This is a genomic window from Amycolatopsis sp. WGS_07 (assembly GCF_045278895.1).
In the GTDB taxonomy this organism is placed as follows: domain Bacteria; phylum Actinomycetota; class Actinomycetes; order Mycobacteriales; family Pseudonocardiaceae; genus Amycolatopsis.
The window spans coordinates 1,766,637-2,224,202 of record NZ_CP136053.1; the positions used below are offsets into that span (position 1 = coordinate 1,766,637).

General features: G+C 69.3%; 432 protein-coding genes, 1 tRNA gene, 7 pseudogenes and 2 riboswitches (1 of these 442 cut by a window edge). Of the genes and pseudogenes, 227 read left to right on the forward strand and 213 right to left on the reverse strand.

Features of this window, described 5'->3' with window-relative positions:
- Positions 1-123 precede the first annotated feature (123 nt).
- From RPX00_RS08110 to RPX00_RS08135, 6 genes are all read left to right on the forward strand, one after another.
- The gene (locus tag RPX00_RS08110; RefSeq protein WP_406638843.1) at positions 124-1,839 is read left to right on the forward strand and encodes a TIGR03767 family metallophosphoesterase; all 1,716 of its coding nucleotides are present in this window, start codon (positions 124-126) and stop codon (positions 1,837-1,839) included.
- A gap of 52 nt (positions 1,840-1,891) precedes the next feature.
- Positions 1,892-2,293 carry a PaaI family thioesterase gene (locus RPX00_RS08115; RefSeq protein ID WP_406638844.1) on the forward strand — a complete coding sequence of 134 codons (402 nt, stop codon included), beginning with the start codon at positions 1,892-1,894 and terminating at the stop codon, positions 2,291-2,293.
- Positions 2,294-2,367: 74 nt separating this feature from the next.
- Positions 2,368-3,624: a peptidase C39 family protein gene (locus tag RPX00_RS08120; protein ID WP_406638845.1), complete on the forward strand. Its 1,257-nt coding sequence runs from the start codon at positions 2,368-2,370 to the stop codon at positions 3,622-3,624.
- Positions 3,625-3,667: 43 nt separating this feature from the next.
- Positions 3,668-4,171 carry a DinB family protein gene (locus RPX00_RS08125; protein WP_406638846.1) on the forward strand — a complete coding sequence of 168 codons (504 nt, stop codon included), beginning with the start codon at positions 3,668-3,670 and terminating at the stop codon, positions 4,169-4,171.
- An 83-nt stretch (positions 4,172-4,254) separates the two neighbouring features.
- Entirely contained in the window at positions 4,255-5,352 is a 1,098-nt protein-coding gene (locus RPX00_RS08130) for an S-(hydroxymethyl)mycothiol dehydrogenase (protein WP_378299792.1), read from the forward strand.
- Positions 5,353-5,417: 65 nt separating this feature from the next.
- Entirely contained in the window at positions 5,418-5,975 is a 558-nt protein-coding gene (locus RPX00_RS08135; protein WP_406638847.1) for a gamma-glutamylcyclotransferase, read from the forward strand.
- On the opposite strand, the gene RPX00_RS08140 is transcribed toward RPX00_RS08135, so the two are convergent.
- The gene (locus tag RPX00_RS08140) at positions 5,968-6,681 is read right to left on the reverse strand and encodes a class I SAM-dependent methyltransferase (protein ID WP_406638848.1); all 714 of its coding nucleotides are present in this window, start codon (positions 6,679-6,681) and stop codon (positions 5,968-5,970) included. The two genes, RPX00_RS08135 and RPX00_RS08140, sit on opposite strands and share 8 nt — an antisense overlap.
- 28 nt (positions 6,682-6,709) lie before the next feature.
- Positions 6,710-8,320, reverse strand: coding sequence for an FAD-binding oxidoreductase (locus RPX00_RS08145; RefSeq protein WP_406638849.1), 1,611 nt, complete (start codon positions 8,318-8,320; stop codon positions 6,710-6,712).
- A gap of 16 nt (positions 8,321-8,336) precedes the next feature.
- On the opposite strand from RPX00_RS08145, the gene RPX00_RS08150 reads away from it, so the two are divergent.
- The 5 genes and pseudogenes from RPX00_RS08150 to RPX00_RS08170 all read left to right on the forward strand — a co-directional run bounded on the left by RPX00_RS08150 (position 8,337) and on the right by RPX00_RS08170 (position 12,897).
- Positions 8,337-8,981, forward strand: a complete 645-nt coding sequence (locus RPX00_RS08150; RefSeq protein ID WP_406638850.1) for a TetR/AcrR family transcriptional regulator — start codon at positions 8,337-8,339, stop codon at positions 8,979-8,981.
- Positions 8,978-10,512, forward strand: a pseudogene (locus RPX00_RS08155) (glycerol-3-phosphate dehydrogenase/oxidase). Before RPX00_RS08150 ends, RPX00_RS08155 begins: the two are co-directional and overlap by 4 nt.
- A gap of 65 nt (positions 10,513-10,577) precedes the next feature.
- A complete protein-coding gene (locus RPX00_RS08160) occupies positions 10,578-10,820 on the forward strand; it encodes a helix-turn-helix transcriptional regulator (RefSeq protein WP_406638851.1) in 243 nt (80 codons plus the stop codon).
- Positions 10,820-11,722, forward strand: a complete 903-nt coding sequence (locus RPX00_RS08165) for an ABC transporter ATP-binding protein (protein ID WP_406638852.1) — start codon at positions 10,820-10,822, stop codon at positions 11,720-11,722. Before RPX00_RS08160 ends, RPX00_RS08165 begins: the two co-directional genes overlap by 1 nt.
- Positions 11,719-12,897 (forward strand): ABC transporter permease, encoded by a 1,179-nt coding sequence (locus RPX00_RS08170; protein WP_406638853.1) that lies wholly within the window; start codon positions 11,719-11,721, stop codon positions 12,895-12,897. The genes RPX00_RS08165 and RPX00_RS08170 overlap by 4 nt, the downstream gene beginning before the upstream one ends.
- Here RPX00_RS08170 and RPX00_RS08175 read toward each other — a convergent pair.
- The gene (locus RPX00_RS08175) at positions 12,886-13,365 is read right to left on the reverse strand and encodes a class I SAM-dependent methyltransferase (RefSeq protein WP_406638854.1); all 480 of its coding nucleotides are present in this window, start codon (positions 13,363-13,365) and stop codon (positions 12,886-12,888) included. The genes RPX00_RS08170 and RPX00_RS08175 overlap by 12 nt on opposite strands.
- 182 nt (positions 13,366-13,547) lie before the next feature.
- Here RPX00_RS08175 and RPX00_RS08180 point away from each other — a divergent pair, with 182 nt between their 5' ends.
- A complete protein-coding gene (locus RPX00_RS08180) occupies positions 13,548-13,997 on the forward strand; it encodes a MerR family transcriptional regulator (RefSeq protein WP_406638855.1) in 450 nt (149 codons plus the stop codon).
- A gap of 135 nt (positions 13,998-14,132) precedes the next feature.
- On the opposite strand, the gene RPX00_RS08185 is transcribed toward RPX00_RS08180, so the two are convergent.
- From RPX00_RS08185 to RPX00_RS08200, 4 genes are all read right to left on the reverse strand, one after another.
- Positions 14,133-15,485 carry a cryptochrome/photolyase family protein gene (locus RPX00_RS08185; protein WP_406638856.1) on the reverse strand — a complete coding sequence of 451 codons (1,353 nt, stop codon included), beginning with the start codon at positions 15,483-15,485 and terminating at the stop codon, positions 14,133-14,135.
- Positions 15,486-15,555: 70 nt separating this feature from the next.
- Positions 15,556-16,872 (reverse strand): citrate synthase, encoded by a 1,317-nt coding sequence (locus tag RPX00_RS08190; RefSeq protein ID WP_406638857.1) that lies wholly within the window; start codon positions 16,870-16,872, stop codon positions 15,556-15,558.
- A 190-nt stretch (positions 16,873-17,062) separates the two neighbouring features.
- Complete coding sequence (locus tag RPX00_RS08195; RefSeq protein WP_406638858.1) at positions 17,063-18,004, reverse strand: carbohydrate kinase family protein; 942 nt, start codon at positions 18,002-18,004, stop codon at positions 17,063-17,065.
- 55 nt (positions 18,005-18,059) lie between these two features.
- A complete protein-coding gene (locus RPX00_RS08200; RefSeq protein WP_037369544.1) occupies positions 18,060-18,647 on the reverse strand; it encodes a TetR/AcrR family transcriptional regulator in 588 nt (195 codons plus the stop codon).
- Between the two features lie 102 nt (positions 18,648-18,749).
- Here RPX00_RS08200 and RPX00_RS08205 point away from each other — a divergent pair, with 102 nt between their 5' ends.
- The gene (locus RPX00_RS08205) at positions 18,750-19,895 is read left to right on the forward strand and encodes an acyl-CoA dehydrogenase family protein (RefSeq protein ID WP_406638859.1); all 1,146 of its coding nucleotides are present in this window, start codon (positions 18,750-18,752) and stop codon (positions 19,893-19,895) included.
- Here RPX00_RS08205 and RPX00_RS08210 read toward each other — a convergent pair.
- Positions 19,892-20,254 carry a winged helix-turn-helix transcriptional regulator gene (locus RPX00_RS08210; protein WP_406638860.1) on the reverse strand — a complete coding sequence of 121 codons (363 nt, stop codon included), beginning with the start codon at positions 20,252-20,254 and terminating at the stop codon, positions 19,892-19,894. The two genes, RPX00_RS08205 and RPX00_RS08210, sit on opposite strands and share 4 nt — an antisense overlap.
- A 66-nt stretch (positions 20,255-20,320) precedes the next feature.
- On the opposite strand from RPX00_RS08210, the gene RPX00_RS08215 reads away from it, so the two are divergent.
- Entirely contained in the window at positions 20,321-21,148 is an 828-nt protein-coding gene (locus RPX00_RS08215) for an NmrA family NAD(P)-binding protein (RefSeq protein WP_406638861.1), read from the forward strand.
- 298 nt (positions 21,149-21,446) lie between these two features.
- A complete protein-coding gene (locus RPX00_RS08220) occupies positions 21,447-21,683 on the forward strand; it encodes a Uma2 family endonuclease (protein ID WP_406642829.1) in 237 nt (78 codons plus the stop codon).
- A gap of 29 nt (positions 21,684-21,712) precedes the next feature.
- Here the strand turns inward: RPX00_RS08220 and RPX00_RS08225 are convergent, their stop codons facing one another.
- Genes RPX00_RS08225 through RPX00_RS08235 form a run of 3 tightly spaced genes read right to left on the reverse strand, consistent with a single transcriptional unit; the run spans position 21,713 to position 24,329 of the window.
- A complete protein-coding gene (locus RPX00_RS08225; protein ID WP_406638862.1) occupies positions 21,713-22,933 on the reverse strand; it encodes an amidohydrolase in 1,221 nt (406 codons plus the stop codon).
- A gap of 20 nt (positions 22,934-22,953) precedes the next feature.
- Positions 22,954-23,457, reverse strand: coding sequence for a GNAT family N-acetyltransferase (locus RPX00_RS08230; protein ID WP_406638863.1), 504 nt, complete (start codon positions 23,455-23,457; stop codon positions 22,954-22,956).
- The gene (locus RPX00_RS08235; protein ID WP_406638864.1) at positions 23,424-24,329 is read right to left on the reverse strand and encodes an aldose 1-epimerase family protein; all 906 of its coding nucleotides are present in this window, start codon (positions 24,327-24,329) and stop codon (positions 23,424-23,426) included. The genes RPX00_RS08230 and RPX00_RS08235 overlap by 34 nt, the downstream gene beginning before the upstream one ends.
- 87 nt (positions 24,330-24,416) lie before the next feature.
- Between RPX00_RS08235 and RPX00_RS08240 the strand changes: the two genes are divergently transcribed.
- From RPX00_RS08240 to RPX00_RS08255, 4 genes are read left to right on the forward strand one after another with little or no spacing between them, the layout of a single operon-like run.
- Positions 24,417-24,992 carry a TetR/AcrR family transcriptional regulator gene (locus RPX00_RS08240; RefSeq protein ID WP_406638865.1) on the forward strand — a complete coding sequence of 192 codons (576 nt, stop codon included), beginning with the start codon at positions 24,417-24,419 and terminating at the stop codon, positions 24,990-24,992.
- Complete coding sequence (locus RPX00_RS08245) at positions 24,992-25,807, forward strand: MBL fold metallo-hydrolase (protein ID WP_406638866.1); 816 nt, start codon at positions 24,992-24,994, stop codon at positions 25,805-25,807. The genes RPX00_RS08240 and RPX00_RS08245 overlap by 1 nt, the downstream gene beginning before the upstream one ends.
- Positions 25,804-26,652, forward strand: coding sequence for an MBL fold metallo-hydrolase (locus RPX00_RS08250; protein WP_406638867.1), 849 nt, complete (start codon positions 25,804-25,806; stop codon positions 26,650-26,652). The genes RPX00_RS08245 and RPX00_RS08250 overlap by 4 nt, the downstream gene beginning before the upstream one ends.
- 8 nt (positions 26,653-26,660) lie before the next feature.
- Complete coding sequence (locus RPX00_RS08255; protein WP_406638868.1) at positions 26,661-27,413, forward strand: MBL fold metallo-hydrolase; 753 nt, start codon at positions 26,661-26,663, stop codon at positions 27,411-27,413.
- On the opposite strand, the gene RPX00_RS08260 is transcribed toward RPX00_RS08255, so the two are convergent.
- The gene (locus RPX00_RS08260; protein ID WP_406638869.1) at positions 27,400-28,125 is read right to left on the reverse strand and encodes an SDR family oxidoreductase; all 726 of its coding nucleotides are present in this window, start codon (positions 28,123-28,125) and stop codon (positions 27,400-27,402) included. The genes RPX00_RS08255 and RPX00_RS08260 overlap by 14 nt on opposite strands.
- A gap of 86 nt (positions 28,126-28,211) precedes the next feature.
- On the opposite strand from RPX00_RS08260, the gene RPX00_RS08265 reads away from it, so the two are divergent.
- Positions 28,212-28,775: a TetR family transcriptional regulator gene (locus RPX00_RS08265; RefSeq protein ID WP_406638870.1), complete on the forward strand. Its 564-nt coding sequence runs from the start codon at positions 28,212-28,214 to the stop codon at positions 28,773-28,775.
- A gap of 1 nt (position 28,776) precedes the next feature.
- On the opposite strand, the gene RPX00_RS08270 is transcribed toward RPX00_RS08265, so the two are convergent.
- Both RPX00_RS08270 and RPX00_RS08275 read right to left on the reverse strand, forming a co-directional pair.
- Positions 28,777-30,207, reverse strand: coding sequence for an amino acid permease (locus RPX00_RS08270; protein WP_406638871.1), 1,431 nt, complete (start codon positions 30,205-30,207; stop codon positions 28,777-28,779).
- A 9-nt stretch (positions 30,208-30,216) separates the two neighbouring features.
- The gene (locus RPX00_RS08275; RefSeq protein WP_406638872.1) at positions 30,217-31,359 is read right to left on the reverse strand and encodes an aminotransferase class V-fold PLP-dependent enzyme; all 1,143 of its coding nucleotides are present in this window, start codon (positions 31,357-31,359) and stop codon (positions 30,217-30,219) included.
- Between the two features lie 264 nt (positions 31,360-31,623).
- On the opposite strand from RPX00_RS08275, the gene RPX00_RS08280 reads away from it, so the two are divergent.
- Both RPX00_RS08280 and RPX00_RS08285 read left to right on the forward strand, forming a co-directional pair.
- Complete coding sequence (locus tag RPX00_RS08280; RefSeq protein WP_406638873.1) at positions 31,624-32,421, forward strand: cyclase family protein; 798 nt, start codon at positions 31,624-31,626, stop codon at positions 32,419-32,421.
- Positions 32,418-34,046 carry a thiamine pyrophosphate-binding protein gene (locus tag RPX00_RS08285; protein WP_406638874.1) on the forward strand — a complete coding sequence of 543 codons (1,629 nt, stop codon included), beginning with the start codon at positions 32,418-32,420 and terminating at the stop codon, positions 34,044-34,046. Before RPX00_RS08280 ends, RPX00_RS08285 begins: the two co-directional genes overlap by 4 nt.
- Here RPX00_RS08285 and RPX00_RS08290 read toward each other — a convergent pair.
- The 4 genes from RPX00_RS08290 to pdxH all read right to left on the reverse strand — a co-directional run bounded on the left by RPX00_RS08290 (position 34,006) and on the right by pdxH (position 38,349).
- Positions 34,006-35,379 carry an APC family permease gene (locus RPX00_RS08290; RefSeq protein ID WP_406638875.1) on the reverse strand — a complete coding sequence of 458 codons (1,374 nt, stop codon included), beginning with the start codon at positions 35,377-35,379 and terminating at the stop codon, positions 34,006-34,008. The two genes, RPX00_RS08285 and RPX00_RS08290, sit on opposite strands and share 41 nt — an antisense overlap.
- Positions 35,380-35,426: 47 nt before the next feature.
- Complete coding sequence (locus tag RPX00_RS08295; RefSeq protein WP_406638876.1) at positions 35,427-35,987, reverse strand: hypothetical protein; 561 nt, start codon at positions 35,985-35,987, stop codon at positions 35,427-35,429.
- Positions 35,988-36,023: 36 nt separating this feature from the next.
- Complete coding sequence (locus RPX00_RS08300) at positions 36,024-37,301, reverse strand: MFS transporter (protein ID WP_406642831.1); 1,278 nt, start codon at positions 37,299-37,301, stop codon at positions 36,024-36,026.
- A 382-nt stretch (positions 37,302-37,683) separates the two neighbouring features.
- Positions 37,684-38,349, reverse strand: a complete 666-nt coding sequence (gene pdxH, locus RPX00_RS08305) for a pyridoxamine 5'-phosphate oxidase (protein WP_406638877.1) — start codon at positions 38,347-38,349, stop codon at positions 37,684-37,686.
- A gap of 246 nt (positions 38,350-38,595) precedes the next feature.
- Between pdxH and RPX00_RS08310 the strand changes: the two genes are divergently transcribed.
- Positions 38,596-40,272, forward strand: coding sequence for a purine-cytosine permease family protein (locus RPX00_RS08310; RefSeq protein WP_406638878.1), 1,677 nt, complete (start codon positions 38,596-38,598; stop codon positions 40,270-40,272).
- Here RPX00_RS08310 and RPX00_RS08315 read toward each other — a convergent pair.
- The 6 genes from RPX00_RS08315 to RPX00_RS08340 are packed head-to-tail and all read right to left on the reverse strand — an operon-like array spanning position 40,237 to position 44,678.
- A complete protein-coding gene (locus RPX00_RS08315) occupies positions 40,237-40,965 on the reverse strand; it encodes an urease accessory protein UreD (RefSeq protein ID WP_406638879.1) in 729 nt (242 codons plus the stop codon). The two genes, RPX00_RS08310 and RPX00_RS08315, sit on opposite strands and share 36 nt — an antisense overlap.
- Entirely contained in the window at positions 40,962-41,663 is a 702-nt protein-coding gene (ureG, locus tag RPX00_RS08320; protein ID WP_406638880.1) for an urease accessory protein UreG, read from the reverse strand. Before ureG ends, RPX00_RS08315 begins: the two co-directional genes overlap by 4 nt.
- Positions 41,653-42,339 carry an urease accessory protein UreF gene (locus RPX00_RS08325; RefSeq protein WP_406638881.1) on the reverse strand — a complete coding sequence of 229 codons (687 nt, stop codon included), beginning with the start codon at positions 42,337-42,339 and terminating at the stop codon, positions 41,653-41,655. Before RPX00_RS08325 ends, ureG begins: the two co-directional genes overlap by 11 nt.
- Positions 42,339-44,060 (reverse strand): urease subunit alpha, encoded by a 1,722-nt coding sequence (locus RPX00_RS08330; RefSeq protein WP_406638882.1) that lies wholly within the window; start codon positions 44,058-44,060, stop codon positions 42,339-42,341. The genes RPX00_RS08325 and RPX00_RS08330 overlap by 1 nt, the downstream gene beginning before the upstream one ends.
- Positions 44,060-44,365: an urease subunit beta gene (locus RPX00_RS08335; protein ID WP_406638883.1), complete on the reverse strand. Its 306-nt coding sequence runs from the start codon at positions 44,363-44,365 to the stop codon at positions 44,060-44,062. The genes RPX00_RS08330 and RPX00_RS08335 overlap by 1 nt, the downstream gene beginning before the upstream one ends.
- A gap of 10 nt (positions 44,366-44,375) precedes the next feature.
- Positions 44,376-44,678: an urease subunit gamma gene (locus RPX00_RS08340; RefSeq protein WP_406638884.1), complete on the reverse strand. Its 303-nt coding sequence runs from the start codon at positions 44,676-44,678 to the stop codon at positions 44,376-44,378.
- 436 nt (positions 44,679-45,114) lie between these two features.
- Here RPX00_RS08340 and RPX00_RS08345 point away from each other — a divergent pair, with 436 nt between their 5' ends.
- Positions 45,115-46,254 carry a citrate synthase 2 gene (locus tag RPX00_RS08345; RefSeq protein WP_406638885.1) on the forward strand — a complete coding sequence of 380 codons (1,140 nt, stop codon included), beginning with the start codon at positions 45,115-45,117 and terminating at the stop codon, positions 46,252-46,254.
- A 40-nt stretch (positions 46,255-46,294) separates the two neighbouring features.
- Here the strand turns inward: RPX00_RS08345 and RPX00_RS08350 are convergent, their stop codons facing one another.
- Positions 46,295-46,876: a TetR/AcrR family transcriptional regulator gene (locus tag RPX00_RS08350; protein ID WP_406642833.1), complete on the reverse strand. Its 582-nt coding sequence runs from the start codon at positions 46,874-46,876 to the stop codon at positions 46,295-46,297.
- A gap of 14 nt (positions 46,877-46,890) precedes the next feature.
- Entirely contained in the window at positions 46,891-48,597 is a 1,707-nt protein-coding gene (locus RPX00_RS08355) for an SDR family oxidoreductase (RefSeq protein WP_406642835.1), read from the reverse strand.
- A gap of 152 nt (positions 48,598-48,749) precedes the next feature.
- On the opposite strand from RPX00_RS08355, the gene RPX00_RS08360 reads away from it, so the two are divergent.
- Genes RPX00_RS08360 through RPX00_RS08380 form a run of 5 tightly spaced genes read left to right on the forward strand, consistent with a single transcriptional unit; the run spans position 48,750 to position 53,554 of the window.
- Positions 48,750-49,589 carry an ABC transporter ATP-binding protein gene (locus tag RPX00_RS08360; RefSeq protein WP_406638886.1) on the forward strand — a complete coding sequence of 280 codons (840 nt, stop codon included), beginning with the start codon at positions 48,750-48,752 and terminating at the stop codon, positions 49,587-49,589.
- Positions 49,586-50,401, forward strand: a complete 816-nt coding sequence (locus tag RPX00_RS08365) for an ABC transporter permease (RefSeq protein WP_406638887.1) — start codon at positions 49,586-49,588, stop codon at positions 50,399-50,401. Before RPX00_RS08360 ends, RPX00_RS08365 begins: the two co-directional genes overlap by 4 nt.
- Positions 50,380-51,564 carry a sensor histidine kinase gene (locus tag RPX00_RS08370; RefSeq protein WP_406638888.1) on the forward strand — a complete coding sequence of 395 codons (1,185 nt, stop codon included), beginning with the start codon at positions 50,380-50,382 and terminating at the stop codon, positions 51,562-51,564. The genes RPX00_RS08365 and RPX00_RS08370 overlap by 22 nt, the downstream gene beginning before the upstream one ends.
- The gene (locus tag RPX00_RS08375; RefSeq protein ID WP_406638889.1) at positions 51,561-52,184 is read left to right on the forward strand and encodes a response regulator; all 624 of its coding nucleotides are present in this window, start codon (positions 51,561-51,563) and stop codon (positions 52,182-52,184) included. The genes RPX00_RS08370 and RPX00_RS08375 overlap by 4 nt, the downstream gene beginning before the upstream one ends.
- A 23-nt stretch (positions 52,185-52,207) precedes the next feature.
- Complete coding sequence (locus RPX00_RS08380) at positions 52,208-53,554, forward strand: serine hydrolase domain-containing protein (protein ID WP_406638890.1); 1,347 nt, start codon at positions 52,208-52,210, stop codon at positions 53,552-53,554.
- Between the two features lie 4 nt (positions 53,555-53,558).
- Here the strand turns inward: RPX00_RS08380 and RPX00_RS08385 are convergent, their stop codons facing one another.
- Positions 53,559-54,038, reverse strand: coding sequence for a hypothetical protein (locus tag RPX00_RS08385; protein ID WP_406638891.1), 480 nt, complete (start codon positions 54,036-54,038; stop codon positions 53,559-53,561).
- Positions 54,039-54,766: 728 nt separating this feature from the next.
- Here RPX00_RS08385 and serC point away from each other — a divergent pair.
- Entirely contained in the window at positions 54,767-55,891 is a 1,125-nt protein-coding gene (gene serC / locus RPX00_RS08390; RefSeq protein WP_406638892.1) for a phosphoserine transaminase, read from the forward strand.
- A 249-nt stretch (positions 55,892-56,140) separates the two neighbouring features.
- Positions 56,141-56,976 (forward strand): annotated as a pseudogene (sepH, locus tag RPX00_RS08395) (septation protein SepH).
- A 37-nt stretch (positions 56,977-57,013) separates the two neighbouring features.
- Here the strand turns inward: sepH and RPX00_RS08400 are convergent.
- From RPX00_RS08400 to RPX00_RS08410, 3 genes are read right to left on the reverse strand one after another with little or no spacing between them, the layout of a single operon-like run.
- On the reverse strand, positions 57,014-57,367 hold the full coding sequence (locus RPX00_RS08400; protein WP_406638893.1) for an MmcQ/YjbR family DNA-binding protein: 354 nt from the start codon (positions 57,365-57,367) through the stop codon (positions 57,014-57,016).
- Positions 57,368-57,385: 18 nt separating this feature from the next.
- The gene (locus RPX00_RS08405; RefSeq protein ID WP_406638894.1) at positions 57,386-57,976 is read right to left on the reverse strand and encodes a DUF2537 domain-containing protein; all 591 of its coding nucleotides are present in this window, start codon (positions 57,974-57,976) and stop codon (positions 57,386-57,388) included.
- A gap of 32 nt (positions 57,977-58,008) precedes the next feature.
- Entirely contained in the window at positions 58,009-58,830 is an 822-nt protein-coding gene (locus RPX00_RS08410) for a TrmH family RNA methyltransferase (RefSeq protein WP_406638895.1), read from the reverse strand.
- Positions 58,831-59,046: 216 nt separating this feature from the next.
- On the opposite strand from RPX00_RS08410, the gene RPX00_RS08415 reads away from it, so the two are divergent.
- The 5 genes from RPX00_RS08415 (at position 59,047) to RPX00_RS08435 (ending at position 63,594) form a co-directional block, all read left to right on the forward strand.
- Positions 59,047-60,543, forward strand: coding sequence for a glutamate-cysteine ligase family protein (locus RPX00_RS08415; protein ID WP_406638896.1), 1,497 nt, complete (start codon positions 59,047-59,049; stop codon positions 60,541-60,543).
- A gap of 53 nt (positions 60,544-60,596) precedes the next feature.
- Entirely contained in the window at positions 60,597-61,199 is a 603-nt protein-coding gene (locus RPX00_RS08420; protein WP_406638897.1) for a TetR/AcrR family transcriptional regulator, read from the forward strand.
- Positions 61,200-61,276: 77 nt separating this feature from the next.
- Complete coding sequence (locus RPX00_RS08425) at positions 61,277-61,951, forward strand: heme oxygenase (biliverdin-producing) (protein WP_406638898.1); 675 nt, start codon at positions 61,277-61,279, stop codon at positions 61,949-61,951.
- 115 nt (positions 61,952-62,066) lie between these two features.
- Complete coding sequence (locus tag RPX00_RS08430; protein WP_406638899.1) at positions 62,067-62,690, forward strand: superoxide dismutase; 624 nt, start codon at positions 62,067-62,069, stop codon at positions 62,688-62,690.
- A 97-nt stretch (positions 62,691-62,787) separates the two neighbouring features.
- Positions 62,788-63,594 carry an arylamine N-acetyltransferase gene (locus RPX00_RS08435; protein ID WP_406642836.1) on the forward strand — a complete coding sequence of 269 codons (807 nt, stop codon included), beginning with the start codon at positions 62,788-62,790 and terminating at the stop codon, positions 63,592-63,594.
- A 257-nt stretch (positions 63,595-63,851) separates the two neighbouring features.
- On the opposite strand, the gene RPX00_RS08440 is transcribed toward RPX00_RS08435, so the two are convergent.
- From RPX00_RS08440 to RPX00_RS08450, 3 genes are all read right to left on the reverse strand, one after another.
- Positions 63,852-65,108 (reverse strand): MFS transporter, encoded by a 1,257-nt coding sequence (locus RPX00_RS08440; RefSeq protein WP_406638900.1) that lies wholly within the window; start codon positions 65,106-65,108, stop codon positions 63,852-63,854.
- A gap of 185 nt (positions 65,109-65,293) precedes the next feature.
- Positions 65,294-65,725: a MarR family winged helix-turn-helix transcriptional regulator gene (locus tag RPX00_RS08445; protein ID WP_406638901.1), complete on the reverse strand. Its 432-nt coding sequence runs from the start codon at positions 65,723-65,725 to the stop codon at positions 65,294-65,296.
- A 43-nt stretch (positions 65,726-65,768) separates the two neighbouring features.
- Positions 65,769-67,232 (reverse strand): NCS2 family permease, encoded by a 1,464-nt coding sequence (locus tag RPX00_RS08450; RefSeq protein WP_406638902.1) that lies wholly within the window; start codon positions 67,230-67,232, stop codon positions 65,769-65,771.
- Between the two features lie 83 nt (positions 67,233-67,315).
- Here RPX00_RS08450 and RPX00_RS08455 point away from each other — a divergent pair, with 83 nt between their 5' ends.
- Complete coding sequence (locus tag RPX00_RS08455) at positions 67,316-67,543, forward strand: DUF2530 domain-containing protein (RefSeq protein WP_037361579.1); 228 nt, start codon at positions 67,316-67,318, stop codon at positions 67,541-67,543.
- Here RPX00_RS08455 and RPX00_RS08460 read toward each other — a convergent pair.
- Positions 67,540-70,332 carry a sacsin N-terminal ATP-binding-like domain-containing protein gene (locus RPX00_RS08460; protein WP_406638903.1) on the reverse strand — a complete coding sequence of 931 codons (2,793 nt, stop codon included), beginning with the start codon at positions 70,330-70,332 and terminating at the stop codon, positions 67,540-67,542. The two genes, RPX00_RS08455 and RPX00_RS08460, sit on opposite strands and share 4 nt — an antisense overlap.
- On the reverse strand, positions 70,329-71,699 hold the full coding sequence (locus RPX00_RS08465) for a DUF3027 domain-containing protein (protein ID WP_406638904.1): 1,371 nt from the start codon (positions 71,697-71,699) through the stop codon (positions 70,329-70,331). The genes RPX00_RS08460 and RPX00_RS08465 overlap by 4 nt, the downstream gene beginning before the upstream one ends.
- Before the next feature lie 51 nt (positions 71,700-71,750).
- Here RPX00_RS08465 and RPX00_RS08470 point away from each other — a divergent pair, with 51 nt between their 5' ends.
- Genes RPX00_RS08470 through RPX00_RS08480 form a run of 3 tightly spaced genes read left to right on the forward strand, consistent with a single transcriptional unit; the run spans position 71,751 to position 75,016 of the window.
- Positions 71,751-72,524: a glutaminyl-peptide cyclotransferase gene (locus RPX00_RS08470; RefSeq protein WP_406638905.1), complete on the forward strand. Its 774-nt coding sequence runs from the start codon at positions 71,751-71,753 to the stop codon at positions 72,522-72,524.
- A 38-nt stretch (positions 72,525-72,562) separates the two neighbouring features.
- Positions 72,563-74,530, forward strand: coding sequence for an MFS transporter (locus RPX00_RS08475; protein WP_406638906.1), 1,968 nt, complete (start codon positions 72,563-72,565; stop codon positions 74,528-74,530).
- A 9-nt stretch (positions 74,531-74,539) separates the two neighbouring features.
- Positions 74,540-75,016 carry a DUF2771 family protein gene (locus RPX00_RS08480; RefSeq protein ID WP_378314456.1) on the forward strand — a complete coding sequence of 159 codons (477 nt, stop codon included), beginning with the start codon at positions 74,540-74,542 and terminating at the stop codon, positions 75,014-75,016.
- Between the two features lie 76 nt (positions 75,017-75,092).
- Here RPX00_RS08480 and RPX00_RS08485 read toward each other — a convergent pair whose 3' ends face one another.
- Complete coding sequence (locus tag RPX00_RS08485) at positions 75,093-75,479, reverse strand: cold-shock protein (protein WP_037718500.1); 387 nt, start codon at positions 75,477-75,479, stop codon at positions 75,093-75,095.
- Between the two features lie 130 nt (positions 75,480-75,609).
- Here RPX00_RS08485 and RPX00_RS08490 point away from each other — a divergent pair, with 130 nt between their 5' ends.
- On the forward strand, positions 75,610-75,837 hold the full coding sequence (locus RPX00_RS08490; RefSeq protein ID WP_378314458.1) for a hypothetical protein: 228 nt from the start codon (positions 75,610-75,612) through the stop codon (positions 75,835-75,837).
- 561 nt (positions 75,838-76,398) lie between these two features.
- Here RPX00_RS08490 and RPX00_RS08495 read toward each other — a convergent pair.
- Entirely contained in the window at positions 76,399-77,019 is a 621-nt protein-coding gene (locus RPX00_RS08495; protein ID WP_406642838.1) for an HAD family hydrolase, read from the reverse strand.
- A gap of 108 nt (positions 77,020-77,127) precedes the next feature.
- On the opposite strand from RPX00_RS08495, the gene RPX00_RS08500 reads away from it, so the two are divergent.
- Together RPX00_RS08500 and RPX00_RS08505 are read left to right on the forward strand one after the other, a co-directional pair.
- Entirely contained in the window at positions 77,128-77,739 is a 612-nt protein-coding gene (locus RPX00_RS08500; RefSeq protein ID WP_406638907.1) for a TetR/AcrR family transcriptional regulator, read from the forward strand.
- Complete coding sequence (locus tag RPX00_RS08505; protein ID WP_043827309.1) at positions 77,736-78,707, forward strand: R2-like ligand-binding oxidase; 972 nt, start codon at positions 77,736-77,738, stop codon at positions 78,705-78,707. Before RPX00_RS08500 ends, RPX00_RS08505 begins: the two co-directional genes overlap by 4 nt.
- Before the next feature lie 43 nt (positions 78,708-78,750).
- Here the strand turns inward: RPX00_RS08505 and RPX00_RS08510 are convergent, their stop codons facing one another.
- Positions 78,751-80,409 (reverse strand): AMP-binding protein, encoded by a 1,659-nt coding sequence (locus RPX00_RS08510; RefSeq protein ID WP_406638908.1) that lies wholly within the window; start codon positions 80,407-80,409, stop codon positions 78,751-78,753.
- A gap of 163 nt (positions 80,410-80,572) precedes the next feature.
- Here RPX00_RS08510 and RPX00_RS08515 point away from each other — a divergent pair, with 163 nt between their 5' ends.
- From RPX00_RS08515 to RPX00_RS08525, 3 genes are read left to right on the forward strand one after another with little or no spacing between them, the layout of a single operon-like run.
- On the forward strand, positions 80,573-81,310 hold the full coding sequence (locus tag RPX00_RS08515) for an ESX secretion-associated protein EspG (protein ID WP_406638909.1): 738 nt from the start codon (positions 80,573-80,575) through the stop codon (positions 81,308-81,310).
- A gap of 56 nt (positions 81,311-81,366) precedes the next feature.
- Positions 81,367-82,113, forward strand: a complete 747-nt coding sequence (locus RPX00_RS08520; protein WP_406638910.1) for a PhzF family phenazine biosynthesis protein — start codon at positions 81,367-81,369, stop codon at positions 82,111-82,113.
- On the forward strand, positions 82,113-82,484 hold the full coding sequence (locus RPX00_RS08525) for a YccF domain-containing protein (protein ID WP_406638911.1): 372 nt from the start codon (positions 82,113-82,115) through the stop codon (positions 82,482-82,484). Before RPX00_RS08520 ends, RPX00_RS08525 begins: the two co-directional genes overlap by 1 nt.
- An 18-nt stretch (positions 82,485-82,502) precedes the next feature.
- Here the strand turns inward: RPX00_RS08525 and RPX00_RS08530 are convergent, their stop codons facing one another.
- Complete coding sequence (locus RPX00_RS08530) at positions 82,503-82,889, reverse strand: hypothetical protein (protein ID WP_406638912.1); 387 nt, start codon at positions 82,887-82,889, stop codon at positions 82,503-82,505.
- Positions 82,890-82,943: 54 nt separating this feature from the next.
- Between RPX00_RS08530 and RPX00_RS08535 the strand changes: the two genes are divergently transcribed.
- Positions 82,944-83,504, forward strand: coding sequence for a dihydrofolate reductase family protein (locus RPX00_RS08535; RefSeq protein WP_406638913.1), 561 nt, complete (start codon positions 82,944-82,946; stop codon positions 83,502-83,504).
- Here the strand turns inward: RPX00_RS08535 and RPX00_RS08540 are convergent.
- Positions 83,501-84,295 carry a metallophosphoesterase gene (locus tag RPX00_RS08540; RefSeq protein ID WP_406638914.1) on the reverse strand — a complete coding sequence of 265 codons (795 nt, stop codon included), beginning with the start codon at positions 84,293-84,295 and terminating at the stop codon, positions 83,501-83,503. The genes RPX00_RS08535 and RPX00_RS08540 overlap by 4 nt on opposite strands.
- A 37-nt stretch (positions 84,296-84,332) precedes the next feature.
- On the reverse strand, positions 84,333-85,127 hold the full coding sequence (locus RPX00_RS08545) for an HAD-IIA family hydrolase (protein WP_406638915.1): 795 nt from the start codon (positions 85,125-85,127) through the stop codon (positions 84,333-84,335).
- A gap of 194 nt (positions 85,128-85,321) precedes the next feature.
- On the opposite strand from RPX00_RS08545, the gene RPX00_RS08550 reads away from it, so the two are divergent.
- Complete coding sequence (locus RPX00_RS08550; protein ID WP_406638916.1) at positions 85,322-87,091, forward strand: multicopper oxidase family protein; 1,770 nt, start codon at positions 85,322-85,324, stop codon at positions 87,089-87,091.
- Between the two features lie 42 nt (positions 87,092-87,133).
- Here the strand turns inward: RPX00_RS08550 and RPX00_RS08555 are convergent, their stop codons facing one another.
- From RPX00_RS08555 to RPX00_RS08575, 5 genes are read right to left on the reverse strand one after another with little or no spacing between them, the layout of a single operon-like run.
- Complete coding sequence (locus RPX00_RS08555) at positions 87,134-88,213, reverse strand: sulfate/molybdate ABC transporter ATP-binding protein (RefSeq protein WP_406638917.1); 1,080 nt, start codon at positions 88,211-88,213, stop codon at positions 87,134-87,136.
- The gene (locus RPX00_RS08560) at positions 88,210-88,977 is read right to left on the reverse strand and encodes an ABC transporter permease (RefSeq protein ID WP_406642840.1); all 768 of its coding nucleotides are present in this window, start codon (positions 88,975-88,977) and stop codon (positions 88,210-88,212) included. The genes RPX00_RS08555 and RPX00_RS08560 overlap by 4 nt, the downstream gene beginning before the upstream one ends.
- 55 nt (positions 88,978-89,032) lie before the next feature.
- On the reverse strand, positions 89,033-89,836 hold the full coding sequence (modA, locus tag RPX00_RS08565) for a molybdate ABC transporter substrate-binding protein (RefSeq protein WP_406638918.1): 804 nt from the start codon (positions 89,834-89,836) through the stop codon (positions 89,033-89,035).
- Positions 89,833-90,237 carry a molybdopterin-binding protein gene (locus RPX00_RS08570; protein WP_009083933.1) on the reverse strand — a complete coding sequence of 135 codons (405 nt, stop codon included), beginning with the start codon at positions 90,235-90,237 and terminating at the stop codon, positions 89,833-89,835. The genes modA and RPX00_RS08570 overlap by 4 nt, the downstream gene beginning before the upstream one ends.
- A gap of 33 nt (positions 90,238-90,270) precedes the next feature.
- Positions 90,271-90,729, reverse strand: a complete 459-nt coding sequence (locus RPX00_RS08575; RefSeq protein ID WP_406638919.1) for a MarR family winged helix-turn-helix transcriptional regulator — start codon at positions 90,727-90,729, stop codon at positions 90,271-90,273.
- Between the two features lie 86 nt (positions 90,730-90,815).
- On the opposite strand from RPX00_RS08575, the gene moaA reads away from it, so the two are divergent.
- The 3 genes and pseudogenes from moaA to RPX00_RS08590 all read left to right on the forward strand — a co-directional run bounded on the left by moaA (position 90,816) and on the right by RPX00_RS08590 (position 93,453).
- Positions 90,816-91,880, forward strand: coding sequence for a GTP 3',8-cyclase MoaA (gene moaA, locus RPX00_RS08580; protein WP_406638920.1), 1,065 nt, complete (start codon positions 90,816-90,818; stop codon positions 91,878-91,880).
- Between the two features lie 3 nt (positions 91,881-91,883).
- The gene (locus tag RPX00_RS08585) at positions 91,884-92,165 is read left to right on the forward strand and encodes a MoaD/ThiS family protein (RefSeq protein WP_406638921.1); all 282 of its coding nucleotides are present in this window, start codon (positions 91,884-91,886) and stop codon (positions 92,163-92,165) included.
- Positions 92,166-92,827: 662 nt separating this feature from the next.
- A pseudogene (locus RPX00_RS08590) lies at positions 92,828-93,453 on the forward strand (transglycosylase family protein).
- Positions 93,454-93,590: 137 nt separating this feature from the next.
- On the opposite strand, the gene RPX00_RS08595 reads toward RPX00_RS08590, so the two are convergent.
- The 4 genes from RPX00_RS08595 to RPX00_RS08610 form a co-directional block, all read right to left on the reverse strand.
- Positions 93,591-94,514 (reverse strand): molybdenum cofactor biosynthesis protein MoaE, encoded by a 924-nt coding sequence (locus RPX00_RS08595; protein ID WP_406638922.1) that lies wholly within the window; start codon positions 94,512-94,514, stop codon positions 93,591-93,593.
- Positions 94,511-94,981, reverse strand: a complete 471-nt coding sequence (gene moaC / locus RPX00_RS08600; RefSeq protein ID WP_406638923.1) for a cyclic pyranopterin monophosphate synthase MoaC — start codon at positions 94,979-94,981, stop codon at positions 94,511-94,513. The genes RPX00_RS08595 and moaC overlap by 4 nt, the downstream gene beginning before the upstream one ends.
- 10 nt (positions 94,982-94,991) lie before the next feature.
- Entirely contained in the window at positions 94,992-96,386 is a 1,395-nt protein-coding gene (locus RPX00_RS08605) for an NAD-dependent malic enzyme (protein ID WP_406638924.1), read from the reverse strand.
- 146 nt (positions 96,387-96,532) lie between these two features.
- On the reverse strand, positions 96,533-96,709 hold the full coding sequence (locus RPX00_RS08610; protein WP_406638925.1) for a hypothetical protein: 177 nt from the start codon (positions 96,707-96,709) through the stop codon (positions 96,533-96,535).
- Between the two features lie 92 nt (positions 96,710-96,801).
- On the opposite strand from RPX00_RS08610, the gene RPX00_RS08615 reads away from it, so the two are divergent.
- Positions 96,802-99,042 (forward strand): helicase-associated domain-containing protein, encoded by a 2,241-nt coding sequence (locus RPX00_RS08615; protein ID WP_406638926.1) that lies wholly within the window; start codon positions 96,802-96,804, stop codon positions 99,040-99,042.
- 184 nt (positions 99,043-99,226) lie between these two features.
- Here the strand turns inward: RPX00_RS08615 and RPX00_RS08620 are convergent, their stop codons facing one another.
- The 6 genes from RPX00_RS08620 to RPX00_RS08645 form a co-directional block, all read right to left on the reverse strand.
- Complete coding sequence (locus tag RPX00_RS08620) at positions 99,227-100,222, reverse strand: DUF742 domain-containing protein (RefSeq protein WP_406638927.1); 996 nt, start codon at positions 100,220-100,222, stop codon at positions 99,227-99,229.
- 3 nt (positions 100,223-100,225) lie between these two features.
- The gene (locus RPX00_RS08625; protein ID WP_009083953.1) at positions 100,226-100,657 is read right to left on the reverse strand and encodes a roadblock/LC7 domain-containing protein; all 432 of its coding nucleotides are present in this window, start codon (positions 100,655-100,657) and stop codon (positions 100,226-100,228) included.
- Positions 100,658-101,110: 453 nt separating this feature from the next.
- The gene (locus RPX00_RS08630) at positions 101,111-101,716 is read right to left on the reverse strand and encodes an ATP/GTP-binding protein (RefSeq protein WP_116204130.1); all 606 of its coding nucleotides are present in this window, start codon (positions 101,714-101,716) and stop codon (positions 101,111-101,113) included.
- Positions 101,697-102,473: a DUF742 domain-containing protein gene (locus RPX00_RS08635; protein WP_378314499.1), complete on the reverse strand. Its 777-nt coding sequence runs from the start codon at positions 102,471-102,473 to the stop codon at positions 101,697-101,699. Before RPX00_RS08635 ends, RPX00_RS08630 begins: the two co-directional genes overlap by 20 nt.
- A gap of 27 nt (positions 102,474-102,500) precedes the next feature.
- Positions 102,501-102,977: a roadblock/LC7 domain-containing protein gene (locus RPX00_RS08640; protein ID WP_369871052.1), complete on the reverse strand. Its 477-nt coding sequence runs from the start codon at positions 102,975-102,977 to the stop codon at positions 102,501-102,503.
- Positions 102,974-106,039: a nitrate- and nitrite sensing domain-containing protein gene (locus tag RPX00_RS08645; protein ID WP_406638928.1), complete on the reverse strand. Its 3,066-nt coding sequence runs from the start codon at positions 106,037-106,039 to the stop codon at positions 102,974-102,976. The genes RPX00_RS08640 and RPX00_RS08645 overlap by 4 nt, the downstream gene beginning before the upstream one ends.
- Positions 106,040-106,738: 699 nt before the next feature.
- Here RPX00_RS08645 and RPX00_RS08650 point away from each other — a divergent pair.
- Genes RPX00_RS08650 through RPX00_RS08665 form a run of 4 tightly spaced genes read left to right on the forward strand, consistent with a single transcriptional unit; the run spans position 106,739 to position 110,164 of the window.
- Positions 106,739-107,701 (forward strand): ABC transporter substrate-binding protein, encoded by a 963-nt coding sequence (locus RPX00_RS08650; RefSeq protein ID WP_406642842.1) that lies wholly within the window; start codon positions 106,739-106,741, stop codon positions 107,699-107,701.
- A 1-nt stretch (position 107,702) separates the two neighbouring features.
- On the forward strand, positions 107,703-108,470 hold the full coding sequence (locus tag RPX00_RS08655; RefSeq protein WP_406638930.1) for an ABC transporter permease: 768 nt from the start codon (positions 107,703-107,705) through the stop codon (positions 108,468-108,470).
- On the forward strand, positions 108,467-109,291 hold the full coding sequence (locus RPX00_RS08660; RefSeq protein WP_406638931.1) for an ABC transporter permease: 825 nt from the start codon (positions 108,467-108,469) through the stop codon (positions 109,289-109,291). Before RPX00_RS08655 ends, RPX00_RS08660 begins: the two co-directional genes overlap by 4 nt.
- A gap of 15 nt (positions 109,292-109,306) precedes the next feature.
- On the forward strand, positions 109,307-110,164 hold the full coding sequence (locus RPX00_RS08665; protein WP_406638932.1) for an ABC transporter ATP-binding protein: 858 nt from the start codon (positions 109,307-109,309) through the stop codon (positions 110,162-110,164).
- Here RPX00_RS08665 and RPX00_RS08670 read toward each other — a convergent pair whose 3' ends face one another.
- The 5 genes from RPX00_RS08670 to RPX00_RS08690 all read right to left on the reverse strand — a co-directional run bounded on the left by RPX00_RS08670 (position 110,165) and on the right by RPX00_RS08690 (position 117,315).
- The gene (locus RPX00_RS08670) at positions 110,165-110,452 is read right to left on the reverse strand and encodes a hypothetical protein (RefSeq protein ID WP_406638933.1); all 288 of its coding nucleotides are present in this window, start codon (positions 110,450-110,452) and stop codon (positions 110,165-110,167) included.
- A gap of 264 nt (positions 110,453-110,716) precedes the next feature.
- Complete coding sequence (locus RPX00_RS08675; protein ID WP_406638934.1) at positions 110,717-111,934, reverse strand: acyl-CoA dehydrogenase family protein; 1,218 nt, start codon at positions 111,932-111,934, stop codon at positions 110,717-110,719.
- A 100-nt stretch (positions 111,935-112,034) separates the two neighbouring features.
- Positions 112,035-113,675 carry a protease pro-enzyme activation domain-containing protein gene (locus tag RPX00_RS08680; protein ID WP_406638935.1) on the reverse strand — a complete coding sequence of 547 codons (1,641 nt, stop codon included), beginning with the start codon at positions 113,673-113,675 and terminating at the stop codon, positions 112,035-112,037.
- Between the two features lie 322 nt (positions 113,676-113,997).
- Positions 113,998-114,675, reverse strand: a complete 678-nt coding sequence (locus RPX00_RS08685; protein WP_406638936.1) for a copper homeostasis protein CutC — start codon at positions 114,673-114,675, stop codon at positions 113,998-114,000.
- A gap of 3 nt (positions 114,676-114,678) precedes the next feature.
- Positions 114,679-117,315, reverse strand: coding sequence for a nitrate- and nitrite sensing domain-containing protein (locus RPX00_RS08690; protein ID WP_406638938.1), 2,637 nt, complete (start codon positions 117,313-117,315; stop codon positions 114,679-114,681).
- A gap of 259 nt (positions 117,316-117,574) precedes the next feature.
- Here RPX00_RS08690 and RPX00_RS08695 point away from each other — a divergent pair, with 259 nt between their 5' ends.
- Positions 117,575-118,471, forward strand: a complete 897-nt coding sequence (locus RPX00_RS08695; RefSeq protein WP_406638940.1) for an ABC transporter substrate-binding protein — start codon at positions 117,575-117,577, stop codon at positions 118,469-118,471.
- A gap of 3 nt (positions 118,472-118,474) precedes the next feature.
- Here RPX00_RS08695 and RPX00_RS08700 read toward each other — a convergent pair whose 3' ends face one another.
- Positions 118,475-119,092, reverse strand: a complete 618-nt coding sequence (locus RPX00_RS08700) for a hypothetical protein (protein WP_406638942.1) — start codon at positions 119,090-119,092, stop codon at positions 118,475-118,477.
- A 79-nt stretch (positions 119,093-119,171) separates the two neighbouring features.
- Here RPX00_RS08700 and RPX00_RS08705 point away from each other — a divergent pair, with 79 nt between their 5' ends.
- Positions 119,172-120,818, forward strand: a complete 1,647-nt coding sequence (locus RPX00_RS08705; protein WP_406638944.1) for a DNA repair helicase XPB — start codon at positions 119,172-119,174, stop codon at positions 120,816-120,818.
- A 1-nt stretch (position 120,819) separates the two neighbouring features.
- Here the strand turns inward: RPX00_RS08705 and RPX00_RS08710 are convergent, their stop codons facing one another.
- A complete protein-coding gene (locus RPX00_RS08710) occupies positions 120,820-121,464 on the reverse strand; it encodes a response regulator (protein ID WP_406638946.1) in 645 nt (214 codons plus the stop codon).
- Positions 121,455-122,570, reverse strand: coding sequence for a histidine kinase (locus RPX00_RS08715; RefSeq protein WP_406638947.1), 1,116 nt, complete (start codon positions 122,568-122,570; stop codon positions 121,455-121,457). Before RPX00_RS08715 ends, RPX00_RS08710 begins: the two co-directional genes overlap by 10 nt.
- 559 nt (positions 122,571-123,129) lie before the next feature.
- Between RPX00_RS08715 and RPX00_RS08720 the strand changes: the two genes are divergently transcribed.
- Together RPX00_RS08720 and RPX00_RS08725 are read left to right on the forward strand one after the other, a co-directional pair.
- Entirely contained in the window at positions 123,130-123,771 is a 642-nt protein-coding gene (locus RPX00_RS08720) for a DedA family protein (protein ID WP_406638948.1), read from the forward strand.
- A 133-nt stretch (positions 123,772-123,904) separates the two neighbouring features.
- Complete coding sequence (locus tag RPX00_RS08725) at positions 123,905-124,666, forward strand: DUF4253 domain-containing protein (RefSeq protein ID WP_406638949.1); 762 nt, start codon at positions 123,905-123,907, stop codon at positions 124,664-124,666.
- 1,025 nt (positions 124,667-125,691) lie between these two features.
- On the opposite strand, the gene RPX00_RS08730 is transcribed toward RPX00_RS08725, so the two are convergent.
- The gene (locus tag RPX00_RS08730) at positions 125,692-126,267 is read right to left on the reverse strand and encodes a TetR/AcrR family transcriptional regulator (protein WP_406638950.1); all 576 of its coding nucleotides are present in this window, start codon (positions 126,265-126,267) and stop codon (positions 125,692-125,694) included.
- 83 nt (positions 126,268-126,350) lie between these two features.
- On the opposite strand from RPX00_RS08730, the gene RPX00_RS08735 reads away from it, so the two are divergent.
- Together RPX00_RS08735 and RPX00_RS08740 are read left to right on the forward strand one after the other, a co-directional pair.
- Positions 126,351-127,232: an SDR family oxidoreductase gene (locus tag RPX00_RS08735; protein WP_406638952.1), complete on the forward strand. Its 882-nt coding sequence runs from the start codon at positions 126,351-126,353 to the stop codon at positions 127,230-127,232.
- Between the two features lie 105 nt (positions 127,233-127,337).
- On the forward strand, positions 127,338-128,180 hold the full coding sequence (locus RPX00_RS08740) for a DUF72 domain-containing protein (protein ID WP_406638953.1): 843 nt from the start codon (positions 127,338-127,340) through the stop codon (positions 128,178-128,180).
- A 143-nt stretch (positions 128,181-128,323) separates the two neighbouring features.
- Here the strand turns inward: RPX00_RS08740 and RPX00_RS08745 are convergent, their stop codons facing one another.
- The gene (locus RPX00_RS08745; protein ID WP_406638954.1) at positions 128,324-131,179 is read right to left on the reverse strand and encodes a BTAD domain-containing putative transcriptional regulator; all 2,856 of its coding nucleotides are present in this window, start codon (positions 131,177-131,179) and stop codon (positions 128,324-128,326) included.
- Here RPX00_RS08745 and RPX00_RS08750 point away from each other — a divergent pair.
- The gene (locus tag RPX00_RS08750; RefSeq protein WP_406638955.1) at positions 131,178-132,116 is read left to right on the forward strand and encodes an o-succinylbenzoate synthase; all 939 of its coding nucleotides are present in this window, start codon (positions 131,178-131,180) and stop codon (positions 132,114-132,116) included. The genes RPX00_RS08745 and RPX00_RS08750 overlap by 2 nt on opposite strands.
- A gap of 85 nt (positions 132,117-132,201) precedes the next feature.
- Positions 132,202-132,411 carry a PspC domain-containing protein gene (locus tag RPX00_RS08755; RefSeq protein ID WP_406638956.1) on the forward strand — a complete coding sequence of 70 codons (210 nt, stop codon included), beginning with the start codon at positions 132,202-132,204 and terminating at the stop codon, positions 132,409-132,411.
- Positions 132,412-132,478: 67 nt separating this feature from the next.
- On the opposite strand, the gene groL is transcribed toward RPX00_RS08755, so the two are convergent.
- The 4 genes from groL to RPX00_RS08775 all read right to left on the reverse strand — a co-directional run bounded on the left by groL (position 132,479) and on the right by RPX00_RS08775 (position 137,185).
- Positions 132,479-134,107 carry a chaperonin GroEL gene (groL, locus tag RPX00_RS08760; RefSeq protein WP_037361473.1) on the reverse strand — a complete coding sequence of 543 codons (1,629 nt, stop codon included), beginning with the start codon at positions 134,105-134,107 and terminating at the stop codon, positions 132,479-132,481.
- A 266-nt stretch (positions 134,108-134,373) separates the two neighbouring features.
- A complete protein-coding gene (locus RPX00_RS08765; protein WP_406638957.1) occupies positions 134,374-136,194 on the reverse strand; it encodes a serine/threonine-protein kinase in 1,821 nt (606 codons plus the stop codon).
- A 71-nt stretch (positions 136,195-136,265) separates the two neighbouring features.
- Positions 136,266-136,469 carry a cold-shock protein gene (locus RPX00_RS08770; RefSeq protein ID WP_009083993.1) on the reverse strand — a complete coding sequence of 68 codons (204 nt, stop codon included), beginning with the start codon at positions 136,467-136,469 and terminating at the stop codon, positions 136,266-136,268.
- A 104-nt stretch (positions 136,470-136,573) separates the two neighbouring features.
- Positions 136,574-137,185 (reverse strand): AIM24 family protein, encoded by a 612-nt coding sequence (locus RPX00_RS08775; RefSeq protein ID WP_406638958.1) that lies wholly within the window; start codon positions 137,183-137,185, stop codon positions 136,574-136,576.
- Between the two features lie 133 nt (positions 137,186-137,318).
- On the opposite strand from RPX00_RS08775, the gene glp reads away from it, so the two are divergent.
- Positions 137,319-138,512, forward strand: coding sequence for a gephyrin-like molybdotransferase Glp (glp, locus tag RPX00_RS08780; protein WP_406638959.1), 1,194 nt, complete (start codon positions 137,319-137,321; stop codon positions 138,510-138,512).
- Positions 138,513-138,587: 75 nt separating this feature from the next.
- On the opposite strand, the gene RPX00_RS08785 is transcribed toward glp, so the two are convergent.
- Both RPX00_RS08785 and RPX00_RS08790 read right to left on the reverse strand, forming a co-directional pair.
- On the reverse strand, positions 138,588-139,847 hold the full coding sequence (locus tag RPX00_RS08785) for an MFS transporter (protein WP_406638960.1): 1,260 nt from the start codon (positions 139,845-139,847) through the stop codon (positions 138,588-138,590).
- Positions 139,844-140,389 (reverse strand): ArsR/SmtB family transcription factor, encoded by a 546-nt coding sequence (locus RPX00_RS08790; RefSeq protein ID WP_406638961.1) that lies wholly within the window; start codon positions 140,387-140,389, stop codon positions 139,844-139,846. The genes RPX00_RS08785 and RPX00_RS08790 overlap by 4 nt, the downstream gene beginning before the upstream one ends.
- A 60-nt stretch (positions 140,390-140,449) precedes the next feature.
- Between RPX00_RS08790 and RPX00_RS08795 the strand changes: the two genes are divergently transcribed.
- From RPX00_RS08795 to pssA, 3 genes are all read left to right on the forward strand, one after another.
- On the forward strand, positions 140,450-140,740 hold the full coding sequence (locus RPX00_RS08795) for a GlsB/YeaQ/YmgE family stress response membrane protein (protein ID WP_406638962.1): 291 nt from the start codon (positions 140,450-140,452) through the stop codon (positions 140,738-140,740).
- Between the two features lie 441 nt (positions 140,741-141,181).
- Positions 141,182-141,895, forward strand: a complete 714-nt coding sequence (locus RPX00_RS08800; protein WP_406638963.1) for a phosphatidylserine decarboxylase — start codon at positions 141,182-141,184, stop codon at positions 141,893-141,895.
- 2 nt (positions 141,896-141,897) lie between these two features.
- Positions 141,898-142,875: a CDP-diacylglycerol--serine O-phosphatidyltransferase gene (gene pssA, locus RPX00_RS08805; RefSeq protein ID WP_406638964.1), complete on the forward strand. Its 978-nt coding sequence runs from the start codon at positions 141,898-141,900 to the stop codon at positions 142,873-142,875.
- Here pssA and RPX00_RS08810 read toward each other — a convergent pair.
- On the reverse strand, positions 142,872-143,510 hold the full coding sequence (locus RPX00_RS08810; RefSeq protein WP_406638965.1) for a TetR/AcrR family transcriptional regulator C-terminal domain-containing protein: 639 nt from the start codon (positions 143,508-143,510) through the stop codon (positions 142,872-142,874). The two genes, pssA and RPX00_RS08810, sit on opposite strands and share 4 nt — an antisense overlap.
- An 86-nt stretch (positions 143,511-143,596) precedes the next feature.
- Between RPX00_RS08810 and RPX00_RS08815 the strand changes: the two genes are divergently transcribed.
- Complete coding sequence (locus RPX00_RS08815; RefSeq protein ID WP_406638966.1) at positions 143,597-144,208, forward strand: nitroreductase family protein; 612 nt, start codon at positions 143,597-143,599, stop codon at positions 144,206-144,208.
- Between the two features lies 1 nt (position 144,209).
- Here the strand turns inward: RPX00_RS08815 and RPX00_RS08820 are convergent, their stop codons facing one another.
- Complete coding sequence (locus RPX00_RS08820; protein WP_406638967.1) at positions 144,210-144,836, reverse strand: winged helix-turn-helix transcriptional regulator; 627 nt, start codon at positions 144,834-144,836, stop codon at positions 144,210-144,212.
- Between the two features lie 67 nt (positions 144,837-144,903).
- Between RPX00_RS08820 and RPX00_RS08825 the strand changes: the two genes are divergently transcribed.
- Together RPX00_RS08825 and RPX00_RS08830 are read left to right on the forward strand one after the other, a co-directional pair.
- Entirely contained in the window at positions 144,904-145,779 is an 876-nt protein-coding gene (locus tag RPX00_RS08825; protein WP_406638968.1) for an alpha/beta fold hydrolase, read from the forward strand.
- Positions 145,780-145,865: 86 nt separating this feature from the next.
- On the forward strand, positions 145,866-148,157 hold the full coding sequence (locus RPX00_RS08830) for an AAA family ATPase (protein ID WP_406638969.1): 2,292 nt from the start codon (positions 145,866-145,868) through the stop codon (positions 148,155-148,157).
- 420 nt (positions 148,158-148,577) lie between these two features.
- On the opposite strand, the gene RPX00_RS08835 is transcribed toward RPX00_RS08830, so the two are convergent.
- Complete coding sequence (locus RPX00_RS08835; protein ID WP_406638970.1) at positions 148,578-149,234, reverse strand: LytR C-terminal domain-containing protein; 657 nt, start codon at positions 149,232-149,234, stop codon at positions 148,578-148,580.
- On the reverse strand, positions 149,231-149,539 hold the full coding sequence (locus RPX00_RS08840; RefSeq protein WP_378314571.1) for a DUF3263 domain-containing protein: 309 nt from the start codon (positions 149,537-149,539) through the stop codon (positions 149,231-149,233). Before RPX00_RS08840 ends, RPX00_RS08835 begins: the two co-directional genes overlap by 4 nt.
- 139 nt (positions 149,540-149,678) lie before the next feature.
- Here RPX00_RS08840 and RPX00_RS08845 point away from each other — a divergent pair, with 139 nt between their 5' ends.
- The 5 genes from RPX00_RS08845 to thiD (RPX00_RS08865) all read left to right on the forward strand — a co-directional run bounded on the left by RPX00_RS08845 (position 149,679) and on the right by thiD (RPX00_RS08865) (position 154,100).
- Positions 149,679-150,242 (forward strand): peptide deformylase, encoded by a 564-nt coding sequence (locus RPX00_RS08845; RefSeq protein ID WP_406638971.1) that lies wholly within the window; start codon positions 149,679-149,681, stop codon positions 150,240-150,242.
- 127 nt (positions 150,243-150,369) lie between these two features.
- Positions 150,370-150,502: riboswitch (TPP riboswitch) on the forward strand.
- Complete coding sequence (gene thiC / locus RPX00_RS08850) at positions 150,496-152,139, forward strand: phosphomethylpyrimidine synthase ThiC (RefSeq protein ID WP_406638972.1); 1,644 nt, start codon at positions 150,496-150,498, stop codon at positions 152,137-152,139. (Overlaps the previous riboswitch by 7 nt.)
- Complete coding sequence (gene thiD / locus RPX00_RS08855; protein WP_406638973.1) at positions 152,136-152,969, forward strand: bifunctional hydroxymethylpyrimidine kinase/phosphomethylpyrimidine kinase; 834 nt, start codon at positions 152,136-152,138, stop codon at positions 152,967-152,969. The genes thiC and thiD (RPX00_RS08855) overlap by 4 nt, the downstream gene beginning before the upstream one ends.
- A complete protein-coding gene (locus RPX00_RS08860; protein ID WP_406638975.1) occupies positions 152,966-153,169 on the forward strand; it encodes a hypothetical protein in 204 nt (67 codons plus the stop codon). Before thiD (RPX00_RS08855) ends, RPX00_RS08860 begins: the two co-directional genes overlap by 4 nt.
- A 97-nt stretch (positions 153,170-153,266) precedes the next feature.
- Positions 153,267-154,100, forward strand: a complete 834-nt coding sequence (gene thiD / locus RPX00_RS08865; protein WP_406638976.1) for a bifunctional hydroxymethylpyrimidine kinase/phosphomethylpyrimidine kinase — start codon at positions 153,267-153,269, stop codon at positions 154,098-154,100.
- Here the strand turns inward: thiD (RPX00_RS08865) and RPX00_RS08870 are convergent.
- Positions 154,097-154,528, reverse strand: a complete 432-nt coding sequence (locus tag RPX00_RS08870) for a MarR family winged helix-turn-helix transcriptional regulator (protein ID WP_406638977.1) — start codon at positions 154,526-154,528, stop codon at positions 154,097-154,099. The two genes, thiD (RPX00_RS08865) and RPX00_RS08870, sit on opposite strands and share 4 nt — an antisense overlap.
- A 143-nt stretch (positions 154,529-154,671) precedes the next feature.
- Complete coding sequence (locus RPX00_RS08875; RefSeq protein ID WP_406638978.1) at positions 154,672-155,274, reverse strand: TetR/AcrR family transcriptional regulator; 603 nt, start codon at positions 155,272-155,274, stop codon at positions 154,672-154,674.
- Positions 155,275-155,352: 78 nt separating this feature from the next.
- Here RPX00_RS08875 and RPX00_RS08880 point away from each other — a divergent pair, with 78 nt between their 5' ends.
- The gene (locus RPX00_RS08880) at positions 155,353-156,297 is read left to right on the forward strand and encodes an NAD(P)-dependent alcohol dehydrogenase (RefSeq protein WP_406638979.1); all 945 of its coding nucleotides are present in this window, start codon (positions 155,353-155,355) and stop codon (positions 156,295-156,297) included.
- A gap of 594 nt (positions 156,298-156,891) precedes the next feature.
- On the opposite strand, the gene RPX00_RS08885 is transcribed toward RPX00_RS08880, so the two are convergent.
- From RPX00_RS08885 to thiO, 3 genes are all read right to left on the reverse strand, one after another.
- Entirely contained in the window at positions 156,892-157,644 is a 753-nt protein-coding gene (locus tag RPX00_RS08885; RefSeq protein ID WP_378314586.1) for a thiazole synthase, read from the reverse strand.
- A 2-nt stretch (positions 157,645-157,646) separates the two neighbouring features.
- Positions 157,647-157,847, reverse strand: a complete 201-nt coding sequence (gene thiS, locus RPX00_RS08890; protein WP_406638980.1) for a sulfur carrier protein ThiS — start codon at positions 157,845-157,847, stop codon at positions 157,647-157,649.
- Positions 157,847-158,935, reverse strand: coding sequence for a glycine oxidase ThiO (gene thiO, locus RPX00_RS08895; RefSeq protein ID WP_406638981.1), 1,089 nt, complete (start codon positions 158,933-158,935; stop codon positions 157,847-157,849). The genes thiS and thiO overlap by 1 nt, the downstream gene beginning before the upstream one ends.
- Positions 158,932-159,037, reverse strand: a riboswitch (TPP riboswitch). Its footprint overlaps the gene before it by 4 nt.
- A 30-nt stretch (positions 159,038-159,067) precedes the next feature.
- Here thiO and thiE point away from each other — a divergent pair.
- On the forward strand, positions 159,068-159,736 hold the full coding sequence (gene thiE / locus RPX00_RS08900; protein WP_406638982.1) for a thiamine phosphate synthase: 669 nt from the start codon (positions 159,068-159,070) through the stop codon (positions 159,734-159,736).
- Between the two features lie 448 nt (positions 159,737-160,184).
- Here thiE and RPX00_RS08905 read toward each other — a convergent pair whose 3' ends face one another.
- Positions 160,185-160,973 (reverse strand): hypothetical protein, encoded by a 789-nt coding sequence (locus tag RPX00_RS08905; RefSeq protein WP_406638983.1) that lies wholly within the window; start codon positions 160,971-160,973, stop codon positions 160,185-160,187.
- A gap of 155 nt (positions 160,974-161,128) precedes the next feature.
- Here RPX00_RS08905 and RPX00_RS08910 point away from each other — a divergent pair, with 155 nt between their 5' ends.
- Positions 161,129-162,073 carry a threonine/serine dehydratase gene (locus tag RPX00_RS08910; RefSeq protein ID WP_406638984.1) on the forward strand — a complete coding sequence of 315 codons (945 nt, stop codon included), beginning with the start codon at positions 161,129-161,131 and terminating at the stop codon, positions 162,071-162,073.
- Between the two features lie 7 nt (positions 162,074-162,080).
- Here RPX00_RS08910 and RPX00_RS08915 read toward each other — a convergent pair whose 3' ends face one another.
- Complete coding sequence (locus tag RPX00_RS08915) at positions 162,081-162,755, reverse strand: SDR family NAD(P)-dependent oxidoreductase (protein WP_406638985.1); 675 nt, start codon at positions 162,753-162,755, stop codon at positions 162,081-162,083.
- A 67-nt stretch (positions 162,756-162,822) separates the two neighbouring features.
- Here RPX00_RS08915 and RPX00_RS08920 point away from each other — a divergent pair, with 67 nt between their 5' ends.
- The gene (locus RPX00_RS08920; protein ID WP_406638986.1) at positions 162,823-163,257 is read left to right on the forward strand and encodes a MarR family winged helix-turn-helix transcriptional regulator; all 435 of its coding nucleotides are present in this window, start codon (positions 162,823-162,825) and stop codon (positions 163,255-163,257) included.
- Here RPX00_RS08920 and RPX00_RS08925 read toward each other — a convergent pair.
- From RPX00_RS08925 to RPX00_RS08935, 3 genes are read right to left on the reverse strand one after another with little or no spacing between them, the layout of a single operon-like run.
- On the reverse strand, positions 163,199-163,966 hold the full coding sequence (locus RPX00_RS08925; RefSeq protein ID WP_406638987.1) for an NAD(P)-binding domain-containing protein: 768 nt from the start codon (positions 163,964-163,966) through the stop codon (positions 163,199-163,201). The two genes, RPX00_RS08920 and RPX00_RS08925, sit on opposite strands and share 59 nt — an antisense overlap.
- A gap of 45 nt (positions 163,967-164,011) precedes the next feature.
- Entirely contained in the window at positions 164,012-165,511 is a 1,500-nt protein-coding gene (locus RPX00_RS08930; RefSeq protein ID WP_406638988.1) for an MFS transporter, read from the reverse strand.
- 4 nt (positions 165,512-165,515) lie between these two features.
- Positions 165,516-166,265, reverse strand: coding sequence for a GntR family transcriptional regulator (locus RPX00_RS08935; protein ID WP_009084055.1), 750 nt, complete (start codon positions 166,263-166,265; stop codon positions 165,516-165,518).
- 154 nt (positions 166,266-166,419) lie between these two features.
- Between RPX00_RS08935 and RPX00_RS08940 the strand changes: the two genes are divergently transcribed.
- Positions 166,420-167,463 carry an SIS domain-containing protein gene (locus tag RPX00_RS08940; RefSeq protein WP_378313244.1) on the forward strand — a complete coding sequence of 348 codons (1,044 nt, stop codon included), beginning with the start codon at positions 166,420-166,422 and terminating at the stop codon, positions 167,461-167,463.
- Positions 167,460-168,421, forward strand: a pseudogene (locus RPX00_RS08945) (N-acetylglucosamine kinase). Before RPX00_RS08940 ends, RPX00_RS08945 begins: the two are co-directional and overlap by 4 nt.
- A gap of 87 nt (positions 168,422-168,508) precedes the next feature.
- Here RPX00_RS08945 and RPX00_RS08950 read toward each other — a convergent pair.
- On the reverse strand, positions 168,509-169,192 hold the full coding sequence (locus RPX00_RS08950; RefSeq protein ID WP_406638989.1) for a DUF3159 domain-containing protein: 684 nt from the start codon (positions 169,190-169,192) through the stop codon (positions 168,509-168,511).
- A 277-nt stretch (positions 169,193-169,469) separates the two neighbouring features.
- On the opposite strand from RPX00_RS08950, the gene RPX00_RS08955 reads away from it, so the two are divergent.
- The 6 genes from RPX00_RS08955 to RPX00_RS08980 all read left to right on the forward strand — a co-directional run bounded on the left by RPX00_RS08955 (position 169,470) and on the right by RPX00_RS08980 (position 173,939).
- Positions 169,470-170,288 (forward strand): SGNH/GDSL hydrolase family protein, encoded by an 819-nt coding sequence (locus tag RPX00_RS08955; RefSeq protein ID WP_406638990.1) that lies wholly within the window; start codon positions 169,470-169,472, stop codon positions 170,286-170,288.
- Between the two features lie 148 nt (positions 170,289-170,436).
- A complete protein-coding gene (locus tag RPX00_RS08960) occupies positions 170,437-171,150 on the forward strand; it encodes an OmpA family protein (protein ID WP_406638991.1) in 714 nt (237 codons plus the stop codon).
- 6 nt (positions 171,151-171,156) lie between these two features.
- Positions 171,157-171,600 (forward strand): LapA family protein, encoded by a 444-nt coding sequence (locus RPX00_RS08965; RefSeq protein WP_406638992.1) that lies wholly within the window; start codon positions 171,157-171,159, stop codon positions 171,598-171,600.
- Between the two features lie 71 nt (positions 171,601-171,671).
- Complete coding sequence (locus RPX00_RS08970) at positions 171,672-172,148, forward strand: DUF6932 family protein (protein WP_182896440.1); 477 nt, start codon at positions 171,672-171,674, stop codon at positions 172,146-172,148.
- Positions 172,145-173,029, forward strand: a complete 885-nt coding sequence (locus RPX00_RS08975) for a hypothetical protein (protein ID WP_067580198.1) — start codon at positions 172,145-172,147, stop codon at positions 173,027-173,029. Before RPX00_RS08970 ends, RPX00_RS08975 begins: the two co-directional genes overlap by 4 nt.
- A gap of 238 nt (positions 173,030-173,267) precedes the next feature.
- Positions 173,268-173,939 carry a hypothetical protein gene (locus RPX00_RS08980; RefSeq protein WP_406638993.1) on the forward strand — a complete coding sequence of 224 codons (672 nt, stop codon included), beginning with the start codon at positions 173,268-173,270 and terminating at the stop codon, positions 173,937-173,939.
- A 347-nt stretch (positions 173,940-174,286) separates the two neighbouring features.
- On the opposite strand, the gene RPX00_RS08985 is transcribed toward RPX00_RS08980, so the two are convergent.
- The 8 genes and pseudogenes from RPX00_RS08985 to RPX00_RS09020 all read right to left on the reverse strand — a co-directional run bounded on the left by RPX00_RS08985 (position 174,287) and on the right by RPX00_RS09020 (position 185,950).
- On the reverse strand, positions 174,287-177,040 hold the full coding sequence (locus RPX00_RS08985; RefSeq protein ID WP_406638994.1) for a BTAD domain-containing putative transcriptional regulator: 2,754 nt from the start codon (positions 177,038-177,040) through the stop codon (positions 174,287-174,289).
- 362 nt (positions 177,041-177,402) lie between these two features.
- On the reverse strand, positions 177,403-178,305 hold the full coding sequence (gene thpD / locus RPX00_RS08990) for an ectoine hydroxylase (protein ID WP_406638995.1): 903 nt from the start codon (positions 178,303-178,305) through the stop codon (positions 177,403-177,405).
- Positions 178,306-178,368: 63 nt separating this feature from the next.
- The gene (locus RPX00_RS08995; RefSeq protein ID WP_378313261.1) at positions 178,369-178,761 is read right to left on the reverse strand and encodes an ectoine synthase; all 393 of its coding nucleotides are present in this window, start codon (positions 178,759-178,761) and stop codon (positions 178,369-178,371) included.
- 31 nt (positions 178,762-178,792) lie between these two features.
- On the reverse strand, positions 178,793-180,043 hold the full coding sequence (gene ectB / locus RPX00_RS09000; RefSeq protein WP_406638996.1) for a diaminobutyrate--2-oxoglutarate transaminase: 1,251 nt from the start codon (positions 180,041-180,043) through the stop codon (positions 178,793-178,795).
- 41 nt (positions 180,044-180,084) lie between these two features.
- Positions 180,085-180,578, reverse strand: a pseudogene (gene ectA / locus RPX00_RS09005) (diaminobutyrate acetyltransferase).
- 288 nt (positions 180,579-180,866) lie between these two features.
- The gene (locus tag RPX00_RS09010) at positions 180,867-183,785 is read right to left on the reverse strand and encodes a DUF3376 domain-containing protein (RefSeq protein WP_406638997.1); all 2,919 of its coding nucleotides are present in this window, start codon (positions 183,783-183,785) and stop codon (positions 180,867-180,869) included.
- Positions 183,786-183,909: 124 nt separating this feature from the next.
- Complete coding sequence (locus tag RPX00_RS09015) at positions 183,910-185,154, reverse strand: DUF445 domain-containing protein (protein WP_406638998.1); 1,245 nt, start codon at positions 185,152-185,154, stop codon at positions 183,910-183,912.
- 4 nt (positions 185,155-185,158) lie between these two features.
- Positions 185,159-185,950, reverse strand: coding sequence for an Abi-alpha family protein (locus tag RPX00_RS09020; protein WP_406638999.1), 792 nt, complete (start codon positions 185,948-185,950; stop codon positions 185,159-185,161).
- Between the two features lie 91 nt (positions 185,951-186,041).
- On the opposite strand from RPX00_RS09020, the gene RPX00_RS09025 reads away from it, so the two are divergent.
- On the forward strand, positions 186,042-186,800 hold the full coding sequence (locus RPX00_RS09025) for a maleylpyruvate isomerase family mycothiol-dependent enzyme (protein WP_406639000.1): 759 nt from the start codon (positions 186,042-186,044) through the stop codon (positions 186,798-186,800).
- Positions 186,801-186,803: 3 nt separating this feature from the next.
- On the opposite strand, the gene RPX00_RS09030 is transcribed toward RPX00_RS09025, so the two are convergent.
- Together RPX00_RS09030 and RPX00_RS09035 are read right to left on the reverse strand one after the other, a co-directional pair.
- The gene (locus RPX00_RS09030; RefSeq protein ID WP_406639001.1) at positions 186,804-187,208 is read right to left on the reverse strand and encodes a lipopolysaccharide assembly LapA domain-containing protein; all 405 of its coding nucleotides are present in this window, start codon (positions 187,206-187,208) and stop codon (positions 186,804-186,806) included.
- A 46-nt stretch (positions 187,209-187,254) separates the two neighbouring features.
- The gene (locus tag RPX00_RS09035; RefSeq protein WP_406639002.1) at positions 187,255-188,385 is read right to left on the reverse strand and encodes a dipeptidase; all 1,131 of its coding nucleotides are present in this window, start codon (positions 188,383-188,385) and stop codon (positions 187,255-187,257) included.
- 78 nt (positions 188,386-188,463) lie between these two features.
- On the opposite strand from RPX00_RS09035, the gene RPX00_RS09040 reads away from it, so the two are divergent.
- Complete coding sequence (locus tag RPX00_RS09040; RefSeq protein WP_406639003.1) at positions 188,464-188,916, forward strand: MarR family winged helix-turn-helix transcriptional regulator; 453 nt, start codon at positions 188,464-188,466, stop codon at positions 188,914-188,916.
- 74 nt (positions 188,917-188,990) lie between these two features.
- On the opposite strand, the gene RPX00_RS09045 is transcribed toward RPX00_RS09040, so the two are convergent.
- A complete protein-coding gene (locus RPX00_RS09045) occupies positions 188,991-189,494 on the reverse strand; it encodes an RNA polymerase sigma factor (RefSeq protein WP_406639004.1) in 504 nt (167 codons plus the stop codon).
- A 127-nt stretch (positions 189,495-189,621) separates the two neighbouring features.
- Positions 189,622-190,116, reverse strand: coding sequence for a winged helix-turn-helix transcriptional regulator (locus RPX00_RS09050; protein WP_406639005.1), 495 nt, complete (start codon positions 190,114-190,116; stop codon positions 189,622-189,624).
- A 77-nt stretch (positions 190,117-190,193) separates the two neighbouring features.
- On the opposite strand from RPX00_RS09050, the gene RPX00_RS09055 reads away from it, so the two are divergent.
- Positions 190,194-190,838, forward strand: a complete 645-nt coding sequence (locus RPX00_RS09055) for a dihydrofolate reductase family protein (protein WP_406639006.1) — start codon at positions 190,194-190,196, stop codon at positions 190,836-190,838.
- Between the two features lies 1 nt (position 190,839).
- Here RPX00_RS09055 and RPX00_RS09060 read toward each other — a convergent pair.
- From RPX00_RS09060 to RPX00_RS09085, 6 genes and pseudogenes are all read right to left on the reverse strand, one after another.
- Positions 190,840-191,283, reverse strand: a pseudogene (locus RPX00_RS09060) (amidohydrolase family protein); the annotation flags it as partial.
- A complete protein-coding gene (locus tag RPX00_RS09065) occupies positions 191,235-191,693 on the reverse strand; it encodes an amidohydrolase family protein (RefSeq protein ID WP_406639007.1) in 459 nt (152 codons plus the stop codon). The pseudogene RPX00_RS09060 and the gene RPX00_RS09065, both read right to left, overlap by 49 nt.
- A gap of 13 nt (positions 191,694-191,706) precedes the next feature.
- Entirely contained in the window at positions 191,707-193,266 is a 1,560-nt protein-coding gene (locus tag RPX00_RS09070; protein ID WP_406639008.1) for a benzoate-CoA ligase family protein, read from the reverse strand.
- 10 nt (positions 193,267-193,276) lie between these two features.
- Positions 193,277-194,698 (reverse strand): benzoyl-CoA 2,3-epoxidase subunit BoxB, encoded by a 1,422-nt coding sequence (gene boxB / locus RPX00_RS09075; RefSeq protein WP_406639009.1) that lies wholly within the window; start codon positions 194,696-194,698, stop codon positions 193,277-193,279.
- A 4-nt stretch (positions 194,699-194,702) separates the two neighbouring features.
- The gene (gene boxC, locus RPX00_RS09080) at positions 194,703-196,340 is read right to left on the reverse strand and encodes a 2,3-epoxybenzoyl-CoA dihydrolase (RefSeq protein WP_406639010.1); all 1,638 of its coding nucleotides are present in this window, start codon (positions 196,338-196,340) and stop codon (positions 194,703-194,705) included.
- Between the two features lie 32 nt (positions 196,341-196,372).
- Positions 196,373-196,810 (reverse strand): hypothetical protein, encoded by a 438-nt coding sequence (locus RPX00_RS09085; protein WP_406639012.1) that lies wholly within the window; start codon positions 196,808-196,810, stop codon positions 196,373-196,375.
- Between the two features lie 127 nt (positions 196,811-196,937).
- Between RPX00_RS09085 and RPX00_RS09090 the strand changes: the two genes are divergently transcribed.
- Complete coding sequence (locus RPX00_RS09090; RefSeq protein WP_406639013.1) at positions 196,938-197,795, forward strand: alpha/beta fold hydrolase; 858 nt, start codon at positions 196,938-196,940, stop codon at positions 197,793-197,795.
- Here RPX00_RS09090 and RPX00_RS09095 read toward each other — a convergent pair.
- Both RPX00_RS09095 and RPX00_RS09100 read right to left on the reverse strand, forming a co-directional pair.
- Positions 197,785-198,546, reverse strand: a complete 762-nt coding sequence (locus RPX00_RS09095) for a 2-keto-4-pentenoate hydratase (RefSeq protein ID WP_406639015.1) — start codon at positions 198,544-198,546, stop codon at positions 197,785-197,787. The two genes, RPX00_RS09090 and RPX00_RS09095, sit on opposite strands and share 11 nt — an antisense overlap.
- A pseudogene (locus RPX00_RS09100) lies at positions 198,543-199,341 on the reverse strand (2-keto-4-pentenoate hydratase). Before RPX00_RS09100 ends, RPX00_RS09095 begins: the two are co-directional and overlap by 4 nt.
- A 152-nt stretch (positions 199,342-199,493) precedes the next feature.
- Between RPX00_RS09100 and RPX00_RS09105 the strand changes: the two are divergent.
- From RPX00_RS09105 to RPX00_RS09115, 3 genes are read left to right on the forward strand one after another with little or no spacing between them, the layout of a single operon-like run.
- Positions 199,494-199,997, forward strand: a complete 504-nt coding sequence (locus tag RPX00_RS09105) for a VOC family protein (protein ID WP_406639016.1) — start codon at positions 199,494-199,496, stop codon at positions 199,995-199,997.
- Between the two features lie 42 nt (positions 199,998-200,039).
- Complete coding sequence (locus RPX00_RS09110; RefSeq protein WP_406639017.1) at positions 200,040-200,606, forward strand: hypothetical protein; 567 nt, start codon at positions 200,040-200,042, stop codon at positions 200,604-200,606.
- A 36-nt stretch (positions 200,607-200,642) separates the two neighbouring features.
- Positions 200,643-201,044 carry a CoA-binding protein gene (locus RPX00_RS09115; protein WP_378313307.1) on the forward strand — a complete coding sequence of 134 codons (402 nt, stop codon included), beginning with the start codon at positions 200,643-200,645 and terminating at the stop codon, positions 201,042-201,044.
- Here RPX00_RS09115 and RPX00_RS09120 read toward each other — a convergent pair.
- The 5 genes from RPX00_RS09120 to RPX00_RS09140 are packed head-to-tail and all read right to left on the reverse strand — an operon-like array spanning position 201,033 to position 205,587.
- Entirely contained in the window at positions 201,033-201,575 is a 543-nt protein-coding gene (locus RPX00_RS09120) for a chloramphenicol phosphotransferase CPT family protein (RefSeq protein ID WP_406639019.1), read from the reverse strand. The two genes, RPX00_RS09115 and RPX00_RS09120, sit on opposite strands and share 12 nt — an antisense overlap.
- Positions 201,572-202,240: a response regulator transcription factor gene (locus tag RPX00_RS09125; protein ID WP_037354559.1), complete on the reverse strand. Its 669-nt coding sequence runs from the start codon at positions 202,238-202,240 to the stop codon at positions 201,572-201,574. Before RPX00_RS09125 ends, RPX00_RS09120 begins: the two co-directional genes overlap by 4 nt.
- Positions 202,241-202,242: 2 nt before the next feature.
- Positions 202,243-203,601 (reverse strand): ATP-binding protein, encoded by a 1,359-nt coding sequence (locus tag RPX00_RS09130; RefSeq protein ID WP_406639021.1) that lies wholly within the window; start codon positions 203,599-203,601, stop codon positions 202,243-202,245.
- Positions 203,602-203,660: 59 nt separating this feature from the next.
- Complete coding sequence (locus RPX00_RS09135) at positions 203,661-204,368, reverse strand: type 1 glutamine amidotransferase (RefSeq protein ID WP_406639023.1); 708 nt, start codon at positions 204,366-204,368, stop codon at positions 203,661-203,663.
- On the reverse strand, positions 204,361-205,587 hold the full coding sequence (locus RPX00_RS09140) for a MurT ligase domain-containing protein (RefSeq protein WP_406639025.1): 1,227 nt from the start codon (positions 205,585-205,587) through the stop codon (positions 204,361-204,363). The genes RPX00_RS09135 and RPX00_RS09140 overlap by 8 nt, the downstream gene beginning before the upstream one ends.
- 242 nt (positions 205,588-205,829) lie before the next feature.
- Here RPX00_RS09140 and RPX00_RS09145 point away from each other — a divergent pair, with 242 nt between their 5' ends.
- Complete coding sequence (locus RPX00_RS09145) at positions 205,830-206,609, forward strand: IclR family transcriptional regulator (RefSeq protein WP_406639027.1); 780 nt, start codon at positions 205,830-205,832, stop codon at positions 206,607-206,609.
- Positions 206,610-206,793: 184 nt separating this feature from the next.
- Here RPX00_RS09145 and RPX00_RS09150 read toward each other — a convergent pair whose 3' ends face one another.
- From RPX00_RS09150 to RPX00_RS09160, 3 genes are read right to left on the reverse strand one after another with little or no spacing between them, the layout of a single operon-like run.
- Complete coding sequence (locus RPX00_RS09150; RefSeq protein ID WP_406639029.1) at positions 206,794-208,071, reverse strand: RNA polymerase sigma factor; 1,278 nt, start codon at positions 208,069-208,071, stop codon at positions 206,794-206,796.
- 54 nt (positions 208,072-208,125) lie between these two features.
- Complete coding sequence (locus RPX00_RS09155; RefSeq protein ID WP_406639031.1) at positions 208,126-208,482, reverse strand: YciI family protein; 357 nt, start codon at positions 208,480-208,482, stop codon at positions 208,126-208,128.
- Positions 208,482-208,907 (reverse strand): YciI family protein, encoded by a 426-nt coding sequence (locus RPX00_RS09160; RefSeq protein ID WP_406639032.1) that lies wholly within the window; start codon positions 208,905-208,907, stop codon positions 208,482-208,484. Before RPX00_RS09160 ends, RPX00_RS09155 begins: the two co-directional genes overlap by 1 nt.
- Before the next feature lie 134 nt (positions 208,908-209,041).
- Between RPX00_RS09160 and RPX00_RS09165 the strand changes: the two genes are divergently transcribed.
- Together RPX00_RS09165 and RPX00_RS09170 are read left to right on the forward strand one after the other, a co-directional pair.
- The gene (locus tag RPX00_RS09165) at positions 209,042-210,040 is read left to right on the forward strand and encodes a small ribosomal subunit Rsm22 family protein (RefSeq protein WP_406639034.1); all 999 of its coding nucleotides are present in this window, start codon (positions 209,042-209,044) and stop codon (positions 210,038-210,040) included.
- A 92-nt stretch (positions 210,041-210,132) separates the two neighbouring features.
- The gene (locus tag RPX00_RS09170) at positions 210,133-210,891 is read left to right on the forward strand and encodes a maleylpyruvate isomerase family mycothiol-dependent enzyme (protein WP_406639036.1); all 759 of its coding nucleotides are present in this window, start codon (positions 210,133-210,135) and stop codon (positions 210,889-210,891) included.
- Positions 210,892-210,896: 5 nt separating this feature from the next.
- Here RPX00_RS09170 and RPX00_RS09175 read toward each other — a convergent pair whose 3' ends face one another.
- A complete protein-coding gene (locus RPX00_RS09175; protein ID WP_406639037.1) occupies positions 210,897-212,168 on the reverse strand; it encodes a cytochrome P450 in 1,272 nt (423 codons plus the stop codon).
- 47 nt (positions 212,169-212,215) lie between these two features.
- Here RPX00_RS09175 and RPX00_RS09180 point away from each other — a divergent pair, with 47 nt between their 5' ends.
- Together RPX00_RS09180 and RPX00_RS09185 are read left to right on the forward strand one after the other, a co-directional pair.
- Positions 212,216-212,944 carry an alpha/beta fold hydrolase gene (locus tag RPX00_RS09180; RefSeq protein ID WP_406639038.1) on the forward strand — a complete coding sequence of 243 codons (729 nt, stop codon included), beginning with the start codon at positions 212,216-212,218 and terminating at the stop codon, positions 212,942-212,944.
- Between the two features lie 21 nt (positions 212,945-212,965).
- Positions 212,966-213,790, forward strand: coding sequence for an acyl-CoA thioesterase (locus RPX00_RS09185; RefSeq protein ID WP_406639040.1), 825 nt, complete (start codon positions 212,966-212,968; stop codon positions 213,788-213,790).
- A gap of 15 nt (positions 213,791-213,805) precedes the next feature.
- On the opposite strand, the gene RPX00_RS09190 is transcribed toward RPX00_RS09185, so the two are convergent.
- Positions 213,806-214,360, reverse strand: coding sequence for a hypothetical protein (locus RPX00_RS09190; protein WP_406639042.1), 555 nt, complete (start codon positions 214,358-214,360; stop codon positions 213,806-213,808).
- Positions 214,361-214,690: 330 nt separating this feature from the next.
- Between RPX00_RS09190 and RPX00_RS09195 the strand changes: the two genes are divergently transcribed.
- On the forward strand, positions 214,691-214,903 hold the full coding sequence (locus tag RPX00_RS09195; RefSeq protein WP_037354589.1) for a hypothetical protein: 213 nt from the start codon (positions 214,691-214,693) through the stop codon (positions 214,901-214,903).
- Positions 214,904-215,606: 703 nt separating this feature from the next.
- Here the strand turns inward: RPX00_RS09195 and RPX00_RS09200 are convergent.
- On the reverse strand, positions 215,607-216,152 hold the full coding sequence (locus RPX00_RS09200; RefSeq protein WP_406639043.1) for a TetR/AcrR family transcriptional regulator: 546 nt from the start codon (positions 216,150-216,152) through the stop codon (positions 215,607-215,609).
- 468 nt (positions 216,153-216,620) lie between these two features.
- Here RPX00_RS09200 and RPX00_RS09205 point away from each other — a divergent pair, with 468 nt between their 5' ends.
- The gene (locus RPX00_RS09205) at positions 216,621-217,223 is read left to right on the forward strand and encodes a nuclear transport factor 2 family protein (RefSeq protein ID WP_406639044.1); all 603 of its coding nucleotides are present in this window, start codon (positions 216,621-216,623) and stop codon (positions 217,221-217,223) included.
- Positions 217,220-217,834 (forward strand): response regulator transcription factor, encoded by a 615-nt coding sequence (locus RPX00_RS09210; RefSeq protein WP_406639045.1) that lies wholly within the window; start codon positions 217,220-217,222, stop codon positions 217,832-217,834. Before RPX00_RS09205 ends, RPX00_RS09210 begins: the two co-directional genes overlap by 4 nt.
- Here RPX00_RS09210 and RPX00_RS09215 read toward each other — a convergent pair.
- The 4 genes from RPX00_RS09215 to RPX00_RS09230 form a co-directional block, all read right to left on the reverse strand.
- A complete protein-coding gene (locus tag RPX00_RS09215; RefSeq protein ID WP_406639046.1) occupies positions 217,824-219,038 on the reverse strand; it encodes an amidase in 1,215 nt (404 codons plus the stop codon). The two genes, RPX00_RS09210 and RPX00_RS09215, sit on opposite strands and share 11 nt — an antisense overlap.
- Entirely contained in the window at positions 219,035-219,283 is a 249-nt protein-coding gene (locus RPX00_RS09220; protein ID WP_406642843.1) for a hypothetical protein, read from the reverse strand. Before RPX00_RS09220 ends, RPX00_RS09215 begins: the two co-directional genes overlap by 4 nt.
- A 22-nt stretch (positions 219,284-219,305) precedes the next feature.
- The gene (locus RPX00_RS09225; RefSeq protein WP_406639047.1) at positions 219,306-219,812 is read right to left on the reverse strand and encodes a flavin reductase; all 507 of its coding nucleotides are present in this window, start codon (positions 219,810-219,812) and stop codon (positions 219,306-219,308) included.
- A gap of 96 nt (positions 219,813-219,908) precedes the next feature.
- The gene (locus RPX00_RS09230; protein WP_406639048.1) at positions 219,909-221,366 is read right to left on the reverse strand and encodes an ATP-binding protein; all 1,458 of its coding nucleotides are present in this window, start codon (positions 221,364-221,366) and stop codon (positions 219,909-219,911) included.
- 137 nt (positions 221,367-221,503) lie between these two features.
- Here RPX00_RS09230 and RPX00_RS09235 point away from each other — a divergent pair, with 137 nt between their 5' ends.
- The 9 genes from RPX00_RS09235 to RPX00_RS09275 all read left to right on the forward strand — a co-directional run bounded on the left by RPX00_RS09235 (position 221,504) and on the right by RPX00_RS09275 (position 229,344).
- The gene (locus RPX00_RS09235) at positions 221,504-222,625 is read left to right on the forward strand and encodes an acyl-CoA dehydrogenase family protein (RefSeq protein WP_406639050.1); all 1,122 of its coding nucleotides are present in this window, start codon (positions 221,504-221,506) and stop codon (positions 222,623-222,625) included.
- A gap of 32 nt (positions 222,626-222,657) precedes the next feature.
- On the forward strand, positions 222,658-223,038 hold the full coding sequence (locus RPX00_RS09240; RefSeq protein WP_406639052.1) for a hypothetical protein: 381 nt from the start codon (positions 222,658-222,660) through the stop codon (positions 223,036-223,038).
- A gap of 13 nt (positions 223,039-223,051) precedes the next feature.
- Entirely contained in the window at positions 223,052-224,323 is a 1,272-nt protein-coding gene (locus RPX00_RS09245; protein ID WP_406639054.1) for a Rieske 2Fe-2S domain-containing protein, read from the forward strand.
- Complete coding sequence (locus RPX00_RS09250) at positions 224,316-224,819, forward strand: aromatic-ring-hydroxylating dioxygenase subunit beta (protein WP_406639055.1); 504 nt, start codon at positions 224,316-224,318, stop codon at positions 224,817-224,819. The genes RPX00_RS09245 and RPX00_RS09250 overlap by 8 nt, the downstream gene beginning before the upstream one ends.
- Positions 224,816-225,547: an SDR family NAD(P)-dependent oxidoreductase gene (locus RPX00_RS09255; RefSeq protein ID WP_406639057.1), complete on the forward strand. Its 732-nt coding sequence runs from the start codon at positions 224,816-224,818 to the stop codon at positions 225,545-225,547. Before RPX00_RS09250 ends, RPX00_RS09255 begins: the two co-directional genes overlap by 4 nt.
- Before the next feature lie 26 nt (positions 225,548-225,573).
- Complete coding sequence (locus RPX00_RS09260) at positions 225,574-226,530, forward strand: PDR/VanB family oxidoreductase (RefSeq protein ID WP_406639058.1); 957 nt, start codon at positions 225,574-225,576, stop codon at positions 226,528-226,530.
- Between the two features lie 179 nt (positions 226,531-226,709).
- Positions 226,710-228,035, forward strand: coding sequence for an MFS transporter (locus tag RPX00_RS09265; RefSeq protein WP_406639059.1), 1,326 nt, complete (start codon positions 226,710-226,712; stop codon positions 228,033-228,035).
- 43 nt (positions 228,036-228,078) lie between these two features.
- Positions 228,079-228,648, forward strand: coding sequence for a helix-turn-helix domain-containing protein (locus RPX00_RS09270; RefSeq protein WP_406639060.1), 570 nt, complete (start codon positions 228,079-228,081; stop codon positions 228,646-228,648).
- Between the two features lie 72 nt (positions 228,649-228,720).
- Positions 228,721-229,344: a DUF4190 domain-containing protein gene (locus RPX00_RS09275; RefSeq protein WP_406639061.1), complete on the forward strand. Its 624-nt coding sequence runs from the start codon at positions 228,721-228,723 to the stop codon at positions 229,342-229,344.
- A 45-nt stretch (positions 229,345-229,389) separates the two neighbouring features.
- On the opposite strand, the gene RPX00_RS09280 is transcribed toward RPX00_RS09275, so the two are convergent.
- Together RPX00_RS09280 and RPX00_RS09285 are read right to left on the reverse strand one after the other, a co-directional pair.
- Positions 229,390-229,713 (reverse strand): 2Fe-2S iron-sulfur cluster-binding protein, encoded by a 324-nt coding sequence (locus RPX00_RS09280; protein WP_406639062.1) that lies wholly within the window; start codon positions 229,711-229,713, stop codon positions 229,390-229,392.
- 16 nt (positions 229,714-229,729) lie between these two features.
- The gene (locus RPX00_RS09285) at positions 229,730-230,902 is read right to left on the reverse strand and encodes a cytochrome P450 (RefSeq protein WP_406639063.1); all 1,173 of its coding nucleotides are present in this window, start codon (positions 230,900-230,902) and stop codon (positions 229,730-229,732) included.
- Positions 230,903-230,991: 89 nt separating this feature from the next.
- Between RPX00_RS09285 and RPX00_RS09290 the strand changes: the two genes are divergently transcribed.
- Positions 230,992-231,903 carry a LysR family transcriptional regulator gene (locus tag RPX00_RS09290; protein ID WP_406639064.1) on the forward strand — a complete coding sequence of 304 codons (912 nt, stop codon included), beginning with the start codon at positions 230,992-230,994 and terminating at the stop codon, positions 231,901-231,903.
- 109 nt (positions 231,904-232,012) lie between these two features.
- Positions 232,013-232,291: a hypothetical protein gene (locus tag RPX00_RS09295; protein ID WP_406639065.1), complete on the forward strand. Its 279-nt coding sequence runs from the start codon at positions 232,013-232,015 to the stop codon at positions 232,289-232,291.
- Positions 232,292-232,296: 5 nt separating this feature from the next.
- On the opposite strand, the gene RPX00_RS09300 is transcribed toward RPX00_RS09295, so the two are convergent.
- Positions 232,297-232,644 carry a type II toxin-antitoxin system PemK/MazF family toxin gene (locus RPX00_RS09300; RefSeq protein ID WP_406639066.1) on the reverse strand — a complete coding sequence of 116 codons (348 nt, stop codon included), beginning with the start codon at positions 232,642-232,644 and terminating at the stop codon, positions 232,297-232,299.
- A gap of 3 nt (positions 232,645-232,647) precedes the next feature.
- Complete coding sequence (locus tag RPX00_RS09305; RefSeq protein WP_406639067.1) at positions 232,648-232,869, reverse strand: ribbon-helix-helix domain-containing protein; 222 nt, start codon at positions 232,867-232,869, stop codon at positions 232,648-232,650.
- Positions 232,870-235,179: 2,310 nt separating this feature from the next.
- Between RPX00_RS09305 and RPX00_RS09310 the strand changes: the two genes are divergently transcribed.
- Together RPX00_RS09310 and RPX00_RS09315 are read left to right on the forward strand one after the other, a co-directional pair.
- The gene (locus RPX00_RS09310; RefSeq protein WP_406639068.1) at positions 235,180-235,944 is read left to right on the forward strand and encodes a hypothetical protein; all 765 of its coding nucleotides are present in this window, start codon (positions 235,180-235,182) and stop codon (positions 235,942-235,944) included.
- Between the two features lie 817 nt (positions 235,945-236,761).
- Entirely contained in the window at positions 236,762-237,160 is a 399-nt protein-coding gene (locus RPX00_RS09315) for a hypothetical protein (RefSeq protein ID WP_406639069.1), read from the forward strand.
- Between the two features lie 206 nt (positions 237,161-237,366).
- On the opposite strand, the gene RPX00_RS09320 is transcribed toward RPX00_RS09315, so the two are convergent.
- Positions 237,367-237,741, reverse strand: a complete 375-nt coding sequence (locus RPX00_RS09320; protein ID WP_406639070.1) for a DUF397 domain-containing protein — start codon at positions 237,739-237,741, stop codon at positions 237,367-237,369.
- A 32-nt stretch (positions 237,742-237,773) separates the two neighbouring features.
- Positions 237,774-238,679: a helix-turn-helix domain-containing protein gene (locus RPX00_RS09325; RefSeq protein WP_406639071.1), complete on the reverse strand. Its 906-nt coding sequence runs from the start codon at positions 238,677-238,679 to the stop codon at positions 237,774-237,776.
- A gap of 952 nt (positions 238,680-239,631) precedes the next feature.
- On the opposite strand from RPX00_RS09325, the gene RPX00_RS09330 reads away from it, so the two are divergent.
- The 13 genes from RPX00_RS09330 to RPX00_RS09390 all read left to right on the forward strand — a co-directional run bounded on the left by RPX00_RS09330 (position 239,632) and on the right by RPX00_RS09390 (position 250,669).
- Positions 239,632-240,438 (forward strand): hypothetical protein, encoded by an 807-nt coding sequence (locus RPX00_RS09330; RefSeq protein WP_406639072.1) that lies wholly within the window; start codon positions 239,632-239,634, stop codon positions 240,436-240,438.
- Positions 240,439-240,665: 227 nt separating this feature from the next.
- Positions 240,666-240,896: a hypothetical protein gene (locus tag RPX00_RS09335; protein ID WP_406639074.1), complete on the forward strand. Its 231-nt coding sequence runs from the start codon at positions 240,666-240,668 to the stop codon at positions 240,894-240,896.
- Positions 240,897-241,144: 248 nt separating this feature from the next.
- Positions 241,145-241,513, forward strand: a complete 369-nt coding sequence (locus RPX00_RS09340; protein ID WP_406639075.1) for a hypothetical protein — start codon at positions 241,145-241,147, stop codon at positions 241,511-241,513.
- A gap of 178 nt (positions 241,514-241,691) precedes the next feature.
- The gene (locus RPX00_RS09345; RefSeq protein ID WP_406639076.1) at positions 241,692-242,627 is read left to right on the forward strand and encodes a hypothetical protein; all 936 of its coding nucleotides are present in this window, start codon (positions 241,692-241,694) and stop codon (positions 242,625-242,627) included.
- A gap of 340 nt (positions 242,628-242,967) precedes the next feature.
- Positions 242,968-243,210, forward strand: coding sequence for a hypothetical protein (locus RPX00_RS09350; RefSeq protein WP_406639077.1), 243 nt, complete (start codon positions 242,968-242,970; stop codon positions 243,208-243,210).
- Between the two features lie 137 nt (positions 243,211-243,347).
- Positions 243,348-243,950 carry a hypothetical protein gene (locus RPX00_RS09355; RefSeq protein ID WP_406639078.1) on the forward strand — a complete coding sequence of 201 codons (603 nt, stop codon included), beginning with the start codon at positions 243,348-243,350 and terminating at the stop codon, positions 243,948-243,950.
- Between the two features lie 189 nt (positions 243,951-244,139).
- Positions 244,140-244,925 (forward strand): hypothetical protein, encoded by a 786-nt coding sequence (locus RPX00_RS09360; RefSeq protein WP_406639079.1) that lies wholly within the window; start codon positions 244,140-244,142, stop codon positions 244,923-244,925.
- 89 nt (positions 244,926-245,014) lie between these two features.
- Complete coding sequence (locus RPX00_RS09365; protein WP_406639080.1) at positions 245,015-245,461, forward strand: hypothetical protein; 447 nt, start codon at positions 245,015-245,017, stop codon at positions 245,459-245,461.
- Between the two features lie 148 nt (positions 245,462-245,609).
- Positions 245,610-245,891 (forward strand): hypothetical protein, encoded by a 282-nt coding sequence (locus tag RPX00_RS09370; RefSeq protein ID WP_406639081.1) that lies wholly within the window; start codon positions 245,610-245,612, stop codon positions 245,889-245,891.
- Positions 245,892-246,074: 183 nt separating this feature from the next.
- Positions 246,075-246,371, forward strand: coding sequence for a hypothetical protein (locus tag RPX00_RS09375; RefSeq protein WP_406639082.1), 297 nt, complete (start codon positions 246,075-246,077; stop codon positions 246,369-246,371).
- A gap of 1,697 nt (positions 246,372-248,068) precedes the next feature.
- Entirely contained in the window at positions 248,069-248,818 is a 750-nt protein-coding gene (locus RPX00_RS09380) for a GP88 family protein (protein WP_406639083.1), read from the forward strand.
- Positions 248,819-249,641: 823 nt separating this feature from the next.
- Positions 249,642-249,773, forward strand: coding sequence for a hypothetical protein (locus RPX00_RS09385; RefSeq protein ID WP_406639084.1), 132 nt, complete (start codon positions 249,642-249,644; stop codon positions 249,771-249,773).
- 332 nt (positions 249,774-250,105) lie between these two features.
- On the forward strand, positions 250,106-250,669 hold the full coding sequence (locus RPX00_RS09390; RefSeq protein WP_406639085.1) for a hypothetical protein: 564 nt from the start codon (positions 250,106-250,108) through the stop codon (positions 250,667-250,669).
- Between the two features lie 109 nt (positions 250,670-250,778).
- Here RPX00_RS09390 and RPX00_RS09395 read toward each other — a convergent pair whose 3' ends face one another.
- On the reverse strand, positions 250,779-251,198 hold the full coding sequence (locus tag RPX00_RS09395; protein WP_406639086.1) for a hypothetical protein: 420 nt from the start codon (positions 251,196-251,198) through the stop codon (positions 250,779-250,781).
- Positions 251,199-251,437: 239 nt separating this feature from the next.
- On the opposite strand from RPX00_RS09395, the gene RPX00_RS09400 reads away from it, so the two are divergent.
- From RPX00_RS09400 to RPX00_RS09460, 13 genes are all read left to right on the forward strand, one after another.
- Positions 251,438-251,755: a hypothetical protein gene (locus RPX00_RS09400; protein ID WP_406639087.1), complete on the forward strand. Its 318-nt coding sequence runs from the start codon at positions 251,438-251,440 to the stop codon at positions 251,753-251,755.
- Positions 251,756-251,830: 75 nt separating this feature from the next.
- Positions 251,831-252,787 (forward strand): hypothetical protein, encoded by a 957-nt coding sequence (locus RPX00_RS09405; protein ID WP_406639088.1) that lies wholly within the window; start codon positions 251,831-251,833, stop codon positions 252,785-252,787.
- Between the two features lie 161 nt (positions 252,788-252,948).
- On the forward strand, positions 252,949-253,368 hold the full coding sequence (locus tag RPX00_RS09410) for a hypothetical protein (RefSeq protein WP_406639090.1): 420 nt from the start codon (positions 252,949-252,951) through the stop codon (positions 253,366-253,368).
- 125 nt (positions 253,369-253,493) lie between these two features.
- Positions 253,494-253,841, forward strand: coding sequence for a hypothetical protein (locus RPX00_RS09415; protein ID WP_406639091.1), 348 nt, complete (start codon positions 253,494-253,496; stop codon positions 253,839-253,841).
- Between the two features lie 283 nt (positions 253,842-254,124).
- A complete protein-coding gene (locus RPX00_RS09420; RefSeq protein ID WP_406639092.1) occupies positions 254,125-254,535 on the forward strand; it encodes a hypothetical protein in 411 nt (136 codons plus the stop codon).
- Positions 254,536-254,795: 260 nt separating this feature from the next.
- On the forward strand, positions 254,796-255,269 hold the full coding sequence (locus RPX00_RS09425) for a hypothetical protein (RefSeq protein ID WP_406639093.1): 474 nt from the start codon (positions 254,796-254,798) through the stop codon (positions 255,267-255,269).
- Positions 255,270-255,863: 594 nt separating this feature from the next.
- The gene (locus tag RPX00_RS09430) at positions 255,864-256,412 is read left to right on the forward strand and encodes a hypothetical protein (RefSeq protein WP_406639094.1); all 549 of its coding nucleotides are present in this window, start codon (positions 255,864-255,866) and stop codon (positions 256,410-256,412) included.
- Between the two features lie 145 nt (positions 256,413-256,557).
- Positions 256,558-256,935, forward strand: a complete 378-nt coding sequence (locus tag RPX00_RS09435) for a hypothetical protein (RefSeq protein WP_406639095.1) — start codon at positions 256,558-256,560, stop codon at positions 256,933-256,935.
- A 658-nt stretch (positions 256,936-257,593) separates the two neighbouring features.
- Positions 257,594-258,208, forward strand: coding sequence for a hypothetical protein (locus RPX00_RS09440; RefSeq protein WP_406639096.1), 615 nt, complete (start codon positions 257,594-257,596; stop codon positions 258,206-258,208).
- 113 nt (positions 258,209-258,321) lie between these two features.
- Complete coding sequence (locus RPX00_RS09445; RefSeq protein ID WP_406639097.1) at positions 258,322-258,804, forward strand: hypothetical protein; 483 nt, start codon at positions 258,322-258,324, stop codon at positions 258,802-258,804.
- Positions 258,805-258,919: 115 nt separating this feature from the next.
- Positions 258,920-259,171 (forward strand): hypothetical protein, encoded by a 252-nt coding sequence (locus RPX00_RS09450; protein WP_406639098.1) that lies wholly within the window; start codon positions 258,920-258,922, stop codon positions 259,169-259,171.
- A 922-nt stretch (positions 259,172-260,093) separates the two neighbouring features.
- The gene (locus RPX00_RS09455) at positions 260,094-260,384 is read left to right on the forward strand and encodes a hypothetical protein (RefSeq protein ID WP_406639099.1); all 291 of its coding nucleotides are present in this window, start codon (positions 260,094-260,096) and stop codon (positions 260,382-260,384) included.
- Positions 260,381-261,973, forward strand: a complete 1,593-nt coding sequence (locus RPX00_RS09460) for a relaxase/mobilization nuclease domain-containing protein (RefSeq protein ID WP_406639100.1) — start codon at positions 260,381-260,383, stop codon at positions 261,971-261,973. The genes RPX00_RS09455 and RPX00_RS09460 overlap by 4 nt, the downstream gene beginning before the upstream one ends.
- 222 nt (positions 261,974-262,195) lie before the next feature.
- On the opposite strand, the gene RPX00_RS09465 is transcribed toward RPX00_RS09460, so the two are convergent.
- Positions 262,196-264,787 carry a hypothetical protein gene (locus RPX00_RS09465; protein ID WP_406639101.1) on the reverse strand — a complete coding sequence of 864 codons (2,592 nt, stop codon included), beginning with the start codon at positions 264,785-264,787 and terminating at the stop codon, positions 262,196-262,198.
- Between the two features lie 209 nt (positions 264,788-264,996).
- Here RPX00_RS09465 and RPX00_RS09470 point away from each other — a divergent pair, with 209 nt between their 5' ends.
- From RPX00_RS09470 to RPX00_RS09480, 3 genes are all read left to right on the forward strand, one after another.
- Entirely contained in the window at positions 264,997-265,224 is a 228-nt protein-coding gene (locus tag RPX00_RS09470; RefSeq protein WP_406639102.1) for a hypothetical protein, read from the forward strand.
- Positions 265,225-265,245: 21 nt separating this feature from the next.
- Positions 265,246-265,635, forward strand: coding sequence for a contact-dependent growth inhibition system immunity protein (locus RPX00_RS09475; protein ID WP_406642844.1), 390 nt, complete (start codon positions 265,246-265,248; stop codon positions 265,633-265,635).
- Between the two features lie 342 nt (positions 265,636-265,977).
- Positions 265,978-266,187 carry a hypothetical protein gene (locus RPX00_RS09480; RefSeq protein WP_406639103.1) on the forward strand — a complete coding sequence of 70 codons (210 nt, stop codon included), beginning with the start codon at positions 265,978-265,980 and terminating at the stop codon, positions 266,185-266,187.
- A 287-nt stretch (positions 266,188-266,474) separates the two neighbouring features.
- Here the strand turns inward: RPX00_RS09480 and RPX00_RS09485 are convergent, their stop codons facing one another.
- The gene (locus RPX00_RS09485) at positions 266,475-267,623 is read right to left on the reverse strand and encodes a hypothetical protein (protein WP_406639105.1); all 1,149 of its coding nucleotides are present in this window, start codon (positions 267,621-267,623) and stop codon (positions 266,475-266,477) included.
- 596 nt (positions 267,624-268,219) lie between these two features.
- On the opposite strand from RPX00_RS09485, the gene RPX00_RS09490 reads away from it, so the two are divergent.
- Together RPX00_RS09490 and RPX00_RS09495 are read left to right on the forward strand one after the other, a co-directional pair.
- Positions 268,220-268,993: a hypothetical protein gene (locus RPX00_RS09490; RefSeq protein ID WP_406639107.1), complete on the forward strand. Its 774-nt coding sequence runs from the start codon at positions 268,220-268,222 to the stop codon at positions 268,991-268,993.
- Between the two features lie 533 nt (positions 268,994-269,526).
- The gene (locus RPX00_RS09495) at positions 269,527-270,432 is read left to right on the forward strand and encodes a hypothetical protein (protein ID WP_406639108.1); all 906 of its coding nucleotides are present in this window, start codon (positions 269,527-269,529) and stop codon (positions 270,430-270,432) included.
- A 302-nt stretch (positions 270,433-270,734) separates the two neighbouring features.
- Here the strand turns inward: RPX00_RS09495 and RPX00_RS09500 are convergent, their stop codons facing one another.
- From RPX00_RS09500 to RPX00_RS09515, 4 genes are all read right to left on the reverse strand, one after another.
- A complete protein-coding gene (locus RPX00_RS09500) occupies positions 270,735-271,574 on the reverse strand; it encodes a hypothetical protein (RefSeq protein WP_406639109.1) in 840 nt (279 codons plus the stop codon).
- Positions 271,575-271,746: 172 nt separating this feature from the next.
- Positions 271,747-272,067: a hypothetical protein gene (locus tag RPX00_RS09505; protein WP_406639110.1), complete on the reverse strand. Its 321-nt coding sequence runs from the start codon at positions 272,065-272,067 to the stop codon at positions 271,747-271,749.
- Positions 272,068-273,720: 1,653 nt separating this feature from the next.
- Positions 273,721-275,310, reverse strand: a complete 1,590-nt coding sequence (locus RPX00_RS09510) for a caspase domain-containing protein (RefSeq protein WP_406639112.1) — start codon at positions 275,308-275,310, stop codon at positions 273,721-273,723.
- Positions 275,300-275,653 (reverse strand): effector-associated constant component EACC1, encoded by a 354-nt coding sequence (locus tag RPX00_RS09515; RefSeq protein ID WP_406639113.1) that lies wholly within the window; start codon positions 275,651-275,653, stop codon positions 275,300-275,302. Before RPX00_RS09515 ends, RPX00_RS09510 begins: the two co-directional genes overlap by 11 nt.
- 587 nt (positions 275,654-276,240) lie before the next feature.
- On the opposite strand from RPX00_RS09515, the gene RPX00_RS09520 reads away from it, so the two are divergent.
- A complete protein-coding gene (locus RPX00_RS09520; RefSeq protein WP_406639115.1) occupies positions 276,241-279,606 on the forward strand; it encodes an error-prone DNA polymerase in 3,366 nt (1,121 codons plus the stop codon).
- A gap of 233 nt (positions 279,607-279,839) precedes the next feature.
- Here the strand turns inward: RPX00_RS09520 and RPX00_RS09525 are convergent, their stop codons facing one another.
- Entirely contained in the window at positions 279,840-280,379 is a 540-nt protein-coding gene (locus RPX00_RS09525; RefSeq protein ID WP_406639117.1) for a pentapeptide repeat-containing protein, read from the reverse strand.
- A 1,081-nt stretch (positions 280,380-281,460) separates the two neighbouring features.
- Positions 281,461-281,931 (reverse strand): hypothetical protein, encoded by a 471-nt coding sequence (locus RPX00_RS09530; protein ID WP_406639118.1) that lies wholly within the window; start codon positions 281,929-281,931, stop codon positions 281,461-281,463.
- A gap of 1,008 nt (positions 281,932-282,939) precedes the next feature.
- Between RPX00_RS09530 and RPX00_RS09535 the strand changes: the two genes are divergently transcribed.
- Positions 282,940-283,275, forward strand: a complete 336-nt coding sequence (locus RPX00_RS09535) for a hypothetical protein (RefSeq protein ID WP_406639119.1) — start codon at positions 282,940-282,942, stop codon at positions 283,273-283,275.
- A 59-nt stretch (positions 283,276-283,334) separates the two neighbouring features.
- On the opposite strand, the gene RPX00_RS09540 is transcribed toward RPX00_RS09535, so the two are convergent.
- Positions 283,335-284,240, reverse strand: coding sequence for a hypothetical protein (locus tag RPX00_RS09540; protein ID WP_406639120.1), 906 nt, complete (start codon positions 284,238-284,240; stop codon positions 283,335-283,337).
- A gap of 521 nt (positions 284,241-284,761) precedes the next feature.
- On the opposite strand from RPX00_RS09540, the gene RPX00_RS09545 reads away from it, so the two are divergent.
- The 6 genes from RPX00_RS09545 to RPX00_RS09570 all read left to right on the forward strand — a co-directional run bounded on the left by RPX00_RS09545 (position 284,762) and on the right by RPX00_RS09570 (position 293,903).
- Complete coding sequence (locus tag RPX00_RS09545; protein WP_406639121.1) at positions 284,762-285,232, forward strand: NUDIX domain-containing protein; 471 nt, start codon at positions 284,762-284,764, stop codon at positions 285,230-285,232.
- A gap of 1,149 nt (positions 285,233-286,381) precedes the next feature.
- Positions 286,382-288,010: a hypothetical protein gene (locus RPX00_RS09550; protein ID WP_406639122.1), complete on the forward strand. Its 1,629-nt coding sequence runs from the start codon at positions 286,382-286,384 to the stop codon at positions 288,008-288,010.
- A gap of 54 nt (positions 288,011-288,064) precedes the next feature.
- Positions 288,065-290,563 carry a hypothetical protein gene (locus tag RPX00_RS09555; protein ID WP_406639123.1) on the forward strand — a complete coding sequence of 833 codons (2,499 nt, stop codon included), beginning with the start codon at positions 288,065-288,067 and terminating at the stop codon, positions 290,561-290,563.
- A 29-nt stretch (positions 290,564-290,592) separates the two neighbouring features.
- Positions 290,593-291,126: a hypothetical protein gene (locus tag RPX00_RS09560; protein WP_406639124.1), complete on the forward strand. Its 534-nt coding sequence runs from the start codon at positions 290,593-290,595 to the stop codon at positions 291,124-291,126.
- 352 nt (positions 291,127-291,478) lie between these two features.
- Positions 291,479-292,495, forward strand: a complete 1,017-nt coding sequence (locus RPX00_RS09565; RefSeq protein WP_406639126.1) for an esterase/lipase family protein — start codon at positions 291,479-291,481, stop codon at positions 292,493-292,495.
- Entirely contained in the window at positions 292,425-293,903 is a 1,479-nt protein-coding gene (locus tag RPX00_RS09570) for a tetratricopeptide repeat protein (protein ID WP_406639128.1), read from the forward strand. Before RPX00_RS09565 ends, RPX00_RS09570 begins: the two co-directional genes overlap by 71 nt.
- Positions 293,904-294,004: 101 nt before the next feature.
- Here the strand turns inward: RPX00_RS09570 and RPX00_RS09575 are convergent, their stop codons facing one another.
- The 24 genes from RPX00_RS09575 to RPX00_RS09690 form a co-directional block, all read right to left on the reverse strand.
- Complete coding sequence (locus RPX00_RS09575) at positions 294,005-294,952, reverse strand: hypothetical protein (RefSeq protein WP_406639130.1); 948 nt, start codon at positions 294,950-294,952, stop codon at positions 294,005-294,007.
- Between the two features lie 85 nt (positions 294,953-295,037).
- Complete coding sequence (locus RPX00_RS09580) at positions 295,038-295,877, reverse strand: XF1762 family protein (RefSeq protein ID WP_406639131.1); 840 nt, start codon at positions 295,875-295,877, stop codon at positions 295,038-295,040.
- A 109-nt stretch (positions 295,878-295,986) separates the two neighbouring features.
- A complete protein-coding gene (locus RPX00_RS09585; RefSeq protein ID WP_406639133.1) occupies positions 295,987-296,535 on the reverse strand; it encodes a hypothetical protein in 549 nt (182 codons plus the stop codon).
- Entirely contained in the window at positions 296,532-297,461 is a 930-nt protein-coding gene (locus tag RPX00_RS09590) for a hypothetical protein (RefSeq protein ID WP_406639135.1), read from the reverse strand. The genes RPX00_RS09585 and RPX00_RS09590 overlap by 4 nt, the downstream gene beginning before the upstream one ends.
- Positions 297,462-297,543: 82 nt before the next feature.
- Positions 297,544-298,326 carry a hypothetical protein gene (locus RPX00_RS09595; protein ID WP_406639136.1) on the reverse strand — a complete coding sequence of 261 codons (783 nt, stop codon included), beginning with the start codon at positions 298,324-298,326 and terminating at the stop codon, positions 297,544-297,546.
- Positions 298,323-299,378 (reverse strand): NlpC/P60 family protein, encoded by a 1,056-nt coding sequence (locus RPX00_RS09600; RefSeq protein ID WP_406639138.1) that lies wholly within the window; start codon positions 299,376-299,378, stop codon positions 298,323-298,325. Before RPX00_RS09600 ends, RPX00_RS09595 begins: the two co-directional genes overlap by 4 nt.
- Positions 299,378-299,935, reverse strand: a complete 558-nt coding sequence (locus RPX00_RS09605) for a hypothetical protein (protein WP_406639140.1) — start codon at positions 299,933-299,935, stop codon at positions 299,378-299,380. The genes RPX00_RS09600 and RPX00_RS09605 overlap by 1 nt, the downstream gene beginning before the upstream one ends.
- A gap of 83 nt (positions 299,936-300,018) precedes the next feature.
- The gene (locus tag RPX00_RS09610) at positions 300,019-300,495 is read right to left on the reverse strand and encodes a DUF6292 family protein (protein WP_406639142.1); all 477 of its coding nucleotides are present in this window, start codon (positions 300,493-300,495) and stop codon (positions 300,019-300,021) included.
- A complete protein-coding gene (locus tag RPX00_RS09615; protein ID WP_406639144.1) occupies positions 300,492-303,392 on the reverse strand; it encodes a hypothetical protein in 2,901 nt (966 codons plus the stop codon). The genes RPX00_RS09610 and RPX00_RS09615 overlap by 4 nt, the downstream gene beginning before the upstream one ends.
- Positions 303,287-304,909 (reverse strand): hypothetical protein, encoded by a 1,623-nt coding sequence (locus RPX00_RS09620; protein ID WP_406639146.1) that lies wholly within the window; start codon positions 304,907-304,909, stop codon positions 303,287-303,289. The genes RPX00_RS09615 and RPX00_RS09620 overlap by 106 nt, the downstream gene beginning before the upstream one ends.
- 77 nt (positions 304,910-304,986) lie before the next feature.
- On the reverse strand, positions 304,987-314,583 hold the full coding sequence (locus RPX00_RS09625) for a hypothetical protein (protein WP_406639148.1): 9,597 nt from the start codon (positions 314,581-314,583) through the stop codon (positions 304,987-304,989).
- A 32-nt stretch (positions 314,584-314,615) separates the two neighbouring features.
- The gene (locus tag RPX00_RS09630) at positions 314,616-320,933 is read right to left on the reverse strand and encodes an AAA family ATPase (RefSeq protein WP_406639149.1); all 6,318 of its coding nucleotides are present in this window, start codon (positions 320,931-320,933) and stop codon (positions 314,616-314,618) included.
- A 301-nt stretch (positions 320,934-321,234) separates the two neighbouring features.
- The gene (locus RPX00_RS09635) at positions 321,235-325,395 is read right to left on the reverse strand and encodes a DEAD/DEAH box helicase family protein (RefSeq protein WP_406639151.1); all 4,161 of its coding nucleotides are present in this window, start codon (positions 325,393-325,395) and stop codon (positions 321,235-321,237) included.
- A gap of 83 nt (positions 325,396-325,478) precedes the next feature.
- Positions 325,479-325,757, reverse strand: a complete 279-nt coding sequence (locus tag RPX00_RS09640; protein ID WP_406639153.1) for a hypothetical protein — start codon at positions 325,755-325,757, stop codon at positions 325,479-325,481.
- A gap of 137 nt (positions 325,758-325,894) precedes the next feature.
- Positions 325,895-326,569 carry a DUF4913 domain-containing protein gene (locus RPX00_RS09645; RefSeq protein WP_406639155.1) on the reverse strand — a complete coding sequence of 225 codons (675 nt, stop codon included), beginning with the start codon at positions 326,567-326,569 and terminating at the stop codon, positions 325,895-325,897.
- Complete coding sequence (locus tag RPX00_RS09650; RefSeq protein WP_406639156.1) at positions 326,562-328,262, reverse strand: type IV secretory system conjugative DNA transfer family protein; 1,701 nt, start codon at positions 328,260-328,262, stop codon at positions 326,562-326,564. The genes RPX00_RS09645 and RPX00_RS09650 overlap by 8 nt, the downstream gene beginning before the upstream one ends.
- Before the next feature lie 173 nt (positions 328,263-328,435).
- Positions 328,436-328,945, reverse strand: a complete 510-nt coding sequence (locus RPX00_RS09655) for a hypothetical protein (protein WP_406639158.1) — start codon at positions 328,943-328,945, stop codon at positions 328,436-328,438.
- 107 nt (positions 328,946-329,052) lie between these two features.
- Positions 329,053-330,618: a hypothetical protein gene (locus tag RPX00_RS09660; RefSeq protein WP_406639160.1), complete on the reverse strand. Its 1,566-nt coding sequence runs from the start codon at positions 330,616-330,618 to the stop codon at positions 329,053-329,055.
- Between the two features lie 124 nt (positions 330,619-330,742).
- Positions 330,743-331,090 carry a hypothetical protein gene (locus RPX00_RS09665; protein ID WP_406639162.1) on the reverse strand — a complete coding sequence of 116 codons (348 nt, stop codon included), beginning with the start codon at positions 331,088-331,090 and terminating at the stop codon, positions 330,743-330,745.
- Positions 331,091-331,349: 259 nt separating this feature from the next.
- A complete protein-coding gene (locus tag RPX00_RS09670; protein ID WP_406639164.1) occupies positions 331,350-332,843 on the reverse strand; it encodes an SCO6880 family protein in 1,494 nt (497 codons plus the stop codon).
- Positions 332,840-334,924 carry a hypothetical protein gene (locus RPX00_RS09675; protein ID WP_406639166.1) on the reverse strand — a complete coding sequence of 695 codons (2,085 nt, stop codon included), beginning with the start codon at positions 334,922-334,924 and terminating at the stop codon, positions 332,840-332,842. The genes RPX00_RS09670 and RPX00_RS09675 overlap by 4 nt, the downstream gene beginning before the upstream one ends.
- Before the next feature lies 1 nt (position 334,925).
- Entirely contained in the window at positions 334,926-335,762 is an 837-nt protein-coding gene (locus tag RPX00_RS09680) for a hypothetical protein (protein ID WP_406639168.1), read from the reverse strand.
- Positions 335,759-336,058, reverse strand: coding sequence for a hypothetical protein (locus tag RPX00_RS09685; protein ID WP_406639170.1), 300 nt, complete (start codon positions 336,056-336,058; stop codon positions 335,759-335,761). The genes RPX00_RS09680 and RPX00_RS09685 overlap by 4 nt, the downstream gene beginning before the upstream one ends.
- Before the next feature lie 66 nt (positions 336,059-336,124).
- Entirely contained in the window at positions 336,125-336,685 is a 561-nt protein-coding gene (locus RPX00_RS09690; RefSeq protein ID WP_406639172.1) for a hypothetical protein, read from the reverse strand.
- Between the two features lie 1,079 nt (positions 336,686-337,764).
- On the opposite strand from RPX00_RS09690, the gene RPX00_RS09695 reads away from it, so the two are divergent.
- Positions 337,765-338,226: a hypothetical protein gene (locus RPX00_RS09695; protein WP_406639174.1), complete on the forward strand. Its 462-nt coding sequence runs from the start codon at positions 337,765-337,767 to the stop codon at positions 338,224-338,226.
- An 87-nt stretch (positions 338,227-338,313) separates the two neighbouring features.
- Positions 338,314-338,448, forward strand: coding sequence for a hypothetical protein (locus tag RPX00_RS09700; protein WP_406639175.1), 135 nt, complete (start codon positions 338,314-338,316; stop codon positions 338,446-338,448).
- Positions 338,449-338,694: 246 nt separating this feature from the next.
- Here the strand turns inward: RPX00_RS09700 and RPX00_RS09705 are convergent, their stop codons facing one another.
- Positions 338,695-338,937 (reverse strand): helix-turn-helix transcriptional regulator, encoded by a 243-nt coding sequence (locus RPX00_RS09705; protein ID WP_406639177.1) that lies wholly within the window; start codon positions 338,935-338,937, stop codon positions 338,695-338,697.
- A gap of 410 nt (positions 338,938-339,347) precedes the next feature.
- Between RPX00_RS09705 and RPX00_RS09710 the strand changes: the two genes are divergently transcribed.
- Both RPX00_RS09710 and RPX00_RS09715 read left to right on the forward strand, forming a co-directional pair.
- Positions 339,348-339,923, forward strand: a complete 576-nt coding sequence (locus RPX00_RS09710; protein WP_406639179.1) for a hypothetical protein — start codon at positions 339,348-339,350, stop codon at positions 339,921-339,923.
- Positions 339,924-340,055: 132 nt separating this feature from the next.
- Positions 340,056-340,580 carry a hypothetical protein gene (locus tag RPX00_RS09715; protein WP_406639181.1) on the forward strand — a complete coding sequence of 175 codons (525 nt, stop codon included), beginning with the start codon at positions 340,056-340,058 and terminating at the stop codon, positions 340,578-340,580.
- Between the two features lie 327 nt (positions 340,581-340,907).
- Here RPX00_RS09715 and RPX00_RS09720 read toward each other — a convergent pair whose 3' ends face one another.
- The 10 genes from RPX00_RS09720 to RPX00_RS09765 all read right to left on the reverse strand — a co-directional run bounded on the left by RPX00_RS09720 (position 340,908) and on the right by RPX00_RS09765 (position 347,889).
- A complete protein-coding gene (locus RPX00_RS09720) occupies positions 340,908-341,762 on the reverse strand; it encodes an aldo/keto reductase (RefSeq protein WP_406639183.1) in 855 nt (284 codons plus the stop codon).
- Complete coding sequence (locus tag RPX00_RS09725; protein WP_406639184.1) at positions 341,759-342,424, reverse strand: 3'-5' exonuclease; 666 nt, start codon at positions 342,422-342,424, stop codon at positions 341,759-341,761. The genes RPX00_RS09720 and RPX00_RS09725 overlap by 4 nt, the downstream gene beginning before the upstream one ends.
- A 31-nt stretch (positions 342,425-342,455) precedes the next feature.
- Positions 342,456-343,718 carry a hypothetical protein gene (locus tag RPX00_RS09730; protein WP_406639186.1) on the reverse strand — a complete coding sequence of 421 codons (1,263 nt, stop codon included), beginning with the start codon at positions 343,716-343,718 and terminating at the stop codon, positions 342,456-342,458.
- Entirely contained in the window at positions 343,715-344,257 is a 543-nt protein-coding gene (locus RPX00_RS09735; protein WP_406639187.1) for a nucleoside-diphosphate kinase, read from the reverse strand. The genes RPX00_RS09730 and RPX00_RS09735 overlap by 4 nt, the downstream gene beginning before the upstream one ends.
- Positions 344,254-345,372 carry a thymidylate synthase gene (locus RPX00_RS09740; RefSeq protein WP_406639188.1) on the reverse strand — a complete coding sequence of 373 codons (1,119 nt, stop codon included), beginning with the start codon at positions 345,370-345,372 and terminating at the stop codon, positions 344,254-344,256. Before RPX00_RS09740 ends, RPX00_RS09735 begins: the two co-directional genes overlap by 4 nt.
- Positions 345,369-345,770, reverse strand: coding sequence for a hypothetical protein (locus tag RPX00_RS09745; RefSeq protein WP_406639189.1), 402 nt, complete (start codon positions 345,768-345,770; stop codon positions 345,369-345,371). The genes RPX00_RS09740 and RPX00_RS09745 overlap by 4 nt, the downstream gene beginning before the upstream one ends.
- 188 nt (positions 345,771-345,958) lie before the next feature.
- A complete protein-coding gene (locus RPX00_RS09750; RefSeq protein WP_406639191.1) occupies positions 345,959-346,240 on the reverse strand; it encodes a hypothetical protein in 282 nt (93 codons plus the stop codon).
- A 73-nt stretch (positions 346,241-346,313) separates the two neighbouring features.
- Complete coding sequence (locus RPX00_RS09755; protein ID WP_406639193.1) at positions 346,314-346,928, reverse strand: hypothetical protein; 615 nt, start codon at positions 346,926-346,928, stop codon at positions 346,314-346,316.
- A gap of 191 nt (positions 346,929-347,119) precedes the next feature.
- A complete protein-coding gene (locus tag RPX00_RS09760; protein ID WP_406639195.1) occupies positions 347,120-347,623 on the reverse strand; it encodes a TauD/TfdA family dioxygenase in 504 nt (167 codons plus the stop codon).
- Positions 347,572-347,889, reverse strand: a complete 318-nt coding sequence (locus RPX00_RS09765; protein WP_406639197.1) for a hypothetical protein — start codon at positions 347,887-347,889, stop codon at positions 347,572-347,574. Before RPX00_RS09765 ends, RPX00_RS09760 begins: the two co-directional genes overlap by 52 nt.
- A gap of 173 nt (positions 347,890-348,062) precedes the next feature.
- On the opposite strand from RPX00_RS09765, the gene RPX00_RS09770 reads away from it, so the two are divergent.
- Both RPX00_RS09770 and RPX00_RS09775 read left to right on the forward strand, forming a co-directional pair.
- A complete protein-coding gene (locus RPX00_RS09770) occupies positions 348,063-348,479 on the forward strand; it encodes an NUDIX domain-containing protein (protein ID WP_406639199.1) in 417 nt (138 codons plus the stop codon).
- A 138-nt stretch (positions 348,480-348,617) separates the two neighbouring features.
- Complete coding sequence (locus RPX00_RS09775; protein ID WP_406639200.1) at positions 348,618-349,742, forward strand: helix-turn-helix transcriptional regulator; 1,125 nt, start codon at positions 348,618-348,620, stop codon at positions 349,740-349,742.
- 105 nt (positions 349,743-349,847) lie between these two features.
- On the opposite strand, the gene RPX00_RS09780 is transcribed toward RPX00_RS09775, so the two are convergent.
- Entirely contained in the window at positions 349,848-350,732 is an 885-nt protein-coding gene (locus tag RPX00_RS09780; protein ID WP_406639201.1) for a phosphotransferase, read from the reverse strand.
- Entirely contained in the window at positions 350,725-352,020 is a 1,296-nt protein-coding gene (locus RPX00_RS09785) for a helix-turn-helix domain-containing protein (RefSeq protein WP_406639202.1), read from the reverse strand. Before RPX00_RS09785 ends, RPX00_RS09780 begins: the two co-directional genes overlap by 8 nt.
- Positions 352,021-352,273: 253 nt before the next feature.
- On the opposite strand from RPX00_RS09785, the gene RPX00_RS09790 reads away from it, so the two are divergent.
- The 16 genes from RPX00_RS09790 to RPX00_RS09865 all read left to right on the forward strand — a co-directional run bounded on the left by RPX00_RS09790 (position 352,274) and on the right by RPX00_RS09865 (position 364,996).
- Positions 352,274-353,122, forward strand: a complete 849-nt coding sequence (locus tag RPX00_RS09790; RefSeq protein WP_406639203.1) for an SAM-dependent methyltransferase — start codon at positions 352,274-352,276, stop codon at positions 353,120-353,122.
- 80 nt (positions 353,123-353,202) lie between these two features.
- The gene (locus RPX00_RS09795) at positions 353,203-353,910 is read left to right on the forward strand and encodes a sigma-70 family RNA polymerase sigma factor (RefSeq protein WP_406639204.1); all 708 of its coding nucleotides are present in this window, start codon (positions 353,203-353,205) and stop codon (positions 353,908-353,910) included.
- Positions 353,874-355,172 carry a lanthionine synthetase LanC family protein gene (locus tag RPX00_RS09800; RefSeq protein ID WP_406639205.1) on the forward strand — a complete coding sequence of 433 codons (1,299 nt, stop codon included), beginning with the start codon at positions 353,874-353,876 and terminating at the stop codon, positions 355,170-355,172. The genes RPX00_RS09795 and RPX00_RS09800 overlap by 37 nt, the downstream gene beginning before the upstream one ends.
- A complete protein-coding gene (locus RPX00_RS09805) occupies positions 355,169-356,125 on the forward strand; it encodes a hypothetical protein (RefSeq protein ID WP_406639206.1) in 957 nt (318 codons plus the stop codon). Before RPX00_RS09800 ends, RPX00_RS09805 begins: the two co-directional genes overlap by 4 nt.
- On the forward strand, positions 356,122-356,868 hold the full coding sequence (locus tag RPX00_RS09810) for a hypothetical protein (protein WP_406639207.1): 747 nt from the start codon (positions 356,122-356,124) through the stop codon (positions 356,866-356,868). The genes RPX00_RS09805 and RPX00_RS09810 overlap by 4 nt, the downstream gene beginning before the upstream one ends.
- The gene (locus RPX00_RS09815; protein ID WP_406639208.1) at positions 356,850-357,866 is read left to right on the forward strand and encodes a S1 family peptidase; all 1,017 of its coding nucleotides are present in this window, start codon (positions 356,850-356,852) and stop codon (positions 357,864-357,866) included. The genes RPX00_RS09810 and RPX00_RS09815 overlap by 19 nt, the downstream gene beginning before the upstream one ends.
- 108 nt (positions 357,867-357,974) lie before the next feature.
- Positions 357,975-358,574, forward strand: coding sequence for a hypothetical protein (locus RPX00_RS09820; RefSeq protein ID WP_406639209.1), 600 nt, complete (start codon positions 357,975-357,977; stop codon positions 358,572-358,574).
- Between the two features lie 70 nt (positions 358,575-358,644).
- A complete protein-coding gene (locus tag RPX00_RS09825) occupies positions 358,645-358,896 on the forward strand; it encodes a helix-turn-helix domain-containing protein (protein WP_406639210.1) in 252 nt (83 codons plus the stop codon).
- A 130-nt stretch (positions 358,897-359,026) separates the two neighbouring features.
- Positions 359,027-359,977, forward strand: a complete 951-nt coding sequence (locus tag RPX00_RS09830) for an SAM-dependent methyltransferase (RefSeq protein ID WP_406639211.1) — start codon at positions 359,027-359,029, stop codon at positions 359,975-359,977.
- Entirely contained in the window at positions 359,977-360,711 is a 735-nt protein-coding gene (locus RPX00_RS09835) for a DUF3558 family protein (RefSeq protein WP_406639212.1), read from the forward strand. Before RPX00_RS09830 ends, RPX00_RS09835 begins: the two co-directional genes overlap by 1 nt.
- A gap of 165 nt (positions 360,712-360,876) precedes the next feature.
- A complete protein-coding gene (locus RPX00_RS09840; RefSeq protein WP_406639213.1) occupies positions 360,877-361,515 on the forward strand; it encodes a DUF3558 family protein in 639 nt (212 codons plus the stop codon).
- Entirely contained in the window at positions 361,512-362,141 is a 630-nt protein-coding gene (locus RPX00_RS09845; RefSeq protein ID WP_406639214.1) for a hypothetical protein, read from the forward strand. The genes RPX00_RS09840 and RPX00_RS09845 overlap by 4 nt, the downstream gene beginning before the upstream one ends.
- Positions 362,142-362,336: 195 nt before the next feature.
- Positions 362,337-362,474 (forward strand): hypothetical protein, encoded by a 138-nt coding sequence (locus RPX00_RS09850; RefSeq protein ID WP_406639215.1) that lies wholly within the window; start codon positions 362,337-362,339, stop codon positions 362,472-362,474.
- The gene (locus RPX00_RS09855; RefSeq protein ID WP_406639216.1) at positions 362,474-362,839 is read left to right on the forward strand and encodes a hypothetical protein; all 366 of its coding nucleotides are present in this window, start codon (positions 362,474-362,476) and stop codon (positions 362,837-362,839) included. The genes RPX00_RS09850 and RPX00_RS09855 overlap by 1 nt, the downstream gene beginning before the upstream one ends.
- Before the next feature lie 234 nt (positions 362,840-363,073).
- On the forward strand, positions 363,074-363,385 hold the full coding sequence (locus RPX00_RS09860) for a helix-turn-helix domain-containing protein (protein WP_406639217.1): 312 nt from the start codon (positions 363,074-363,076) through the stop codon (positions 363,383-363,385).
- A gap of 387 nt (positions 363,386-363,772) precedes the next feature.
- A complete protein-coding gene (locus RPX00_RS09865) occupies positions 363,773-364,996 on the forward strand; it encodes a protein-L-isoaspartate O-methyltransferase family protein (protein WP_406639218.1) in 1,224 nt (407 codons plus the stop codon).
- A 212-nt stretch (positions 364,997-365,208) separates the two neighbouring features.
- Here the strand turns inward: RPX00_RS09865 and RPX00_RS09870 are convergent, their stop codons facing one another.
- The gene (locus tag RPX00_RS09870; RefSeq protein ID WP_406639219.1) at positions 365,209-366,582 is read right to left on the reverse strand and encodes a diguanylate cyclase domain-containing protein; all 1,374 of its coding nucleotides are present in this window, start codon (positions 366,580-366,582) and stop codon (positions 365,209-365,211) included.
- A 373-nt stretch (positions 366,583-366,955) separates the two neighbouring features.
- Complete coding sequence (locus tag RPX00_RS09875; RefSeq protein ID WP_406639220.1) at positions 366,956-368,158, reverse strand: MFS transporter; 1,203 nt, start codon at positions 368,156-368,158, stop codon at positions 366,956-366,958.
- A gap of 216 nt (positions 368,159-368,374) precedes the next feature.
- On the opposite strand from RPX00_RS09875, the gene RPX00_RS09880 reads away from it, so the two are divergent.
- The 4 genes from RPX00_RS09880 to RPX00_RS09895 all read left to right on the forward strand — a co-directional run bounded on the left by RPX00_RS09880 (position 368,375) and on the right by RPX00_RS09895 (position 372,221).
- A complete protein-coding gene (locus tag RPX00_RS09880) occupies positions 368,375-369,529 on the forward strand; it encodes a hypothetical protein (protein ID WP_406639221.1) in 1,155 nt (384 codons plus the stop codon).
- Positions 369,530-369,861: 332 nt separating this feature from the next.
- On the forward strand, positions 369,862-370,509 hold the full coding sequence (locus RPX00_RS09885) for a hypothetical protein (RefSeq protein WP_406639222.1): 648 nt from the start codon (positions 369,862-369,864) through the stop codon (positions 370,507-370,509).
- On the forward strand, positions 370,506-371,750 hold the full coding sequence (locus RPX00_RS09890; protein ID WP_406639223.1) for an MAB_1171c family putative transporter: 1,245 nt from the start codon (positions 370,506-370,508) through the stop codon (positions 371,748-371,750). Before RPX00_RS09885 ends, RPX00_RS09890 begins: the two co-directional genes overlap by 4 nt.
- 111 nt (positions 371,751-371,861) lie before the next feature.
- Positions 371,862-372,221 (forward strand): Lsr2 family protein, encoded by a 360-nt coding sequence (locus RPX00_RS09895; protein WP_406639224.1) that lies wholly within the window; start codon positions 371,862-371,864, stop codon positions 372,219-372,221.
- Positions 372,222-372,325: 104 nt separating this feature from the next.
- On the opposite strand, the gene RPX00_RS09900 is transcribed toward RPX00_RS09895, so the two are convergent.
- The 11 genes from RPX00_RS09900 to RPX00_RS09950 form a co-directional block, all read right to left on the reverse strand.
- The gene (locus RPX00_RS09900; RefSeq protein ID WP_406639225.1) at positions 372,326-373,213 is read right to left on the reverse strand and encodes a hypothetical protein; all 888 of its coding nucleotides are present in this window, start codon (positions 373,211-373,213) and stop codon (positions 372,326-372,328) included.
- Positions 373,210-374,043, reverse strand: a complete 834-nt coding sequence (locus tag RPX00_RS09905) for a hypothetical protein (protein WP_406639226.1) — start codon at positions 374,041-374,043, stop codon at positions 373,210-373,212. Before RPX00_RS09905 ends, RPX00_RS09900 begins: the two co-directional genes overlap by 4 nt.
- Complete coding sequence (locus RPX00_RS09910) at positions 374,040-374,246, reverse strand: hypothetical protein (RefSeq protein WP_406639227.1); 207 nt, start codon at positions 374,244-374,246, stop codon at positions 374,040-374,042. The genes RPX00_RS09905 and RPX00_RS09910 overlap by 4 nt, the downstream gene beginning before the upstream one ends.
- 117 nt (positions 374,247-374,363) lie before the next feature.
- The gene (locus RPX00_RS09915) at positions 374,364-375,473 is read right to left on the reverse strand and encodes an alpha/beta hydrolase (protein WP_406639228.1); all 1,110 of its coding nucleotides are present in this window, start codon (positions 375,471-375,473) and stop codon (positions 374,364-374,366) included.
- Positions 375,474-375,877: 404 nt separating this feature from the next.
- Positions 375,878-376,663 carry a hypothetical protein gene (locus RPX00_RS09920; protein WP_406639229.1) on the reverse strand — a complete coding sequence of 262 codons (786 nt, stop codon included), beginning with the start codon at positions 376,661-376,663 and terminating at the stop codon, positions 375,878-375,880.
- Between the two features lie 56 nt (positions 376,664-376,719).
- Complete coding sequence (locus RPX00_RS09925; RefSeq protein WP_406639230.1) at positions 376,720-377,673, reverse strand: L,D-transpeptidase; 954 nt, start codon at positions 377,671-377,673, stop codon at positions 376,720-376,722.
- Between the two features lie 110 nt (positions 377,674-377,783).
- Positions 377,784-379,667 (reverse strand): protease pro-enzyme activation domain-containing protein, encoded by a 1,884-nt coding sequence (locus tag RPX00_RS09930; protein WP_406639231.1) that lies wholly within the window; start codon positions 379,665-379,667, stop codon positions 377,784-377,786.
- Positions 379,668-380,043: 376 nt separating this feature from the next.
- Positions 380,044-380,466, reverse strand: coding sequence for a hypothetical protein (locus tag RPX00_RS09935; RefSeq protein WP_406639232.1), 423 nt, complete (start codon positions 380,464-380,466; stop codon positions 380,044-380,046).
- 268 nt (positions 380,467-380,734) lie between these two features.
- Entirely contained in the window at positions 380,735-381,463 is a 729-nt protein-coding gene (locus RPX00_RS09940) for a hypothetical protein (protein ID WP_406639233.1), read from the reverse strand.
- An 819-nt stretch (positions 381,464-382,282) separates the two neighbouring features.
- Positions 382,283-383,872: a type I-E CRISPR-associated protein Cse1/CasA gene (casA, locus tag RPX00_RS09945; RefSeq protein ID WP_406639234.1), complete on the reverse strand. Its 1,590-nt coding sequence runs from the start codon at positions 383,870-383,872 to the stop codon at positions 382,283-382,285.
- Positions 383,857-384,441, reverse strand: a complete 585-nt coding sequence (locus RPX00_RS09950; RefSeq protein ID WP_406639235.1) for a hypothetical protein — start codon at positions 384,439-384,441, stop codon at positions 383,857-383,859. Before RPX00_RS09950 ends, casA begins: the two co-directional genes overlap by 16 nt.
- 608 nt (positions 384,442-385,049) lie before the next feature.
- On the opposite strand from RPX00_RS09950, the gene RPX00_RS09955 reads away from it, so the two are divergent.
- The 3 genes from RPX00_RS09955 to RPX00_RS09965 all read left to right on the forward strand — a co-directional run bounded on the left by RPX00_RS09955 (position 385,050) and on the right by RPX00_RS09965 (position 387,327).
- A complete protein-coding gene (locus RPX00_RS09955; protein ID WP_406639236.1) occupies positions 385,050-385,874 on the forward strand; it encodes an alpha/beta fold hydrolase in 825 nt (274 codons plus the stop codon).
- 119 nt (positions 385,875-385,993) lie between these two features.
- A complete protein-coding gene (locus RPX00_RS09960; protein ID WP_406639237.1) occupies positions 385,994-387,001 on the forward strand; it encodes an aminotransferase class I/II-fold pyridoxal phosphate-dependent enzyme in 1,008 nt (335 codons plus the stop codon).
- Between the two features lie 250 nt (positions 387,002-387,251).
- Positions 387,252-387,327: transfer RNA gene (locus RPX00_RS09965), tRNA-Thr, on the forward strand.
- Between the two features lie 46 nt (positions 387,328-387,373).
- Here the strand turns inward: RPX00_RS09965 and RPX00_RS09970 are convergent.
- Together RPX00_RS09970 and RPX00_RS09975 are read right to left on the reverse strand one after the other, a co-directional pair.
- On the reverse strand, positions 387,374-387,586 hold the full coding sequence (locus tag RPX00_RS09970) for a DNA-binding protein (protein WP_406639238.1): 213 nt from the start codon (positions 387,584-387,586) through the stop codon (positions 387,374-387,376).
- On the reverse strand, positions 387,583-387,987 hold the full coding sequence (locus RPX00_RS09975; protein ID WP_406639239.1) for a helix-turn-helix domain-containing protein: 405 nt from the start codon (positions 387,985-387,987) through the stop codon (positions 387,583-387,585). The genes RPX00_RS09970 and RPX00_RS09975 overlap by 4 nt, the downstream gene beginning before the upstream one ends.
- On the opposite strand from RPX00_RS09975, the gene RPX00_RS09980 reads away from it, so the two are divergent.
- The 8 genes from RPX00_RS09980 to RPX00_RS10015 all read left to right on the forward strand — a co-directional run bounded on the left by RPX00_RS09980 (position 387,914) and on the right by RPX00_RS10015 (position 398,247).
- Positions 387,914-388,564 (forward strand): helix-turn-helix domain-containing protein, encoded by a 651-nt coding sequence (locus RPX00_RS09980; RefSeq protein WP_406639240.1) that lies wholly within the window; start codon positions 387,914-387,916, stop codon positions 388,562-388,564. The two genes, RPX00_RS09975 and RPX00_RS09980, sit on opposite strands and share 74 nt — an antisense overlap.
- Positions 388,565-388,668: 104 nt before the next feature.
- Positions 388,669-389,799 carry a tyrosine-type recombinase/integrase gene (locus RPX00_RS09985; protein ID WP_406639241.1) on the forward strand — a complete coding sequence of 377 codons (1,131 nt, stop codon included), beginning with the start codon at positions 388,669-388,671 and terminating at the stop codon, positions 389,797-389,799.
- A gap of 408 nt (positions 389,800-390,207) precedes the next feature.
- On the forward strand, positions 390,208-391,725 hold the full coding sequence (locus RPX00_RS09990; protein ID WP_406639242.1) for a threonine/serine exporter ThrE family protein: 1,518 nt from the start codon (positions 390,208-390,210) through the stop codon (positions 391,723-391,725).
- Positions 391,726-391,808: 83 nt separating this feature from the next.
- Positions 391,809-393,260, forward strand: a complete 1,452-nt coding sequence (locus RPX00_RS09995; RefSeq protein WP_406639243.1) for a trehalose-6-phosphate synthase — start codon at positions 391,809-391,811, stop codon at positions 393,258-393,260.
- A 41-nt stretch (positions 393,261-393,301) separates the two neighbouring features.
- Entirely contained in the window at positions 393,302-395,836 is a 2,535-nt protein-coding gene (otsB, locus tag RPX00_RS10000; protein ID WP_406639244.1) for a trehalose-phosphatase, read from the forward strand.
- Between the two features lie 129 nt (positions 395,837-395,965).
- On the forward strand, positions 395,966-396,499 hold the full coding sequence (locus RPX00_RS10005) for a hypothetical protein (RefSeq protein WP_406639245.1): 534 nt from the start codon (positions 395,966-395,968) through the stop codon (positions 396,497-396,499).
- A gap of 39 nt (positions 396,500-396,538) precedes the next feature.
- The gene (locus RPX00_RS10010; RefSeq protein WP_406639246.1) at positions 396,539-397,141 is read left to right on the forward strand and encodes an RNA polymerase sigma factor; all 603 of its coding nucleotides are present in this window, start codon (positions 396,539-396,541) and stop codon (positions 397,139-397,141) included.
- Entirely contained in the window at positions 397,138-398,247 is a 1,110-nt protein-coding gene (locus RPX00_RS10015) for a hypothetical protein (protein WP_406639247.1), read from the forward strand. The genes RPX00_RS10010 and RPX00_RS10015 overlap by 4 nt, the downstream gene beginning before the upstream one ends.
- Here RPX00_RS10015 and radA read toward each other — a convergent pair whose 3' ends face one another.
- On the reverse strand, positions 398,248-399,609 hold the full coding sequence (radA, locus tag RPX00_RS10020; RefSeq protein WP_406639248.1) for a DNA repair protein RadA: 1,362 nt from the start codon (positions 399,607-399,609) through the stop codon (positions 398,248-398,250).
- A 43-nt stretch (positions 399,610-399,652) separates the two neighbouring features.
- Positions 399,653-400,324, reverse strand: coding sequence for a hypothetical protein (locus RPX00_RS10025; protein WP_406639249.1), 672 nt, complete (start codon positions 400,322-400,324; stop codon positions 399,653-399,655).
- Positions 400,325-400,598: 274 nt separating this feature from the next.
- Here RPX00_RS10025 and RPX00_RS10030 point away from each other — a divergent pair, with 274 nt between their 5' ends.
- The 11 genes from RPX00_RS10030 (at position 400,599) to RPX00_RS10080 (ending at position 412,008) form a co-directional block, all read left to right on the forward strand.
- On the forward strand, positions 400,599-401,090 hold the full coding sequence (locus RPX00_RS10030) for a CarD family transcriptional regulator (protein WP_184782632.1): 492 nt from the start codon (positions 400,599-400,601) through the stop codon (positions 401,088-401,090).
- A 55-nt stretch (positions 401,091-401,145) separates the two neighbouring features.
- Positions 401,146-401,802, forward strand: a complete 657-nt coding sequence (locus tag RPX00_RS10035; protein WP_406639250.1) for a 2-C-methyl-D-erythritol 4-phosphate cytidylyltransferase — start codon at positions 401,146-401,148, stop codon at positions 401,800-401,802.
- Positions 401,803-401,807: 5 nt separating this feature from the next.
- Positions 401,808-402,272 carry a 2-C-methyl-D-erythritol 2,4-cyclodiphosphate synthase gene (gene ispF / locus RPX00_RS10040; RefSeq protein WP_406642846.1) on the forward strand — a complete coding sequence of 155 codons (465 nt, stop codon included), beginning with the start codon at positions 401,808-401,810 and terminating at the stop codon, positions 402,270-402,272.
- A 201-nt stretch (positions 402,273-402,473) separates the two neighbouring features.
- Positions 402,474-404,471 (forward strand): hypothetical protein, encoded by a 1,998-nt coding sequence (locus tag RPX00_RS10045; RefSeq protein WP_406639251.1) that lies wholly within the window; start codon positions 402,474-402,476, stop codon positions 404,469-404,471.
- Positions 404,468-405,940: an ABC transporter substrate-binding protein gene (locus RPX00_RS10050; protein WP_406639252.1), complete on the forward strand. Its 1,473-nt coding sequence runs from the start codon at positions 404,468-404,470 to the stop codon at positions 405,938-405,940. Before RPX00_RS10045 ends, RPX00_RS10050 begins: the two co-directional genes overlap by 4 nt.
- 55 nt (positions 405,941-405,995) lie before the next feature.
- Positions 405,996-406,682 (forward strand): HAD family hydrolase, encoded by a 687-nt coding sequence (locus tag RPX00_RS10055; RefSeq protein ID WP_406639253.1) that lies wholly within the window; start codon positions 405,996-405,998, stop codon positions 406,680-406,682.
- Positions 406,683-406,727: 45 nt separating this feature from the next.
- Complete coding sequence (gene cysS / locus RPX00_RS10060; protein ID WP_406639254.1) at positions 406,728-408,113, forward strand: cysteine--tRNA ligase; 1,386 nt, start codon at positions 406,728-406,730, stop codon at positions 408,111-408,113.
- A gap of 30 nt (positions 408,114-408,143) precedes the next feature.
- Entirely contained in the window at positions 408,144-409,100 is a 957-nt protein-coding gene (gene rlmB / locus RPX00_RS10065) for a 23S rRNA (guanosine(2251)-2'-O)-methyltransferase RlmB (RefSeq protein ID WP_406639255.1), read from the forward strand.
- Positions 409,101-409,139: 39 nt separating this feature from the next.
- On the forward strand, positions 409,140-409,814 hold the full coding sequence (locus tag RPX00_RS10070) for a TetR/AcrR family transcriptional regulator (RefSeq protein WP_406639256.1): 675 nt from the start codon (positions 409,140-409,142) through the stop codon (positions 409,812-409,814).
- 334 nt (positions 409,815-410,148) lie between these two features.
- A complete protein-coding gene (locus RPX00_RS10075) occupies positions 410,149-411,582 on the forward strand; it encodes an MBOAT family O-acyltransferase (RefSeq protein ID WP_406639257.1) in 1,434 nt (477 codons plus the stop codon).
- A 60-nt stretch (positions 411,583-411,642) separates the two neighbouring features.
- Positions 411,643-412,008 (forward strand): hypothetical protein, encoded by a 366-nt coding sequence (locus RPX00_RS10080; protein WP_406639258.1) that lies wholly within the window; start codon positions 411,643-411,645, stop codon positions 412,006-412,008.
- 5 nt (positions 412,009-412,013) lie between these two features.
- Here RPX00_RS10080 and RPX00_RS10085 read toward each other — a convergent pair whose 3' ends face one another.
- From RPX00_RS10085 to RPX00_RS10110, 6 genes are read right to left on the reverse strand one after another with little or no spacing between them, the layout of a single operon-like run.
- Positions 412,014-412,664: a class II aldolase/adducin family protein gene (locus RPX00_RS10085; protein ID WP_406639259.1), complete on the reverse strand. Its 651-nt coding sequence runs from the start codon at positions 412,662-412,664 to the stop codon at positions 412,014-412,016.
- Positions 412,665-414,113 (reverse strand): FGGY family carbohydrate kinase, encoded by a 1,449-nt coding sequence (locus RPX00_RS10090; RefSeq protein WP_406639260.1) that lies wholly within the window; start codon positions 414,111-414,113, stop codon positions 412,665-412,667.
- Positions 414,110-415,150, reverse strand: coding sequence for a 2-hydroxyacid dehydrogenase (locus RPX00_RS10095; RefSeq protein ID WP_406639261.1), 1,041 nt, complete (start codon positions 415,148-415,150; stop codon positions 414,110-414,112). Before RPX00_RS10095 ends, RPX00_RS10090 begins: the two co-directional genes overlap by 4 nt.
- 53 nt (positions 415,151-415,203) lie before the next feature.
- Positions 415,204-415,659, reverse strand: a complete 456-nt coding sequence (locus RPX00_RS10100; protein WP_067576815.1) for a ribose-5-phosphate isomerase — start codon at positions 415,657-415,659, stop codon at positions 415,204-415,206.
- A complete protein-coding gene (locus tag RPX00_RS10105; protein WP_406639262.1) occupies positions 415,659-417,344 on the reverse strand; it encodes a dihydroxyacetone kinase family protein in 1,686 nt (561 codons plus the stop codon). The genes RPX00_RS10100 and RPX00_RS10105 overlap by 1 nt, the downstream gene beginning before the upstream one ends.
- Positions 417,345-417,347: 3 nt before the next feature.
- On the reverse strand, positions 417,348-418,031 hold the full coding sequence (locus RPX00_RS10110) for an HAD family hydrolase (RefSeq protein ID WP_406639263.1): 684 nt from the start codon (positions 418,029-418,031) through the stop codon (positions 417,348-417,350).
- A gap of 102 nt (positions 418,032-418,133) precedes the next feature.
- Between RPX00_RS10110 and RPX00_RS10115 the strand changes: the two genes are divergently transcribed.
- From RPX00_RS10115 to RPX00_RS10130, 4 genes are all read left to right on the forward strand, one after another.
- Positions 418,134-418,745 carry a histidine phosphatase family protein gene (locus tag RPX00_RS10115; RefSeq protein ID WP_406639264.1) on the forward strand — a complete coding sequence of 204 codons (612 nt, stop codon included), beginning with the start codon at positions 418,134-418,136 and terminating at the stop codon, positions 418,743-418,745.
- Between the two features lie 7 nt (positions 418,746-418,752).
- Positions 418,753-419,547, forward strand: a complete 795-nt coding sequence (locus RPX00_RS10120) for a DeoR/GlpR family DNA-binding transcription regulator (protein WP_406639265.1) — start codon at positions 418,753-418,755, stop codon at positions 419,545-419,547.
- Between the two features lie 76 nt (positions 419,548-419,623).
- Complete coding sequence (locus tag RPX00_RS10125) at positions 419,624-420,955, forward strand: MFS transporter (protein ID WP_406639266.1); 1,332 nt, start codon at positions 419,624-419,626, stop codon at positions 420,953-420,955.
- Positions 420,952-422,391: an FGGY-family carbohydrate kinase gene (locus RPX00_RS10130; protein WP_406639267.1), complete on the forward strand. Its 1,440-nt coding sequence runs from the start codon at positions 420,952-420,954 to the stop codon at positions 422,389-422,391. Before RPX00_RS10125 ends, RPX00_RS10130 begins: the two co-directional genes overlap by 4 nt.
- A 71-nt stretch (positions 422,392-422,462) precedes the next feature.
- On the opposite strand, the gene RPX00_RS10135 is transcribed toward RPX00_RS10130, so the two are convergent.
- On the reverse strand, positions 422,463-423,626 hold the full coding sequence (locus RPX00_RS10135) for an MFS transporter (RefSeq protein WP_406639268.1): 1,164 nt from the start codon (positions 423,624-423,626) through the stop codon (positions 422,463-422,465).
- A 60-nt stretch (positions 423,627-423,686) separates the two neighbouring features.
- Between RPX00_RS10135 and RPX00_RS10140 the strand changes: the two genes are divergently transcribed.
- A complete protein-coding gene (locus RPX00_RS10140) occupies positions 423,687-424,046 on the forward strand; it encodes a MerR family transcriptional regulator (RefSeq protein ID WP_406639269.1) in 360 nt (119 codons plus the stop codon).
- Positions 424,047-424,060: 14 nt separating this feature from the next.
- Here the strand turns inward: RPX00_RS10140 and RPX00_RS10145 are convergent, their stop codons facing one another.
- A complete protein-coding gene (locus RPX00_RS10145; RefSeq protein WP_406639270.1) occupies positions 424,061-425,650 on the reverse strand; it encodes a hypothetical protein in 1,590 nt (529 codons plus the stop codon).
- A 130-nt stretch (positions 425,651-425,780) separates the two neighbouring features.
- Between RPX00_RS10145 and RPX00_RS10150 the strand changes: the two genes are divergently transcribed.
- The 4 genes from RPX00_RS10150 to RPX00_RS10165 all read left to right on the forward strand — a co-directional run bounded on the left by RPX00_RS10150 (position 425,781) and on the right by RPX00_RS10165 (position 430,904).
- On the forward strand, positions 425,781-427,010 hold the full coding sequence (locus tag RPX00_RS10150) for a DUF445 family protein (protein WP_406639271.1): 1,230 nt from the start codon (positions 425,781-425,783) through the stop codon (positions 427,008-427,010).
- 82 nt (positions 427,011-427,092) lie between these two features.
- Positions 427,093-428,268: a DUF445 domain-containing protein gene (locus tag RPX00_RS10155; RefSeq protein ID WP_406642847.1), complete on the forward strand. Its 1,176-nt coding sequence runs from the start codon at positions 427,093-427,095 to the stop codon at positions 428,266-428,268.
- Between the two features lie 43 nt (positions 428,269-428,311).
- Positions 428,312-429,535, forward strand: coding sequence for a DUF445 domain-containing protein (locus RPX00_RS10160; protein WP_406639272.1), 1,224 nt, complete (start codon positions 428,312-428,314; stop codon positions 429,533-429,535).
- Between the two features lie 52 nt (positions 429,536-429,587).
- Entirely contained in the window at positions 429,588-430,904 is a 1,317-nt protein-coding gene (locus RPX00_RS10165) for a hypothetical protein (protein ID WP_406639273.1), read from the forward strand.
- Here RPX00_RS10165 and RPX00_RS10170 read toward each other — a convergent pair.
- Positions 430,858-431,220 (reverse strand): winged helix-turn-helix transcriptional regulator, encoded by a 363-nt coding sequence (locus RPX00_RS10170; RefSeq protein ID WP_406639274.1) that lies wholly within the window; start codon positions 431,218-431,220, stop codon positions 430,858-430,860. The genes RPX00_RS10165 and RPX00_RS10170 overlap by 47 nt on opposite strands.
- A gap of 106 nt (positions 431,221-431,326) precedes the next feature.
- On the opposite strand from RPX00_RS10170, the gene RPX00_RS10175 reads away from it, so the two are divergent.
- Positions 431,327-432,010: an NAD(P)-dependent oxidoreductase gene (locus RPX00_RS10175; protein WP_406639275.1), complete on the forward strand. Its 684-nt coding sequence runs from the start codon at positions 431,327-431,329 to the stop codon at positions 432,008-432,010.
- Here the strand turns inward: RPX00_RS10175 and RPX00_RS10180 are convergent.
- Genes RPX00_RS10180 through RPX00_RS10190 form a run of 3 tightly spaced genes read right to left on the reverse strand, consistent with a single transcriptional unit; the run spans position 432,007 to position 434,645 of the window.
- A complete protein-coding gene (locus tag RPX00_RS10180) occupies positions 432,007-432,891 on the reverse strand; it encodes a metal ABC transporter permease (protein WP_406639276.1) in 885 nt (294 codons plus the stop codon). The two genes, RPX00_RS10175 and RPX00_RS10180, sit on opposite strands and share 4 nt — an antisense overlap.
- Positions 432,892-432,894: 3 nt before the next feature.
- Positions 432,895-433,731, reverse strand: a complete 837-nt coding sequence (locus RPX00_RS10185) for a metal ABC transporter ATP-binding protein (protein ID WP_406639277.1) — start codon at positions 433,729-433,731, stop codon at positions 432,895-432,897.
- Complete coding sequence (locus RPX00_RS10190; RefSeq protein ID WP_406639278.1) at positions 433,731-434,645, reverse strand: metal ABC transporter solute-binding protein, Zn/Mn family; 915 nt, start codon at positions 434,643-434,645, stop codon at positions 433,731-433,733. The genes RPX00_RS10185 and RPX00_RS10190 overlap by 1 nt, the downstream gene beginning before the upstream one ends.
- A gap of 178 nt (positions 434,646-434,823) precedes the next feature.
- Between RPX00_RS10190 and RPX00_RS10195 the strand changes: the two genes are divergently transcribed.
- From RPX00_RS10195 to RPX00_RS10210, 4 genes are all read left to right on the forward strand, one after another.
- The gene (locus RPX00_RS10195) at positions 434,824-435,924 is read left to right on the forward strand and encodes a LacI family DNA-binding transcriptional regulator (protein ID WP_406642848.1); all 1,101 of its coding nucleotides are present in this window, start codon (positions 434,824-434,826) and stop codon (positions 435,922-435,924) included.
- 121 nt (positions 435,925-436,045) lie between these two features.
- Positions 436,046-436,537: a beta-class carbonic anhydrase gene (locus tag RPX00_RS10200; RefSeq protein WP_406639280.1), complete on the forward strand. Its 492-nt coding sequence runs from the start codon at positions 436,046-436,048 to the stop codon at positions 436,535-436,537.
- A gap of 23 nt (positions 436,538-436,560) precedes the next feature.
- On the forward strand, positions 436,561-437,436 hold the full coding sequence (locus RPX00_RS10205; protein WP_406639281.1) for an A/G-specific adenine glycosylase: 876 nt from the start codon (positions 436,561-436,563) through the stop codon (positions 437,434-437,436).
- 90 nt (positions 437,437-437,526) lie between these two features.
- Positions 437,527-438,480, forward strand: coding sequence for an N-acetylmuramoyl-L-alanine amidase (locus tag RPX00_RS10210; RefSeq protein ID WP_406639282.1), 954 nt, complete (start codon positions 437,527-437,529; stop codon positions 438,478-438,480).
- A 46-nt stretch (positions 438,481-438,526) separates the two neighbouring features.
- On the opposite strand, the gene RPX00_RS10215 is transcribed toward RPX00_RS10210, so the two are convergent.
- Complete coding sequence (locus RPX00_RS10215) at positions 438,527-439,279, reverse strand: alpha/beta fold hydrolase (RefSeq protein WP_406639283.1); 753 nt, start codon at positions 439,277-439,279, stop codon at positions 438,527-438,529.
- Between the two features lie 57 nt (positions 439,280-439,336).
- Here RPX00_RS10215 and RPX00_RS10220 point away from each other — a divergent pair, with 57 nt between their 5' ends.
- Entirely contained in the window at positions 439,337-440,758 is a 1,422-nt protein-coding gene (locus tag RPX00_RS10220) for a M1 family metallopeptidase (RefSeq protein ID WP_406639284.1), read from the forward strand.
- Here RPX00_RS10220 and RPX00_RS10225 read toward each other — a convergent pair.
- Positions 440,734-442,140: an AAA family ATPase gene (locus tag RPX00_RS10225; protein WP_406639285.1), complete on the reverse strand. Its 1,407-nt coding sequence runs from the start codon at positions 442,138-442,140 to the stop codon at positions 440,734-440,736. The two genes, RPX00_RS10220 and RPX00_RS10225, sit on opposite strands and share 25 nt — an antisense overlap.
- Before the next feature lie 55 nt (positions 442,141-442,195).
- Here RPX00_RS10225 and RPX00_RS10230 point away from each other — a divergent pair, with 55 nt between their 5' ends.
- Positions 442,196-442,504: an antibiotic biosynthesis monooxygenase family protein gene (locus RPX00_RS10230; protein WP_406639286.1), complete on the forward strand. Its 309-nt coding sequence runs from the start codon at positions 442,196-442,198 to the stop codon at positions 442,502-442,504.
- The gene (locus RPX00_RS10235; RefSeq protein WP_406639287.1) at positions 442,497-443,300 is read left to right on the forward strand and encodes an SIR2 family NAD-dependent protein deacylase; all 804 of its coding nucleotides are present in this window, start codon (positions 442,497-442,499) and stop codon (positions 443,298-443,300) included. Before RPX00_RS10230 ends, RPX00_RS10235 begins: the two co-directional genes overlap by 8 nt.
- On the opposite strand, the gene RPX00_RS10240 is transcribed toward RPX00_RS10235, so the two are convergent.
- Together RPX00_RS10240 and RPX00_RS10245 are read right to left on the reverse strand one after the other, a co-directional pair.
- On the reverse strand, positions 443,287-443,721 hold the full coding sequence (locus RPX00_RS10240) for an acetyltransferase (protein WP_406639288.1): 435 nt from the start codon (positions 443,719-443,721) through the stop codon (positions 443,287-443,289). The genes RPX00_RS10235 and RPX00_RS10240 overlap by 14 nt on opposite strands.
- A complete protein-coding gene (locus RPX00_RS10245; RefSeq protein WP_406639289.1) occupies positions 443,718-444,668 on the reverse strand; it encodes an endonuclease/exonuclease/phosphatase family protein in 951 nt (316 codons plus the stop codon). The genes RPX00_RS10240 and RPX00_RS10245 overlap by 4 nt, the downstream gene beginning before the upstream one ends.
- A 111-nt stretch (positions 444,669-444,779) precedes the next feature.
- Between RPX00_RS10245 and RPX00_RS10250 the strand changes: the two genes are divergently transcribed.
- Positions 444,780-445,757, forward strand: a complete 978-nt coding sequence (locus RPX00_RS10250; RefSeq protein ID WP_406639290.1) for an ATP-binding cassette domain-containing protein — start codon at positions 444,780-444,782, stop codon at positions 445,755-445,757.
- Positions 445,754-446,560, forward strand: coding sequence for an ABC transporter permease (locus tag RPX00_RS10255; protein ID WP_406639291.1), 807 nt, complete (start codon positions 445,754-445,756; stop codon positions 446,558-446,560). The genes RPX00_RS10250 and RPX00_RS10255 overlap by 4 nt, the downstream gene beginning before the upstream one ends.
- 74 nt (positions 446,561-446,634) lie before the next feature.
- On the opposite strand, the gene RPX00_RS10260 is transcribed toward RPX00_RS10255, so the two are convergent.
- Positions 446,635-447,453, reverse strand: coding sequence for a helix-turn-helix domain-containing protein (locus RPX00_RS10260; protein ID WP_406639292.1), 819 nt, complete (start codon positions 447,451-447,453; stop codon positions 446,635-446,637).
- A 110-nt stretch (positions 447,454-447,563) separates the two neighbouring features.
- Between RPX00_RS10260 and RPX00_RS10265 the strand changes: the two genes are divergently transcribed.
- A complete protein-coding gene (locus RPX00_RS10265) occupies positions 447,564-447,989 on the forward strand; it encodes an SRPBCC family protein (RefSeq protein WP_406639294.1) in 426 nt (141 codons plus the stop codon).
- On the opposite strand, the gene RPX00_RS10270 is transcribed toward RPX00_RS10265, so the two are convergent.
- Both RPX00_RS10270 and RPX00_RS10275 read right to left on the reverse strand, forming a co-directional pair.
- Positions 447,956-448,981 (reverse strand): amidohydrolase family protein, encoded by a 1,026-nt coding sequence (locus RPX00_RS10270; protein WP_406639295.1) that lies wholly within the window; start codon positions 448,979-448,981, stop codon positions 447,956-447,958. The genes RPX00_RS10265 and RPX00_RS10270 overlap by 34 nt on opposite strands.
- A gap of 83 nt (positions 448,982-449,064) precedes the next feature.
- A complete protein-coding gene (locus RPX00_RS10275; protein ID WP_406639296.1) occupies positions 449,065-452,235 on the reverse strand; it encodes a BTAD domain-containing putative transcriptional regulator in 3,171 nt (1,056 codons plus the stop codon).
- Between the two features lie 145 nt (positions 452,236-452,380).
- Between RPX00_RS10275 and RPX00_RS10280 the strand changes: the two genes are divergently transcribed.
- Both RPX00_RS10280 and pcp read left to right on the forward strand, forming a co-directional pair.
- Entirely contained in the window at positions 452,381-453,823 is a 1,443-nt protein-coding gene (locus RPX00_RS10280) for a M1 family metallopeptidase (protein ID WP_406639297.1), read from the forward strand.
- Positions 453,820-454,425 (forward strand): pyroglutamyl-peptidase I, encoded by a 606-nt coding sequence (pcp, locus tag RPX00_RS10285; RefSeq protein ID WP_406639298.1) that lies wholly within the window; start codon positions 453,820-453,822, stop codon positions 454,423-454,425. Before RPX00_RS10280 ends, pcp begins: the two co-directional genes overlap by 4 nt.
- Positions 454,426-454,429: 4 nt before the next feature.
- Here pcp and RPX00_RS10290 read toward each other — a convergent pair whose 3' ends face one another.
- On the reverse strand, positions 454,430-456,133 hold the full coding sequence (locus tag RPX00_RS10290) for an Hsp70 family protein (protein ID WP_406639299.1): 1,704 nt from the start codon (positions 456,131-456,133) through the stop codon (positions 454,430-454,432).
- A 133-nt stretch (positions 456,134-456,266) separates the two neighbouring features.
- Between RPX00_RS10290 and RPX00_RS10295 the strand changes: the two genes are divergently transcribed.
- A complete protein-coding gene (locus RPX00_RS10295) occupies positions 456,267-456,692 on the forward strand; it encodes a helix-turn-helix domain-containing protein (RefSeq protein WP_406639300.1) in 426 nt (141 codons plus the stop codon).
- A gap of 57 nt (positions 456,693-456,749) precedes the next feature.
- Positions 456,750-457,340, forward strand: coding sequence for a PIN domain-containing protein (locus RPX00_RS10300; RefSeq protein WP_406639301.1), 591 nt, complete (start codon positions 456,750-456,752; stop codon positions 457,338-457,340).
- Between the two features lie 4 nt (positions 457,341-457,344).
- Here RPX00_RS10300 and RPX00_RS10305 read toward each other — a convergent pair whose 3' ends face one another.
- A protein-coding gene (locus RPX00_RS10305; protein ID WP_406639302.1) for a hypothetical protein crosses the window boundary here: on the reverse strand, positions 457,345-457,566 show its end. The gene runs 633 nt beyond the window's last position; 222 of the gene's 855 nt are visible here — the last part of the coding sequence; its start codon lies off the right edge, out of view; its stop codon occupies positions 457,345-457,347.

The window sequence follows — 457,566 nt, forward strand, 5'->3', positions numbered from 1 at the left end:
AAGTCTTCCCCGTTGTCACAGCGAATATGAGAGACCTTCGCGTTCTGCTTTGGCTTCGTTCACCGGCCGGTCATCGGGGTCCGGGAGCGTGCCTGAGCACGGCGAACTCCGGGGAGTGAGACAATGGCGGAACTGACCAGGCGGGCGTTCACCACCGCGGGCGTGGCTGGTGTGGGGCTGCTGCTCTGCACGCCGACGGCCAACGCGCTGGACCGGGCGCTCAGGCGGACCACGCAGCGGGCCGTCCGGACCGTCGGGACCACGCTTGACCAGGCTGCTTCCGGGGCGCCCACTGGGTATTCGCGGTTGAGCGCCGGGCCTGGTTGGCCGGTTGCTGTTCGGGCCGATCTTGTCGAGGGCAAGAGCGGGCGCGACGATCGGCGGACCGCGCTCGGGGCGTTCGTTCAGTTCACTGACCTGCATATCACCGACACCGAATCGCCTGCTCGGTTCGAGTATCTGCATCCGTTCGTCGGGTCCGCGCATCGGCCGCAGGAAACGCTGGGGACCGTTGCTACCAGCGCGCTCGTCAAGCGGGTCAACAGTCTTCGCGCGGGGCCGTTTACTGGGCGGCAGTTCGACTTCGTCATGACCACGGGGGACAACACCGACAACCACGAGCTGCTCGAACTCGACTGGTTCCTCACCACGCTCAACGGGGGCGCGATCACGCCCAACTCCGGTGACCCGAACCGCTACGAGGGGGTTCAGGCGTCCGGCAATCCGGAGTTCTGGAATCCGGGCACCCGGCTCGCCGACGACTACACCAAGAAGGGCTTTCCGCAGATACCCGGGCTGCTCGAAGCCGGGATCGCGCCGTTCACCGCGTCGGGGCTGGACCTGCCGTGGTACTGCACGTTCGGCAATCACGACGACAGCGTCGTTGGCACGCTGCCGGAGGGCATTCCGGGCATCGAGGCCTGGTACACCGGCAAATACAAGGTCATCGGCAAGGACGAGAGCAGCGCCCGCAAGCTCGGCACCGCCATTCAACACGGGCAGAGTGTGCCGCTCGGTGAGTTGTTCGGCGGCGGGACCATTCGTGAGGTCACGCCGGATGCGCGTCGGCGGCCGTTCAGTACCTCGGAGTTCGTCAAGGCGCACCTTGCCGCGAAGAACACTGGGCCGGGGCCGGTCGGGCACGGGTTTACCGACGCCAACTCCGATGGACAGAACGTCTACTACACGTTCCGCATCGCGCCCGGCGTCACCGGCATCAGCCTCGACACCACCACGCAGGGCGGGTTCGCCGACGGGTCGATCGGGCTCGCGCAGTTCAACTGGGTCGAAGCGACGCTCAAGCGGAACAGCTCGACCTACTACGACTTCTTCGGCCGCAAGGTCACCCACTCCGTCACCGACGAGCTGTTCGTCCTCTTCAGTCACCACACCAGCGGCACCATGGGCAACCTCCTGCCCGACGCGCGGCATCTGCTCGACCCGCGACTCAACGGCGATACGTTCGTCGCGATGCTGCAGCGCTTCCCGAACGTCGTCGCGTGGGTCAACGGGCACACGCACCTCAACAAGATCACCCCGCACGTCGGCAAAACCCCGGCGCAGAGCTTCTGGGAGATCAACACCGCCAGCCACGTCGACTTCCCGCAGCACGCGCGGGTCATCGAACTGGCCGACAACCACGACGGCACGCTTTCGGTGTTCACCACGCTCATCGAGGCCGAGGCCCCGTACGCCGTGGACTACTCCGCCCGCACCCCCGACGCGCTCGCCTCGATGTATCGCGAGTTCTCCTACAACGACATCCACGTCGCCCTGAGCCGCGTCGGCGAGGCGGGCGACCGCAACACCGAGCTTCTGCTGACTAACCCGCTCAGCTGATTACCCGGGAGGTAATCGACGCCATGCGTCCGGCTGCGGTTGACTGCTCGGCATGACCGACGTCGAGGGCACGCAGCTGTTCCACCAGACGATGCCGTTCAGCGAACGGCTCGGCATCGAGGTGCTGGAGCACGGCAAGGACCTGGTCCGCAGCCGGATCGCGTGGGATGAATCGCTGTGCACGCTCGGCGGCACGCTGCACGGCGGCGTCCTGATGGCGCTGGCCGATTCGACCGGAGCCGTCTGCGCGTTCCTCAATCTTCCCGAGGGCGCGCAGGGCACGACGACGCTGGAGTCCAAGACGAACTTCCTGCGCGGCGTCCGTTCGGGGTATGCCACGGCGTCGTCCAGACCACTGCACGCCGGGCGCCGAGTCGTGGTCGTCGAGACCGAGATCCGCGACGACGACGGCAAACTCGCCGCGAAAATCACCCAGACGCAGGCCGTGTTGTAGCGGCAGCCCTTTACTTACCCGCTCCGGACGGCGAAAATCTTTGGCTACCACTGGGGTCTGGGGACGGAGCCGGAATGCGCGTTCGCGGGTTGTGCACGTTACTGTCCATCGTCATGCTCACGGCTGGTGCGGCACAGGCCGCCGCGGAACCGCAGCACGCGCGTAACGACGAGGCCATCGACTACCACGAATGGTCGTCCGGCTCGTTCTTCGCGGGCAGGCTCGACGGGCTCGGCTTCGGGTACGGCGGCCTGCGGATCACGCGGCCGGCGGGCAGCGTCGCGCACACCGAACCGAAGCTCGGCACCACGCGCACCTACGACTACGGCACCTGGACGTCGCCGAGGTACCGGCAGGGTTTCGACGCGACGCAGCTGATCGCGTCGTGGAACGCGCGCACGCCGGAGAAGACCTGGCTGGAGGTGCAGGCGCGCGGCCGGACCGCGGCCGGCGCCGAGACCACCTGGTACACGATGGGCCGCTGGGCCAGCGGAGACGCCGACATCCAGCGCACCAGCGTCGATGGGCAAAGCGACGCCAACGCCTCGGTTGACGTCGACACGCTCGCCACGAAGGCCGGGGTCACCCTGCGTTCGTACCAGCTGCGCGTGACGCTGTACCGCGAGCAGGGTTCCCCGGCCACGCCGACGCTGTCCTCGCTCGGCGCGATGACCTCGAACGTTCCGGACCGGTTCGACGTGCAGACCACCAAACCGGGCCGGGCGCGCGGGATCGAGCTGAAGGTGCCGCCGTTCGCCCAGAACATCCACAAAGGACAGTTCCCGCAGTACGGCGGCGGCGGGGAAGCCTGGTGCAGCCCGACGTCGACCGAGATGGTCGCCGAGTACTGGGGCCGCAAGCCGTCCGCGCAGCAGATGGACTGGATCCCGGCTGACTACCAGGACCCGTCAGTCGTCTACGCCGCGCGCGGCACCTACGACTACGCCTACGACGGCACCGGCAACTGGCCGTTCAACACCGCGTACGCCGCTTCGCTCGGGTTGCGCGGGCACATCACGCGGCTGCACGACCTCAACGAACTCGAGGGCTACATCGCGCGCGGCATCCCGGTGATCACCTCGCAGTCGTTCCTGGCCAGCGAACTGGACGGCGCGGGCTACGGCACGGCCGGACATCTGATGGTCGTCGTCGGGTTCACCCAGGCCGGCGATGTGATCGCGAACGACCCCGCGTCCAGCTCCAACGACCGCGTGCGCACGGTGTACAAGCGCGACCAGTTCGAGAAGATCTGGCAGCGCACGAAGCGGCACACCGACAGCGGTGCCGTGGCCGGCGGACCGGGCGGGGTCGCGTACATCATCACGCCGTAAACGCGCTGGTTCGCCTTGCCGCTTCGGGGCTACAGTGCCGTCCGTGACTGAGCCGCCGGATACCCTGTCGGACCCTCGCGAGCTGCTGCTCGCTTACCTCGACTACTACCGGGACACGCTGCTGCGCAAGCTGGACGGCCTGTCCGACGACGAGCTGCGCACCAGCAGGCTCCCCTCCGGCTGGACTCCGCTGGAGTTGCTCAAGCACCTCGCGTTCGTGGAGCGACGGTGGCTGCGCTGGGGATTCATGGGCGAGAACGTGGATCCGGTGTGGGGCGAGAACGACCCCGAGACCGGGAAGTGGTCGGTCGGCGCGGACGAGTCGGCGGAGTCGGTTCGGGCGCTTTTCCGGGAAGAGTGCGCGGCCTCTCGGGCGATCGTGGCCGGTGCGCGGCTTGAGGACATCGCGAGTGGCGGCGGACGTTTCGGGAAGGGGCAGCCGCCTGCGTTGAGCTGGATTCTGTTTCATGTGCTGCAGGAGTATGCACGGCATGTGGGGCAGCTCGACGTGGTGCGCGAGTTGGTCGACGGGGTGACTGGGGAGTAGCGACCGATCCGGGCTATGGCGATATGCGCATGATCCGTGATTAGCTGCCCCCGAAAGCTGTCTCGGGTCGAAGGGTTGTGCGCATGCCGTACGAGGTCCAGGGAGTCGTGTCACGGGCCAAGGGTGAGCCGGTCACGCTTGAGACGGTGGTGGTGCCGGATCCCGGACCGGGCGAGGCCGTCGTGTCCGTGCAGGCGTGCGGGGTGTGCCACACCGACCTGCACTACCGCGAGGGCGGGATCAACGACGAGTTCCCGTTCCTGCTCGGGCACGAGGCCGCGGGACGGGTCGAGCAGGTCGGCGCGGGAGTCACCGATCTCGCGCCCGGCGACTACGTGATCCTCAACTGGCGCGCGGTCTGCGGCACCTGCCGGGCGTGCAAACGCGGCAAGCCGTGGTACTGCTTCTCGACTTTCAACGCCGAGCAGCCGATGACGCTCACCGACGGCACGAAGCTGTCGCCCGCGCTCGGGGTCGGTGCTTTCCTCGGCAAGACGCTCGTCCACAGTGGACAGTGCACCAAGGTCGACGAGCGCGCCGAGCCCGCCGTCGCCGGGTTGCTGGGCTGCGGCGTGATGGCCGGGCTTGGCGCGGCGATCAACACCGGCGCGGTCGGCCGCGGCGATTCGGTCGCGGTGATCGGCTGCGGCGGGGTCGGCGACGCGGCCATCGCGGGTGCTCAGCTGGCGGGTGCCACCACGATCGTCGCGATCGACACCGACGACCGGAAACTCCAGTGGGCCAAGGACTTCGGGGCCACGCACACGGTCAACAGCCGCGGCCTGAGCGAGGAGGACGTGGTCGCCGCGATGCAGGACGCGACGAACTCGTTCGGCCCGGATGTCGTGATCGACGCGGTCGGCCGTCCGGAGACCTGGCGGCAGGCGTTCTACGGCCGCGACCTCGCCGGCACCGTCGTGCTGGTCGGCGTGCCCACGCCGGAGATGAAGCTCAACGACCTTCCGCTGATCGATTTCTTCTCGCGCGGCGGTTCGCTGAAGTCCTCGTGGTACGGCGATTGCCTGCCGTCGCGGGACTTCCCGATGCTCGTCGACCTGTACCTGCAGGGCAGGCTGCCGCTGGACAAGTTCGTCACGGAGCGGATCGGCGTCGACGGCGTGGAGCAGGCGTTCGAGCGAATGCATCACGGCGACGTGCTGCGCAGCGTAGTGGAGTTCTGATTCTCTTCGCCGACGCGGACTATCCGGCCGACCCGTACCCGGGCACGCGGCCGGACTGCTCGTACGTGCATCTCGACGGCGCTGGCCACGCGTTGGACACCGCGCCGCCGGGGTGGCGTTCGCGCACGCCGGTGCTCGCGTACGGGTCGAACGCGTGCCCGTCGAAGATCACCTGGTTGCGCACGCAGCTCGGCCTCACCGGCCCGGTGATCGCGGCCCGGGTCCGGTGCACCGGGCTCGCCTCGGTGTGGGCCGCTGGGCTGCGCGAACGCGACGGCCAGCGCCCGGCGACGCTGACCGCGCTGCCGGGGCGGACGGAGGACCACTTCGTGTGGTTCGCGACGCCGGAGCAGCTGGCCGTGCTGGACGTCTGCGAGGGGCGCGGGAACCGGTACGACCTGGCGGTGCTGGACAACGCCGACATCCGGCTGGACGGCGAGCTGCTGTCCGGGGTGCACGCCTACGTCGGGGCCGCGCCGGTCCGGTTTCCGTTGCTGGTCAACGGCTCCCCGGTGCTGGTCGCCGACGTCGCGCAGGCCGAAGCCGCGTCGCTCGTCGGTGAACCGGCGGCAGGGCACGGCCTCGCCTGCACCGTGCTGCCGCCGGAGAGCACCTTCAGCTGACCCGTGGGTCCGGAATCGCGCGCACGGTCAGGAAGCCCAGCGGTTCCTGGGCAAGCTTGGCGTGCCGTTCGGGATCGACCTCAGCCGCGGCGTCGGACGGACGTCCCTCGCTCAGCTGCTCGATCAGGAACCCGGCCTCGCGCAACTCCTCGCAGGTGCGTTCCAGCGGAGCCAACCAGTACCGGACCTTCCAGCCACGGCTCCAGACCTCTTCGATCACCCGGACGTCGAAGTAGTTGCCGCCGTGGCGCAGCCAATCGCCGGTCGGATGCTGCCTCGACAGCACGAGCGCGCCGCCCGGCCGCAGCACCCGGCGGAACTCGCGCAGCGCGCCGACCCGATCGTCCACGTACTCCAGCGCGAGGGCGAACAGCACCTGATCGACCGACGCGTCCGGCAGCCAGCTCAGCGGTTCGGCCAGGTCCTGCACGCGGAACTCGCCGGACGGCACTCGCTCGCGGCTCAGCTCGACCATGCGCGGGCTGAGGTCGAACCCGGTCACTCGCGCGCCGCGGGCGATCAGCTCCTCGGCATACAGGCCGGGACCGCACGCGGCGTCGAGGACGTGCTGCCCGGCAACGTCGCCCAGCAGCTCCAGGCAGGCCGGACGGTCGTAGTGCGCGTTGTAGAACCCGTTCTGCGCGTGGTCGAGGAATTCGTCGGCGAACACTTCGTATTGCGGAAAGGAACCCACTGCATCGCTCACCCGCGCCAGTCTGCCCGCGCGGACGCGTTCAGCCGAGCAGTTTTCCGGGGTTCAGGATGCCGGTGGGGTCCACCGCGGACTTGGCCGCGCGCAGCACGTCCAGCCCGATCCGGCCGATCTCTGCCTCCAGGTACGGCGCGTGGTCGATCCCGACTGCGTGGTGGTGACTGATCGTCCCGATGCCGGTGATCGCCTCGCACGCCGCGGCTTTCGCGCGCTGCCACTGTCCGACGGGATCGCGATCGTCCCGGGAGGTCAGCACGGTGAAGTACAGCGACGCACCGGTTTCGTAAGCGTGCGAAACGTGGCACATCACGATCGCCCGGCCCAGCGAGGCCACCAAAGCCGCCCGCACCGCGTCGTGCAGTTCGTCCAAATTGGACCAATAGGCCGCGGTCTCCAGGGTTTCCACGCAGACGCCGAGATCCAGCAACGCATCCCGTTGCCGCGGACCGTTGAACCGCCCGTGCCGCCACGATTCGCCGAGCACCTTGCCGATCCGCAACGCCCCCGAGCAGCGCAGCATCGCTGACGTCCGCCTGCGGCGTCGGGCCACGTCGCCTTCCCAGCCGACGATCAGCAGGCACGGGTTCTTGACCCCGCGCGCCTTGAGATAAGCCTTCAGCGCCGTGGTCTTCAGCCCGGCGTTGAGCGAAAACGACACATTCGTCTCGTCCACATCGGACAGCCGGGTGACGTCCGCCAACGCGTGGTCCTGCGCGAGTTTCCGCACCGCCGCCGCGCCGGCCTCCCAGCCGTCGACGATCCAGCCCTCGTAGTGCCGTTGCTCCGGCAACGGCCGCACCCGCAGCGCGACCTCGGTGATCACGCCGAGCGTGCCCTCGCTGCCGACCGCGAGCTGCCGCAGGTCCGGCCCGGCCGCGGACGCCGGCGCGACGCCGAGCCGCCACTCCCCCTTCGGGGTGGCCAGCCGGACCCCGGCGACCATGTCCTCGAACCGGCCGTAACCGGACGACGCCTGCCCAGCCGAACGCGTGGCCGCGAACCCGCCGATGGTGGCGCGCTCGAACGACTGCGGAACGTGCCCGAGCGTGTACCCGTGCGCCGCCAGCAGCCGTTCCGCCTCCGGACCGCGCACGCCGGCCTGCAGCACCGCGATCCGCGACACCGGGTCCACCGACACCAGCTCGTCGAGCCGCACCAGGTCCAGCACGACCACCGCCGCCTTGTCCCCGCGCAGCGCCGCGACCCCGCCGACCACCGAGGTGCCGCCGCCGAACGGGATGACGCCGATGTCGTGTCGCACGCAGAGGTCGAGCACTGCCTGGACCTCGTCCGGATCGGCGGGCAGCAGCACCGCGTCGGGCACCGGCACCTCGTCGCCTGCCCGCGCGTGCAGCAGGTCCAGATAGGACAGACCGCCGGTGCGGCCCAGCCGCTCCTGCGGATCGACCAGCACGTGGTCCGCGCCGAGAAGGTCCTCGAATTCGGTACGGACGGGCACAGTCAGCGCGGACTCGGCGACCGCCCGCGCAGCGCCGGTTTTTCCGCCTCGATCCAGGCCGACCTGGCCGATACGCTGGCCAAGCCACCGGACCGCGCGATCGGGCAGACCGGCCGAGGCCGCGCCCTCCTCGGTCCACGAACGCCGGATGCGGTGGTTGATGAGATCGCTCACGACTACAGTGTGACACATGGACGTCAAACGTCACTCCCGACCGGGAGCGGCCCCCTCCGCACTCGCGGACGCCCGCAGCCGCCCGACCTCGGCCCGCGTCGCCGACGACGAACTGCTCGACGCCGCGCGCCAGTGCGTGCTCGCCGTCGGCGTCCGGCGCACGACGCTCGCCGAAATCGCCCGAACCGCGCAGGTCAGCCGCATGACGGTGTACCGGCGCTTCCCCGATGTGCGCAGTGTCCTCGCCGCGCTGATGACGCGCGAGTTCAGCGGCCTGCTGCAGCGGGTGAACGAGTCCGGCGACCACTCGGCGCACGCCCGCGCACGCATCGTGCACCTGGCCGCGGCGAGCGTCGGCGCACTGTCGGCCGATCCGCTGTTCCGGACGTTGCTGGATGTCGACGCCGAACTGGTGCTGCCCTACATCGTGGAACGGCTCGGCGCGACACAGCACTTCGCCGAGCAGGTGCTCCGAAGCCTGCTCGAAGAGGGACACCGAGACGGCTCGGTGCGCCCCGCCGAGGTGGCCGCGCAGGCCCGATCGGTGCTGCTGGTCGTGCAGTCGTTCGCGTTCTCACTGCGCCCGGCCACCGCCGATGTCGACGAGGCCGCGCTGCTCGCCGAGTTCCGGCACCTGGTCGAAGCGGGGTTGAAACCATGAGCACCGGATCCCTCAACGCGCGCCGCCGCGAACGCGAACTGTCCCGGCTGGTCGACGGCGAGCGGGTGGACGTGCTGGTGGTCGGCGGCGGCGTCACCGGCGCGGGCATCGCCCTCGACGCGGCGGCCCGCGGTCTCTCCGTCGCGCTGGTGGAAGCGCACGATCTCGCGTTCGGCACCTCGCGCTGGTCCAGCAAGCTCGTGCATGGCGGATTGCGTTACCTCGCCAAGGGCGAACTCGGGCTCGCGCACGAAAGCGCCGTGGAACGCGGGATCCTCATGACGCGCACCGCGCCGCACCTCACGCGCGCGATGCCGCAGCTTTTCCCGCTCTACCCAGGCACTTCCGCCGCCCAGCAGGCTTTGATCGCCACCGGCCTCCGGGCTGGCGACGGATTGCGCCGCGCCGCGCGTACGCCGTCGTCGGTACTGCCCGGCCCGCGCCGGATTCCCGCTGCCGAGGCACTGGCGCTCTCCCCGGCCTCTCGCCCGCCGGACTGCGCGGCGCGCTGCTGGCGTACGACGGGGCACTGGTCGACGATGCCCGGTTGGTCGTCAGCATCGCCCGTACGGCGGCCTTGCTGGGGGCTCGAATCTTGACGCGGCTGTCGGCGGTTTCCTTGTCTGGCAACGAAGCTCGGGTAAGTGATGGCTCTTCTTCATACACACTGAGCGCACGGCAAGTCATCAACGCGACCGGCGTCTGGGCGGACACCCTGACTGATTCCGTCCAGCTGCGCCCTTCCCGTGGGTCCCATCTGGTCCTCGCGCCGGACACCGTGCGAGTCGGTGCCACGTCGGTCAACATCCCGGTTCCCGGCGAGACCAACCGGTTCGTGTTCCTGCTGCCGCAGCTCGACGGGCGAGTCTATTTAGGACTCACCGACGAACCAGTTTCCGGCGACGTCCCCGATGTCCCGACGGTTCCCGAGTCCGATGTGGACTTCCTGCTTTCGACGGCTTCCTCGGTCCTGAACCGTCCTTTGTCCACTTCGGACGTGATCGGCTCGTACGCCGGGCTGCGTCCGCTGGTCTCCGGTTCCGCCGGACGCAGTGCGGACCTGTCGCGGAAGCACGCGGTGATCACCGGTTCCGACGGCGTCCTCACCGTGGTCGGCGGGAAGCTGACGACGTATCGGCGCATGGCCGAGGACGCCGTCGATGCCGCCCTGACACACGCCGGATTGCCCGCTGGCCCTTCCCGCACGTCGAAACTACCGCTGCTCGGCGCCGCGCCGCGCTCCCGACTGTCGCTTGTGGACGCTCCCGCCCGGCTGGTGGCCAAGTACGGCACCGAAGCACCCCGCGTGGCCGCGCTCGGCGAGGTTGAACCGGAGTTCGCTGCCCCGCTGTGCGAGTCGACGGAAATCACCGCGGCCGAGGTGGTGTGGGCCGTCCGCCACGAGGGCGCGACGACTGTCGAGGACGTCCTCGAACGCCGCACCCGGCTGGCCCTCGTCCCAGCCGACGCCGAGGCGGCCCGCGGGCGGGTAGCCGAACTCGTGGAGAAAACGCTGGCCGGACTGTCCTGAAAACCCCGGGTAACTACCGGCAAGGCAGCTTGACGGGTCGTTGGGTTTTTGCAACAGTGCGGTCCATGAGCCCGGTGCGGCGTGGCAACGAGCCGCCGATTCAGAACCGGCTTCCGGTGCTGCGTGCGGAGCGCGGGATGAGCCGGGCGGATCTCGCCGAGGCGGTCGAGGTCAATCCGCAGACCATCGGCGCGCTGGAACGCGGGGATCACTATCCGAGCCTCGACCTGGCGTTGCGCATTTGCGCGGTGTTCGGACTGCCGGTGGAGGCCGTGTTCAGCCGCGCGCCGCGGGAGGGGGACGCCTGATGCTCGAGATCGACCGGGTCAGCAAGCGGTTCGGCGAGAAAACCGCGCTCGACGGCGTGAGTTTCACCGCCGCGCCGGGCGAGCTGTTCGGGTTCGTCGGCAGCAACGGGGCAGGCAAGACCACCACGATGCGGATCGCGCTCGGCGTGCTGGCCGCGGACTCCGGCGAGGTGCGGTTCGCCGGCCAGCCGGTCACGCACGACACCCGTGCGCAGATCGGGTACATGCCCGAGGAGCGCGGACTGTACCCGAAAATGAAGGTCATCGACCAGCTCGTCTACCTGGCCGAACTGCACGGCCTCAGCACCAACGACGCGCACCGCGCCGCGGAATTGTGGATCGCCCGGCTCGGGCTTGGGGCGCGGCGCAAGGACGACGTCCAGAAGCTCAGTCTTGGCAACCAGCAACGCGTGCAGCTCGCCGCCGCGCTAGTGCACGATCCGGCGCTGCTGGTACTCGACGAACCGTTCTCCGGGCTCGACCCGCTCGCCGTGGACGTGCTCAGCGGCGTCCTGCGGGAGAAGGCGGCGACGGGCGTGCCGGTGGTGTTCTCCAGTCACCAGCTCGACCTCGTGGAACGGCTGTGCGACCGGATCGGCATCATCCGCGACGGCCGGATGGTCGCGGTCGGCACGGTGGACGAGCTGACCCGGGACGCCGGACGTCGCCTGGTCGTCACCGCGCCGAGCGCGAATCCCGGTTGGGCCGCAACGGTTCCCGGCGCGCGAGTGCTCGAAAACCACGGCACCACGACCGTACTGGAGCTTTCGCCGAGCGCCGACGACCAGGCCGTGCTCGCGGCCGCGCTGGCCACCGGGCCGGTGACGGAGTTCAGCCACCGCCGCCGTACGCTGGCCGAGCTGTTCCGCGATTCAGTCGCCACCCCGGGAGCACCTCGATGAATCGGATCCGCCCGGCCCGCGCGGTGCGGCTGGTGGCCAAGCGGGAACTCAACGCGCGGCTGCGCACCCGGTCCTTTGTGCTCAGTACCGCGGTGATGCTGTTGCTGCTGCTGGGTTACATCACCCTGCAGGTCTTCCTCGCCAGCGACCGGGAGACCACGAAGGTCGCGCTGGCCGGACAGGCGCAGGGCATCGCCATTCAACTGGAGAACAACGACCGGCACCTCAAGGTCGTCCGGGTACAGTCCGATTCGGACGGACTCGCCCAGGTCCGCGACGGAGACGTCGACGCGCTCATCTCCGGCAGCGCTTCCCGGCCAAAGGTGATCGTCAAGTCCACTTTGGACCCCCAGCTGCGATCGGTGCTGGACAACATCGCGCAGCAGCAAGTGCTGGACGCTCAGCTATACTCCGCCAACCTCGACCCCGCTGTCGTACACCAGGCAGTATCCGCCGCCCACGCTGACGTGCAGTCTCTCGAACCAGCGGATCCCCAAGCCGGAACGAAACTCGTGACCGGCATCGTGATCGCGATTCTGTTGTACGCCAGCATCATGACGTACGGAATGTTCGTCGCACAGGGCGTGGTCGAGGAGAAATCCAGCCGGGTAGTGGAAATCCTGCTCGCCACGGTGCGGCCCGTGCATCTGCTGCTGGGCAAGGTCATCGGGCTCGGGCTGGTCGGCTTGACACAGCTCGCGATCCTCGCCGCGGCGGGGTTGATAGCTGGCAGCGTGTCCGGAGTGTTCTCGATTTCCGGGATCGCGCTGGGGACGCTGGGCTGGGGTCTCGTCTGGTATCTGCTCGGATTCCTCCTTTACGCCATGCTGTACGGCGCGGCTGGTGCGCTGGTGTCGCGGCAGGAGGACACCCAGGCGGTAGTCGGGCCGGTGAATATCGCGCTGGTGATCGGATTCGTCGCGGGGATCAACCTGCTGACCCAAGCCCCGAATGGAACGGCGACGCGGATCGTATCGCTGATTCCGTTGCTGTCGCCGGTCCTGATGCCCGCGCGGATCGCCCTTGAGACGGTGGAGCCGTGGGAAATCGCGCTGTCTCTGGCGCTGACCGTGGCGCTGATCGCCGTGGTCACCTGGGCGGGAGCGCGGGTGTATCGAAACGGCGTGCTGCGGGTCGGCAGCCGGGTGCGGCTGGCTGACGCGCTACGCCGTTAAGCCGAGGACGCACACCGCCGGCGGCTCCAGATCGAGTATTTCGGTGCGGAGCTGCGTGAACCCGGCTTCGGAAAGCACTCCGGTCAACTCTTCGACCACCGAGGCCGACACGACCCCCGGCATACGCGGTTGAGATACCAACGCAACGCGCCCTCCTGGACGCAACAACCGGGCGAGTTCGCGCAGCCGGGCAACCGGATCCGGCCACATGCCCAGCGTGTTGACGGCCAGCGCAGCGTCGAACGGCCCGTCACTGAGCGACAGATTCTCCACTGACGCGCACACCAGACGTACCCGCCCGGCCCGGATCGCCGACCGGTTTCGGTGCCGTGCTTGACGAATCACCACCTCCGAATGGTCGACGCCAACCACCAGCGCCGCCCGGTCAGCCAGCGCGGCAACGGCCACCCCGGGACCGCAACCGAGTTCGAGCACCCGCTCGGCAGGCTGGATGTCGAGCAACCGCACCGCCCACCGGTTACGTGTCACGTTCGACGAACGCCGTCCCATGATGAAGCCCGCTATCCGCCCAGGAAGCCCCGTCGGCCGGTGGAATTGCGCGATCCCGCCGCGCGGGCCCCACCAACGCAGAACCCCGTCCAAAACGCTCATGGGGCCGAGCAAACCACTTCGAGTACGCTTGAAGTCAAATGAACGAGCCTATGTTGTCCATCGGCGAACTAGCCGAGCGCACCGGCGTTCCGACGAGCGCGCTGCGCTACTACGACGAACTCGGCCTCGTGCGTCCGGCGGAACGAGAAGCGGGCCGACGGCGCTACGCCGAGTCCGCGGTCAAGGACGTCGGCGTGCTGCTCTTCTTTCAGGAGATCGGCTTCACGCTGTCCGAAATCGGGCGTTTCCTGACCGGCGAACAATCCGGTCGCCACGAAATGATCGACGACAAACTCGCCGAACTGACCGAGCAGCAACGCCGCATCGAGGTCGCCCGTGCCGCGCTCGAACACGGGAAGCATTGCCCGGCCAGCGATCCCCTGAAATGCCCGCGCTTCTGGACGATCATCAAGGAACGGCAAAGCGGCTACTCGCTCGCGGAAAGCCACGAGCGGGCTCACGCCACTAAACCGCTGCGGGCTGAATGAGTTCGAGGACCGTCTCAATGGCCGCCCGGCGCGACCACGACGGCGATCGAAGCGGGCCAGCGTGAAACCGACTGTGTTGACCCAGAAGTCAGTAGCCCGGTCGACGTCGGCGACTGTGGTGCCGATGTTCTGCAGCTACGACCCGGTGATCGCCCCATACCGCTGCAGCGCGACCTGCCGCTCCTCCGCGTGGTCCACGATCGGAGCCGGGTATTCCTCCGGACGCTCCTTCAACACATGCACCGCTTTTCCTTCCACACCACGCAATTCTGGCACATACCGGCGCACGTAATCGCCCTGCGGGTCGAACTTCTGACCTTGAGTGGTGGGATTGAAGATCCGGAAGTACGGTGCGGCATCCGTCCCGGAACCGGCGACCCATTGCCAGTTCAGCTGATTCGAAGCCAGATCACCGTCCACCAGATGCCGCATGAAGTGCCGCGCACCCCACCACCACGGCAAATGCAGGTCCTTCACCAGGAAACTCGCCACGATCATCCGCACCCGGTTGTGCATCCAGCCCTCCGCCAGCAGCTGCCGCATTCCCGCGTCGACGATCGGGTAGCCAGTTCGTCCCGCACACCACAGCGCGAACATCTCCTGCGCGGTTTTCCCGGTGTCGTAACGCATCCCGTCGAACCGTCGGTCGTAGTTCCGCCGTGCGGTTTCCGGCCGGTTCCACAGGACATCAGCGTGGAACTCGCGCCAGCATAGCTCGGAGCGCAGCGCCTGCGCCCCCTCCGAGGAATCCAGGTCGGCCAGCATCGTCCGCGGATGAATCGCGCCCCAGCGCAGATACGGCGAAAGCCGAGTGGTGCCAGCGTGATCGGGACGATCGCGCTCGGTCGCGTAGTCCGCAATGCCGGCGGAGAGAAACTCCTGCCACACCGCCAGCGCGGCTTCCTCCCCCGCTGGCGGCAGCTCGCAATCCACACGCGGCGACTCCGGCAATGAAACCGACGAAGAAGGCTTAATCCAGTCCACAATAGACACATCGGTGTCCGCCGGACGCGGCCAGCCGTGCTGCGTCCAAGCCCGGTAGAAGGGCGTGAAAACCCGATACGGATTCCCGTCCGGCTTAGTGACCCGCCCCGGCGTAACCGCATATGGCGAACCCGTCGGCACCCACTGAATTCGGTGCTCCGCCAAGGCTTCCGCCACCGCTTCGTCGCGCGTTCGCCCATATGGCGCAGTATCCGCGGTGACATGCACCGCCGCCGCCCGAATCTCCCGAGCCGCGGCGACGACCTCGCGCACCGGATTTCCGTAGCGCACCATCAACCGGCCGGACAACGCATTGTCCAGCTCCCGCAAGGAATTCAGCAGAAACGCGACCCGCGGCGAACCGGCGGGCTTGAGCAGCCGGTCGTCCAGCACGTAAAGCGCCAGGAGGTGCTTGCTGTGCTTGGCCGCCTCAAGCAGCGCGGCGTGGTCCCGCAGCCGCAGATCCCGGCGGAACCACAGCACGACCGGCGCTTCCATCGTCATGCCGGACAACGATAAACGCCCCGCCGCACGAAAGCACGGCGGGGCGTTTCAGCCACGGAAAACCGGAGACTCAGCGCTCCGACATCGGCGTGTAGTCCCGGGACGCGTGCCCGGTGTAGATCTGCCGCGGGCGGCCGATCTTGGTCTGCGGGTCGTTGATCATCTCGCGCCAGTGCGCGATCCAGCCGGGGAGCCGGCCGAGCGCGAACAGCACGGTGAAGAACTTCGTCGGGAACCCGAGCGCGCGGTAGATGAGACCGGTGTAGAAGTCCACGTTCGGGTACAGCTTGCGCTCGACGAAGTAGTCGTCGGACAGCGCGGTTTCCTCGAGCTTCTTGGCGATGTCGAGCAGCTGGTCGCCGCCCTTGAGCTTGCCGAGGATCTCGTCCGCGGTGTTCTTGATGATCTTCGCGCGCGGGTCGTAGTTCTTGTAGACCCGGTGCCCGAAGCCCATGAGCTTGACACCCTGCTCTTTGTTCTTCACGCGGTTGACGAACGTCGCGACGTCGCCGCCGTCGTCGCGGATGCCCTCGAGCATCTCCAGCACCGCCGCGTTCGCGCCGCCGTGCAGCGGGCCGAACAGCGCGTTGATGCCCGCCGAGATGCTGGCGAACAGGTTCGCCTCGGACGAGCCGACGAGCCGCACCGTGGAGGTGGAGCAGTTCTGCTCGTGGTCGGCGTGCAGGATGAACAGCAGGTCGAGCGCCTTCGCGACGTCCGGGTCGACCTCGTACGGCTCGGCCGGGAAGCCGAACGTCATCCGCAGGAAGTTCTCGACCAGGCCGAGCGAGTTGTCCGGGTACAGCAGCGGCTGGCCGACGGACTTCTTGTACGCGTACGCCGCGAGCGTCGGGACCTTCGCCAGCAGGCGGATGGTGGACAGCTCGACGTTGGGCTCGTCGAACGGGTTCAGCGAGTCCTGGTAGAAGGTCGACAGCGCGGAAACGGCGCTGGACAGGACCGGCATCGGGTGCGCGTCGCGCGGGAAGCCGGAGAAGAACGCCTTGAGGTCCTCGTGCAGCAGGGTGTGCCGCTGGATCCGCTCGGTGAAGTCGGCCAGCTGGGCCTCGGTCGGCAGCTCGCCGTAGATGAGCAGGTAGGACACCTCGATGAAGGTGGACTTCTCCGCCAGCTGCTCGATCGGGTAGCCGCGGTAGCGCAGGATGCCCGCATCACCGTCGATGTAGGTGATGGCCGACGACGCGGCTCCGGTGTTGACGAACCCGGGGTCATAGGTGATGTACCCGGTCTGCGCCAGCAGCTTTCCCAGTTCGATTCCCGGCGCGCCCTCGACCGGGTTGACGACCTTGAACTCGTGTTCGCCACTCGGCAGGCGCAGCGTCGCGGTTTCGCCGCCGGACTGCCCCGCATTCGTCGCGTCGGACATGCAGGTCCCTCTCACGTTGGGCACGGGACGGCGGCGCCTGCAGGTTCCGCAGTAGCCACGTGTTCACGCGAGGAAACACGCGCCTCGCTGCACACCGCCCCGCTGGGTATGAATTCACCACTACGCTAGTCGAAGGGTGGGTCAGTCCGCACTCGCTGCGTTGCCCCGAAAGGCCCCATTGGGACCAGATTCACACGGTGGCAGCCATATCCGCGACAGTCGGCGGCTCCGCTCCGCTGCGGGAGACCGTGATCGAGGCCGCTTTCGCCGCATAAGCAAGCGCTTCGGTCCACGCGTCGGCGTCGAGTGCGGCCAGGTCGCGCACGGTGCGTTCGTGCAGCCAGGCCAGCAACGCGCCCTGCACGGTGTCGCCGGCGCCGATCGTGTCCGCCACAGCCACCTTGCGGGACGGAACGTGTGCCAGCTCACCGGCCGAAGTGATCACAGCCAAGCCGTCCGCGCCGCGGGTGAGCACGACGGCGTCCACACCGGACTCCACCCACGTTTTCGCGGCGGCCACCGGGTCGGCTCCTTCGGCGAGCCACGCCGCGTCGTCGTCGGAGATCTTGAGCAGCCGGACGTCCGGCAGCCACGACGCGAAGCGCGCGCGATAGGCCGCCGGGTCGGTGATGAGCGCCTCCCGGATGTTCGGGTCGAGCACCGTCAGCGTCCCACGCGCGGATTCGCGGCGCAGAATTCGCTCGTACGCGCTCGCGCCGGGTTCCAGCACCATGCCGAGGGTTCCGAGCGACAGCGCGGTGGTTTCTTCCGGCAGCGCACCAGGATCGACGACCAGCCGGTCGGCCGTTCCCTCGACGTAGAAGGTGTATTGCGCGGCACCGCGTTCGTCGAGCGCCACGACCGCGAGCGTGGTCGGCTCGTTGCCGCGCTGCAGCAAAGAAGTGTCGACGTTCGAAGCGGAAAGGCGATCCGTCAGCGCGACGCCGAACCGGTCGGTCGAAACCCTGGACAGGAACGACGTCGGCACGCCGAGCCGGGCGGCCGCCAGCGCGACGTTGTATGGACCACCGCCGAGCCGGGGCAGCAGCGCGCGCAGCCCACCGTCCACAGTGGAATCCAACGGTTCACCCGGAACGAGGTCGACCAGCGCCTCTCCACCCACCACGATCACAGTCGGCGAGTGTAGAGGAAGCGGCGCTGACAATTCCTGTCCGAGAACGGACAAATCAGTTCTTGTCCAGTCCGCCGAGCAAAAGTTCGCCGAGCGCGGTGAACGCTTCCGCGTCGGACACGTCGGTGCGCCTGCCGAGCACGCCGGTCTGAATGCCCTCGATGATGAGTCCGGTCATTTCGGCCACGAGCCGCGCGTGCACGTCGCGGAACACCCCGTCGGCGACGCCCTTGTCGATGAACGCCCGGATCCGGCGGGCGGCGGCGCGGCTGTTGAGCTGATACGTGTCGCGGGCGGGCGCGAAGGCGGCGATGTCGGCCATGAACTCCGGCGACGCCCGGTTCAGATGCTCGGAAACGCCGGAAAGGTACTCGCCGATCAGCTCGCGCGCGTCGTCGATGCCCGCGATCCGCTTCTCGAGGCGCTCAGCGGCGTCGCGGAAGAAGTGCGCGACCACCTTGACCGCGAGCTGCTCCTTGCTCGGCGCCAGCGCGTACAGCGTCGACTTGGAACAGCGGAGCCGGGCGGCCAGGTCGTCGAGCGTGAAGCCGGCGAAGCCCTCCGCCAGGAACAACGCCTCTAACTCGCGCAGCAGCGCCTGCTGCCGCGCGGTGGGCCGGCGACGGGCTTCAGGGGTGGACATCACGCAACTATCTCCTACCGATCCGGGACAGCCCCGCTCCGCATACGGTACTCTCTGACGGCCGTCAGTACTGTTTTCAGTACCGCTGTCTGGGAGGAAGCCATGCCGGTCGACCGTCTGCTGCCGACGCCGGAGTCCGAGGACCTGCTCGCGCTCGTCACCGAAATCGCTCGTGACGAGCTGAAACCGCGCGCCGCGGCCGACGAGGAGGCCGAGAAGTTCCCGCGCGACCTGTTCACCCTGATGGGCAAGTCCGGCCTGCTTGGCCTGCCGTACTCGGAGCGCTGGGGCGGCGCCGAGCAGCCGTACGAGGTGTACCTGCAGGCGCTGGAGGAGATCGCCGGCGCGTGGATGAGCGTCGGCGTGGGGCTGTCGGTGCACACGATGTCCTGCTACGCGCTCGCGCACTACGGCACCGAAGAGCAGCAGGACCGCTGGCTGCCGGACATGCTGGGCGGCTCGCTGCTCGGCGCGTACGCGCTGTCGGAAACGCACGCCGGCTCGGACGCGGCCGCGCTGTCCACCCGCGCGCGGCTGACCGGCGACGAGTACCTGGTCAACGGCACGAAAGCGTGGATCACCCACGCGGGCGTCGCGGACTTCTACACGACGATGGTCCGCACGAGCGACGACGGCAGCCGCGGCATCTCGTGTCTGCTCGTCGACTCGTCGACTCCGGGCCTCTCGGCGGCCCCGCGCGAGCGGAAAATGGGCCTCACCGGCTCCCCGACCGCGCAGATGCTGTTCGAGGACGCGCGCGTGCCGGCCGACCGGCTCATCGGCGGCGAGGGAACGGGACTGAAGATCGCCCTGTCGTCACTCAGTTCCGGACGGCTCGGGATCGCCGCGTGCGCGGTGGGCCTGGCCCAGGCGGCGCTGGACGAGGCCGTGGCGTACGCGAAGGGCCGCACGCAATTCGGCCGTCCGATCGCGGATTTCCAGGGCTTGGAGTTCCTGCTGGCCGACATGGCGGCGACGGTCGAATCGGCCCGCGCGACCTACCTGGACGCCGCTCGCCGCCGCGACCGCGGCCTGGACTTCCAGCGGCAGTCGTCGATCGCGAAGCTGGTCGCGACCGACGGCGCGATGAAGGTGACCACGGACGCCGTGCAGGTGCTCGGCGGCGCGGGATACACGCGGGACTTCCCGGTGGAGCGGTACATGCGGGAGGCGAAGGTGCCGCAGATCTTCGAGGGGACGAACCAGATTCAGCGGATGGTGATCGCGCGTTCGCTGAAGAACGCCTAGCCGCTTCGGTCGTCGTAAGCCGCGCGGGCCGCGTGCACCCGGCCCGCGTTGGCTTTCGACCAGTCCGCGATCGCCCCGGTCAACGCGCCGACCTCGACGCCGAGATCGGTCAGCGCGTACTCCACTCGCGGCGGAATCGTCGGGTAGATCGTGCGGCTGACCAGCCCGTCGCGTTCGAGATTGCGCAACGCCTGGGTGAGCGATTTCTGCGTCACGCCCTCGACGCCGCGGCGCAGTTCGGTGAACCGGAGCGGCCGGTCGTACTGCCGGAGCAGGCCGAGGACGTAGAGCGTCCACTTGTTCGCCAGCACGTCCATCACGGTGCGCGACGGACAGTCTTTCGCATACTTGGTATCCATGAGGTACCTATGGATCGATGAGGTGCCTTCTTCACAAACGATACCGGTAGCGAGCAGCCTGTTCGCATGATCTTGATTACCGGTGCCACAGGGAAAATCGGCAGCGAAGCAGTCCGGCTGCTCGGCCCCGTCCGGACGCTCGTCCGCACCCCCTCGGGCGGGCCCGACGAGGTGATCGGCGATTTCGACCGTCCTGACACTCTCGACGCGGCGCTGCGTGGCGTCGACACTCTCCTGCTGATCGGGCCCGCGGTCGCGGAGCAGCAGATCGCCGCCCTCGACCGCGCCGTCGCGCACGGGGTGCAGCACGTCGTGCGGGTGACGAACCACAAGGCTTACCCCGATTCGCCAGTCGCGCGACGGCGGGAGCACGCGCGGATCGACGCGCATCTCAAGGCGTCGGGAATGGCGTACACGCTTCTCGCACCGAACTTCTTTATGCAGAACCTGCTGGCCCTCGCCCCGGAGATCGCTGGGACCGGCGGCTTTTCGACATCCGCGGGCGATGGGCGGATCGGAATGATCGACGCGCGGGACGTCGCTGCCGCGGCGGCTGTGATCGCTTCCTCTCCGGCAGAGCATGCCGGGCGGACGTATCTGCTGACCGGGCCGGAGCTGGTCACGTTCGCCGATGTCGCACGGGAATGGGCTTCGGCGACGGGACGGCCGGTGGAGTATCGCCGGATCTCGACTGACGAGCACCGCGCGGCGATGGAGGCGAACGGCGTGCCGGAGGCGGGGTCGAATGCGCAGGTGTTTGAGCTGCTGGCGGAGGGGGACGGGGCTTGGCTGAGCGAGGATTTCGCCTCGGTTACCGGTGGGGCGCCGCGAGGGCTGCGGACGTTCTTGGCGGACTGCGTTAGCGGAAAGTGTCGTACCCCTCGCTTACCGTGAGCGACATGGACACCACGACACTGCCTTGGCAACTGCTCTCGATCAAGGAATACCTCGCGCTCGGCGAGGTCGAGCCGGGATTCACCGAACTCGTGGAAGGCCGCCTGGTCTTCTCGCCGAGCCCAGGTGCCTGGCACAACCACGCGACGTACGCGCTCGCCTTCCAGCTGCACGAGCAGCTGCCGTCGAGACTTCTCCGTGGTGCCGCGCGTCGATATCGATCTAGGTCTCGCACCGGACGGGCGCGATCGCCAAGACTCCGGAAGAAGAAGCCCTCCGCGCCGAAGACCTCGCCTTGGTGGTCGAAGTCGCGGCACCGGATTCGAAGCGCACCGACTACGTCACGAAGCACCGGGAGTACGCCGACGCCGGAATCCCGTTCTACTGGATCCTCGACCTCGACGACCCGGTCTCCCTCATCGCCTGCCATCAGCCCGGGAAGCTCGGCTACCACAACGACCCAGCTGTCACGGGAAAATTCCGCGTCACCGAGCCATTTCCGTTCGAACTGGACCTCACCGAGCTGCTCCGGTGAGGTCCAGCCGATCTGCCTCGACCCAGCGCTCAGCGAGTTTCCCGGTACCGCCGATCCGCCGACACGCCCTCGCCGGTCGACTCGTCGAAGTGGTAAACCTCCTGCCCCCGCACGAACACCCGCATCGCGCGGTTCATCACGTCCAGCGGGTCGCCCGACCACACCACCACGTCCGCGTCCAGGCCGGGCGTCAGGGTGCCGATCCGGTCGTCCAGGCCGAGCATCTGTGCCGGGTGCAACGTCAGCGCCTTCAGCGCGGTCTCCGGGTCAAGACCGTCCTTCACCGCCAAGGCCGCTTGGTACACCAGGAAGTTGATGGGGATGACCGGGTGGTCCGTGGTGATCGCGATCTTCACCCCGGCCCGCGCGAGGATGCCCGCCGAGCGCAGGGTGCGGTTGCGCAGTTCCACCTTCGACTTCGTGGTGAACAGCGGGCCGAGGATCACCGGGACGGCGCGTTCAGCCAGCAGGTCCGCGATCAGGTGGCCTTCGGTGCCGTGGTTGATCACCAGTTTGTAGCCGAACTCGTCGGCGAGCCGGATCGCGGTCACCATGTCGTCGGCGCGGTGCACGTGCTGGTCCCAGTACAGCTCGCCGTCGAGGACCTTCGCCAGCGTTTCGTTCGTGAGGTCCGTTTCGAACGGCTTGCCCTCGGCCAGCGTGTGGTCGCGCTTCGCCTGGTAGTTGCGGGCCTTCGTGAACGCCTCGCGCAGGATCGCGGCCACGCCGAGCCGCGTCGAGGGCGTGACCTTTTTCTCGCCGTAAATCCTTTTCGGATTCTCGCCGAGCGCGCTTTTCACGCTCACCTGCTCGGCGAACGTCATGTCCAGGATCGAGCGGCCCCACGTCTTCACGCCGATGGTCTGCCCGCCGATCGGATTGCCCGACCCCGGTTTGATCACCACGCTCGTGACGCCGCCGGCCAGCGCGTCGTCGAAACCCGGTTCGTACGGGTCGATCCCGTCGACCGCGCGGAACCGCGCGCCGTTCGGGTCGGTCATTTCGTTGGTGTCGTTGCCCGACCAGCCCTCGCCGTCCTCGTGCACGCCGAGGTGCGCGTGCGCGTCGATGAATCCCGGCAGGACCCAGCTGCCGGACGCGTCCACCAGTTCCGCGTCCTCCGGAACCTCGACGTCGGCCTCAGCCCCGACGTGGGTGATCCGGCCGTCTTCGATGAGCACAGTGCCGCCCTCGATCGGAGCGGCGCCGACGGGGACGACATAGCCCCCGACAATCGCCTTGTAAGCCATAGTTTGACACGCTAACGAACTCACCCGGGTTCGCGCACCCGGGGTTTTTCCAGATGCACCAACTGATAGTCCGCCTCCGGAGACCGATGCGTCTCGCGGTAACCGAGCTTTCGGTACAAATAGAGCGGCCCGGCCGAACGCTCGCCGGTGAACAGCCGGAACACCGTCACCTCCGCCGGGGTCGCTTCCTCGGCGGCGGCCAGCAGCGCGGTACCGAGTCCCTCGCCCTGGCGATCCGGTGCCACCACCAGCCTGCCGATCTCGCCGACCGGACCGTCCACTCGCATCCGCACGCTCGCCACGAGCCGTCCGCCGTCGCGGAAGCCCCAGACCGTGATCGACGGATCGGCGATGGCCGCCCGCACGTCGTCGAGGGTGTCCAGCAACGGCGGCAGCTCGAAGTTCTGATGCGCCCGCGCCTCGGTGATGTATGCCGCCTGCTGCAGGGTCAGCAGTTCACCGGCGGCGGCTTCGGTCAGCGGCTCGAGGTTCACGGGACCCGGATCCCCCAGCTGCCCGTCCACGACGTGGCCGGCTCCAGTTCGATCAGGTCGGTGCGGGTATTGAGCGCGTCCGCCGGGCACGTCATCGGCTCGATCGCGACCGCGCGGCCGCGGCCGGTCAGGTCGTCCGGGGTGAACACCTGCACCCAGCGGAAGTCCGGACCGGTCCAGACCACCAGCTGACGGTCGCCGTGGGACAGCACGTGGTGGTGGGTGCCGTCGGCGGCGAGTTCCAGTCCGCCGAACGCGGTGTCCAGGTCGACGCCTTCGAGCAGCTTGCCCTGGCGGAAGTCGTATTCGGTGTCCTCGACGTCCTGCTCGTCCGCGTACGGCATCTGCTGATCGCCCTCGTACGGCCGGACGCGCGTGGCGGGCAGCGTGAGGGTCAGCTCGTCGGTGGGCGCGTCGCCGATCCGGAAGTACGGGTGCGTCCCGACGCCGACGCCGATCGGCTTCTCGCCCTCGTTGCGGATCTCGTGCGTGACCACGAGTTCACGCGGCTGCAGGTCGTAGGTGATGGTGGCGCGCAACGGGACCGGCCAGCCGGCCTGGGCCTCGACGTCGATGGCGAGGGTGATCGACGTTTCGGCGTGTTCGAGCAGCTCCCATTCCCGGTGCCGGGTCAGGCCGTGGATGGCGTTGCCGCGCGCTTCCTCGGTGATCTCCAACTGCTGCTCTTCGCCCTCGAACTCCCACTTGCCGCCCTTGGTCCGGTTCGGCCATGGCAGCAGCACCTGGCCGAGCCCCTTCGGCGGCTTTTCGTCCTCGGCGAACGTCTCGACGTACGGCACTCCGCTGACCTCGAACGCGCGCAGTCCGGCACCGATCTCGGTGATGACGGCGCGCGCGTTGCCGCGGGTGATCTCGAACTGCTCTCCGGTGGGGTTCGCCATGGCGCTGAGATTACCGATCAGCCTCGGCACCCGGCCACGCCGCGAACTAACTAGACCGGTCGTCATAGTTTGAGCTACGGTGGGCGCATGGTCCACCGCACCGACACGCGCCGCCGGATGCTCGAATCGGCGGCTGAGCTGTTTCGCACCCAGGGCTATCACGCCACCGGGATGACCCAGCTCGTGTCCGAGAGCCGGGCCCCCAAGGGCTCGCTCTACTTCCATTTCCCCGGCGGCAAGGAACAGCTGGCCGCCGAGGCGGTCCAGCTTTCCGGCGAACGGCTGGCCGGGCAGTTCCGCGAAATCACCGCCGCTGCACCGGATCCGGCCACCGCCATCGATCTCATCGTGACCGCGCTGGCCACGTCTCTGTCCGAATCGGACTACCGCTGCGGCTGTCCAATCGCGACTGTCGCATTGGAAGCCGCCGAGAGCGAACCCATCCGAGCCGCCTGCGATCAGGGTTACGAAGGCTGGCTCCGCGACATTTCCACCTACTTCATCGAGCGCGGTCTGGCTGAGGATCGCGCCGCATCGCTGGCGACAGTCGTGCTGTCCTCGATCGAAGGCGCGCTTCTGCTCGCGCGCACTCGGCGGGATACCGCGCCGCTGCAGGCCGTCGCCGCTCATCTGCACACCACTGTCGAACGGGAGTTCGCCTAATGCGCGTACACCACTTCAACTGCGGCACCATGCGTCCGATCGGCGGCAAACTGGTCGACGGAAAGCCCGGGCTGCTGCGCCGCGCCACCCTTGTGTGCCACTGCATGCTGGTCGAAACCGGCACCGGACTGACCCTCATCGAAACCGGCATGGGTTCGCCCAGCGTCACCGATGCCGCGCGCTGGCTCGGCCCGCGCTTCCTGCGCACGTCGAACCCGGTGGCGGACGAAAGCGAAACCGCGCTGAGCCGCATCCGCGCGCTCGGCTTCGACCCGGCCGACGTCCGCGACATCGTCCTCACCCACCTCGACCTCGACCACGCGGGCGGGCTCGTCGACTTCCCGCAGGCCCGCGTGCACGTGTACGGCAAGGAACTCGACGCCTACCGCACCGGAAACCCGCGCTACCGCGACGTCCAGTTCCGGCACGGTCCACAGTGGAAGTCCTATTCGGACACCGGCGAAAGCTGGTTCGGCCTCAACGCGGTCCGCGAACTGGACGGGGTCGAGGGCGTCGCGCTCGTGCCGCTCGCCGGGCACACCGCCGGACACGCCGGAGTGGCCGTCGACACCGGATCCGGCTGGGTGCTCAACGCGGGAGACGCGTATTTCTTCCACCAGGAGATTGACGCCGATCCCTATTGCCCGCCCGGATTGGCTATGTTCGAACGGCGGGTCCAGACACTGCCCGGGCCGCGGCGCGAGAACCAGCGCCGGTTGCGCGAGCTGCGCCGGGACCACGCCGACGAGGTGACCGTGTTCGCCTCGCACGACCTGACCGATTTCGTCCGGCTCAGCGAGAGGAGCACGGTATGAAGGTGCACCACCTCAACTGCGGCACGATGCGCCCGCTCGGGGGCAAGGCGCTCGACGGCCGCCCCGGGATGCTGCGGCGCAGCACAATCGTGGCGCACTGTCTGCTCGTGGAGACCGAAAACTCGCTCGTGCTGGTCGACACCGGATTCGGCACCCGCGGCGTCACCGAATCGCGGCGCTGGCTCGGCGGCCCGTTCATGGCGATGGTCGGCGCGAAGCCGACCATGGAAGAGACCGCCGTGGCGCAGATCCGGGCGCTGGGCCACGACCCCGCCGACGTCCGGCACATCGTGATGACTCACCTCGACGTCGACCACGCCGGTGGCCTCGCCGATTTCCCGGACGCCACCGTGCATGTCCGCACCACCGAGCGCCGGGCCGCGGACAATCCGAAAAGCTTCCCGGAGAAAACTCGGTACCGGGCCGAGCAATTCGCACACAGTCCACTGTGGAGCACGTACGACGAGGCCGGCGAAGAGTGGTTCGGCTTCGACGCGGTGCGTCCGTTGCGCGGTCTGCCGCCGGAGATCCTGCTCGTCCCGCTGCCCGGCCACACGCACGGCCACTCCGGTGTCGCGGTCGACACCGGGGACGGCTGGCTCCTGCACGCCGGCGACGCGTATTTCTTCCACGGCGAGGTCGCCCCGGTAAGCCCGCACTGCCCGCCGGGCATGCGCGTGTTCGAGGCGATCAACCAGATGGACGGAGCCACCCGCCGCGCCAACCTCGCCCGGCTGCAGACCCTCGCCCGCGAGCACCAGGACGAGGTCTCGGTGTTCAGCGCGCACAGCCCGGTCGAGTTTCAGGCGCTGCGCCGGAATACCGCGCAACCGTTCCCGGGTTGAGTACCCGCATGACGCTCATCCGGTACGTCGGCGGCCCGACCGCCCTCATCGAGTACGGCGGGACCCGCCTGCTCACCGATCCCACCTTCGACGCCCCCGGCGACTACCCGATCGGCGCACGCAAACTGGCGAAAACCGCCGGCCCCGCCCTCACCGCGGCGGAGGTCGGCGCGGTGGACGCTGTGCTTCTTTCTCACGACCACCACCCCGACAACCTGGACGCGGCCGGGCGGGAGTACGCCCTCGAAGCCCCGCTCATCCTCTCCACCGCCTCGGCGAAGGAGCGGATCGGCGACCCCGTCCGAGCGCTGGCCAACTGGGAGTCATACGACCTCGGCGGCGTTCGCGTCACCGGGGTGCCCGCGCAGCACGGGCCCGACGGCAGCGAGCATCTCGTCGGCGAGGTCACCGGTTTCGTGCTCGAAAGCGCAGGTCAGCCGACCGTTTACGTGAGCGGGGACAACGCTTCGCTCGACGTGGTGCGCCGGATCGCCGAGCGCTTCGACCGGATCGACCTCGCCGTCCTGTTCGCGGGCGGAGCCCGGACGCCGCTGGTCGGCGACGCGTACCTGACCCTGCCCAGCGACGGCGCGGCCGAGGCGGCCCGGATCCTCAACGCGCGTCAGGTCGTCCCGCTGCACTTCGAGCATTGGGAACATTTCACACAAGGCCCGGACACCCTCCGTTCAGCGTTCACACAGGCTGGCCTCGCCGATCGGCTGCACCTGCTCAAGCCGGGAGAACAGGTCAGCTTCCGGTAAGCACGAACCCTCCGTCGACGGTGATCACCTCGCCGGTGACGAAGCGGTTCTCCATCAAGTACACGTTGGTCGCCGCGATCTGGTCCGCCTCGCCGACCGACTTGGTTAGCGTTCGTTCCGTGAACGCGGCGACCATCGCGTCCAGCTGCGGCTGCGGGAGCCCGTCCCACATCGGCGTGTGGATCGGGCCCGGACGGACCGTGTTGACCCGCACCGGGGCCAGGTCGACGGCCAGACCGCGGGCCAGTCCCTCGACCGCGCCCACGGAACCGGCCGCGAGCGCCGCGCCGGGCGTCGGGCGGACGCCGATGATTCCGGAGGTCAGCACGATCGAACCGCCCGGCCGGATCCGCGGCGCGGCGTGCTTCACCGCACTGACGATGCCCCAGTACCGGACGTAAAACCCGCTCTGCGCGTCGTCGAGCGACAGGTCGGCGAGCGGCCGCTGATCTGGCGCGTCACCTGCCGTGTACACGAGGTGGTCCAGCTCGCCGACGTGCTCGAACAGGGCGGAAACGTTCGCTTCGTCGCGTACGTCGGTGATGAATCCTTCGCAGCTGTCCGGTAATTCGGCCAGGGCGGCGTCCAGCCGTTCCTTGCCGCTCGACGCGATCGTGACGGACGCGCCCGCCGCCGCGGCGGCCCGAGCGGTCGCGAGCCCCATACCCGAGCTGCCGCCGATGACGACAACCCGCTGATCTGCCAGAGACATGATCGGTCCTTTCAGAGTTGATGACTCAGTGAGACATCAACAGTAGCAGTGATGACCCACTGAGTCATCACTGCTAGACTCGCCGCATGCCGCGCTGGGATCCGGAAGCCAAGGAGCGGCTCCGCGCGGCCGCGCTGGAGCTGTTCGCCGAGCACGGCTACGAGAACGCCACCGTCACGCAGATCACCGAGCGCGCCGGGCTGACCCGCCGCACGTTCTCGCGCTACTTCGCCGACAAGCGCGACGTGCTGTTCGCCGGGTCGGAACAGCTCCCGGCCGCCATGGCCGACGCGGTCCGGCGCGCCGACCCCGCGCTCCCGCCCTTTCCCGCGCTGCTGACCGCGATGATCGACGTTGGCGAATTGCTCGCGGGCATGGTTTCGCAGGCCGCCCAACGCCGCGCAATCATCGCTTCCAGCCCGGAACTGCAGGAACGCGAGCGAACGAAACTGGCGGCTGTCACCGAAGCAGTTGTCGAAGCTTTGCAGGAGCGCGGGGCCACCGAATCAAGTGCGAAGCTGCTCGCTCAGGCCGGTATCGCCATCTTCCAAACCGCGTTCGAACGATGGGCCGGCCAGCCCGAGGACACGGATTTCGCCGCACGAGTGCAGGAGGCGGCAGCCGAACTCACCGCCAACCTGACTCCGTGACTCAGGCTTCTTCGCGTACCAACGTCGAATCTTCCAGTTCTGCTTCAGCAGCCTGTTTCGTGCGCCCGGTCATGCGTAGCACCAGATAAACCAGCACCAGCACGACGAAGAACGGAATCCCGAACTTCCACGCCGGGTCGAGTCCTTCGATCCAGAACGTCGATATCAGCACCGTGGCAAGGAAAGCGATCACGACCGCGTTCACCACCGGCGCTCCCCACAACCGCACCGGCGACGGCGGCAAACCCGCGCGGCGACGGCGGATCCGGAACGCCAGATGCGTCACCAGAATGATCATCCACACCACGAGCGCGGCGAAGATCGAAATGCCGAACAGCACGAGATACGCGTTGGAATCGGAATTCTTGGACAGGATGGTCGCGATCACGAGGCCCGCGGTGGACAGCACGAGCGCGTTGCGCGGCACGCCGGACTTGGTCAACCGCCCCGCCCAGGACGGCGCGAATCGGTGCTCGGCAAGGGAATGCAGCATACGCGTGGTGAGATAGAGGTTGGTGTTCGCACTCGACAACGCGGCGGTCAGCACCACGAAGTTCATGATCGTCGCCGCAGCGGGAACTCCGGCCGCCTGGAAGACGCGGACAAACGGGCTGGCCGTAATGGATCCGCCCTCGCCGGTGACCGTCCACGGCACGACCAAGACGACGATCAGCATCGCGGCGACGTAGAAGATCGCCAGCCGCACCACCATTGCCCTGGCCGCACGCGGGATGTCGCGGGTCGGGTTTTCCGATTCGGCCGCGGTCACCGAAACTACCTCGGTGCCGATGTAGCTGAACAGCACGAACACCATGGCCAGCAACAGACCGGACATGCCGTTCGGCAGGAATCCGCCGCCCGCGGTCAGATTCGCGAAACCGGGCGCGGGTGCCTTCGGCAGCCCGAAGAAGACGAGAATAAGGCCGAGCGCGACGAACACCAGGATCGCGCACACCTTGATCATCGCGAACCAGTACTCGAACTCGCCGAAAATATGTACCGCCGCGCCGTTGACCACGATCACCAGCAGCGAGAACACCGCGACCGGAACCCACAACGGAATCTGCGGCCACCAGAACTGGACGTACACGCCGGCCGCGATCGTCTCGCCGCCGATCGCGATCACTTGCATGGCCCAATACGCCCAGCGCACCACGAATCCGCTGCCCGCACCGAGATACCGCTGCGCGATGCTGCCGAACGCGCCCGCGGTCGGATGCACCACCACCATTTCGGCCAGCGCCCAGGAAATCACCAGCGCCACGAGTCCACAAAGGACATATGCGAGCACCACGGCCGGTCCCGCGTGCGAGATCGCCAGGCTCGATCCGAGGAAAAGGCCGGTGCCGATGGCCCCGCCGATTCCGATCATGGTCAACTGCCTGCTGCGCAGCCTGCGCTGCAACCGGTGCGGGGACGGGGACTCGGCCACTGCTGCTCCCTACTGGCTCGCCCGGTACTCGGCGATCGCCGCGACCACGGCGTCGAGATCGGACTCGTCGTTGTAGTAGTGCATGGACATCCGCAGCACGTCGCCGCGGGCACTGCACACGATCCGCCGCCCGGCGAGGAACGCCGCCAGCGCGTCGGGATCCCGATCCCGCAGGGCAACGAGCGGACCACGCCGCGCGTCGTCCAGCGGGGATCGGAGCTGTTCCCCCGCGTCGAGCAGCCGCTGCTGCAGCTGCCCGGTCAACCGTCCAATGTGATCACGCACCCGATGCGTGTCCACCTGGTGCACCAGTTTCAGCCCGGCGACCGCACCGTACGCGGACGGGATCGACGGCGTCCCGGTCTCGAACCGGCGGGCATGTTCGGGATAGTCGAGGTTCCGCGGGTCGAATTCGAACGGGTTCGTGCGGCCGAACCAGCCGGTCAGCGGCGGGGAAACAGCGTCACGCAATCCCGGCCGCACATAGAGAAACGCGATCCCCGAGATCCCGAGCAGGTATTTCAGGCTGCCGCTGACGAGATAGTCGCAACCGAGTTCGGCGACGTCGACCGGCTCGACACCGAGGCCCTGGTAAGCATCGACGAAGCTCCGCGCCCCGTTTTCCCTTGCCAGCGCAGCAACTTCGCGCACCGGGAACCGCAAGCCGTTGGCATAACTGACCAACGGGACCGACACCAGCTGCGTTTGCTCAGTGATAAGCGCGGCGTAGTCTTCAGTGTCGACCAGACCGTCGTGGTGCGCGACGAACTGAACATCCGCGCCACGGCCCTGCTGCGCCAGCCAAACATGGCCCAGCGAAGGGAATTCCAGGTCCGTCGTGACAATCCCCGACCGCTGCGACCAATCCTGTGTGGACGCGACCTGATACGCCCCTTCGGACGCGGACGGCACGACGGCGATGTCGTCGACTTCCGCGCCAATCAGCCGGGCGAACAACTCCCGCGCCTCGGCGACCTTCACCATCCACTTGTCCCACGGTGCCCCGTGCTCGCGGATCGTGTGCTGGAACTCGAAAAGCTCCGCGGTCAGCACGTCCGAAAGCGCGCCCTGGCTGCAACTCGCGAGGTGCACCGAGTCGGCGAAGGCGGGGAACTGCGCCCGGAAAGCGGCTGGGCTGGGCTGGTCGGTCACGACACTCCGTTCCGTAACTGGCGGGCGAGGCCGCGGGACCGGTCCGTTCGCCACCGTAACGGCGCGAGCACCATGCGTCGATGCTCCGTCTGGCGGTCGATCACCGCCGGACGCCCTGGTCGAGGCTCCGCGTTCACCCTGACTGATCTTCGGCAGCTATTCCGTCAGTGCTGCTGAAACCGGTACTGTAGATAGGGCCTTCCGCGCTGTCAACGACCGTCAAGGATCCGCAATAGCGCGCCCCGCGACCGAGAGGACGCATCGATGAGCATCCCCGCCGAGACCGCGGTCGACCAGCTCCTGACCCAGCTGGCCGAGGGCCGGCTCCGGGTCGTCGACCTCACCAACAAACTCAGCGCCGACACCCCGACCCTGCAGCTGCCGGAGCCGTTCGCGAATCTGATCGACTTCAGCCTCGAATCGGTCAGCGAGTTCGACGACTCCGGCCCGCTGTGGCGGCACAACAACATCCACACCGGCGAGCACATCGGCACCCACCTCGACGCGCCACGGCACTGGATCTCCAACCGCGACGGCGCGGACGTTTCGGAACTGCCGGTCAGCAGGCTGATCGGCCCAGCACACGTTCTCGACATCTCCGCGCGCGTCGCCGATGATCCGGACTTCCTGCTGGAGATCGACGACATCCGGGCTTGGGAGGCCGAGCACGGGCCGTTGCGCGAGGGCGGCTGGCTGCTCGTGCATTCCGGCTGGGACCAGTACGCGCAGGACCGCGACGCGTTCCTCAACTTCTCCGACGGTGCCAGCCACACCCCGGGCATCTCGGCCGCAGCGGCGAAGTGGCTCGCCGAGGAGACGCCGATCGCTGGCTATGGCGTGGAAACCGTCGGCATCGACGCCGGTAACGGCTTCGCGCTCGACCCGCCCATGCCCGCGCACCACCATTTGCTCGGCGCGGACAAATACGGCATCACCTCGTTGCAGAACCTCGGTTCGCTGCCGCCGACCGGTACGCTCGTCGTGGTCTGCCCGCTGCCGATCGTCGGCGGAACGGGCAGCCCGGCGCGAGTGCTCGCGGTGGTGCCCGGGGGTCAGCTGTGAACGTTGCACAAGCGGTCGGGATCGCGTTGACCAAATTTGGCGTCCGCAAGGCGTTCGGCGTGGTGGGCAGCGGAAACTTCCACTTCACCAACGGCCTGATCCAGGGCGGGGCCGAGTTCGTCGCGGCCCGGCACGAGGGCGGCGCGACCACGATGGCCGACGCGTATGCGCGGTGCAGCGGCGAGGTCGCGGTGGTGTCGGTGCACCAGGGCTGCGGACTGGGCAACGCGACCACCGGCATCGGCGAGGCAGCGAAGAGCCGGACCCCGCTGATCATCGTGACCGGCGAGGCGACCGACCCGCTGTCAAACTTTCACATCGACCAGGACGCGCTCGCCCGGTCCGTGGGAGCGAGCAGCATCCTGGTCCGCTCGGCGAAAACCGCACTGGCCGACGTGCGCCGGGCGTTCACCCAAGCCCGGCGTGACCGGCGGACTGTCCTTTTGCGACTCCCGCTGGAAGTTCAAGCCGAGCCCATCGAGGAGAGCCTTCTCGACGAGCTGACTGCCATCGAACCGCTGCCGCAACCACGAGCTGCCGACCCGGAAGTGAAGGCGCTCGCGGAGATTCTGCAGCACGCCGAGCGTCCGGTATTCCTTTGTGGACGCGGTTCCCGGGCAGCCCGTCCCGAACTGGTCGCGCTGGCCGACCGTTGTGGCGCGCTGCTCGCCGAAGGCGCGGTCGCGAAAGGACTGTTCGCGGGCGAACCGTGGGCGATCGGGGTGTCCGGCGGGTTTTCCTCGCCCCTGACGACCGAACTCATCCAGGGCGCGGACGTCGTCGTCGGCTGGGGTTCCGCGCTCAACGACTGGACCACCGCGCACGGCCGGTTACTGTCCCCGGACACGACTCTCGTGCAGGTCGACCTGGAATCCGCCGCGCTGGGCCGGAACCGGCCGGTCACCCTGGGCATCGTGGGCGACGTCGCCGGTACCGCACTGGCCGTGACCGAGCACCTTGATGTCCACAATGGATACCGCAGCGAGCAGCTCAAGGACCGGATCGCCCGGGAAATCCGCTGGCGCGATAACGCGTACGACGACGCCGGAACCGCCGAGGCCATCGACCCGCGCACGTTGTCCGCGGCGCTGGACGAACTCATTCCGGCCAACCGGGTCGTCGGCGTCGATTCGGGGAACTTCATGGGCTATCCCACGATGTACCTCGACGTCCCGGACGAGAACGGGTTCTGCTTCACCCAGGCGTTCCAGTCGATCGGCCTCGGACTGGCAACCGCGATCGGCGCGGCACTCGCCCAGCCAGCCCGCTTCCCGGTCGCGGCCTGCGGCGACGGCGGGTTCCTGATGAGCATCGCCGAACTGGAAACCGTTGTCCGGCTGAAGCTCCCCATGCTGATCGTCGTGTACAACGACCACGCCTACGGCGCGGAGGTGTACTTCTTCGAGCCCGGCGGACACCCAGCCGACACAGTGACCTTCCCCGACACGGACATCGCTGCCATCGCCCGCGGCTACGGCTGTGATGCGATCACAGTCCGCGCCAAGGAAGACCTCGACGAAGTGTCAACGCGGATCGCCGCCGGGCTCGACCGGCCGCTGGTGGTCGACGCGAAAATCGCCGGCTTCAGCGCTTGGTGGCTCCAGGCCGCGATGACGCACCACTGACCGCCCGCTTCACCAGGAGGTTCACCACCCACAACAGGACGCCGACGGCGAGCAGGATGCCGGCCACCCGGTAGTCCTGCGCCGGACGGCCGGACAGCGGGCTCACCAGGTACAGGCAGAAGACCGCCGCGAGCACCGGCACCACGGTCGGCGCACGGAAATGCTTGTGCGCCACCTTGTCCTTGCGCAGCACCAGCAGCGCGATGTTGACGATGGCGAACACCACGAGCAACAGCAACGCGGTCGTACCGCCGAGCGCGCTGATATCCACAAAGGACACCAGACCGATGGCGATGACGCTGGTGAAGATGATCGACACCCACGGCGTCCGCCGAGTCGGGTGCACGCGGCCGAACACCGGCGGCAGTACGCGTTCGTTCGAGAGGCCGTACAGCAGCCTGCTGGCCATCAGCATGTTGATCAGCGCAGAATTGATCACAGCGAACAGGCCGATGGCTGAGAAAATTTCACGCGGGAACCCGGGCGCGCCGACGTCGAGCACCTTCAGCAGCGCGTCGCTCTTCGCGCCGGCCAGCTCGGCAGCCGGGACGAGCAGCGACGACGTCACCGAGACCAGCACGTAGATCGTCGCGGCGATGACCATGCCCCACAGCATCGCGCGCGGGAAAATCCGTACCGGGTCATGGCATTCCTCGGCCATGTTCACCGAGTCCTCGAAGCCCACCATCGCGAAGAACGCCAGCGACGTCGCCGACGAGATGGCGACCAGCCACGTCTTGTCCGCGGTGTCGATCTCGACCAGCCGCGACGGTTCGCCGTCACCGTTTAACACCGCCCACACGCCGACGCCGATAATGATCAACAGCCCGGACAGCTCGATGCAGGTGAGGACGACATTGGCTTTCACCGATTCGCCAATGCCACGGAAGTTGATCAAGGCCAGCAGCACCACGAACGCGATGCCGACCAGCACCGTCGGCAGCTTCACGAAGGCCGCGAGGTAGGTCGCGCCGAAGGCGACAGCGGCCGACGACGCCGAGGTGATCCCTGAACACATCACCGCGAACGCGACCATGAAGGTCAGGAACGGCACCCCGAAGGCCTTGTTCGTGTACAGCGCCGCGCCGGCCGCGCGCGGATACTTGCCGACCAGCTCGAGATAGCTGAACGCGGTCATGAACGCGACCACGAAAGCCAGCAGGAACGGCAGCCACAACGCGCCGCCGACGCGTCCGGCGACCTGCCCGGTCAGCGCGTACACGCCGGTGCCGATGATGTCGCCGACCACGAAGAACAGCAGCAGCTTCGGGCCCATGACCCGCAGCAGCGCGGGCTCGGCGACCTTGGATGTGTCCTCGCTCACGTCCGTCATGGGCGGTTAGTGTGCCTTGTCCGGACGCGCGCGGGAAGTGGGGGTGATCAGGCTTTGGCGACCGCCGTGTGCACTAGGGGGGTCATCATTTCCTTGGTCATCTTGACCGGTCCGGTGTAGTTGACCAGCACCGGAACGCCGTTGGACACCTTGGCCGCGGCGAGCGTGGCGGTCTTCTGCTGGTCCACATAGAACACCGCGCCGTCCGGGAAGCCCGGCACGTCGACCGCGCCCGGCTTGGCCTTCTTGATCGCCGCGATCATGTCGGCGGGCTTGGCCTTGCGGCCCTCGTAGCGGGTCACCGCGAGCGCGCCGGCGGTCTTGCCTTCGACGACGTACTCGCAGCTCGTGGCCTTGCCGCCGTTGCTCGGGTTGTCGTGGGCGGGGCCGGCCTTCGAGGTGATGCCGGGGATCTTGATCGCCTTGCTGACGTCGTCGGACGGCAGCAAGGAGCAGGTGTCCGCGGCCTTCGTGGCGGGCGCGGACGAGGAGGCCGGAGCCTTGGACGCGGGCGGCGGTGCCGGTGCGGCGGCCTTCTGCTCACCGGACGAGCACGCGGTGAGGACAGCAGCGGCGGAGATCAACAAAGCGATCGGGTATGCACGCATATCGGGCATGCTATTCCGGCCGGAGTAACGCTACCGTCAGTGCCCCTCGTCGAGCGGAGCGCGATACCGCCAAAATCCAGGCAAAACCGCCAGCGAAGCCACCACCAACACGATCACCAGCACCCCGCCGCCGGTCGCCGCTGCCTTCGTTCCCCAGGCCGCGGCCGCCCAGCCGTGTGTGAGATCGGCGATCCGCGGCCCACCCGCGACGACCACGGTGAACACCCCTTGGAGCCGCCCGCGCATCTCGTCGGTGGTGGCGGTCTGCAGGATCGCCTGCCGGTACACCGCGCTGACCATGTCCGCCGCGCCGCCGAGCGCCATGAACACCAGCGCCAGCCACAGCGAATGCGCGAGCCCGAACGACGCCATCGCCGCACCCCAGCAGCAGATCGCGATGACGACCGCCGCGCCCTGCCGGTACACCCGGTGCAACCAGCCGGAGAACAACCCGATCAGCATCGCCCCCGCGGGCAGCGCGGCGTAGAGCATGCCCAGCGCCGGACCACCGCCGGGCGGATCGCCGAACGTCCGCTCGGCCATCTCCGGAATCAACGCCCGAGGCATGCCGGCGACCATCGCGATAATGTCCACGACGAACGACGCCAGCAGCACCTTTTGCTTGGCCAGATAGCGAAACCCGTCGATCACCGAGCCGATGCCCGCCTTACGCGTCCCCTCGCCGAGCGGCGGGATCGAAGGCAGCCGCCACACCGCGATCAGCGTGATCGCCAGCGCACAGACGTCCACCAGGTACAAAGTGGACAGTCCGATCACCGGAATCAGCGCCCCGCCGAACAACGGCCCGAACACCGCGCCGAACGTGCCCATCGTGGTGTTGAGCGCGTTCGCCGACGGCAGCAGCGAGGCAGGCACCAGCCGCGCGACGACCGCGCCGCGAGTGGGCAGGTTGATCGCGAAAAACGCCTGGTTGAGAGCGAGCAGCCCGAGCACGAGCCACACCGAATGCAGCCCGGCGAACGCCTGGAGCCACAGCAGCGCGGACGTGCCCGCGACCCCGACGTTGGTGACGAGCAGCAACTTCCGCCGGTCCACCGCATCGGCGATCGCCCCGCCCCACAACCCGAACACGAGCAGCGGCACGAGCGCGACCGCCCCGGTCAGCCCGACGTACCCGGACGATCCGGTGATGTCGAAAACCTGCTTCGGCACCGCGACCGCGGTGAGCTGCGACCCGACCGCGGTGACCGCGGTGGACATCCAGAGCCGCCGAAAAGCCGGAACTTTGAGCGGACGAGTATCAACGACGATCCGGCCGAGGAGCTTGCGAGCCCCGTTACGGGGCGGGCGTATCCCCGGTTCTGAAGTCACGAGCTATCAGCTTAGTTGCGCTAACGAATCGAGCGCAGGTGATTTTCCCCGCAGCCGACCCACCTGGCCCCACCCCGGCGGGAGGTCCGTGAAGGACTCCTTGAGGGAATCAGATTCCCTCAAGGAGTCCTTCACGGACCTCAACACCACGAACCGCCGCCAACCCACTCAACTCACCAGGGCACCCACACTCCCCCGCACCCCGATACGAAGCCAAAACGCGGCGCGGGGGTGCTTGTCAAGGCATCTTTCCCGCCTTGACAAGCACCCCCGCGCCGTAGTCACAATCGGGCTTCGGGGTGCCCCACGCAGTGAAGGACCGCAATGTCGCCGCCAGGCGACGAGCAGCCCACCACCACAAGACTCAGGGAGCCAACCGCTCCACCTGCCACCCGTCATGAGTCCGGTGAAACCGAAGCCGGTCATGCAACCGGTCCTCGCGCCCCTGCCAGAACTCGACAAAGTCCGGCCGGATCCGCCACCCACCCCAATGCGGCGGAGCCGGAATCTGCTCAACATCCGCAAACCGCCGCTCAATATTCCGCAGCGCATTGTCCAACGCCCGCCGCCCCTCGACCACCCGAGACTGCGGCGACGCCCAAGCCCCCAACTGCGACCCACGCGGCCGCTGAGCCCAGTACGCAGCCGTCTCCTCCGCGGAGACCTTCTCAACCTCGCCGCGAACCGTGACCTGCCGATGCAGCGGATACCAGGGGAAGGTGGCCGACGCGTAACGCGTAGCCGTGAGGTCGTGGCTCTTCGCCGACGTGTAGTTCGTGTAGAACACGACGCCGCGTTCGTCGAAGCCCTTGCACAGCACCGTGCGCGAGGACGGCCTGCCTTCGGCGTCGGCGGTCGCCAGCACCATCGCGTTGGGTTCCGCGAGCGCTTCGGACACCGCCTGGCTCAGCCAGCTTTCCAACTGCTCGTGCCAGGTGCCCGCGAGCGCCGCCTCGTCGAACGGCGCGCTGTCGTAGGCCACCCGCATGCCGGGCAGCCGCACGACCGCCTCGTCGATCTCCGGTGTCATCCGGCCCAACCTCCGTTACCCCTGGTGAGGGTGTCGAATCACGGCTATCCGCCGACGGTATTGGGTCGCCGGTCCCGGCGAAACCCACCGAACGGTGACTCCTGCCACGCCCGGCCCGCCATCGGGCCGTAACCGCAGGACGCCGAGTTGTAACGCGGCGTTCACAGGCTGGTCCCTGATCGATACAGGCCGCACCTACCTTTCGACCTGCTCCGGCACCCGTCCCCACTCACGGAGGCAGGCCAGATGACCGAGACTCTGTCCGAACGCGACGACACGCGAAAGCCACAACGCACCTACGCCACGCTCGCCGCCAATGAAAACCGCGAGGACTACTCACTGCGCTTCGCCGCGCAATCGTTCCGGCGCTGGTCGCCGTTCGTCGTCGCGACGACCGCGCTGGGCGGGATCGCCTACCTCGCCGACTTCGCCATCGGTGCCAGCATCGTGCTGTCCTACGGCTTCACCTCGGGAGTCCTCGCCATCCTGGCCGCCGCGGTGGTGATCTTCGTGACCGGGGTGCCGATCGCGCGCGCCTGCGCGACCTACGGCGTCGACATGGACCTGCTCACCCGCGGCGCCGGATTCGGCTACTTCGGATCCACCCTCACCTCGCTGGTCTATGCCAGTTTCACCGTGATCTTCTTCTCCCTCGAAGGCTCGATCATGGGTCAGGCGTTCCAGTTGGCGCTCGGCATTCCGCTGCCGATCGGCTACTTGCTGGCGACGCTGATCGTGCTGCCGTTCGCGCTCTACGGGATGGGCGCGGTCGCGAAGATGCAGACCTGGACGCAGCCGATCTGGATCGCCGGACTGGTGCTGCCGTTCGTCGTCGTGCTCGTGCGGGAACCCGGACGATTCGCCGAGTTCGCGACGTTCGGCGGCATCGAGGGCGCGGGTTCCGGCTTCTCCGCGGTCGGCTTCGGGTTCGGCATGGGCATCGCGCTGTCGCTGATCGGGCAGATCGGCGAGCAGGCCGACTACCTGCGCTTCATGCCGGCGAAGACGGCGGAGAACAAGCGCTCCTGGTGGGCCGCGGTGCTCGCCGCTGGACCAGGCTGGGTGGTGCTCGGCGCGGCCAAGCAGATCGGCGGCGCCCTGCTGGCCTTCCTCGCGCTCGGGGTGGTCGGCAAGACCGCGGCGCTGGAGCCGATCGCGCCCTATCTCGAGGCGGTGCGGCCCGCGCTCGGACCGGCCGCGCTCACCTTCGCCGCGTTGTTCGTGGTGGTTTCGCAGATCAAGATCAACACGACGAACGCGTACTCCGGCTCGCTGTCCTTCGCGAACTTCTTCTCCCGCGTACTGCACCGCCACCCGGGCCGGGCCTGGTACGTGCTGGTCAACTGCGGGATCGCGCTCGCGTTGATGGAGTTCGGCGCGTTCGGTTTCCTGAACAAAATCCTTGGCTTCTATTCCAACGTCGCGATCGCCTGGATCGGCGCGGTGTGCGCGGACCTCGTGATCGCGAAACCGCTCGGCCTTTCCCCGCGCTACATCGAATTCAAACGGGCTTACCTGCACAAGATCAACCCGGTCGGCTTCGGAGCCATGCTGATCGCTTCCGCGGTGTCGATCGCGGCGTACTTTGGCGCGTTCGGCGAATATCTGGCGGCCTTCAGCCCGCTGCTGGCGATGGTGATCGCCGTCGTGCTGGTGCCGGTGCTCGCGGTGGCCACCCGCGGCCGGTACTACCTGGTGCGGCCCAACCTCGTTTCCGGCCCTGAGTCCGATCAGGACCTCACCGCCACACACACCTGCTCGGTCTGCGGCGACGCCTACGAACTGCCGGACATCGCCGACTGCGCCAACCAGGGCGGCCCGATCTGCTCGCTGTGCTGCACGCTCGACAGCAGCTGCCACGACATGTGCCGCACAGCCGGTCCGGTCTCACTGCCCGAGCCGACTTTCCGCACCGCCGGATAACCCGAGCCTCGACGCGGTCACCACGTCCGGACCGACCGCGGTCGTCAGCGTGCCGCCCGCGGCGAGCGGGGTCCGCGACCACCACGGTCCGGACTCCGCTCGCCGCGGCGGTCCGCCGAACTCCAGCTCGGTGACCAGCACCCGATGCCCGGCCAGTACGGCGAGGCTCGCGTCCAGAACCGCGTCGCCGACGGTCTGCGTCTGCCGGAGTACCGGGACACCGCCGCAGGTCACGTGCACTGTCGAGGACAGCCGTCCGGGGCGTTCCCCTTCCCGGCCGAGGACAAGCACCTCCCGGGTACGGAACCGGGCGGTTGACGCCAGGTCGGCGCGCAGTACCGCGACGTGTTCCGCCCGGCCGGTGACGACGGTCGGCTCCGGCAGGTATTCGAACGAACCACCGTCCTCGACGGTGACCTCCACAGTGGACAAGCTCGGTCCGTCGCGCAGGCCGGGCAGGGCGAGCGTCGCCGCGACTCCGGACAGCTTCAGCTCCGCGCCCGCCTCGACCCGGATCTCGAGCCGCAGCTCGTCGCCGCCGAGCGGGGCGGTCGCGGAGCTGACCAGGTGCACCATGGCACCGAGACCGCGCTGGCGACGCGGGACGAGAGTGAGCGGGGCCATCGATTTCAGCTCCCGCAGCACCGTCCGTCCGCCGTCGAGGGCCGCGACCAGGCGCGCGTGCGCCTTCACCCCTGCCGGACCGGCACCAGCGAACGCACCCAGTCGGCCACCGCCGGTGCCTCCGGAGTGTCCACTAGGGACTGCGCGAGCACCGGCAGTTCGCCGCGCATCCGGTGCGCGTCCGAGGTCATCACGGTCAGGTCCGCGCCGACCAGCGGGGCGAGGTCCGTTTTGTTGATCACCAGCAGGTCCGCGGTCGTCACGCCGGGGCCGCCCTTGCGCGGCACCTTGTCGCCGCCGGCGACGTCGACCACGAAGATCTGGCTGTCGGCCAGCCCTCGGCTGAACACCGCGGTCAGGTTGTCGCCGCCGCTTTCCACGATCACCAATTCCAGGCCGGGGAACTTCTCCTCCAGCCGCTCCACCGCGTCGAGGTTCGCGGTGATGTCGTCGCGGATCGCGGTGTGCGGGCAGGCTCCGGTTTGCACCGCCTCGATCCGCTCCGGGTCGAGGACGCCCGCCCGGCGCAGGAAGTCCGCGTCCTCGGTGGTGTAGATGTCGTTGGTGACCACGGCCAGGTTCAGCTCGTCGCCCAGCGCGCGGCACAACGCGGCGGTGAGCGCGGTTTTGCCGCTGCCGACCGGGCCGCCGATGCCGATCCGGTACGCCCGCCCGGCGGTCGGCGCGGCCTCGTAGTGGTCCGGTTCGGCGGCGGTCGGGTCGAAGTTGACCGCGTGGAAATGCCCGTGGCCGTGTTCAGCTGGCAAAGAGACGCACCTCTTCCTGGTGATGCCGAGCGTGTTCCTCGGCGAACAAATCCAGCGCCGGCGACGCTGGTGCTGGCAAATCGGCCGGATCGGCACCGGCAGTCTCCGCGGCCCGGCCGCTTACTTCACGCAACGGCCCGGCGAGCCGCGCGACCACCGCGTTCACCGCGAACGGGTCGAGCCCGAGCAGCCGCACCGCCGCGCTCGCCGGACCGCTGACCGCGAGGTAGGCGACCGCCATCGCCGCGTCGAACGGACTGCCGCCGCCAATGCCGACGAGCGCCCCGCTGACGATCGGATGATGCGGACGCGGGGTCTCGGTGAGCAGCTGCGACAACACCGGCGACGGCCACGCCGCTCGCCCGGCCCGCGCGTTACCGCGGCCTTGCGCTCGCGACGCTTCCCGTTGCGCGAGCGACGGCGTACGGGCGTCGAGTTCCTGATCGAGCCGACGCCAGTGTCCACTCTCGACACCTCGGGCGGCGGCGTGTGCTGAGGCGGCCGCAAAGGCAGCAGCGAGGAGGCCCGCCGTGCACAACCGTCCAAAGAGGAAACCCGGCAAGTCGCGTTCGGACCGGACGAGGCCGCGTGCCGCTACCTCTTCGAGCCCGCCGGAATGCACGTGCCCGCCGCCTGGGAACCGGGAGTCCGCGAGAATGAGCGCGACCGGGTCCATCAGAACAGGAAATATCGTTGCGCCATGGGCAATTCGGCCACCGGATGCGGTTCGATCAGCTCTCCGTCCACGCGTACCGCGAAACTGTCCGGATCCACCTTTACCTCCGGCGTCGCGTCGTTCAGCACCATGTCCGCTTTCGTCCGGCGGCGAGTGTTGGCGACCGCCGCCAGCGGCCGCGCGATACGAAACCGTTCGGACAGCCCGGAATCCAGCGCTTCCGGAGCCACGAAGTGCAAACTGGACGCCGCCGCTACCGAGGGCGCGGCACCGAACATCGGCCGCGCGAGCACCGGTTGCGGCGTCGGGATCGAAGCGTTCGCGTCGCCCATCGCCGCCCAGGCCGGGAATCCGCCCTTCAGCACCACATGCGGACGCACGCCGAAGAACTTCGGTTCCCACAGCACTAAATCAGCGAGCTTGCCGACTTCGACCGAACCGATCTCCGCGTCCATTCCGTGCGCGATCGCCGGGTTGATCGTGTACTTCGCGACGTAACGACGGGCGCGCAGATTGTCCGCCGCACCGTCGCCGGGAAGCGCGCCCCGACGTTGCTTCATCACGTGTGCGGTCTGCCAGGTCCGGATGATCACCTCGCCGATCCGCCCCATCGCCTGCGAATCGGAACTCATCATCGAGATCGCGCCGAGGTCGTGCAGCACGTCCTCGGCGGCGATCGTGCTCGGCCGGATCCGGCTTTCGGCGAACGCGAGATCCTCGGGCACCGAGGGGTTCAGGTGATGGCACACCATGAGCATGTCGAGGTGCTCGTCGAGAGTGTTGACGGTGTGCGGCCGGGTCGGATTCGTCGACGAGGGAAGGAAATTCACCATCCCGGCGACCTCGATGATGTCCGGCGCGTGCCCGCCGCCCGCGCCTTCGGTGTGGTAGGCATTGATCGACCGGCCTCCGATCGCCTCCACAGTGGACTCCAGAAAGCCCGCCTCGTTGAGCGTGTCGGTATGGATCGCGACCTGCACGCCGGATTCGTCCGCGACGGTGAGGCAGGCGTCGATCGCGGCCGGGGTCGAACCCCAGTCCTCGTGCAGTTTGAACCCGCCCGCCCCGGCAGCCAACTGCTCCCGCAACGCATCGTGCCGGACAGTATTCCCCTTGCCCAGCAGCAACACGTTCACCGGCTGACCGTCCATTGCGGACAACATCCGGCCGAGATTCCACGCCCCGGGCGTCACCGTCGTCGCCTTCGTGCCCTCGTTCGGCCCGGTCCCGCCACCGACCAAAGTGGTCAGCCCGGCCGCGAGCGCGGTGTCCACCAACTGCGGGCAGACGAAATGCACGTGACAGTCGATACCGCCAGCGGTGAGGATCTTCCCGTTGCCCGCCAGCACCTCCGTGGACGGCCCAATCACCAGCGCCGGATCGACACCGTCCATAGTGTCCGGATTGCCCGCCTTGCCGATCCCGACGACGCGCCCGTCGCGCACGCCGACGTCCGCCTTTACGACCCCCCAGTGGTCGAGAATCACCGCACCGGTGATCACCAGATCAGGCGCGCCCTCGGCACGGGTGGCCATCCCCTGGCCCATCGACTCGCGGATCACCTTGCCGCCGCCGAAGAGCACCTCGTCGCCACTGCCGCCGGGCCCCATGGACCGGTCCTCGGTCACCTCGATCAGCAGCTCGGTGTCGGCAAGCCGGATCCGGTCCCCGGCAGTCGGCCCGAACAGTTCGGCATAGCGGGCGCGGTCGATCTCCGGCATCAGAACTCCCCGGCGTATTCGGCACGCAGCCCCGGCACCCGCCGGTTACCGCTGAGCGGCACGAGATCCACCTCGCGATCGATACCCGGCTCGAACCGCACCGAAGTCCCGGCCGGCACGTCGAGCCGATGCCCGCGGGCGGCCTCGCGGTCGAACTCCAGGCCGGGGTTGACCGCCGCGAAGTGATAGTGCGAACCGACCTGCACCGGCCGGTCGCCAAGATTGCGCACCCGCAACCGCACCCTGGCCCGCCCCGGATTCAACGGCACCGGCTCGGCACCGGGAATGATCTCGCCTGGCCGCACGGATTCCTCCTCAAACAATCGGATCGTGCACGGTGACGAGCTTCGTGCCATCCGGAAAAGTAGCCTCGACCTGGACGGAATCCACCATTTCGGGCACCCCGGAAAGCACTTGCGCGCGAGAAAGCACCGACCTGCCACCCGCGGCGAGTTCACTGACCGTGCGCCCGTCGCGAGCGCCTTCGAGGACATAGTCGGTGATCAGCGCGACGGCTTCGGGATGATTGAGCCGAAGACCGCGTTCGAGCCGTTTGCGAGCAACGTCCGCCGCGACGTGGACCAGCAATTTGTCGCGTTCTTGCGGGCTGAGGTGCATGGCAACGGTCTTACCACCGGAGAACGGGGTTCGCCGGATTCGGATACACGGTGTTTACTTTTCGGGCCGGCGGCACTGAATACCTTCCGGGTGAACTTCGCTCTCGCGGCATTCACGCGACCGTACCGACTTGATTACCGAGCGTGACACCTGCCCTGCGCTCAGCTCCCGCCGCAAGCCGGGATTCACCTCCGATCCACCGGGGTACCAGTCTGCGGTCACATCCACGAACGGGAGAAAGTGGCGTGCCCAGTCCACCTGGACTGAATCGTTCTCGTAATCGTGACCGAAACCACCACATCTTCCGTTGCCCCGGCCGGGCAAAGGGAGCATGGTTTGTCCCACCGTGCGATGAGGCGCGCAAGGAGCCAGCGTGTATCCCGTCCGCGCGTGCACAACACAGCCGGGGAATGCGCATCGAAAGGGTTCGCGAAGAGTGACTACCTCCACGATCAGCAAGACCAACGAAGCCGACGACGGGTTCCGGCCTGGCCTTGAGGGCATCGTCGCGTTTCGGACCGAAATCGCCGAACCCGACCGGGACGGCGGTGCACTGCGCTATCGCGGCGTCGACATCGAGGATCTCGCCGGGAAGGTGACCTTCGGCGACGTATGGGGCCTCCTGGTCGACGGCCGGTTCGGGCACGGGCTTCCGCCCGCCGAGCCGTTCCCGCTTCCGGTGCACACCGGCGACGTCCGGGTCGACGTCCAGTCCGCGCTCGCCATGCTCGCCCCGATCTGGGGCTACCGTCCGCTGCTCGACATCACCGACGAGGAGGCGCGCGACCAGCTCGCCCGCGCTTCGGTGATGGCGCTGTCCTACGTCGCGCAGTCCGCGCGCGGCATCGGCCAGCCCGCGGTGCCGCAGTCGCGGGTCGACGAGGCGAAGTCGATCACCGAGCGGTTCATGGTCCGCTGGCGCGGCGAACCGGACCCGGCGCACGTCAAGGCGGTCGACGCGTACTGGGTTTCCGCCGCCGAGCACGGCCTCAACGCCTCCACCTTCACCGCGCGCGTCATCGCCTCCACCGGGGCGGACGTCGCGGCGGCGCTGTCCGGCGCGATCGGCGCGATGTCCGGCCCGCTGCACGGCGGGGCCCCGGCGCGCGTGCTGCCGATGATCGAGGAGGTCGAACGTTCGGGTGACGCCCGCGCGCTGGTCAAGGGCATCCTCGACCGCAAGGAGCGGCTGATGGGCTTCGGCCACCGCGTGTACCGCGCGGAGGACCCGCGTGCCCGCGTGCTGCGCCGCACCTGCAAGGAACTGGGCGCCGAACGCTACGAGGTGGCCGCCGCGCTGGAGCAGGCCGCGCTGGCCGAGCTGCGCGAACGCCGTCCGGACCACCCGATCGAAACGAACGTCGAGTTCTGGGCCGCGGTGATCCTGGACTTCGCGAAGGTGCCGCCGCACATGATGCCCGCGATGTTCTCCTCCGCGCGCACCGCCGGCTGGGCGGCGCACATCCTGGAGCAGAAGCAGACCGGCCGCCTGGTCCGTCCGTCGGCGAAGTACGTCGGCCCCGGCCCGCGCACGCCTTCCGAGGTCGAAGGCTGGGACGCCATCTCGCAGGCCTGACCCGCTTGCCCGTGAAGGCCCCCTTGATTCAAGGGGGCCTTCACGGTTTTGCGGCGAGGTGCGTATCGGTGGCGGCGAGCATCGCGGTGAGCTGATCGACCAGCCAGCCGTCCAGCGTTTCTCGCGCGACGGTGCCTTCCTGCAGCCACGACAGCAAAGCGCCCTCGACGACCGCGGTCCAGCAGCGCAGCGTCAGCAGTACCAGCGGTGACGGTTCGGGGAGCGCCAGCGCTTCCAGGATCAGCTCGACGGCCCGGTTGCGGACCTCGTCGATCGCCGCGTCCGTCTCCGACGTGGCGATGACCGAACCGCTGCGCAGTAACGCCACGTAGCCCTCGCGGTAGTGCGCGGCGACATCGACGAGACCGCGCACCGCCGCGCGCAGCCGTTCTTCCGGCGGGCCTTCCTCCAGCGTCGCGAGCCGGTCGACCAAACCGTCGGTGACCGTCCGCAACGCCTGCATTTGCAATTCCCGCAGGCTCGGGAAATACCGGTAGAACAATGGCCGCGACACCTCGGCGCGCGCCACGATGTCGTCCACCGTGACCAATTCCGGGGCCCGGCTGCCGAACAGATCCAGCGCCGCCGCGATGAGATCGTCCCGCCGGGCCTGTGCGGTCATCCGGCGTGGACGGCTCACGGCGTGACGTCCAGTTTCGCCGCCGCGCGCAGCAAACCCGGCGTCAGTCGCGAAAGGACCAGCGCGACCTTCGCCTCCGGAGTGGACGGTTGGATCGCGACGTTCTTCTCCACCGCACGCAGAATGTCGCGGGCCACTCGTTCCGGTCCGAAATTGCGCCGGGCGTAGAGCTTCGACGATTCCTTCTGCCGCCGCTTCTCTTCCACCTCGTCCACGCCGACGAACTTCGTGGTCTTAGTGATGTTGGTATTCACCAGCCCCGGGCACACCGCCGTGACCCCGATTCCTTCGGCCGCCAGCTCCGCCCGCAGGCCATTGCTCAACGCGAGCACAGCCGCCTTCGTGGTGCCGTAGGCGGTGAGAATCTTGGACGGCAGGTACGCGGCGGCCGACGCGAGGTTCACGATCTGCCCGCCCTCGGCGCGTTCCTTCATCATCGGCGCGAACGCGCGGCACCCGTGGATCACGCCCCACAGGTTGACGTCCACGACCTTCTCCCAGTCCTCGATCGTCGTGTCGAGGAACGGGCCGGACATGCCGATCCCGGCGTTGTTCACCACGATGTCCGGCACGCCGAACTCGTCTCGCACCTGCTCGGCGAACCGCGCGACCGCCTCGCCGTCCGAAGAGTCCACTGTGTACTCACCGGCGTCGACCCCGCGTTCCCGCACCAGTTTCGCGGTTTCCGCGGCTGAATCGCCGTTGATGTCGCTGACGACTACGTCCGCGCCCTCAGCGGCGAACGCAAGCGCGGTCTCCCGGCCGATTCCGCTGCCCGCGCCGGTCACGACCACGAGATGGTGCGCGAACCGACCCCGGCCGCCGCCGACCCGGGCCCGCCGCAGCGCCCGGGTTTCCTCGCCGGTCTCCACCGACGCGATCAGCTCAGCCGCCGCGGAAGCGACCACCGCAGGCTTCGTCCGGGTGATCCAGTGCGACCCGATCACCCGCCGGACATGCAGATCCGGCACCCAGCGTTCGACCTCGGTCTGCAGCGGCGTGGTGACGTACGAATCGCCGGTCGGCGCGAGCACCTGCACCGGGATTTCCGCCGGACGCGGGCGCGGCCGGGAAAGCCGCGGCCCCATGTTCGCCCGGTACAGCTTCAGGCCGTGCACCCCGTCGGCCGTCTTCGGTGACGATTCAGCAGGCTCCAGTTTCCGGATCATCGTGCGCATGATTCCGGTGCGCCACAACAGTTCCGGGATCAACGGCACCTGGAACGCGACGATGTAATACGAGTGCAGGAACTGCCGCAACGCGTGTCCGAGCCGGCGCGGCGTCGGCCGGGTCAGCTGCGCGCGGAACCAAGCGCCAGCGTGATCGAGGCTGGGCCCGGAAAGCGAGGTGTACGAAGCGATCCGGCCGCGCAGCCGGTCGCCGGTGACCGCGTGCCAGGCCTGGATCGAACCCCAGTCGTGCGCGACGAGGTGGACCTTGCCGAACGGCTGCACCTCGTCGACCACCGCGGCGAGGTCGTCGGCGAGCTGGTCCAGCCGGTACGCCCGGCGGGCGCGCGGCTTGTCGGATTCTCCCGCGCCGCGCACGTCGTAGACGACCACGCGGTGCTCGCGGCGCAGCTCCTCGGCGACGCCGTCCCACATCGAGCTGTTGTCCGGATACCCGTGCACGAGCACGACCGTGGGCCCGTCCGGGTTGCCGCTCACCCGGACCGAAAGGCGGACGCCGTCGCTGGCAGTCACCTGCTTGTGAGACATCTTGTCATGTTAGACAACTTGTCAACAGCGCCCGGCGTGGTTCCACGGGAAACCAGCGTGTCCACCGTTCGACGGACAGCCGGATTCCACTGCACGGACGTCCCGCGGACCGCCCGCCGCGGCGCACGCTGAACGCCATGAGCACAGCAGTGCGAGTGCGCGGACTGCGCAAGGAGTACCCGGGCCACCTCGCCGTGGCCGGGATCGATCTCGACATCCCCGACGGCGAGGTGTTCGCCCTGCTCGGGCCCAACGGCGCGGGCAAAACGACCACCGTCGAGATCCTGGAGGGGCACCGGCAGCGGACGGCGGGGGAAGCCACTGTCCTCGGCGAGGACCCGGGTACCGCGGGACGCGCGTGGCGCGCCCGCCTCGGCATCGTGTTGCAAACGGCCACCGACGCGGCGGAACTGACCGTCGCGGAGACCGTGCGGCACTTCGCGAAGTACTACCCGAATCCGCGGGATCCGGAAGAGGTGATCGACCAGGTCGGCCTCACCGCGAAGGCAGGCTCGCGGGTGAAATCGCTGTCCGGCGGGCAACGCCGGCGCGTGGACGTCGCGTTGGGCATCATCGGCCGCCCGGAACTGCTGTTCCTCGACGAGCCCACCACCGGCTTCGACCCGGAGGCGCGACGGCAGTTCTGGGCGCTCATCGACGGACTCGCCCACGAGGGCACGACAATCCTGCTGACCACGCACTACCTGGACGAGGTCGAGGCGCTGGCCGACCGGCTCGCGGTAATCGCGCGCGGTTCGGTCGTCGCGGAGGGGACGCCGGCGACGCTCGGCGGCCGCGAACGCGCCGAGGCCGTCGTGCGGTGGCACGACGAACGCGGCATTCACGAGGAACGCACCCAGTTCCCGACGAAACTCGTCTCGCAGCTCGCCGCCGAGCGAGGGGAACTCGCCGGGCTCACTGTGACGCGCCCCAGTTTGGAAGACATCTATCTCGACCTGATCGGGGAAAAACCATGACCACGACCATGGCCGTGCCCGGGACGTTCAGCCTCGGCCTCGCCCGCGGCGCGATCGAGCTGCGGCAGTTCTTCCGCAACCGCGAGCAGGTGGTGTTCACCTTCTCGCTGCCCGCGGTGCTGATGATCCTGCTCGGCTCCATCCTCGACGGCCCGACCGGGCAGACCGGGGTGTCGTCCGGACAGCTGCTCGCCGCAGGGATGATCGGCGCGGGCATCGTCTCGACGTCGTTCAACAGCGTCGGCATCGGCATCGCCGCGGACCGCGAAATCGGTGCGCTGAAACGCTTGCGCGGCACGCCGATGCCCGCGGCGGCCTATTTCGTCGGCAAGATGGTGATGGTCGCGGTGACCAGCGTGTCGCAAACCGTCGTGATGGCCGCGGTGGCGATGCTGCTGTTCCGCCTCGAACTGCCGTCCGACCCGGCGAAGTGGCTGACCCTGGTCTGGGTGCTGCTGCTCGGGATCGTGTCCTCGACGCTGCTGGGCATCGCGATCAGCTCGGTGACCCGCACCGCGAACGGCACCGTGGCGCTGGTGCAGCTGGTGTACTTGGTGCTGCAGTTCATTTCCGGGGTGTTCGTCACGCCGATCACGCATCTGCCGCGGATCATGGTCGACGTCGCGTCGTTCTTTCCGCTGAAATGGATCTGCCAGGGCTTCCGCTCGGTGTTCCTTCCGCCGGAGGCCGCGACCCAGGAAATGGCGGGGACATGGGAGCTTCCGAAGGTGGCGCTGGTGCTGGCGGTGTGGTGCGTGGTGGGCCTGGTGCTCGCGAGGGTGACGTTCCGGTGGACGAACGAAGCGAAGTGAACCAGGCCGACGCGTGGGAACGGTCGTACTGGTCCTGGGAAGTGCTGTTCGCGGTCGCCTACGTGGCGACCGCCGTCCTGGTGCTCATCAACGACGGTTCGGCGACGACGAAGATCGTGACCGAAGCGGCGCTGGGCGCGATCGCCGTCGGATATCTGGCCGTCGGACGCCGCGTCGTGCACGGCGAGGACAACGAGCCTGCCCGCGTCGTCGCGGCGGTGGCGCTGATCGCGTTGAGCGCCACCGCCATTCTCGCGACCACCGCGGCGAGCTTCGTGCTGTTCCTCGCCTGCCCGCTGCTGTTCATGCTGCTGGAGCTGCGGCCCGCGGTCGTCGCGACGACGCTGCTGATCCTGCTCGAACCTGTCTCCGCGGTGCTGAACGACGGCTGGGACAACCAGTTGCTCTCGGTCCTGCTGCCGATGACCGCGATCCTCATCGTCTTCAGCGTGCTGGCCGGGAAGTTCACCAGCGACGTGCTCAAGCAGAGCCGCGCCCGCGCCGACCTGATCCGCGAACTGGAGTCCAGCCAGGCCGAGGTCGCCCGGCTGTCAAGGGAAGCGGGCACCGCGGCCGAACGCGAACGGCTGGCCCGCGAAATCCACGACACGCTCGCCCAGGGGTTCACCAGCATCATCACGCTGACCCAGGCGATCGAGTCCGAACTGGACACTGATCTGTCCACAGTGCGCAAACATCTCGCACTCGCCGGGCGCACCGCGCGCGAGAACCTCGCCGAAGCCCGTGCGATGGTCGCCGCGCTGGCACCGTCCGATTTGGCCACTGGTTCCTTGCCGGAAGCCGTGCGACGACAGGCAGATCGGCTCGCCGAGGAAATCGGCGTCCCGGTTGAGTACGAAGTGGACGATCTGCCGACGCTGCCCACCGCGGTCGAAGTAGTGCTGCTGCGCGCGGCGCAAGAAGCGCTGTCGAACGTGCGTAAACACTCGGGCGCGACTCTCGTTCGCGTCCGGCTGTCCGCTGTGGACGGAGCGATACGGTTGCGCGTGGAGGACAACGGGTGCGGCTTTACCCCGGACTCCGACGGGGCCGGGTTCGGATTGCGCGGCATGCGTTCGCGGGCCGAGCAGGTGGGCGGCACGCTGGAAGTGCGGACCGGCGAGAACGGCGGCACCGAACTGGAACTGGAGGTGCCCGCGTGATCACGATCATGCTCGTCGACGACCATCCCGTGGTGCGCGAAGGACTGCGCGGCATGCTCGAAGCCGAGGACGATCTCACCGTGGTCGGCGAGGCCGGTTCCGGCGACGAGGCGGTGGCGCTCGACCGCGTGAAACAGCCCGACGTCGTCCTGATGGACCTGCGCATGCCGGGCCTCGACGGCGTCGGCGCGATCCACGCGATCCTCAAGGAGACGCCCGCCCGCCGGATCGTCGTGCTCACCACGTACGAAACCGACGCGGACATCCTGCGCGCGGTCGAGGCGGGCGCGTCGGGCTACCTGCTGAAAGACGCGTCGCGCACCGAATTGGCCGGCGCGATCCGGGCCGCGCATCGCGGGGAGACCGTGCTGGCGCCGTCGGTCGCGGGCAAGCTCATGCACCGGATGCGGAACCCGGAACCGGTGTCGCCGCTGTCCGCACGCGAGGTCGAGGTGCTGCGGCTGGTCGCGAAGGGGCACACCAACGCCGAAATCGGCCGCGAGCTGCACATCGGCGAGGCGACGGTGAAAACGCACCTGCTGCGGGTGTTCTCGAAGCTCGGCGTTTCCGACCGCACCGCGGCGGTGACGACGGCGCTGGACCGGCAACTGCTCGGCTGAACCGTCCGGGCAGAATGACGCCCATGCTCGACTCCACCGAACTCGCCCTGCACCGACGGCTCGCACACGAGCAGTCCGTCAGCCGCGCCCCGTCCCTCGTCGCCGCTGTCGTGCGAGGCGGCGAGGTCGTCTGGTCCGGAGCCCGCGGCCGCGTCGGCGACCAGCGCCCGGACGACAACACGCAGTACCGGCTGGGGTCGATCACCAAGACGATGATCGCGACCGCCGTCATGCGGCTGCGCGACGAGGGCAAACTCGACCTCACCGACCCGCTGGAACGGCATCTCCCGGGCACCGCGTTCGGCTCGGTCACCATCGCGCAGCTGCTGTCGCACACCTCGGGCCTCACGTCCGAATCGCCCGGCCAGTGGTGGGAACGCGCGCCCGGCGCGGACTGGGCGGCGCTGGTCGCGAGCCTGGAGAAGGGCGCGACCAAGCTGCGTCCCGGCTCCAAGTTCCACTACTCGAACGTCGGCTACGGCGTCCTCGGCGAACTGGTCGCCCGGCACCGCGAGCGGCCGTGGTTCGACGTCGTGCGCGACGAAATCCTTACTCCGCTGGGCATGACCCGCACGACCCCGCACCCGGAAGGCGCGCACGCCGAAGGATTCGCCGTGCATCCGTTCGCCGACGTGCTCATGCCGGAGAAGTGGCCGGACGCCGGCGCGATGGCCCCGGCAGGCCAGCTCTGGTCCACGATCACCGACCTCGGCCGCTGGACGTCGTTCCTCGGCGGCCACACCGGCGACGTGCTGTCCGCCGACACCGTCGACGAGATGCGGACGATGAACACCGTCGACGACACCGAGGTTTGGTCGACCGGATTCGGCCTCGGCCTGATGGTCGTGCGCTACCAGGGCAGGCACCTGGCCGGGCACACCGGTTCGATGCCCGGTTTCCTCGCCGCGACCCTGGTCGACCCGCGCAGCGGCACCGGCGCGCTGTGCCTGGCGAACTCCACCGCGAACGTCGGCATCACGCAGCTCTGCCTCGACCTGCTCACCACCGCCGACGACCTCGAACCCGCGCTGCCCGAGGAATGGTTCCCGTCCACTGTGGACCCGGAACTGCTCGCGCTGACCGGACTGTGGCACTGGGGCCCGTCGCCGTACTTCCTGCGCGTGCAGGGCGACGGCCTGATCTCGCTGAACCCGGCCGTCGGCGCCGGGCGCGCGTCGCGGTTCCGTCCCGAGGGCCCGGACACCTGGATCGGCCTCGACGGCTACTACGCGGGCGAAACGCTCACCGTCGGCCGCGACGCGGACGGCACGGCGAACCACCTGAACCTCGCGACGTTCATCTTCAGCCGCACCCCGTACGACCCGGCCGCACCGATCCCGGGCGGGCTGGACGAGACCGGCTGGCGCTGAGGTTTCAGACTGCCTCGACCTCGACGCTGGGGTCCTCTTCGGCGTCGAGGTCGAGCTTTCGGCCGGTCGGGGACAGCCACGCCTTCGCGTAGAAACCCTGTCCCGGCAAGCCGACCAGGACCTCGCCCATCCGCGGCGGACCGTACACCCACAGCCGCCGGTGCTCGATCAGCTCGGCAGCGACTTCCGGCGGGCAGCGCTCGATGCCGAACCGCCCCGGCCAGCCGGGTTCGACCACCAGCCAGCCGGTCACCGACGTCCCAGGCCACACGTTCCGGTCCGGCAGCGCCGCCCAGACCGGGTTGAGCGAGCCCCGGCCCGTTCGCCAGGTCTCCCGGACCTGCACGGCCCACCCCACCGCGACCCCGCCCCAGACCAGCGCGGGAATCAGCACCGGCCACGCCGAACCGCCGCCGAACCAGAACGCCGCGACCACCCCGCCCACCGCGACGAGCACCGCCAGCACCGCGACCGGCACGGCCACCGCGGCCTGCCAGCGCAGCCTTCTGCAGCGAGCGCTTCCAGACGGGCAGTCCGGTCGGGTCGATCGTGAAACGACCCGGCGTCAGTACTCCGCCGATCTCCACCGCGACGTGGCCCCGGGCGTCCGGCTCGTCCAGCCGCAGCCGTCCGGTCCGGCGGAGTTCGCGGGCCTGGTCCGGCGGGCAGTCGAGCAGGGTGAGGTAGCCGCGCGGACTGACCGTGACCCGCAGCAGATCCGACGGCTCCTGGCCGTAGTCCCACTGGGTGGTATCCCCGTCGAGCATCGCGCGGACCTCGCGCATTGGTCCCTTCGGCCGCACCCGGCCCCACGGCCGCCACCACAGCATCGATCCGATGAGGAACGCAACGGCGAGCACGACCAGGAAAACCGCCGCACCGACCTCGCCCTCCCCCGGCGGTTCGACGAAGAACCCGGCGGCGACGAATCCCGCGAACACCACGGCGAGCACGAACAGCACAAGCGCTACGCCTCGCCGGGGGAACCACTCCCGTCGCCACGGCACGAAAACCAGCACCAGCGTCACGGCCAATCCGACCGGAAGGCCGATCAGCGCAGTCGAGTCCCACGGGTGCACCAGCGCCGTCAAGGCGAAGAGCGCAAACCATCCCCAGCGCGGCCGGTAACCGTGCGTTTCCGTCACGATTCCACATGTCGGACACGCCCCAACCGCCGTTACCTGCGTTGTCCCGACCTGAGAGACTAAGCACATGACCGACGCTGAGTTGACGATCCCCGCAGACCTCAAGCCGGCCGACGGCCGCTTCGGCTGCGGACCCTCGAAGGTCCGCGAAGAGCAGCTCGCCGCCCTCGCCCGGTCCGGTTCCACCTACCTCGGCACCTCGCACCGGCAGAAGCCGGTCAAGTCGCTCGTCGGCCGGGTGCGCGCCGGCCTGTCCGAGCTGTTCTCGCTTCCGGACGGGTACGAGGTCATCCTCGGCAACGGCGGCACCACCGCGTTCTGGGACGCCGCCGCGTTCGGCCTCGTGCGCGAGCGCGCCCAGCACTTCACCTACGGCGAGTTCTCCTCGAAGTTCGCGACCGTCACGAACAAGGCCCCGTTCCTCGGCGAGTCGATCGTCGTGAAGGCCGACCCGGGCAGCGCGCCGGAGATCGCCTACCAGCAGGGCGCGGACCTCGTCGGCTGGGCGCACAACGAGACCTCCACCGGCGTCGCGGTGCCGGTGCAGCGTCCCGAGGGCAGCGACGGCGCGCTGGTCGCGATCGACGCGACGTCCGGTGCCGGCGGCCTTCCGGTCAAGGCCGAGGACTTCGACGTCTACTACTTCGCTCCGCAGAAGTCGTTCGCGTCCGACGGCGGGCTGTGGATCGCGCTCGCCTCGCCCGCCGCGATCGAGCGGATCGGCGAAATCGGCGGCGGCGACCGCTGGATCCCCGAATTCCTGTCGCTCACCACCGCGCTCGACAACTCGCGCAAGGACCAGACCTACAACACCCCCGCCGTCTCGACGCTTTTCCTGCTCGCCGAGCAGATCGAGTGGATGAACGGACAGGGCGGCCTCTCCTGGACCACCGCGCGCACCAAGGAATCCTCGACCCGGCTGTACGAATGGGCCGAGAAGACCTCGTACACCACGCCGTTCGTGGCGAACCCGGACCTGCGCTCGCAGGTCGTCGGCACGGTCGACTTCGCCGACGAGGTGGACGCCGCCGCGGTCGCGAAGGCGTTGCGCGCCAACGGGATCGTCGACACCGAGCCGTACCGGAAGCTGGGCCGCAACCAGCTGCGCGTCGGCCTGTTCCCGGCGATCGACCCGGACGACGTCACGAAGCTCACCCAGAGCATCGAATATGTCGTGGAACGGCTCGGCTGAGCCGAAAACGCCCATACCGCCCCGCCAGCCGCCCGGCTCGCGGGGCGGTGTGCGTTGATGACCACTCGTTCGTGACACACCGTGGTCGGCGTGTCACGGCGGTGACCGGTAACCAGGCCGGAGAAAATAGCCCGGAAAGGGTCGTCGGATTGGGTTCGGTTGGGTGAGGCGTCGGCGCGCCTCGCACGTCAAGCCGACGCGCCGTTCTAACGTGGGCACCCACAAAGGTGAACACCGGGGAGGCGAGAAATGCGGGCGTTGCGGGTGGTCGGGCTGCACGAGGACGGAAAGTCCCTCGTGCTGGAGGACCCGGCGAGCCGTACCCGCTTCCTGCTCCCGGCCGACGAGCGACTGCGTGCGGCGGCGAGGGGGACATAGCCCGGCTGGGCCAGATCGAGATCGAGTTGGAGAGCCAGATGCGGCCACGCGAGATCCAGGCGCGAATCCGCGCGGGCGAGTCCGTCGAGCAGGTCGCGAGCAGCGCGGGCGTCTCGACGCAGCGGGTGGAGCGCTTCGCCTATCCGGTGCTGCTCGAACGGTCCCGCACCGCCGAACTCGCGCAGTCGGCGCACCCGGTCCGCGAGGACGGGCCCGACGTCCAGACGCTCGGCGAGGTCATCGCCTACGCCTTCGGCGTCCGCGGCCACGACTACAACCAGGCCACCTGGGACGCCTGGCGCGGCGACGACGGCAAGTGGGTCGTCGTGCTGCGCTGGAAAGCAGGCCGCTCCGACAACCGCGCGCACTGGTCTTTCTCGCCCGGCGCGCACGGCGGAACGGTGCACGCGCTCGACGAGAACGCCGAAGTCCTGCTGAACCCGAACTCGTACGTCGCCCCGCGCACCGTGCGCGCACTGGCCCCGGCGCGCGATTCGGTGGTGCAGCCGACGCTCGACGCCGTCGAGGAGCCGCGCGCCATCGAAGGCCCCGAAGAGGGCGACGACGACACGCGCGAGATCCCGCGCGTCCCGGGCGAGTCCGACGGGGACGACGCCGAACAGCCGCGCACGAAGGCCAAGAAGAACCATCCGATCGTGCCGTCCTGGGAGGACGTGCTCCTCGGAGTCCGCACCCAGCGCGGCTGACCCTGACCTGAACGGCCGGAACCGCGGTTCCGGCCGTTCAGGTGTCCAGCAACGCGGCCAGCTTCTTCGGCGCGACGTGCCGGTAAGCCTCGCGCACGATCTGGTCCACCTCGGTCCAGTCGACGTCCACGTCGAGCCGCACCCCGAGCCATCCGTGCACTCCGACATACGGCGGCCGGAAGAACCGCTCCGGCTCGGTGCGCACCAGTTCCTCTTGCACGCCGGGCGGTGCGGGGCACCAGAACGCGAGCTTGTCGTCGTGGTGCCGGTCGGCGAACATCACGAACGTCTTGCGCCCCCGGACGAACCAGGTGGGCTCGCCGTGGCTGAGCCGTTCGGTGGCTTCGGGCAGGGCGAGACAGAGCGCGCGCAGCTTGTCGAGCGGAGCCATCAGGCCAGTATCCGCGAGTCAGAACACCGTGGCCAGCACGCCGATCCATGCCAGCACCAGCCCGCCGCCCGCGCCGTACACCGCCCAGCGCAGGATCGGGACCTTGCGGCCCAGCCACAGTGACGGCGCGACCCCGCCGGTGACCACCAGCGAAGCGATCAGCGCCAGCAAGGTGCTCGTCTCGCGGGCGAGCGTGCCGGCCAGCGCGAGCATCGCCACGACCACCACGGCGGCGGCGAAGGCCGACACTGTCAGCCCGGTGAGCCAAGGCGTCGGCTCCTCCGGCGGCCGGGGCCGCGCTGGCTGATCGGGCCTCGGCGGCGGCTCGACCACCGTCTCCACCCCGGTCACCGGGTCGACGAAGCGCACCTCGGTGCCCATCACGGTGGCCAGGCGCGCGGCGAGCTGGCGGCCGCGTTGCGAGACGACCGAACCGGCGACGTCCGCGTCCGACTCGGACCGCGCCACCGCCGACGCGACGCGCGCCCATTCGTGCAGTGCCTGGGCCAGGTCGGCACCGATCGCGAGCCGGCGCGGGTCGACCTCCCGCGCGTGCTCGCCGCCCGGACCGGCGAGCACCGCCTGCTCGCCGCGGATCCGCAGCTCCATCGTGCCCCTCCCCGCAAGAAACGTGCCGGGGGTCACTCTAGTGGGGCGACCCCCGCCGAGACTTCGTGGAACGCGATCGCCGCGGCCGTGGCGACGTTCAGCGAGTCGACCCCGGACACCATCTCCACGCGGACCGCGACGTCCGCGGCCTCGATCGCCTCGTCGGTCAGCCCGGGGCCCTCCGCGCCGAGCAGCAACGCGATCGGGCCCGGCACCTTGTCGCGCAATCCGCGCAGCGGCACCGAATCCGCTCGCGGCGTGAGCGCGGCCACGGTGAAACCCCGTGCCCGCAGCACATCCAGGCCGCCGGGCCAGCTGTCGAAAGTCGCGAACGGGACGCGCAGCACGTGTCCCATCGAAACGCGCACACTGCGCCGGTAAAGCGGATCCGAACAACCCGGACCGAGCAATACCCCGCCGACGCCGAGCGCGGCCGCGTTGCGGAACAGCGCGCCGAGGTTTTCATGATCGCCGACGCCTTCGAGCACCGCCAAAACCTGTGCGCTGTCCACGATTTGAGAAACCGTCGGCGGCTCCGGGCGGTCCGCGACCGCGAGCACGCCGCGGTTGAGATGGAAACCGACGACTTCGGCCATTGTTTCCGCCGACGTCACATACGCGGGCACGTCGACGTCCGCGAGTTCGTCTTCCAATTCCCGCAGCCGCCGCTCGACGCCGAGCAGCGCTCGCACCGGATAGCGCGAAGCCAGCAGCCGTCCGACGACGACAGTTCCTTCCGCGATCACGAGCCCGCGCCCGCCGGGGCGGTCCGGGCGACGGTCCGCAGTGGACAGATCGCGGAAATCGTCGAGGCCCGGATGCGCCCGGTCCTCGGTGAAGATCAGTTGAGCCACATCGGACAGTCTCGCACCCGGCCTAACCCGTACCGGTTAGGCCGAACGCGTGGGCGCATTTACTGCAAACGGCCTATTTTCGCGCAGGGTCAACCCCCGGTGACGGAGAGCACCAGTTTGGCCGCTAGCCCATGGCGCCGCGCTGTGCGACGGTGGTCTGCCTGGCACCTAGCCGCCCAGACCACTGCGGACAGCAGCCAAGGAGCGCGTCGAACAATGGGAACGGATCTCTCGGCTCACCCCGGCCGGCTCGATCGCGGACGGTACCGCCGAAAGGTCCAGCGCTGCCTGGACACGCTGGCGCGGATGCTCACTGACGGGAGTTTTTCCTTTCCCCGCAAGAACATCGGGCTCGAAGTCGAGCTGAATCTGGTGGACGGGCAGCTGCGCCCGTCGATGACCAACTCGGTCGTGCTCGAGGCGATCGACGACTCGTCGTTCACCACCGAACTGGGCCAGCACAACCTGGAACTCAACGTTCCGCCGCGCCCGCTCGCCGGGGATTCCGCGCTGCAACTGGAAGAAGATCTGAACTCCTACCTCGCGAAAGCCGAGGCGAGCGCGCTCGACACCGGCTCGTCGGTGGCGATGATCGGCATTCTGCCGACGCTGCGCTCGGAGCACTTCGACCAAAAGTGGCTTTCCCACAAAACGCGCTATTCGTCGCTCAACGACGAGATCTTCGCCGCGCGCGGCGAGCGGATCGCGCTCGCCATGGACGGCCCGGCAATGCCAGGAGCCCAGCCGGAACGGCTGCGGCACTACGCGGAGTCCATTCTCCCGGAGGCCGCCTGTACTTCAGTCCAATTACACCTGCAGGTCGCCCCCGAGGAATTCGCCGCGCACTGGAACGCCGCGCAATGCCTGGCCGGCGTGCAGATCGCGCTCGCCGCGAACTCGCCTTTCCTGCTGGGCAAGGCGCTGTGGCACGAAACCCGGATCCCGTTGTTCCAGCAGGCCACCGACACCCGGCCGGAGGAGCTGAAAAACCAGGGCGTCCGGCCCCGGGTGTGGTTCGGCGAGCGGTGGATCACGTCGATCTTCGACCTCTTCGAGGAAAACGTCCGCTATTTCCCCGGCCTGCTGCCGGAGACTGATCTTGAGGACCCGATCGAAGCGCTCGAATCCGGGCAGGCGCCAAAACTTTCCGAACTGCGGTTGCACAACGGAACAATTTGGCGATGGAACCGCCCGGTGTACGACGTCGTGGACGGCCTGCCGCACCTGCGAGTGGAAAACCGCGTGCTGCCCGCCGGCCCCACGGTCGCCGACATGGTGGCCAACGCGGCGTTTTTCTACGGCGCGCAACGGGCGCTCGCCGAACAGGAGCGGCCAGTCTGGTCGCAGATGTCGTTCCAGGCCGCGGAAGAAAATCTGTACGAGGGCGCGCGCAAGGGCTTCGACGCCCAGCTGTACTGGCCCGGCATCGGCTGGATCCCGCCGGACGAGCTGGCACTGCGCGTACTGCTCCCGCTGGCACACGAAGGCCTGCGCCGTTCGGACGTGTCCGACGAAGCCCGGGTGCGCTACCTCGGCATCATCGAACGCCGATGCCTGGCCCGCCGCAACGGCGCGGCGTGGCAGCGGGACTACGTGCTGCGCGCACACGAACGCGGTGCCGACCGCGAAACCGCGCTCAACTGGATGCTGCGGCGGTACCTGGAGCTGTCGGCGGCGGGCGAGCCGGTGCACACCTGGTCGCTCGACGGCTGAGCCGTTTTGCGCCCTCCCCTAGAGTGTTTCGCACGGGAAAGGGGGTGGCGCGCGTGCCGAAGGTGCTGGGCGGTTCGCTCGAAGCGCACCGCCGCGAGGTGCGTTCACGGGTGTTCGAGGTCGTCCGCGCGCAGCTGTACGAGCGCGGGTTCGACGCGATCACGCTCGCCGGCGTCGCCGCGGAGGCCGGGCTCGGCCGCACCGCGATGTACAACCACTTCCCGGACAAGGAAAGCCTGCTCGTCGCGTTCGTGGAAGACGAGTCCGCACGCTACGTGGAGCGGCTGCGCGAGGCGGTGGACGCTGAACCAGACCCGATCGCCCAGCTGGCCACCTTCGTCCGGCTGCAGCTGCGGGTGCTGGCCGAACACCACCTCCCGCCCGGCACCGCGCTGGAGTCCGCGCTCGCGCCCGCGGCGTATCAGCGGATCAGCGCGCACGCCGACCCGATTATCGAACAGCTCCGCGCGGTGCTGCTCGCCGGAGTCGACGCGGGCAGCTGGCCCGCCCAGGACCTCGATGTGGTGGTTCCGATGATCACCGCCGCACTCGGCAGCCGGCAAGTCATCGACGTGCCCGCTGACCAGCTGGAAGACGCGATCGAAGCCGCCGTGCGCTTCGTCCGGCGGGCGGTCGGTTCGCGGGAAAACCACTGATTTTAGGGTAGCCTAAGTCCCATCCGTGGCCTACAGTCTTTCTGACAGCTTGTCATAAAGACGTCGGGAGGCCTTTGATGACGGTGACCGCGGACCTCGAAGCCAGCCCGTTCTCCGGACAGCTGCGCGCGTCCACGAGGACGGTGCACGAGAAGGCCAACCACTCCACGTACATGAACGCGCTGCTCGGCGGCGAGCTGACGCTGGCGGGCTACACCGCGCTGGCCACCCAGTACTACTTCATCTACCAGGCGATCGAGCGGGCAGGCGACGCGATGGCCGACGACCCGGTCGGCGGCCAGTTCGTGTTCGAGGAGCTGCGCCGGCTGCCCGCGCTGGAACGCGACCTCGCCCATCTGGTCGGGCCCGGCTGGCGCACCGAGATCGCCCCGCTCGCCGCCACCGAGGCCTACACCGCGCGGATCGCCGAGGCGGCGCGCTGGTCCGGCGGGTTCGTGGCGCACCACTACACGCGCTACCTCGGCGACATCGCCGGCGGCCAGATCATCCGGCGGCTGCTGGAGAAGAAGTTCGACCTCGCCGAGGCGGGCACGCTCTTCTACCGCTTCGACGAGATCGGCAGCGCCCCCGCGTTCCGCGACCGCTACCGCGCGAAGCTGGACGAGGCGCCGTGGAGCGAGGACGACCGCGCCCGGGTGATCGACGAATCGGTGATCGCCTTCGAGCACAACGTGGCGGTGTTCGACGAACTGGCCCGCGACCTCGCGCGGTACCGCGATCCGGCCGCGTGAGCCGGGTCACGACGGGGTTGACCTCCACCTAGCTTGAAGTACGAGGCTCGGTTTCAGAAGGCTCCCGCACGGGAAGCCGCAAGCGAAACCGCGCGTCGACCAGAAGGAGGGCCCCATGGCCCGGTACGAGCTGCCCGAACTCGATTACGACTACGGTGCCCTCGCGCCGTCCATTTCGGGTGAGATCAACGAGCTGCACCACAGCAAGCACCACGCGACGTACGTGAAGGGCGCGAACGACACCCTCGACAAGATCGCCGCCGCGCGCGAGGCGGGCGACTTCGGTTCGATCGTGGGCCTGGAGACGACGCTGGCGTTCAACCTGGCCGGGCACGCCAACCACGTGGTGTGGTGGAAGATCCTGTCGCCCGAGGGCGGGGACAAGCCGACCGGGGAGCTGGCGGCGGCGATCGACGAGGCGTTCGGATCGTTCGACAAGTTCAAGGCCCAGTTCACCGCGGTGTCGACGACGATCCAGGGCAACGGGTGGGGCGCGCTGTCGTGGGACCCGATCGGCAAGACGCTGATCACCCAGCAGCTGCGCGACCACCACAACAACCTGATCCTGCCGACCACGCCGATCCTGCTGGTCGACGTGTGGGAGCACGCGTTCTACCTGGACTACAAGAACGTGAAGCCGGACTACGTCAACGCCCTGTGGAACATCTTCAACTGGGCCGAGATCAGCAAGCGCTTCGACAACGCCGTCGCCGGCGGCAACGGCCTCCTGCTCGGCTGAGGCCCCCGGCAGCTCTTCCCGGGGCCCGGCCTGGCGAGGGCCGGGCCCCGTTTTTTCGCTTGACCTGGAGTGCACTGGAGGTGTGAGAGTGGAACCCATGGACGTCGACGCCTACCTCGCTCGCCTGGACCTGCCGGTGCCCCCGGCGGCCGACCTGGCCGCGCTGCGCCTGCTGCAGGAGCGGCACCTGATGCACGTCCCGTTCGAGAACCTGAGCGTGCACCTCGGGGAACCCATCGAACTCACCGAAGAAGCACTCTTCGACAAGATCGTGCGCCGCCGTCGCGGCGGCTTCTGCTACGAGCTGAACGGCCTTTTCGCCGCCCTGCTGCGAGAGCTGGGCTTCGCCGCGACGCTGCACCCGGCGCGGGTCTTCAACGACGCCGGCGTGCCCGGCCCGCCGCTGGACCACGCCGCCGTGCTCGTCCAGATCGGCGACGAGCAGTACCTGTCGGACGTCGGCTTCGGCAAGTTCAGCCGGTACCCGCTCGCCCTGTCCGCGGTCGAACCGCAACGCGACCCCGAGGGCGAGTACCTCCTCCTGGACGCCCCGCACGGCGACGTGGACGTCTTGCGCGACGGCAAGCCCGAGTACCGCCTGGAGCGCCGCCCACGGCACCTGTCGGACTTCGCGCCGATGGCCTGGTGGCAGTCGACGTCGCCGCAGTCGCACTTCACGCAGAGCCTCACCTGCTCCCGCCCGACCGCGCAGGGCCGGGTGACGCTGTCCGGCGACCGGCTGATCGAAACGGTCGACGGCGTGCGCCACGAGGTGCTGCTGCCGAACGACGAGGCCGTGCGGATGGCGTATCACGTGTACTTCGGCCTCCGGCTGCGCCGCCTTCCGGTCCGGCCGGGCGACCATCCGCTGGAGACTCCGAACCCGACCCCGCATCCGTCCTGACGCTCACGTCGTGAACGGCCTTGCCCCCGCGGCGAAAAGCCCTGACCATGAACAGAGCCCCGCATCCCGGGGTTCCCAGGTTGCGGGGCTCTGTCCGTTCCCGAACTGACTGCCGCTCCCACCACGAAGCGGACATGTATGAGGTTAGCCTAACCTCACCAATCGAGGCAAGACCGTCCCAGCGGAGACCTCAGTCTCACCCGCCCGAGTGACAACTTTCGGCGGTCGCCGCACTGCCTGACTGCCATTCCCGCAGGTCAGACCCGTTCCCGGGGCAGGATCCGCAGCCCGTTGCCGAGCCGCCGGGGCAGCCGCACGCCCCCGCGCCGGATCAGCACCACCGCGCACACCACCGCCGCGATCGCCGAAATCGCGCCGCCGATGTAGAACGGCGACCGGCCGCCGAACGCGTCGGCCATCCAGCCGGTCATCGGCCCGCCGATCGGGTTGCCGCCGATCAGCACCAGCACGTAGATGCCCATCACGCGACCGCGCATCTCCGGCGACACCGACGTCTGCACCAGCGCGTTCGCCGTGTTCAGGAAGGTGATCGTGGCGAACCCGAGCGGGATCAGCCCGATCCCGAACGCCAGGTACGTCGGCATGAACGCGGTGATGAACTCGAACGCCCCGAGCAGCGCCGCCGACACCAGCATCAGCCGCACCCGCGGGCGGCTCTTCACCCCGCGCCGAGCGGACGCCAGCGCGCCGGTGAAGGTGCCGACCGCGACGAGCGTCGACAGCAGGCCGTAGCCGTCGGCCTGGGTGTGGAAGACGTTCGCGGCGACGATCGGCAGCGACGTGAAGTAGGTGATGCCGAACGTGCTGACGAAGAACATCAGCACCATGACGGTCACCAGGTCCGGCCGCCCGCGCACGTAGCGCAGGCCCTCCATCAGCTGGCCCTTGGCGCGCGGGATCGCCGGACCGCGGAACAGCTTCGCCGGGTTCATCAGCGCGAGCCCGGTGATCACCGCGATCGTGCTCGCCGCGTTCGCGATGAACAGCCAGCCGGTGCCGACCCAGGTGATCGCGAATCCGGCGATGGCCGGTCCGACGATGCGGGCCATGTTGAAGATCGAGGAGTTCAGCGCGACCGCGTTCGCCACCTGGTCACGGCCGACCATCTCGGCGACGAACGACTGCCGCGTCGGCACCTCGATCGCCGAGGTCGTCCCGAGCATCACGCACAGCAGGTAGACGTGCCACAGCTGGGCGACGCCGGTCAGATCAAGCACGCCGAGCAGCACGGCCTGCAGGCAGTTCACCGACTGGATCAGCATCAGCAGCCGGCGCTTGTCGACGCGGTCGGCGAGCACGCCCGCCCAGAGCGACAGCAGGAGCGTCGGGATGAACTGCAGCGCGACCGCGATGCCGAGCGCCACCGGGTTGTTGCCGGACAGCGTGAACACCAGCCAGTCCTGTGCGATGCGCTGCATCCAGGTGCCGATGTTCGAGATGACCTGGCCGCTGAAGAACAGCCGGTAGTTCCGCACGCGCAGCGACGAGAACATCGTGCGGCGGGTCTTGGAATCCGCGGAATCGGTGGTACTGCTGGCTTCCGCCTCGGAAGACGATTTCCCGGCTGCTTCGGAATCGGGGCCGGGTGGAGCGGAACTGGACGGCGGAGGTGCCGTGTCCCGGGTAGCAGAGGATTGGGCCGGACTTCCTGTTTCGCTACCCGTGGTGGTCACCTGTGCTAGTTCCCCGCCATCCTGTCGATGATCTCCGCGGCTCGGGAGAGCACTTCCCGCTCTTCCTCGCCGAGTTCGGCCAGTTGCCGGTCCAGCCATGCCTCCCGCACCGAGATGGCCTTGCGCACGAACGCGAGCCCGTCGTCGGACAGCTCGACGATGGCCTGGCGGCCGTCGGTCGGATGCGGCCTGCGCTCGACGAACCCCATCTCCTCGAGCGCGGCGATGACCCTCGTCATCGAGGGCGGCTGGACGCCTTCCTTCGCGGCGAGCTGACCCGGGGTCAGCGGACCGCACTTGTGCAGGGTGGACAACGCCGCGATCTGCGTGAGCGACACGTCGTCCGCCACCCGCTGTGCCCGGAGCCTGCGGTTGAGCCGCACCACCGCGAGACGCAAGCGGCTCGCCAGTGATCGCTCGTGCGGGTCGCCGGACATATAGTTAGCATACCTCACGACCTGGGTCCGGTGTTTACGCCGGTCAGGCGAGTGCGGCTTCAATCGGTCCGACGGCGAAGTAGGCGACGAACGCCACCGCGATCGCCCACATCAGCGGGTGCACCTTCCTGGCCTTGCCGGTGACCGCCTGGATTACGACGTAGCTCACGAATCCGGCGCCGATGCCGTTGGCGATCGAGTAGGTGAACGGCATGACCACGATGGTCAGGAACGCGGGCAGCGCGATCCTGAAGTCGGTGAAGTCGATGTCGCGGACCTGCGCCATCATCAGCGCGCCGACCACGACCAGCGCCGGCGCGGCGGCCTCGACCGGCACCACCTGGTACAGCGGGGTCAGGAACATCGCGGCGATGAACAGCAGGCCGGTCACGACGTTCGCCAGCCCGGTCCGCGCGCCCTCCGCGATGCCGGACGCGGATTCCACGAACACCGTGTTCGAGCTGGCCGAGCCGAATCCGCCGGCCGCGCCCGCGAGGCCCTCGACGAACAGCGCCTTGCCGACGTTCGGCAGCTGGCCGTCCTTGTCCACCAGCCCGGCTTCCTTGCCGAGGCCGGTCATCGTGCCCATGGCGTCGAAGAAGTCGGCGAGCACGAGGGTGAAGACGAGCAGCACCACGGTGATGATCGGCAGCCTGGTCCACGCGCCGAAGGACACGTCGCCGACCAGCGACAGGTCGGGGAGGCCGACGATCTTCTCCGGCAGCGCCGGGTAGCCGAGGTTCCAGCCCTTCGGGTCGGTGCCGTTCGACTGCCCGGCCTTCACGATCGCCTCGACCACGATCGCGAGCACGGTCGAGCCGAGCACGCCGATCAGGATCGCGCCCTTGACCTTCTTGGCCACGAGAACCGCGGTGAGCAGCAGCCCGACAACGAACACCGCGGTCGGCCACGAAGCGATCGAACCGCCGATGCCGAGCCCGACCGGCACCGTGGTGTGCGCGTCGTCCGGCAGCCGTCGCACGAATCCGGCGTCGACCAGGCCGATCAGGCAGATGAAGAGCCCGATGCCGACCGCGATCGCCGATTTCAGCGCGGGCGGCACGGCGCGGAACACCGCGGTGCGGAACCCGGTGAGCACGAGCAGGACGATGATCACGCCCTCGATGACCACCAGCCCCATCGCCTCCGGCCAGCTCATCTGCGGCGCGATGGTGACCGCGAGCAGGCTGTTGATGCCGAGCCCGGTGGCGATGCCGAACGGGTAGTTCGCGACGAGGCCCATCAGGATCGTCAGCACGCCGGCGACCAGCGCGGTCACCGCCGCGACCTGCGGCACCGGGAGGATGTGGCCGAGCACGTCCTTGTGCGCGGACGGGGTGTCGGCCGCGAAACTGCCGATGATCAGCGGGTTGAGGACCACGATGTAGGCCATCGTCACGAACGTGACCACGCCGCCGCGGATCTCCCGCCCGGTGCTCGACCCGCGTTCGCTGATCCGGAAGAAGCGGTCCAGTGTGGACCCGGCCCGTTCGCGCTGCTCCGCCATTTCCCCGCCTGTCTCGCTGTTCCGTCCCGGGTAAGCTCAGCACCGTGGACGAACCGACCAGTGCTCCGGACACTCCGGCTGCTTTGCGGCACACGCCGGATCTGCCGAAGCGGCTCACCGACCTGACGCCGGTGGTGATCGTAGGTACTGCGCTCTGGCTTGTCGCGCTCGTGGTGCTCTTCTTCACCAGCGGGGGCGTGTGGTTACAGACGTGTATCGCCGGGATCGCGCTCGGGTTTATCGGATTCGGGATTATTTTCTGGCAGCGGGCGGCGGCTCGGCGCGGGTCGAAGTCGGCGCAGCGGCTTTAGTTCAGCAGGGTGCGCGGCGCGGGGTCTTCCAGCAGCGCGGTGATGCGGTAGCGCTCGCCCCAGTGGTCGCTCGCCCAGGCGAAAGCGCGCGCCAACCCTTCGGACGTGTCCGCCGCGTGCAGCCGATCGTCGGACCACCACGGCACCTCGGCCGTCTCGCCGTCGACCGTCACGGTGAGCGGGTCATGCAGCAGCACGCCACCGTCTGGCAGCGCGATGTCGAGCTGATCCGCGGCGAGCGCGAGGGCGGGCAGGTCGGCCCACGCGACGTACTCGCCAGTGCTGTCGACCTCCGCGTTGAGGCTGCTCGCGAGCGGGACGTCGAGAAGTTCCGCCAGCCGCTCCGGTTCGGCCGGTGCGACCAGGATTTTCGCCGGAGGCAACGCGGCCGCGACCCACGGCACGTCCAGCACCACGGCTTCCTCGACCACGGAACCGTCCGCCGCACGGACTCGCGCGGGCGCGTCGACGTCCGCGATGGTGATGGGCGCGGCCACCAGCGCCGCGTGTGCGCGGGCCACTAGCCCGGGCGTCGGTGTCCGTTGTGGATCGCCGAGCCGTTCGAGCAGATCGGTGACGTCTTCCGCGGTCTCGAGGTCCAGCCCGGTCCGCACGCCGGCCGCCCGGAGCAGATCGTCGCTCAGGTCGAGGTCCGGCACCGGGTCGTACAGCCCCGCCAGCGCGGTCGCCGAAGCGAGCCGCCACGAGCCAGGCGCTTCCCCGGCCAGCAACGCGTATCGCGCGAGCCACCAACCGGCGTGGCCGTCCGGGCTGTGCAACGCCTGCCAGGTTTCCGGACGCGCCGCGATCAGCCGGAGCGCGTCCGGCCAGGCGTCGTCCGCGACGAGGTCGAGGTCCCGAATGGACACCACCGTCGTCGGCGGCTGTTCGAACGAATCCCACCACTGCTCTTCGTCCGGCAGATGGTGATCGGGTTCGTGCGGTTCCTCGTCCAGCACGACCGCGAACGAGTCGAGCACCTTCGCCGCGACCAGCGTCCCGGTCGACCAGTCCTCCGCGAATTCCTCGTCCAGCACGGAAAGCGCGCCACCGGGCTCGAACACCTCGGGGTCGATCACGTCCAGCAACGGCGACGTCGGAAGCACCAGCTCGTCCGCGCGCCGCCAGCCGTCCTCCGAAGGCAGCGCCAGCGCACCGATCCATTCCGGAGCCTGGTCGGCGCAATCCGCGACCAGCCGGAGCACCGCGCCCGCGAGATTCATTCCGTCCAAACCGGACTGAACGTCGGCGACGCTGTGCTCCACCGCATACTGCACCTGCTCCGCTTCGAGCAGCTGCCGCGCGTCCGCGTGCTTGGCTCCCAGCAGTTCCAGCAGTTCGTGCGCCGCGCCCGGATGCACCAGCCGGAGCCCCGGAACGTCCACATCGGACAGAAGTTCCCGGAGTTCGCTGCTGCCGTCGACGAGCAGCGCTCCCTTGACTCCCGGCAGCGTCCGCCCGTCCGACAACGGGACCGGCAGGCCGTCCAGCTGATTCGCGCTGAGTGCGTGGCTTTCGACCGCGATCGCCAGCGCCGCGTACAGCTTCCGCCACCACTCGGGCTCGCGGTCAATGCCGGTCAGGACTTCAAGGACGTCGCCGATGCCGAGAATGTGCGCGGACACCGGCTTGAGCAGCCGCGGATTCGCCTGCACCAGCCCCGGAATGACGTCGGCGAGCAGCGGGGCCAGCCCGTCGACATCGAGCACCCGAGCCTGCTGCCCGGAGACTTCCTTGCCGTCCACTGTGGCCAGCCAAGGCTCGTGCGCGAGCGCGGCGTACACCAGATCTTTCAGCTGCGAGTCCACAGTAGACAGCGGAAACCCAGCCGCAGGCACCAAAGACGGCCGATGCTCTGCCGCTACCGCCCGCACTAGCCCGACATACTCACTCGCCGCCTTCTCCAACGCACGAGTAAGCCCCTCTCCGGGAAGCACCCTCCTGCGCGACGGCTCCAGCGGAACCTCAGCAATCAACCGAGCGGGCAGCGAAAGCCCCTCGTCGGTCGGCGTCGGCGCGTGCAGCAGATCGTCCTCAAGCGGCTGCGGAACCCCTTCCGCGTCAACCGGAACCGCCCAGACGCCGTGCTTCAGCCAGCGCCGCTGCCCAGTCGGCGAAGCGATCTCGACGATCTCGTCGCCGGAGCGAGTCCACTTGCGACCGTCCACTTCGGCTTCAGCCAACCAGGGCAGCGCCAGCAGGAGATCCTCGATCTCGTTCGCCAGCCCGTCGAGCAGCCCCTCTTCGGCCTCCCGCAGCGGCAACCGCACCTCGGTCGCGAACCCGTCCGCTGGCTGTTCCGCGATGGGAAACGGCAGACGCAGCACCGGAACGTCGCCGTCCCGTCCGGATTCCTCCCGCGTGCGCTGCGCGGAAAACGCGACCCCGCCGGACGTGGAAACCACCCGCGGCTCGTCAGTGACCGTGAGAACGGCCGCGAACCCGACCCCGAACCGGCCGACAGTCCCTTCCTTGGCCGAAGCCCGCAACGATGCCAGCGATTCGACGCCCCGGGTATCCAACGGCGCGCCGGTATTCGCGAACCGCAGCTCACCGTCCACAACGGACACTCGAATCCGCCCCGGTTCGCCCGCGATCTGCGCGGCGTCGGCGGCGTTCTGCGCGAGTTCGACGAACAGCCGATCGCGATACGCGCCGACGCGAAGGTCGCGCTCGGAGTTGGTGTCCTCAGTGAAGCGAGTGGGTGAATCGCGCCAGGCGCTCAGCACCGCTGCCCGCAGCCGGACTGTCCCGAAAGGATCAGCCGCTCCCCCAGCGACTTCGTTCACCGGAGGACATCGCTCCCGTCAGAGTCGCCAGCCTCGGGTGCGGCCGACTCGACGACAACCTCCGCGGCCGTACCCGCCGCCGAAGCCTCGACGACATCCGTGGCCTCAACCGACTCCTCAGCGGCGACCGGCTCGGCAGAGGAGTCCTCCTCAGACACCGTCTCCGCCTCAACCGGCTCGGCAGCCTCCGCCGCGACCGGCTCAGCAACCTCCGCCGTCTCAGCGGCAGCTTCCTCCGGCTCCGCGGCCGATGCCTCAGCGGTTTCCTCCGCCGCAACCGGCTCAGCCGCCTCCGGAACCTCCGCCACTTCACCAGCGGCTTCCTCGACAGCCGCGACCGGCTCAGCCACCTCGGGCTCTGCCTCAGCCGCGGCCTCAGCAATCTCCGCCGACTCCGCCGCACCCGGCTCGGCCGCCACCCCAGCGGTCTCCTCCGCCGCAACCGGCTCAGCCGCTTCCGCAACCTCAACAGCAGCTTCCTCGACAGCCACTTCCGCAGCCGCCTCCGGCTCCACCGTCGGCACCTCAGCGGTCTCCACCGCCGCAGCCGCCGAGGCTTCCTCCACCACCGCCGGGTCCGCCGCCACGGGCGGCTCGGGCGCTGTCTCCGGGGCCGGAGCGAAGTCGATCAGCGAATCGTCGTAAACCAGCTCCGCGACCGGCACCGAGGAGGTCACCTCGACCCGGACCTCCGAATGCGCACCGCAGCCGTAAGCCACGTCCACGACGTGCCCGTCCGCGGGCGCGATGTCGTTGGTGCAGGCGCCGAAGGCACCCCGCAGCGAACCGGCCAGCGGCACGAAGAAACCACAAGTTCCGCAGGTCGCGGGCGCGCTCCGGGCCATATCCGACCGCGGGCCGAACTCGCCGCTGTGCCAGCGGGCGGCCGCGTCGAGCCTGCCGTAGCGCGAGAGGACCTGGACCCGGCCGAGGCCGACCTCGTGCGCGGTTTCCTCGACTGCCGGGTCGTCCGACTGGAGGTACGCGGGCGAGAGGCGCGGATCGTCCTTGTCCGCAGGGAACAGGTCACCGACACCGAGGTCGCCGGCGCGCACCCGCTGCTCCCACGGCACCCACGCGGGCGCGACCAGTGCCTCGGGGCCCGGCTGCAGCACCAGCTCGCTCACCGTCACCGGCTCGTCCGGTCCGGCCACCGCGACGGTGACCGACCAGCGCCAGCCTCGGTAACCGGGCACCGACGCTTCGAAGAGGTGGCTCGCCGAGACCGCGTCCTCGCGTTCCACCCCGACGTGCTCGCCGACCTGTTCAGCGGGAGCTTCCTCCAGCACGGCCTCCCGCGCGACGGCCACGGCGTCCGCGAGCTTCCGGTGGAGAGAGCCGTCGTCCAGGGTCAACAGCAGCGTCATACCCCCAATTGTGCCGCACGCATCCGCGCCGCCCGTGCCAGGCTGTTCCTCGTGCGAACCCAGATCGTCTGGCCCCTGGTGGCCGCCGCCCTGCTAGGCGGGTGCGCGGGCACCCCAGCGCCGCCCGCCCAGCCCGAACGGCTCACCGTCCAGGTGCTCGGAACCCTGCCGCACGACACGACGGCCTTCACCGAAGGTCTCGAGTACTCCGGCACCACGCTGTACGAGAGCCGCGGCCTCGAAGGCCAGTCCGCGCTCACCGCGGGTCCAGCCGGCGGCACACCAGCCAAACAGGTGACCGTGCCGTCGCCGCTGTTCGCCGAGGGCATCACGGTGCTCGGGCCGAAGCTGTGGCAGCTGACCTGGCGCGACGGAATCGCCATCGAGCGCGATTCCCAGACGCTCGCCGAACTGCGCCGCGTTCGTTACGAGGGCGAGGGCTGGGGGCTGTGCCACCAGGCCAACGGGCGGCTGGTGATGAGCAATGGGTCGTCTAAGCTCACTTTCCGTGATCCGCAAACGTTTGCGGTCACCGGATCCGTCGAGGTCGGCCAGGATCAGCTGAACGAACTGGAGTGCGTCGGCGACTCCGTCTACGCGAACGTGTGGCAAACCGGCACCATTCTGCGCATCGACGCCGCTACCGGACGGATCACCGCGAAGATCGACGCCAGCGGTCTCCGCACCCCGGCCCGTCCGGGCGAGGACGTGCTGAACGGCATCGCGGCTATCCCCGGCACGGACGAATTCCTGCTGACCGGGAAGCTGTGGCCGTCGTCGTTCCGCGTGAAGTTCGTCCCGGAAAATCAGCGAACTGGCACGTGAGCGGGCGGCGCGGGACCCCCATGAGGCAGGATTGAACCGTGGCACTCTTCAGCTCGCGCTCCGGTTCCGACAGCCCCCTCGGCGGGCAGTCGGGCAAAGGCCGTGGGCGGAAGAAGCGCCGCTGGACTCCCGAGCCGAACGCGGCGCAGGCCCGTTCGTGGCGCGAGGCCCCGCCGACGCGGGTCGATCAGGCCGTTGACCAGCGCGTTCGCCAGGCTCCGCCGGAGTACGCGCCGGAGCCGCCGCGCGCCCGGCCGGAGCGCATCCCGCCCGAACCGCCGCGGACCGAGCACGTCGATCCGCGTCGCGGTCATCCCGGGCGCAGCGCGTTTTACGACGACGCGCCGCCATTCCCGCCGACCGCCGACGAAGCGCCCACCGGTGCTGTCCCGATGGGACACCGGCCGCCGCCACCGCCACCGCGCGGTGCCCGGCCGTATCCGCCGCGCGAACACCGCACCGAGCCGGTGCACCCGCGGCCGTACGACGACCGTCCCGGCAGCGCCGGCTACGAGCACTACGACACCGGCGGTTACGCGGGCGAGCCGCGCATCGACGAGCAGGAAGACGCGCTGCACACCACCGCCGTCCCCGGTGCGGGGTCGGTGCCGAAGCTGCCGAAGAAGCTCACTGTCACGCGGGTCGCCGCGCTGCGCAGCCGTCAGCTGAGCGGGCAGGCGATCGGCGCGTTCCAGCGCGCCACCAAGGCAGACGGCGCGGACAAGTCCGGTCTCACCTCGCTGATGTACGCGGTGATGCTGAACTACGCCAGCGACGCCGCGATGGCGATCGCGCTGGCCAACACGCTGTTCTTCGCCGCGACCAGCGGCGAGAGCAAGGGCAAAGTCGCTCTGTACCTGCTGATCACGATCGCGCCGTTCGCGCTCGTCGCGCCGGTGATCGGCCCGGCGCTGGACCGGATCCAGCGCGGCCGGCGGCTCGCGATGTGCGTCGCGTCGATCGGGCAGGGCCTGATGGCGGTCGTGATGGCGCTGCACTTCGACGACTGGCTGCTGTACCCGGCGGCGCTCGGGATGATGGTGCTGTCGAAGTCGTTCACCGTGCTGAAGGCGGCGGTCACGCCGCGCGTGGTGCCGCCGGAGATCACGCTGTCGAAGACCAACGCGCGGATCACCGTGTTCGGCCTCATCGCGGGCGGCGCGTTCGGTGCGCTGGCCAGCGGGGTGAGCAGCCTGAGCAACTCCTCGGGCGCGCTGTGGTTCACCGCCGCGATCTGTGTGGCCGCGGCCGTGCAGTCGATGCGGATCCCGGCGTGGGTCGAGGTGACCGAGGGCGAGGTCCCGACGTCGCTGTCCGCGCGGCCGGAGCCGAAGCAGAAACGACAGCGGCAGCCGATGGGCCGGCACATCGTCGTTGCGTTGTGGGGCAACGGTTCCGTACGCGTGCTAACAGGGTTCCTGATGATGTTCGCGGCCTTCGCGGTGAAGGCGCAGACCGAACACGCCGGGCACAGTCCGTTCGTACAGCTGCTGTTGCTGGGCATCATCGGCGCGGCGGCCGGAGTGGGCGGGTTCGTCGGCAACGCGCTGGGTTCGCGGCTGCACTTCGGTTCGGCAGACCAGGTGATCGTGGCGTGCGTGGCGGCGTGTGTCGTGACGACGTTGGTCGCGACGCTGCTGCCCGGCCTCGCCACGGCGGCGATCGTGGGCCTAATCGGCGCGACGGCCAGCGCGCTGGCGAAGATCAGCCTCGACGCGGTGATCCAGGAGGATCTGCCGGAACAGTCCCGCGCGTCGGCGTTCGGGCGTTCGGAGACGGTGCTGCAGCTGTCGTGGTGCTTCGGCGGCGCGGTCGGTTTGCTGCTGCCGCCGACGTACTGGATCGGGTTCCTGGTCGTGACGCTGCTGCTGGCGGTCGGGCTGACGCAGACGTTCCTGGTGCAGCGCGGCGGATCGCTGCTGCCCGGGCTCGGCGGCAACCGCCCGCTGCGCCCGGAGCCGACCGGCAGCTTCCCCGCTCCGGGGGCCGGCCGGGGCCGCCGGTAATCTCGGGACATGCGACGTTCCCGGGTGATGGCCGTGCTCGCGGCCGGTGGTTTCGCGGTGGCCGGCTGTTCCGCGCCGGGCCCGGCCGAGGTGACTTTCTACGCCGACGGGCACACGATCACCGCCGCGCCGATCGGCAACTGCGACATCAAATCGGGCGTCTGCGCGGCCAACCCCGGCGCGACGGGCAAGCTCAAGGTGCGGCCGGGCCGCTCGGTGCAGATCTCGGTGCCGAAGGAGATCGCCGAGACGCCGTGGAAGGTCACCGTGCAGTACGTGAACAGCAAGGGCGAGCCGCAGCCGCTGAAGGAGGACATCATCACCTCCCGCGACCGCTACGCCTACACCGCGACCCCGCCCGCGAAGGACGACCAGATCGTGGTGGTCGAGATCGCGCAGGCGTCGGTGATCAGCCGCACCGGCGACCCGAACGACGCCGAAGCGGTCACGACCGCGCTGTGGTCACTGCAGGTGCAGCCCGCCTGACCGACACGGTGAAGGGCTCCTGGCCGGAATTCCCGCCAGGAGCCCTTTCACGATTTTCAGGCTTATGCGCGGCTGATCACGGGTCGAGGTCGCGCGCGACCGCGCGCATGATCTCCGCGATCTGCTTGGTGTTCTTGCGATCCGGGTACCGGTTGCGCCGCAGGTCCGGCTGGACCTTCAGCTCAAGCAGCTTGATCATGTCCTCGACGAGGCCGTGCAGCTCCTCCGCGGGACGGCGGCGCGCCTCGGCGACCGACGGCGGCGGATCCAGCAGCCGAACCGACAGCGCCTGCGGCCCGCGCCGGCCGTCGGCCACGCCGAACTCGAGCCGCTGCCCGGCCTTCAGGCCCTCGACGCCGTGGGGCAGGGCGGCCTTGCGGATGTAGACGTCGGCGCCGCCGTCCTGCGTGACGAAGCCGAACCCCTTCTCCGCGTCGTACCACTTGACCTTGCCGGTCGGCACTTCCCTCACCAGTCCTTCTGCTGTGCAGGTCACGACGAACGCGCCCCGAGCGATCTCGAGGCGCGCGTCCGACAAGCGTATCTCGACACAGGCGCTGGGGAGAAGCGGATACTCCCGTTACCCTCACCGCATGGAGAACGCAGCGAAGCAGACCGGCAAACCGATCCTCATGCGGCTCGGCATCGGCCTGTTCGCCATCGGCATGCTCGCGGTGGCGACGGTGTTCGTGATGTTCGCCGCCGGACTCGAAAACCTGCCGGTCTGGCTCAGCGCGGCCGCCGGGGTGATCACGCCGCTCGGGCTGCTGCTCGGGCTGATCGCGCTGATCAAGGAAGCCCGCGCCGGAAAGCACGGCTAACCAGCGGTCCAGCCCCGCGCGCGCGACCGCTCCGCTTCGGCCGGGCTCCGACTCGACGCGCACAGCCCGCTCAGCCTTAACCGGCCTGCGACTCGACCAGTTCGACCCGCGCAGCCCGAGCCACCCCGGCTGACCTGCGGCACGACCGGCTCAACCGCGCCACCCGGCACCTCGTCAACCGCTCTGCGGCTCAACCAGCTCAGCCCGCTCCGCCTGGGCTGGGCCGAGGCTCGCCCGGCTCCACCCGTGCAGCCTCAGCTCGTCCGCGGCCCGACCGGCTCAACCTCCGCAGCCACGCCATCCGGCACCGCCTCGGCTGGGCTGGGCCTCATCCGACTCCACCCGTGCAGCCTCAACCAGCCTGCGTCCCGGCCAGCTCAACCCACGTAGCCCACGCCACCCGCTTCGCCTCGGCTGGCCCGCGACTCGACCTCAGCCCGGCCCGCGCAACCCGCACAGCCTCAACCGGTCCGCGCCCCAGCCAGCTCAACCCACGCAGCCCGAACCACCCGCGCCACCCGGCTCAGCTGACGACGGCAACCGCTTCACCTAGCTCCCAGCTCACACCGCCGTCTCCACAAAGGTCCGCGCGAACCAGTCCGGGAACTCGATCAGCGAGTCGAACACCACGTCGGCACCCTCCTCAGCCAGCTCCTCGCGGGTGCACGGCCCAGTCGCCACACCGACCGAAATCGCACTGGCCGCTCGCGCACCTCGCACATCGCCGAGATGGTCGCCGACGTACGCCCGCGCCTCGTGTTCCAGCAAGGCCGCGCCTTTCTGCGTGGACCACAGCTCACCGACCAGATCGTCGACCTCCAGGCCCAGCGCGTCGATGTGCATCTGCGCGTTGGGCCCGTACTTCCCGGTGACCACGAGCGTGCGCCCGCCCGCCGCCCGGACCGCGTGCAGTGCCTCGGCCGCGCCGGGCAGCGCGACCGTGCTTGGCACGACCACCTCCGGGTACAGCTCGCGGAACTGCCAGATCAGCTCGGGGATCCGGTCCTCGGGCGCGCCGAAATCGCGCAGCGCCTGATCGAGCGGCGGCCCGAGGTTCGCGGCGAACGCCTCTCCGTCGAACGGCAGCCCGGACTTCTTGCCCAGCGCGTTCATCGCCGCGACCATGCCCGGCCGCGGGTCGATCAAAGTCATGTCGAGGTCGAACCCCACCGTGATGCCCACGTCCCACACGGTAGCCGCCCCCACCGACAGTTCCGGGGAGCCGCTGTACACGTGCACCATCCAGGTAAAGCTTCTTGACACAGATTCATCCTGTGTCAAGCTGGCGATGTGACCAGCTTCACCGAGCGGACCAAGGCGACGCTGCGCGAGGCGCTGCTGGACGCGGCCGCGGACCTGCTCCCCGACCGCGGCCACCAGGGCCTCCGGATGGCCGATGTCGCCGCGAAAGCCGGGGTCAGCAGGCAGACGGTCTACAACGAGTTCGGCAGCAAGGCGGCGCTCACCCAGGCCGTCGCGCTGCGCGTCGCGGCGGAATTCCTCGACGGCATCCGCTGCCGGTTCGAGGACGCGGAGAGTTTGCTCACGGGCATCCGCGGGGCGGTCGTCTACACGATCGAACACGCCAGGGAGAACCGGCTGATCGCGGCGGCGCTCGGCACCGAGGCCGGCGAGGATCTGCTTCCCCTGCTGACCTCGCGCGGCGAGCCGATCCTCACCGCGGCGGCCGATCTCGCGGCACAGCAGTACCTGACGCTCGAACCCCGGCTCACGGCGGAGGCCGCGGCGCTGCTCGCCGAAACGGTGGTCCGGCTGTCGCTCAGCCATCTGGTGCTGCCGACGCATTCCGCACCCGAGGCCGCGGACTCGGTGCTCGCGGTGCTCGCCCCCGCCATCGACCAATTCGTCCACAATGGAGTGAAACGAGAGGGCCAGTCATGACCGAGACGCTTCCGGAGCTGCGCAGCGGATTCTCGTCCCTGCGCAAGGGCGGGCTGAACTGGGACTCGTTCCCGTTGCGGCTGTTCGTCAAGGGCAACAAGAAGTTCTGGAACCCGGCGGACCTCGACTTCAGCCGGGAACGCGAGGGCTGGGAAAGCCTGACGCCCGAACAGCAACGCTCCACCACCTACCTCGTGGCGCAGTTCATCGCGGGCGAGGAGGCGGTGACCGAGGACATCCAGCCGTTCATGCGCGCGATGTCGTCGACCGGCCGGTTCGGCGACGAGATGTACCTGACGCAGTTCTGTTTCGAGGAGGCCAAGCACGTCGAGGTCTTCCGGCGCTGGATGGACGCCGTCGGACTGGACGACGACCTGCACTCCTATGTCGCGGAAAACCCGCACTACCGCAAGCTTTTCTACGAGGAGCTACCGCAGTCGCTGCGCGCGCTGGAGGACGATCCCAGTCCGCTCAACCAGATCCGCGCGAGCGTGACCTACAACCACGTGATCGAGGGCAGCCTCGCGCTCACCGGGTACTACTCGTGGCAGCTGATCTGCACGCAGAACCAGATCCTGCCGGGAATGCAGGAATTGGTGCGCCGCATCGGCGACGACGAGCGCCGCCACATGGCGTGGGGCACGTTCACCTGCCGCCGGCACGTCGCCGCGGACGACGCGATGTGGGACGCCGTGCAGGAACGGATGGGCGAACTGCTGCCGCACGCGCTCGGCATGATCCAGTGGGTGCAGGACCAATTCGAGGAAGTCCCGTTCGACAACGACCCCGAGGAATTGATCCAGTACGCCGCCGATCGCGCCCAGCGCCGCCTCGGTGCGATCGAATCGGCCCGGGGCACGCCGGTCGAGCAGATCGACCTCGACTACTCGCCCGAACAACTCGAAGACACCTTCGGCGAAGAAGACGAAAAGGCGCTCGCCGAAGCCGCCGCGGCCGCGTCTGCCTGACCTAGACCGGCGGCCGTCCACATCGGACGGCCGCCGCTTGGGGTCACGCGTGCTTCTGCGCCGCCGCCTGCTCCAGCCCGAGCAAAGTCACCGACTGCTGGCGCATTTCGACCTTGCGCACCTTGCCGGTCACCGTCATCGGGAATTCCTCGACCACGTGGATGTAGCGCGGGATCTTGTAATGCGCCAGTTTGCCCTGGCAGAACTCGCGCACCGCTTCGGCGGTCAGCGGCTCCGCGCCCTCGCGCATCCGGATCCAGGCCATCAATTCCTCGCCGTACTTGACGTCCGGTACGCCGATCACCTGCGCGTCCAGCACATCCGGGTGGGTGTAAAGGAATTCCTCGATCTCGCGCGGGTAGATGTTCTCGCCGCCGCGGATCACCATGTCCTTGATCCGGCCGGTGATGTTGATGTATCCCTCGTCGTCCATAATCGCGAGGTCGCCGGTGTGCATCCAGCGCGCGGCGTCGATCGCCTCGGCAGTCTTTTCCGGTTCCTCCCAATAGCCGAGCATCACCGAATAGCCTCGGGTGCACAATTCGCCGGGCGTGCCGCGCGGCACGGTCAGGCCGGTGTCCGGATCGACCACTTTGGACTCCAGATGCGGCCCGACCCGGCCGACCGTGGACACCCTGCGCTCCACCGAATCGTCGGCGCGGGTCTGCGTGGACACCGGCGACGTCTCGGTCATGCCGTAGCAAATGGATACCTCGGTCATCCCCATCCGGTCGATGACCTGCTTCATCACCTCGACCGGACAAGGCGAACCGGCCATGATGCCGGTGCGCAGCGAGCCGAGGTCGAACGTCTCGAACTCCGGGTGGTTCAGTTCGGCGATGAACATCGTGGGCACGCCGTAAAGCGACGTGCAGCGCTCGGCGGCGACCGCGGCGAGCGTCGCCTTCGGGTCGAACGCCGGGGCCGGGATGACCATGCACGCGCCGTGGCTGGTGCACGCGAGATTGCCCATCACCATGCCGAAACAGTGGTAGAAGGGCACCGGGATGCACACCCGGTCCTCCTCGGTGTAATTGCACAGTTCGCCGACGAAATAGCCGTTGTTGAGGATGTTGTGGTGGCTGAGCGTCGCGCCCTTGGGGAAACCGGTGGTACCCGAGGTGTATTGGATGTTGATCGGATCGTCCGCGGAAAGCGCGGCCTGCGATTGGGCGAGCCGGGCCGGGTCGCCGCCGCGGCCGGATTCCATCAGCTCCGTCCACGAGGAGGTGCCGAGCAGCACGACCGCCTCGACGCCGGGACAATTCGGCCGCACTTCCTCGATCATCGCGGCGTAATCGGACGTCTTGAACTTGTCCGCGGCCACGAGCATCCGGATGCCCGCCTGGTTGAGCACGTACTGCAATTCGTGCGAACGGTAGGCCGGGTTGATGTTGACCAGGATCGCGCCGATTTTCGCCGTCGCGTATTGGAGGAACGTCCATTCCGCCCGGTTCGGCGACCAGATGCCGACGCGGTCGCCCTTGCCGATGCCGGACGCGAGCAGCCCGTGCGCGAGCGTGTCGACCTCGGCGGCGAGTTCGCGGTAGGTCCAGCGGGTGCCTGCTTCACGGTCGACGAGCGCGTCCCGGTCGCCGAACGCGGCCACCGTGCGGTCGAAATTGTCCCCGATCGTGTCGCCGAGCAGGGGGACGCTGGAGGTCCCGGAGGCGTAACTCGGCAGTGCAGGCGCGTCAGGCATGGGTGCCTCCCGTGGCGGTCTTCTTCGACGACGATGAGTCTAAGCTCGATTTCGGACCTTTCCGCCACCCTCGTTATGGGGTGGGCTCGCACGAGCGGCTGATGGTCGTACGCGTTCCGCTACCCTCGGTGCGGGTTGTATCGCGCACGAGGGGACTGGGACGTTGCCAGAGGAATTCTCCCTGGGCTGGACCGAGACCGACGTGGCCGTGCGGCGCACCGGGCTGCCCGCGTCGTGGCATCCGTTCGAGATCCGCAGCGCGGGCGCGACGATGACCGAGCACAACCGGCTGGCCGAGGAGGCCTGGACCGCGCTGCGCGCCCGTGGCCTCGCCGACGCGGAGAAACTCGACCGGGACGTCGAAGCGACCCTGCGCGCCTGGACGAGGCCGGACGTGCTGATCATCGTGCGCGCGGCCGAACTGCCGTCCGGGACCGTGCTGTACCGCGCGTGCATCGGCGAGGGGCTCGGCGTGTTCTCCGAACAGGTCGACGACGGGCTGCGCTTCCGCCAGGTCCGGCCCGAACGGCTGGTGGACCTGGTGCTGAGCATGTTCCCGCCCTATCCGGCGCTGCCGGTGTCCCCGGTGGCGATCACCCAGGCCCCGCCGCCGAAACGCGACGCCGAGGCGCCCGCCCCGTCCCGCCGGGACCGCGACGCGCTGGCGGGGTACTCGCAGTGGCCGCTGCACCGGCACGGAACCGTGGAACTCTCGATGCGGCCAGGACAAGGCACGCTGCGCCCGGTCTCGACGGCGACGTTCGTCGACACCGACGGCGGGCGGTACCTGACGTTTTCGGAACCCCTGTCCGACGGCGGCTTCCGGCTGCACTTCACCCCGTCCACCGGTGCGCACCTGCGGAAATGGCTGCTGGAAACGATCGAAGAGGGCGTGCGCTGAGAATTCAGGGCTAAACCCCGATGTCCGCACCCGCTCGACCGGGCAGGATCGGCCTCATGGATTTCCATCTAGTCGACGCCTTCACCGACCAGGCCTTCGCCGGCAACCCGGCAGGCGTCGTCGTGCTCGAACAACCCGCTGACGCCAGATGGATGCAGCAAGTCGCGGCGGAGATGAAGCACTCCGAGACCGCCTTCGTCGTCAACACCGGCGAAGGAGCGAAATCGCTCCGCTGGTTCACCCCGACCGACGAGGTCTCCCTCTGCGGGCACGCCACCATCGCGGTCACGCATGTGCTTGGCGGGCACCAGGTTTACGAGACCCTCAGCGGCCAGCTCACCTGCACCAAGGCCGACGGCTGGATCGACATGGACTTCCCCGCCGACCCGCCCGTCGAGACCGGCGAAAACCTCTCGCACATCCTCGACGCGCCCGTGAAGTTCACCGGGCGGACCCGCGAGAACCTCTTCGCGGTGCTCGAAAGCGTCGAGGCTGTCCAGAACGCCAAGCCCGACCTCGCCGCCCTCCTCGGCACCTGGACCGGACGGCTCATCATCACCGCGCGAGGCGACGACTTCGTCAGCCGGTTCTTCGGACCCGGCGTAGGCGTCGACGAGGATCCCGTCACCGGATCCGCGCACTGCTCGCTGGCCCCGTACTGGGCTGAGCAGCTGGGCAAAACCACGCTCGTCGGACAGCAAATCTCGGCAAGGGGAGGCACCGTGCGCACCGAAATCCGCGACGACCGCGTGTTGCTGCGCGGGAAGGCCGTGACCGTGCTGAGTGGGGAGCTGTACGTCTGATGCGACTGATCCTGAACGTAATCTGGCTCGTCCTCGCCGGTTTCTGGATGGCGCTGGGCTACCTGCTGGCCGGAGTCATCTGCTGCATCCTGATCGTCACGATCCCGTTCGGCATCGCGTCGTTCCGGATCGCGAACTACGCGCTGTGGCCGTTCGGCCGGACCGTCATCGACCGGCGCGAGGCCGGGGTCGGTTCTTTCGTGGGCAACGTGATCTGGTTCCTGGTCGCCGGGCTGTGGCTCAGCATCGGCCACCTCGTCACCGGGGTGCTGCAGTGCGTCACGATCATCGGCATCCCGCTGGGACTGGCCAACTTCAAGATGATCCCGATCTCGCTGATGCCGCTCGGCAAGGAGATCGTGGACGCCTGAGGTCCTCTCGCACGACGGTCACGGGCAGCCGGGCCGCGGACTCGTCGCCGAGTCGCGCGGTTCGGCCTCCTCGCTCGGCCGCGGACGAAGACAGGGCGGGTCGACGTCCGGCCACGAGTTCAGCGGCGTGCGGATCGTCATCCTCGCGTTCAGCACCCCTCGCCGCGCGTAATTGATGAAGGCGAGCCGGTCGGCCTCCATGGTGTCCCTGGCCAGGGCCTGGTTCCACCCCACCCATTCGATGGGATCGGTGCTGCCCTCCCACCGGTGCAGGAGTGCGCGCTGGATGCGCGTCGCTTCCTGGATGACGTCCCGGCATACCTCGGTGAGCTTGTCCCGCGCCCAGTGCTGGCGTTGCGTTCGAGTGGTCGCCGTCTCCGGCCAGCGGGTTCCCTCGAACGCCAACCGAAAAATAATTTTGTCTTGACAACTCAAACCATCGGCAGCAGGCTAAGCCGCATGACAACCACCCGAAAGCTGGTCCTGGGTTTCTACGTCTCGCTGGACGGCAAGAGCGCCGACGCCGACAACGGCATCCGGGACGTCATGATGTCGATCGACGACCCCGAGCAGGAGAGATACTTCGTCGACCGGCTATGGGAGGCCGGTGCCTTCCTCATGGGCCGCAACACTTACGAGGCCATGGCGGGCTTCTGGCCCGCCTCCGACCACCCCTCGGCCCAGGCTATGAACGAGATCCCGAAGGTCGTCTTCTCCAGCACCCTCACCACCGCCGGTTGGCCCGAGACCCGGATCGCCAGCGGAGACCTCGCCGAGGAAATCGCCAAGCTCAAGGCCGAGCCGGGCAAGGATCTCGTCGCCGCGGGCGGCACCGCGTTCCTGCACTCGCTGATCAAGCTCGGCGTCGTCGACGAGTACCGGCTCTGGGTGCTGCCCGCCGTCACCGGCAAGGGCGCGGCGCTGTTCCCGGAGCTGGACGAGGCGCGGCGGCTGCGGCTGGTGAAGAGCACGGCCTTCCCGTCCGGGATCCTCGAACTGTGTTACGCCCCGGCGGACTAATCCTCCGGCTCGAAGGGCAGCTTCACCACGAGGCACGGACCGCCGACGAACAATCCGCCGTCGATGCCCAGCGCCTTCCCGCCCGCGTAGAGGTACGGGCCTTCGATCTGCGTCGGATGGATGCCCAGCTGGTCGGCGATCACGCTGTGCCCGTGCACGATCCGCGAGCCGCCCAGGGCGGCCAGCAGCCGGTCGGCGTTTTCCTCGCCGTCCGGGCCGCGGAAGGCGTAGCGGGTGGTCATCCGACGCCACACGTCCCACCAGGCCTCGATGTTGCTGCCGGACAGGATGTCGTAGGCAGTTGCGTTGATCGTGTCGAGGTCCTCGCCCCAGTCGAGGTACTCGAGGGTGTCCGAGTGCAGCAGCAGGTGGTCCTCGTCGACCGCGACCAGCGGGCGTTCGGTGAGCCACTCGATGTGCTCGGGGGTGAGCCGGTCCTGGTCCGACAGCAGGCCGCCGTTGATCTCCCAGCTGCGCGCGAAACTGCGCGGGCCGAAGTCGGACGGCACCGGGCGGTCGCCGAAGTGGTACATCCCCAGCAGCAGGATCTCGTGGTTGCCGAGCAGCATCTGCACCGAACCGCCCGCCTCGGCCGCCTGCTCCTGCAGCTCGCGCACGAGGTCGATGACGCCGACGCCGTCCGGGCCGCGGTCGGTGAAGTCGCCGAGGAACCACAGCCGGTCGGTGACGCCGGCCCAGTTGCCGTCGCTGTCGACCAGGCCCTCGGCGCGCAGTGCGTCAACCAGGGCGTCCCGGTGCCCGTGGACGTCGCCCACCACATAGACGCTCATTGTTCGACGATATGCCCTGCTCCCGGGCGGTGGGCGGTCAGCCTTCGCCGAACGGGTCCAGCGTTCGCCCGATCAGGTCGGCGACCGAGCCGATCACCTTCGTCGGCCGGTACGGGTAATTCTCCACCGAATCCTCGTTCGAGATGCCGGTGAGCACCAGGATGGTCTGCAGCCCGGCCTCGATCCCGGAGTGCACGTCGGTGTCCATCCGGTCGCCGATCATGAGCGTCGACTCCGAATGCGCGCCCAGCCGGCGCAGCGCCGAGCGCATCATCAGCGGGTTCGGCTTGCCGACGTAATACGGCGAGCGGCCGGTGGCCTTCTCGATCAGCGCCGCGACCGATCCGGTGGCGGGCATCGAGCCCTCGACGCTCGGGCCGGTCGCGTCCGGGTTGGTCGCGATGAACTTCGCGCCGCCCTCGATCAGCCGGATCGCGCGGGTGATCGCGCTGAAACTGTACGTGCGGGTCTCGCCGAGCACGACGTAGTCCGGATCGCGTTCGGTCAGCACGTAGCCGACCTCGTGCAGCGCGGTGGTGAGCCCGGCCTCGCCGATCACGAACGCCGAGCCGTTCGGGCGCTGCGAGGCGAGGAACTTCGCGGTGGCCAGCGCCGAGGTCCAGATGGACTCCTCGGGAATGTCCAGACCAGTGCGCAGCAGCCGCGCGCGCAGGTCGCGCGGGGTGTAGATCGAGTTATTGGTGAGCACAAGAAAATCGATACCGTTGCCGCGCAGTTCGGCGAGGAACTCGTCCGCCCCCGGGACGAGATGTTCCTCCTTGACCAGCACACCGTCCATGTCGGAGAGATACGTCCACCGGCCTTCGCTCATGCGCGAAAACCTATCACGCGCGCGAGACACCTGCGGCATACGACGAAAACGGCTACAGTGGAAATTGCCGGTAACGCGAGGGGAGTCGCGCTTCCGGTTACCGAGGGGGCTCGGGGGAATCTGTTTAGTAAGCACCGGTGTATTCGCCGTTGCGCCATTCTTCGCGCCCCTTGCCGTTGAAGGGGGATAATCTGATGACCGAAATCGTCGACCGCCCGTCCACCGCGGGCCCGACCGACGACCCCACCTGGGGTCTCACCAAGTTCCTTGACCCACTGCCCGTTCCACCGGTGCTGCGGCCGCCGTGGTGGGGACAGGACATGATCACCATTCCGATGGTGACCAAGCAGCAGCGGCTGCACTCGCAATTGCCGCCGACTACATTGTGGACCTACGCGGGACAATTCCCGGGGCCGACAATCGAAGTCCGCAGCGGGAAACAACTGCGGATTTCGTGGTCGAACGAAATAGAAGGCAAGTTCCCGTTGCTCGCCGTCCAGGGCCCGGCGAGGGACAAGCCGACCGAGCGCCCCGGCAGCGACCTCGGCAAGCCCGGCTACAAGATCGTCGACGGGGTGGCCGAGCTGCCCGCCTGGACCGTGGTGCACCTGCATGGCGCCCGTACGAACGCGGGCAACGACGGCTGGGCGCACAACGCCGGTCTCGAGGGGACTTCGCAGCTCACCGAGTACCAGAACCGGCAGCAGGCGATGCCGCTCTGGTACCACGACCACGCCATGGCGATCACCCGCTTCAACGTCCACACCGGCCTGGCCGGGATGTACCTCATCCGGGACGACGAGGAGGACTCGCTCGACCTGCCCCGCGGCGATCGCGAGATCCCGCTGATCCTCGCCGACCGCAACCTCGACACCGACGCCGACGGCAGGCTCACCGGGCAGCTGCTGTACAAGTTCGCGTACCTGGAGAACGGGACGATGCTCCCGTTCTCCGGTCCGTTCACCCTGGTCAACGGCGTGATCTGGCCGCATCTCGACGTGTCCGCACGGTGGTACCGCTTCCGGCTGCTCAACACGGCCAACGCGCGGTTCTACACGCTGAACCTCGTCGACGAGAACAACGTGCCGCACAACGAGGCGGTCCGCCTGATCGGCACCGACGGCGGCCTGCTGCCCGCTCCCGCGGAGCTGCCGTCCGGCGGGCTGCGGGTCGCGCCCGCCGAACGGTTCGACGTGCTGATCGACTTCAGCCGGTTCCGGGGACAGAAGCTCAAGCTGCGCAACACCGCTCCGGGGCTGGGCAGCGTCGAACCGGACGTCATGGAGTTCCGGGTGGACAGCCGGGCGAAGCATGATTCGTTCGAGCTGCCCGAGAAGCTCTCGACGTCCTATGTCCGGATCCAGCACGGCTCGACGCTGCCGAAGGATCACCACCACGTCTGGGTCGCGCTGCTGCTCAACGCGAGCGGCCATCCGGAGATGTGGGACCTCGAAGAGGTCGAGCAGGACCCGGGCGGCAAGGGGATCATCCAGATCAAGGACCCGGCGGGCGGGCTGAAGACGTTCAAGATGATCGGCCGGATCTTCGACGACACCACCGGCATCTTCATCGACCACGACAAATGGGCGGTGTGGAACATCGTGCACGTCGGCGGGCCCGCGCACCCGTTCCACATTCACCTGACCGAGTTCCAGGCGCTCTTCCGGCGCAAGTTCGCCTCGACGTTCGACCCGGCGGCCGAACGCACGACCGCGCCGATCGACGGCTTCACCGATCTGCCGCTGGAGAAGTACGAGGAGGGCTGGAAGGACACGATCATCGTGGAGGCCGGCCAGTGGGTGAGCGTCGCGGGCCAGTTCGGCGGCGGCACCGGCGAGTTCATGTACCACTGCCACATCCTCGACCACGAGGACGAGGGCATGATGCGGCCGTTCGTCGTGCACCCGCCGGAGGTGGCGAAGTTCCACGTCCACCCGGGCGGCGGCCACCACCACGACGGCTGACCAGGGGGATGAGCGCCCCCACGCCGCATGGGGGCGCTCGGGTCAGGAGGCCGCGGCCGGGTGTACCGCCACGGTCGCGGCCTTCACCGACAACGTCACCGCCGAGCCGGGCTCCAGCGCCAGTTCGGCGACGGCGGCCGGGGTGAGGTCGGCGGTCAGGCCATTCGCCCACCCGGCGCCGGAAGCCCGGACCCGGATCACCGGCCCGTGCGGCTCCAGCGCGGCGACGACGGCGTCGGTCGTGTTGCGCGGGCTGCCTCGATGGTCACCGTCGTGCGGATAAACGGCGACGGCGTTCGGCTCGAACACCGCGACCGCCGCCTCGTCCAGCACGGTGTCCGGGGTCAGCAAGCCCGCCACCACTTCGCCGGACGGCACGCGCAATCCGTCCGGCACCGCCACTCCGGACACCAGGTTCAGCCCGGCGATCCGCGCGGTGAACGCCGTCCGCGGCGCCGCGAGCACCTCGCGGGTCGGCCCGCGTTCGACGATCCGGCCGCCTGCCATCACCGCCACGTGGTCGGCCAATGCCAAGGCGTCCAACGGATCGTGCGTGACCAGCACGGTGGTCGGGCCGTCGCGCAGCACCCGGCGCAGCAGTCCGCGGATCGCCGGTGCCGAGTCCACATCGAGCGCGGCGAACGGTTCGTCCAGCAACAGCAAGTCCGGCGAGGACGCCAGCGCTCGCGCGATCGCCACCCGTTGCTGCTGCCCGCCGGACAGCTGGCTCGGCCGCCGATGCGCGAACTCCGTCGCGTCCACTTCGGCCAGCCACCGCGAGGCGATCTCCCGTGCCTCAGCCCGGCTGGCCCCCGTCGAACGCGGCGAGAAGGCGACATTGTCCATTGCGGACAGATGCGGGAACAGCAACGCGTCCTGGGACAGCAGGCCGATCCGCCGTGCGTGCGGCGGCAGGTCGACGCCGTTCCCGGCCAGCTGCCGGTCGGCGAGCGTGAGGTCGGCCGAGGACACCGGCAGCAGGCCGGCGAGGCTGCCGAGCACCGTCGACTTCCCGGAGCCGTTCGGGCCGAGCAGCGCGAGCACGGTACCGCCGGGCACGGTGAACTCGACGTCGAGCGAGAACTCGCCGCGGGTCAGCGCGAGCCGTGCGGAGAGCGTCACCGCAGACCGCCTTCCCACGACCGCGGCCGCGCGACGGCGATGACCAGGATCGCGACCACGATGAGCAGTAAGGCGAGCGCGACGGCGCTGTCGATGTCCACTTCGGCCTGTGTGTAGACCTCCAGCGGCAGCGTCCGGGTCACACCTTCCAGGCTGCCCGCGAACGTGATGGTCGCGCCGAACTCCCCGAGCGCGCGAGCGAAGCTCAGCACCACGCCGGAGCCCAGCGCGGGAAGCAGCAACGGCAGCGTCACCCGGCGGAACACCGTCCACGGGCGCGCGCCGAGCGTCGAGGCGACCTGTTCGTAGCGGTCGCCGGAGCCGCGCAGCGCGCCCTCCAGGCTGACGACGAGGAACGGCATCGCCACGAACGTCTGCGCGATCACCACCGCGGCCGTCGTGAACGGCACCTGCTCGCCGGTCAGCCAGTTAACGAAAATCCCGAGAAAACCCTTGCGGCCCAACAGGTACAGCAGGGCGAGGCCGCCGACCACCGGCGGCAGCACGAGCGGCAGCAGCACGATCGAGCGCAGCATCCGCACGCCCGGCACCCGGGAGCGGGCCAGCACGACCGCCAGCGGAACGCCGAGCAGCACACAGGCCACTGTGGACAGTGCGGCGGTCACCAGCGACAGCCGGAGCGCGTTCAGCGACGAGGGTGTCACCAGCAGCGACGGCAGCCGGGACAGATCGGACCGGACGAGCAGGCCGACGACCGGCAGCACCACGAGCGCGAGCGCGGCGACGGCGGGGAACCAGAGGATCAGGGGCACCCGGGCGTGCGGCGGCCTGGTCTCGGCCGCCGCGCCCGAGCGCGCCCTACTTGCCAGGGCCAAACCCGATCTTGGCCAGTTCGGCCTTGCCCTCCGCGCCAAGGATGAAGTCGGTGAACTGCTTCGCCAGCGCCGCCTGCGGAGCGTTCTTCACGACCGCGATCGGGTACTGGTTCACCGCGCCCGAGGACTCCGGGAAGTCGACCTTGTCCACTTTGCCCGCCGCCGACGTCGCGTCGGTGACGTACACGAGACCGGCGTCGGCGTCGCCCGACTGGACCTTGGCCAGCACCTGCTTGACGTTCGTCTCCTCGCTCACCGGCTTGAGCGCTTTGCCGCTGCTCTGCTCGACCTTCTGCGTAGCCGCCCCGCACGGCACCTGCTGCGCGCACACGACCACGTTCAGCCCGGGCTTGGTCAGGTCGGCGAAGGTCTTGATGCCCTTCGGGTTCCCCTTCGCCACGGCGATCGCGAGCTTGTTGGTGGCGAACACGCTCGGCTGGCCGTCGATCACGCCGTCCTGCACGGCCTTGTCCATGTTCTTCTGGTCAGCCGAGGCGAACACGTCGGCCTTGGCCCCGTTGTCCAGCTTCTGCACGAGCGACGAGGAACCCTCGTAGTCGAAGGTGACCTTGACGCCCGGGTGCGCGGCCTCGAACTGCTTGCCCAGCACGTTGAACGACTCGGTGAGCGAGGCCGCGGCGAAGACGGTCAGCGTGCCGCCTCCCGGCGCGGGTGCGGACGCGGAACCCGCACCCGGGTTGGAGCTGGGCTGGTCGCTGGAGCTGCAGGCACCGGCGAACAACGCGATCGCCGCGGTTCCGGCGACGGCGACGGCGAGCTTCTTCATCTGGATCCTTCCGGGGTTTCCACCACGACGGTGGTCGCCTTGACCACGGCGACCGCGAGCACGCCCGGGCGCAGCCCGAGTTCGCGGACCGCCTCGGTGCTCATGAGTGACACGACTCGGTGCGCCCCGCACTGCAGCTCGACCTGCGCCATCACCTTGTCGGCGACGACCTCGGTGACCAGCCCGACGAAGCGGTTGCGGGCGGAGCGGCCGACCGCCGACGGATCGTCCGGTTCGCTGGCCTGCGCCCTGGCGAACCCGGCGAGCTGCGCGCCGTCGACGACCTTGCGGCCCGCGGCGTCGTCCGTCGCGGTCAATTGGCCCGCGCGGACCCACCGGCGAACGGTGTCGTCACTTACGCCGAGCAGCCGAGCGGCCTCGGACAACCGAAATTGCGGCATGACCGGAACATTATCCCCGCAGATGCGGAAAAGCTATGCGGGCTGTCCCTTTTCGCGTAACGCTTCGAGCATTGCGAACTGATAACGCCCGATGACTTTCCGTTCTGCGGAAGTGAACTCCGCGAGCACTCCGGCGAGCCCCTCGGCGGTCCGCGCGGAGATGGCGTCAAGCCGTTCGCGACCGGCCTCGGTGATCGTCACGAGCACCTTCCGGCGATCGGCCCGATCGCGTTCGCGACACACCAAACCGGACTTCTCCAGCCGGTCGAGCACCCCGGTCACCGCACCCGTCGACAAGCCGGTGAGCTGCCCGATCCGGCCTGGGGTAAGGGAATCCGCGGTCTGCCCGGCGAGTTCGAGCGCTTGCAGTTCGGTCGCCGAGAGTCCTTCGCCGGCGGCGTCGCGCGCGTACCGGAGGACGGTGTGCGTGCGCAGCCGCGCCGCCAGCGCCACGAAGTGAGTCAGCTCACTATTCGTCTCTCCGGTGTTCACCGAGTGCCTCCACATCGGAACCGAGGGTGGTTTCCAGGTTTTGCGCAAACCTGCCTTTCCTGCCCGCGCAAGCTATCCTGAACACAATGACGGCAGTACATCTCGGGTTTCCTCGCGTCCCCGGCAACCGAGGCCCGTCCGGCACGCCCCGGCCCGAGCACCCCGGTCTCGTCGATTCCTTCGGCCGCGTCGCGACCGACCTGCGGGTCTCCCTCACCGACCGGTGCAATCTGCGCTGCACGTACTGCATGCCCGCCGAGGGCCTCGACTGGATGCCCAGCGACCAGGTGCTCACCGACGACGAGCTGGTCCGGCTCATGCGGATCGCGGTGGAAATGCTCGGTGTCACCGACATCCGGCTCACCGGCGGCGAACCGCTGCTGCGCCCGGGACTGGAGAACATCGTCGAGCGGATCACCGCGCTCGACCCCCGGCCCCGGGTCTCCATGACCACCAACGGGATCGGGCTGGCCAAACGCGCCCCCGGCCTCGTCTCGGCCGGCCTCGACCGGATCAACGTGTCGCTGGACACCATCGACCGCGAGCGCTTCGCCGAGCTGACCCGCCGCGACCGGCTGCCGCACGTGCTGGCCGGCCTCGCCGCCGCCCGCGACGCCGGGCTGTCGCCGGTGAAGATCAACTCGGTGCTGATGCGCGGCTACAACGAGCACGAGGCGGTGCCGCTGCTGCGGTTCTGCCTCGAAGAGGGCTACCACCTGCGGTTCATCGAGCAGATGCCGCTGGACGCGCAGCACGGCTGGAACCGCCGCGACATGATCACCGCCGAGGAGATCCTCGCGATGCTCGGCGAGGCCTTCACGCTCAGCCCGTTCCCCGCTCCACGCGGCGGCGCGCCCGCTGAGCGCTGGCTGGTTGACGGCGGACCGGGCGACGTGGGCGTGATCGCGTCGGTGACCAGGCCGTTCTGCTCGGCCTGCGAGCGCACCCGGCTGACCGCCGACGGAGCCGTCCGCTCCTGCCTGTTCTCGAACGACGAGACGGACCTGCGTTCCCTCGTGCGCGCGGGCGCGCGCGATGAAGAGGTGGCGGACGCCTGGCGGGACACGATGTGGCGCAAGCTCGCGGGCCACGAGATCAACGAGGCCGGCTTCGCGCAGCCGATCCGGCCGATGAGCGCGATCGGCGGTTAAGCCATGACCTCTTCTTCTGTGCCCGCTTCCCCGGTGACAGTCGTCGTCCGGTATTTCGCCTCGGCGCGGGCCGCGGCGGGCACCGAAGAGGAGAAGGTGGAGCTGACGGCGGGCGCGACCGTCGCGGATGCCGTGCAGGTGCTGCGCGAGCTGCACCCCGGGCAACTTTCCCGCGTTCTCGACGCGGCGAGCTTCCTGGTCAACGAGGTGGCGGTACGCGATCGGGGCCGCGCGCTCAGTGATGGCTCCCACCTGGACGTCCTCCCGCCGTTCGCCGGCGGATGAGCTGCCGGAAACCCCTCGTTCGCCCGGCTGAGCGCGCCGCTGTCCGGCGCGGCCGCCGTTTCCGGCCGATTGGTCCGGACCACGGCGAATGGCGGCACTGGCGCGCTGAGCGGTCATTCCTCTTTATCCCTACTCTCCGAAGTGTTTCGCTCACGGCGTATTTGCGCAGCTCAAAGAACCACTCGGCGGGCAGTGGCCGGCAGTTGACGAGTGGTTTAGAGTGCGCCGCCTTATCTGCTGCGAATGGCCCCTTGACGCCTTATCGACGTGACCCAAGCCTCACGATCCGTGAAATATCTCGGCAAGAAAACGGCCAGATAACGACGCTCTGACCAGCACAAACAAGCGGATCGAGACAGGTTGCGTGCCGTTACTGTGACGTAGGTCACACCCCGAATGATTTCCGATCACGGCGCGAATTACGTACCGTCGCTTTTCGGTTGGCCCCGACCGACCACGCAACACCGGGAATCCGTAGCGCCCAGCTCTGTCCAACGGATCCCCGGACCCATACCCCGAGCGAAAGCATTTCCGGACAGAGACGAGGGGACGAAGACGGCGCGTCGTGCGACGTCCGCGTCAGCCGGCCGGCAACGGACGGACGGGCTCCCAACCCGACCCGCAGCATCGTGCTCGTAGGCGCAGGAATCGAGAAGTTTCAGATGTCTTACCGAGGCAAGCACCGCAAGATGTCCGCCGCCACCCGCACCATCGCCCGTGTCGCAGTCGCGGGTATCGCGGTCGGCGCCCCCTCGCGATCGCCGCGACCCCCGCGTCGGCGACCAACTGGGACGCCATCGCGCAGTGCGAGAGCGGCGGCAACTGGAGCACCAACACCGGAAACGGCTACTACGGTGGCCTCCAGTTCACCCAGAGCACCTGGAAGGCCTACGGCGGCACCGGCAGCCCGCAGGGCGCGTCGCGTGAGCAGCAGATCGCCGTCGCCGAGCGCGTCATGCAGGGCCAGGGCCCGGGCGCGTGGCCGGTGTGCAGCAAGAAGGCCGGCAGCTCGGCCTCCTCGCACAAGGCCACCCCGAAGAAGAGCACCGCCAAGAAGGCTCCGAAGCAGAAGAGCGTCGCCCCGAAGAAGGTCACCCAGCCGGTCGCCGCGCTGGTGGCGAACTCCAACCCGAACGGTGACTACACCGTCAAGGCTGGCGACACGCTCTCGAAGATCGCCAAGGAGCACAACATCCAGGGCGGTTACCAGAAGCTGCAGGACCTGAACAAGCAGTACGTGTCGAACGCGAACTTCATCGTGGTCGGCCAGAAGCTCGCCACCAAGTGAACCCTGGCCTCCTCGTGAGGCTGGTTCCGGCGCAGCCGCTGCTGTGACAGAACGCCCGAAGGGCCCCACCGCGTCAATTCCCCTGGCGGTGGGGCCCTTCGTCGTGTCCGGGCCGCTGAACGGCTACTCGCGCGGGATCAGGGCGAGTTGACCCATTCGTCGGTGCCGTCGGTGAAGTGCTGGTGCTTCCACACCGGAAGCCGCGCCTTCACCTCGTCCACCAGCTCCGCGCACGCGGTGAACGCCTGGCCGCGGTGCTCGGCGGCGACCGCGCAGGCGAGCGCGACGTCGCCGATGGTCAGCGCGCCGACGCGATGGCTCACCGCCACCGCCCGCACGCCCTTCCAGCGCGCCGCCAGGTCGTTGACCACCTCGGCGAGCACGTCGCGGGCCGTCGGATGGCCTTCGTAGGTCAGATCGCGCACGCCCTTGCCGCCGTCGTGGTCGCGGACCACGCCGGAGAACGTGACCACGGCACCAGCCGCGGCGTCCTCCACCAGCTGTGCGTGTTCCTCGACCGACAGCGGCTGATCGCTCACGTCGGCCCGCAGGATCCGGACCGGCGGGCCGGACGGTGCCGCCTCGCGCGGGTGGTCTCCACCGGCGAGCTGGTCCACCGCGTGGTCGAGGATGTCCGTCAGCACCCGCAGGCCGTCCTTCACGCCGCCGCTCGACCCCGGCAGGTTCACCACCAGGGTCCGGCCCGCGACTCCGGCCACGCCGCGCGACAGCACCGCGGTGGGCACCTTCGGCAGCCCGGCCGCGCGGATCGCGTCCGCGACGCCGGGCAGCTCGTAGTCCAGCACCGCGCGGGTGACGTCCGGGGTCCGGTCGGTCGGCGAGATGCCGGTGCCGCCGGTCGTGAGGATCACCTGCACACCGTCGGCCACCGCGGCCCGCAGCGCGACGCCCACCGGGTCGCCGTCCTCGACGACGACCGGCGGCGGCACGTCGTAGCCGCGGTCGGCCAGCCAGGAGACGAGCACCGGGCCGGTCTTGTCCTCGTAAACGCCTCGTGCGGCCCGGTTGGACGCGACGATGACGCGCGCGGTCTTGGTCATGGCCGCTCCCAGGTTCCGGTCTTGCCGCCGTCCTTGCGCAGCAGCCGCACGTTGTCGAGCGTCGCGGCCGGGTCGACGGCCTTGATCATGTCGTGCAGCGTCAGCCCGGCGACCGCGACGGCGGTGAGCGCCTCCATCTCGACGCCGGTGACGTCCTTGGTCTTGGCCGTCGCGCTGATGTGCACCGCGGCACCGTCCAGTTCGAACTCCACCTTGACCCCGGACAGCGCGATCTGATGGCACAACGGGATCAGCTCGGGCACGCGTTTGGCGCCCATGATCCCGGCGATCCGCGCGGTCGCCAGCGCGTCGCCCTTGGGAAGGCCGTTGGCCGAAAGCAGGCCGACGACCTCCGTTGTGGTGTGGACGGTCCCGCCGGCGAGCGCGGTGCGCGCGGACGCCGTCTTGCCGGAAACGTCGACCATCCGGGCGGCGCCGGACTCGTCGACATGGCTGAGTTCACTCACGCCAGCGAGGCTACTGTGCCCTTTCCGCCCGCACCGCGTTGCGCACCGCTTCGGCGACGGCCGGGGCCACCGCGTTGTCGAACACGCTCGGCACGATGAACGACGCGTTGAGCTTGCCGTTGTCCACCACGTCGGCGATCGCGTCGGCGGCGGCCAGCAGCATGTTGTCGTCGATGTTGTGCGCGGCGGCGTCGAGCAGACCGCGGAAGACGCCGGGGAACGCCAGGACGTTGTTGATCTGGTTCGGGAAGTCGCTGCGGCCGGTGGCGACGACCGCGGCGTGCTTCTGCGCTTCCAGCGGGTCGATCTCCGGGTCCGGGTTGGCCAGCGCGAAGACGACCGCGTCGTCGTTCATCGTGGCGACCTGCTCGGCGCCGAACAGGTTCGGGGCCGAAACGCCGATGAAGACGTCCGCGCCGACCAGCGCGTCGTGCAGCGTGCCGGACTTGCGGTCCTTATTGGTGTGCTCGGCGATCCAGGTCAGGTTGTCGTCGAGGTTGCCGCGCTCGGGGTAGACGATGCCGTCGATGTCGGCGGCCACGATGTCGCCCGGGTTCTTGCGCAGCAGCAGGCGGATGATCGCCGAACCGGCCGCGCCGACGCCGCTGACCACGATCTTGCAGTCCTCGATGTTCTTCCCGACCACGCGCAGCGCGTTGCGCAGCGCGGCGACCACGACGATCGCGGTGCCGTGCTGGTCGTCGTGGAAGACCGGGATGTCCAGCTGCTCGCGCAGCCGCTTCTCGATCTCGAAGCAGCGCGGCGCGGCGATGTCCTCGAGGTTGATGCCCGCGTACACCGGCGCGAGCGCCTTCGCGATCATGATGATCTCTTCGGTGTCCTGGGTGTCCAGGCAGACCGGCCACGCGTCGACGTCGGCGAACTTCTTGAACAGCGCCGCCTTGCCCTCCATCACCGGCAGCGCGGCGGCCGGGCCGATGTTGCCGAGGCCGAGCACCGCGGAACCGTCGGTGAGCACCGCGACGGTGTTGCGTTTGATGGTCAGCCGGCGCGCGTCCTCGGGGTTCGCGGCGATCGCCTGGCACACGCGGGCGACGCCCGGCGTGTACGCGCGGGAGAGGTCGTCACGGTTGCGGAGCGCGACCTTGGGGCTGACCTCGATCTTGCCGCCGAGGTGGATCAGGAACGTCCGGTCCGAGACCTTGCGCACGCGCACGCCCGGCAGCGAATCGAGCGCCTGGGTGATGTCCTGCGCGTGGTTTTCCGACAGCGCGTTGGCGCTGATGTCGATCACGATGGTGTCCGGGTGCGACTCGACGACGTCGAACGCCGTCAGCACACCGCCGACGCGGCCGACCGCGGTGGTGAGATCGCCCGCGGCCGTGGACGAGGCCGGGGCCTCGACCCGGACGGTGATCGAATACCCGGGACCGGGAACCGGCATGACACGTACTCCCCGCTGGTGGAGTGGTTCGGACGGGTCGAATCTAGTCCGGTGACCCGCGCCACCACACCCCAACCGGGTGACTGACCAGTAACTTCAGGTTCGGGGGCGCCGCTTCGGCCGCGCTCCCGAACCCGGTCCGCAGGTCAGCGGTTGATCTCGGTCTCCGGGTGCACGTACGGCACCTGCTCGAGCGGGAAGGCCAGGTCGCCGAACGGCGAAAGCGCTCCCTGCCGGTCCGAGGACAGCTCGGTGACCGGGTGCTCGCCCGGTTCGCCCGGCCACGTCGGGTCGATGCCCTTGTTCTTGTCGCCCTTCGCCACTGCTTCCTCCGAGGCCCTCGTCCGGCAAACTCGTCCACAGTCTGCCCGAACGCGTCTCGTGCGCGCGCACCCGCCCGGTATCCTGGGTGTCTATGCCCGCGACCTCTCTGGCGGACTGGCTGCGTGCGGAGTCCGACGACGCACTCGCCGAGCTGCTGCGCACGCGTCGCGACCTGTCGACGCCTCCGCCGTCCGACACCACCGTGCTCGCCACCCGCGCCGGCACGCCGGGGTCGGTCGCGCGTGCCTGCGAAGACCTCGACACCTTCACTCTCGCCGTGCTCGACTCGCTGCTGGTCGCCGGTGCCGACGTCGAACCGACGCCGGTGTCGGCAGTGACGGCGCTGGTCGGCCGCGACGTCAGCGAACCGCTCGCCCGGCTGCGCGCGCGGGCGCTCGTGTGGGGCACCGACGACGAGCTGCGAGTGCCGCCCGCGGCCCGCGACGCGCTCGGGCCGTTCCCGGCCGGGCTCGGCGCGCCCTCGCCCGCGCTGGCGGCCACCGACATCCCCGCGCGGCTGGCGGAGGTCGGCGAAGACGAACGGGCCGTGCTCACCGCGCTGGCCGCCGGGCCCCCGATCGGCCGGACCCGCGACGCGAGCTTCGACGTCGGGCTGTCCGACGCGGCCACCCCGGTGCAGAAGCTGCTCGCGCGCGGCCTGCTGCTGCGCCGCGACGACCAGACCGTCGAGCTTCCCCGCGAACTCGGCCTGCTGCTGCGCGGCGGACACGCTTTCGAGCCGGACACCCTGGTCGAACCGGAGCTGCCCGTCAATCCACATCGGACGGACACTGTGGACGAGACAGCGGCCGGCGAAGCGATGGAGTTGTTGCGGCAGACGGAATCCCTGCTGCGGATGTGGTCGGAGTCGCCGCCGCCGGTGCTCAAGGCGGGCGGGCTCGGGGTGCGCGAGCTGAAGAAGGTCGCCAAGGATCTCGAGGTGGACGAGACCCGCGCGACGCTGCTGGTCGAGCTGGTGGTCGGCGCGGGACTCGTTGCGGACAGCGAAAACACCGCTCCGGAGTACGTGCCCACCATGCTCACCGACAGCTGGCTCGCGTCGCCGTCGGTGCAGCGATGGATGACGCTCGCGCAAGCTTGGCTGGAGCTGCCGCGGCTGCCCGGCCTCGCCGGCGGCCGGGACGCGAAGGACAAGCCGATCGCGCCGCTGTCCGAAGAGCTGCGCCGGCCGCTCGCGCCGGTTACCCGGCACCGCGTGCTTTCCGCGCTGGCCAAGCTGAATCCGGGCGCGGGTGTGAAAAGCGTCGACGAGTTGGTGGCCGTGCTGGCTTGGCGCGCGCCTCGGCGAGGCGGACGGCTGCGCGACGAAACCGTCCGCTGGACGATGGCCGAGGCGACCGCGCTGGGACTCGTCGGCCTGGGTGCCCTCACCACCGCCACACGGCTGCTGCTGGAGGACGACCGCTCCGGAGCGGTCGAGGCGATGCACGACGCGCTGCCCGCGCCGGTCGACCACGTGCTGGTGCAGGCCGATCTGACGGTGGTCGCGCCCGGCCCGCTGACGCCGGAACTGGCGGCGGACATGGCCGCGGTCGCGGACGTCGAATCCGCTGGCCACGCAACGGTTTACCGGGTCACCGAGGCGTCCGTGCGGCGCGCGCTCGACACCGGACGGACCGCGGACGAACTGCACGCGATGTTCCGCGACAAGTCGGCGACCCCGGTGCCGCAAGGCCTCACCTACCTGATCGACGACGTCGCCCGCCGCCACGGCCGGCTGCGCGGCGGCACCGCAGGATCATTCCTGCGCTGTGACGACGAAGCGCTGCTCGCCGAGGTGCTCGCGAACCCGGTGGCCACGGAGTACGACCTGCGGATGATCGCGCCGACGGTGCTGATCAGCTCCGCACCGCTGGCCGAAGTACTGGAAGCCTTGCGCGGCGCGGGTTTCGCCCCCGCGGCGGAGGGCCCGGACGGCCGGGTGGTCGACCTGCGCCCCACCGGACGCCGCGTTCCCGCCCGCACCCGCGCGGCCCGCGCCCGGCCGGGCGAACAGGCGGTGCTGACCGACGAACAGGCGACGCGGATCGTGTCGAACCTCCGCGCCGGAGACCAAGCTTCAGCCCGCCGCCGAGGCTCGACGGTGCGCGCCCCGGGCGGCGGCGGAGCGGACACGACGGCGACGCTGGACCTGCTGTCCCGGGCGACGCTGGAGCAGCGCGAGGTGTGGATCGGCTTCGTCGACTCCCGCGGCACGGCAAGCCAGCGCGTGGTCCGCCCGCTCCGGGTCGGCGGCGGAGTGCTGGAGGGCGCGAACCACGAGCGGTATCCGTTGCACCGCATCACTTCCGCGGCGTTGGTGGAGGACTGACTCGCGCCCCAATGCGGCATTGGGTGCATCCTGCGCACCCAATGTGGCGTTCGGTGCGTGGAGCGCACCCAATGTGGCATTGGGGCGGTTCGGCCGAGGCGAGCGCAACGGGGTGGAGCGGGGCCCGGAGCGGTCGAGAACCGGGGGCCGGGCAGGCCGAAAGCGGCGGCCGGGGCAGGAACCGTCAGAGGTTGCGCAGCCCCTGCAGCACCCGCTCCATGAACTCCCGCGACGAGCGATCGCCGAGGACCAGGTCGGTCTGGTGCAGCATGACGAGACCGATGTCGGCCATGTCGCCCACCAGCACCTTCACCACGCCCAGCGGCAGGTGCAGGTGCGCGGCGATCTCGGCGACCGACCGGGTGTCCAGGCACAGATCGCAGATCCGCCGGTGCTCGATCGACCGGACCCCGCGGTAACGGCGGCCCTCGTCGCTGGTGGAGACCAGGGCTTCGAGCGCGAGGTTGTGGTCTGAGCGGGTCCGGCCGCGGGTGCGTGCGTACGGACGCACGCGCGATTTCGTCGGCTGCGCGGGCGGTTCCGGCTGGGCGGGTTCCTCAGCGGCCCAGAACCGGTCCAGTTCGGACACTCCGGAAGCCGGGCCTGGGTAGGAGTCCTCGGCGGGCGAGGGTTCCTCGACCAGCGCGTGCCTGCTTCGGGTGGCTTGTTCGACGTGTTCCCGTTGGTACGCCGAGCCTTCCGGCACCACGCGGTCGTCCGGGCCGGGCGAACCGGCGTACTCGTCGAAGGAGTACGGGTCGTGCGCCGGGGGCTTGCGCGGCGGCTCCTCCCAGCGCGCAGGCTGGGGTTCCTCCCAGTACCCGGACTCGCCGTCCTCGACCCACTCGTAACCGTCGTCCCAGCTCTCCTCCTCGACCGGAGGCGGAGGCGGCGGGGCCACCGGGCGCGGGGCGACCGCCTGCTGCACCGGACGCGGCGCGGGAGCCGGGCGAGCGGCGGGCGCCGGACGGGGGGCGGGTGCCGGACGAGGCGCGGGCTCCGGACGTCGAGCGGCGGCGGGTGGCGGAGCCGGCGCGGGCCGCGGCTGCCGGTGGGGCAGCCGCATGCTCAGCGAACTCATGTCGTACCGGCTCGGCGAGTCGAACGACTCCCGCTCAGTGCCTTTGTGGAGGGCGTCCCAGGCGCCCGTGTCCTGGTCTCCGAAACCCGAGATCTTCATCGGCTACCCCAGCACCCCGCCGCCTTGCAGCTGCGCGCGCAGCTCCGGCGTGATCTGCTCGCCGACCCGCTCGACCAGCAGGGTCATCTCGTACGCCACCGTCCCGATGTCGCACGTCGGCGCGGCGAGCACCGCGAGGCAGGACCCGTCGGAGACCGACATCAGGAACAGGTACCCGCGTTCCATCTCGACCACGGTCTGGTTCACGCCGCCCGCCTCGAAGCACCGCGCCGCGCCCTGGGTGAGGCTGATCAGCCCGGACGCCACCGCCGAGAGCTGCTCGGCGCGCTCCTGCGGCAAACCCTCCGAAGGCGCCAGCATCAGTCCGTCGGCCGACACCAGCACCGCGTGCGCCGCACCCGGGACCCGGCGCACGAAATCCGAGATCAGCCAGCTGAACGTGCCCTGGTCCGCTGGCCGGTCGGAATCGGTCACTGCCCCTCCAAGCTCCTCGAACGCTGCCGGACGCCCGTTCACCGTCTGCCGGTCATCCTCGCCCGGCCGCGGTGAAGTCGTCGTTCCAGCGTATTCACGCACCCGGTCGTGTCGAGCGTGTGCCCGGGCACGGTACGTGTCTGCCGGATGTAACGTCGCGCGAACGCATGCACAACCACGCATTCGCGGGTCACTCGGTGGTGGCGGCGGCCACCGTGCGCAGCGGGATGTCCGTGCAGGTCACCGCCGGTCCGACGCCCCGATCAGGGGCGCTCGGCCTCGGGGGCGAGCGGGCAGGACTACTCAGCCTGCGCCACTCGGAGGCACCACTCCCCGAAGCAGGTGAAGCGCGCGGAGTTCACTCCAACGGCCGCACCCGGGCCGGGGCGGAACGGGAATCTGGGAGTCGGCGGACGCCTCCTTCACAGACGGCAGCGGGGACCGGAGGCGGGACTAGCCCGCCCGCAACGCCGTGTCGTGCGCGATCGCGTGCTGCACGACGGAGATCAGCACCTGCTTCGCCGACTCCCGCTCCCGCGCGTCGCACGCCATGATCGGCACCGACGGCGAGATGGTGAGCGCGTGCCGCACGTCCTCGATCTGGTGGTGCAGCAACCGGTCGAAGCAGTTGATCGCCACGACGTAGGGCAGCTTCCGGTTCTCGAAGAAGTCGATCGACGGGAACGCGTCGGCGAGCCGGCGCGTGTCGACCAGCACGACCGCGCCGATCGCGCCCACCGCGAGGTCGTCCCACATGAACCAGAACCGGTGCTGGCCCGGCGTGCCGAACACGTACAGCACCAGGTCGGAGTCGAGCGAGATCCGGCCGAAGTCCATGGCCACCGTGGTGGTCGACTTGTTCGGCGTCGCCGACACGTCGTCGTGGCCCACGCTGGCCTCGGTCATCATGGCCTCGGTGGTCAGCGGGTCGATCTCGGAGATCGCCCCGACCATAGTCGTCTTGCCCGAACCGAACCCACCCGCGACCACGATCTTGGCCGACGAGGTCGGACCCGTATGCGGTGTGTTCGCGTCGGAGTCAAATTCTCCGAAGCCCACTGAGCACCCTTTCCATGAACTCGATACTGGGGCGGTCGCCCGAATTCGTACTGCTGCTCGTGTGCACGAGCACCAGGCCGAGGCCCGCCACGTCACCAATCAGCACTCGCACCACGCCGAGCGGCAGCCGCAGCAGCGCGGCCACCTCGGCGACCGACCGGGTGTCGAGGCACAGGTCGCAGATCGACCGGTGTTCCGGCACGCGGACGCGGTCAAGCACCCGGCCCTGCTCGCTCGTCGACACCAGGGCCTCGATCGCGAGGTCGTAGGTCGGTTTCGTGCGTCCTCGGGTGCGGAAGTAAGGCCGGACCAGCCCGGAGGTCTCCACCTCGGCGGGCTCGTCCACGTACTCGCCCGCCGCCTGCGCGGGCAGCGCGGCGGCCAGGCCGTTCGACGGGAAGCTCGACGGGCCTGGCGACCCGTCGCGTTCGGCGCTGAACGCGGCGAACTCGGCCGAGTCGTACAGCGGTCCGCTCGCCCCGCCGAACAGCTCCGAACCGGGCCCGCCGAGCAGCCGCTCGCGGTACCCGGGCACCGCGGTGATGCCCGGCTGCTGCCCGGCGTTGGAATCGGTCAGCCAGTTCGGCGGTTCGCGCACCGGCTCGGAATCCGCGGCTTGGACGTCCCGCGAACGCCATTCGCGGTCGACCCGATCCCGGAAGGACTTCCAATCCTCCCGGCTCTGGTCTCGATCGCCCCAGCCCCCGGTGTGCTCGTCACCGAGCCGGCCGTCGCCGCGCAAGCGCCCGTCGTCCACGGTTTACTCCTGTAGTCCTAGGTCCGCCTAGCGACGGACCGCAGCGCCCTGCAGTTGTGCCCGCATCTCCGGTGTCAGCTGCTGGCCGACCCGTTCGACCAGCAGAGTCATCTCGTACACCACCAAGCCGATGTCGCTTTCCGGCGACCCGAGCACCGCGAGGCACGAGCCGTCGGACACCGACATCAGGAAGAGAAATCCGTTCGCCATCTCGACCACGGTCTGCGCGACCGGGCCGCCCTCGAACACCTTGGCCGCGCCGCGCGCGAGGCTGGTCAGCCCCGAGGCGACGGCCGCAAGCTGGTCCGCCCGGTCCTTCGGCAGCCCGCGCGAAGACGCGAGCAGCAGACCGTCGGCCGAGACGACCACCGCGTGCGCCGCACCGGGCACCCGGTGGACGAAGTCCGTGATCAGCCATGCGAAGCTGCTCGCCGCGCTGCCGCCGGCCTGCCTGCCGTTCGGCTGCACCGAGCCGCCTCCCGGCTGCACTCCCGCCCGTGTCACTCTCGCTCCTCACTGCTGTCGCTCACATACCCGGCCCCGGTGACGCGAACCCCGTCGTCGTCGAGCCGGGCTTCCGGCGGCCGCTCCTTCAGTGCGTGCCTGCCGGACTTGTACCCACGCTGGAAGCTTGCCATCCGGCTGCGGGCAGCCGTCGCCGAGCGGGTGATCGCACCCGTTCCGGGCATTCCGGCGGTCGCGTCGGTGAACGAGTTCTGCTGCTGCGCCGGTTCCGGCGCGTTGCCGATCGAGCCGGGGACCAGGTACGCGTTGGGCACGCGCTTGGGCAGCCCGGCGGACGTGATCTCCTCGTTCTTGGATTCGAGCAGCGACTGCGCCGCCTGCCAGCCCTCGTCGGAGACGCTGTGCCAGCTGTCGTCGGCCGGTTCGTCGGAACCGGGGTAGAGCGGCGTCGCTTCGACCGCCGCCTGCTGCTCGGGCTCGGCCCGGGTCTCCTCCGCTTCGGCCGGAGCCGGGGCCTGCGCGGTCTGCGGTTCGGGCGCGGCGGATTCGGCCACGCCAGTACCACCGGTGCCGTTCTCGTTGTCCTCGCCCTCGCTGAACCAGCGCGACAGCACCGACTGGTAGATCGGCAGCCGCCGGGTGGGCACGTCGTCCTCGAGCGCGGCGGAGCCGTCCGGTTCGGCGGGCGGCTGCTCGTTCGGCGTTTCCGGCGCGACGTACTTCGGTTCCCGCTTCGGCAGCACCAGCGGCGGGAATTCGGTCTGCGCCATGCTCGCGCCCTCGCCGTAGGACTCGCGAGTGAGCGGGGCGAGATCCTCCGCGGTCGGCCACGCCGGGGTTTCCGCCGCCGGCGTCGCCGGGCTGAGGAACGGACCGGCCGCCCGGTTGCCCGCCACCAGGTCGTCGAGGCTGATCGGCTGGTCGAGCGGGACGAGGCCGCCGTTCTCCGACGCTCCGCCGGTCGAGCCCATCGCCTCGGTCAGCTCGGCGGCCGCGGGCGGCGGCGCGAGCGGAAGCGGGTTCGGCGGCTCGGGTTCGCGGTTCAGCGGCGGGAGGCTCGGGTGCGAGACCTCGTTGCGGTTCGGCGGCGGCGGGGTGTTCCGCATCGTCGGGGACACGGTCCGGACCTGGGTGAGCAGCTCGACCGGGACCACGACGCGGGCGATCACGCCGCCCTCGATGTCCTCGTTCTCGCGCAGCCGCACCTCGATGCCGTGCCGCTGGGCCAGCCGCGCGACCACGTACAGGCCCATTCGCCTGGTCACCGACACGTCCAGGTCCGGCGGGTCGGCGAGGCGCTCGTTGACCTCGGCGAGGCGTTCCTCGCTCATCCCGACACCGTGGTCGGTGACCTGGATCGCCAGCGCCTTCTTGCGCGTGATGACCGCGCGGACGGTGATCTTGGTTTCCGGTTCGGAGAAGTAGGTCGCGTTGTCGAGCAGTTCCGCGAGCACGTGCACGAGGTCGTGGATCGCGAGGCCCTGCACCGCGACCTCGGGAACGATGCCGATCTCGATGCGGGCGTACTGCTCGATCTCCGACACCGCGGCACCGATCACGTCGGCGGCAGGCACCGGCTTGGGCACCGACTTCGCGAGACCCGCGCCCGAAAGCACCAGCAGCGATTCACCGTTGCGGCGCAACCGGGTGGCCAGGTGGTCGAGTTCGAACAGGCTCGCGAGATGGTCCGGGTCCTGCTCGTCGGCCTCGAGCCGGTCGATCACGCCGAGCTGGCGTTCCACCAGCCGCTGCGACCGCCGGGAGAGGTTCACGAAGATGCCGTTGACGTTCTCGCGCAGCAGTGCCTGCTCGGCGGCCATCTTGACCGCCTGCTCGTGCACCACGTCGAACGAGCGCGCCACTTCGCCGATCTCGTCGCGGGTGAGGACCGGGACCGGGTCGACCGCCTTCTTCGAGGCGTTGACCGGGTCCGGGTCGTCGAGGATGGCCTGCACGGTTTCCGGCAGCCGGGTGTAGGCGACGTCCAGCGCGGTCTTCCGCAGCACCCGCAGCGGGCGCAGCATGAGCCGGGCGATGACCAGCATCAGCATCAGCGCGGCGACCAGCGCGGCGAGCACGATGACCCCGCCGACCCACGCCGACCGGACCGCGTTGCTGGCCAGTTCGTCGGCCTGTGCGCGCAGCTGGGTCAGCAGGTTGACCTCGACCGCGCGCAGTTTGTCGGCGGCGACGGTGGAGTCCTGGCCGAGCTTGGTGCCGTCGAGGTTGAGCGGCTGGCTCTGCTGGGCGAAGGAGAACGCCTGTGTCTGCAACCGCCGACGCTCGTCGACCTCGGGGCCGGAGTAGGTGTCGTTGTAGAGCTGGACCTGGTCGCCGGTGGCGTTCGCGAGGAACGCGGTGATCGACGCGTCGCCGCTGGCCTCGGCGGCCCGGGTCTCGTCGATCAGGTTGCCGGGGAACTCGTTGCGGAACGCGGCGATCTGCAGCGCGGAGTCGCCGCGGAGGATGAACTCCTTCGCCTCGCTGATCGCCTGCGTGCTCGTGCCGAGCCGGAGCAGGTCGCGGTCGGTGGTCGCGGTGGCGACCTCGCGGCCGAGCTGGATCAGCGAGTCGAGCACTGAAGAGTAGGTGTCGAGCACCGCGCGGTCGGAGTAGGCCGAGGTGGTCATCGCCGCGCGCAGCGGGCGCAGCGCGTCGAGGCGCTGGAGGCCGCGCGCATAGCGGTCGCTGGTGGCCTGGTTGTCGTTCTCGAGGTTGACCGCGGCGTTGCGCAGGTCGTCCACGTCACGGTCGACCTTGGCCATCTGCGCGTCGAGGCCGGTCTGGCGAAGCGGGTCGGCCGAGGAAATCCGGATCACGGCCAGCGCGCGCTCGCGCTGCAGGTCGTGCACGACCGCGGTGACCTTCTCGGCGAAGGCGACCTGGTTGGCGGTGTGGTTGAGGTCGACCGCCGAGCGCACGTCGTCGACCACGCGCAGCACACCGAGCACCAGTGCGGTGATCGTGGGAATGAGGAGAATCAGCGCCAGCTTCGACCGCAGCCGCCAGTTGCCGAGCGCGAGCCAGGACCGCTGCTGCGCGGTCCCCGCGTTCTCCTGAGCGGAGGCCTCCCCTGCCCCCGCGGTGTCTTCTTTCGGCACCGCCGCACCACCGTCCGGGCCCGAGGGGCCCGTTGATTCCGAACCTGCCGTGCTCGTGGCCACTACGCGCACGCTCCCGGCAGGTCATCCGCCACCTGAGTGGTCTGGACCGCGGTCCGAACTGTTACACCCTTTCGAGTGAAAAGATCGACTTCCCCGTGCGGCTGCCCGCCACCTCGGGCACGGAATCGGTTCAGGTCTGGCATGACGTTCGGTCCCCGCACGTGGTCGATCTCTTGGTCCGTTCGGCCGAGGCCACCCTTCACCGGCTTGCCGCCGGCGTGCGCGGAGAGCCTTTTCGCATGTCCTGCTCTCACTACATCGGTGGTCCACACCTCACACTGCAGGAGCAGAGGGTAGCGAACGCCTGGCCGATTTGTAACCCTCCAGAAGTTGCCCGGAGAGCACCCAGGCAGCGGATCAAGGCCCATCGGGCACCCACGGGTCGTTCACGTACCCCGGCATACCAGCGGATTCGATCACCTGATCGAGTGACCAGTGCCACGTCTGAATCGTATATGAACACCCATTGTGAGTGATCGTCCTGGTTCTCTACAGTAGCCGCGTGACTCCGGACAATGAGCCACCTTCCCCCCGCGTCCACGCCAGACGCGGGCCCATTTGCTAGGAGCGACCTTGTTTGATGAAGCGGTGAGCGGCCAGCGCAATTACGGCAGGCGGGGGTTCCTGTCGCTCGCGATGGCAGGCGGTGTCGCGCTGACGGCCAGCAGCTGCGGCCTGCTGGGCGGATCGGAGGATTCGGGCGGGTCGAACGGCGGCTCCGGGGTCGAAAAGGCCAAGATCAAGGTCTCGATCATGCCGACGATCGACGTGGTGCCCTTCCACCTCGCGGTCCAGAACGGCTACTTCAAGAACGAGGGTCTCGAAGTCGAAGCCGTCGACGCGGCCAGCGGTGACGCGTCGCTGCAGAAGCTGCAGGCGGGCGAGGTCGACATCGCCTACGCGAGCTACACGCCGTTCTTCATCGCCAAGAGCAAGGGCGCCGCGGACATCAAGCTCGTCGCCGACGCCTCTTCGGCCGGTCCGAAGAGCACCGAGGTCGTCGCGATGCCGAACGGCAACATCAAGAACGTGCGCGACCTGGCGGGCAAGAAGATCGGGATCACCGCCACCAACACGATTTGCGACACCCTGACCAAATCGGTCATGCGCGACAACGGCGTGAACTTCGCCGACGTGAAGTGGGTTTCGCTGCGGTTCCCGGACATCGGCCCCGCGGTCAAGCGCGGCGACATCGACGCGGGCTTCCTCACCGAGCCGTTCATCACGCAGTCGGCGAAGGTCAACGGGACGGTCGAGGTCATCGACACCGCCTCCGGCGGCACCAAGGACTTCCCGACCGCGGGCTACGGCTCGCTCGGCAAGTTCACCGACAAGAACCCGAAGACGGTCGCCGCGTTCCAGCGCGCGATGCTGCGGGCCACCAAGGACGCGGCCGACCGCTCCAAGATCGAGCCGCTGATGATCCAGTTCTCGAAGGTGGACGAGGCGACCGCGAAGATCACGAACCTGCTGACCTTCCAGTCCACTTTGGACGCCCGGCGCATCCAGCGCGTGCCGGACCTGCTGCAGCAGTTCGGTTCCATCCAGTCGAAGATCGACGTGCAGTCGATGATCGTCCCGCAGGCGAACGCGTCCTGACGTGCGCCTCGTCCGGAACCTGACCGGCCTGCTCGGCTTCCTCCTGATCTGGGAGGCCGTCGTGCGGGCCGGTCTGATCGACCAGAACGACCTTCCCCCGCCGACCGTCGTCTTCGCCCGCATCGGCGAACTGTTCGGCGACGTCGAATTCGTCCGCGACGTGGTCGCCTCGGTGCTCGCGTGGCTGATCGCGCTGCTCATCTCGATCGCCATCGCGGTGCCCGCCGGCCTGCTGCTCGGCAGTGTCCGCTGGCTGCGCGACGCGACCAAGGCGATCGTCGAATTCCTGCGCCCGATCCCTTCGGTGGCCCTGATTCCGCTGGTGCTGATCGTCGTCGGCGGCGGCCCGGAAGCGAAAATCACGCTGGCCGTGTACGCGGCGGTGTGGCCGATTCTCTTCAACACCATCTACGCGCTGGCTGAGATCGACCCGCTGCTGCTGGAAACCGCGCGCACGTACGGAACTCCGCGCGCGCGGGTGCTGACCTCGGTCGCGCTGCCGCACGCCGCGCCGTTCGTGTTCACCGGGATCCGGCTGTCCGCGGCGATTTCGCTGATCCTGGTGATCAGCACGGAATTCCTGGCCGGCGCGAAACTCGGCATCGGGCAGTTCGTGCTCGAGGCCAGCTCCGGTCCCGGCCGGATGGACCTGGTGCTCGCCGGAACGGTCGTCGCCGGGATCCTCGGGTACATCGTGAACGAAGGCCTGGAGCGACTGGGCAACCGGCTGTTCCGCTGGAGCAGCGCTGTCGAAGGAGCCGCCGCGTGAGTGTGGTCGAGAAGCCCTCCACCGTCACGCGCCGGGTGAGCCGCGGCCTCAGCGGGTTCGCCCGCAAGTGGCTGCTGTTCGCGATTCTGGTGGTGCTGTGGGAGATCGCGACGCAGCTGAGCGAAAGCGTGTTCTTCCCGCCGCCGTCGAAGATCGCCGCCGCGGCCGCGAAACTGTGGTTCTCCGGTCCGGCCTCGCACCTGTTCCTCGGCGACCCGGTGTTCGACCACATCCTGCCGAGCCTCGGCAGGCTGCTCGGCGGCTGGCTGCTGGCGGTGGTGATCGGCGTCGCGCTCGGCACCGTGCTGGGCCGCTCGCGCACCGGAATGGACTACGTGGGACCGCTGTTCGCGTTCTTCCGCGCGATCCCGCCGCCCGCGCTGGTGCCGGTGTTTATCATTCTGTTCGGCATCGGGCCGGGCATGCAGACCGCGACGATCATCTTCAGTTCGCTGTGGCCGGTGCTGATGAACACCGTCGACGGCGTCCGCTCGGTCGACAAGGTCAAGGTCGAGACGGCCCGCGCGTTCCGCACGCCGAAGCGGTACTGGATCGGGCTGGTCGTGCTGCCCTCGGCGCTGCCGAAGATCTTCGCCGGGCTTCGGGTGTCGCTTTCGATCTCGCTGATCCTGATGGCGATCTCCGAGCTGGTGGGAGCGCTCAACGGCATCGGCTACGCGCTGCTCGCCGCGCAGCGTTCGTACGACTTCGACCAGATGTGGGCGTGGATCGTGCTGCTGGGCATCCTCGGGTACGGGTTCAACGCCGCGCTGCTCGGCATCGAACGCCGGGTGCTCGGCTGGCAGCCCGGCCGCAACTAGGAAGGTTTTCCCGTTATGTCGACCATGCTCGAGGTCTCCGGCCTCAGCCACCGCTACGGCAGCGGCGAGTCCGCGCACGTGGCGGTCAACGAACTGTCGTTCACGGTCGAGGCCGGGCAGCTGGCGTGCATCGTCGGCCCGTCCGGCTGCGGCAAGTCCACTTTGCTGCGCGCGATCGCCGGCCTGATCCCGCCGACCGCGGGCACGGTGAGCCTGCACGGCGACCGCGTCACCTCGGTGCCGGACGATCTCGCCGTGGTGTTCCAGGACTACAGCCGTTCCCTGTTCCCGTGGCTGTCGGTCGTGAAGAACGTGGAATTCCCGCTGCGCTGGAGCAAACTCGACAAGGCGACCCGGCGCGCCAGGGCCGCCGAGGCGCTCGAGGCGGTCGGGCTCTCCGCGGCGGCGAACAAGTACCCGTGGCAACTGTCCGGCGGCATGCAGCAGCGGGTGTCGATCGCCCGCGCGCTGGCGAGCCGTCCGGCGCTGCTGCTGATGGACGAGCCGTTCGCGTCGGTGGACGCCCAGACGCGGTTCGAGCTGGAGGACCTCCTGCGCCGCGTCCAGGTCGAACAGGGCACGACGGTTTTGCTGGTGACGCACGACATCGACGAGAGCGTGTACCTGGGCGACCGGGTGCTGGTGCTGTCGAAGTCGCCGGCCCGGATCGTGGCGGATCTGAAGGTGGACCTGCCCGCGCAGCGCGACCAGATCACGACGCGGGAATCAGCGGAATTCGTTTCGCTGCGCGGCGAAGTGGCCCGGCTGCTGCACGGTCCGGCAGTGCAGGCGGCGGCCGATCTGGCGGAGCAGGAAGCGGCTGAGGCTGCTGCTTCTGAGGCGTCGGAGGCTGTCGTTTCGGAGAAGAAGTAGTCACAGCTTCGGGAACCAGACCGAGACGTCCGCGAGGGCGTCGAGGGTGTCGGGATCCAGGTGTCCGGCAACGGTTTCCGCTTCGGCGACCACCATGGTTCGACCGTCCACTCTGGACTGGAAGTGGTGGCCGGAGAAGGTCACGTCGGCGAGGCCGAGCAGGGTGGCGGCGAGGGGTTTGATGTCCCCGCTGCCCTGCACCGCCTCGACTTTTTCGCATCCTTCGGCTTCGCTCTTGCCGTGCCCGTCGCCGACGGAGAACAGCGAGCTGTCGATCTCGTGTTTCACCGCATGTTTGAGCTTGAACCGGCGGAAGGTCTCGTCCTTACGGCCGCGTAGCCTCCGCTTTGCGCGTCTTGAGGCTCCGGATCCGACGCTCGTCGCAACGCTGACTCCCGCCGCCGACGGCAGCGACTACCGCCACCCCGGCTACGAAACCTTTGCGCCGCCGCCCTTCCGGATCGGATACGGACCGTTTGGACCTTGCCTGAACTCGGTCAAAGTAGCCCGTGAACAGCGAAAACTCACCCGGTTCCGGCCGGTTTCACCCGTTCAGCCCTTAGCGCGGGAATTCGGTCCGGTCTCGTCCGGGCCGATCTCCGGCAGCGTCCGCACGCCGAGCACGTTGGCCCCGACCAGCTTCCGGGTCGCCAGGTTGCCCATCGGCATGAAGGTGCTCGCCTGGACGTCGCGCCACATGCGCTCGAACGGCAGCGCCTTCGTGTAAGACATCCCGCCCAGCGCGTCGACCAGGCGTTGCATCACCTGGACCGCATTGTTCGCCGCCGTGTACTTCACCACCGCGCTGCGGGCCACGCCGTCCTGGATGTCCCCGGTGAACAGGCGGCGGCTCGTCACCTCGTCGGCCTGGCGGTAGATCAGCGCGCGGGAGCTTTCCAGCAGGATCTGGCATTCGCCGATCACGTCCTGCAGCACCGGATCCTCCGCCTTGCCGCGCTGGATCAGCGTCTGCACGGTCCAATCCAGCGCGCCGGCCGCGATTCCCGTGTAGACCGCCGAGAACGCGGGCATCGCCCAGGCCCACACGGTTTCCAGCACCCGCGAGTCGAGGTGTTTCACCGGCAGCGAGTGCACCACCGCCGCGTCCTCGACGAACACCTTGTCCAGCTCGACGTCGTTGCTTTGGGTGCCGCGCATACCCATGGTGTTCCACGTCTGGTGGATCGTGACGCCAGGCTGGTCCAGCGCGATCTGGCACAGCAGCAGCCGCGGTCCGCCTTCGGCGTCCTCGTAACGGGCGGTGGTCGAGCAGTGCGTGGCGACCGCCGAGTTGGTCGCGAAGCTCTTGCGGCCGGTCAGTTCGAACCCGCCCTCGACGCGGACGGCGCGCGTCTTCGCGTCCGTCATGTCGTTGCGCAGGCCCGTTTCGCTGGTGATCGACGCCCAGACCAGCTCGCCGTCGACCGCTTTGCGCAGCAGTTCCGCCAGCCGGGGCGCTTTCGTGCGCCGCCACACGCTCGCCCACTGTCCCAGCGGCGACAGGTGCATCGTGAACGCCAGCGCGGTCGCGCCGTCGCCCATCGCCAGCCGTTCCAGCACGGGCAGGATTTCCGGCAGCCCGGCACCGGAACCGCCCAGTTCTTCCGGCACGGACAGCCGGAGGAAACCCGCTTCGCGCAGGTCGTCGTAGTTCTGATGCGGGAAGGTGTTGTCCCGGTCGTGCTCGGCCGCTCGCTCGGCGAACATGTCCGCGAGCTTGGCGGCGCGGTCGACGAGGGCCTGCTGCTTAGGCGTCAGGAGAGGCTGCACCCGGCCATCAAAACAGCGTCCCGGATCTTGGTCAATCCGCCAAATACTCGTGCGTGCCTGCACCGGTTCACGCCGGCACAGGCACGCACGACAGCCGCAATCAGCCGATCAGTTTGGACAGTCCGGAGCCGTTGAACGAACCCCAGCCGGTCGTCTGGTCATAGCCCTGGCCCGCGGAGAAGCCAGTGGTGCCGTTGAAGGTGTTGTTGCCCGTGGTCACGTCGTGGAAACCGGAACCGTAGGAGGAACCGTTGCCGATGCTGTAGAACTTCGTGTTCAGGTTGCCGAGGCCGCCCTGGTGGACCTGGTTCTGCAGCGCGACGAAGCCCGCCCACAGCGGAGCCGCGCCCGAGGTGCCCCACACGTTCCCGGTCTGTCCGCCGGAGATGATCGTGTACGCCGAACCCTGCGCGGCGTCCCCGGCGACGTCCGGGACCTTGCGCTTGGTCGTGCTCTGCTTGGACTGCCACGACGGCGCGGCGAAGATCGTCGAGATGCCACCGCCGCCAGCGCCGCCCGAGGCACCGTCGTTCCAGGTGGTCTCGCTGCTGTAGCCGTTCGACGAGTTCACCGTCAGCTGCGTGCCGCCGACGCCGGAGACGTTCGGGCTCGACGCCGGGAAGTCCACTGCCTGGGACTTGCTGCCGGTCTGGCGGGCACAGTCGGTGGTGCCGTCGTCGCCCGCGGCGGCGAAGTAGCTGATGCCCTCGGCGGTGCCGGTCGCGAGCGCCTTGTCGACGCTGTTGGCCGCGGCCGAGCCTTCCGCCGCCTCGCACGAGCCCCACGAGATCGAGACGACGCTGACCTTCTTGTCCGACGCGATCTTCTGGTACATCGCCAGCTCGCCCGCGTTGGAGTTCGGAGCCTCGTACACGTAGTCGTTCGCCGGGGCGGCCAGCGCGTGCACGACCTCGATGTCCAGGTCGACCTCGGTCTGGCCGTCGCCGGGGCTGGCGTCGTAGTTGGCTCCGTTCACCGAAACCGTGCTGACCGTGCCGCCCTTGAGGCCGTACTTCGTGTCGTACGCGGTGATGTCCGACTTCTTGTAGCCGTCGAACTCCACGAAACCGACATTCACCCCCGCGCCGGTCGCGGACATTCCGCTGGTGCCGTAGGCGGTCTTGAGGATGGTCGGCGTCACCGGTTTGACCGTGCGCGGCGCCTTCGCCGGCTTGGCGTGATGCTTCACCGCGTGGTTGTCGAGACCGACCACCGAATCGACCACCGCGGACACCGAAGCGGGCAATTCCGGCGCGGCGTCGTTCGCGTAGAACTTCCGGCCGGTGACGGTGTCGGTGTAATTGCCGAGGCGAGTATGGAAGGCGGATTCCAGCTGTCCGGCAGTCGCCGAGAAGGTGATCGCCTGACGGTTTCCGGAAACCTCAATACCCTGCGCGCCGCTGCGCTTGAGGAAATTCACCGCCTGGTCGGCCTCGGCCTGCGTCGGCCCGAACGCGGCGGTGAACTGCTCTGGCGAGAGGAAGTGGTGGTACTGCGGCGAGGCCGGGTCCTGCACGTCGGAAAGGAAGCGGGCCAGCGCCTGCTGGTTGTGCAGTTTGAGGGACAGGGCGGCGGGAATCTGCTGCTCAGCGGCAACATCGCCGGACCGCGCGCTGGCGGCGAGCGGTGCGGCGTTGCCGGAAAGGGCGACCAGCGGATCGGCGTTCGCGACGCCGGCCACGGACAGGCACAGCAGCGCCGGCAACGGGACCGCGGCGGCGACAAGCTTGCGCAAGCGCATGAGAATTCCTCTCGAGAGGCGGGGACCGGGCCGGCTAAATCGCGGTACCGACCCGTATCACCGACCCTAAAAAACCGCCCGAGGCAAAGAAACCTACTTTTGGCTGACCTTATCCCGGTTGGTTTGTTTTCCCCTTGCGCCATTGATGACTGATTCCCGCCGCGATGCCCCGCTAAATCCGGAAACCATCGGACGTCGGAATGCGGAAGCCGCGGACATTCCGGACCGCTTGCGCTCAGCCGCGCGGTGTGGGTGTCAAGCGAAGAAGGGAACCTTGCCGGAATTGGAATTCCCGGCGAGGTTCCCTTCTCGGACGAACGCGTCAGCCCTTGACCAGCTCCGCCCATTCGCGCACCGCCGCCGCGTCCACCGGAGCGTCCCAACCGGACGTACGCACCGCGCCGCCCACGTGGAACCCGCGCACGCCGCCGGCCCGCAGCAAATGCACCTGCTGCGCCCGCAGCCCACCGCCGACCAGCAGCGCCGGTCCATCGCCGCGCCGCGCGAGCTGTTGCAGCACCGACAGTCCAGAAGCGACACCGTTCGGATGCCCCGCCGCCAGCACGGTGTCGCAGCCAAGCTCGGCCAGCACGTCGTACGCGGCGATCGGGTTCCGCGCGCGGTCGATGGCCCGGTGGAACGTCCAGGGCCGCCCGTCGATCTCCTTCAGCAGCGAGCGGCACGCCTCGGCGTCGACCTCGCCGTCCTCGGTCAGGAAGCCGAACACGAACTCCTGCGCGCCCGCGGACACCAGCCGGGCCGCCGAGGCGCACAGCTCGTCGATCGCCCGGGCGTCGAAAGTGTTCTCCGCGCGCAGCATCACGCGCACCGGCAGATCAGTGGCCGCGAGCACCTCGCGCACCGTCGCCTCGCTCGGGGTGAGGCCGTCGCTGGCCATGTCGGCGACAAGTTCGAGCCGGTCCGCTCCGCCCTCCTGCGCCCGCTCCGCGTCCTGCGCGCCCAGCGCGATCACTTCCAGCAGGGCGGTGTTCGAACTCATGCCTCATCCGTTTCGATCCAGTGGCGGGGTGTCGTCCCCCCTGGCGTGCCTGCCGCGCCGGAAGCCGCCTTGCAGGCTCCTCATCCGCGCGCGCACCGCGTCGGGGGAAAGCGAGAGTATCGGCCGCTCCTCCTCGGTCGCGGCGGGGCCGCCCGCCACGTCGGCGACCCGCAGGAACGGCCAGGTGTCCTCGGCCCCGTCCTCTTGTTCCAGATGCTCCGGCGTCGGCCATTCCGGGGCCGCTTCGTCCGGGTCTTCGGTCGGGAATTCCGGCGGCGCTTCATCCGCGTGCTCCAGCTCCGGTTCGAACGCGGGCACTTCCGGCATCGGCGCGACGACGCGCGGCTCGGGTACCGCTGGCTCCTCCGCCGGCGCCGAGAGATCGAACCAGCGCGACAGCACGTCGCGGTAAGCAGGCATCCGGTCCGTCGGGGCATCGATTTCCAGGTGCGACCGCGACGGCTCGACCGGCCACGACGGGGCCTCCTCGACCACCGGCGCGCGCCGCAGCGGACCGGCGTCGTCGAGGGTCGGCGCGACCAGCTCGGCGGGCTCCTCCGGCTCCTCGACCGGTGTCAGCGGCGCGAGCGGGGCCAGCAGCTCCGGCTCCGGCGCGGGTTCCGGTTCGATCGGCGCGGGCGGCTGCGGCAGCGGCGGGGCCTCGGTGATCAACGCCGCCGGGACGACGACGGTCGCGGTGAGACCGCGGTCCTCGGCCGGGCGCAGCGCCACCGCGATCGCGTGCCGTTCGGCCAGCGTCGCGACCACGAACAGGCCCATCCGGCGCGACACCTCGACGTCGACCTCCGGCGGATGCGCCAGCCGCGCGTTGGTGCGGTCGATCTCCGCCTGCGGCATGCCGGCCCCGCGGTCGGTGATCTCGATCCGCCACGCCCCGTCCGGCGCCCGCGCGCTCTCCACGGTGACCGCGGACTGCGGACCGGAGTACCGGGTGGCGTTCTCCAGCAGCTCGGACACCACGTGCACCAGGTCGTTGACCGCGTCGCCGCGCACCGCGAGCGCGGGGGCCGGGCCGACCTCGATCCGCTGGTAATCCTCCACTTCGGACAGTGCGGCCCCGATGATCTCGTCGCCCACCACCGGTCCGGTGTCCTCGCGCACCAGGTCGGTGCCGGACAGCACCAGCAGGTTCTCGCTGTTGCGCCGCATCCGGGTGGCGAGGTGGTCCAGTTCGAACAGCCCGCCGAGGGTGTCCGGGTCCTGTTCGCCCGCCTCCATCCGGTCGAGCACGGACAGCTGCCGCTCCACCAGGTCCTGGCTGCGCTGTGACAGGTTGACGAACATCGCGTTCACGTTCTCGCGCAGCATCGCCTGCTCGGCGGCCAGCCGGACCGCCTCGCCGTGCACCGCGTCGAACGCGCGCGCGACCTGCCCGACTTCCTCGCGGGTGAAGATCGGCACCGGCGCGACCGCCGCCCGGTGCCGCAGATTTTCCGGTGCCGGATCGGGCTCGGTGAGCAACCGCTGCACGGCTTCGGGCAGCCGATGGTCGGCGACCTCCAGGGCGGTGCGGCGCAGGATCCGCAACGGCCGCAGCAGCGAACGCGCGATCACCACCGACAGGACACCGGCGACCAACAGGACACCGATGACGATTCCGCCGTCCCAGATCGTCGACGCGCGGGCGCTGGCGGCACGGGCGTCCGTCTTGTCCTGGAGCTGGACGAGCAGCGCCTGCTGCACCTGGTGGGCGAGATTGACCGTGTACGTCGCCGCGGTGTCCCACTGGTCCGCGTCCAGACCGGAGAGCGACTGGTTGTTCTCGGTACGCGTGAGCGCCGACTCGACCATGTCGTTGCCGATGTCGACGACGATGCCGATCACCGTGTCCGAGTACATCCGCTGCTCGTCCGGAGTGGCGAAGGTGCGGTAGTCGCTGCGCGCGGCGGCGAGTTCGGCTTCCGCGCCGAGCAGCGCGCGCGTCCGGTCGCGGTTGAGCGTGCCCTGCGCGATCGCCGCGGACATGACAGCGCGCTTGACCGACATCTGGTCCTTGATCCGCGCGAGCGCGTTCCCGGCGAGCCGCAGCCGCGCCAGGTCGGGTTCGGTGACGTCCGCCGCCGCGGTGTCGCTGATGTCGAGCAGGCCGGAAATCAGCTCGCTGTAGGAGCGGAGCACCGCGTCGGCCGGATACGCTGAGTGCTCAGCCGAATACCGAAGGCCGCCAAGCACTCGCAGCCGGTCGTCGCTCTGCTGCAGATCGCCCGCCGCGGACTCGTCAAGCCGCGACTTGCTGTCGGCGAGCGACCGCTCGAACGCGCCGATCGCCAGGTCGACCCGGGTGCGCTGGCCGACGAGGACGTCGGTGGGGCCCTTCCGGTCGCCCGCGACGAACCGCACCGTGACGTCGCGTTCGCGCTGCAGCTGGTGCACCACCTCGGCGACCGTCGTGTCGACCCGGCAGCGCGCGGCGAACTCGGCGAGCTGGCGGGCGTCGCGCAGGTCGCTGTTGACCCGCAGGCCGACCAGCACGACCACGGCCAGCGCGGGGATCAGCAGGACGACGAAGAGCTTGGTGCGCAGCCGCCAGTTCCGCAGCCGCCACCGGCCGCCGACCGGACGCGAGGCAGCCGGATCCGTCGCGTCACCCGAACGGGGACGGTCGTCGCGACGGGTCACCTGTGCTTCCTTTTCCACCGCGGGGACCTCTGCCCACGGACGTCATCGGGCTCCGGCCGGAAACTACCGCTTGGTAGTTCCCGGCGAAATGATCGGGAAGCCACCCTGGCGGGGGCACAGCCCTGCGGGCGATCGTATGGGCAGCGGCCCATACGATCCAGCACGAGGCAGAGATTCTCCCGGCAGGGGATGGCGAGTGAAAGCGACCGGTCTGAGGTTTGCGCTGGTGGCGACGTTGTTCGCACTCAGCGGCTGCTCCATGTTCGGATCCAGTGACGCTGGACAAGCGCAACCGCCGGAACGCGCGACGCTGCGGGTCGGCGTCGCGAGCCCGATCGACACCGCCCCGCTGCGGATCGCGGTCGCGGCGGGAAAGTTCCGCCAGGCCGGGCTGAATGTCCAACTGGTGGAACTCGGCGCGGGCGACGGCGTGGAAAAATTGAAGGCCGGGCAAATCGATGTGACGTTCGGCAGCGACGTGTCCCTGTTCCGCGCCGCCGGTTCCGGCACCGCCCTGCAACTGCAAGGCGAGGCTTACACCTTCGGCCGCACCACGATCGCGCTCGTCACGTTGCCCGGCTCCGAATACACCGAACCGACCGCGAAGAAATCACCGAAAATCGCGGTGGACTCCCCCGACGACATCGGTGCGCTCACCGCGCGATCGGTCCTCGGCACCGCGGGCGTCGACAAGTCGAAAATCGAGTTCGTGCCCCGGCCGTTCGGGCAGATGCCCGCCGCGCTGCAATCCGGGGACGCGGACGCGGCGCTGATGGTCGAGCCGTACATCACCCGCGCGGAGAAAGAGCTGGGCGCGCAGATCCTCGCCGACGGTTCGACCGGCGCGACCCTCGATTTCCCCGCCTCCGGCTACGCCGCGACCGGTCAATTCGCCGCGGCGAATCCGCGCACGCTGACGGCCTTCCGGAACGTCCTCACCCAGGCCCAGCTGGCCGCGTCCGATTCGGCGAAGGTGCGCGACGCGCTGCCGACGTTCTCCGACATCGACCAGACCACCGCCGCGCTGATCTCGCTCGGCAGCTACCCGACGACGTTGTCCGCGACCCGGCTGCAGCGCGTGGCCGACCTCATGCACAGCTCCGGGCAACTCGCCAACCGCCTCGACGTGGCGGCGATGCTGCCCAACGCGTTGTAGGCCTCAGATGCTCGCCCCGGTCGGCTGCAGGCAGATCGTGCGCACCGGCGGCCCCGCGTAGACCAGCGACAGGTCCTTGTCGTCGCAGCTGGACGCCGACCGCTCGCCGTCGTGCACGACCGCGCGGGCCTCCGCCTTGGGGTCGTCACAGGCGACCTTGCCGACCTTCGATTCGTCCGCGACGTCGCGGACGCATTCGCCGGACGCGACGTTCAGCGCGAGGCACAGCGTCTGGGTCGGTCTGCTGGTGCTGCGGGTGGACAGGTACAGCTCGAACTGCACGTAGTCCTCGCCGCGGCAGTAACCCCGGCCCTTGACGACGGTGTCGACGCGGTAGGTGGCGGCCTGGTCGGAGCAGTCGGCTCCGGTGTAGGTCTGGGTCTCCGAGCCCAGCGAGGACAGGTAGAGGCAACTGCCCGCGACCGGCGGCCCGGACGCGCGCACGACCGCGGCGAACCCGAACGCGCTGAGCGTGCCCAGCCCGAGCGCCACGACGATGAGGGCGGCGAAGAGCGCCTTCTGCTTGCCCGACACCCGTTTCGGGCCGCCCTGCACCGGCTGCTGCGGGAGCGGCTGGTACGGGTTCGCGGCCGGCGGCACGCCGAACGGTGGTGTGGTCACTGGGTCCCCTCCCGCGGCTTTCGTCCCGCCATCTTGGCATCCCCGGGCCGCGGTCCGGCAGGGAACGTATAAAGGAGAGGTGACTGATGGCCCCCTGATCGTCCAGTCCGACAAGACCGTGCTGCTCGAGGTCGACAACCCGCGCGCCAACGACGCGCGGATCGCCATCGCGCCGTTCGCCGAGTTGGAACGCGCGCCCGAGCACGTGCACACCTACCGGATCACGCCGCTCGCGTTGTGGAACGCGCGCGCGGCCGGGCACGACGCGGAACAGGTGGTGGACGCGCTCACCACGTACTCGCGCTTCCCGGTGCCGCAGCCGCTCTTGATCGACGTCGTGGACGTGATGGGCCGGTTCGGCAGGCTGCAGATCGCCAACAGCCCGGCACACGGCCTGGTCATGACCACGACCGACCGCGCGGTGCTGGAAGAGGTCTCGCGGAACAAGAAGATCAGCCCGATGCTGGGCTCGCGGATCGACGACGACACGATCATCGTGCACCCGTCCGAACGCGGGCGGCTCAAGCAGGCGCTGCTCAAGGTCGGCTGGCCGGCCGAGGACCTCGCGGGGTACGTGGACGGCGAAGCGCACCCGATCGACCTCGCCGAGGACGACTGGCACCTGCGCGACTACCAGCGGCAGGCGGCGGAAGCGTTCTGGGCTGGCGGCTCCGGCGTCGTCGTGCTGCCGTGCGGCGCGGGCAAGACGCTGGTCGGCGCGGCCGCGATGGCGCACGCCAAGGCGACCACGCTGATCCTGGTCACCAACACCGTCGCCGGTCGGCAGTGGAAGCGCGAACTGGTCGCGCGCACGTCGCTCACCGAGGACGAGATCGGCGAGTACTCCGGAGAGAAGAAGGAGATCCGGCCGGTCACCATCGCGACGTACCAGGTGGTCACGCGCAAGACGAAGGGCGAGTACAAACACCTCGACCTGTTCGATTCGCGCGACTGGGGCCTGGTCGTCTACGACGAGGTGCACCTGCTGCCCGCGCCGGTGTTCCGGATGACGGCGGACCTGCAGTCGCGGCGTCGGCTCGGGCTCACCGCCACGCTGGTGCGCGAGGACGGCCGCGAGGGCGACGTGTTCTCGCTGATCGGCCCGAAGCGCTACGACGTGCCGTGGCGCGACATCGAGGCGCAGGGCTGGATCGCGCCCGCGGAGTGCACCGAGGTGCGGGTCACGCTCACCGAGTCCGAACGCCTGCAGTACGCCACCGCGGACGCCGATGAGCGGTACAAGCTGGCCGCCACGGCGATGACTAAAATCCCGGTGATCCGGTCCATTGTGGACAAACATGAGGGCGAGCCGACGCTGGTGATCGGCGCGTACCTCGACCAGCTGGAGATGCTGGGCGCGGAACTGGAGGCCCCGGTGATCCAGGGCGCGACGAAGAACAAGGAGCGCGAGGAGCTGTTCGACAAGTTCCGCCGCGGCGAACTGCGCACGCTGGTCGTGTCGAAGGTGGCGAACTTCTCGATCGACCTGCCGGAAGCTTCGGTGGCGATCCAGGTGTCGGGCACGTTCGGCTCGCGGCAGGAGGAAGCGCAACGGCTCGGCAGGCTGCTGCGTCCGAAGGGCGACGGACGGCAAGCGCACTTCTACTCGATCGTCTCGCGGGACACAGTGGACACGGAGTACGCCGCGCACCGGCAACGGTTCCTGGCCGAACAGGGCTACGCGTACCACATTGTCGACGCGGAGGACCTGCGGCGGCCGCTCTGATTTACGAGCCGAGGTAACGGAGAACGGCCAGCACGCGTCGGCTGTACCCCTTCGCTTGCGGCAGGTCGAGCTTGTCGAAGATTGCGTTCGCGTGCTTCTCCACGGCGCTCTGCGAGACGAACAGCAGCGTCGCGATGTTCGCGTTCGTGTGGCCCTGCGCCATTTTCTCCAGCACGTCGCGCTCGCGCGGGGTCAGCCGGGCGAGCGCGTCCTCGTGCGAGGTGCGGGCGACCAGCCGGCGCACCACCTCCGGGTCGAAGGCCGCGCCACCAGCCCCGACCCGGTCCAGCGCGTCGAGGAAGTCGCCGACCTGGGCTACGCGGTCCTTGAGCAGATAGCCGACGCGGCCGCCGTCACCGCCGATCAGCTTGGCGGCATAGCGTTTCTCGACGTATTGAGACAGCACGAGCACCCCGATGTCCGGCCAGCGCTCACGGATTTCCAACGCGGCGCGGAGACCTTCGTCGGTGTGGGTCGGCGGCATCCGGACGTCGGTGACGACCACGTCAGGCTGGTGTTCGGCGGTCGCTTCGAGAAGTGCTTCTTTATCGCCAACCGCCGCGACCACGTCGTGCCCCTCCTCGGCCAGCAGCCGGACGAGGCCTTCTCTCAGCAGGGTCGCGTCCTCAGCCAGGATCACTCGCACGGCAGCGTCACCCGCACCACGGTCGGCCCGTTTTCGGGACTATGTACGGAAAATTCGCCGTCCATCGCGGCCACTCGCCTAGCCAGCCCGGATAATCCACCGCTAGTGCCGACTTTCGCGCCGCCGCACCCATCGTCAGTGATCTCGATTTCTCCCCGGCGGACGTCAATGGTGATCTTGGTGGCGTTGGCGTGTTTAACCGCGTTGGTCACGGATTCCGAGGCCACGAAGTAGACCACAGTCGCCAGCTCAGGCGACGGCTCGTCCAGTGCGTAACGAAGGTCGACCGGGATCGTGGCACGCTCGGCCAGCGACTCCAACGCCGCCTCCAGGCCACTTTCGTCCAGCGCGATCGGGTACACGCGCCAACTCACCTCTCGCAGCTCGCGCAAGGCTTCCTGCGACTCCTCGTGCGCCTGCCGGACCAGCTCAGCCGCCCGGTCCGCGTCTTGTGCCCGACGCGCCCGGCCGAGCAAAACCCCGAGCGCGACCAGCCGTTGCTGGACCCCGTCATGCAAGTCTCGCTCGATCCGGCGGCGTTCCCCGTTGACTGCTTCAACCACTTCGCTCCGGGTCGTCGCCAGCTCGGACACCCTGCGGCGCAACAGTTCCTGACTGCTAGGCCCAAAGAACCGCCGCGCCAGCCGACGATCAAGCGCGGCTACGCCGATCAATCCCTGTACACAAAGGAATACCGCAATCGCCCCGAGCGTCACGACCGGCAACCAGTCGACTACGGTCCCATCGCCAGTACCGCCCGGTGCCCGTCCGGTGACCAACTGGACGAAGTAGAGCGCGCCAGCCACGCCTCCCGCGCCGATGCACACCCACACCCCCAACGCGAGCAACCCGGTCAAGCCACGCGGAACGAGGTACTGCAACGCACGGCGGCCGTCGTAGTCGTCACCGTTGCTGGCGTCAAGAAACCGCTGCAGCCTCGCGCGCTCGATTTCGGCGAGCCTGCGCGCGCCACGGAAAACTCGCGGCCGCGCCGCGGGTATCGCGAGCAGCGGTGTGGCGAGGACCACGTAGGGCACCTCGATGAGCGCCGACAACGCACCCAAGCCAACGCCCGCCGTCCGGCGCGGCACTCGCGATCTGATCACGTCCGCCAGGCTAGCCAGCTCACGCGGCGGGCGTACTGCGGTTTTCCGCAGTTTCCGGCGCGTGCTCCGCTCCCCCGGCTTCAACCGGGCCGAACGCACTACGCAGCCACACGCTCCGCCCGCCTTCACGCACGCCGCACCCCGGGTCTTCCACAACCTCCAGGCCGCCCCGGGTCCGCCCTCTGCAACTGAGCCGCAGCCCCCAACGCACTACAGCCTTCCGCCCCCCGGCTTCCCGCCTTCAACCACGCCACGCCCCCAACTCATTTCGGCCGCCCGCAGCCTCACGCTCCCCACCTTCAACCGCGCCACGCGCCGAACGCACTACGGCCTTCCACAGCCTCCCGGCCGCCACGCGCTTCGCTCCCCGGCTTCAACCACGCCACGCCCAACCCATTTCGGCCGTCCTCAGCTTCACACCCCCGACTTCCCATCTTCAACCGCGCCACCCCCAAACCCACTGCGGTTTTCCGCAATTTTCCCGGTGGCCGACAGCAATGTGTTGCGCCCCTTGGCTTTCTACCTTCGACGGCATCGCATTCATCCAGAAAGGACTCCCGTGCACCTCTTGCTCACCACCCCCACCGAACCCCTCACCGGCCTCGCTGGATGGGCCGTCGGACTGATGGATTCGCTCGGCGGCGTCGGCGCCGCGATCGTCGTCGGCCTCGACAACCTCTTCCCGCCCATCCCCAGCGAACTCGTCCTCCCGCTAGCCGGATTCTCCGCGAGCCGCGGCACGTTCAGCCTGGCCGGAGCCCTCTTCTGGACAACACTGGGCTCGCTGGCCGGCGCCGTGATCGTCTACTGGCTGGGTGCCCTGCTCGGCCGAGACCGCTGCCGGGCCCTGCTCAGCCGCCTGCCACTGATGGACGTCGCCGACTTCGACCGGACCGAGGCATGGTTCACCCGGCACGGCGGGAAGGCGGTGTTCCTAGGCCGGATGGTGCCGATCTTCCGCAGCCTGATCTCACTGCCAGCGGGCGTCGAACGAATGCCGTTCGGCCGGTTCCTGCTCCTGACGACGGCGGGCAGCCTGCTGTGGAACACCGCGTTCGTCGTGGCCGGCTACCTGCTCGGGGAGAGCTGGTCACTGGTGGACCGGTACGCGTCGGTGTTCCAGTACGTCGTACTGGCCGCGGTGGCGATCGCCGTAGGCCTGTTCGTGGCGGTCCGAGTGCGCCGAGTCTCTCGGCGTTGACTCTTTCTGCGGCTTGACCTGGGGATCCCCGAGGTTCACTCGAACGGACGAGCGGCCGGCGCCCTGGAAATTGTCGGTGGTTCGAACTACTGTTCGATATGCAGGAACCGAACACCAGTTCGAGGGGAAGCTCATGACGATCGCACCGTTCCGCCCCGGCGTCGGGGCACCGCCGGTCCAGACCTTGCCGCCAGGGCGCTGGCACGGGCGCATCTGGGTGTCGGAGGAGCCGCTCACGCGGCCGCAGCGGTACTTGAGCTGTGTCGCGGAGTTCGAGCGCTCGGGCCTGTGGCCGGTGCTGATCCCGCCCGACCAGCGCTTCACCGCCCGCGGCGAAGACTGGCTGGACGACCGCGGCCGCCTCGCCCCCGCCGGTCACCGCGTCGACAACGCCGACCCCGCCGAAGTCCTCGCCCGCTGGTGGGACGGCTCTTGCTGCGACGGTGCCTGCCTGCGCCCCTTCGGCACCCGCTTCCCCGGGCTGGCGAAACGCTCGCACCGCCGCTCAGACCCACTGGCCGAGGCAGGCAACACCGGTTCGATCCTGGCCGCCCGCACCCCGCACCGGCTCGGCCTGGTGCAAGCCGACCGCCCCGCCGACGTCCCGGCCCTCATCGGCTGGACGGGAATGATCAAGGCGACAGACCAGGTCGCGGAGCTGTCAGCGGTTCTGCGCAGCTGGGAAGACCGCTTCGGCGCGACCCTGGTGACCCTGGGCTTCGACTCGATCGAACTGTCGGTCTCGGCCCCACCCCGCACCCACGCCAGGGCACTGACAGTGGCAGCCGAACACCGGGCCTTCAGCCTGCCGACATACCTCGCCCAGCCGGGAAACCTGCGGGAGTACGCGACGTCCCTGGTACAGAGCCGCCGATGGAGGTTCTCGTGGGCCTAAGGAAGTGATGGCGCGGGCCCCAAGGCGGGGCGGCTGGCTCAAGGGCGGAGCAGGTCGAGTTTCGCCAATGCCGCAACGAATCTGGCGGCTGTGGCGAAACCTGGCGAATCCGGCGGTGTACGACGCACCCCGCCGGATCCGACGGGGTCGGACGCGCCCCCACGGATCCGGCGGACTCCGGCGAGGCTAGCCAGATCCCACGCGCCCCGGCGATTCCGGCGGGACCAGGCGAACCCGGCCAGGCCCAGCAGACCCGGCGCGACCCGACGGGTGCGGCGATGCCTGGCGGATTCGGCACGACTTGGCGGAGCCTCGCGAATCCGGCACGGCTCGACGGGCCTGGCGCAACCACCTCGACCCGACACAGCCCAACGGATCCGGCGACACCTGACGGATTCAGCACGACCCGGCGGAGGCTGGCGGATCCGGCACGGCCCGACAGGCCTGGCGCAACCACCTCGGGCCGACATAGCCCGACAGGTCCGGCGATGCCTGGCTGATTCAGCACGGCCTGGCAGAGCCCCGCGGATCCGGCACGACCCGACAGGCTCGGCTGAACCACCTCAGCCCGACATAGCCCGACGGGTTCGGCACGGCCCGACAGGTCCGGGTCCGGCGACACCTGGCGGATTCAGCATGGCCAGCGGAGCCTGGCGGGCCCGACATGGCCTGGAGGATTCGGCATGACCTGACGGGTCCAACGCAGCCCGACTAGCCCGGGCGGAACCCCTCCCGGCTCGATATAGCCCGGCGGATCCGACGCGGCCTGCCGAATTCAGCGCGACCTGACGAGTTCGGCACGACCTGCCGAACTCGGCACAGCCCGACCGGTTCAACGCGGCCTGCCGAACTCAGCAAACCTCGCAGGCCCCGGCAACGCATCATCCCGTCTCAGCTCGGCTGATTCTCGCGCCACCGGCACCCGGTCAGTTCTCGCCGAGTCACGCCACCAGCCCCTCACCATGCCTCCAAGCGGCGAGGCGAAGCACGCGACCACCCGAGGCCAGGTCAGACCAGCGGTCAGCTCAGTCCAGTGACGCCGCAGCCGCACGCAGGTCTCGTAGCGCAGCCAGGGCATGAGGCGCGAGACCCCCATCATCACGCTCAGCCTCGGACCACCGCGTGTAGCCCCGCTTGAACGCGAGCACCCCCAACTCCGCCGCGAGGTGCGCGATCGGGTCGGGGACGCCGCGGGCGACCAGTGCGGCTGACATCGCCGCCGCGAGGCCGACGTTCTTGAGTGCGTCCCGTTCCTGCAACTCGGTACTCGCGGCCACCGCGGCCTTGAGGCGGGGGCCGAGTTCGCGGTTCGCCGGGCCCATCGCGCCGGATGCGCGTTCGAGGCCGGCCGCGACCGCTTCCAGTGGGCTGCAGGAGTCGGGGGCCTCGGCGATTCCCTCGGCCAGCAGGCGGCTCAACGTTTCCTGCCCGGCGACCAGCAACTCACGCTTGTCGGAGAAGTGCCGGAAGAACGTGCTCTTGGTGACGCCCGCGCGTTCAGCGATCTGCGCGACGGTGGTGGCGTCGTACCCCTGCTCGGTGAACAGGTCGACAGCCGCCACGACCAGTCGTTGCGTCGTCTCTGGTTGCCATCGGGCCATGGGCTCATTCTAGGTGACGGGACAAGAGTCCCGTCACCGTGTATGGTGATGGGACAAAGGTCTCATCACCTCGGGAGAAGCTCATGCAGGTTTTCGTCACCGGCGGTACGGGCACCATCGGCTCAGCGGTCGTGGCCGAGCTGCTCGCCAGCGGGCACACCGTTCTCGCGCTGGCCCGGTCGGACAAGTCCGCGCAGGCGCTCACCGACGCCGGCGCGGAAGTGCTGCGCGGCCAGATCGCTGACCTCGACGTCCTGCGGGCCGGTGCCGCGCAGTCCGAGGGTGTGATCAGCCTCGCGTTCGGCAGTGACTACAGCACCGAGGAAGCGCTTGCTCGGTCGATCGCCGAGGAGAGTGCCGCGATGGCCGCGTTGGGGGAAGAACTCGTCGGCAGCGAGCGGCCGCTCGTCACGGTCTCGGGCACGCCGTGGGTTCCGGGTCGCGCTGCGACCGAAGCCGATCCGCTGCCGACCAGCGGGCCGGTGGGTGGGCGTGCCATCTCGGTCAATGCGTTGCTGGCGCTGGCTTCCCGCGGTGTGCGCGCGACGGCGGTCCGTATGCCGCGCACGGTTCACAACGAGGGCAAGGGCGGGTTCGCGGGGCTGCTCACCGAGCAGGCGCGGCGCACTGGCGTGGCGGGTTACCCCGGCGACGGCGCCCAGCGCTGGCCGGCCGTGCACGCGCTTGACGCGGCCGTTTTGTTCCGCCTGGCGCTCGAATCCGCGCCCGCCGGAACGGCCTGGCACGCCGTGGCCGACGAGGGCGACGCGGTTCGCGACATCGCGGCCGTCATCGGGAAGCGGCTCGGCTTGCCGGTCGAATCGGTGCCGCAGGAGAACTTCGGTCCGTTCGGCCCGATCTTCGCCATGGACCAGCCCGCTACCAGCATCCGCACCCGCGAAGTCCTCGGCTGGCAGCCGACGCACCCGAGCCTGCTGGAGGACCTGGAGAACATCCAGCCGTGAAACCCCGGGACAACGGTGCCAACAATCCAGGACAGATGTCCTGATAGTTAGTCCAATCGTCCGGAAAGTGTTTGCCGCAGCCGCCCGCGCGGGAATCCGGAGTCGGTGAGCGAGATCCGAGTGGGTACGTCCGGCTGGCGGTACCCGCCGTGGCGCGGCGCGTTCTATCCCTCGGGCCTGCCGCAGCGGCGGGAACTCGAGTACCTCTCCCGCCGAACAAACGCCGTCGAGATCAACGGGTCCTTCTACTCACTGCAGCGCCCGGAGCGATACCTCGGCTGGCACGCCGAAACCCCGGATGGGTTTCTGTTCGCGGTGAAGGGCGGCCGGTTCATCACGCATCTCAAGCAGCTGCGCGACGTCGAAACCGCGCTCGCCAACTTCTACGCGTCCGGTGTGCTGGCGCTCGCCGGCAAGCTGGGGCCGTTCCTCTGGCAACTCCCAGCGCGGCTGGTCTTCGATCCCGAGCGGGTCTCCACCTTCCTCGGACAGCTCCCCCGCACCACCGGCGAGGCGGCCGCGCTCGGGGCGAAGCACGACGACAAGCTCAAGTCCCGAGCGTTTCTGGAATCTGGTCCAGACCGGCCGCTGCGGCACGCGCTGGAGGTTCGCCACCCGAGCTTCACCACGAACGAAGCGCTAGACCTGCTCACAAAACACCGGGTAGCGCTGGTGACCGCCGACGCCGCCGCGCCGTGGCCGTACCGGGAGGACCAGACCACTGACTTCAGTTACGTCCGGCTGCACGGCGCGGAAAGCCTCTACACCAGCAATTACTCCGACGACGCCCTGCGCGGCTGGGCCGCGAAGATCACCGAATGGCACGACGGCGGGCGGCGCGACGTGCACGTCTACTTCGACAACGACAGCGAAGCCGCCGCCCCGCACAACGCCGTCACACTCACCCGGCTGCTCGGCCTCGTCACCCAAACCGGTTCGACACAGTGAGCGGATAGTGAGCGCACTTCGGTTGGGTGGTGGTACGGGCCGCCGGTGGTCTACGTGCTGCCACTGGGGGTCGGCACGCGGACCACCGCGCCCGGCTGCCCTCGAAGTGACTGACAGATGAACATTCCGCCAAACAGCCGAAGCTAGCCTCGCACCAAACCGGCCAGCTGAGCCCGCACCCGATCCGCGTCGGGGTGGCCCAGCGTGGTCAGCAGGCGAACCGCCCGCAGCCAGCAGTCCCGGGCCGCGGCGGTGCGGCCGTAGCGCAGGTGCGCGGTGCCCAGTTCGGACAGCACATCCGCCGCCTCGTACTCCTCGTCCATCGCGAAGAACATGTCGACGGCTTCGGACAGGCACTCGATTCCCTCCACGTGCCTGCCCAAGCCCAGCAACGCACGCGCCCGCGCGGCCAGCGAAAACCGGCCCTGCGGAAGGTCATCCGGCGGCACCAGCGCGAGCGCCTCGTCGGCCAGCGACAGGGCCTGCGGGTAGTCGCCCATCATCGCGCACAGATCACCCAAGGCACGCAAAACGTTCGCCTCCACCGAGGTGAACCCCAGCTCCCGCGTGATTTCCAGCGCACGCAGGCCATGTCGGTAAGCCTCGGGGAAGTCCTCGATGTCCTGAGCGGTCATCGCCAGGTTGTAACGCGCCCGCGCCTCGCCCGGCAGCGAGCCCAATTCCAGCTGCACGGCCAGCGCCTGCTCCAGGTATTCGCGCGCCAGCACGTACTTCCTGGCGACTCCTTCGATCACACCGAGTCCATTGAGGACTGCCGCTTCGCCGTGCCGTTCCCCGGAATTCCGCGCTGCCCGCAAGCCGATCTCGAAGACGTACCGCCATTCGTCGACTCGCCCGCGCCCTGCGAAATAGGTGAACAGCGACCACGCCAGCCGCCAGCACTGCGCGTACCGACCGATCCGGAAGGCCCACTGGACCGTCGAAATCAGGTTCCCGTGCTCCTCGCTGAACCACGCCAGCGCCCGGTGAAAGTCGGCGAACTCCAGCGCTCCGGCGGACGGAATCGGCCCGATCTCGTCCATCAGCTGCTGCGGCCGCATCGCCGAGGCCGCGTTCCGCGCGGACGAAATGAACCAGTCGAGCAGTCGCGCGCTGGCCGCCGCGCGCTCGTCGGCATCGTCCTCCTGCTCCGACAATTCGGTCGCGTAGGCACGAATCAGATCGTGGAACTGGTACCGGCCCGGCTTCGGCTGGGTGAGCAGATGCGTGGAAACCAGCGTGTCGAGTGCGCCGCGAGTCTCCACTTCGGACCGTCCGTTGAGCGCGATCGCCATGCCCAGCGACAAATCCGGGCCGACTGACAGCGCCAGCAAACGCAGCAGGCGCGCCGCGGCCGGGCACAAAACCCGGTAGGAGTAGGAAAAAACCGTGCGGATATTGGTCTCGTCGCCGTCGCCGAGGTCGAACGTGCTCAACCGGCCGGCATCCGAGGGCAATGCGTTGACGAACTCGGCCAGCGGCAAGCGAGGGAACTGCGCCGCTCGCACGGCGAGAATCCGGATCGCCAGCGGAAGCCCGCCGCAATACTCGACAAATCGGCCCGCCGCGACCGGATCCTCGTGCACCCGCTCGACCCCGATCGCCGAGGCGAGCAGCTCCACCGCCTCCTCACTGTCCAATTCAGACAGCGCGATCCGGCGGGCACCGTGTGTCGCGACCAGTCCGCGCAGCTGCCACCTGCTCGTCACCACGACCAGACAGCCCGGGCCAGGCAGCAGCGAACGCACCTGCTCCGTACTGTTCGCGTTGTCCAGCACCACCAAAAGCCGTCGGCCAGTGGTGTACGTGCGCCAGGTCGCCGCGCGTTCGTCCAAACCGGACGGTATCCGGTCGGCGGGCACGCCAAGCGCGATGAGCATGGTCTCCAGCGCGGCGGTCGGCGACACCGGAGCACCCGGACCATAGCCACGCAGGTCCAGAAACACCTGGCCGCCGGTGAACCGGTCGGCGATCTGGTGTGCGAAGTGGACGGACAGCGTCGTTTTCCCTTGCCCGCCCATGCCTTCCACCGAGGCGATCGGCGTGGAGGTGCCGTCGTCGAGGGCTTCCGGCAGCAACGCGCGCAGGGCTTTCAAATCCGCCGCCCGACCGGCGAACGCACCCAGGTCAGCCGGAAGCTGATGCGGCACATGGGGTTCCAGCGGCGTCCGGAACCGGAGACCCTCGTCGCCGCCCAGCACGAGCCGGTGCGCCCGCTGCAGCCCGGCACCGGGATCCAAGCCCAGCTCCTCGGCCAGCAACCCGCTGATCCGCCGGTACACATCAAGTGCTTCGGCCTGCCGTCCGGAACGGAGCAGCGCGTACATCAACTGCTCGTGCGGCCGCTCCCGCAGCGGGTTTTCGCGGGTCAAAAGCTCCAACTCGGGCACGACGGTGTCATGCTCGCCGACTGTCAGCAGCGTCTCGGCCCACAGCTCGCGCACCCGCGTGCGCTCCTCGGCGAGCTGTCCGACCTCGTCCCGGTGCAGTGCGTCCGACTCCACGTTCTGCAGCGCCGAACCCCGCCACTGCCCCAGGGCGTCCTCGAAGTACCCCGCCGCCCGCCGGTGTTCCCCGCGCTCCGCCGCGCTGCGCCCCCTGGCCGCGAGCTGCCGGAACCGACCGAGGTCCACCGCATTCTCGTCGACTTCCAACAGGTAGCCGCCGCGTTCGGTGCGGATCGCCGCACCGTCGCCGAGCGCCCGGCGCAGCCGCAGGACATACGTCTGCAGCGCGCCCTTCGACCGGCGCTGGTCGTCGCCCCACAGCCAGTGGCTGAGCACGTCGACCGACACGAGCCGGTTGGCCCGCAGCAGCAGTCCGGCGAGCACGATCAGCGGGCGGCTGCCGCCCAGCGGCACCACCTGGTCCCCGGCCAGCACCTCGGCCGGGCCGAGCACCCGGAAGTCGAGGCCGTCCACACGTTCCATTGTGGCGTTGAGACGGCCCTCGCGGCACCTCGGTTCCGCCGCGGCGGCGATGGCATGATCGGCAGTCATGCAGGTTTACGCGCTCCCGCTGCACACCCGGTTCCGGGACATCACCGTCCGTGAAGGACTGTTGCTCCGCGGCCCCGCCGGCTGGGGCGAGTTCTGCCCGTTCGCCGACTATTCGGACATCGAGAGCGTGCCCTGGCTCTCCGCCGCGCTCGAAGCGAGCGAAGAAGGCTGGCCCGAGCCGGTCCGCGACCGCGTCGAGGTGAACGCGACCGTCCCGATCGTGCCGCCGGAACGCGCGTATGAGCTGGTCCGCGCCTCCGGCTGCCGCACGGCGAAGGTGAAGGTCGCCGACAAACGCGCGACACTCGCCGAGGACTGCGCTCGCATCGAAGCGGTGCGCGACGCGCTGGGTCCGTCCGGCGCGATCCGGGTCGACGCCAACACGGCCTGGGACGTCGACACCGCCGTGCGCGCGCTCGGCGAACTCGACCGCGCGGCCGGTGGACTGGAGTACGCCGAGCAGCCGTGCCCCACGATCGACGACCTGGCCGCCGTCCGCCGCCGGGTGTCGGTGCGGATCGCGGCCGACGAGTCGATCCGCCGCGCCGAGGATCCGCTGAAGGTCGCGGTCGCCGGGGCCGCCGACGTCGCAGTGCTCAAGGTCGCCCCGCTCGGCGGGGTGCGCCGCGCGCTGGAGGTCGCGGAGGCGTGCGGACTGCCGTGCGTGGTGTCGTCGGCGGTCGAGACGAGCGTCGGGCTGGCTGCCGGGCTCGCGCTCGCTGGGGCCTTGCCAGAGCTGGACTTCGCGTGCGGGCTCGGCACGATGTCGTTGCTGCGCGGGGACGTCTGCACCGCCACGCTGTCCCCTGTGGACGGTTACCTGCCGGTGCCGAGGCAGGCCCCGGAACCCGACGCTTACGCCGAGTTCGCCGCGTCCCCCGAGGTGACGGCGGCGTGGCTGGACCGGTTCGAGCGGGTCCGGAAGCTCCGGGGGTAAGGGGGACTTCAGGGTCGCGGCCCCGGGGCTATCTCCGGGGCGTTCCCGGATGTGCGGCGGGTCCCGCTCGCGGAGTATTGCTGGCATGACGGACACCACGCAGGCCGCACCGGCCAAGAAGATCTTCCGCAGCCGCTCCGACCGCATGCTCACCGGCGTGTGCGGCGGATGGGCCAAGTACCTCAACGTCGACCCGTCGATGGTGCGCATCGCCGCGGTCGCCGGGGCCGTGGTCTCGGCCGGGGTGATCCTCCCGGTCTACGCCGCGGCCGCCGTCCTGACCCCCGAAGACTGAGCCCGGGAACGGGCGAAGCCCGGCCCACCGCGAGGGTGAACCGGGCTTCGCCGGAAAGCAGCCGAACTCAGAAGTCCATGCCACCCATGCCGCCGGACGGGTCGGCCGGAGCGGCAGCAGCCTTCTCCGGCTTGTCCGCGACGACAGCCTCGGTGGTCAGGAACAGCGCCGCGATGGAAGCGGCGTTCTGCAGCGCGGAGCGGGTGACCTTCGTCGGGTCCGGCACGCCGGCCGCGAGCAGGTCCTCGTACTCGCCGGTGGCGGCGTTCAGGCCGTGGCCCTGCGGCAGGCCCTTGACCTTCTCCGCCACGACGCCGCCCTCGAGACCGGCGTTGATCGCGATCTGCTTGAGCGGGGCCTCGACGGCCACCTTGACGATGTTGGCGCCAGTGGCCTCGTCGCCCTCGAGCTTCAGGCCCGCGAACGCGGCCTCGGCGGCCTGGATCAGGGCCACGCCACCGCCGGCGACGATGCCCTCTTCCACGGCGGCCTTGGCGTTGCGCACCGCGTCCTCGATGCGGTGCTTGCGCTCCTTCAGCTCGACCTCGGTCGCGGCGCCGGCCTTGATGACGGCCACGCCGCCGGCCAGCTTCGCGAGCCGCTCCTGCAGCTTCTCGCGGTCGTAGTCCGAGTCGGAGTTCTCGATCTCCGCGCGGATCTGGTTGACGCGGCCCTGGATCTGGTCCGCGTCGCCAGCGCCCTCGACGATGGTGGTCTCGTCCCGGGTGATGACGGCCTTGCGGGCGCGGCCCAGCAGCGACAGGTCCGCGTTCTCCAGCTTGAGGCCGACGTCCTCGGAGATGACCTGGCCACCGGTCAGGATCGCGATGTCCTGCAGGATCGCCTTGCGGCGGTCGCCGAAGCCAGGCGCCTTGACGGCGACGGACTTGAAGGTGCCGCGGATCTTGTTGACCACCAGGGTCGCCAGGGCTTCGCCCTCGACGTCCTCGGCGATGATCAGCAGCGGCTTGCCGGACTGGATGACCTTCTCCAGCAGCGGCAGGACGTCCTTGACGTTCGAGATCTTGGAACCGAAGAGCAGGACGTACGGGTCCTCCAGCTCGGCTTCCTGACGCTCCGGGTCGGTCACGAAGTAACCGGACACGTAGCCCTTGTCGAAGCGCATGCCCTCGGTCAGCTCAAGCTCGAGCCCGAAGGTGTTGCTCTCCTCGACGGTGACGACGCCTTCCTTGCCGACCTTGTCCAGCGCCTCGGCGATCAGCTCGCCGATGGTGCGGTCAGCGGCCGAGATCGAGGCGGTAGCAGCGATCTGCTCCTTGGTCTCGATCTGGACGGCGGCCTTGTGCAGCTGCTCGGTGATGGCCTCGACGGCCGCCTCGATGCCGCGCTTGAGCGAGATCGGGTCGGCGCCGGCCGCGACGTTGCGCAGGCCCTCGCGCACGAGCGCCTGGGCGAGCACGGTCGCGGTGGTGGTGCCGTCACCCGCGACGTCGTCGGTCTTCTTGGCAACTTCCTTGACGAGCTCGGCCCCGATCTTCTCCCACGGGTCCTCGAGCTCGATCTCCTTGGCGATGGAGACACCGTCGTTGGTGATCGTCGGCGCGCCCCACTTCTTTTCGAGCACGACGTTCCGGCCCCGCGGGCCGAGGGTCACCTTGACGGCTTCGGCGAGGGTGTTCAAGCCGCGCTCAAGACCGCGGCGGGCGTCCTCGTCGAACGCGATCAGTTTGGCCATTGCGGTGTGGTCCTCCGGTATTGGGCGCTACCGCCGCGCTGTCTCCAGCGGCGGCAGCAGGACACGTCCTCGGCCAGGCTCGGTGCCCGCGACGGACGACTGACCGGTGGGTCAGCCTCACCGTCCCGACCTTCAGGCAGGCGGTCGGTGACCGCTCGCCTAGCACTCGACGGCGTCGAGTGCCAATGCCGTGTTTAGCACTCTCCGGGGTCGAGTGCAAGGAGCGCAGGTCAGCGTCGGTGCACTGGCGGAGCAGGGCGGGCGGGTCAGTGGCTCGGCTGGATGTGGATCGACGACGGCGGCGGGCGCAGCGACGACGGAGCGCCGCTCTGCGAGCCGCCGGGACCGACCGGAATGTTGGGCGCGGACGACGTCGGAGCGGTGCCGCCGCTGCCGCTGTCGTCCCCGCCGAAGAGGAAGATCGCGCCGACGACCAGCCCGGCCACGACGAGCACTCCCAGCGCGATCCACAGCCACTTCAGGCCGCCGCTCTTGGGCTGCGCTTCGAACGCGCCCGCGCCGCCTGCCGGGGACGGCGGGCGCAGCCGCATCGGGTCGCCGAAGGCCTGCTGGTTCGGATGGCCCTGCTGCGGCGGCTGATTGGGGTAGCCGCCGGGCTGGTTCGGGTAGCCGCCGTAGCCGGGCGGCGGGCCTTGCTGGGCTGGCTGACCGGGGCCCGGCTGACCGGGTTGTCCTGGCTGACCGGGGTAGCCGTAGCCGGGCGGGGGGCCTGCGGGTGCCTGGCCTGGGTAGCCCTGCTGGCCAGGCTGTGGCTGACCGGGTTGGCCCGGCTGGCCTGCTTGCGGCTGGCCGGGGTGGCCGGGCTGAGGCTGTCCGGGTTGGCCCGGCTGGCCTGCTTGCGGCTGGCCGGGGTGGCCGGGCTGAGGCTGTCCGGGCTGTGCTGGATAACCGGGAGGAGGCTGGTTGCCGTAACCGGCGGGGCCGCCGTAGCCGCCTTGCGCGGGGTACCCGGGCTGCTGACCGCCCCAAGCGCCGGGAGCACCTGGTCCAGCCTGCACGCCCTGCCCCGCGGTTCCGGGGCCTCCCGGCTGACCGCCTGGGCCGCCCTGCCCACCGGCTCCCGGCCCGCCAGCGCCAGGTCCACCGGGCCCGGCGGGACCGCCACCGGCAGCTCCGCCTCCCGGTCCCTGCTGTCCCGGCTGACCCTGTTGTCCTGGCTGCATGCCCGCCCCCTCCGGCAGTCCGTTCGGCCGGGCGGGGCCCGGCGGGGTGTCCGACGTCGCGAGCGGGCCGAGCGCCACCCTGGCCGCGGCGATCATCGCGACGCAGCTGGGGTAACGGTCGTTCGGGCTTTTCGCCATGCCCTTGCGGATCACGTCGTCCACGGCGGCCGGGAGCGCGACCACGGTCGCCACCGACGGCGGTTCCCCGCCGAGGTGGCCCTTGATGACGGTGGGGACGTCGCCGCGGAACGGCGGGTTGCCGGTGAGGCAGGCGAACAGCACGCAGGTGAGCGCGTACTGGTCGGTGCGACCGTCGAGCGGTTCGCCGCGCAGGTGCTCGGGCGCGGCGTAGGTGGGCGAGCCGAGGAAGTCGCCGCCCCGGGTGCGGTGGCCGGTGGCACCGCGGCGGGTGAGGCCGAAGTCGGCGACGTAGACGTGCTCGCGGGACGTCTCGCGGCTGGTGACCAGCACGTTGGCCGGTTTGACGTCGAGGTGCACGAGGCCGTGGTTGTGCAGGGTGTCGAGGGCGTCGGCGACCTGGTCGAGCAGGGTGAGCGCGCGAGCGGGGCTGATCGGGCCCGCGGACATGATGCCGGCGAGGTCGCCGCCGTCGACCATCCGCATGGCGATGTAGAGCATGCCGTCGAGTTCGCCGAAGTCGTACAGCGGGACGACGTTGGCGTGGTCGATCGCGGAGGTGTTGCGCGCCTCGTCGACGAACCGTTCGCGGAACTCGGCGTCCGCGCCGAGGTGGTCACCGATGACCTTCAGCGCCACCTTGCGGCCGAGCCGCGTGTCCGTGGCCTGGTAGGTCACGCTCATGCCGCCCTTGCCGAGCACCGAGTCGATGCGGTAGTGGCCCAGCTGGCGACCGGTGAGGTCCCCCGACACGTCGCCTGTCACGCAGCGCAGCTTAACGCGCCGGTATCCGCAGCCACTGCCGGTTCGCCCAACCGGTCAGCGGACTTGCCTCGCTAGACCTTGCGGACGTCCGCGGCCTGGCTTCGGCCGTCGCGGCCGGACTGGACTTCGAACTCCACCCGATCGCCCTCGTCGAGAGTGCGGAATCCGTCGGCTTGGATAGCCGAATAGTGGACGAACACGTCCGGACCCTCGGGGGATTCGATGAACCCGTAGCCCTTTTCCGAGTTGAACCACTTGACGGTGCCGACTGCCACGGCGCCCTCCCTCGGGACAAGAAATCGCTGTCCATCAGCGTGCGAAGTGGAGTTCACGCTACCGGAATCAGCGCTCCCGGCAATGGGGTAATCGGCAGATTCCGTTACGCCTGCGATACTCGCCGGTTGCGCGATTGGACCAGCACGGTTCCCGGTCCGGCGAAATCGAGGACGAGTCCTTCGCCGGTGCGCAGCGACTGCGGACCGCTCGGGTCGAGTGCGCGCAACCGGCATTGCAGGGTGTCGGGATAGGCGAGGAGATAGTCCGGGCGCACGGTCACGATCTCGCCGCGGCCGAGGTCGAACGAGTCCACCGGGCCGGGCGCGGTGAGCAGCAGCGGGCCGCGGCCGCTGTAGTGCTCGAGGAACCCGGAATCGGCGCCGAACAGCTGCTGCAGCGGGGCCCAGTTCTGGTCGACCCGGACCGTGCTCGGCCGGGCCAGCACGCCCTCGCGGTGCACCGACCAGCCGGTGGAACCGGTGAGTTCGAGCGGGTAGACGTCGCCGGGACCGAGCGGGGCCAGGTCGACCCAGCCGCCTTCGGGCGGCGCGGTGAACACCGAACGGCCGCCCTTGCGACCGCGGTTCTGGTTCGACTCGGCGATGTTGAAGCTGCTGGCCAGCAACGATTCCGCGGCGGCCTGCACGGCTTCGCCGGGGGCGAGCAGCACGCGGGCGACGCCGAACCCCGGCGTGTGCCTGGTGTGGACGCGCATGTCAGCGGGGCGTCGCGAGCGCGGCGCGCCCTGGCTGGTGGCGGACCCGAAACTGCATCAGAACTCTCCCGTGCTCCCCGACTTGTGCCGGGAGAGTGTTGCACGACGGGCAGCAAGAGGGAGGATGGTCCGCGTGATCTCTGTCGACGCCTACCGCGAGACCGTGACCGAACTGCTCGGCCGCGCGCCCGTCACCACCGTTCCCGTGGCTGAAGCCGCCGGACTCGTCGTGGCCCGCGACGTGCCCGCCGACGTCTCGCTGCCGCCGTTCGACAACTCCGCGATGGACGGGTACGCGGTGCGCGCCGAGGACGTCGCCGAGGTGCCGGTGATGCTGCCGGTGGCCGACGACATCCCGGCGGGCCGGACCGACGTGAAACCGCTCGAATCGGGTACCGCTCAGCGGATCATGACCGGCGCGCCGCTGCCGCCGGGCGCGGACGCGATCGTGATGGTCGAGGACACCGACCGTGGTACGTCGAAAGTCCAGATCTCGCGAGCGGTGGTCGAGGGCAACCACATCCGCCGGGTCGGCGAGGACGTCAAGAAGGGCACCATCGCGCTGCGCGAGGGCACCGTGCTGAGCCACGCACACCTCGGCCTGGCCGCCGCGGTCGGTTTGGCGGAACTGACGGTGTACCGACCGCTGTCGGTGCTGGTGGTGTCGACCGGCACGGAGCTGGTGGAGGCCCCGAACCCGTTGCAGCACGGGCAAATCTACGAATCGAACAGCGTCATGCTGGCGGCGGCGCTGCGCGGGCTCGGCTGCCGGGTCGAGGTCGTGCGCAGCGTGGTCGACGACGTGGCGGAATTCCGCAAGATCATCGAACCGCGCCTGGAATCGGTGGACCTGCTGCTCACGTCGGGCGGGGTGTCGGCCGGCGCGTACGAAGTGGTGAAGGACGCGCTGACCGGGCAGGGCGTGGAGTTCCAGAAGGTCGCGATGCAGCCGGGCGGACCGCAGGGCTGCGGCCGGTGGAACGGCGTACCGGTCGTGACGCTGCCGGGGAATCCGGTGAGCGTGCTGGTGTCCTTCGAGGCATTCCTGCGCCCGGCGGTGCTGTCGGCGATGGGCCATTCGGACGTGGACCGCCGGCGTGTGCGAGCGCGGTTGACCGAGGACATGACTTCCCCGGCCGGGCGGCGGCAGTTCCGGCGGGGGTTTTACACGCCGGTCCTTGGCGAGGTGACCGGGGTGGTGGGGCCGCGGGGCGGGCCGGGGTCGCATTTGCTGGCGTCGTTCACGCAGGCGAACTGCCTGATCGTGCTACCGGAGGAGGTTACGGCGGCTGCGGAGGGGGATGAGGTTGAGGTGCTTCTGCTTTAGCTTCTGGGGGCGATGGGATGCGGTGCTTGCACAGCACAGCCCCCGCCCTTCCCCGGGGGACGGCCCTTGCCCAGTCTATCGGCCCCCACCGACAACCCCCGCCTCTTCGACCGGGTTGCCCACAGCAAGCGCGACTTGGGGAAAGTCCCGTACCCGCCGCAGCGGTCCGATCAGCAACACCCCCAGCGAAGCCAACTGAACCCCCACCATCGCGAACATCGCCACCCGCACCCCGGCCGCCTGACCGAGCGCTCCGCCCAGCAAGGCACCGAGCGGGATTGTGCCGTAGTTGACCATCGCCGAACTCGCGCTGATCCGGCCGTAGAGGTGGCGCGGGCAGTACCGTTGCCGGAAGGTCGCGCCCAGCACGTTCGATCCCACCACACCCGCCGCGATTCCCGCGCCCGCTAGGACGAACAGCGTTAAGCCCCACCCCGGCTGGGCCAGCGGGCCGAGCAGCATTGCCGGCACCACCAGCGTCTCGCACCACAGGAAACCCCACGCGGTGCCGGTCCGGCGGGCGATTCGGCTTACCAAGGTCGCGCCTAGCACCCCGCCGACCTCGCCTAGGGCGAGTACGAGCCCGACGGCACCTGGGCCCTGGCCCAATTCCTCGACCAGGAACACCACTGCCACCGCGAAAAAACCGTTCAAAGCCAGGTTCGCGACCCCACCAGACAGCACCAGCACCCGCAGGTACGGGTCCCGGGCCACGATTCGCATGCCCTCGGCGATTTCGGTGCGCAGACGGGTCCGCGGGTGCGGCGGCGGTTCGTCCGCACGCAGGAAACGCAGGCACAGTGTGGAAAATCCGAAGCTCAACGCATCCACGAGCACACCGCTGACCGGACCGAAGACTGTCGCCAGCAGCCCGGCCAACCCAGGGCCGCCCACTTGTGCCGCGGATTCCGCGCCCTGGAGCCGCACGTTGGCTTTCAGCAGATCAGCATCGTCCACAACGGACGGAAGGAAAGCTCGATAGGCCAGGGAGAAGAATACCTTGGCGAAACCACCGACCAGGGCGGCAATCAAAAGCACCGCGAAGGAAAGCCACCCGAAAGCCCACGAGATAGGCACCGTGAGAAAAACCGCCATCTGGATTACGTCGCAGATCAGCATCACCCGACGCTTGGGCCACCGATCAACCCAAGCCCCAGCGGGCAAACCCACCGCGAGCCAAGGCACCCAAGCCGCAGCAGTCAGTGAAGCGACCTCGAACGTCGAGGCATGCAGCACCAGCAACGCCACCAACGGAACCGACGCACCGGCCACCGCGCTGCCGACCGTGCTGACCGTCTGCCCAGTCCACAATAGACGGAAAGCGGCATTCCTCACGGCTGCGCTCTGAAACCACGCCCGAACACGAACACCGGCTGCCGTTCCGAATAAGGATCCTCCGCCGCCTTGGCACCGAATTCCGCGAACAGCGCCGCCATCCGCTCATTCAGCTCCGCCAATTCCGCAGGCGTCAACCGCATCCACGCGTCATTGGAGAACCACGCGTCACGCCATTCCGCCGGAGCCGTCTCCAATTCCGAAAGCCAGCCCCGGGACAGCGTCATCTGCCGATCGAGACTCACCGTCTCCGCGACCTCCGCCACCGGATCCCCGGCGAAGTCCGAAGTGGCCCACGACAACGTGCCCGACGGACGCCGCCACCATCGCTCCCGCCGGTCCCGCGCCAGCTCCGGCGCTTCGACCACCAGACCGGCCCCGGAAAGCACCTTCAGGTGGTGGCTCACATTGCCCACCGCCTGCCCGGTTTTCTCCGCGAGCACGGACGCGGTGGCCGGGCCGTCGAGTTTCAGCATGTCCAGCAGGCGGCGGCGCAGCGGATGCGACATCGCGGCCAGCACCTGGGAATCGCGGACCTCCATGATGCACAAGAGTAGTTGTACAACAACTCTTGTGCAACACCCCGAAGGTAGGCTCAGCGCATGGGCATCATCCTGTGGATCGTCTTCGGCGCACTCGTCGGCTGGGTCGCGAATCTCGTGGTCGGCGGCCGGGAACGGCAGCGGCAGGGCTGCCTCGTCAGCGTGCTCGTCGGGGTGGTCGGGGCGGCGCTCGGCGGGTTCGTCTACCGCCTCGCCACCGGTGAGCAGCAGCACTTCGAGTTCGATTTCCCGAGTTTCGGCGTCGCCATCCTCGGCGCGATCGCGCTGCTGCTGGTGCTGCGGCTGGTCAGCGCCGCGAGCGGGAACCGCCGCGATCGTGACCGCTGGTAACGGTTTCCCGACAATCCGTCAGAACGCCTCGATCGCGGGCTAAACTGATCCGTTCCGCGCCCGGGTGCGTGCTTCGTCGGGGGACGCATGCACCCGGGCCGCGTCCCGCACGATCCGAACGGCGTGACCAGGGTCGACGAGCTGCGGCACGGGTGCCGAAAGAACATCCCGACGCCAGGCGCGCAGCAGCTGTGCGAGCAGATCGGGTACCGCCATCGTCCACCTCGCCAGGTCGGCCCGGGCACCGGTCCCGAGCGGCGTCAACTACCCGGTGTTATCGGATTGTTCGACGCGTCGTTACCGGTTTGTGGTCGCGCCCACTCGCGCCGGCGCAACCCTTACGACCAGGGGCCGCCGGGTCCGCCGCAGGCGGGCGGTAGCGTGGGGAAGCCCAAATCGGACCCTTACACCGACCGAGACGAACAGCGGGGAACTCGACCCATGAGCGGCCAGCCCACCGGTAACCCCCTCGCGCACGCTGTCCAGCTGGCCCGCGAGACGTTCCCGCCGATGCATCCTGCTGGACGGCCGTTCCTCTTCGGCGGCCTCGCCGCGACGCTCGTGCTGCGCCGGTTCTCCAAGCGCCTCGGCGTGGTCGGCGCGCTCGCCACCGCGGGCATGACGGCGTTCTTCCGCGAGCCGAAGCGCGTGCCCCCGGTGCGGGACAACGTCGCGATCTCGGCCGCCGACGGCACCGTCTCGCTCATCGAGGAAGCCGTCCCGCCCGCCGAACTCGGCCTGCCCGCCGAGCCGCGGATGCGGGTGAGCGTGTTCCTGTCCGTCTACGACGTGCACGTCCAGCGCACGCCGGCGACGGGCGTGATCTCGAAGGTCGCGTACAAGCCGGGCAAGTTCCTTTCCGCCGACCTCGACAAGGCAAGCGAGGTCAACGAGCGCAACTCGCTGGTGCTGCACACGGCCGACGGCCACGAGCTTGTCGTCGTGCAGATCGCCGGACTGGTCGCGCGCCGGATCCGCTGCGACGTCCGCGAGGGCGACAAGGTGGCCGCTGGCGAGACCTACGGGATCATCCGCTTCGGCTCGCGCGTCGACACTTACCTGCCGCCGGGCAGCCGGGTCGTGGTGGCCAAGGGCCAGCGCACCGTCGGCGGCGAAACCGTGCTCGCCGAGCTGCCGGCGCTGGGAGAAGGCTGACCATGGTCCGCGTGACCACCCCGGGAATCCGGCTGCTGCCGAACGCCATCACCGTGCTCGCGCTCTGCGCGGGGCTGTCCGCGGTGCAGTTCGCCCTCACCGGCAACTACGCCATGGCGATCGGCTCGATCGGCATCGCCGCCGTCCTCGACAGCCTCGACGGCCGCATCGCCCGCCTGCTCGACGCGACGTCGAAGATGGGAGCCGAACTCGACTCGCTGTCCGACGGCATCTCGTTCGGCGTCGCGCCCGCGCTGGTGCTCTACGTCTGGCAGTCGCACGGCGACCGCATCGGCTGGGTCGCGTCGCTGATCTTCGCGGTCTGCATGATCCTGCGGCTCGCCCGGTTCAACACGCTGCTCGACGACACCGACCAGCCGCCGTACGCCGCCGAGTTCTTCGTCGGCGTGCCCGCACCGGCCGGCGGCCTGGTCGCCATGCTGCCGCTCATCGCCACGCTGCAGTGGGGCGAGGGCTGGTGGTCCGAGCAGTACGTGGTGCTGGTGTGGACCATCGCGGTCGCCGTGCTGCTGATCAGCCGTATCCCGACGCTGTCGCTCAAGACCGTGAAGGCCCCGGCGAAGGCGATCGCGCCGATCTTGGTCGGCGTCGGCCTGCTGGCCGCCGCGATCATCGTGTTCCCGCTGGTGGCTCTGGCGGTCGCACTGGTGCTGTACCTGCTGCACATCCCGTATTCGGTCTACCGGCACCGCTGGCTCGCCGCGCACCCGGAGGCCTGGGAGGTGCCGCCGAGGGAACGCCGTGCGATCCGTCGCGCGCGCAGTCACCGTCGGCTGCGGCTGCGTCCGGCGTCGGGCCGCGTCGCCGGTGCCGCGATGCGCGCGGTGCGGTTGCCGCGGACGAACTCCGACGTGGTGCGGACCCGGAATCTGCGCGAACGGGACCACGGCAGCTCGGCCACCTCCGGCCCGGGCCAGCGTCGCCGCAGCTGGCGCCGGATCGGCATCCGACGCCGCTAGTTCCGCGTGCCCAGCGCGGAGATCAGCAGGTCCAGCTGTGTCTCGAAGTCCTGTCGGCAGTCGGCGTCGGTCAGCACCGGCAGCAGGCGGTGCAGATTCGGCGTCTCGCTGGGCGTCGCCATGCGGCGGAACCAGTCGTCGACCGGCTCCGCGCGATCCAGCGGTGTCCCGGCCAGGCCAGTTTCCTCGGTGAGCGCGGCACCGAACGTGAGCCCGGTCAGCGAACGGTAGGCGCGCACGGCCTCGGTGTCGTCCAGCCCGGCGTCCAGCAGGGCGCCGAGCATGCTGTCGATCACCTTCAACGCCCCCGGCGAACGCGGGTTGGCCTCCTCCGCGACCAGCGTCCGCAGCACCGCCGGATGCCGCCGGAACTGCGCGTAAAGCCCCTCGGCCAGTCTGCGGATCCGCACGTCCCACGGCGCGGCCGGGTCGGGCACCGGGACCGCTTCGAACATCCGGGCCACCAGGCCGTCCAGCAGATCACCCTTGTTGCGCACGTGGTTGTAGAGCGACATCGCCTCCACACCCAGCTCCGCGGCGAGCTTGCGCATCGACAGCGCGGCCACGCCGTGCTGGTCGACGAAAGCCAGCGCGGCGTCGAGCACCTTCTCGCGCGTCAGGGTTTCCCGGGCCATCGTTCTAGCTTACGGCGTAAGCCCTCGACAGCCTGATACTTACACCGTACGCTTACGCCGTAAGTACCAGCCTGGGAGGTTCACCAGTGGACGCCGTCACCCTGCTCACCACGACCCGCTCCGTCCGGCGGAAGCTCGACCTCGAGCGACCGGTTCCGAAGGACGCGCTCGAGGACTGCCTGCGGATCGCGCGGCAAGCTCCGGCCGCGAGCTTCCTGTCCGAAGCACAGCGCTGGGTCGTCGTGCTCGATCCGGCGCTGCGCAAGGAAATCGCGGCGATCACGCGAGAAGCCGCGGAGGAAGCGTGGCGGCAGTACGCCCACCTCGCCGGCGAACGGGCGATGGTCTCGTCGCGGCATCTCGTCGAGCACCTCGACCAGGTGCCCGCGCTCGTGCTCCCCTGCCTGCCGGGACCGGTGCCCGACGACTCGGCCGGGCTTTCCGCGTACTACGGCTCGATCTACCCGGCGATCTGGAGCTTCCAGCTCGCGCTGCGCACGCACGGGTTGGCCAGTTCGCTGTGCAGCTACCACCTCGGCGGCCGGGAGGCGGACGTCGCGCGGATCCTCGGCATTCCGGATGACGTCGCGCAGATCGGCCTACTCGCGGTGGCTTATTCGACCCAGCAAGAGTTCTCCCCCGCCGCACGCCCGGCAGTGGCCGACATCCTTTCCTACGACGGCTGGCCGCAGCAGTAGCTCAGGCGGCGAAGACGGCGCGAACGACGGACTCGTCCCCGTCGATCTCGATCAGCCCAAGCGCGCGGGCGTCGTCAAGCGCGAGCGCGCCCGCGGCGAGACCAAGCACGCACGCTGGTTCGGCTCGGACGGTCGCGTCGAGGTCGCGGCCGTCATGCGGGCCGACTTCGGCGCCGGACCGCGTCGCGTGAAGCTGGAAGAGCGGACCACCGATCGCGAGGCCGACCGTCGCCGCGCGACGAACCTTGACCCGGGCATCGAGCAGGACAGGAACGGCAAGGGCGAGCCACTCGGGACGGAAGGAGTCGCCCTCGGGGCCCCGGACCATCAACGGGGTGGACCAGCGGATCAGGCCCTCGATCGGCTGCCGCAGCTCGGCGCCCCACGGCGTGAGGGCGTACTCGACCGCGCTGCCCTTACCCGCCAGCCGTCGCTCGACCACGCCCGCGGTTTCGAGGTCGCGGAGCCGGTCGGCGAGCAGGTTGGTCGCGATGCCCGGAAGGCCGTCGACCAGGTCCCGGTAGCGGGCAGGCGCGATCAGCAACTGGCGGACGATGAGCAGATTCCACCGGTCGCCGACGATGTCGAGGGAGCGGGCGAGCCCGCAGTACTGACCGTAGCCACGCATGGTGTCCCTCTACTTGATTTTTTCCAGTGCCCTTGAGAACCTCAACCATATCGCGAGGGGGTTCGCCATGGCTGAGCGCACACGGCCCGCCTGGGTCGACGATGATTTGTTCCCGTTCAAGAGCCACTTCGTCGACATCGACGGCCACACCGTGCACTACGTCGACGAGGGATCCGGCCCCACGCTGTTGTTCCTGCACGGCAACCCGACCTGGTCGTTCCTCTGGCGCGACGCGATCCGCGCACTGCGTGACGACTTCCGGTGCGTCGCCCTCGACTACCCGGGTTTCGGACTGTCGACGCCGAAGCCCGGCTACCGCTACCTGCCCGAGGAACACGCCGACGTGGTCACCGGATTCGTCGACACGCTCGGCCTCAACGGGGCCACGCTGGTCGGACAAGACTGGGGCGGCCCGATCGGCTTGGCCGCCGCACAACGCCGCCCGGGCGCTTTCGACCGGCTGGTGCTCGTCAACGCCTGGGCCTGGCCGGTCAACGGCGACCCGTACTTCGAGGCCTTCGGCCGCCTCGCCGGCGGACCGCCGATCCGCTTCCTGGCCCGGCAGCTCAACCTCGTCGTCAAGGCATTCATCCCGATGGGTCACCGAAAGCGGAAGCCGACCAGGGCCGAGCTTGCCCACTACGAACGGGCGATGGACACGCCCGAGCGACGGCAGGCTTCTGGCGTGCTGCCCAGCCGGATTCTCGCCAGCCGAGCCTTCTTCGCCGAGGTCGAGGCGGGGCTCGGCGCTCTCGCCGAACTGCCGACCCTGATCGTGTGGGGCAACGCCCAAATCGGCTTCCGGCCCCGGGAACGCGAACGGCTGGAGGCGTCCTTTCCGAACCACCAGACGGTGGCGTTCGACGGGGTGGGGCTTTACGTGCAGTCCGACGTGCCGGAGGACTTCGTCGCCGCGGTTCGCGGCTGGGCAGCGACCTCGTAACAGCTTCGAACCTTGGCGGCCGCCACAGTCGCCCATTCTGCGCTGTCGAGGCGATTCCTCGCGGTCAGTTCATTAGGGTGAACAGCGTGAGCGATCCGCAGATCACCCTGACCGTCCGGCACACGCCGTCCGCGCTTGATGCTCGGCGGGGGGTGGTCCGGCTGCATCCGGAGGTGCTCGACGCGCTCGGCCTGCGGGCCTGGGACGCCGTGCACCTCACCGGCGCGCGGCGCAGTGCCGCCTTGGCCGCGCCCGCTGCCGAGGAGGCGACGCCGGGGGTCGTGCTGACCGATGACGTCACCATGTCGAACCTCGGCGTCTCCGAGGGCGGCGAGATCGTCGTCTCGCCCGCGGAGGTCACCGCCGCGCGCACGGTCACTGTGTCCGGGTCTCGGCTGGCTTCGGTTTCGGTGTCGCCGCAGACGTTGCGGCTCGCGCTCACCGGCAAGGTGCTCACCCGCGGTGACGCGGTTTCCCTGTTGCCGCAAGACCTCGCGCCCGCGCCTGGGTCGGACGTCGCCGCTGTTCGCGGGCAGCTGTCCCGCGTGATCGGGGCGACCTGGACCAACGAACTGCTGACAGTGACGGCTACCGAACCGGCTGGCGTGGTCGTCGTCGGACCGTCCACTGTGGTCAGCTGGCGGGACGGCGCGCGCACCGGCGCACCGACCAGCGGCGAGCAGCCGGTGCGTACCGCGACCGCGCTCGTCCGCAGCACCGCCGTCACCGCGGCCGAGGACTACCTCGAAGCGGAGATCGTCGAGGAGGTCGTCACCGAGGCGCGCGAGGAAGAGCTGGACGAACCGGTGCCGGTCGCGGATCTGGTCGGGGCCGAGGGCGCGGCGCGCAAGCTGGCGGAGTGGTTCGATCTGGCGTTCCACCGGCCGGAACTCCTGGCGCGGCTCGGCACTTCGGCGCATCTGGGCGTGTTGTTGTCCGGGCCGGAGGGCGTCGGCAAGGCCACGCTGGTGCGGTCGGTCGCCGCCGCGGAGAAGGTGCGCGTGGTGTCGCTGACCGCGCCGAATATCGCGGTGCTGGAACCGAATGCGGCACACCGTTCGCTGCGCGAGGCCATCGACCGGGCCGCTGACGGCGACGGTCCGGGCGTCCTGCTGATCAACGACATCGACGCGCTGCTCCCGGCCACCCAGCCGCCGCCGGTCGCCACCGTGGTGCTGGAAGAACTGCGCGCCGCGCTGCGCCGGGACGGGCTCGCCGTGGTGGCCACGACCGCGCGCGCCGAGTCGGTGGATCCGCGGCTGCGCGGGGCCGACCTGCTCGACCGTGAGCTGGGCCTGCCGCTGCCGGAAGCGAAAACGCGCGTCGAACTGCTGCGGATCCTGCTGCGTGACGTTCCGGTCGAATCCGGGGCCGACCTGGGCGTGCTCGCCGAACGAACCCCCGGCTTCGTGGCCGCGGACCTGCTCGCGCTGCGCCGGGACGCGGCGTTGCGGGCCGCGCTGCGCCAGCGGGACGTCGAGGAGCCCAAGATCTCCCAGCAGGATCTGCTCGACGCGCTGGCCACCGTCCGGCCGATCTCGCTGTCCACTTCGGACAACCTGGCCACCGGCGGGCTGACCCTCGACGACGTCGGCAACATGACCTCGGTCAAGGAAGCGCTCACCGAAACCGTGCTGTGGCCGCTGCGCTATCCGGATTCGTTCGCCCGGCTCGGCATCGAACCGCCGCGCGGCGTGCTGCTGTACGGCCCGCCCGGCGGCGGCAAGACGTTCCTGGTCCGGGCGCTGGCCGGCACCGGCGCGCTGAACGTGTTCGCGATCAAGGGCGCGGAACTGCTGGACAAGTGGGTCGGCGAATCGGAACGCGCGGTCCGCGACCTCTTCCGCCGGGCCGCCGACGCCGCCCCCTCGCTGATCTTCCTCGACGAGATCGACGCGCTCGCCCCGCGCCGCGGCCAGTCGTCCGACTCCGGCGTGGCCGACCGTGTGGTCGCCGCGCTGCTCACCGAACTGGACGGCGTGGAGCCGATGCGCGAGGTCGTCGTGCTGGGCGCGACGAACCGGCCCGAACTGGTCGACCCGGCGTTGCTGCGTCCCGGCCGCCTGGAGCGGCGGATCTACGTGCCGCCGCCGGACGCGGAATCGCGCGCCGCGATCCTTGCCTCGACGGCGAAACACACCCCGCTGGCGTCCGATGTGGACCTCGCGGCCATCGCGGAGACGCTGGAGGGCTACTCGGCCGCCGACTGCGCCGCGCTGATCCGGGAGGCGGCGCTGACGGCGATGCGCGAGTCGCTGGAGGCCCGCGAGGTGACCGCGGCGCACCTGGCCAAGGCCCGCGAGGCGGTGCGGCCTTCGCTGGACGCCGCGCAGCTGGCGACGCTCGAGGCTTACGCACAGGCGCAGCAGGAACGCTGAGCGGCTCGTGTGTGCTGGTGCCGGTTAGAACCGGCACCAGCACTCACGACCCCGCCGGCTCTCGCAACCGCGCGCGACCTACCGCACCGAACCGCACGCTCGCCTCAGCAACCGATTTCGCCCGCCTCAGCAACCGCCCCAATGTGACGTTCGGTGCGTCTGACGCACCCAATGCCACATTGGGGTGCGTGGAGCCGAGGGCAGGCAGGGCGCTGAGCACCTGACCGCAGCTGCTCGACAACGGCTCGCTGCGAGATCTGCCTGCCACGTTCCCTGGGCACGCCAAGTCGCCCGCCGGTCCGAACGCGGAAGCCGAGCGCGAAACGTTGGCACCCCGTCGAGCAACGCCCGTAGTGCGGCCCGGCCCACATGACAAAGCCCGCGCCGTAGCGCGGGCCGTCATCGATCTGGGGAAAAGGGTCAGCCCTTCTGCCCGGGCCGGTAGTCCTTCGTGATGATCACTATCACGCCGGGGCTGGAGTTCTGGATGCCCTCGAACCGGGGCTGGGCCTGGAAGCCGAACTCCTTGGCCAGCTGTTTCGCGGCGGCTTCCTCGTCGGTGCCCGGCCGGAAGTAGGCCGTGGTCGCCGGGATGTTGCCTTGCGAGTAGTTGCCGACCTCGGCGACGTTCCAGCCCGAACCGCGGAAGTCGGCGGCGGCCTGTTCGGCGAGGTGCTTGATCAGCGAGTTGTTGTAGACCCGCAGGGTGACCCACTTGTTCGTGGCCTGCTGGTCCGGGCCGGCCTGGCCCGGCTGCCCTGGCTGCTGGCCCGGCTGGCCGCCGGGCTGACCCGGCTGGCTCGACGCGGGGGCCGAGGACGCGGCGGACGACGAGGCCGGCGCCGAGGAAGCGGGCGACGACGGCGCGGAGCTGGGCGCCGAGGACGACGGCTGCGGGTTCGACGACGATCCGCCGCCGGGCGAGGTGGGCTCGCCGGACGTGCTCGGTCCGGCATTCTGGTCGCCGCCGGTGTTGAGCACGGTGACCCCGCCGATGACGGCGGCGACCACCGCGACCCCGATCAGCGCGACCCCCGCGGCCTTCAACGGCCGGGACAGTCCCGAGAAGACGCTCATGACAGCTCGATCCCCAACCGGCGGGCCCCGCGTTTGCGCTGACGGGCGGCGCGCGTCTTGCGCAGCCGCTTGACCAGCATCGGATCGGCGGCGACCGCCTCCGGCTTGGCCAGCAGCGTGTTCAGCAACTGGTAGTAACGGGTGGAGGACAGTCCGAAGCGCTCCCGGATGGCGTTCTCCTTCGCCCCGGCGTGGCGCCACCACTGCCGTTCGAACGCGAGAATGTCCAGCTCGCGCTCGGTAAGGCCACCGACAGTCTCCGGCGGCGACGGCTGGTTTCCAGCCATCGACTCCGCGGCGTCCATGCGGTCCTCGCAATCGGTGTCGGCAGTCCTTCCGCGGGCGTCATTCAACCACGGAACCCATGCTCGACATGGGCATCCGACACGGCGCGTCACGGTCCGATCCAGGTCTACCAGAAGGGTCCGACTAAACTCGGCGTCCGTGACCGTCCATCCCATCTGCATCGCCGGCGAACCCGTGCTGCACCAGCCCACGCGCGAGATCACCGAGTTCGACGACAAGCTGGCCACCCTCGTCGAGGACATGTTCGAGACCATGTACGCGGCCGAGGGCGTCGGCCTCGCGGCCAATCAGATCGGGCTCGACCTGCGGGTGTTCGTATACGACTGCCCGGACGAGGACGGCGAACACCGCGGCGTGGTGGTCAACCCGAAGCTGGAGACCTCCGAGATCCCGGAGACGATGCCGGACCCGGACGACGACGGAGAGGGCTGTCTGTCCGCCCCCGGCGAGTGGTACCCGACCGGACGCGCCAAATGGGCGAAGGTGACCGGCTTCGACGTCGAGGGCAACCCGATCGAGGTCGAGGGCACCGGGTACTTCGCGCGCTGCCTCCAGCATGAGACCGATCACCTCGACGGCTTCATTTATCTGGACCGCCTGATCGGCCGCCACGCGCGCGCGGCGAAGAAGATGCTGAAGAAGAACAAGTGGGGCGTACCCGGCTTGACCTGGCTGCCGCCCAAGGAACCCGCCGACGCCTGACCCGCGCCGAATTCCCCGAAGGCCTCCCTGAAATCACCGGGGAGGCCTTCGTTGTGCTTCGGCCAGACGGGCGGAGACCTTGTGCCGACCCGACACCGCATGGCATGGTCGGACAAGCAACCTCAACCGAATGCAACGCGGGAGCTCGCGCCTTGGCGGGCTGAGAGGGTGACTGGTGTCCATCTCGCGGACACCCGGCGTCACCGACCGCATGAACCTGACCGGGTAATGCCGGCGTAGGGAGTGAACGTCGTTGACGACGCTGGAAAATCAGGGTGCCATCGCCCCGTCCGTCACCACCGGGCCGATCACCGGCTCGCACAAGGTCTACCACCGCACCGAATCGGGCCTGCGGGTTCCGGCGCGGCGGATCGACCTGTCGAACGGGGAACATTTCGACGTGTACGACACGTCCGGGCCCTACACCGATCCGGACGCGAACATCGATGTCCACAAAGGACTCCACCCGCTCCGCTCCGGCTGGGCTGACGGACGGGAGCACAACACCCAGCTCGGCTGGGCCAAAGCCGGGGTGATCACCCGGGAAATGGAGTTCATCGCCGCGCGCGAACGGTGTACGCCGGAGTTCGTGCGGGACGAGGTCGCCCGCGGTCGCGCGGTGATTCCGGTCAACCGCAAGCATCCGGAGACCGAGCCGATGATCATCGGCAAGAACTTCCTGGTGAAGATCAACGCCAACATGGGAAACTCGGCCGTCTGGTCCTCTGTGGAGGAAGAGGTCGACAAGATGGTGTGGGCCACCCGCTGGGGCGCGGACACCATCATGGATCTTTCCACCGGCAAGCGGATTCACGAGACGCGCGAATGGATCGTGCGCAACTCGCCGGTCCCGGTCGGCACCGTGCCGATCTACCAGGCACTGGAAAAGGTCAACGGGGAGCCGGAAAAGCTCACCTGGGAGATCTACCGCGACACCGTGATCGAGCAGTGCGAGCAGGGCGTCGACTACATGACGGTGCACGCGGGCGTACTGCTGCGCTACATCCCGCTCACCGCGCGCCGGGTCACCGGCATCGTCAGCCGCGGCGGGTCGATCATGGCCGCCTGGTGTCTCGCGCACCACCAGGAATCCTTCCTGTACACGCATTTCTCCGAGCTGTGCGAGATCCTGCGCGAGTACGACGTCACGTTCTCGCTCGGCGACGGCCTCCGTCCCGGCTCGATCGCGGACGCCAACGACCGCGCCCAGTTCGCCGAACTGGAAACCCTCGGCGAGCTGACGCACATCGCGCGCGAGCACGACGTGCAGGTGATGATCGAGGGCCCCGGCCACGTGCCGATGCACAAGATCAAGGAAAACGTCGAGCTGGAGGAAAAGCTCACCGGCGAGGCGCCGTTCTACACGCTCGGCCCGCTCGCGACCGACATCGCGCCGGCCTACGACCACATCACCTCGGCGATCGGCGCGGCACAGATCGGCTGGTACGGCACGGCGATGCTGTGCTACGTCACGCCGAAGGAGCACCTCGGCCTGCCCAACCGCGACGACGTGAAGACCGGCGTGATCACATACAAGATCGCCGCGCACGCCGCCGACCTGGCCAAGGGCCACCAGTACGCGCAGGACTGGGACGACGAATTGTCCAAGGCCCGCTTCGAATTCCGGTGGAACGACCAGTTCAACCTGTCGCTCGACCCGGACACCGCGCGGTCCTTCCACGACGAGACGCTTCCCGCGGAACCGGCGAAGACCGCGCACTTCTGCTCGATGTGCGGGCCGAAGTTCTGTTCGATGCGGATCACCCAGGACGTGCGCAAGTACGCCGAGGAGCACGGTCTGTCCTCTGTGGAGGCGATCGAAGCCGGCATGGCCGAGAAGTCCGCGGAGTTTTCCGAGCAGGGCAACAAGGTCTACCTGCCCGTGGTCAACCAATGACAGTCACCCCTCGCACCGCCCTCACCATCGCCGGATCCGATTCCGGCGGTGGTGCGGGCGTGCAGGCGGATCTGCGCACGTTCTTCGCCAACGGGGTACACGGACTGGTCGCGCTCACCGCGGTCACCGTGCAGAATTCGCTTGGCGTGCAAGGGTTCTCCGAGATCCCCGTCGACGTCGTCACCGCGCAGATCAAAGCGGTCGCCGAGGACATGGGCGTCAACGCGGCGAAGACCGGCATGCTCGCCACCGCGGAAATCATTCAGGCGGTGGCGAAAACGCTGGACGAGGTCCACATCGGACGCTCGACGGACACGCCGTTCGTGGTCGACCCGGTGGCCGCTTCGATGACCGGTCACGCGTTGCTGCGCGAAGAAGCGCTGGAAGCGATCCGGACGGAATTGTTCCCGCGCGCCACGCTCATCACGCCGAACCTCGACGAGGTCCGGCTGCTCACTGGCGTCACGGTCACCGACGCAGCGAGCCAGCGCGCGGCCGCGGAAGCGTTGCTGGAGTTCGGTTCCCAGTGGGTTCTGGTGAAGGGTGGGCACCTCTACGAGGCCGCCGACTGCGTAGACCTGCTCACCGACGGCTCAGCGGTCATCGAACTGAGCGGGCCGCGCATCGACACGGAAAACACCCACGGCGGCGGCGACACCATGGCGTCGGCGATCACCTCGTCGCTCGCGAAGGGCGCGGACGTGCCCACCGCGGTCGCGGAGGCGAAACGGTTCATCGAACGCTGCGTCCAGGAGGCGTATCCGCTCGGTGCCGGCGTTGGCCCGGTTTCCCCCTTCTGGCGGCTCGCCAATGCGACACTGGCTGGATGAGCGAGACACCGGAAGCGTTGTGGGCGCGGCTGCCGCTTGAGGTGCAGCACGAGGTCGACGGCCTGGTCGCCGAGCACCGCACCGCTTCGGCGGTCAAAACGATCCGCAAATCGGGCGTCACGCCCCGGCCCGGGATCGCCGAAGCGCAGGCGGTGTACCAATACCGGATGTCGGTGCTGAAGCCGCCGCCGCGGTTCTAGCCGCGCGAGGGACCAGTGCGAACGCTGGGTGTGCCATCGTGGTGGACTGTGCGGGAATCACCGCCGACACGACCAGACCAGAAGCCGGAACGCGCCCATGACTGAGAACCCGAGCCCGCCCTCCGCGCTCACCATCGCCGGATCAGACTCCGGCGGTGCCGCCGGGCTGCAGGCGGACCTGCGGACCTTCCTCACCTGCGGCGTGCACGGCCTGGTCGCGGTCACCGCGGTCACCGTCCAGAACACGCTCGGTGTGCACGACCGCGCCGATCTGCCGCCGCACATCGTGGCCGGGCAGATCGAGGCGGTCGCCGAGGACATGGGCGTCGGCGCGGCGAAGACCGGCATGCTCGCGTCCGCGGAGATCATCCGCGCGGTCGCGGCGGCCTGCGACAAGGCCGGGATCGGCCGGGACGGCGCGATTCCGTTCGTGGTCGACCCGGTGGCGGCGGCGATGACCGGTCAGTCGCTGTTCGACGACAACGGCCTCGCCGCACTGCGCGACGAACTCCTGCCGCGCGCCACCGTCCTCACACCGAACCTGGACGAGGTGCGGCTGCTCACCGGCATGACCGTGACCGACCGCGAGGGCATGCACACCGCGGCCGTCGTGCTGCACCAGCTCGGCCCGAAGTACGTGCTGGTGAAGAGCGGCCATCTGCAGTCCGACCCGGAATGCGTCGACCTGCTCTTCGACGGCACGACGTTCGTGGAGTTGCCCGGCCCGCGCTGGCAGACCCCGCACACGCATGGCGCTGGCGACACCATGGCGTCCGCGCTGACCGCCGGGCTGGCCAAGGGCATGCCGGTGGTCGAAGCGGCGCAGTACGGCAAGTGGTTCGTCTCGCAGGCCGTCGAGCACTCGTATCCGATGGGCGCGAAAGTCGGTCCGGTGTCGGCGTTCTGGCGGCTGGCTCCGGAGGAGCGCTAGCCCTCGTCGGAGATCAGGGCTTCCAGCGCGGGCAGCGCGGCGATGATCGACTCGCGCATTTCGGGCGTGAGCCGGTCGAGGCGGCGGTTGAGTTCCTGCACGCGGGTGGAGCGCACGCCGGAGACGAGGCGTTCGCCCTCCTCGGTGGCGCGGGCGAGCCAGGCGCGCCGGTCGACCGGGTCGGACTCGCGCGTGACGTAGCCGGCCTCCACCAGCGTGGCCACGATCCGCGACATCGTGGCCGCCGCGACGCCCTCCTTCGCGGCGAGGTCGCCGAGGCGCAGCTCGCCGAAGTGGACGAGCGTGGCCAGCGCGGAAATCGACCCGTGCCCCGGCCCGGGCGCGCCCGCCTGCCGCAGCGAGCGCGAAAGCCGCCCCACCGCTAGGTACAACCGGCCCGTTACGTCCTGGACCGAGGAAAGAGTCACGATCGGCTCCTTCTGACGCTGGTGCCCGCCGCTGGGTGCGCCGGAAAGGGTGCCGTCAACCATACGGCGTACCCGTGCTCAATCCGTGTCAAGCGCGGGCGAAATCACCAAGGCAGGGCCGTTTGCGCAGCTTGCCCGCCCAATTAGAGCACTGACGCGTCGAGCGGAAGCTCCGCCGGCGGGGGCAGCGGAGCAGCCGACTCGGCGCGGAACGACTGCAGCAGATACCCGGCGAGCCGCCGCGACGCCGCCGGTGCCGCTGTCCCCGCGCCGGCACGTAGGCCGCCGTTGGCCAGCAAGATCAACGACAGGTCGGACACCGCGAAGTCAGCCCGCAGCGCACCTGCCTCCTTCGCCCGGCGGATCAGCTCGGTGAACGCCTGTAGCGCACGATCGCGCAGCTCCGCGAACGCGGCCTGGTCCGGCAGCGCGGTCACGATCGCGGCGGAGAAGCCGTGGTTGCGCGCCTGCATCGCGCACATCTCCTCGATCACCCGGCAGAACCCGCGCCACGGATCGGGATCGGCGAGCGCCTCGTCCAGCATCCCGGCGCATTCGGCCATCGGCTCGGCGAAAGCCTCGGCGACGAGATCGGCCTTGGTCGGGAAATGGCGGTACACCGTGGCCACCCCGAGCCCAGCCCGGCGCGCCAGCTCGCTCATCGAGACGCCGAGTCCCTCGGTCTCGAAGGTGCGCTCGGCGACCTCGAGGATCTGCGCGCGATTGTGGGCGGCGTCAGTGCGCAAGCGAGTCGATCTTTCTGGCACTCTCTCACTTTAGCCTAAACGGAAGCCCCTTTCCACTTTCTGTGCTAGAAGTGGAACATGCCTTCCACTTCGATGCGTGCCATCACCTACGACCGCTACGGACCGCCGGAGGTCCTGCGGGAAACCACTGTCCCGAAGCCGGTGCCCGGCCCTGGAGAGGTCCTCGTCCGCGTGCGCGCACTGTCGGTCAACGGCGGCGAACTCGCGATGCGGTCCGGAAAGCTGCTTCCGTTCAGCGGCAAACGTTTTCCGAAGAGGATCGGCGTGGACCTGGTCGGCGAGGTCGTCGAACCCGGGTCCAGCCGCTTCGCCGTCGGCGACCTGGTCTGGGGCGGCGGGCGTCGGATGGGCACTGCCGCCGAGTACTACGTCATGGCCGCCGATCGGCTAGACCACGTGCCCGCCGACCTCAACCCCGCAGAGGCCGCGTCGCTGCTGGCGGGCATCACCGCGATCACGGCGTTGCGCGACAAGGCCCATCTCAAGCCCGGCGAACGACTCCTGATCCGCGGCGCGACCGGCGGGGTCGGTTTCGTGGCCACGCAGCTGGGTAAGGCGATGGGCGCCCACGTCACCGGACTGGCGAGCACGAAGAACCTTGAGCTGACAAGGGAACTCGGCGCGGACGTCGCGCTCGACTACCGCAATCCTGGCCAACTGGGGAAGTTCGACGTCATTCTCGACACTGTTGGTCACGACATGGGCGAGTTCCGGCGGATGCTGACCCCGCACGGGCGGATGGTCGCGATCTCGTTCGACCTCGACCATCTGGCCCGCACGGTTGGCTACATCGCGGCCAACTCGCTGCGGCCTAGCCGGTGGGTGCGGGGGTTCAGCGGTAATCCGAAGGCGGATTTGCTCGCTGACATGAGCCGCTGGGTGGACGCTGGACTGGTGCGTCCGTTGGTGGATCGGGTGTTTCCGTTGGCGGACATCGCGGGGGCGCATCGGGCGCTTGAGGAGGGCGGGGTGCGCGGCAAGGTGGTGGTCGAGGTCGCTTGAGCAGCTGGCAAGTCGCACGAGCCGCAAAAATTCACCCGCCATCGCGCCCACGGAATTGACCACAAGCCGATCTTATCCCTTAGTCCGGATCCGCACCTCCATCGTCACCACTGCGCGCATCACGTTCTGCCTTGCTGGTCGCATAAAGCAGTTCACGTTCACCCCCTCCCTGCGTCTCGCGAGTAATGCGAATACCGGCGGCCGCAACGAAGCCCCGCTGACCACTGCCGCGAATCTCCACAAGGAGACAAGGAGGCCTTAATGGCTCTGGACATAGCTCATGATGATCAACCAGATGCAACGATATCGGACCACGATAGTCAATAACTAACCGCATTGCCGCGACAGAGCTGAAAAGAATCCGGATAACATCCGAATCCTCATCAAACTCAGTAGTACGAAATAGCAACTGCGAGTGTCCGGCACCGTAGGACCATAGCCGGAAGCTTCGCCCGCTCGACCACAGCAGCTTTAACTCCTGATCACTCAAAAGACTGCTCCATCACTCCGGAAACAACATCGGAGTACTTCCGGACGGCCTCTTCCTGAATCGGCTCAGGAAGAGGCCGCTCAAGCAGAACTCGCGCAGGAACCCTAGCGAGGCGGGCTGGACGCCTGCGCCCAAAACCGCTGCGGCACCCTCCCCGCGCCTCGGGCCAGGTACCCAGCCTCCACCGCGCTCCGCATCGCCGACGCCATTCGTTCCGGATCCGCCGCGCGGGTCACCGCCGTGGAAAGCAGCACCGCGGAGCAGCCGAGTTCCATTGCCAGCGTGGCGTCCGACGCGGTGCCGATCCCGGCGTCCAGCACGATCGGCACCGACGCGCGCGAGACGATCAGCTCGATGTTGTGCGGGTTGCGGATGCCGAGCCCGGTGCCGATCGGGGCACCGAGCGGCATCACCGCCGCGCAGCCGGCTTCTTCCAGGCGCAGGGCGACAACCGGGTCGTCGTTCGTGTAAGCGAAGACCGTGAATCCGTCCGCTACCAGGCGTTCGGCGGCGTCGAGGGTCTCCATCGGGTCTGGCAGCAGGGTGCGGTCGTCCGCGTGCACCTCCAGCTTCACCAGGTTCGTCTCCAGTGCCTCGCGCGCCAGCTGGGCGGTGAGCACGGCTTCGGCCGCGGTCCGGCAGCCCGCGGTGTTGGGCAGCAGCTCGATGTCCAAGCGCCGCAACAGCTCCAGCACTCCGGAGCCGCCCTCGGCGTCGGCGCGGCGCATCGCCACGGTGGTGAGCTGGGTGCCGGACGCGACCAGCGCGCGCTCCAGTACTTCGAGATTCGCCGCGCCGCCGGTGCCGATGATCAGCCGCGACGACAGCTTGTGCTCGCCGATGATCAGGTCGTCCATGCTCACCCTCCTTGAACCGCGGTCAGCACTTCGAGCTGCGCGCCCTTCGGCACGACCGCTGCTTCCCATTCACCGCGCCGCACGACCTCGCCGTTGACCGCGACGGCCACGCCGCGGCGCTCCGCTCCCAGCGCGTCCAAGACCGCGGAAACGGTGCTGTCGTCGGGGAATTCCCGCCACTCGCCGTTGACCTTGATCTCCATCAGACTCGCTCCTTCTCGACCAGACGGGCGGGCGTCGCCGCGGCGATCTCCGACGACGGGGCTTCGCCAGCCAGCCATGCGACCACAGCGTCCGCAGTCGCGGGCGCCATCAGCAAACCGTTGCGGTGGTGTCCTGTCGCCGCGTACACGCCTTCGCTCACTTCGCCGATGTACGGCAAAGCGTCGCGGCTCGCAGCCCGTAGTCCGGCAGCGACTTCCACCAGCTCGTACTCCGTGATGCCGGGCAGAATCCGTTCCGCGCCTTCCAGCAGCTCGCGTACGCCGCGCGCGGTGACAGCCTGGTCGAAACCGGCTTCGTACTGCGTCGCGCCAAGGACCAGTTCGCCGTCTTCTCGTGGTACCAGGTAGATCGGCCGTCCTTCGACCATCGCGCGCACCGTGTACGGCGGAGGCGGCAGACAGCCGCGACGCGGACGCAGTCGCAGGATTTCGCCCTTCAACGGGCGTACGGCGTGCTCCAGCAACGGATGCAACTGCCCGGTCCACGCGCCGGCCGCAAGTACTACGGGGCCGGACACTTCGGAGAGGTCGCGAAGCCGCTCGCGGCGGAACTCGACCCCACGCTTCGTAGCCGCTTCGCTCAGCGCTGTGAGCAGCTTTCGGTTGTCCACGGCCAAATCGCCCGGCACATGCAGGCCGCTGCGGACCGCGCCGACGCCCGGCGCGAGCCGTCGGGCCTCGCGGCCGGTGAGCGTCTCGACGTCGCGGTCGAGCGAACGCAGGTACCCGGCGAGGATGTCGAGGTGCCCGGCGTCCGCGCTGTCGAACCCGACGACGATCGTGCCGTGCTCGGCCAGCCCTGGATCGGTTCCTTCGGCGGCGAGGTCACGCGCGAAGCCCGGCCAGCGCCGCAGCGACGCCTCACCCAGGCTGAGCACGGCTTCCTCGCCCGGCCACGCTTCGGTGACCGGTGCGAGCATCCCGCCGGCCAGCCAGGACGCGCCGCCGTGCACGGGATCCGGGTCGACGACCGTGACGCGCCATCCCCTGGCGGCCGCGCGCCAAGCCGCGGACAGCCCGATGACGCCGCCGCCGACGACAGTGACGGTTGTGGTGCTGGTGTTCACAGTGGAATCACGCTCCCTGCGCCGGCATGACCCGGATCAGGTTCCACGGTCGGAGCGGCAGCTCCCTCTCAGCCCGTGCCTCGGGCTCCCGTGCGGACTCCCACACCGTAGCGCGCGGGTAACGTCACCGCCATGCCTGCCTTGACCGGAGACCAAATTCGCGCCCGGCTCGCCGACGCCCGGCTGTACTTGTGCACCGACGCCCGTGCCTCGCGTGGGGACCTTGCTGAGTTCGTTGACGCTGCCCTTGCTGGCGGCGTGGACATCGTGCAACTGCGGGACAAGACCGGGGGTGCGCCGCTGGAGGCTAAGCAGGAGATCGCGGCGTTGGAGGTGCTGGCGGAGGCCTGTGCGCGGCACGGGGCGTTGCTGTCGGTGAACGACCGGGCGGATGTGGCGCTGGCTGTGGGGGCCGATGTGTTGCATCTGGGGCAGGACGACATTCCGGTGTCGCTGGCTCGGCGGGTGCTTGGGGAGGATGTGGTGATTGGGCGGTCCACTCATTCGGAGGAGCAGGCTGCTGCGGCGGCTCGGGAGGGTGGGGTGGATTACTTCTGTACTGGGCCTTGTTGGCCTACGCCTACTAAGCCTGGGCGGGAGGCGCCTGGGTTGGGGTTGGTTCGGGCTACGGCTGCGCTGGGGGTGGAGAAGCCTTGGTTTGCGATTGGGGGGATTGATTTGGGGCGGTTGCCGGAGGTGGTTGAGGCGGGGGCGTCTCGGGTTGTGGTGGTGCGGGCGATTACTGAGGCGGAGGATCCTCGGGGGGCTGCGGAGGGGTTGCGGGCTGGGCTCGTCGCCTAGCGGCGACATTGCATCCGGTGTGGTGGGGGCACCCCGAAGCCCGATTGTGACTACGGACGGAGGGTGCTTGTCAAGGCGGGAAAGATGCCTTGACAAGCACCCTCCGTCCGCGTTTTGGCTTCGTATCGGGGTGCGGGGGTGGTGTGGGTGCCCGGTCGGGTTGGGTGCGTTGGTGGCGGTTTCGGTGGGGGTGGGGGTAGCGCCCCAATGTGGCGTTGGGTGCGTGGGATGCACCCAATGTGGCGTTCGTTGCGTCGGATGCACCCAATGCCACATTGGGGCGTGTTCGGCGGTGGGCGGTCGCGGGCGCGGGCAGCGGCGGGGCGTGAAGGACTCCTTGAGGGAATCTGAGTCCGTGAAGGAGTCCCTCACGACCGGCCCCACGACGGCGGGTCGCGAGGGGCGCCCTGAGGTCCGTGAGGGTGGCCCTCACGGACCAGCGGGGGGGCTACTCGGCTCCGTTTGACGGGACGGCGGGGGCGGTGGGGGTCTGGCTGGTGCTGGGAGCCTGCGAGGACGTGCTGGGAGCCGTCGACGACGGGGGGCGCGTCGGCTGCTGTGTGGGCTGCGAGGTCGGCGGGGCGCTCGGCGTCGTGGTTGGCGTGGACGTCGGGGTGTTCTGGCGCGACTCGCCGGTTGGCGGGGCTTGCGGGGCGGTGCTTGGCGTGTCGTCGTGGTGGTCGTCCTGGTGCTGGCTGGTGTCCGGCTGACGGGGGATCAGGCCGGTGGACACGTTGCCTTTAGTGGTCCAGTCGATGGTCAGCAGGACGATCAGCGCGACAACGAAAGCCACCGCGCTGGAGGCGATGATCAGTGGCCATCGCATTTTGCGCAGTTTTTCGCCGAGGGTCTCCGCCTTTTCCGGCTCGGTCGGGCGCAGTTCGGACAGGCGGACCGTGGGCATGTTCGCCAGGTCGGTCGGGAGGTACGCCGTGGGGGCCTCGCCTGGGGCGGGCGGGTCGGCGGGTGCGCGTACGGGGGCGATGCCGCCGCGGCTGCGTCGGCCCGCTGTTTCCATCGCTTTTTTCGCGGCGTCGCGAGTGCGCTGCAGAGAACGCAGGTACAACTCACCGCCGACGGTGCTGACCACGCTGGCCACTCCGGCGCCGATGACTGTTCCCGCGACCCCCAGCGTCGAACCCAGCAACGCGGCGGTGACCGCCGCGAGCGCCGCGGCGAGCACTGAGGTCATCCGGAGATTTTTCTCCTTCTCCGGGGTTTTCTGCTCCTCGCTCATGATCCCGATCTGATCGTTTTCCGGCCGTTGGTTCCTGTTTCTTCAACGGTTAAGTCGTCCAAGACGCTCCCCTCGTTGCCCAGGCGTGAGGGACGCCACGTTGACTGTCCAAAATGGATAGACTAAAGCTCACACTTTCCTGACATACTCGGCTCATGCACTTCGTGACGATCTCCGACATCGAGACCGCGGCCGGGCGGGTGAAGGGCACCGCGGTGCACACCCCGTTGCTGCGCCAGCTCTGGGTTCCCGGCGAGTTCTGGGTGAAACCCGAGAGCCTGCAACCGATCGGCGCGTTCAAGATCCGCGGCGCGTACAACGCGATCGCCGCACTCAGCGACGCCGAACGGGAACGCGGCGTGGTCGCGTATTCGAGTGGCAACCACGCGCAAGCGGTCGCGTACGCCGCTCGCGAATTCGGGATTCCCGCGGTGATCGTCGTGCCGGATGTCACGCCGCGGCTCAAGGTCGAGGCGACCCGGCGCTGGGGCGCGGAGGTCCGCGAAGTGCCGATCGCGGAACGGGAATCGGCCGCGCTCGAACTCGCCGCCGAACGCGGTCTCACGTTGATCCCGCCGTTCGACCACCCGGACGTCATCGCCGGGCAGGGCACCGTCGGGCTGGAGATCGCCGAGGATCTGCCGGACGTCGAGACCGTGCTGGTCCCGGTCAGCGGCGGCGGCTTCGCGTCCGGCGTCGGCACCGCGATCAAGGCGAAGTGTCCGAACGCGAAGGTCTACGGCGTCGAACCGGAACTGGCCGCCGACACCGCAGCGAGCCTTGCCGCGGGCGAGCGCGTGGACTGGCCGATCACCGACCGCGCCCGCACGATCGCGGACGGCCTGCGCGCGCAGCCGTCCGAGCTGACGTTCGCGCATCTGCAGCGTGTCCTGCACGGCGTGATCACCGTGACCGAGGACGAAATCCGCGACACCGTCCGGGTGCTGGCCCGGCAAGGTCGCCTAGTCACGGAGCCGAGCGGGGCCACCGCTCCCGCCGCCTACCTGCACCACGCCGACGAACTTCCCGGCGGCCGCACGGTCGCGATCATTTCCGGCGGGAACATCGATCCGGGGATGCTGGCCGAACTGCTCGCCTGAAACCCAGTTACCAGTTGACACTCTGGCCCTGTCGGTCCAGATAGTGCAGCCCGCCCTTGCCCGACCAGGCTTCGATCGTGTCGGCGACCCCCGGGATGCTCTCGTCGATGGTCAGCCGCGCACGCGGCCCACCCAGGTCCGTCTTTACCCAGCCGGGAGCCATGAGCAGCAGCGTGCGCGGGTCGCCGGCGTGCCGTGCGGCGTAGCTGCGCATGAGCTGGTTCAGCGCGGACTTGCTCGCCCGGTAGACCTCGAAGCCGCCGTTGGTGTTGTCGGCGACGCTGCCCTGGCCCGACGACATCACGCCGATGGTGCCCGTCGCGGGGACCAGGTCCCCCAGTGCCTCGACGACGCGCATCGGGCTGAGCGCGTTGGTGACCATGACCTGGGCGAAGTCCTCGGTGGACACGTCGGCGAAGGTCGCCGAGGGATCGGTCGTGTAGTTGGTTCCGGCGTTGACGAACAGCAGGTCGAACGCCAACCCGGCCAGCCGCTCGCGCAGGGCCGCGACCTGGTCGGGCACCGCGATGTCGACCGTCTCCACCGTCACCCCGGCCAGCTCGTGCAGCGCGGACGGCGTGCGCTCGGTCGCGGTGACCCGCCAGCCGCGGCCGAGGAACTCAGCCGCCAGCGCGTAGCCCAGCCCGCGCGAGGCCCCGATGATCAGTGCGCTCTTGGTCATTTCCGCTCCTTAGCTATCAATTGATAGCTAAGGATACCTGTCAAACGATAGGTACTACCCTGGCCGGGTGAAAGACGAGCAGCTCTTCGAGGTGGCCGACCTGATCCTCGCGGTGGCCCGGCACATCAATGCCGCCAAGGAAGCCGACGCCGAGTCGGGGACGCCGCTGGAAGGAGCGGTGATGCGGTTCGTCGACCGCCATCCCGGAACGACGGTCAACGCCGCGGCCGAGGCCACCCAGATGATCTCCAGCAACGTCAGCCGAGCCGTCCGGGGTCTGGAGAACAAGGGCCTGCTACGCCGGGAAGCCGACCCCGACGACGCCCGGCGCGTCCGCCTCTACCCCACCCCGAAGGCAGCCGAGAACCTGCAGCGGCTGCGCGACACCTGGTCCCGCCTGCTCGACGGGACCTTCACCGACCCCCAAGAAGCAGCCGCCTTGATCACGACCCTCCAAAACCTAGAGACCCGGCTAGTCGCCCGATCCCGCGGCACCGCGTAGGCGAGCCAGCACCGCGTCCAGGCCGTGGCGGCACCAGGTCCGGCATCCCGTTCCGGCGCAGCTCGGTCAGCAGCTGCTCATTGATCCCGCCCGGAGTCATGTGCCGGGTCGTCAGCTCCTCCAACGACCCGCCCCCGGCCAGCGACTTGCCGACCTGCGCGAACACATGCGTCACGTACGCCGAAGCCGCCTCGGCCTCGACCCCCTGCGAGGTCATCCAGCCAGCGATGGTCGCCAAGTAATCCAGGTGCGTCGCGAAGGTAGACGTCGCCGCGCTGAACGCTTCCAAGCTCGGCTCGTCGCGAGGCACCACCACTCCGCCGACGCGCTCGAACAGCTCCCGCGCGACGCTGTCCTCCGGGTACATCGCGGTCAGGCTCTGCCGCTGCGCCGCCTGCGGCAAGGGAATCGACCGCACCACCCGCGAAGCCGGCGCGACCCACTCCCGCACCTGCTCCACCCGCACCCCGGCCACCGCACTGATCACCACGTGCTCCGGCCGGAACGTCAGCTCGTCCACCACCTCACGCAGCACCGGCGGCCGCACCGCCAGCACCACCGTGTCCGCGGCGTCGAGCACGTCCTGGTTGCTGCCAGCCACCCGGACATCCGGATAGCGCGCGGCCAGCTCCGCGCTGATCTCCTTCGAGCGCGGCGACACCACCACCGGCACGCTGCCGTCGAGCCCGGCCACGATGGCAGCCGTCAATTCACCGGTACCGACAAACCCCAGCACACTTCCCCCAGAAAAGATTCAGCTTCGTCCACCTGGGTGGACATGCGTAGGCGGCCCTTCCACCCCGCAATGCAAACAATCCCCGGGATGCGGCGAGTCATCCGGCTCGGCGGACCCGAGCACCCCGTTGTGAATTCCTAACGCGATCAGCCCGCCGGCGATCGCCAGCACCGCGCAGATCACCAGCGCCGTCTGCCACCCCGCGGTCAGCGCGACCGGATCCCGGTAGGCAGAACCCGTCAAACCCGCCGCGGCGGGCAAAACCGCCACCGCCAGAAGTCCACCCGATCGGGCGATCGCGTTGTTGACCCCGGACGCGACCCCGGCGTACCGATCCGGCGCGGCGGCCAGCACCGTCGCGGTCACCGGGGCGACCACAGTGGCCAGTCCCAGCCCGAACACCACCACCGCGGGCAGCACCGCCCCGAGATACGACGACCCCGGCCCCACCCGCGTCAGCAGCAGCATCCCGACGCCGACCACGATCGGCCCAATCACGAGCTGCGCCCTCGGCCCGATCCGCTGCGCGAGCGCACCCGACCGGCCGGAAAGCAGCAGCATGATCACCGTGATCGGCAATCCGGCCAGCCCGGCCAGGGTCGGCGAGTAACCCAGCGACACCTGAAGCTGCAGGACCAGCAGCATCATCACGCCGCCCAGCGCCGCGTAGACCACGAACGTCAACGCGTTCGACAGCGTGAACGTCCGGTCGCGGAACAGCGCGGGCGGCACCAGCGGCTCGGCGGCGCGATGCTGGAGCCAGAGAAACAACCCCAGCCCGGCGACGCCGACCACCAAAGCGACCAACACGACCGGGTCGCCGATCCCGCGCACCGGAGCCTCGACCAGCGCGCCGGTGACCCCGGCCAGTCCCAGCGCCCCGACCGCCGCGGCGACGTAGTCCGGATGCCCGGTGGCCGCGGTATCCCGCGACTCCGGCACGAATCGCCGCGCCATCAGCACCACGATCACCGCCAGCGGCAGGTTGATCAAGAACGCCAGCCGCCACGACCACGCCTGCACCAGCAGCCCGCCGAGCAGCGGCCCGACCGCGGCGGCGATCCCGCCGAGCCCGGACCACGAGCCGATCGCCCGTGCCCGGTCCTCGTGCGAGAACGACGACTGCAGGATCGCCAGCGACCCCGGCGTCAGCAACGCCCCGCCGACGCCCTGCAGCACCCGGAACACCACGAGCAGTTCGGTCGACGTCGCCGCCGCGCACAGCCCGGACGCGAGGCCGAACCACACCACGCCGATCAGGTACACCCGCCGCCTGCCGTAGCGGTCGCCGAGCGACCCGGCGACCAGGATCAGCGCGGCCAGCGCCAGCAGGTAGCCGTCGAGAATCCACTGCAGACCGGCGACCGACGCGCCCAGCTCCTCGCCGATCCTTGGCAGCGCGACGTTCACGATCGTGCCGTCGAGCATCGCCATCCCCGAGCCGAGGATGGTCGTCCAGAGCACGCCTCGCGCCGCGGGCGTGCCCCAGCGGATGCCGGTGTCCCCCGCGGTGGTCACGCGGTCAGGGCAGCAGCGTGGTGACGAACTTGTACCGGTCGCCGCGATACACCGCGCGGGCGAACTCGACCGGCTTGCCGTCGGTGGCGAACGAATGCCGGGTCAGCATCATCACCGGCATGCCGACGTCCGCGCCGAGGATCTCCGCCTCCTGCGGCCCGGCCAGCGACGTCTCGATGGTCTCCTCCGCGCGCTCCAGCTCGACTCCGTAGTGCTCGCGCAGCACCGCGTACAGCGAACCGCCCGCGGTGATGTGCTTGCGCAGCCCGCGGAAGCGGCCGAGCGGCAGGTGCGTGGTCTCGAGCGCCATCGGCTGTCCGTCGGCCAGCCGGAGCCGGCGCAGCCGCAGGATCTTCGCGCCGTTGCGCAGCTGCAGCAGCTTCGTCATCTCGCCCTCGACCGGAAGCTCTTCGAGTTCCAGTAACTGGGACGACGGCTTCAGGCCCTGCTTGCGCATGTCCTCGGTGTAGGACGACAGCTGCAGCCGCTGCGCGAGCTTCGGCTCGGCGGCGAAGGTGCCCTTGCCCTGGACGCGGTGCAATCTGCCCTCGGCGGTGAGATCCGCCAGCGCCTGGCGCACCGTGGTGCGCGAAACGGTAAATTCTCCCGCCAGCGCCCGCTCGGTCGGGATCGGCGATCCCGGCGGCAGTGCGTCGAGCAGGTCCAGCAGATGCTGCTTCAGCGCCCAGTATTTGGGTTCGCGCTGCCCTCGCGCAGCAGTCCCCGCCTCGCTCGCGGGGGGTGTCTCCAGCATGCCCGGCTCCCTCAGTCTTCCCACATTAAACGCGCCACTGCCCCGTGAGGAAACGTACCCTTCTCCCGACCCGCTCCGCCCGGCTAGCATTGGTCTAGACCTGACCGGACGCCGCTCAGCACACCGGGACCCCGTCCCGGCGGAGAGGAAAGTGATGACCCAACTACGTCCCGGCGAGCACATGGCCGCGGAAATCTCGGAGCAGCCCAGCGTTCTCGCCGGGCTGGTCGAGCGGCGGTCCGGCATCGCAGCAGTCGCGGAAAAGATTTCACAGAACCCGCCTCGCTTCGCCCTGCTCGCCGCGCGCGGCTCCAGCGACCACGGCGCGCTCTACGCGAAATACCTGATCGAGGTACTCCTCGGCCTGCCGGCGGGTCTCGTGTCGCCGTCCACCGCGACGCTCTACGGCGCTCGCCCGGACCTGCGCGACGTGCTCTTCATCACCGTCAGCCAGAGCGGCGGTTCGCCGGACCTGATCGAGGTCACCGAGGCCGCCCGCCGCCAGGGCGCGCTGACCGTGTCGGTCACGAACACCCCGGACTCGCCGCTGCGCGCGGCTTCGGAGCTGGGCGTCGACATCGGCGCCGGGGTCGAAAAGGCAGTCGCGGCGACCAAGACGTACTCCGCGACGCTGATGGCGCTGTACCTCTTCATCGACGCGATCCGCGGCGGCAAGGGCGAAGACGCCGAGAAAATCGGCGAACTGGCCCAGCAGACGCTCGACGGCGCGGCCGAAGGCGTGCAGCGCGCGGTGGACCGTTATCGCTTTGTCGACCGCGTTCTCACCACCGGCCGTGGCTACTCCTACGCCAGCGCGCTCGAAGCGTCGCTGAAGCTGGCCGAGACGAGCTACCTCGCAGCCCGCGCGTACAGCGGCGCGGACCTGCTGCACGGCCCGGTCGCGGCGGTCGACGGCGAGACCGCCGTACTCGCCGCCACCAGCCTCGGCCGCGGCGGCGAGGCCATGCGCGAGGTGCTCGAAGCGGTCGGCGAACGCGGCGCGGACGTGCTCGCGGTCGGCTCGGCGGCACAGGACGTGCCCGCCGCGCTGCGCATCCCGGTCGCCCCGACGGTCGAGGAATTGGCTCCAGTACTGGAAATCCTGCCGATCCAGCGCATCGCGCTCGGCCTGTCGCTCGCTCGCGGCGGCAACCCGGACAACCCGCGCGGTCTGCTGAAGGTGACCAAAACCCGGTGAGCCTCGTAGTAGGCGTGGACGCCGGCGGCACCTCGACCCGAGCGATCGCGGTCGACGCCGCCGGCGTTGTGCGGGGCACCGGCGCCGCGGCGGGCGCGAACCCCAATTCGCATCCGCCCGCGGAGGCAGCGGCGCGGATCGCCGGGGCTATCGAATCCGCGCTGGGCGGGCGAACCGACGTGCTCGGCGCCGTGGTCGGCATGGCAGGCGAGAGCAAGCTGTCCGACCCGGCGGTCGCCGCGGAGTTCACCGCGGCGTGGGAACGGATCGGCCTCGGCGGGCTCGTCCGCGTCACCGGCGATGCTGAGGTGGCTTACGCCTCGGCGACCTCCGAACCGGACGGCACCGTGCTCGTGGCGGGCACCGGCTCGATCGCCGGGCGCATCCGCGGCCGCCGGATGGTCCGCACCGCAGGCGGCCACGGCTGGCTGCTCGGCGACGAAGGCTCTGGCTTTTGGCTCGGCCGCGAAGCCGTGCGCGCCACCCTTGCCGCGCTCGAAGGCGACGCACCGCTCGGAGGTTTGGCGGAAGCGGTTCTCGCCGAAGCGTTCGGACCGTCCGCAGTGGACTTGTCCGATCGCTTCAAAGTCATGTGGGAACTGGTGACCCATTCCAACGCGGAAGCGCCGGTCCGGCTCGCCCGGTACGCGCCGTTGGTGAGCGCCGCGGCCGCCGCGGGCGAACCCGTCGCGGAGGAAATCGTCACGCGGGGCGCCCGGCAGCTCGTGGGCATCGCCCGCGCCACGCGCGAGCAAGGAGAAAAACTCCGATCGTGCTCGTGGGCAGCGTGCTGGCGCAGGACAGCCCGGTCGGGGCTCGCGTGCGCGCCGAATTCGCCGGGCTCACCGTTCTGACCAGCTCCGATGGAGTGCTCGGCGCGGCGTGGCTCGCGGCCGTGGCGGCGTGGGGCGAGGACACCCCGCGACCATCCCGACGGGTGAATGCCACCAAAACTTGAGCGGAAGAGTCGAAACCGTCGACTCAACCCCTCCGGTCCGGGTACCGTAGGAACCGGCCCCCGGACCCTCCCCTCGCCGGGGGCCGCCTAACTTCCGGGTCCGTCTCCGGACCCGCCCGCACCCGGGTCTTTCGCCAAGCGAAGGCCCGGGTGTTCTGCGGGAAGGCTCCGATAGAGCACCCAGCCGCTCACCGCGACGGTCGCCGCCACCAGCGGCCAGGAGAGCACCGTGCGCGCCACGCCGAGCGCCACCACCTGCCCGGTCCACCACAGCAGGCCGTACACGACCACGCGCAGCAAGTACTGCAGCACCCACACGCCGCTCGCCCACGAGTACGCGCGCAGCAGGGCCGGATCGCGCCGCCAGCGGGTCTTCTGGCCGAGCAGCAGCCCCACGATCACGCCGAGCAGCGGCCAGCGCACCGCGATGCTCGCCGCGAACAGCAGCGCGCTCGCCGCGTTCGAGAACAGCTGCAGCAGGAAGAAGTCCTCGGCCCGGCCGGTGTGCATCGCGATCAGCGCGGCGATCACCACCGCGGCGAGGCTCACCACCACCGCGCGCGCCTTGTCCCCCCGGATCAGCCGGTACGCGCCCAGCAGCACGGCGACGCCGATCGCGACGCCGGCTCCCCAGGCGATCGACTGGCCGGACACCAGCCAGCCGACGACGAACGCGGCGGGCGGGATGCTGGCGTCGATCGCGCCTCGCCGCCCGCCGAGGATCTGCGTGAGCGACTCCCGCGCCGGCCCTTTCGCAGTCTCGTCTGTCACACCTTCCAGACTGCCGCAACTCGCGGCGGACCCCCAGGTCGGGAGACCTACCCCACATAGCGCCTGGTATGCCCCCGATCGTGAGGTTCGTCCCGGTGAAAATGCCGTAATAGGGAGGCGCCAGACCCCGACAAGGTAAGAGACTGTGACATCCGGCTGAACCAGTCGTGTCCGGCGGGAAGGATATGGGGATATCCGACTGTTAGTTGGGGTGTACAACTACATCCGGGGACTTCACGGGGAACAGGCGCGCACCAGCGGGAAAGGGGAACCCAGCGTGTACGGGATCAACAGCTACGTAGCCATCGGGGACAGCTTCACCGAGGGCCTCAACGACCATCGGGGCGACGGGACGTTCCGGGGCTGGGCCGACCGGCTCGCCGAGATGCTGGCGGGCGACGAGCCCGGTTTCCAGTACGCGAACCTGTCGCTGCGCGGCAAGATGCTCGACGAGATCATGGACGAGCAGCTCCCGATCGCCCTCGAGCTGAAGCCCGACCTGGTCACCCTGTGCGCGGGCGGCAACGACGTCATCGTGCCCGGCGCGGACGTGGACGCCATCGCGGCGCGCTTCGAGGCGGGGGTGGCGAAGCTGCGCGCGGCCGGGATCCCGGTGGTGATCTTCAACGGGCCGGACACCAAGACGCTGTCGGTGATGAGCGTGCTGCGCGGCAAGGTCGCGATCTACAACACGCATCTGTGGGCGATCGCGGCCCGGCACGGCGCGAAGATGGTCGACCTGTGGACGATGGAGCCGCTGCACGACCGGCGGGCTTGGAGCGACGACCGGCTGCACTTCACGCCGGACGCGCACCGCCGGATCGCGCTGCTCACCGCCGAGGTGCTCGGTGTCCCGGTCACTGAGGACTGGCGGGAGCCGTACCCAGCGAGCACCGAGCCGGCCACCTGGATCACTTCGCGGCGGTCCGACCTCGCGTGGACCAAGGTGCACCTGCTGCCGTGGATCCGCCGCCAGCTGCGCGGCGAGTCCATGGGCGACGGCCTGTCGCCGAAGCGGCCGCAGCTGGCCCCGCTCGTGCCGAACGACCCGGCGGGCCTCGACCTCGACGTGCGGGGCAACGCGACCGCGTCCTGACGCCGTTCCCTCTCCAGTGCCTGTACCGGTGACCACCGGTACAGGCACTGTCGTGAGAGCCACCCGAACGGCGGCCTTTACCAGGTCGCCAACCGGACCAACCCGGCATAGGGTCCCTTTTATGTCCGGTGCACGAGGGTGGCTTCGTTTGATCCCCGTCGCAGTGGTGGTCACAGCGCTGCTCGCGGGCATTGTCACTTGGCTGAACGGCAGCGGAATCCAGGACGACCTGGCCGCGCGATCACGCTCCGCGCTCGACGCGGCCGGGCTCCGCGGCGGCGAGGTGAAGTTCTCCGGACGGCAGGCGACCCTCGAGGGGTTCCCGGCCGAGGAAGCCGGCCGCGCGCTGGGCATCGTGCAGGGAGTCGACGGGGTCGAGTCGGCGCAGGCGTCCGGTGGCACCGGGCCCGTGCAGTCCGCTCCCTCGCCGGAGCCGTCCACCACCGCGCCGCCGTCCAGTCCGCCGCCGAGCCCGTCGTCCACCGCGCCTCCCGCGCCGCCGACCGACCGCGCCGGAATCCAGGCCGAACTGGACCGCAAACTCGCGGCCGCGCCGATCACCTTCGAACCGGACACCGCGAAGCTCACCGACGAGGGCGAGCAGGCCGCGCGCGATCTCGCGCCGCTGCTGCGCGACGCCCCGGACAACCTGCGCTACCGCGTCGTCGGCCGGGTCGCCGACGGTCCAGGCGGGCGCAGCGCGGCGCTGAAGCTTTCCCGCAGCCGGGCGCTGACCGTGATCCGGTTGCTGATCCGCGAGGACGTGCCGTCCGACCGGCTGCTCGCGGTGGGCAGCACGAGCGGTGCGGGCGAAGGGGACGACGGCGACCGTCGGGTCGAGATCACAGCGGAACAGAGGTGATGGCGGATGCTCTGGCTCTTCGGGCAGATCTGGTTGTGGCTGCTCGTCTCGTTCTTGCTCGGGGCGGCGGTCATGTGGCTGTTCACGCGGGCGGCCCGGCCGAAGACCGAGGCCGACCCGTACCGGCCCGCGGCCGCGCCGGTCGAGGCTCCGGCCGAGGAGACCCGGCACATCCCGCCGGCGAACCCGTACGAGGACTACGGGGACCACGGGGCCTATGAAGAACCGGCGTACCCGCACTACGACGACCAGCCGGAGCGCGTCTACAACGACTATCCGGACGTCGACCCGGACGAGCCGTACCACGCCCAGCAGCAGCCGGACCATCCGCTGCCCGATCCCGAACCGCGGCTGTCCGGCGAATTGAGCTGGCCCGAGGACGACCAGCGGAGTCCGCACTGGCCGCACGACGACGAACCCGCGCCCCGGCGACCTGGACGCAGTGGCTGACACCCACCTGGTAGATTCGGCTACGCACGGTAAGCGGGCGCCGAGGGCCCCGGACGACGTCAGGAGGTCCGATGGCGCTTCCGCACTGGACGCCACAGAACCTGCTGCCGCCGGGCCGCCACCACGCCGACCTCGCGGACGTCTACGAGCGGCTGGTGTACGACGCGCCGCATCAGAACGAGCGCGAGATCCTCTTCAGCGCGCTCAACAGCTACCTCGGGGTCGCCCAGCGGGTGATCACGTCCGGGCGGGCCTGGCTCGGCGGCGCGTTCGTCACCCGCACCGCGCATCCGCCGCGCGGGCTCGACGTCGTGCTGCTGCCCGACGAATGGGGCGCGTTGAAGCGGCTTGACGACAGCGGCCGCACCGCGCTGTACGGCCTGCTGACCCTGCGCGGCATCATCGTCGGCCAGCCCGCGATGTACCTGGACCAGATCCAGCCGGTCGGCGGCATGCTCGACGGCTTCCTGTGCCGTCCCGGCGACGAGGACGTGTGGGAATCGGTGTGGGCCGACGGCGGCAGAGGCATCCCGGAGATGGTGTGGTGAGGAACGAGTTCCGGCGGATCGCGGACGAGATCCCCGGCGGCACGTGGCTGGACGACCTCGCCCGCGCCTCGGCGATGGCGGCGAACGCGAAGTTCGAACGCACCTGCCGCGCGCCACTGCTGCACGTGTCGGTGATCGGCGAAACGCACATCGACGCGTACACCTTTTCCGATATCAGCCGCGCGCTGCAGGACGCGACGGCGAAGATCGGCCACATCATCCGCAATCCGTCGAATGAGGTCACCTTCGTCCAGCAGGCCGACCGCGACAAGGCCCCGTTGATCCAAAAAGGACAGGCGGGCAACGCGATCTTCTTCGGCTTCCCGGAGCCGGCGGTCGACGACGCGCTGATCCACGACGGCATCGAAACGCTGTCCGAGCGCGCGGTGAAGGAACTCTGCGATTTCCTTCCTGCCAACGGTTCCGACGACGGCGCGCTCGACGCGGTGCTGCTGCAGCGCGACACGGTGCGCAACGCGGTCAGCGACGTCGTCAACGCGGTGAGCAAGCACGCGGGCATCGGGATGGCGCTCACGCCCACCGCGGGCGAGCAGGTGACCCGGAGCATGACCACCGAACAGGCCAGGGTGCTGCAGGGCAGCCTGCGCGAATCCCGCGAGGCGGTCGGCTACGAGACGGTGACCGGGCGCCTCGACGGCGTGCGGACCCGGCGCCGGATTTTTTACTTGGAGCGGGAATCCGGCGGTACCATTCAGGGCGCGGTCGCCCCGGATCTGCTCGATCAGATCAAAGAAAATCTCGATCGGCCGGTAACCGCGCGGTTGCGCGTAGTGCGCACCACGACCATCGACGGCCGCCGCGGCAGGCCGGTGCACGAACTGCTTGAGATCACTCCCGAAGTGAGCCTTTTCGATCAGTGAATGGCCGCGGGTTCGCCCGCGAGCCAGGTCAGAGCCATGGGGTAAGCACGCGGTCGCTCTTCGAAATCGCCGTTAGTCTTTTCGGGCAGCAAATGGCACCACTCCGCGCAATCCGACGGGAAATGACCCCGCTGCCGCACACGCGGTAAATGGATGACATTGTCACTCGATAACGATTATTCCAACTACGCGGGCATCTGCGTTAGCGTCTTCGCCAACACAGGCGGAAGAGGCACGCATGACGACCGAGCAGCCGTATCCGGCCGCACCCGCACGACACAGCCGGACCACTACTCGCCCTGGTCCGCACCGCCCGCCCCAGCAGGCACCGTCCCGGAGGCGGGCGAACTGGCCCGGCGGCCTCGCGGTCGTACTCGGGCTGACCGCGGCCGGCGTCGCCTTCCTCCCGGATTGGGGTTTCCTCGCCTGGCCGGCAGCGGGCATCGGCCTCGCCGCGGGAATTGCGGGAATCGTACTTTCCTCCAAGGGAACAATGCGCGGATTGGGCGTCGCGCTCACCGGAACCACGCTTTCCGCACTATCGGCCCTGTTGTGCGGCGCGATGTTGCTGTATCCGGCGATGTTCGGCACCGCGCGGGCCGGCGAGCTGCACATCCCGCCGCAGCCGGGCGAGAAGCACTCGGTCGACTTCGTGGTGACCTCGGCGGGCGGCGCGACCGTCCGCTACGGCACGCTCAACGACCAGCGCACCGCGTCCACCCCGCCGAGCACCGACGACTGGCACGGGCGCGCCTCCTACGACGGCGGGACGCCGATCCTTTCGCTCACCGCCGACACCGCCAACGCGAGCGTGACCAACCAGATCAGCTGCCAGATCCTCGTCGACGGCAAGAAGGTCGCCGAGAGCAGCGGCAGCTCGATCGCGCTCTGCACGGCGAACGTCGAATAGAGCCTGGCGGCCGGCCGGCCTACCCCCATCTCGGCCGGCCAACCGCCACCGAACCGCTCCTGGCGGCTCTTCCAGGTCCGCGCGGCACGGCCGCCGCGGTCCCGTCGCCGGCTTCACAACCTGCCCCTCCCCTAGGGCTCCGCCAGCGTCGCGGCCGACCCTACGCGCGCTGACCGCCCGATGGCTAAGAATCCGCTAAGCGGGCGCGATTATTACCACGTCGACCTGCGTAAACACAGCTGAACGTTGTACAAGAGCCGGGCCTGGCGACTGCCCGCTCACTCCGCGCCCGGCGGACAGCGGCACCGTCGTCCGGACGAATCCGCGCGCCGCCATTTCGGCGAGTGTCACGGAGGCCCCAGGTCGGCCGCTTCCTTGCGCAAGTCCTCCACCTGCCGAGGGTTCATCCGCTCATACAGCGCGATCGCCCGCCGGTATTGCTCCCGCGCCGGGCCCAGCCGTTCCTGGCCGCGCAGGATCCGCGCCAGCGTGACCCGTAGGATGCCCTCCTGCAGCTCGAACTGCCGGGCGATAGCCAGCGAAACCGCTTCCCGCGCATAACGCTCGGCCGCCGCCAAGTCGCCGATGCCCAGGTGCAGTTCGGCGAGGTTGTTCAGGGACACCACGGCGTAGCTGTCGTCGCCGAGTTCGCGGTCGATCTTCAGCGAGGCCAGCTGGTGGGCGATCGCCTCGACCGGACGGCCGGCGCGCTTTTCCGTCTCGGCGCAGTTGTTGAGCGCCTGGCCGCGCAGTTCGAGGTCGCCGGTGCGTTCGGTCTCCGCGACCGCCTCCAGCAGCCGTTCGATCGCCTCGGCGTAGCGGCCGAGCAGGGTCAGCACACTGCCGAGGTGGATCTTGGCGACGATGAGCGAGCGCCGGTCGAGCCCGGCGGCAAGGCGGACCGCGCGTTCGGCGTCGGTGAGGCTGCCCTGCGACAGCTCGAAGGTGAGCGCGATGGCGCAGCGGGAGATCAGCATCCAGCACTGTCCGAGCGGTTCGTCGGCGGCCTCGGCGGCGGCGAGGCCGAGGTCGACCAGCCGGATCCATTCCTCATACAGCGGGCAGACGACCCGGTAGGTGTGCGCGACGCGGGCGAGCCGCCAGACGTCGGCGTAGCGGCCGTCGGCGTGCGCGGCGTCCAGTACGGCCAGCAGGTTCGGCCATTCCGTGGCGAACCAGTCCTGGGCTTGGGCGAAGGTCTCCAGCGGCGGCAGCGCGTCCGGCGGCACCAGTCCGGTGAGGTCGAGCGGGTCGACGATGCGCAGCATCTTCCGCCGCGCGGTGTCCGAGGCGGCCTGGTGGTAGCGGATCGCCCGGTCGAGCACCGCCGCGCGTTCCGCCGGGTCGAGTTCGGTTTCCGCCAGCTCCCGCAGGTAGAGCCGGACGAGGTCGTGCGGGGCGAAGGCGTCGCGTGACGTTTCGGCGATCAGGTTGTGCGCGGCGAGCGTGCGAAGTTCGCGTCGGGCCTGCGCCACCGGGATCTCCGCGATGGCCGCCGTCAGATGCGGGCCGGTGTGCCGGGCGGGCACCGCGCCCAGCCGCAGCAGCGTGCGGGCGAGCCCCTCCGGAAGGCCGCGGAACGAGACGTCGAACGCGGCCCGCACGCCGTCGTCGGCTCCGGTGACGTCCAATCCGGCCAGCCGGGTGCGTTCGTTTCCCAGCTCCCCCACGAGATCCTTGAGTGTCCACTGTGGACTGGCGGCGAGCCGGGCCCCGGCGATCCGCAGCGCGAGCGGCAGATACCCGCACAGCCGGGCCAGCGCGTGGTTGAGGTCGAAATCGGCGGGCCCGGCCAGCTCCTCGATCACGCTCACCGCGGCCTCCGGCGCGAGCGTGCCGAGCACGCGCAGCTTCGCCGCGTTGGACACCGCCAGCGCCTCCAGCCGCGACCGGCTGGTCACCACCGTCATCGACCCCGAGCCCGGCGGCAGCAGCGGACGCACCTGTTCGGCGGAACGCGCGTCGTCGAGCAGCACGAGCATCCGTCGCCCGGCGATCAGCGACCGGTACAGCGCGACGCGTTCGTGCACCTGCTCCGGTACCTCGTCGGCAGGCACGCCCAGCCCGAGCAGGAACTGCGACAGCAGATCGCCCGGCTCCAGCGGCGCGTGCCGCGAATCGAACCCTTGCAGCGCGGCGTACAGCACCCCGTCCGGGAACAGCTTCGCCGCGCGGTGCGCCCACCACACGACAAGCGCGCTCTTCCCGACGCCAGCGGTGCCGGACACGATCACGGTGCTGTCGCCGCGTTCAGCGAGCCCGTCGAGCCACTCCACTTCCGCTTCCCGCCCAGCCAGCGTCGGCAGCGCGGGCGGCAGCTGAGACGGCGCGACGGACGGCTCCGGCACCGCGCTCTCGACCGCGGCGAGATCATCGTTCAGCACGCGCTCGTGCAGCGAGCGAAGGTCGGCTCCGGGTTCGACGCCGAGCGAGCCGAGCGTGGCCCGCGAGACGACGCGGTACAGCTCGAGCGCCTCCCCGCGCCGCCCGGCGTGATAGAGCGCGCGCATCAACTGTCCGGCGAGGCGTTCGGCGAGCGGGTCGGCGCGGACGATCGGGCTCAGCTCGACGATCAGCTCGTCGTAGCGGCCGAGGTCGAGATCGGCGTTGATCCGGGCGTAGTGGATCGCGTGCCGCAACTCGTCCAATTCGGGCGCTCGCACCGAATCGGGCACTCCGGAGAGCGTCGGGCCCTGCCACAGCGCGAGTGCTTCGGCGAGCAGTTTCGAGGCCTGCTCCGGAGGTTCCAGCGCGGCCTGGTCGAGCAGCGCCCGCGCGCGATGCGCGTCGATCCGCTCCGGGGCGAGGGAAAGCTGGTAGCCGGGCGGACGGGTGCTGATCTCGGCGACCGGTTCGGCCATTTCCCGCAGCAGCCTGCGCAGCTGCGACACGTTGCCGTGCACGATGGTGCGGGCGGTGGCGGGCGGATCGTGGCCCCACAGCGCGTCGATGATCTCCTCGAGCGGCACCACCTTGCCCACGCGCAGCGCGAGCAGCGCCAGCAGCCCCCGCACCCCGGGGCCGCCGACGGGAACCGCACGGCTGCCGTCGAGCAGCCGCACCGGGCCGAGCAGTTCGACCCGCGCGCCGGCGTCAGCCATGCTCGCGCGCACCTCCCAGGCTCACCCCCAGCCAGACAGGTCAACTTACCGTCAGCGGCAGCCCGCAGAAACCGCTCTTCCGTGAATTTCGACCCCTGAACAGACGAGTCCGGCCCCGCACCATCAGTCCCGATCTGATGGTGCGGGGCCGGACTCAGTGATCGTCGGCCGGGCCGCCAGGGGGCGCGGTCCACCCGTCGCTCGCGGCCGTCCGCCCGCGGTTCGGGGGGCTCACCCCGAGCAAGAACCCGGACCGCCGCGGACAACCCTGCCTCCGCAGCCGAGCTGCGAGGTGGCGACAACGTAACAGGGCGCACATTCCCCGTTACGAGCGACCCGCCGGTCGGCGGAGGTAACGCTGGTCACCGCGTGATCGGGGTGGTGTCGCGGCCGGCGATGAACGACGGACGCGGCTCGCTCGCGGCGAACGGCTGCTGCAACGCGTTCTCCACGCTGTTGAACACCAGGAAGATGTTCGAGCGCGGATACGGCGTGATGTTGTTCGACGACCCGTGCATGATGTTCGAGTCGAACCACAGCGCCGAACCGGCCGAACCGGTGAACTGGTCGATGCTGTAGTCCGCGGCGAGCTTGGTGATGTCGTCCGGCGACGGCACGCCCACCCGCTGGTCCTTGAGCGAACTCTTGTAGTTGGCCTCCGGGGTCTCGCCGACGCACTGCACGAACGTGCGCTGCGAACCCGGCATGACCATGAGCCCGCCGTTGTACGGGTAGTTGTCGGTGAGCGCGATCGAGCAGCTCACCGCACGCGGCGACGGCATGCCGTCCTCCGCGTGCCAGGTCTCGAAATCGGAATGCCAGTAGAAACCGGTGCCCTTGAAACCCGGCATGTAGTTGATCCGGCTCTGGTGGATGTAGACCTCGGAGCCGAGGATCTGCCGGGCCCGGTCGAGCACGCGCGGATCGCGCACCAGCTCGGCGATCAGGCCGGAGATCTCGTGCACGTCGAAGATCGAGCGGACCTCGCCGGTCCGTGCCTCGGTGATGACGCGCTCGTCGTCGCGCAGCTTCTCGTCCGACGACAGCCGGACGACCTCCTGCCAGTACGTCTGGACCTCACCGGGCGAGAGCAGTCCGTCCACGACCGTATAACCCTTGGCGTCGTGATTGGCCAGGGTCGCGGCGTCGATCGGGCCGTCAGCCTCGGTACCCCACACAGTGGGGTGCACGCGCGGAAGGTGCTCCGGCGTACCGGTGATCCGGGTCGGGTAACCGTCGTCGACCCGGGTGTCCATGATCGTCACAGTGGCTCGCCTCCAGTTCTTCTGGCGTTTCTTCTTTCTTGCGGTGGTGGGAGTGGCTCAGTGTCAGGAGTCTTCGGTGACGAGCGGGTAGACCCCGTTCTCGTCGTGCACCTCGCGGCCGGTGACCGGCGGGTTGAACACGCACACGCACTTGATCTCGGTCTTCGGCCGGACCTGGTGCTTGTCGTGGTCGTTCAGCAGGTACAGCGTGCCCGGCCGCAGCTGGTGCACCTCACCGGTGGCGAGGTCCTCGATCTCGCCTTCACCGGAAGTGATGAAAACGGCCTCGATGTGGTTGGCGTACCAGAAGTCGTTCACCGTGCCCGCGTACAGCGTCGTCTCGTGCACCGAGAAGCCGACGCCCTCCTTCGCGAGGATGATGCGCTTGCTGCGCCAGTTCGGGGTCTTGATGTCAGCGTCGGTGTCGGTGATCTCGTCGAGCGTGCGGACCAGCAAGTGAAGGGCTCCTTCTTGTTCTTCGGGGTGACTACTTGAGGACGGCGGCGACGGATTCCTCGATGATCGAGAGTCCTTCGCTCAGTTCGTCATCGGTGAGGGTAAGCGGCGGCAGCAGCTTCATCACTTCGCCGTCCGGGCCGGAGGTCTCCATCAGCAGGCCGCGCTCGAAGGCTTCCTTGCAGACCGCGCCCGCCAGCTCTCCGCTGGCGAACTCGAGGCCGCGCGCCAGACCGCGGCCCTTCGCGACGAGGTTCGCCTCCGGGTACCGCTCCACGAGGTCCTTGAAGGTGCTCGCGATGCGCTCGCCCTTGGCCTTGGTGGACTTCTCCAGCTCGTCGTCGCTCCAGTAGACGCGCAGCGCCTCGGACGCGGTGACGAAGGCCGGGCTGATGCCGCGGAAGGTGCCGTTGTGCTCGCCGGGCTCCCAGACGTCCAGCTCCGGCTTGATGAGCGTGAGCGCCATCGGCAGGCCGTAGCCGCCGATCGACTTCGACAGGCAGACGATGTCCGGCGAGATGCCCGCGTCCTCGAAGCTGAAGAACGGGCCGGTGCGGCCGCAGCCCATCTGGACGTCGTCCATGATCAGCAGGATGCCGTGCCGCTTGCACAGGTCGTCGAGGCCCTTGAGCCATTCCAGGCGCGCGGCGTTGATGCCGCCCTCGCCCTGCACGCCCTCCACGATCACCGCGGCGGGTTCGTTCAGGCCGCTGCCGGAGTCTTCGAGCAGCTTCTCGAAGTACATGAAGTCCGGCATCGCGCCGTCGAAGTACTTGTCGTACGGCATCGGGGTGGCGTGCACCAGCGGGATGCCCGCGGCGCCGCGCTTCATCGAGTTGCCGGTGACCGACAGCGCGCCGAGCGTCATGCCGTGGAACGCGTTGGTGAAGTTGATGACCGATTCCTTGCCGGTCACCTTGCGCGCCAGCTTCAGCGCGGCCTCCACGGCGTTCGCGCCGCCGGGGCCGGGGAAGACGATCTTGTAGTCCAGCTCGCGCGGCGTGAGGATCTTGTCCCGGAAGGTCTCCAGGAACTCCCGCTTCGCGACGGTGTACATGTCGAGCGCGTGCGTGACGCCGTCGCGCTGGAGGTAGTCGATCAGCGCCTTTTTCAGGTGCGGGTTGTTGTGCCCGTAGTTCAGCGCGCCGGCGCCGGCGAAGAAGTCGAGGTAGGGCTTGCCGTCCTCGCTGTAGAGCCTGCTGCCCTGCGCCCGGTCGAAGACGACCGGCCACCCCCTGCTGTAACTGCGGACTTCTGATTCGAGCTCTTCGAAGATGCTCATAACGATTTCTTTCGCTCCTACTCGGCGAAATTGACGGGTTATTAGCGACGCAACGGCCCGATGCGGTAAAGATCCTCGGGTTCGTGCGCCTCCCCTGCGGAAAATCAGCGACTTCGAACAACCGGCGGTGTTCCAGATCCGCGTCCCAGCGCTTCGCGAACGACTCGAAGAGACGGATCGACGCCGCGTTGTCCGGGGTGATCGTGGTTTCCAGGTACCGCACGCCCTCGCCGACCAGACGCGTGTACAGGCTGTCCAGCAACTGCCCGGCCAGGCCTTTTCCGCGTTGTGACGCGTCGACGGCGACCTGCCACACGAGCGCGACGTCCGGTGCGGACGGCCTTCGGTAAGCGATCACGAATCCGACTGGCTCACCGTCGACGCGGGCGACGACCGAGGTGTCCGCGAAATCCGTGCACCACAAGAGGTACGCATACGGCGAGTTGAGATCCAGCTTCTGCGAATCGCGTGCGATTCGCCAGAGAGCGGCACCATCGGCCTTGGTCGGGGATTCGATCAAGTGCTTTCCGGACATACTTTGGAAACGTAACAGAGAATTTTCGCGCCGCCAGCGATCCATGCCACGTCCACCGCCCTCACCAGGGATGACGTGGATACCCCGGTGAGGAGGACCACAAACATGTTTAGCCAGGCCCAGTTCTGGGCATGCGTGCGCCTGGGTCGCACACCTTCGGTATGCGACCTGTGACCCAAGACCATGGGCCTTCGTCGGCCCCGCCGCAACTCCAATGCCGGAAAATCGCGGTCCACCTGGGGTCCGAGGTGCGGTCCTGGGTGGACTGTCCGACTGCGAACGCCGAGGTCAGCGCCGCTTTTTACGCCCGCGCCGCCCGATCCCGGACAACGGGGTCCACACGGCGGGCAGCAGGAGCAGCGCGACGACGGCGAGCCACCACAGCGGAGCCTGCCCCCGCCGCCATCCGTCCACAACGGTGCCGAGCCAGCCGAACAACGGCTGCGCGATCGGCGGCAGGAATGCGGCGAACAATAGCGCGGCTATCGCCAGCACGCCCAGCACAATTAGCACCATTCGCCACGCACGCCTCAGTGTCAGCAGGCTTACCACGAGGAACACGAGCGCACCGCCGGCCACCGGCAGGCCGACCCATTGCAGGAGGGGTCCGCCTTCGCCGCTGAGCACGAATCCGGCGACCGCGACGACGGCGGCGACGAGCAGGTTCCACGGCCGGCTCAGCCGCGTCGCACCCTGCGTGACCCACCACGCGCTGCGGCTGCTGAGCTGGGTGAACTTCGCCAGCGGCTGGAGGGTCTTCGGGACCCGGGTGGCGGTGGACGCGGCGTTGAGCCCGGCCGCCCCGGCCTTGACGATGGTTTTGGCGAGCAGCGTGCTGCCGAGTTCGCCCTCGAAGCGTTCGGCGGAGACTTGGCAGGCTTGGAAAGCGCGCTGGGCCGCGTCGTCCGGCTGGCTCGCGTTTTCCGGCTGAGCGGCGGCTTCCTTTTCGAGCGGCCGCGCGGCCATCAGTTTCCGGAAGCTTTCCGACGCCTTCCCGTTGCCCTCCCTCGCGTCCGCCACGGCCTGGCGCGCGAGCACCGGCAATTCCTCCCGCGCGATGGCCGCTTGACGCGGCTTCGCCAGCACCATCGACGTCACCGGAAGACTGGTCGGCACTTCCTTCCCGAAGTCGACCGGTTCCAGATTCGCGTCCAGGCCAAGGAAAGCCAGCTCGTCGCCCAGCTGCGCGAGCAGCACGGGCAGCTCCGCGGGCATCGCGTTGTCCGCGGGCGACGGCGGCTGCCAGCCGATGTCGAGGAACGTCTCCCTGACCTGGTCCCGGAATTTCTCGCGCCCCACGATGTCGCGCAGCACGCGCAGGCGTTTCGGGTCGAGCAGGCACTGCATCAGCCAGCCCGCGCCGTCGATCCGGCCCCACATCCAGTCGTTCGCACGCCAGGACGACTTGTAGAACGCGCCGAAGTTGTTCGCCTGCGTCCCGGTCAGCTTGTCCCGGCCGCGCGGCCGCGCCAGGTCCAGCAGCGTCCGGCTGTCCGCGCTCAGCTGCACCAGGTCGACGCGCTGGTCCACCGCGGGCGCTTCGGCCAGCAACCCGCGCGTTGCCATGTGCAGCAACAGGAATCGCGCCATCACGAACGTGTCCGCGACGTCCGCGTTGTCCAGGCCGAACCAGTCCAGCAGCGTCGTCACCGTTTCGGCGGCTTCCGCGGACCACTGGTTTTCCTTGCCGGACAACGCTTGCAGCACCGGAGCCGCCGACCGCAGCGCGCCGGTCACCTCCGGCCACGCCTCGCGCACCGCGTCCGAAGCCCCGAGATCCGCCCACTCCCTGGCGAGCTGGCCAATCCAGTCCGGCATCGCGGTGCCCGGCTCCGGCGGCTCGTGCCGCGCCACCCACGCGGACAGCCGCACCTCGCGAGCCGCGCTCCGGCGGGCGGCGTGCATCTTCGCGCGGGCCTCGTTGAGCTGGTTCGCCTGCTCGAGGTCCGGGCCCATCCGGAAGCCGCCGTTGATCAGCTGGATGCCGGTGGCGACCGCGTCCTCCAGCGTCGAAGTGCGGTAGCGGACCATCTCGCCGACCGAGATCGACTCGCCGGGCAGCGTGCTCGGGATCCCGCGCCGCAGCCCTTCCGCGGCGATGTCCTGCAGCAGCGCCGAATTACCGGCCGCCCACCCACTGTCCTCATCGGACAGTTCATAACGGCGGGTGACGGCGCGCACCAGATCGGCGGCGTCCAGCGCGACCCGGCGGTCGAGGTACGCCCGGTGCACCCGGTCGTCCACCAGCTGTCCGCCGCGCAGGCCGAGCGACGCGAGCGCCACCCGCGTGTCCCTGGCGCGCGTGACGGACGAGTTGTGCCGGCTCAGTTCCTCCAGCTCGACGCTGATGGTCTGGCTCATGATCGTCGACGCGACCTTCGCCAGCGCGGTGCCGAGCATCGGCGGCTCGGCCGGATCGCACGCCATCGGCTTGACTTCGCCCTCGACCGTCGGAACGACATACAGCAGCAGCCGCCGCACATCCGCCGACGACGAGCGCTCGAAGATCTCCCGCAACGCCGGCCGCAGCGGCTTGTTCACCAGCACGCCGCCGTCCGCGAGCCAATGCGAGCGCACCAGCTCCGTGTAGTCGGTCATGTCCGGATGCAGCCTGTCCGCCGCCTCGGGCCCGATCGGCATCCGCGACAGCTCGAAGGCGCCTGGGAAGGACGCGCTCGACCGCGCGGCGAGCGCGAGCGGAGCGTGCACCTGGTTATTCCACAATGGACCGTCGAAGCGGAACAGCATGCGATGTTCGGTGTCTCGCACCCGGTTTCCGAGCGCGTCGTCGTACTGCGTGGTCTCGCCGTCGAGCATGGTGCCGGTGAGCAGCACGGTCACGTCCGGCGGCTCGCTGGGCACGACGCCTGCCGTGGTGATGTCGCGCATCGCCTGGTTGAGCCCGCCGAGCAGCACCTTGTCGCCGTTGAGCACCGAACGGGGTTCGGACTCGTTCGGCTCGCGGATCAGATTTTCCAGCGACCCGGCGGAGAACCAGGTGTCGCGCAGCACCGCGGGCGTCGACCGGTACGCCTCCGCCAGACCGAGGCACGCGGCGTTGATGCCGCCCGCGCTCGTACCGGTGAGCACGTCGAGGCGCACCGAAGCGTGCAAAAGGTCGAGCAGTTTCCGGTAGCCGTTACTCTCGTCTTTCTCGCGCGAAGCATGCAGCAACGCCGAGGTCTCGGTAGCGACTCCCCCATCCACACTGCCAGGCTGGATCCCCCCACCATGGCCATCGCGATCCGGATTTCCTGCGGCCACGGCACCGCCGTCTCACCCATGAGGGTCAGTCTCCCGGCCCAGCCCGCTCCTCCACAAGGGGGAGCTTTCAGGCGGCGAGATGCTCCAGCACCAGCACCTGCGCCTCGCCGACCGCGAATCCGAGCACCGCGCCGGTCGCGATGAGAATCCATTCGTCCTGCTGGAAAGCCGGGCGCAGCAGCTGTTCGAACTCCTCGGGCGACAATTCCTTCATCTTGCCGACCAGCACGTTCCGGATGTCCATCGCGTCGGTGGCGTAGTCCTCGATGTAGCGCATCGTGTCCGGCAGCCGGGTCATGATCTGCTCCGAGATGGCCAGCTTCATGTCCTGGTAGCGGCGGCTGCCGATGGCGAAGACCAGCAACGGTTTCGCCACGTTCGCCGCGCGGCCCAGCTCGCGGTCGAGCTGCCGTTGAATGAGTGCCAGCACGCGGTCGGACAGCGGTCCGCGCAGCACCGCCTCGATGACGTTGTGCGGCGTGATGATTTCTTTCGCGATCAACTCGCCGTATGCCTCCGCGACCTCCGCGCGCCGCTTGAGGAACAGGCCCTGCCAGGTGACGCCGAAATATTTCTTCGGCTCCAGCGGGTAGAAAATCATCCGCAGCGCGAGCCAGTCGGTGAACCATCCGGTGAAGAGGCCGAACAGCGGCATGATCGGCGGGAATTTGAACAGCAGCCACGCGACCATCTGGATCACGCCGATCAGGCCGCCGAACACCAGCCCGGAGCGCGCGATGAACTTGAACTCCTCGGCGCCCGCCTCCTGGAAGATCCGGTTGAGCAGCCGCTTGTCCTTGACCAGGCTGGTGACCACCATGCCCTTGAGGTCGAACACACTGTCCACATCGGACTGAATGAGTTCGAGCACGGCCTTGACCATGTGCGGCGATTCGGCCTGCACGCGCTGGATCACCAGCCGCTGCACCCCGACCGGCAGCGATTCCCACAGGCCGGTCTGATAGTGCCCGGCCACCTCGCGCACGATGTCCTCGACCGCCGCGAGCAGCGGTTTCTCGATTTCCTTCGCGATCCGGTCGGCGTCGAGCCGCGCGACGACCTCGGCCGGTTTGATCAGCTGTTCGGTCATCGTGTCGCAGGCGATGCTCGCCATCCGCGCGGCCCGTTTGGGCACGATGCCCTGCCAGCCGAAGACCGGTTTGACGCCGATGAACTCCACCGGCTGGAACATCATCCGGATCGCGACCAGCTTCGTGCCGTACCCGATCAGCGCGGCGACGATCGGGATGGAGACATACAGCGGCCAGTGCCGGACGAAATCGTCGAGGATCCTCGAGACGAACTCGCCCATCCGCTCAGCCCAGGCTCGGGTCGCAGGCCTGCCAGAACTGCGCGCCGAGCCGCGAGACGTGGATGGTGCGGCGGATGACCTTGATCCGCTTCACCTGCTTCTCCACCTCGCGGACCGACTCGTCGGTCAGCAGGATTTCGTACTGCGTCTCGAGCGCGGGCACCTCCTCGTCCAGTTCGACCAGGCCGAGGCCGATCAGCCGGGTCACGTAGCCGGGCACCTGGTCGGGCAGCGACACCCCGGCCGCCTTGCCGACCGTCGAGGCGTTGCGCAGCACGATCCGGCCGGTGCCGCCGATGGCGGTGCGCTCGGCGACGTCGATCGCGGGGAACGGGGAGCCGTCGGACAGCGCGGAGAGGATGCGCGCCTCGTCCGGCGTCAACTGGCGGAGGATGATCGCGTACAGGTACTCGCGGGCCCGCTCGCGGCCGAAGCCGATGGAGTGGTTGAGCAGTTCGGCCATCGCCGCGCGCAGCGGTTCGACGTGGTCGCGGGCGGGCACCAGCGTCACGGTCGTCTCGACGGCGCGGCTGCCGACGTCGGCCCGGTTCATCGCGGACGCCGCGGTCAGCGCCGCGTGATAGGGATCGTCGACCTCGTCGAGGCGGCGGCGCAGTTCGCTCAGCAGCCCGCGTTCGACCTGCTTGAGGCCGCGTTCGGCGGTGTCGATCCCGGGGAGTTTGCGGGTCAGGTCGAAGCCGGTGCGCGCCGCCCATCCGGCGAGCTGGCCTGCCCGGCGGGCCAGATTGGCCACGTCCTCGGCGGTGCCCCGGCCGTTCGGTCGCTGGTAGTCCACGGGCTGCTCCCCTCACTGTTCGCGCTGATGCTACCTGCGAGTAGGCCGAACGGCCCTGTGATGCCGGGCCGGTGGGTGTTGGATGGCGCGCATGACCGCGCCGTGGGGACCGCCGATCGACGTGCTGCCGCTGCTCGTCCGCGAGGAACAGGCGCTGATCGGAGTCCTCTCCGACCTGCGGCCGCCGGAATGGACGTTGCCCGCGCTCGGCGAATGGACGGTGCACGACCTGACCGCGCACGTCCTCGGGCTGAAGCTCCGGCGGCTCTCCCGGGACCGGGACGGCCACTTCGCGGACGGGACCTCGTGGGTGCCTGCCTGCCGTCAGCTGTCGCCGGAGGTGTTGTTCGCGATGTTCGTGGACAGCACGACGCAGCTGACCGAACTGTGGAAACACCGCGACCTGGACGAACCCGCCGCGGAGCCGTTGTGGCTGACGGTCGCTCGCGATTACGCCGAGCAGTGGGTGCACCAGCAGCACATCCGGGAGGCGGTCGGGGCTCCGTTGCTCGACGACCCGGAGTTCCAGACGCCGGTGGTGGACACGTTTCTGCGCGCGCTGCCGCAGAGCTTGCGCGCGGTGACCGCGCGGGCCGGACGTCAGGTGGCGTGTTCGGTGGAGGGGGCGGGGCGGTGGACCGTGCGCGCCACCGCGGTCGGCTGGACGATCGACCGCGGTGCGGCGACGTCGCGCTCCCCGCTCGCTTCGCTGGTGACGGACGCGGACGCGTTCTGGCGGTTGTGCAGCGGGACGTTGCCCGCGGCGGAAGCGAGCGCGCGAGTGCGGCTCAGCGGGGATCCCGCGGTGTGCGAGATCCTGCTGAGCCTGCGTGCTCGTGAGTGCGGCTGAGGTTCAGCGCCGCCGGCGGGCTTGTTTCCGCAACTGCAGGATGCGGGCCCCGCCGATCAGCGCCACCAGCGCCGCCCCCGCGATGGCGGCGAAGAGCATCGCCACTGCGAGCGGCATGCTGCCGGACGCGCCGAGGAAGTGGACGGTCGCCGTGTCCAGGTTCTGCAGGATGAACACCAGCAGGAACGCCAGCACGACGATCGCCACGATCACGGCGATCCAGGTGCCGCTGATGCGGGTGGATTTGACCTTGCCCTTGCGGCCCGCTGGTTTCGGGGCAGGTTTGGCCGGAGGCGGCGGTCCGGGTTCGGCGCCGGGTTCGAGCGCGCCGGGCACCTTGGCGCCCGGCGCCTCGGGGATCTCGGATTTCGCGGCCCCGGTGGGGTCGTCGTTTCGCGCGTGGGACATATCGTGATTGTCCGCCCACTCGCCGTGATCCGCTAATTCAAGCGCGTCACTGCTTCGCGTCGACCTCGCGCAGCACCCGCAGCGTGTTGCGACCGGCGAGCTTGGCGCAGTCCTCGTCGCTCCAGCCGCGTTCCATCAGCGCGGCGATGAGCACCGGGTACTTCGACACGTCTTCAAGGCCCTCCGGCAGGGCACCGACGCCGTCGTAGTCGCCGCCGAGCCCGATGTGGTCGATCCCGGCGACCTCGCGCGCGTGCTCGATGTGCGCGACAACGTCCTCGACCGTCGCCTTCGGCTTGGGCGGCCCGTCCCAAGTCTCGGCGAACCGGCCGCGCTCGCCGAGGTTGAGGAACTCCTGCCCGGCCGCCTTCATCGCGGCCTCGAGCTGGTTGTCCCACTCGGTGACGGCGGCGGAGATAAAGGCGGGCACGAAGGTGATCATCGCGACGCCGCCGTTGCCGGGCAGCTGAGCGAGCACGTCGTCGGGAATGTTGCGTGGGTGATCATTGACCGCGCGGCACGACGAGTGGCTGAAGATCACCGGCGCACTGGACACCTCGAGCGCGGCCCGCATGGTGCTCGGCGCGACGTGGGAAAGGTCCACGAGCATGCCGATCCGGTTCATCTCGCGCACAACCTCGCGGCCGAACTCGGTGAGCCCGTCGTGCTCGGGCTTGTCGGTTCCGGAGTCGGCCCAGGTGGTGTTGAAATTGTGCGTCAACGTCATGTACCGGACGCCGAGCCGGCGCAGAATCCGCAGCACCCCAAGGGATTCCGCGATGCTGTGCCCGCCCTCCGCACCCAGCAGCGACGCGATCCGCCCGTCCGCGAACGCCGCCTCGGCCTCGTCGGCCGTGGTCACCAGCCGCAGCCGCTCGGGGTAACGCTCGGCCAGCTGATGCACCACCTCGATCTGCTCGAGCACCGCGGTGACCGCGCTGTCGCCCTCGAACTGACACGGGACATACACCGACCAGAACTGCAGACCGAGCTTGCCTTCGGCGAGTTTGGGGAAGTCCGTGTGCAGCGTCGGCTGGGGCACCGTGAGGTCCACGCCGGCCACCGCTTCGACCGGGTTGGGGCCGGCCTTGAGGCGCAGCGCCCAGGGGAGATCGTTGTGTCCGTCAGCGAGAATCGTGGTTGCGAGCAGGTCTTGCGCGCGGGTCAGCTCGGTCATGCCCTTGACCCTAGTGGTCGTTTTTATTGCCTGGGTAACTTCTCGCACGAAAGATGTATTCGGGGTAGACTCCGCGAAATGACCCCGGATCCGCAAACGGACGACGACGAGATCGTGACGTGGTGGGGCCTCGTGATCGAGGGCTATCTGGCCACGCAGAACGCACTGATGGGCGAGATCGCCGACCGGTTCGGCCTGGCCCCCGCGTCCTTCGACATCCTGCTGCGCCTGGTGCGGTCCCCCGAACACCGCATGCCGATGACCCGCCTCGCGACGGAGGCTGCCCTGTCCAGCGGCGGTTTCACCAAGGTGGCGGACCGGTTGGTCGCCGCGGATCTGATCTGCCGCGTCCCGAGCCCCGAGGACCGCCGGGTGACGTTTGCGGCACTGACGGAGCATGGGCTGGAAGTGGCGATCAAGGCCCGATCCGCTTGCGCGGAGATCTTGCGGCGGATTGTGCTGACGCCGCTGGGGTCGGACGCGGAGGGGTTGGCGGAGGCAATGCGAAGGCTTCGCTCGGTGAACGGGTGACGATGGGGTGACGGTCCGCCGCCACCCCATCTGCCGAATCAAAGCAGCCGTCTAAAGCCAGGCAGCCGCCCAAGTCATGGATAACTGAACCCCTCCGCCTCCAGCCGACGCCGCAGCACCGTCAAGCAACGCTGCCGGATCCGGCTCACGCTGGCCGGCGAGATACCCAGCTCAGCGGCCAACTGGGCATGCCCAAGCTCCGGATAGTGCGCCAGCAGCAGCATCATCCGCCGATGCCGCTCCGGGAACTTCTCCACCGCCCGCCACAGCGCCTCCGTCAGTTCGCCGGACAGGGCCGCCACCTCTGGCGAATCCACCGGCGTATGCGTCTCCAGCTGCGAATCATCCACAAACGTCACCCGGGAACGCTTTTCCGCCGCCCGGAGCGCGTGCCGCCGGGCAACAGTCGTCAGCCAACCCGCTAAACCGTTCGCGTCTCGCAGGGTCGGCGGGCGGCGCAGGAATTCCAGCCAGGCCGTTTGACAAGCGTCGTCCGCGTCCCCGCGAAGGCCCGGATTCGCGCCGACTATCCGGTTCATTCTCGTCGACAAACGGCGCACCTCGTCCTCGTCCGGCATTCCCGGCTCCCTTCCTCAGTTGGGAAGGCTGACGGACCGGACATCTCGGAGGATCCGCTCCAGCAGGGCGAATGCCGAATCGAGTGATCAACTTCTCCGGCGTGTATCCAGGGGCGGGACAAGCGCCTCAGCCCCGGGCGACCGCCTCCGCATAGGCGGCTGCCAGGCGTTCCGTCGCGGTCGGGCCGTCGCCGGACGGGCGGGGGATTCCCAGGTGCCGCTCCCGGAGTTCCGCCATGAATTCCTCCCACAGCGGCGGGCCGCCGGCTTCGAGCAGTTCCGCTCGCACGCGCAATTCCGGCGTCGTCGGACGGTGCCGCAAACCCCAGCTTGCCAGGTGCACTAAAACCGGCACGAGCTGAATCGCGGCTTCCGTCAAACTGTAAGTCGCGCGTTGTCCGCGACCGGCTGAATCGCGGGTGAGCAATCCCGCTTCGGTCAAGGAGCGCAATCGGTCGGCCAGGATGTTCGACGCGATTCCTTCTTCCGACTGCGATTGCAATTGCCGGAAATGCCGCCGGTCGCCGAACATCACGTCGCGCAGGATCAGCAGGCTCCAGCGGTCGCCGATCACCTCGATCGCGGCGTTGATCGGGCATCCCGAGCGCGGGCCGTCCGGCATCGCACACCTCCTCTGACCACTTGCACTTTACCATCACCTCCGGCATAGTGCTTGCAAAAGACAAGCAGGGAGATGTCATGCTGGTGCGCGTCCAGTGTTTCAACGTTTCCGCCGACGGCTTCGGGGCCGGTCCGGACCAGACCTTCGAGCAGCCGCTCGGCCATCCCGATCCGGCACCGCTCTTCTCCTGGGCCGGGGCCACCGCCAGCTGGCCCATGCGCGGCGAGCCCGGCGGCACCCGCGGGCTCGACGACTACTTCACCCGCGACATGCACCGCAGCGGCACTGTCGGCGCGGAAATCATGGGGCGCAACAAGTTCGGCCCGTATCGCGGCCCGTGGGAGAACCACGACTGGCAGGGCTGGTGGGGCGACGAACCGCCGTTCCGCACCCCGGTCTTCGTCCTCACCCACCACGAACGTCCCTCGATCACCTTGGGCGAGACCACGTTCCACTTCCTCAACGCGACACCCGAGGAAGCGCTCGCGCAGGCGAAGAAAGCCGCCGGCGGCAAGGACGTGCGGATCGGCGGCGGCGTCAACACGGTGCGCCAGTTCGTCGACGCCGGGCTCATCGACATGCTGCACATCGCCGTCGCGCCAGTCGAATTCGGTTCCGGGGAACGGCTTTGGGAAAGCCCGGAGGAGCTGACCGACCGCTATCACCTGGAAAAGGTCCCCAGCTCCAGCGGGGTCGTGCATCACCTGTTCTGGCGGAAGTAGTTCAGCGCAAGCCGGGCATCAGCCGTAACGCGTTCCCGGACAGGACACCGTCCAGTACGTCCGCGGGCAGGCCCAGATCGGCGACCGCGCGGACATTCGTGGCGGTTCCGGGCACCCCGGGCCAGTCGGTGCCGAAGATCCATTTCCGCGCCAACCGCACGAGATCGAATCGCGCGTAGTATTCCGGCAGTTTTTTCGGCGGCAGCCCGGCGAGGTCGAGCCACACGTTCGGCCTCGCCTGGGCCATGAACGCCGCCACGTCGTACCACCAGCCACGACCGCCGTGCGCGAAGACGAAGTTCACCGACGGGAAGTCTTCGACCACATCGGACAGCAGCGACGGATCCCCGTAGCTCGCGCGAGAGCCGGGGAAAACCGAGAGTCCAGAATGGAGGATCACCGGAATCCCCGCTCCGCGCACAAGGCGTAAACCGGGTAAAGCTCCTTGTCCGCCGGGGAAAACGCGCCGTGCACCGGATGGATCTTCAACGCCACGGCACCCAGCGCGAGCTGCCGTTCCACCTCGTCGACCAGCGGGTGATGCAGGTGCGGGTTCACGTTGGCCACCAGCCGGAACCGCTCCGGGTTGTAGGCAGCCAACGGAAGATTGTCTTCAATCGCCTGGATCCCGGTCGCCCGCGGACTGTATTCACAAAACAACAGCACCCGATCGACGCCCTCGCGCGCCATGAGGTCGTCCATCGCGGCGGGGATTACGGTGCCGTCCTCGTCGTAGACCGTGCGCCACGGGTATTCGCCGGCGAAGTCGCGAGCCCAGTCCAGCCACGCGGGCTTGAGCGTGGGCAGCCGCGGGGTGTGCACGTGGGCGTCCACCACGAAGTGCTCGTCGATCATGCCGGCCAGTCGATCACGATTGCGGCTGCGGCACGAGCAGCGACTCGCGCACCATTTCGCGGATCACGTTCCGCCGGATCTTCCCGGTCGCCGTCTTCGGCAGCTCGGCCATCTCCACGACACCGCGCGGCCGTTTGAACGCCGCCAGGCCCTCACGGCAGAATTCGATCAGCTCACCAGCGTCCACAGTGGCCGAAGGCGCGGCGACGACGCACGCCACCGGTTTGTCCAAGCCGTCCTCGTCCGGCGCGGCGACCACCGCCACCTCGGCCACGGCCGGATGTTGCAGCAGCCGTTCCTCCACTTCGGACGGTGACACCCAGATCCCGCCCGCCTTCAACATGTCGCCGAACCGGCCAAGACACGTGTAGGTGCCATCGGCGTTACGCACATAGCTGTCCCCGGTGCGCAACCACGGACCCTGGAAAACCTGTTTCGTAGTCTCGTAGCGCGCCCAATATCCGGTCGCGATGGACGGCCCCGATACAAACAACTCGCCGGGCCGATCCGGCTCTGAAATGACCGCGCCCTGCTCGTCCCGGATCTCGACGGAATACCCCGGCACCGCCACCCCGGTGCTGCCCGGCCGCACCGAACCCGGCTGGTTGGACAGGAAAATATGCAACGCCTCGGTCGACCCGATCCCGTCCAGGATCTCCACTCCGAACCGCGACCGGAACCGCGTGAACAGCGCCGACGGCAACGGTTCCCCGGCCGAAATCGCGTACCGCACTGAGGAAAACGAGTCGTCCGGTACGTCGCTGGCCAGCAGCGCCGCATAGAACGTCGGCACTCCGAAGAACAACGTCGGCCGATCAGCCCGGGCCCGCGCGGCGATGATCCCCGGCGTCGGACGCGCCGGCTCCAGCAGCGTCGTCCCTCCACAAGAGAGCGGAAAGAACGCCGAATTCCCCAGCCCGTAAGCGAAAAACAGCTTCGGCACCGACAAGAACCGGTCCGCGGCGGTGACGCCGAGCACCTGCGACGCATAAGTCGAGCACACCGCGCGAATGCTCCCGTGCCGGTGCATCGCGCCCTTCGGCTGCCCCGTCGTACCCGACGTGTACAGCCACAGCGCGGGCGAATCCTCCCACGTGGCCGCGGGTTCCGGCTCCGACGCGGTCAGCGGCCAGCGGTGCGCCCGCACCCCGGCCGGGAATTCCGCCGGGTCCGCCCGGTCGAGCACGACATCGGTCACCTCGGGCGCGCCGGTCAGCGCGGCGGCCGCCTGCGCGGAGAATTCCCCGGACACGCACAGCACGCGCGCCCGCGAATCGGCGAGCACCTGGCCCAGCTCCAGCCCGGTGACCATAGTGGACACCGGAACCGCGACCGCGCCGATCAGCATCGCGCCGAGGATCCCGCTCAGCAGTTCGACGTCGTCGACCATGCAGAACATCACCCGCTCCTCCGGGCGCACGCCGAGGGCGCGCAGTCCGGAGGCGACCCGATGGGTCTCGGCGGCGAGTTCGCCGTAGCTGAGCGTGCGCCGCGGCGAGACGACCGCGAGCGCGTCCGGACGGCCGCGGCCGAGCAGGTACTCCGCGGCGTTGAAGTTCGCGGGAACCGTCATCGGTGCCCCCTCAGGTGAGGTACACGTACTCGTAGTCGAAAGGTTTTCCGTTGATGCCCTGCCTCGGCGGCGCGACCCAGCTGGCGATCTTCCCGCGCTCGTACACCGGGTGCATGAGCGACCGGACGAACGTCAGGTCCTCGGCCGTCGGCAGCCATTTGTGCCGCGCTGCCTCCCACGTCGCCTCGTCGACGATGCTGCCGTCCGGAGTAACGTGGTGGCCGGAGTTTATGCCCACCTCGCGGTTGAAACCAGGGTGCGGCAACGCGAACCGGAAGTCGATGCCCGCGTCGGCGAGGATCTTGTTCCACCGGTTCACGCCGGTCTGGCAATCCGCGGTGTACTCGCCGCGCAGGTCGAGGTTCAGCAGCAGGATGGCCTGCAGTTCCTCGGACGTCCAGGTGCCGTCGGCGCACGGCCGGTCGAGCACGCGGGCATCGTCGGTGAGCTTGTGGTCGTCCTTGCGCCGCGTCTCCTGCCAGCGGCCCTTGAGCCCGGCGGTGTAGTAGTTCGCCGCGTTCGTGGACGTCTCGCTGCCGAACAGGTCGAGCGACACCGTGTAGTGGAAGTTCAGGTACCGCTGGATCAGGTCCAGCGGGATGCCGCCGTGCGAGGCGATGTCGTACGTGTCGTGCTCGCGGATGAGTTCGGCGCTGCGCTGCACCACCCGGTCGACGCCGGTGGTGCCCACCATCATGTGGTGCGCCTCCTCCTTGAGCATGAACTCGCAGGTGCGCGAAAGCGGGTCGAACGAGCTTTCCTTCAGCGTGCCGAGCTGGTATTTCCCGTCGCGGTCGGTGAAGTAGGTGAACATGTAGAACGCGAGCCAGTCGGCCGTTTCCTCGTTGAACGCGCCGAGGATGCGCGGCGCGTCCGGGCTGCCGGAGTTGCGCAGCAGCAGGCCCTCGGCCTCGTCCCGGCCTTCGCGGCCGAAGTACGCGTGCAGCAGGTACACCATCGCCCACAGATGCCGCCCCTCCTCCACGTTCACCTGGAAGAGATTGCGCAGGTCATACAGCGAGGGCGCGGTGAGCCCGAGCAACCGCTGCTGCTCGACCGACGCCGGTTCGGTGTCGCCCTGGATCACGATCAGCCGCTGCAGGTCGGCGCGATACTCGCCGGGCACCTGCTGCCACACCGGTTCGCCGGCGTGCTCGCCGAACGCGATCCGCCGGTCCGGTTCCCGTTCGGCGAGGAAGATGCCCCAGCGGTAATCCGGCACGTTCGCGTGGTCGAAGTGCGCCCAGCCGTCGCGGCCGACGCTCACCGCGGTGCGCAGGTACACGCCCTCGGTCTCCAGCGTGGGCCCCATCTCGCCCCACCAGTTCATGAACTTCGGCTGCCAGCCCTCCAGCGCGCGCTGCAGCCGCCGGTCGTCGGCGAGGTGCACGTTGTTCGGGATTTTGGCGTCGTAGTCGATCTTTTCGGGCATCGGTTCAGACCCGCTTCCTGTCGAAGACCGCCTTCTGCCCGGTGCCGTACCGGCGCAGCGCACCGTCGGGACCGGAGGCGTTCGGTCGGGTGAAGATCCAGTTCTGCCAGGCGGTCAGCCGCCCGAAGATCTTGGTTTCGATCGTTTCCGGGCCGACGAACCGGTGGTTCGCCTCCATCCCGGTGAGCGCGTCCGGCGACAGCGAAGCGCGGCCTTCCAGCGCGATCCGGATCTCGTCCTCCCAGTCGAGATCGTCCGGGGCGTCGGTGACCAGGCCGAGTTCGACCGCCTCGGCGGCGCTCAGCGGACGGTCGCGTTCCCGTGCCAGCCAGGTCAGATGGTCGTCGTCGCCGTAGAACCGCGACTCCAGCCGGGACAGGCCGTTGCCCATCGGGAAGACGCCGAAATTGGCTTCCGACAAGGTGATGGACGCGCGTTCCGGCGAATCCTCGTCCTCGATCGGCGGCCCGTCCAGCAGGTACTGCCGATCCGCCGCGAAGGCCAGCTCCAGCAGGGAGCCGGCGAAGCAGCTGCCCGGTTCGATCAACGCGATCAAGGTACGGCTGGTGACGTCCAGCCGCTTCAGCGTGCGTTTGTAGTAGTGCAGGATTTCGTTGCTCAGCCAGTCTTTTCCGCTGAGCACGACCTCCTCGTGCGCGAGCACCGCCTCCGGATCGCCTTCGGTCCGCAGCACCCAGGTGCCGAGGTCCGGTTCGTTCGTGCGCAGCCGCAGGATCGCGTCGTCCAGCTCGCGGGTCAGCCGCAGCAGCCAGCCGTCCAGCTGCGGTTCACCCTCCGGCCCTAACACCGTGAGCGTGACCAGCGAGTTCGGCCGGTCATACGCGACGCGCACGTGCCGGTACTCGATCCCGTCGTCGGTGCTCGACGGTTCCAGCGGGGCCAGCTCGATCCCCTGCTCGGCGGGCAGCCGGTCGGATTCGGCGGCCAGTTCGTGTGCCCGCGACAGCACTTTTTCCCGGAACCCGACGCGCGGCACCAGCTCGTCCACCAGCCGCCAGTCGACTGCGGTCCGGCCCTTGACGCCGTCCGGCCGGGTCGCGAACACGTCCGCGAGATCCCGCCGGACCCGCCGTTTGTCGACCACCCTGGTGAGCCCGCCGGTGCCGGGCAGCACGCCGAGCAGCGGCACCTCCGGCAACGCGACGGTGGACGAGTTGTCGTCGACCAGCAGGATCTTTTCGCAGGCCAGCGCGATTTCGTAACCACCGCCGGCACAGCTGCCGTTCACCGCCGCGACGTAGGTCTGGCCGGAGAACTCGGTGGCGTCCTCGATGCCGTTGCGGGTTTCGTTGGTGAACTTGCAGAAGTTCACCTTCCACTCGTGCGGCGACGCGGCGAGCATCCGGATGTTGGCCCCGGCGCAGAACACCTTGTCCTTGGCGCTGGTCACGATCACCGCGCGCACCTGCGGATGCTCGAACCGCAGCCGCTGGGTGGCGTCGTAGAACTCGATGTCGACGCCGAGGTCGTACGAGTTCAGCTTCAGCTCGTACCCGGGCACGAGGCCGCCCTGCTCGTCGACGTCCATCTCCAGCCAGGCGACCTCGCCGTCGACGGTCAGCCGCCAGTGCCGGTAGGTGTCCGGATGCCGCTCGAATGTGACAGGTGTGGTGGTGGTCACGTCCTCGATTGTCTACATGCTTTCAACGAACGTCAATGTTGTGTAGACATTTGCCCGGCGACACTCACCCGGTTGAGCCGCATCGCCGCCCAGCACACGAATACCCACAGCGCCACGGCCGCCAACGTGTCAGTGAAGATCGTGGCGAACCAGAACGCCGGGACCTGCGGCACGCCGACGAGGAAGTGCCCCGCGCTAGCCAGCCCGGACAGCGAGTAGACCAGCAGAAACGCCAGCGATCGCCAGTACCGGCCGCCCAGGTAGGCGCGATAGCCGAGCACGCCGCACACGGTGAAGACCACCCAGCTCACGGCCACCACGATCTGCGCGGCCAGCACGCTGATGCCCGGAATCTGCGGATAGTCCGCCGCGCGCACGACGTTGTGGGTGTAGTGCAGGACCGTGCTGACCAGGGTGAACGCCAGAATCACCCGCAGCGGGCCGAGTCCCTTTTCGCGCAGAACGTCCATACTGCTCGCCCCCTTGCGATTTGATAGATCGCTCTAGCGGGAGCGTACCGCGAGGCCGGCGGTCAGACCAGCCAGCCGACCCGGGGTCCGCCGCACCGGACAACGGCTTTTCGGTGAAACTGGAGCCATGACCGAGCAGACCATCGAGGCCGACGGCATCACCCTGTGCCACGAATCGTTCGGCGATCCGTCCGCGCCGCCGTTGCTGCTGGTGATGGGCCTGGCCGCGCCGATGATCTGGTGGGACGACGAGTTCTGCGTCCAGCTGGCCGAGGCCGGCTTCCACGTCCACCGGTTCGACAACCGCGACGTCGGGCGCTCGCAGTGGTGGACCGGCCGGGCCAGCCTGCCGCTCGCGTACTTCCTGCGGTCCGCGCCATACTCGCTCGGCGACCTTGCCGACGACGCGGGCAAGCTGCTCGACGCACTCGGCATCGAACGCGCGCACGTGGTCGGCACGTCGATGGGCGGGATGATCGCGCAGGAGTTCGCGATCCGGCACCCCGAGCGCGTGCGGACACTGACGTCGATCATGTCGACGACCGGTGCCCGGAACGTCGGTCTGCCCAGCCCGCGGGCCGCGCTCGCGATGCTGGCCCCTGGCCCGCGCACGCGTGAGGACTACGTGACGCAGCTGGTGCGCACGTCACGGCTGATCGGCTCGCGCGAATTTCCGTTCGACGAGGACCATTTCCGCCAGCGCGCGGAACGCACGTACGACCGCGGCCTCAACCCGGCGGGCGTGTTTCGGCAGCTCGCCGCGATCCTGTCCTCCCGCGACCGTACCGCTGATCTGCGCCGGCTTTCCTTGCCGTCCTTGGTGATTCACGGTACGGCCGACCCGCTCGTGCACGTGTCCGGCGGCCGCGCGACCGCCCGAGCGCTGGGTGCGGACCTCGACCTCGTGCCCGGTATGGGACACGATCTGCCGCGCGAAGTGTGGCCACGCGTGATCGCCGGGATCAAGCGGCTGGCTACCCGCTGATCGTCACCGAGCCCAGGTTCGAGAAGTGCGCGGCGACGCGCGAGCCCGGGCGCAGTTCGACGGCGTCGGTCATCCCGCCGGTCAGCACGAGCCAGCCCGGTTCGAGCGCCAATCCGCGTGCGGCCAAGGAATTCGCTGCCAGCGCCAGCGCCTCGGCCGGGTGGCCTTGGACGGCGGCACCGGTCGCCGTGTCGACGATCTGACCGTCCACTTCGAGCAGTGCGGCTTCCAGCGAAAGATCCAAAGAGGACGGTGGACGGCCGACCGAGCCGAGCCCGAATAGCGCCGACGAACCGTTGTCCGCGACGACGTCCGGCAGCGTGAAACGGTAGTCGCGGTACCGGCTGTCGATGATCTCGATTCCACCGTATACCTGGGAAACCGCGGCGAGCGCGGTAGCCGCGGTGACGCCCGGGCCGGCGAGCCGCTCGCCGAGCACGAACACCAATTCCGGCTCCGCGCGCGGATGGATGAGCTGCGGCGTCGGGGCGCCCGCGGGCAGCACCATCGCGTCTGTCAGCCACGCGAGCAGGGGTTCTTCGACGCCCATCCGCTGCTGCTTCGCCCGCGACGTGAGCCCGAGCTTCACCCCGATCAGCGTCTCACCACGTTCCTGACGCAGCCGAAGCGCTTCGTCCTGGATCGCGTAGGCAGTGGCGAGGTCGAGGTCCGGCCAGCTGTCGGTGAGCTGTGCGCTTTCTTCCGTCCGGCCGAGCAATTCCCGCGCCGCGGCAACGATATTGGTCGTCACTTGTCCTCCTCCGGAGCGAACACCGCGGTCACGCTGCCCAGGCCGGCCATCGTCGCGACGACGGTGTCGCCGGGGCGGACGGTCTGCGCGGCGGTCATCGAACCGGGCAGGACGACGTGGCCGGGCTCCAGCGTCACACCGAGCGGGCCGACGGTGTTGGCCAGCCACACCAGTGCGTTGATCGGCGAACCCAGCACCGCGCCGCCCGCGCCGGTGGCCGCGAGCTGACCGTTGACGTGCAGCGTGCAGCCGGCGAGCCGCAGGTCGACGTCGCGCAGGTTGGTCGGGCTGCTGCCGAGGATGACGCCGCCGGACGACGCGTTGTCCGCGACGGTGTCGAAGATCGAGATTTTCCAGTCCCGGACACGCGAATCGACGATCTCCAGCGACGGCAGCACGAAGTCGACCGCGCGGACGGCGTCGGCGACGGTCACACCCGGACCGCGCAGCGGCGCGCCGAGCACGAACGCGATCTCCGGTTCGATGCGCGGCTGCAGGAACCGCGTCGTCGGGATCGGCTGGTGTTCGAGCAGGAACATCGAGCTGGTGAGGTGCCCAGAAGTCGGGCTGGTTGACGCCCATCTGGCGCTGCATCGCGGCGGAGGCGAGGCCGACCTTGTGGCCGCGCACCACGTCGCCCGCCGCCACCCACGCGCGGACTTGCTCCTGCTGCACGCGGTAGGCGTCTTCGATGGTCGCGTCGGGGAAGGTCTTCACGAGCGGATCGATCGGCTCGTGGCGCTCGTACGCGCTCGTCAGCAGCGCGACGGCGTCCTGCAGCTCAGCGGGTTCCACGGGCCGAACTTTGCCTGACCGCGGCGCGCGAGCCAACCTGGCCGTTCCATTCACCGGTACGGCCCATTTCTCTCGCTCGCGAACCTCTTGCGTGCGAGAGTTTGTCGGCGTACCGTTCTCCGTGTTGGCTCCCAGAGAGGACGTGACCCGAGATGGCACCCACCGAGACTGAAGTCGCCCAGCTCGCGCAGACCCGCGACCAGCTGCGGGAACGGCATCTGCGCCCCGCCGCGGAACGCCCGGCGACCGTGGGCCGCGGCATCCATCACACGGCGCTGCTGTCCAGCGACGTCGAGCGGACCATCACCTTCTACCAGGACATTCTCGGCTTCCCGCTCACCGAGCTGATCGAAAACCGCGACTACCCCGGGTCAAGCCACTTCTTCTTCGACGTCGGCAACGGCAACGCGGTCGCGTTCTTCGACCTGCCCGGCCTCGACCTCGGCCCGTACGCGGAGGTGCTCGGCGGCCTACACCACCTTGCCCTGTCGCTCACCCCCGACCAGTGGGCGGGCGCGCGCTCCCGGCTCGACGCCGCCGGGGTGAAGTACCAGGAAGAAAGCGGCACGTCGATCTACTTCGCCGACCCCGACGGGGCCCGGATCGAGCTGATCGCCGACGACCTCGGCGAAATGTACGGCTCGAAGATCGGCTGAACCACTGGACTCGGCGGGTTGCCGGGTTCAGAGTGTGGGCCCATGGGCGACTGGGCGGCTTCGCGGCAGAAGGCACGGCTCGACCGGCGGGAAGCGATCGACGAGCTGATCGCGCAGGTCCGCTTCGAGGTGCGGCTGCACCTGGCGGAACCGGCCGCGGTGAGCCGCTACGACGATCTCGCGGCGGTGTTCGCCATCGGCCACAGCGAGTGCGCCGCGCTGCTGGCCCACCACCGCCTGCTGCCGTGGTGGGAACGCCGCCTGCTCACGCGATTCGCGCGCCGGCTGCACGGCCGCGCGATCGCGGGCAGCGTGTTCGACGTACCACCGGATGCGCCGGTCGCTAGTGCCTTTCGCGTGGAGATCGCCCGCCTTCTCCCCGACGCGGGCGACACCGGAGCCCGCTACGACCTGCAGGGACGCGGCCTGCTCACCGTCTTCCGCCTGGCACTAGGCGCACGCGGCGAAGCGTGGCCAGACCGGCACGACGTCGCGTCCACGGTCGCCCGCAATATCTTGGTGTGCAGTTCCGCGTTCTTGCGCCGGTCGCCGTGGCATGTGCTGTGGCCGGTCTACCGCGTCCGCGGCTTGCGGCTGTGGCGCCTGTGACGGAATCCCTGGCGCCATTGGGATGTTGAGGAGAGTATGAAGCCTGAAGAGATCCTCGCTAACGCGCGCACGATCGCGGTCGTCGGCCTGAGCCGCGACCCGGACAAGGCCGCGCACGGCGTACCGGCTTCGCTGCAGGCGCACGGTTTCCGGATCATCCCGGTGCACCCGTCGGCGACCGAGTTGCTTGGGGAGAAGGTGTATCGGTCGCTGGAGGATATTCCGGAACCGGTGGATCTGGTGGACGTTTTCCGTCCAGCTGACGAAGCTCCCGACATCGCGCGTTCGGCGGTGGCGATCGGGGCTAAGGCCTTGTGGCTGCAGCAGGGGATTGTGTCGGCGGAGGCGCGGAGGATCGCTTCGGAGGCTGGGTTGGAGTATGTCGAGGACCGGTGCACGGCTGTGGTTCGGGCGGTGGCGGGGATTTCAGTGGCTTAGCCGGTGGAAGGCTTGAGAACGGCCTGGTTTTGTGATGAAGTCGGCGATGATCTGCGCGCATTCTCGCGGAGTCTGCACCGACGTGTCGCATTCGACGTCGTAATCGCCATGGGCGTGCACAATCGGGTACTGACGTTCAGCCAACCCGGCCGGACGGTCGCCTCGCGCCTGCTCACGCCGCCGCAGCTCCGGCAGCGGGCAATGCACTCCCACGAAGGTAACTTCCTGGTCCCGCAACACCTCCAGGCAGTCTTCGAGCCAATGCGGCCGAAGCACGTGGTCGGCGATCACGCCGTTGCCAGCCGCCGCGAGACCGGCCAGCATTCGGTGATAACCGCGCACCGTCCGTTCAAAGACCTTGTCGAACTCAGGCGTACCGAACTCAGGCGTCTGCGTCCTCGACCGCATGCTGTTGATCGCGTCCCGCGGCACCAGGAAATACGGTCCGGGCAGTAAATCCAGCAGTTCCGCCGCAATACTCGACTTTCCGGAACTGGACGTGCCATTGAGAAAAACGATATGCCCACTCATCCGACGAGCCGATACCCCACCCCGCGCACCGTCTCGATCGTCCGCGTCCCGAACGGCGCGTCGATCTTCCGCCGCAAATACCCCACATAAACCTCGACGACGTTCTCGTCGCCCTCGTAATGCGCGTCCCAAACGTGGCCAAGAATCTCGTTCTTAGTCAGCGCCGCCCCCTGCCGCCGCAGCAAAAACTCCAGCAACCCGAACTCACGCGCGGTCAGCTCAATCCGCGTCTCTCCCCTGTGGACAGTGCGCGCGGCCGGGTCAAGCCGCAGGTCACCGGCGGTCAGCACGGCCGGACGAGCTGGCGCACCCCGGCGAAGCAACGCACGCAGCCGGGCCAGCAAAACGACAAACGAGAACGGCTTCGAAAGGTAATCGTCCGCGCCGAGGTCGAACGCATCCGCCTCGTCGTACTCGCCGTCCTTGGCCGTCAGCATCAGCACCGGAGTCCAATTCTCCGCGGCCCGCAACCGTTTCAGCACTTCATAGCCAGACAGCTCGGGCAGCATGATGTCGAGCACCACGGCGTCGTAATCGTGCTCCATCGCCGACCACAGCCCGTCCCGGCCGGTGTGTGCCACGTTCACCGTGAACCCCTCGGCGACCAGGCCGCGGCGAAGGGTTTCGGCGAACTCCAGTTCGTCCTCCACGATCAGCAACCGCATGCTCAGTCCTCCTCGATCAGGGGCAATTCGATGCTCGGCAGTTCGATCACGAAATGCGCGCCCGGATAGCTCGGGTCGGCGACGTCGACGTACCGCGCGCGGCCGCCGTGCCGGGCCGCGATGCCAGCGACGATCGACAGTCCGAGTCCGGTGCCGCCGCGCCGTCGTGACGCGTCCAGCCGCACGAACCGTTCGAACACTCGCTCCCGGTCCTCCTCGGCGACGCCCGGGCCGTCATCGCTCACCTCCACGACGACCATCTCATCTTGCACCGAACTCGCGATCCGGATCCGCTCGCGCGCGTGGCCGCACGCGTTGTCGACGAGGTTGCGTACGGCGCGACGCAGCTGCGCCTCGCTGCCGCGCACCTTCGCCGGTCCCGCGCGCACTTCGATCTCTACAGCTGCTTCGCCGCGTACGCGTTCAGCTTCGGCGCGGACGATGTCGTCCAGATCGACTTCGGTGCTTGCGGGTCGGTCGGTGGCGTCGTCGGTGCGCGCGAGCATCAGGAGGTCGTCAACCAGCTCTCGCAGCCGCGCGGTCTCGCGGGTGATCACCGGCACCAGTTCGTCGGTGGTCTCGGGATGTTGGCTCGAAACGTCGAGCGCGGTGCTGATGGTCGACAGTGGCGAGCGCAGCTCGTGGCTCGCGTCGGCGACGAAGCGGCGTTGTGCGGCCTGCGCGGACCCGAGACGCTCGAGCATCTCGTTGAGCGTGACAGCGAGCCGGTGTACCTCGTCGCCGCCAGGGGGCAGCGGTACGCGCAGGGCGAGGTCGCGTGTCGAGATCTCGGCGACTGTACGTCGCATCCGCTCCACCGGTCGCAGTGCAGAGCCAACCGAGCGGTACACCGCGAAGCCGGCGATACCGAGCAGCGGCAGCGAGATCAGCCCTAGCAACAGCGTGAGCCGAGCAGAGGCTTCGGTGACTGGTTCAAGCGACCGTGCGGAGATGACGATGAACGGTCCGCCTGGGCCGTTGACGCCTTCCGAGACCAAGCGGTAGTCGCTGGCGTCGCCGTCTAAACCGAGAGGCAGCGTCTCGACGGTCTCCTGCCCCGGAGCGGGGCGCGCGCCGCTGATAGCCGGACGGCCGACGATCGCGGGGTCGCTCGCGATAGGCGTGCTTCGCGGCCCGAGGACCTGCGTGACGGCTTCAGTGTCACCAGTGCTCGCGACGTCGCTCGGTGACAGGTCTCGCGCGCCCGCGCGCACGAGTTGGACGGCAACCTGCCGCGCGGTGCTGCGCGCGCTCTCGGTGACGCTTCGGTCGAGTGACTGCTGCAGCAACAGCACCACGACGACACACGCGGTCGCGATGGCCAGCGCGAGCGCGAGCACGGCAACCCCGGTTGTCCGCATACGGACACCTGCGGCAGCGAGAAGTCTCACGTACGCAGCGTAACGAGCAGAGAGTGACGTCATCGTGCGCGGCGCGCGGCCAGCCGTTCCGAGCGCAGCGTGTCCACCTCAGTCAGGTCCAACGGCTTCAGCGCGTGGCCCAGCACCCACGACAACAGCAGGTCAGCCAGCTCAGGATTCCGCGCCAACGCCGGACCGTGGAGGTAAGTGCCCAGGACATGACCGGTGACCGCGCCCTCGGTGCCATCTCCGTTGCCAGTGCCGCGCACGACCCGGCCCAGCGGCGCGCTGCCCGGACCGAGCACGCTCGCGCCCTGATGGTTCTCGAAGCCGGTCAACGGCGTCTCGAGCAGGTTCGGTTCGACGATCAGCTCGGCCACCGCGCGTTGTTCGGACGGCCCGGTGACGAGGTCGAGCAACCCCAGCCCGTCGTGGTCGACACCGTCGACGCCGCGGAAGCGCGTGCCCAGGATCTGCAGGCCAGCGCATACCCCGAACACCGGCCGTCCGGCGTCCGCCGCGCTGCGCAGCCCGGACGCGCTGCGTAGGAAATCCGCGGCGAGCACCTGAGCCATGTCCTCGCCGCCGCCAAGCAGGTAGAGGTCCAAAGTGGACGGTACTTCGGAGTCCAGCGAAACCGGCACCACCTCGGCGTCGTAACCGCGCCACTGCAAGCGTTTGCAGAGCACCTGCGCGTTTCCGGAATCGCCGTACGTCCCGAGCACTTCAGGCAGCAAGAGGCCGATGCCGACGGTCGAGTCAGACATCGGGCAACCGGTCGACCAGGTCTCGGAAGGCGGTGTAGTTCGCGACGAGTTCGACGCCGCCCGGCGGCAGCGTGTCGATCGCGCTGACCGGGTCCGGAGCCGACCAGTGCGGCACTTCGGCGTAGCAAAGCCGCACCGCGAGGTCCGCCGACCGCTCGCCGGCGACGACGACCTGACGGCCCCGCAACCGCTCGAAATGCACGTCCCAGAGCCACGACAGGTCACGGCCGTCCGCCTCGTGCGCGTTGACCGCGACGACGACCGGGGTGTCCTCGTCGAGCACACGCAGCGTTTCCGCCCAGCCAGCCGGGTTCTTGGCCAGCATGAGCCGCACCGAATGCCGGGTGCGGCGGACCGTGCGATAGCGCCCGCCGATGTCGGTGATCGTGCGCAACCGGGCCGCAGCGGTGTGCGGCGGCACGCCAACGCAGTGCGCGGCAGCGAGCGCGAGCGCGGCGTTGGCCCGGTTCGCGTCCCCAGGCAGCCGCAGGTCGAGGTCCACCCGACGGCCGCCGGGAGTGGTGACCAGGTCACCATCGAGAGCCCAAGCCGGCTCCGGACGGGCGAAGGCGCACGCCGCGCAACGCCATTCGCGCTCGGTGTGGGTGACCGCGCCGCCGCATCGCGGGCAGGAGACGGAATCGCCCGACCAGCGCCGTCCAGTGCCGACCCACACCGGCCGCGCCGCCGCCGAAGCCGCGGACGTGACCAGGACGTCGTCGCAGTTCGCGACCACGACGGTGCGGGACAGCCCGGCGAACGCGGCGCGGAGATCACGCTCCATCATCCGCACCTCGCCGACGCGATCGAGCTGGTCCCGGCTGAGATTGAGCAGCACGAGCGCGGCGGGCTGCACCTGCTCGGCCACCCACGGAACGTAGGTTTCGTCGACCTCCAGCACCGCGTACGGCGCGTCCGGGCGGGCGGCGAGCGCGGCCACCAGACCGTCGGGCATGTTCGCGCCATCGCCGTTGTGCGCGACCTCGGCGAGCGCTTCGAGCGCGCGGGTCAGCATCAGCGACGTGGTGGTCTTGCCGTTCGTGCCGGTGACGATCACGACCGTGCGATCGCGGCCGAGCCTGCGCAGCGCCTTGGGGTCGAGCCGCAGCGTGACGCGGCCGCCGATCACCCCGCCGCGGCCCAGTCCGGAGGCACGCGAAAACCACGCGGTCAGCCGCCCGGCGGCGACCGACGCCCGGGTGCGCAGACGTGTGGACATCACGCAAACCGTGCGGCACAAGCGCTGTGATTTTCCTGAGAGGGTGACTCCAGTCTCCGTTACCCTTTGTAAGCAGTCTTACCGATCGGAGGTTGAACCATTCGGCGCAACCTTGACCTTGCAGTCTGACAGGGATCGGTCAAGATCTTCCGTCCATACATCGGAGGTGTTAGCGTCCAACCCCGCTTGATGGCACCACGCACCGGTGACCGGGAACGCAGAGCGACAGGCGGAGGGCGAACGTGGACGCAGCAGCACGCGGGCTGGACCAAAGCGGCACCCTGGAGCGTGGGCTCGCGGTGCTCGAACACGTCGGGCAGCACCAGGAAATTTCCACGAACGCGCTTGCCAGGCAACTGGGTTTGTCGCGCAGCGCGGCGTACCGGATCGTCGGCACGCTGAAGCGGCTGGAATACCTGGAGGCGGACACCGTCACCGGACGCGTGCGCCTCGGCACCCGGCTGGTCGAGCTGGGCGCCCGCGCGATGGCGGCGACCGATCTGCACCGCTGCGCGCCGCGGTATCTCACCGCGCTGGCCGAGCGGTCCGGGGAGACGACCTACCTCGCGGTGCCGGACAACGACGCGATGGTTTACGTCGCGACCGAACGCAGCGCCAGCGCGGTCACGCTGGCCTGCCGCCTCGGCACTCGACGGCCACAGCACGCGACGTCGCTGGGCAAGGCGTGGCTCGCCGCGCTGCCGGAGGCCGATCGGGTGGAGCGCGTGCGCCGGATGAAGCTGGACAGCCTCACGTTGAAGACCATCAACGACCCGGTCCGGCTGCTGGACGAGCTGGCGCGCACCCGTCGGCGCGGCTGGGCCGTGGACGACCTCGAAAACGAGCCTGACGTCGGCTGCGTCGCGGCGGCCGTACGGGACCACTCGGGCCGTCCGATCGCGGCGATCAGCGTCGCTGGGCCCGCGCCTCGGGTGATGCGGCGGGCGGACGAACTGGGCGCGACGGTGGCCGGGACCGCGGCGGCGTTGTCGATGCGGCTGGGGTACGTCCGGAACCGCTGAGACTGTTCACCGGATCGGGTTGGCTGGCCTGTTTCCGTAGCTGCTACCAGCGGAAACAGGTTATCCACAGGCATGTCGACTTGTGGACAACCCTGGGGATGGCGGGGTGCGGGCCCGGGAATTGTCGGGCTGGTGGTGGACCGTTGCCGGCATGTCGATCACTCGCGCACCGCACGGTGCCCAGCTACTTCGTTCCCGCTTCCAGCTTGCTGCACGACTCGGCCCGCTCCAGCAGCAGCGCGCGCTCCCGTTCGTTGCCCGTCATCTTCGCCGCGCGCTCGAACTCGGCGCGCGCCTCGTCCCGGCGGCCCAGCTTGTACAGGAAGTCGCCGCGCACGCTCGGCAGCAAGTGGTAATTCTTCAACGCAGGCTCAGTCAGCAATTTGTCCACCAGCACCAGCCCGGCTTCCGGTCCCTCGGCCATCGAGACCGCGACGGCCCGGTTCAGCTCGATCACCGGAGACGGCATCAGCTGCGCCAAACCCGCGTACAGCGCGGCGATCCGGGGCCAGTCGGTGTCGTCGGGAGTCACCGCCACGGCGTGACAGGCGGCGATCGCGGCCTGCGCGGAATACGGCCCGTACGTGCCGTCCGCCAGCCGTTCGGACCGGGCCAGCGCGGTGAGGCCGCGCTGGATCAGCAGGCGGTCCCAGCGGCTGCGGTCCTGGTCCATCAGCAGCACCGGCTCGCCGTTCGGGCCGGTGCGCGCCGCCGACCGCGACGCCTGGATTTCCATCAGCGCCACCAGGCCGTGCACTTCCGGTTCGCCGGGCATCAGACCGGCCAGCACCCGGCCGAGCCGCAGCGCGTCCTCGCACAGCGCGGGCCGCATCCAGTCGTCGCCGCGCGTCGCGGAGTAGCCCTCGTTGAAGATCAGGTAGATCACTTCGAGCACCGCGGGCACCCGTGCCACCCGCTCGTCGCCGACCGGGGTTTCAAACGGCACCTTGGCGTCGGCGAGGGTCTTCTTCGCCCGCACGATGCGTTGCGCGACAGTGGATTCCTTCACCAGGAACGCGCGGGCGATCTCGTCGGTGCTGAGCCCGCCGAGCATGCGCAGCGTGAGCGCCACCCGCGCCTGGGTGGACAGCACTGGGTGGCATGCGGTGAACACGAGCCGCAGCAGGTCGTCCTCGATCTGCTCCTCGTCGAGCACCGCGTCGAAGTCGGGCAGCACACCCTCGCCGAGTTGCTCGGCCTCCCGGCCGATCTCGTCGAGCTTGCGGCCGAGGGTTTCGTTGCGGCGGAAGAGGTCGATGGCGCGGCGCTTCGCGATCGTCATCAGCCAGGCGCCGGGATTGCGCGGCACCCCGGTCTCCGGCCACTGTTCGAGCGCGGCGACGAGCGCGTCCTGCGCCAGTTCCTCGGCGAGGCCCACGTCGCGGGTCATCCGCGCGAGCCCGGCGATCACCCGCGCCGACTCGATCCGCCAAACGGCCTCTACCGCACTTCGCGTGTCCACCGGCCCATCAGACCGGCCCGGCCCGCCCGAGGCAACCCTCGGACGGGCGCGGAGTCACAAGGCGTCCACCATCGGGCGGATCTCGATCGTGCCAGCCTGCCGGTCCGGATTGGGCGCTCGCTTCATCAGCTCCACGATCTCGGCGACCGACTCCCCCTCCAGAATCCACACGCCGGCGACGAGTTCCTTGGTCTCGGCGAACGGACCGTCCACCACGTTCGGCTCCGCCTCCCCCTCGAACCACAGCAGCCGGGCACCCTCGGCGCTGGGCGTCAGCCCGGCGGTCTGCACGAGGTGGCCGGATGCGGCGAGTTCCGCGTTGAACTGGTTCATCTGCTCGATCAGTTCGGCGCTCGGCGGGGCTCCGGCTTCCGATTCCGCGCTGGCCTTCACCAGCACCATGAACCGCATCAGTTCTGCGCGGCCTGCTCGCGCAGCTTCTCTTCGGCCTCGCGCAGTTCCGGGGTGAGGTTGTCGCCGAAGTCCTCGGCGTCGAAGATCCGCCGGATCTCGATCTCGTGGTGCGCGCCGTCGGTGTTGGGCACGCGCTTGATCCACTCCACCGCTTCCTCGAGCGAACGCACCTGGAGGATCCAGAACCCGGCGATCAGTTCCTTGGTCTCGGCGAACGGACCGTCGACCACGCTCGGCTCGCTGTCTCCGGAGAACTTCACGCGGGCGCCTTCGGAGCTGGGCGCCAGCCCCTCGCCCGCGAGCATCACGCCGGCCTTCACGAGTTCCTCGTTGAACTTGCCCATCTCGGCGAGCATCTCGGTGCTGGGCAGCTGGCCCGCTTCGCTCTCTTCGCTGGCCTTCATGATCACCATGAATCGCATCTTCGGTTCCCCTTCGCTCTCGGCTTGCTTTCACCCATGCGTCGAACGGGCCACAGCCGGATCGACAAGGTTCTCGAACTTTTTTCTGGTCGTGAAACTAGCAGGTCAGGCGAGCTTCAGCGGACAAAACAGGCATGGGAGAATCGGTGTCCGTGGCAGTACTCCCCGAACCTCTCCGCGCCGCCCTCGACGACGAGCTGGCCCAGTTCCCCGAGTCCCGGCTCGCGCAGGCCGTGGACCGGCTCAGCAAGCGTTATCGACAAGGCGACTCGGCGACGTCGCCGATCCTCTCCTCCGAGCTGGACGTCGCCGCATACGCCGGGTACCGGATGCCCGCGACGTACGCGGCAGTCAGCTCCGTGCTGGGCGAGGTGGCTGCCGCCGCGCCCGGGTTCGCTCCGAAGACGCACGTCGACATCGGCGGCGGCACCGGAGCGGCAGTGTGGGCAGCGGCCGACGTCTGGCCGTCGCTGGAGAAGTGCACTGTCCTGGAACAGGTGGCGGCCGCGCTGGCGCTGGGACGGAAGCTGGCGGCGAACTCCGACGAGCCAGCCGTCCGCACCGCGGTCTGGCAGCGCGGACTGGTCGATTCCGCGTCAGCCGCGCCGGAGGCTGATCTGGTCACCCTGTCGTACGTCCTCGGCGAGCTGCCCGAACGCGGCCGTGCCGACGTCGTCCAGTGGCTCGCCGCGAAGGCGGGCACGGTCGTGCTCATCGAGCCCGGCACCCCGGCGGGGTTCGCGCGGATCCGCGCGGCTCGTGAAGTGCTGCGCGAGATGGGCCGCAGCGTGGTGGCGCCGTGCCCGCACGACGACGCCTGCCCGATCAAGCTGGGAGAGGACTGGTGCCATTTCTCCGCCCGGCTGCCCCGGAGCGGGGTGCACCGGCGGATCAAGTCCGGCACACTGGGCTTCGAGGACGAGAAGTTCTCGTATGTGGCGGCTACGTCGGCACCGGTCGACCGTCCGTCGGCTCGGATCATCCGGCATCCGCGCAAGCACAAGGGGTTCGTGCAGCTCGACCTGTGCACGGTCGACGGACTCGCACCAGGCACCGTCGTGTCGAAACGGCACGGCGTGCGGTACCGCGCCGCCCGCGACGCGGAATGGGGAGACGCCTGGAGCGTGGAGTAACCCGCGGATATTTTCTCCGGCCGCGATGTCGGGATGGCGGTGCCGGCTCCGACTGTCCGGTGTCAGCGGATCTGAACCGGAGGGGACATCGGATGGACTTCCACGAGCGTTGCGCGGAGATCGTGCGGCAGACGGAACTGCTCGCCGCGGCTGTCGAGGGCGCGGACCGGGCCGTGCGGGTAGCGGCCTGCCCGGAGTGGAACCTGGGCCAGCTGCTCGATCACGTCAGCACCGGTCATCGGTGGGCGGAGGAAACCGTGCGTACCCGGGCCGACCATTGGCTGCCGGACGACGCGCTCCGGAATCCGGTCGACAGCCCGAGGCCAGCGTCCTGGCTTGTGGACGGCGCGAAGACGTTGGTCGCGACGCTGCGCGAAGCGGGTCCGGACGCGGAGGTGTTCACACCGGTGCCGAACGGGCCGCCGCGTGCAGCGTTCTACGCGCGCCGGTTCATGAACGAGACGCTAATTCACCGCGCCGACGCGACGCTGGCGGCGGGCGGGGAATTCACCGTCACGCCGGAAGTCGCGCACGACGCGATGGAGGAATGGCTGGAACTCGGGTCGCTGCCGCTGTTGCTGGAGCACGTCCCCGAACGCCGGGAACTGCTCGGCCCGGACCGCACGATCCACCTCGCGCCCACGGACCACGCGATGTCGTGGACGGTCGATCTCACCGGCGATCAGCTGGCCTGGCATCCGGGCCCGCCGGAGAACGCGGCGGTCACCGCGTCCGCGCCGCTGGGCGACCTGCTGCTGATGGTCTACGGCAGGCTGACGGCCGAGGTCGCGGATCGCACCGGCGACACGGCGTATCTGGACCGCTGGCTCTCGATGGTCGGTTTCGGCTGACCCAGTCAGTCCCACCGGATCGGGAGGCTCTTGAGCCCGTTCTGGAAGTTCGACCGCAGCCGGCGGGGTTCGCCCGCGAGGCGGACCTCGCCGAGCTGGTCGAACACCGCCTCGAACAACGCTCGCATCTGCACCCGCGCGAGGTGCGAACCGAGACAGAAATGCGGACCGTGGCCGAACGTCAGGTGTTCGCTCGGCGCGCGCGTCACGTCGAACACGTCCGGATCGGGAAAGACCGTCTCGTCGCGGTTGGCCGACGAAAACCACACCACGACCTTGTCCCCGGCCTTGATGTCCACATCGGACAGTCGAGTGTCCTGTGTCGCGGTGCGGCGAAAGTGCATCACCGGCGTGTGCCAGCGCAGCATCTCTTCGACCGCGCCGGGCAGCAGGCTCCGGTCGTCGAGCAGCTTGCGGTACTGCTCGGGATGCGCGAGCAACGCGGCCATCCCGCCGGGCAAGCCATTGCGCAAGGTTTCGTTGCCCGCCACGGAAAACAGCCAGAAAAGGTTCTCGAACTCCTCAATCGACACCCGGCCGCCGTCGTCGTCCACGTACTGCATCAGGTTGCTCATCACGTCGTCGCCGGGATGCGCGCGTTTGTGCTCGCCCAGTGCGTGCGCGTAGGCGTAGAGATCCGGCATTCCGGCGCGGCTGCGCGGATCCGGCATCTGGCCGTCCGGGCCGGGTTCCGGGCGCACGGCCAGTGCGGCGCGGGCAAGGTCGGTGACGTCGTCGGCGCGGACGGTCGCGCTCACCGCGTATTCGGCGTCCTGGAAGCCGATCACGCGGTTGCTCCAGTCGAACATCAACCGGCGGTCCCGCTCCGGCACGCCGAACACCTCGGCGAGTGTGAGCAGCGGCAAGTCGGCGGCAATGTCCTTGGCGAAATCGCATTCGCCGCGATCGGCGACCGCCGCGACGAGATCCCGCGCCCAGCCTTCGATCCGCTCAGTGATCCGGTTGATCGCGCGCGGAGTGAACGCCTTCGTGAGCAGCCCGCGCAGCCTGCCGTGCTCGGGCGGGTCCATGTTGAGCATCATCCGGCGCACGTACCGCAGGTCCTCGGCGGTGGCCGGGTCACGGATCTGGGTGCCGCCGAGCTGCGACGAAAACACCGCCGGGGTGCGAAGCACGTGCCGTACGTCGGAGTGGCGCAGCACTGCCCAGAAGTCGCCGATCCTGGTCACCGGTGTTTCGCGGCGCAGGCGGGCAAGGAGGTCGTAGGGAACGCCCGTGACGTAAGTGTCCGGGTCGGCGATGACAGCACTCGACACGTTCCGACCCTAGCCCCGAGACCACCGCCTGCGGAAAGATCCGTCCGGTGGAAAAGCTGAAGCTGCGCGTCACCGGACACGGCGAACCACCGGTCCTGCTCCTGCACGGGCTCGGTTCCACCGGCGCGGTCTGGGACGGCCTCACCGGCCTGCTCGACCAGCGACTGCTCGTGCCCGACCTGCCCGGACACGGCGGCTCGCCACGGCTGCCCGAGTACTCGTTCGAGACGCTCGCGGCCGCGGTTGCCGACGCGCTGGACGAGTCCGGTCCGGTCGTTGTCCTCGGCCATTCGCTCGGCGGTGTCGTCGCGCTGGAACTGGCGAGCGGCCGCTACGGGCTCGACGTCAGCAGCGTGCTGGCGGTGGGCATCAAGGTGGAGTGGAGCGAGGACGACCTGGCCCGGACCGCGGCGCTGGCGGCCCGTCCGCCGAAGTTTTTCGACACTCGAGAGGAGGCGGAGACCGCGTACCTGAAGGTCGCGGGCCTGACCGGGCTGGCTCCGGCCGACCCGGACGGCATCACCGAAACCGCGGACGGCTGGCGGCTGACGCTGGACCCGCCCGTCTTCGGTGCCGGCGGCCCGGACATGCCGCGGCTGCTGGCGGACGCACGCTGCCCAGTGATGCTCGCCACCGGCGAAAACGATCCGATGTCCCGCCCTGAGCAGCTGCGCGCCCTCGTTCCCGAGGCAGTGGTCCTGCCTGGGCTCGGGCACAACGCGCACGTCGAAGATCCAGCCGCGGTCGCGTCGTTGCTCAGCCCGCAGACCAGCTGAGCAGGCGCTTAGACTGGCCGGGTGACGACGATCGATCCGACCCGGGCCGGGCTAGACCAGCTGCTGAAGCTCGAACCGCTCGAGCTGAACCTGTTCCGCGGCTGGTGCCACCAGGGCTCCCCGCAGCGGGCGTTCGGCGGTCAGGTCGCGGCGCAGGCCCTCACCGCGGCCGGCGCGACCGTGCCCACGGCGCGGCACGTGCACTCGCTGCACGGCTATTTCATCCGCGGCGGCCGCACCGACATGCCGATCATCTACGAGGTCGAACGCACCCGCGACGGCGGTTCGTTCACCACGCGCCGGGTCGTCGCGATCCAGAACGGCGAAAGCATCTTCAGCCTGTCCGCGTCGTTCCAGACCGAGGCCGAAAGCAGCGCGCACCAGGCTCGGATGCCCGACGTCCCCGCCCCGGACGAGGCTGGCGTCGTCGAACAGGACCGCTCGCCGATCGTCCTGTCCGCCATCGAGGTCCGCTTCGTCAGCAACCCGGAAACCGGCCTGCCCGACACCGGCCGCGGTCCGCGTCAGCAAATCTGGGTGCGGGCGAAAGACGCGCTGCCGGATGCCCCGCTCGCGCACGTCTGCGCGCTCACCTACATCTCCGACATCCGCCTGGCTGGCACCGCCCTGCTGCCGCACCGGGACGACCCAGGCGAACCACAGCTGACCTCGCTGGACCACGCGGTGTGGTTCCACCGCCCGTTCCGCGCGGACGAATGGCTGCTCTTCGACATGGAAAGCCCAAGCTACGCAAGCACCCGAGGCCTGACCCACGGCGAATTCTTCACCACCGACGGACGTTTGGTCGCCTCAGTGACTCAAGAGGTACTGCTGCGCAGGCGCTGAGTCCGATGTAGACACTCAGCCAAGCCGAACCCGCACCGGCCCAGCCTGCTCCGCGGCAACCTCCGCAACGGGCGCGCGCAACACCTTCGACAGTTGCCACGCCTCAAGCCCAGCGAGAACCGTGTTGGCGACCACGAGCACCAGATACAGCCCGGCCTGCACCGAAAGCCGGAACGGATGCTGATCAGTCGCCCCAGCCAGCAACGAAATGTGGCACGCCACGACGACCGCCATCGAAGCCGCGGACAGCCCGCCGAGCACGATCAGCAACGCGCGCAGCGCCCGGGTGCGCCGCCAGTGCAGCGCGCCGGTCTGGACCAGATCGGGCGTGCTGACCATGATCAGCCCGCAGCCGTATCCGGAAAACCCGCCGACCACCCCGCTGCCCGCGACCAACGCCGTCGTCAGGTGATACGAAACCGGCACCCGGTACGCGGCGAGGATCGCGGACACGCAGACCAGCAGCCCCAACGGCAGGTGCGGCCAGCCGTACCAGGGAAGCCGCCGCTCCATCCGGAGGATCGTCGGCAGGTCGATATCGCGGTACGCCTCGGGGTCGCGCAAAGCCATTCGCACCGTTCCTCTCGTCCCGGAAACCCCCGGTGTGTGCGCGGTGACCGGCGAAGCCTAGGGCAGGCCGCCCGGCCGTGCAAAATCCGCCTGAGCCGTCCCGGAGAGCGACCAGGTCACCCCTGCTTTCGTACGGTCACTCCCACTCACCGAATTCACCCCTTACTCCGAACTTCCACGTGACCCACACCACCCGGTGGTCCTCCCATATCCTCCCGACCAGCATGAACCATCGCCGAACCCGCGTTCACTTCTTGCGCTTCCTACGGGGTTGTCCCGGGATGTCCGGTAGAGCGATTTTCTGTCGGTGGTGCCAGTTAGGCTGCAGGCATGAACACCGACGAACCAACCGTCGCCGCCGAAGATCTCGCCCAAGGCCAGTGGTTCTGGCACGAACCCGCTCCCGGCCTGCGTTCCTGGCCGCTGCAGGTCGCCACGGCGGAGATCCTGGAAGACGCTGTCCGCATCATCACCACCGACGAGGTCCGCGAACTGGTCTCGTACGCCCGCGACCGCCGGGTCCGCCTGGCCGTCGCCTCCTGAACGGAAACACCGACAGCACCATCACTGGGGAAATCTGGGGGACCGGGCCGGACGCATCCGCGAGCGGCCCGTCCAATATGGACACCAACTCCGACGCCACAACCCTCGGCTGGTTCTGGCGCTGAGGTTTCGTAACTTCCAGCAGTTGTCCGCGCTCTGCGGTCGCAACGCTGCGCTTGTCTCGCAATAGTCACGACGATGGCATCTTGCGCTCGCTTCGCGATGCTGCCCGCCGCCGCACGTCTGCTGCGCCGGGATGGCCGCCTTTCGATCGCGCCCGCACAGGCAACAGCGGCCGCACGAACCACACCGGAGCACTCGCGTTGCCCGCCGCAGCCCGGCCCTCGCACCACACCTGCCACACCGAGAAAGCCACCTTTCGACCGCGCCCGCCCTGGCAATAGCGGCCACACGAACACTCGCGTCGCCCGCCGCAGCATGGCACCTCTTGAGCTGGGATGGCCGCCTTCGACCCCGCCCGCCTGGCAACAGGCCCGCAGCGGAGTGCACCCGTGTCACGCGTCTCCCACCGCCCCGCGGCCTGCGCGTTCCACCCCCGGCCGCGCCTAGATGGTCGCTTTCGACCGCGCCCGCCTGACAACGGTCGCCAGGTCCACCTCGGCTGTCGCATTGGGACGCTCGCATTGCGCCCGCAACCCGGCCGTCGCGGGAATCCGTTGTCTCCCTAGCCCGCCGGACGCGGTCAGCGGGCAAGAACCCCCTGCAGCAGCACGTCCAGGAGATGCCGAGCGCGGGAATCCCACTCGTCCTCGTCCAGGCGGGTCAGGTAGCCCGACAGGATGAAGAAGTCTCGAGCGTCGATGTCGGGGCGGATGGTTCCTTCGGCTTTTCCGGCGTCGAGCAGGAGGGTGATGGCGTCGCCGAGGGGGCCGTGGCTTTCTTCGGACAGGCCTTTCCACACCGCGGTTTCCAGCGCCGCGAAGACGCCACGCTTGACTCGCGCGTATTCGGCGATCCGGTCGAACCAGCGGGACAGCGCGTCGACCGGTCCGTGGGCGGTCAGCAGTTCCGGGGCGAGCGCGACCAGCTCCTCTACCTCCTGCCGGTACACCTCGGCCAGCAGGTCCTCGCGAGTGGGGAAATGCCGGTAGAGCGTCCCCTGGCCGACGCCGGCTGACTTGGCGATCGCGTTCAGGCGGAGTTCTCCCGAACCGGCAATTGCCTCGCGGGCTATCTCGACGATCCGTTCCCGGTTCTCCCGGGCGTCGGCTCGTTGAGGCCCGCTCATGGCCGGCTCCTGAGCCTGGCACCAGTGGAAACGCGCATAGCGCAACGGTATCGCGGACCGGGCGAGTGCCGCATAATCGGCGCGGAGGCGGGGGCCCTCGGTGTTCCAGGCCTGGCGGGGTTCTCAGGCGCGGGCGCTCGGGGCTGACGGCCGGGATACACGGCACCGAGGCACGCCGCGCAGAGATACAGGGGGCGCGCGGCGCAGGGGTGCAGAGGCGCGCGGCGCAAAGGTACGGGAGGTACGGGACAGGCACGGAATTGATAACCGGCGCCAGCCTGTTGAAACATGCCTCGCATAACTCCCCGATTCGATTGACAACCCTTCCGGCCTGGGCAGAGGCTGAGCAACAACCTGCCGACGCCACGGGAGCGGTCCGGTTACCCTGTCAACGGGCCGAAAACCGCACCGAAAGGCCAGACCCGGCACCGAAGCACCAACCGTCACGACCGCCTGGTGAGGAAAACGATGTCTCTCGAGCACGCCGCAACGTCCGACCCCCAGGACCGGATCGCCGCACTGGAGGAAACCGTCGCGGGGCTGGTTCGGCGGGTGGGAGTGCTTGAGGCCGAGGCGGAGATCCGGCGGGTGCAGGCGCGGTACATGTTCCTCTGCGACACGCCTTGCCCGGAGTTCGGCGTCGGCGGCGACGAGGAGCGGATCGACCTCATCATGGCGCTCTACACCGACGACGCGGTGTGGGAGGGCGTCGGCGAGTACTACGACGGGCAGTTCGGGCGGGCCGAGGGCGCGGACGCCATCCGGGCGCATTTTCAGCGGTTCTGGGGCGAGAAAAAGGATCCCGAACTTCTGCTGAACGCGCATTATCTCACCTCCGAGCAAATCCACGTGGACGGCGACGAAGCCACCGGGCAATGGATCCACATGCAGCCGTGGCTGTTCTCCGACGGGAAGGCGCTGCTGCGGTCCAGCCGGTTGAACAATGCGTTCCGCCGCGAAGGCGACACCTGGCGGATCACCCGTACTCGCACCGAAAACGTCTTCATCGCCCCGTTGCCCGAGGGCTGGGCCAGCGACTATCCGTCGGCCTCGGTGCTGATGAAGCCATGAGCGACGATCCGGTGGTGCACGTCGTCGATGACGACGAGGATTTGCGGCAGTCGCTGGTGTTCCTGCTGGAGAGCGTCGGCGTGCAGGCATTGACCTATCCGGACGCGCAGACCTTCCTCGACGAGTTCGATCCGGCCGAGCCCGCGGTCATCATCGTCGACGTGCGGATGCCCGCGATCAGCGGCTTTCAGCTCCAGGAAAAGCTCGCGGAAATCGACTGTCCGGCTCCGCTGATCTTCTGTTCCGCGCACGGCGACATCCCGATGTCGGTCCGCGCGCTCACCGCGGGAGCGGTCGACTTTCTGGAGAAGCCCTACCAGGCCCAGCGCATGGTCGAGGTGGTCCAGACCCAGCTCATCGAGGCCCGCCGGCGGTTCGCCGAGCATGCGGAGCGGCAGGCGGTCCGGGCGCGGCTGGACACGTTGACCCAGCGGGAGCGCGAGGTGCTCCGGTTGGTGGTCGACGGGATGCCGAGCCAGGCGATCGCGCATCGGCTCGGCACCAGCGTCAAAACCGTGGACGTGCATCGAGCGCGGATCAAGGCGAAGACGTCGGCGGACAGCCTCGGGACGCTGGTCCGCGACATCCTCACTCATCGCGTCACGGTTTGAGCGACGTCTCCACCCAGCGGCCGGTGCCCAGCAGGGCGGACTCGCCTAACGCACTGCCGACCAGTTGCAGTCCCAGCGGCAATCCGGCCTCGTCCCGCAGGCCGGGCACGGCGACGACCGGCAGGCCCAGCGCTTGCCAAGGGCGGCTGAGAACCGGATCGCCGGTCGCGCCCAGGCCTGCGGGGGCGGAGCCGAGTGCGGCGGGCGCGAGCACTGCGTCGTAGCCGGTCGTGATCTCCGCCAGCCGCGAAGCACCGGAGGCGACAACGGCAAGCGCGGCTTCGTACTCCGAACGCGGCATCTCCGCGCCAGTACGCAGAAGTTGCGCCAACGGAGCGCTGAGCCGGTCTGCGGAGGCAAGCTCGACGGAACGTTCCCGCGCCGCTTCGTAGGCCATCACCACCGGGTGGGCGGCGGTCAAGGCGGACACCAGCGCCGGGTCTGGGAATTCGTCGACCACGGCACCGGCGGCGCGCAGTCCAGAAACCGCCGTGCGAAGCGCGGTCTGCATCGCCGGGGTCGCGTCCTCGGGAGACCACACCAGCAAGCGCGGCGTCGAAACAGCCGCCTCCGGTTTGCCGGACAAGGCTGACCAGGCCAACGCCAGGTCGGAAACCGTCGCGGTGAACATGCCGTGGCTGTCCAGGCTCGGGCTCAGGCCGGTGACGCCGTCGACCGGGAACCGGCCCCGGCTCATGACCAGCGAGGCGACCCCGCAGAACGCGGCCGGTCGGGTGACCGAGCCGGCGGTCTGCGAGCCCAGCGCCAGCGGAACGTGTCCGGCGGCGACGGCGGCCGCGGAACCGCTGGAGGAGCCGCCGGGCGTGTGGCCGGGCGCGGCTGGGTTATTCGTGGGGCCGGGCGCGAAGAAAGCGAATTCCGTAGTGACCGTCTTGCCGATCGGCACCGCTCCGGCCCGACGCCATTCACGGACGATCGAAGCGTCCACAGTGGCCGGTGGGGCATCCTCGCGCAGTACCGAACCGCAGCGGGTCGGGAGCCCGGCCAAGTCGATGATGTCCTTGACGCCCAACGGAACCCCACCCAGCGGACCCGTCGAGACAGGCTCGTAAGCCGACGAAACCCAGGCGTCGTATGAAGCGGCAGCGATCCGCGAGCGAGCCTCCGCGAGCGCGGCTTCCGGCGTCGTCCGGCCAGCGGCGAGGTCGGCGACGAGGGCGCGCAACGACCACGGGGCGGTCACGGCTGGGTCCAGGCGGCGTCGGCGGTCCAGTAGTCCATGCCGCTCGCGCTGACCGCGTGCCGCCAGTCGGACGTCCGGCGCAGCAGCGGCTCGACGCGGGCGGTGGCCTCGTCGGCGGCTTCCGGGCCGTCGGCGGGGGCCTGCCAGTGCACCCAGTCCAGCTCGCGGCCGTGCTCGTCGTGCACGAACAGGTCGACGTGCCGCCAGCCGTAGCCGTGCGTGTCGTTGTAGCAGGTCAGAGTCATCCGGTCCACGGGATCTCCTCGCTCAGGCGCTGAGTGCGGCGAGCCGGTGGAAGCGGCGCTGGAAGTACACCAAAGCCCCGCTGTCCGGCGCGGTCAGCACCTTCTCGATCTCGACGAACAGTACCGAATGCGACCCGTGTTCCTGTTCGGCGACGATCCGGCCGACCAGCGAGGCGGCCGCGCCGCGCAGGACGGGGGCGTCCTCGCTGTCGAGGTCCCAGCAGTCCTGCTCGAACCGTTCGGCGGTCGGCACCTTCGTCGCGCCGGCGAAGTGCATCGCCAGGTCCTCCTGGCCGGGGCCGAGGACGTTGACGCAGACCCGGCCGTTGCCGACCAGGATCGCGTGCGACCGGCTCGACCGGTTGACGCACACGAGCACGGTCGGCGGGCTGTCGGTGACCGAGCAGGCGGCGCTCACCGTCATCCCGGCGAGGCCGTGCGGGCCTGCGGTGGTCACGACGTTGACGGCCGCGGAGAGGTTGGCCATCGCGGTGCGGAATTCGCGCTGGGTCCGGGTCAGCTCGGACACGGTGCCTCCTAGTACTGGGGCCTGGACTGCCTCGACCGTACAAAGCCGCACCGGCGGCGGGATATCGAGAACTTCCCCGGCGTAGCTGAAGAATTCCTAACCCGGGCCGGTCGCGGGCAGTGCGAAGCCGAACCGCGAACCGCCGCCCGCGCGGTGTTCGGCCCAGATCGTCCCGTGCTGGCGGGTGATGATGCGGTGGCTCAGCGCCAGTCCGATGCCGCTGCCGCGCTCCTTCGCGGTGAACGACTCGTCGAACGGGTTGCGCGGGAAGCCGCGGCCGCGATCGTCCACCGTGACCACGCCGGTGTCGCCTTCGCGGCGCGTGGTGAGCACCAGGCTGCGCCGCTGCTGCGGGCACTGCGCCATTTCCTCGATCGCGTTGAAGCACAGATTCAGCACGACCTGGCCGGTCAGCACGCGTTCGCAGTGCACCGGCACCGCCTCGGCGGACCGCTCGAAGGTCACGTCGATCGCGGCCGGTTCGGCGCGCAACCGCACGAAATACAGGCATTCCTCGACGATCTCGTTGAGGTCGGCCACCTGCTCCACGTGCTCCAGATGCCCGACGAACGCCCGCACCGACGACACGATCTGGCTCGCCCGTTCGATCTGCCGGACAGCGCTGTCGATGCCGTACACGACCGGCGCGGCATCGAGCGTCCGCGACCGCACCCCGGCCAGGAAATTGCCCGCGGCGGCGAGCGGCTGGCTCAGCTCGTGCGCGATCGCCATCGCCATGTCGCCCATCGCGGTGTAGCGCGCCAGGTAGTTCTCCCGGTGCAGTTCGCGCTCCCGCCGGACCTCGCCGCGCACGCGTTCGGACACGTCGTAGAGCAGCATCAGAAACGCGTCCCCACCAGGCTCGCGAAGCCGTTCGACGCTTCCCTCCAGCCACACGCGACCCTGGATTTCCAGCCGCACCTGGGTACCCGGCGCGGCCCGTTCGCGGACCTCGTCCCAGGTGGCCGGACGGCCGTCGAGGCGCAGGCCCGCGTGGTCGGTCAGGCAGCCGAGCGGCTCGTCCGGGGTCGCGCCGAACAGCTCCACCGCGGAATCGGTGACGAACCGCAGCGCGCCCGACGCGTCGAGCATCACCGCGAGCGCGGACGTGTGCCGGGCCAGCGCGTCCACCCACGACGTGGTCAGCCGCAGCTCACGCTCGATTTCCTGCTCGCGTTCGATGTCGCGGAACTGCACCATCACCGCCGGGCCCTGCTCCAGCTCGACCCGCGTGGCCACCGCGTCGGTCGGGATCACCCGGCCGGATTTGGTGCGGTAATGCCATTCGATCCGGCTGACCCCCTTGTCGACGGCCTCCTGCAGCCACGCCCGCCCGATCACCCGGTCGTACTGCTGCGCGGAGCTGCTCATGTGGTTCGCCTTCAACGGCCGCAGCTCGGTGACGCTCCATTCGAGCATCTCGCACGCGGCCGGATTGGCCCACAGGATGTTCTTCGTCGCGCCGTCGTGCACGAGCACGCACGTGCGGCTGGCGTTGAGCATCGCGACGAAATCGTGCGTCGTCAGCTCGGGCGCGCGCGGGTCTGCCTCCATCGGCTCAGGGTAAAGCCCCTGGCTGACGGCTCGCACTGAAGAAATCCCCTACGCCCGCTCAGGCACTACCAATCCCCGCGCGGCGGCGAGGTTCGTACCGTCGGGGCGACCGCACCGCCCGTTCCCGAGGAGCATCGATGAGCGAAGTCACCATGGAGGAGGTGCTCGTCGAACTCGCCAAGCGCAAGGACGAGTTCCAGCAGCAGCGCTACGTGCCGCGAGACTTCATCGAACGGCTCAAGCAGCTCGGCATCTACCGGGCGAGCACCCCGGCGAAGTTCGGCGGCAAGCCGCTTCCGCCAGCCGAGTTCCTCCGCCTGATCGAGCGTATTTCCACAGTGGACGGTTCGACCGGCTGGGTCGCCAGCTTCGGCTCCTCGCTGATCTACCTCGCCGCGCTCCCGCTGGACACCCAGGCCGAGCTGTACAAGGACGGTCCGGACGTCGCTTTCGCCGGCGGTCTCTTCCCGGTCCAGCCCGCCCCGGCGACCGAAACCGGCTTCCGTGTGGACGGCCGCTGGAAGTTCGCCAGCGGCTGCATGGGCGCGGACATCCTCGGCGTCGGCATCCCCGGCGACGAGTCGACCGGCGGCAAACCGCGCACCGCGCTGCTGCGTCCCGACCAGGTCGAGATCGTCCAGGACTGGGACGTCGTCGGCATGCGCGGCACCGGGTCGTTCGACCTGGTCGTACGCGACGTCGAGGTCCCGCGTGAGTGGACGTTCATCCGCGGCGGCGCGCCCACCGTGGACGAGCCGCTCTACCACTACCCCACGATCGCTTACGCCGCACAGGTTCTCGCCATCGTCGGCGCGGGTGTCGCGCGTGCGGCGCTGGACCACGCGCGTGAGGTCGGCGCTGGCTACACCGGCGTCACCGGTGCGCCGAAGCTCGCCGACCGTGGCTACTACCGCACCGGGTACGCCGACGCCGAAGCCGCGCTGCGGTCCGCCCGCGCCTGGTTCTACGAGGTCAGCCACGAGGTCTGGGAAACCGTCGTTTCCGGCGACGAGGCCAGCGACGAGCAGAACGCCCAGCTGCGGCTTTCGGCCGCGCACCTGGCGAAGACGTCGTCCGAGGTGGTTTCGAAGCTCGTCGAGATTTCCGGCACCGCGCCGATCTACGCGACGCACCCGTTGCGTGGACTTCAGGGCGACGCACTGGTACCCAAGCAGCATGCGTTCCTGGGCCCGGCCATCCACGACGCCGCCGGCGCGGTTCTCATGGGACAGCCGCCGACCAGCCCCGGATTCCGCTGACCAGCCACCACCACGACGAGGAGTCTCCGACTGTGAGCACGCAGCCCCTGCGGGTGCTTTTCTGCATCGGCATCAACCAGAACTTCTTCGACCTGCCCGCCGACGGCATCACCATCGGCGACGTCTGGCAGGCGTTCGTGTCCATGATGGACCAGCTGAAAGCGTTGCCCGGCATCACTTTCATCGGTGACATCGACGACGACTCGCACATGGTCGGCCCGTCCGACGGCTGGCCGTGGACCTGCTACATCCTCGCCGACGCCGACAGCCAGGAAACCGTCAAGGCCGGGTGCAACCTGCTGCGCACCGTCGAGGTCGGCAGCAACGGCGTCAAGTTGTGGCGCTTCGCCAAGATCGAAGCCCGGATCGGCCGTCCGCTGACCGTCCGCGAAGACGTCGAACTGCCCAACTGAAATCGGAGACCTCATGACTGAGAACGCGAGCGTTCCCGCCGATTTCGCCGAAAGCGACCGCGTCGCCGCGCGGCTGTACACCGATCCGGAAATCTTCGAACGCGAGATGACGCAGATCTTCGAGCGTTCGTGGGTGTGGGTCGCGCACGAAAGCGAATTGGCGCAGCCGGGGAACTTCAAATCCACCTACGTCGGCCGTCAGCCGGTGATCGTGACCCGCGACCGCAAGGGCGCGCTGCACACGATGCTCAACCGCTGCCGGCACCGCGGCGCGAGCCTGTGCGAGAAGCCGAGCGGCAAGGCCAACGGCTTCACCTGTCCGTACCACGCCTGGAGCTACGGCCTCGACGGCAAGCTGCGCGGTATCCCTTATCCGGACGGCTACGAAGGCGTTTTGGAAAAGGGCGAGCTGTCGCTGAAGAAGCTGCGCACCGAGTCGTACGGCGGCATGATTTTCGCGACCTTCGCCGAAGACATCGAATCCCTTGAGGACTTCCTCGGCGACGCCAAACTGTGGATCGACCGGTTCATGAAGCAGGGCGGCGGCTACCCGATCAAGGTACTGGGCAAGCACCAGTTCAAGTTCCGCGGAAACTGGAAGATCCAGCTGGAGAACACCACCGACGGCTATCACTTCCCGATCGTGCACCGGTCGTGGATGGCTTCGGTGGACGCGGAAACGGCCGACATGATGTCGTTCATGACCGATCCGTCGGCGATCACGCATTCGCTCGGCAACGGCCACAGCGTCATGCAGATGGTGCCGGAGCACTCCGACCTCGACGTCGACGACGGCTCCGAACCGCTGCAGGCCCGGTTCGACCACGTCGTGGCCGAACTGTCGAAGACGCTGGACGAGGCGCAGGTGCGCAAGGTCGTCCGGGCCATGCACGGCACCGGGTTCAACCTCAACCTGTTCCCGAACGTCTCGATGTCCGCGGCGTTTTTCCGCGTGCTGCGGCCGATTTCAGTCAACGAGACCCTGATCGAGCACGTCGCGATCGGTCCCGACGGCCCGCCGGAGCTGGACATCGTGAACCGCGAACGGATGCGCATCCACGAGCACTTCCAGGGCCCGTTCGGCTTCGGCACACCCGACGACGCCGAGGGCTGGGACCGCGTGCAGCGCGGCGCGCACGGCGGCCCGGACCTGCCGATCCTGGTCAACCGCGGGCTCGCGCGGGAAAAGGCGAGCCCCGAAGGCTGGCCGACCTCGCACGTCACCGACGAAACCGGCATGCGCGCCGCGTACGCCCAGTGGAAGGAGATGATGGGCGATGACTGAAGCCATCCCCACCACTGACACCCGGGTCGCGCGCGCCGTCGACCTCGTCAACCGCGAGGCGGAACTGCTCGACCGCACGGAATACCACGTGTGGGAAAAGCTGTTTACCGAGGACGGCATTTACGTCATCCCGATCGACCGGGAAACCGACGATTTCGCCGGCTCGCTGAACATGGTCTACGACGACGCGCGGATGCGGCAGATGCGCGTCGCACGGATGACCGAGGGTTACGCGCTCGCCGCTGTCGATTCCGCGCGCACGGTGCGCACGGTGTCGCGATTCGTGCCGGAATCCGTTTCGGACAACGAAGTTGTGCTCCGGTCGGCGCAGATCCTGGTCGCTTACAAACGGGGCAACCACGACCTGTGGGCGGCGGATCTGGTGCACCGCATCCAGTTGTCGCCGGACGGTCCCGAAGGCGACCGGATCGCGTTGAAGGTCATCCGGCTGGTCAACAGCGATGACGCCGTGCCTGCCGCGGGATTCCTGCTGTGAGCGCGCACGTTGCCGTAGTCACCGGCGGCGCGAGCGGGCTCGGGGAAGCGATCGTCCGGCAGCTGCACGCCGAGGGCTACCGCGTCGCGATCGCGGACGTCAACGGCGAAGCGGCCGAGAAACTCGCCGAGGAACTCGGCAACTGCCGCGGCTACCTGGTCGACGTGCGTGACCGTGCGGCGCTCGCGCAGCTGAAGGACGACGTCATCCGCGACTTCGACAGCATCCAGGTGCTGGTCAACAACGCGGCCCGCACCCAGGCGGCACCGCTGATGGAGATCACGCCGGAAGACCTCGACGCGGTCCTCGCCGTCAACTTCACCGGCACGTTCACCGCCTGCCAGATCTTCGGCGCATACTTCGCCGAGCAGGGTTACGGGCGGATCGTGAACATGGCGTCGCTGGCCGGCCAGAACGGCGGCACGGCGACCGGCGGGCACTACGCGTCGTCCAAGGGCGCGATCATGTCCGCGACGAAGGTGTTCGCCCGCGAACTCGCGCCGAGCGGCGTCACCGTGAACTCCGTGTCGCCCGGGCCGCTGGACAGCCCGATGGTGCATTCGATCGTCGGCGAGGACAACCTCGAATCCTTCACGAAGAACATCCCCGTCGGCAGGCTCGGCGACCCGGCGTTCATCGCGCGGATGGTGTCGCTGCTCGCCTCGCCCGGCGCGGCCTCGGTCACCGGGGCGTGCTGGGACGCCAACGGCGGCCTTTACCTGCGCTGAACCGCTTGTCCTGAAACGGAGAGCCGATGCCGAACACCGTGGTCCGCGTGGCCGAGGTCATCGAGGAAGCGCCCGGGATCCGGGCGCTTCGCCTCGTGCGCGCCGACGGCCTGCCGTTCGACCCGCACCCCGCCGGTGCGCACGTCGACGTCACCGGCCCGACCGGGATCCTGCGGCAGTATTCGCTGTGCGGACGGCCGGACGACACGTCGTCGCTGCTGATCGCGGTGAAGCGGGAGCCGGATTCGCGGGGTGGTTCCGAGGCGCTGCACACCGTCGCGGAGAACGACAAGCTGGAGATCGGCGAGTCCCGGAACCTGCTTTCGCTCGCTCCGGACGCCGACCGGCACGTGCTGATCGCGGGCGGCATCGGCGTGACTCCGTTGCTGAGCCTGGCTTATCAGCTGCACGCGGACGGTGCGGAATTCGAACTGCACTACTTCGCGAGCAGCCGGGAGTCGGCGGCTTTCGTTTCCCTGCTGGAAGAAAAGGCCGAATTCCGGGATAAAGTACTGCTCTACTTCGGCGTTCCGCGCGGCGAACAGCCCGCGGTGCTGGCGGAAGTGGCGAGCGGGCTCAGTTCCGCCGGGCACGTGTACACCTGCGGTCCGGAAGGCTTCATGGAGCAGGTCACCAGCGTGTTCGCGCCGGTGGTCGGCGAAGCGCAGGTGCACGTCGAGCATTTCACCGCGGCCGAGGTCGACACGAGCGGCGACCAGGCGTTCACCGTCGAACTCGACACCGGCGAGGTGTTCGAGATCCCGGCCGACCGGTCGATCCTGTCGGTGCTGACCGACAACGGGATCGAGGTGTTCAAATCGTGCGAGGAAGGCATCTGCGGCTCGTGCGTTTCCGGGGTGCTTGAGGGCACTCCGGAGCACCGGGACCAGTGCCTTTCGGCCAGCGACAAGGCTTCCGGCGACCAGATGGCGCTCTGCGTGTCGCGGGCCCGCACCGAAAAACTGGTGATCGAGCTGTACTGACCGCGAGGGCCGGGATCTGATGATTCCGGCCCTCGCGTCTATTAATTGATAGATTTTATTTATCAATCCGCCGGAAATCGGACTTTGCCTCCTTCGTCACGTGCTACCTAAGCTGTGTCCACCGTTTCCCCACCACCGGACACCTCGCGCATTCCGCGTGAGACGACGAAAGGCCGGCTATGGCCAAGCGCGACGAAGCGCACTCTCCCGGCGTGCTGCGGCTCGGATTCGCCGCCGGCGTCGGCACTTCCCTGGAAATGTACGATTTCTCGATCTACGGCACCGCGGCGGCGCTCGTGTTCGGGTCGGTCTTTTTCAAAACCGGCAATGCCTGGTTCGGCACCTTCATGAGCCTCGCGACGTTCGCCATCGGTTTCGTGATGGCCCCGCTCGGCGCGGCCCTCTTCGGCTGGCTCGGCGACCGTCGCGGCCGCCGTACCGCACTGTACGCCGCGTTTCTGCTGATGGGTTTCGCGACGCTGGGCATGGGCGTTCTCCCGCCGTACGCGGTGATCGGCATTGCCGCACCACTGCTGTTGGTCGGGCTGCGCCTGCTGCACGGTGCCGCTCGCGGCGGGGAAAGCGCCGGTGCCGCCGTCTTCGCCGTCGAACACGCGCCGGAAAAACGGCGTGGCCTTTACGGTTCCTTCGTCGCACTCGGCTCGCCGATCGGCGTCGTACTGGCGAACCTGGCTTTCGCGCTGGTCCTCCTGCTGCCCAATGAGGAGGTCATGAGCTGGGGCTGGCGGCTCCCGTTCCTCGCCGGCGGGGTCGTGCTGGCCATCGGAATCTGGGTGCGCCGCGGCGTTTCGGAAAGCCCGGAATTCGAGAAAATGGCCGCCGCCGAAACGCGCGCGAAAAAGCCGCTCGCCGACGTCCTCCGCTCGAATTGGCGACGGCTGCTGCTGATCGCCGGTGCGAACCTCGGCCTCACCGCCTGCACTTTCGCACTGGTCACGTTCATGCTGTCCTACGCGACCGCGGCGGCACCGGAAGGCCTCGGCCTCCCACGCGCCCCGATCGTCACCATCTCGACGATCACCCTGCTCTGCCACGCCGCCGCGAACGTCGGATCTGCCTGGCTGTCCGACCGGATCGGCCGCAAACCGGTGATGCTGACCGGCTCGGTCCTCTCGATCGGTGCCGCGCTCGTGATGTTCCCGATCGCGTCCGCCGGCACCGTCAGTTCGGTGTTCTTCGCGCTGCTACTCGGTTTCACCGCCACCGGAATCCTCTTTGGACCGATGTACACCTGGTTCGCCGAGCTGTTCCCGCGAGAACAGCGCCAGTCCGGCCTCGGCGTGGGCTACCACGTCGGCGCGGTACTCGGCGGCGGCCTGTCCCCGATGATCGCCAACCGCATCGTCGCCGCGACCGGCGACGCCCTCGCGGTCGGCTACTACCTGGCCGCACTGCTCGTGCTGAGCCTGGTCTGCCTGCTGATCCTCCCGGAAACCGCCCCCGCGCGACGCGCCGCGAAGCCGGAACCCGAACTGGTCGGCTGACCTGCACGCACCCCAGTCTCGCGACTTCCGCGAGACTGGGGTCATGCGTGAGATCGACGAAGTCCTGGACGCGGTCGGCCCGAGGCTGCGGGCCCTGCGCAACCGGCGCGGCATCACCCTGGCCGATCTGTCCGTGGAGACCGGCATCTCGGAAAGCACCCTGTCGCGGCTGGAAAACGGCCAGCGCCGGGCGAATCTGGAACTTCTCCTCCCGCTGTCGCGCGCCTACGACGTACCGATCGACGACCTGGTGGGCGCTCCCCGCGCCGGCGACCCGCGCGTCCACCTGCGCCCGATTCACCAGCACGGGATGACCTACGTGCCGCTCACCCGGCGTCCGGGCGGGGTGCACGCGTACAAAATGCTGATCCCCGGCCGCTCCGCCGAACCCGCGCTGAAGACGCACAGCGGTTACGAATGGCTGTATGTCCTCAATGGCCACCTCCGCCTGATCGTGGGCGCGAAGGACCTGACCGTCCCGCCCGGCGAGGCCGCCGAGTTCGACACGACGGAACCGCACTGGCTCGGCTCGGCCGACGGCGGCGCGGTGGAGCTGCTGATCCTCTTCGGACTGCAGGGCGAACGCGTGCACGTGGAGCCGCGCCCGAATTGATATCGGGCACGACGTAACACTCGGGGCGATTCGCGCGACCTGGTTGTGGTCAAACGATCACGAAAGGCTCACATGTCCGCCCCTGACTATCCTCCGCCGCCCGCGCCCCAGGCAGCTCCGCCTGCCTACCCGGTCCCGCCGAAAAACGGCCTCGGCACCGCCGGGTTCGTGCTCGGGCTGGTCGGCCTGATTTTCTCGTTCATCCCGATCATCGGGATCATCGCGTGGCCGCTGGTGATCCTCGGGATCATCTTCTCCGCGCTCGGCTTCGCCCGGACGCGGTCCGGAAAGGCCACGAACAAGGGCCTCTCGATCGCCGGGCTCGTGCTTTCGGTGATCGGCCTGGTGCTGTGCATCGTGTGGGCCGCGACGGTCACCAAGGCCGTCAACGAGATCAACGACGAGGCGAACCGCTCCGTCACGGTGCACTACGAGGTCACCGGCACCGCGAAGGACGCCTCGATCAGCTACACCACGATCGGCGACGGCGGCGCGTCCACCAACCAGGAGCAGCCGAAATCCCTGCCGTGGTCGAAAGACATCTCCACGAAGGGCCTGATCAAGGGCGGCACCCTGAGCGTCACCACCGGTGCTGAAGGCGGGGACGTGACCTGCAAGGTCGTCGTGGACGGCAAGGAAACCAAGACCGCCAAGGCGTCGGGCAACTTCGCGACCGCCTCCTGCAACGGCTTCTGACCTCCTGCCCGGCTCCGGAAACTTCTCCGGAGCCGGGCAGCCGACTCAGAGCTGCGTCTCGGGCAGATCTACCTCGATCTCTTCGAGCGCCCCGCCGAGCTTGAGCTGACAGCCCAGCCGGCTGCGTCGCTCATCCCTCGGCGCAGCAGTGCACTCCAGCATTTCCTCCTCGTCCTCCGACCTCGGCGGCAAGGCGGACAGGCAGTGCTCGCGGACATACACGTGGCAGGTCGCGCACATGGCTTGTCCACCGCATTCGCCGACGATTCCGTCAACGCCGTTCTCGACGGCCGCGCGCATCACGTTGGTGCCAGTGGGCACGTCGACGGTGCTGGCTCCGCCGTCGTGGTGAAAAGTGACCTTGGGCATGCGAATCTCCTCGGGGTCAGTCCCAGTGCACGGGCAGGGTCAGCACGCCGCGGAAAACCCAGCCGCCGATCGTCGCGGGGCGAGCCGGATCCAGCCGCAGCCCCGGGAAATCGGCGAACAGCCGCGGCAGCGCGACCCGGACCACCGACGTCCTGGCGACCCAGGCTCCGGCACAGAAATGGTTGCCACCGCCGAACGCGAGATGCGGTTTGCGCGGCCGGTCGATGTCGTAGGACTCCGGATCGTCGAATACCTCCGGATCACGATTCGCCGCACCGATCACGATGCCGAGCCGGGTGCCGCGCGGGATCGCCATGCCCGCCACTTCGGTGTCCCGCGTCGCCTGCCGCGGATACATGCCGATCGGCGCGGTCCAGCGAAGGCACTCCTCGAACGCGTCCTGCCATCGCGACTGCGCCAGCACAGTCTCCAGTTGGCCGGGGTGCGTGAGCAGCGCCCACACCGTGGTCGCGACTGCGTCCCGCGGTTCGTTGAGCCCGCCGCCGATGGTCATTTTCATGTTGGCCCGCAACGCTTCCAGCGGCATCCCGGAAGCCCCGAGCACCGACAGCAGGCTGCCGTCCGGCTTGTCGCACAACACCGGCAGCATTTCGTCCATGGCCGCGTCGACCTCGCGCGACGAGCGCTCCGCGGCAGCCCACACCCGCGGATCATCGGCGTAGTTTCCGGTACCGTCGATGAGGGTTTGGGACCAGCGCTGCAAATCCTCCGGGGACGCATTGGCGAAGCCGAGAACGGTACGAAGGTTTTCCGCCGCGTACGGCGCGGCGAATTCGGCAACCAGATCCGCGCCCGGCCCGGCACCACGCAACCGTTCGGCGTAGGTCCGGTAGTTGCGCTCGAAGACCGCTTCCCACTGCTGCTTGATCGCTTTCGGCCGCAGCACGCCGCCGTAAGCCTTTCGCTCCACGTCGTGTTCGGGGTCGTCCTTGCGCAGCATGCTGTGCCCCATCGCGCGCTTCATCAGCGACTGCTCTTCGTCGGCCGAGAAACGGTCTTGGTCCAGCTCGATCTCATGGCTAGCTTCGTAACCCACGACCAGGCAACGGTCGACCGCGGGAACCCAGTGGATTGGCGCGCTCTCCCGCAACCGCCGGTAGATCGGGTACGGATCGGCGTACAGGGCCGGAATTTCCACCCACTCCGCAGTCGGGATTTCGGTTGTCATCGTCGACCTCCTCGACAACCAGCCTGGTGCGGCGCGCTACCACAGGTAAAGTCCAAATAACCTGCCAATAACCACACCAGAGGTTGGTTATGCCGCGCTACACCCTGCGTCAGCTCGAGTATTTCGCCGCCGTCGCGGAGGCGAGATCGATCTCGTCGGCAGCGACCAACCTGCACGTCACGCCGACCGCCGTAGCCTCAGCCCTCACCGAGCTGGAACGCATCCTGGGCAGCCAGCTCGTGGTCCGCCGCAAGGCACACGGCATTACGCTCACCCCGACCGGTCAGTACCTGCGCGCGCGGATCGCCGCTCTCCTGCGCGAGGCCGACGAACTCGAACGCGCGGCCGCTGGCGAACTCGCCGGCCCGCTGGTGCTGGGCTGCTACTCGACCGTCGCGCCGACGATCGTCCCGATCCTCATGAAGTGGGTCCGCGAGCACCATCCGCGCATGGACCTGTCCGTCGTCACCGGCAATCAGGCCGAACTGCCACAGCGCCTGCTCTCCGGCGAACTCGACCTAGCGATCGGCTACGACATCGCGCTGCCCGAGGGCCTGGAGTCCGTGCTGCTGTACAGCGCACCGCCGTACGCACTGCTGCCCGCCGGACACCGGCTGGCACACCGCGAGACGGTGTCTGTCACCGAACTAGCGGACGAGCCCCTGATCATGCTGGACCTCCCACCCGCCGCCCAGCACACCCGGATGCTGTTCGAGCGCGCCGGCACCGAGCCCCGCGTGGAACAGCGGACCACCGATTTCGAACTGACCCGCTCACTCGTCGCCCGCGGCTTCGGCTATTCGGTGCTGATCCAGCGTCCCGCGGTGAACCGGTCCTACGAGGACCTGCCGCTCGCGCTGTGCGAGATCACCCCCGCGATCCCGCCCGCACACGTGCTGATGATGTGGTCCCGCGAGGTCCGCCTCAACGACCGAGCCGCGGCACTGGCCGCCTTCGCCACCCGCAACGCCGAGCAACTGGACCCTCGCCGCCGCGCCTGACCCGTCAACTGGTACCGAAAAATAGGGTCGAAACTGGATCTGGCTGGCACCAGATGGATCTCGGACAGTGAGAAGCAAGCACTGAGCGATCCCCACCAGCGAGGCAGTCATGACGGCCCAGATCCTCCCGCTGAACCACCGCGAGCGAGCCACCCTCACCGCCGTCGGCCTCGGCCGCGCCGAGATGACCTGCAGCTGCGAACCCGACCTCTACATCGACGGCGTCGCGTGCTGCGACCAGTTCACCGCCCACCGCCTCGCCCGGCTCGCCTTGGTGATCCCGCTACGCACCGGCCGACGCGGCGAGCGCGTCCCCGCACTCCTCACCGACGCCGGTCGAGCCGCGATCGATCTGCCAGCCACGGACTTGCCGCAGTCCGCCGCCTAACCCCCTCAAAGACCAAGATGCAGGCGCAATGCCTGATCCAAAGCCCGAATCTGTTCGTCGGTGAGACTGCCGCACTTGCGGCCGACCCGCTCCACTGCGACCGAGCGAACCTGCTCGGCCTGCGCCTTGGAATCCCTCGACAGCCCGGTCTCCTTAGCCGGCAACAGCACCTGGAACGGATACACCCGCTCCACATTCGAGGTCACCGGCACCACTGTCACCACGCCACGACCGAGGCGCTCGGTCGTCATATTCGCCATGTCATTGCTGACGATGACCGCGGGCCGGGTCTTTTTCGCCTCCGCACCCCGCACCGGATCGAGGGCAACGAACCGAATCTCCCCCCGCCGCACGACTCAGGACTCCAGTCCGTCGCCGACCACCGCGTCCCAAACCTCGGCCTCTCCCGTCTCGCCCCAGTCCGCCCACGCATCCTCGTAGGCATCCCTGAGCCGACTAGCGCGCAACGACGACACCGCCTGGTGCAGCGCCGCGGACCGCGATTCGATGCCCTGCTCCTTGGCGTAGTCATCGAGGAACCGCACATCTTCCTCGGGAAGACTCACACTCACCTTCACACCCTCGATACTACTCCGGGTACTACCCGCATGACCAGCTATAGGTAGTACCCGGCCTGGCTCAGCAGCAGGCGGGTCTCGCCGATCAGAGGATTGTCGATCAACGCCCGTACTGCCTGCCCTCGTTTCCACGGCGGGCATGACACACGTTTCGGATTACTGCTGAGAAGAACCATTCCGGCACCGCACGCGCTGGACCCAGCGACCGACCGCCGTTCACCATCGGAGCGGCGGTTCCCAAGCCTGATTTACGGAGCCGGCAAGGGGGTTCGAACCCCTGACCTTCTGTTTACAAGACAGACGCCCGACGTCCTTCCCGGTCCAAGCCAGACGTTTTCGCAGGTCAGCGTCCAGCACTAGTCCAGGTCAAGGCCTCCCATCCAGGCCCGTCCACCTCGTTCGTGAGACGTTCGTGAGACGTGTGTGCGACGGTGCCACTGACCGGAGTGCCATGAACACCAACCGAGACAGCCAAACAGCCCCCTTTGATATCGACAAAGATCACAGGCGAAGGCACACCAGCCATCAGCGGCCAATCGCCTGCGCGAGCCTCGCGACACGCCCGGCCTCCCTTCCTGCCGGCCACGCTCAGCCAGCGCAAGACCTTCGAAATCAGCGGTCCGCGGCTGCCTACGCAGACGAATTGAACCTCGTTAGCAGGCCGCCTATCGCCATCCAGAATCCGGTGGACCTCGACCCTGAACTGGTCAGGTGCCGCGCAGAATCGCCGCTCAGCACCGGCGACGGGTTGCGCCTGGTCCAAAGCCATCCGACCCGACACTCCCAGCCAAAAGTTCGAACATTGCGCGTTCGTGGGGGCTCGGGTTGCTCCGCAGGAACGCTCCGACTGCCGCCGTCCGGGGATGTCTTGATCGCCGTTCGAACGGTCACCGCCCAGGGATGACGCCTCCGCCGACATCCGTAGACAACCCAGGCGAAGCTGTGGAGAGCTTCGGAGCCGCGCCCGCCAGCGATCTAGCCGGCAGGCCTCTTGCCCGCTGCTGCAAGGCGCGATCGGCGCAGACACGAAGCAAGAGCAACGACGGCACAAGGCTCGGCACTCGCATCCGAACTGTTCTCGAGGAGGTCAAGAGCTGTCCCGGCCGCAAGCGCGCTCGTGTCCGCCCGGCCCCTCGGGATACTGCTGCGGAAGTTCCAGGATTTCGCAGCCCTCACGATGCCCGTCGAGCCAGCCTTCGGGTCAGCAACCTCACCACCTCAGCGACCAAGGGTGGACCTGTCCAAAGTTGCCCAGACAGTCGCCCGACAGCATTCGCCGGAGAGAAGCCAACGACCGACTTCCTGGCCGGTGACCGGTGAACGCGTCCATCAGCGCTTCTGCCAAGGCCGCACTGGCCACCAAGATCCTCTCTGCGTTCGACGACGCTCAGGCTAACGGGAAGCGGCGTCCCGGTCGCCCCGCGTTGCAGGCATTGACCGGAGCGACTGAGCACCAGATCAGAATGGCCTTAAAGGAGATCAACAAGGCAAGCAAGCAAAGGAGTCACATCTCACCAGCGGAACCGCTGGAGTTCGGCACGGTCGGCAGTGACTGGCAAGGCGGAGGCTTCAATCGTCCACCAGAAGCTTGTGCCGACGAAGGTGAGCTGAAGGGCTTCAACTACGCCACCAATCCGCAGGCTGGAGAGTCACCAGTTCGCCAACCCGCTGGCCATTCCCCCCGGTCCGTAGCTGGTGGAGCACCCCGCCGCACGGCACACCATCTTGGTGGTGCTGGAGACCCGCAGCCTGGCAACGACCCAGATCTCGGACTAGGCCTAACGGATACGAGTACGCTCCAAAAGACCAAGCGGCCCGCCAGCGGCTGTTCACCAGCGATCGCCAGTTCGCCAGCAGAGGTCACCAGTTCTCCAGCCAAGGCCGCCGAACCGCCAGACCGCTCCACCGAACGGGGCAGCGAAGGTTCACCGCAACCGGATGCGCCCTCTCCTGCGCTGACGTTGGCAGATGCCTCTACTTTTCCGACCAACGGCACCGGACGCCACGCGGTCAACACGCCTGGCGGAACGCGCACTCCAAGCACCGGACGATGGCTCTCCGGGCCTCGACAGAACGGATGAGTTGACTCGTTGGGTCCGGTTCGGTTGGCAAGCTTGGGCAGGCCCGCTCTTTAACGTCATCGGGTTCGCACTGCTCTCAGCTGGTATAGCCGGACTAGTTGCTGACCGCGTTGCGGGAAGGCCCCTCTTTCCGCTGGCTGACTGGCGGGTCGCGGGAGCGGTTGCAGCATCGGGAGCGCTGTCAGTCGCTTTGGCAATCCGCGTGTGGCGGACGGCTCCGCGAAGGAACGTGACGTTGCGGCCGCTGTCAATGGAGGCCCGCGTCTTCTATCTCGGTTTCGCTGGCGCGCTTGCCGCCTCGGCCGATGCGTCATTCCGTGTGTGGCATGACGTGCTCAAAGTGCACTGGTGGGAGGCGATCGCGTTCTTCAGCGTGGTCGAGGTGTTATTGCTCGGCTCCGGGCTCGCTATGCGCGTGCGGTTGATCTGCGGCAGTCGTCCGGGCGTATATCGGCGGATCGTCTGGCTGCTTTCTGGCTTCGGGGTGGTGGCAGCGCTGCTGGCTTCGGAATGGCCGGGCAGCCTGTGGCGGGCCTTGGGCGGACCGGTGGCGTCCGTGCTGGCCCTTCATCTCGCGCTCGGGCTCGAACTACGGGACGAGAACGCACGCGAGCGGCTATCGCGGGCGCGCCAGGTCCTGCGGTCAGTCGGCGAGCACCTGTTGTCGTACGTCGGTGCGGGTGCCGGCACCCAGACCTGGATCGTGATCCGGAGAGGACGCGCTCTCGGCCGGGCAGCTCGTCTCGCCTCCAAACCAACGCTGACCCGGTGGGGCCGCAGACGGCTAGCCCGCGCCGCACGGGCGTGCGGCGCGGGTCGATCCGAATCGGCGACGGATGATCTGCTTGAGGCAATTGCCGCTGAGCGCGCGATAGGCGCGCTGTTGACCATGCAGACCGTGTCGCCCTGGGACGGCAAGACCGTGATCGACGCCCCGGCGATGGTCTACCGCCGTTTCAAAACACCGAAACCGTCGACGACGTCAGGGGACTGAGCAGGAACCGACGGGACGCGTCCGGTCTTCGCCTCGCATCCGGCGAACAGCCGGCCGGATGCGTCCCGTCACCTCCGTGGACTGTCTGACCAGCACAATTGCCGATTTACCAATGCCGGTTGCTGTAGAACGGAAGCAGCACGTCGGCCACGACCTGATTGGAGCTAGCTTGTCATGACCAGGCATCTTTCCCTCTCCGACGAGCTGAAAGCACTGCTCGTTCGGGGCACTCGCGCGTGGCTCAGCGCAGAGCAGGCACCCTCAGATCAGTCGCCGTACGGGCCGCTGTGGTCATCGGCCGTGCACGCGGAACCGCGGACGGATCATGGCCAGGCGAAGTATGAACTGCGGAAGCACCGAACAGCGGATCGCCTCGACTCGATGCACGAGTCGATGAAGCACGAGTCGATATTGAGCCTTCTCGCCAGGCTCGACGCCCCAAAGGGCTACATCGTGGGCTACCGATCCTGGGGGCATCCTGCCGTGTTCATCCGGGATCCTGTCTCCGACGATTCATAGCCGGTGCCGGGGTCGACGTTCTCGACTCGCCTGGAACCCTGCGCTCACCTGGGATTTCGTCAGGCTGGCGAAGGCCCACATGTGCGCGATGTCTTTGAGCCATCGGCTGGCGATGAAGCGATAGCTCACGGGTCCTTCCGTGCCAACCGGCTCCGACTGCTCCATATAAATCCGCTTCCTTCCGCTCATCTCACCGCGGACCGTCACTCGTCGATCGATAGAAAACTGGCCGGAGATGCCTGCTAGCTTCGTCTTGCCAGGCGAACGAAGGAACATCCCGCATATTCAGGAGGCCCGCATGCCATTGCCATTCGACAGGAAAAGCTCACTTCGAGTTTCCTTGTCAGAGTTCAACAAAGACGGGCTTTTCGCGTTAATGGTTCACGGTAATCGATACGGCGGAAACTGGAATATTAACCTGTTTCCTGCCGACGAACGCCCCGCCGACAACTCGCGAGGGTCGATCATGACAAGCTGGGACCACAAGAGCGACGACCTTACGAAGGACGACAATTTCCCAGATCTGGCACTCGACACTGCGTACGTTTGGCTCAACAGCGAGGCCAGCGCGCTCGGCTGGCGGTTGGTTTATTGGAGCAGCCTTAAAGACCAGATCCCCAAAGATCAACAGCCATTCTTAATTCTGGCACAGGCAGTGATTGGCAACGAACACTTTACCCCTATGAAGGATGCTTAGCCAGTCAACGCCCCTGCGGCTGAGAAGATTCGTGAAAGACTTCCCTGGGGGGCTGCAGGTAGGCCTTGGCCTAAATTCCCAGAGGTTAAGCAACCCCTCTTTGAAAATCGCCACGGCTCATGAACGCCGTACATCCAGCCGAGAAGTTCCCGTCAAGCCAGGCCGTTGGGTGCTCCAGGCCTCAAAAGCCTGGAGCACCCAACGCCTTATGCCGATACCGGCAAGGGTCCAACAGCGTGTCCATGGAGCCTAAACTCGCCGTTGAGGACGCCTTTCACGAACGCGCTCCACTCAGACTCGGTGAATCGCTCCACAACGAGCCGGCCGCCTGGCGGCGAATTGGCAATAATGTATCCGTCGCCCAAGCGGCGGCTCACACCCTTTTCGACATCCGCCAGAAATGCCAACCACTCGCCGATGGTGAATTCCACAGCTTCGGCATCATCCGGGCCCGCAGTGTTCCGGACCAAGTAGCGCCGATCGCGGTACGCGACGCCGACGCACTGCTCCGGGTTTGTGCCGCTGAACGAGGACTTAACGAATTCCGCGGGCGGGAGTCGGCTTCTGTGTCGCATTGCCATGGATTTCCCTCTTTCAATCCCAGATTCCTGACTTATCCGAGGGCCCTGTATACCTCGGTCAAGAACCTGCGGGACTCTTGCGGATTGGCCGCCGCTCCGAGGACGGTCGTCCACATGTCCTCGAAGGCGTCGAGGGCAACCTTGTCGTCCATGTATCGCGGTTCGTTGGCCACGTTGGTGTAGACGAACTGCAGATCGCTCTCGATTCCGGCGACCGGCACTTTGAAGATCAAGAATCGAGTCAGCGCCCCGTCGTCGCCCTTGAACTCGGCGTTGTTCCTCACGATCTGGATCGTGACGTTGGGCTGCTCGGACAGCTGGAGCATGTGGCCGATTGTGCCGCGCATGACGGCAGAGTCTCCTACGACCCGTCGGACGCACGACTCGGACAGCACGGCGTGGTACTTGACCGGCTTTTTCCCGTCAGGTCGGTCCTGCTGAAGCGCGCGGGCGCGTGCGAGCCGCGCGGCGACCGCGGCGTCGAGTTCGTCGGCCTGACGGCTGCCGGGGTAGTACGGGGCGAACATGGCACGCGCGTACGGTTCGTCGTTCAGAAGGTCGGGGATTCCTTCGACCCAGACGACCTGGATTGACGACGCATCCTCCTCCAGGTCCACATGCTTGCGGAACGCCTCGCTGTAGACCGCACGGAAACCCGACCACCTGCCTCGCTGACTCGTGGCCGCGCGAGCGCGGAGCATGGGAACTCTCAGATCCTCCTCGACCTCGCACGCATCCAGGATGGCTTTCAGCTCATCCTCATCCACGCCGCCCTGGCCGTTCTCCAGGAATCCGATCTTGTTCAACGCCTGCTTGGCCGTGAGGTGCGGCAACGCGATGGCTCCAAGCTGGGCCTGTGTCAAGCCGGCCTTCGCCCTGACAAGCTTGGCCAGCTTCGCCAGCTGCAGCTTGTTGACAGTGGGCGTTGTCTCAGACATCCCGCGCAGGTCTCCTCGGTCTTCGAACCCCATCGGGGCCATCAGCGATACCACGGCCGCCGACTTCAGAACGTAGCAAACGATTCACCCTGCCGGAGTCATCCCGATCTGCCTCTTGCTAGAGCCGACTTCTAGTACTAGCTTTCAGGACTAAGAGTTAGTACTAAAAGTCGGTACTAACACTGTACCGAGACTGCGGCCGGTGATGCGCGCAGCCCCGTCCAGGAGGTGGACCGGATGCCAACAGCCTTCGCAGGCCTGGCCTCGTCGCTCGCAACTTCGGCGGCCACCGCCCTGTCGCGCGCTTGCCGCGCCCGAGATGGAGACCGGAGCCCACGTCCCTGCCCGGCGACTTCCAACCGCGCCGTGCTGCGGCGAGTTCCCGGCCGGACGCGAGTTCCCTCAGACCCTGGCGGCGGGTGCCCTGTACCTGTGCCCGCCGCCAGGCCCTCGCCGACCTCGGACAATCTGCCCGTCCAGGCAGGACGAACTGGGCCGTTGCGCCGAGCCGAGCCGACTGGGGCGAGGTTCAGGCGAAGACCGGAATTTCGGAGCGCCCGTGCACGGTTGCGGGCCCGACGCGGGGAAAGCCGCAGCGCCAAAGACCTGCTCATCCTTTCGGCGATCGCGCAGGCTCGCTTCAGGGCGTTTCAAGCTGACGCCTCTGCGACCGCCGCCAGGAACAGCACGCGGGCAGAATTCGCCTTGACCGAAGACTCGATTCACGACGATCGACCTGCATGGAAATACCAAGGAATCCGTGCGGCTACGACTCGCATTTTCTGACCCACCCGCACTTTCACTGACAATTGCCATCCCGGCCCGTTGCGAAGAGTTCGGTCAGCCAGCATTTCTTGACCCAACGAGACCAGCTCCGGCGTTCGACTCCGTACGTTTGTTGAACTGACGCGCGCCCGCCGGACGCCATTAGCGTGCATCCGAAGGAGTTCTCGTGAGTTCCGTCTCTGAAGATACAAGCACGACGCACTTAGCCCGAAGCCCGGGAAACTTGAGCCTGCCATCTCTGAACGCGATTGCTCATGACAGCCGCTATCCGTTGGTGCATGAGCCAGACGGCACGATGCAGTGCCGCCACGGGCCGAAAGGCGAGGTCGATCCGGTGAAGGGCGGGCCCGGCACCGGCGGCCAGGCGTACGACCGCGGACAGCAGCCTCGCGGCGGGAGCCTCGCAGTGACTGCGGCGTCGCGCAACGCGGCTGTATTTCCGCAGGCGCTCGCCATTCCGCCCCCCGCGGTCGGCGCAACTCCGGTGCCAGTGTGCGGGTACGTGCGCGGCTGCCCGGGTCGTCACGACCGCCGGACACAGTTCCTGAAAGCAGTCCTGCAATTGTGCGCGTTCGATCTTCGAGTAGATCTGCGGCGCGTCGTCGTCGATCACGGCGACAGGCGTGCCCTCCCCGAATTGGCGTCGTTCATGCGCGCTGCCGGAATCCGCCGGGTGCTGGTGCCTTCGCTTGCTCATCTCGGCGATCGGAGCAGCGTGTGTGCCGCCCCCGAGTTTCCGAGCACTCCGGGCGAGCTTACCGGTTTTGTAGCGGTCTGGACGGACGAGAACGCGGCCTTGGCCGACCCACGCCACGAACTCTTAGGCGATGTCGAGACCGAGTACTTGCGGCAACGCGGCGAGATTCTCGCCGCCGCTCACCGGGCCGCCGGCGACCGTTGCGTGCACTGCCTCCAGCTCTGGCCGTGCACACCGCGCAGGACAGCCGACATGCTGCATGCGGGGTGGCAGTGATGGCTGCTCTGTCTGAAGCTGCTCTGCGGACGCTAACCGCCTGGATGCTTGACTCGCAGCACATTCCGCACGCACCTCCGCCACCGCTGTCGTACGCCTACTTCTGGACCCCGGTCCGCGACCCAGGTCTAAGGACTGCTTACACCGACGTGATCCGGTGGTGGTGCAAGTACGCGAGATGGCCACGGCTCTCGGCTGTGTACTCCGACCACGGCCGCGGTGCTCCAATGCATCGGCCGGGGGTGGTCGCGCTTCTCGATGCCGCCTCGGTCCACCCCGCGGCAGCAGTCGTCACCGTCAGCCCGGAATCGCTGGCCGACAAATCTGTCGACACGGCTCAGCTCGCCGCCCGGCTGGACGATCGCCTCGCCAAGCTGACCGTAATCACCACCGCCTACATCGCCAGCGTCCCCGGCGGTGCCGAACTGCTCGCCGCGGACGCCGGGGAGAAGCCATGACGTCCATCGCCGCGCCGCCCGTCCCGCCGTCCTCGTCACCCGCCCCGCGCGCCCCGATCGTCCTTTCGGCTGCTGCACGGGTCCGGGTTTGCCCGGGTCGCAGGATGCCCGCCGCCGCCGTCGACGACCAGAGCCTCGGTCGTCCGGCGACATCGGCCGGGTCCTCCCCCGCACCCCCGGAGCCGCCTGGCAGAGCACCCGCACTGCCTGCCGGGCGCTCTGGGGCGTCCTGTTCCGCCGCATACCTGGTGTGCTGCATCCTCGCCGCCGAATTGCCGTACCTGGTCTCGTGCGCGGGGGACGAAGCATCCGCGCGCAGGATCGCGAATGCTGTCGACCGCGGCCTCCGGGAACGCAACCGCGCCGACATCCTGGCGTGGGACGCACACGTCCCGTCCGATGAGCGCACCGTGCGCTGGCAGGCCGCGGCCGCCCTGGCCCGCAAGTTCCGTCCAGGCCTCGACGGCCTCGACCAGCTGACCGCCCGGCGTCGCGACGCGATCCTGTCGTTGCGGCAGACCAGACGGCGGCAGGTTGCAGCACCGGAGCACACCGCCGCCTGCCCTGCCACGGACCCGTCCCGGCCGCAAGCGGATCCGCCCGGAACAGCGCGGTGAGCGCCCGGATCAGGATCTCCGTCGCGTCCGACCGGCCGCCGCACGCGCCGCTGACCGTCGCGTGGCGGACACGTCGCGCTGGCCCGCCCTACGCGGCCGACGGCCTGCCGCGTTTGCTGCGCCGCGTGCGCGGCGAGCGCTTCCGCCCTCTCCATTCCCTTCGTTGTCAGGACTCGACATGCACGACGCCCGACCGGAAACCGTTGGCCTCCACCACGACCGGACACTCCACGAACGAACCGGCCACGCCACCTCCGCCGGAAACCTCCGCTCGGCAGCAGGCCGGGAGGACTCCGCCGTCAGCCCGCACCGTCGCCACCGGCCCGTGCGCCGGCGCGTCCTCGTCCGCCGCCCGGGCGCCCGGCGGGCACGGCTGCATGCTGTCGCTGTTGCTCGCCGCGGCGGGATTGCCGGTGCTCGCCGTCGCGGCGACGACCACCGTGCCCGGCCGCGGCACGGGCTAGCCCGCCCGCTCGGCGCACACCGTCGCGTCGCGGGCCCCGTCCCGCGAGGGTTCGGCCGGACCGCGACCGCCGAGGCCGAAGGCGTCATCTCCGGCGACCTCGGCACGGGCTGGACCCGCGGCGACGACCGGGACGCGACGGTGGTGTTCCCCGCCGTACCCGCCCGCCCCGAACCGACTGGCGTACACGCCCGCCACGGCACCGGCGACACGCTCCGGTGCAGCGACTGCGCCCACGGCAACCACGACCCCAGCGCACGAGCACCGGGACCGGCGCCCGCCGCCCGGGGACCGGAATGGGCCGGTCCCGGCGCGCGCCTGACCACCTGCGCGTGCCCGCAGTGCCATTGCTCCAGCACGATCCTCACCCTCGCCCCCGCACAGACCGGTGGCGGCCGCCACCGTCTCCGCCGCATCCCCGAGCAAGCGCTCGCCAGCGTGTTCACGCCCGCCGTCGAACAGGCGGCGTCCGCGAGCGAACCCGGCCCGCCCGGGGACAGCGAAGGCGTGCCGGACACCGCCGGACTGCGCGCGGCGGTCCTCGCCGACACGGCCGCTCGAGATCCGATCGCGGCGGCCGCGCTGACCGCCTGCCTCGGACCGTCGGCCGAAGTGATGCAAGCCGTCCTCGACGGATTGATGCGACTGTGAGCCCGCACCGCGCCTCAGCGGCGCCGAATCCGCACACCGCGCGTTCGCGCCCGGCCGTGATCGCGCCGCGGCCGGTCACCCCGGCCTCCCTCACCCTGGCCGCGTCCGACAAAGACGCCTGGATTACTCGCCTCGACCCTCCCCCGCAGCCGGCCTCCGCCGCATCGACTTCCGACCGGCGGACTGCCGCTCCTTCCGCATCGACGCCTTCCATCCGGCTCGCAGCGCCACCGCGAATCTGCTGCGCGAAGCCGGGTACGCGACCGAGGAAATCGCGCAGCTGGACAGCGGAGAGTGGATTTGGCGCATCCGCCGAACGAACGATGACGTCAGCTGGGCGGTGCTCGCGTGGGCGAACCTGGCCCAGGCGTTCCGGGTCCCGACCGCGGTCCTGGACCGCGTCAACCCCGCCAGGATCCTCGACCTGCCCAACGGCATGGGCGTGCCGCCCGACCAGCTCGCGGCGGTGCGACGCGAATGGGTCCTGTTCACGGGCAGCTTCACCGTCGCCGCGGAAAAGTTGCTCCAGTTCGAGAAGAACCACTGCGGCCGCCGCGAACCGCCGCAGCCGCCCGCCGCCTGACCACCGTCCGCGACCGGGCAGGCCTGGCGGCCGCACACTGCGGACACCACCGAACAAACGTGCTGTGCAACGGGAATCCCGGCCGGTATCCTCGATTACAGGTGCCCAACTGTGCAGCCGACGAGCGGGGAGGCTCGATGACCGCCGTTCTCCACGACTCCGAGATAAGCCCGCTGGCGCAGGCGATGAAGTTGCACGCGTTCCTGCTGGGCGGCGGGCAACTCGGCCCGGTCGGCGACCTGCCCGGCCTCGCCCTCGACCCCGGCGAATACACCGTCGGGACCCTCGGAGCCGTGCTCGGCTACGCCCGCCTCCGTTCCGCGGTGCCACAACCTGCCCGCCCGGGGACGACCACCGTGATCGCCGGCGACTACGCCCACGTCGCCGGATGGGCGATGGGAGCGGCGCTCCGCGGCACGCTGCAGGTGGCGGCCGACCTGCGCTCACGCGCCCCGCGATGGTGTCCGCAGCCGTTGGTGGCGGCGGCGCTGACGACCCGGCGGCTGTGGACCGAGGTCATCGAAGCGGGCCAGCCGAGACGGCACTGGGTCAACTACGAGATGGTGACCGGCATGCGCCTCGCCGGAGACCGTCTCGAACTGCACTTCGTCCACGCCACGTCGATGGCGCTCACCGGGCCGTGGGCGCCGTGGTGCGCCGCGTTGGTCGCTCATTACCGCTACGGCGCCTGGGCCGCCCAAGCGGTCCCGTCGCTCAATTCCGTTCTGCCGTACCGCTGACCGTTGCGGGCCGCACGAACCTCGCGGCCCGCAACCGCAGCCGGACCCGGGCAGCGCTCATTTTCCTCGAACGAACGCCGGGCACCAGGCCTCCGACGGATTCGCCGTAATCGCGCAACCGCGAAATCCGGATTCGTAATCTGATCGCGTCCGATCAATTCCTCTTCTGATGCGAACGCGGTCATTGTCATGTTGAATCTGAACGGCGGCGGGATCGAAACCCTCCTCCAGGCCCGGGAGGACATTCCGTACGCGGACACTCATCTCGGGAGGCTGTGCGGCCCGCGCAATATCAGCGACATCAGCCGCGTGCTGGCCGCGGGTTTCCCGACCGGGGTGGACAACGACGTTTTCTGCAACTGGAGTCTCGCCCGTTTCTCCGCGCAGATCGGCAGGATCGAGGAAGCCGTGTACGGCCGCAGGCTCGGCACCCGCGAGCGACTGTCGCCGCTGCTGACCGCGTCCTTCCGCGGCGCCGACTCGCCGGGGTTCGGCGGCTTCACCGCCGTGCGTCTTCCGCCGATCGACCCGAACCTGTTGTTCGTCACCGTCCCGGACGTGGTCGCCGACGCGCAGGCCACCCTGCGCCGCTTCCTCGAATGGGCGCCGATGCTGATGCACCTGCCGGTCGCGTACTGCGTGCAGGACGGCGCGGCGCAGGCGGGCATCCCGTGGGACTGGCCTAACCTGAAATGCCTTTTCATGGCCGGGTCGACCGCTTACAAACTCGGCACGGAGATGGCCGACATCTGCCGCGAGGGAAAACGCCGGGGACTGCACATCCACTGCGGCAGGGTCAACAGCAGGAAGCGAATCCGTTACCTCCTCGGCCTCGACTACGTCGACTCCTTCGACGGAACCTCCTTCAACCTCTGGCGGGACGAGAAACTGCCCTGGGCGCTCGAACTGGCGGCCGCGAAAGAATTCCAGCTGGTTCTTTGCCCGGAACCACAGCGCGCCGGAAACGATGCATAATCCGACAACCCGCTTTTCTCTGGAAACTAGGTTTCCCGCAGGGCTTTCGCCCATTGATTCCGTTCCGGAACAACCGAGGGAAATCGTCAATGTTCACAGCACAAGGAACGACGTCGATCGTGACCACCACCGTCCGCGTCGTCGGCGCGGTCGAGACCCGGATCGACATCAAGGACGCGGGCACGACGCTCGCGGAAGTCCGGCTCATGCTGGGCCGGGTTCTGCTGCACGTCCACGGCGCCGTCGCGGTCAAGCACGTCGCCGCGATCTGGCAGGACGCGGGCTTCCACCGCGACCGGCTCGCGCCCGCCGTCGCCGATCCCCAGCGCGGGGCGCTGATCGACGGCTGCCAGGTCGGGACCGTGGCCCGCATCGGCTGCGACGCGCCCGCGCGCTGCGACCTCATCCCGCGCACCGCGAAGCTGCCCCGGCACATCCGGATCCAGATCGGCCCCTTGGTCTGGCAAGTCATGGACCGCGCCGCCTACGACAGCACGCGCGCGGCATGGGACCACGCGGAGACGCTGGTCCCCTGACCGCCCGGGCCGGGACCTCCGGGTCCCGGCCCGCTGTCCACAGCTCCCGGGAGTTGTCCACAGATTTCGTTCCGCTCATCCACACCTCGCCCCGCCGTGACAACGTCGGACTCCGCAACCCTCATCACCCGCAGAAGGAGAAAAACCCGTGCACGCATGGACGATGACCATCGGAAACCTGGAACAGACCGGCGAGGCGGAAACGCCCGCCGAAGCCTGGAGCGCCGTCCACGCCGCCGCCGCGGCGGCAGTGCGCGACGAGCACGTCGACACGGTACGGCTCGCGGTCGGCGACCAGCAGGCGACCGTCCGCCCCAGCCGGACCGGCTACCGCTCCGCCGATGCCGTGGCGCTGCTCGACCTCATCAGGTCCGGCGAAGCCGTAGTCGTCGAAGCTCACCGGAACCCGCCGACCGAGGACGCGGACTGACCGCAACCTCGCCTCCGCCCTCGCCGCGTACTGTCCTGCCGACGGAGAGATCGCTCCCGCGTCGAACCGCGCAAGCCGACGGCGCGGGCGTCCGGCTCCGCACCCGGGCAGTCTCCTCGCCCGGCGAGCCGGCCGCAGCGGCAACACGGTTTTCGCACGGTCCCGGCGAGGTAGCGTCATCGCATGTCGAACTCCGAGCCCGAACGCTGGACCGCCCGCGAACGCGACGTCGTCGCGAGGAAACTGACCTTGGAAAACCTGGCCGATGTCCTCACCTGGGTGGCCGCCCGGGGCGGGGAGGTGACATGGAGCGGCGTCGACGCTGGCGGCTACGCCGCACTGTCCATGCACACCAAGGACGGCGAGACCAACGCCGCCGTCGGCGACTACGTCGTCTTCGACCCGACGCAGCCGGGCCCGCCCGTTGACCGGTGGAGGATCCTGTCCGCGCAGCAGATGACGTACGAATTCGAGCAGTAGCCCGCCTCTATCCGGCCGGGACGGGCTCGATCGTATCGAGGCCACGCTCCTTCCGATCCCTCTCGCCAGTGACCTCGACAGGGACCGGCCTTCCGGCCGAGGCGATGCTCGTCGGGAGCACCACCAGCGTGACCGTGGTGACGATCCCTGCGCATCGAACGATCGCCGCGAAGCCGGGAACGCACCGGACCCCACCGCAAGGACGCACCCGGACCGGCCTCGGATCGCTGGCGCGAGCCGGGAACGCGCCGATACATCTTCGAGAATCCGCAGCGCGACTGGCATCCTTCCCGCCGCGCGAAGTCCCTCGGCAAACCTGTCCTGGCGTTGCCGGATCGGGCCACGTCACGTCACGATCCGTCGGCAACAAGCCGTCACCGACAGGGCGGCGCGATCCAGACGCCGAAGCACACACGGACCGAGGACGATCGAACGCCCGCGCAGCCAGGCTCGCGATCCGGAATCGCCCGTAACCGCGCAGAACGCCGGTTCCCGCCGCGTAGCGTCCGGCGTATCAAACCCGTTGAGATAACGGGAAATACGCGGCAACCAGCCGACGGCAATCCGGGCCTATGAATCTTCGAGGGCCACGCCATCGCATCACCACGCGCGCGCCGAGAGCGAGCAGTCATGCACAACTAGCACGTGATCCACCCGGCCAAGTCCCTCCGCAGGCATGCCTGGCCGGACCCGCCTTCTCGGCCGGCGGCCGGGCGTGCGGCAACCGCCGTCGCTGCAAACGCCGCACGTAGGCCGAGACCGACACGATCAGTCGGCGAAGGAGGACACGAGGACCGCCGACAACCAGAAACCTTCAAAGGAAAGGACAAACCATTGAACGTCACCACATCCAGCGAGCCCCAGGCCCGTGCGCCCCTGTCCGTCTTCACCGGCCCGCTGCTTCGATGGCTGTTCCGGGCCCATCGCCCCGTGCTCCACCGGTTCACCCCCGGCGGCAAGGCCCGATGCCGTCGCACGAAGTTGGTCCGCCGGGTCGACCTCGACTACGCGCTGGTGCCGCGCAGTACCGAGTCGGACCGGCTGTGCTCACGGCCGGGCTGCCACCCGATACTGCCCGCCCCGGGACGCCGCGCGGGCCACGACGAGAGTGCGTGAGCGATCACGACCGAGGACTGCCCACACCCGCCGAAACGCTCGCCGGTCGGCAGGTCGGGAAGCAGCATTCCTCTGTTCGTCCAGAAGGCGAGCGGAATCCACGCTGACCTGACCCGGAACGTCGAACGGGACGGGCGAACGCGGCGCATCCTGCCCCAGGCGGCCGTTTCGCGCACCCCGCGAACGGCCGCCCGGCACGGCGAATGCAACTCGGCCAGCACATCGGATGGCCACCGAACCGCAGCGTCCGGGCACTCGTCGGCGAACTCCGACCCCGCCATCAGTGCGCTGCGCAGAAACCCGTGAAGCCACAGCGAATCCCCGTCGCACAGACCGCCGGCCCCAGCGGCGGCGACCGCAACCCCCATCACTCCCGTCCGCCCGGGCAGCGGACTCCGCGACGGCCGCCAGCGCATTCTGCGGATCACGCGCGCCGGTTATCCGGCTCCCCTTTCCTTAATCGCACAATCGGACACTAGGCCACGTCTACGTTAAAAGGACAGCGAGCCCCGAATGTAGCCGGGTTCGCCGCTTCCGTGCCTGTCATAGCAGCGCAGACGTCCATCCAGAAAGGCCTGGCCGTGTCCGATGCCGACAAGTCCCAGGATCGTCCGTCACCATTGTTGACAAAAGGAAACAAACGACTGGACGAGATCGGCGCATTCAAATGGTCGATTCCCGCACTGTCGACGCGCATTGACGGAAAGACGGTCACGACATGCCCGGCGGCAGGCGTTTGCGCGAGCATGTGTTACGCGACCCAGGGAAGCTTTCGGTTTTCCAATGTCCTGAGTCGGCACCAGGCCAATCTCCGGTTCGTCATGGAGGACCTCGCCGGATGGGAGAACGCGCTGACAACCGAACTGACAGCCCCGCGCTACAAGGACAAATGGGTCAGGGTCCACGATTCCGGGGACTTTTTCAGCGACGATTACACCGAAGCGTGGCTGCGCGTGATGCGCGCCAGCCCCGATACCGGTTTCTACGCCTACACCAAGGAGGTCAGCCGGTTCAAGCGATTGGTCGAGCCCAGCCCGCCCGCCAATTTCCTCTGGTGTTACTCCTTGGGAGGCAAGGAAGACCAGCTCGTCGACCGCGACCGCGACCGGGTCGCGGACGTCTTCCCCGACGAGGATTCCATCGCGGCCGCCGGCTGGCACAGCCAACTGGGCAACGACCTCTTGTCCGTTCTCGGCCCCGCGCCGGTCGGCATGTCGGCGAACAACATCCCCCGGTTTGTCAAGAAGATGCGCGGCCGCCGGTTCAGCGAGCTTCAAGCGGAGCTGACCGAGCGGAAGGCAGCGCGCCGGACGGCGGAACAAGACGAATGACTCCCACCCTGCGGGTACCGCCTCGCCGCACGCAGGCCGCGCAACAGCCCTCATTGCCAGCCAGGCCTACAGGACCGTGGCGAGTGCCCGGCGCACGACTTGCGGCAGTCGCCCGCCAGGACCCTGACTGGCATTCCCGCGGAATACAGAAAGCGCGGCCCGACAGCGGGTCCGTCCGACGCCTCTCCGGCCCGCACGCGGCGGACAATTCCACGAACCGGCCGAGCTTTCGGTGCCTCGCGCACGTTAGTCAAGAAACGCCCGCGGCGGCCTCGCCGTCGCCATAACCGGAAAAGCCGATAGTCAGCTTTCGTAGAGTTATTCAGGCCGGATTCGAGAACAATTCGGACGGGATCCGGATCATAGCGCATCAGCACGAAAGGAAAGACATGCCCACAATCGTCAACGATCTCCCGAATGCGGACGAACTGATCGACGGGCTCGACCTGGAACGTGAAGGCGAGGCGATCCGCAGCAGCGGATGGTGCCAGCAACAACTCCTCTTCAGGACGGCGACGCGCTGGTTCGAACACGCGCGACACCCAGTCGGCGGGGTGATCGCCTTCGTCAGCCCGGGCCCCTCGCATCTGCCGGACCACGAGTTCTGGCGGCAGAGCAACCTCATCGACTCGGCGGCGGACTTCGCGTTCACCGGCAACGAAGCAGTCCGGGCGCTGGCCGACTTCCTGACCGACGACCAGACGCGCGGCGACTTGTTCCCCGAAGGGAGGCGCCCGCACACCGGCTTCGCGTCAACTTCGGCCTCGGTCCGATGCCCGCAGCGGCACCAGGCCTCCACCGGGCGGAAGACACTGTGGTGCTCATGCGAATCACCGCGCCTCAGCACCTGCCCTGGGAGTACTGGTCGGATGCCATGGAACAGAGCGAACGGGAGGAGTCGACCGCGTTCACCTACGAGCAGATGTTCGACGCCATCCGCCACTGCTTCTCCTGAACGCATGCCGGTGCCGCGCGGGCCGGACATCGCTCGTCCCGCGCGGTGCCGCGCGTTCCCGCTCTGCCCGCCCGAATCCGGAGCACGCCACCGGCAGCACCTTTCACTCCTGCGACGCCGGTCAGACGGAACGTCCGGCTCGCCGAGACGCCTGAACCGCAGCGCCTGCGGCTTCACGGAACGACCACGGCCGGGAGCCTTCCGCGCCCGGCGGCGCGGAACCGCACTTCGCCGCAGCGCCCATCGGCCCCATCGCGCATTACCCCCGATAACGCCGGTATGCCCTTCCCGGGACACCCGGGGGCATCGGCACCACGTCAGAAAGGACCCTCATGTCCCGCACCGTCTACGGCCACCCCGACCTCGACAGCCTCCTCGCCGCAGCCGGGCTCGACACCGCAGGTGCGACCGTCCGCGCCAACAGCGCCGATTGGCTCGTGATCAGGCTGGCGTCGTACTGGACCCAGCACACCCGCGCCGACGCCGGCCGGATCGTGTTCTCCAGCATGCAGCCCGTGCCGTGGCTGCCCCCGACGCACGAGCACCGCAGCGGGCTCCTGGACGACATGGCACTCTTTGCCGTCGCGTGCGTCGACACCGTCGAAGCAGTGGGCAAAGCCGTCGCCGCGGACCCGCTGCGCAACGCCTACTTCGGCGGAGAAGCACCGGACGTGCCGGTGCGCGTCGATTTCGACGTCGAACCCCCGCGCCCGACACCGGACGGCGCCGGGACCGGCCGCACCGTCGCGCTCATGCGGATCACCGCGCCCCAGCACATACCTGCGCGGTACTGGCCTTCCGACATGGAAGAAGGAGGGCAGGAAACGTCGACCTCGCTCGACTTCGCGCACGTGCTGACGTCGGTCAAAGCCGTCCGGGCACCCTGGCAGGACTGACCCGCGCGCGACGACGCTGCCCCGCCGCGCAGGCACGACAGGGCAGCGTCCCGTGTTGCGGAAGCAGCGCCGCGCACCCGGGTTACGGGCCGTCGCCCGCCGCGCGCGGTCAGGCGGCGCGCGCCGTCCCCGGTTCCTCCGGACCGGCGGCCGGACCGCGCGCGTCCACGCCGGATGCCTGCCGGGAGACCCGCGGAACGCGGGCAGCGGGCGTGGCCGTCTTTCCCTTGGCGGCGCGTTTCTTCGGCGGCGGCGACTGGTTGACCGGGAAGCTGCGCAACCCTTGCGGCGTCCACCCCGCCGTCAGCGCCGCCGCCCACTTCTCGCGCCAACGCTCTAAGCGAGCGTCGATCTCCTCCTCCGCCGCGGCATGGATCTTCGCCGCCTTGGCGTCCGCCGCCGCACGCAGCGCGTCGGCTTCGCCCGCCGCCGCAGCCGCGACAGCCAGCTCCGCCAACGCCTCGATCTGCGGCCGGAAAGCATCGATACCGGCCTGTTCTGCTTCTGTCCTTATCTGTTTTTCCCCCATGCCCCGATGGTAAGCCCGATTCGCGACAGACGCCGCCAGCCCGCCCGCGAGCACCCGTTAGCCGGAAACAACACCCACCCCGACCGTTATTGTTATTCGTGTCGGAACCAGCGGCGCGGCCCTGAGGAATCCGACGACATCAGAAACCGACCAGGAGGTCATCCCATGGATCAGCCACGTCCGAAACCGGTTGCCGACGGCCGATTCCCGGCCCCGCGCAGCATCGAAACCGGCGCGTGATGGGCGGCATCAGCGTCTACGTTCTCCAGAGCGGTTCCGACCTGACGGCCGCCTTCGAGGCCGCGCGCCAGGCAGCCGCAGCCAAGGTCGGCTGGCGCCCGGACAGCGGCACCATCGCCACCAAACAGGACGTGACCGCCGTGCGCACGGACGCCATGCCGATCGGCCCCGCGCGGCTGCTGGCCGGGCAACTCCTCGACCGCATGGACGCACGCTATTGCGACCACTACGACGTCCAGGCCGCAGCCATCCCGATCTGCGACACCTACGGAGGCACCGTCACCGCCTGGCTTCTGTTCGCCATGGCCTGCGACTGACCCGCCTCGTCACCGGAGCCGCCGCGCACCGGCTCCGGCCCCTATCCGACAACGAGACAAGGAGAGACCCCCGCAGTGGACAACGCCACCGCCATCGCCCGACGAGACGAAACGCTGTTCCGGCTCGGCTCGGGCCCGCTCTTCCCCGGCATCCCCGACCAGACCGGGACAGGCGTCCCCTCGACCGACGGCAGCCGCCGGACCGTCCCGCTCTTCCGGACGGAAGTCGCCGAACTGGTCGCGATCCGGCTCAACGCCGCCAGCGACCAGGACCAGACAGCCACCCGCGCCCAGTGGTACGGCGACGCCCTGGTCCTGCTCGACGGCCGCTACGAGCACACGCCCGGCTTCGAGCCCGCAGTGATCCGCCCCGACGATTACGGCCGCTACCTGATGCCCGGCATGCCCTGGACGCAGGAACACCCCTCCGAAGCCCTCGCGGGCGCCCGCGACGACCACGTCATGACCGCACTGCGCATCCTCGCCCACTGCGACGGCATCCACGACGCCGACGACCGCGACTGGCTTTTTCGACACGTCGCCGGAGGCCGCGACGCGGACGAGAAGATCCTCGCCCGCGTGCACCGCGCCGCCGAGGAACTGCACCGCCAGCTCGGGGCCGCCGGCCGCGGGAACCGGCCGCCCGTCCTGTGCCGCGAATGCGCGCGACCGTTCCCCGGACTCCTCGGGGACGCGGCACCGAGGCCCTTCCGCTACTGCACGGAAATTCCCACCAGGCTCGAAGATTTCATCCCGTTCTTCGACGTGCCCGCGCCGTTCCCGTTGGAACACCGCGGTCTCTTCCGCTACTGCGGCCCCGGGCCGTGCTACTGCGCGCCGACAACGCCTGAGGGCGAGTGGCTGCTGAGCATCGGGTACCGGTGCATGCAAATCGAGGAACTGCTGGCGACGCAGGGAAAGAAGGTCCTGCACTGCGGCTCTTGCAACGCTGCTGCCATCACGACCCCGGGGGACGAAGAACAGTTCTGGGCCGAGCATTCCCCGTGCCCGCCTCTTTCCTGCGAAAGCTAGTCGGGCTCGACAGCACGCCTCAGCGGTCGGCCCCGCCCCGTCGCGCAGCCGGACAGGCGACCACCGTCCCCGTCGGAGTCCAGCGGCCCGCCGCCGTGTGCACGCCGCTTCCGGCTCAGCGACTCCCTTTCCTCGCGAACCCGTGCGAGCCGGGATGCACCGTGCCGCAACCGGAAAACGGCGCTGCGACAACCCGTAACGTCATCGGTGTCGACAACAACCTCGGCCTCGCCAGCCGCCCGACACCGTCGGAATCGGCCGCGAAAACAGGAGAATCCATGAACGAAAACAGTATGCCCGAATCCTCCCCGGAGCCGACCACCCCTCGCGCGGACGCCGCTCGCAGCGAACGCCGTGACGCCAACAGGTCCGTGCCAGTCCGGTGGAACATCCGCCCCCGCGACGGCGACGAAGGCGAGTTCCATCCGAGCAACGAGACCCTCCGCGAGCAACTCGAAATGCTGCTCCGCGCACGGGGAAAAACCATCGAATGGTGCCTCTGGTGCAAAGAACTGATGTTCGCGACGCCCGACGAGCGAGACGCGTTCTGGTCCGATCACAGCGGTTGCGTGCCGTTCTGACCGCCCCGGCACCGCGACCATTCCCGGCCCTTGCGGCGCAACGGCAGCCGGCCGGACGGACTTCCTCAGGCCCCAGAGCCGTGCCCGGCCGGGACGGCACAGACGACAGGACAAGGAGAAACAGCGTGTACCAAGCAGGACTCACCGTGGAAGTACCGAGGCGACGGCCGACCCCGGGGCTCCCGCAGACCGAACGCGGAGTGGTCCTCCACTCCGGCCTAATGTGGCACCTGGTCTTCTTCCCCGGCGACCCCGACCGGCTCGCCGATCCCTTCGGCCTCGACCCGGTGCGCATCGTTCCCACCGGCGAGGTCATCGCCTCATGGCACTTGCGCAACTGCGATCCGGAATGGGTGACCAGCACCTGGAACCACCTATCCGAATCCGGCCCGGGCGTTCTGGGGGCACCCCACCTCGTGCAACTCTGGGAACTCGCCGCAGAAGCCGCCCGCTTGAAGACAACCGCTTCCTGAGCACGGCAGAGACCGTCATGCGATGGCACGTCGCCGCCCGACCGCACGACGGTCTCTGCCGTTGTTCCCCGCTGTCCCAGCCTGTACAGCCGTCATCCCGGACCCGAACGACCAGCAGCTTCAGCAACCGACACAGCCCTTTGCGAGCGAGAACAGACGACCAGAGGACGTATCGAACCCGCCCGGGCCGTCGCGAGCAAGCTCCTTCGGGCTCAGCGCGTTCACTGCTTGCAGCCGCCGTCCGCAGGCGTTGCACACGGCGCCGTAACCGGAAGGCGGCTCTTTGACCGCCCGTAGCGTTCTCGATGTCGGCACCAACATCGACACTCACGAGCCGCCCGACAACGTCGGCACCGGCATGGAAATCAGGAGAATCCATGACCAGCACCAGTGTGCCCGCCTCCGCCCGGAGCCGATCACCCCGCACGCAGAACCCACTCGACGCGAACGCAGCGACGACGGCCGATCCATCATCGCCCGGTGGAACATCGGCCTCCCGGACAGCGAAGGACGGCAACGTCAAGCACGGTTCGAAGTCCTCTACCGCAAGGCAGTCGGATACCAGGCCCAGCTGACCCACACGAGCACCACGAACGCCCCTCAGCGAGGCAACCCGCCGCTTCGGACCAACCACGCCAGGGAACACCACGGCGCGCACGTCGGGTCGCGATCCACGGCCTTCTTCCCCCGCTGACGCCCGATCGAACGCCGGGGCAGTCACGCCGAGCGCGTCGCCAGGCCCAGCGACATCACGCGTCCCGCACCCGGAGCATCCCCGAACACGGCGAAACGAGGAGCCCGGCACATCGTCGGCGGGCCGGCGGCCGAATGTCGATGGTTCCGGCCGGAAGCCCGCTCCGCCCCGACCGCTACGCACGCTGGACGCGCCTCGCCGCGTTGCGCATCCGCAGCCATGTCGACCGCGCCCGCACCTGGCGACCACGGAGGAATCCCATGCTGCCGCACTCTGCCGAAACACCCCCGGCCGACACCCCGGCCCCACCGGCCGACAACGCCCGCACCTACTCCCGCCGCGAATACTTTCTCGGCACCGTGCACGGGATAGCGCTCCCCGAACACGAGACCGGCCGCGGATGGGAACGGACCTCCTACGAACTCAACGTCGTTGACGGTTGGATCCGCACGCGCGAGGAGACAGACGACACCGGAGTGCGCTGGTCCGCCGCGACCACGACGCAATCCCGTGTCCGCGCCGTACTGGACGCAGCGCCCGAGCACGCCGACTTCATCGCAACCGCCCATCTCGCGTGGGTCCGCGCGCTGACCGCAGCCGCAGAAGACCGGCGTGCCCAATCCCAGCGCCGCGCTCTCGACAGCGCGCTGCAACGACACGGCCTCGCGCTCGAAGAACAGCAGCCGACCGCAGCGAGCGACCCGCGAGACGACGATCAACCAGCGCTGTTCTAGTAGCGACACCCGAGACGACAACACCGACACGCCGCGTGCCCCAGCCGCCCCCAGCACGTGCGTCGTCGCACAACACGACCGAACGGAACTACTGGGCGGCGTGTACGTCGCCAGCGAGTCCGGAGGACTCACGTCCTGCCCGACCGGCCCCCACGCTTATCGTCGCCGCTGGCCGCCAACAGCACCCACCGCATCGCCTCATCCGGCCCGGCCGGCGGAGCGTGCGCCCGTCGCAGCACGCGCCGACTCAGCGCACCGCAGCTGCCTCGGAACCCGACGGGCGCCCGTCCGGCACCGGGCACCGGTCATCCCCGCCGGGTCGCGAGAACCTGCGCGCCAGCGGCGTGCGTTGACACGGCGAACCCGTTGACAGCCCTGCATTCTACGCCAGCACTGGCCTCATCCGCGCATCACGTAATCCAGCAGAAGCGAGGCCGCGAACTCGTACATTCTGTGGTGTCGCGCAACGGCCAACGACACCCGAATTTGCAGTCAGCACAGCCGAGACTCTCCCGACGCACCGGCGTCGCGTGCACACCACGGCCGCTGATTCTCTACCTACAAACGAAAGGCACGAACATGAGCATGTGGACTGTGGAATCCCGCAGGATCGACGACCGACCCGACGCGGGCGGATGGCGTTCCGCAGACAAGAAGGTCCCCACGTTCCGGGTGGAGTCAGCGGGAGCCTGGGGAGCATGCGACATCGCGCACTCCATCCTGCTCGACGGTGACGACTTCACCCGCACGGTGATCACCGTGACCGGAGACGGCCCCGAAGGCTGGACCACGCACACCCGGACGACATGGGCCCCGGGATGGGACGAACAGCGCGTGATGGACGTGACTGTCTGGGCGTCGTTCCATTGGTACCGGGCCGAATCCGACATCACCTGGCAAGTGGATGCGGAGGACGAGGCCGACAAGTTCACCGCGTTCCTGATGGACGGGTCCGTCTTGGCCGCAGTCGCCAAGACTCCGCGCGGGCGATGGAAGATCGTCGCAAGCGACCACTGGGCACACTGGGCGCCCTCAACGCACGACAAACGTTTCGACGACCCGAAACAGGCCGCCGCGTTCGTCGCCCTCCGGATGGGCACCGCCCTCGTGGAAGGCGAGCCGGGCGACGACACCGACAGCTGATCACCGGCACGACCCGCCTATCGCTGCCGCTCCGCGAACGAGCCGCAGAAGCGGCAACCACGAGATACAGCGACAAGCGAGCAGCTACCCACAGGGTCGCCGCCCGCCGAGCGGCCGCGGTTACCCCTTACCCCAAGGAACAACGATGCCCGACACGTACGAAGTGACGATCGCCGTCCCCCCGGTCACGACCACGCTCGACCTGTCCGCCCTGATGAACGAGAGCTACGCAGGCGTCCGGCTCATCAGGATCAGCTACGTCCATGAGCGCTACGTCCCGAAAATGAGCGGCCCGGTACTGCACTTCCGCATGCAGGACAGCAACGTAGTTCTCGCCAAGCCCGACACGGAAGGCTGCCGTCTGGCATGGCAGGCAAACGACGAAACAGCGGTCGTCGACGAGGACACAGACGACTGGATGCGAACCATGTGGCACGAACTCGAAGACCAGTTCCAAGGCACGTTGCTGCCGGACTTCACCGCCGCAGCAGCGCGAGCTGTGTCCGCCGCGCTCCGCCTGTGAACCCTGACCGTACCGCCAGGAATGCCGATCAAGCACTGCGCGTTCCCCTCTCCACGCCGCACTGCACCAAGCCCCGCGTTCGCCCGGCGCGGGGCCTGGTGCTTGTGCATCGGCCGCTAGCTGCGCGATCCGCTCGGAACGAACTGCCGGGTGCGCCGAGCCGCTCGGACATCTCGGTGACAGCCCAGAAGCACCGTTCAGCCCGCACGCGAGCGACACAGCCGCCGTCTCCAACGCCAGGAAAAGAAGCGCTCCGTGCCGTCCGCGCCCGACACCGGTTGCGCCGAGGTGAGCCGGGCCCACGCGACGCCTCTTCGCAGTCTTCCGCCGCCGGCTACGCCGCACGCGCCAGCCACACCCGCTCGTCGATACCCGGCGGCCGTCCGTCGAACCGGGCGGCACAACGGCTTCGCGATGGCCTCCGGCGCCGTCGGCCTGCGTGGCCCGCCACGCCAACAAGGACAGCGGTCAACGCCCTGGACCCTGCGCCCGCCCGGTTCGTGTAACCGGAAATATGCCGCCCCCGCGCCGGTAACGTCCGTCGTGTTGGAAGCAGCGCAGACACGCCAACCTTCCAATACTTCCCTGATTCGGCGGCCCGTCCCATTCGGCGACAAGGGCACCGCCGAGGTCTTTCCCTTCCACAGAAAGAGCAGCGATGAACGGCGACGACTTCACCATCGAGCGCGTCCGCGTCCTCAGCGGATGCACCAGCCCGGAGACCGCGCACCTGGTCCACGACTACCCCTACGGCAGCCTTCGCTGCCAGCGCCGCACCTGGATCCACACCGCCGAGAATGGACAGCACAAGAGCATGCAGCGGTTCATGTACCAGACCACCAACCCGAAGCGATCCAGCACGTTCTGGAACAAACCACATGCCTCTGCCTACTCCATGTTCACGGTGATGTACCTGGACCAAAACGACCACGTCGACCACCGAAGCCTGGGCTTGGGAGACCGCCCCGCACGCATCGTGCGGATGCAGCTGATGGGGATCGACGAGCAACTCACCGGACACGACCGCGCCCGCTGGGACTTCCTGTACGCATCCTCGCGGCGATACGCGAAGCAGTGGGACGAGTGGGAAGAGACGTTAAACGCACTCGCCGAGCACATCCGCACGACCGGCACCGACCCGAAGATCGTCAACGGCGAGTTCTGGGAAACCCCGACCGGAAACCGCTTCCTCGGCTACGACGTCGCGGCGTACATCGTCTCCGCGCGCAAACTCGCAGCAGGGCAGCCGATCGTGGACAACAGCACTCACTAGCCATCCCTCGCCGCGGGCCCGGCACAAGCCGCAGCGCCGGGCCCCGGCGGAAACGAGACGTGCCAGACCGCGTCACGTCCGGCAGCACGAACAACGGCAGAGGAAGAGAAGCGATGAACCAGCGACGGCCAACCGACAACTGGAACGGCGAATGCTACACCGACGGGTGCACGACAACCGGAGCCCAAGGGATCCCGCTGTGGGGCGGCGGCGGACACCGATGCAACGACTGCAACGACGCGATCGCCGTCATGGCACCGGATTTCGTCAGCGGCATGACGGATTCCGATGCCTACAGCCGTCGAGTGCGCACGATCACGACGATGGACGCGGACACGCTCCGGCGCGAAGCCGCACCGTACTTCGCTCGCAAGAACAAAGCCCGAGCAGCGTTCGAGCGGATGGCGGACGCCATGGGCGAGTACGAGGCACGCGAGGCACTCCAAGCCCTCTTCAACGCGCGCGACCTGGTCACCGAGATCACCCCCGTCAACTGGTGGGCGGCGTACCGCCGTTCGCGTGCCTCCGCCGCAGGACCGGCTGACGGCGCACAGACCGACAGCGTCCCTGACTCAGGCAGGCCAGACGGTCCGTGAACACAACTGCGGCCGATCCCAGCGATCGACGGCTTTACGTCGCTGCCTGCGGTGACGTGGCGGGAAACCGAGAGAATCGACGATCGAACGGAGGAACCCGATGGTTATGAGCGTAATGTCCGAGCACGCCAAAAGCCTGCTTGTCTACGGGCCGCCGGAGCTGTACACGGCGGCCGAAGCGGAGTACGAACTGGACGGCTGGGAAGCCGTGGACAGCCCCTACGTGTTGGCCATGGGGGGCGGGTCCGGCGGCTACTTCGGAATGCACGGCAGCCGCGCCGAAATCGCGGCCGTTCTGAGGCGGGCACTGGAACAGGTGGATCGGTCTGACCTGCCGGCATCCGCCCTCACGTTGGCCCTTGAGTAGAGACCACGACGGAATCGAGACACCACCAGACCCCGCGCCCACTCGGCGCGGGGTCTTCTCGTGTGGACGCCGCACGGACAGCTGCGCCGGGCCGTGCAATGCTGACTTACCCGTCATGCCGAGCAGCACTGACTCTCGCACGGCACTGTGAGGGAGTCTCTGCGCTTGCAGACGTCGAGTGCAACGGCCAAGCCGCGTTCGACGCCGTTGTGCGCGGCCGCCGGCACCAAAAGTTGCCACAGCCGCGCCCTCCGCCGCACCGACCTAATCCCGGTGGCGCGAGGCCGAAACCCTCGCCGATACGACCAGGTTCAGCAGCTGCGCATGCTGAACCGGCGAGCCCCGACCACGACGGAGCGCTCCACCAGAACGCTCTCTTGGCATGTCCTTGCTGCGGCGACATTGTCCGCGCTTGCGCCCGTTCGCCAGGCACGAACCCATGCCGCCGATCAGAACCTGCGCCACCGCGTCGGTGCGGATTCCGGCCGGACGAACGTTTCGCGGGCGCACTCACGACACAGCCTGGTCAGGAGAGCAAGATATGGAAAAAGGTAAACCTTTTTCCCCAGGCCGCTGCGCGACCTGGCAGACTGCCCTTGCGGGCAGCCTGAAAAACGCAGCCTCAGGCCGGCGGGCCGCAGAGTAGCCTCGAACGCAGACCGCCGAGCGAGGAACCGGACGACCGGCCCTTCGCCCCGCGGGACGCACAGCAAACAGAGATCCGTCGGTTTGGCCCACCCGGAACGACGTCGGGAACGGCGCTCGCAGCGCCGCCCCGAAGACCGGTGTTGGGGGGCCAATGACGAAGGGTGCGGGGTACCGCGAACACTCAAGCAGAGGGCGTCGGGAGAAGCGCGGCGCCCCTCTCCGATTCGACGACACGGAGTGGGCGGTCATCGTCCAGGTCGCCGCGCTGGCAGGAATGAGACCGTCCGCGTGGGTGGCGCAAGCCGCCTACGACACCGCACTGCGCGAACACCTCGGCACCGGCACCGACCGGCAAGCCGCCGCCGCGCTTCTCGAGGAGCTGCGCGAGCACCGCCGCGTGCTCGCCAACATCGGCGGCAACGTCAACGACCTCGCCCGCGTCGCGAACTCGACCGGACAGTTGGAGCATGCCGCCGCGTTGGCGACGGTTCTTCGGCTGGTCGCCAACGTCGTTCACGCCGCGGACACGATGCTCACGGACGTCCGGCGCCGGTTGCTGCCGTGATCGCGAACGCGAACCGCGGGTGGCGCCCGTACGGACTGCTCCGCTACCTCTTCGGGCCAGGGAAGAACGAAGAGCACAAGAACCCGCGCGTCGTCGCCAGCTGGGACGGCGCCCCACACCTACACCACCCGCCGAAGCTCGGCCCGGGCGAACACGACTTCGACCTCGGACCGCTGAAGACGACCATGGAGGAACTCGCCGAAGCCGCCGGCCTGCCACTGAACAACCCGCCCCCGATCACTCCGGAGTGGGAAGCCCGGCTCCGGAAGGGCGACGTGCCGCCCGACGCACCGTCGTGGCTCAGGTTCTACCGCTACGACAAGAAAGAGGATCGGGTGGCCGCCTCGAACGGCTACGTCTGGCACACCCCGGTCCGGGCGCACCCGAGCGACCGCATCCTCACCGACGCGGAATGGGAGAAGATCGCCGAACGCCTGATGAAAGCGACCGGGATCCAACAGGCCGGATGCCGCTGGATCGCGGTCCGCCATGGCGACGACCACATCCACCTCGTCGCGACACTGGTATCCGAGACGACCGGGCGCCGCTTCCACCCGAGCAACGACTACCCGAAGATGCGCAAAGAGTGCCAGAAGATCGAACGAGAACTCGGCCTGTACCGGACCGCGGGAGCAGACAAGACCGCTCAACGGACGCCGACCCGGGCAGAGAAAGGCAAAGCCGCCAGGCTCGGCCGCCGCGAGACAGCTCGAGAACAGCTGCGCAGGATCGTCCGACAATGCGCCTCAGGCGCGAGCGACGGGGACGAATTCCTCGCCGCGCTCGCACAGGAGGGGCTCAGCCCTCGGACCACACATGACGCCGCCGGTCGTGTGCGCGGGTACACCGTGCAACTCCCCGGCGACGTCAACGCATCCGGCGACCCGATTCCATGGTCCGGCACCAAACTGGCCGCCGACCTGACATGGCCCAAACTGATCGAACGTTGGGCGAGCGTCCCGCCCGTCGACATCCCTCTGCCGCGCACCGGAGACACGCGCGTCGCCCCGGCCGATCGCCGACGTGTTCTGACAGACGCCGCTGATGCCGCGCGCAACGCGGCCGACGCGATCCGCTGTGGCTCGGAGGACCCCGCAGCAATCGCGCACGGCACAGGCGAGATGCTGGCATCCCTGGCCCGCGGACGCGAAGGACGCGAACTCGGTCTGCTGACCGACGTCAGCGAACGTTACGACCGCGCCGCGCGCACTCCGCACCGCGTTCTGCCCTCAGACTTAGGGCCTATCGCCCGCGACCTGCGCCGAGCGTCTCGCCAGATCGCCAGAGCGGGAGCATTGACCGGTCGCGGTTCCGAGAAAGCAGCCCTCGTTGCGCTCGTGCTCGCGCTCGTGGCACTGATCGCCGAGATAGCGGCCTGGCAGCAGACGCGCGGACAAGCACACCAAGCTGCGGCCGCGCGCGCTGCCGCCGAACGTCTGCCAGCGTTCGCGGAGTCCGCAAGCCCGGTCAGGGGCGGCCCGAGGACAATTCCAGTTCCCTCCGATGGACGCGCGCGGCCAACCCAGCGTCCTGTGCGCTACGTCGGTGTACGTCGCCGAGGCGATCCGGGACTGCGCCGTCCGACGTGACCGGGCTGGCGGGGATGCACCAGGGCCGCTCAATGTCGCGAAGGTGTCTTCGTCGGTCAGGAAGGCTGGTCGTCGGCGTCGGCCGTAGCGGCGGATTCCTAGGGTGGCGGATACCTTGCGCCACGCAGCCTGGCGAGGACTGGGGCGACCGCAGCCCAGACGTCACCAACACCTCGCTGATGCACGGAACGCACCCTCCGCCATCGTCCATGGCCGCAGGCCTTAGTCATCCAGTCCGAAATAGGCAATCTGCTCTGCTTCCTTCTCCCGACCGGGCTGGCTTTCCAGCCATTCGGCGAAATCACGACGAGCGTGGTAGTAGCCAGCGGCGATAGCGTTCCGGTACTCCTTCTCCGCTTCTTTCTCGCGACCCGGCTGCCTTCCGAGCCATTCGGCGTAGTCAAGAAATGTCCAGGCCCCGCCGTCGGCAACGCAGCCCTGGTACTCCTCTTCCGCTTCCTTCTCTCGACCGATCTGCTGGCCGAGCCAATGGGCGAGTTCTCGACGCGCGGAGGGGTCGCCGGCGGCGATGGCGGCCCGGTACTCTTTCTCGGCTTCTCCTTCGCGGCCAGGCTGCCGTGACAGCCTTCGAGCCAGCTTGCAAAGCGCGTGCGGGTCTCCTGCGGCGGCAGCAGCCCGATGCGCCTTCTCGACGTCGTTCTCGCGGCCAGGCTGTTTCTCCAGCCATCCAACGAACCAATCAAGAGTGAGTGGCGCCTCGTTGCGGTCTGTGAGGAGCGCCCAGAACTCTTCTTCGGCCTCCCCTGACCGGCCAGGCTGCCGCGACAGCCAGTCAGCGAACATGCGTCGGCCTTGGGGGCCTTCGGCTATGGCAGCCCGGTACACCGCCTCCACTTCACCCGCGCGGCCAGGCTGCCGTTCCAGACACCCAGCCAACAAGACGAGAGCAAAGGAGTAGCCGTCTGCGACGAGGGACCGGTACACCTGCTCCGCTTCTTTCACTCGGCCAGGCCGCCACTCCAGCCACCCAGCCAACGCAGCACGCGCAAAGGGATGGCCGTCGGCGGCGGCCTCCCGGTAGGACCGCCCGGCTTCTTCTTCCCGGCCGGGCTGTCTCTCCAGCCAGCGAGCAAGCTCGATCGGCGCGGAGGGGTGGCCGTCGGCGATGACGTCCCGCAAAATCTTTTCGATCTCTCCCGCGCGTCCGGGCTGCCTCTCCAACCACATGACGAAGCCACCCAGCACGAAACGGTGGCCCATGGGGATGGCATCCCGGTATGCCTGCTCAGCTTCCTGCTCACGTCCCAGCTGGTCAGCCAGCCATCGAGCCAGCGTTTCTAGCGCCTCGCCGGTGCCCGCAGCTCGGAGGAGCGCCTCGCCGTATTGGAAGTGGCCGCGATTCAGCGCAGCTCTGGCGACGTTGTGCAGGTCGTCAGGGGACGCGGTGTGCTCGCGCAGCGCGTTCCATACGACTTCCGTGGCTGAACGGGTGATCCGAGTGCGGCTGAGGTGCTGTTCGAGGTAGTCGGCAAGTTCGTAGGCAGCGTGCTCTGTGTCGGCGTCGTAGTCGCTGTCGATCGGTATGAGGGCTTGGACGCCTTGTGTGGAACGGAGCGGCTGCGTGGCGTAGGCGATCGCGGTGTCGAACCAGCCTGGCGGCAGGCTGGCCTGGCCACGTTCTTCGCGCCACAGCGCCGTGGCGATTGCGCGCAGCAAGGGGGCGGGCATGGGGCTGGCGTGGCCGAGGCGGCGCGCGTCTCCGGCGGCGTCGAGCAGCAACTGGTCCATGCGGGTCGACGCGGTGAGGTAGTGCTGGAGGATTTCGTGGCCCCCGGCGAGGGTTTGGGCGAATCCGATGCGGTCCGGGTCATCGAGCGCCGCCCCGAGACGGTCGTCGCCGGTGTTCGCGGCAAGTTCACGAGCTTGGTCGCGTTCACGCCGGGAGAAGTCGCGGGGGATGTCGTGCCAGCGCACCCACTGGTTCGCGGAGACGAGCAGATTCCGATTGTCGCTGAAATGATCTGCAGGCGCAGTGGCGTCGCGGAGCTTCTCCTGCCACAACGTCGCCACGACCACGAGAGGCTGCAGACTTCGGCTCGTTGCGCCATTGCGATAGCCGGTGGCCCCGAACAGGTCGCGCAGCACGTCCAGTGTGAGCCCTGCCCCGTCAGGGCCGAGGAAGACCTGCAATTCGTTGAGCCACAGCACGCACCGCCGACGGCCCAAGAGGTCGGACGCGGCCAGAGCGCGAAGCGCCGCAGCTGATCGAGGACGGATCACTGTCCACCCTGGCCCGAGAGCGTGGACTGCCTCGAACAGGGACCGGGTCTTTCCGGTCGACGGACCGCCGCGCATCACGATCATCGCCGACAGTTCGCCACGCGCAGCGGCACCGATGTCCGCACGCAGCAACTCGTCGTGATCGCGCAGCACGTAGGCGGGCAGTGACGGGATGCTGTTCGGGCCGCCGGGGAGAACCCGGCCGCGGCGGATGGCCGGATGCACGGTCGCCTCGGCCGGGGTGAACTCATCTAGCTCCCATACCGTGCAGTGGGCGGCCGCTGCAGCGGCCGCCCACCCCGCCGCCACAGGATCGGGTCTGCAATGCCTGCTGATCCGGTGCAACCGCAAGGCCTCTTCGCGCTCGGAGTCGGTGACGTCAAGCGCGGTGAGCAACGAGTCGAGGATGCCCTGCCCGCGCCCGTGACCAGGCTTGGCGATGTAGTTCTCGGCCGTCCCCTTGCTGCACGAAGCAAGCTCTCCGAGCTTCTCGTACGACAGTCTGCAGCGTTTCTTGAACTCGACGAGGAGCGCGCACAACTCCTGGGCTGCGGCGTGGTCCGGCTGCACCATCGCCACAGCTTCCCACCCGGTCGTCCACAGCCACACTCCGCACCTGCGCCGAAGGCAGTGCCGACAACGACGACCGCCGGATCGACGCGGCCATCCATCGCCCACGCCGTCGCTGTGCCCAATGGATGTGCTGACCGGCTCGGCGGCAGCCGTCATCGTGGAATCACGCCGACCGACTGGCGGCGGCGAATGCACGAGAGGCGGTGACGATGAGGCCGAAACAGATCGCGCTGCTCGCCTCTGCCGCGGGCGGCACAGCCCTCTCCTCAGCCCTGCCGACTTGGTGTGTCGTCACCGTGGCACTCGCCGGCGTCGCTCTCGCAGCAGCCCAGGTGGCCGTCACGCAGATCATCCGGCTCCGCCTCAGCGGCAAGATCGCCACCAGCGCGCACGCCGTGCGCGTGTTGGAGCTGCAGGACGGCGCCCGCGACAAGTAGCTGTGCACAGCCCCGGAACAGATCGAGGACGACTACTGGGGTGCCCCGCCAGCCGACGCGACCCGGCTCATGGCCACGGCGTACGCGCTCCGCCGGAAGCCGATCGGCACGCTCGACGCCGAAGACCTGCGGCTGCTGCTCGGCCAGCAGGAAGGCGTCGAGGTGCTCACCCCGTTGGCGTTGGCACAGCTCGAAGCTGGCCCCCTCGCCGAAGGCGATTTCTGCCCCGGCGACTTGTTCGAAGCAGTGCTGAAAAATCCGCGCAGCTACTGGACCGAACACCCTGACCAGCGAACGCGGCTGCAGAAGGTCATCGACGCGCTTGCGGCGCTCGGTGACCTTGAGGAACACGACGCGCCGCACGATTCCATCTGGACGGCCATCGGCCAGTTCCAAGCCGAGGGCAAATAACCCCTGCATCCGCAAATCGAAAGCAGTCGGTGCGAGCGGGCAGAGAGTGCGGCCGTGAGGCCGGTGTCTGGCGCAGCGCACAGCCTGGCGGGGTCCCGGGTCTGGGCGGCGGGGTTCGGAGGCTGCGCTGCCGCTCTGGTGCACGACCACGGTGGCGCTCACGTGCTCGTCACCCAGGTCATCCGGTTACGCGTCAGCCGTAAGATCACCACGAGCGCGCACGCTTTGCGCGCCATGGAGCCGCACAACGACTGTCGATTTCGAGACCGGTGACCGCGCCCGTCGCAGCTCGGGCAGGTCACCCGGTGGCGTCGCCAATTGCAGACAGACACCGTCGCGCGCATGGAAACTTCGCGAGAGATTCGAGTGCGGCTGCCGCACAGGGTTCAGGCGCATCAGTACGCGTCGATCGTGCACGCTGTCGCTGCGGTTCTCCACACCGCCGGCCTGATGGCCGGGTCGTCCATCGTGGTGGACAAGACGACCCGTGATGGCGATCTGAACGACTCGTTCGACCAATTCAGCGCCCTGTACCCGTGGAGTGACCGCTGACCGAGCGGCGTCACACGGCGGCCCGGCCCGGCCCGCGAGCGGACGGTCTCCGGCCAGGAAGCGGCGGGTGCGCTGGTAACGCCCGCGGCGTTCCTGCAGCAGACCGAAGTCGATCCGCCCGGTGGTGTCGTAGGCGACGACCTCCCCGTCGAGCACCCCGGCCCCGCGCTCGAAGGGACAGCAGCCGTCACGGACGCCGGAATGCCGGTCCGGATCACGAGGACCGTCGCGTACTCCTCAAATGTCTCCATGCAGGGGTGCCGGGTGCGCGTTCGAAGTAGCTCAGCTCAGTGGCTGTGCTCCTGGCGCGGGGCAGGTGGCTTGCGGCTGCCCCGTCCGTACAACGACAACCTCGTGGCTAGGTAAGCCAGGTATCCCAGGAGCACAGCCAGCGCTGTCACGAACAACACGCCCAACGTCCGGATCCAGCCGGTGAACGCCGTCGGTCCGCCGCTCAGCACCAGCACCGGCAGCACGATGCCGACCACGGTGGGGTACAGCAGCACGCCGAGCCCGATCCACAGCTGTTTGTCAGGCCGGACAATGGAGTCTCGTCGTTCCCTCAGACGTCTGACGTCCGCTTCGGAGTCCTCGACCTGCTGGTCCGCGCGCTCCGCCTCCGTCGCCAACAGGCCACGCTCGCGTTCGACGGCCTGCGCTGCGCGATTTCTCCTCAATGCCGAACCTACAGACTCCGGCGTGAACACCGGGACGGCCCGCAACGCCGCAGCCGGGGTCAAGTTCGCGCTGAAGATGCCGAAAGTATCCCTGCTCTCAGCTTGTTTCCGAGTCTCTGCGTCTAGTTCGCGCCGCGCGGCCAGCCGTCCGTCGTTCACGGTCGCGAACGCCGCTTCCCACATCGACGGCCATTCCGTGGCCGGAAGCCCGGTCCGGTTGGAAGCCCTGAAGCCTTCCCAGCTCCTGCTCGCCCACTCCTCCGCGTCTAACTGGTCTGCAGGCACGATGACGCCGTCGAGGAACCTGCACGCCCGGGCGTATTCCTCGCATGCGACCGTCAGGAGAGGCTGCAGCGCCTCGGCGGTCAGCGGAGTGGATAACTCGACCGAACGCTCCAACTCGGCGACGTCCCTGATCCCCTTCCTGATCGCGGCCTGGACATCACGGTTGCCGAGCAGCCTCGCGGCCTCAAAGGACGCCCGGGCAGCCCGGGCGCGCTGAGCCCGCTCGCGAGCGGTGGCCAGCCTTTCCTCCGCCTGAGCAAGCAGCCTGTCCGCACCCTGCTGCTCGCTGTCCAGTCCGACGAAGCGGTTGACCAACAGGCCGCCGACGATCGCAACCAGGCCGGCACTGGCCCCGGTGATCGTGGACAGGAACGGCGTCGGATCAGGCATGGCTGTCCGCCGCACACCGGGCTGCGGCCGTGACCGAACAGTCACCCGCCAGCCGCGAACCCCGACCGCCGCGACGGCGCGCACCGCGGTGCGACGCGGACGCCCATGTCTGCTCGACGTCGCGCAGGTCGGGAAAGGCAGCACTGTCGATATCGGCCCGCCATGCCCTCAACACCCGCGCGAACGCGTCCCGCTCGTGCACCGTCATTCGCATCTCACCCCGCGTTTCCGTACCCGGCGTTAGTCGCGGTCGACGCCGACAGCGTTACCCTACTGAACCCGCCGACACGCGTTTCAGTTGTCGACCGCAGCGTGGTTCCCCGGGTTGATCGGGGCTTCGGTGTCCGGCTTTGGGCTTGGCCGCGTTGGTCGTGGCGGTTGCATCCGGACTTGTCGCGCTCGGCAGCGCCGGCCACACCCGGATAATCCCGCGGGCCGACAAGCGCTCGGGCCCGGGCAATAGCCCGTCGGCGAACCTCAACGACACCGAGGCAGATCGTGGCCTGTGCAACACGAGAAGCACAGCCTCTCAGCGGGGACATTTTGCGTGCGCGCCCTCTCCGCTTCTCTCACAAACATTGCGGGATCGGTTTACTGCACGGTCGACCCTCAAAGCGGGTAGGGTTCCGTGTTGTCGCGGCCATCTTTCTTGCCGCAGGAGAACATGGAGGGAAACTACGGTGCTCGGAGAGCTTTGGACAGCATTGCAAGATTGGTTCGCCAGCTGGCAGTGGGGCAACGTACCGTCCTGGTTCTCAGCTGGATCCTTTATGGCAGCAGCCATAGTCATATTTCGCGATCGGAAGATTCGACGAAGGAACCAAATTGACAACCTTGGCATCTGGGGTGAATTTTCAGTAGCGGCCGACGACAACTCAGGATCACCGATCGTCGGGAAGCTAGTGCCAAAAATTCACGTAAAGAACCCTACCAACCTTCCCGCTCGCATTGAATCAATTCATTATGAAGTGACATTTAGCTGGTGCGTTCGCTATGAAGAAGGGTACTTTATGCCCGTAAATAGCGGATGGGTTAGCTTCAAGGGTCACGTTGCAGACTTTCCATGCCCTCCGGGCGAGACCGTGACGGCAATTGGCAAGCCTGTATCGCCAGGACTTCGGCCAATGGGGATGGAGGGGACAATAATTACATCCGAAGCGCCTGGAAACCGCATCTCGATAGAAAGGGTCGTCATGCGAGATCATCGAAACCACAAATGGAAGGTTGTTCCCAAGGTCGGCTTCGGAGACCTCGCTGCCACTTCTTCGATGCCACTGATGCTCGCCCAGACCACATCGAATGTTTTTGCCGTTCTGACATCTGCCCTCGTGGATCAGTTTTCAGCGTTGTTCACATGGACGGTCGGAGCGGTCGTCGCGACGGCCGGAGCGATCGGATCTTTTCTTGCGACATCCGCAGCATGGATCGCACGTGTATTCTGGCGCAAAAAATAGCCAGTAGTAGCTATATCGGTTTCTCGTGCGATAGAACGCGACTCTCGCCCCCAGGCCCTCGCCGCAGCCACCGAAACGACGCCGCGCGCCGTCCCCCGCCCTCGCTGCCCGTGCTGCGGCCACGTCGTTCACTGGCGGAGCACCCGTCTCACAAGCCGGGGATCCAGCACGGTCGCGCCTCGCGGACGCACGCCTCCCCGCCGAACCGGGTGCGGTCGGTTGCCACGGAGCAACGCGGTCGCGATCGACCGACAAACCCAGCGATGCGAGCGAGCGCCGGTTGCAGCCGAAGAACCGCAGCGCTCGCACAGCCTGCCTCTTCCAGGCTTCTGCGACGCCGCGACCCGGCACCGCCACCTGCGTTGGCACCTTCCGCCCGCATGCCCCGCGCCGCACCCTGCAGCGCGGGGCAACTCCAGCACCGGAGGCATGGCTGCGCTGCCCCGAGACACCGGCAACACGGAGGCCGGGCCTCGCGGGCAGGCCGCCGGTGCAACCGCAAACTTTACAACGGTTCGTTGTAAAGTCGATGCATGGACTCCGTCGAGACTTTGACCGACCAACTTCGCGAGGTCGGAATTCCCGCCGACGCCGTCGAGCCCGATCCTCGCTGGCGCAACGGCGTCTGGATCGACAACACCGGTCCGCTCGCCGTCGACGGCGACGACGTCCTCGGCGAGGACGACCACGGCAACACCCTCCGCTACCGCGACGTGGAGACAGCCGCGGTCCAGCTGGCCGTGCAGTACTGGCTGGGTGCCCGGGTCTCCGCGGACCGCGCTCGCACACTGCTGCCTCTCTATCGGCTCGCCCGCGCCTGGCACCCGGACGACGGGGCGTACCGGTGGTGGCGGCTGGCCGTCGAGGGGGATTGGCTCGGCCCGGTCCTCGGCCGTGCGGACATCGTCGCCGCGCTGCCGAAGACGGACGCCGGCGAGGGTGCCAGGCCGGACAACCCGGTCTCGATCATGCTGGAGGCCGCCGACACCGCCGTTGTCGTGCACGTGACAGGCTGGGCGCCGCAGGACAACGGCTGGCCTGCCCCGGTGCTGATTCCGTCGCTGGGACGGCGGATCGAGATGGACGGTCTTCTGGCGATCGCGCGGAACACCGAATCGCGCGAGGCGATGACCGCCGCCGTGCAGCAGGAGGTCAAAGCGGTCGTCGAGCGGACGCGCAAGCACGCGCTCTCGACGCTGCGGGACCGTTGGCACGAACGCGAGCAGTGGACGCTGTCCGAAGCTGCCGAGCACTGCGGCGTCACCCCGGCCACGGTCCGTTCCTACCGCGAACGTCTCGGCTTCCCTCGGCCTCTGCCGTACTGGGCGGTCAACCGCGACGCCGGTAGGCAGAGCGTCGTGGACGCCGAGCAAGTGCGGTCCTGGCACGCGCTCCGGCCAGGACAAGGCGCACGCACCGATCGACGCGCCGACAGCTGATCATCGCGCAGCTCCCCAGCGTCCGCCTTCCGATGAGGACCGGGATCTGCCCGGGGCAGCAGGCGCGAACAAACCGCATGAGACAGCACATCTAGTGCGTGATGCTCAGGTGGAGCAATCGTTGCGTGGCGCCCGCCCGACGCAGAAGGCAGCGCGGGACGAACAGTCCGGTTCCCCGGATGTTCAACAGCGGGTCCGCTCTTAGTCCGGAGAATGCACCAGCGGAGCGACCGCTGACCGGGTGCCGGGGCAAGGCCGCTGAGCGGCGGCCCGAGCCCCTCGGCGCTCCGTCCTGCGCCGTGTCAGCTGCCCGTGTCCGTGTTGCCAACGTGCGCACCTGCGCGTTCTTGCCCGTCATCGGCGGGGTGTCGCGGCTGCCCGCCCGTCGGATGCTGCCGTGCGGCGGGCCCGCCTCGGACGACGCGCACAGGCCATTGCGTGCGCAGCCGCGCCGGGGAGATGGCGGCCTCGGCGTCTTCGGGCGTGCGCCAGGCCTGGCTCGGATCGTGGCGGTCGAGGCTGGTGGGCGTCAGCAGGCGCGGGAACGGCTGCATTCCTACGCGTTGCAGGAACCATCCGTCGACGCGGGGACTCGGCCGGTCGCCGAGCCCGCGGTTCCACGCGTGCTCAGGATGGTCCCCGTCTGCAGGCCGCGACGCCTGTGCAGCCTCCAGCCGGCACGGCGGAACGTCCCCGCCGCCGGCCACCGAGTACCACGTCCGGTACAGCTCCGCCCGTTCCCGCCGCTCGTGGCCGCTGAAACCCCTCCGCGGCCAGTCCTCGCGCCGCGCCGCGACCGCGCCGGGCTGCACGCGGACCGCGACGCTCGGCATCCAACCCGCCCTGGCAGCATCGATTCGGTCCTGGCCTGTCGCGCCGTCGGTCAACGGCTCCTGGCCCGCCGACGCGATGCCCGTCACGAGGCCGGGAGTGATCACGGGGTCGTCCACCCAATGGGCCCGCTCGCACAAACCGCTCGCCCGCGCGACCCCCTCGCCGGGCAGCGACCACACGACCAAGCCCCACCGCCCGCACGCTCCGCAATGCGGGCACACCACCCGATACCCGTGCCACGACATCGAACCGATCGACAGCGCCAGCCTGATCTGCGCGCCGATCGCAGGCAACGTCTCCGACTCCACAACGCCCCCCTGCGAACCATCCTTACTGTCCGGCGGTCGGCGCATGTTCCATCCGACGGAATCGTGCCGCCCGAACGCCGCACCCGGACCCTGACGCACAGTATTACGCTGCTCCGTATGGGTGACAAGCCCGACGCCGACATCCCGCTGCCAATCGTGCTGTCAGCAAGGGTCAGCTCATCAGATTCCTGACCGCGTCAGCGGTCCATCGACCGCGGGGATTCCGCAATTCCGGCGACAGCGGCGGGACCCGCAGGGTCGCCCACCCATTGGTCTCCAGCCATGATCGAATCGCGGCTTCGTCGCTCGACACCTCCTGCGGAAGTCTTAGCTGCGGGTACTGCGTGCGCAGGGCCGACGCGCACACCTCGGCAGCCAGCGGCAGCTCGTCGTCCTGGAGCCGTGCGCCCAGAAGGTGCTCAAGGGTGGCTTTCGCTGGTTCCCCGTCCCGGCAGCTCACTTCGGGATTTGCCAGCGCCATCAGTTCGGTCACGAAGAACGCCTTGCCCTCGCAGGGGCCGCTGCGGCACCCCTGTCGGACTTCGGCGGCGCGAACTGCGCTCGCAGGGTAACCGCTGCCCTGACGGGTGTCCCGGCCAGCGAGGCGGCCGCGCGATTCGTTCGCTCGCCAGCACTGCGCGATTTGCTCGACCGACCACAGCTCGTCAGGCGTTGCATCAGCGTCGACCATGACCCCAACTTACGAGCACAACGCTTGCAAGTCGACGTGAGTTCGCGGCCCCGGAGGACCGTTGACTGTCGCATCGTTCTTGATGCTTGCCAGGACGGGCAGGGCGAGCATCAAGGAGGCACTCCCCGAAGCAGGCCGGTGAAGGGATGGCTCGCTGCGCACGCGCTGTTCCTCCGCGCTGCCCTTGATCACGACGGCGAACTCGTCGTTGAACCGGTTTGCGGCTCTGCCGCCGTTCGGACGAGGCAGCCGTCAGACCGCCACCGTAAAGAGCACAGCCTCTGAACCAACACCCTTCATGCCCTGACCCCTCCACCTTTCTCCGAAAAATGCGGGCCCGGTTTGCTGCACCCGCCGCTCTCTAGGCGGTAAAGTTCTGTGTTGTCGCCTGTCATCCTTTCTTGCCGCGGGGCCTCCCGCAAGAAAGGAGGTGAGCGATGCGGAGAGGAACCAGGGTTGTTCTAACCCTGAAGATCAGCGTCCCGATCACCATCAACGTGACCGGGCTCGCTGTCCTCCTCGCCGTGCACGGCATCCTGCTGCTCGCATAGAAGCAGCCGTGCTCGGCTTGTTTTACCTGGTAGAGGGGCTGACCGATGGCCGTCGGTCAGCCCCTCTACCAGCGGAATCCCACTGGCAGCGCCGACGCATCGTCGGAATGGTCGCAGCGACGCTTCCGCAGCCCGCACCGTTAATCTTACCGCACCGTTCACAGATCGCGAATAGATCCGCTCATAGATTCACGCATAGAACGACCACTGAAACTACGCCGCTAAATATTCCGCAACCTTCACGCAACGAAAGATACCGGAAAAGACTCTCGGTTAAACACTGCGAAAGATGCGCCCAAGTTTCGTCCGTGGTTTCGACATCCGACATCGCGCACGCCGGAGTCCTGGCGTCACGGGCCGGCACAGTGCCGCCATCGGTCCACGCGACGACTACCGCGCGCAGGTGACGGACGAAGCTCACAGCCGCCTGACTATGACTGTGCGCGCTAGTTGTCACTGGAGCGGCGCGCGGTCTGGGAGTCACGGCTCAGTTGTGCGGGATAGTTCTCATCTGTTGTGCGCCGTATCTGCCACCACCACGTTGAGTACCAGGGTGATCTGCAACTCCACGACTGCACGCTTTGCGGCATGAGCGGATGTTCGACGGGTCTCGAGCCAGCGGTGTCGGCAGTTGTGTGTTGTGCCCAGCCGTGCGCGTAGGTCCGGCACGCCGTAAGCGCCAGACGTGGGACCGCCAACTGCCAACGCACCCGGCGGTCCAGTCGGGGTTCATTCGCCCACGGCTCCCTAGAGATCAAGAGGGCCGAGTGCCAAGCGTCGCCGTCTGTTTCTATACCTGGGAAGTTCGCCGAGGAGCCGACGAGGCCGCGTTGGAACGCCTCTTCTTCCCGGGGCCGTGCGGGCTGGACTTCGTGGCCGCTCGCCTGTGAAGATCGGCAGAAGCTCAGATCACTTTGAGGCACAGCGTCACGGTGCTGTGGAGGGCCTGGATCGAGTACGACGTGTCGCACTGGCCACCTTTGTTGGAGCCGAGGACCTGGGTGATCTTCAGGCGGTAGTCGTAGCCGGAGGGGATGCGGGAATCAGCGCAGTGCCAGCCGTCGAGCAGCTGGATAGTGTCCGGCTCGCCCTTGCCGTTGCTGTTGCCGAGGACGCAGTCGCCGACGCGGAATTGGCGATCGATGCACAGGGTGATGTCAGCGGAGCCGCCGTGGTGGACCCATTCTGCACTGCCTTGGTTGGGAGGGCCTGGGCACTCTGTGCCGGCAGGCACCACCTTGGTGATGCGGTAGTACGCGTTCCACGCGTCGCAGGGCACCATGTCCGGCTTGATGGTGTCGTTCGGCTGGCCGTAGATGAAGTCAGAGGGGGCTCCTTCTCCTATGTGAAAGCAGTCGCCCGCCTTTGCCGCCGCGAAGGCCTGGCTGACGGCGTCCGGGGTGGGGCTGGGCTTGGGCGTCGCGCTGGAGCTGGGTGCAGGGCTGGGACTGGGCGCAGGGCTGGGGCTAGAAGTGGTGGAGAGCGCGGCCGAGGAGCTCGGTGGGCTGGACTGCTGCGCGGCGTTTTCGCTGCCACGCGCGAGCGCGTACAGAAGAGCGACGGCCGCCGCAAGCAGGAGGGACATCACCACGACTGTCCTGCGCTTCCACATCGGCCCAGGGGGCGGCGACGCCGGACCGGGCTCGGGCTCCGCTGTGAGGTCCTGGGTCGGCGGTGCCTCGGACGCGCTGGCGGCCGTAACAGGGGCCGCACCCTCCGGAGGCCAACGGGTCGGTGTTCTCGCGGTGTTGCGGGCGAAGGCGAACGCGGCCGCGGAGTCGTCGCTGCGCTGGTTGGGGCGGGGCAGGCCCTTGGCGGCCAGTCGTTGCCGGAGGCGCGGGAAGATTTCTCCGAGGGTCAGGCCGGGTGGGCCGTCGGGGATACCGTCACGGGTCAGCAAGTCCAGCAGTTCGCCGGTGAATGCGGTGCGCGGGTCGCCGGTGTCGTCGACAGGCGCGTGGGCGCGCTCGTCGGCGGCGGTGAGGGTGTAGGCACCTGCGCAGTCGCTCAGCTCGGCCAGTTGCGTGCTGTCGTCGCTGGCGCCTAGGCCGATGGCTCTCCCGGAGTAGCAGCAGTCCAGGATGACGATCCTGGTGGCGGCGGGCGTGCCGCTGTGCAGCATCCGCTTGACTTTGACGTACTCCAGGCCGGTGGCGTCGGGGTTGGCGTGGTCGGTGTCGGCGACAGCCAGGCACAGCTCGCCGGTGTGCTCGCTGGGCTGGCCGTGTCCCACGAAGTACAGCAGCAGCACCCCGGTGGTCTCAGCCGCCAGCTGCCGCAGACGGCCCAGCAGCCGCCCGGCGTCGACGGGGTCGGTGATCTTCTCGACTTGGTCTTTCCGCCAGCCGCACAGGCCGGACTCGACCAGCAGCCGGTACATGCCCTCGACGCTGTTGCCGACGGCGGTGTACGACCGGTACGAGGGGGCTTGGTAGTGGGGGACGCCGATCAGGACCGCTCGCGAGCCGGGCGGGATGACAGGCTCACCGCTCATCGGCGTCGCGGAGGATCTGGCCGAGCAACTCCAGTTCCCGGGTGTTCGGGTTGCGGGCGTGGAGTTCGACGGTGCGGCCCTCGGGGGTGACGGTCACCTTGGCGGTGAGGTCCCGCTGTCTGGTGCTCAGCCAGGTGTTCAGCGAGGCGGTGAGGGAGACGCCGAGGCCGCCGGAGCCGACGGCGACGGTGAGCATCTCGATCCAGTCGCCGAGGGCGCCCTCCGCGGGCGGGCCGGTGACCTGGCGGACGTGGCCGCGGAAGTCGCGATCGCCGTTGAGCCAGTCGGCCAGTGCCACGTAGTCGTCGACCGCGCCGCTCTCGATACGGATCTGCAGATCCACGCCCGCCCCTTCCCCATTCCGTTAGGTGTGACCGTCGGCTCCGCCCTGGGGCGGCAGTCCGGACGGAAATTGCCCTTAGGGGATCGTTTCAGGAAACGGACCTTCCGTGAAGCGAATCCGACATGTCGATCACCCCATCGCGGTAGGACAGCGTCGGCGATACCCCGAGTTCGTTTCACGAAAGCCGAGGCCGTACTCGATGCACCGCTACTGACCCCATGCAGCACGCCCCCGATCGCGCCGCTTTCTCAGCCGTCGACCGCGCTGCACCGAGAAACGTCCCCTCGTCGGCATGAGCGGACCTTGCAGTCGGAGCTTCCAGGCCAGTTGAGCGCAGGACTTGGCCAGCCACCGCGCTCAACTGGCCAATTGAAACGCTCAGTCACGGCAAGTCGTCCGGCGGGGTCGGAGTTTGTGACAGTTGCGATTCACAGGTGACAGATAGAGCGCACAGGCACACTGACGGCTCGGGCTCTTGACCAGCGCGGATCAGGACTTACGATCGAGCGGGCGTTCCCGTGTGGACTCGGGAGCGGTCAGCGCTGTCTTCCCCGCAGCGGTCGGGCACGGGGACAGGATTGCGCAAGGTGAGTGACGAACAGTCAGCGGGTGGTCGCGGGCCGTCCGGTTTCAACAGCCGGTTGCGGTGGAGCGAGCTGGCCCGGATCGCGGCCGGGCGTCCGGCACCGCGGACGCAGCCGCGGGGTGACGGCGGGGATTCGCCGGCGTGGTTGCGCAAGCGCGAGGGCTACCGTCGGCCGGAGCGCCTGGTCCGCCGGGCCTCGTCCGAAGTCTCGGAGTCGCGGGTGCCGTACGCGGAACTGCACGCCCACAGCTACTTCAGCTTTTTGGACGGGGTGGCGTCGCCGGAGGAACTCGTCGAGGAAGCCGTGCGGCTGGACCTGGACGCCGTGGTGCTCACCGATCACGACGGGATGTACGGGGCGGTCCGGTTCGCCGAGGCGGGACGGGCGATGGGGATCCGGACCGGGCACGGCGCGGAACTGTCGCTAGACCTGCCCGCGCCGCAGGGCGGGGCGGCGGATCCGGCGGGGTCGCATCTGCTGGTGCTGGCGCGGAACGTGACCGGGTATCAGCGGTTGTGCGGGGTGATCTCGCGGGCGCAGATCGCCGGCGGGGAGAAAGGTCGCCCGGTCTACGACCTGCCCGCCGCGGTCGAGGAGCTGCGCGGCCACGTCCTCGTCCTGACCGGGTGTCGCAAGGGTCCGGTCCGCCGGGCCCTGGCCGAACACGGTCCGGGTGCGGCGATGACCGAGCTGCAGCGGCTGGCGGAGTGGTTCGGGCGCGAGCACGTCGCGGTGGAGCTGTCCGAGCAGGGACTGCCGACCGACAGCACGCACAACGATTTGCTGGCCGGGATGGCGGGCGATCTCGGATTGGCGACGGTGGCGGCGGGCAACGTGCACTACGCCCGCCCAGGCCAGGACCGCCACGCGTGGGCGGTCGCCGCGATCCGCGCCCGCCGCTCAGTCGACGACCTCGAAGGCTGGCTGCCCGCGGCCGGGACGGCGTTCCTGCGCGGCGGCGACGAGTTGGCGGACTGGTTCGTGCGGTACCCGGGCGCGGTGCAGCGGGCCGCGCTGCTCGGTGTCGAGGTGGCGTTCGACCTGAACCTCGTCGCGCCCGAGCTGCCGCCGTTCCCCGTCCCGCCGGAGTTCCCGGACGAGGCCGCGTATCTGCGGCATCTGGTCGAGCGGGGCGCGGAAGCGCGGTACGGGCCGCGCGCGGGCAACAAGCGCGCCTACGCCCAGATCGACCACGAGCTGGCGATCATCGAACGGCTCGGCTTCCCCGGCTATTTCCTCGTGGTGTGGGACATCGTGCGGTTCTGCCGGGAGAACGACATCCTCTGCCAGGGCCGCGGCTCAGCCGCCAACAGCGCGGTCTGCTACGCCCTGCAGATCTGCCACGCCGACCCCGTCAAGTGGGGGCTCCTGTTCGAGCGGTTCCTGTCCCCGGACCGCGAAGGCGCACCGGACATCGACGTCGACATCGAGTCCGACCGGCGCGAGGAAGTCATCCAGTACGTCTACGACACCCACGGCAGGTTCAACGCCGCCCAGGTCGCCAACGTCATCACCTACCGGGCGAAAAGCGCGGTCCGCGACGCCGCCCGCGCCCTCGGCTATTCGCCCGGCCAGCAGGACGCGTTCGCCAAACACGCCGACCGCTGGCACAGCCTCGCCGACACGAACGCCGACGACGGGCGCGAGGACGGTCTGCCGGCTGATGTGCGGGAGTACGCCGGGTGGCTGGAGGGCACGCCCCGGCACCTCGGGGTGCACTCCGGCGGCATGGTGATCGCGCGGACGCCGGTGTCGGAGATCGTGCCGGTCGAGTGGGCCACCGCCGAGGGCCGCAGCGTGCTGCAGTGGGACAAGGACGACTGCGCGGCCATCGGCTTGACGAAGTTCGACCTGCTCGGCCTCGGCATGCTGTCCGCCTTGCACTACATGATCGACCTGGTCGCCGAGCACCACGGCGTCCGCATCGGACTCCACGACCTCGACCTCGCGGACGAGGCGGTCTACGACATGCTCTGCGAAGCGGACGCGGTCGGCGTGTTCCAAGTGGAAAGCCGGGCGCAGCTGGGGACCTTGCCGCGGTTGCGGCCGCGGACGTTCTACGACTTGGTCGTGCAGGTGGCGCTGATCCGGCCCGGCCCGATCCAGGGCGGGTCGGTGCACCCGTATCTCGCGCGCCGCAACGGGAAACCGTGGCAGCACCCGCACCCGCTGATGAAACCCGCACTCGACCGCACCCTCGGCGTGCCGCTCTTTCAGGAACAGGTCATGCAGCTGGCCCGCGACACCGCGTCGTTCACGCCGGGCGAGGCCGACCAGCTGCGGCGGGCGATGGGGTCGAAACGCTCGGCGGAGAAGATGCGCCGGCTCGCCGCCCGCTTCTACGCCGGCACCGCCCGCAACGGCATCCCCCGCCAGCTCGCGGACCGGATCTTCGAGCAGATCAGCGCGTTCAGCGGCTACGGCTTCCCGGAGTCGCATTCGCTGAGCTTCGCGTTGCTGGTCTACGCCTCCGCATGGTTCAAGAAGTACTATCCGGCGGCGTTCTGCGCGGGCCTGCTGCGCCCGCAGCCGATGGGATTCTATTCGCCGCAAACACTTGTCGCGGACGCCCGCCGCCACGGCGTCGTCACCCGCCGCCCCGACATCAACGCCTCCCGCGCGCACCCGACCCTCGAACCCTGCACAGACAGCGCGGGCGGGGTCGCGATCCGGCTCGGGCTCGCCGGAGTCCGCGGCGTCGGCGACGACGTCGCGGCCGCGGTGGTGGCCGAACGCGACGCCCGCGGCCCGTACCGCTCGATCGCGGACCTGACCGAACGGATCCAGCTCGCCGCCCCCGTCGTGGAAGCCTTCGCCACCGCCGGCTGTTTCGAGGGTCTCGGCCCCGATCGCCGCCAGGCGCTCTGGGCCGCCGGAGCCGCCGCCACGACCCGCGCGAGCCACCTGCCAGGGATGGCGATCGGGCACGACGCGCCCGCGCTGCCCGGGATGAGCGCCGTCGAAATCGCCGCCGCCGACCTCTGGGCCACCAGCATCACCCCCGGCCAGCACCCCGTCGCATTCGTGCGCGAGCACCTCGACCGCATCGGCGCTATCCCGGCCGGGAAGCTGCTCGACGTCGAGGACAGCACCCGGATCAGCGTCGGCGGCGCGATCACCCACATGCAACGCCCCGCCACCGCAGGAGGCATCACCTTCCTCAACCTCGAGGACGAGACCGGGATGGCGAACGTGATCGTCTCGATTGGCATGTGGCGACACAGCCAACGGGTCCTCAAGGGCAGCAGCGCCGTCGTGGTGCGCGGAATTGCCCAGGTATCCCAGGGAACGGTGTCCATCGTGGCCGACCGGATCACCCCGCTGGACCTGAAGAACTTGGCTGTCAAGTCCAGGAACTTCCGGTAGACCGCGCCAGCACAGCGGAATCGCAGGGTCTCATTTTCTGTGACCACATCTCAATGGTCTTGGCTACCGGCGGGAGAGTGCGCCATCCGATTGAGATTGATCAACGCTTGACCGTTCGGGTAGGACTTGGCGACGCGCCGGGACTCGTGGGAGCCAGGTGCAAACGACGCGGTACAGGCCGTCCTGTACGTTGCTGCTCTCGCCTGGGCGGAGTCGCTCGCGGCTACGGCCGGTCATGCCGAGGCGTCATCGACTGACTCGGGATTGGCGTGAGCCGGTCCCAGAGTGACGATACGCCACCGATCCTCCTTGACCAGCTCCTCTGCCGTCACTTCGGTCCATCCCGGAGGGTATGGCGAATTGACGGGAACCCACTGTGCGCTGGCACTGTGGAGATCGAACTCGATCTTGGCGTTCGTGAGGTCGAGCCGGAGTGGCAGCGCGAAGTCCGCACCATCGAGACCAGGGTCACCGCAGAACACAGCCCTGCGGAACTTGGCTACGCCCTCGAACCGGGCGCGGGCGAACGAACTCGCCTTAGCGAAGAGCGTCGAATGAAACACCGCGTTGCCGACGAACCGGGTGTCCGCGAACCGAGCGATCCCGTGAAACTCCGCATCCATGAACCCGGCCACTTCTGTGAAGCACGCATTGGAGAAAAGCGCGGGTCCGATGAAGCGTGCGCCGCTGAACAGAGCGGAACCGACCCGGCGCCCGCGCAAGTCCAAGTCGATGAGCACCGCACCGCGGAGATCGAGAGGGGAGGCCCCCACGAGTTCGAGTCGTCCTCATCCGGTGCGACGAGTTCCAAGTGGTCGGTGACGATGCGTTGCGCGGTGAGCCGGACCTCGCGTTCTTCCCACTGTGGGCGCTGCTCCCCGACCTGCTGTCGGATCAGATCGTTGTGCGGGTCCTGCCGAGGCCTCGTAACCGGTAAGGGCTGCTCGTAGGGCATTCGCAGGTATGCGCACAGCACCTTGATGATGGTCTGGCGTTGGTCGGGGTTGTCCTGACCAACGCGTTCCAGCGCGTATAAGCCGGCCAACCGCACAGGTGCCTTGTCCGAGCCCAACTGATCAGCGGCCTTGGCATAGAGATCGGTCACCCGCCGACGGGCTGCGTCGTCCTCGGCGGCCGCAGCGACGCGTTCGGCGTGCTTCCTGTTGATCTCTGCGGTTCGCACGGCGTGGTGGTGCTCGGCTTCCTGCGTGCGCTGACGGCGCGCCGCGAGGTACAGCACGCCGAGCCCGCCGAGCATGACCGCCACGCTCGCAGTCGTCTTGAACACCTCAAGGTGCGCGATTGTCTTCTGCTCGCCCATTGCCGGCGTGGTGTTGATCCACAGCCACATCACGGTGAACACCGTGCCAAGGACACCGAGACCGAGCAGCGCGGCCGCAACCAGTCGGTGCCCAGACAACGGAGGCCGCTCCACCCGCGGCTCGGCGTCCGGAGGCGGAGCAGGCAGCGGCGTGGCCGTATCTTTGGTGTCGATCATGCTTCCTACGTCGCCACGCACCTGAACCGCGCTACAGCAAGACTGCGGGGCTCGGCGTGAAGACGTGACACGCGCACTGAGACTGATCATGGTGACGTCGCCGTGAGATAGTTCAGGCTCGCCCAGGCCAGAGAAGCTCACATGTCGTCTGCGATGAGACCCTACACCGATGAGGGAGAGGCGACGCCGTCAACTGAGGGCGCACCTCCAGCATCGCAAAGCCTTGAACAACAAGGGCCCCAAACTCGCCGACTGCGGCAGCCCGCCAGTCCCGTGGATCACATGCGCCTGCCCAAGCGAGCCCCATCGTCCAGGAGAGGCCGGAGGATCATCACCAATGTTTCAGGAACCGCACTTCAGGCCGAATCGCCGTGCGACTCCTGCCGCCCCTTCCTCGCATGGCTATTCCCGCCGCGATCGACCAGAAGTGCACTTTCCAGGTTTTTCAGAATATCCTCCAGGACGATTTCAGACTTTCTATCCTGACGCCATTTCGGATAAATTTGCGCATGTTGCCACGACGGAAGCGCCCTGCCATCGTACATTCGATTCTCGTCGTTCGCGCAAATCGTAGTGTATGCGTTCCCCACCGTGTCGCCCCGGTCCGTCGTGAAGTCTTCGTAGGAGGCCCCGATGACTGCCACATTCGCTTTTCCTAGCCACCCGAGACGTACTTCTGCGCCAGTTGGCATATCGGGAAAGCGTGTCGGGTAGGCCCACTCGGAATCTTCATGTCGGTACCGATGCGCAACAACTATGCGCAACGCCGGACCGTTTCCGATATTGGTTGCAGTCCATCCGTTTTCGCAGTCGAAAAAGAACGACACGATTGGGCGTCGAGAGTTGCGAGCCGTTCGAGAACTCCACCTGCGCCCTAGGATTAGAGAAAGAATTGATACAACCAGGGCCAGGGAGGCGACAGCCGACGCCATCCAGGAAGCGGGTCCTTGTGTCATATCAGCCTCGACTCACGGACTGACGCTGCCTGGGCTCTTTTGCCACCGTGACGCTCATGTGACATTGCTCCACCCCCTCGGAAGCTTGAGTTCACATCCATCCGGACATGAGCAGCACCGCTCAATCACAGGCGCGGCGCGGGCTCGCAACACCATCCAGGCTGACAGCCACCGCCATGCTGCAACGCAGATTTCAGTCGGATCCCCCTTCTCGTTGTTTCACAACAACGCTCTCCGTACCGAGTGCTGCACTGAGCGTACATCTTCGATGGTGTCCATGGGCACCTGCGGAACCTGAGGAACAGCGCCGGCCGTACGGCTCCTAGGCGTCGATGACGGCACCAGGGTCAGCAGCGCGATCACCCACATGCAACGCCCTGCCACCGCCGGAGGCATGATCTTCGCTCTGTCGGCCGGTCTCGGGACTCGAAGACAACCCGCGCATGCTCACCGAGCAAGACGCCGCGAGGCGCACGCGGCACAGCACCCGCCCGAAACACGAGACCGCGGAGGCGACACGGCCGCCCGAGAGCGAGCCGCCGACATCACAAGGCATTTGAACAACAAACGTCCCCAACGTCGCCGCCAAGGGGTTCGCCGACAGGCTTAGCCCTGTCAACGGGGTGGAAACACAGCCAACGGGTCCTCAAGGGCGGCAGCGACGTCGTAGTGCGGGAACTGTGTCCGTTGCGGCCGGCCGGATCGCCCCGCTGGACCTGAAGAACTAGACGGCCGAGTCCAGGCACGTCAGGCAGACCGATACCGATGGACATGGGCCGTCACGGCCACCGCATCGTCCTCGACTGCGAAATCCGTACCCGCATGCCTCCGTGACCCCGATCTCAGCCGTAAAGTTCCCCGCGGAGGAAGGGAGACGGCATGACGGGCAACGCGGAGACAGATCACGCCGCAGCGGCCGCGACCGCGATCCTCGCCGAGGCACTCCGGCAGGCCGTTCGCCGTCGGGAGGAGAGCCCGCCCGACGAAAAGCAGTCACACTCCACGGAGCCGAAGGCGGTGCGCACCGAGGCGATCCAGGTGTCGCGAGCCGTGCTGCGATCGCTGCGAAAGCTGCCGCTGACCGACGACGTGAACTTGACCAGGCCGTACCGGAGCGCGATCGCGAATGTCGCCGCAGGATACTTCTGGCAGCCGCGTGCCCGCCCGGACGACGTGATCAAGGCACTGGACACGGTGCCCATTCCTTCGGAGTAGACGCGGCCGGTTGAGCGTGCGACCGTCGGGCGCATGGGCGTCCGCATTGTTGGGCGCGTCTAACTGGGGTTTCGGACGACCGCGGTGATTTTCGCTCCGGGAAAGCGGGCTTCCAGTTCGCGGACCAGCGCCTGCACCCGATGCGGAGCTTGATCCGGGCTGACCTCCCGCAACGGCTCCAGTTCGAGATGCTCGCCGCTGCTCCAGCGGCCTTCGACTGTCAGATCGGCGCTCACCACCCGCCCGCCGGAGCGACTCAGCCGAGACGGCAGAGCCGCGCGGGTGACCTGCAGTGTCAGTGTTTGCCCGGCGCAGCGGCCTTCGCGCACCGGCTCGGACAGCATCGGGGCGGCCCTGCGGGGTGCCAGCGGACGCTTGCCGGTCGACCCGGGCCAACGCTTGGGCTTGTCGGGGGCGGCAGCGTATTCCTCGGGTGTGGGCAGATACGTCTTGCCCGTCGCGGGATTGACGGTGGTGCGGGCTTGATGCAGCCATCGAAGCAGCTTCTTCGAGTACAGCGTCCGTTCGCCCTGGTCGATCACCGGCAGCCCGTAGATCGCGGAGATCGCTCGCCGGGGCGAGAGCCCCTGGTCCTTCGCCGACTCGTACATGATCGCCATCGTCTCGGCCCGCAGCCGCACCCCGTCGCGCTTCTTCTTGTGCGGGGAGGGCAACGCGACCGCGAGGAATCCCAGCCACCCGAACTCCAGGTGCGCGGCCTGGACCAGCCGCGCGACCAGCTCCGGATCATCGGTTGGCCGGCGAGCATTGCTCCGGGTCCCTGCCGGCGGGATCGCCGTGACCGTCGCAGGCCGGCCCGCGCTAGGAAACCGCACGTCGACGATCCAGCCCGGCCAGCCGTACACATTGCTCAGCCGCACGCCCTTCGAGCCGACGCGCATGTTCACCATCGAAAGCAGCACGGTGTCGAATGTGGCCAGCATTCCCGCGCCAAGCCAGGTCACCACCCGGTGTGTCGGAAACAAGCCCGATTTTGGGGACCAGTTTCCGACCGCGGTCAACGGCAGCCTTTGCCGCATGCCGAACCGTGAAAACCGTTGTGACACAGAGCTTTGCCCAGACTGCAGCGGCAGCGGCCAGCATCCGGTCACGCAGGAGACGTGCGAGATGTGCCAGGGCAGCGGGCGCATTGCCCGCTGATGCTGGTGCCCGACCCCCTGCGGCGGCCGCGGCGAGTCCCTGCGCGAGTTCCCGATGGCGACACGGCTCCGGCGGGACGTCGCACCTCCACCGGACACCGGTATCGATCCGCAGCGCGAACGCACCGCTACACCACCGGGCATCCCCGCGCAGCCGCCAGGCGAGGGTTGCCCCTGAAGGGAGCGAATTGGAAACCACGCTGGTCGAGGGGCCGGTTGACGCCGCTGCACGAGGAAACGTGCAACAGCTTCCGCCTCTGCCGGACCGACGTGAGCCTGGAAGCACGTCCGGTTATCGGAATCGTTGCGAGACAACGGAGTTCACCATGAACGACACCACTGCGAGCCCGAACGGCGCAACCGACCGTCCGGCGACCGGCGAGTCGGTCCACCACGCGGGCAACGCGGTCGTCTTCACGAAGGACGGCTGTGTCCTGCTGGCGCAGCGGGCTCAGGAACCGGTCGGGCTCTGGGGGCTCCCCGGAGTGAAAGCGGAACCAGGCGAATGGACCAAGGCGGAAGCAGTGCGCCGTCTTCGCGAGAAAACCAGGCTGCAGCTCGACATCGACAGCCTGGCGGCCGCGTCGTCGCGGTACGAGGGAGCCGACAGCCAGGGCCACTACGTGACCGATTCTTATTACACGGTGCTGGACGAGGCGGTGCCGGTGGAAGCAGGCGACGACGTCCAGGACGTCCGCTGGTGGCGCATCCCCGACGCGCTGGCCGAGCGGATGCCCTGGGACCACCACGAGATCGTCAAGGGGGCAGCCATCATGGCAGGGCTGCCCGTCGAGTGATCCTCGCGAAGACGGGATGCCGGGCGGCCACGCGAATCCGCCCGGTATCCCGGAATTCGTCAGAACCTTTCGCGTGCCTTCCCCGGCCCCGCACCGCGTCGCCAGGTCGAGGCGCGCTGACTGCGGTATGTCGCCCCGGACCGGATCTGTTCCGTGCCGGCCACGAACGCGGCGCAGCCCGCGTGAGCCAAGCCTGCTTCGGTCCTGCCGAGGCGCGCTCCGGGCGGATACTGCTCGCGGCAGGCACTGCACATGCCCGCAGTCCGGGCAACGACCGTCGAAGACCCCGCGTCCGGCGCCGCCTCGGGCGTCCGGCCGTGGCGGTCCGGCCGGCGTGCCTGATCACCGGCGCTGGTCTGCACCGGCCCCGCAGCGCCGCCGCGGCGAGACCGCCGGCGCGGCGTCGGCGTCTCCCCTGCCGCGACGCGGGTGGATCCCGCCGCGGGAGGCAACGACTGGCCGGACGCGACACCGAGTTGTTGCCGGTACGCCCGATCCGCAGGAGAGAGCCGGTCCTTGCGACGCCCCGGCTCGCGGTCGTCTTCTGCGGGCCGGTGAGGCGGAGCATGCCCCGCCGAGCGACCACACGGCACCCCAGCAGCACGCATCCAATGTCCGCACACGGCATCCATGACCAGACCCTACGGCGCGAAACCCGCCCGCCTGCACCGCAACCCTCGAGACGAGGAACAGACTGCGGTCGAGCAGCTCCTTCCTCCTCTCCAGCGCCCGAACCACGTCCGTGCTCCCGGCGCTGAGCATCGCCTCGGCGACGCCGGCCAGCCTGGCCAGTTTCGCCGGGCAGGCAGCCGCCGAGCGACCACGTCGCGCGCAGCTCGTCAGCAGCCGTCCCGATTTCAGCTACTCCACGTAGCAGAATTTCGGTTAAGCTACCGGTAGAGCAACGACGAGCAGGCAGATCACGCCACGACAGCGACTACCTTAAGTAGTCATTCGGTTTCGGGGGCGGGTCGTGCTCAGGGGTCCACGTCACCGTGCGCCCACCGGCATCCGGACTTCTTCCGGTGCCGGCGCGGTGGCCGCGGCGAACAACGCGCTGGGGATGAACGGTGAGGCAACAGCCATGCCTGCCGGTCGATCAGGTCCCCTCGGCGGTGATCTGACCCCGGCAGCGGTTCGGGGGGACCGATGTCCGACGAAGTACCAAGCTTGACGCTGTCCGCGCAAGAACTGTGGCAGTGGGCGAACATGCTCAACGCGGTGAGCGCGGCGATCGCCCAGGCCGTGACGCGCATGCGCGAACGCCACGCCGAGCGGCTGGCGGTTTCCGATGCCCGGGACGCCGCGCGCAAGGCCGCCGCGCGACGGCACCCGCCGCTGCGGCTGATGACCGACGCCGAGATCGCCGAGTGGCGCAGCCGGGTCCCGTCGTCGCTGGCGGATCAGCGGCTGGGCGGCGAGTCGTTCACCGTCGTCCCGGCGCAACTGGTCGGCGCGGACGGGTTGCCGACCGGCCAGTGGGGAGTCGAGGCCACTGCCTGGCAGGACGGAGCCCCGGCACCGACGCAGTTGATGCTGGCGTGCCGGGACGCCGAGGACGCGCTCGCGATGACCCATCATTTGCGCGCCTACGGCACCCCGGAGCACCTCGGCCACCTGTGGTCCCTCGCCGTGACGACGGAGCCGGGCCAGTTCGTGCAATCCGCGCCCCTGCCCGGTGCCGGCGGCCCGACGGCGATGCCGCTCGTGCTGACCGAGGACCAGTGGGAGTCGGCGCTGCGCGACGTGCTGCCCGAGCACCTGGCGGCCCAGGTCGTGGTCCGCGATCCCCGGCATCCGCTGCATTCGGCCTGGCGCGAGCTGCACTCGCTGGCCAACGGTGAGTGCTGGCGCGTCGGGGCGGACCCGCGTCTGCTCGCGGCGCAAATCCGCGACATTCCGCGGTGGGATCCGGATGTCGAGGAACACCCGGCCCTGGCGCACTGGGCCCTCACCCAGGCCCGCGACCGGCCGAACTACCTGCGCCGCGTGGTGCCCGCCCCGCCGGACGTTCCCGCGCAGCGCCCGGGCCCGGGAGCCCCGAGCGCCGCCGAGCCCGCGCCCCGCTCGATCCGCGACGTGCAGACCCCGCAGCAGGCGCGGACCTGGGCGGCCAATCTGCAGCCCGCCAACCCTATTCACGAGCTGGAAGCCGAACTGGGATTCGGGCGCTGGGGCACCGAAGTGGACGGCACGCTGACCGCGAAATACCCGAGGCTGAACGGCAAACTGCGCGGGCTGGCCAAACGAGAGCAGGCCGACGAGAGGAAGGACGGCGCGAAGGCCGTCGCGGTGATCACCGAGCCCGCCGCCGAGCAGGCGCTGGCCGAGGAAGCCGCCCGCCTCGACCCGGCCGACCCGGCCGATCGCCGTCAGGCGCTGCTCATGCTCGGCGCCCCCGCCGAGCGCGGGGAACGCCCGTCCCCGCGGCCGTTCGAACGCGAGATCGCCGCGAAGTTCGCCGACGACCCGGCGATCCGGGACCGGCTGGCAATCCAGTACCCGGACGGGCTTCCCAATCCCGACGCCGAAGCCGCCTCGCTGCGGGACCGCGCCGAAACGGACGAGAAGCGCGCCGCCGAACACGCTACGCGGCAGGACGACCCGGGCACGCCCGCACGCGAAGACCTCGCCGCGCAAGCCCAGGCGCACGGCGACCGCGCCGCCACCGACGCCGAACGCGCCGCCGCGACCACGGCGCTGGCCCGGCGGCAACGTCCGGTCGCGCACCGGACGCCGGTGTCGCCTCCGCCGCAGGAACTCCCCCGCCGACGATGACGTCCGCCAGCCACCCGGACAGCAAGGCAGCGAGACCGAAGAGGGGAGACGACGATGGCGGACTCTGCCGTCACCGACACACCGCCGCGCACCGCGAGCGAACCGACGCCGGAAACCCCCGCCGCGGACGGGAACCGCGGCTCGCCCGACCGTCGGGCGGCTCCGGCCGAACCCGGCCCGGACGACGTCGCCCGGGCCGCGAGCCGGATCGACCCGCTCGCCCTGCAGATCCTGCAGGAGGCCTACGCGGCCCGCGCAGCACGCGCCGCGCTGCCGTCCGCTGCGGACCTGGCACGCCGGGCAGCGCAGGAATTCGACGCGACGGTCGCCACCGTCGACGCCCTGCACGCCCTCGCCGACGCCGGGCTCGACCGCGCGGCCCAAGAGGACGACACGGCGCGGCTGCTGCAGGACGCGGGCGCCGACGCAGTGTCCGCGCACCTGCGCGACGTCGCCGAGCACCTGCGGCAGCAGCTGGGCATCGACGCCCGGCCGTCCGGGCGCCCCGGCGAAGGCCTGCCCGGTTCGCGGGAGGTGCGCGCCGCCAGGCGGACCGCGACGCACCTCTACGACGCGGTCCGCGCGGACGACCTGCGCGCCGTGCTGGACAACCCCGTCGAGCGGTACCCGGCAGTCGAAACCGGCGCAGACCTCCCCGAAGGGTTCACCCGCGAGGACACCAGCAGCCGGGACCGTTTCGCCCGCGCGGTCGAGAACCGCCTGGCCGGCATCGACGCCGGGCCGCCGATCGACTCCGGCGTCCGCGACGCGCTCGTGGGTCTCCTGCACGCCCTGCGCATCCCCGACCCGGAGCGCCACTCCCCGGACGCGGAAGCGATGCAGATCGTCTTCTACGCCCCGCACCCGCGCCGGACCGCCGAATTCCTCGCCCAGATCGCGATCGGGCTGCAGGACTGGTTCCACCGGGACCGCGACGAACAGCTCCAGGCGCTGCAGCCGTTCCCGGGCGACCGCACCCTGGCCGAGCACCTCCGCGCGATCGCGCTCGACACCGCCGGGATCCTCGACGACCCCGCTCACCGCGCCTACCTCCGCGCGGCCCAGGCCTTCGGCAGCACCCCGACGAGCCTCTGGCAGCGCGACCAGGCCCGCCCCTTCAATCCGGCCGCGCCGACCGTCACCACCACCGTCGTCCCCCGCTCCCCCGAACCGCTACCGGGCCCCTCGCCGGAACCGGCGCACTCCCCGCCGCCTGCCGAACCGGCACCGGAACCGGCGCACTCCCCGCCACCGCCCGCCGAACCGGCAGCGGACCCGACAGCACGCTCCCCGGCTCCCGCTGCCCCGGCGCCTCTGGCCCCTCCTCCGCGCCCGTACCGCTACGACGCGACGCGACCGCCCGAGCACGCCCTCCTCGGCAGCCTGCTGCACGCGCCCTCCGCGCTCGGCGAGTCAGGGCTGCCCGCGTTCCTCCGGGCCAGGGATTTCCCCACCACCGACACCCGCGCCGCCTACGAAATCCTCGTCGGGCTGCACAAAGACGGCCTCCTGTTCGACATCCGCTCGCCCGGCCTCACCTCCGACAAGGCCCGGATGCACGTGGCCGGGCAGAACCGGCGCACCCTGCACGCCGCGCTCCTGGCCGCGCCGTCGAAATACACCCGGCTCACCGTCTCGAACCCGCTGCGGCTGCTGCGGCAACTCGACGCCGCAGCACCGCCGGGGACCGCGACCACCCGCTCGGTCTACGACCCCGTCACGCAACTGCACCTGGGCCGGATGGTGGTGGGCGACGCCACCTACCGCGCCCTGCGCGCCGCCGGTGCCATGCTCGAACGCACAAAACCGCTCATACCGCTGCAGCGCACCCCCACGCGACCGGCCGACCGCCGGACCGAAGCCCTCGTGCAGAACCTTGCCACGATGGACGCCAACCTGCGGGGGATCACCGAGCGGCTCGTCGAAGCCGTCCGTCTGACCGGCCCGGACGACGCGGACGACCACGCCGCGGCAACCGCGATCGCCCAGCGCGAGAAATCGCGCTGGACGCTGCCCGACAGCGTCCGATCGATCACCCGCCCCCGGCTGGACCGAGCCGAACGGCACCTCTTGCACATCCTGCTGCACGCCGGGACGATGACCTACGTCCCGGAGGAAATCCTGCACCTCCCGCCCGACGTGTTCGCCAGCCCGCTGCACGCCAACACCTGGCGCACCATCCAGGACCTGCGCGCACGAGGCCAATCCGCCGACTACATCGCGGTCATCCGCGAAGCACAGGGCCTCGCCTTCCCCTACCACCCGATGCTGTCGGCCGCCGCCATCGACTCGATGCGCCACACCCCGGAACTGTCGCCGGCGAAAGTCGCCGCATCACTGCGAATCGTGAACGACGCCGCCCTCTCACGCACGACCGCCCAGACCCGCCGCGCGATCGCCGCGGTGACCGCCGACCGCGACATCCCCGCCCTGCAAGCGGTCGGGGAAGTGCGCGGACGGCTCGCCGCGCTCGCCGACCGGGCACAGCAGACCCTGCCCCCGCACCCTGCGCCCGCGCCCCCGCAGCCGACCGGCCGCCGCACCAGCCGATGACCACGCCCGCCGAAAGGACAAGCACAGCCATGCACATCAGCCGCGACCGGATGGCCGACCTCATCCGCACGGGGCACGCCCAGCCGTGGACGCACCCCGTCGGCCCCGGCGGAACCGTCTGGACCGCAGCACGGATCTGGCACGTGTCCACAAGCGCTGCGAACGGATACGCGCCGGCCTCCGCGCGGCTCGCGGCAGCGCTCGGCGAAGCACAAGACGTGACCGCCCTGCCCGATCCTCCCGCCGAGCGAATCAACGAAGTCGTCAGCCGGGTCCGGCGAATCCTCTCCAACCGGCTTCTCGAGAACCCCGCTCCCGAACCAGCCGCCATGCTTAGCAGGGAACAAATGGCCGACCTGCTCGACCAGGGAATCGCCGAACCATGGACCGGAAACCTGGGCCCGGACACCCTCGCTCCTGTTGCCGCACGCGTCTGGTATGCGGTCGCCCAGGGCGAGAACGTCTACCGCCCCATGACCGGCATCGTCGCAAGCGTCCTCGACAGTGCACGCGCCGCGCTGGTCGAATCCGCCCGCCAGGAGTCACGCCTGTCCGGGCAATAGTCACCGGCCGCCCGCGACATCGCGCACGCGTGCCGCAGTAGACCGCCGATGGGGTCTTCTCACACGACGAAAGCTGCAGGCGCGAATCTGCAGCACGAGGCAGAATCCTCCTGATCCCGTCACGCAGAAGACGCCGGCCCGGCCAGCCTGCCGACGCCGCCCGCCCGCATCCACGTCTGGGTCCCAGAAACTGGCGCCCGCCGCGGCTCCGTTTCCGAGGTTGCGTGCGAGGGCCTTCGGCACGCCCACGTGGAACAAATAGCGGTGGTCGGCCACGCATCAACCGGTGTCCAGTGGTCGGATGCGGTAGTCTGGCGCGTGCTGGCGACTGGGCATCCCGGACGGAGCGACGTTGACCACAGGGCAGAGCGCAGTCGTTTTCGTGCATGGGCTGTTCTCCTCAAGTCGTACCTGGGTGCCCTTCCGCGACCTAATCGCCTCCGACCCCGACCTCGCTCATGTGACGGTTTTAGATTTCGAGTACCCTTCGCCGAAGTTCAATCTCAGCCCGCTGAAGCGGATCCCCAATTTTGATGTGCTTGCCGACAGTTTGCGAACCTACTTGGACACCGAGGCAGCAGAATATTCGGATGTGGTCCTCGCGTCCCACAGCCAGGGAGGGCTGATCGTTCAGCGGTACATGGCGCGAATGGTGACCGGTGCACACGGTCTCGACCTTCAGCGGATCCGGCGAGTTGTGATGTTCGCATGCCCGAACTCGGGGTCAGAGATCTTCTTACTGGCGCGACGCCGAGCGTGGTTCTGGAAACACCCGCAGGAACGTGAACTGCGCCCTGTCAACGACGCAGTCAGCACCGCACAACAGGTCGTGGTCAACAGGATTGTTCACGCCCAGCAGATCGCTTCAGATCAGTGCCCCGTGTCGATTCATGCATACGCGGGCGACCGCGACAACATCGTTACGCCGACGTCCGCGAAGGGCGTCTTTCCGGATACCGGCGTACTGCCTGGTGACCACTTCTCGATCATCCAGCCCGACTCGGCCAGACACCGCGCATACTTGGCGCTCAAGCACCATCTGATCGCGGCGCTCCACCCGCGACAGACGCATGCCGACGTGCCCGCTGGGCTCCCGTCCTCGCCCGACGCTGTCGAGGCGTCCGACCTGATCCACCACGAATGTTCGCCGACGAACGGCAGGGTTCATGACCCCGCAACGAGTCCGAGCGAATCCGCAGTGATAGCGAGGTGGAACCCGTCCACTCGCACAATGGAGTTCATCCTTACGCCCCAGACTGCTCTGGAATGGATCAAAGAGTTAGGGAGGGCCCCCACTGATGGCTGGCGTCGGCGATCGCAACGTCCGCGGCTTGTCCGAGTTGAGCACGGCTCTCTGGGAGCGGTTTGACCGCACGGGCGACATGGCAGCCTTGGATGAGGCAATCACTGTCCTACGCCAAGCGTTGAACGAAACTCGCTCGCCAGAACTCGATCGCGCTGCGGTCCTGTCGAACCTCGGCATCGCGTTGCTGAGCCGCTTCGGCCGCACCGGGGACGTGGGCACTTTGGATGAGTCGACCAGCGCACTGCGCGAGGCAGTCGCCTCTGCCCGAACAGACGGACCCGACCGTGCAGCGGCGTTGTCGAACCTTGGCATCGCACTGCGTCAGCTGTACAGCCACTCCGGGGACGTGGACGTCCTGCAGGAGTCGGTCAGCGCTTTGTACGACGCGGCTGCAACCCGGCACCGATTGGCCGCCGACCGGCCGGATGCCCATCTGCCCGGCCTCGCCAGCAGTTTGATCAATCTCTCGGTGTCCCTCGGCGGAGTAGGACAACGAGAAGACGCCCTCGCCGCGATCAACGAAGCAGCCGAGATCTACCGGCGCCTGGCCGAACAACATCCGAACACCTACCTACCCGACCTCGCCAGGAGCCTGAACAACCTCTCAGTGGCCCTCGGCGGAGTAGGACAACGAGAAGACGCCCTCGCCGCGATCAACGAAGCAGCCGAGATCTACCGGCGCCTGGCCGAACAACATCCGAACACCTACCTACCCGACCTCGCCAGGAGCCTGAACAACCTCTCAGTGGCCCTCGGCGGAGCAGGACAACGAGAAGACGCCCTCGCCGCGATCAACGAAGCAGCCGAGATCTACCGGCGCCTGGCCGAACAACATCCGAACACCTACCTACCCGACTTCGCCGCCATCCTCAACAACCTGTCCGTCCAGTTGGCTGCACTGGACCGCCGAGATGAAGCTCTCGCCGCGCTCGGCGAAGCGGTCGGGCTCTACCGGCGCCTGGCCGAACAACATCCGAACACCTACCTACCCGACCTGGCCAGGAGCCTGAACAACCTCTCAGTGGCCCTCGGCGGAGCAGGACAACGAGAAGACGCCCTCGCCGCGCTCGGCGAAGCAGCCGGGCTCTACCGGCGCCTGGCCGAACAACATCCGAACACCTACCTACCCGACCTCGCCAGGAGCCTGAACAACCTCTCAGTGGCCCTCGGCGGAGCAGGACAACGAGAAGACGCCCTCGCCGCGCTCGGCGAAGCAGCCGGGCTCTACCGACGCCTCGCCGAACAACATCCGAACACCTACCTACCCGACCTCGCCGCCATCCTGAACCACTTGGGATTCCAGTTGGCCGAGCTGGGCCGCCGATCTGAAGCGCGCGCCGTGCTCGGCGAAGCGATCGAGTCCCAACGCCGGTGGAGCAATCTCCGGCCAGGCGGACACCGTCCCGAACTCGATCGTTCTCTCGAGATAGGCACCTGGCTGCAACCAGTCGACGACGACACATCAGGTTGACGACGCACTCGGCCAGCATGAGCGATTGATCGCCGTGTCGATCTGTCTCAGGCCGGATGCCGCCGGGCCGGGAGGCCCGCCATCAGGCACATGCCGACGGGTTAGGCAGCTCTGCGATCTGGCACCGTGTGCTCTCGAGCCTCCGCCGCGGCCGTCCCGGAACGGCATCCGTACGGTGAACAGCCGTCCGGGTCGCCGTCCTCCAGCAACCCCGCTTCCGCGTCGGCGATCAGGTCGAGGAGATCGCCTTGCCGATCGGCCCATTCGCGTCGAGTCACGCGGTCGATCGGCGCGATGTCCAGCGGCAGGCGGGAGCGGTGCAGGAATGCCTCACCGTCGAGGGGCGTCCCGCGCGCGCCGCCTTTGCGGATCCGGCGGTCGAACTCGACGACCTCGGCCCACTCGTCGGGGTGGTTGTCGCGCAGGTCGCGCCACTGGGCGTTGCCGTGGAACGGACAGCCCTTGCAAGCGCTTTTGGCCACTGTGGTCCAGCCGTGGACCCGCAGCCACCGGACGCAGTCCTTGCGCGACATTCCCAGTTCCAGCAGCGGATGCCGAGGCCGCGCGTACTGAACGTCGAGCGTGTCGCGCACGCGGCCGATTTCGTCGGCGGAGAACCCGATCCACTGTTCGGCGAACACGCCGCGCGGAACCCGCTTCGGGTGCGGGTACCCGAGCAGTTCGCGGACTTTCGCTTTGATGGGCGTCAGTTTGTACTCGGCAGTGCATTGACGACGGCCCATGCCGTCCGACCCGTCCGGGTTGCGGATGAAGTACGGCACCGAGCAGTACCGGTGACTCGGGTCCAGAGCGTCGTCGCGCAGGTTTCCGGCAGACACGCGGTACAGCGGTATCCCGGCCTCGGCCAGGTTGTGCTCAAGCCGGTCCAGGTGTTCGTAGACCCGTCGCGGCTCCCATCCCGTGTCGGCGAAGATGGCTGCGTCCGGCGCGGGCAACTCGCCCGTGCACGCCATCAATGCCAGCGCTGTGGACTGAACTCCCGCACCGAGCGACAGCACTGTCAATGTCGCCCTGCGGCCTTCTCCCATCGTGATCGCCCCCTCGGTTCGTTTTCGCCGTGTTTTCTCGTTCCCGCGCCTATTCCCTTCCCGGGATACGATGCTGATCACCGCGTCAGGTTCCTGTCCGGCGACCGGGTGGGACGGTCGGATGTCGGCGGGATCCGTGATGTATCCGCTGGGCTGTTCGGGTTGTCGGTCGATGCGGCCATGGCGGAGGGCTGGCGGTGATCTCCCACCGCGTGCGCGCCACGCCGGAGGTTCCGCGGTCGGATCGGCGCCGTGAGGGCGTGTCCCAACCGGTGCGGGGAGCCAGCTCGGCGATCGGAAGCCAGCCCGCAGCGCGGAGCGAAGCACCGGATTCGCCGGCCTGGGTGTAGGTGACGGCGCGGCGGTAGCCCAGCGCCTTCGCCGCGCGCCATGCCGCGCCGTAGAGCGCTGAGTTCGCGTTGCGGGTGCCGTCGGTGGCTGACCGGTTGACCTCGACGGTCCAGCCGTCCTGCAACCGGCGGGAGGACGGGCGTGCAACGGTGATCACGCCGACCACGCGCCCGTCCTCGGTGGCGACCGCCGCGCCGAAGAGATACCCGTGCGGACGGCCGTGGTGTCGATGGTGGGCATCGACGAACGCGGCTGCTTCGTCGCGGAAGGCCGGCACAATGGTCAGGCGGCCTGAGCCCGCCGGTTCCTTCTCGGCGTTCAGCGAGGATGCCGCGATGGTGTACCGGCGGCAGGTGATCCAGCGTTCGACACGGCCGAGGTCGAGAGTCCCGTCCGGATGCCTGGCGTAGGTGCCGATCTCGAAGTCGTCTCGGCGAACGAGAGCGCCGGGCGCGCATCCGCATCGGGTTGCGAGCCAGTCGACGGCTGCGTCGTTGGGCCCTGCGCCGATGGCGTCCCCGAGGGTCGGCATGCCGTCCGGGTCGTTCTCGTCGTCCCGGGCCGGGGCGACCATCCACACTCCCACGGCGGACTCGGCCGGGTCTCCGATCTCGGGGGTTCCCACCACACCCAGAACTCGGGGCTCGAATCGTCGACCGTGCGCGTCGTTCCGTCCATGCGGGCTATCCCCTTTCCTCGCTGTGGCCGTTGCCGCTTGTCGCGGCGCGGAGCGACCGGCAAGGGCAGACTCTGCACGGCCGGCGAGATGGTCTCCGTGCCGCTGCACCGAGTTGCGGCTCGGCGAACTGGCGAGGCGGTGGGACGTCGGCGAGTTGGGCGAGGTACCCGCTGGCCTGATCAAGTTGGTGCGCCAGGTCGAGAACCTGTCCGTCGGCCAGGTCTCCGGTGCGGTCGATGTGGCGGGCGATCCAGTCGGGCGTCGTCTCGGACCTGTCGATCCAGTCGTCCTGAAGGTGACGGACGGCGGCTCGGAACCGCTGTGCTTGGTCGGCCAGGCTGTGGCAAAAGGACTCCAGCAGTGTGCGATCGCGGCACACGAGACTCAGCAGGTGGCGCGCGGCCGGACCTTGGCTGTCGGCATCGCCGGAGTCGGCGGGGTCGCCTCCAGCGCACGACGCGATCAGACAGTCGGCGAATTCCTCGCCGAGGATCTCGCCGTTCCGCAGCGCGTCCCGGTCCCGTGTCACGTCGGGCGGGGCCGGGTTCGTCACGCCGCCAGGTCCTGGCCGTAGTCGCTGTGGCGCGCCTCGCACGCGGCAGGGCCGGGTCGGTCGCGATGGACGGCCTCTGCCAGCCCGATCAGCGAGTTCGGGGCGAGGCGGTCGGGGCCGACGGTGTGCAGGATGTGTCGCGCGGTCGCTGCGGAGACCGGTCCCGGCATCAGCCACACCGCGTCGGGTTCGTGGTCGCTGGCCCGGCGCACGGCGTAGATCTCGCCTGTTGTGGCGAGGTATCCCGCTTCCCACGCTCCGACGAGTTCGGGGTCGCTGCCCAGCGGGTCGTCGTCATCGTCGGGATCGCGCCGCCATCCGCGTCCGAAGTCCTCGCCGTCGACCACCGTCATCCACCGGGTTCCCGCACCCCGCCGGGGGTCGGCTGCGATGAACGCCGCCGCGTTGTCGAATGCCTGAACATACAGGGGTTTCTCAGGGTTGCGGGTCCACCCGGCCGCTGCGGCGGCCAAGGGGCCGTGCGTGATCGCCAGGCCGCACACGAAATCGCGGACTTCGGCGATGTGAATGCTCCAGTGCTCGACGGAATCGACCGCTGTTGACTGCTCTTCCTGGAAAATCGCCAGCAGCTCACGCGCGCGCAGGCGTGCGTGCTCGACCACGAGGCGTTGGTGTTCGGTGGGATCGGCGCCGAGTTCGCGGTCGAGTTGGGCGATCATGTCGCGCTGGCGCTCGACCGCCGCAGCCGTCCGCTCGACGCGTCGGCGGGCGTGGAACGCGGTTCGGCGCAGCGTGGCTTCGAATTCGATCAGGTCTGTCGCGGGATCGTCGCCCGGCAGGATGTAGTCGTCGTCCAGGAGGTGCTCGGCGATCCCGTCAGGGATCGCAACGACCCGTCGCCCGACCCGGACGGACATTCCCTCGCCTGTGTATCCCCACGACAGGTGCTCGCTGGTTCCTTTCATGTCTTCCCCCTCAGATATCCGTGGTGTCACTGTTCTTTTCGCCGGGCGTGCGCGGCGGTCCGGGCGCGCGCACGAGCGGGGATCACCGCCGTCCCTGGGCACGGTGCTGTGGTTCGTGCGCGGCGGCGTGTCGTCCTCCGGCCGTGCCCGGCCGGGACTTGAGCCCGTTCGGCGGGTCGCTGCGGCGGGAGTGCCGGCCCGCGGCCGCCTGCTGCTGCGAGGGGTGTGCTGGCGTGTCTGCTCGTGATTGCGCCGCAACCTGTTGGCGGTCCTGCACACGCCACGGCGGGTCGATTCCCGCGCGCTGCGCGAGCCTGCCGCTGATGTCGTCGAGGTAGTCGGCGGCGGCGAGACATTGGGCGTTCGTCATGTCGGACGCGCTCGCCAGGGTCGGGGCTGATCCGACGATGATGCTGCTGGACAGGTGGTGTTGTTCGCGCAGCGAGACGATCGCGCGAAGCAGGTCGCTCTGATACGCGAGCCCGCCGCTCAGTCCCGCGGTGTAGGCGACGTGCGCTTCCTCGGTCGGGGTGAAGGTCGCGATCGCTTCGTCGAGGTCGAGTGCGGGGCGGCCGGTGGCCGGTGCCGTGTCGCAGAGTTCTTGGGCTATGCGCCGCGCGTGTTCTTCGCCGGCCCCGCGGAAATGGGCCTCGAACCTGTCGCGCCCGTTGAGCCGGTCCAGCGCGACGAGATCGCCGTTCGTGCCGGCGATCGCGACTCCGTCGAATCCCCTGAATCCGTGATGGCGCGGCCCCCTGAAGCCGGGTGTCGCAAAAGGATATCGAGGTGTTGTCATGGTGTCCTTCTTTCTCTGTTCGTCGTTTCCGTTCGTCCTTCTCTGACGGGGGGTGTTGCGGGGGGTCACCTGTTGTCCGCGCGGTCCATCGGGCCGCCGAACACGCGTCCGGCGCCGGCGTAGTCGCCTTTCACCTTGATCGGGGTTTCGTGGACGACCTGGCCGGATTGCGGGGCTTCGATCATCGATCCGTGTCCTATGTAGAGCGCGACGTGGTGGATGTGCCCGCCGCTGCCCCAGAACATCAGGTCGCCGGGTTGCAGGTTTTCGGCGGAGACGGGTTGTCCTCGGGTCGCGGTGAACTGTTCGGTGGAGGTGCGCGGGAGCGTGATCTGCCGTCCGGTGCCTTGGTAGTAGGCCCAGCGGACGAGGGAGCTGCAGTCGAATCCGACCACTCCGCGGTCGGGGCCCGATCCGTTGCCGGGTCCTTCCAGGGTGCCGCCGCCCCAGGCGTACGGGGTTTTCGCGGTCACGTGTTCGGCCGCGCGGGCGATCACGGCTCCGGCCCGTCCTCCGGTGTTCGGGGGCGTGTCGGCCTTGCTGTATTTGGTGTGGGCCAGGTCGCGGATTTTTGCGATGTAGCGGACTGTTTCGACGAAGGGCGGCACGCCGCCGGCGTCCTTTACTTTGCCGGGCCCGGCGTTGTAGCTGGCGAGCGCGAGGTCGAGCAGGTCGCCGCGCAGCGCGCCGTTCTTGCGGCAGAAGCCGACGAGGTGGCACATGTAGGCCGCTTGGGTCTCGATGGCGTCGGCGGGGTTGCGGGGGTCGGCGCGGCCGTCGCCGTCGCCGTCGACGCCGTATTCGGCCCATGTTCCGGGAAGGAACTGCGCCAGCCCGTCGGCGCCGGACTTGCTGTTGTGGGCGTTGGGGTTCCAGTTCGATTCGGTCTCGATCTGGGCAGCCAGCACCGGCGCGGGGACTTCAGGGCAGCGCTGCGCCGCGTGCAGCAGCGGGGCGCGCGCCCAGTCCGGCACCGCGTCCGTTTTCAGCGCGGTGTTCCAGGATCCGTCGTCCGTTCCGGGTTTCGGTTCGGCGTCCTGGCCCCCGCCCATGCCGAGGAACAGGGCCAGCATGGCGACGCAGAGGAAGCCCGCCGCGGCCGCGATCCCTTTGAGGCACACTAGGAACCGCCGCCGGAATCGGAGAGGGTGACGGACGAGACCTTCCATTCTCGGCCGGTTTGGGTCAGCGAGCAGTAGACCGCCAGCGTCGGCAGTTGCTGGTGCCATCCGTCCGGCGCGGACGCGGTCGGGGTCGCGAGCACGCCCGCGCTGGCCGTGCCGTCCTCGCCCGGCGGCGGGTCGTCGGTGATCGGGCGGGTCTCGACGTGCACGCGGGCATGGCGGGCGGCCAGGCCGGTCCAGGTCTCGTCCCGGCCTTCGCCCGCGAGGGCGTTTTCGAGGGCCGGGACGCCGTACTGTCGGGCGGCCCGGCGGCGGGCGTCGGCGGGCCCGGTGTCGGCGGCGGTGTCGACCGACATCGCGGCGACGGCGAAGCGTGCGCAGACCTCGGCCGCCGCCGCGACCGGAAGCGCGTCCGCCGACGGCGGCGACTGCGGAGCCGGGGGCCGCGCACAACCGGCGGCGCCGTGCGCGAGAACCCCGGCGGCGATCAGGGCCGGTCCGGTTCTGCGGAGAATGTCCCGTGCCCGCCAGGGTTTCGGGCGTGCTTCGCTCATGGTGGTCTCCCCTCGGTCGTGCCGTCCTTCTGTCGTGTTTCGGTGTGGCGGGCCGGATTGCGGTTCGCGCGGTGCCCGTGCGCCTAGCTGTCGTCCTGGCGGTGTCTGCTCAGCGCCGCGCGCGGGTGAGCGGCGGTGCGCGGCGCGTCCGGGTCCCGGGTTCGCAGCAGCAGCGGTTCGCGGAGCCCGTAGTAGGCCCAGTCGGCCACGTCCGCAGGGTCCGGGACCGGATCTGGTCCGAAGTGGACGGTGGCGCGGGGCAGCGCGTCCGCGCCGTACTTGACGCGCATCGCCCACCCGGTGTCGCCGTTCCACCGCATCGTGATCAGGTCGGCATCGCCGATGGCCGTGCCGGTCCCGGCGTGCCGTGGTGCGGCGATCCGCAGGGTGGCCTGCGGCGCAGGGGAATCCAGCAGCTGCAGGCCGGACACGGTCAGGCCGCACCGGTCGAGTCGTTCGACCACGGCGCGGACGTAGGGCTCGTGCGGCAGCGCGCCACGCGGCGCGGGGCTCAGCGGGATGTTCGCGGCCGGTCGGGTCCGGTCCTGATCGGGCGTCATCGGGTTCGTCCTGTCGTGGCGAAGTCCGGGCCGGGCCGCGACGTCCGCCCTCCGGCCGGGGCGGTGCCGACGCGGTCGGGGCGCGCGCGGTGTTCCCCGTGCCGGGGCTCGGGCGGGACGGGCCGCGTCGGATCGCCCAGCCCGTACGCCGCCATCGACCGGAGCAGCTGGTCGTAGATCGGGGTCTGTTCCCCGGCCGTGTCCTCGACGTCCGGGCGCGCGTGCCGCCCGCCTGTCCTGGCCATCGCCGGGGCCGGGGGCTCCGCCGTGGCCCGGCCGGAGCCGCCGGAGGCGGCGAACAGGTCCGCGAGGTTGAGCCTCGTGCGGAAGCCCTGCGGGGCGGGGCCGGACGCGACGCGGTCGGCGGCGGGGCTGGGCTCGGCGTGCGCGGTCGCGGCGAGGTCGTTCTCGCGCTGGACCGGGATCGCGACGTCCGCGGCGGTCTCGGTCGCCGTCCGGGTCATCGCGATGTCGACGAGCCGCGCGGCGAGGTCGACGTTGCGCGCGCCGGGCGGCTGGTTTCCGGAGACGAGCACCGTCGCCTCGCCCGGCGGGCCGGCATCGCCGGGGCTCCACCGGGTCTCGGATTCCTGGTCGAACACGGTGCGCACCGAGACGCCGAGCGCGGAGGCTTTGGCCACGAGGTCGCCCCACATCCGCGCCTCGGCGTCGGTCCTGTGCGGGCTGTCGGCGGCAGTGGATTCGGCCGGGCCCGAGGCGGGCGGGCCGGAGGGCTGCCCGGTTGCCGGGTCGTCGGCGGCGAGGACGACCCGCAGCCGCTGGCCCTCGCGTCCGTCCTGGCATGCCGGGTCGGCGGCGAGGAAGTGCTGCCATCCGGTTGGGGTGTAGCGGCGCGAGGTGCAGGTGACGCGGTCCGGGGCGGCGAGGTCGAGGCCTCCGTCTCCGCCGAGCCGGACGCCGTTCATGATCCAGTAGGTGTGGTCGCCGTGCTGCAGCAGCGGGTAGCGGCCGGGTTCCACGACGGCCAGCTCGGTTCCGGGATCGAGCGTGTCCGCGTCCGGGTCCACCGGGTAGATCCGGCGGCGCAGGATCTCGACCGCCCCGATCTGCTGCGGTGCCGGTGCGGGCTCGGCGTCCGTCGCGGCGGTCTCCGGTGCGGCGCTGCTTGCCGCGGCGGCGGTGTCCGTTGTGTCCGATGCGCGGACCGGCGTTGGGGGCGCGGGCTGTGGGCCGGGCTCGGCCGGCGCCGGGCCGGGTTCCTCGGGCGCCGGGCCGGGCTCGGTGGGCTGCCCGGCACCGGGCTCGCCCGTGCGATGCCGGTCCTCGCGGGGTTCTTCCGTCGCGAGGTACCGCGCGAGCGCTGGTTCGTCTGCGGGTTCGGGCGCGAACGGGTCGAAGTCTCCGTGCTCTTCTTCGAGCTGGTCGGCCCAGTCGTATCCGTCGCTGCCCGCTTCGGGGTCGGACGGTGGTGCCGGGGCCTGCTCCTCGTCGTCGGCGGGCGTCCCGGGCGCCGGGTCCTCGCCGCGCCGGCCGACGGGCGGCTGCTGTTCGGCCGGGAGTGCGGCGACGGGCTCGGGTTCCGGACGGTCCGCGTGGTGCTCGGGTGCCGTCGCGGGGGCGGCCGGTGCGGGCGGGGCGACGGGGTCGGGCCGAGGCGGTGCGGGATCGTCGCCGGGGCGCGATGCCGGGGTTCGGCGAGGCTGCGCGTCCGGCCGGGGGTCGGCGGACCGGCTCGGGGCCGCCGACGAGGCCAGCGGGCGCAGGGTCTCGGGGTCCACGCCCGCGTGCCAGGCGAGTTCGGTGCGAGTGGCGCGCAGGGCCGCGCGCAGGCCGGGGCCGTCCGGCTGGTGCGCGAGCCGGTCGTCGATGCCCGAGGCCGCGATGCGGGTTTCCAGGTCCCGGATGTGGCCGACGAGTTCTCTCAGTTGCGCGCCGTCGCGGCGTTGTCGTCCCGGGCCGTGTGCGGCCCAGCGGGCGGCGTTCAGGTGCGACGCGCCGGGCGCGTCGAGCCGTTCGGCGATCATCACCGCGATGCGGGGCAGCCCCGTGGCCGCCTCGGGCGGCAGGTCGACGCGGCGGAGCTGCCCGGCCGCGGTACCCCAGCCGGGGACGAATTCGAGCGCCGCGAACGGTCCCGCCGCGGTCCCGCGTCGTCGTGCCGAGGGGGTGCGCAGGAACGCTTCCAGCGCCGCGAGGGCCGTCTCCGCTTCCGCGATCGCGGCTGCGGCGGTGGCCAGCGGCGGAGAGTCCTTCAGCGCCGCCCCGGCGGGTTTCCCCGCGTCGTCGACGCGCTGCAGCGACCATCGCCAGCCCGCCGCGCCGGTCTCGTCGCGGGCGCGGGTGATCCGGAGACGGATGCCGGGAGCGTCGAGCCGGTAGGCCGCACGCTCGTGCGGGCTGCCGGGCGCGTCGTCGCGGGTCGCCTGCCTGCCGTCGGACAGCGTCAGCGCAGCCGGGACCGCGGCGGTGTCCGGGTCCGCGACAGCGGGAGCCGTGACCACGGTGGTCTCCTGGGCCGCCGGGGCGGGGGCGGTTCCGGGTTCGGGTGCTGCCGTGCGCGGCTTCCGACGGGCATCGGTGTCGGCGGCGGGTTCTGGCGCGGCGGGACGCAGGGCGTCCCGGATGGTGCGCAGGGCGTCGCTCAGGCGTGCCGGTTCCCGGGCTTCGGGCAGGCGGTCCGGGACCCCGGATGCCGCGACGTGTTCGGCGAGGTCCCCGATGTGTCCCGCGACGGCCGCCAGGACGTCCGGCGGCATCTTCACCCGGCCCGGCATGTAGTCGACGGTGCGCAGCCACTCGGCTTCCCGCTCGGGAGCCGGGACTTCCTGGTTCAGCCGTCGCACCACGGTGATGGCCCACTGCGCCTCGCCGGGGAGCCGGCTGAGGTCCTGCTGCACGAGCTGGCTCGTGGCGTCGCCCCAGCCCGGGACCAGCACGATGCCGCCGATCGGGCCGCTGACCGGCGAGGGTGCGCGCAGCGGCGGCTGGTCGAGGTGGCGTTCCAGATGCGCCAGCCACTCTTCCGCCGCGGCGAGGGCTGCGTGCGGGGTCGTGTACTCGCTGGTGCGCGGGAAGAGCCAGCGTGATTCCAGTCCCGCGCCCTGCGGTCTGCCGTCGGCATCGACCTGGCGCAGGAACCAGGTCCACGGCTTGCCCGAGGGGGCGGCACTTCGGCCGGGCTTGACTTGACCACGAGACTGAACCGCCCGGGCTCCACCCGCTCGTAGGCGTCGTACGCGAACCTGTTGACGGTTTTCTCTCCCGCCTCGACCTGCCGGTACTGCAAGGCGCGGCCGTCGGACATCGGCAGTTCCGCCTGCGGCTGGTCTTCCGGGCCGCTCTCGGGCACCGGCACCGGCGCCGAATCTGCCTCCGCAGGCACGCTCGCCTCGGCAGTGGCCGGGACGCGGGCGGGCCCGGATGCGGGTGCGGCGGCCGCGAGCGGTTCGCGCCGGTCTCGTGCCTCGGTCGGGGCGGGCTGCTCGGCCTCTGTCGTGGGTCCGACGGGGCGCAAGACGTCCCGGGCTTCCCGCAACGCGTCGCTCAGGCGGATCGGACGCCGCGCTTTGGGCAGCGCGTCCGGGATCCCGGACGCCGCGACGTGGTCGGCGAGATCTCCGATGTATCCCGCGATCTCGTCCACGTACTCGGGCGGGAATCTCACGTTGCCCGGCAGCTGGCCGGTGTCCCGGATCCACAGCGCTTCCCGCTCGGGAGACGGGAGTTCCGTATCGAGCCGCCATGCCACCTTGAGGGCCCACTGCGCCGCCGGCGGGAGCCCGCGCAGCGTTTGATCCTTCAGCTGGCTCGACACGTCGCCCCAGCCCGGGACGAACTCCAGTTCTCCGATCGGGCCGCGCACCGGCGACGGTTGCGCCAGCTGAGGCTCGTCGAGGTGGCGTTCCAGATGCTTCAGCCACTTTCCCGCCTCCGCGAGCGCTGCCTGCGGGGTCCTGTATTCGTGGGTCTTCTGGCTGAAGCGGACTTCGCTCAGGCCTGCCCCGCGGGGTTTCCCGTCAGCGTCGATCCGGTGCAGGAACCAGGTCCACGGTTTGCCGGACGGGCGCGGCACCTCGGCCGGACTGCTCGCGACCACGAGCCGAAACCGTCCCGGCTCGATGCGCTCGTAGCTGTCGTGCGCGAAGCGGTTGCCGTGTTCTCCGGCCTCGACCCGGCGGTACTGCAGGGCCCGGCCGTCGGACATCGGCAGGTCGGCGACCGGCGGTGTCTGCGCGGCGTCGGCCGGCGCCGGTTCCGCGGCGGCGGACTTCTGGCCAGCCTGGGTGTCGCGGTCTGCCGGAGCGTCCTCGAGACTGCGGTCGCGGTCCGGCGCGGGTGCGGGCGATGCGGGTGCCGGTTGAGTCAGCGCCGCTTCCGCGTGCGCGAGCACGTCTTTCAGCGCCGTGCTGACCGCGCGGGGTTTCGTGCCGCCGGTCAGCAGCCGACGGGGCACGCCGTGTTTGCCGTGCAGGTCCGCCAGCGCGGCGAGATCGCGCAGGTAGCCGGTCGCTTCCGTTTGCTGCTCGCGGGTCAGCGGGGGCCGTCGCCGCCGGCCAGCAGCCAGGAGGCGTTCGATTCCGGCGTGGTCCAGTGAGCGTCGAGTCGCGGGATCATGCCCAGTGCCAGCTGTGCGGTCCGGCGCCGGAGCGAAGCGGGCAGGTTCTGGCGGTTGAGCTGTTCGGCGAATCCTCCCCATTTGGGCACGAACGCCAGGTCCGCCATGGGTCCGTCGACTCCGGCGGCCGCCGCGTCCACGGGTTTCTCCAGCGCCGCGAGCAGCTGGCCGAAGGCTTTCTCCGCCTGCCGCACGGCCGCGGCCGGGTTCCGGTAGGCGGTGCCGCTGACCAGTTCCGCGCCGACGGTCTCGCCGGAGTCGTCGAGCTGCTGCACCGCCCACCACCAGGGGGCGGCGTCGGCGACCTCCGGCGAGGGGGCGGCGACGATCACCCGCGCGCGTCCGGGGACGGTCAGCATGAACGCGTCCCCCGGCCACCGGTCGCGGAAGCGGTGCGGCAGCTGACCCTCGTCGGCGACCCTGGCCAGTTCGCGGCCGTCGCCGAGCACGACCGGCCCGACCTGACGCGGCGGTGCGGGCCGGGGAGTTTCGGGCGCGCGGAACGCGTGGCGTTCGGCCAGGGCCGAGGACACCGCGTCGAGGTCCGCGGCGACGCGGTCGATGCCGACGGCCTGCAGCATCCGGCCGAGCCGGTCGGCGTCCTGGCTCGCCGCGCGCAGCGCCCACGCCCACGCGGCCAGATTCGCGGTCAGGTGCCGGGCGGTCGTCTCCGCGGAATCGCGGGTGCGGCCCGTCGTCGTGCTCGCTCGCGCGACCCACGCCGGAGTCATCGCACGCTCGCCGAGCACGTCGCGCTGCAGCCAGTGCACCACCAGCCCCTGGGCGGCATCGGCCCCCGTGCTCAGCGACCGGGCGCGGTCGGCGGCGGCGATCGCGTCGGCCAGGTGCATCCGCGCCGACACCGGGTCGCCGGCCTCGCTCGCGGCCATGGCCAGCTCCGCCCGCTGCGCGACCGCTCCTTCGGGCGCGGTCATCGCGTGCAGGATCGCCGTCGCCTCCTGACGGGCGCGCATACCGGTGATCCGGGCGTCCTTGACGGCGCGTTTCCTCTCGGCGGCGGCGTTCTCGGCCCGGCGCCGGAGCCGTCGGGCCACGGTGTCCTCGCTCCAGTCGCCGGTCGGCGCGGCGGTCGGCGGGGCGGCGGAGGCCAGGCCGCTGCGCCGCATGAGCGCGTGCCCGACCTCGTCGAGGTAGTCCGGCAGCGGCAGCGCGGGATCCCCCACGGGGCGCAGGTGCCCGGCCGCGCGCACCGTGTGCGCGATCTGCACCATCGCGCGGCCGAGGTCGAAGCGGCGCTCGTCGGTCATGACATGGCGCTTCGGCTGCGCGGGGTCGTCGACCGCGAGCCGGTCGGCCTGCTGTTCCGGGGTCCCGGCGGGGTCGGCGAGGGTGGCCAGGATGTCGTTCATCGCGTAGGAGTCGGCGAGGCTGAGGGAGGCGACCGGCAGCGAGCGGTAGCGGTTCAGCTGGGTCTCCAGCGAAGGGCTTGCCGGGTGGTCGGGCGGCAGCACCGTCAAGGCGGCGAGCCCGGTGCGCGAATGCGGCAGGACGGGCAGCCCGCCGTGGTCCTGCGCGGCTCGCTGCTCCAGCACTCCCGCCATGGCGCGCATCCGCGCGGCCAGCCAGCCGAGCGACTCGTCGGCGGTGTCCAGGCAGCGCCCCGCCTGCCGCAGCACGTCGGCGACGTGCGGCAGCACCAGACCCGGCACGTGGTCCAGCCGCCGGGGCAGCAGTTCCTCCGGCGTCCCGCGCAGCAAGGCCGTCTCCTCCACGACCGAGACCAGGTCGAGCCCCTGCGGCAGCGGCAGGAAATCCTGCAGCGCCATCGCGGCGGCCATCCCCCGCAGACGCGCGGTCTGTTCCGGCGTGGTCTTGCCGCCGGGTGTCACGTCCGCGACGGACTCCCGGATGCGCGCGACCGCCGGATGCCCGTTCAGGTCGGCTGTCGTCGCGATCGTGAGGCCGTCGATCCTGGTGCGCGCCTCCTCCAGCCGCTGCGGCAGCCCGCGCGCCGACAACGGCAAGGCGAAGGCGACCCCCTCTGGCTGGTCCCGCCGGGGCGGGGGATCGGCGAACTCCCGGGCCAGGACGGGCGGGGCGCCCGCCGGGGCGCCCAGCCGCATTCCCAGTGCGGCGGCTTCCCGCGCCAGGGCGTGCGCGCGTGCGTAGAGGTCCGGTGCGGTGAAGACACCGGCTTCGTCGGGGTCGGCGGGAGGCTGGGCGAGGCCGAGCCAGGAGTCGATCTCCTCGTCGGTGACCTCGACCGGGTGGCGGGGGGCGCTCGTGCGGTGCAGCTCCGCGTCGCGCTCGGCCTCGATCTGCAGTTCGGCCAGGGTCACCATCGCGTTGAACGCCAGCGTTCCGGCCGGCTGGCCGCCGTCGAGCACGAGCCGGCGGCTGTCGCGGTCGAGGGCGATCGAGTCGGGCCGGTGCCGGGAGCCTCGTGCGGGCGGGCGGACTTCGAGTTCGATGCCGTGGTCGTCGCGCAGGACCCGCGCGGCGTGCCGCAGCCACCACAGGCTGCCCTCGTCGTGCAGCGTCCCGTCCCTTCCGGTTCTGCGTCCGGTGCCGTCGGGGTGTCGCATGACCAGGTCGGAGAACCCCAGCCAGGAGTCCGGGTCGTGTCCGCCGCGGATCAAGGTTTCGACGACCGCGGTCTTCGCGACCGCCAGGACCTGCGCGAACGTCTCGGCGTAGGGCCCGGGATCGTCGGCTGCGTCGGCCGGGAACACCGGCGCTGTCCCTGCCGGGGCCAACGCCCAGGGCTGGTCCGCCGCGGAGGCGGGCTCCGCCGACCGGGCGGGTGCGAGGTCGAACAGGCCCGGCTCGCCCGCCGGAGCGGACACACCGGCACCGCCCGGCTCCGGCACGAGCCGAGGCCCGTGGGGTTGCGGCGAGGACACGGCGGCGGGGTCCGGTTCGGCGAGGGCAGGCGGAGGCAGCTGGCCGTCGCGACGGGGTGCGGCAGCCTCAGCGCGGGCAGGGCTCGCCGGGCCGGTCCGGGGCGCGGCGGTGGCGTGGCGGGCGGCGAGCAGCCCTGCCTGCTCGTCTAGCGCGTCGGCGATGGCGCGGATGCCCGTGCGCAGCAGCAGGCGGCCCAGGTCGTCCCCGGCTTCGCTGCGGTTGCGGATCGCCTCGGCCCAGGCGGTGCAGTTCGCGGCGAGGTCGCTCGCGCCCCCGGGGTGCAGGCCGGTCGTCGGGACCGAGCGCGCGATCCAGTCGGGCTCCGGCGCACGCGGGCCGAGCGCGGCGCGCTGCAGTTCCAGGCGCAGAATCCCGAGAGCGGCCTGGCCGCCGAGCGCGCGCGGCGACCGGAAGACCGTCGTCAGCACCGCGGCAAGGCGGGCCCGGGCGGTCGCGTCCTCTCCGTCGTCGAGCGCCTCGGCCACCGGGGCGAGCAGCCCGTCGGCCCTGGCCTCGTCCAGCCGTTGCAGCGCGGTGTCCGCGTCGGCGCGCGCGTCCGACAATGTGTGCGGCACGCGGGCGGCGCACGCCTCTTCCAGCTGTCGGCGGCGCTCGGCGCGCTGCACGATCCGCGCGACGGGAACCATCATCGTCCACCGATGCCGCGGTATGCCCTCGACGCCGGAGCCGGAGCGCCCGGTCCTGGCCAAAGCTGCGGCCCGCAGCTGCGCCGACACCTCGCGCACGAAGTCCGGCAGGGGCACGGCGCGGTAGCCGGCCGGGCGGGTGTGTCCGGTCGCCGCCAGCACGTACGCGACGTCGGTGAGCTGCTCGGCCAGCCCTGCGACGACCTCCTCGGTGCGGCCGCGAGCCGGAAGCAGCGAGACGATCGAGGCCGCGGCCGTCTCGGGGTCGACGGGCGGCGATTCGAGCAGGGACAGCAGCGCGGTCACTCCGTGCCCCGCGTGCTCGGCGGTTCCGTGGATCCAGGGCTGGAACCGCAGCGCGTCGCGCAGCTGGGTCTCCAGCTGTGCGGCGGCGGGGTGCTGCGCGGGCAGCAGGACCAGTCCGGCCGCTCCGAGGCCGGGCCGGGGCGGGTCGTCGGCCGGGGATTCGCGCGGCCAGCGCAGTTCGCGGCCGACCGCGCGCAGCTTCGCCGCCAGCCACGGCAGCTCGGCCTCGGCTGCCGCGTCGAGCACCCGCGCCGCTTGGTCGATCGCGCCGGCGACGGCGTGCCGCCGGTCGGGCGCGAGCAGGTCGAGCCAGCGGGGACCCAGGTCGTGGCCGGGGGTGCTGGCGTCGAACAGGTACTCGCCCAATGCCGGCAGCGACAGGCCCTGGGGCGTCGGGACGTAGTCCGCGACGGCCTCCATCGCGAGCACCGTCTGCGTCCACGCCCGCAGCCGCCCGTCCTCGGGCAGCCACCGGCGGGCCAGGGCGACGCGGACGTGCTCGACGGCCGGATGACCGGCCAGCGACTCCGCCGTCGCGATGCGGGCGCCCTCGACCCGGCGACGCGCCTCCTCGATCAGATCGTTGTAGGTCAGGTTTTCGTCCGAGAACGGCAGGCCGGGGCTTCCCGGGCCGTCGGCGGCGCCGAGCCGGTACCCGAGCGCCGCCGCCTGCCGGCCCAGCGCTCTCAGCTCGTCCCGTTCCCGCGGGGACGCGGCCCGGAACCGGCTGCGCCGGGTTTCCTCGGGCAGCCAGCTGTCGACGACGCGGTCGATGTCGTCGGCGGCGGTCTCGACCGGCGGCAGGACCCGTCCGGGCGCCGAGGCCGCGGCGGCCCGCTCCGCGTCCCAGCGCAGCCGCGCGATCTCGGCCAGCAGCAGCGCCGCCTGCGCGGGCAGCGGCTCGTCGGGGTCCATCAGGATCCGGCCCGGAGCCACCGCCACCCTCGGCCCGTCCGGAAGGACGGCTGCCGGGCCGTCGGCGACGCAGCCGAACTCCTCCCGCAGCACTGCCAGAGCCTCCTGGACCCACCACCGCGCGGTCCGGGCTCCGCCGCGCGCCGGGGCACCGTCGGGCGCGGGCTCGGCTCCGGTGAGATCCAGCAGCTCCGACCACACCGCAGGGTCGGCGCCCCCGGCGGCTCCGGCGTCGGCCAGGGCGCGGGTCGCCACGCTGATCCCGTGGGCGAACAGTTCGGCGTCAGAACCCTCGGCGGCCCCGCCGGGCGGGACCGTCGCGGCCCGCGCCGGGTGCGGCGGTTCCGCGGCGGCCCGGTGATCGAGCGCGTCGATCAGCCCGGTGGCGAGAACCGGCGACGGGACGGCGTCGGTGCCGGCCGCCGCCGAGTCCCACAGGCTGGATTGGCCCTCGGCGCGCGGCGGTTCGCCGCTGTCCGGCGCCGCTGGGCTCGGGGCCACGATCCGGGTCTCGGGGACGGGGACGGCGCGGCCTTCGAAGCCCCAGCCGCGCACCCGCTCCCATCCGACCTGCCACGCGCGTTCGTCCCGGTCCGCGAGGTTGGCGGCGATCGCGCGGGTCGCGACCGGCGAGACGACCCAGCTGCCGTCGTCGGCCTGGCGTGCGGTCCCGGTGAACCCGGCTTCGGCCAGGACGGTGCGGACGTCGTCGAGGGAGGCCACGACGTGCTCGACGGGATCGGGGTGCGGCGCGGCCAGCAGCACGAGCCGGGTGGACAGTTGCGGGCCGGGCTCGCCGGGGACCCAGCGCAGCAGCAGCGTCGTGGTGTGCCGCGTCCAGGACTGCACGACAGCGTCCGCCTCGTAACTTGTGCCGGTCAGGGCCCATCCGAACGAGGAGGGGTGGGCGTCGGCCGGGACGGCGAGCGTGTCCGGCGCGTCCGCGGGCGGAGCCAGGGGCGGCGGTGGCTGCACCAGCGACGCCAGGGATGCCGGAAGCGGCCAGACCTGGCACCGCTCCCGCTCGCCGTCGCGGTCCGGGACCGTCACCGTGTTCCGCGTGACGCCGGGGTCGCCGCGAAACCGCACGATCTCGCCGGTCAGGACCACGGCGCCGTCCTCGGTCACCGGTGTTGCGGTGATCCGGAACGGATTGTCGCGATGGACCGGGTGAACGATGACGTCGCCGGGGACGAGGCGGTCGGCGGGCGTCGGCGGCGCATCCGCGCGGGGGCCCACCAGCACGGCGGCGACCGCGGCGACCCAGTCCAGTGCCTCGGCGGCCGGCATGCCGGGCACGACGTCGCCGGACAGGTCGACGGGCTCCCCGGCGATGACCGCCGCGAGCCTGGTCCACAGCGTCGCTTGGGCCCCTTTCAGGAGGTCCCAGACCCGCCGCTGGGCGATGCCGGCGAGGGTTTCCTCTCCGGCAGCGGCGAAGGACCTGTCCATGTCCGCGTGCACGAATGGATTCACGGCGACGGCCGCGCGCATCAGCTGCCGCGTTTCGGGCACGGTCGCGGCGCGGACCCACTCGAGAATCTGCCGCCACGCCACCCTGCCGGTGCGGTGGCCGTCGGCGCCCGCGGTGATCTCGAGAGCGTCGGGACGGTTGTCGGCCCGCCCGGTTTCGCCCGCGCGGACGAAGCCCCACCCGAGCGGCAACGGCAACGGGCTGGTCGTCGCGCCCTCGTCGACGGCGGCGAGGATCCCGACGACGGCGGGGTCGGTGAGCGCGCCGAGCGCGGCGACGAGGTCGGCGGCCAGCAAGCCGCCCGGCAGCGCGGCGGCGGAGTGCCGGGGCGGGGCAGGGCTCGCCGCGTCCGGCGGCGCCGCGTCGGGCGCGGGCGGCGCGTCCGGCGCGGACTGGTCCGGCAGGTCGAACAGGCTGTCCTGTGCCGTGTCGGCCGGTGGCTCCGGCGGGGTGCGCGTCCTGTCCGGTCCGGGCACGTGCGGCGGCGTCGGCCGCCCGGGAGCGGGCCGGGGAGCCTGCGCGGCGCGCAGGTCGGCGAGCGGGACGCCGTCGCCGACGCGGACCCATCCCCGGTCCGGGTCGAGCCGCACGACTTCCGCGCTGCTGCCGCGCCGCCGCATCGCGGTGCAGGCGGCGGCGGTGGGCTGCGGGAACACCGCCCACCGGGGGCCGTCGAGGCGGGCCATGCCGAACCGGCCCGCTTCGTCCAGGAGGGTGCGCAGCTCCTGTGCGGAGGAGACCTCGTGCGCGAGGTCACCGGGCAGGAGGCGGTCGCGCATCACCACGCGCGGGCGCAGCGCGAGGGCGTCCCCGTCGGCGCGCCAGGCGAGGACTAGCTGTGTGCCGCCGCGTGTCCACGTCTCCGTCGGTTCCGGGCCGTAGGAGGTGGCGGTCCGTTCCCAGCCGGCGTCGGCGGGGTCGACATCGTCGGGGACCGGCACCCCGGCGGGCTCCGCGTCCGGCTGCGGTCCGCCAGCGTCCGGCCCGTCCGCGCCGGATTCGCGCGGGCCGAGTCCCTCGGCGGCTCGGGGCATCAGGGGGCGCAGCGATCCCGCCGGTGCGGCGGAGTCGGGGCCGGGCAGCACGGCGGAGAGGTCGAGGATCCGCTGGGCCGTCTCGCGGTCGGCGCGGGTCATCGCCGCGAGGGCGTCCGGCGAGACGAGGTCGCGTTCGGTTTTGGGGTTCGTGCCTTTCGGCCGCCGGATGCGGGCCCGTCCGGTTTCCTGCGCCGGTTGGGCGGCGTCGACGACCGCGATGCCGGCCTGTTCTCGCAGCGCGGCCAGTTCCTGGCGGGCCGTCCGCGCGAGGTCGCCTTCTCCGGCCTGGTCGAACGCGTCCTGGGCGCGGTCGAAGCCGCGCAGCGCGGTGTCGGCGTGCACGACGATCGCGTGCCGGGCAGGGTTCAGGCCGGCTCGGACCCAGGCTTGGACCTGCGGCCAGCTCAGCCGTCCGGTGCGCAGCTGACCGTGGTCGAGGTCGACGGTGATGTCCATGCCTCTGGAGTGAAATTGGACGGTGTCGACCGCCCCGGGGTCCTTCTCTCCCGGCCCGCGCTCGTATCCGAAGAGGCTGGATCCCGTCGCGTCGGCGGGCGCGGAGGGGTCGTCGCGGTCGACCTCGCGGACCAGGTGCGCGAACTGCCCGTGCTCCAGCCGGGCGAGGGCGCGCAGCGCGCTCGCGACGTCGGCCGGAACCAGCGGCGAGGTCGCGGTCTCCTGCGGCTGCTCGCCGGGCTCGCCCGGCAGGGCGAACCCGTGCTCGCGGGCCAGGACGGCGGCGACCTCGTCGAGGTGGTAGGCGATCGTCGCAATTCCGATGTGCCGCAGTGCTCGGGCGGCCTCGTCGCCCGCGCGTGCCCGGTCGCGGGCCGCCTGCGCCAATGCCTGGGCGGAGAGGGCCGTCTCCTCGCCCCGGTCGTCGTCGAGCAGGCGCCCGGCCGCGTTCGCGGTGTCGAAGCGCGTGCGCGCCGACTGGTGGACGAACGCCTCCTGCAGCAGCCACAGGGCGCCCGGGTCGATCAGGTCGGTGCGCTGGTGCGGCGGGAGAGGCCCGCCGAGGAATTCGTGCACTCTCTCCAGGTCGCCGCGTTCGGCGAAGTGGGCCGCGACCCGTACCGCGTCCGGGTTGACCGTGGCGAACAGCGCGTCGGCCTGGGCGCGGCGCAGCCGGTGCTCGTCGGCGAGGACGGCGTCGATGCCGTCGGCGACCGCGTGCAGATGATCGGGCAGGCTACGGTCCTCGCCGAACAGGCCGAACGCGTCCTGGCGGGGCGCGGCGTCGGCGATGCGACCGGCCAGCCGCCGCACCCGCTGGGCCGCATCGCCGGGCTCGGCGGCGCTGCCCGCGACCCGCGCGGCCAGGGCCTCGGCGGTGAAGGCGTCGCCGCTCGCGAGCGCGGTGCCCGCCAGCGCCAGCGCGAGCCGCACCGGCCCGGTCGAGACCCCGTCGATCTCGCGGGGCAGCGACTGCATGGTTTCCCGCAGCCAGGCCCGCAGCCCGGTCGCGGAGCCGGTCTCCGCCGGGTCGAGCGCCGGGAACAGCCGGTCGAGCGGATCCGGCTCTGTCTCCAGCGCTGTCTCCGGCGTTGCCTGCGGCGCTGGTTCCGGGGCGGGCGCGGGCGCGACGGACGGCCGGGGCTGCTCGGCGCGGGGCGGCGCCGTCGCCGCTGGCGCTGTCGCGGGCGTGGGTTCGGGCGCCGCGGGCAGCCGCAGCGTCGGGTCGCCGTCGAGAAGCCGTTGCAGGCCAATGGTGGCGCCGTCGGAATTGAACTTTCGGCCGTGGTGCACGCCCGCGCCCAGTGCGGCGGCCGCGGTGCGCCGGTACACGTCGGGAGCGATCTGCGCCAGGCGCTGACGCGCCTGCTCGGGCGTCACGCCGTTGCGCTCGTCGCCCGCGAGGACGGCGGGGACCAGCCGGGCGACGTCGGCGTCGCGATAGTGGGCGCCGAGCACGAACCGCGTGACGGCCCGCAGGTCCCGCAGCTGCAGGACCGGAGTCGGGGGCAGGACCGCGATCGGGTCGCCGCCGGCTGTGCTGCGCCAGGCCCCGTCGTCGGCGAGGATCACTTCGCGGCGGTCCACCGCCGTCGCGGCGGCGCGGGCGTGCGCCGCCGTCGGTTCAGTCGTCAACCGCCACATCCCCGGGCGGGTGGACGGCACGACCCAGCCGTGCCGTCCGGCTTCGGCGAACGCCCGCCGCACGTCGTCCAGAGTGGACACAGCCGTCTCGCCCTGGTCCCAGGCTGTGGTCGCCAGGACCGGGTTCGCGTCCTTGTCCAGCGCTGCGAACGCTTTTCGGAGGAACAACGGCGTCGCCAGCAGGTCGTCGTGGTTCCAGGTCAGCGCCGCGCTCCACTCGCCGCGCGACCACAGCTCGCCCTCTCCCCCTCGACCGGCTCGCCCACGCTCTCGATCTGCCAGCCCTGCGACTCCAGAACCTGCCGGACGGCCGCGCGGGAAGCATCGGGCATGACGGTCAGCCCGTCGTCGCCGAGGACCAGAGCCGGTTCTTGTTCGGGGGCCGCGGATTCCGGCGGAGCTGCGCGGGTTTCGGCCGGGACGCCGTCCTGTCCGGGGGCCGTCGCGGGGACGGCGGGAGTCGCCGTTTCCGTGGCGGCAGCGTCGTTCTGGCGGCCCTGTGCGTACTCGCGGATCCAGGCGAGCGAGCCGAGGCCCAGGCGCGCCTTGGCGCGGGTGACGGTGACGTAGGCGAGGCGCAGATCCTCACCCGAGGGCAGGATGATCTCGCCGGTGCCAGGGTCGCGTTCTGGCTGCCGGAAGTCGTCGGCTACCTGCACCGCATCCCACTCGCGGCCCTTGGCCTGGTGCGCCGTGGACACCACCAGGTCCGGGCGCAGGTCCTCGGCTGTGGCGTGCTCGTCGGCGAGGTCCTCCGCCATGGCGATCAGGCCATCCGGGTTGTACTTGCCAACCAGTCGAACGAACGTCCGCAGCGCTCTTGCGTCCTCGTTGTCGTCGACGTACTGCCGTACTGCTTTCCAGTTGCGGAAATCCTTCAGGTCCGGGTGATTCGTGCGTCGTCCCCGCATGAGGCTCTGGGCAGCCTCGGCAATGCTTTTGATGTCGGTTCCCTCGCCGACCAGGGCGACGCGCTTGCCCGCCTCGAAACCTTCCAGCACGGCGGCGACGGCGCCGGCGTTGGTGCGGCACAGCACCGCATCGGGGTCGCGGACCTGTTCGATGCGGCTGTCGAGCGCGTCGTTGCCCTCCAGCCTCAAATTCGCGCCCAGAGCCGCGAGGAAATGGTTCCCTGTCTCGGCGACGGCCGGGCCGAAGCGCCAGCTTTTCGTCAACGGCAGGGTGATGTCGGCGGGCCAGTCGCGCAAGAAGTCCTTGGCGCCGCGGAATCCGTAGATGGACTGGTGGCTGTCGCCGACCACGATCGTCTGCGCGGACTGGGCCTGCACGAGATGTGCCTGCAGTTCGTTCACGTCCTGCGCTTCGTCGAAAATGATCAGGTCCGCGTCCAGGACGGGGCCGGTCAGCGCCCAGGCTTTGAGGTAGTCGTCGTGGGTGAACTGCAGCTGTCCCCCGGGGCTCATCTTGTCCGCCCAGATGACCTTGGCCAGCCGCAGCACTTCCGCCTCGACGGCGGTGAGTTCCCGGGCGTCGCCGTGGCCGAGGTGCCGTCCGGTGATCTGCGTGTCGCTGGACTCGCGGTACTGCTTCACCGCGCGCAGGGCCGCGCGCACCAGCGACAGGTTCTCCGCCCGCGTCCCGCCGATCGCGGTTTCGCCGTCGGGGTCGATGCCGAGGGCGCGCGCGACCGGCCCCGGGTAGCCGTCGTTCTTCGAGGTGCGGGAGAGCTTGTCCTTCAGGCGCGGGTCGTTCTGCAGACCGCGGCGCGCGAACGCGTGCATCGTGTCCGCGTCCACATGGGACGCGAACACGCCCTGAGCTTCGTCTGCGATCGACCGGTTGAACGCGAAGTAAATGATCTTCCGGTCGGTCATGCGGTCGGCGAGCATCCGCATCGTGGAGGTTTTCCCGGTGCCTGCCAGGGCCAGAACCGCGACGTCCCGTCCGGAGAGGGCCGCGTCAATGATGGCTTGCTGTTGCGGGGTCGGCGGGAATGTCGGTTTCGGTGCCCGGCGGGCTGTTTCCGCGGCGTCGAAACGGGCGATGACCTCGTGCACGCGGCGCGCGAGATCTTCGGCTTCTGCTTTGGTGCGGGCGGACTTCTTCCAGACATTTCCTTCCCTGGGCCGGAACCACAGCCTGACCTCCTTCTTCAACGCCTCCCGGAATGCCTGGGGTTCGCTGCCGTCCGTTCCCGACAGCACGACGGTGCGCCCCGTGATCTCGACGGTGAGCTTGCGGGCGAGGCGTCCGGGCGCGGGCCGGGTCGTGTCCGGTGGCGGGGCCGGTTCCGCCGCGTTCGCCGGTGTCGCCGCATTCGGGGTGTCTGCATCGCGGCGCGAGGCGGCGTACTGCTCGGCGACGTAGGGATGCACGGCGCCGCTGGTGAGGGTCGGCAGCGGTCCTCCTTTGCTCTGCCGGATCTGGGCGATGTGCTCGGCCATGTACTCGACGTCCACGCGGAGGTTCTGCTGGACCAGGACCGCGTGATCGGCCGCCCTGGCCGGGTCGACCGTCGCGAGCAGCGCCGCGACGTGCTTCGCCGCGTTCACGCACCCGTCGACGAACTGCAGCGTGTCCGCGAACCGGTCGATGCGTGCCTGCACCGCCACGGCGAGCGCGGACTGCGTGGTCGGGGCGGTCAGGTACGCGGCCGTGTGCGAGCGGGGGCGCTGGTCCTCGGGCAGCGCGGACAGGTCCGACAGCGCCCACTCCGCGCCGTCCATGCCGCCGGGCAGCACCGTGACCGCCAGCTCGTCCTGCGGGTGCTCGGCCGGATACCGGCCGATGACGGACTCGGCCGTCGCGATCCCTTTGCTCCGGCCGGCTTCGTCCCCGTCCAGGGCGATGACCCGCCGCGCGCTGGCCGGTGCCACGCGGTCGATGGCGTCGAAATGCGCGAGGGTCACCGCCGTCCCGTTGGAGCCCACGACAATCAGTTCGCGTTCGGTGTCCGCGGCCCGGGTGGCGGCCACGTCGAAGGGGCCTTCCTGGACCACGACCGCGCGCACGCGGTCCCGTGCTTCGCCGGCGGCGTCGGCTGTCTGTTCGTGGAGGCCCAGCAGCAGTTCGCCTTTGCGGAACAGCGGAGTCGTTTTGGTGTTCAGGTATTTCGGCTCGACGTCGTCGCTCAGGGCGCGGGCGGTGAAGCCGCACACCCGTCCTTCTTCGTCCCTGACGGCAAAAGTGATCCGGTCTCGGAAGCAGTCGTACACCTGTCCGGTGTCGTCGTTGCGTTTCACGACTCCCGCGGCGACGAGGTCGTCGTCGCGGTAGCCCAGGGACCGCAGGTGCCGGCGCAGGCCCTGCCAGCCAGCTGGCGCGTAACCGATCTGCAGCCCGCGCGGGTTGGCCGCACTGAGCCGGATCCGCACGGTCTTGTCGTCCCCGCCGAGCCGCTCGCTCACATACCGCTGGGCTATCTCCGATTCGTCGAAGGACTGGTCGAAGTAGGCCGCCGTGTCGGCGTTGATGCGGGCGTGCAGCGCGAGAAGGTCGGCTTCGGACGGCAGGACGGGCTGTGCCGCCGCGTCCTGCTGCGCCTGTCCTTCTGCGGGGGCGGAAGACCGTGCCGGGTCGGCCGTGCGGAGGACGCCGTTGCGGAGGTGGTCCCACAGGGCGCGGTGGCCGGGGTCGGCCAGTTCGGCGTCGTCGAGCCGGTCCAGCGCGTCCGCGTACCGGCCCTCGGCGTAGGCGGCGTGGGCGAGCTGCGAACCGGCTTCGCCGGCGCGTGCCTGTTCTGCGCGCTCGCGCGCGGCCTGTGCTTGCAGGCGTCGGTGGTCCGGCAGCGGACGGTCGAGCGTCTCCGGCTGCTCGGCGACGCGGGCTTGGAGCCATTCCCGCTCGCGGCGGGTGATCCCGTCCAGGTGGCCGCGCTCGGCCAGGTGCGCGACCGGGTCGCCGGCCCACGCGTAGGCCGACGCGTATTCGGTTGCGGCGCGCAGGAACCGCGCGGCGCGCGGCGCGGCGGGGCGCAGGTCCCCGATCGCGGTCTCCGCCTCGTACAGCCGACGAGCGAAGAACGCCGTCTCGGTGTCGGTTTTCCGGTCCGCGAAACCGATCGCCTCGGCGATGAAGCGGCGCAGTTCCCGGTCTGTCCCGGAGGGGTCGGCCGCCGCCGGTGCCACGAGGGCGAGCCTGCCCGCGTTCTCGGGGTCGAGGCGGTCGAAGACGGGCGACACGACGCTGCGGTACTCGCCCAGGTAGCCGTCGAGTTCCTTGACAGCGATGGCGAATCCGAGCGGACTGGCGAATGCCGTGTCGCCGGGGCGGAGGGTCAACAGCGGCGGCAGGCCCGCGCCGGTGGCGTCGACCTCGTGCACGGTGATCCAGGGCTGCCCGTCGGCTCGCTCGACCGTGACGTGCAGCCGGTGCGTCTCGGCGAGCGCGCGCACGGCGCGCAGCGACCCGGGAGGCCCGGAGGGAAGCGGAGCTTCGGGCGTGGCGATGTTCGATGCGGCCATGGCAGCCTCCTGTCTGTCGGTCTCCTCCTGGCGGGTGTCGGGGGCTGGGGAAAGCTGAGGGCGGTGCGGGACGGGACTTTCGGCGGGCGCGTGCCGGCCGCGCTGGCGGACCTGGTCGTAGATCCAATGGCGGGCCAGGTCCAGCAGGCGGTCTCTGGCGTACTGGTCGCTGTCGACGACGTAGGCGACGGCGGGATGGCCGACGTCCTCGACCTGTTCGACAGCGATGTCGACAAGTCGTTCGGCGATCGGGATTCCGGCGTGGCTCTCGCTGTTCGCCAGCGCCCAGGCCCGGATCTGCGGATCGGTGGCGGCGTCGGAGATCCAGTGCCGCATCCAGGCCACCGCGTCGTCGTCGCGCGGCAAGTCGAGGTCGCCGACCAGCGTGGCGATGAGATCGGGCAGGTCGGCGGTGAGGTCTCGGGTGATGCGCCGCTGGATCCAGCCGTGCGCGATGTCGCGGAGCTTCGCCGCGAACCCTGGGTCATTCGCGTAGCGGCTCACGAGTGAGGGGTCGGGCTCGGGCAGGCGCCACCGTGCCGCGGCGGTGTGGTTGCCCGTCCGCGCGGCGAGGCCGTCGTCGATCGCCCGTGCGACCGCCTGCCCGAGGTCGTCCGGGTTCGCGCGCTGGGTGTCGCGCATGTCGTCCTGCAGCGATATCGCGAGCAGGTAGCGTCGGAGCCAGGCGGACGCCGGACCGGGAATTCCCGCCGCCTCCGCGATCTCCGCCGCGGTGTCGGGTGCCGCCTCGCCGGTTTCGGCTGCGGCGGCGGGCAGTTCCGGTCCCGGCGGGCGGCCGGGGCGCGGTGCTTCCGCTGCGGCCTGGGGTGGTTCCGTGCCTCCGCCGGGAGTCGATCGGGTCCGTCGGGCACCGCCGGTTCGCTGTCCGGTCGGCGGCGCAGCCGCTGGCGGTTTCGTGTCGGGACCGGAATCGCCGGTCTGCGCGGGTTCTCCCGTCGCGCTGTTTCGGTTGGTGTCGGTGCGCACCCGGTTTGCGGCGGCCGGGAGGTCGTTTTCGGCTGCAGGCCCGGGTATCTCCGCCGTTTCGCTCGCGTCCTCGGCGAGGTCGGGAACGGTCGCCAGGTCCGTGTCGGCGACTGTGAGGTCGTCCAGTTCGTCGAGGTCGGGCCCGGTGGCCCCGAGCGGAGCGAGCCTGGGCTTCTGGTCGGCCCGCGGTGAGCCGATGCTCTGCCACACGTGCAGCGCCGCATCGACGGGCGGTTGATGCTCGGACAGCAGTCCCTGCGTGATCGCGACGTACCAGTAGGCAAAGGATTCCCCGCGAGTGCCGCGGACGCCGAGAGCCGCGGCGCCGTCGCGTGCCTTGGCGCGCGTGGCGAGCCAGGCGTCGTGGCGTGCCGCGATGCGCTGGCGCAGCGCGACCGCCTCGGGCGAGTGGTCGTCCTCGGCGGGCGGAGTCTCTGCGGCGTCAGCGATCTGCAGTTCGCTGATCAACTGTTCGCGTCGGCGAGTGACGTCGTCCAGCCGCTGTTGCTCTGGGAAGGGCTTGCCGACCTCGGGTTCCGCCATGGCGATGCGCTCGTGCTGCGCCGCGATCCGCTGCCGGGTAGCGTTTCCTGCGGCGGCGACGGCTTTGACCCGGTACTCGATGCTGGCGACGAGGCCGAGTTCGCTCGGCGGTTCGAGGAGGTTCACGCCGACCGATGCGAAGTCCCGGCCGGCTTCCGGCGAGTGGACCGTCACCGTCATGTGGCTGAGGCTGACGACGGCGTGCAAGGTCAGACCGGCGATGCGGGCGACCGCGTGGTGCGTCTCGGGGCGGTCGCGGTGCCCGGGCAGACCCAGGAGGACCTCGCGCAAGCGTGCCCCGGCTTCGGTGCGCTTGCTGTACGCACGTCCCTGGATCTCCATCGAGAACGCGGGCCCGGAGACGTCGTCCAGGGTCGCGGCGAGCGCGTCTTGCCGCCGGACTTGCTCGTCGTATTCGGCGATTCTCATGTTCGCGTCGGCGATCTCGAATCTCAACGACTGCTGATTGCCGACGTGGCGGGCCTTCCTGCCGGTCAATTCGCCGTGCTCGCGGTCGAGGTCGTCCTTTTCCCGGTAGCGCGGGTCTCCGGTCGCGATCGCCATGGCCTCGGCGATGCTGTCGCCGTCGTCGGTCCTGACGTCGCGGGAGCGCTCGGGCGGGGTCGAGGCGTAGAGCGGCGCGAAGGTCTGCTCTTTTGCAGCATGATCTCCAGGCGCTTCGCGTCCATCGACGGGGCGAGGACGAGCCGCTTCCAGGAGATGACGTCGTTCTGGTTGCCCTGCCTGCGTGCGCGGCCTTGCGCCTGGGCGCTGATGTCGGGGCGCCATCCGTGGGTGACTTCGTATCCGACGGTCACTCGGTCCTGGACGTTGATTCCCGCGCCCATTTTCATGGTCGAGCCGATCAGCACGGCGATGGAGCCTTCCCGCGCCGCGGCGAGCAGGTCGGCTTTGCGCTGCGGGGTCTTGGCTTCGTGAATGAAGCGGACACTGCCTTCGGGAAGGCCGCGCGCGAGCAGCTGCGCGCGCAATTCGTCGTAGAAGTTCCAGTGCTTGACCGTCGGGGTCGATTCGTCGACGAAGACGAGGATGAGACCGCCGCGCAGGGGGTGTTCGGTTCCGTCCTTGCGGTAGTAGACGTTGTCCTTGGCCGCGGACCATTCGAGGCGGATGTCGTCGGCGAGGTAGTCGACTTTCTGCCGAGACTCGGTCGTGATGCCGACTGCACGCAGGTCGGTCGTCGCCAGCTGTGCGTCGTGGGCGATGCCGAGGTGGTTGTCTTTGCCTTTCTCCGGACGGCCGGAGATATTGCGCTCCGTCGCGCGGCGTCCAGGGTGAATATCCGCGCTTCCACGGAGCTGGGAACCTCGATGACTTCGATTTTCCCGCCGCGGAACGCGGGGATCTTCAGGGGGAGTTCTTCCTTCATTTTGATGTCGCTGGTGACCCGCAGGGCGTGCCACAGTTCTGGTTCGTTGATGATGCGACGGGGCCGCATTTTCGGTTTGAGGTTCCCGCCGGGCGTCATCTCGTTGGTCTTCTTGAGCGTGACGTAGGTGCGGGCCCACGCATCGAAGCGAGGAAGGTCGTGGCCCAGCCGGCGCAGCCACAGGTAGATCTCGGAGACCGTGCCCGTCCACGGCGTGGCGGTCGCCAGCACGCAGCGCGGGCCGCCGTGGCGGTCCTGCAGGTATTGGAGTTTCATGTCGAGGTCGATGGCGCGGTGGGAGCCTTCGATGCTCAGGCCGGGGATCGAGCTGTTGACCATCCCGTTTTTGAAGTAGTGCTCCTCGTCGACGACGACGAAATCGAATGCCGTCATGACGAAATCGATGCCCGTGGTGTCGCGTTTGATCTCTGAGATCCTTGTGCGCAGACGCGATTCCGCGTTCTCCATCGCGCCTTCGATGCGTTTGGTCATCGTCTTGCTCATCGAGTCGGCGTGGGCTTCTTTTTCGGCGCGCAGGTCGTCCAGTTCGGCTTGGAGGAAAGCCTTCTGAAGGTCATACGGCATCGGGATGCTTTCGAACGACTCTTTCGTCATGATGACGGCGTCGACGTCACGCGTCGCGACGTTCGCGATGAACTGCGCGCGGGCATCCCTTCCGTTCTTCGATTTCTTCCGCTTGTCGCCGCTGAGGTGGTCGGTCGTGCCCATGAGGACTCTCGCGCCGGGGTAGGCCTGACCCCAGTCGCGCTGGAACTGGTCGGCGATGGAGTCGTTGGGCACCACCACGACGGGCGTGCGCGCGAGGCCGCGCCGTCTGCGTTCCATGACGCCCGCGATGATTTCCAGGGTTTTGCCCGCTCCGACGTCGTGCACCAGCCCGGTTCCGCCCTGGTGGACGATGCGGGCGATCGCGATCCTCTGGTGGTCCTTCGGCGGGAACGCCTCTGACATCCCGGGCAGGCTGAGCCGGATGCCGGAGTAGTCGACCTCTATTTCGGAGTTGAACAGATCGTTGTAGGCGCGCAGAATCTGCCGGGCGCGAGCGGTGTCTTCCCATACCCACTCGGCGAAGCGGTCCGACAGCGCGGCGGCTTTGTCCGTCGCCGCCTCGGTAGCGGCACGGTCGAACGCGTCTTCTACGGTCACGCGGATCGCGGCGCCGGTGAGCACGCGTTCGGCCAGGTCGTAGGCGTCGACCTTCTCGGTGCCCCAGATCCGGGTGGCGGCGAGCCTGCTGGCGGCGGAGAGCTTGCTCCGGTCGGTGTGCACGGTCCACAGCCCGGCGACGCGTTCTGCCCGGACGTGGTCGTCGTCGAGCAGCTCCTTGAGGAACGCGGTGACATAGCTCGGCCCGATCCACGAGCCGAGCCGCACTTCGACGTCGGCCGGGCCGAGGTCCGGCGGGATGACTTTCCGCAGTGCCTCGACGTTCGCGGCGAAGCGGTCGTCGTCGGCCGCGGCGGTTTCGGCGCGCGCGAGCTTGCGCCTCACGTTGCCGCCCAGATAGAGCGGCGCCCAGATCGGCTCGCCGGTGTCCGGGTCGTCGAATACCAACTGGCCCAGCGCTTCCCGGGCCTCGGGCCCTCCGGGCAGCCCGAGCAGGCGGGCGATCTCGGCGAGGTCGACGCGGGAGTGCGCGTCGAGGCAGATCGCCAGGGCTTCTTCTGCGGTGTCGGCACCGAGCGGGGCGGCCGGCGGGTAGATGACCCTGCGGCGGAAGATGTCGGTCTTGCGGGCGGTCTGGTCGGCGGCGGAGAAATCTTCCAGCGAGGCGACGACGTGCGAGCCCGGGTCGTCGCGGAACCCGCCCTGGTTCGGCCGGATGATTCTCGTGGTGCGCAGTCCGAGGTCGTCCAGATCCAGCTCGGGGTCGGTCTTCTTCGGCGCGTGCTGGATCAGCGCCTGCGCGGACCGGATCGCCTCCTCGCTCAGGCGGGGGTCGGGCTCGTCCACCGCCGCGAGCAGGCGCAACGGGTTCGCGGTGTCGGCCAGTTCTCGGGCCATGGCGGCTCGGTCGATCGCGGGGTCCCCGTAGGCGCTCTCTGCCGCTACCGACTTCGCTGCGCGTTGCGCCGCGCGTTTGAGTGAGGTCTCGTAATTGCTGACGATGCCCTTGAGGTGCCGGGCGAGATGGTCTTGTCCCAGCCCGTGCGCCATCAGTTCGGTCAGGTAGTCCCGGACCAGTGCTCCGTCGGCAACGGCCTTGTCGTGCCCGTTGCGGTCGGCCCACTCCGAATACACCTGCCAGCCGGTGCGAAGCTGCCGGCCTTCGGTGAAGGTGTTCACCGGGCCGTGCTTGGCGTGGTAGGCGTCGTAGCGGTCGTTCAGCTCAGCGCGCAGCGCCGCGATATCGGGGGTGTCGTCGATGCACGCGCGTTCCGCGCTGATAAGCGTCATCGCGACGTCGCGCAAGCCCAGCAGCATCCGTAGCTGGTCGGCTTCCTCGCCGGGCGGCTCGTAGGGGAGTTCGGCGTCGCCGACGCGGACGGTGAAGGTGCCGTCCGGCAGTGCTGTGAGGGTGCCGTCCCACAGCTGTGCGTCCGGGTCCGTGATCGCGGTCGGCGCGGCCGGGCGGGGCGTGTTCTCGGTGCGGGGCGCGAACGTCAGGCCTTGGTGCACTGCGGTGTCGGCGATGTCGGCGACCGCTGCGGCGAAGTCCGTGTCCAGTCGCTCAAGATCGCCCCGGACGAGCAGTTCCCGGTCGCTGTGCATGCCGTGGCCGAGTGCGAGGTCGCCGAGAATGTGTTCGGGGTGCTGGTGAAAGTACAGATTGACGTTGGCGGTGTCGTCGCCGATCTGCAGCGGCAGCGCCTTTTCCCAGGTTTCGCCGGGCACGGCGGGATCCGTGTCGTTCTCGCGCCGTCGCAGGATCAGCAGGTCGGTGACGGCGTCGGTTCCGGCTGCGCGGCGGTGGGCCCCGGTGGGCAGGCGAACTGCTCCGAGGAGGTCGGCGAACTGGGCGATCTCGCGCCGCGCGCCGGGGTTGACTGCGTCCAGGGTGTGGCGGGAGGTCAGCACGGCCACGACGCCGCCGGGCCGGACCAGACGCAGGGACTTGATGATGAAGCCGTTGTGGACGCTGTGTTTGTTGGGGTTGTGCTTGCGGTCGGGGAACTCCGCGTGGACGAACGGAACATTCCCGATCGCGGCGTCGAAAAAGCCCTCCGTCGCGCCGAATTCCTCGAACGGTCCGCTGATGACGTTCGCGTCCGGGTACAAGGCGCGCGCGATCGCCGCGCTGACGGGTTCGCGTTCGACGCCCCACATGTCCGCGCCCGACGGCGCGAGGCCGATGAAGTGCCCGCTGCCGCATCCGGGTTCCAGCACGGTGCCGCCGGTGAATCCGAGGCGCTGCAGGCCGTTCCAGATCGTCGCGGCCAGTCCGGCGTCGGTGTAGTGGGCGTTGATCGTGGATCGGCTCGCGGCGGCGTACTGCTCTTCGGTCAGCAGGGCGTGCAGTTCCTGGCGCTGCCGGGCGAAGTCGTCTTTGTCGAACAGCTGCCCGGCGTCGCCCCAGCCCGACCATCGCGCCAGGATCGCGTGGTCGGCCGCCGTGGCGGACGGCGTCGCGGTGCCGAGGTGTTCGAGGCTGCCGCCGTGGAGCCGGGCGAGCACGCGCAGCGCGGCGAGGTTGGCCTCGATCCGGGTGCGGTGCCCGCTCGGCGCGAAGTCGTCTTGGCTGCGGGGGCGGAAGCGGTCTAGCGCGCTGGGGTCTCCTCTATCTCGAAGACCATCTCCCGCAGCACCTCCTCGACGATCGGCCGCCGTGTCGAAGTGCGCGCCGCCAGGTTCGCCAGGAAGTCGCCCGACGTCCCCAGTCCGCTGCGCTGCTGCGCTTCGTTCGTCCTCCGGTCGATCTCCGCCGAGATCTCCGCTCCCAGATCCCTGAAGTACGCCTCCGGGTCCTCGATCTCCGCCAGTTCCCGCGGCCGGTAGTTCTCCCAGTGTTCGCGGGCCAGGATCCCGTAGAAGTTCATCGCTGTGTGCCTCGTTCTCGTCGGAGTGTGCGGGCCGGTCGGCGGGGTTCACCATGGTTCTCCCCGCCCTGTCGTTGTTCCCGGTGCCGCGAACGGGGACGACGCGCCGGCGTGGCCGGAGCGCTGCGCTGTGGTCGTCACTGGCTGCCCCCGGCTGATTCCGTTGCGGCGGCGGGTGTTTGGCCCAGTTCCTCGCCGGTGTCGGTGTGCTTGCGCGGGCTGCAGGCGTAGAACGGGCCGACCGGGCTGGTCAGGACGGACAGGTGCGGGTCGAGGTGGTCGCGCAGGAACACGCTCAGCCAGGTCGCGCTCTCGTCCTCGGACAGCTCGTGCCAGGCCAGGTACAGCGCCCGGAACCGGGTCACGGCGTCGCCGTGTTCTGTCCACATGCGACACCAGCGCAGTCCGCCGCCTTCGCCGGTCGTCGTGGTCTTGCGCACCAGCGGTGCGACGTGGACGGAGACCCAGGCGTAGAGCTGCTCGATGTCCGGCTCCGGCGACGTCCCGGCTCCGGGGTTCGCCTCGCCGTGTTGTTCGCTGCTGGGGAACGCGAACGGTCCTGGCGGGTCCGGGTAGCCCGGGTCTGGGGCGTTCAGGCTGATGTCGCGTTGCTGCAAGGCTTCGGCCATGGCCCCGGCGTTGGCGTTGACGGCGGCGATCTGCTCCAGGAGGTCTTCGAGGTCGTCGAGGCTGGCGGCGTGGCGCTCGGTCTTGTCGCCGATGCGGCGAAGCTGGTCGACGATTTCGAAGTGGTCGGCCTCCAGCGCCGCGACGCGGCGCTGGAGGGCTTCCTGTCCGGACGCGTCAGCCATGGCCCGCGTCCGCGGACTGGCGTTCGGCCATCAGGGCTGCGGCGACCGGGTTGTCCGGGCCGAGGTGGGCGATCGCGGCGGCCTGCACCTGTGCGGTGGCTTCGCGCGAGTGCTGGGTGATCAGGTCCTTGTCGCCGTCCCGCTCGGTGTACCACGGGTGCAGGGTGACCCGCGCCGGGCGCCGCCCGGAGGTGAACAGCAGCGCTTCGGTGCGGAGCATCGCCGCGATGTCCGCGGCGGTCAGGATCCGTTCCGTGCGCAGCGAACGCGACGTGCTGGACCCGCTCTGCGAATAGGAGGTCGAGGTCTCCTCGACCTTGTGGTCGCCCACGAGCCGCGACAGGTCCTCGCAGAAGTCCGGGTCCTGCACGCCCGCGCCGACGGTCTTCACGGTCGCGGCCGACCACAGCGCGTCGAAACCCTCCTTCCCCCAGACCGACCGTCCCTGTTCCCGGCTCTGGAGAATGACCGTCACCATCAGCCCGAGGCTCCCGAACCAGGAGAACCACGACGGAAGTTCCGGCAGCCGCACGATGTTCGCCGCCTCGTCGAGCTGGAGCGTGATCACCGGGTCCAGGCGGCCGCCGCGCGCGCTCGCCGCCTGCACCGCGACGTTGATCAGCTCGCCCACGATCGCCGCGACGACCGGTCGGCCGCTGCCTTCGCCCTCGCGCGAGAGGAGGTACACCGTCGGGTGCGCGTCGCCGACCTTCGTGATCAGCGACCACAAATCCAGCTGCGGGAAAGAATCCGGGTCCTCCGGAGGTTCCTCCCATGTGGACGGCGGCGTGATCCACCGCAGCAGTGATTCGCTGTCCAAACAGGCCAGTGCGGTCGACACGCCTTCGTAGATGCCGCCTTTGGTTTCCGAGGGCAGTTCGGTAGTGCCGCGCAGGCTTTCGGCCTGGGCCCGGTATCCGGCGCGCTCCAGATGGACGGCGGGTTCTTCCGAACGCGTCGCGACCCACAGCGCGACGTCGCGCAGCGTGTGTCCCGAGCACGCCGCGGCCAGCAGCAGCTGCCGCAGCGTTTTCGCCGACGCCGGGGTGAAGAACGGGTCGGCGCGCTGGTCCGATCCGCCGCCGCCGACCTCTCGCATGAAGTACGCGGCCACGCGCGCGGCGGATTCGACGTCGTGGATGCACGACAACAGGTCCCACCAGAATCCTTGCGGCTGGTAGGTGATGCGCTGCGGGTCGAACAGCCAGACCTTCCCGACTTTCGCGCGCATGCCCGAAGTCAGCAGCCACACGTCGGGTTTGTTGCTCGTGGCCACGACGGTCCCGGTGGCCGAAGCGATGTCCGGCACGACTTTCGCGGAGGTCTTGTTCGAGCGCGGGCCGCAGATGACCAGCTCCACGTCCTCATAGGACTTGAACAAAGTGGTCCCGGACACGTCGCCCAGCGCCACGCCGATCTCCCGCGCGGTCAGCTTTTTCGCCGACGTGCCCGCCAGGGACGGTCGCAGTCCTTGCGCTCGTTTGGCCATCGCGGGTTTCTGCAGGTCGGCGAACTCGCGGCCGGACACCATCTGCCGGTGCCCGTCGGCCGGGCGGTGCCGCCGCACGATCAGGACTGTCGCGGCGATCGCGACGGCGGCCAGGAGCGCGGTCAGGGCGAGCGCGGCGACGGCGAACCAGACGCGGGAGCCGTCGCCGATGAGCCCGGCGATTCCGTTGCGCCGCAAGGTCATGGGGACGCTGCTGTAGCCGGGAACGGCGTGGCCGGGGGCGCGACGATGGCGGCCGCCGACCAGAGGACGCCGTCGGCGAGGAAGGCGGCCGCGAAGATTCCGGTGATAATCCAAGGCAGCGCGGGCATTCCGCCGGCGTGCCTCCGTGCGTTCGGGTTGCTCGGCATCGGGGATCACCGGTCAGAGCCGACGTGCCCCGAAGCGGACCCGGCCGGCGTCGTAGTCCGCGCGCAGCCGGGCGACGACGTCCGCGCCGCCGAACCCGGGGAGCCGGTGCACGCTGCGGTTGAAGACCCGGTCGGCCGAGACCTCGACCGCGCGGCATTCGACGCCGCCCAGGTTGACGGCCTGGTGGATCCACCCCCGGGCAGGAACACGATGTCGCCCGGGCCGGTGACGGCCGCCGCGTCCCACCGGGTCGCGCCCGGCGGGGCGATCAGCGTCGCGGCGATCCCGGCCAGCACGACGACGGCGCGGTCCTCGTCGTGATGGTGCGGGACGGCCTGGGCGTCCGGCGGCATCCGCACGCGCCCGGCGGACAGTCCCGTGGTGTGGCACAGCCCTTCGGCGACGACCGGCCGCAGCAACTGGCCTTGCGGTCCTCGGTCCTCGATGGTCGCGGCACCGCCCTCGAGGTCGACCAGCCAGGTCGGCGGTGTGTCGTGCGCTGTCTCGATGGTCACGTTTCCCCCAAAACGTTCGATGGACCCGGGCGGCCCGGTGCGGGCCGTCGCCGGGATGTGGTGGCGCGCCGTCGGATTCGGGTCGGCGGCGCGGTGTTCCGGCGCGGTCAGGCGGCCGGGCGGAAGGCGCGATCGGTGTCGTACAACCGGGTTTCGGACGGCGCGAGCCGCATCCGCACGGGCAGCCCGGCGCGTTCGCCGACCTTGAGCAGCAGCAGGCCGCGGCCGGGGTGGCGGTGTCCGGGGACCCAGGTTCCGGCGCTCTGCCAGCTGGCGAGCATCTCCGCTTCCGGTGTCGACAGGGTCGTCGCCAGCGACGGCAGCTCATTCGCGGGCATCCCGCCGTAGACATGGATCGCGCAGCGGCTGGCGATGCCTTGGGCCTTGGCGCGGTCCTCGGCGGTGCGCACGGCGTGCAGGTCGTCCATGCTGTGCGCCAGGTACAGGCTCGCTATTCCCTTGTGGCGGTTGAGCCGGGTCATCCGGTCGGAGCGTTCGACCAGGCCGGGCTCTGCCCTCAGGACCCGCCAGAATTCGTCCTGCAGCCACAGGAGGTTCGATCCGGCCCCGGCTTGGCGGGCCTCCACCATCGAGGCGCCCCACGCCCAGCTGCACAGCATCGCCGCGGCGACGACGTCGTCGGTTTCCTCGTCGAGTGCGGAGATGTCCAGGCTGACGGCCGGGGACGCGGGGTCGAGCCGGACGGTGCTTTTCCGGTCGAAGATTCCGCGCAGCGGCCCGACGCACAGCAGGTCGAGCGCGGCGAGCACCTCGCGGGTCAGGCCGTAGTACCGTTCCCGGTCGCCGGACACGCGCGCCGCGCCGATCAGGGTGTCGGGCGCCTGGTCGAGGACGGCGAGCACGTCCGGGATGGTCGCCTGCCCGTCCTCGGTCGCCGCGACCGCGAGATCGATGCCGCGGGAGAGCACGTTGCGCTCGACCGTGGTCGGAGCCCTGCCCAGTTCCAGCTGCAGCAAGGATTCCAGCAGCGCGGTCTGCCGCGCCCGGATGCTCTCGCGCAGCGCCTCGCGCTGGCGTCCGCTCGGGACGGTCGCGAGAATCTGGTGCAACGGCCCGGGATCGAGCGGGTTGACGCCGTCGCGGCCCCGTCCGATTGCGACGGCCGAGCCGTCGAGTTCGGTGACCAGCGCGGTGTACTCGCCTTTGATGTCGGCGGGCACGAACAGCCGCCACCCCATCGCGACGAGACCGAGCCCGAGCCGCTTGGCGAACGCCGATTTCCCCACCCCGGGCTGGGCTTGGCACCAGATCCCGCTCGACGCGACGATGCCCTCGCCGAGCCAGTCCCCGGGGTGCATGCCGACCGGTTCGTGGGTGTGGATGTTTCGTCCGATCGGGACGCCCCGCACCCGCGATCCCGCGCCCCCGACAAACGGATAGAGCCCCGCCAACTGATTGGTCGTGCCCTGCCACACGGCGGTGGAGCCGATGTGGTGATCGCGCCCGCCGCCGGGGACGGCGCGTCCCCGCGCCGGCGGCGCCGGCCGCTTTCTCATCTCCGCCAGCGGATCGTCCCGCCGCGGTGCCGCCGAGGACGCGGCGGCGGCCACCGACTGCGGCAGATTCCCGGCGGCGTCGCCGGATTCGCCGTTGTCGACGCCGCCGCGGCCGGGTCCCCGGATCAGCTGCGCCGTCCGCGTGATCACGGACATGTCTGTGCTGTCATCGCGTCGTTCCCCCCGAAACGAGTCGCTTCCCCCGTGGCGCCGTCCGGCCGCCGGGGTGTCCCGGGCGGCGGGCCGGCCGGCTTGGCCGGTCCGCCGCCCGGGCGTGCGGTCAGTGCACGTAGGACGACGGCGAGGCCGCCGCGTCGGCGGCGTTCCCGCCGACCAGGAACCAGATGCGGGTGCCTGCCGGGGACACCGCGCCCTCGCGGGTGCGGGTCCCGGACGCGCTCCAGATCCGCGTTCCGGCGGGCGCGGCCGCGCCTTCGCGGGTGTCCGGCGAGGACGCGGCGGACAGCGGTTCGTGCGCTCCGGCCGTGACCGGGACGCTGAGGTCGCGGTCGGCGACGGTGGCGACGTGATCGGCGGCCGGGGCGGCGGACGCCGCGCCCGTCGCCGTCGCGACTCCGGCGGCGAGGAAGCCGCCGAGCACGAGCCCGCGGACGATGTTCTTGTTCATGTTCCCCCTTTTGAATCGGTTTCCTTGGCCGTGGTGGCGCGGGAGGCGCTGCCTCCCGCGACGGTGCTGAAGGGCTGTGCCGGTTCCTCCTTTCGTTGCGGTCCTGTGTGGACGGTGCGCCGGAGCCGCTCTCGCGGCGTGCCGGTGCTCCGGGTCTGCTGGGGTCAGGGCGAGGGCCCCGGGGTCGTCGCGCCGGTGCGGGCGCGCCGGGTCGGCGCGCTCGCGCGCGGGGCGGGTTCGGGCGGTCCGGGTGCCGGTGTCATCGCGCCCGCCTTCCGCGTCTGGCCAGTTCCGGCGGGTGGATCCCGACGCCGATCGACGCCGCGAATCCTGCGTGCTGCCAGCCCCAGCAGCGGCGCAGCCGCAGTTTCGCGGCGCGGGCCCGGCTTTCGACGTCGGCGATCGCGTCCGGCAACGCGGCGGGGTCCTCGACGGTGGTGGTGACGAACATGGTCCACAGCCCGACCCCGGCGCCGTGGGCCTCGTCCTCCGCCGCTTTCGCGGCGCGCTGCTCGTCGACCCGGTCGCGGGCGGTCTCGTCGAGCTTGCGCCGTCGCCGCAAACCCCGGCGGAAGGCCGAGCCCGCGGTCTCCCGCTCGACCAGGCTCGCGGCCTGGTCGGACGGGACGGGCTGGAAGCAGATCGCGACCCGCCGGTGCCAGCGGCCCGGCGTCGTCAGCGGCGTGAGCACAGTGGACGTCACGAGCTGAGTGGGCAACGCCGACATCGCCCAGCTGACGCTCCAGCCGGAGTCGTGCCACAGGTGGTCGTAGAGCGCTGCGGCGCGGACCGGGCCCGCGTCCGCCCAGGCCAGCAGGTGCCCTTCCTCCGACAGACGGCCCACCTCGCCGCGTGCGTGCGGGTCGTACGCCGCCCTCAGCCAGTGGGTGAAATCGGCCGCCGTGGCCCGCCCGAGCGTGGCGACCCCGCACAGCGGCAGGTCTGCCTCCAGTCCGGACATGGCCCGCGACACTTCGGCGACCCGCTCGCCGTCGTCTTTCGGCGTCGGCTTCGCTCGTCCGGGCTGGAACGTGACCGACAGCCGGACGCTGATGTCGGCGGTGGACCCGCGGTGCGAGTCGGCCAGCTCGGTCAATGTCTCCCGCGCGAGGCGGGGCGCGGCCGGGTCCATGCGCGCGGCGACGTAGTCGGCCAGCTCGGTGCCCGGGGACGGCGCGGATTCCACCACGATCCCGGCCCACTCGACGGTGGGCTCCTCGCCGAGCCGCGCCAGCCAGGCGGCGTACGCTCCGACCCACAGGTCGGTCCGGTCCTGGTCGGTCAGTACGGTCCCGACGGGAGCGAGGCGGACCGATCCGGTGAGCCGCCCGGTCTGGCGGTCCCACAGCAGGCCGTAGGGCTGGCCCAGCCCGTCGCGTGTGGACAGCGGCACGATCGGCGCGAGCACCCCGGGGAGTTCGGCGGCGCGCGGGTGGCGGCTGAACACCCCCGCTTCCCAGCGGTTCCAGCCCCGGCGGCGCGCGGCGGCAGTGCGCGCCCACATCACCGCCGCGCCGCCGAGCGAGGTCCCGTGCCCGCGATGCGGCACAAGCGTCAGCACCGCCGCGACCGCCGCCGCGACGAGGACGAACGGCATGACCGTCAGCGGGAGCCGGGCCGTCGTGAGCACGATCCAGACGCCGACCGGAGCGAACACGACCCCGCCCATCACCGCGGTCTGCGTTTCGGTGAGGCGGCCCACTCCGTAGCCCCTGCGCGGGCGCCATCCGCCGTACATGCGGGTTTTGCTCATCGCTCGGCCCCCGGCTCGTCCGCGCCCTCGGCGCCCTCGGCGAAGGTCTCCGCCGCCGCGCTCGCTGCGGTCCCGGCGGCCGCCGACGCCGCCCTCGCCCCGTCGGCGACCGCCGACACGGCGCCCAGCGCGCCCGAACCCGCGCCGGTTCCCGTTGCGCCGCCCGAGGATCCGGCTCCGGCTGCGGCCGACGCGCCGCCGCTGGCCGCCGCCGCGCCCACCGACGCCGCCGTGCCCGCCAGGTCACAGCCTCCCGAGGAGCCGTCTCCGCTCGGCGTGATCGGCGGCCCGCCGGTGCCGCCGCCCGGCTGGCCCCACGGCTGACCGCCGCCGCCCGAAGGATCGGCGGGCCCGCCCGGGCCGTCGCCGTGCGTGGCGAGCTGCACCGCCGGAGCGCCGTCGTCGTCCGGCTTCTCCGAGCCCCCGCCCGGGCCGGTCCGGTCCATCAGGCGTGTGAAGGCCGAGACCGCGCCGTTGCCGCCGAGCATCGACGCCGCCGCGCCGAGCGCCATCGCGCCGCCGCCTCCGCCGCCCCCGCCGGCGAACTTCTGCCCGCCCCAGTCGAAAAACCGCATCATCACCGGCATCGCGATGGTCGCCAGGAAGACCACGGTCACCCCGACCATCACCGACGAGAGGTCCTTGGCGTCGCCGATCAACAAAAAACCGATCGAGAACACGACCGCGCAGATCGGCTGGTACATGATCAGGCTCAAACACCAGGTCAAAACCTTGCGCAACCACGGCCGCATCCCGTCGGTCAACTGCCCGGCCGCCGCGGTGGGCACCAGGGCCAGCAGGACTTCCAGGGCACCCTGCCGGAAAAACCCGAGGACCCACTGCACGACTCCCAGCAGCAACAGGATGATCGAGAGGAAGAACGTGACGCCCGTGGCGGCGCCGACCTGGCCCAGCAGCGACCCGCCGACCGCGTCCGCGAAGCTTTTGATGCTCTTGTCCAGCACCTGGCTGGCCAGTGCGACGCCGGCTTCGTTGAGCACGATCGCGAGCGTGGTGCTCATCGACGACCACCCGACGAACGACAGCAGGCCGAGTCCGGCGCTCACCAGCGGGTCGGGCTTGCGTTTCCACATGACCTGGATGCCTTGCCAGATCAGGCTTCCGACCAGGATCGTGACGGTGACGCCGTGCAGCATCCCCCGCACGTCGTCGATCGCCGGGTTGGTCAGCATCCAGCTGCGGTCGGTGCGCAGCCAATAGGTCGCCGACCACGCCAGCATCTTCGCCGCGGACGAGGCGAACGCTTTGGTGAGATCGGCGAACCAGCCGCCCACGACATCGCCGACGATCTCGCCCGGCGACTTGAGCCGGGTGTCGGTGTCGTTGTGCCGCAACGGCGGATGGTCGGCGATCGCGCGGTCGCGCAGCTTGTCCACGCGCCGCACGAAGTCGTCGGAAAACGCGTTCCACGCCGTGCACCGCTGCTTGTCCGCCGCGTCGGCGTGGGCGCACTCGATCCAGAATCCCGTGCAGGGCCCGCGTTCCGCGCCGACGTACCGGTTGTACTGCTGCGCCGGGGGCGTGCTCGGGTCGATCGCATCCGGACGGCAGCTGTACTTCGACTGGTGCCCGTCCTTCTCCGTCACCCCCCAGGGGAAACCGAACGGCTTCGCCAACGGGTCTTTGGCCGTCCACCGGGTCAGCTCGTCGACGCAGAGCCCGGTCGGCATCCGCGCGAGCACCTCGTCCGCCGTCTGCCTGTAGCCCGCCGCGATCGCGTCCGCCATCGCGCTGCTGCCCGGGTCCCGCTGCGGCCCGAAAACCTTCGGCTGGAAATAGCTCAGCAGCTCGGGCGCATCCCGGATCACCGAGCGCGCCCACGCAGAGAAGTCCCCGCCGCGCGCCAGGCACGTCATCGACGTCGTCCACGGCGCGGCCCGCCACGCGGGCGACCCCGGCACGTACTTCTGCAGGTTCCCCGGCAGGTTCGGCAGATCCGGGGTCTGCGCACCGGCGGCCGGAGCGCCGAGGAGTCCGATCACGACGATCACCAGCACCACGCGCAGCCCCGCGGCGGCCCGCAGCAGCGGGTGCCGTGGCCGGTTCCCGAACGCGCGCATCTCACACACCCCCGCGGCGGGCGCCCGGCCGGGCGCGGCGTGCACGGATCGCCACGACGAGCACGGCGACGGCCAGAATCCCTGTCACGACAAGGAAACCCAGGCCCGCGCCGGTCACCGACCACTCCCGGGGCGCGTGCTCGACCTGCGCCGGGTGCGCCTCGATCGCCGCGGTCCGCAGGCGGTTGACCTCGCGCACGTACGCGGCCGAGAAGTCGTTCCACAGCGCGCACCGCTGAGCGTCGGGCCCGGCGGCGTTCGCGCAGCGCACCGCGAATCCGTCGCACATCGCCTGTTGCGCGCCCATGAGGCGTTCGATGCGGGCGTCGGCCGGGTCGTCCGGATCGCACGAGAACCGGGGCCGGGCGTCGCCGTCGGCCCGGGGCTGCCATCGGATCCCGAACGGCTCCCCGCCTCCCGCTGTCCCGGACCATCCGGCCAGGTCCGCCGCGCAGTACCCGCGCGGCACCGCCGACGCGGCGACCGAGGCGAGCTTTGCGTACCCGGCCAGGACGGCGCGGCCGCGCTCGGCTCCCGGATCCGACTGCGCAGAAACGAAAGAACGAGGCTGGAAGCGTCGCAACAGGACGGTCGTGTCGGAGACCAGCGAGGCCGCCCAGCGGGAGACGTCCCCGCCCCGCGCCGCGCACGGCCCGTCTGCCGCCCATGGCGAGCGCGCCCATTCCGGCGACGCCGGAACGTACTTCTCCAGCAGCGGCGATTCCGGTTCCGCGCTCGCCGCGCCGCCGGCCAGCCCCGAGGCGAGCGCGCACAGCAGCGCCGCCGCCGCGCGTCGCAGCCGTGTCGCGGTCCTCTTCGGCTTCCCCGGCGGCGTCATTGGCCGCTCAGGAAGAACGTCACGAAGCTGGAAGCCCCGAGAACCAGCGCGAGACCCGCCAGAATCCACGGCAGCGACATGGCGCCGTCGATCGCGAGGTTGTTCCGGTTCCGTCGGCCGATCACCATCATCACCCCGGCCGCGATCAACGCGCCGACCGCGCCCACCAGGCCGCCCCACATCATCAGCCCCAACACGAAGTCCGTCGCCTTGCCGATCGCCCCTCCCGGGTTGACCGGCTGAGGCACCGGCACGACCGACGGCGGCTGCGCGAGCCACGGCAGCGCAGCAGACATGAACACACGTAAAGACATGACGCGAATTCCCCCGAAGTTCGCCCGAAAAATGAGAAGTCGGCTGATTCACCGGCCGCGCGGAAGCGGCTGGCCGACACGGCCGTTGTGCGTCGAAACCGGTTGCCACGCCGCAGGACCCGCCCGCGCTCCCGCGGGAACCCGTTGCGGCACTGGGGCAATCCGCTGCGCGGCCTGGGCCGCGCCTGCGGATCGCGGGTCGGCGGCGGGCGGCCGGTACATGTCGGCGAGCGCTCGCCAGAATTGGTTGAGCACGCCGCCAAGCGGTTTGTCCTTGAAGACCAGCCGCGCCGGGACCTCGACCGCCTGCAGCCATTCCCGCCGGTGCCCGACCTCGAACCCGCCCGCGATGTGCGGGAGGGCCTGGCGCAGAAAGGCCCGCGAGACTGCGACGTCGGCCGGGTCCCGGTGCATCACCACCAGCAGCGGCTTGTGCGGACACCGCGCGAGCGCCGGACCGATCCGCGCCGCCGCGCGCGCCGAAGTGTCGGTGACCAGCACCTCCACCGGCCCGCCGCGGTAGACCCCGAGATCGGTCGCAGGCGCCCGCGCCAGGGCGAGGATCCGCACCCAGGTGGACGTGCCGACGCCGCCGGCGACCCCGGCCACGTCCAGAGGCTTTCTCTCACCTGTCACCACGCCCCCCGACGCCTCGTGACGCCGGCGTGCGGCGTCGACCAGGTCGGTCCCGGGTGGGCCAGGACGACTGCTTGCTGTCCCCAGAAATCCGCGGCCGGGATCCGGCCGGTCAGACGGTCAGGCGCCGCTCGCGGCGGCGCGGATGTGGAGCTGCGGAGCCCGGGCGAACCGGCCCACCAGGGCGATCAACGGATCGCCCTCCCCCTGCCGGGACGACCCGGGCCACGCAGCCCCCGACCGCGGAAACGCAGCTCTCCGCCGCGCCGCCGATGCGGGTTCCCGCGCGAGACACGGCCCCCTGCCCCTCTCGCGCACACCCGCACCGGCGATCACACTGCGTGCTCGAACTGAGGTCGGGCATCACCGGTGTCGAGCGCGGCATCCGCGTGCCGGAACGAGTGATCCCCTCACTACCAGTCACGCGAATACTGTGCGTTACCACGATCCCCCTTATCAGGAGGCATATTCAGGTCTACCTGTCGCTCAGCGTGAACACCAGAGAGTGACCGCAACTCAGTTGATCTATCACTCGAATGGCCTAGCAAACTCAGTTGATTGATGACCCTGCGTGTCTGACTGCGCGGAGCGGGTAGGCGCACGGCGGGACTTCGCCGACCGCTCCGGCACGCCGACCGCTCGACGCGGCAGGAGAGCGCGGAGCGGACGGGGGCCGCCGGTCGGCAGGAGCCGGGAGACAGCGGAGGCGATTCGGATCTCCGCCGCCGGCGATCGCGGCCGTCGATGCCGCACGGCCTCCGGCCGAAACGGCGGCCGGTCCCGCCGGCCTGGGCTCCCGGGCGAACAGCCCGGCCGTCGCGGCCGAAGCAGCGCCCCGGCCGCCAACTCGCCTGACTGTCGTACACCTGTTGCACGTCCGTATACGGTTGGCGTAGAACACAAGCTCGCGACAGGAACCCCGAATCGCTGGCGCTCGCCGACTTTCGCCGCGGTGCCCGACGCCGCACCCCTCTGCTTCGGATCCGCCCGCATGGACGGCGCGGCGCGTCCGATCAGCCGACCTTCGACACCGCGGACACCAAGGAGCCACGATGCCCGGACATCACCTGAACGACGCCAACGACAAGGCGTTCGCCGACCTCGCCGTGATCCCCGGAGTCGAATTCGCGATCGCCTTCACCAGCGACGGCGCCCGCCACACCGCAACCGACGGAATCAGTCCCTCCGCCGCGGAAGCTTTCGTCGCCACACTGGCCGCCTGCTTTCGCACAGACCCGATGCTGGCGTCGAAGTTCGGCCCGGGCACTCCAGCAGAACGGACCGGACTGCCGTCGGCATACCGGTCGTTCCTTCGCAGCACCGGGCCAACCAGTGACGGCAACCCGGCGTGGTGCCTGCAGATCAACGCCTTCGGCAACGTCGACACAGATGCCATCGACCGTGTCATCGAAGAGTGGGCAGACCGCTTAAACGGACACCCCGACAGCGCGAGCGGTCGGACAGACGCCCCGGATTCGGACTGCGCATCAGGAAGACGGCGAGACCGGCTCTAACCGCCTCGGCTGTCGCGCAACCGGGCTTCCGGGCCATGCAGCCTGCCGGGACTGTTCGTCCTTCACGGCGAGAACCTGCCGGGTCTGATGCATCCCTTCGCAAGCGGCAACCGCATCAGCCAAGCCCTGCCGCCGCTGTCCCGACGGCGGCTGATGGTGATCACCCGCCGGCGCGAGCTGACGGCCGAGCACGCCCGGCACGGGCAGATGGTGGTTCCCTAAGCGCCGTCCACGAAGTCCCGCAGATCATCGTCGAAACGCTTGCAGTCTTCCTTGAACCCGCCTGTCCAGAAAGTCGCGCAGCTCCTCGCCGACTTCGCCTATCCGCATCTGCCGGAACCTCTCCTCGCGGCTAGAGCGAAGACCGAATCGCCGCCGCTGCTCAGCTACTACCTCCGCGTCACCGTCGGCCGAGGACAGCCCGTCCGCCGACCTCCGGCGGACGGGCCTGTCCTTATCGGCTGCCGGTCAGTCTTCGCCGCCGGACGGCTCGGACATGGCTGCAGCCAGCAGTCGCTCGCGCTCGCCTTTTTTGAGATCGAGCGCGTCCGCTGCTCGCTGCACGGACATGATTTGCGGATTCCGGTGCCGCCCTGTCTCCCAGCGGCGAATTGTGCATTCGGACAGTCCAGCTTTTACCGCCAGTTCTTTCTGCGTCAGATTCCGTTGCTCCCGATGATGACGCAGCGCGCGGCCGAATGGCGCATCCACGACACTTCCCCTGTTCGCGACTGTCCCCGACCCTCCGACCAGAACAGTAGTGCAGACAGGGCGATCCCCGCCGGGAGGAGCTTCTCCTCCGCTCGATCAAGTCGACGATTCCTTCGCTCCACCAGCAGCTTCGGCCCGCGTGCGAACATAGATGACCGGTCTTCCGGTCTGGACGCGGAATCAGATTGCCGCCAACATGGACAGTGCTCGGGCCGTCGACGCGGACGGCACCGCGAGCAAGCCGACGATCCGGCGCCGCCACGGCCATGGCCCGCGCTGGCACGGCCGTTATCCGAAATTCGGCAGTGATGCACCGCATTTCCTTCGCCCATTTTTTCAAATCCAGGGCGGAGATACCGGTTTGCGTACTTGCTCGCTGTCGAAACAACGCGATCAAAAGGGGAGAAATCATGACAAGACGACGTTTCGCTGCGTGCGCAGCAGCTGTCCTCGGCACCGCCGCCCTCGGGACTCTCGGAGCCCCCGCTCTTGCGGGCGCAGCCCCCGTAGGCCCGCACCGAGTCGAGGGCATGATGACCGTCGCCCGGTTCGATGCAACGGTCGCTGCCGCGCACGGCTACGAGATCCGCACCAACCCGGACGGCACCCAGTACTCGGTGCGCAAGGGTGCCCAGGCCGGTCTTCCGCCCGCCAACGTAGTCACCGGCGACTGCGGCAGATCGTGGGTGTGGGAGGACGGCATCGGCCACCTCCGAGTACGCCTGTCCACGGGCTTCTTCGTCCGCCTCCCGACCGTCAGCCGGTCGTGGGACGTCACGCTCGACGACAACGGAGGCGAGAGCACCCAGCCGTTCTCCTCCGGCTTCCCCAGCGATCGCTTCTGGAACGAGGACCGCACGGTCCCCGGACTGACCGCCGGCCCGGGCTACGCGGTAGTCCGGGGAGGAGGCGCGAACTTCGCGATCCTCGTCGACGGCGCGGTCTGCTATTCCGGCGGACCCTCGGCTAGCACTACCATCTTCTGAGCACCTCGGAAACGCCTGCACCAGGCCAAGATCCGCGATTGCGAGCACTGCATGCACCTTGACGACAGCGGGGCCCCGACACCGCGGGGCCCCGCCCTCGCCGACTACCTCGGCCGCTTCCCCTGTCCTCTCATGGCACCGCACGAAAGCCTCGGCCTCGGCCCGGCCGTCGGCTGGAACGTCCAAGGCGTCGACGCAGTGGTGTCCGCGCTGGAACTGCTCTACGACCGCGACGCCCGCTATCAGCTGATGGTGAAAACCGTCCGCTCCCGCGAGGGCCTCAATCCTCGCGGCCTGCCCATCGACACCATCCCCGACCTGCTGAGCAACTTCCTCGGCCGCGCCGACGTCGTCGCCAACCCCGACCGCTACCTGTTCACACAAGAAAACCTCGACCGCGAGGCACCGCCCGACCCGACCGCCCGCCGCGAGCGCTACCAGCGCATCCAGCACGCCGCCGACTACGCCGCCGCCACCACCGCGACGGTGGCCTGCGACAACGCCCTGACCACCGGGCAGCGCACCGACGCCCTCGGCGTCGCTGTGCTCGAACTGCCCTGGAAAGACGGCACAACCCTCTGGTGCGTCGGCGTGCCCGAACTGGTCGACCGCCTCGTCCTGCGCACGGCCACGCCGGAAGACCTCGCCCACTTCTGAACCACTATCCGCCAACCTCTGCTGACGGCGAGGCCGTGCTTGCGCGATCAATGCGAGTCGGCCAGCCCCGCAGGCTCGGTCGCTGCCAATGCAATCGGGTGCAACGCGGTATCGGGGCACGGTTTCCGGGGTGCCCGGCGACGATCCTTCACCGGGAGACGCCGCAAGGAGCGCCTAGGCATGGCTTCGCGCGGCATCTAGTCCCGGTCCGCAGCTACGCTCGCAAGGCGGGCTCGGCGTGTTCCCTCCCCCTCGAATACGTCGGGCCCGCGCCCGACGTATTCGGCGACCGCTCGTCAGCGACCGGCGTCTCACTGTCGTGTCCCTTTACCTCGGTTGTCGTCGAGCGGCGCTCGCGGAGGGATCACTTGTCGTTGCGGTGATGTGCCTGAAGGCTGCGAGGTTTGCGGTGAGGTGGTCGATTGATCGGGTTCCGGGGATGAGCAGCGTGGTCGGAGCGTCCGTGAGATGGGAGCGCATGGCGTGATCGATGCGCTGCTGAAGGTGTTCCGCCGGTGCTGCGAGGTGGTCGGCGGTGCCTGCGAATGGGCGGTATGGCACGTAGGCGAGGTTGTGCTTGTGGCAATGCTCGCGGAGGCGATGGTCCGCGCTGGCGGGATTGTGGGGATTTTGGACGGCGGCGACAGGGGTGATCTTCTGTGCCTGTTCGAGTTCGTCCAGGGTGACTTTGGACAGCCCGATGTGGCGGATTTTGCCGCTCTGTCTGGCGGTGACGAGGGCGCCGAGCTGGTCTGCGAGCGGAATACGCGGGTCGATCCGGTGCAGGTAGTACAGGTCGAGCGTGTCGCGGCGCAGTCGGCGCAGGCTCTGGTCGATGCAGGATCGCAGGTAGTCGGGATGGCCGTAGTGGTCCCATTCGTCCGGGCGAGTGCGGCGGATTCCGCCCTTGGTGGCGATGACGATCTCGTCGCGATACGGGTGCAGCGCCTCGGCGATGAGGGTTTCGCAGTGGCGGGGGCCGTAGCAGTCGGCCGTGTCGATATGAGTGATCCCGGCCTCGACGGCGGCCCGAAGCACAGCCTTGGCGTGGTCGGGGTCGGCAGGGGGTCCCCAGCGATCGGGATCGCCGGTGAACTGGATCGTGCCGAGGCCGTACCGGGTGACGGGCAGATCGCCCCCGATGCGGAAGGTGCTCAGATCAGCAGGTTTGCGAAGCGTCATAGGGAGTCCCACAGGGTCTGTTGATCATCGGGCTTCGGGGCCGGGGCGTCGCCCAGGGGAATTCCTCCAGCGGCAAGGAGCACAGCGAGGCTCGGCTGCGTGTCGGGTGTGTCTGTGGCTAGCGCGGCCAGGAGTTGGCCGGCGGCGACGGTGTCCCAGAGCGCACGGTGAGGCTGGCTTCCGGGTGCCGCAGCGGTGATCGTGTCGGTGAGGTCGAGCCGTTTGATCCAGTCGGAAAGGCTGTGGCCCTTCTTCAGGTCGGGACGGTGTGCCTTCGCCAAGCGGAGGGTGTCCAGAAGACCTGCGGGCCGAGCGTCGGGGACGCGTTTGCGCAGCAGACGCCAATCGACACCGACGTTGTGCCCGACGAGGACCCTGCCGGCGACCCTTTCGGCGATCTCGGGCGCGACCGAGGCGAGGGGCGGCGCGGCGGCGAGCACGCTGGAGGTGAGGCCCGGGGAGATCCAGGGCCCGCGGCGGATGGGGCGTTCGGGGTTGATCACCGTGGTGTAGGCGTTGTCGATGTCGGGAGCCCCGGAGCGGATGGGCACCAGGGCGATCTCGAGAATCGCTTCTCCGGCGGGGTCTTGCGGGCCGCTGCCTTCCAGGTCGATGGCGACGAGGTCGGCGGTGGTCCAGGGAGCGTCGGTGGTGTCGGGCACGAGGGCTCCGTTCGGTGGTCGCGCTGCGGGTCTAGTCGTCATCGAACCGTGCCTGGTGCTCCAGTTCGCGTCGAATCGCCGCGACGTGTCGCTGGTCGTCCCCGTCAGGGTCGAAGCCCACCAGGGAACGGCCGTGATTGCCGTGGAAGTGAGGCAAGCCGGTGTCCCAGATCTGGTAGCCGGTTTGATGCTGGATCGGGTAACGCTCTTGTTCGGTGAGCCCGGTGGTCCATATGTGGCCATCGTCGTACATGACCGGAGAACGGTAGCCGAGGCGATCGAATATCGTGTCCAGCTGCTCTACCGAGGGGGCCCGGTGAGCGTCACTGCACAGGTTCTGCTGGGCCAGCGGGCAGATGCCGCAGAGTTCGTTGACGCCCCAGTGCCCGTTGTAGTCCGGAACGCCGTGTACGGCGGAGACCCCGCACGAAGTCTTCCGGTACAGCGGGGTGTCGATTCCGGACGAGCGCCAGGCGTCGACTACTGCGCGGTCCAGGTCGGCAGGCAGGGTCTTGCGACGGGCTGCGTCCTCGACACCGTAGGGCAACTCGATGCCTAGGCTGGCGATGTACTCGGCGTTTTCGCGCTTGTGGTAATAGCCGGTGAACACGATCGCGTCGGCGGCGCGGCCGACATCGAGAACGTGGGCCATGGTGTCGGGCCGGTCGTTCCAGCCGGGCACGATCGGTCTCCAGTAGAGGATGACTTTGGTGCGCCGTTTCGGTGTCGCGGCGGCGGTGGCGAGCGAGCTGGTTGTGATCGAGCTTCGTGCGATCGGTTCGATGCGAGCGTCGTCGATGCCGGAATAGGTGAATAGCAGCGTGACCCGCAGGTTGGTCAACGTCTCCAGCGCGGCCATGTCGGCGTCGGTGACGCGGAACCGGGTGATCAGCAGGACCAGGTTGGTCAGGCCCCGCCGGTCGAGATCGCGCAGGGCGGCGAACAGCTCGGGTTTCACAGCGGGCAGGAACGGGTCGGTCGCTTTGTTGAAGATCTGGATCGGCGTGACATCCGGCTTGAAGCCGGGGTGGTCCACCAGCAACTGGACCGCGTCGGCGGTGGTTTCGAGCATCTGCGGGATTTTCTGTGCGAAGTTGCCCCAGAAATGCCGCACGCAGTAGGCGCAGTCGAGAGGGCATCCGATGATGTGGTTGAGCGACAGGCCGCTCTTGCGATAGCTGACGACCTGTGCCATATAGGGGTCGAGCTGCTCTTTCGTGGCAGCGGGCATCATCTGTAGTCGCGTGCCGCCGCGAGCGGTGATCGCGGCGACGCTGATCGGGGTCGCGGTCATAGGTCAGGTTCCTCCGGGGTGCGGGATACGACGAGCAGTTCGTCGGCGCGGTGGCCGCCGAACCAGATGTGGAAGTCGCGCCAGGCAGCGGTGGCGTCGTCGGAGCTGTGAACGAGGTTGTCCACGAGCCGGTTTTCGCGGCGCGCCGCGGCGAGGCTGTCGGTGCCGAAGTCGGCGCGTATGGTGCCGGGCCGGGCCTCGGTGGGGTCGAAGTCGCCGAGCAGCGCGCGGACGCGGGCGGCGGTGTCGTTGGCATTGCTGTGGCCGAGCGCGATGACGACCGGCCGACCGACGTAGCGGCGGCGCAGGCATTCGGCGACGTCCACGCCCAGCCGGTGCCGGAAGACGAACAGGTCCCAGTAGTGGGTGAAGATCTGCCAGTCCGCCACCGTCATCATTTCGGCGGCGACGATGGCGACTTCGGTGCGGATGCGCTCCAGTACCGCACCGGTCAGCCCGCGTTCCACGCAATCCGGTTTGACCAGCACGACGGTCCATTGCGACCACTCGATGTCCGAGGCAAGGGGGCGGATGTTCATGTCGGCCGTGCCTCGTGGCTGTCCGCAGCGGGGATGCGAGCCGGCCATTTCTTCTGGACAAGCCAGCGGTGAGCGGGTTGCAGGACGGCGAGGATGCCGGGGTCGACCGGGCGAGCGTCGGGTTCGTGAGCGATCTGCCGATAGATCTCCAGCAGGCCAAGGAGACCTTGCCAGTAGGCGGGCAGGCCCGTGCGTTCCAACGACTGGGCGGTGTGCCTGGCCAGATTGGCGCGCAGGCGTTGTTCGTGCGCACGGATCTCCTCGACCGCGTCCATCGTCGTCTCGGCGGGCATGCACGGCATGGGCAGCGCCGGTGCCGGGTTCGCAGCCTCCGCGACGATCGCGCGAACCTTGGGCAGCTTGGCGCTCGCGACGTGCATCGAACCGACATGGTGGGTGTAGGTGCCCAGCTTCAGTCCAAGCAGGCGCGCCGCGAGTTCCTGGATGAAAGTGAACGAGAAGACGTCCGAGACCAAGCCCTGAAAAGCGTCATTGGCGCGCAGGTAGCCCACGGCGTGCAACGCCCCGTCACGGCACAGGAATTGGAAGGCAAGCGTGCACGACACGTCCGGGTGGCGACCGTCGCCGACCTCGGCGGCGGTGAAGATCGGCAGGACTGCGCGCTTGGTGTCGGGGTCGGATCGGATGAGGTCCAAGGTCGCGTCGAACGGCGACTGGGCATCAGGCTGGCCGCCCGCGCGGAACAGCCGGGTGCCGTACGCGGCACCGGCGATGGTGAGCCCGTCCGGCGAGTATGCCGCCATCCGAGGCGCGTAGTACCGCATCATGGCCAGGTCGTCTCGTCCGCCCAGGAACCACAGTGCCTCGGCGAGGTTGAACACGACGTTCGTCTTGCGGCTCGCCAGCAACGCGACGCGCGCGGCAGGATCGGTGATCTGGAAGGAAACGTTCAACCGTTCCGGGCCGGCGTTTCCCCGGGTGTCGATGTGGTGCTGCGGATGCGTCACCAGGTCGTGCAGCACCGCTGCGTAGGCGTCGTGAAAGCTCCGGAAAACCGGAGGGCTCAGGACTGCGGGAGGCAGCGGAGGCGGGGCGGGCTGTGTCGGCATCGTGTGCTCCTGGCCTCGGTCCGGCGTCGCCCTCAGCTGGTTCATCGCATTGCCCCTTCCCGGGGACTCAGTAGCGGATCAGGGAGGTCCCGGCACGTACCGGCTGCTCGGACTGCGGCGACGGCAGCGACCTCGGCTTTCGGGATCACCATCGTGATTTCTTCGGCACGCTCCGGCACCGGTTGTTCGGCGCAGCTGCGGAACCCCGCGAGCGCTACCGTCTGGGTCTCGGCTGGGTCCGCGTAGTGCCGCGTTGCCTTCTCGGTATCCAGCCGTGCCCGGATGTCGTCCACGGTCGGCCGCCCGCGCGGAGCCGGGATGGGCCGTTGGGCTCGCCTCAGCCACAGCACGAAAAGAGCCAACAACAGAAGCAGACAGGCCACGACGATCACAGCGGGATGACCCGTTCGAATCGCTTCGCTGAAGGTGAGAACTGTGTTCATGCTTCACGCCCTTCAGCGCTCGACAGGATGTTTCTGTTGGGGGACACCACGTTCCCGCCCACGCGACGGGGACAGGAGTCCTTGCCCGTCTTGTTCTGATCGAGCGCGACGCCTTAGGCCCGTCTCGGGGTGGTGCCCGGCGTTCTCGCGCGCGGGCGCGGCTGCCCGGCCTCGTGCCGTGGCGGTCGCTACGCACGCACTTTGGCGCGCGCACCGGGCGACAACAGAAGCGAGCCCGGCGTGGGGATCACCAGTTTGGGTGCCTCCGGGCGTGCCGGGTGCGGAAGATGGAAAATAATCTTGTCGACGACCTCGACGACTGACCCATCCGAATACCAGACACAGTCTCGGCGATCAGACCTGTCGGCGTCGCCTGCGAGGCGATACCTGCATGCCGTCGCGTCGGCCTCGCCCCTCATGATGACCTCGTCCACGAAGGGCTCGTCCCACCGTCGCGTGAACAGCAGCATCTCGGGCTGCCCGGGCGAGTCCCCAACCGGAATAGCACGGAAACCGCGGGACGCCAATTCCTTGAGCGCGTTGTCACTCGTCCACATAATCTTCTCCCTTCAGCGCGGCCAGGTAGACACCGGCCGATAGATTGAGCGCCTGCCACGCGATGCGATGCAGCTTCAGCGCTGGAAGCCCGACCAGGATCGCGCTGGACAGCAGAGTCGCCGCCAAAAGAAACCGTGAATAGTCGCCGAGCAACGCGACAAGCGAAGCCGCGAAAAGCAGAACACCGAACACGAAGAGTTTTCCGAAGCTCGCAGCCCACCGGTAAGCGAACCGAAATGGCTCGCTCTCTGCGGCGAGTTCACGCCAAATATTCATCCGATCGCGATCAGGAATCGAGGCTGCCTCGCACGCGAAAGCCTCGCCGGTCATGGCAGTCTTTCGGCGGGCAGCCGCAGCGCTGGAACGTGGCGGATGCGGGGGGCCGAGGGGCCTGCTTCCCGCATCCGCCACGAATTCGGGGGGCTGAGCCGTGGTGCCGTCCGGCGTCCGTCCGGCGCGCGGCTTCTCCGACTGCCGCCCGCCCAGAAAGCGAGCACGGCCGAGGCGGACGCGGCGCAAATGCGGAACCAGGACAGCGACCACCGCGGCACCGACGACAGCAGCGATCACCGCGTGCGCGGCGACCTCGCCGGTGCTCATGAGGTGAACCCGAACACGTCGGCCGACACCCGCCGAGACGCGGCGTTGCTGCGGCGGGCTGCTTCGCGCATGCGTCGGGCGTCCGCCGAAGACCGTTCGCGGAGAACGGCACCCGCGCAAGCGGTTCGGCGAGGCACGACGTCGCGGCACCGGATGTACCTGCACTGCAGGGACATGCACGGACGGCGGGGTCACCGGAGCGCCCCGGCGGGCGCGAATCCGGCGGGGATGCGCCAGGCGGGTCGGGGTTCGACCAGTATCCGGCACATCACCCGCTGCCCGGTGAATCCGCGGCGCCCGTGCAGCCACCTGCGGTTGTTCACCGCGTACCCGGCCCCGGCCGCGAGGTCGAGGGTGATCGTGTGCCGGTCGATGGCGGCGCGCAGGTCGGACAGCCATGGCTTGGTACGCGGGGAGAACCGGACTTGCTCGTCCAGTCGCAGCCGCAGGCCGACCAGCCCGTCGGGCTGCGTCTCGAAGACGGTGCCGACGTATCCGGCTGAACCGCCGAACAACGCGCCGCGTGGTGCGCACAGGGCGAGCAGCGCCTCGGGCCGGGCGGCCGCGAGTTCGGCGTGCACGGCCCGGCCGTCGACGAGCACACACGCACCACCCTGCGGAGCGGGACTGGCGCAGGCCATCATCACCAGACCCGGCGGCCGGGGCTGGTCGGAACAGTCCGTGTGCGGGGCCAACGCTCGGGCGCTGAACCCGGCCCGGCCCGCGCGGCCCCCTCGCCGCGGTCGGTGATCACGGTGAGGCCGGTCGAGTCGCTGTCACGGTGGCGCACCACGTGTCCCAGCCGTTCGGCGAGCGCACGCAGTGCCTGGGTGTCGCGGACACCGTCGAACAGCGCGATGCCGCGGCGAGCCAGCACCGCGACGAACTCGTCGACGCCGCCTGCCGCGTCGACGTCGACGCGGCAGGCGGACAGCGGGTCGCCGGTGGGCGGAGCAAGCATCGGCCAACCTCCTGAGTCGTCGGCGGGGTGAATCAGTGCGTTCAGCAGACCCGACGCGAACGGCCGTCGTCCACTGACAGATTGTCAGCGCCGCTGGTCTGGCAAAATCTTGCTGCGCTGCTACGGTGCAATCACGCCCTGTCCGCACCCGTTCACGGTGGGAGACCCGTCCGATGGCCGAACCTGTGTACCCGGTGTCGATCAAGGGCGTGCTCGTCCGGGAGGGCCGGGTGCTGCTGGTGCGCAACGAGCGCTCGGAGTGGGAGCTGCCCGGCGGCCGGATCGAGCTGCCCGAAACTCCCGAGGACTGTGTGGCCCGAGAGATCGCGGAAGAAACCGGGTTACAGGTCGACGTCGCCGAGATCCTGGACTCGTGGGTCTACTACATCGCCGTCGCGCGCAAGAACGTGTTCATCGTGACCTACGGATGCGTCACCGGCTCCGACCAGGCCCCGGTGCTCAGCCATGAGCACAACCGGCTCGGCGAGTTTGCCGAGCACGAAGTGGCCGATTTGAGGATGCCTGACGGCTACCGGCGCTCGATCGCCGCCTGGTTCGACCGCCTCCGCACCCTCCAGCCGACTGAGTAGCGCGGGGTTGTGGACGAGCGGTGCGAACGCTGCGGAACGGCTGTGGGCCGTTACGCCCCGACTGGGGCGTGTCCGACTTGCCGCGCCAGCAGCGCGGCGCTGACCGCGCCCGAGCCCCGACTCGCACGTGCGGTGTGGATGTGGTCCGACCCGGCCGCAGCCGCCGCCTTGTCAAGCGGGGACCTCGCGACGATCCTGCGGGCCTACCGCGCCGCGAACAACCTGACCCAGGAGACGCTCGCCCCGTTGCTGGGCTACGACAAGACTTACGTGGCAAAGATCGAAACCCGCCGCAGCCCCCTCAGCGACATCGCCAGCCGCCGCCACATCGCCCGCGCGCTCGGTCTTCCCTTCCACCTGCTCGGCGTCACCGACCCCGACGACGCCGATTTTGCCGCGCTCGTCCATTTCGGCGACAGCGTGATCCGGCTCGCCGAGATCGTCCGGCAATCGGGCAAAGCGGTAGAGGCAGTCAACGAACTCTGGCCGCTCGTCGCCAGGTTGGAGGCCCGCGCCGCCGAAGGCCGCCTCGAACGCGACACCCTGCTGCTGCTCGCCTCGGCGCGACTCGCGCTAGGGGTGTCCTTGGGCACCGTGCTGCCCGAGGAACGGCTGACCGGTGCCGCGGCCTGGACGGGCAAGGCCCTACGCCTCGCACGTCACTTGGACGACACCCCGTTTTTGGCACACACGCTGCGGATGCACGGCAACGAACTTCGCAAGGCCAACCGGCTTTCCGCTGCCGTTGCGCGCCTGGAGCACGCTGTCGCGGTCTCCTCCGATCCGGCCGGACACGGCTCCGCGCTCGCACTGCTCGCCCGCGCATCCGCCGATGCCGGACTGGGCGACAAATTCGACACCGCCATCGACGGCTGCCGACGAGCACTAGATGCCGGTGCAGAGAACGGGATGCTGCTCAACCCCTTCACCATGCGCGAGATCCACGCCCGCGGCCTGCTCTCCCTCGGACGGCCCGGCGACGCGCTCCGCGTCCTGCACGCCAGCGGTGCCGGAGAACCGGCCGCCCCGCAGTGGCAAGTCATCGAGAACGTCACAACAGGCGAGGTCCTCGCCGCAACCGGCGAGCACGCAGGTTCCGCCGAAACCCTTCGCACCGCAATCGCCACCGCCGAGAAGAGGCGGCTGCCCCACCAACTGCAGCGCGCTATCCGCGCCGCCGAGCGCGGTGGGCTGACGTCCGTCGCCGACGCCGGCTTCGCTGCGCTGCGACGGATCCGTGGCATGCTGGCTCCCGTTAGCTGACCGCAGGGACGGCACCGTCTCCGCTGACCGTGGAACCTAGCCTTGTCAGTCCGAGGCCACCCCGACAAGGAACCCGGCGCTCAAGCCGGTTGCGGGGTTGGTGCGTCAGGCCGCGTGCCAGGCTGCGCTGCTGCCGGTACGCAGAGAAGCCGCACGCGCTCGTAGTTCGTCGGCGGCCGGCCGATCGCCGTGGGCCGCACGGCGCAGGAAGCTTCCGAGCGTATGCATGTCGCGGATGCGAGTTAGGACGGCGAGACCGTTCCAGTCGCGCAAGTCGTGCCCGTAGGCGTCGAAAAATGCACTGATCTCGGCAGTGCTGCGACCGAATCGACGCCCCTGGACGGTGTTGGCGAGGTCGAGTTCGCGCGGTCCAATCGCCGCTTCGTCCCAGTCCCCGAGCAGGACTGTCGTGTCGCCTGCGTCCCAGAGAGTGTTTCCTGGGTAGGCGTCGCCGTGGATTAGCCCAACACCGAGATGGAAGTCGAGGCTTCGGTAGCGGTCCAACAGCCGAGAACGTTCGTGCAGGAGCCAGTCGCGGTCCTGACGTGGCAGCGTGGAGTCGTTCTGGATCAGGCCCGCCAGCATGGACAATGGCTGCGCAACGGGTAGCTCGATCCGGGGGACGGGAAGCCGGTGCAAGCCCCGCAGCAAGGTCCCGAGGTGTGCCGCGCCTGGGGTGGGACGGCCGCGTTGGTCGTAATGGAGCCAGACCGTGACAACGCGGTCCTCTACGACAAACGGCTGGTCGATGTCGGCGGGGCGCGTACATGGAAATCCCCGGTCACACAGCCATCGGGTGAGCGTGACGGCTCGATCGGCGCGGGACGCACTGTTCGCGGGGGCCACCTTCAGGACCAGCCCGCCGTCGGCGGCAGCTGGTAGAAGAATGACGTCAGCGGCGTGTTTTCGCAGCCGCGTGGCTCCCGTCGAGTCGAGCCCGGCACGGCGGCAGGCTGACTCGACTATGGCTCGCAGGTTGTCGTCAGGCACTCGGTGATGGTAGGCCGGGAACGGCGGATGGCAGGTGGTTTGTGATCTGTCCGGCGACCGCATCGGCGTCAGGCACGCCGCGGCGCTGCAGGTCCTGTGCGCGACGGTGCAGGTCAACCAAGGCGCTGCCGAACTGTGTGATGCGTTGCTCTTCAGGCAAGGGCTGCCCGTCTGATCGGGTGAGCGCCGCTGCGACGTCTTCGATCGCACCTGCGGCGTCGCCTTGTTGCAAGCGGGCACCGGCACGGTTAAGCCGGGCCAGAGCCAAATCGCCGTAGGAGCAGTCGTGTTCGGTGCCGCGCAGATAAGTCTCAATAGCGAAACTGGAATGGCGGTCGGCCAGCTCGGGCCTATGCAGCAGCAGGTTCACGCCACCGATGTAGTACTGGAGTTTGGCAGCCGGGAACGTCATCAATCCGCCGATGTCAGCGATCGCGTCCACATCAGGAATCCCGGGTTCGCGACCAGCCTCGACGAACCGCAGCATTGCCTGGGCGGTCTCGACATCGCCAGCGCGAGCGGCGGCACGGGCCGCAATGGCCCGCAGGCGACGCCGGGTATGCGCGCCTGCCTGGTACGAGAGGCCTTTTCGGGCTTCGAGTACAGCCTGCCCCGGTTTCTGGGACCATTCCAACAATAGTGCGGTCGTGGCATGCGACGCTGCCCGCAGTGCGTCGCTGTCGACGGCGTCAGCAAGGGTGCGCGCGGCGAACACGTGTTTCAGAGCAGCCCCGGTGCGGCCCAGATTCTGGCAGGCATGCGCCAGATGCAATCCGGTGGCTGCCGATAGCCACAGCAGACGCGACTGTCCGGCAGGCGAGCGCGGCACGACGAGGGCGCGGTCCAGCTCCCGCTGCACGTCGCGAAGGCCCCGGAATACCTTCGGCAATGGCTCGTGCACATACGCCACCGACAGCCGTGATAGTTCGATCTCCAGCCTGTCGGCCAGGGAAACATCCCCTACTAAGCCCGCGGTCCGGCCCGCCAGCGCCACAGCTTCCTCCGCAGAAACGTCTGCTTCTTCGTCCAAGTCTGCCGGCGACAGCACCGCAGGCACTGGTCCGCCGCGCGCGTAGAATCGTTCCTGGACTGCGGGCTTTTGCCTCCGCAGCAAGGTCGCGAGCAACTCCTGGCTCCGAGGACCCGGATCCACCCCTCGCGTCCTGCTGGCCCATGCGTTCACCGTGGGGACCGAAACGCCCAAGTGCTCAGCGAATTCCTTCGCGCTGCAATCCATCGCGATGCGCAGCGCGGTCGCCTCAGTGCCGGTGAAGTACAAGCCGTCCATTTTTCGTCCGCCATCCCTCCGTCTCCCCCGTGCCAGCGTGCCGCACTGGGCCCCTGTCGGCAACAACCAACCGGACACAGCATCAATATCACTCGCTTTATCAGCTGCGTTATCAGTCGATACAAGCCGTTATCAGCACGGAGGTTCCGCATTGCCTGCACGGCGGCAATGCTCATGATCTCGCACGAACACATTCCGCCCAGTCATCTATTGACAGGGGGGCAATAACGCCGATACGCCCGAGGCAAACCACATGACTGACACGCTCACCGCACCGCCGGGGGTCAGCCCGGACCAGTCGAGCGCCGCGCGCGTTTACGACTATTTCCTGGGCGGCAAGGACAATTACGAGATCGACCGTCGGGTGGCCCGGGAGCTGGCCGCGGTGATGCCGGACGTGGCGGAGACCGCGCGGGTGAATCGGCATCTGCTGACCCGGGTGTGCCGGTTCCTGGCCTTCCAGGCGGGCGTCCGCCAGTACATCGACTGCGGGTCCGGCATGCCGACCTCGGAGAACGTGCACCAGATCGTGCAGCGGGCGGACCCGACGGCGAAGGTCATCTACGTCGACTACGACCCGGTGGTGGCCAGTCACGGGCGCGCAATGCTCGACGAAAACGAGTTCACCGAGTACGTCCAGGCCGATTTCTTCGACCCGCCGAGCATCCTCGAGCACCCGACGGTGCAACGGCATCTCGACTGGGGAGAGCCGATCGCGGTGCTGTTTCTACTGGCGCTGCATCACCACTGCGACGACCAGCGCGAGAAACCGGCTGCGGCGACGAAGGAGTTCATCGACCGGCTCCCGTCCGGTTCGTACGTGGCGATCTCGCATCTGCTCGACCCGCACGACGGCTCGGAGGACGAGCAGACCGTGCAGGCTCTGGTCGACGCGATCCACTGCGGCTCGATGAAGAACGTCGCCGCGCGCACGCGCAAGCAGATCCGGGAACTGTTCCACGGTCTGGAGCTGATCCCGTCCGCACGCGGCAGGGACGAGGGCATCGTGCCGGTGGCCGAGTGGTGGCCGGACGGGCCGCTGCTGGGCGAACCCACTGTCGCGCAACGGATTGTGGCGGTCGGGGTGGGAAAGAAACCCTGATCGCCGATCCGGCGTCGCCGAACTGAATTCCTTCTGCAAAAAGCTTCATTGTGCCGATCAGCGCTGCCCGGGGAGGGGAAGTGACTACCGTTGTCGCCCGCGATCGACGGGACGATACAGCCAGCGCGTCCATCGCCGCGCTGGTTCCCCGCGCCCAGCGGGAAATCAGCGCGGCGGGTCCGGGACCGGTCACGGACTGCCTGTTGACGTTGCTGCGCGGCCCGCTGGTCCGCTACTGCCTCGCACGCATCGATCCCGGCCGCGCCGAGGACATCGCGCAGGAGACCTGTGCGGCCGTGTTCGAAGCCCTGCCGCGCTACCGGCCCACGCGCGCCGACCGTCCGTTCCGGGCGTTCGTCTACGGGATCGCCGCGCACAAGGTCGCCGATTTCCACCGTGTTCACGCCAGGTCGGCCGCTCGCGAACAACTCGTCCGCGACGTTCCCGACACAGTCGCCGACGAGCGCCTGCCGGAAGAGGTCGTGCTCGCGGCGGAACGTCGCGCCGAGCTGAATCAATTGCTGTCCGGTCTCTCGCCCGCTCACCGCACGCTGCTGGTGCTGTGCGTGGCGGAGGAGCGCAGCTCGGTGGAAGCTGCCCGGATTCTCGGTTCCACGCCGCAGGCGGTGAGGGTCCGCAAGCGCCGTGCGCTCGCCGCCTTGCGCGCCCACGCCGCCCGAACCACGGCCACGCCTCCGCGCGGCCTCCCCGCCGATGGCGGGCGAGGCGGCACGGACCGTGCGGTCGTGCCGTGTCGCGACCGCGCACGCCTGGCGGTGCGGCGATGAAGTCGCTCGGCTGTCCCCGCCCCGGCGGCACCCGGCACCCGGAGACGTTGCTGTCGGCCGGGCCGTTGACCGCCGCGCTCGACCGGGCTGTGCGCGTCGGGCAGCACGAGAACGAAGCCGACCGTCTGCGCTCGGCATTGGACGAAGCCCTGTTCCCGCTGTCGGACGACGTCCCGGCCGCGTCGGCGTTCTCCGGCGATCCCGCCGTCGCCGCGGTGCTGCGCGTCGCGCTGGCCAACGCGCCGCAGCTGCGCCACCGCTATCAGGGTTACCTGGATCTGGCCGACGCCCGGCTCGACGACATCGTGCACAGCCGCCTGCAGGCCGCTCGTCGGCGCCTGCACCGGCGGATCCCGGCCGAGCGCGCGGAATTCTCGTTGCGGGAAGGGCTTGTCGGGTTCGGCGCGTGCCTGCTGCAACGCCCCGGCCCGGACCCGATGCTCGTGGAGGTGCTCGCGTACCTGGTCGAGCTGGTGCTGTCGTCCGACGGGGCGTCCCGGCCGGGCTGGTGGGTGCACCACAGCCCGCTCGACGACCTGAGCGAAGCCGCGGAATGGCCGGCCGGGCACGCCTGCTTCACCCTTCCCGACGGCAGTGCCGGGATCATGGCGCTGCTGGCCCTCGCCCGCCTCCGCGGCGTCCGCGTCCCGCACCTGGACAGCGCGCTGCGCGCCGTGGTCGCGTGGCATCGCGCGCACCAGCGCACCGACGAACGCGGCCGCCCGCACTGGCCCGAAGCCGTCACCGAGCCGCACCCGGACCCGCGACCGAGCGCGCACCGGGAAGGCAACGTCCAAGGACCCGGCTGGTGCGGCAACCTCGGCATCGCCCGCGCCGTGCAGCTGGCCGGGCTGGCGCTCGGCGACCCCGGACTGCGCCGGACCGCCGTCGCGGCAGCACACGCTGCCCTGACCCGCGACGCGCACCTGTTCGAGACAGGCGGGATCTGCCACGGCCCGCACGGCGCCGCGTTCACCGCGCTGCGCATAGCCGCTGACGAAGGCTCCCTCCCGCTCGCCGACGCCGCCGCGGAGCTGCTCTCCGCCGTCTGTCCGGACGCCCGCATCGGCGACGTGCACGGCGGGCTCCTCGACGGCTCGGTCGGGGAACGCCTCACCCGGCCGCCCGGCAACCCCCGCATCGTCCTGCCGCCCGCCGGGGCGGCCCCGTGGGACTCGCTGCTGCTGCTCGCCCCGCACCGCACCCCCCGCGCCGACCCCCGCCCTGCACTGACCCGCACCGACACCAGGAGACCGAATTGACCTGCACCGACTGCCGACTGATTCTCGTCGCCACCCTCAACGAGAAGCAGGGCGGCTGGAACGACCTGACCCGCTTCCACAACTTCTCCGGAATCAGGGCCAACCTGGCAACGCTGCCATGCCCGCCGCACGTGCTGTTCATGTCCGAGTGCACGCGCTTCGACGCCTTCCAGCACGAGGCCTTCTACAACATGCTCGCCCTGCTCGACTCCCTCCCCGCCGGAACAGACCCGGAAGGGCGGCGCGTGGACAAAGGCGTCTACGACGGCCGGCTGGCGACCGGGCCGTTCCTGGTCCACGGACCCGGGATCTTCCACTCCCGTCCGACCGTGCGGGCGCTGCGGTGGCACGGCGCCGACGACCCGGGCGTGCGGGAGGTGCCCGCCAACACCCTGGACGTGGAGATCGCCGGACGCGAACTCACGCTCAAACCGGTTCACATCAGCGGCCGGCACGGCGCGGTCGGTTTCGACAGCCAGTTCGCTCTGCTGGGGAAGCTCGCGAAGTACCCGATCCTCGCCGGCGGCGACATGAACATGTGCCCCACCCAGCACAAGAACCCGGGTTACCCGAGGGACCTGGCGGAATACTTCGACCACAACGGCACCCCGTGGCAGCGCAGCACCAAAGGGATCCCCGCCGCCGACGGCACGTGGCCGCCCTACACCGCCTCCTACGACGCCATGCTCGCCCACGGCTACCTGGACGCGGGCCTGCTCAAGGGCGACCACACGCCCACGGTCAACCCCGAGCGGGGCGGCGATTCCCGGATGCCCATCGACCGGCTGATCGTCAGCCGGCAGGCGCCCGTCCGCTTCATTCCCAGCACCTACCGCGTCCATCCGCCGAAGTCGGACTCCGACCACCTCATGGTCTCCTGCTGGGCGCGCGTCACCTGCGACCAACACGGCCATCCCGAATCCGACACCGCCGAGCTGGACTTCTCCGCGTGATCCCCGCCGGCACGGCCGCCGCGCGGCCCGGCAGGAGCGCGGCCGCTTCCCCGTTCGCCGGGACGTTCACCGGCGACCTGGCGCCGTGGTACGCCGACAACCCGGCCGGGCCGCTGGACGGCTACGTGCTCCTGCTGTTGGATCCCAACACGGCGCGCGTCGGGATCCGCCGCTACAGCGACGATCACCCCGACACCCGCGTGCCCCCGCTGCGCCACGTGTATCTGCTGGTCGACCTGCGGGGAACGTGGCTGGCGATTTATCCCCTCTGCGCCGGACGCAACGCCACGCCCCACGACGTCCGGCAGATCGATCCCCGCGAATACCGGGCGCTCGGCGACGACGCCACGGCCTGCCCGGGGTGCGCCGGGTGGCTGCGGGACAACCCGCACATCGTGGTCGTCGGCGGCGAGGACGCCGCCTGCGGCGGGCTGTTCGAGCGGAGGGTCGCCGGCGATCCGCCGACGACTCGCTTCCCGCCCGCGGCACCGGTTCCCGAACAGCGCACCGCCGCGCCAGCGGCCCGTGACCGGCTCCGCGCACCGGCCGCCCCGTCCGGCACGGACGCGCGGCGCACCGGTGCCGGGCCCGGGGCCGTCCCGGCGCGGCTGGCTCCCGCCGGGTTCGGCCCTCCCGGCCCGCTGTTCGCCTTTCCCCTGATCGCCCCTCCTCGCAGCGGAAGGGGATTTCCACCGGTCCAGCACACAGAGAATCGAGGTGCCAGTTGCGTTTTCGAAGACTAGGCGGCGTCGTCGCCGCGCTCGTGTCGGCCATGTTGCTCGCCGGCCTGGCCGCGCCCGCCGAGGCGATCGTCGGCGGAACCCGCGCGAACGACATCAAAGCCGGGGAAGGAACGATCGAATACGCCATTCCCCACAACGGCTACGACCACTGGGCGACCTGCGCCGCGCAGGCCATCGGCAGCGACGGCAACGGCGAGACCGACCTGCTGATCACCGCCGCCCAGTGCGTCACCGTCATGCCCGGCCAGACCAAGGCGAAGTCCGCTGCGGACACCGCGCGGCTCGCCGCGTTCCGGCACGCGGCCGAACGGTCCGGGACGGGCACAGGAACGGCCGCGCCCGACGCCGCCCGCAGCGCGAGGGAGCAGTTGAAGTCCACCCCGGAGAACCCGAGCGAATTCCGGTACGTCTACGGCAGCACGAACCGGTTCGCGGGCAAGTCCGTCGGGATCAAGAAATGGGTCATCCCGAAGGACTGGAACTGGGGCGTGCCCGACGCCCGGGGCCGCATCTGGGACCTCGCGCTCGTGCAACTGGCGCATCCGATCAAGGTCCGGGGCGCGGTCGTCGCGCCGCTCATGCGCTGGAAGCCCATCACCATACTGGGCTGGGGATTCACCGACCCCCGCCCGGAAACCTGGACCGGCCCGCTCGGGCCGTGGCTGAACCAGAACACCGTGCACACCACCGCCCGCTCCCAGTGCGCGGCCGGGGGCATCGGCACGAACGAAGCCTGCTTCGGCGTCGCCGCCGACGGCGGCAGCACCTGCAAGGGCGACGCCGGCGGCGGCAGCGTTCAGCTCCTGGGCTCCCGGTGGGTCCTGACCGCGATCGCATCCCGCGGCATCGAAAACCGTTGCGGCACCCCGAACATCTACACCGAGATCTGGAAATACGGCGCCTGGATCATCCGGCAGATCCGTGATCTCGCCCCGCAACTGCGGGTCCAGACCGACAAAGCAGGCACAGCGCAGACCGATTTCGCGCTCGCCGGATGAGCACCGCCGGGCCGGGGCGCGAACGCCTGCGTCTCGGCCCGGCGGCCCGCCGCCGATTCCCGTTTTCCGTCCGGCTCCCGTTCATCACGATCACTGCGAGGACTACCGATGACCGCTTTCCGCACCGGCTTGCACGCCGCCGCCCGCACGGCGGCGCGTCTCGGCCCCGAACCGCTGATGGCCGCCGCCACCTGGGGCGTGGGCGCAGCCACCCTGTTTCTGGTGTGGCGTTGGAGCGGCCCCACCTACGCCCCCTTCTCCATCCTGCTCTGGATTGCGGCCGAGGCGGGTGCCGTATGCGCGCTGCTCGGGTGCGCGGCGGCGCTGCTGGTTCCGCGGCATGCCCGTCCCGGGCTGTGGCCCGTCCGCCTCTGGGTGATCGGCTTTCCGATGATGGTCTTGACCGGGGCGCTGCTCGCCTCCGCGTGCACGAACACCGTGCACCGGATGGCCGGCGACTACCGGGGCGACCTCGACGACTTCAAAGGCGGCTGTCTCGTCTCCGGCCCCTACAGCAGCCGTGCGGCCGCGGAGGTGCACGTCGACCTCGCCACCGTCGAGGTCGTGCCTGTTACGGGAGATTCGCTGCTGTTCGTCCGGGGCGGCAACGGCTGGCTCCCGATCTCCCGCGCCGAACTCGGCGGCGAGGCAGTCTTCCCCGCCAACAGCCGCACCGTCGGCCTCCTCGCCCGTCAGGGATGCCTGTGACACCCCGCTCGGCCGCCCTCCCCGCACACGCAGACGGCGACCACGCCAACCCGATCCGGAGGCGCCACGCATGAACCCGCCCCCAGCGAAGAAAGGGCAGCGGATCGTCGGCGACGAACGCCAAGCCATGGCCGCCTGGCTCAAACACAACTACGAGAAAGGCGCGAGCATCCGCAGCCTCGTCGACGCCACCGGCCGCTCCTACGGCTTCGTGCACCAAGCGCTCACCGAATCCGGCGTCTGTCTGCGATCGCGAGGAGGCGGGCACCCGCGCCCCCGGCCCGATCGTGCCCGGGCCGACGCCGCGACCGCGGCGGACTGACACCGCACCCGGCAACCGAAGAACCCGCGATCCGTTGCCGCGCACCACCTTCTCGCTCCCACCGGCACGCCGCCGGAAACCCCGTCCCGACCGTCCCGGCGTTCCTCCGCACCACGAAAGCCTCTCGCCCATGCCCTATCCACACCCCCGCGGCCGCCCACGAGCGGTACCGTCCACATCGGACTCCGCGTTGAGGGCCGCCGCTCTCGGATGGCGGCCGTACCTATCGATAGACGCCGCACCGCATCCGGCACGGGTCCAGAACCATCTTCTGGGCGGCAGCGCGTCGTGGACCCTCGACCGCGACTGGTGCACCGCCGCAGCCGCCGTGCTGCCGAGCCTGCGCCCCGTCTACCGGGCCGAACTGAGGTTCCTCGTCCGCGCGCTGCGCACGGTCCGCGACGCCGGCATCCGCCGCTTTCTCGTGTTCGGCGACACCGGCCCGTACCTCAACCCCGCGGTCGACCTCGTTCTCCGAACCGAAGGCAGCCGACTCGTCTACGCCGCCCACGACGAGTGGCTCCTCAGACACTGGGGAAACTTCGCCAACCGGCATCCCGCGATCACGGCCGTCCCCGGCGTGTTCATCCTCCCCGGAACGGTGTTATTCACCGACGCCGCGCAAACGCTTCTCTCCGGCGAACCGGTCTGCCTGGTGCTCGCCAGCGCGCTGGAAACGATCACCTCCACCCCCGCCGCGGCCGCCGCGCTGCGCGCCTACACCGACCGCCTGCCCGCAGGCAGCGTCGTCGTCGCCACCCACGCCACGACCGACGGACTCGACCTCGACGACCCCGACGACCACGACCTGGCCACACGGATGGCAGCCGTCTGCGAGGGCGGGAAAGGGCCACGTGCCCGTCCGCCGCGCCGCACCCGCACACGACAGGAACTCGCGCGCATCGCCGCTCCGCTCGCCCCGCTCGACCCCGGCATCGTCCACACCGACGACTGGCGGCCCTCGCGCCCACGCCCGCGTCCCGCCCACTCGCTGTGCCTGGCCCTGCTCGTCCCAGTCCGAAGACCGGACACGGCAGACCACACCACCGACCCCCACGACAAGAAAGCAGGGCGACCCTGATGGAAGAACCCCAGCCCGACACCCACCCCGACACGCCCGAAACCCCGCCCGACACGCACGAAACCCCGCCCACCACCGACCCCTGCGCGCCTGAGCCCCTCTCCGCCGCGCACGCGGCCGCCCTCGCGATCGCCTGCATCGTTTCCGTCGCCTGCGGCGCCGTTTCACAACTCATGCAGCCGACCGTGATCCCGCCTCCCTCAGCCGCCGCAGCAGCCCCGGCTCCCGACCCGGTCGTTCCGGCGGTGCCGCATCCCGTCGACCTCGCCCGCGCCAAGAAGGATCCGTGCGGCACGCTGAGCGCAGCGCAGGTCGCCGGCCTCCTCGGCAGCGACCCACACCCCAGGCCAGGCATGATCAACATCCTTGGGCCTTCGTGCTACTGGTACTCCGGCAGCGACGCGAGCAGTCTCTCACTGATCCTCAGGATCCCGGATCTGAAGGCCTTCGGCGGAGATCCTGAACTGCTCGGACTGAGGAACGCCTACGGCTCCCAGAAGCTGTACTCGTTCTTTCTGCCTCTCGCCCCGGTCGACGGGCATCCGGTTGTCGCCCACAGTTACGGCGACGATCGCCGGCCGAAAACAGAGGCCTGCACCGTCGAACTGGGAGCGAGCGACAGCGAGACTCTGGACGTCACCATCGCTCTCCTGGATGGGAAGCCAACGGGTTCCGACCTCTGCGACTCCGCACGGACCGCGACGGGCATGGTGCTCGCCAGCCTGTACCGCTGACCGCATCCGCGCCAGAACCATCTGCGGAACCGGCTCCGCCGCCGACAGCCCCGAAAACCGCGCCCAGGGCGACGGACCGCCCGCCCCGGCACCCGCGCGCCTCGAACGACCCCGCACCCGCGATCGCGTGACAACGCAAGCGACACAACAGAAAGGGCTTCACCCGTGACCGCATCCAACTCCTCACCCCGGCGGCCCCAGCGCCCCGTTCTCGTAGCAGCCGCCGCGGCCGTCGCGGTGCTCGCCGCAGCAGGGTGCACGCACACCGGCTTCACCGACTCCCTCCAGGCCGCCGCCCGCGCAACGAAGCCCGCCGCACCGGACGCGACCCGCACCGACACAGGCGCGCCCGGCGACGCGCGGCCGAACCTCGCACAGCTGAAACAGAACCCGTGCAAGGCGCTCACCCCCAGCCAGACCGCCGATCTGCTCGGCCCCAAAAACGACTCCAAGCCCGACGCAGACAGCGAGACGAAGCCCGGCTGCGCCTGGTCCAACGGCAAGGACCTCATCCTCGTCTCGATACCGGCCGAGAACGACAACGGCAAGGGACTGGACTTCCTCAACCACACCTTCCCCTCCCACCAGCCCACCCTGCCGGTCAAAGAGCTTCCCGCCACGAAATACGACACCCCGCAGCTGCAGAAACCAGGCTCGGCCGTCTGCATCATCGCGCTCACGACCAGCGACAAGCAGACCCTCGCGGCCACCGCCAACCTGGCAACGGGACACACCGCAGACCCGTGCGAGCAGGCGAGGAAAACGCTCGAGTACGTCCTCGCGAACGCGCAGGTGCCCCGGTGACCGCGCAGCGGCCGCGTGCCGCGACGCCGCCCGGCAGCCCCCGCAGACCCGCCGCACGCTACGCCGCCGGGCTCCTCGCCGTCGCCGCGACCGTCCTCACGGGCTGCGCCGAGGCCGACCAGCCCGCACCGAACAGCACCGGACAGACCGCCGGCCCCGGCGCGCCCGCCGTCGCGACGCCGCTGGACCTCACCCGGCTCAAACGCGCCCCGTGCGAGGCCCTGAACCCGGCACAGGACGCCCTGGACCCCGCGCACGCCGGACTGCACGGCCCCGGTGTTCCCGCCGTGCCCTCCTCCCGGGGCGCCGCGCCCGCCTGCGAATGGAAATCCCGCGCCGCCACCCTCATCGTCTACATCCCCGCCCACACCGACAACACCCTGACCGCGATCCACCGCATGAAAGGCGCCCAATACCCCGTCGTCACGCCGCTCGCCCCGATCGGCGGATACCCCGCCGTCGCCTACGGCGCCGACACCCCCTCGGCAGCCACGGCGAATGCAGAGTCGCGCTCGCCGCCAGCAGCACCCAGACCGTCGTCGCCTGGCTCACCCAGACACCGCAGACCACACCGGACACCTGCGACACCGCGCGTACCGTGCTGGAACACGTCGTCGGCAACCTGAAAACCGGCCCCCGATGACCACCCGACCGCACCACGCCGCCCCGGCCCGGCCGCGACCGATCCGCGCCGCCACCCGGAAAAGAGCACCGAGAGTCCACAGTGGACTCCGGTCCCCGGGATCCCCGACGGGCGGCCTTCGCCGTACCCGAGATTTCGCAGGCCTCGCCCGCGCGACACGAGCAGGAACACAGGACACATGCCCGAGAACACGACAGACGACCACGACCATGCCACTCCGCCGCCGCGTCCGGCGGGATGGCCGAAGCCTCTCGCCGACCTCGCCGATCAACGCCGCCCGCCCGCCACGCCCAAACCGGCCACGGACGACGACTAGTGCCCCGCCCGCGCTCCGCCCCGCGCCGCCGAGCCCGGCCCGGACTTCGCCGCAGGCACGGAAAACCGGACGGCACGCGCTTCCTCCGGAGGCTGGCGCTGGCGGCCTGTGCCGCGGCCCTCGCGGCGGCGTGCAGCGTCCCCGCGTCCGCCCAGCCGGGTCACGCACCCGACGCCCGCGCCGTCGCGCGGCGACCCCACACCACGCAGTGGCAGTGCCGGCTGCCGCTGGCCGGTCTCCTGCTCGCGGTCGCGGACAGCCGCTGCGACGCCCAGCCCCTGCCCCGCGCGCTCAGCATCCTGCGCCACGCGCGACGAACCCTCGCCCGCCAGCACACGACCGGCACGCCCCAGCGCCGCGACTGAACCGCCACTCCCCAGACACCGCCGGGACCCGCCGCCCCCGCCCGGACGATCCGGGCAGCACCTCCGTGCGGGACGCGCTTCCCGCAGCCACGACCGCTCCGCGACAACGAAGCCGCAGACAAGAAAGCCTCATCCCAGGTGCCGTCCGATCAACAACGCCTCATCAGGGAAGCCACCGCCCGCACACGCCGCCAAACCCGCAACGCGACCATGCTCGCAATGTGGAGGGCCGGCGTGTCGATCACGGATATCTCTCAGACATACGGGCTGTCCCTGAGCTGGACAGGGCGGCTGCTCCGGCAGGAAGGCGCCGCCCTGCCGGAGATCAGGCAGGGCGTGCGCCGCGAACTCGACGTGCCGCGCATCGTCCGGGCATACGAGGCCGGAGCCACCATCCAACAGTGCGCCAATGACCATAAAACGTCCTACGGCACGATCCGCCGTCTGCTGATCCGGGAAAAAGTGCCGATCAGACCGCACGGAGGGCAGAACGCGCGCAACCGCCGCACGCCCTCGCCTGCCGCCCGATCGTCCCGCAACCCCTGACCCTGCGCGTCCCGACCGCAACGGCCGCCGACGGAACCCCGGACCCGAAGCACGCCGATCCGCGCCGACCACGCCCTCGCACCAACGCCCGGCACCCGGCGCGGTTCCCGCTCCCGCCACACCGGCTGCGCAACCCGGGACCCGGTTCCGGGGCTCGCCCAGCAAGACCCGCTGACCGCCGCGCCGCGCAGCCGCCGCGGCGCGCCGGTCAGCCGCCGCCCCGCGAGCGCGGCGCGGGGCAGGGTCGGCGACCGCGTCAGCGGCACGGAGGTCGCCGACCCACCCGTCCCTGCCATTGGCCTCCGGCGCCAACCAGCCCGGCGGCCGTCACCGCCCGCTCCGTCCCGCCCCGACGGACCGAACACTGCCGACCCGAGGGAAACCGCCATGCACCACTCGCGCAGGCCGCAAGACCGGCGTGCCGGCCCGGGCCTCATCAGCCTCGCCAGCAGGCTGAGGGATTCGGGCGCGCTCACGAAGGCGTGGGAACGCGCGTTCATGCTCACCGACCGCGCGGCATTCGTGCCGTTTCACGCGTGGGCGGGCGCCGACGACGCTCTCCCGCCTCGGCCGGTCGAGTTCGGAACGGACGCATGGCGCAGCGCGGTCTGCTCCGACGCCGAGATCGTGGCCCAGTTCGACGGGGGCCGTGCGAGCTGGCCGGACGTCGGGCACCGTGCCACCGCCTTCGCGCCCAAGCCGAGTACCGTGCTGCGGGTCCTGGGTTCGGCCGACCTGCAGCCCCGGCACTCCGTGCTGGTGATCGGGGCCGGGACCGGCTACGCCGCCGCGCTGGTCGGCGCGCATCTCGGCGACGAGTCCGTCACCACCGTCGTCGCCGACGTGAACGCGCGGCGGACCCGCAGCGCCCTTCGCGCCACCGGGCACGACCGGATCGCGGTGGTCACCGGGGACGGCTCGGCAGGCGCCCCGGTCCGGGCGCCTTACGACCGGATCGTCGCCACCGCGGGAGTCGCCGCCGGGCACGTCCCGGCCGAATGGCTGCGCCAGACCCGCCCCGGCGGGGCGATCGTCACGCCCTGGGCACCGGGCTTCCACTGCAGCGGCCTGCTCAGGCTCGACGTCGGCGACGACGGGACCGCGCACGGACGCATCGCCGCCGACGCCGTCGGCCCGCGACTGCGCCACCGGCCCCTGCCGCCCGGAAACGCGCAGCAGCTGGCGCACCTCGCCGAAACCGACGCCGCCGCCACCGAATCGACAACGTGGGCCGATCCCCGCGAGATCGGCGAAAACCCGAACGCCGTGATGGCGATCGGGCTGCACCTGCCGGGCGTGCATCTCACCGTCCGCGCCCGGACCGCGCACCGCTGGGAGGTGATCCTGTGCGACGTCGCCACCGGATCAGCATCGATCTGTTACGTCGCCCCGGAATCGGGACGCAGACGCTACCACCAGGTGCGCCAATACGGCCCCCGGCAGCTCTGGGAAGACGCCGCGACGGCTTGGCGCTGGTGGCAGCGCGCCGACCGCCCGGACCGGCAGCGGTACGGCGTCACCGTGGACCACGCGGGGCAACGATGCTGGCTGGACGACCCCAGCAACCCGCTGCCCACGCTGTTCGAGCCGGAGACCGGCGGACTCCGCTAGCCGCAGGCCGCGCCACAGCCACCGGCCCGCGCGGCCATGCCGGTCAGGACCGCGGCACTCGCACCTGCCGCCCGTTCCGCGGCGGCCCCGGCCCCGGGGCGGCGAGCGCGTCGCTCCGGTTCCCGGCACCGCCGTCTGCCCGGGTGCCCTGCGGCGGGACGGCAGGCCCGCGCGCGGCGGCGCCGGGTGCGAACCGGCGGCCGGGCCTCGGGCTAACCGGCGGCCATCCCGCCAGACACCCGTGCTTTCCCGTGCACGACGGGTGCGACGGCCACCTGGTTGCGGCCGCGTTGCTTGGCGGTCGCCATCGTCCGGCTGGCGCGGTCTTCGAGCGCGGCGAGGCCGATTCCGTGCTCGGGCGAGAACGCGATGCCGATGGAGCAGGTGACGCCGTCGCCGTCGATTCTCTGGTCGTTGATCACCGTTTCCTCGCCGCCGGCCGGTCTGGTGACGACCAGCCGCAAGGCGGCGACGGCGGCCCGGATCCGTTCCGCGACCGCCGGGGCCTCAGCCTGGTCGGCAGCGGGCAGCAGGACCGCGAACTCCTCTCCGCCCCACCGGCAGACGAGACTCGATCCGTCGCGGACCTGGCCGTCGATGACGCGGGCCACGGCCTGCAGGACCTGGTCCGCGCCGAGATGACCCAGTTTGCCGTTCCATGCTTTGAAGTGGTCGACGTCGATGAACAGCAGCGCTGTCGGCCGGTCGGCCCGGGCCCCGGCCAGCAGCTCCAGTTCCGCCGCCGGGTCGAAACCGCTGCGGTTGGGCAGTCCGGTGAGGGCGTCGTGGTGCGCTTTCGAGTGCGCGGTCTTGAGGTTCTGTTCCACCCGGGTGAACCGCACCGCCACCGGGACGAAGACGACGACGAGGAGGGGGCTCACCGCGTGGGCCAGGGCCGCGCCCACCGCCAGGAACAAGGTCACGAGAATAAAAACGTTGCTGGCCCGGTCCCCGAAGAGGTTCTCCAGGGTCCAGACCCGGCTCGGGGACGGCGGCGCCGAACTCGGCGACGGCCGCCGCGCCCGGGCTCGTGCCTCGGCCGCGTCGGTCAACCCGTTCGCCAAGCCGACAATCACGGCCTGCACGAGGAAGTAGGCCGCCACAGCCGCGGCGAGTCCGGCGACGAGAACAAGCACTTCCGGCGCCGCGTGCGGGAGAGCCGCGTGCCCGGTCAACCACGTTCGCAGCGGCGTTTCCCCGGCGATCGCGTGCACCGCGAGTGCGCTGGCGAGAATCACCAGCGAACTGAAGACGAACCGGTACGGCGGCTTGCGCGCGATGAGGAACCGCTGAACGCGGATCAGCGCGACGAGCGCGACCAGCAGGGACACCGGCAGCACGATTCCGCCGGTGAAGAACCAGACGCTCGTCTGGTCCACGTGGCCGCGCGGCCGCCGCCCGAAGGCGCGTTCCTCCGTGATCCGCGTGCCGACGACGTGCGCGGTCCCGCAGCCGGCCAGCACCGCGAAGCTCGCCAGATCCGGCCAGGCCACCGGTGAGCGGGACGCGGCCCAGCCCGCCCAGACCAGGACGCAGACGTCGGTGACCAGCAGCCACGCCAGCGCGCTGCGCGGGAAACGCCACATGGCGAACCCCTCCACGCGGGCGATGACCCGGCCTCCGGCGGTGTGGATCCGGCCCGCGCGCGAGACACTGTGCCGGACGCAACGAGTGATCCCGCGTGCGCGCGGCTGCCGGCGGCCCCCTCCGCCGAGCCGCCATGTCGTCGTGCCGTGGGACCGACAGCAGTCCCCGGAGGTGATTCGCGTGCGTGGCGACCGCGATTTCTGAGCCTGACCCTCAGCCCGTGCACATGTCCTCCCCTTCACGTGACCCCGTTGGAGGTGCCCGCACATGCGTGGCGACCGTGACTTCTGATCCCTCTCGTCCAGGCAGATCCCCAATTGACCGTCATAGAAGGAGGCATGCGATGCGCGGCGACCGCGACTTCTGAGCAGTTCACCCGATGGCCCGTTCGGCCTGGAGCGTCCTGATCCACCGCAGTGCGCACCACCAGGACAGGCACGCTCCGGCCGCCCCGGTCACGGCGACCGCCAGCGCGGCGGATCTCAGGTACTGCGCGAGACCGCCCGCCCCGACCACCGCCAGGCCTTGCCCTGCCCGGAACACCGACCCGATCAGGCCGGTCACCGCACCGACCCGGTGCCGGGGCACCCGCTCGGCGATCTCGCCGCGAATCAGCGGCAGGTAGGCGGCGCCGATTCCGGAGAGAACGAGGAGCACGGCCATCGGGACGAGGCCCGGGCGGACGGCGAACAGGCACAGGGGCGCCAGCGACAGCACCGCGAGGACCGCGATCAGGTCCCGCTGGCGCTGTTCGCCGGCCCGGGCGACCCACCGGGCTCCGACGATGAATCCGAGGCAGTCCGCCCCCAGCAGCAGGGTGATGGTCCAGGGCGGCCCGTCTGCCTGGTCGACCAGCGGGACGATCACGCCGTCGGGGACAGCGGTGAGACTGCACAGCAGAACGAAACCGCACAGGATGCGGACCGGCGGGGTGGTGGCGATGATCCGCAGCGCCCCCGCTGGTGTTCCCGTCTCCTGCGGCCCGGCGTCGTTTCGCGCCGCTGGCCGCTGTCGCAGCCCGAGCCCCAGAATGACGGCGGCCGCGGCGAAGCTCGCGGCATCCAGGGACAGCGCGACCGTGGTGCCCACGGTCGCCACAACAGCGGCTCCGCCTGCCAGGCCCGCGAGCTGCCCGGCCTCGCGGATGATCCCGAGGCGCGCGTTGCCCGCCTTGTTCGCCTGCGGCTCGGCGAGGACGTCCAGGACGATCCCGCTCTGGGCGGCTTTGAACGGCGCGGCGATGGCCGCGACCGCGGCGACCGCGACCACGAGCACCCCGAGCGGAACACCGGGGATCGCCATACCCGCGACCAGCACCGCCTGCTGCAGACAGCACACGACCATCAGCCCCCGGCGCGGCAGCCGATCGGCCAACGGGCCCAGCACGGGACCCGCGACCAGACCCGGCAGCAGCGTCATCGCATACGCGAAACCGGACCACGCGGCCGAGCCTGTCCGCTCGTACACGAGCACGGCCACCGCGACCTTCGCGAGCTGATCACCGGCGGTCGACAGCGCTTCGGACACCCACAGCGCCGTGAACTCGCCGCTCAGCTTCCCCCTCCGTGGCGTCACCCACACCCTCGCTCAACTGAGTTATCAGTAAGTCCCCCACCAGAGAGGCTAAGTCAGTTGAGTGCTCACCGGCCACCGACGAACGTTTATCACCCAGATGGCCTGACGCTCCGACTTTTCGTGACAGCGAGTAGCCCTCATGGTCGGAGCGGTACACTGGGCACGCATGCCGCTGGTCCGCTTGCACTAGTTCACGAGGCAGGCAGCGGCAGTCGGGTGACGGTCAGCCGGGGGAAGCACCGCATGGACGCTCCAGAGCAGGACGCCGGAGACGTCCTACGCGAGGAACTCGACCTTCTGCACCTCAAGCTGACCAAGCTCTTCTCAACACCGCTTCCGGTCCCGGGAGAAGAGCCAGAAGGCCAGGGGAAGGAGTCCGGCGACACTGACTTCTCGCACGGGTATCGGCCGCTGACCGACAGCGAGATCGGCTCCGCCATCGGACGCGGCGCGGTCTACGTCAAGCAGTTGCGCGCAGGACTGAGCCGCAAACCGGCAGGCATGGTCCTCCGCGGCATCGCCCACCTTTACCGGATTCCGGCCTCGTGCCTGACCGACCCAAACGTACGCCTCGACGAGATCGCCGTGCCGTCCCGCGCGGCGGATTCGCCCCACTCTCGCGTTCACCCGATGACGCGCAGGCTGCGGGAGTTGTTCAACACCAAGCTTCCGGTCTCCGAGGAGGAGCAGCAGACCCTGCGGCGGAAGTCCGGCAACCCGGACCTCCCTCACGTCTACCGCGCCCTGACCGACAAAGAGATCGCCGCCGCAACTCCCCACACTCCCCAGTACATCCAGCAACTGCGCACCGGCGAGCGCACCAATCCGTCGTACGACTTCCTCGAAGCCGTTGCCGCCCGTTACCGCATACCGGTAGGGCTCCTGGTGACCCCGTTGGCCGACCTCGATCCGACAGCGACGTTCTCCGACAGGGTGGCGAGCCTGTTCTACGGGGTCGAGAAAAACGGGAAGCTCACGGTCCGTTTCACCCCGGAAGACGTCGCCGCCAAAACGGGCGCCGACCCCAAACTGCTGCGCGCGATCTGCGACGGCGAGTACTCCGCCGACGAGGTGCCGATCACCCTGCCGCACAAGCTGGCGCACTTCTTCGGCATCGACGTCACCTACTTCCTGCACGAGGTCGAAGACCCCGACAAAACCACGGCCGTGGCCGACACCGTGCAATGGCTGCAGGGCCTCAAGAGCCGTGGCACGCTCGCGGCAGCGTTCCGCCGCGTCGGCGAAATCAAAGACGACACCTCTCGCCAGCGCCTGGAAGCAGCCGTCGAGACCGTCATCGACGCCTTCATGACGATGGAGCAGCAGACAGCCCGGCAAACGAAGCCCCCGTCCGAATCTCCCGACAGCTGACCGGCCGCCCGCTTCGTCCGCGTCGTTCACTGTTGCTGCATGCCTGTTCACCACGGCTGCAACACCGGCCCGGAGCTGTGAAATCCAGTACCGGACCGGCACCGTCGTCCCGCTGACCGGCACCCTCTTCTTTGTGTGCTCGATGTCACATTCACTCTGTGATCTTCGGTTCCCAGCTCCAGCGGCGCCTGCGCCGGACGGACGTGCCGCAACTTGGACAATTGCTGGCCAGAAGCTGCCCGCGCGGTGCTGTACTGGGGCAACAGCCGCCAGCTACCGCCGACAGCTGGGGTGAAACGACGACTCACGAGGTCGGAGGGGACCCGCTCACGATGCTCGACCGTCATGGCCAACGGCAGGCGCGCAAACGCGTCGCCGCGGTTGCCGAAACTCTCTTCTCGTCGGTCTCGATGCCGGTGCCAGTCACCGTCGAGACCGTGTGCGCCGCGCTGGCCGCGCACCGCGGCCGGGCCATCCGCCTGATTCCCATGAGCACCCTCGACCTCCGCCAACCCCCGTTCTCCGGGCTGTGGCTCGCGGGGGAAGAAACCGACTACATCTTTTTCGACAACGGGCTGCCGATGATGGCCTGGCAGAACGCAGTCCGGCACGAGCTGGGACACATGCTGCTCGGACATCGCAGCAGCGGAGCCTTGTCGGACCTGATGGTGATCCTGATGAGGCAGGTCGTCCCGAAAGCGTCTCCCTCGGAACTGCGGTCCACGATGCAAGCGCCTCTGTGCCGGATGAGCGGCGTCGCCGTCCTCGACGACGACGACGCAGATCCGCTGCGCAGGGGCGATCCTCGACACGAACTGGAAGCCGAACTGCTGGCGGCGGAACTCTGGAAGCAATGGTGGCGCGATCCCGCGCCCCGGCCGAACGCGGCGCCCACCAGCACGCCGGACGACTCCGTCCTGTGCCGCTTCGCGGGCGCGATGGACTACGGACCCGGTCGCCCGGCTGACCCGACGCGATGACCCTGGCGGCCGGATCGGTCGCCGCACTGGCGCTCGCGATCTTCCTGCTTTTGCCCCTGCGCCGGCAGTTCCCCGGAACAGGGCGGACCGGCGCCAGATACGCGCTCGTGGCGTGCTGCGTCGCGCTCAACGCCGGTCTGGCGGCGCAACTCCCGCTCGTGCACGAACCGCTGGACCGCGCCGCCGGGTTCGCGCTCGCCTGGCCGGTGCAGCACGCCTTGTTCCTCGTGGCGGCCTGCGGATGCCGGGTGTTCATCCTGCTGTCGGTCGAGACTGACCGTGCTCGGGCGCACCGCCGCGTCGTCGCCCAGGCCGTTCTCGTGGCCGTCCTGATCGCCGGGATGGCCGTCGCCTTCAGCGCGGCGCCCGGCGATCCCGCGTTCGAGTTCGGCCCGCTCGGGCGGACCGACCAGGTGGTCGCGGGCGCGCCCGCGACCAGCATCGCGTACTTGTGCTTCTCCGCGTACCTGTTCCACGCTGCGGTGATCGCCACCCGGGTCTTCGTCCGGCTGGGAAGGCGGGCGGCCCATCTCCCGCACCTGAGGGCGGGGATGCACACCAGCGCGGTCGGCGCCGGGCTCACCGGGGTGTACGCATTGCACGACGTGGTCACGCAGACCCTGTTCCTGATCCGCATCACGCCCGGCTGGAACGCGGGGCTGGCCGACAACATTTTGATGCCGCTGTCGGGCACGTTCGTCATGGCGGGGCTGTCCGCCTCGGCGATCCGGGCCGCCTGGACCGCCGCGCGCACCGGCCTGCGGCGCCGTCGCACGACCCTGGCCCTCTACCCGCTCTGGACGCAGTTCTACGCCGCGATGCCCGCCATCGCCTACACCCCGCCGCGTTCCTACTGGGCCGCGATGTTCGGGTTCGGGAGCACGGACAGGCGGCTGTACCGGCTGCTGGTCGAGCTGTGGGACGGGCGCGCGTACCTGCTCCGCCGCCTCCCCGCCGACAGCCGCGCGGTCGCCGAACAGGCCGCCCTCGACGCGGGGCTCGGCCCCGACCGCGCCGGCCGCGTGGCCGAGGCCGCGCTGATCGTCGCCGGTCTCGACGCCGTCCGGCGCGGCGCCCCGGCACCGGCGGAGCCGGTCGCCGACCGGCCCGCGGATTTCGACAGTCTCGACGACAACGGCGCGTGGTGGCGCGGCATCCAGTCCGCCGCGGACGAACCGCTCGCGGCCGAGATCGCGGACCGGATCCGCGCATTGTTCGGCCACGACATTCAGGCAGCATAAGAACACAGAACGACATGGCTCGAATTCCGTGCCCGTAACTGCGCGACAGCGATCGTTTTTCCGTCTATTCTGGCGCAGTCACCATTTAAACCGACGCCCACAGGAGCGCCAATGGTTCAGAAGCACGTCGTCAGCCTTGTCGACGACATCGACGGATCCGACGCGGACGAGACAGTCCCTTTCGGACTCGACGGAGTCAAGTACGAAATCGACCTCAGCGCCGACAATGCGGCCGAACTCCGCGACGCGCTGGCGCAGTACGTCGAACATGCCCGCCGGACAGGCGGCCGAAAGTCCGCTGCCCGCAACGCATCGGCCGTGCGGACCGTCGCGGCGGTGTCGAAGCCCCGGGCCGCGGTCGACCGCGAGCAGACCCGCGCCATTCGCGCCTGGGCGCGCAAAAACGGTTTCGAGGTGGCAGACCGTGGCCGTATTCCCAGTGATGTCCTCGACGCCTACAACAATCGCTGACCCCGCGCGGATTCCGGGTCGCGCGACGGGAAAGAGGGTGTGGTGCGGGAGCCTCCCGCACCACACCCTTTCTTTTCCGGCGACGTTGTCGAGTCGATGCAGGTTTACGCGGAATCCTCGGTTCCCTCGGAGCTGTCCTCGGCCGCGCCCGGCTGCCGGGGGATCTCCGGGCGTTTCGTTCGCGCTTGCGCCCGCAACAGGGCCTGCCGGATCGCTTCGGCCTCGCCGCCAGCGTGCCACTCCCGGGGCCACGCGATGCCGTGCCGGACGGAACTCGCGACCGTGACGGCCCACAGCCATCGGCCGACCTCCGCCGGTGCGGGCACCAGCTCTCGCCCGAACCGGTACTGCCGACGGCCGACGCTGGCGCTCCAGCCCCCGACGACGTCCCAGTGCGCGCGCACCCGCCCGCACAGGACGTGGTCGTAGGAGATGTGCAGGTGCGCCGGATGCGGCCCGCACACGCGCAGGCTGAGGCGGCCGACCGCCTGCGGCGCCAGCCCGGCCGCGACCGCCCCGCCGTAGCGCCGAACGCCGGCTTCCCAGTTCCGGGGGCTCACGCCCGCGTCGCCGGATCCGTACAGCTCCGAGAACCACGCCGGGCGATCGGCGTCCGGGCCGGACAGGGCGCGGAGGAACGCGGCGCAGACGAGAAAGACGATCGCGGGGAGCGCGAGCACCGAGGCCGCCATGGCGAGGAACCCGAGCGCCACGGTGATGACGGTGACGAGCAGGACCGCCGCCGCGACGATGTCGCCGAGGACTCCCGCCACCTGGTGCAGGTCGTCGAACACGGCGCTGACGAACGTGAACGTTCCCTCGGACCGGCTGTCGAGCCAGGCCAGCCAGCCGAGCGCGGCAGCAGTCGCGAGCAGGCCCAGCACGCCCAGTTCCTGGGCGCGGGTGCGGTCTTTGCCGGCGTCGAACGTGCGGACGACGTGATACCCGGCGACGAACCCGAGGACGACGAACGCGAACACGACCATGGTCACCACAGGCCTTTCGGCGGGAGGATGCGCGAGGGCGCGACGCTCGAGAGGCCGCGCGCGGCGGCCGTCTCGTGCCAGGCGACGTCCCACGGCGGGGTCACGACGGTTTTCCCGGGCTCGTACCGGCCGAGCCCGGCGGCCAGGCCGACGCCGGGCACGGCGGCCGTGGTGGTGTGGATCGCGCCGCGGTCGCTGTCGATTGCGGCGGCCCACTTCTGCGTGCGGCGGAAGCCGTGCTCGGCCAGGGCCTCGTCGGCGTCGACCGTCGTGGCCCGTCCGGCGAGGTCGACGGTCCACGGTTCGTCGCCGGTGTCCGCGCGGCAGACCTCCAGCTCGGCGCGCTCGACGACCAGCGTGGCCCGCCACGCGTCCGACGGGCGGTCGGGCTGGGGCACGTGCCCGGTCTCCCACAGCAGCGCGCTGAACTGCTGCGCCCGCTCCGTGTCGCCGAAGCCCGCGCCGTTGAGCACGTAGAGCTGGTAGGCGGGCAGCCACACCAGCAGGTGCGCCGACTCCAGCTCCACCATCCGGCGGGCCAGTTCCGGCGCCGGCAGCCCGGCGGCGCGCGCCAGGCCCGCGATGCTCGTCGCGGCTTCGGGAAGCCGGTAGCCGGGCCGGTGGATCCGGAACGGCGCCTTCTCGATCACGATCGCCCGGTCCTCGCTGCCCGGCCGGTAGAGCAGGACCACCGGCGGGGAATAGGCGAACTCGCCGAGCAGGTCGGGCGACGGCTGCGGGTCCGCGCGCTGCGGCGCGTCCCGCGGCGCGTGCTGGTCCGCGACGGCCCCACGGCCCTTGCGTGCGTTGGGCGCGTTGCGGTTGCGCCGGATCATCGGCGGGTCTCCGGGTGGACCGTGCCGGGCAGGAATCCGGCGTCGACCGCCGATGTCGCGACGTCCCCGAGAGTGCGGGGGAGCAGGCTGTCGAGCGCGCGTGCGGCGACCGCTCCGACACTGTCCATGCCGCGGGTCACCGCCTCCCGCGTCACTTGGAGGTTCCGGCGTGCGGCGGTCGGTGCGCGGTGGCGTCCCGGCATGATCTCCTCTTTCCGAAGGGTGCAGTTGTGTCCTGTGTGGACTGTCGAATCAGCGGTGCGGCGGGGCCGGTGCCGCGAGCCGCCTCCGCGCCGGACCAGGTCCGCACGCAGGCAGGTTCAGCGGCCGCCAGGTGCGCGGTGGCGCAGGACGGCGTCCAGCCATCGCGTGATCGCGCGGTTGGCTCGGTCGCGGTCGGCGGCGAGGGTCGCGGCGTGGCCGGCGTCGGGCAGCAGCCAGGTCGTCAGCGGGCGGGTGTAGTTGGGTTGCTCGGCGGCGCGGAACGCGTCGGCGCTGCGGCAGTCCACGGCCGCGCACGCCCAGCTGTCGTGTCCGCCGGCCACCTCGATGACGGGAGCGGTGATGGCGCGCGAGGTGGCGGCCGCGGTACCGATCGACGCGGCGTCGGCCAGTTCTGTTGCCGAGCCGACGTCTTTGGCGGCTTCCTCGGCTCGGGTGACGGCCGGGTCGGCGTCCCCGGCCGCGTGGAAGAGCGTCGCGCGGAGGCCGGGTCTGGTGGTGAGGTAGCCCGGGTCGAGCGGCCGTCCTTCCTCGGCCGCCGGGTGCATCGCCGCGAGCGACGCGGCCACCTGCGCGGGGTCGACGCGGTGGCTGTACCCGGTCAACACCACGGCGTTCGCGTCGCGCGGGTGCAGGCCTGCGACCATGACGGCGATCATGCTGCCGAGCGAGTGCCCTGTCAGGACGATCTGCCGGTACCGGCGGCCGTCCAGCGAGCCCGCCCGCGCGCGGGCGATCACCTGGTGCACCGCCTCGGCCTGTGCGCGGCCGGTGACCAGCCCGCTGGACGGGTGGGACGAGCGGCCGGTGCCGATGCGGTCCAGCGCCAGCGTCGCGTGCCCGTGCGCGAGGGCGTTCGCGACGTAGGACCGGCCGGGCGGGCTGCGGGGCGTGTCCAGGTCGGACCAGTAGCTGCTGTTGTAGGTGCCGCCCGCGACCAGCACCTGCAGCGGCGCGTCGCCCTCGCCGGGATAGCAAAGAGTGCCGTGCATGGTCGCGGACAACGCGCCGGAGCGGATCTCGACGTTCACCTCGCGGCACCCGGAACGGCCGGATTCAGCGAACGCAAAGGGCACGAACGCGAGGGCCGCGACGACGGCGAGCATCGCGGCGCACGACAGGAACTCGCGGAACGCAGACGGCCCCACCACAGTGGCGGGCGGCCGGTACCGCTGTCGTCGCGGCCTCAGCCTGACTGCACGCTTCACTGTCTTCCCCCTCGAATTAAACGGAATCGCCCTGTCGGGTCCTGTGTGGACTGTGGTTCGGCGGGTGGCCGCGTTCGGCTGTCCGCGTGTTGCGAAGCCGCGATGCCAGGTGCTCTATGCCGGGTTTCGGGCCCCGGGCTGCGGGCCCGGTCGTGGCGCGGCGTGCACGCCGGGAGCGTCGGCGGTCCGGAGGGCAGCGGCCGGGGCGGCGCGGCCCGTCCTCCGTGTGGAGAGGCGGAGGACGGGCCGCGGGCGGGTGCCGGATCGCGCCGAGTCGGGGTCGGCGGCGTGGCGCCCGGGCGGCGCTCGGCGGTGGGCGCCGAGCGGCAGAGGGAGGGCGCGGCCCGCTCCACCGGGGAGGGTCACAAACGAGCGGGCCGCGCAGGGCGAGCAGCGGGCGCGCCTCAGCCGGTGACGGCCGGACGGCGGCCACCGACGATCTTGGGCGCGGGTGCCGACTGCTCGGGCTTTTCGGAATGCGGATGGTGGCGTCCCGGACGCGATCCGGTCTGCTCGCGGTCCTCGGATCCGGGCGGTTGCTGCGTGGGCTGTGCGGTCGGCTGCCCGGTCGGGCGACCGGTCGGTTTGCCGGTCGGCGGGGCACTGGTCGGCGGCGTGGTGCCCTTCTCGCACTTGGCGACGGCAACGGTGATGGTTTGGGGCTGCTTCGGTGCGAGGGCAGGGCCGCCTTCCGCGCCGCCGCTGGTTCCGGCTCCGGAGATCACGATGGTCGCCCCGGCTCCGTTGTGGTAAGAGACCGAGAGGTTGCGCGCCGGGTGGGCCGGGCCGCCGCCGGTGTAGGAGATCTTGCCGTCGCGGCAGGTCATGCTGACCGGCCCGACGGTGACGTTGCCGATGCGGACCGAGGCGACGGTGGCCTCGGCGAATCCGTTCCCGGCCTTGACGGTCATGCCGGACGCGACGATCCCCAGTTTCGAGGTGTAGCTGCCGGATGCGGTGCGGACCGCTCCGGACGAGCTGACCGTCGGGGTGGGACCGAAATTGTCGGTGCTGGATCCCGCGACGCCGTAGGCGGTCGAGGCACCGCCTTGCGCGGCGGCTGGGGTCTGGTTCGCGGCGAGCGCCGGGTCGCCGCTGAGGGCGAGCACGGTGGTGACGCCGCCGCCGGCGACCGCGGCCAGCGCCGCGGCGACCGCGATGCTCTGGCGTCGTTTTCCTGTGTGGACCACGGATTCTCCCTTGTGGTTGGTGGCCCTGGCATGTCCGGGTGGGCCGAAGGTGTCTGTCACTTGATCAGCACGGGCGTGCCGACCGGGACGTTGAGGTTGACGAGGGCGTCCAGCGCCTGTTGCGGGACGCGGATGCACCCGTCGCTGCTTTGCTTGCCCAGCACCGAATCGGTGTAGGTCCAGGCGTGGATCCCGGTGGTGCCGCTGGCGCCGCCGTAGCTCAGGTACGTGTCCGAGTGCGCTCCCAGCGGCAGCACCAGCCGCGAGTAGGTCGGGTGGTCTGGCCGGACGTAGGCGAGGACGAACGTGCGGCCGGGCGGGGTGACCGACTCGGGTTTGCCGACGCCGACAGTCCACCGCGCGACCTGCCGCCCGTCCTGCACCAGCGACAGCGCGAACGCGGCACGGTCGACGACGAGACGGAACGGCGTGCGCGCCAGCGTTACGGCGGGATCGTCCAGGTAGATCCAGCCGGACGCGCCGTTCGGCCTGACCGGCAGCATCACCTGGACCCAGCCGGGCCGCTTTCCGATGACGGGGACCCAGGTGTCGCCGCCGAACTCGGTCGGCGGCAGCGCCGCGATCGGCGTTCCCCCGGGCGATGCGTACACCGCCACAGCGGTCGTCGGGTGCACGAGCTGCCCCGACGGAGCCGAGCCCCGGTCTCGATCCGGCGGAGCATTCGCCACGGTGGCGTCGGTGACCGCCTGCGGCAGCGCGGCGAGGTCGTCCGGCGCGACCGGCACCGGCGCGACGACGTCGTCCCCGGGATTCTCGAGCTGTCCGTCCGCCGGTGCCGCGGCCTGTGCGACGGCTGCGGGAGACGGGGTGGGTGCGGCGGACACCGCCGCCACACCCACCGCCGCGGCGATCGCGGCGAGCAGCGCGGCGGGAGGCACCATGCCCGTGCGCGACGCCCGTGGTTTCCGCGGAGGCCCGACGGTGCCGGGCGCGGACTCCGCGGCGGCCGCCGCACCGGACTCGTTGACGTACTGCTCGCCTGTCGCCATCTGCTGCTCTCCTCCTTTCTCTCTGGCGCGTGCGGAAACGGAGTCGGCCCCGGCGCCGCGCGGGCTCTCCCGCGAGGCGTCCCGGCGGCGCCGGGGCCGCTCCGCGCCTGTTACTTGCCGAAGGTTGCGACGAACTCGCGATTCGGCGTCCCGACGCCGCCGACCTGGTCGTAGCCCTTGACGGTCTTCAGGGTTTGCGGCGCGGAACCCAGATCGACCAAGTACTTGCCGCGTTCCGGCGGGGTGCTGACGTGGCCGTAGGACGGCATCGCCTGCGTCGACACGCCCGCCTGCACCGGAAGGACGTCGTCGATGCCCGCGCCGGAGTAGATGGCGTTGTTCAGGAAGCCGAACCGATCGATGTCGCGCGCCTGCAAGGCGTCGGCGAGCAGCCCCGCGAGGACCGGCGACGCTTCCGAGGTCCCGCCCGACTTGCCCTTCACGTAGCGTCCGGCGGCGGTGTACCCGATGCCGATGCCCGTTTCGGCGTCGGCGGCCGCGCTGATGTCCGGGATGCTGCGCTTGCCCCGGGACATCGCGGCGGGCACGACACCGGACTGGTAGTCAGGCGCGTCGTACAGTCGCGACGTCCCGCCCCCGGCGCCGCCGGCGAACGGACCGTCGGCATCGGCCTGCGGCACCCATTTCCCGTCGGAGAGCGTGTTCCCGCTGTTTTCCCAGCCCGTCGCGAATTTGACCTTGTTGTCGGCGCCGAGCGCCACGGACGTGCCGCCGACCGCGGTGACGAGCGGATGCGACGCCGGGTAACTGGCTTCGGGGTGGCCGTTGGGCCCGGAGTTGTCGCCGGAGTCGCCGCTGGCGAACAACACCGACTGGCCCTGGATAGCGGCCTGCAGCGCGATGTCGTTCATCTGGTCGACCGTCGCGCGCGGCACGCTCGACTCGCCGGGGAACAACCAGCTGTTGGTAATGACGGCGGCCTTGTCCTCGGACACCGCCTGGTTCAACGGGGTGAACAAGTCCTTGCAGCTGCTGCCGGCGTAGTACCGCAGACCGGCGCCCGGCGCCATCATGTGGCTCGCCTGCACGTCGAGCGCTTCCTCGCCGTTCCAGCTGTCGGGCGAGCAGACGTCCTGGTCGCGATAGGACGGCGGAAGCAGCTCGCTGAACTGCCCTGCCGCCAGCGGCTTGCCGCCGAAATCGCGGGCAGCGCGGTTGGCATCCGCCACCACCGTCGGCGAGGCGTAGGCACCGACGATCGCGATCGTGGTGTTGGCACCGGTGTTGGCGTCGGTCAAGCCGTAGATGGCCCGCATCTGCGCGGTGTCGTACCCGCAGTTCTCGTTGGACTGCATGCCCTCCGGGAATTTCTGCGGCACGGACCGGTCGTTCGCCTCGCCCCAGAAGCGTGCGCACGCCGTCGAGTCCTGCCCGGCCGCGGCGCCCGCGGCGGAACGGTCCGGGCCAGGAACCGGCCGGAACGTGCGCGACGTGGTAACCGTCTGCGCCGAGTCGTCCAACCCCAGCACGGCGGTGATCTGCCCGCGCACCGCTCGCGGCACCGACAGCGGCGACTGCGGCGCCGCCAGCGTCAGCGTCCGCCCGTCGCCGGTCCGGTGCCGGTATTTCGCGAGCGTCACGCCGAACGCGGCTTCCAGCTGCCCAGCCGTGCCGACCGCGTCGACGAAGTGCCGGTTCGCGGCGACGCCCTCGACGCTCAGCCCGGAACGCTTCAGCCAGTCGCTGACACGGTCCACAGTGGACTGATCGGGTCCGAAACGGGCAGTGAACTCCGCGCTGGACAGGAACTTCCGGTAGCCGCCCGATCCTGGCGTCGACAGCGACTTCGCCAGGGCTTCCGCGCCGCGCGGATCGCGCAGCCCCAGCGCCACCTGGATGTGGCGTCGTTCTCCGGCGGGCACCGTCCCCACCTTCGCGGCCGGGCTCGCCCAGCTCGGCGCACTGCCGTCGACGACCGCGCGGTCGCCCTGGCCCGGCTGCGCCGCCGCCGGAACCGCGATCCCTGCGAGCACCGCGACTCCGGCCACCACACCCGCCACACGGGACGGAGATGGTCGTATTGCCATAGAAATAGCCCCCGATTTCAATCGGTATCACTGCACGCGAACACCGGAAGGGAAACTGTCGGCAACCGTCGCCGCGCCCGGATCAAGGACCGGGGAATCGTGGAAACGAGGTCGCGTGATTGTCGTTCCGGTGGCGGCCGGCGTCCCCCTGCCGACCTTTCGACCTGCGGCGCAAGCCGTCGGCCGCTACGAACCTTGCCCCACCGAATCCGCCGCCGTCAACACTTTACAACCCTGTTTTTTCAGCTTTTTTCCGCCGTTTCCCGCGCACGACGACGGGACCCAAGACACTTGGAATTGGGCCCCGCATTCGCGCCGCGAGTCAGGTCACGGCACCGGTTTTCGCCATTTTTTCGACCAGGAATGCGTATTGGCTGCAGACGCCCGGCGTCACCGGCGGAACGTAGCCCGTCAGCCGCATCCGCTGGATGCCGGGAGACGTGCCGGCGCGGACTCTCTCCAGTTCGTCGCTGACCGGGCGTCCGGTCAGCTGGAACGTCTGGCCGTCGGGAAGCTTGAGGGTGACGCAGCCGGGGTGTGGGCCGGTCCAGCGGACCTCGCCTTCCACGGTGACGTCCGGGCCCCGCTGCTGCGGGTCCGGCAGCTGCACCGTCGTGGCCGCACTGGGCGGAGGCGGCGCCCCGGACTGCGCAGCGCAGCCCGCCAGGACCGCTCCCGCCGCCAGGGCGCCCGCGAGCGCCAGCCGATGTCCCGTTTCCGGGCTGTCGTTGTCGTGTGTCGGCATTCGTTCCCCCATCGGGTATTCGAGGCGCCGGTCCCGCCGCTGCGAGCCCATCGGCCCACCCGGAGGCCCCGCGACGGGACCGGCTAGGCCGCAGCGCCCGTTGACGCGGCGCTGGGGAAGCCCACCACGCGCGCGCGACTGCGACCTGTTCGTGATCCCCAGGGCATCGTCGGCGACATCCGTCGCTTATCCGTCGTCGTTTTTTGTTCAGCCGCACGCCGTCGGCGCGACGGCATTTCCCGTCCGCTGCAGTGCTCGCGCGGCGGAATCAGGCTGTGGCGCGGAGATTCGGGACAAACTGTGCTCCCGCCGCGGACGCGGCGTGCGCCGTGCACGCGCAGCCGTGGCGAAGGTCGCCGTAGAGCGGGTAGGCGAACCACGTGTGCATCCAATCCCCGATCTGCCAGTGCTCCGGCCGGATCGAGGAACCGATCGTGCGTTTTCCCGCAACCGCCGGCGGGCGTGCGGGACGCAGCAGGCTGCCGAACAATTCGACATCCGAACGCGGCTCGTGGATCGAGCAGCAGCAGGTCGCCAGCAGCGGGGCGACGCTGCGCCACTGGTCGTCGTCGAGCCGACCGATGACCCCGGCGCCGTAGACCGCGAGCGCGAGTTCGCCTTCTATTTCTTCGAGTTGCACGTCGAACGCGAGCGGGGTCCCTGTTTCGGCAAGCTCTGCCTTGGCCTCCCACAGCGCGGAAAGCTCAGGCGCGCCAACCTGTTGCCGTCGCTCGAACAGCTCCGGATGGTCGGCGTGCACGAGTTCCCAGTCGACGTGCTCGCACACCGTGCGCGCACGCCCGGGGAGATGCCCCGGAGTGGGCACCGACGGCCACGCATGGAAATCGATCATGTCTGCCAGCCATTGCGGCACCAGGCTTTGCGCCGGTTCGAGCCGTCCCGCGCACGCCCCCGGCTCCGCCATGAAGACGACGCGCCCGCTGTCCGGATCGTCGTCCGGATCCTCCGCTTCCGGCTCGGATGCGCCCTCGCTCACCAGAAATCCCCCTCCGTCGACCGCCGCGCTGTCGCCAGCCGGCCACACCGCACGGGCGGCAGGTGCCGCCGCCGCGCCCCGCGGGCGCCCGGCGACGGCCTTCCCCCGCGAAAGGACGCCACCGCCGTGCCCGGCCCGGGCGTGCCCGTCAACAGATCCGCGGCGAGGACATCGTCCGGCCGTCCACTGCGGATCGGGAACGCCTCCGTTCCGGCCCTCGCAGTCTAAGCACGGATCACACCGAGAGTCACCAAGAAAAGTCACTCAACGTCAGATTTTGCGCCATTCAGCCTAGAGATCAGCTACGCACCGCAATCAACTGAGTTGATGCAGTGGACTAAACCAGCTTTGCACCATGCACTGTGTCGCCTATGTGGCGAGGCGAGGCGGAACTGGGACAGCTCTTGCTCGCCAGGGGTTCGACAGGGCCGACGGCATCGTTCCGGCGACATCGGCCCATGACGATTGCCGCTGGTGAACTTGCGGTGCGGCCACTCAACCGTGCTGTCCTCGTCCGACTGGGGCGTGTCCGGGTCAGCGGACACGCGGGTGCCCATTGGATCCCCGCGCACGCGGCCGGTCCCGCTGCGCGGCAGCAAGGACGAGTGCCGATTCCGGGTCATGCCGAACGGGAAACGCGCCCGGATCGCACGGGTCCCGCCGGACGAGCCGTCGACGCGCCCGGTCCGACACCGCCGCTCCGGGACGCACGATCGCGGACCGGGACTGCGCTCGTTCCGGTTGCGCCCAACGGGAATCGTGTCGTCGCCGGACCGGTCTTTCGCTCGCTGGCGGGTTCTCGCGTTCGATCGCCGGTGGTCAGTCCACCGTGTTCTGACCGTCCTCGGCGCCGCTGTCTGCCAGCAGTGAGCCAGGGCGCAGTGACCATCGAAGCCGGTCGAGCACCTGCAGCGGCGTGGCGTGCTCGCCGTTCCTGCCGGGGCGGCTCTGGATGAGACTCGCGGGATCGCGGGGCAGCATGCCTTCGGCCTCTTCGAGAATCAGAGCCCTCAGGCGTTCGGCGTAGTCCTCCAACGTGACGTTCCCGGTGTCCTGATGGTGCAGGAAACGCACCAGTTCGGGCTCGGCCAACTGTTGTCCGCGCTCGTGTGCGCGCTTCCTGTGCCCGGCGTCCGCCGCCTGGCCTTTGGATCCGCGGGCGATGCTGAGATGCTCGCCGTAGCGTCCCAGCAGCCACGCCGCTTTGCGGGCCGCATCGCACGCGACGGCGGCCGTGTGCCGGAGGTCGTCGTCGCGCAGCATGGCCACCGGCAGCACGACACTCTCTGCCCGGATGTCGTCGACGACAGCGCTTTTCACGTCCAGCACCAGCGCGGTCCGTACGAGCCGCACCGTGTTGTGGTCGGCCGGTGCGCTCGCGGCCGCGTTCGCGAGCGCGGGCAGTCCTTCTCCCTGCTCGGCGCGCAGGATGGCACCCGTCTGCGCCCAGAGCGGGGGCGAGTCGAGCATGACCCGCAGCGGGGTCAACGCGGCCCCGCCGCGGTGCTTCTTGCTGCGGTTCTTCCAGCTCACGACCTGCTGGACGTGCGGGTCAAGGCGGCGACGGGCGATCTCGTGGGCGGCGTCGTCGTCGAGCGGGTCCCCGTAGCCCAGGTAAGCACCGGTCACGACGAGGGAACCGTCGTCTCGCCGGCGGGGGATGAGGCGGACGCGCCGCGACTGCCAGGTCATCAGGTCGCACGGCCCCCCGGGCAGCGGGCGATCGGGACCCGCAGGCGCGGGCGGTCGTTCCCAGGCGGGCAGGTCGCCGGGGTCGGCCTCGGCGGGATCGACCGGAAGGTTGAGCAGCAGCAGGTCCCGCAGAGTGCGCCCGTGCAGCAGGTGGATCGCGCCGCGCGCGCACCAGGCAGCGCCGAGCGGATAGATCTTGCCGCCTTTCGCGCGCGGGTCCTCGGGGGACGCGCCGCGGATGCCGCTGATGTCGTAGGCGTGGGCGTGCACCACCCACCGGGCCGCCTCGTCGACCGGCAGTTCCCGGCGCCTGTCGGAGTCGAACACGCCGCGCTGAGGGATCATGATCCGGGCGATGTCCGGATCAGCTTTCATGGCCAGGCCCGGGGTCTGCATGAACGGGGCGGCCGGGTGCAGCAGGTCGAACCCGTCGGCGTGGCGGTCGAGGTAGTCGTCGACCAGGTTTGCGGGCAGACGTGGCTCGTTCCACAACTGGGCGAGACTGCGCCGGTGCGCGCACGCGCGGACCAGGACGGCCATCAGCAGCCGGGCGATCGCGACCTCCATGGTCGCCGTGTCCCCAGTGAGGATCAGCTCATGCGCGCGGTGCAGCGCTTCCCTCAAGGACACCTCCCGTGCTCCCGCGGTGGTGTCGAGGGCTTCGATCCACGGTCTGTCCCGCAGGTCCCACGTCATCGTGGTCATTTCTTGGTCCATCCGATCACGCTGGTGCGGGAGACGTTGGCGGTCCGGGCGAACCCGCGCGCGCTGGTGATCCCGAAATTGGAGGGGTCCGGGTCGGTGACCATCTGCCGCGCGGCGGCACGCAGCAGGATCCGGTCCCGGTCCGCCGCGGCTCGGGACCGGTTGAAGTTCTTGCCCAGTTCCGCCACGACCTCGGACGGGTTCTCGGCCATCAACCGGTAGGCGACGATGTAGAGGTCTTCGCGGATGTCCTCGGTGTCCTGTTCCAGCTCAGTCCTGTCCTGGTCCTCATGCTGCGGCGTGCAGTACTGCTCGTAGATCGCGGCGAATTCGTCTGCGAGTCGTTGGATCTGGCGAACGGTGAGCCCGCCGTAGTCCTCCCCGAGCCAGTCCAGCACGTCCAGGCTCAATGCCTTTCCCGTCTCGCGGGCCAGGTACGCCCATTGCCCGTCGCTCAGATCCGCCAAGTCGAGAGGGGCGCTCCTGTGGTCGGCAACCCACGCCGCCATCTCGGTGGCACTCCGGGTTTCCAACAGGTCGTCCGCCACAGTCAGTTCGCTGATGCTCAACCTCGCGGTCACAGGGTCCTCGCTTCTCGTCGGCGAAACAGGAGAGTTTGCGGCTAGCGGGAGGCAGCGCAGTCGCCGGGGATGCGGCAGACCCGCACCTCCGTCAGTGAAGCTGCAGCGGCAATTGCGGCGAGGGGATGACCAGCAGAGCGCCGTCGCCGGACCTTGGCGACGGTTCCCTCTCCTCGCAGATCTACCACCAGGGCCTCCACGCCATGGCCAGCACTGTACATGTACAGCGGTGTACATGTTTGCTGGTCTTCTTCGGATGGGTCGGGATCGCGTCGGCTGCCGCTCCACGTGCTCCTGCACGCACCGGTGAACTCTTGTTCCAGACGCAGACGGCAGGAAACGCTGCCGCGCCGCTCCGGCCTTGACGCGGGAGACAACTTCGAGCAAAAGTGGAGTGAAGCCAGTTCTTGGGGGATCTGGCTGACGACCGCGAAGCTCGCAGACGCGCGCCGGGCCCCGGCTTCGTTTCATAGCGCGCATCCGTGTCGCCGCGTCGCAGAGCCTCGACGCTTTCCCCTCCGCCCCGTGCAGGCACCGCTGCACGGTCCTCGCCCGCATCCAATTTCCGGATTCGGGCCAGAACCGTTGCAGCGAAGGAGATCCCACGCATGCCTGACCCGATCGAACCGTTTCTCTCCCTCCCGCCCGATCCCACGCCGCTTCGCTCCTCGCGGCTTCAGCTCGTCGGCGGCGGCTCGAACATCCTTGTGGTGCCTGATTCTCTCGATCCGACGTCGAGCTGGCTGCCGGTCGCCGAGGCCCTTGTCCATTACCGGGTCTGGCTGCTGGACCGCTCCGACCCGCACGATCACGAGATCCGAACGATCGACGCCCTCGCCGACACCGTCGCCCGCGCTGTCGTCAGCCTCGGGGGCAGGCCAGCCGTACTCGGGCACGGCACCGGGGCAGTGGCGTTGCTCCAGGCCCTCATCGCGCAGCCCGACCTTCCGGTCGGCCGCGCGATCCTCTGCGAACCGCTGATTCCCGTGGCCGGCCGCTTGTTCGACCGTCTCCTGCCCGAAATCCGCGCCGCGATCGAGCGCCGCGATCTTGCCGAGGCGATCCGGCTCTACTTCGACCACGTCGCTCCGGTATCACGGCAGTCGGCCGACCGAATGACTGCCATGTCCTCCTTGCAGGCACTGGTCCCGGCCCTTGTCCCCGAACTCGCCCAGGTCGACCGGCTGGCCTGGACGACAGCTGACGCCGCACGCGTCACCGTCCCGGTCCTTCTGCTCGTGGGCGAACGGAGCGCAGGATACCCGGCCGGCGCCGCGTCAGCCGCGCTGGCCGACGCGATGCCCGACGCGCAAACCCAGGTAGTGCCGAAGCTTCGGCACTACGCGCACCCCCACGAAGCGTCGAGGATCGCCGACCGGATCGCGAAGTTCCTCGCCGAACCGGCGGACACCTCCGATGCGGCCGCGGCGTGACGGGCAACCGGCGTATGACCTCCAGTACGCCGCAGCAGCAGCCCCGACCACGCCCCGCAGAAGCCACCACGACGGTTGAAGCGATACCGTCGCCCCCGTCCGCGGCAAGCGGAGGCGCGGTGAGGCTGTCCGCGAACGAGTCGCATCTGCCTCCGGTGAAGGACGCGCAGCGGGCCATGGCCGCGGCGCTGTCATCCGCCCACCGGTACCCGGACGCCACATCCGCCGCACTCATCGAGGCAATCGCGACGCAGCTTTCGGCCCGCGAGGACGAGATCGTCGTCGGGCCGGGGTCGTCCGCATTGATCCGTCGCCTCTGCGCGTTCGCACGCAGAGGCGACGATCCCGAGGTGCTGCTGCCCGAACCGGCGTTCCAAGCCCTGCCGCGGCTGGCCCGCCAAGCAGGCCTCGACCACCGCACCGTCCCCCTCGCTCCCGATTGGACGATCGACCTGGACGCCACGGCCGACGCGATCCGGCCCGACACGACGCGCATGGTCGTCATCAGCAACCCCCACAACCCGACCGGGACGATGCACGGCACGGCGGCGCTGCAACGGTTCCTGGACAACGTGCCGCCGCAGGTGCTCGTGGTGTTGGACGAGGCGTACATCGAGTACGCATGCCTCGCCGACGAAACCATCGCCCTGGCACGCCGCCAGTGGGCCGCCGGCCGGGCGAACCTGGTCGTCACCCGCACCTTCTCGAAAGCTCACGCCCTGGCCGCGCAACGGATCGGATATCTCCTCGCCCCCGCGCAGATCGCCCAAGCAGTAGCCGCCGCGGCCGTGCCGTTCGAAGTCACCGCGACTGCCCAGGCCGGAGCACTGGCGTCGTTGCACGCGTCCGGCCGGATCCGCCTGCGGTGCAAACGCCTCGGCCAGGAACGAGACCGCGTCACCGAACGCCTCGAGAAACTCGGCTTCCGGATCCCGCCGTCCGCCGCCAACCACGTATGGCTGCCCCTCGGCCGACAGTCGGACAGCTTCGCCGCACGCTGCCTGGAATTCGGCTGCGCAGTGCTGGCCTATCCGGGGTCGGGCGTACGAGTCACCATCGGCCGCGAACCGGACGACGACCTCTTCCTCGCAGCCGCGCGAGACTGGACAAGAGACCATCGTTCGTGAGTTGTGCGATGCGGTTGCAGACGTCGGATCCTGCCAAGGTGACTGCCTCGGCAGAACCCGACGTCTGCAACGTCCTACGCCTCACGTCGCATCGCGCGTGGAATCGGGGCCCTAGACACCACGACCTGACGGATCCGCAGCCAAGCACAGTCAGGATTGGCTACACGGTGTGAACAAGGCGGGCTTGATGGCTCCCGAAGCAAGTGCCTATCAGCTCAGCGATACACTAACTTGTGCCTTGAACAGGCTTGCCGGCATAGCTCAGTTGGTAGAGCAACCGCCTTGTAAGCGGTAGGTCAGGGGTTCGAGTCCCCTTGCCGGCTCCATCCGGCCTGTACGGCTAGCCAACTGCCACGCCGGCGACGGATTTTCTTACTTCGGCTCAGTCTCAGTCAGCACCTTGATGATGGAAGCGGTACTGACCACTTTTTTCTTCTTCCCCACACGAATCACTCTCGCGGGAAACGTCCCCAGGTCGACCAAGGCATACCCCTGACTCTTGGAGATGCCGAAAGCCGTGGCCGCCTGCGCCACCCCGACAGTGCTCGGCCATCCTTCGATTTCTTTCAGCGTCGGCCGGTTCATCGCACGACCTTGCTATCCGCAACATCGAAGAGCACATCGACTCGCACGCGCAAGCAACGCGAGAGGTGCACCCGTCGGAGCGGAGCCAGCGTGCGCTGACCGCGTTCGACTCGACTGAGCATCGACTGACTCACTCCGGTGAGGTCCTGCACCTCTCGCAACGTCAGGCCACGATCGCGCCGCCATTGACGGAGCTTTTGCCCGCCCTGGACGTTCCTGTCCCCCATGGTTCTTCCATCCCCCTCAGATGCTGGCGATCCAACATCCCGAGTGTCACCGGGAGATCGTCTGCTTGTCAAGCAGTCAGACGAGGTGTAGAAAGTCCTTGTGGCACCACCACCTCGGACACCACGAGCCGTCATAGGCGGGAACTTGCGGCGCATCCGGGAGGAACTGGGCATGACCCAGCACGAGACCGCACGCCACCTGGCGCTATGCGGCCTGATGTGGAGCCGCCAGAAGCTGTCAGCAGCAGAGCAGGGTTTGCGACCAATAGAGATTGAAGATCTCATCTTGCTCGCAATCGCCTTCAACACGCCGCTGACCGAATTCCTGAAAGGAGCTGGCCATGTAGAAGTAGGTGCAGTTTCTCTCGAATTGCGCCTCATTCAGCAGGTTCTTCGAGGCGAACATTTCCGGAGCGAGCTATCCACCCTCGGTCCGACCGAACGCCTTCGAGAACTGACCCGCGCAATCAATCTGAAAGGTAAGATCGACTCAGCGTTGCACCCTGAGGCCGTCGAGGCCGACTTCGATCTGGCACGCAAACTAGGGGTGCCCCTGGAAGCAGTCACCAGCACGGCGTACTCCATCTGGGACAGAACCTTGACCGAGGAACGAGACGCGCAAGCAGTAGCATTTTCCGATCTCCCCATCCGGCAGAGGCAAGCTCAGCGTGGCCATGTCACGCGCGCACTGACCCAGCAACTCGAATCAGAATTGAGGAGGCGATCCCTGCTGGACGACGGAAAGGAGTAGATATTCCCAGAACGTATGATCCACTAATCAAGACTATTCCCCTTAAAAATGGGAAATTTAGCTACCGGTGGACAATTGACGTCGGCAAAAATCCTCGCAAGCAGATGTCTCGAACATTCAGCGACATCGACGAAGCTCAAGAAAGCTTGATCGAGGTTCGACATGAACTGAACATCGGAACATTTATTCCCCCGTCCGACATAACCGTTGCCCAATATATTGAACAATGGCTCCCCGGCGAACGGCGGGGCCTCCGCAAGAAATCATTCACAGACCTTAAGGGGTCCCTGCGGCCCTACATAGAGCGACTGGGGTCCCGCCTGTTCCAATCCGTCACAAAGGCCGACATCAACGACGTCGCAACCTGGATGGAAACCAAAGGAAGAAAAAGGGGAGGAAAGCCCGGAACAGGCCTTGGTCCGTCCAGCGTAAGGAAGACCCTGAGGAATGGCAGCAGAGTCTGGGAGACTGCCAGGATAGAAGGAATAGTTCGAGTCAATGTAGTGGCACTGGTAACACTTCCCGCGTACTCGCCGCCCGAGCAGTCAACCTGGAAGAAGGATGGCGTTGCCACATTTCTTCGACGCGCTAGAAAGGATCGACTACATTTAGCGTTCAGGCTTTCACTTTACGGATTGAGGCGCGGCGAAGTCCTCGGGCTGAGATGGGAGGAAGATATCGAATGGGGATCGTTAGCCGAGCCCTGCGCCAAGCATCGTATGTCGTGGTGCGCCCCCTGCTACCAAACGGATAACCCAGATTACAAACTAGTCCACATCAACATTCGACGAACCAGAGTAACCGACAACTACGAAGTTTACATAGAAGAGCCCAAGTCGGACGAAAGCAAAAGGAGGTTGCCTCTGGACCGCGCCGCCGCTCTCGCTCTTCACGACCTGCAGGTGCTCCAGGTCGAAGAAGCAGCGGCCGCCGGGACCGCGTACAACCACTCCGGCTGGGTCGTGGTTGACAGCCTGGGAAACCCGCCACACCCCGACTGGTACAGCGACGAGTTCCTCTGGCTAACCAAGATGGCCGGACTCCCCCGCATCAAGCTTCACGGGTCCCGGCACACAACGTTCAGCTTGATGCACAAGGCGGGAGTTCCGATCGCGATCATCGCCAAGTGGGCCGGGCATGCAGACCCGGCGTTCACGATGCGAACCTATGTTCACGCCGACGACGAGGACCTCAAGGTCGGCCTGCGAGCCCTCACCGACCTGCACAGCGACTAGACGATGAAGAAACATACCGTCGGTCGTGAAAGCCTGTGAGACGATCAACACGAGAACCCATCCGACAAGGCCTCTCTAGTTAACCCAGCAAACGGCCTTGACCTGGACTTTCACCCGCCGCTAGACGATGGCCAGCGTCCCCGGATTGAGCGCGGAGAGCCTGCGGGCATCTTTTTACAAGACAGATGCTCTACCAACTGAGCTATACCGGCGCGCACCCGGCGACGGGCGCGCCGAAAGTATATCGGGCCGCCCCGACGACACCCGGACAACCCGCCCCAACCCCCAGGTCAGACCCGAAAACCGGCGCGATCCGACCCCATCCGGCACGATCGTGATCAGATGTGGTGGACGCCACTGCAACAGCTGGGGCGGTACGGCCGATGGTCCCCGGGAACGAACGAGGAGGTGGGGATCGATCATGAAGATCAACGAGCGTGCCGGCCAGGGGCTGCGCGCAGACGGTGGCCGGTTCTCGAGCCTCCGCACCCGCGGTCAAATCAGCGCCACCGGCCGAATTTGCTGCGCCGGCGCGCCTGGCACATTCTCGAGGCCCCGACCGCGGAGCAGCCCGCCGTCGAGTCCGAGGAGGCGATCGGGCCGAAGCCGCCCGACGACGCGACCGTCAACTTCGTTCTGGATCTCACTCTGCGGATCGGCGAAGTGCAGATGTCCAGCGGTGCCGGTGCTTCCGACGTCACCGCGACGATTCTCGCGCTCACCTCGGCGCTCGGGCTGCCGCACTGCGAGGTCGACGTCATCTTCACGTCGATCACGGTCACCTGTCACCGCGGGACCGACCTCGCGCCGGTTACCGCGCTGCGCGTCGTGCGGACTCGCAGCCTCGACTACACGCGGCTGACCGAGACCGAGGCTCTCGTGCGCCAGATCGTCCGCGGCAACACCGGAGCCGAGGAAGCGGTCACCGAGCTGGACCGGATCACGTCCGCTCCGCACCCGTACGCGCGCTGGACCGCGACCGCTGCCTGGGGCGGGCTGGCCGGGTTCATCACGCTGCTGCTCGGCGGCGGCATCGACATCGCGCTCGTCGCGGTCGTCATCTCCGCCGCGGTCGACCGGATCGGCAGGCTGCTCAACAAGGTCAACCTGCCGTTCTTCTTCCAGCAGGTGGTCGGCGGGCTGATCGCGACGCTCTCGGCGATGATCATCGTCAGCAGCAACATCCTCACCACCGACCGGCCGACATTGGTGGTCGCGGCGGCGGTGACCGTGCTGCTGTCGGGACTGTCCACGGTTTCCGCGGTGCAGGACGCGATCACCGGCTACTACGTCACCGCGTCCGGACGCTCGATGGAAACCGCGTTGATGAGTGCCGGGCTGATCGCGGGCGTGGTGCTCGCGCTGCGGATCGCGGTGCTGCTCGAACTGCCGCGCACCCCGTTGCCCGACGTCCCGGTGTCGACCGCGCAGCACCTGCCGATCATCGTCATCGGCGGGGCCGGCGCGGCCGCCTGCTTCGCGCTCGCCTCGTACTCGAAACTGCGCGCGATGCTCGTCGCCGCCGCGGCGGGGGCGATCGGCGCGCTCGTGTACGGCGCGCTGATCATCGCGACGCTCGACGCGGTGAGCGCTTCGGCGATCGCGGCGACGCTCGTCGGGTTCTGCGGCGGCGTGATGGCGCGGAGGCTGAAGGTTACGCCACTCGTGGTGGCCGTGTCCGGGATCACTCCGCTGCTCCCGGGTCTCTCCACCTATCGTGGTCTATACCAATTAGCGGTTTCGCCAGGCGGCAACATCTCGACCCTGATGACCGCGGTCGCCGTCGGGCTGGCCCTCGCGGCGGGCGTTGTACTGGGCGAATACCTCGCCCAGCCGGTGCGCACCGGGCTCGGCAGGCTCGAGCGCAGGCTCTCCGGACCCCGCCTCGCCGGGCCGATGGAGCCGACCGAACGGCGTTTGGAGTAACCAGTTGGTCACCGGCCGGTGACTCCTCGCGCGCTAGGGTTCCAGTGGGGCCGCGACCCGCCGATGACGAGGGAGCAGCTGGAGTGACTGACGCGATCGCCGAACGGAACAGCGCACCGTCCGCGGACTTCGTCGTGGTGGCCAACCGGCTGCCCGTCGACCTGGAACGCACCGAGGGCGGCGAACAACGCTGGACCGCCAGTCCCGGCGGACTGGTCTCGGCACTCGAACCGTTCCTGAGGTCCCGCAAGGGCGCGTGGGTCGGCTGGCCCGGCGTACCGGACGTCGAGGTGGACGAGTTCGACGACGACGGGCTCGTCCTGCACCCGGTGTCGCTCACCTCGGCCGAGGTCCGCGACTACTACGAGGGCTTCTCCAACGCCACGCTCTGGCCGCTGTACCACGACGTCGTCGCCCGGCCGGTCTTCGACCGGTCGTGGTGGGACAGCTACGTGAAGGTCAACCGCCGCTTCGCCGAGGCCAGCGCCACCGTCGCCGCGCAGGGGGCGACCGTGTGGATCCAGGACTACCAGCTGCAGCTCGTCCCCACGATGCTCCGCGAGCTGCGGCCGGACCTGCGGATCGGGTTCTTCCTGCACATCCCGTTCCCGCCGGTCGAGCTGTTCATGCAGCTCCCGTGGCGCGCGGAGATCGTGCGCGGCCTGATCGGCGCGGACCTGATCGGCTTCCACCGGCCCGGCGGCGCGCAGAACTTCCTGTGGCTGGCCCGCCAGCTGGTCGGTCTCGAACCCACGCGCGGCGCGGTCGGCGTCCGGTCCCGGCCGGGCATGGTCCAGGTCGGCGACCGCACCGTGCGCGTCGGCGCGTTCCCGATCTCGATCGACGCGGCCGGCCTCGACGCCCTCGCCCGCAGCAAGGGCGTGGCCGAGCGTGCCAAGCAGATCCGCCGCGACCTCGGCAATCCGAAAGCGGTGCTGCTCGGCGTCGACCGGCTCGACTACACCAAGGGCATCGACCTGCGGCTGCAGGCACTGCACGAGCTGCTCCACGAGGGCAGGCTCGAACCCGGCGACGTCACGTTCGTGCAGCTGGCCACCCCCAGCCGCGAACGCGTCGAGCACTACCAGCGGATGCGCGGCGAGATCGAGCAGATGGTCGGCCGGATCAACGGCGAGTTCGCCCGCGTCGGCCACCCGGTCGTGCACTATTTGCACCAATCCGTGAACCGCACCGAGCTGGCCGCCTTCTTCTCCGCGGCCGACGTCATGGTCGTGACTCCGCTGCGCGACGGGATGAATCTCGTCTGCAAGGAGTACGTCGCGTGCCGCCCGGATCTGGGCGGTGCGCTGGTGCTGAGCGAGTTCGCCGGCGCGGCGGCCGAGCTGACCAGCGCGTTCCTCGTCAACCCGCACGATCTGGACGGGGTGAAGAACGCGTTGGCGGCTGCCATTACGCTCGACCCCGCCGAGGGCCGACGCAGGATGCGCGCCATGCGTCGCCAGGTCCTCACCCACGACGTCGACCGGTGGGCGCGTTCGTTCCTCCAGGCGCTGGGTGCCGAACCGGCCGACTGACCCCCTCCCCCGTACCGCGCTGGACCTCCTGAGGAGGAGTGTTGACCGCCGAGGCGTTGCCCGCGGAGCTACGGCGCGCGATCGTGCAGATCGCCCGTACCCCGCGCCTGCTGGTCGCCTGCGACTACGACGGCACGTTGGCCCCCATCACCGCGAACCCGGACGAGGCACGGCCGCTGCCCGAGTCCGTCGGTGCGCTGAGATCTCTCGCCGGCCTGCACGAGACCACCACCGCCGTGATTTCCGGCCGGGCCCTGCGCGATCTCGCGACGCTGTCGCGGCTTCCCGCCGAGGTCAACCTGGTCGGCAGCCACGGGTCCGAATTCGACATCGGCTTCATCCACGCGCTCGACGAGGACGCGAAGGCGCTGCACCGGCGGCTCGAACACGAGCTGGAACAGCTGGTGCTCGACGTGCCGGGGGTGTCGCTGGAGGTCAAGCCGGCGAGCATCGCGGTGCACGTGCGCCGTGCCGAGCACAACGCGGGCCGCCGCGTGCTCTCGGACGTGCACAACGGCCCGTCGAAATGGGACGGCGTCACGACCACCGACGGCAAGGAAGTCGTCGAGCTGGCGGTCGTGAAGACCGACAAGGGCAACGCCCTCGACACCCTTCGCCACCAGGTCGGAGCCACCGCGGCGGTCTTCCTCGGCGACGACGTCACCGACGAGAAGGCGTTCGCCCGGCTGTCCGGGCCGGACCTCGGCATCAAGGTCGGCGACGGCGAATCGCTCGCCGAGTACCACGTGCCCGACACCGTCGACGTCGCGATGGTGCTCGCGTTCCTCCTGGAAGAGCGGCGCAACTGGCTGTACGGCGAGTCCGCGCCGCCGATCGAGCGGCTGTCGCTGCTGGCCAACGAGCGCTCGGTCGCGCTGGTGACGCCGGATGCGAAGCTGACCTGGCTGTGCCACCCCGGCCCGGACGCGCCCGCGGTGTTCGCCGATCTGCTCGGCGGCCCTGGCGCCGGGCACTTCTCGATCAAACCGCACCGCAACGGGCTCCCGCTCGGCCAGCGGTATCTGCCGAACACGATGACGGTCGAAACGCGCTGGTCGCGGCTGCTCGTCACGGACTATCTCGAACCGGAAAGCCCCGGGCACCGCACCGATCTCGTGCGCGTCATCTCCGGTGAGGCGGTGGCGCAGGTCGTGTTCGCGCCGCGGCCGGAATTCGGCGGCGTGCCGGTGAAACTGGTCGCCGAGGACGAGGGCCTGCGCGTGCTGGGCACGTCGGAGCCGTTCGTGCTGCGCTCGCCCGGCGTCGAATGGTCGATCACCTCCGACGGCCTGCAGGACACCGCGACCGCGCTCGTCCAGCCGACGCCGGAAGAGCCGGTCGTGCTCGAACTGCGTTGCGGCACAACGGATTTCAGCGTCCACGAACTGTCCGAAGTGGACCGCCGGGACCGCGCGGGCCGGTACTGGAGCGACTGGGCGGCGAAGCTCAAGCTGCCGACCGTCCAGACCGAACTGGTGCGCCGCTCCGCGCTGACCCTGCGCGGGCTGGTCAACACCGACACCGGCGGCGTGCTGGCCGCCGCGACGTCGTCGCTGCCGGAGGAGATCGGCGGGGTCCGCAACTGGGACTACCGCTACTGCTGGATCCGCGACGCCGCGATGACGGTCCGCGAGCTGGTGCACCTCGGTTCGCACGAGGAGGCCGAGGGCTACCTGAAGTGGCTGCACGGCGTGCTGGCCACGCTGGCCGGTCCGGAGCGGTTGCACCCGCTGTACACACTGGCCGGCAGCGTCATCGGCGCGGAGGCGGTCATCGAATCGCTGCCCGGGTACGCCGGTTCGCGGCCGGTGCGCGTCGGCAACCTGGCCAACCACCAGGTGCAGCTCGACGTGTTCGGCCCGGTCGTGGAGCTGGTCGCCACGCTGGCGAAGGTGCGCGGCGAACTGCGCGACGAGGACTGGCAGATGGTGCGCGCGATGGCCGAGGCCGTCACGCGGCGCTGGAACGAGCCGGACCACGGCATCTGGGAAGAGCGGCACGTGCCGCGGCACCGGGTGTACTCGCGGGTGATGTGCTGGGTGACCATCGACCGCGCGGTGCGGCTCGGCGACGAGTACGGCCGCGGCGTCCCGGGCGCCTGGCCCCAGCTGCGCGACCGGATCAAAGCCGACGTGCTCGAACACGGCTGGAACGAGGAGGTGCAGGCGTTCACCACCGCCTACGACGGCACCGACCTCGACGCGGCGTCCCTGTTCGTGGGCCTGACCGGGCTCATCGACCCGGCGGACGAGCGGTTCCAGAAGACCGTGACGGCGATCGAGGCCGAACTGCGCAGCGGTTCCACGGTGTACCGCTACCGGCGCGACGACGGCCTGCCCGGCGGCGAGGGCGGCTTCCACATCTGCGCGGCCTGGCTGATCGAGGCCTACCTGTGCACCGGGCGGCGCAACGAGGCCGAGGAGCTGTTCGCGCAGATCGTCGACGCGGCGGGCCCGACCGGGCTGCTTCCCGAGCAGTTCGACCCGGTCGCGGAGCGCTCGCTCGGCAACCACCCGCAGGCGTACTCGCACATCGGCCTGATCCGCTGCGCGAATCTCCTGGCAGAGAAGGCTTGATCAGGCAAGACCCTTAGCACGCCTCGGTGACAAGTGCCGTGAAGGCCACCTTGCCGGAATCGCATTCCGTTAAGGTGGCCTTCACGAGCATTTGCACGTTCGTTCGGGTTGCCGGCGCGGAGGTGGTGCGTGAAGCAGTACTACGGGCAGCAGGCCGCGGAGTACGCCCCGCTGCCGGCGTTGTTCGCCGCCCGGGTGCGCACTGCTTCCGTGGTCACCGGGGTCGCGCTGACCGTCGGCACGCTCGCGGTCTTCGGGCTCACCGCGTTCGTCAACCGTCCGCTGCACGGGCACAGCCTGCCGCGCGAGCCGCTCGGGATCGCCGCGTTGCTGCTGCCGATGCTGTCCGTGCTCGCCATCGCGGTGGTGGTGCTCTCCGCGCGCCGCTGCCTGCAAGGCGACTACCTGGTGATCGCCCGCGCTCGCGGCACCCGCGCGGCGCTCACCGCCTGTTTCACCGCGCTGTCGGTCAGCTGCCTGCTCGCGCTCGGGGTGTCCGCGCTGGTGGATCTCTGGGGCGACCACGCCCGGCTCGGCTTCACCGAACTGCTCGCGACGTTCGCGAATTTCGCCATCGGCCTGATCGGCTACAGCGCCGGGCTCTGGTTCGTCCGGCCGTCGGTGAGCACGCTGGAGAAGTTCAGCGACCATCCCATCTGGTGACGCCGTGAACGCTCGCGGACGCTGCGGGCAAGAACAGGCATGCAGGTGACCCATGACGGTCCCGAGCCGGTGTCGACCGGCTCGCCGGACCGCCCTGACCTGGGCGGTCCCGATCCCGCCCCGGCGTTCGGGCGGCTGTTCGACGCGCACGCGGCGACCATGCACCGCTACCTGGCACGCCGGGTCGGCCCGGACACGGCGCACGACCTCGTCGCCGAGACGTTCCTCGTCGCGCTCCGCCGACGGGACTCGTATCAGCCGGAACTGGGCACCGCGCGCTCGTGGCTGTACGGGATCGCGACGAACCTGCTGCGCCACCACATCCGCAGCGAAACCCGGGCGCTGCGAGCCACCGCGCGGCTCGCGAACTCCAGCGACCGAGGCCAGGGCGGGCACGACGCCCGGGTCGCCGAGCAGGTGGACGCCCAGGCCCGCGCGGCACAGCTGGCCGGCGCGCTCGCGAAGCTGAGCGCCGCCGACCGCGACACCTTGCTGCTGGTCTCGTGGGCCGGGCTGGAACCGGTCGAAGTCGCCGAGGCGCTCGGCGTCCCGCCGGGCACGGTGCGATCAAGGCTGCACCGCATCCGCAGATGGCTCCGCACCAACGCAGCATCGATCCGCGAGGAGGCGAAGGAACAGTGAACGACGACACCGTGCGGCACCTGTGGTCCGACGCCGAACTCGACGAGGCCCTCGCCGCGCTGAACCCGCACGAGACGAGCACCGACCGCGTCGAACTCGACCGCGCCCGCACGAGCCTGATGCGGGCCGCCGCGGCAGCGAGCGATTCGGATGAACCTGTTGTCCCGCAACGAAAGAAGCGCTCCGGCGCGTGGCGATGGATCGCCGTGGCCGCCGCCGTCGCGGTGCTGACCGGCGGCGTCGTCGTGGCCAGGGAACTCGCCAGCACGCCCTCGACGCTGGCACCCGCGGGCCCGGCTAGCACCCGCGAAGCGGGCGCGCCGTTCACTCACCTCGTGACCAAATACACCGGCACGGCGTGGGTGGGCGGGAGCAGTGTGTTCAGGGTCCGGGAACAGGTGGAAATGTGGATCCCCGCCGACCCGGCCGGGGTCTGGAAACGCCGCTGGTCCCGGTCCGAACCGCCGGAGCTGCTCAGCGGGAAGCCACAGCACGCCGCGAAACTGCCCGGGCCGGCGCAGAACGAGGAATCCGCGCCCGGCGGGAGGTTCAGCCCCGACCTCCGTTCTCCCAGCGGCGCGACCGACCTCTCGCCGGACCGGTCCGCTCCGGACCCGGAGGCCCTCGTCAACCTCCCGGCCAACTCGGGCGAGCTGCGCCGGCTCCTCTTCAAGGACCAGCGCCTCCAGCAACTGCCCGCCTGGCAGAACGGGCCGACGCCACAGCCGCTGAACTACGGCGGTGAGCCGCCGTTCCAGGTCCGCATCAATTACCCGTCCGCGACCGGGCTGATCCTGGGCGTCCTCTCGAGCGAACGGATCCCGCGCGATACGCGGATTGCCTTCCTGAAGCTGCTGGACAGCCCAGTGCTCGGCTTCAGCAGCGTGATCTCCGCTCCGACGACGCCCGGTTCGCCCGGCTCGGACCAGAGGGAGTACGTGACGTCCAACGGCCTGTACAAGGTGCTGGTGACGGTCAGCACGACCCGAGTGGCCCTGACGGACGTCCGGGTCATCGCCGAAAGCCCCCTGACCGGGCTCGCGCCCGGCACCCTGGCCAGCTCCGCGCAGTATTCCTCCGGGATCACCGACCGGGCGGGGGACTGATCATTTCGCGTGACTCGCCGCGTTGAGCGCGCTCGCCACGTCCGGCACCTCCAGCACCCGGATGCCGTCCGGGAGCTTGCCGGAATCCGGCGGCACCAGCGCGTGCGTGAAGCCCAGCCGGGCCGCCTCGGCGAGTCTGCGCCCAACATTCGGCACCCGCCGGATCTCGCCGGCCAGCCCGACCTCGCCGACCGCCACCAACCGCGGCGACAGCGCCACGTCGTGCAGTGACGAGGTCAGCGCGAGCACCAGCGCCAGGTCGATCGCGGGCTCGGTGATCTTCATGCCGCCCACCGTGGCGACGTAGACGTCCTTGTCGCCCAGCTTCATCCGGCCGCGTTTTTCCATCACGGCCAGCACCATGGCGACCCGGGCCGAATCGAGGCCGCTCACCGCGCGCCGCGGCTGGGGCATGCCGCTGCTCGACACCAGCGCCTGCACCTCGCCCAGCAGCGGCCGCTTCCCCTCGACCGCGACGGTGACCGCGGTGCCCGGCACCGGTTCCGCCGTCCGGCTCAGGAACAGCCCGGACGGATCCGGCACCCCGACGATGCCTTCCTCGGTGAGTTCGAAACAGCCGATCTCGTCCGCCGCGCCGAACCGGTTCTTGATGCCGCGCACCATCCGCAGCGTGGAATGTTTGTCCCCCTCGAACTGCAGCACCACGTCCACCAGGTGCTCCAGCACGCGCGGACCGGCGACCGAACCGTCCTTCGTGACATGTCCCACGAGCACGACCGGCAGGCCGCGTTCCTTGGCGAGCGCGACGAGCCCGGCGGTGACCGCGCGGACCTGCGTGACCCCGCCCGGCGAGCCCTCGACCTGCGGCGACGCCATGGTCTGGACCGAATCGACGATCAGCACGCCCGGCTTCACCGCGTCGACGTGCCCGAGGATCGCGGACAGGTCGCTCTCCGCGGCGAGGTACATCTCGCCGTGCACATTGCCGGTGCGCTCCGCGCGCAGCCGGACCTGTCCCGCGGATTCCTCGCCCGTGACGTACAGCGAACGCCCGGCCGTGACCGCCCATTGATAGGCGACCTCGAGCAGCAGCGTGGACTTGCCGACCCCGGGTTCACCAGCCAGCAGCGCGACCGCGCCGGGCACGAGGCCGCCGCCGAGCACCCGGTCCAGCTCCGGCACGCCGGTGGCCTTCGCCCGCGCCGCCTCGACGTCGACCTCGGCGATCGGCCGCGCGGGCGCGCTCGGGGCTCCGGCGGCCACCCGCGCGATCGCCGGTTTCGCGGAGCCGCGCTCCTCGAGCGTGCCCCACGCCTGGCATTCCGGGCAGCGGCCGACCCACTTCGCCGTTTCGTACCCGCATTCCGCGCACCGGTGGACGGTGCTGGTCTTCTTCACCACGCCGCGAGGCTATCGGCGAGCACCGACAGAAACGCGGCGGCGATCAGGATCCCGCGTGGGCGGGCGCGGCGACCGGCAGCTCGACCACGATCGGGCCGGCGTTCTGGAAGGTGAAGGTGACCTTGATGGTCGCGCCCGGCCACAGCGGCTGCTTGAGGCCCGGCAGCACGACCTTGGCGGTGCCGAGCGGGCTCGCCGCGCCGCCGTTCTCGCCCGCCTGCGGCGCGTTCGACGCCGAGCCGGGGGCGGAGGAGTTCGGCGCGCTGCTGGGGGCCGAGTTGGCCGCGGAGTTCGTCTCCGACGCCGGGGTGCTGTTCGCCGATTCGGGCTGGGCCGGAGCGCCCTGCTCGACGGCGTCGGCCGGGCCGATCACGAGCGAGTGCCCGGCGACGATCGCCGCGTCCCCGGAGATCTGCGCGGGGGCGGAAGCGCCCTCGGAGGTCACCGAGACGAGCTTGTCGTCCTTCTGGCCCTGGTTGACGACGGTGAGCGTGAGCGGGGCGGGCGAACCGGCCGCGTAGCCGGGGCCCTGCGCCGGGTACTGCACCGCCGCGTTGCGCAGCACGATCGTCTTCACCTGGGCGTAGGTGCCGTTGACGGCGGGCTGCTGGGTGTCGGTCTGGGTGATCTGACCGGCTCCGCAACCGGCGAGCACGAGTGCGGCGCCGAGCGCCGACACGCCTGCGCCGAGCACGCGGCGATTCTGCAGCCTCACGTCAGAGTCCTTCCCTTTCACGGCCTCGTCCTTCCCGAAGACTAGCCGGGCGGTTCCGCGCGCGCGGAACCGGTGTGCGTTCCCGGCCGATCGACTGTCCACAAAGGATCCCACGGCACCGGTCGGGGCGCTGTCGGCTCACCTGCATGAGCACGGCGAAAACCGGTTTGTCAAGCCCCGCCCAGGCCGCTGACCTGCGACGACGATCCCGGGCCGCTAGGTGGCCGCCGACGGGCCGTGATAGGATGGAGTCAGCGAAAGGGGCAGAGGACACATGGTTTTCAAGGTCGGAGAGACCGTCGTCTACCCGCACCACGGTGCCGCACTCATCGAAGCCATCGAGACCCGCGTGATCAAGGGCGAGGAAAAGAAGTACCTCGTCCTCAAAGTCGCGCAAGGGGATCTTACGGTTCGCGTGCCCGCGGACAACGCCGAGATCGTCGGCGTACGCGATGTCGTCGGGCAAGAAGGACTGGACAGGGTCTTCGATGTTCTGCGTGCTCCGCACACCGAAGAGCCCACGAACTGGTCTCGGCGGTACAAGGCCAACCTGGAGAAGCTCGCCTCTGGCGATGTGAACAAGGTGGCCGAAGTGGTGCGCGACCTCTGGCGGCGAGAAAAGGACCGCGGACTTTCAGCCGGCGAGAAACGCATGCTGGCGAAAGCACGGCAAATCCTGGTCAGCGAGCTAGCACTCGCGGAGGGCACCGACGAGGACAAGGCGGAAACGCTCCTCGACGAGGTTCTCGAGACCGCGACGGTCTGACCCCGGGTCCTCCGGTTCGCCGCCGCGGCAACCGGTTCCCTACGATCACGACCTGATGAACCCTCAGGTGCACAGCGTCGCGTTCGTGACTGTCGCGCACCGTCCGGCCGATCCCGAGCTAGCGCTCACGGCGGTCGGTGGTGCAGCACTACTCACGCACACCGTGCGGGGGCTGCTCGGCACACCGGAGATCGATCTGGTGGTCGCCGCAGCCCCCGAGCGGTGTGCGAAACCGTTTTCGGACGCACTCAGCGGCGTCGAATGCCGGGTCATTTCCGGCGAATCGCTCCGGCAGGTATTTTCCGCCGTCGAGCCGCTTCTTTCCGCCGACGCCGTAGTGCTGGTGCACGACGCGCTGCGGGCGTTCACTCCACAACGGACGGTCCGCCAGGTATTGGCCGCGGTCCGGGACGGCGCGTCCGCCGCGGTGCCGGTGCTGCCGATGTCCGACACGGTGAAAACCACTGACGAGACCGGAATCGTCACCGCCACGGTGGATCGCGACGGTCTCCGCACCGCGCAAACCCCGATCGGGTTCTCCCTGTCCGCGTTCCGCTCCGCGCTCGCCGGTTCCGCCGACCCCGGCGTCGCCGACACCGCGGGCGCGGCCGTCGTCCCCGGCGATCCGGACGCGATGCGCGTCGCGAGCGCCTTCGAACTGACCCTCGCCGAGGCGCTTGTCGCGGGCGGGGACCGAGAGGATCCCCTGTGACCGATCTGCGGGTAGGCAACGGCGTCGACGTCCATCCGATCGAACCGGGCCGCGAATGCTGGATGGCCGGCCTGCGGTGGCCGGACGCCGACGGCTGTGCGGGCCACTCCGACGGCGACGTCGCGGCGCACGCGCTGTGCGACGCCCTGCTGTCCGCCGCGGGCCTCGGCGATCTCGGCGCGGTCTTCGGCACCGGTGATCCGCGCATGGACGGCGCGCACGGCACGGACATGCTCGTCGAGGTGCGCGGGTTGCTGCGGGCGGAGGGCTGGCGGGTGGCCAACGCGACGGTGCAGGTGATCGGCAACCGGCCGCGGATCGGGAAACGGCGCGACGAGGCACAGCAGGTGCTGAGCGACGCGGTCGGCGGCCCGGTGAGCGTCTCCGGAACGACGTCGGACGGACTCGGGCTCACCGGCCGCGGCGAGGGCATCGCGGCGGTCGCGACCGCGCTCTTGATCCGCGACTGAACGAAATTCGCGCGCGCGGAAATCGTGATATTCCATTTTCCCGGATAGCTGACCAGCGAGTACAACACGATCCGTGGAAAATGATCTTCCCTGATCGGGCAAGATCCGCGCTAACTTCTGCGCGCGCCCGCACGGCTCATTATAGTTATTCCGCGACGTTTGCGGCGGCAGGGAGCGGGGCCGCCCGGCCAAAGGGGGACGATGCCCGTCGATGCGCATCGATTGTCCGGAGTACGGTCGATCACCGGGAGGCTGGTCGAGGAACTGCTGTCCCGTCCAGGCGGGCAGAGCAGGCCGTTGCCGATCGCGGTGGCGCTCGGCGTGCGCGGCTCGGGGAAGTCGGCGCTGCTGGAGGAATTGCGCGCCCGATGCGCGGACATCCCGCACGCGCTCGTCGATTTCGAGCGGCGCGACTGGGAGCAGATTCAGCCGAGGGAACTGCTGGGGCACTTGGCTTTCGATCTCGGCAGGCAATGGCGGCAATTCGGCCGTATCGCGTTTCCCCGGCTGTGGCTGTGCATGCTCGTGCTCAGCGCGCCGGTGGAAACCGGAGACCGCAGGGTCGCGTTGCGCAAGCTCCGGGACCTGATCGCCGAAAACCAGCCGCTGGAACGCAATCGCGACGCGATCGTGGACGTCGTGAAGCTCGTCGGCGGCGTCACGTCCGGCAACAACCTTCCCGGCTGGAACGAGGCGACCGATCTGCTGTTGCGCGGGCTCAGCTGGTACGACCGGCGGCGGCTGATGGGCAAGGTCAAGGCCATGCCGACCGGACACGGCAACCACCAGGACTTCCTGATCGAGATCGCCAAGCACGCGCACGGCGACGAGGAGGACCGGGCGGCGGTCGACGCGATCATCTGCGACGCGTTCCTCGCCGACCTGCGCCGCGCGTACTCCGGCATCTCCGGCAGCCGGCGGACACTGAATTGCCTGGTGCTGCTGGACAACGCGCACACCAAGGGCGGGCAGGACTTCTTGCGCGCGCTCGCCGAGGCGCGCAGGCACACGCCGGACGAGGCCGATCCGCTCGTGGTGGTCGCGACGAGCCGGACGTGGAATCCGGACTGGGGCGAAAGCTGGTCGATGGTCACCGCGCATCCCGGCAGCGACCGGGAAATCCGCCGGAATCCGGAGCACCGGACCAGCGGGCTCGACTGGCCGGTGCCGCGCCAGCCCGCGCACGTGGAGACCGACTGGATCCCCGGCCAGCCGGACAACCGCTGGACCCCGTGGTATCTGCTGGAACTCGGCACGCTGTCCAGCGGTGACGTCGTCGACATCGCCGCCGCGCACGACGTGCATCCGACGTCGCGGCTGCCGCGTTTCCTGACCCGGCTGACCGACGGGCACCCCGGCGCGGTGCGGGAGGTGCTCCAGACCCTCGCCGCGCGATACGATCCGGCCAATCCGAACACCCTGCGGGAATCCTTGTACACCAAGGTAATCGCGGCCGACGGCAGCGAGTCCACTTTGCTCGCGCAGATGTGCGACTACCTGCTGCAGGACTTTTCCGCCGCGAGCCGCCAGGAACTCGTCACCGCGAGCGCCGCGGTGGACGTGGAAATGCTGTTCCACAAGGAAATTCTCGATCTGCGCAATCCGATGGGCGAGGGCCCGCTGTTCAAGCAGCTCGCCGATCAGCTGTGGCTGCGCGCGGATCCGGACGATCCGTCGCGGTACGTCCTGCATCCGTGGCTGCGCAGGCTGCTGTTGCGGAAACTGGCTTCGCGGTCCGACGATCACCCGCTGAACTGGGAGAAGGTGCACACGCGCTGCCGCGACTTCTACGAGAAGAACGGCCGCGTCGCCGCCGCTCGCTACCACGACCTGGCGCTCGAGAACGTCGACGCGGTGGTGACGCATCTGTGCAAGCCGCTCAGCGCGCCGCACGCCGAGTTCGACGTGCCGACCGCGGAGGCGTGGCTCGCCGAACTGGACACGATCACCGCCGCGCCCAACCGGCTGGTCGAGAACGCGGATCCCTACACCCAGGTGCAGCAGCACGTCGGGGAATGGGAGGGCGAACTGGAGACCACCGTGGCGTGGCTGGTCGTTTCGCTGTGGCTGGCGCGCGATCCGCTCGGCGACCCGGGCGGCACCCTCAACTCCACCATCGAGAGCGGATTCCACCATCTGGCCCAAGGCCGGGGACGAGGATCGATGCTGCTGCACGAACGAGCGGAGCGCTACCGATGACGCAACGGATCAAACCGCCCCGGCCGTCCTGGGCGAAGTGGCTGTGGGGCGGCGGCGTGGTGGCGCTGGTCGCGGTCATCGCCGTGGTGGCGTTCGTCGTGGTGCCCGCGGTCGTCGAGGCGAACCATAACTGCGGCCCCGGCGTCCAGGAACGCGGTGAGAATTCCGAATGCGTTGGCACGACTGACGGCGAATTCGTGTTCTCACCCGACCTCGCTGATGTGGAAAACAGAATTCATCAGGAAAATGCCGACGCTGTCGGAAGCGGGAAACCGTACGTGACCATCGCGGTGCTGCTGCCGATGACGCTCACGGACAACGACATCCTTTCCCACGAATGGGTGCGCCATCAGCTCGAAGGGGCGTACGTCGCGCAGCACCGGGCCAACAAGACGCAGTCGTGGGGCGGCCCGCCGCTCATCCGGCTGCTGCTCGCCAACCCCGGCAGCCAGCTCAAACAGTGGGAACCCGTGGTCAACGACCTGATCAGCCGCACCGGAACGGACCGGATCGTGGGCGTGACCGGGATCGGGCTGAGCCTCGACACCGCACGCAGCGCCATCCAGCGGCTGTCCGACAACCGCATCCCGGTCGTCGCCTCGCATCTGGCCGCCGACGAGTTCTCGCAGATCCCCGGGTTCCTGCGGGTGTCCCCGACCAGCTCCACCTACGGCAGCTCGATGGCGGGCTACGTGAAGCCGACCGCGCACACGGCCACCGTCGTACGCGACCAGAACCCGGACGACCTGTACCCGAAGACGCTGGCCACGGCGTTCGTCAAGACCTTCGCCGACTCGACGCACCGGATCGTCGGGAGCACCGAGTACTACAACTCCAGCCTGCCCGGCATGGCGAGCACGTTCCTGCAGATGATGCCCAACATCTGCGGCGACAACCCGGACGTCGTGTACTTCGCCGGCCGCGAGGACCATCTGAAGTCGTTCGTCGCGCAGCTCGCCCAGCGGCCCTGCCTCGACCGGCACCTGACCGTGCTGACCGGCGATCTGGCCCAGGTCGGCCCGCCCAGCCCGGAAATGCGCCGCGGCCTGCAGGCGAACGTCACCGTGCTCGCCCCCGGCCTCGCCCATCCGCAGGCCTGGCGCGACCATCCGGACTCGTTCAACAAGGCGGCCATCGCGAGCTTCGAGGAACCGGCGTGCGACGGCTGTTTCACCGCGGTCTTCCCCAAGGAACGGCTGGACGACGGCATCGCGATCCTGGCGCACGACGCGACGCTGACCGTGATCTGGGCCATCCGGGGCATCCCCCGGTCGTCGCCGGAGCAGGTCACCGCGCAGGACGTGCTGCAGGCCAAGAACCGGCTGCACGGGCAGTCCGCGGTCCCGGGCGCGAGCGGCATGATCTCGTTCGACGACCACGGCGACCCGGTGAACAAGGCCGTGCCGATCCTGCGGGTCCGGCTCGACGCGCCGCCGGAGTTCGTGGAGCTGTACGTCCCGGCGAGCTGAGCCGGACGCCACAAACGGGCGGCATCGCACCCGGAACCCCGGATAAGGTTGGCGCGTGGCCATCAACGCGGTGTTGTTCGACTTCTCCGGCACTCTCTTTCGGCTAGAGCAGCAGGACGGCTGGCTCTCCGACGTCCGCGACGACGACGGCGCGGCGCTCGACGTCGAAGCCCAGACAGAGCTGATGCGGCGGATGACCGCGCCGGTCGAGCAGTCCGTCGAACTGGACGAGGAGCACCTGCACGCCTGGCACAACCGCGACCGGGACCCGGAGCTGCACCGGAAGGTGTACCTCGAGGTGCTGCGGCTGTCCGGCGTGCCCCGCCGCGACCAGGCCGAGACGCTGTACAAGCAGCTCATCACGCCGGACCAGTGGACGCCGTACCCGGACACCGAGGCCGCGCTCAAGGCGGTCGCGAGCAGCGGGCGCAAGGCGGGCGTGCTGAGCAACATCGCGTTCGACATCCGCCCCGCCTTCGGCCAGCGCGGCTGGGACGCGCACGTCTCCGAGTTCACGCTGTCCTTCGAGGTCGGAGCCGTGAAGCCGGAGCCGGAGATCTTCCAGACGGCGATCGAGCGGCTCGGCGTGCGCGCGGAGGAAACGCTGATGGTCGGCGACAGCGAGGAGGCCGACGGCGGTGCCCGTGCGCTGGGCTGCCAGTTCGCCCTGGTCGACCCCCTGCCCACCGCCCAGCGGCCGGACGCGCTGCTAGGCGTGTTGCGGGAGCACGGCGTGCTCTGACGTCCTGCGACGTCTCCCACAGTCGGCCCCGGTACCCTTTACCTCGTGGCTTTGCACCTGTACGACACCGCGACCCGTGCCCCTCGGGAGTTCAATCCCGTCCGCAGCGGAACGGCGTCGATCTACGTGTGTGGGGCCACCGTGCAGGGAGTACCGCATATCGGGCACGTCCGCGGCATGCTGAATTACGACGTGCTCCGCCGCTGGCTGCTCCACAGTGGACTGGACGTGCTGCTGGTCCGCAACGTCACCGACATCGACGACAAGATCCTCACCAAGGCCGCCGACGCCGGCCGTCCGTGGTGGGAATGGGCGGCGACGCACGAGCGGGCGTTCGAGAAGGCGTACGAGGATCTCGGCTGCCTCCCGCCGTCGGTCACGCCGCGCGCGACCGGGCACGTCACGCAGATGGTCCAGCTGATGGAGCGGCTGATCGAGGCCGGGCACGCGTACGCCGTCGACGGTGACGTGTACTTCTCGGTGAAGTCGTTCCCGGAGTACGGCTCGCTGTCGGGCCAGCAGCTCGACGAGGTCCAGCAGGGCGAGACGCCCACCCGCGGCAAGCGCGATTCGCGCGATTTCACCTTGTGGAAGAGCGCGAAGCCGGGCGAGCCGTCGTGGCCGACGCCGTGGGGCGACGGGCGGCCGGGCTGGCACCTGGAGTGCTCGGCGATGGCGACCAACTACCTCGGCGCCGAGTTCGACATCCACGGCGGCGGCGTCGACCTGGTGTTCCCGCACCACGAGAACGAGCGCGCGCAGTCGAACGCGGCCGGCGACGGGTTCGCCCGCTACTGGCTGCACAACGCGTGGGTGACGATGTCCGGCGAGAAGATGTCGAAGTCGCTGGGCAACACGGTCTCGATTCCGGCGATGCTGGAGCGCTACCGCGCGCCCGAACTGCGCTACTACCTGGTGCAGCCGCACTACCGGTCCACTGTCGAGTACTCCGACGGCGCGGTTTCCGAAGCCGCGCAGGGCTACCGGCGGATCGAGGCGTTCCTGCGCCGCGCGGAGTCGGCTGGCGCGGTTCCCGTTGGCGAAGTGGCTCCCGACTTCGCCGCGGCGATGGACGACGACCTGGCCACGCCGGCCGCGTTCGCCGTGGTGCACAACACGGTCCGCGACGGTAACGCCGCCCTCGACGGCGGCGACACCACGAAGGCACTCGAATTGGCCGGCACGGTCCGCGGCATGACCGGCGTGCTCGGTCTCGACCCGCTGTCGGAGGACTGGGCGGACGGCGGTTCGGACACTCCCGTCCGCGACGCGCTGGGCACGCTCGTGGAAGCCCTGCTGGCCGAACGCCAGGAGGCCCGTGCGGCGAAGGACTTCGCCCGCGCGGACGCCGCCCGCGACCGTCTCGTGGCGGCGGGGATCGCGGTGGAAGACACCCCGAACGGTCCGCAATGGACGGTCAGGAACTCCTGACCCCCTTGCGGCAGCAGAGATTGAGGACTCATGGCAGGCAACTCACAGCGCAAAGGTGCCATCCGCAAGGCAGGCACCAAGAAGGGTGCCGTCGTCGGTTCGGGCGGGCAGCGGCGCAAGGCGCTCGAGGGCAAGGGCCCGACGCCGAAGGCCGAGGACCGGCCAGGGCACAAGGCGTACCGCGCTGCCAACGCCGCCACCAAGCGTGACCAGGCCCGGCAGAAGAAGGCCGACCGCCCGGAGCTGATCGCCGGCCGCAACCCGGTCGTCGAGGCGCTGCGCGCGGACGTGCCGGGCACGGCGCTGTACGTCGCGCTCAACATCGACATCGACGACCGGGTCAACGAGGCCGTCCGGCTGGCAGGCGACAAGGGCATCTCGATCCTGGAGATCCCGCGCGAGGAGCTGGACCGCAAGACCAACCGGGCGATGCACCAGGGCCTCGGCCTGCAGGTGCCGCCGTTCGAGTACGCGCATCCCGACGACCTGATGCAGGCCGCGCGCGACTCGGGCAGCACCCCGCTGTTCGTCGCGCTCGACGGGGTTACCGACCCGCGCAACCTGGGCGCGGTGATCCGCTCGGCCGCGGCGTTCGGCGCGCAGGGCGTGCTGCTGCCGGAACGCCGCAGCGCCGGGATGACCGCGGTCGCGTGGCGCACCAGCGCGGGCACCGCGGCGAAGCTGCCGATCGCGGTCGCCACGAACCTCACCCGCCAGCTGCGCGCGTGGGCTTCGAAGGGCCTGATGATCGTCGGCCTCGACGCGGACGGCACGGTCGACATCGACGCGCTCGACCTCGCCGCGGACCCGCTGGTCGTCGTGCTCGGCTCGGAAGGCCGCGGCCTCTCCCGGCTGGTCCGCGAGACCTGCGACGCGACGGTGTCGATCCCGATGGCCGCCGGCGTGGAATCGCTGAACGCCTCGGTCGCCGCCGGCGTGCTGCTCGCCGAGGTCGCCCGCCGCCGCCGGATCGCCGGACGCGTCTGACGTTTCCGGCGGAATCGTTGACCTGTTATCGTCGATAACATGTCCGAGGACGCCCGCACCCGCATCATCGCCGCTGCCCTGGACCTGCTGACCAACGGCGGCCCGGACGCGGTGTCGACCCGCGCGGTGAGCGCGGCGGCGGGCGTCCAGCCCCCGACGATCTACCGCTTGTTCGGCGACAAGGACGGCCTGCTCGACGCCATCACCGTCCAGGGCTACACGGACTACCTGGAGGCGAAAACCGCCCAGCCCCCAGCCGATGACCCGTTGGAGGACCTGCGGCGAGGCTGGGATCAGCACCTGGAGTTCGGCCTGGCCAACCCCGCGCTGTACCGGCTGATGACCACCCGCCCGGGTGCCCCCTCCGCGGCGCTGGAGAAGTCCCTGGAGATCCTGTCGGCCCGAGTGCGCCGAGTCGCCGAGGCCGGTCGGCTGCGGGTGCCGGAACCGCTTGCGGCGGCGTTGATCCATGCCGCCGGGTCCGGGACGACGCTGAGCCTGATCGGTACGCCGGTGGCCTCCCGGGACCTGGCCCTGTCGGTCGCCGCGCGGGAAGCGGTGATCGCGGCGATCAGCACGGATCGTCCGGTGTCTCGTACGCCTGGGCCGGTCGCCGCGGCTACGGCGTTGCGGGCGGTGTTGCCGCAGGTCTCGGGGTTGAGTGGGGCGGAGAAGGCGTTGATGAGCGAGTGGTTGGACCGGATCACTGACTGAGCTGGGGTTGCTGGGCACCTCCGGTGATCCGGCTGGCGCGCGGCGATGGGTCCCGGCCTTGGGCGAGCCGCGCTAGACGGCTCGGGATGTTTTGGCGTCTTCAATCACCGCCTCCCGTTCCGGAACTCCCGGCATCCCCTCCACTCCCCGCCCATCCACCCCGCCCTCCACTGCCGTCCGCTCTCCCCTGCACCCCGTCCGCCCCGTCGCGAGGGGAGAAACCCTCCCAAATCCGTCACCCTCGGTGATTCGTGCTGTGATCCGTCGGGCATCGCTCCGCGGAGCCACCCGCTCGGGCTAAGGTCTCCTCCGGAACCGAGGGGGTCCGTCACCGATGTCGTTCGTTTCGCCGCTGTTCTTGTGGTACTTCATGCCCGCGGTGCTGATCGCGGTCCTGGTGTGCCCGCGCAGCTGGCGCAACGGCATCGTCGCGGTCGCGAGCCTGCTCTTCTACACGATCGGCGCCGGTCCGTACCTGTTCCTGCTGCTGCTCTGCATGGCGGTGAACTTCCTGGCCGGGCCGGCGCTGGAGCCCAGTCCGTGGGACGTGCGCGGCAAGCGCCGGAAGCGGATCCTGATCGGCGTCATCACGCTCGACGTGCTCGTTCTCGTCATCTGGAAGTACGCCGGGTTCGCGACGCAGCAGATCGCGGCCGTCGCGCACTGGTTCGGCGGGGACGTGGGCGTCGCGAACATCGTGGTGCCGATCGGCATTTCCTTCTACACCTTCCACCACATCTCGTACGTGGTGGACATCTATCGCGGGGAGCGGCACGCGCTGCGCAACCCGGTGTCGTTCGCCGCGTACATCGCGATGTTCCCGCAGCTCGTGGCGGGTCCCATCGTGCGGTACCGGGAAATCGCCGACCAGCTTCCGCAGCGGCGTTCGCATCGCCTGGACGACCTCGCCGCGGGTTTCCCGAGGTTCGCGCTCGGCCTGTGCAAGAAGGCGATCATCGCCGACTCGCTCAGCCCGATGGTCGAAGCCTGCTTCTCCACCCCGGCGAACCAGATGACGTTCACGACGGCCTGGCTCGGCGCGATCGGCTACACCCTGCAGTTGTTCTTCGACTTCTCCGGCTACTCGGACATGGCGATCGGCCTCGGCCGCATGCTCGGCTTCCGGCTGCCGGAAAACTTCGCGCGCCCGTACTCGTCGGTGACGATCACGGAGTTCTGGCGCCGCTGGCACATGTCCCTGTCCCGCTGGTTCCGCGACTACGTCTACATCCCACTGGGCGGCAACCGTTCGGGCGCCGGAAAGACGTACCGCAACCTGTCGATCGTCTTCGTGCTGACGGGTTTCTGGCACGGCGCGCAATGGACGTTCCTGATCTGGGGCTGCTACCACGGCGCCCTGCTGGTGATCGAACGCCGCTTCAACCTCGGCGACGCCCCCGCCAGCCCCATCGCCCGCGCCGCCCGCCGCCTGCTGACGCTGATCCTCGTGGTGTTCGGCTGGGTCTTCTTCCGCTCAGCCGACCTCGGCCACGCCCTGTCGATGATCGGCCACATGCTGATCCCCGACTTCGGCGGCTTGGGCGACGTCGTGGAAAGCGCGCTGACGAACCAGCGAATGGTGATCCTGCTGCTGGCGCTGATCGTGTTCATCCTCCCAGCACACCCGGTGACCGGCCCGCTGCTGGAATCGTCCCGAAGCCGCGGGGCGACCGCACTGCGAATCGGAGTCATGACGGTGGGCCTGGTGTACGCGGCGATCTTGGTGGCTACCGGGACTTTCAGCCCGTTCCTGTACTACCAATTCTGATCTCGCGACGGGCTGGCGCGGGTAAGCTTCGTCCGTTGCCTAGCGGGAGGCCCGGAGACGATGACTGACGCGACCGAGCCGCCGGGGTTGGGGGCGACTCCGAATGTGATTCCGTACGTCGACTCGCATGACGGGCCGCGGCGGTTGCTCACGATCGATATTTCCCCGCACATTTTCCGGCCCGGGGCTTACGTTCCGTTCGCGGGGATCGACGGCAGGCAGTACGTCGTTTCCTGGGGTGCGGTGTCGTTCGAGATTCCCGCTGACCGCAACGTGCACGTCAGCGTACATCTGCAGAGCAACGGCGGGGCCGGGTTCACGCCGTCGCCGTTCGCGTCGATCATTTTGTACCCGAATCCGCTGCCGCAGCGGCTGGCTACTCAGTTCGCGCGGGAAGGCATGGGGGCGCTCGTACCGCTGCCGTAAGCCGTTCAGCGTTGGCCGTATCCCTTCAGTTTTTCCACCACGTGTTCGATTTCCGCTGGCGGCAGCAGGGTCGGCGTGCCGGCGGAGCGGGCCAGCAGCCACAGCTGGCAGACCCATTCCAATTGCTGCGCGCGGTGGTACGCACTCGACAACGTGTCGCCATACGTGATGGTGCCGTGGTTGGCCAGGAGGCAGCCGCGGCGGGCGTCCAGGGCTTGCAGCATCGCGTCGGCCAGTTCGGTGGTGCCGTAGGTCGCGTATGGCGCTACTCGGGCGGTGGGGCCGATTGTGGCGAGCATGTAGTGGATGGGCGGGACCTCGGTGACCAAAGTGGACACTGCGGTCGCGTACACCGAGTGCGTGTGCACTACCGCGTTGACCGGGGCGTTCTCCGGATCGGTGGCTCGGGTGTACACGGCCAGGTGCATCGGGAGTTCGCTCGTCGGCTTCAGGTCGCCGTCGGCGGGGTTGCCGGCTAGGTCCACCACGGGGATGTCGGCGGGGGTGAGAGCGGCGTAGTCGACACCGGTCGGGGTGACCGCGACCAGGTCGCCGGACCTGGCCGACACGTTGCCGGAGGTGCCGACGACCAAACCGTCCGCGGTCAGGCGGCGGGCGTACTCGCACACTGCGGCACGCTCGTTTTCCAGGATCATTCACAGCCTCCACAGTCCGCGCGCGGCAGACAGGGAAGCCTGGTAGTCGGCGTAACCGCGCTCGTATTCAGCCACATTTTCGGGCCGTGCCTCGACTGTTCGCGAGTTCGCGGCCCAGCGGTCCCGATCGTACGGCGTTCCCAGCGCGGCCGCGGCGGTGAGCACGGCACCGCGGGCACCGACGCCGGGATCGCTCGGGATCACGACCGGGCGGCCGAGTACGTCGGCGAAAATCTGCAGCCACTCGGGCGAGCGGACTCCGCCGCCGCAGGCGTAGAGCTGTCCGGACAGCCCGGCCGCTTCGAAGCAATGCCGTGCGGCGTAGGCGATCGACTCGCAGAGTGCCCGGACCAGATCAGCTCGGCCGGTTTCCAGGCTCAGCCCAGAGAACTGTGCCCGCGCGCCAGCGTCAACGAAGGGGGCGCGTTCGCCCGATACCGACAGGAACGGCAGCGCGCGTACCCCGCGAGCGCCTGGCTTGCTGCTCGCCAGGAGCGGGTCGATCTGCTCTACGCTGATGCCCAGCAACTCGCACGCCCAGTCGATACCGGCGGTGCCGACCATCGCGGGCATCGCGTGCAGGTACTCGTGTTCGTCCGGGGTGCACAGGAACATGCCCGCCGGTTCCGCATCGGGATCGAACGTGGGGTCGGCGGTGAGCACCTGGCAGGCGAGGGTGGTCCCGGCGGTGAGAATGCCGTCGCCGGGTTTCCGTACGCCCGCACCGATCGCGCTCGCCGGTAGGTCGAAAGGCCCTGCGGTGACTGGCAAACCGACGGGCAGACCGAGCAGATCGGCACCGCGCCGGTCGAGGCGGAACACCGACTTCGCCGGAGCGGGGTTGGCGAACAGGGAGCGGCGATGACCCAGACCGCAGGCCTCGATCGCACCGTCGTCGTAGCCGCGGGTGGCCGGGTTCAGGAACGGCAGCGAGGCATCCGAGACGTCCACGGTGATCTCGCCGGTGAGCCGCTGCAAGACCGCGTCCACGCAGTATCCGGCTACGGCGGCGCGGTCCAGCACCTCGGGCTCGTGAGTGTCCAAATAGGACATGATGGCGGCGGTGCAGCCGGGGAACATGCCGGAACCGGTGCGGCGGAAGACTTCCTTGGTCACGCCGTCGGCCTGCCATTTCGCGAGCACCGTGTTCGCCCGGCCGTCGAGCCACGAGATGGCCGGGTGCACCGCGGCACCCGACTCGTCGCGGAGCCAGAGCCCGTCGCCCTGTCCGGTCAACGCCAGCGCGGACACCGGTTCGGGCAGCGCGGCCGCGACCTCGCGCACGACCGTCGCGACCGTGCCGACGACCTGGTCGAGGTCCTGCTCGACCCGGCCGCCCGGAAGGTGGTGCACCTCGGACGGCGTGCACGCGCTCGCGATGGAGCTGCCGTCCTCGTCGAACACCACGGCCTTGGTGAGCGACGTTCCGATGTCGACCCCGACAATCACGGCCGTCGCTCCAGCACCTCGGGATTCGCGAGGTTGGCGAGCTGCTCGCCGCGGGCGTACCGGCCGACCTCGGCGGCGACGATCGTGGCCGCCCGCTCGGCGGTCTGCTTGCTCGCGCCGGCGAGATGCGGGGTCGCGATCACGTTGGGCGCATCGCGCAGTGCCCAGTCCGCTGGCGGCGGCTCGACGTCGTAGACGTCCAAAGCGAGCGCGCCGAGCCGGCCGGAACGCAGGGCCTCGGGCAGCGGGGCGTAGTCGAGCAGGCCGCCGCGGGCGGTGTTCACCAGTACCGCGCCCTGCGGTAGAAGGTCGAGCTTGCTCGCGTCGATGAGGTGCCGGGTTTCCTCGGTGAGCCGCGCGTGCAGGCTGACGACCCGGCTCTGCCGGAGCAGCTCGTCCAGCTCGACGAGCTGTGCGCCGTCTGCCTCGACGGCGGACCGGTTGGCATACGGGTCGGCGACCAGGACGTTCGCGCCGAACGCGACGAGCACCTTGGTGACCCGGGAGCCGATCGCGCCGTATCCGACGAGCCCGACCGTGGTGCCGCCCAGTTCGAGCCCGGCCTGGTCGTAGGCGTAGTAGTCGCCGCGCCAGGTGCCGGCGAGCAGTTCGGCCGAGGACGTCGAGATCCGCCGCATCGCGGCGAGGATCATGCCGACCGCGAACTCGGCCGCCGCGCCCGCGTTGCGTCCCGGCGCGTAGGTGACGGCGACCCCGGCCTCGGTGGCGGCGGCGAGATCGACGTTGACCGGCCCGCCCCGGCACACCGACACGAGCTTGAGCGCCGGAGCGGCGGCGAAGACCTGTTTGGTGAACGGAGCCATCTGCGTGACGACGGCCTCGGCACCGGCGAGTGCCTCGATCACCTGGTCTTCGGTACCGCTGGCCTCCAGCACGTTGCCGACCGGCCCGAACGGCTCGACCGGCCACGGCAGCGTCAGCTCGGCGACCTCGTGGTCGCCGCCAAGCTCCGCGCGGACGGCTCCGGCCAGCAGGCCGGGGCTGACGAAGTGGTCTCCCGCAGCGAGAATGTGCAACTCTGCTCCCTCACTCGCTCTGTGCCGATTGTGCGCCACATCCGGCGCTCAGGTCAGTGGGCGTTCTCGTATTCGGTGATGTGCGCGACCTTGGTCGCGCTGGCCGACGCCGGATCGAAGCGGTACCCGACCCATTCGGCCACGATTTTCTTCGCCACCTCGGGCCCGATCGCGCGGGCACCGAAGGTGATCACCTGGCAGTCGTTCGATTTGATCGACCGCTCGGCGGAGTACGAATCGTGCGCGACCGTCGCCCGGACGCCGGGCACCTTGTTCGCCGAGATCGCCATGCCGATGCCGGTGCCGCAGACGAGAACGCCGCGGTCCGCTTCGCCGCGGGCGATCGCCTCCGCCGCCGCGAGCCCCAGCAATGGATACGCCCGGTCGTCCGCCGCGTCGGGCACGCCGAGATCGGTCACCTCGGTGACCCGCTCGTCGGCCTGAAGCAGATCGCGCAGCTGATTCTTCAGTTCGACCCCGGCGTTGTCCGCCGCCACCACGATGCGCATCAGTCCGCGCTCCTTTCCAGCTCCTCGCCGACAGCCGTGACCAGCAGCGAGAACGACACCGCACCTGGATCCGAATGGCCTTCGCTCCGCTGCGCGAGCCGCGCCGCGCGTCCCTTCGCCGGACGCAAGTGCGCGGTCTCCTGAGCGGCTACGGCCGCGGCTCCAGCGGCTTTCCGCCATGCCTGCACTACCTCCGAGCCCGCTTGCTCCCGCAGCGTGGCCCGGAACGGCTCGATCGCGTCGAGCATTGTCTTGTCGCCCGGTTCGGCCTTGCCCAGCTCGCAGAACGCCCGCACCGCGCCGTCGACCGCGTCCGCGAGCATCGCCGTGGTGATGTCCTCGGCGGCCGCCCCGCTCAGACCGGCCCCGGTTTCCGCCAGCAGCACGCCGTACAACGCGCCCGAGGCACCGCCAGCGGCATCGGCGAACGCGGTGCCGGCCGCGAGCAGCGCACCGGAGATCGTGTCCGGTTCGCGGCGCGCCGCGGCGACGGCGGCACGCATCCCGCGGGTCATGCCGAGGCCGTGGTCGCCGTCCGCGGCCACCGCGTCGAGCCTGCCCAGCTCGGCCTCGTTCTCCTCGATACTGCGCAAGGCCGCGGTGAGCACCCGGTCGACGATGCTGGTCCCCGGGTCCTCCTCGGTCAGCAGTTCGTCCACTGTGGACTCAAGGTCGACCGTGGTCAGCTCGGCCCCGCTGGTGCGGTAGCCCGGGGTGTCGCACGGCGCGGCGTACAGCTCGGCCAATTCGTCGTCCAGCACCAGGATCGACAGCGAAACCCCGGCCATGTCGAGCGACGTGACGAACTCGCCGACCTCGGAGTGCACTGGGCTGAGCCCGGCTTGGGCCAGCCGTTCGTGCACCCGGGTGTAGGTGACGAACATTTCCTCGTATTTGGTGCGGCCGAGCCCGTTCACCAGCACGACCACGCGGCCGTCGCCGGCGGGCAGCTCCGGCAGGAGCCCGTCGACCAGTTCGTCGGCCAGCTCCGCCGCGGACAACCGGCCCACCGTGCGCACACCCGGTTCGCCGTGAATTCCGAGGCCCAGCTCCATTTCCTGGTCCGCGACGGTGAACAGCGGCGCGTCCGCACCGGGCAGCGTGCAGCCGCCGAACGCGACGCCGAACGTCCGCGTGCGAGCGTTCGCCTTCGCCGCGACCTCGTGCACCGCGTCCAGGTCGTAGCCGCGTTCCGCCGCCGCACCGGCGATCTTGAAGACCAGGAAGTCGCCCGCCACGCCGCGACGGCGCTCCGGTTCAGTCGCCGGGCCGCTCGCGATGTCGTCGGTGACCAGGATGGTGCGGCTCGGAATGCCTTCCGCCGCCAGCCTCCGGGCCGCGAGCCCGAAGTGGAGCACATCGCCCTGGTAGTTGCCGAATCCGAAGAGGACGCCCGCGCCGTTGTCCGCCGCCCGCGCCGTGCGGTAGACCTGCTCGGCGCTCGGACTCGTGAACACGTCGCCGACCACCGCGCCATCCGCCAGGCCAGGGCCGACAAGACCGGCGAACGCCGGATAGTGGCCGCAACCGCCGCCGATCACGACCGCGACCTTCGGGCTCGCCGGGGCCTCGCGGCGAACGACGCCGTAGGCATCCGGCACCTTCTGCACCGTGCGGCCGTACGCGGTGACGAACCCGTCCAGCCACTGCCGCTTGAACGTGTCCGGGGAACCCAAGGTGGTCATGGTTCAGTCCTTCGCAGCCACCGGCTCGCCGGCCAGGTAGGCCAGGAGCTTCAGTCGGACGTCGTCATTGCTCTCGGCCACCGCGCTGGCCAGCTCCAGCGCGTCCGGCTTCGGCGGGTACGTGGGATTGGGCAGCGCGATCACGGTGAGCCCGGCCGCGGCCGCCGCCCGGATGCCGTTGCTGGAGTCTTCGACCCCGAGGCATTCGCTGCCCGATTTGCCGAGCCGGGCCGCCGCTTCCAGGTACACGTCCGGGTTCGGCTTGCCCCGCGCCACCTCGGCACTGGACACCGTCGCGGAGAACTCGCCGGTGAGCTGGTGCTTCTCGAGCACCGCGTCGATCACCCTCCGGGCCGCCGACGACGCGAGCGCGACCGGGACCCGCTCGCTGACCTCGCGCACCATCGCGCCCGCACCGGGCAGCAACGGAGCCTCGCCCGCGTCGATCGAGGCGATCATGCCGTCGACCACCGCGCGCTCCACCTCGTCCGCCTGGTCCGGCACCCCGCACCGACGGGCGAGATAACCGGCCCATTCGGGCGCGCTCATGCCTTGCACCGAGGCCGTGTCCTCCGCCGTCCACTCGACCTGGTGACGGGCGGCGAAAGCGACCCAGTTCTCCTCCCAGAGGTGTTCACTTTCCACCAGGACACCGTCGAGGTCGAACACCACCGCGTCGAGAGTCATCCACCAGATCCCTTCAGAGAGCGAGCCCGTTTCACACGAGCAATGTTAAGTTAACAGCGACAGTGAGAAGTTCGCAAGGGTGTTCACACGAGGAGGACACAAGTGGGTGCACGTCTGCTGCTGGCGAGGCACGGACAGACCGAATGGCACGCGGAGAACCGGTACGCGGGCACCAGCGAGGTGGCGCTGACCGAGGAAGGGCTCCGTCAAGCCGACGCGCTGGCCGCGTTCGCGCGCCGGGTGAAGCCGGACGGGCTGTTCTGCTCTCCGCAACGACGTGCCCGCCGCACGATCGAACCGACAGCCGAGGCGCTTGGCCTAGTCCCGGAAGTGGTCACCGACCTGCGGGAAACCTACTTCGGGATCGCCGAGGGCCGCACCCGCGACGAGGTGCGCCAGACCGATCCGGAGGCGGTCGAGCGCTTCCTCGCCGACCCGATCGCCGGCGCGTTCCCCGGTGCCGACGATCCGGCCGAAGCGGCCGAGCGCGGGGCCCGCGCGATCCGGGCGATCGCCGCCGCGACCAGCGGAACCGCACTGGTCGTCGCGCACAACACGCTGCTGCGGCTCACCCTGTGCCAGCTGCTCGGCATCCCGTTGTCCCGCTACCGCAGCGTGTTTCCCCGCCTGGACAACGCGGCGGTCACCGAACTGGAGGTGAGTGGTGACCGAACCGCACTGGTGCGCTTCAACCTCCCAGTCGAACCGCGATAATCACGGCATGTCGAGCGAAAAGCCTGCCTCCCACCCCCGCGAGAACCGTCAGCAGAGGCTGACCGAGCACGTGTTCAAGCAGGGCTCGGCGACCATCGGCGAGCTGGTGGACCTGCTCGGCGTCAGCATGATGACGGTGCACCGGGACATCGACGAACTGTCCCGGCGCGGCCTGGTCCGGAAGTACCGCGGCGGGGTCTCGGCGATGCCGTCGACGGTGTTCGAGAGCAATGCCGAGTACCGGATGAACGCGCACGTCGACGCCAAACGGGTGATCGCGATGCACGCGGTGGAGCAGGTCGAGCCCGGGATGTCGGTGCTGCTCGACGACTCCACGAGCGCACTCGCGCTGGCCAGGCTCCTGGTCGAGGTGACGCCGCTGACCGTGGCGACGAATTACCTCGCCGCGATCGACGCGCTCAAGAACGTGCACGAACTGCGGCTGATCTGCATCGGCGGGGACTACTCGCCCACCCACGACTCGTTCCTCGGCATGCAGAGCATCGAGTCGATCGAGCGGCTGTCGGTGGACATCGCGTTCGTGTCCACCTCGGCGATGACCACGTCGATGAGCTTCCACCAGGAGCCCGAGATCGTGATGATCAAGCGGGCCATGCTGGCCAGCGCGCGGCACAAGGTGCTGCTGATGGACCACAGCAAGATGAACCGCACCGCGCTGCACCGGCTCGCGCCGCTGGACGACTACGACCTGCTGATCGTGGACGAGGAAGCCGATCCGCACTACGTCGACGAGCTGCGCGGCCGGGTCGAGGTGCAGGTCGCGGAAGATCCCGACAACTGATCGACTTCATAACACTCTTGCGTGCGAAGTTCACACGGTCCATGATACGTTCGATCTCGACGTCATGGAGGCGTGTATGAACGAGTCGGCAACAGCGGAGTTGCCCAAGACGGGCTTCGGGCGCTTGCTCACGAAATGGGGGCTGCCCGCACCCCTGTTCCTTGGCTATGTCGGACTGCTCCTGTTCATGATCGGCGACGGGGTGGAGTCCGGCTTCATCGCGCCGTACATGGCGGACAACGGCGCGGGCACGGAGATCAAAGCGTCGTACGTGATCACCGTGTACGGCGTCGCCGTGATGCTGGCGTCGTGGCTTTCCGGCGCGCTGTCCGAACTGTGGGGACCACGGCGGGTCATGATCATCGGGCTGGCCATCTGGCTGGTGTTCGACGCGCTGTTCCTCACGCTCGGCCTCGCCGGCGGGAACTACGCGGCGATGCTGATCTGCTACGGCATCCGCGGATTCGGCTATCCGATGTTCGCGTTCGGGTTCCTGGTGTGGATCACCGCGGTGGCCCCGGTCGCTCGGCTCGGTGCGGCGGTCGGCTGGTTCTACTTCGCCTTCACCGGCGGCCTGCCCACGCTCGGCGCGCTCGTCGCGAGCTTCACCAACCCGCTGTTCGGCCACTACGGCACGCTGTGGGTCGCGGTCGTGCTGCTCGGAGCGGGCGGACTGGTGGCGGTGCTCGGCGTCCGGCAGCGCACGGGATACCGCAGGCTCGCGCCGCCGGACGTGAAACCGGTGCAGAGCCTCGTTTCCAGCGTATCGATCGCGTGGAAGAAGCCGCGGGTCGGCGTCGGCATGATCGTGCGCGTCATCAACACCGCGCCGGAGTTCGGCATGCTGGTGTTCTTCCCGACGATCTTCATTTCGCAGATCGGCTTCGGCGAGAGCCGCTGGCTGCTGCTGGTGTCGGTGATCTACGGGACGAACATCTTCTTCAACCTGATCTTCGGCGTGCTGAGCGACCGGATCGGCTGGCGCACCACGATTTTCTGGTTCGGCGCGATCGGCTGTGCGATCTCGATCCTGCTGCTGTACTTCGTCCCGGTCGCGATGGGTGCGCAGTACTACTGGCTCGCGCTGATCGTCGGCGCGCTCTACGGTGCGACGCTTGCCGGGTTCGTGCCGATCTCCGCGCTGTTGCCGTCGCTGGCCCCGGAGCACAAGGGCGGCGCGATGGCCCTGCTGAACCTCGGCGCGGGCGCGGCGGCGTTCGTCGGGCCGGCGATCGTGTCGCTGTTCCTCGGTCCGGCCGGTGCCGCCGGGGTGGTCATCATCTTCGCCGCGCTGTACCTGGTGGCCGCGGTGCTGGTGCGATTCCTGAAGCTGCCCGCGGAAACCGAGAAAGCACTCGCGAGCGACGCCAGCCTGCAGGATGTCGAAGAAAGGGTCAGCACGGCGTGAACGAGCAGGTCTCGGTCGGCATCGACGTCGCCACCGCGGGGGTTCGCGCCTTCGCGGTGCGCGGCGGCTCGGTCCTCGCCACCGCATCGGCGTCGCTGCCGGCGCCGGTGCGCGCGGGCGGTGGCCGCAGCGAACAGGATCCGTCGGCGTGGTGGCCCGCGGTCGGTTCGGTGCTGAGCGAGGTCACTGCCGCGTTGCCTGGACGCGGCGCGGAAGTCTCGGCGGTGGCGATCGCGGCGACGTCCGGAACGATCGTCGGAGTCGATGCCGCGGGAGAGCCGGTCGCTCCCGCGTTGATGTATGACGATCGGCGCGGCGCGGAGTACAACGCGAAAGCCGTGGAACTCGGGGCCGACCGGTGGCGGAAACTGGGTTCGGGTATCTCGCCGACCGCGGCGCTCGGCCGGATCGCTTGGCTGGCCGAACATACCGAGGCGGTCGCCGTGCGGCACACGCCGGAGATGATCGCGGCGAAGCTGACCGGACATCCGGTCGCGGCGGATTGGTCGCACGCGCTCAAAAGCGGCTATGACCCGCTGGCCGAGGAATGGCCGTCCGAGGTGTTCGCCGGATTGGGCGTGCCGGACGGGATGTTGCCGCCGGTGGTCGCGCCGACGCGCGTGCTCGGCGAGGTTGCGGTGCCGACGGCCGGGTTGCCCGCTGGCTGCCTGGTGGTGGCGGGCATGACGGACGGGTGCGCGGGACAGCTGGCCGCGGGCGCGGTCGAGCCGGGGCGGTTCGTCGGGATTCTCGGGACGACCTATGTCCTGAAGGGAGTCACGGAGTCGCTGGTACCGGATCCCACCGGGGTCATGTACAGCCATCGGCATCCGGATGGCTGGTGGTTGCCGGGCGGCGCGTCGAACACCGGCGGGGAGTCCGTTTCGGACAGTCCCCGGCTGGCCGAGCTGGATGCCGCGGCCGCTGCCCGTGGTCCGGCTGAGGTGGTGGCGTTTCCGTTGCGACGCAAGGGGGAACGCTTTCCCTTCGCGCACGGTGACGCGACGGGGTTCGTGCTCGGCGACCCAGTGGACGAGGTCGAGTTGCATCGGGCTCGGCTGGAGGGAGTTGCCTTCCTCGAGCGGCTCGCCTTGGACCACTTGCGGCGGCTGGGCGTGCCGGTTCGCGAACCGCTTCTCGCGGCAGGCGGCGGCAGCAAGAGTCCACTGTGGACTCGGATTCGGGCTGCCGTGAGCGGGCTTGGCTTGCGGGTGGCCGCTCAGGCGGAAACGGGATACGGCGCGGCGTTGCTCGCGGCGGCTGGGTGCGCGCCGGGAGGTCTGAGTGCGGTGTGCGAGGGAATGCCGGTGGGGTCGCTCGTCGAGCCGGAGCCGGGTGAGGCGGCGGCGATGACGGCTTCGTACCAACGGTTTTGCCGGGAGCTGCGGGACCGTGGCTGGATTGACGACGAGCTGTTCACGGTGGCGGCGGGGTGATGCCGAGCGGAGCTTGGTGGTACGCGGACGCGTTCTGGGCCTGAATCGTCGAGACCCAGAACGCCGGGGAGTCACTCCGCGATCGCCACGGTGTTTTCGTGGTCAGGCGCGCGGGTGACCAGGACCGTCAGGAGGAGGCCGCACGTGGTCAAGCCCGCGGCGACGAGGTAGATGGGCTTGGGGCCGGCAGCCGAGTCGGCGATGAGGCCGCCGAACAGGCCGGCGCAGGCGGCGGCGACCTGGTATCCGGAGGCGTTGACGGCCATGGCCAGCGTCGGAGCTTCGGCGGCGGTCGCCATCACGCGTGCTTGCATGCCGGGGATGATCGCGAAGCCGAGAAGGCCGATCGCCACGACTGCCACCACGGTGAAGGTCTCGGAGGTGGCGACGAACCAGCTGCCCACCAGGATCGCGGCCAGCAGACCGAGGAGAAGGGGCTGGAACAGCCGCGGGTTGCGGTCGTAGAGCGTGCCGCCGACGAGGTTTCCGATCGTCGCGCCGATGCCGTAGGCGAGGAGCAGAAGCGGCAGCCGGGCGGCCGGATGTCCGCCCAGATCCGTGAGCAGCGGGGCGAGGTAGCTGAACACCATGAGTGCCCCGACGTTGCCGATCGCGGTGATGGCCAGCGCCATCAGCACCGGACGGCGGCGCAGCATCCGCAATTCCGAGAGCGCCGAGGTCCGGTTCTCCTCACGAGGTGAGGCGAGCTGCCAGAACACCAGGCCAAGACCGATCAGACACGCCACGGCGATCACCGCGAACGTCGCGCGCCAGCCCCACTGACTGGCGATCTGGGTGCCGATCGGTGCTCCGAGGATCATGGCCACGTTCATCCCGAACGCCAGCCGGGCAACCATGGTCCCGGCTCGCTCCGGTGGCGCGGAGGTCACCGCGATCACGATTGCCTGCGCGAAGAAGGTCGAGGTCACCAGCGCGGTGACCACCCGAGCCGCCAGCAGCAGCGAGAAATCGGGAGCGACAGCGGAAACCGCGTTCCCCACAACCGCGACGGCCAGCAGGACAAGCATCAGCCGCTTCCGGTCGATCCCGGCAGTCAGCGCGGTCAGCAGCGGGCCGCCGATGATCATGCCGAGGGCGTACGCCGTGACCAGCAGCCCCGCGGTACCGACGGTGACGTGAAGGTCGGCGGCGACCTCGGGCAGGATTCCGGCCACCACGAACTCGCCGGTCGTAATGCTGAAGACGCAGAACATGAGAATGGCTAGTCGAAGCATGCTCGCACGCTAAACTCTCACGTCGACGTGAGAGTCAAGTCAAGCAGCGAGGGAACCCAGGTGAAGATCGGAGAGCTGGCACACCGGACCGGAGTCAGCGTGCGAGCGCTGCGCTACTACGAGGAAAAGGGCGTCCTGAGGCCGGATCGAACGCCCAGCGGGTACCGGATCTTCGCCGACTCGGATGTCCGCAAAGTGGCACACATCCAGACCCTCCTCGCGGCCGGCCTCGGCATGGACCTCATCGGCGAAATCCTGTCCTGTATGGCAGGCGAGTCGCTGCTGCTGGACGCCTGCCGCGAACGACTCGAAGCAGAGCGTCGCCGGATCACCGGCGACATCGACCAACTCGTCCACACCCGGTCGCTGCTCGACAACCTGCTCGCAACCACGAATGCCGTGTCATCGCAAGCGTCCTGACGCACCGGCACCGGTCAGGAGCGGCCCGCGCGAGGACGGCCGGGGCGGCGGCCGTTGCCGTTGCCACTGCGCGGGGTCGGCGGTTCCGCGGGGTCGGCGGGCGACTGTGCGTCCGGAGTTGATGCTGGGCGCGGAGTTGGCTGGGGCAGGGCAGGTGCCTCAGCCGACGCAGGCGCGTCAGACGAAGCCGGCGCGTCAGCTGAAGCGGCGGCTTCCTCTTCCTGCGTACCGAGGAAGCGCAACGCCTCCTGCACCGCCTCGTTGGTGGCGGCGATCCGGTCGGCGACCTTGGTGCGGAGGTCGAGGGCCAGGGTGCGCGATTCGGTGGCTTCGGTTTGCTTCTGGAGAGCGTCGGCGAGGGCGGTTTCGGCCTGTGCCTTCTTGACGGCGATCTCTTCCGACGCTCGGCGGTCGGCCTCGGCGCGGAGTTTGGCGGCCTCGGCTTCAGCGGCGGCGTCAGTTTCGGCGCGGACTCGGGCCGATTCCTCGTCGGCGGCGAGGCGGGCGGCTTCGGCGGCGGCGTCTGCCTCGGCGCGGGCCTTGGCAGCGGCCTCGTCGGCTTCGGTGCGGACGCGGAGAGCTTCGGCGTCCTTCTCGTCGCGGATGCGGCGGGCTTCGGCGTCGGCGACGGTACGGGCGTGCTGGGCTTCGGCATCTGCCTTGGCTCGGGCTTCCGCGGCGGCTTCGTCGGCCTGGGTGCGAGCGGCCAGCGCGGCCTGGTCTGCTTCGGCGCGGGCGGCAGCAGAGAGTTCGTCGGCTTCGGCTCGGGCGCGGTCGGCGGCTCCGGTGCGGGCGGCGATCTCGGCGTCCGCGGCGGCGGTGCGCGTGGCGATGTCTTCGTCAGCCGCGGCGGTACGGGAAGCGATATCCGCGTCCGCGGCAGCGGTGCGCGTGGCGATGTCCTCATTAGCCGCAGCCGTGCGCGACGCAATGTCCGCGTCGGCCGCAGCCGTGCGCGTAGCGATGTCTTCGTTGCCCGCCTTGAGCCGGGCTTCCAGGTCCGCCAGGCGGGTCGCGATCTCCTCGTCGGCGGCGGCCGTGCGCTTGGCGATGTCCGCTTCGGCAGCGGCGATCCGGGATTCCAGATCCGCTTGCCTGGCGGCCAGGTCCTTCTCCGCGGCCGCGACCCGGGCGTCCAGCGCCTCGGTGCGGGCGGCCAAGTCGGCCTGGGTTTCGGCTAGCAGCCGCTGGCGTTCGGCCTCTGCCTCTTTGGCCGCTTTGTCCGCTGCCCGTTGGGTTTCGTGCGCGTACCGGTCGGCTTCGGCGCGGGTCGAGGTCGCGTCGGCGTCCGCTGAGCGGCGGAGGTCGGCGATCTCCTCCTCGGCCAGTTGCACCATCATCCGCACGCGTTCGGAGATCGCGCCGGCTCCTGCCGGGCTCGAGGTGACGCGGACGAGCGCGGCCTTCGCCTCCGACAGTTCAGCCTGGGCCGTCGTCAGGGCCTTCGTCAGCTCTCCCGCGGTCGCGACTGCCTCGTCGCGGCCGTGCGAGGTCGTGCTGAGTTCGCTGGTCAGCTGGGCTATGCGGGCGTCGACCTGATGGGGGTCGTATCCCTTCCGGGTAACAGCGAAGGCGGGGTGCTGCGGCTTTTCGGGCGCGACCATCGGGCCACCTTAGTGAGCAAGGCACCTTCGGCACGTACCGCCAAACGGCTGCATTACGAAGCGCCAAACCCGACGTCACGCATGGCATCCTGTCCCCTCGACCTACCGCGCGGGCGAACGGGGCAGACGTATGGACCTTTCAGCCATCGCAGCCGACCTGGCCGCGCACTGGCACGTGTACGCGACGATGCCCTTCATCGCGGCGCTCATCGGCTACCTGACCAAACGCGTCGCGATCGAGATGATGTTCCGGCCGCTCGAGTTCCGCGGCATCCGGCCGTTCCTCGGCTGGCAGGGCGTCATCCCGGCCAACTCGCGGCGGATGGCCACCACCGCGGTCGACCTGCTGACCAAGAATCTCCTCGACCCGCGCGAGGTCTTCGCCCGGCTCGATCCGGAGGAAATGGTCGCGCAGCTGGAAGAACCGCTGCTGAAGGCGGTCGACGAGGTCACCCGCGAGGTGCTCGAGACCTACCAGCCGCGGCTGTGGGAAATGCTGCCCGCCCGCGCGCAGCAACTGCTGGTGGACCGGGTCCGCGCGCAGGCGCCCGAGGTGGTCAAGCGGCTGATGCGGGAAGTGTCGTCGAACGTGGACGAAGTACTCGACGTCAACGACATGCTGATCAACGCCATGGTCCGGGACAAATCGCTCACCTGCCGGCTGATCCGCGAGGTCGCCGCGCCCGAGTTCCGGTTCATCGCGCGCAGCGGGATCGGCTTCGGATTCGTCATCGGGCTCGTCCAGCTGATCGCGTGGGCGTTGACCAAACAGCCGGTGATCATGCCGATCTTCGGTTTCGTCACGGGCTTCGTCACGGACTGGCTCGCACTCAAAATGATCTTCTACCCGCGTCAGCCGCGCCGGTTCCTGTTCTTCACGTGGCAGGGCATGTTCCAGAAACGCCGCGCGCAGGTCGCCGCGGACTACGGCGCGTTGATCGCGGAAGAAGTCCTCACCGCGGGGAATGTCCTCGAAGCTGTCCTAACTGGACCGCGGGCGGACAAGCTGTTCGCGCTCGTCACGCGGGAGGTCCAGCGGACCGTCGACGCGCAGGCCGGTCTCGCGAAGCCACTGGTCGCGCTGGCGGTCGGCGGGCGCGAGTACCAGCAGATGAAACAGGCTGCGGCGGAGAAGGCCATCGCGTATCTGCCGGAGACCGTCAAACACGTCGAGAGCTACGCGACGGACGCGCTCGACGTCCGCAACACCATCGTCGAGAAGATGCAGCAGCTGACCCCGCTGGAGTTCGAGGGCATCCTCCGGCCGGCGTTCAAACAGGACGAATGGAAGCTGATCGCGGTCGGCGCGGTGATCGGCGGGCTCGTCGGCGAACTGCAGGTGCTGCTCTTGCTCCACTGACGCGCGGGTTACCGTTCCGGTGAGCGACACGGAGGGGACGCGCGTGCACACTTTCGCCGAGCACTGGCCGGTGTACGTCTCCATGCCGTTCATCGCGGCACTCATCGGCTACGTCACCAAACGCGTCGCCATCGAGATGATGTTCCGGCCGCTCGAATTCGTCGGTCTCAAACCCTTCCTCGGCTGGCAGGGCGTGCTGCCCGCGAACGCCGAGCGGATGGCGACCACCGCGACCGAAATGCTCACCACCAATCTCGTCGATCCGCAGGAGATCTTCGCCCGGCTCGACCCGGCGCAGGTCGCGAAGGAGATCGAACAGCCGCTGCTGCGCGTGGTCGAGGACGTCACCCGCGAGGTGATGGAGACCTATCAGCCGAGGTTGTGGGAAATGCTGCCGTCCGGCGCGCAGCAACTGCTGCTGAAACGCGTCCAGGCGGAGGCGCCGCGGGCGATCACGAAGATCATGCGCGAGATTTCCCAGAACATCGAGGACGTGCTCGACCTCAAGCACATGGTCGTCACGAACCTGGTGCGCGACAAGGCTTTGCTGAACCGGTTGATCCGCGACATCTCGCGGCCGGAAATGCGGTTCATCGCGCGGTCGGGCATCTGGTTCGGGTTCATTCTCGGGTGCGTGCAGCTGCTGGTCTGGACACTGACGCGGTCGCCGATCGTGCTGCCGCTGTTCGGGCTCGGGATCGGCTGGCTGACCGACTGGCTCGCACTCAAAATGATCTTCCTGCCGCGCGAGCCGAAACGGTTCTTCGGCTTCTACAACTGGCAGGGCGTGTTCCAGAAGCGCCGCGACGAGGTGGCCGCCGACTACGGCGACATGATCGCGCGAGAGATCATCACCGTGCCGAACCTGCTGGAAGCCGTGCTGCGCGGGCCGAAAGCCGACCGGCTGTTCTCGCTGATCAGCCGCGAGGTGCAGAAGACGATCGACGCGCAGGCGAGCGTCGTGAAGCCGTTCGTCGCGATCGCGGTGGGTACCAAGCGGTTCCAGGAAATGAAGCAGGTCGCCGCCGCGAAGGCCGCCGAGCGGGTGCCGGACACCATCCGGCACGCGGAGACGTACGCGGTGAACGCGCTCGACGTCCGCAACACGATCGTGGACCGGATGCGCCGGCTCAGCCCGCTCGAATTCGAACAGCTGCTGCGGCCCGCGTTCCGGCAGGACGAATGGAAGCTGATCGCGGTCGGCGCGGTGATCGGCGGGCTCGTCGGCGAACTGCAGGCGTTGCTGCTCCTCGGCTAGCACACGCGATACGGTTTCCTTCCGGAACGGGGAGGAGACCCGGGTGGACGCGGTGCTGGACGATCTCGCGCGGCACTGGCCGGTGTACGTCTCGATGCCGTTCGTCGCCGCGCTGATCGGCTACGTCACCAAGCGCGTCGCGATCGAGATGATGTTCCGCCCGCTCGAATTCATCGGCATCCGGCCGGTTTTCGGCTGGCAGGGCGTGGTGCCCAAGCACGGCGGCCGGATGGCCGCGATCGCCACCGACCTGCTCACCTCGAACCTGCTCGACATCAACGAGGTCTTCGCCCGCGTCGACCCGGTGATCATCACCCGCGAACTCGAACAGCCGCTGCTGCGCGCGGTCGACGGGATCGCCCGCGACGTGCTCGAACAGCATCATCCGCGGCTGTGGGAGGTCATGCCCACGATCGCGCAGGAATTGCTGATCAAACAGGTGCAGGCGAGCACGCCGCAGCTGGTGCGGGAGTTCCTGGACGAGGTCCGCGACAACCTGGACGACGTGCTCGACGTCCGGCACATGACGGTCGAACGGCTCACCCGCGACCGGGCGCTGCTGGTCCGGCTGATCCGCGAAACCTCGCGGCCGGAGATGACGTTCATCGCGCGCGCCGGGATCGTGTTCGGGTTCGTGCTCGGTCTCGTCCAAGCGCTGGTGTGGGCGCTGACCCGGCAGCCGCTGGTGCTGCCGATCTTCGGCGGCGCGATCGGGCTGTTCACCGACTGGCTGGCGATCAAGATGATCTTCCTGCCGCGCGAGCCGGTCCGGCTGGGCCGGGTGATCCTGCAGGGCAAGTTCCAGCGGCGCCGCGCCGAGGTGGCCCGCCAATACGGCGAACTGGTCGCCAACGAGGTGCTGACCGTCCCGAACCTGCTCGACGCCCTGCTGCGCGGCCCGAAGTCGGACCGGCTCGTGGCGATGGTCGAACGCGCCGTCGGGCACGCGGTGGACGCGCAGGTCAGCGCCGCGAAACCGGTGGTCGCGCTCGCTGTCGGGACGCAGCGGCTGCAGGAGATGAAGCACGCCGCGGCGCAGCGGGCGCTGGCCGAACTGCCGCTGACCGCGCGCTACGCCGAGGGGTACCTGACCGAGGCGATGGACGTCGCGAAGATGGTCGAGCAGCGGATGCTCGCGCTCACGCCGCTGGAGTTCGAGGGCTTGCTGCGGCCGGCGTTCCGGCAGGACGAATGGAAGCTGATCGCGGTCGGCGGCGTGATCGGGTTCCTCGTCGGCGAACTGCAAGTCCTCCTCATGCTCGGCTGACTTTTCGGCGGTTGTTCGCGCCAGCCTCACTCGAACTGACTAACGTGAGGGCGTGTCCGAGCCACCACAGCTGCCCGCTGTCCACGAGGCCTACCTGCCCCGCGAGCACGCGCTGCATCGCCCGAGGCACGGCAAACGACAGCTGACCGCGCTGATCAGCGCCCTGTTGTTCTTCGTGACCCCGACCATGCTGTGGGTCGTCGGGGTCCGGCCGAGCGAGATCGAGAACCACAAGCTCGCCGGGTTCCCCAGCATCGGCGAGGGCTTCAGCTTCTTCACCAACCTCCCCAAATGGGCGACCGATCAGCTGTCGTTCCGCGCGGCCGCGATCAACGCGGCGAACGGGATCAGCGAGGGCGTCTTCGGCGAGGCCGCCCCGCTCGACCAGGGTTCGGCGTCGAACACCGGCCCGATCCCGGCTCCGCCGCTGCAACAGCCGGGCACGCCGAACACGGGTCCGTCGCTGCCGAGCGGACCGGGGTCCAGCCAGGCCGGATACCGCAAGGTGGTGCAGGGCTCCGACGGCTGGCTGTACTACGGCTACGACTCCGAAGCGAAGTGCACGCCGACCCAGGACGTCGACACGACGATGAAGCGAATCGACGAACTGCGCGCGGCGGTCGAGGCGTCCGGCCGGAAGTTCGTGTTCGTGGTGACGCCGGACAAGACGACGATGGTGCCGCAGTTCCTGCCCGCCAGCTATCCGGGCAAGGAATGTTCGCAGGCCGCTTCGCCGAACGACTGGTACAAGATCACCACCGAAGGACACTCGCTCGACCTGCGCCCGCAACTCGCCGCCGAAGCGGCCCGGGTCGGCCATCCGATCTACGCCCCCAACGACACGCACTGGCGCGACGAAGGCGGCCTCGTCCTCACCCGAGCGCTCGCCGACACGATCAAGCCAGGGACCACGAACAGCTGGCTGAGCGCCCCGGACGGCCAGTACGACGCGGTCGCGGACCTGCCGCTGCTGCTCGGCCAAACCGGCGTCAAGACGAACACCCGGTACAACCTGCGCCCGGACGGCGTCACCGACCGCGCGGGCGAATTCGTCGGCAGCATCGACCAGCCGGTGCACCGCTCGGCTCCGCCCATCGTCGGCACGATCGACCAGCCGACCCTGATCTACGGCGACTCGTTCAGCCTCGCGTCGTCGCGGTATCTGGAGGCGGCGTTCACGAATCTGACCTATCTGGCGTATTCGACGGACAAGACGCCGCAGTCGCAGGCGGTGGACCAGTTCGTGAACTCGCACGTGGTGGTGTTGCAGGCGGTGGAGCGGAACGTCTCGGGCGGGCTGGTGCCGTTCACCGACGAGGGGTTCATCGCGGCGGTGAAGGACGCGCTGGCGAAGCATCCGATCCGGTAGGGGACGGGTAGGTGCCGCGGTGTGCCAGCAGGTCGGCCAGGTGCTGGTCGCTCCACTCGCGCATGGCGTCGATGACGGGCAGGAGGCTGCGCCCGAGGTCAGTCAGCTCGTAGGTGACGTGGGGCGGATTGGCCTGGTGGTCGGTGCGGCTGACGAGACCGTCGCGGGTCATGTCGCGCAGGGTTTCGGCGAGGACCTTGGCGCTGCTGGCACCCAAGGTTTGCCGGAGCTGACTGAAGCGGAGCGGGCCGTCCAGCAACGCGACGACGACCATTCCGGTCCACTTCCCGCCGACCCGGAAAGGGAATGCGGCCATCGGGCATGCCGGGTCTATCCGGGTGCCGTGCCGGGCGTCGGGAGCCATCTTCGCTCGCCTCCGGTTTCGTTGCGGTAACCAGTTGCCCGTGGATACCGTCCAGCTCATGGTGCCCGAACAGCGAAACAGCCCGCTCGTGGTTTTCGGCGCTGGCGGCCGCGCCGGGCTCGCCATGGTCACCGAGGCGTTGCGGCGTCGCCGCCCGGTGCTCGCCGTCGTTCGGGACCCGGCGCGGCATTCCGGATTGGCCGCCCTCGGGGAGGAGGTCACGGTCGTCGCGGGCGATCTGACCGACTCGGACAGCGTCGCGGCCGTGTTGCCTGGCGACGTCGCCGCGTTGGTGAATGCGGTGACGCCGTTCAGTGCCCCGCCTGAATCCTTCGAAGACTTCGATCCTGACTACTTCGTGCGTCTGGTCGAGAATCTCGCTCAAGCCGCGCGGGGAACCCGGGTGATCGAAATCGGTCTCGCCGCGACTCTCCGCACCGGCAGCGGCCGGGTGTTCGAGGACGCCTCGGCCTTTCCGGCTTTCTTGCGTCCCTTCGCCGAGGCCCGGATGAAAGGCTTGGCCGCCTGGCGTGCGCAGGCATCGACGGACTGGCTGGTCGTCACGCCACCGCCCGGGTTGTCGCTCGAAGCACCGGCGACCGGCGAGTATCGGCTGGCCGGGGACGTGCTCGAGGTCCGCTCAGCGAACGTCCCACTGTCCTATGCGGACCTGGCGACCGCCGTCCTCGACCAGATCGAGGCACCGACCTTCTCGCGCCAGCAGGTGTCCGTCTACCGCTAGCCGACCGGAACCGCGGTCACTGCCGCCGGGGTCGTCCGCACCCCGCGCCGGCGGTCGCGGACCCACGCGATCACCCGGCACACCAGGTAGATCAAGAACGAAATCGACGTCACGAACGCGCTCACCGGCAACCCCGGGGCCAGCGACAGCACGATGCCGCCCAGTGCGGCGACCTCCGCGAACACCACCGACAACACCGTGGCGCGCAACGGGCTCGCTGTCACCCTGGCCGCAGCCGCGGCGGGGGTCACCATCAGCGCGACCACCAGCAGCGACCCGACCACCTGCACGCTCAACGCCGTCGCGACACCGACCAGCAGGGAAAACAGCACCGTCAACGTCTTGACCGGCACGCCGCGTGCCTCGGCCACCGAACGGTCGACGCTCGCGAACAGCAGCGGCCGGTAGATCAGCGCGAGCACCGCCAGCACCGCCGCCGCCGAAATCACCAGCGCGGTCAGGTTCGTGCTGTCCACTGTGATGATCTGGCCGGTCAGGATGCCGAATTTGTTCGCCGACCGTCCTTTGTAGAACGACAGCAGCAGCACGCCCATGCCCAGCCCGAAGGACAGGATCACGCCGATCACCGAATCGCGGTCGGCGTCGCGGATGCCGAGGATGCCCAGCAGCAACGCCGCGGCGACGGCACCGGCCAGCGCGCCGTACTCGACGCCGACGCCAAGCAGCAGTGCGCCGGCCGCGCCGGTGAACGCCAGTTCGGACGTGCCGTGCACCGCGAACGACATGCGGCGCATCACGATCAGCGGGCCGAGCACACCGGCCAGCAAACCGAGCACCGCGGCCGCGATCAACGCGATGCGGACGCTGTCCAGTTCCGCGATCAGCTCCCACGTCTTGGCGAAGTCGAACATGCCGTCCAAGGCTCAGCCCACTGCTTCCTGCTCGTGGTGATGCGGTTCGTCCTCGCACAGCGCGCTTTGCGCACCGGCGATATGGATCTGCCCGCCGACGCGCAGCACCTCGATCTTCGTGCCGTACAGGTCCGACAGCGTCTCCGAGGTCATCACCTCGTCCGGCTTGCCGATCCGGAACTGGCCGTTCACCAGGTACAGCACGCGGTCGACGAACTGCAGTACCGGGTTGATCTCGTGCGTCACGAACAGCACCGCGGACCCGGCTTCGCGCCGCCGCGCGTCGATCAGCTCGCTCACCGCGCGCTGGTGCGCCAGGTCCAGCGACAGCAGCGGTTCGTCGCACAGCAGCACCGCCGGGTCGCCGACCAACGCCTGCGCCACCCGGAGCCGCTGCTGCTCGCCGCCGGACAGCCTCCCGACCGGCTGCTTCGCATATCGCGTGCCGCCGACCGATTCGATCGCCGCCGCCACCCGGCGTTTCCGCGCGCGCATTCCGGCGAGGCCAGGACCCCAGCGGTGGCCGTCCAGCCCGAGGCCGACCAGGTCGACGCCGCGCAGCGTGAGCGAATCGTCGATCGCGCGCTGCTGCGGGATGTAGCCGACCTTGCGGTTCGCCCCGCCCGGACGGCCGCCTGCGATCTCCACCGTGCCCGCCGACAGCGTCTGCATGCCCAGCAACGCTTTCAGGAAGCTGCTCTTGCCGGATCCGTTCGGGCCGAGGACGGCCAGGAACTCGCCCGGTTCGACGTCCAGGTCCAAACCGGACCAGAGGGTGCGGTCGCCGAAGGCGAGCCCGGCCCCGCGCACGCGGACCGCGGGGCCTGCTTCCGGAAGCTGGACGGACATCAGCTGTTCAGAGCCCCCGACAGCGAGTCCACATCCTTGGTCATCCAGTCAATGTAGCCCGTGACGTTCGCCGGGAGCGTCTCGGATACGTCGACCACCGCGACCCCGGACGCCTTCGCGTCGGCGACCGCCTGCTTGGTCAGCGGGGTGACCGTCTGCACGTTGTTGACCAGCGCCTTCACCTGCTTCTCCTTGATCAGCTTGGTGAACTCGGAGACAGCCGCGGCCGGCACGTCGGTCTCGTTCTCGATCGCGTCGGAGAACGCCTTCGGGGTGGCGTCGGCGATCTTCGCGGTCTTGAGCAGGTAGTGCGCGACCGGTTCGGTGACGACGACCTTCGTGTCCGGGTGCGCGGTGCCCAGCGCGCCCGCCTTCTTGATCAGGCCGTCGATCTGGCCCTTGAACGCCTTGGCGTTGTCGTCGAACTTCTGCTTCGACGCGGGCTGGATCTCGCCGAGCGCGGCGGCGACCTGGTCCGCGACCTTCTCGACGCCGGGCAGGTCGTACCAGACGTGCTCGTTCTCCTCGCCCGGCGCGGCGATGTCGTAGGCGACCAGTTTCTTCGCCGAAGCCGCCTCGCCGGAGAGCTTGGTGAAGAACTCGTCGTAGCCGCCGCCGTTGCCCAGCGTCAGCTGCGCCTTCTTGGCCGCGAGCGCGTCGTCGGCGGTGGACTCGTACGAGTGCGGATCGGCGGACGGATCGTGAATGATCGACGTGACCTGCACTTTGTCGCCTCCGACGGCGGACACGACACTGCCCCAGACATCGGTGGAGGCGACGACCTTCACCTGATCGCCCGTTCCCCCTCCCGCCCCGGAACCAGTCGAGGACGACGTGCTGGAGCACGCGCCGAGCGTGAACACAGCAAGAGCCGACGCGGCGGCGAGGACGCTCGTGGTGCGGCGGGAAGTCATCGGGCACTCCTGGGTCAAACTGCTAATGGAAACCGTTGTCAGATTCACTTTACCCCATCCGAACGGCGTGCCTCACTCCACCGGGTGGTCGCACCCCCTCGTGATCACCGAACGGATCGAGACGCTCACCACAGGGGTGTCGCTTCTGGAAAACGATCTGAACCGTTACGGTTTGCGGATGGGCCGTCCTATTCGCACCCGGAGGCAGGCGACATTGGCGTCGCTCGCGGCGGAACTCGGGGTGTCCAGGACCACCGTGTCCAACGCCTACAACCGCCCGGATCAGCTGTCCCCCGAACTGCGCCGCCGGGTGCTCGAGACCGCGCGGCGGCTCGGCTACCCCGGTCCCGACCCGGTCGCGCGCTCGCTGCGCACCCGCAAGGCGGGCGCGGTCGGGCTGCTGCTCACCGAGAACCTTTCCTACGCCTTCCGCGACCCGGCCGCCGTCGGCGTGCTCGAAGGGCTCGCGCTGGCCTGCGAGGACGCGGGCGTCGGCCTGCATCTCGTGCCGGCCAGCCCCGGTCGCGAGGACCTCGCCGCGGTGCACCGCGCGGGCGTGGACGGGTTCGTCGTGTACTCCGTGCCCGACGACGACCCGCATCTCGCGGCCGTCATGGAGCGGCCGGTGCCCACGGTGATCATCGACCAGCCGCGCATCGAAGGCATCGATCGCGTCGGCCCGGACGACGCCGCCGCGGTCACGCAGCTCGCCGACCATCTGGTGGCGCTCGGCCACCGGCAGGTCGGCGTGCTCTGCATGCGGCTGGGCCGCGAGCGCAATGACGATTTCGTCACCGCCGAACGGCAGAGCGGCGCGCACTTCCACGTGCAGCGCACCCGGCTGGAGGCGCTGGCGACGGCGTTTTCCTCGGCCGGCGTCGACTGGGCGACCGTGCCGGTGGTCGAGCGTTTCGACCACACGGTGGACGACGGCGCCTCGGCCGCACGCCAGCTACTGGACGCGTATCCGCAGGTCACGGCCCTGGTTTGCACCTCGGACATCCTCGCGCTCGGTGCGCTGGCCGAGGCCGCGCGACGCGGGCTGCGGGTGCCGCTCGACCTCACGGTGACCGGTTTCGACGGTATCGCCGAGGCGGAGCGGTCCGGCCTCACGACGGTGCATCAGCCGGTGCTGGAGAAGGGCAAGGTGGCCGGACGGCTGCTGCTCAGCTCGGCGGAGCGAGTGGGCCCGAAGGTGATCACGCTGCCGACTGAGCTGCGGGTCGGGAGGACGTCGGCGCCGCCGCGGACGGTTGAGGAGCCCTGGTTCGGGGGCTGACCGGTTCACCCCAGCCTTTGCCGTGATTTCGCGCCCACCGCATTGTGCGCACGGCCCTTGCCCGGTTCCATGGACAGAACCGCCCGCGTCCCGCGGGAAAGCGCAGGCCGAAAGGTGCCCCATGACCTCCATCGACGTGCTGCTCAAGCGTAATCAGGAAATCGGGGACATCGTCCCCGGCGACCGGTCCTCCCCCAGGCCGTCGCTGCACGTGTCGATCCTGACCTGCATGGACGCCCGGATCCGGGTGTTCGAGATCTTCGGGCTGCTGCAGGGCGAGGCGCACGTGCTGCGCAACGCGGGCGGGGTGGTCACCGACGACATGATCCGTTCGCTCGCGCTCAGCCAGCGCAAGCTCGGCACCCGCGAGGTGCTGATCGTCCAGCACACCGACTGCGGTCTCTCCACGGTCACCGAGGACGAGTTCAAGGACGAACTGGAAGCCGCCACCGGGCTGCGGCCGACCTGGGCGGTCGAGGCGTTCCGCAAGGTCGAGGACAGCGTGCGGACGTCGATGGAGCGTGCCCGGCGCAGCGACTTCCTCCTGCACAACGACAACGTGCGCGGATTCGTCTACGACGTGAAGGCCGGGAGCCTGACCGAGGTCAAGTAACGGCCGTCGTATTCAATGGCGGGGTGGCTGTAGACACCGACGTTCTGATCGAGTGGTTCTCCGAGGTGGGCCGCGACCTGCCGTGGCGGGAGCCGGATTGTTCGGCGTGGGGCGTGCTGGTCAGCGAAATCATGCTGCAGCAGACGCCGGTCTCGCGCGTCCAGCCGATCTGGCTGGAGTGGATGGCCCGCTGGCCGGTGCCCTCAGCGCTGGCCGCGGAGACCACTGGCGAGGTCGTGCGCGCGTGGGGCAAGCTCGGCTACCCGCGTCGCGCGCTTCGGCTGCATGCCGCCGCCACCGTCATTGCTGAGGAGCACGGCGACGTCGTGCCGTCTGACGTCGACACGCTGCTCGCGTTGCCCGGCATCGGCGCGTACACGGCGCGCGCGGTGGCGGCGTTCGCGTACGGCAAGCGTGCGCCCGTCGTGGACACGAACGTCCGACGGGTCGTCGCGCGAGCCGTTCATGGCGCGGGTGACGCTGGCCCGGCGTCGAACACGCGTGACATGGCGGATGTCGAAGCGTTGTTGCCCGCTGAAGACGCGCCGGCGGCGAAGCTGTCCGCGGCGTTGATGGAGCTGGGCGCGCTGATCTGCACCGCGCGGTCGCCGAAGTGCGCGGACTGCCCGATCTACGCCGAATGCGCGTGGCAGCACAACGGCCGTCCCGAGTACGCCGGTCCGGCCAAGCCGGTGCAGAAGTTCGCCGGCACCGACCGGCAGGTCCGCGGACTGCTGCTGGACGTCCTGCGCGGCAGCGAGGGGCCGGTCGAGAAGGCGCGGCTGGACCTGGTGTGGCACGAGTCCGGCCAGCGCGACCGGTGCCTGGATTCGCTGCTCGTGGACGGTCTGCTGGAGCAAACCCACGACGGGCTGTTCGCACTGCCCGGGGAACACTGACGCACTACGACGAAAGTCGGCAAAAAGTTGTCACCCCCGGGATGCCGGGTTAGCTTTCCCCGGTCGCACTTCCGGGCTGAGGAGTTCCGCATGGGGGAAGCAACGCGTCGTGCCGTCTTGAAGGGCGGCCTCACCGCCACCGCCGTGGGCGCTTTGGGCTTTGCCGGAGCGAAATCCGCGGCGGCCGCCACCACCCCGGTCATCCATTCGACGGCCGAGTGGAACGCCCGGCCCGCGTCGGGCGCGATCGTGGTGGAGAACCACAAGCCGACGTACATCGTGGTGCACCACACCGTCGACCCCGGCAACAACACCGACTACTCGCTGGCGCACGCGCTGCAGATCTCGCGGGACATCCAGAACTTCCACATGGACACCCGCGGCTGGATCGACACCGGCCAGCAGTTCACGAACAGCCGCGGCGGCTTCGTGACCGAGGGGCGGCACCGCAGCCTCGAAATCCTGCGCGGCGGGACGCAGCACGTGCAGGGCGCGAACGTCGGCAACCACAACAGCGAATGCCTCGGCATCGAGAACGAGGGCCTCTACAGCACGGTCGACGTGCCGGTCGCGCTGTGGGATTCGCTCGTGCAGCTGATCACCTACATCGCGCACCAATACGGCATCACGCCCGAGTTCATCAAGGGCCACCGCGATTTCAACTCGACCGAGTGCTGCGGCCAGGTGCTCTACGACCGGCTTCCGGAGCTGCGTGACGCGGTCGGCCGCCAGCTCGGCATGTCCGTCGCGCGGCTCGACGCGCCGGAGTGGCCGCTGCTCAAGCCGGGTGACACCGGGCCGCGCGTGATGACCGCGCAACGGTTCCTGCGCGCGGCCGGTTTCGGCGTGCCCACCGACGGAGTGTTCGGCAAGGCGACCGCGGCCGCGGTGTCCGCGCTGGCTGCCGAGCACGGGCTTTCCCGCGACAGCTGCACCGCGGCTCGGGCCGGCGACGAATCCGCGTACCTCGGCTCGGACGTCTGGCCGTTGATCGTGCCGGCGGACCGCTCGACCGCCGCGTGGCGCACCGAGCTGGCCCGCTGACCGGGGACGCCTCACGCATGCCAGCGAGGGCGGCACGCGTGAGGCGTCACAGGCCGGACAGGAACGCCTCCACCGCGCCGCGATAGGTCTCGGGTGCCTCGGCGTGCGGCAAATGCGCCGAACCGGGCACGACCAGATGCCGCGCCCCTGGCACGCGCGCCGCGACCTCGGCCTGCTGACCGGCCGGCATCGCCGTGTGCTCGCCCTCGACGAGCAGCAGCGGACAGCGGATGCCGTCCACAATGGACCAATAGTCCCGGCGGCCCCATTCGGCGGCGATCTCGTACAGGTTCTCCAGGTCGGCGATCAGGTGATAGCCGTCCTCACGTTCCTCGACGCATTCGGTGAAGTAGTCGCCAGCGGTGCCGAAGAACTCGCGGACGTGCGCCAGCGATTGGAACGGGACCGGCCAGCTCTCGAAGTAGCCGCGCCAGGTCTCGACGGTGCGCCCGCGCTGGTCCGGGGCGAAATCCTCGCTGACCACCGCGCGCACCAGCTCCGGGTATTTCGCCGCGGTGGCCCACGCGTGCAGCCCGCCCATCGAATGCCCGATCAGCACCGATGGGCCGAGATCGGCCAGCACGTCCGCGACGTCCTCGGCGAACCGCTCGGTGGTCCACGGCCCGGTGTGTGGCGCCCGGCCGTGGCCGCGCGCGTCGAGGGCACGCACCCGGCCGTATCGCTTGAGCCATTGCGCGACCGGCCACCACGTGCGGGCGCGGCCCATCAGCCCGTGCAGCAGCAGGATCGACACGCCGGGGCGTTCGTCGCCCCCGAAGTCAATCAGGCCTGGTCGCATTAATCCTCCCGGGTTTTCACTGCTACTTCATCACAAAGGCGCCCTTAGGGTGAAGGAATGCGCAGCCGCCAGACCGCCGTCCTCGCCCTCATCGGCGTGCTTGCGCTGTCCGCGTGCAGCCCTGCCGCGCCCGCTGCTCCGCCGCCGCCGATGCATCCGGCACCGGGCGCGAACACCGCGGGCGACCCGTACTTCCCGGAGGACGGCAATGGCGGGTACGACGCCCTCGACTACCACGTCGACGTCAGCTACGACCCGCCAAGCGGCCGCCTCGACGGCGACACCACGGTCTCCGCGAAAGCGACTCAAGACCTCAGCCGCTTCGACTTCGACCTGCGGGGGCTGGACGTCGCGGGAGTGGAGGTCGACGGGAAACCGGCGAAGTACAGCCGGGAAAAGAACAAGCTGATCGTGACCCCGGCCGAACCATTGCGGTCAGGTTCGACGTTCCGGACGCGCGTGCGTTATTCGGGCGTTCCGGCGAAAACCCCGCACGACGGCGGGTCGGAAAACGGCTGGGCCCGCTCCGAGGACGGCGGCGCGTACCTGGTCGGCGAACCGCATTCGGCGTCGTTCTGGTACCCGGTCAACGAAACCCCGCGCGACAAAGCGACGTTCACGGTGACCGCGCACGTGCCCACCGGCTGGACGGTGCTGTCCAACGGCCGCGAACAGGGCACCAGCGCCAAGGACGGCAAAACCACCACGACGTGGGCGGATCCGAATCCGGTGGCGAGCTACCTGACCACGATCGCGATCGACAAGTTCACCGTGCAGCGCTCCACGCTGCCGGACGGCACGCCGATCGTTTCCGGCTACGCGCCGGGAGCCGAGGCCCGCGAGGCCACCGGCGACCGGCTGCCCGAGGTAATCTCGTTCCTGGAAAGCAAGTTCGGCAAATACCCGCAGAGCGCGGCGGGCGGGATCTACCTCGACGAGAACATCCACTTCTCGCTGGAGACGCAAACCCGTCCCACTTATGCGAAATGGGCGGAAATCCTGACGCTGGTGCACGAGAACGCGCACCAGTGGTTCGGCGATTCGGTGTCGCTCAACTCGTGGGCGGACATCTGCCTGAACGAATGCTTCGCGTCGTACGCACAGTGGCTGTGGGGCGAACGCGAGGGCCAGAACCTGGACGACCGTTACCGCGCGGCCGTCGAAATCACCAAGGGCAGCACGGATTTCTGGGGCCAGAAGCTCGTCGACATGGGCCCGGAGCACCTGTTCGAGGGCGCGTACGACAAGGGCATCCTCGCCGTGCACGCGCTGCGCCGGGAGCTGGGCGAAGCGGCGTTCGACAAGGTGCTGCACGAGTGGGTCGGCCAGCATCGCAACGGGAACGCGACGTGGGCGGACTTCGAGAAGCTCGTGTCGCACGTCGCCGGCCGCGATTTGAGCGGGTTCCTGACCGACTGGTTCCACGGGACGAAGCTGCCGTCGGACGCCGATCTCTACCCAGGCCCGTTGCGGCCGTGACTGCCCAGCAACGACCTGGTCAGGCTGCTGCGCGAGTCGTTCATCTCGGCCAGCGCCTCGCTTAGCTCGGGGTCACCGACCCGCACCGGGTCGTCCGGCCGAAGCGCCAGCGCGCGCAGCGATGCCCGGCGAAGCAGCTCCTTCATGAACGACGCCGTGACGCCGTCCGTCGCCTCGACCACCGGGGCGAGGTCAGCCGTCAGCTCCAGGCCGCGCGAGTACAGGCGCAGCAACGCTTCCCGGCCAGCGGCGTCCGGCAACGGCACTTCCACCGCCAGGTCGACCCGGCCGGGACGGTCTGCCAGCGCTTTCTCCAGACTGCTTGCCCGGTTGGTGGTGAGCAGGAAGGTGACGTCCGCGTCGCCGCCGACCCCGTCCATGGCGTCGAGCAGGCTGAACAGCAGCGGCGTCGGACCGTGCGCGAGGTCGCGATCCTCGGCGATCAGGTCGACGTCCTCCAGCACCATGACGCTCGGCTGCAGCCGGCGCGCCAGCGACGCTGCCTTCGAGATGAACCGCATCGCGCTGCCGGTCAGGATCACGACCGTGCAATCGGGAAGCTGACCCATGAGGTACCGGACGGTGTGCGTTTTGCCAGTACCCGGCGGGCCGTGCAGCAGCAGGCCGCGCTTCAGATGTTGACCCGCCGCGGCCAGCCGCGCGCCGTGTTCCGCGATGCCGAGGGTGTGCCGTTCGATCGCTTCCAGGATGCCGTCTGGTAGCACGACGTCCTCGCTGCTCAGCTCGGGTCGCGGCAGGAAAGTGACTAGCTCGTTGTTGCGATGCTCGCTTAAGCCGAACGCGATCACCTGGCCGCGCAGCACGTCGTGCTCGGCCATCAGCTGCTCGATGCGATCGCGAGTCTCGGTGGCCGCCCGCCGGTCCGCGGCGAGCACCTCGAGGCGGCAGTACGGCTGGCCGTACTGCGGGTTGGTGCCGCGCACGCCGATGAGCACCCGGGCGCCGTCCGGGGCGACCGTGCCGACCAGGCCGAGCTGCACGACGTCCGCCGCCTTGTCCGGGCCGATCGCGACGGTCGCGTAGTCCACCGAGCCCAGCTCGTAGTGGCCGTTCTGTTTAGCGGTGAACAGCATGCCGACCAGGTCTTCATGGCCGCGCAAGCCACCGGCGATGCCGAACCAGTCCGCGCCGGTCCCGCGCTCGGCGAGGTACGCGTCGACCCCGGCCTGGATGGTCGCGTGCTCCCAGTCCTCGAAGTTGCGCGTGACCACCAGCGCCTGCGCGAGCGGCACGCCGAGGTGGCCGGTGACGCGGTCGATCAGCTCATTCCCGTTGCCCGAACCGGTCGAATCGGCCGCGGCCTTCACCAGGCTCTGCAGGTTGCGGGCCAGTTCGGTGCCAAAGACTTCGTCGTCCCCCATGTGAGCAGAGTGGCACGAACCGTGAAGACGGGCCAGCCGTAAGTAGGCTGTGTACATGGCAGTGGTCAAGATCAACGCAATCGAGGTCCCTGAAGGCGCCGGCCCGGAGTTGGAGAAGCGCTTCGCCGCGCGGCTGCACTCCGTCGACGACCAGGAAGGGTTCCTCGGCTTCGAGCTGCTTCGCCCGATCGCGGGCGAGACGCGATACTTCGTGTACACGAAGTGGGAAACCGAGGAGCACTACCAGGCCTGGGCGAAGGGCCCGTCTCGCGAGGCGCACGCGGGCGAGCGCAAGAACCCGGTGTCGACCGGCGCGAACCTGCTGGAGTTCGAGGTCGTGCAGGCATCGAAGCCGGGTGAGTGACGAACTTTCCCGCGCCGCCGAGCTGATCTCCGGTGCCGGCGCGCTGCTCGTGTGCGCCGGCGCCGGGATGGGTGTTGACTCCGGCCTGCCCGATTTCCGTGGCGGGGAAGGGTTTTGGCGCGCGTATCCGCCGTACGCCGGGCTTGGGCTGCGGTTCGAGGAGCTGGCCGACCCTCGGCACTTCGCCTCGGATCCCGAGCTGGCTTGGGGTTTCTACGGGCACCGGCTCGCGCTGTACCGGGAAACGGTGCCGCATCGCGGGTTCGGCCTGCTGCTGGAGTGCGGCCAGGCGAAACCCGGTGGCGTGCGCGTGTTTACCTCCAATGTGGACGGACAGTTCCAGACCGCGGGATTTGCCCACGTCGCCGAGGCGCACGGGTCGATTCATCATCTGCAGTGCCTGTCCGGGTGCTCGCGGGAAATCTGGTCGGCCGCCGACGTCACGATCGATCTCGACGAGACGACGATGCGCGCCCGGCCGCCGCTACCGTCCTGTCCGCGTTGCGGCGGCCTGGCGCGGCCGAACATCCTCATGTTCGGCGATTTCGACTGGGTTCCCGATCGCAGTCAGGAACAGCTGGACGAGCTGGCCGCCTGGCGTCGTGCGCATCGCGACGCGGTGGTGGTCGAAATCGGTGCGGGACAAGCGGTTCCGACCGTGCGGCGGTATGCCGAACTCGCCAGCGCGGCGACGGGGGCGTTGATCCGGATCAATCCGCGAGAACCGCAGATCCGGCACGGGCGCGGGATTTCGATTCCCGCCGGCGCGCTGGAGACGTTGGTCAAGCTCGTTTGAGTTCCAGCAGGGGGAACGGACGTCCGTCGGCGTCGGTTTCCTGCCGTCCGGCGACCTCAAACCCGTGGTGCAGATAGAAGCCGACCGCCTGCGGGTTCTGCTCGTTCACGTCGAGCGTGAGATCCGGGTGACGGTCCAGCGCCGCGCGCAGCAATGTCGTCCCGACCCCGCGGCCACGGAAATCGTCGTGCACGAACAGCATTTCCAGCTTTCCCTCGGCGATTCCCGAGAAACCCGCCGCGATTCCGTCGACCTCGGCCACGGTCAGGTCCACCTGAGGGAAGTAGAGCGGGACGCGCGCGGCGTAGTACTCGACGTCCGCCGGAGCCAGGAAGTCGTGCGTCGCCTCGACCGCGCTGCGCCAGACCTCCAGCAGACGAGGGTATTCAGCTTCCCCTCGGCTTGGTCGCAAAGTCGTCACGGCAACTGCACCTCCGCGTAAACCGCCCGGTGATCGCTCCCGGGCACATCGAACACTTGGTAATCGCGGATCGCCACCCGGCGATCCACCAGCACGTGGTCCAGCGGGACGAGCGGGACCGCTGCGGTCGACCACGTCGGGATCAGCCCGTCGCCGCGAGCCTCCGCCGCGTCGACATATCCACGAGACAGCACCGTCCGCAGTGCGGCGTGGTCGAGGGTCGCGTTGAAATCGCCCGCCACCACGCGCAGGCCGTGCTCCCCGATCGCGCGCGACAGGTCTCGCATCTCCTGCTCCCACTGGTAGTACCCGGAATCCGGCGACCGCGGATGCGCCGCCACGATCTCCAGCGTCGTCCCGCCGCCGAGATCGGCCTCCGCGCTGGGCTGTTTCTGGGTCGAATCGCCGGTGTAGTCCTGTTCGGTGAGCGGGTACCGCGACACGATGCCGGAACCGTCCACCCCGGACGCCGGGTGCATCACGCGGTAGGGCAACGTCTGGAACAGCCCGGCCTTCTCCAGCCCGGACATCGCGTGCGGGGTCATCTCCAGCAGGTTCAGCACGTCGACCCGCTGCTCCCGGACCAGCCGCACGAGCGCCGCCGGATCGGCCTGGCCCAGGTACAGATTGGCCGCCAGCACGCGCACCGTCTTCCCCTTCGCCGCGGGCTGGTCGTCAGAAGCCACCCGAGGCGCGACGTACACCGCCAGCAGCACCGACAGCACGAGCGCGACACCGCCGACCCACCACCGCCGCAGCAGCAACGCGAGAGCGGCGAGCAGGACGCCGTAGATGACCACGTACGGCGTCAGCGCGAGCAGCGCGGTCAGGTACCAGAAGCCGTCCCAGCCGATCGTGCGCAGCACGGCCACTGCCAGCAACGGCAGCCCGAGCAGCACGAACAGGCCCGTGACCAGCCGGGTTCGCGTTCGCGCCTCCATCACCATGATCGAAGAGTATGCCGGGCAGCCGCTGACAGGTCCGTGTCAGCGCCGTGTGCGCGGCTTGCCAGCGCCTCCGTCCATTGTGTGCTGAAGCGACACAGGAGGAGGCGCGACATGTCGCACGCGATCCAGGCCGAGGGCCTGGTCAAGCATTTCGGGGAGACGAAGGCGCTGGACGGGGTGGACCTCGAGGTCCCGTTCGGGAAGGTGGTCGGGGTGCTCGGGCCGAACGGCGCGGGCAAGACGACCGCGGTCCGCATCCTGGCCACCCTGCTGAGACCCGACGCGGGCCGGGCCACGGTCGGGGGTTACGACGTGGTCCGCGATCCGGTCCGGGTGCGCAGCCTGATCGGGCTGACCGGGCAGTACGCGTCGGTGGACGAGGACCTGAGCGGCACCGAGAACCTGGTGCTGATCGGCAAGCTGCTGAACCTGTCCCGGGCCGACGCGCGGGCACGGGCGGCCGAACTGCTGGAGCGGTTCGAGCTGACCGACGCGGCCAAGCGGCCGATCCGCACGTATTCCGGCGGGATGCGGCGCAGGCTCGACCTGGCGGCGAGCCTCGTCGGCCGTCCCGCCGTGCTGTACCTGGACGAGCCGACCACCGGACTCGACCCGCACGCGCGCAACGAGGTGTGGACGGTGGTCCGCAGCCTCGTCGCCGACGGCGCGACGGTGCTGCTCACCACGCAGTACCTGGAGGAGGCCGACCAGCTGGCCGACCGGATCACCGTGTTCGACCACGGCCACGTGGTCGCCGACGGCCGCGCCGACGAGCTGAAGCGGCGCGTCGGCGGGCAGACGCTGCAGGTGCGGCCGACGTCTCTGCGCGACCTCGACGAGGTCGACCGCATCCTGGCCGAACTCACCGGCGTCCGGCCGGTCCGCGACGACGCGACCGGACTGCTGACCGCGCCGGTCTCCGACCCGGTGCTGCTGTCCACTCTGGTGCGCCGTCTCGACTCGGCGGGCATCACCTCGGACGAACTGGCGCTGCGGCTGCCCAGCCTCGACGAGGTGTTCCTGGCGCTGACCGGGCACACCGCCGAAGAACCGAAGCCGGAGCGCGAACTCGAAGGGAGCCGTTCGTGACCACCGCGACCGCCGTGGCGGCCCCGCCCCGGCACATCAGCCCGGTCCAGGGCGCGAAGCACGCGTTTTCGCTTGCCTGGCGGGGAATCCTGAAGATCCGCAAGAATCCGGAACAGCTGGCCGACGTCACGCTGATGCCGATCATCTTCCTGCTGATGTTCACCTACCTGTTCGGCAACGCGCTGGGCGGTTCGATCGAGAACTACCTGCAGTCGTTCGTGCCGGGCCTGGTCGTGATGAACGTGCTGCAGGCGTCCCTGTCGGTCGGCACTCAGCTCAACACCGACATCACGAAGGGCGTCTTCGACCGCTTCCGCGCCATGCCGATCGCCCGTTCGGCACCGCTGGTGGGCGCGGTGCTGGCGGACCTCGTGCGCTACGTGGTGTGCCTGGCGGTGCTGCTGGTCGTGGCGACCGTGATGGGCTTCCGCGTGCAGACCGGTCCCGGGGAGTTCATCCTCGCGATCCTGCTGGCGGTCGCGTTCGGCCTGTGCTTCTGCTGGGGTTCGGTGTTCGTCGGGATGCTGATGAAGTCCCCTGGCGCGGCGCAGGGCCTGATGTTCGTCTTCATCATGCCGCTGACGTTCGGCAGCAACGTGTTCCTCCCGACGGCCACGATGCCGGGCTGGCTCAAGGCCTGGGCGGACATCAGCCCGGTGAGCCTGATGTCCGACGTGATGCGCGGCCTGCTCAACGGCGGTGTCGCATACGGCGGCTCCTTGCTGGGCGCACTGGCGTGGATGGCCGGTGCGGTCGTGGTGTTCTTCCCGCTCGCGACGTGGGCCTACCGCAAGCGGGTCTGAGGGCGTCCTTCACGGGGGTGTGGGCGCTGCGAAGTGAGTGTCTGTGTCCGGGTTCCACAGCCGGACACAGACACTCACTTTTTCTTGTCGGGTGCACGGGCGAGCAGCCGGCGCAAAGCGGTCGGGGTGTGTCCGAGGTGGGTGCGCACAGTCCGGCACAGGTGGGCTTGATCGGCGAACCCGAGGTCGGCGGCGAGGGCGGCCAGGCTGGGTTCGCCTGCCTCCAGGCGGTCCAGCGCGCGGGCTACGCGCACCCGGTTGCGGTAATGGGTCAGCGACACGCCCAGTTCGCGGGTGAAGGCGCGACTCAGCCGGTAGGGCGAGACGCCAAGCAGCGCGGCGAGCGGAATCAGCCCAGCCGCGGCGGGATGATCCGCGCCGATCGCGGCGCGGGCTTGGGCGACCAGTGCCCGGTCGCCTGCCGGGGCGCTGCCCGGGATGGTGGTGGCCACGACCTGCTTGACCACGGCGGCCACCAGGCCGATCAGTCTCTCGGTGGCCGCATAGCCCGTATCGGCGCGGGTGGCGGTGAGGAGCTGCCGGTGGGCGAGATCGAGCGCGCCGTCCACGTACAGCGATGAGCGGTCCAGCAGCGGTGCGTCGCCGGCCAGGGTGCGCCAGAGCCCGGGGGCCAGGGAGATCGACGTACACCGGTCGCCGCCGGCTGGATGGGCGAAGTGCTCCTCCTCGCCGGGCAGCCCGAGGTAGCCGACGGTGCGATCGAGGTCCGCGCACACGCCGCGGACCCGGCGGCGGAACCTGCCCCGGCGCACGAGCACGAGCCGCACGTCCTCGTGCGGTTGCTCGGCCGACCAGCGGCGGTGATCGTCTCGGCAGTCCACCGCCCCGACGGCGAATTCCGGGCGCGTGGCGAGATCGACGAAGGAGAGCACCCCCGGAGGCTACGGCGAGGGTCTGACAATTCCGCAAGAATCTTCAAGACGCACGGGGCGGGACCGGGCAGGATCCTGTTGGTACAGAACGAAAAACCGAAGCAGGAGACATGGCGTCCATTCGCGAAGAAACAGTGCTCGAGTCCAGTGCCGACGACGTGTGGGAGGTGATCGGCGACTTCGCCGCGGGTCCTCGGCGGATGGCGCCGGGGTTCGTGCTGGACAGCCAGGCGGAGGGCGACTGCCGGGTCGTCACCTTCGCCGACCGCACGGTCGTCCGGGAACGGCGGGTCACCGTCGACCACGACGCGCGCCGGATCGTCTACGCGGTCGTCGGCGGGAACGTCCAGCCCGAACACGACAACGCCGCCATGCAGGTTCTCCCCGACGGAGAACAGCGGTGCCGCCTCACGTGGATCCGCGACGTGCTCCCCGACGAACTGGCTGAGCCGATGGCCAAGGCGATGTCGGCCGGAATGGAGGTGATCAAGCGGACCCTTGATCACCTCAGCGAGCCGGGATCACCCGCGAGATGACCGGTCAGCCGCTCCCAGTTGCCGGAGCCGATGGCGGCCTTCTCCTCCTCGGTGAAGGGCGCGTTCTCCAGGAAGGACCGCGCGACCCCGCCACTCGTGTCCAGGTAAGGAAATCCGCCAGGCCGAGTGCCGAAGGTGTACGGGTAGTCCGTCGAGTAGAGCATCCGCTCGGTCCCGACGACCTCGGCCGTCCAGCGCAGGTAGCGTTCGCTGACCGTGCCGCTACCCGCGATCCAGAAGTTCTGGCGGAAGTAGTCGGCCAGCGGCTGCCGTAGCCCGGCCATCTCTTGCAGGAAGCCGACGTGGTCGAGGTAGAACAGCACGACCTCGCCCCAGTGCCCGGCGATCACCTGCAGTTCGGGATGCCGGTCGAACACGCCGGAGAAGATCATCCGCAGGTACTGCACGCCGAGGTCGTAGTACCAGCCGAGTCCGGCGGTCGCCAGCGCCGCGCCGACGCCGCCCGGCAGCCCCGAGTAGTACGCGTCCTGGACCGCCTGCACCGGGGCCTGCGGGTGAAAGTGTAGTGGGACGCGGAGCCGTTCAGCGGTTCCGTAGAGGACGTCGAACTCCGGCGCGTCAGCCAGTTTGTCGCCGGTACGGCCGTACAGCATCGCGCCGCGGAAGCCGAGACTCACCACACGCTCCAACTCCTCGGCGGCAGCTTCCGGCGAGGACGTCGGGAGAGCGGCGAAGGCCTGAAACCTCGACGGATTGGCGGCGACGATCTCGGCGAGCGCATCGTTGGCTTCGCGCGCGACGGGCACGGCGTCGGCCGCTGGAAGGTTCTGCACGCCGGGCGAGGACAGGGACAGCACCGCGACGTCGATGCCCTGCTCGTCCATGTCGGCGAGACGGCTGTCGCCGACTTCGCTCAGGCGTCGGGTGACCGGATGGTCGTCGGGATAGCCGTGCGGGCGGAGCCCCGCTTTCGCCCACGCGTCGCGCAGGACGGGCAGGACCACGTGTTCTTCAAGGGCGACGATACGCACGGCAAGCTCCTCGATGTTTCCAGTGATACTCAGCTCAGCGTATCACTGGAAACATCGATGGAAGCAATATCCGGTTATCAGCGCTAACCCGCGGCGCGTTCCTCCCGAACCGCCTCGATCGCCTCGGCCCGGTTCAGCCGCGAGGTCTCGGCCACGAGCGCCTCGTAGCGTTCAGTGCCCAGCTCCCGGGTCAGGTTCTCGATCAGCCCCCGCACCTCCGGGCTCCCGAGGTCGAACCGCCCGCGCACCACCGCGCTCAGCGCCAGCATCCGCGCGGACGACTCCAGCCGGCCCTGCGCGTACCGGATCCGCGCCAGCAGCTCCACCACTCCGGCCAGGTCCGGCATGTCGAAGCGCCCGGCCGTCTGCTCGATCACCGCGAACACGGCCGGTTCCGCCTCGTCCGGGCGGCCTTCGGCGAGCAGCAGACTGCCTTCGATCGCGCCGAGCCACTCCATCTCGAAGCCGTCGGGCATCGACCACGCCGCCCCGGCCGATTTCATTTCCCGGAACGTCTCGCGCGCCTCGGCCAGATTGCCCTCGCGGATCAGCAGCTCAGCGCGGCCGAGCAGGACGATCAGCCGCAGCCCGTTGTTGCCGCCGGAAGCCGCGTAGCGTTCCGCGGCTTCCATGTCCCGCCACGCGCCCTCCTGATCGCCGGCGCGGGACCGTTCCACCGCCAGCCGCCACCACTGCTGCACGATGTCGTCGCGGGACCGCAGCTCCATCACCAGCCGCAAGCCCTCGGTGTACCCCGCGATCGCTGCTTCGTGGTCGCCGGACTGCGATTGCGCCGCGGCCCGGAACCCGTGCGTCATGCCGAGGCCCCAGCGGTCGCCGACCTCGGCGAAGCCCTCGTGCGCGAGGTCTCGCGCCCGGTCCGCGCCTTCGAGGTCGCCGGTGTCGCCGAGGACGAAGCTTTCCGCCCAGCGCCCGGCGGCGCGGCCCCAGACGTCGTCCCGTTCGACGGCCCGGCGGATCTCGCGCTTCGCCAGGTCCCGCTCGCCGTTGAGGTAAGCCACTATCGGCAACCCCACCCACAGCCACGGATTCCGTTCTGCCGCACCGGTCCGCACGCATTCCTCGACCAGCGCGGGCACGTCGACCTTTTCGTGCGGACCGGCCATGGCCCGCATCAGCACCTGGATCAGCCGCAGGCTCGCCGACACATCCGGCGGCAGCGCCTCGCCCAGTTCGAGCACCTCGTCCACGAACTGCACGGCCCGCTCGTTCTGGCCGACGATGTTGAGATACCAGAACAGCCCGAACAGCAGCCGGGCCGCCAATTCCGCCGAACCCGACTCGATCGCCGCCCGCAGCGCGGAGGTGAAATTGTCGCTGTCGTGCTCGTAGACGTCGATCGCCTGGAGCTGATCCCGCCCGCGCAGCAACGGTTCGTTGCGGGTGGCCAGTTCCGTGTAGTACGCGACCATCGCCGTCCGCATCCGCTCCCGCTCGCCGGATTCGGCGAGCCGCTCGGTCGCGTAGGCACGCAGGGTTTCCAGCAGCCGATACCGCGTGCCCACTACGTCCACAATGGACTTTTCGACCAGCGAACCCAGCACGTACACGATGTCGGCCGCGGGCAGTTCGTCGTCCGCGCAGACGTTTTCCACCGCCTCCTCGGAAAAACTCGCCGCGAACACCGCGAGCCTGCGCGCGAGCCGGACCTCCGCGTCGCTCAGCAGATCCCAGCTCCACTCCACCACGGCGCGCAGCGTGCGCTGCCGGGGCAACGCCGTCCGGCTGCCGGAGGTGAGCAGCCGGAACCGGTCGTCGAGGCGTTCGGCGATCTGTTCGGCGGTCATCGACCGCAACCGCGCGGCGGCCAGTTCGAGCGCGAGCGGCATTCCGTCGAGCCGGCGGCAGATCTGCCGCACCGCGTCCACTGTGGACTCATCGAGCCGGAAGCCCGGCCGGACCGCCATCGCCCGGTCGAGGAACAACCGGACGGAATCGAGCGTGCCGACGTCCGCGGGCGGCGCGGCTTCGTCCGGCACTGGCAGCGGACCGAGCGGGCACAACGCTTCGCCGGTGATCGCCAGCGGTTCCCGGCTCGTGGCGAGCACCCGCAGCGCTGGCAGCCGCCGCAGCAGATTCTCGGCCAGCTCCGCGGCGGTGTCCACGAGGTGCTCGCAGTTGTCCAGCACCAGCAACGCTTCCGCGCCGCCGAGCGCTTCCACCGCGTGCTCGAACGGATCAACCTGCCACCGCCGCGCGTCCGTCTCCGCGGTACGGAGATCGCGGACCTCCAACGCGTTGAGCAGCGCGGACAACACGTCCTCGGCGTCTCGCACACCAGCCAGCGGCACGAACCACACCAGGCCGCGCGAGTGTGCGGGATGGCGCGAAGCCGCTTCCGTCGCGAGCCGCGTCTTACCCGCGCCACCCGGACCGACGAGAGTGACCAGCCGAGCCCCTTCGAGCAGCTCAGCCAGCAGTTTCAGCTCGTCGGTGCGGCCGATGAAGCTGGTCAGCCGTTGCGGCAGCCGGTCCGCCACCGCGGCGACCGGCGTGTACTCGCCGCGCAGCGCACGCAGATGCACTTCCTGCAGCTCAGCCGACGGGTCCACGCCCAGTTCGTCGGCCAGCGTCGTGCGGATCGCGGAGTACGCGGCGAGTGCGTCCGCCTGCCGTCCGGCCGCGGAAAGCGCACGGATTCGCAGGCCAGCCAACCGTTCCCGCAGCGGATGGGCTTGCGCCGCCGCGGTGAGTTCCGCGAGCACGTCCGCGTGCCGTCCCAGCCGCAACTCGGCCTCGAACCAGTCCTCAGTGGTCTCCGTGCGCCGCTCTTCCAGCAGCGTCGCGGGCGCGGCGGCGAACGGCGCGTCGAGCACGTCCGCGAGCGCCGCTCCGCGCCACAACGCGAGCGCGGCGGAGAGCGCTTCGGCGGCGGTACCGTCCCGGCCAGCGGCAAGCTCCCGGCGGCCCTCCGCGGACAGCTGCTCGAACTGGTGGATATCCACCGCCTCCGGCGGCACCGCGAGCCGGTAACCGCCGTTGACGGACTCCAGTTCGACCTCCGCGGGCCGCAGCGCGCGACGCAGCCGCGAGACGAGCGACTGGAGCGCGTTGGCGGCGTCGGCCGGCGGCTCAGCGCCCCACAGCCCGTCGATCAGCACCTCGGCGGGGACCGCGCGACCAGCGTCGAGTGCGAGCCGGGAAAGGAGCATGCGAAGGCGGGCTCCGCCGATGTCGATCGGCGTGCCGTCCTCCCCTTCCGCTCGCAGCGGACCCAGTAGCGCGAGGCGCATACGGTCCAGCTTTCCAGACGAAGGCCCGGCTGTGTCGGGGCCCGACGGAAGTGTGGACTTTCGGGACATTCTGCCGCGTACCGGTTACTGCGCGGCTTCCCGGCGCTACGTTGCGGAGGATTCACCCGCAGACACAGGAGCGCCCATGACACTGCACCGCTGGCGTCGCCCGGCAGTGACCGTCGCAGCCACCCTCACCGCATTGACGCTCGGCACGGGAATCGCGTCGGCCGGACAGAACGGCTGGGACCAGCCGAAGCCCGGTTCGGACGGCGCCGGAGACAGCTACTACCCCCAGGACGGCAACGGCGGGTACGAGGTCTCCGACTATGACCTCAAGGTCAATTACACACCGAACACCCGCCAGCTCATCGGCCTCCAGACGGTCCACGCGAAGGCGACCCAGTCGCTCAGCTCGTTCGACCTCGACCTGCGCGGACTCACCGTCGACTCGGTCAAGGTCAACGGCGTGCCCGCGAAGTTCGCCCGCACCGGCGACCACGAACTCGTGATCACGCCCAAGTCGCCGCTGTGGAAGGACCTGCCGTTCACCACCGAGGTCGCCTACCACGGCGTCCCGGTCGCGATCAACGACCCGAACCTCGGCAAGAACGGCTGGCAGTTCACCAAATCCGGCGGCGCGTTCGCGGCCGGCGAGCCCAAGTCGGCCACCACCTGGTACCCGGTCAACGACACCCCGCGCAACAAGGCCAAGTTCCGGCTGTCGATCACCGTCCCGAACGAATGGGGCGTCATCGCCAACGGCCGCGAGGTCGGGAAGTACCGGTCGCGGACCGGCACCACGCACGTGTGGGCGGAGGAGACCCCGACCGCGCCGTACATGACCACGGTCGCGATCGACAAGTGGAGCTTCAACAAGCGTCAGCGCGCGGACGGCACCCCGATCGTCAGCGCATACGCCCCGGGCACCACGGACGCCACGAAGCAGGCCGACGCGCAACTGCCGGAGGTCATCGACTTCCTCGAATCGAAGTTCGGCAAGTACCCGGTGGACGCCGCGGGCGGCATCTACCTGACTGAGCCGATCGGGTTCTCGCTCGAGACGATGAGCCGGCCGATCTACTCCGGCCGCGCGGGCAACATCGACACGATCGTGCACGAGAACGCACACCAGTGGTGGGGCGACACGGTCGCTGTCGACCACTGGAAGGACGTGTGCCTCAACGAATGCTTCGCGTCCTACGCGACCTGGCTGTGGGCGCAGAAGAACGGCGAGGACCTCGACGCCACCTACCTCAACGAGGTCGCGCAAGCCAGTGACCAGTTCTGGGCGGGCAAGCTGTACGACATGGGGCCCGGCCACGAGTTCACCTACGTGTACTCCAAGGGCCCGGTCATGCTGCACGCGCTCAGCAAGTACATGGGACAGGCCGCGTTCGACCAGGTGCTGAAGACCTGGAACTCCGTGCACCACGACGGAAACGCCAGCATGCAGGAGTTCCAGCAGTACTGTGAGAAGGTGTCCAATATGGACCTGCAGGGCTTCTTCGACGCGTGGATCTACGGCAACGGCAAGCCGTCTGATGAGTTCCTTTACCCGGGCGACCTGAAGCCGGCCGCCGGATGACGGTGCTGCTGACGGGGTTCGCGCCGTTCGATGGCGCGGCGACGAACCCCTCCTGGCAGGCAGCTTCGCTGGCAGCGGCGCGGCGGACGGACACGGTGGCGGTAGAGCTGCCGTGCGAGTTCGACGCGTCGCTGCCGGCGCTGCGGGCCGCGATTTCCGCACACCGTCCGGAGCTGGTCGTGTGCGCCGGGCTGGCCGGCGGACGCGACCAGGTCACGCCGGAACGGGTCGCGATCAACCTGATCGACGCCCGGATCCCAGACAACGCCGGCGCGCAGCCGGTCGACGTACCGGTGGTTCCGGGCGGGCCGTCCGCGTACTTCACGACGCTACCGGTGAAAGCGACGGTGGCGGCGATAGAGGCGGCCGGGCTGCCCGCTGCCGTTTCGTACACCGCCGGGACGTATGTCTGCAATCAGGTCTTCTACGGCCTGCTGCACCTGATCGCCACGGAGTTTCCCGGGCTGCGCGGCGGTTTCGTGCACGTGCCGGAGGAGTCCCGGCTGCCGCTCGAGTCGACCGCGCGGGCGCTGGAGATCGTGGTGGAGACCGCCCTGACCGTGCACGAGGACGTGACCACCTCGGCCGGCACCCTGCACTGAGCTTTTATTCGCCAGGCTGGACGGTCTGCTCGAAGAACTGGACCAAATCCCGCGGCTTGCGGCTCGTGTGCGACGGGCTGGTGTCCATCACCGTGCCGACCACCGGGATGCCGTCGGCCTGGTAGATCAGCAGCCCCAGCTTCGGCCCGACCCCCGCGACGTAACGCCCGCTCAGCCCGGTCCGGGTGCGCCAGGTGTCGGTCTCGACGCGACCGGTCATGTCTTTGCGCGCCCCCGGCTCGACCTGGGCGAGAGTGAGCCCCTCGTGGAACGCGACAGTGGTCTTGTCCGGGAACCGGCACAGCGCGGTTCGTTGTGCGCCTAGGGCTTTCGCTAGCTCTGGATCGTCCGAACAGGTAGCGCGGGTCTGAATGGTCGGCCCGGCCAGCCGTCGGATGCACTTGGTGAGACCGTTTTCGCCGGGCAGCGCCGGTTTCGAGCCGACACAAGCGTCCTGGCTCGCTACCGGCGGGCTCTTTTCCTCGCCCCGGCTGGCCACCACGGCGATCACGATCCCAGCGACGACCAGCACGGCCAGTGCGATCGCGCCAATGACGACCGGCTTACGAGACTTCTTCCTAGGCGGCTGCGGCCATACCGCTGGCGACATCGGGGCAGGCGGCCGCTGAACCGGCGGCCAGGGCGGTACCGCCTTTGGCGCAACCGGCACGTGATGCAACCCGAACGCGACCGCCGTCTCCGGCTGGTCTTCAGTAGTCGGCACCACACCAAGCGTCGAGCCCACCAGCGACGCCAGCAACGGCATCCGGCTAGGCCCACCAACCAGATACACCCCGCCAAGCCGATCCGGCGTAAGCCCGGCCCGAGCGATCGTCGCCGCGAGCATTTCGGCACTGCGCAGCAGATTCGGCCGCACCAACGCTTCCAACTCGGCGCGAGTCACGAGAACGTCGCCGAACGGATCCGGCATCGGCACCTCGGTGTGCGCGTGCCGGGAAAGACTCTCCTTGGCGTCGCGGACGTCCTGAAGCAAGACCCGCTGCAACCGTCGATCACTGGTCGTCTGCGGACGCAGAAGCCGCTGCCACTGCGCCGGATCCGCATGCGACACCGACCGTCCAATATGGACCAACAAGGCCTGGTCAATGTCCAAACTGCCGAGATCCGGCAACCCGTCCTCAGCCAACACCTGAGTCCCGGCCCCGACCACCGCACAGTCAAACGTGCCCGCCCCGAGGTCGTAAACCGCGATCGGCCCGCTAGGCGCCCCGCGCTCGCGCAGAGTCGCGTAATGCGCGGCCGCCGCGACCGGCTCCGGGATCAGCCGCACCTGCCCGAACCCGGCCTTCCCCGCCGCCGCCCGGAGCGTCTGCTGCCGCTGCGCACCCCACCCAGCCGGATGCGACAACCGCACCTCCCCGGGAACGCCGGACAGCTGCCGCTCCGCCTCCTCGCCCATCCGCCGCAACACCGCGGCGAACGCGTCGACGACCGGCACCGTCCGATCCCCGAGCAGCAGTTCCCCGTCGTCAATCCGCCGCTTGGGATTCGGCTCGAACCGACTGGGATCGAGCCGAGCCCGCCGCTCCGCATCCTGCCCGACAACGAGCCGCCCGTCGTCCTCCGCGTACACCGCGGAAGACATGGTGACCGACCCGTCAACCTCAATCGCCCGAGGTCCCCGCCCAAAGGCCGCCAAGACGCCAACCGTGCTGGAAGTACCGAAGTCGATCGACAGGACGTCCACGCAGTTCCCCTCCCCAAGGCCCCATCGCATCGTCTCACGGGAGTGGGTGACAGATATAAGTGAAACTGACTTGCCAACTCAAGTGCCACCAAGGCACACTTAAGCAAGCCACCAGCTGTGAAGCGGAGAGACCATGACGCAGACCACCACCGCACGAGAGTCGCTGTTCGCAACACCGCGAGCACAGCAGGAAGCTCACGCCGCCGCGGAACTGATCGCCGAAGCAGACGGCCACGTCACTCTCGACGGCGTCGAACTGGGCGGCGAGATCCGCGAACTGCTCCGCCAGATCATCGCCATCATCGCCGAAGGAGGAACGGTGACCGTCGGCGCGATGCCGGAGGTCATCACCACGACAGTGGCCGCGGAGCTGCTCGGAATCTCCAGGACCACGCTGATGAAGCACGTCCGCGCGGGCGACCTGCCGAGCACCCGAACCGGCAGCCACACCAAACTCCGCCGGGACGACGTCCTCGCCTTCCGCCGGGAACGGCTGCGCAAGCAACGAGACGCACTGAACGCATTGCTCGCGATCGAAGACGAACTCGGCATCGAATAGTCAGAATCGAACAGGAGGGGCGACGGCGCGGACTTTCCGCCCTCGTATGGTTGTGCGATGCCCACTCGCGTGCTTCCCGATGCCAATGTTCTGCATGCCAGAACACTCCGAGACTGGCTGCTTCTGCTCAAGGACACGGGAAACGCGAGCATGTTCCGCGTCTTCTACACCGAAGACATTCTTGCCGAGACCATCCAGAGCATCCGCAGGCGCAATCCCGGACTTACCGGAACCGAGATCACCAAGATCCGCGACGCGATCGCCGGGACAATGGACGGCCGAATCGACGACTACCCGTCCGCGCAGGACGCTGTCGTGCTGACCGATCCGTTCGACCGGCACATCCACGCGGCCGCAGTCGCCGGATCAATGGATTGCGTCGTCAGCTTCGATCGCGGGTTCACCGACCTCCCGACAGCAGTACGGGACACGCTCGATTACGAGATCTACACCCCGGATGAATTCCTCTTGCTCGTGGACGATTCGTCGCCGAGCCTGATCCGCGCGACACTGCGCAGGCAAATCCACCACTTCTCCAGTCTCGGCCGCGCCCACTTGGATTTCGCTGGCGCGCTGAGGAAATCCGACTGCCCTGCCTTCGCCGAACGAATCACCGAACGCTGCCGCGAGATCGCCCTCGATCAGTAGCCGCCTACCCAGCGAAAGCCGCCGCCGGAAAAGGTGTCTCCCGATCCTCCAACAGCCGCGTACGGAAGTCGTTCATCTCCACCGCCACCGCAGCATGCCGTGCCACCAGTTCCGCGATCGGCGAGGGCAACTCCAGCTCCCCAGCAGCCGCCCGTCGTACCGCGGCTATTCGGCTGTCGCGGTCCCACGTCCCGCATACCTCGGTCACCAGCCAGTTCACCAAATA

Excerpts from the sequence above, each read along its gene's own strand:
- RPX00_RS09885 (WP_406639222.1), top strand. The coding sequence starts at position 369,862 with ATGCTCGACCGTCATGGCCAACGGCAGGCGCGCAAACGCGTCGCCGCG.
- RPX00_RS08525 (WP_406638911.1), top strand. The coding sequence starts at position 82,113 with ATGCGACTGATCCTGAACGTAATCTGGCTCGTCCTCGCCGGTTTCTGG.
- RPX00_RS09675 (WP_406639166.1), bottom strand. The coding sequence starts at position 334,924 with ATGCGCGCGTTCGGGAACCGGCCACGGCACCCGCTGCTGCGGGCCGCC.
- RPX00_RS08880 (WP_406638979.1), top strand. The coding sequence starts at position 155,353 with ATGCCTTCCACTTCGATGCGTGCCATCACCTACGACCGCTACGGACCG.
- RPX00_RS10195 (WP_406642848.1), top strand. The coding sequence starts at position 434,824 with ATGGGCCGTCCTATTCGCACCCGGAGGCAGGCGACATTGGCGTCGCTC.
- RPX00_RS08970 (WP_182896440.1), top strand. The coding sequence starts at position 171,672 with ATGGCGCTTCCGCACTGGACGCCACAGAACCTGCTGCCGCCGGGCCGC.
- RPX00_RS08585 (WP_406638921.1), top strand. The coding sequence starts at position 91,884 with ATGACCTCTTCTTCTGTGCCCGCTTCCCCGGTGACAGTCGTCGTCCGG.
- RPX00_RS08965 (WP_406638992.1), top strand. The coding sequence starts at position 171,157 with ATGCTCTGGCTCTTCGGGCAGATCTGGTTGTGGCTGCTCGTCTCGTTC.
- RPX00_RS09205 (WP_406639044.1), top strand. The coding sequence starts at position 216,621 with ATGTCTCTCGAGCACGCCGCAACGTCCGACCCCCAGGACCGGATCGCC.
- RPX00_RS08110 (WP_406638843.1), top strand. The coding sequence starts at position 124 with ATGGCGGAACTGACCAGGCGGGCGTTCACCACCGCGGGCGTGGCTGGT.
- RPX00_RS09955 (WP_406639236.1), top strand. The coding sequence starts at position 385,050 with ATGCCTGACCCGATCGAACCGTTTCTCTCCCTCCCGCCCGATCCCACG.
- RPX00_RS09450 (WP_406639098.1), top strand. The coding sequence starts at position 258,920 with ATGTCCGAGCACGCCAAAAGCCTGCTTGTCTACGGGCCGCCGGAGCTG.
- RPX00_RS08400 (WP_406638893.1), bottom strand. The coding sequence starts at position 57,367 with ATGGCTCCGCTCGACAAGCTGCGCGCGCTCTGTCTCGCCCTGCCCGAA.
- RPX00_RS08860 (WP_406638975.1), top strand. The coding sequence starts at position 152,966 with ATGAGCGAGACACCGGAAGCGTTGTGGGCGCGGCTGCCGCTTGAGGTG.
- RPX00_RS09470 (WP_406639102.1), top strand. The coding sequence starts at position 264,997 with ATGAGGCCGAAACAGATCGCGCTGCTCGCCTCTGCCGCGGGCGGCACA.
- casA (WP_406639234.1), bottom strand. The coding sequence starts at position 383,872 with ATGGACCAAGAAATGACCACGATGACGTGGGACCTGCGGGACAGACCG.
- RPX00_RS10010 (WP_406639246.1), top strand. The coding sequence starts at position 396,539 with ATGCAGGTGACCCATGACGGTCCCGAGCCGGTGTCGACCGGCTCGCCG.
- RPX00_RS09630 (WP_406639149.1), bottom strand. The coding sequence starts at position 320,933 with ATGGCGATCGCGACCGGAGACCCGCGCTACCGGGAAAAGGACGACCTC.
- RPX00_RS09550 (WP_406639122.1), top strand. The coding sequence starts at position 286,382 with ATGTCCGACGAAGTACCAAGCTTGACGCTGTCCGCGCAAGAACTGTGG.
- RPX00_RS09125 (WP_037354559.1), bottom strand. The coding sequence starts at position 202,240 with ATGCGGTTGCTGATCGTGGAGGACGAACTGGAGTTCGCCGAAACCCTT.
- RPX00_RS09575 (WP_406639130.1), bottom strand. The coding sequence starts at position 294,952 with ATGGGAGAAGGCCGCAGGGCGACATTGACAGTGCTGTCGCTCGGTGCG.
- RPX00_RS10185 (WP_406639277.1), bottom strand. The coding sequence starts at position 433,731 with ATGTCCGTCCAGCTTCCGGAAGCAGGCCCCGCGGTCCGCGTGCGCGGG.
- RPX00_RS08160 (WP_406638851.1), top strand. The coding sequence starts at position 10,578 with ATGAGCCCGGTGCGGCGTGGCAACGAGCCGCCGATTCAGAACCGGCTT.
- RPX00_RS09640 (WP_406639153.1), bottom strand. The coding sequence starts at position 325,757 with ATGAACTTCTACGGGATCCTGGCCCGCGAACACTGGGAGAACTACCGG.
- RPX00_RS09200 (WP_406639043.1), bottom strand. The coding sequence starts at position 216,152 with ATGAGCGGGCCTCAACGAGCCGACGCCCGGGAGAACCGGGAACGGATC.
- RPX00_RS08835 (WP_406638970.1), bottom strand. The coding sequence starts at position 149,234 with ATGAGCGTCTTCTCGGGACTGTCCCGGCCGTTGAAGGCCGCGGGGGTC.
- RPX00_RS09665 (WP_406639162.1), bottom strand. The coding sequence starts at position 331,090 with ATGAACAAGAACATCGTCCGCGGGCTCGTGCTCGGCGGCTTCCTCGCC.
- pssA (WP_406638964.1), top strand. The coding sequence starts at position 141,898 with ATGGTCCGCGTGACCACCCCGGGAATCCGGCTGCTGCCGAACGCCATC.
- moaA (WP_406638920.1), top strand. The coding sequence starts at position 90,816 with ATGACGGCAGTACATCTCGGGTTTCCTCGCGTCCCCGGCAACCGAGGC.
- RPX00_RS09210 (WP_406639045.1), top strand. The coding sequence starts at position 217,220 with ATGAGCGACGATCCGGTGGTGCACGTCGTCGATGACGACGAGGATTTG.
- RPX00_RS09365 (WP_406639080.1), top strand. The coding sequence starts at position 245,015 with ATGTTCACAGCACAAGGAACGACGTCGATCGTGACCACCACCGTCCGC.
- RPX00_RS08465 (WP_406638904.1), bottom strand. The coding sequence starts at position 71,699 with ATGACGCTGCTGTTGACCCTGGACGACGGCTCTCTCCACCGGAAGCTC.
- modA (WP_406638918.1), bottom strand. The coding sequence starts at position 89,836 with ATGAAGAAGCTCGCCGTCGCCGTCGCCGGAACCGCGGCGATCGCGTTG.
- RPX00_RS10295 (WP_406639300.1), top strand. The coding sequence starts at position 456,267 with ATGACGCAGACCACCACCGCACGAGAGTCGCTGTTCGCAACACCGCGA.
- RPX00_RS09910 (WP_406639227.1), bottom strand. The coding sequence starts at position 374,246 with ATGCCGGGACGCCACCGCGCACCGACCGCCGCACGCCGGAACCTCCAA.
- RPX00_RS08450 (WP_406638902.1), bottom strand. The coding sequence starts at position 67,232 with ATGGCGGAGCAGCGCGAACGGGCCGGGTCCACACTGGACCGCTTCTTC.
- RPX00_RS09025 (WP_406639000.1), top strand. The coding sequence starts at position 186,042 with ATGACCGCGCCGTGGGGACCGCCGATCGACGTGCTGCCGCTGCTCGTC.
- RPX00_RS08595 (WP_406638922.1), bottom strand. The coding sequence starts at position 94,514 with ATGACCAAGACCGCGCGCGTCATCGTCGCGTCCAACCGGGCCGCACGA.
- RPX00_RS08535 (WP_406638913.1), top strand. The coding sequence starts at position 82,944 with ATGACAACCACCCGAAAGCTGGTCCTGGGTTTCTACGTCTCGCTGGAC.
- RPX00_RS10050 (WP_406639252.1), top strand. The coding sequence starts at position 404,468 with ATGACGCAACGGATCAAACCGCCCCGGCCGTCCTGGGCGAAGTGGCTG.
- RPX00_RS09775 (WP_406639200.1), top strand. The coding sequence starts at position 348,618 with ATGTGGTCCGACCCGGCCGCAGCCGCCGCCTTGTCAAGCGGGGACCTC.
- RPX00_RS09870 (WP_406639219.1), bottom strand. The coding sequence starts at position 366,582 with ATGTGGCGTTTCCCGCGCAGCGCGCTGGCGTGGCTGCTGGTCACCGAC.
- RPX00_RS09670 (WP_406639164.1), bottom strand. The coding sequence starts at position 332,843 with ATGAGCAAAACCCGCATGTACGGCGGATGGCGCCCGCGCAGGGGCTAC.
- RPX00_RS09270 (WP_406639060.1), top strand. The coding sequence starts at position 228,079 with ATGCGTGAGATCGACGAAGTCCTGGACGCGGTCGGCCCGAGGCTGCGG.
- RPX00_RS09065 (WP_406639007.1), bottom strand. The coding sequence starts at position 191,693 with ATGATCGACGAGCACTTCGTGGTGGACGCCCACGTGCACACCCCGCGG.
- RPX00_RS09030 (WP_406639001.1), bottom strand. The coding sequence starts at position 187,208 with ATGTCCCACGCGCGAAACGACGACCCCACCGGGGCCGCGAAATCCGAG.
- RPX00_RS09590 (WP_406639135.1), bottom strand. The coding sequence starts at position 297,461 with ATGAAAGGAACCAGCGAGCACCTGTCGTGGGGATACACAGGCGAGGGA.
- RPX00_RS09865 (WP_406639218.1), top strand. The coding sequence starts at position 363,773 with ATGCACCACTCGCGCAGGCCGCAAGACCGGCGTGCCGGCCCGGGCCTC.
- RPX00_RS10085 (WP_406639259.1), bottom strand. The coding sequence starts at position 412,664 with ATGATCCTGGAAAACGAGCGTGCCGCAGTGTGCGAGTACGCCCGCCGC.
- RPX00_RS09510 (WP_406639112.1), bottom strand. The coding sequence starts at position 275,310 with ATGAGCGGTGAGCCTGTCATCCCGCCCGGCTCGCGAGCGGTCCTGATC.
- RPX00_RS08440 (WP_406638900.1), bottom strand. The coding sequence starts at position 65,108 with ATGTTCTCGTCGCTGCGCGTGCGGAACTACCGGCTGTTCTTCAGCGGC.
- RPX00_RS10170 (WP_406639274.1), bottom strand. The coding sequence starts at position 431,220 with ATGGCCGCATTCCCTTTCCGGGTCGGCGGGAAGTGGACCGGAATGGTC.
- RPX00_RS10200 (WP_406639280.1), top strand. The coding sequence starts at position 436,046 with ATGACCTCCATCGACGTGCTGCTCAAGCGTAATCAGGAAATCGGGGAC.
- RPX00_RS08185 (WP_406638856.1), bottom strand. The coding sequence starts at position 15,485 with ATGACGATGGAAGCGCCGGTCGTGCTGTGGTTCCGCCGGGATCTGCGG.
- RPX00_RS09720 (WP_406639183.1), bottom strand. The coding sequence starts at position 341,762 with ATGACGCTTCGCAAACCTGCTGATCTGAGCACCTTCCGCATCGGGGGC.
- RPX00_RS09560 (WP_406639124.1), top strand. The coding sequence starts at position 290,593 with ATGCACATCAGCCGCGACCGGATGGCCGACCTCATCCGCACGGGGCAC.
- RPX00_RS10035 (WP_406639250.1), top strand. The coding sequence starts at position 401,146 with ATGAACCCTCAGGTGCACAGCGTCGCGTTCGTGACTGTCGCGCACCGT.
- RPX00_RS09320 (WP_406639070.1), bottom strand. The coding sequence starts at position 237,741 with ATGGCAATGCGACACAGAAGCCGACTCCCGCCCGCGGAATTCGTTAAG.
- RPX00_RS10135 (WP_406639268.1), bottom strand. The coding sequence starts at position 423,626 with ATGCTTCGACTAGCCATTCTCATGTTCTGCGTCTTCAGCATTACGACC.
- RPX00_RS09890 (WP_406639223.1), top strand. The coding sequence starts at position 370,506 with ATGACCCTGGCGGCCGGATCGGTCGCCGCACTGGCGCTCGCGATCTTC.
- RPX00_RS09765 (WP_406639197.1), bottom strand. The coding sequence starts at position 347,889 with ATGCTTGCTCCGCCCACCGGCGACCCGCTGTCCGCCTGCCGCGTCGAC.
- RPX00_RS09685 (WP_406639170.1), bottom strand. The coding sequence starts at position 336,058 with ATGTCTGCTGCGCTGCCGTGGCTCGCGCAGCCGCCGTCGGTCGTGCCG.
- RPX00_RS08445 (WP_406638901.1), bottom strand. The coding sequence starts at position 65,725 with ATGTCCGGCGACCCGCACGAGCGATCACTGGCGAGCCGCTTGCGTCTC.
- RPX00_RS08215 (WP_406638861.1), top strand. The coding sequence starts at position 20,321 with ATGATCTTGATTACCGGTGCCACAGGGAAAATCGGCAGCGAAGCAGTC.
- RPX00_RS09280 (WP_406639062.1), bottom strand. The coding sequence starts at position 229,713 with ATGCCCAAGGTCACTTTTCACCACGACGGCGGAGCCAGCACCGTCGAC.
- RPX00_RS08205 (WP_406638859.1), top strand. The coding sequence starts at position 18,750 with ATGCCGGTCGACCGTCTGCTGCCGACGCCGGAGTCCGAGGACCTGCTC.
- RPX00_RS08265 (WP_406638870.1), top strand. The coding sequence starts at position 28,212 with ATGCCGCGCTGGGATCCGGAAGCCAAGGAGCGGCTCCGCGCGGCCGCG.
- RPX00_RS09735 (WP_406639187.1), bottom strand. The coding sequence starts at position 344,257 with ATGAACATCCGCCCCCTTGCCTCGGACATCGAGTGGTCGCAATGGACC.
- RPX00_RS09235 (WP_406639050.1), top strand. The coding sequence starts at position 221,504 with ATGAGCGAAGTCACCATGGAGGAGGTGCTCGTCGAACTCGCCAAGCGC.
- RPX00_RS08240 (WP_406638865.1), top strand. The coding sequence starts at position 24,417 with ATGGTCCACCGCACCGACACGCGCCGCCGGATGCTCGAATCGGCGGCT.
- RPX00_RS09110 (WP_406639017.1), top strand. The coding sequence starts at position 200,040 with ATGGGCGACTGGGCGGCTTCGCGGCAGAAGGCACGGCTCGACCGGCGG.
- RPX00_RS08800 (WP_406638963.1), top strand. The coding sequence starts at position 141,182 with ATGAGCGGCCAGCCCACCGGTAACCCCCTCGCGCACGCTGTCCAGCTG.
- RPX00_RS09790 (WP_406639203.1), top strand. The coding sequence starts at position 352,274 with ATGACTGACACGCTCACCGCACCGCCGGGGGTCAGCCCGGACCAGTCG.
- RPX00_RS09315 (WP_406639069.1), top strand. The coding sequence starts at position 236,762 with ATGCCATTGCCATTCGACAGGAAAAGCTCACTTCGAGTTTCCTTGTCA.
- RPX00_RS09190 (WP_406639042.1), bottom strand. The coding sequence starts at position 214,360 with ATGGCTTTGCGCGACCCCGAGGCGTACCGCGATATCGACCTGCCGACG.
- RPX00_RS09385 (WP_406639084.1), top strand. The coding sequence starts at position 249,642 with ATGCGAATCACCGCGCCTCAGCACCTGCCCTGGGAGTACTGGTCGGAT.
- RPX00_RS10190 (WP_406639278.1), bottom strand. The coding sequence starts at position 434,645 with ATGACTTCCCGCCGCACCACGAGCGTCCTCGCCGCCGCGTCGGCTCTT.
- RPX00_RS09285 (WP_406639063.1), bottom strand. The coding sequence starts at position 230,902 with ATGACAACCGAAATCCCGACTGCGGAGTGGGTGGAAATTCCGGCCCTG.
- RPX00_RS09425 (WP_406639093.1), top strand. The coding sequence starts at position 254,796 with ATGCTGCCGCACTCTGCCGAAACACCCCCGGCCGACACCCCGGCCCCA.
- RPX00_RS09710 (WP_406639179.1), top strand. The coding sequence starts at position 339,348 with ATGACAAGACGACGTTTCGCTGCGTGCGCAGCAGCTGTCCTCGGCACC.
- RPX00_RS09195 (WP_037354589.1), top strand. The coding sequence starts at position 214,691 with ATGAACACCGACGAACCAACCGTCGCCGCCGAAGATCTCGCCCAAGGC.
- RPX00_RS09850 (WP_406639215.1), top strand. The coding sequence starts at position 362,337 with ATGCCCGAGAACACGACAGACGACCACGACCATGCCACTCCGCCGCCG.
- RPX00_RS08615 (WP_406638926.1), top strand. The coding sequence starts at position 96,802 with ATGCCCGCGACCTCTCTGGCGGACTGGCTGCGTGCGGAGTCCGACGAC.
- RPX00_RS09130 (WP_406639021.1), bottom strand. The coding sequence starts at position 203,601 with ATGCGGACAACCGGGGTTGCCGTGCTCGCGCTCGCGCTGGCCATCGCG.
- RPX00_RS10080 (WP_406639258.1), top strand. The coding sequence starts at position 411,643 with ATGACTGACGCGACCGAGCCGCCGGGGTTGGGGGCGACTCCGAATGTG.
- RPX00_RS10045 (WP_406639251.1), top strand. The coding sequence starts at position 402,474 with ATGCCCGTCGATGCGCATCGATTGTCCGGAGTACGGTCGATCACCGGG.
- RPX00_RS08340 (WP_406638884.1), bottom strand. The coding sequence starts at position 44,678 with ATGCACCTCAGCCCGCAAGAACGCGACAAATTGCTGGTCCACGTCGCG.
- RPX00_RS08480 (WP_378314456.1), top strand. The coding sequence starts at position 74,540 with ATGCGACGTTCCCGGGTGATGGCCGTGCTCGCGGCCGGTGGTTTCGCG.
- RPX00_RS09230 (WP_406639048.1), bottom strand. The coding sequence starts at position 221,366 with ATGGAGGCAGACCCGCGCGCGCCCGAGCTGACGACGCACGATTTCGTC.
- RPX00_RS09820 (WP_406639209.1), top strand. The coding sequence starts at position 357,975 with ATGACCGCTTTCCGCACCGGCTTGCACGCCGCCGCCCGCACGGCGGCG.
- RPX00_RS10145 (WP_406639270.1), bottom strand. The coding sequence starts at position 425,650 with ATGGTCGCGCCCGAAAAGCCGCAGCACCCCGCCTTCGCTGTTACCCGG.
- RPX00_RS09265 (WP_406639059.1), top strand. The coding sequence starts at position 226,710 with ATGGCCAAGCGCGACGAAGCGCACTCTCCCGGCGTGCTGCGGCTCGGA.
- RPX00_RS10030 (WP_184782632.1), top strand. The coding sequence starts at position 400,599 with ATGGTTTTCAAGGTCGGAGAGACCGTCGTCTACCCGCACCACGGTGCC.
- RPX00_RS09045 (WP_406639004.1), bottom strand. The coding sequence starts at position 189,494 with ATGCCGGACGAGGACGAGGTGCGCCGTTTGTCGACGAGAATGAACCGG.
- RPX00_RS08985 (WP_406638994.1), bottom strand. The coding sequence starts at position 177,040 with ATGGCTGACGCCGGCGCGCGGGTCGAACTGCTCGGCCCGGTGCGGCTG.
- RPX00_RS08620 (WP_406638927.1), bottom strand. The coding sequence starts at position 100,222 with ATGAAGATCTCGGGTTTCGGAGACCAGGACACGGGCGCCTGGGACGCC.
- RPX00_RS09650 (WP_406639156.1), bottom strand. The coding sequence starts at position 328,262 with ATGACCTTGCGGCGCAACGGAATCGCCGGGCTCATCGGCGACGGCTCC.
- RPX00_RS09390 (WP_406639085.1), top strand. The coding sequence starts at position 250,106 with ATGTCCCGCACCGTCTACGGCCACCCCGACCTCGACAGCCTCCTCGCC.
- RPX00_RS08520 (WP_406638910.1), top strand. The coding sequence starts at position 81,367 with ATGGATTTCCATCTAGTCGACGCCTTCACCGACCAGGCCTTCGCCGGC.
- RPX00_RS10120 (WP_406639265.1), top strand. The coding sequence starts at position 418,753 with ATGTCGAGCGAAAAGCCTGCCTCCCACCCCCGCGAGAACCGTCAGCAG.
- RPX00_RS08540 (WP_406638914.1), bottom strand. The coding sequence starts at position 84,295 with ATGAGCGTCTATGTGGTGGGCGACGTCCACGGGCACCGGGACGCCCTG.
- groL (WP_037361473.1), bottom strand. The coding sequence starts at position 134,107 with ATGGCCAAACTGATCGCGTTCGACGAGGACGCCCGCCGCGGTCTTGAG.
- RPX00_RS09435 (WP_406639095.1), top strand. The coding sequence starts at position 256,558 with ATGCCCGACACGTACGAAGTGACGATCGCCGTCCCCCCGGTCACGACC.
- RPX00_RS08910 (WP_406638984.1), top strand. The coding sequence starts at position 161,129 with ATGCACTTCGTGACGATCTCCGACATCGAGACCGCGGCCGGGCGGGTG.
- RPX00_RS10070 (WP_406639256.1), top strand. The coding sequence starts at position 409,140 with ATGTCCGAGGACGCCCGCACCCGCATCATCGCCGCTGCCCTGGACCTG.
- RPX00_RS08405 (WP_406638894.1), bottom strand. The coding sequence starts at position 57,976 with ATGGAGCTGCGGATCCGCGGCGAGCAGGCGGTGCTCGCCGGTCCGGGC.
- RPX00_RS09295 (WP_406639065.1), top strand. The coding sequence starts at position 232,013 with ATGACGGCCCAGATCCTCCCGCTGAACCACCGCGAGCGAGCCACCCTC.
- pcp (WP_406639298.1), top strand. The coding sequence starts at position 453,820 with ATGACGGTGCTGCTGACGGGGTTCGCGCCGTTCGATGGCGCGGCGACG.
- RPX00_RS08130 (WP_378299792.1), top strand. The coding sequence starts at position 4,255 with ATGCCGTACGAGGTCCAGGGAGTCGTGTCACGGGCCAAGGGTGAGCCG.
- RPX00_RS09115 (WP_378313307.1), top strand. The coding sequence starts at position 200,643 with ATGAAGCCTGAAGAGATCCTCGCTAACGCGCGCACGATCGCGGTCGTC.
- RPX00_RS09545 (WP_406639121.1), top strand. The coding sequence starts at position 284,762 with ATGAACGACACCACTGCGAGCCCGAACGGCGCAACCGACCGTCCGGCG.
- RPX00_RS08435 (WP_406642836.1), top strand. The coding sequence starts at position 62,788 with ATGGACGTCGACGCCTACCTCGCTCGCCTGGACCTGCCGGTGCCCCCG.
- RPX00_RS08825 (WP_406638968.1), top strand. The coding sequence starts at position 144,904 with ATGGCTGAGCGCACACGGCCCGCCTGGGTCGACGATGATTTGTTCCCG.
- RPX00_RS08750 (WP_406638955.1), top strand. The coding sequence starts at position 131,178 with ATGCAGGTTTACGCGCTCCCGCTGCACACCCGGTTCCGGGACATCACC.
- RPX00_RS09055 (WP_406639006.1), top strand. The coding sequence starts at position 190,194 with ATGCTGGTGCGCGTCCAGTGTTTCAACGTTTCCGCCGACGGCTTCGGG.
- RPX00_RS09895 (WP_406639224.1), top strand. The coding sequence starts at position 371,862 with ATGGTTCAGAAGCACGTCGTCAGCCTTGTCGACGACATCGACGGATCC.
- RPX00_RS09660 (WP_406639160.1), bottom strand. The coding sequence starts at position 330,618 with ATGTCCGTGATCACGCGGACGGCGCAGCTGATCCGGGGACCCGGCCGC.
- RPX00_RS09755 (WP_406639193.1), bottom strand. The coding sequence starts at position 346,928 with ATGAGCACCGGCGAGGTCGCCGCGCACGCGGTGATCGCTGCTGTCGTC.
- RPX00_RS09400 (WP_406639087.1), top strand. The coding sequence starts at position 251,438 with ATGGGCGGCATCAGCGTCTACGTTCTCCAGAGCGGTTCCGACCTGACG.
- RPX00_RS08505 (WP_043827309.1), top strand. The coding sequence starts at position 77,736 with ATGACCGAGACGCTTCCGGAGCTGCGCAGCGGATTCTCGTCCCTGCGC.
- RPX00_RS09440 (WP_406639096.1), top strand. The coding sequence starts at position 257,594 with ATGAACGGCGACGACTTCACCATCGAGCGCGTCCGCGTCCTCAGCGGA.
- RPX00_RS09275 (WP_406639061.1), top strand. The coding sequence starts at position 228,721 with ATGTCCGCCCCTGACTATCCTCCGCCGCCCGCGCCCCAGGCAGCTCCG.
- RPX00_RS09040 (WP_406639003.1), top strand. The coding sequence starts at position 188,464 with ATGACCCCGGATCCGCAAACGGACGACGACGAGATCGTGACGTGGTGG.
- RPX00_RS10075 (WP_406639257.1), top strand. The coding sequence starts at position 410,149 with ATGTCGTTCGTTTCGCCGCTGTTCTTGTGGTACTTCATGCCCGCGGTG.
- RPX00_RS09480 (WP_406639103.1), top strand. The coding sequence starts at position 265,978 with ATGGAAACTTCGCGAGAGATTCGAGTGCGGCTGCCGCACAGGGTTCAG.
- RPX00_RS10155 (WP_406642847.1), top strand. The coding sequence starts at position 427,093 with ATGCCGTTCATCGCGGCACTCATCGGCTACGTCACCAAACGCGTCGCC.
- RPX00_RS08510 (WP_406638908.1), bottom strand. The coding sequence starts at position 80,409 with ATGCCTGACGCGCCTGCACTGCCGAGTTACGCCTCCGGGACCTCCAGC.
- RPX00_RS10150 (WP_406639271.1), top strand. The coding sequence starts at position 425,781 with ATGGACCTTTCAGCCATCGCAGCCGACCTGGCCGCGCACTGGCACGTG.
- thiS (WP_406638980.1), bottom strand. The coding sequence starts at position 157,847 with ATGGAGATCAAGGTCAACGGCGAGTGGCGGGAATTCCCCGACGACAGC.
- RPX00_RS09135 (WP_406639023.1), bottom strand. The coding sequence starts at position 204,368 with ATGTCTGACTCGACCGTCGGCATCGGCCTCTTGCTGCCTGAAGTGCTC.
- RPX00_RS09455 (WP_406639099.1), top strand. The coding sequence starts at position 260,094 with ATGAGACCGTCCGCGTGGGTGGCGCAAGCCGCCTACGACACCGCACTG.
- RPX00_RS08325 (WP_406638881.1), bottom strand. The coding sequence starts at position 42,339 with ATGGACCCGGTCGCGCTCATTCTCGCGGACTCCCGGTTCCCAGGCGGC.
- RPX00_RS10265 (WP_406639294.1), top strand. The coding sequence starts at position 447,564 with ATGGCGTCCATTCGCGAAGAAACAGTGCTCGAGTCCAGTGCCGACGAC.
- RPX00_RS08280 (WP_406638873.1), top strand. The coding sequence starts at position 31,624 with ATGAGCATCCCCGCCGAGACCGCGGTCGACCAGCTCCTGACCCAGCTG.
- RPX00_RS08605 (WP_406638924.1), bottom strand. The coding sequence starts at position 96,386 with ATGCCGGTTCCCGGTCCCGGGTATTCGATCACCGTCCGGGTCGAGGCC.
- RPX00_RS08180 (WP_406638855.1), top strand. The coding sequence starts at position 13,548 with ATGAACGAGCCTATGTTGTCCATCGGCGAACTAGCCGAGCGCACCGGC.
- RPX00_RS09750 (WP_406639191.1), bottom strand. The coding sequence starts at position 346,240 with ATGCTGCTGTTCACGCGACGGTGGGACGAGCCCTTCGTGGACGAGGTC.
- RPX00_RS08745 (WP_406638954.1), bottom strand. The coding sequence starts at position 131,179 with ATGACTGCCGATCATGCCATCGCCGCCGCGGCGGAACCGAGGTGCCGC.
- RPX00_RS09105 (WP_406639016.1), top strand. The coding sequence starts at position 199,494 with ATGGCACCCACCGAGACTGAAGTCGCCCAGCTCGCGCAGACCCGCGAC.
- RPX00_RS08235 (WP_406638864.1), bottom strand. The coding sequence starts at position 24,329 with ATGGCGAACCCCACCGGAGAGCAGTTCGAGATCACCCGCGGCAACGCG.
- RPX00_RS09535 (WP_406639119.1), top strand. The coding sequence starts at position 282,940 with ATGACGGGCAACGCGGAGACAGATCACGCCGCAGCGGCCGCGACCGCG.
- RPX00_RS09160 (WP_406639032.1), bottom strand. The coding sequence starts at position 208,907 with ATGCGATTCATGGTGATCATGAAGGCCAGCGAAGAGAGCGAAGCGGGC.
- RPX00_RS08820 (WP_406638967.1), bottom strand. The coding sequence starts at position 144,836 with ATGCGTGGCTACGGTCAGTACTGCGGGCTCGCCCGCTCCCTCGACATC.
- RPX00_RS08350 (WP_406642833.1), bottom strand. The coding sequence starts at position 46,876 with ATGACCGCACAGGCCCGGCGGGACGATCTCATCGCGGCGGCGCTGGAT.
- RPX00_RS08915 (WP_406638985.1), bottom strand. The coding sequence starts at position 162,755 with ATGACCAAGAGCGCACTGATCATCGGGGCCTCGCGCGGGCTGGGCTAC.
- RPX00_RS09645 (WP_406639155.1), bottom strand. The coding sequence starts at position 326,569 with ATGGCTGACGCGTCCGGACAGGAAGCCCTCCAGCGCCGCGTCGCGGCG.
- RPX00_RS09495 (WP_406639108.1), top strand. The coding sequence starts at position 269,527 with ATGGACTCCGTCGAGACTTTGACCGACCAACTTCGCGAGGTCGGAATT.
- RPX00_RS09570 (WP_406639128.1), top strand. The coding sequence starts at position 292,425 with ATGGCTGGCGTCGGCGATCGCAACGTCCGCGGCTTGTCCGAGTTGAGC.
- RPX00_RS10245 (WP_406639289.1), bottom strand. The coding sequence starts at position 444,668 with ATGGTGATGGAGGCGCGAACGCGAACCCGGCTGGTCACGGGCCTGTTC.
- RPX00_RS09355 (WP_406639078.1), top strand. The coding sequence starts at position 243,348 with ATGACCGCCGTTCTCCACGACTCCGAGATAAGCCCGCTGGCGCAGGCG.
- RPX00_RS09970 (WP_406639238.1), bottom strand. The coding sequence starts at position 387,586 with ATGAACCGGCCGACGCTGAAAGAAATCGAAGGATGGCCGAGCACTGTC.
- RPX00_RS08290 (WP_406638875.1), bottom strand. The coding sequence starts at position 35,379 with ATGACGGACGTGAGCGAGGACACATCCAAGGTCGCCGAGCCCGCGCTG.
- RPX00_RS10225 (WP_406639285.1), bottom strand. The coding sequence starts at position 442,140 with ATGGGGGACGACGAAGTCTTTGGCACCGAACTGGCCCGCAACCTGCAG.
- RPX00_RS09170 (WP_406639036.1), top strand. The coding sequence starts at position 210,133 with ATGGACTTCCACGAGCGTTGCGCGGAGATCGTGCGGCAGACGGAACTG.
- RPX00_RS08170 (WP_406638853.1), top strand. The coding sequence starts at position 11,719 with ATGAATCGGATCCGCCCGGCCCGCGCGGTGCGGCTGGTGGCCAAGCGG.
- RPX00_RS08115 (WP_406638844.1), top strand. The coding sequence starts at position 1,892 with ATGACCGACGTCGAGGGCACGCAGCTGTTCCACCAGACGATGCCGTTC.
- RPX00_RS09730 (WP_406639186.1), bottom strand. The coding sequence starts at position 343,718 with ATGACCGCGACCCCGATCAGCGTCGCCGCGATCACCGCTCGCGGCGGC.
- RPX00_RS09335 (WP_406639074.1), top strand. The coding sequence starts at position 240,666 with ATGCATCGGCCGGGGGTGGTCGCGCTTCTCGATGCCGCCTCGGTCCAC.
- RPX00_RS08940 (WP_378313244.1), top strand. The coding sequence starts at position 166,420 with ATGACCCAACTACGTCCCGGCGAGCACATGGCCGCGGAAATCTCGGAG.
- RPX00_RS08840 (WP_378314571.1), bottom strand. The coding sequence starts at position 149,539 with ATGGACGCCGCGGAGTCGATGGCTGGAAACCAGCCGTCGCCGCCGGAG.
- RPX00_RS09360 (WP_406639079.1), top strand. The coding sequence starts at position 244,140 with ATGTTGAATCTGAACGGCGGCGGGATCGAAACCCTCCTCCAGGCCCGG.
- RPX00_RS09745 (WP_406639189.1), bottom strand. The coding sequence starts at position 345,770 with ATGAACACAGTTCTCACCTTCAGCGAAGCGATTCGAACGGGTCATCCC.
- RPX00_RS08490 (WP_378314458.1), top strand. The coding sequence starts at position 75,610 with ATGGAGAACGCAGCGAAGCAGACCGGCAAACCGATCCTCATGCGGCTC.
- RPX00_RS08260 (WP_406638869.1), bottom strand. The coding sequence starts at position 28,125 with ATGTCTCTGGCAGATCAGCGGGTTGTCGTCATCGGCGGCAGCTCGGGT.
- RPX00_RS09715 (WP_406639181.1), top strand. The coding sequence starts at position 340,056 with ATGGCACCGCACGAAAGCCTCGGCCTCGGCCCGGCCGTCGGCTGGAAC.
- RPX00_RS08225 (WP_406638862.1), bottom strand. The coding sequence starts at position 22,933 with ATGGCTTACAAGGCGATTGTCGGGGGCTATGTCGTCCCCGTCGGCGCC.
- thiD (WP_406638973.1), top strand. The coding sequence starts at position 152,136 with ATGACAGTCACCCCTCGCACCGCCCTCACCATCGCCGGATCCGATTCC.
- RPX00_RS09245 (WP_406639054.1), top strand. The coding sequence starts at position 223,052 with ATGACTGAGAACGCGAGCGTTCCCGCCGATTTCGCCGAAAGCGACCGC.
- RPX00_RS09155 (WP_406639031.1), bottom strand. The coding sequence starts at position 208,482 with ATGCGGTTCATGGTGCTGGTGAAGGCCAGCGCGGAATCGGAAGCCGGA.
- RPX00_RS08980 (WP_406638993.1), top strand. The coding sequence starts at position 173,268 with ATGACGACCGAGCAGCCGTATCCGGCCGCACCCGCACGACACAGCCGG.
- thiE (WP_406638982.1), top strand. The coding sequence starts at position 159,068 with ATGCCTGCCTTGACCGGAGACCAAATTCGCGCCCGGCTCGCCGACGCC.
- RPX00_RS08415 (WP_406638896.1), top strand. The coding sequence starts at position 59,047 with ATGGGAACGGATCTCTCGGCTCACCCCGGCCGGCTCGATCGCGGACGG.
- RPX00_RS09290 (WP_406639064.1), top strand. The coding sequence starts at position 230,992 with ATGCCGCGCTACACCCTGCGTCAGCTCGAGTATTTCGCCGCCGTCGCG.
- RPX00_RS09325 (WP_406639071.1), bottom strand. The coding sequence starts at position 238,679 with ATGTCTGAGACAACGCCCACTGTCAACAAGCTGCAGCTGGCGAAGCTG.
- RPX00_RS09220 (WP_406642843.1), bottom strand. The coding sequence starts at position 219,283 with ATGACTCTGACCTGCTACAACGACACGCACGGCTACGGCTGGCGGCAC.
- RPX00_RS08255 (WP_406638868.1), top strand. The coding sequence starts at position 26,661 with ATGACGCTCATCCGGTACGTCGGCGGCCCGACCGCCCTCATCGAGTAC.
- RPX00_RS10280 (WP_406639297.1), top strand. The coding sequence starts at position 452,381 with ATGACACTGCACCGCTGGCGTCGCCCGGCAGTGACCGTCGCAGCCACC.
- RPX00_RS10215 (WP_406639283.1), bottom strand. The coding sequence starts at position 439,279 with ATGCGACCAGGCCTGATTGACTTCGGGGGCGACGAACGCCCCGGCGTG.
- RPX00_RS09985 (WP_406639241.1), top strand. The coding sequence starts at position 388,669 with ATGTCTCGAACATTCAGCGACATCGACGAAGCTCAAGAAAGCTTGATC.
- RPX00_RS10100 (WP_067576815.1), bottom strand. The coding sequence starts at position 415,659 with ATGCGCATCGTGGTGGCGGCGGACAACGCCGGGGTCGAACTGAAGAAT.
- RPX00_RS09925 (WP_406639230.1), bottom strand. The coding sequence starts at position 377,673 with ATGGCGACAGGCGAGCAGTACGTCAACGAGTCCGGTGCGGCGGCCGCC.
- ectB (WP_406638996.1), bottom strand. The coding sequence starts at position 180,043 with ATGAGCATCTTCGAAGAGCTCGAATCAGAAGTCCGCAGTTACAGCAGG.
- RPX00_RS08810 (WP_406638965.1), bottom strand. The coding sequence starts at position 143,510 with ATGGCCCGGGAAACCCTGACGCGCGAGAAGGTGCTCGACGCCGCGCTG.
- RPX00_RS08245 (WP_406638866.1), top strand. The coding sequence starts at position 24,992 with ATGCGCGTACACCACTTCAACTGCGGCACCATGCGTCCGATCGGCGGC.
- RPX00_RS09375 (WP_406639082.1), top strand. The coding sequence starts at position 246,075 with ATGTCGAACTCCGAGCCCGAACGCTGGACCGCCCGCGAACGCGACGTC.
- RPX00_RS09935 (WP_406639232.1), bottom strand. The coding sequence starts at position 380,466 with ATGCCGACACACGACAACGACAGCCCGGAAACGGGACATCGGCTGGCG.
- RPX00_RS09465 (WP_406639101.1), bottom strand. The coding sequence starts at position 264,787 with ATGGTGCAGCCGGACCACGCCGCAGCCCAGGAGTTGTGCGCGCTCCTC.
- RPX00_RS09830 (WP_406639211.1), top strand. The coding sequence starts at position 359,027 with ATGCCCTATCCACACCCCCGCGGCCGCCCACGAGCGGTACCGTCCACA.
- RPX00_RS08210 (WP_406638860.1), bottom strand. The coding sequence starts at position 20,254 with ATGGATACCAAGTATGCGAAAGACTGTCCGTCGCGCACCGTGATGGAC.
- RPX00_RS08550 (WP_406638916.1), top strand. The coding sequence starts at position 85,322 with ATGACCGAAATCGTCGACCGCCCGTCCACCGCGGGCCCGACCGACGAC.
- RPX00_RS09740 (WP_406639188.1), bottom strand. The coding sequence starts at position 345,372 with ATGAACCAGCTGAGGGCGACGCCGGACCGAGGCCAGGAGCACACGATG.
- RPX00_RS08665 (WP_406638932.1), top strand. The coding sequence starts at position 109,307 with ATGTCGACCATGCTCGAGGTCTCCGGCCTCAGCCACCGCTACGGCAGC.
- RPX00_RS08685 (WP_406638936.1), bottom strand. The coding sequence starts at position 114,675 with ATGAGTTCGAACACCGCCCTGCTGGAAGTGATCGCGCTGGGCGCGCAG.
- RPX00_RS08755 (WP_406638956.1), top strand. The coding sequence starts at position 132,202 with ATGACGGACACCACGCAGGCCGCACCGGCCAAGAAGATCTTCCGCAGC.
- RPX00_RS08250 (WP_406638867.1), top strand. The coding sequence starts at position 25,804 with ATGAAGGTGCACCACCTCAACTGCGGCACGATGCGCCCGCTCGGGGGC.
- RPX00_RS08885 (WP_378314586.1), bottom strand. The coding sequence starts at position 157,644 with ATGGACGACCTGATCATCGGCGAGCACAAGCTGTCGTCGCGGCTGATC.
- rlmB (WP_406639255.1), top strand. The coding sequence starts at position 408,144 with ATGGCAGGCAACTCACAGCGCAAAGGTGCCATCCGCAAGGCAGGCACC.
- RPX00_RS10105 (WP_406639262.1), bottom strand. The coding sequence starts at position 417,344 with ATGACCACCTTGGGTTCCCCGGACACGTTCAAGCGGCAGTGGCTGGAC.
- serC (WP_406638892.1), top strand. The coding sequence starts at position 54,767 with ATGACCGACGCTGAGTTGACGATCCCCGCAGACCTCAAGCCGGCCGAC.
- RPX00_RS10125 (WP_406639266.1), top strand. The coding sequence starts at position 419,624 with ATGAACGAGTCGGCAACAGCGGAGTTGCCCAAGACGGGCTTCGGGCGC.
- RPX00_RS08360 (WP_406638886.1), top strand. The coding sequence starts at position 48,750 with ATGAGCACAGCAGTGCGAGTGCGCGGACTGCGCAAGGAGTACCCGGGC.
- RPX00_RS09580 (WP_406639131.1), bottom strand. The coding sequence starts at position 295,877 with ATGGTCGCCCCGGCCCGGGACGACGAGAACGACCCGGACGGCATGCCG.
- RPX00_RS09250 (WP_406639055.1), top strand. The coding sequence starts at position 224,316 with ATGACTGAAGCCATCCCCACCACTGACACCCGGGTCGCGCGCGCCGTC.
- RPX00_RS09260 (WP_406639058.1), top strand. The coding sequence starts at position 225,574 with ATGCCGAACACCGTGGTCCGCGTGGCCGAGGTCATCGAGGAAGCGCCC.
- RPX00_RS08730 (WP_406638950.1), bottom strand. The coding sequence starts at position 126,267 with ATGGCCCGATGGCAACCAGAGACGACGCAACGACTGGTCGTGGCGGCT.
- RPX00_RS08545 (WP_406638915.1), bottom strand. The coding sequence starts at position 85,127 with ATGAGCGAAGGCCGGTGGACGTATCTCTCCGACATGGACGGTGTGCTG.
- RPX00_RS09165 (WP_406639034.1), top strand. The coding sequence starts at position 209,042 with ATGGGAGAATCGGTGTCCGTGGCAGTACTCCCCGAACCTCTCCGCGCC.
- RPX00_RS09695 (WP_406639174.1), top strand. The coding sequence starts at position 337,765 with ATGCCCGGACATCACCTGAACGACGCCAACGACAAGGCGTTCGCCGAC.
- RPX00_RS08310 (WP_406638878.1), top strand. The coding sequence starts at position 38,596 with ATGACCGAGACTCTGTCCGAACGCGACGACACGCGAAAGCCACAACGC.
- RPX00_RS09070 (WP_406639008.1), bottom strand. The coding sequence starts at position 193,266 with ATGACGGTTCCCGCGAACTTCAACGCCGCGGAGTACCTGCTCGGCCGC.
- RPX00_RS10220 (WP_406639284.1), top strand. The coding sequence starts at position 439,337 with ATGCGCAGCCGCCAGACCGCCGTCCTCGCCCTCATCGGCGTGCTTGCG.
- RPX00_RS08795 (WP_406638962.1), top strand. The coding sequence starts at position 140,450 with ATGGGCATCATCCTGTGGATCGTCTTCGGCGCACTCGTCGGCTGGGTC.
- RPX00_RS10275 (WP_406639296.1), bottom strand. The coding sequence starts at position 452,235 with ATGCGCCTCGCGCTACTGGGTCCGCTGCGAGCGGAAGGGGAGGACGGC.
- RPX00_RS09090 (WP_406639013.1), top strand. The coding sequence starts at position 196,938 with ATGACCGAGCAGACCATCGAGGCCGACGGCATCACCCTGTGCCACGAA.
- RPX00_RS09140 (WP_406639025.1), bottom strand. The coding sequence starts at position 205,587 with ATGTCCACACGTCTGCGCACCCGGGCGTCGGTCGCCGCCGGGCGGCTG.
- RPX00_RS09700 (WP_406639175.1), top strand. The coding sequence starts at position 338,314 with ATGCATCCCTTCGCAAGCGGCAACCGCATCAGCCAAGCCCTGCCGCCG.
- RPX00_RS09835 (WP_406639212.1), top strand. The coding sequence starts at position 359,977 with ATGGAAGAACCCCAGCCCGACACCCACCCCGACACGCCCGAAACCCCG.
- thiD (WP_406638976.1), top strand. The coding sequence starts at position 153,267 with ATGACTGAGAACCCGAGCCCGCCCTCCGCGCTCACCATCGCCGGATCA.
- RPX00_RS08650 (WP_406642842.1), top strand. The coding sequence starts at position 106,739 with ATGGCAGGCGGTGTCGCGCTGACGGCCAGCAGCTGCGGCCTGCTGGGC.
- RPX00_RS08365 (WP_406638887.1), top strand. The coding sequence starts at position 49,586 with ATGACCACGACCATGGCCGTGCCCGGGACGTTCAGCCTCGGCCTCGCC.
- RPX00_RS09975 (WP_406639239.1), bottom strand. The coding sequence starts at position 387,987 with ATGCCCAGTTCCTCCCGGATGCGCCGCAAGTTCCCGCCTATGACGGCT.
- RPX00_RS09085 (WP_406639012.1), bottom strand. The coding sequence starts at position 196,810 with ATGGACGTTCTGCGCGAAAAGGGACTCGGCCCGCTGCGGGTGATTCTG.
- RPX00_RS09050 (WP_406639005.1), bottom strand. The coding sequence starts at position 190,116 with ATGCCGGACGGCCCGCGCTCGGGATGCCCGATCAACGCCGCGATCGAG.
- RPX00_RS08570 (WP_009083933.1), bottom strand. The coding sequence starts at position 90,237 with ATGCCGCAATTTCGGTTGTCCGAGGCCGCTCGGCTGCTCGGCGTAAGT.
- RPX00_RS10210 (WP_406639282.1), top strand. The coding sequence starts at position 437,527 with ATGGGGGAAGCAACGCGTCGTGCCGTCTTGAAGGGCGGCCTCACCGCC.
- RPX00_RS09680 (WP_406639168.1), bottom strand. The coding sequence starts at position 335,762 with ATGACGCCGCCGGGGAAGCCGAAGAGGACCGCGACACGGCTGCGACGC.
- RPX00_RS09555 (WP_406639123.1), top strand. The coding sequence starts at position 288,065 with ATGGCGGACTCTGCCGTCACCGACACACCGCCGCGCACCGCGAGCGAA.
- RPX00_RS09905 (WP_406639226.1), bottom strand. The coding sequence starts at position 374,043 with ATGATCCGGCGCAACCGCAACGCGCCCAACGCACGCAAGGGCCGTGGG.
- RPX00_RS08735 (WP_406638952.1), top strand. The coding sequence starts at position 126,351 with ATGCAGGTTTTCGTCACCGGCGGTACGGGCACCATCGGCTCAGCGGTC.
- RPX00_RS09825 (WP_406639210.1), top strand. The coding sequence starts at position 358,645 with ATGAACCCGCCCCCAGCGAAGAAAGGGCAGCGGATCGTCGGCGACGAA.
- RPX00_RS08200 (WP_037369544.1), bottom strand. The coding sequence starts at position 18,647 with ATGTCCACCCCTGAAGCCCGTCGCCGGCCCACCGCGCGGCAGCAGGCG.
- RPX00_RS10230 (WP_406639286.1), top strand. The coding sequence starts at position 442,196 with ATGGCAGTGGTCAAGATCAACGCAATCGAGGTCCCTGAAGGCGCCGGC.
- RPX00_RS09015 (WP_406638998.1), bottom strand. The coding sequence starts at position 185,154 with ATGGGCGAGTTCGTCTCGAGGATCCTCGACGATTTCGTCCGGCACTGG.
- RPX00_RS09610 (WP_406639142.1), bottom strand. The coding sequence starts at position 300,495 with ATGACGCCCGATCAGGACCGGACCCGACCGGCCGCGAACATCCCGCTG.
- RPX00_RS08680 (WP_406638935.1), bottom strand. The coding sequence starts at position 113,675 with ATGCGCTTGCGCAAGCTTGTCGCCGCCGCGGTCCCGTTGCCGGCGCTG.
- RPX00_RS08165 (WP_406638852.1), top strand. The coding sequence starts at position 10,820 with ATGCTCGAGATCGACCGGGTCAGCAAGCGGTTCGGCGAGAAAACCGCG.
- RPX00_RS09445 (WP_406639097.1), top strand. The coding sequence starts at position 258,322 with ATGAACCAGCGACGGCCAACCGACAACTGGAACGGCGAATGCTACACC.
- RPX00_RS09395 (WP_406639086.1), bottom strand. The coding sequence starts at position 251,198 with ATGGGGGAAAAACAGATAAGGACAGAAGCAGAACAGGCCGGTATCGAT.
- RPX00_RS10300 (WP_406639301.1), top strand. The coding sequence starts at position 456,750 with ATGCCCACTCGCGTGCTTCCCGATGCCAATGTTCTGCATGCCAGAACA.
- RPX00_RS08150 (WP_406638850.1), top strand. The coding sequence starts at position 8,337 with ATGGACGTCAAACGTCACTCCCGACCGGGAGCGGCCCCCTCCGCACTC.
- RPX00_RS08935 (WP_009084055.1), bottom strand. The coding sequence starts at position 166,265 with ATGCTGGAGACACCCCCCGCGAGCGAGGCGGGGACTGCTGCGCGAGGG.
- RPX00_RS08790 (WP_406638961.1), bottom strand. The coding sequence starts at position 140,389 with ATGGAGGTCCGCGATTCCCAGGTGCTGGCCGCGATGTCGCATCCGCTG.
- RPX00_RS10175 (WP_406639275.1), top strand. The coding sequence starts at position 431,327 with ATGGTGCCCGAACAGCGAAACAGCCCGCTCGTGGTTTTCGGCGCTGGC.
- RPX00_RS09770 (WP_406639199.1), top strand. The coding sequence starts at position 348,063 with ATGGCCGAACCTGTGTACCCGGTGTCGATCAAGGGCGTGCTCGTCCGG.
- RPX00_RS09785 (WP_406639202.1), bottom strand. The coding sequence starts at position 352,020 with ATGGACGGCTTGTACTTCACCGGCACTGAGGCGACCGCGCTGCGCATC.
- RPX00_RS08905 (WP_406638983.1), bottom strand. The coding sequence starts at position 160,973 with ATGAGCGAGGAGCAGAAAACCCCGGAGAAGGAGAAAAATCTCCGGATG.
- RPX00_RS09035 (WP_406639002.1), bottom strand. The coding sequence starts at position 188,385 with ATGACCGAGCTGACCCGCGCGCAAGACCTGCTCGCAACCACGATTCTC.
- boxB (WP_406639009.1), bottom strand. The coding sequence starts at position 194,698 with ATGCCCGAAAAGATCGACTACGACGCCAAAATCCCGAACAACGTGCAC.
- RPX00_RS09345 (WP_406639076.1), top strand. The coding sequence starts at position 241,692 with ATGCACGACGCCCGACCGGAAACCGTTGGCCTCCACCACGACCGGACA.
- RPX00_RS08120 (WP_406638845.1), top strand. The coding sequence starts at position 2,368 with ATGCGCGTTCGCGGGTTGTGCACGTTACTGTCCATCGTCATGCTCACG.
- RPX00_RS08295 (WP_406638876.1), bottom strand. The coding sequence starts at position 35,987 with ATGCGTGCATACCCGATCGCTTTGTTGATCTCCGCCGCTGCTGTCCTC.
- pdxH (WP_406638877.1), bottom strand. The coding sequence starts at position 38,349 with ATGACACCGGAGATCGACGAGGCGGTCGTGCGGCTGCCCGGCATGCGG.
- RPX00_RS09120 (WP_406639019.1), bottom strand. The coding sequence starts at position 201,575 with ATGAGTGGGCATATCGTTTTTCTCAATGGCACGTCCAGTTCCGGAAAG.
- RPX00_RS08190 (WP_406638857.1), bottom strand. The coding sequence starts at position 16,872 with ATGTCCGACGCGACGAATGCGGGGCAGTCCGGCGGCGAAACCGCGACG.
- RPX00_RS08330 (WP_406638882.1), bottom strand. The coding sequence starts at position 44,060 with ATGCCGGAGATCGACCGCGCCCGCTATGCCGAACTGTTCGGGCCGACT.
- RPX00_RS08725 (WP_406638949.1), top strand. The coding sequence starts at position 123,905 with ATGACGATCGCACCGTTCCGCCCCGGCGTCGGGGCACCGCCGGTCCAG.
- RPX00_RS10110 (WP_406639263.1), bottom strand. The coding sequence starts at position 418,031 with ATGACTCTCGACGCGGTGGTGTTCGACCTCGACGGTGTCCTGGTGGAA.
- RPX00_RS08430 (WP_406638899.1), top strand. The coding sequence starts at position 62,067 with ATGGCCCGGTACGAGCTGCCCGAACTCGATTACGACTACGGTGCCCTC.
- RPX00_RS10250 (WP_406639290.1), top strand. The coding sequence starts at position 444,780 with ATGTCGCACGCGATCCAGGCCGAGGGCCTGGTCAAGCATTTCGGGGAG.
- RPX00_RS08425 (WP_406638898.1), top strand. The coding sequence starts at position 61,277 with ATGACGGTGACCGCGGACCTCGAAGCCAGCCCGTTCTCCGGACAGCTG.
- RPX00_RS09605 (WP_406639140.1), bottom strand. The coding sequence starts at position 299,935 with ATGAGCGAAGCACGCCCGAAACCCTGGCGGGCACGGGACATTCTCCGC.
- RPX00_RS08695 (WP_406638940.1), top strand. The coding sequence starts at position 117,575 with ATGTTCGGATCCAGTGACGCTGGACAAGCGCAACCGCCGGAACGCGCG.
- RPX00_RS08775 (WP_406638958.1), bottom strand. The coding sequence starts at position 137,185 with ATGCGCGTCCACACCAGGCACACGCCGGGGTTCGGCGTCGCCCGCGTG.
- RPX00_RS08380 (WP_406638890.1), top strand. The coding sequence starts at position 52,208 with ATGCTCGACTCCACCGAACTCGCCCTGCACCGACGGCTCGCACACGAG.